The following is a 446,066-nucleotide window of genomic DNA, read 5'->3' as shown; positions in this document are numbered from 1 at the left end:
CTCTAAAAGAGCGTCTCGCCTTTGCTGCAGCTGAGTTTGCAAAGCGGCGCCGGCACGCGCAGACACTCAAGGCGCTTGAGAGCCTCAGCCCCGACGAGCTGCAGGACATCGGCTATCCGACAGGCGCGCTCGGGGCGAAGCCTGCGATCGAGGTCAAGGCCGGCCTCGTGGCTAACTTGATGTCCATGCGGTGACCAGGGCGCAGCCGAGACCTTACGCTACCTTGGCGGCATAGGAGGCGAGCGATGCCCCCCAGCCTCTCTCGGAATCGAACATGCCGTGCATCTCTTCGGCCTTCGCGCCGTAATTCCCAAGGTGGCGGTGTTCGAGGGTTACTGTCGTCTCATCGCCCTTCGCCTCGAAGAGGACTTCCACCTCAGTGTAAAACTCCGGGTCGAAGGTGAAATCGGCGTTGAGCTGCCAGGCGAATAAGATGCGGTTCGGTCGATCGCAATCGATGACGCGTCCCCAGTCGCACTCCTCGCCGGCTTTGCCGATTTCGTACCAGCGCCCCCCGGCAACGGCCTCGACGACCACCGTCTTCTGACCGGATTGCGACACGCTATGGTCCTTGATCCACCAGGTTCCCATGCCGCTGACGAAGACGTCGAACGCCCTTTCCGGCGACGCGCGCACGGTGACGGACTTGCGGACCGGCGTCGGCTCGATCTTGTTCATGTTGCTTTCTCCCGTTTGATAATATTTCAGGGATCGTCCGCCGTCTCGACCGCGGCCTTGAAGGCTGCGAGCTGCTTGCTCCAGAAGCGGTCAAGCCACGCTCGGAGGGGGCCCAGCCCTTCCGGATCGATCGAATAGATCCGACGCGCGCCCGAAGGCTCGTCCCGCACGAGCCGCGCTTCCTTCAGAACCTTCAAATGCTGCGAAATCGCCGGCTGCGACACCGGCATCACCCGCGCCAGTTCGGCGACCGACTGCCGCTGCTCCGCGACACGCTCGAAAATCGCGCGCCGGGTCGGGTCGGAAAGGGCCGCGAACAATCTATCTTCATAAGTCATGACTTATTATAAGCCGAGACTTATTTCTGTCAATCTGAAGACGTGCAGCAAAAGCCCCGGAAAACGAAGCGCCGCGTATTCGATCGAACACGCGGCGCCCCCGAACGTGACGCTAAATTGAACGGATCTACTGCAGCTGCAGTTCGGCAAAGGCGGCACGCACATGATCGGCGACCGCCAGCACCGGTGCCGGTGCATCCTCGATGACCTTGAGCCCGATGTCGTAATGGCCGAGATCAGGCAGGCCGTCGTGTTCGCCGAGTTGGACCATCTCGCCGCGGACGAGGTAGCGCGGCAGCGGCGCAATGGCGAGGCCCGCCAGCACCGCCGCCCGCTGCCCGGTCGTATAGGCGCTGAGGAACGCGACGCGGAACTTGCGGCCGGCCCGCGACAGTTTCTCGACCGCATCGGCGCGCCAGACGCAGCCGTCCTCCCACATCGAAACCGGCAGAGGATCGCGCAGATGCGCATTGCCGCATTTCGCGCCGGCCCAGACGAGCTTTTCCTGCATCAGGATTTCCGTGCCCTTCGGCACATCGTCGGTCAGGCTGTTGAAGATGGCGATGTCCAGCCGGTGCTCGTCGACGCGCTTGCGCATGGCGTTGCTCATGCCGATCGATACGTCGACGGTGACATTTGGATAGGACTCGGCAAAGCGCTTCAAGACGTCCGGCAGGATCCGTTCGCCGACATCCTCCGGCGCGCCCACCCGGACAACGCCGTTCATGTCGGGCAGAAGGAAGCGCGACACCGTTTCATTGTTGAGCGACAGAAGCCGGCGGGCAAAGCCGAGCAGCAACTCGCCCTTCGGCGTCAGCGACACCGAGCGCGCGTCACGCAGAAACAGCGTGCAGCCGAGCAGTTCCTCCAGCTTCTTGATCTGCATCGAGACGGCCGACGGCGTGCGGTAGACAGTCTCCGCCGCGGTGGTGAAGTTGCCCGTTTCCGCGATGGCGACAAAGGTCTTCAGGACATCCATCTCAAGCAGCGGAAGCGCGTGGCGCAACATCATGTTCATGGCGATATCCTCATTCAGAAAATCTGAAAGATAACATGAGTTCATTTCGTTTGATTGAACATCAAGCGTGAGCGATAGTCAAGCTGCAAGGAAGATCCAGGGCAGGACGAGAGAGGGGTCGGAGCGATGTTTTCCGCCCGCATCCGTCGAAACTTGAGAGGAACGGGTCCCGTTCATGCTTCTGGATTGGCAGCGCGATCTCGAAAAGGAGGAAGCTCATGTCCGCGTTGACACTGGTGATTACGCCGCACGGCAACGCCTCATACATGAAAACCGACGGGCAGATGGCCGCCGCCGTCAAACCGGATACGGTCGTCCGGCTTCAGCCGGAAACCGTGGCGCTTGCCTCAGGCGATGACGACATGGTGCTCGCCATCCTGTCGCACGCCCGGTCCTTCATCGACCGGATCGCCACGAGGCGGCGCGCCAACAACATCGCCAGGAATCGGGTGGAAACCCGCCGCGAATTGGCGAGACTTCCGGCGAGGGTCAGGAACGACCTGTTACTCATGGAACAACATCCGGCGACGCCTTCGGATAAAGTTGTTGTGTGAGGCGGCAACCGATCACCATGTTTGATGGAAAACATCAAACATATTCGTTTGAATGATCAATGAGGTTGCGCCATATCTACCATCATGGTCGCGACCTTTTGAGAAGCTCAGAAGGAACCAGAAATGTCTACGAACCAGTTTTCATCGTCATCGAGCCACGGGCTGTCCGCCCTGCCCGGCCTCTTCAACTTGCGCGCCCGCGCCTGGGCCGCCTGGAAGCGGCACCGCAATGAAGTCGTCCTGGAAAGCCTGTCCTACGACACGCTGAAGGATATCGGCTTCCCGTCCGCGGACGACGAGGTGCATGAGGCCCATAAGAGCGAACAATGAGCGCCGACGCCAAATATCCCCCCGCCCGATGTAGGGCAAGACTTGACCTCTGAAGGGCATTCCCTAAACGGAATGCCCTTTTTGTTTGCGGGTGCCGCGGACGACTTTCGGTCATGCAGACGGGCGACGATCTGCGGCCACCCTGATCAGTTTCTCCGGATGGCCGCCGCAAAATCGGCTTCTTTCCTCACATCCATCACGAAGGCCTCGTCCTTAAATCGACTACGTTCAAGGAAACATGCAGCAGGCGCTCAGGCCGCCGGGCTGAACTCCACGCGGTTGCGGCCGCCTTCCTTCGCCCGGTAAAGGGCGATGTCAGCCCGTTTCAGCGCCACAGCAAGGTCGACGATGCCGTGATGCCAGTGCCCGCCGACGCTGGTTGTGATCCTGATTTGCCTGCCTTCGACCTCGACACCTGCTCGCTGGACATTCTGTCGTATACGCTCCGCCAAAAGCCGTGCGTTGCCGAGTTCCGTGTTGGGCAGGAAAACGACGAACTCCTCGCCGCCTATTCTGGCAACGACATCGCTTTGCCGCACCGTCTCGGTCAAAAGGCGTCCCACGGATTGCAGCACGATGTCCCCGACGTCGTGGCCGTTGGCGTCGTTGACGCTCTTGAAATGGTCGAGATCGACCACCAGCAGGGCCGAACCGGTGCGGTTGCGTCCCTGCGTCTGGCGTTCGTAGCGCTCCTGGAAGCTGCGCCGGTTCAGAAGACCGGTCAGCGGATCGGTCTTTGCTTCGTTGCTCAGTCTCGACTCGCGCGCTGCGTGCCGCCGTTCCCTTTCGATGAAACTGCCGAGAACAACCGCGCCCAGGAGATTGAAGCCAGTGCTGAAGAGGCCGACCTCCGTGAGCAGTTTCATTCGCAGATCGGCAGGCAGCAGCACTGTGCCGAGCAGGCTCACGGAAATCATCGCGCCGAGCGCAAGGAAGCTTAGGAAGGTGCTATTCAAGCGCGGTCGCACCGACCGCTCCCACGCAGCTCCCATCAGATAGGCAATCACCATCGATGCCAGGCCCGCCGGCATGGACGCGAGCGATCGCCGTAATGACAAGGGTTGCCGAAGCGCCGAGCGGACCGAAGAAAGCACAAGCGCAGCCGACGATGAGGTTGCGCGCATCGACCAGCACGCCGGAGCCGAGATAGATCGGCTGGAGAACCGCGATCGCCGCCGCACCTCCGAACAGCACGCCCATGACCGCCTTGCGGAGCGTCGCTGACATGCGCCGGCGCAGCAACGAGCCGTAGAAGATGGCCAGCAACGCCATCAGACCCAGACTGTTGAAAAAATGCATCGTACCGTTCACACGCGTCTTCCTTAGAGCGCCTTGGTACGTTCGATAACCTAATGGATGCTTGCGTTCCAGAAGCAACTTGCTGCGACTTCCCGCCACACCTCGACGCAACCCGCGGTCGCGTCGGATAGGCGGCAGCCGCGGCCTGCCACCGTCTACAGCGCCGTACGTCTTTCAGACGCACAGAGGACGCTGTAGCACTTTGAATTGCGCATGTTTTTGTCCTTAAACCGGTTACGATTTAAGGAGACATGAAGTAGCCCGAAGGAGCGCCGAAGTCATGCCGCCAGGCGCTCGACTTCGACCGTCACATGGGAAAGTTCGTGCAGATGCGCGAGCTTGTCGCGATAGAGCGACGGGCTTTGCGGGTTTTTCGTCACCAGCGAGACGATGGCGCCGTGATGACCGGGGCCGAGCTGCCAGACGTGGAGATCAGTGATGCGGTCGCCGTCCTTCTCGATCGCGGCGCGGATTTCCTCAGGCAAGTCCTCGCCGGCCGGAAGGTAATCCAGAAGGACGCTGCCAGCGTCTCGGATCAGGCCGGCCGACCAGCGGGCAATCACCAGGGCGCCGACCACACCCATCAACGGATCGAGCCAGATCCAGCCATAGAGGCTTCCCGCCGTCAGCGCGACGATCGCCAGAACCGAGGTCAACGCATCCGCAAGCACATGCAGATAGGCGGCGCGCAGATTGTTGTCACGGCCGTGGCCAGCCGCTCCGTGCGCATGATCATGATCGTCATGGTGGTGCTGATGATGATGATCGTGACCGTGGTGATGATGGGAGTGGTCATCGCGCAGCAGCCAGGCGCTGACGAGATTGACGGCGAGGCCGAGCACGGCGACGGAAATCGCCTGCGGGAAGCTGATCGCAACCGGGTTCAGCAGGCGGAGAAGGCTTTCCCAGCCGATCAACAGCGCGATTAGCGCCAGCACGATCGCGCTCGCAAAGCCGGCGAGATCGCCGAGTTTGCCGGTGCCGAAGGTGAAACGCCGGTTGCGGGCGTTACGTCGGGCGTAAAGATAGGCGAACGCCGCAATCAGCATGGCGGCGGCATGCGTCGACATATGCCAACCATCGGCGACGAGGGCCATCGAGCCGTAATACGTGCCCGCCGCGATTTCCGCCACCATCATCGCCGCCGTCAGCGCAATGACGAACCAGGTGCGACGCTCGTTGCGCTGGTGATTGTCGCCGAGAAAGACATGATCGTGCCCGTTCGAAGCGGAAGCGTGGGTCTTGCTCATTTCAGGTATCTCCTGACGACTTCGATCAGCTCGTCGGCGCCCTGCTCGCGGGCACGCTGTTCCTGCTCAAGATCGTCGCCCGTCCCCGGGGCGGCAACGTGCTCGCGAATATGATCCTCGATCAGCTCGACTGTGAGGCCTTGGACGGCGCCGCGCACGGAGGCCACCAGATTGAGAACTTCGCCACAGGGCCGCTCGGCCTCGAGCGCACGTTCGATCGCCTCCATCTGCCCCTTGAGGCGACGGACGCGGGCGAGCAGTTTGGCTTGGTTTCGGATCGTGTGCATAGTATAGGGGAGTACCCTATATCGGCGTGACAAGCAAGCGTTCCGGAAGCGGAAGTGCAGCCGAGCAAGGGCGGCTTGGCTTATCTCCGGAAGCCCGAAGAATGTGATCCAACTTTGGAGACCACATGAGCCTTGTCAGATACCGACACCGCCAACACCTCCTCCGAGGAGGTCGCAATCAACAATACCGCAACCAGGAGAGGCAGGCGCAGCGCCACTCATCCTACGCGTCTTTTTGCCAGATTGCGCCAAACGCGCCGGACATTCTGTCGCTTTTCCACAAACTTGCCGGAACGCCGCCCAAAATGGCCGGATTGCCGCCATGTCGCAATGAGAAATATCTTCCCAGTCGCGGCTTTCCATGTCAGTGTCGCAAATTGACAAGCCGAGAGACCCATTCCACGCGACGAATATGTGCAGCGTAGAGCCTGGGAGGACTCATGAACAAACCGTTGACCAAAAAGCGTTCGCTCGTTTTCTTTCTGGTGCCGAACTTTTCCATGCTGCCCTTCTCGGCGGCGATCGAAACGCTCCGCATCGCCAACCGGATGCTCGGTTACGACGCCTATACATGGCGCCTCGCCTCGACCGATGGTCAGAAGGTCTTCTCGTCCGCCGGCATCGCGCTCGAAGTCAACACATCGCTTGCCGACGAGCGCAAGTTCCTCGCCGGAGAGAACCGCCCCTCGATGGTGCTCGTCTGTTCCGGCATCTATGTGGAGGACTTCCAGAACAAGTCGGTCAATGCCTGGCTGCGCGAGGTCTATAACCGCGGCGTCGCCGTCGGCAGCCTCTGCACCGGCGCCCATGTGCTGGCGTCCGCCGGGCTCTTGACCGGCAAGCGCTGCGCCATCCACTGGGAAAACCTGCCCGGTTTCTCCGAAAGCTTCCCGCAGGCCGATGTCTATGCCGACCTCTATGAAATCGACAGCAACATCTATACCTGCGCCGGCGGCACGGCCTCGCTCGACATGATGCTGAACCTCATCGACCAGGATTTCGGCGAGAACCTCGTCAACCGGGTCTGCGAACAGGCGCTGACCGACCGGGTGCGCGGGCCGCATGACCGCCAGCGCCTGCCGCTCCGCGCCCGCCTCGGTGTGCAGAACTCGAAGGTTCTGTCGATCATCGAACTGATGGAGAGCAATCTCGCCGAGCCGCTGTCGCTGCTCGAGATCGCCGAGAACGCCGACCTTTCGCGCCGCCAGATCGAGCGCCTTTTCCGCCAGGAAATGGGCCGTTCGCCGGCGCGCTACTATCTCGAGATCAGGCTCGACCGCGCCCGTCACTTGCTGATCCAGTCGTCGATGCCGGTGGTGGAAGTGGCCGTCGCCTGCGGCTTCGTCTCGGCCTCGCACTTCTCCAAGTGCTATCGCGAACTCTACAATCGCTCGCCCCAGCAGGAACGCGCCGAGCGCAAGCTGACGCTGCAGATGGCGCGGTAAATTTCCTGCACAGCAGCCCGATCTCGCAGGGCCGCCTGCGGCCTTCCTTTCGGCGATCTCTTCCGGCATGACGAGATCGCCGTAATACGTTGAAATGTTTGCAAGTGCCATCTTGTTTATGAAGCCAGAGTTGATCACGGCGCAGACGCGCCGTGGAAGACTCTTCGGGCATGTCAAACCGAATCATGACGATCTTCGGCTTGTTTCAACCTGCATTGAAACGATGCGTTCCAGTCGGAAGCCGGTAGGCACCTTTTCGGGGAGGCGCTACGACGCCAGCGCGTCGAGCAGCGTCAATTCCGACATTACCCGGTTTCGCCCGGCATGTTTTGCCATGTAGAGGAACTGATCGGCCGCGTGCAGGTAATTGTCGAAGGCTTCCTGGGCCTCGATGGTCGCAAGGCCGATCGAGATTGTGATCGTCAGTTCCTCGTCGTCCGCGACGATTTTCGACCTTTCCAGTTCGAGCCGCAGCCGCTCGCAGAAGTCATAGGCGCGGCGCGAGTCCAGCCCGTTGAAGAGAATGCCGAATTCCTCGCCGCCGAGGCGCGCCAGCAGATGCTCCTCTCCGACAATTGACTTCAGACGCCGTGCCACGTGTTTCAGCACGATGTCGCCGATCTCGTGACCATAGGTGTCGTTGAGGCGCTTGAAATGGTCGATGTCGAGGACGGCAATAGCGGTGCTCTCACCGCGCCTCAGGCATTGCTCAACGAGCCGTGGGCCGGTGAGGAAGAAGTGGCGACGATTGTAGATGTTCGTCAGATAGTCGCTTGCCGCGAGGCGGCGCAGCGCCAGCAAGCGCTTCTGCATGGCGGCCGCCTGCCCCACCCGTGCGCTGAATTCCGCCTCGAGGAATGGCTTGCGGATGAAGTCCGCCCCGCCCGCCTCCAGGAAACGCGCTGCCAGACGGGCGTCGCCGTGATCCGAGAGGCCGATGACCGGCGCGGCCTCCTCGCCCTGGCGGCTGCGGATCTCGGCGATCAGCGCCACGCCCGTCATGTCTTCGAGCTCGGTATCCGTGACGATCAGATCGACCGCCTCGCCCGCGTCGAGCAGTCGCAAGGCTTCGCCAGCCGCCGACGCCTCGACGATCGAGAAGCGCTGCTGGCGCAAAAGACTGGCGAGATCGTAGCGCGACGCCTTGTTAGGATCGACGAGCAGCACCGTCGTCCGGCCCTCGGTCAGCGCCCGGTCGACGGCGGCGATCAGGCGCTCGATCGATTGCGGTTCGTGCTTGACGATGCAGCCCAACACGTCCTTGCCGAGGATTTGCTCGCGCGTCCCGTCGTTGAAGGCGGCGGTAAAAACGATCGCCGGTATGTTGCTAGCGAGAACGAAATCGAGCGCCTCGCAGTTCGGCGCGTCGGGCAGGTTGAGGTCGACCACTGCCAGGGAGAATTCGTCAGGGCCGGCGGCTAGCTCCGCCTTCACCGCTTCGAAGGTTCCGCAATGCGTTACCCGTGTGCCGAGCATGCTTTCCAGCCCAAACTTCAACGCCGTCGCGAACATGCGCGAATCCTCGACGAGCAGCAGCCGCTTGTCGCGATGCTTCTGCACGCTGTTCGCCTGCCCCGACGTGCGACGTAGTCTCACGGTCCCAGCAACCCCACCCCTACAGAACCCGTATCTCGCCCCCAAGATGCCGGATAACTGCAACCAAATGAATTCATGCACGATTCCTGGTTTCGGCGCTTGAATCGTCTCCGACTCAAGCAATCATTCAGTGATTCATGCACTGGCCGCAGGCGTGCTTCCCGAGAATGACGCTGGCCAAAAACAATTGCCCGGTACACGCTCATCTGCCGAGTTGCCATTCGACAGGATCCGCCACCGGGCTTCCCCATTTCTTTATTTGTACGGATTGAAAGGCCTGCCGGTTGCGATTCCGTTAACACAGCAACCGGCAGTGCCGAAATCCACAGCACGCAAGCCTGCCGCGAGACCTGAAAGGAGTACGGCGTCAAGCCGGGATTTTCATCTTCCCGCTCAAGGTGCGGATCTTTGTCAGCGTGTCGAGGTTCTGGTTGACGCGGCAGTAGAATTCTTCGTTGACGAAGGGACGCACGACAAAATCGTTGCCGCCGGCCTTGAGGAAACGCGCGGAAAGCAGGCGGTTCGTCGAGGACGAGACGCCGATGATGCGCAACTGATGCGGGCCATGAGCCGCCCGGATGCGGCGCGTCAGCTCGAAACCGTCGATATCCGGCATGTTGTAGTCGGTGATGACGAGCGCGATGTCAGGGTTGTTCTTCAGGATTTCGAGCGCTGCGGCGCCGCTCTCGGCCGAGCTTGTGCGGAAATTGTAACGTTTGAGCTGCGTCGTCAAAAGCGCCCGCGCCGTCGGGCTGTCGTCGACGATCAGCACGTGATGTTTCTGGTTGGTCAGGAAGCGGCAGACAGACTCCGCAAGCATGTCGACGGCGAAGACGCTGTCCTTGATGACGTAATCGACGATGTCCTTGGCAAGGATCGCCTCGCGCGTCTTCTCCTGAAATGAGCCGGTGAAGACGATCGTCGGCACGCTCATGTCGATCAGATAGTTCAGTGCCTCGCCGTTTTCGGCGCCGGGCAGATTGATGTTGGAGATCGCGAGCGAAGCCGGAAAGGAAGCGTTCTCGACGGCGAACTGCAGGTCCTCGTAGTCGCGGCAGACAATCACGTCAATGTCGAACAACTCCTTCAGCCGCTTCGAAACCATCGAGGCAAAGAGGTTTGAGTCCTCGGCAAGCACGATGCGGTGTTCGCCGAGGGATTCGCCGGAATAGTACATTCCGGAAACGCCGAAAAATGACATTGATCGCCTTTGAGAAAGAGTGTCCGCGAGACGCATGCTAGGGGGAAAACACTTATCGCGTGTTAATGTCGATCGGTCCTACGCAACCTTTGCACGTCTGATAAGACGCGCAGCGCTGTAGTTCCAGCAATCCCGCTCGCCAAAAGTATGAGCCACCTCCACCTTCGTGGCAGTGAGTACGACCGTTGCCGTATGCACCAGAACGAATATCCGAATTTTCTCATTGGATATTCTGCGTCAGGATAAGCTGCGGTCGTTCTCGGGAACCGTGTGTTGGAAAGTCGGGAGAGAACCATGTCGTCAGCCAGAGAGCAGCGCCCGCAGCTCAATCGGGCAAGACGTCACTTCCTCGGCGTAGCCGCCGCGACAGGCGCCAGAATTGCGGCAATGGGCACGTTTGCCGCGACGACGTTCTTCCCGTCTTCAACAGCCCATGCCCAAGCGGCAAAACCGGGAAACGGACCGAAACCCGGCAAAGGGCCGGGGAACAGCCCCGGTCAAGGCCCGAAATGTCTTCTCCGCGGCACTTCGATCATGACGCCGAGCGGCGGGGCCCGGATCGAGGAACTTCGGATCGGCGATCTTGTCGAGACCGTGCGGGGCGAAGCCCGCGCGATCAAATGGATCGGCCGCCATCTCTACCGGCTGAGCGGGTCCAGCTGGAGTGACAGTGTCGTGCCGATCCGCATCTGCCAGCATGCCCTCGATGAGCATACGCCGCATCGGGATCTCTACCTCTCGGCCGGCCACGCCCTGTTCATCGATGGCGTCCTCATCAGAGTGCAAGATCTCATCAATGGGACGTCGATAGCGCCCGCCCCTCCTGCGGACGAGCGCGAGATCGAGTATTTCCATATCGCCCTCGACACGCATGAGGTGATACTGGCGGAGGGCGCCCCCGTCGAAACTCTCCTTCTCGAGGCCGGCACCCACGAGGGTTTCACGAACTTCGCGGAATTCGCGCGGCTCTATCCCGGGCCGCAGCCTCAGATGACGCCCTTTGCGCCGTTCGTCGGCTATGGCGGGCGCGTGCATCTGAAGGCGCTGCTGCGCCTCGCAGCAGGCCGCTGGATACGCGTGCCGACAGAGGAGGCCTATGAGAGAATTGCCGCACGCGCCGAGCAACTTCCCGGCTGATTGGACGCGCGGTACTCTCCGACTGCGATTTTCCGCGCCCTCTCCTCTAGAGCCCTTCAGGGTTAAATGGAAACAGTTCTGTTGGCTCAAACGGAGTCGGATGGTCGACCGGCCGGCGCGCGGCGTAGCCAAAGCATACGTCCAAGCCGGCCGGTCGATCAGGCGGCCCGTTTCAGCCGACCCGAAGGGCCGGGCATCTTTCCGCCAGGCTCAGAGGCGATCGGCTCGGACGTACATCCGGGTACGCCCCTTCGCCAATCGCCTCTGAGCCTGACGAAAACCTGCTCCGGCAGAACTGCTTCCATTTAACCCTGAAGGGCTCTAACTCCTCGAATGATCATGATCGTGGGTCAGGTCGACCCACGATCATCGCCATCTAGGCGAATACAACGTCGTCCGCCGAGAGGTCTGACAGCGAAACGTTGTCGAGGAGGAGTCCAAACGTGCTGGATCCATTGAAGGCGATGTAGAGTCCGTCGCCCGTCTCTGTCGCCGCCGCAACGAGGTCGGCGAAGCTGTCGATCCCCGTGGCCGCAGATGCGTGGCCGATGAACCGCAGCACGTCGCCGCCGTCTGCGTCGAAGTCGGTGATATGGTCGACGCCGGTGCCGGATGACGTATCAGACGACCACAGGAAGCCATCCGCGCCGGCACCGCCCGTCATCACGTCGTTACCGACACCGCCCCAAAGCACGTCGTTGCCCGCCCCGCCGTCGAGGCGATCGTTACCGCCGTTGCCCGTGAGGTTGTCGTTGCCTGCGAGGGTGCGGATCGTATCATCGCCCGCGCCGCCCGCCACCTTGAACGTCTCGATGCCGCTGAAAGACAGCGTCGTGCCGAGCATGCCCGTCGCGGCATCGAAATTGGTCACGCCTGGGAGTGGCGCGGTGATGTGGAGCGTATCGCTTCCGTCTCCGCCATTGATGATGCCGGCGGGCGAATGCACCAGGATCAGGTCGTCGCCCGCGCCGCCGTCGATGATCGTGTCGCCGTCGTCAAAACTCGTCCCCGAGTCGTGGATCTCGTCGTTGCCGGCGCCGCCCATCAGCACATCGTTGCCGCCGACGCTGACCAGGACGTCATCGCCCATGCCGCCATAGAGAGCGTCGTCACCGCTTCCGGACGCGAGGTTGTCCCTGCCGCTGCTGCCTTCGACGTAGTTGTCGCCCTCGCCGAGATGGGCGTAGAGGGAGAAGAGATTTCCGCCGATCACCGTGTCGTTGCCGCTGCCGAGATGGACGCTGGCAACCTCGATGCCGCTGATAAGGGTGCCGGTCGAGGCAAAGCCCTGCGCGAAATCGACAGTCAGATCCTCGGTCCTCCCCTCATCGAACAAGGAGAGCTTGTCCCAGCCTTCCCCGCCGTCGATCACGGAGGAAGTCAGTGTGGTGGTAATTATGTCGCTGTGGTTGCCGGCGAAGATGCGGTTCGCGCCGCTCCTGTCGACAATGATGTCCCCGCCGTCGCCAGTGTCGAGCGTGTCGTCGCCCAGCATGCTGGTGCCGTCGTCGCCGTCGGTGCCGTAAGGGCCGATGATGTCGTCTCCGGCACCGGTCGAGATGACGTCGTCGGTCGCCGCGCCGAAGATCCGGTCGTCGCCGCTGCCGGTCGTCAGCACGAGCCGCTCGATTCGGTTGAAGAAGATGTGTTCCCAGGTCGATGTGTCGTAGCCGATGATGCCATGACCGTGTTCGCCGCTAAACCTGACGGCGGTATTGACGTTGGAAAGGTCGATCGCGAGCGTATCGAAGCCGACACCGCCGGTGATCGCGCCGCCGGTGCCGATCAGGGCGATCTGGTCGTCACCCTCGCCACCATCGAGGCGGTCGTAGCCGTCCCGGCTCGTCAGGCGATCGTCTCCCGCGCCACCGTCGACCAGATCGTCACCCTCCCCTGCATCGATCTCGTCGGCCCCGATGAGGCCCCAGATGCGATCTTTCTCGTCAGTTCCTAGTAACGCGTCGTTTCCGACAGTGCCCACAATAGTGGCCATGTTGCGCTCTCCCAGCCCAAAAATATAACCGCGACAGCTCATTACTGTATTTTTAATTGAAACGCTATCAATAATTGAGAAATACCATCAAAAGACAACGCAATAATTACTTTACTTCAAAATTACAATTAGTATAACCAAATATATACTTTTCGAACCACGCAGCACCGTCGCGCTCCGCACGCAAGGCGGCGTGGAAGACAAGCGTTGTGGGTCGCTTTTCGCCGAAGTCTGCTAGGCGCCGATCAAATCCCCTGACCACGCGGCGGATTCCGTATAGAATAGCGCGATGAATGAAGCCCAGACTCTATTCGATGCGCTGCGCCAATCGGTGAAGCCGGAAATTGTCGATGCCTTCGAGCGGTTCGTACGGGATGCTCCGGACCGCAAGCTCTGCCGCATCAACGCGCTTGCCTTCGCAAAGGCCGAAGGGCTCGACGAGGAGCAGACGATCGCCGGCTTCCTGCATGCCTCCCATCACGGCATCTTCGAATTGTCATGGAATGTGCTCTGCCCAGGCTGCGGCGGGGTGCTCGACGCCAATACCTCGCTCAAGTCCCTGCAGCGGGAGGAATATACCTGCGCGCTCTGTGCCGCCGGCTACGAGCCGACGCTCGACGAAATGGTCGAGGTGACCTTCACTGTGAGCCCGCGGGTGCGCCACATCGAGGCGCACAACCCGCACGCATTGCCGCCGGCCGAGTATTTCCGCCAGATCTACTGGGGCTCGGGCGTCGACCTGCCTGACGAAGGCTTTGAGGAGAAGGTCGACGAGTTCATGATCGAGGCGCTGGAATTGCCGCCAGGCGAGAAGGCAGTCATCGCGCTGCAGCTTCCAGCGGAGTTCGTCATCATCTTCGAGCCGGTGACGCATGCGGCGCAGTTCCTCGAGGTGGCTGGAGAGCCGACCAAGGAGCGAAGGAACCTCGCTCTCGTCTTCGACCGCGGCCATCGCCACAACGAGACCTTGCGCCTCCAGCCGGGACCGCTGAGGATCCAGGTGGAAAACCACGCGGAAGTCCGCACGCTGCCCTCGGTCTGCATCGCGAACGACGCGCTCCATGGCATGCTCGGCCGCCGCCGGCCGTTCCTGACGGCCAAGCGCCTGCTTTCCAACCAGACGTTCCGCGACCTCTACCGCACCGACACGATCGACGTCGACCAGCGGCTGAAGATCACCAGCCTCACCTTCCTCTTCACGGATCTGCGGGGCTCGACCGAGCTTTACGAGCGCGTCGGCGACCTTGCGGCCTTCGATCTGGTCAAGACCCATTTCAGCGTCCTGAACGAGATCGTCGCGACCGAGGCCGGCGCCGTCGTCAAGACGATCGGCGACGCGGTGATGGCGACCTTCCCGACGCCGGACCGGGCGGTCGCCGCCGCGATGCGGATGCGCGATGCGATGCGCGAACTCAACGAAGAACGCGGCAGCGAGGACCTGCTCCTGAAGATCGGCATCCACGAGGGGCCATGCATCGCCGTCAACCTCAACGAGCGCCAGGACTATTTCGGCCAGACCGTTAACATCGCCTCGCGCGTCCAGCACCTCGCCACCTCGCGCGAAATCTTCGCCACGGGTTCGGTGGTGGAGGACCCGCGTGCCTCCAGCCTCCTCAGCGATCGCGGACTAAATCCCATGTCGCACAATGTCACGCTTCGCGGCATCACCAACGAGATCAGCATTTTCGCGATCCCGTGAACGGGCGCTGTTCATCACCAATTCAGGCGCGGTGGCTGAATATTGCGGCGATGGAAGGAGAGCGACATGCGCATAGAGCTTATCCTGCTTGCTGCTCTGGCGATAACTGCCGGCACAGCGGTGGCCGGGAGCCAATCGTCGAATTCAAGTTCGAACACTTCGTCCAACAACGGCATCGTCAACGAGCGGGTCGTTGAAACCTACTGCGAAGATGGCCGTTGTCGGCGCTACCTTCTGCACCGGGTATATCGCGACGACCAAGGCGGGCGACGCTATCTCGAACACTACTATGATGACGATGATTGAGATCACGGCCTAACCACGGCCCACTACAGCGCCGCGCGTCTTTATCAGAGGCACAAAGAACGCTGCAGCACCTTGAATTGCTGCATGTTTTTATCGTTAGATCGGCTACGATGTAAGGAACATGCACGAGGTACACCATGCGTTCCCGGACAGCGTCATGCTCCTGCGGCCAGTTGCGAATCGAAGTCCGGGGCGAACCACTGGGCGTTGGGGTTTGCCACTGCTTCGCCTGCCAGCGCCGAACGGGCAGCGTCTTTGCGGCCCTCGCCGCCTTTGCCGCCCCCTACGAGGTCACCGGCACCGCAACCGAATACATGCGCACTGGCGATCAGGGTGCGCGGTTCAGGTTCCGCTTCTGCCCCGTCTGCGGGACGAACCTCTTCCACACCGAGGAAGGCTACGAAGAATCCTCGGTGGCGGTCGCCGTCGGCGCCTTCGCCGACCCCAGTTTTCCGCCACCCGAAGATTCGGTCTATGACTGCCGCCGTCATTCCTGGGTACAGCTGCCGCCGGGGATAAGAACCTACGAAAAGGATCCGACTTAGATCATTTCATTTGTTTCATTGAAATGATCTAACTCTTTGAAACGCCGCAATTCCGGACGGAAAACCGTTACACACTTTTCCTGGAATTGCTCTAAGCACGCGCCGTAAAGGTCAGTGTCCGAGATTGTCGGCGGCAGCGATGATCTCGGCCGCGGTCGGGAAGGTGCAGAGACCTTCCGGCCCCTCGCGTGCCTCGAGCTGCGCCCAGCGGATGATACCGGCGGCGTCGACCAGGAAATGTCCGACAAGCTGCGTGCCGTGCTTTGCAAAGATCGCATTGTCGGTCTCGTCCGGCTCGAACCCATCCTTGGCGTTGAGTACGCGGTTCGCTTCCATCGGCTGCAACGGCTGCGGCAGTTCGCCGGTCGGATTGATGCGCGCCGCTTGGAACTGCTCGACCTTCACTCGATGGGGCCATTCCGCCGCTTCGTCGCTGCCATCGGCCAGGAACTCGGCCCGGGGCACTCCGAAGGCCCGGTGCGTGCGGCAGTCCGGATCGGAAAGAATGGTTACCGACGTCGGCTGGTAACGATCATAGAGGCGGGCGCGCTCGACCGGCGTGTTGATCACGGCGAGCGTCTCCACTCCCGTGGCGTGAAGCACAGGCTGGACGCGGGCAAGCTGCTTCACCTGACGCCGACAGAACGGGCAGTGCAGCCCGCGAAAGAAACCTATCAGGAACGGGCGACCGCGAAGGCTGTCGAGGGAGACCATCCCCTCGGCGTTGGCCGCTGGAAGAGCGAAGGCGGGCGCCGGATCGCCGGGCTGCAGCGGACCTGTCGGTTCTCCCATCGGATCGTTCCCCTCTCCTACCTGGACGGCGATTGACGGTAGCACGTGTCGCGGGACCGTGCAGCGCCGATTATCGACCGCGCAGACATGCGGCCGGGCATGCAGCCTTGACGAGGCCTTGCCCCCTCAAGCCCTCGGCGTCGCGCCGCGCCGTTCGAGGGCGGTCTTGCGGATGATGTCGGCGATGTCGGGGTTGCTGGCGGACAGCATCTGGAAGTCCTCCGCGTGCAGCGACAACAGCGAAACCTCGGTCGAGGCGCTGACGGTCGCCGAGCGGGGCTCGCCGCTTATCAGCGCTATCTCGCCGAAGAAGCTGCCGGGACCGAGCTCGATCGGGTCCGGCGTCGCGACGCAGACACGGCCCTCGACGATGAAGTACATCTGGTCGCCCGCCTCGCCCTTGCGGCAGATCACGGCGCCGGCCGGCACCAGGCGCGGCCTCAGCGCTCTGACGATCTCGACGAGCGCGGACGAGCCGAGGTTCTGGAATAGCGGCACGGCAGCAACCAGTTGCCAATTGCGCACGAAGTCCTGGCGGCGGATTTCCGCATAGAATCCGGTCGCAAGGAGGCCGGCCCAGAGCGCGAAGATGCCGATGCCGCACATCATGACCAGCCCGGCCAGCACGCGGCCGGCGAAGCTCTGCGGAATCTCGTCGCCATAGCCGGTCGTCGACAGCGTGACGACGGCCCACCACATCGCCTGCGGGATGCTGCCGAATTTATCCGGCTGGACGTCGCGTTCGATGAGATAGCCCGCGAGCGCGGCAGCGAACAGCACGAGGCCGAAGACCGATGTGACGCCGATCAGGTTGCGCGCCTCGTTGCTAATCACCCTGCCGATCAGCCGGAAGAACGTGGAATTTCGTAGCGGCTTCAACAGCCAGATGGCGCAGAAGAGGTCCTGATCACGCGTGGAGGCAAACAGGAAGCCGGCAAGAGGCACCAGAACGGCGAGCACATCGATGGTGATCGCCGGCATGCTGTCCTGCGGACCTTTCGCGCGCCGAACGATCAGCGTCTCGACCAGTTGCAGGAGATAGACACCCCAGATCGCCACGAGCAAGAGCTGCAACCCGAGCCTCATCCGCCCGGTGATATCCGGTGTGGTGAGGACGGCGACCGCCACCAGCCCAAGCGCTGCGATCAGCCCGTTGAACGGCGCGGAAATCTTCGAGAAAGGCCGTGCCGACATAAATGCCCCCGAGCGGCGAACGACTTTCCTGCTGCAGGTGTCCTTAAATCGTAACCGATTTAAGGACAAAAAAATGCAGCAATTCAAAGTGCTACAGCGTCCTTTGCGCATCTGATAAGACGCGCGGCGCTGTAGAATAGGACGCCCTGAGACCGAGCGCAAAGGGTAGATCGACTGCCCTATCGCGTGAGCCGCGCTTCGGTCCAGCCCAATGCCTTGAGGTCTTCGACGCGCGCCTCGCCATTGTCGGCGAGGATGAATTCGTCGATCTGCGGCGGCGGAACACTCGTTCCCGAAAGCATCGAGTGGATCTGGCCGCGGTGGTGCTGGCCGTGCATGAAAACGTGAAGCAGCGTATCGGCGACAGTTTCAGTAAGTGTCCTCTCCGGCCAGTGAATGCTGATCTTGCATGAAAGCGCCTCTGCCGTCAGGCTCTCGCTGAAATCGACCAGCCATTCGTCGACCTCTGCCCGTTCGATAGCGAATTCGGCCGCCGTGGCGCGGCTCCCCGGCGGCCTCGCCAGGCCGGGCCATTCGCCGCGCAGCGTGTCGATGTAATAGCGATCGGCATTCAGAAGATGGACCATCGTCTCCTTGAGCGAGGGGAAGAAAGACGTTCGTGGAGCCTCCCATTCACCGGGACGAAGCGCCATGCAGGCGCGATCCAGCCGCGCATTGGCAAGGCGAGCATTGCGCGCGAGCTGGCGGTAGGGCCGGCATATCAAATCCTGCGGAAGGTTCATGCTGCACATAGTGAGATGATTGCGACGGCGCGTCCAGCCGACAATTGCTGTTACGCAGTGTCATCCGAAATCGCCGGCGTGACTGGAGCGTTTCAGCGCTTTGTCGAAACGGTGAAACGCTCCAATCCTATATGGCAACGGAGTTTCCGAACCGTTGCAGGGCGCCTAGAGCCGCGCCTCGAGGATCAGGTTGAACGGCGTCTCCAGCGCCCGGCGGAAGCGGCTGAAGCCGGCCTTGCGGAAGACGTCGGCGAGCCTTGCCTCGCCGGCCTGGGCGCCGAGCACCAGATGGCCGCCATCCGAGATCGCATGGGCGCAGCAGATCGTCGTGGAGGCCGCATAGTAGATCCGCGCAACCGGCGAGACATTGTCTTCGACCCGATCGTTGGCGAAGGGCTCCACCAGCATCACCGACCCCTCGCCCGCGATCACCTTTGCCGCATGCGCCGCCGCGGCGACCGGATCGCCCATGTCGTGCAGGCAGTCGAAGAAGCAGATCAGGTCATAATCCGTGCCGGGATAGCTGTCCGCCCGCGCGGTCGTAAAGGTTACCCGATCCGAAACGCCTGCCTCCGCCGCGACCTTGCGCGCCTCGATGATCGATTCCGGATGGATATCGAAACCATGGAAACGCGAGGTCGGAAAGGCCTTCGCCATCAGCACCGTCGAATGCCCGTGCCCGCAGCCGATATCGGCGACACGCGCGCCGGTCCTTAGCTTCTTCTCGATGCCACCGCCGAGAGCCGGCAGCCATTCGGCGACCAGGCTTGCCTTGTAGGCGTTCCTGTAGAAGGCGGCGACGCCGCAATAAAGCCGGCCGTCGTGGTCACCCCAGGCAATGCCCTTGCCGGTGCGGAAGGCCTCCACCGCCTTGTTCTCGTCCGCCCACATGGAAGCAGGAACCGCCCAGGCATGGGGGATGAAGACAGGGCTGTCCTCCTCGGCCAGCACAAGCGCCTGCTCCGGCGAGAGTTCGTAGGTGCCGCTGCTTGCATGATAGGTCACGTAGCCGCCGGCCACCTGGGAGCCGAGCCATTCGCGCACATAGCGCTCCGCGCAGCCGGCCCGTGCCGCCAGTTCGCTCGAAGTGAGCGGACCGGCTCCGGCCATCGCTTTATAGAGGCCGAGGCGGTTGCCGAGGCTGACCATCACGCCGCCGTAACCCGCCGAGAGATCGCCGACCGCCCGCGAGACGAGCGCATCGAGCTTCGCCTGGTCGATCCTGTTTTCTACCTTTTCCATCTTTCCCGCTCCTCTCTTCCATCTGAAGGTCCAAGGATTTGCAGAGGATCGCATCGGCAGCGACCAAACGGCAGAGCGGGATTGTCCGAAACCGGGCCGTTTGCGCCACGCCCCGTCCCGCGGTAGAACTCATTTGCAGATGTGGCGCCACCTGTCCGATGGATTCGAGATGCCGCGCAACACCCCCGAGACCGCAACGCATCCACTTCACGTGAGCCTCGTCGCCATCCCCGATGCGGTGGTGTCGACGCTGACCGGCATCTTCGACGTCATGAACGCCTTTGCCCTGCTTCCTTCGCCCGGCCACGCGCAATCGGCGCCGCCGTTTCGCGTCGAGATCGTCGGGCTGTGGCCCGGCCCGCTGGAGCTCGCAAGTGGCGTGCCCGTGATGGTGCAGCGCGGTATCGCCGGCATCGAGACGACCGACATCGTCATCGTCCCCTCGGTGCTGCTCGGATCTGACGGCTGGCAGAAGGGCCGGCATCCGGAACTGGTCGATTGGCTCGGCGCAATGCATCGCCGCGGCGCGCTTTTGTGCTCGGCCTGCTCGGGTATTTTCCTGCTTGCCGAGACGGGGCTTTTCGACGGGGTCGATGCGACAGTGCATTTCGGCTACGCCCAGGCTTTTCACACCGTCTTCCCGAAAGTGACGATCCATCCCGAGCGCGTTCTGGTCGTCTCCGGCGAGCGCGAAGAACTGATCACGTCGGGCGCCTCCATGACCTGGCACGATCTGGCGCTCTATCTGATCGCCCGCCATGCCGGCGCAACCGCGGCGCAGGCCATCGCGAAATATTTCGCGCTGCAATGGCATCAGGACGGGCTCGCGCCCTACATCGTCTTCGAGGGGCGCAACGACCATGGAGACGTCGCAATCCAGGCGGCACAAGAGTGGATCGCGACGCATTTCTCGGTCGCCAATCCGCTGGAGGAGATGGTCCGCCGCGCCGGGCTCGCCGAACGCACGTTCAAACGCCGCTTCACCGGTGCGACCGGCCTAAGCCCGATCGTCTATGTCCAGCGCCTGAGGATCGAGGATGCCAAGCGCCGGCTTGAACGGACGGAAGTACCGATCGACGAGATCAGTTGGCAGGTCGGCTACGAGGACCCCGCCTTCTTCCGCCGCCTGTTCAAGCGAGTCACCGGGCTGACGCCGGGAAGCTATCGCCGGCGCTTCATGATTCCCGACTACGCCCGGCCGCCGCGGAGGGAATAGGCGCTTGGAGAAACTCTGCTACTGACGATGCGTTCGCAAAATTATGCGGACCGTGTCGGTTTCATCCGCTTTCGGGCGTCCTACAGACACAAGGATCACGAAGGAGAGCGCAATGAGAAAGATCGTTGTTGGTGCATTTGTAAGTCTCGACGGAATCATGCAGGCACCGGGTGGGCCGGAGGAAGATCCTACCGGCGGCTTCAAATTTGGCGGCTGGGTGGCCCCCTATTTCGACGAGACCATGGGCGCGGCAGTGGACGAGATGTTCGCCAAGCCATTCGACCTTCTGCTGGGGCGGAAGACCTACGACATTTTCGCGGCTCATTGGCCCTATGCCGGCGCCGACGATCCGATCGGCACGTTGTTCGATCGCATCACGAAATTTGTCGCGACGCGCAATCCGGATTTCAAGCTCGGCTGGCAGAACAGCCAGAGCCTCGGCAGCGACGTGGTCGCCACGCTCCGGAAGCTGAAGAGCGAAGACGGACCGGACCTCCTGACGCAAGGTTCGACCGATTTGCTGCAGACCCTTTTCCACAACGATCTGGTGGACGAGATGTATGTGTCGATCTTTCCGGTCGTGCTCGGAAAGGGCAAGAAACTGTTCGGCGACGGCGCCTCGCCGATGGCACTGAAGCTCGTCAGTTCGAAGGTTTCGGGCTCTGGGGTAACCGTAAACAAATACGTCCGCGGCGGCGAGATCGTCACCGGCTCGTTCGAATTCGAGCAGCCGACCGAAGCGGAACTGGAGCGGCGCAGGAACCTGACCTGACCGGTGGGGCGGCTCGCCCATTCGGGGCCGCTTGGCCGATGGCGCGAGCGGTCCCGCCCTGACGAGATTCCGCCGGATACCAACGATTAGCCATGATTTCCGACTATGCTTTCCCTTTGCCGAACAAGGGAGGTTACGATGCAAATTTCGGAAGCCATGCATCCTGGAGTACGTTGGATCTCGCCGGATACGGACCTGCGCACGGTGGCGCACATCATGAAGGACGAGGATATCGGCGCCCTGCCCGTCGGCGAAAACGACCGGCTGATCGGAATGGTCACGGATCGCGACATAGCCTTGCGCGCCTTCGCCAACGGTCACGACGTTGCTTCGCTCACGGTGCGTGATGTGATGACGAAAGAGATCGTCTTCTGCCGCACGAGCGAATCCCTCGAAGACGCCATCCGCCTGATGGAAGAAAAGAAGATTCGGCGGCTGCCGGTGATCAACGAGGACAAGCGGATGGTCGGCATGCTGTCGCTCGGCGACATTTCCCATAGCAGCAGCCGGGAACTGACGGGCGAACTGCTCAAGGCCGTCAGCAGCCATCACGCCTGATAGACGCGGCCTTGAGGTGTAGCGGGAAGAGACGGCGCACGGTGCCGCCTCTTATACAAGAGAGATGGCCCCGCCATCGAACGATAAGTCTCTCGCGACGCGGCGCGGCCGGGCTCCTGTGACGAGCACAGGAGTAACCGTGTTTTGGCGCCGGACGGTATGCGGCCCCTTGCCGACGCGGCAAGACCGTCAGACCGTGCAAGGCGCGGCGACGATCGCGCTACTTCACCAACATGGAGCCGTTGAGGATTTCGATCGTTTCGCCGCCCTGAAGGCCGATGCGGTCGCCGCTTGGCGCGGTGACGAAACAGCCGCTCGGGCAGATCATTTCCGTCGCGCCGGAACCGATCGCAACTTCCATCCGGCTCTCACCCTCGACGACGACCAGCACGGCGGTGTCGCCGTCCTTGTTCGTCACGGACGCAGCAAAAGCTGCTCCCGCCACGAGAATGCCGGAAAGCACAGCAATCAAAATTGTCTTCATCGCCCACCGGCGCTGCGTGAGCGCCGCCCCTTTGCTGCCGGTCGCCGCTCATATCGCGAGCTCCGGCCCCCTCTTCAGCCTGCGCCAGCCTAAACAGGAGCGGGATGAATTGCATGCTTTTTATCTCCAGACGGCTGAATGCCTGCTGAACGACGGCGCGAGGGGAAGATTCATGCGCCGGGGAGCCGCCCCTATAGCGCCGAATTGCCTCGACGGGATCCTCACCAATTCCGCAACATGTTGATTTAACGAAAGTTTTTGACCTTCGCAGCCGGTAACCCGAACGGATTAGGAGACACCCTGCCATGTCGCATGGTAAATAGTTAAACAATTGCGAGCGGGGCAAAAGCAGTGCCTCTAAATATTTCAGCAAATCCCCGCTCTGGCGAGTGATCACGCAGAAGGACCGCGGACTGTTTCAATCCAAAGTCGCCGTGATCCAGGAGGGGTGCCATGTCGCATTTGCGTGGCGCCGCAATCGTCGCACTCGGTGTCATGTTTTTCGGTCCGGTGTCGGCAATGGCTGCGGAAGCAATTGGCGAGGCGGTTCGGATCAGGACTGAAGTCAGAGGTGCGAACGGTCTGCTGGCGGTCAAGGACCCGGTCTACCGGGACGAACGGATTCTGACATCAAAATCCGGGCTGGGACAATTCGTGTTCCGCGACGGCACCAAACTTGCCGTCGGCTGGGGTTCGTCCGTCGTCATCGACAAATTCGTCTTCGATGACTCGAACAACTTGCAGAAGCTCAGTCTGAGGGCGACGAAGGGCACGTTCCGCTGGGTCAGCGGAAAATCGAAAAGCACTGCCTACGAGATCTTGACGCCGGCCGGAACGATCGGCGTCCGCGGCACCGCCTTCGACTTCTATGTCGGCGGCGACGGAACGACTGCGCTCGTTCTGCTCAACGGCGAGGCCAGTTTCTGCGGCCCCGGTGGCTGCAAACAACTGACAAAGCGTTGCGACTGCGTGATCGCCAACCGCAACGGCAACATCACCGACACGCGCCGCGTCAACCGCCGCATCCTGGAGACTCTCGGAAACGAGGGAGCGTTGCCGTTCCTTTCCGGCAACCAGCAGCTTTCCGGCGGGCTAGGCTGGGTCGGCGGCGGCTGCAGCCTTCGTGCGGCGCTCCCGATTCCGGGAACGCAGCAGGAGCGGTTCACGCCGCAGCCCGAGAAAAAACAGGCACAGCCGCAGAAGCCGCGTAAACCGGACAAGCCGCCGCCAAAACCCGACAAGCCGGAAAAGCCGCCGCGCCCGGAGAAGCCCGAGAAGCCACCGCGGCCAGAGAAGCCGGAGAAGCCGCCGCTGCCAGAGAAGCCAGAAACGCGTCGGGAAACGGAGAAGCCGCGTCAAGAGCAGGACCGGCCGCGAGAGGGCAGCCGCAATAACGGTTAGAGCAATTCCGGGAAAAGTGTGTACCGCTTTTCCGCTAGATGCGCGGCGCTGTAGCGTTTCGTTCGGCTCATCCTGATTTGCCGGGATCTGCGAAGTGATCGGCCCGGCGCGATATCCGCCGGTAGAATTCCGTCAGCCCCGGGAACTTCGCCGCTTTGAGCTTCGCCGCGTTCAGGATCTTGCGGTTCGGCACACGGGACCGCAAGGCGTCTACAAGTTTCAAGTGCAGGCACCGCAATTCGGCGAATTCGGCTGAGGCCCCGAGTTTTTCGTCGCCGACGACGGCGAACAGCCTTGTCCGCGTGCTCTTTCCCTTGAGCGCCAGCATCCCCGCTTCGAGCAGGGCATGGCCCGGCAGCACCTTCGCGGTCTCCTCGGACACCAGAATGTCGAAGTGGACGTCCTTGCACGAAGCCTCTATCCGCGCCGCGACGTTCACCGTATCGCCGACGGCCGAGTAGTTGAAGTGCGCCTCGGCGCCCATGTTGCCGACGCAGGCGATGCCGGTGTGAATGCCGACCCCGATCGCGACGCTATGCTCCTTTCCGAAGCCGAAGGCGTCTTCGGCATTGAGGCGCGCCATCGTCTCACGCATGGCAAGCGCGGCGCGAACGGCCTTGCCGGGATGGTCGGCGACGTCGACCGGGGCGTTCCAGAAGGCCATGATCGAATCCCCGATGAACTTGTCGAGCGTGCCTTCGTTGGCAATCACATGGCGGCTCAGCGCATCGAGCAGCGTGTTCAGAAAGCCGACGACGGCGGTGGGAGCCAGGCGCTCGCTGATTTCGGTGAAATTCCGGACATCGACAAACATAACCGTCAGCTCGCGGTCGTCGCCGCCGAGGCGCAACGCATCGCGCGTATGCTCGATACGATAGAGCAGCGACGGCGAAAGATACTGGCCGAAGGCCCGCCGGACGGCGCGGCGCTCGCGGTCGGTGACGAGGAAGCGGAACGCGGTGGCGGCGAAATGCGTGATCGATCCACTGACGATCGGAGCGAGTGGATCGAAAAGAAGCCCGCCATAGAGGAAGGCGAGCCAGGAAGCGACGAGTCCAGCCGCGGTGATCAGCAGGCCGCACACCAGCGCCACCGCGGGACTGACGAAGGTGGTAAGCAGCACGAGCAGCGTGCCCGCGACCGCGATGGTCAGAATCTCGAGGCCATCCGCCCAGTCCGGGCGCGAGAGAAAATGGCCCGACAGGATCTGCTCAACGGTTTGCGCGTGCAGCGAGACGCCTGGGACGTTCTGCCCAAGGGCGGTCGTGCGAATGTCCTGCAAACCCGCCGCCGACGTGCCGACGAACACGATGCTGCCCTCGATTGCGGCCACCACCTCTGGCGACGCCCCGCCGGGCGCGAGCACGTGCCTGGCCGAGACATAGCGTTCGGCCCGATCGGGACTGACATAGAGCCAGAGTTCGCCGGCCGCGGTCACCGGTACCACGAAATCCCCGATCTTGGCGTCCGTCAGCGTATCGGCCACTTCCGGGGCGGCGGCGAGCACGTAGGTGGAGGCGCCCTGCGCCACGCGCAGCGCTTCGAGCGCGAGGTTCGGAAAAAACTGTTCGCCGTCGCTTAGGAAAAGCGGGACGGCGCGGACCACGGTCGACGTCGCGCCGGGATTGAGACTGATGTGGCCGAGTCCGGCGGCATTGGCCTCGAGCTGCGGCCTAAGCGGCGTCGCCGCATCGAGACGTGGCGGCGCGCCGAAGGGGCTTTCGCCGGTAAAGGCAAAGCCGGCCTTCACCGGCGGCCTATAGCTCCCTTCGTTAGAAATGCCGAAACCCAGCACGACAGGTCTGTCCGTGATCGCCTGGGCGAAGATCTCATCGTTGTCGGGCAGTTGGCGCAGCAAGGATGGGTCGATCCCGGCAACGTCGCGGACGACGTTGCGCGGCGACAGGCGATCCGGCTCGGCAAAGAGAACATCGAATGCGATCGCCGACGCACCCATCTCCGACAGCCGATCGACCAGGGCGGCAATGCGATTTCTCGGCCACGGCCACTGACCAAGCTCCCGGAGCGACGCCTCGTCTATGTCGACGATCCGCACCGGCATGTTCTCGTAACTGCGCGGCTTGATGCGTTGGTATTCGTCGAATGTCAGATTGCGCCCGAGCCGCAGCAATGGCGGATCGCTTGCCCGCAGCATGGTCAGCGCCGCTACAATCGCCAAGCCGATAATGACGCCCACCTGCTGCGCGCGTGTCATGCAGCATCCGCCCCCCTACAGCGCCGCACGTCTTCAGACGCGCAAAGGACACTGCAGCACTTTGAACTGCTGCATCTTTCCTTAAATCGGCAAGGATTTAAGGAAACATGCAGTAGCGCGGGCAAGCTTACTGCATAATCCGGAAAAATCGGAATCGGAGAGATTAGGCCGATTCAAGGCGTTACGCGCACCGAGAAGATGTGCCCGCGCGCTCAGCGCTTCTCGCCAAGATAGCTGAACAGAGTCTGCTTCCATTTTTCGCTGCGGATCGCCTCAAGCACGGCCACATCGGTCGCATTGCGGTAGCGGCTCCCTGTCGGCATGGCAATGCCGTAGCTCTGCGGTTCGAAAGTCACGTCGAGGACTCCGACCGAATTCGAAAACTTCTGTGCAACAAGCCACGCAAGCAAGGGCTTGTCGTACACAAAGGCGTCGATCGAGCCCGACTCAAGCCTGTTCAGCCCATCCTCGACACGGTCGAAATTGCGGTACCCGATACGTTCCCGATCGAGAAATCCGAGCGTTGCCGATCCCGCCAATGCGCCGACGCGCACGCCGGGCAGGTCATCGACACCGTTCACGACGCCACGGATCTGTCGCGTCGTGAGCGCCGATGTCACGCTCGCGGTAAAGATAGCGATGGTGATGATCGAGACCACCATCCAGATGATGGCAAGCGCGCGCCCCGCGAGCGTTCTCGGGCCGCGGTGACCGGTGCTTGCCTGCGTCATCACTTCGGCGGACCACCAGATGCTGGCGCCGAGACCCTTGGCGGCGCTGCCTCCGAATTCCTCGTTGTGCCGGCGTTCGAACAACCAGATCAACGCACCGACCAGAAACGAGATGCCGATGAGCGCACCGGCCGCCTGGAGGAAACCCAGTGAGGTCATCGTGCGCATGATTTCGCGCCATATCGACATGCGGTTGAGCGAAACCGCGATGCCGAGGCCCGTATTGTAGAAGGGCTGCGAGAAGTCCACGCTGCGTTCGCGCTCGGGCGTGATGGTTATCGCCGCGACCGAGAGATCATAGTCGCCCCGTGCCGTCGCCTCGAGCAGACTCTGGACCGACGGCTCCTCGACCAGACGGAACTTGAGACCGAGTTCCTGAGCGATCTGCCGCCAGAGTTCGATGGAAATGCCCGTCCAGGTACCGTCCGGTTGCTTCATCGCGAACGGCGGTGCTTCCTTGGTGCCCACGACAAGCTCACGATCAGGGAAGTCCGTCGCAAGGCCGCTGGCCGGTGCCCGCCCTTGTGCGCTCTGTGCGACGAGCGGAGTCTCGTCCGGCGCTCGGCGGCTGTTCTGCGCCGCGGCCGTCACCGCGATGACGGTCACCATCCCGAAAACGAGCGCCGGTAGAAAACGAGGGACATGTCTGCCCACGAGTTGCCGGCCTCTGACGGTATGCATCGTCACCCTCAATCCCATTCGACGGAATGCGCATAGTAACAGACGATGGAAACCCGATCCTCCCCTGCCCTTTATGCGGATGCCGACGGAGCCTGTCGGCGGCGGTCACTTCCGCCCCTGCGGGTAGATCGTCTCGCCGCGCTTCAACATTTCGACGAAGTTCTCGATCTTCTTCTTCCGCCCGGCTTCGGTCTTCATGTTGTGGGTGCGGAAGGCGAGCGCGAAGCGGTTCTGTCCACTGAGCTTTGCCAGCATTTCCCTGGCCTTGGGCTCGGCGTCGATGGCGGCCTGCAGATCGTCCGGGATCTTCATGTCCTTGCCGCTTGCATAGGCGCGCTCCCAGCGCCCGTCCGCCTTGGCCGCCTCGACCTGCTTCAACCCATGCTCGGTCATCCGGCCTTCCTCGATCAGCCGGGCGACATTATCGACATTGATCTGGCTCCAGGTGCTCTTCCTGCCGCGCGGGGTGTAGCGCTGAAGAAAGCTCTTGTCGTCGAGCCCCTTGCGCAGGCCGTCGATCCAGCCCCAGCACAGCACAACGTCGATCGCCTCCTTTGGCGTGATCGACTTGAGCCCCGAGCCAACCTTGTGAATCTTGATCCACACCTCGTCCGCCGTGTCGTGGTGTATACCCAGCCAGCGGTAGAAGCTCTCGGCGTCCTCGATTTCGCGAATTTTTTCCGGATCGACCGTCACCGGCGCCATCGGCCGACCTGCCTTTTCGCTGCTGCCATGTTGCGTGTCACCTTCGCCAAAATCCGGGCGCCGCCATCATCACGCAGCGGGCGAAGAAGTGCAACGCGTAGTGGTTACAGCCGACACAGTCGCTCGGCGCGGCAGGCTTTTCCAGCCTACAGCGCCGCGTGTCTTATCAGACGCGCAAAGGGCGCCGTAGCATTTTGAATTGGCCGAACGCGTCTTCTGTCATCAGGCGAGCATGTCCTCAATCCGGATCGGCAGCGTGCGCACCCGTTTGCCGGTCGCATGGAAGACCGCATTGGCGATGGCAGGCGCCATGCCGACGAGTGCGATTTCGCCGAGCCCCTTGACGCCGAGCGCATTGACGTGCGGATCCACCTCGTCGACGAAATGCGCTTCGATATTCGCGATATCGAGGTTCACGGGCACGAGATAGTCCGCCATATGCGCATTGACCGGGCGGCCGTCGCGCTGATCGAGCACGGTCCGTTCCATGAGCGCCATGCCGATGCCGCCGACCATGCCGCCGACGCACTGGCTCGCTGCAAGACGCGGATTGACGATGCGACCGGCGCCATAGGTACCGACCGCGCGGCGCACCCGGATCGTGCCCACATCGGGATCGACCGCAACCTCGGCAAAGACCGCACCGAAAGCATGCATGGAATAGCGATCCGCAATATCGGGGTCACGGCTGGTGGACGCAATCGCCTCGATCGGTCCGCCAGCGCTCGCGACAATGTCGCCATAGGCCTGGCCGGGCGCGGTGTCGCCGCGACGGCGCAGGCGCCCTTCCTCCCACGTGACGCCATCGGCCGACGCGCCGAAAACCGGCGAGAGCTGGTCGGCAATGGCGCGCCTTGCCGCCTCTTCCTGCACCGCGATGCATGCGGCGCGGATTGCCGAACCGACGGACGCCATTGTCCAGGAGCCGCCATGGGAGGGAGCCGGCGGAAAGTCCGAGCGGCCAAGGCTGAAGCGGACGCTTTCGATCGGCAGGCCGAGCGTCTCGGCGGCGACCTGTGTCATCGACGTGTAGGTCCCCGGCCCCATGTCGCTCGCCGCCACCTCGATTTCGGCGGTACCGTCGGGTAGCAGGCGCGCGAGCGCGCTCGAGGGAGCATGAAACGCCGGATAGCTCGCGGACGCGACACCCATGCCGATCAGCAGCCGCCCATCGCGCATGGAGCGCGGTTTCGGATCGCGTTTCGACCAGCCGAAGCGCTCGGCACCGGCACCGTAGCACTTCATCAGCGACCGGCTCGAGAACGGCTTGCCCGCGGCCTCGTCGATCTCGGGCTCGTTCAGCCGGCGCAGTTCGATCGGGTCGAGGCCGAGGTTGTAGGAAAGCTCGTCCACGGCGCATTCGAGCGCGAACACGCCGCTCGCCTCGCCCGGCCCGCGCATATAGGTCGGCGTGCCGGTGTCGAGCGGCAGGACCCGGTAGCGGGTTCGCACATTGGGGCAGGAATAGAGGAAGCCCGAGACCGATGTCAGCGCCTCGATGAACTCCTCGTAGCGGCTCGTTTCTCCGACGCCCTCATGGATCAGCCTCGTCAGCTTGCCGTCACTGGTCGCCCCCAGCGCGACGCGCTGGAGCGTGCGGGGACGGTGGCCGGTCGTGAAGAACATCTGCTTGCGGGTGAGCACGAGCTTCACCGGCCGACCCACCTCACGCGCCGCGATGGCCGCGAGCGTGACGTGCGGCCACGTCCTGAGGCTGGTGCCGAAGGCGCCGCCGACGAAGGGACAGATCACCTGAACATTCTCGACCGGCAGGCCGAAAATGGCCGCGATCTCGGCCTGCTCGTTGACGACATACTGGCTTTTGCTCCAGAGCGTGAGCCGGTCACCGTTCCAGGCCGCGACAGTGGCGTGCGGCTCCATCGGATTGTGGTTTTCGCGTGCGATGTCGTAGCTCTCGTCGACCTTCACCTCCGCGCTCGCGAGAGCGGCGTCCGCGTCGCCGCGCTCGGCATCGGCATGCGCGCGGCCACCTCGCCTCGTGGCCTCCGGGATGACCGCACTCGCGAGCAGACCCGTTGGGTCGACGACCGGCCGCTCGGCCGCGTAAGCGACATTAAGTGCCGCGGCGGCACGCTCGGCGTGGTCGAGCGTATCGGCGACGACGATCGCCACCGGCTGGCCCCAGAAGCGCACCTGATCGTCCTGAAGCACATGCAGGCGTTCGCCGATGGCGGGATCGATCGAGCCCTTGTGCTCGCCATAGGCAAGCCGCGGCGCATTGAGGTGGCTGATCACCGCGATCACGCCCGGCATGGCGGAGACGGCGTCTACGCCGATCTCGGTGATGCGGCCGAGACCGGCCGTGGCGCTGACGATCACCGCATAGGCCTGGCCCTTCTGGTTGAAATCGGCCGCGTAGCGCGCGCCTCCCGTTACCTTGGCGCGGCCGTCGATGCGGGGGAGCGGTTGTCCGATGACGTTCGTCGTCATGCCATTTCTCCGACCATTTCGAGCGTGCGGACGATCGTCCGCTGCAGGAGTTCCACCTTGTAGTGATTGCCGGTAGCCGGCCGTGCTCCGTCAGCCGCCAGCCGCGCGGCTGCCTCAAAGACCAGGCGGGCCGGCTCCTTGCCGATCAGCGCCGCCTCCGAGGCGCGCATCCGCCACGGGCGGGTTCCGACCCCGCCGCAGGCGATCCGGACCGAGCGGATCACGCCGCCCTCCGTTTCCATGGCAACGGCCGCCGAGACCAGGGCGAACTCGTAGGACTCCCGGTCACGCACCTTGAGGTAGCGTGCGCGACGGCTATGCGGGCCGCCGGGCACCCGCACGTCCAGGATCAGTTCGCCCGGATTGAGCGTGTGTTCGAGATGCGGCGTATCGCCCGGCAGCCGGAAGAGCTCCTCGACGGGAAAAGTGCGCTCGCCTTCGGGTCCGCGTACGCGCATCGTCGCGTCGAGCGCGATCAGCGCCACCGCAACGTCGGACGGATGGGTGGCGATGCAATGATCGCTGACGCCGAGGATGGCATGGCCGCCGTTCAGCCCATCGATCGCCGCGCAGCCCGAGCCCGGCTCGCGCTTGTTGCATGGCGCATCGAGCATGCGGAAATAGGGACAGCGCACGCGCTGCAGCAGGTTTCCGCCGATCGAGGCGACGTTGCGCAACTGCGGCGATGCGCCTTCGATCAGGGATTCGGCGACAAGCGGCTGCAGACGCAGGGTATCGGGATGGGCGGCGACCTCCGTCATCAGGGCAAGCGCGCCGATGACGAGATCGGAGCCTTCGACGCGAATGCCTCCGAGCGGAAGGGCATTGATGTCGACGAGCCTTTCGGGACGCTCCACCTCCTCGCGCATGAGATCGATGAGCGTCGTCCCGCCGGCGATATAGCGCGCGCCCGCGGCCGCGGCGGCAATCGCCTCCTGTTCGCTCAGGGCCTTTTCATAGCTGAATGGCAGCATGCTCAGGTCCTCCCGGCGGCATCGGCGACGGCGGCGACGATGCCCGGATAAGCCCCGCACCGACAGATGTTGCCGCTCATCCAGAACCGGATCTCCTCCGGCGAATGGGCGTGCCCCTCGGCGATGCAGCCGACGCCGGACATGATCTGCCCGGAGGTGCAGAAACCGCATTGCAGTCCGTCGTGCTCGATGAAGGCCGCCTGGAGCGGATGGAGTTCGTCGCCTTTCGCCAGCCCCTCGATCGTGGTGATCTCGGCGCCGTCATGCATGACGGCGAGCGTCAGACAGGAATTGATCCGCTTGCCATCGACCAGGATGGTGCACGCTCCGCAAGCGCCCTGGTTGCAGCCTTTCTTCGTGCCGGTGAGATCGAGCGTTTCGCGAAGAACGTCGAGCAGCGACTGGCGCGGATCGAGCTCCAGTTCACGCACTTCCCCGTTAACCGTCAGTCGTATGCGCGCTGGCGTCACGTTTGCGCCCTCCTGATGTGTGCGTGCGGCGGCAGATGATGCGGCCTGCGCCGTGTCGGTTGGAATGGCCGCTAGCGTCGCGGCTCCTGCTGCCATTTGTAGAACGTCGCGTCGGGAAAAAGCGTAATGGACGGCCTCTGCTCCGCCCGATCGCGCTTCCTCGCTTTCGCGTTTCTCGTGTTCGGACATGGTAACGCAGACTCCTTGCGGGGGAACGGCGTGTTCACTCTTTCAGGCGATTAATCGATTTACGGAAGTGTGCAGGCGCCAAGCTTATGCAGGCGCGCCGAGCACGCCAGCGCCCGTATTGCTGCGTTTTGTACGAAAGTGCTATGTTTTTGCGGGGCGCCTACAGCGCCGCGCGTCTAATCAGACGCGCAAAGGACGCTGTAGCACTTTGAAATTACTGCGTGTTTTTGTCCTTGAATCGGGGTCGATTTAAGGAGACATGCAGAACAAAACAGCATTGAACCTCGACCGAAAATTCCACTTGAACGGAGTTTGCGAATGGCCGGCGGTGCATATGGCAAGCGATTGGGCGAGGCTGTCGGTGTCGAAGCGCCGCCGAGCATTTCTGTCCAGCGGCTTCAAAGAACGGATTTCGCTGCAACGCGCATCAGCTGGGACAAGAGGGAGAGCGGACGCCTGGGCCGGATCGAACGGGACGACGGCTATCTCGTCTGCCTGCAACTGCTCGATCTCGCGCCCCATCCCTACTGGGTGGAGAATCGGCCGGTCGCGATTGCGCCGATCAGAGGCGGGCAGTTCACGCTTCTGGACCTGAACAGCGAGCATTCCTCCGTGCTCGCCGACCCCATCGACTGTCTCGCGATCTACATATCGCGCCATGCACTCGACAGGATCGCCGGGGAACGGGGCGCTTCGCGCATAGGCACGATCGGGATAGCGCCGGGCGTTCCCAACGACGACGTCGTCATCCGCAGTCTCGGCAGCAGCCTCCTGCCCGCATTGCAAAACCCCGAAAAGGCCAATCCTCTGTTCCTCGATCACATCGGCATGGCCCTGCTCGCCCATCTCGGAACCCGGTACGGCGATATGCCGCCCGGACACCGGCCAAAGCGTGGTGGCCTCGCCCCATGGCAGGAGCGGCGCGCCAAGGAGATCTTGATGGAGCATCTCGACGGCGACATCGCGCTCGAGGAACTCGCCCATCAATGCGGGCTCTCGCGCAGCCATTTTGCCCGCGCCTTCAAGGAAACCACCGGCGCCCCACCGCATCGGTGGCTGCTCGCCCGCCGCATCGAACGCGCCCAGGACCTGCTCTTGAATTCGAACCTCTCGATCAGCGAGATCGCCAATAGCTGCGGCTTTGCCGACCAGAGCCACTTCACCCGAGTCTTCGCCAAAATGGTTGAGATAGGGCCCGGCGAATGGCGGCGATCCCGGCGGTGGTAGCGGAAGCGGTTAAGCGCGCGCCTTCATCAAGCAAGAGTTCAGCCGCCGGCCAGCCGCTCATGGCGCCGACAAAGCAAGCATGAGATGCAGCCGCTCAGTTCGCGGCGAAGCAGTAGAAAAGGCCGTCGCCGCCGGTGGTCTTGAAGGCCTCGCCCGTACAGCCGCCTTGCGTCTTGTGCGAGGAATTCCAGGATTTTGCCGCGGCGGATTCGTCGAGGCCCGCGCGGTCGCTGTGGCCGACCACTGCCGCACCCTCCGCGCCGCCCATCGTCCAGTTGCCGCAGGTGTCCGCCGCAGCCGTGCCGTCCGGGTTCGAGCCGGTCAGGATGTCGTGACGGTTCGGCGTGTCGCCGCGGCCGTTGATAACCTCGCCCTTCTCGTTGAGTGCCGTCTGCTTGGTGAGGTTGTTCTTGTCGCTGTGCAGCGACGCGACGTCGTCGGCGATCTTCTCGCCCTTAGCGTTATACCACGGGCCGTTTCCGATGCGGTCCTTGGCGTTTTCCGTGTCGGTGGAAAGGTAGGCCTTCCAGGTTTTGCCGGTCGAGCCGCTGACGGTCGCGAGCTGCGCGCAATAGGCGTCCGCGCCCGCAAGGCCGCCAAGATCGCCACCCTTGCCGGGATTGGCGCTGGTGACGAAGAAGCTCATGCTCGTGTCCTGAGCATGGGCGGACACGACCGAACAGGCCAAGGCGGCCGCGACAAGTGCAACTGCGCGTTTCATAATCTCCTCCCTGATACAGGCTTCAAAGATACAGGCTTCAAAGCTGCGACCACAAAGCTAGGGCGGCAAAGACGGGAGTAAATTCAAAACCTTGTGATAAGGGTCGCGGGAAAATTCCTGTTCATCGCGCGAAATTCGCCCCGGCGCTCGCCGCTGGCGGCGGTTCAAAATTCTTTCACGCGGTTGTGGAACAGTCGCAAGATACCGCGGTTCACGGTTAGAACGCCGGAGGGATGATATGAAGAATTCACAGGACACCGAAAGCCACGACTGGCTCGAAGCCGAGCTGGCCGATACGATCGACGAGGACTACGAGCTCGAGCTTTCCGAGCCGGCCCTTTCCGAAGAGATCCGCAAGATCTACCGCAAGGCACACCCGGCTTCGATACCGCGCCTCGATTATTTCCGCGCGCTGCTCAAGCTGCAGGCGGAATTGATCAAGCTGCAGGACTGGGTCGCCTATCACAAGGAGAAGGTCGTCGTGATCTTCGAGGGGCGCGACTCCGCTGGAAAGGGCGGCGTGATCAAGCGCATCACGCAGCGGCTCAACCCCCGCGTGGTTAGGGTCGTGGCGCTGCCCGCCCCTTCGGATCGCGAAAAGACGCAATGGTATTTCCAGCGTTACGTGCCGCATCTGCCGGCCGGCGGCGAAATCGTGCTCTTCGACCGCTCCTGGTACAATCGCTCCGGCGTCGAACGCGTCATGGGCTTCGCCACCGAAGAGCAGGTGGAGCAATTCTTCAACGACGTACCGGAGTTCGAGCGCATGCTCGTGCGCTCCGGCATCCGGCTGGTCAAATATTGGTTCTCGATCACCGATGAGGAACAGCAGATGCGATTTCTGGTGCGCATCCACGACCCACTGAAGCAGTGGAAGCTGTCGCCGATGGACCTGCAATCGCGGGTGCGCTGGGAGGGCTACACCAAGGCCAAGGAGGAGACCTTCGCCCGCACCAACATCCCGGAAGCGCCGTGGTACATTGTCGAGGGCAACGACAAGAAGCGGGCCCGGCTCAACTGCATCGATCACCTGCTCCAGCAAATCCCCTACGAAGACGTGCCGCACGAGGACATCACCCTGCCCGAGCGGGTGTTCAATCCCGACTACGAGCGCAAGGTCCTGCCGCCGGAACTCTACGTTCCGTCAAAATACTGACGGGCAGCCAAGGCGCGGCTTTCGAACGCGGAAGGTTCGGTGCAATATTTTGGACGATGCGAGAGTGCCCGCGCTTTCGCGGGCACCCTGCTTGATGCGCGTTGTCGCACCGGATCCCTACAACGCCGCGCGTCTTTCAGACGCGCAAGGACGCTGTAGCGCTTGCTGCATGTTTTTGGCCTTAAATCGACTACGACTTAGGGAAACATGCAGTAGGGGCTACCAGCCTATTGCTGCGCGGGTGCCTGCTGGGCGGGTGCTTGCGCCGGTGCGGAGCTCTGGATCTTTTCCTGGACCTTCTGGGCCAAAGCCGGGTCGTTCTGCGCGGCCGTCAGGATGGACGTGTATTCCTCGACCGAGATGCCCTCAGAAGCTTCAACGGCCTGGACCATCTGCTGGCTGGCTTCGTTCTTCAGCTTCTCCTTTGCGGCCTCGTCCGGGGTCGCTTCGATCTTGGCCGAATATTCCTGCCTGACCTTGTCGACTTGCAGATAGGCAACGGCAAAGGCCTCGATTTTCTGATCGCTTACGGCCGCGCCGCCGCTATCGGGCTGGCCTTGCGTCGGCTGCGTCTGTTGCGCTTGAGCCACTTCGAGCGCGAACGCCGGGCTGTAAGTCATCATACCGAAGACCGCAGCGGTCAGCGTTGCAACGGCTTTATAACGAGTGATCATCTTCATTCCTCTGTAACGTGCATGACTTGATCGGCGGCAATGCCACCTGACAGCGCCGGGCGTCATTCCAGACGCATAAAAGGTCGCTGCAGCACTTTCCCGCATGGTTGCGCCCTCGAGCCGGATGCGATTTGAGGACCCATGCAGCTGTCGCTCGTTCCTCGCGTCAACGCGATGACGAGCTCGTTACGATGGACCGCTTAAGAGTGCTCGATGGGGCGGCACCGGGGCGATTTCCTGACAATTGAACGGCAGCTTTGTGGTCGTCGACGCCAGGAGGAGATGGCGAGCACAGCGCGAGCTCGGCAATGCGCACCTCATTCCTGTGCTCGTCACAGGAATGAGGTGTCGGAGAATTTGCCTCGGGAAAGCAGCCCTCGTTATCCCCTGCGGGATCCCCGCTTGGCGATGCTGCGCGGGGCGGTTTCCGGCTCTTCTTCCGGTTCGGCGGGAGGCGCGGGCTCCGCCGCGAGCGAGGGCTCGGCCTCGGCCGGCGCCTCGTCCTCGGGCGTCGTATCCTCGATCCTCAGCGGGAATGGCGCGCCGATGCCCTCGTCGCGGAAGCGCTCGTAGATCGTGACGCGGATATCGTTGCGTACGTTGCCCGCCATCAGCACGTCGGCAACATAGATGCGCAGCTCGAAGGTCATGCGCTCGTCCCCAAAGGCAGTGAAGCCGACCGACGGCGCCGGATTCTTCAGCACCATCGGATGGGCGGCGGCGATCTCCTGCAGCAGTTCGATCACCCGGCGCGGATCGCTGGCATAGGTAACCGTGACGGTGATCTCCGAACGGCCGAGCTTGTTGCGGTGCGTCCAGTTGCCGACCGAAGCGTTGATGAGCAGCGAATTCGGCATCATGATCGACTGGTGCTGGAAGGTCTCGATCTCGGTCGCGCGTACGGAGATGCGCCGGACGAAGCCTTCGGTCGTGCCGCTGACGATCCAGTCGCCCACTTTGAAGGGCCGCTCGACGAGCAGGATCAGGCCCGAGACGAAGTTCGAGACGATGTTCTGGAGGCCAAAACCGACGCCGAGGGAGAGAGCACCGGCGACGAGTGCGAGGCTCGAGAGGTCGATGCCCGCCGCCGAAAGGCCGATGAGCCCGGCAAGGCCGACGCCGACATAGCCGATGCCGGTGCGGATCGAGTTGCGCACGCCCGCATCGACGCGGCTGCGCGCCATGACATTGCCGTCGATCCAGCGCTGCACCCAGCGCGTGGCGACAAAGCCGAGCGCGAAGAAGAGGACGCCCGCAAACAGGCCGACAAGCGAGATGGTGATCGTACCGATCCTGATCTCGGTCAGCACGCGATAGGTCCAGGACTCGATATCGGCGATCTGGAAACCCCATTGCAGGAGGATCAGCGGGATGAAAAACAACAGCACCAACGCATAGATGCCAAGGCCAGCCGCAAGCCCGATCTGGTCGAGCGCCACCTGCTCCAGATGGTACCGGCGTTCGAGATAGCGCCCCACCCTGGTTTCCGCGAAGGCGCCCTGCTTGGAAACCGACCTGCCGGTGAGAATGCCGATATACATGGTCACCAGGATTGCGCCGGTAACGATAATCTGCGTGGCGATGAAGCGGGCAAGGCCGACGTAGCCGGCAAGCGCGATGGCGACAAGCAGCGCTCCCAGGAGGAGAAACGAAATCCAGATGAGGCGCGGCCAGGGCCGGCCCGGCGCATCGAAGGGCTCGTCGGGCCGCAACATCGGCCGAATCCAGGCCATCGACATCAGGATGAGGCCAATGATGATCGAGGCCACGAAGCTCTTGGCGACGGTCAGGATGACCGGCGAACCGAGGGACTCGCTGATGCTTCCGGCGAGGTAGTCGAGAACGTTGACCACCGCCATGGCGCAGATCGAAATGAACAGCATCCGGGCGCCGCGATCCGAAACGCGCACGAGACGCCAATTCGATTGCCCCGGAGAAAGCACCGCCTGAGCAAGGCTGGTGATGAAGAGCAGCACGACGGCGACCGCCAAAGTGATCGCCAGGATCGGCGCAATATCCGGCCGCAACACATTGAAGCTATTGAGGAAAAGGTAACTCGACGCTGCGAAGGCGGTTGCCGACACTGTCGGGATCACCGTGGACCAGAAGGCGACCGAAAGCTGCCTGAAATAATTCGGCTCCTCTTCGTCGCCATTCTGCCGGAGGAAGGGCGCGAAGAGACGGCGGCTGCCGGCCAGAAAGATCAGCGCCGCGCAGAGCGAGAGGAAAATCGCGATGAGAAGCTGTACGCGCTTGTAGTTCCAGGCAAAGGTCAGCCAGCTGCCGACGCTGCGCGACAAAGCCTGGGTCTCGCCGATCGTCGTCGTGACCGCCTCGGCGAGCGTCGCCGCCGAGATTTCCGTGTGCTTCAGCAGCGTGTTGGAGAAGAGCGCCCGTCTTGTCGCCGTGATGCCGTTGGCAAGCTTCTTCGCCTCGACCGAGAGGTTCTCCGCGCGCCCCGTCAGCGCGTTTATCGCACCGCGCTCGGCGATCAGGCGCTTCCTTTCTTCCGTCACGATCGGCGCTTCCGGCGGTTGCCCTTCGCCGGGCGGCTCACCGAGTTCGGTCAGCCTCCCCTTGATTTCTTCGAGCCGCGGCCGCGTCGCGACTGTGGCGGCAAGGATCTGTCCGGAAAGAGCATCGACCTGCACCTTGAGCTCGGCAAGCAAGGTATCGTCGTCCTTGGCGCCTTCGACGCGCTCGCTGAGCCGCTTCAGCTCGCGGTCGGCATTGGCGAGTTGCTCCTCCGCCTGCTGCAGAACCGGAGAGGCGGCCGCCGCGCCGTCATCGGGCAGATCCTCTTGCGCGGGCTGGGTTTGTTGCGCCGGCGGTGGCGTCGGGGCCGGCTGCGCGGCTTGGGGCGCAGGCTGGGCCGGCGCCGCCGCTGGGGGGGCCTGCTGGGCGCTCGCGGGTCCGCTGCCGGCAAGCGCCAAGGCTCCGGTCAGGACGACAAGCGTAACGGCGGTCAACTTTCCAACGAAATGCAATTCGATACCCTTCGAAGCCCCGGATGACGACACGGAATGACGACACGGAATCACGTCGAGCACTAGATCACGATGATTTCGACTTGAATCAATCGAAAAACCGATAACGTGCCCTGCCCGCGGCAGTTCCCGCTCTCGATCAGGTCGCGCGAAAGCCCGTGAAGGTCCCCTCTGCATGCGCAACACGGCAAAAAGATGCGTTCCGAGAAGAAATCTAAGTGTTTTTTTGCTGAATCAAGCCGCGCGCCCTCGTTCGCGGGCGCGCCGGCGAACCGTCCCCGCATAGCCGAGACAGGTTGTATTGTCAATTTCGTGCGCAATCAAAAAGCGCAACAGACAGACTCCCGTAGCGTAAAGCATCTGCAATGTTCGGCCGCCTCTTTTTTGGAGCGCCGCCGAACCCATTCGCATTAACGCTATGAAATCCAAGTCCAATGCGTATGATGAGGTCTTGGCGTGTTCTGTGTTTCGGGGGAAAATGAGATGACAGAAGCGTTGCATCCGGCGGCAGTGGAACATCTGCCTGTTTTCATCACCGCACCGGGACAGACGGACGTCCTGTTCAATGTGATGGTCGTCTTCGTGCTGCTCTTGGTCTTCCTGGTCGGCATCCTGTATCTAAGGCTGCACGCGCTGCCCGAACACATGGCACACGGCGCCAGCAAGGCGCAGCTGCAGATCATCGGCGTGCTGGCGCTGATCGCGCTCTTCACCCACAATCATCTGTTCTGGATCGCCGCGCTGCTGCTTGCGATGATCGAATTTCCGGACTTTGCCTCCCCGGTCAGGTCGATGGCCCACTCGCTCGCCAGGATAGCCCGCCGCGACGAGGGGGCGGGCGAGCTCGCGCCGCAGCCGGGCGGAGAAACGACCTCTGAGCCACCGCCGAAGGCGCCCCCACCGGACGCGCCCCCACCGGACTCGCCAAGGACGGGCGCCGCGCAATGGGTGCCGCTCGAAGTCGCGCAGGCTGAGGGCGAAGACAAGATCGAGCGCAGGAGGTGAGCCATGCTTGAATTCCTGCTCTGCTCCATGCTCACCATCTTTCCCGACTTTCTCTTCCGCCGCTACGTTCAGGGCAAGCGCATCGGCCGCGAGATCAATCTCTTTTCGATGTGGTACGAGCTGCGCTACGGCATCACCGCCTGCGTGATCCTCACCGTGTCGCTGATCACGATGATCTTCTACTTCCACCCATCGACCACCAACGTCACCGCCGTCTTCCGTACGGTCACGATCCTGCCCGAGTCGACCGGGCGCGTCGCCGAAGTCTTTGTCGGCACCAACGAGAAGGTCGCCGCCGGAGCCCCGCTATTCCGCCTCGACAATTCCGAGCAGCAGGCCGCACTCGAAACCGCACGCCGGCGCGTTGCGGAAATCGACGCCCAGACAACCGTGGCGCAGAGCGAACTGGCCTCCGCCGACGGCCTGATCGCTCAAGCCGAGGGTGCCTACCTCCAGGCGCTGAACGAACTTCAGACGCAGACCGAATTGAATCAGCGCAACCCCAACATTGTCTCACGGCGGGAAATCGAGCGCCTGCAGGTCGCGGCCGACGGCCGCAAAGGGGCGCTTGCCGCCGCCGTTTCCAACAAACAGACTCTGGAGACGAAGATCGCCTCGCTGCTGCCGGCGCAGAAGGCAAGCGCAGAGGCGGCGCTGGCCCAGGCCCAGGTGAACCTGGACAAGACGACCGTGCGCGCCGGTGTGGCCGGCACCGTGCAGCAATTTACCCTGCGAGCCGGCGACATCGTCAATCCGATGATCCGTTCGGCCGGCATCCTCGTGCCCGAGCAACGGCGCATCGGCCTGATCGCCGGCTTCGGCCAGATCGAGGCTCAGGTGATGAAGGCCGGGATGATCGCCGAGGTTACCTGCATCGGCAAGCCCTTTACCATCATTCCAATGGTGGTGACCGAAGTTCAGGACGTCATCGCCGCCGGCCAGTTTCGGCCGACTGACCAACTGGTCGATGCCCAGCAACTGGCGCGTCCCGGCACGCTGACAGCCTATCTGGAGCCGCTTTTCGAGGGCCAGTTCACCGGCGTCCCTCCCGGAAGCAGCTGCATCGCCAACGCCTATACCAGCAATCACGACGCGCTGGAGGAGCCAGGGATCAGCACGTGGCGCTGGGTGTACCTGCATGCCGTCGACGCAGTCGGGCTGGTGCATGCGGCGATCCTCCGGCTGCAGGCGCTGCTCTTGCCCGTCCAGACGCTGGTGCTCACCGGCCATTGATCGGAGGCGACGGGGATGCAACGCATCCCCGTCGCCTGCCGCTGCTTGCCAATCTCGCCGGCTACTAGGCAACTGGCTGCGGAACGATGTTTCCGCCGGGCTCGCCATCGCCGCGGTCGGCCTTCCAAGCCATCGCTTATCCGGCCATCGCCGGCCTGCCGACGGAGACCCGCCTTTACGCCGGCATCCTGCCGCTCGTCGCCCTCTTCGGCCCGTCGCAGCGGACCGGCATCGACATCGAGGCTGATGGTCGCCGCGCGGGGACATGCCGCGCCTCAGACCTTGTCCGGCGACTACCGCCACGCGTGCATTATGACAAGTACAGGGTCGGCATAGATCCGGATCCTTGACATCGACGCGCCGTCAAGGATACCCTGACTGTCAAGGTAATCCTGACGGGAGGATGCAACGATGAGTGCCGTGTCGGAACCTCGCGCCTCGACGGCGGATCTGCCGCAATCGGAAACCTATTATTGCTCTTTCTGCCTGCGACCGAGTGACGAGGTCGAGAAGCTGGTCGCCGGCCACGGCCGCATCTTCATCTGCGACGAGTGTGTTGCGACCTGCAACGACTACATCCTGACCGGAACATCCGACCGGCCGCCCCGCGCGCCGCTGGAGGAAGCGCCGACGGAGCGGCTGCTTTCCCTCTTGAAGCCGATCGAGGAAACGGTGGAGGGCAAGAGCAATCAGCTCCAATCCGTGGTCGAAACGCTCCGGTCACGGCGGGTCAGCTGGGCCCATATCGGCCAGGCACTCGGCATATCGCGGCAAGCGGCCTGGGAGCGGTTTTCCTAGTCCAGAGCGCTTTACGGCAAACGCTTCAACACCGCGCCCATCCGCTTATGCCACCGGGCTTCCGGCCTGTTTGCGATATTCTTCCAGAAGGCCCTCGTAAGCCTCCATAGGCGGCAGCGTCTCGTAGCTGTGGACGGCGGGGGTCGTCGCCCAGGGCAGTCTCTCGCTGGTCCAGGTTTCGATGAACGGCGCGAACCAGCTCGGATCGTCGAGCATCGTCGCGCGGACGTTGACGAACCAGTCCATGCCCTCCGGCCGTGTGAACATCCAGCTCATGCAGTGCGGGCAGAAGTAGTGCCGGGTCGCGCCGTGCAGGCCGCCGATCACCGGCTCGCCCTTCGTCACGGCAAACCCTTCGCTCGGGATCGCGACACTCAGCGAGAAGGCGCTGGCGGTCATCCGCTGGCAGCCCGTGCAATGGCAGGCCATGGTGAGCAGCGGCGGAGCGCTCACCTTGAACCGCACCCCGCCGCAGCGGCATCCCCCTTCCCAGGGCAGTTTGCTTTCGCTCATGGTTTCCTCCGTTGATGTCAGCGCGCTCGCCGCGGTGCTTAAAACCCCGCGCCCGGCTCAGCCAGATAGGCCTCCTCGGCCGGTGTCGAAACCCGGCCGAGAATGGCGTTCCGATGCGGAAAGCGGCCGAACTGCTCGATCACCTGGCGGTGGCGGATGGCATAATCGAGATAGTCGGCATCGCCGAGTTCGGTGAAAAGTTTTACCGCCATCGTCTGGTCGGTCAGGTTTTCCGAATGTTCGAAGGGCATGTAGAAGAAGGCGCGCCATTCCTTCGGGACCGCCAGATCCGCGCTCGCGCCGATGGCGAGATTCGCCTCGCGCAGCGCCAGGCAATCGGTGGCGAAGGCGAGCGGCGAACCGCGATACATGTTGCGCGGCAACTGATCGAAGAGAAGGACGGCCGCAAGCCAGTGTTCGGGCGTCGCCCGCCAGACGTCGTCGAGCTTTCTCGAAAGCGCCAGATGCGAGGCCTGGAAGCGCTGCACGCATTGCCGGTCAAGCTCAGCACTCGGCGTGAACCACTGGTCGTAGGATAGCTCCGTGAACCAGAATTTCAGAACCTCTTCCGGCGTGCAGATCGCGATCTCGTCAGTCATTCAGCGCCTCTCGTGAACTCCGGCCATCAGATAGGGGCCGATCATGCGGTTTCCACAGCCGATCATCAACGGTCCTTCCGATCGGAGGCGAAGAATTGCCGCAGGCACAGTGGCTTCTATACCCAAGGAGCGGCCTCCTCACTCCTTCAGTCGGGCGGTGACGCACGACCGCCTCCTGTGCTCGTCACAGGAATGAGGAGAGTTTGTTGCGGTGGCTGCGCAAGAACCTCAAGCGACGCATGCGTCGGCGGTGCTCAATATATGACTCCAATAAAGTGAGTGAGGCGCGGCGGAAGCGCTCCGCACCGCCGGAAGCCGCTGCTGGTTCCCGGACATGCGACGCTGTCGGCTCACCGCCGCTGGAGCAGTGCCCGCCCGATGGGTTTCGGCGGCTCGGCGCGCAAAACCAGCGAGGTCGTCACCGCCCCGAACCTCGCGATGGAGTCGACGATCGTTTCGAGTTCTCCAGGCGACGGAACGAGCACCTTCAGGAGAAAGCAATCCTCACCGGTCAGCCGCAGCACTTCCACGATCTGCGGCATCTCGGCAAACTGCTTGAGGCAGGGCCGGATGTTTTCATGCGTCGTGCGCAGCCGGATGACAGCCATCATGCCCAATCCGAGGGCGGCGGCATCGACGCGGGCGCCGAAACCGAGAATGAAGCCGCGCTCCTCCAGCCGCTTGACGCGCTCGGACGTTGCCGGCTGGGAGAGCCCCACCCGGCGCCCGAGTTCCGAGATCGCGATGCGTCCGTCCTCCTGCAGCGTTTCGAGGATGGCGATGTCGGTCGGATCGAGCACGCGATGATTTTCCAAAGTGATATCCGGCCTTCAATTCATCGGAAATCGGAGCGGTTTTCCGATAGTTCTGCATTCCAGCCGAAAAGGAAAGCCGTCATCTTCTTCCTGGACAGCCATAGGAGAAATCATGACGAGCATCATCATCCTGCCAGGGATCGGCGGCTCCGGCGAGGCCCACTGGCAGACACTCTGGGAGGAACAAGATCCGCGAATGCAGCGGTTCCGGCCGACGAATTGGGACGAGCCGGACCTCACCGACTGGATTTCCGCGCTGGAGCGCTCTGTCGCCGCGGCGCCCGCGCCTCCCGTCCTCGTGGCGCACAGCCTCGCCTGCCTCCTCGTCGCACACTGGCAGCAGGCTTCCGCTCTTCCCGTCGCCGGCGCGTTCCTCGTCGCAGTGCCGGATCCACAGGCCGCCGCCTTTCCGAACGAGGCCAAGGGCTTCGCGAACCCACCGACGGAAGCGCTTCGTTTCCCTCCCTCATCGTCGCCAGCGCCGACGACCCCTACGGCCCCCTCGACTACGCCCGCCTCCGCGCCCGCCAATGGCAAAGCCGCCTCGTTGAAATCGGCGCGCGCGGCCACATCAATGGCGAAAGCGGACTGGGTGACTGGCCGGAGGGTTTGAACCTGCTCACGTCGTTTGCCGCCGGATGCGCGAAGATGACGGAGCGCCGAGACCGCGCCTGATAACGGAGTTTCCAGCGCCGTGTCCCGCGATGGCACATGACGTTGGAAACGTACCTCACCCCCGTCGCTTGAGGATGGCGACGAAAGCGAGGCCGCCGGCAAGGCCGGTGACGACGCCGAGCGGCATGTCCTCGGGCGCCATGACGACGCGGGCGACGAGGTCGGCAACGATCAGCGTAAGCGCGCCGGCAAAGGCCGAAAGCGGAATGACGCGGACATTGTCGCTGCCGGCGAAAAGACGGACAAAATGCGGGATCATCAGCCCCACGAAGCCGATCGCGCCGGAGAAAGCCACCATGACGCCGGTGAGAAGCGCGGTGATGACGAAGAGCATCAGGCGGAAGCGGCGCACCGGAATGCCGAGCGTCATCGCCGTCTCGTCGCCCATGGCGAGCGCGTTGATCTCTCGCGCCCGAACTGTGAGCCAGCCGAGTGAGACGGCGAGTGCCAGCGCCGGATAGACGAGATGCGGCCATTGCGCGAGGCCGAGGCCGCCGAGCATCCAGAAAATCACTGTGTGTACGGCGCGCGGATCGCCAAGGAAGATCAGCAGGTTGCCGGCCGCCGTCAGCGTGAAGGCGACGGCGACGCCGGAAAGCACGAGGCGATCGGCACCGGTGCCGATCACGCGGGTGACGAGCGCCACCAGCGCCGTGGCGCCGAGCGCGCCGGCGAAGGCGAACAGCGGCACCGTCGCGAGACCGAGGATAAGGCCGGTGTGGAGCAGCGCGACGATCGCGCCGAGCGCCCCGCCAGCCGAGACGCCGAGGAGATGCGGGTCGGCAAGCGGGTTGCGCGTCACCGATTGCAGCACCGCGCCGGTGACCGCAAGCCCGGCGCCCACGAGCCCGGCAAGCGCCACGCGCGGCAGGCGCACGTCCCACACGATGCTTTCGCGGCCGGCCGACCACAGGACCTCGACGCTGCCCGGCACAATCTTCGCGGCAATGATCGACCAGACGGTCGCGACCGGAATCGGCGCCGAGCCGAGCGAAACGCCGGCGGTGACGGTCAGGCAGAGCAGGAGCAGCGCCGCGAGGATGAACAGTGCGGTTTTCACGTGGGGTTGGAACTTTCCGGTTTCTCGGTTTTTAGGGATATGCCGATGCGGACGCGCCATCATCGAATCGTTAGAAATCATAGAGTTGCAGAACCTTCTTCATGCATGTGAAGATGCATTGCGTGAGGGGAGGCGCCTTATCTCGCACCTCCCGGTCGCGGCTGTGTTCGGCAGCGTCGCGGTGCGGGCAGGTGTGCATCCTGTGCTTCTCACAGGAACCCAGCAGCGCCGCGTCGGCGGCGCGGGCAACTCCGCTTGACGCCACGACAGCAGCGCTTTTGCCTTCGCACGGTCCAGCCAATCCACTTCCTGTGCCGCGGCGCTGATGCTCCCTTTGAAAACCCCAATGCGAGTCATTCACGGTGCCGACGCACCGTAGCTGGATCCCTCTGACAAGCACATGGATGAGGTGGGTGTGGTGGCCGCACCCAACCAACTGACTTGTGACTTGGTGGGAGGCGGATTTTGGGCAGCGCGCATACAACTCAACTGACTTGGCCGGGCGGCTGTGCGCCGCAAAACTACTGACTTGATGATGTGGCTGCTCGTCAAACCTCGACGCCACGGCCCCTCACATCGCCTCGGCATGAAAACTCTTCGCCAGCCGATGGATCGCCTCGAAGTTGCGCGGGCCTGGCGTCGCCTCGACATAGTCGAGCACGACGAAACGGTCGTTCTTCACAGCGTCCACGTTCTTGAAGGCCGGGTTGCTCTTCATGAAGGCGATCTTCTCATTGGCGGTCACCTCGCCGTAATTGACGATGACCACCACTTCCGGATTGCGGTCGATCACCGGCTCCCAGGAGATCTCCGTCCAGCTCTTCTCGACGTCGTCCATGATGTTGACGCCGCCAGCCGCCTCGATCATCGCGGTCGGGATGCCGTAGCGCCCGGAGGTGAAGGGCTTTTCCTCGCCGGAATCATAGACGAAGACACTTGCCGGCCGCCGCTCGGCGCCCTTGATCCTGGCAGTGATCTCGGCAAGCTCAGCGCGGTAGCCCGCGACCAGCCCTTCCGCCCTGTCCTCGACGCCGAAGATGCGGCCGAGGTTCAGGAGGTCGATGAACATATCCTCCATCGTCGGCTTGCCCTTCGCCATGATGTGGATGCAGCTCTCGGTCAGCTCGTAGACCTTGATGCCGAAGGGCGTGAGTGTTTCCGGGGTCACCTCGCCGCCGACCTTCATGCCGTAGTTCCAGCCGGCAAAGTAGAAATCGGCGTCGGCATTCAGCAGCACCTCCTTCGTCGGATATTTTTCGGCGAGTTCGGGCAGCTCTTTGACGCCCTCGCGCAGGCGCTCGTCCAGCGTCTTCCAGCCGGAAACGCCGGTGTAGCCGACCATGCGATCCTGCAGCTTCAAGGCCAGCATCATCTCCGTCAGATTGACGTCGTTGGAGATCGCACGCTTGGGCGCGGCATCGAAGGTGACCTCGCGGTTGCAGCTCTTGACGGTCACGGGATGGGCAAGCGCGGGGGCTGCGGCAAGGACAAGCGCGCCGGCGGCAAAAAGAAATCTCTTCATCGGATGGCTCCTGTGGAACGGGAGGATCGCGCGGCGGGCATTGCGTCGGGCCGCGAGAGTGTGAAGGAAAAGCGGGAAACACGGCCCGCGGCATCGGCATGCGCGGTGGCATGAACGCCGAAGGCGGCAGAGAGCGCCGCGGGCTTCAGCACCATCTCCGGCGGGCCGAAGGCCGCAAGCCGCCCCTCCGTCAGGATCGCCACATCGGTCGCGAACTCGGCAGCGAGGTTGATATCGTGCAGCGTCGTGACGATCGTCAGCTTCAGCGTCTGCAACAGATCGAGGATTTCGAGCTGGTGGCGGACGTCGATGTGGTTGGTCGGCTCGTCGAGGATGATGATCCTCGGTTCCTGGGCAAGCGCCCGGGCAATCAGCACCCGCTGCTTCTCGCCGCCCGAAAGCGTGGCGAACTGGCGGCGTGCGAGATGGGTAAGGTCGAGATGTTCGAGCGCATGCGCGACCCGCTCGCGGTCGCCATCGCTCCAGCCGCTGATCCCCTCACGACGCGGGATCCGCCCCATCATCACGACGTCACGGACGCTGAAGGGGAAATCGCCCGGCATTTCCTGCAAGACAACCGCAATCGTCCTTGCCGCTTCGCGCGCACTCATCGCCCAGAGGTTCACGCCGTCGATCTCGATACGCCCGGCCGTCGGCTCGACCGCCCGATAGAGGCAGCGCAAGAGCGAGGTCTTGCCGGCGCCGTTCGGGCCGATGATCGCGAGCCGGCTGCCCGGCGCGATCGAAAAGCCGATATTGCGAACAAGCCGAAGGCCGACGCGCGGCCCCCATTCCAGCTTTTCGACGCGGAGGGCCGCGCCTGTTTCGAGGCAGCTCATGATACCCTCCCCGCGCTCATTGCAGCCGCCCCGCGGTCTCCTCGGAGACGAGGAGCGCCGCCGGTATGCGCGCAAGGCTCTTGCCGTTGAGATCCAAAGCGTGATGCGGAGAAGCGTCAAACGCCTTCCCTTCGGCACAGGCGGCGGCGAAGCTGACGAGATCGTCGATGTCTTCGTCCGGCGAGATGTCACCGAAAAGATAGGTCGCCTTGCCGGTCGCCTGGAAGGCGATGGTGCATGGCCGGGTGCAGGCCGCCATCGCGACAGTACCGGCGATCGAGAAATTCCCATCGAGCGGCCGGCCGAGCGCGGAAACGCTGCGGTTCAACTGCGCGAGCAGCTCGGCGCCGGGCCGGCATGGCCCACCGGTGAAGCGGCAATCGGTGCAGAGGGTTATCTTGTGTTGTCGGAAGTCTGAATTCGCCATGGCTTGTCTCCGCCGGGCTGGGCCGGAGAGAAAATGGCGAAGATGCAAGGAGACGGTTGCCCGCCAAGCAGAAGCCAGTTCTTTTCCATCGGAACACCCCGTCCGTTGTGGTTGATCGGTTCGATGGCAGGTCTCCTGGCTCGCGGGTCGCCGCGCATTCACGTCTTCCCGGCTTTTCGCCAGTGACATGGTGTGAATGCGCTTTCCGCTCACAGTTGCGGGGGCAGCCACGGTTTCGGCCCCTCCTGGGTCGTCCTCACCGTGTTCCCTTTTCAGCCGCTTCCGGATCACGAAAGCAGCACCATCACGCCCTTGGTGACATGAATCGCGGCGTGAGGCAACCGGCGGATGAGGTAAGCAAGGAGATATCAACATGGGTGGGTGTCTCGCAGTGGCCGCTCTTGTTACTAAATAACATTACGTCTCGCAAGACGAGAACGTCAGCGCGAGCGGTTATTGCGCTCCCGCACCAAAGTCCTTGGGCGGCGGAGACGCCTGACAGCGTGGAACAAGCACCTGCCTCACACCGAAAACAGGTTCTCCGCCATGAAATCCACAAAGACCCGAAGTTTGGGTGAGAGGTAGCGGCTGGAAGGCCAGAGGATGCGAAATGGACCGGAATGTTCGACGTGGTCGTCGAGCACGCTGACGAGCGTGCCGTCACCAAGCTGGCGGCGGATCCCGACATCCGGCAAGCAGGCGATGCCGAGCCCCTGCTCTGCCATATAGATCAGCGGCTCGATCGTGTTGACGACCGCCGTCGTCGGCAGGTCGATGTCGCTCTCCCCGCGCTTGAGCGGCCAGCGTTCGAGCTTGCCGCTGGTCGCGTAGCGATGCTGCAGGCAGGCATGGGATTTCAGGTCTTCCGGTGTACGCGGCACGCCCCTTCGCGCGAAATAATCGGGCGAGCCGACGAGCATGAGGCGAAAGGTGCCGAGCGAGCGGATCATCAGCCGCGAGTCGCTGACCTCCCCGGCGCGCACCACGGCGTCAAAACCTTCGTCGATCACGTCGACGAGCCTGTCGCTGAAATCGAGGTCGAGCTCGATCTCGGGGTAGGCGCGCATGAAGGCCGAAAGCGCCGGCATCATCAGCATACCGATGAGCGGCATGCTGACACGCAGCTTGCCGCGTGGCGCGCCCTGCGTCTGGGCAATCTCCTGTTCCGCCGCCTCGACCTCCGAGAAGATGCGCCGGCAGCGTTCGAGAAATAGCGCCCCTTCCGGCGTCAGCGTAATCGAGCGGGTCGAGCGATGGAGGAGGCGCACGCCGAGCCGTTCCTCCAGCCGTGCCACCGCCTTGCCGATCGCCGAGGACGATACGCCCAATTGCTGCCCGGCAAGCGTGAAGCTGCGGGCGTCCGCGGCCTGGACGAAAGCGTTGAGCGATCCGAGACTGTCCATCTACCAAACCCCATTTCGGACATTATTGCCCGATGTGCTCGGAATTGTAGCGCATTTTTCGGCTACATCGAGTGGCTTACCTTCAACGAACGCGGCAGGCCGGCCTTTCGGAGCCTCCTTGCCGTCCATGATTTCACTGAAGGAGAGGACCATGTCCCAGATTTCAACAGCACCACAGCACCACAACCGGTTCGACTATTCCGCCATCATCGATCGTCCGCCGCTCAACTGGCCCGGCGGCGCAAGGGTTGCGGTCTGGGTCGTGCCCAATGTCGAGCACTTCCTGTTCGACCGGCCCTCGAGTTCCATCACGCAGCTGACCGCCGGCTTCGTGCCCGACGTGCTGAATTATTCGTGGCGCGATTTCGGCGCCCGTGTTGGCATCTGGCGGCTGATGGAGGTGATGGAGAAATATGGGGTCAAGGGTACCGTGGCGCTCAATTCCGACGTCTGCGACCACTATCCGCGCATCATCGAGGCCGGCAAGGCGCTTGGCTGGGAATGGATGGGTCACGGCACCAACAACTCGACGATGATCAATGGCCAGCCAGAGGAAGAGGAGCGCCAGATCATCAGAACGGTGATCGAAACGATCGAGCGACGCACCGGAAAGAAGCCACGCGGCTGGTTGAGCCCCGGTCTTACGGAATCGCACCGCTCGCTCGACCTCCTCGCCGAAGCCGGCATCGAATATGTCGCCAACTGGGTCAATGACGAGCAGCCCTACCCGATGCGGGTGAAGAACGGCTCCATGCTGTCGCTGCCCTATTCGGTCGAGATCAACGACTTTGCCGCCTTTCTCGAACAGGGCCAGAGCGGCGAGGCTTTTGCGCAAACGATGCGCGACCAGTTCGACGTCCTCTACGAGGACGGCGCGAATACGGGCCGGGTCATGGCGATCTGCCTGCATCCCTTCCTGATAGGCCATCCCCACCGCAGCAAGCATTTCGCGAGCGCGCTGGCCCATATCACTTCGCGTCGCGAAGTGTGGCTCGCGACCGGTGGCGAAATCGCCGACTGGTACAACAGGAACTATCTGGACCAAGAGACGGCCCCTGTCGACCGTCAATATGCTAGTGCAGCGGCCAGACCCACATCAGCATCGGCACGGCAACGAGCACGATGACGGCGGAGAGCGGCAGGCCGAGGCGCGGATAGTCGCTGAAGCGGTAGCCGCCCGGTCCCATGACCAGCGTGTTGCACTGATGGCCGATCGGGGTGAGGAAATCCGAGCCCGCGCCGATCGCCACCGCCATCAGGAAGGCATCCGGCTTGTAGCCGAGCGCGGCGGCAAAGCTCGCGGCGATCGGCGCCATGACGAGCACCGTAGCGGCATTGTTGAGGAAGGGCGTGACCGCCATCGCGGCGATGAGGATGAGCGCCAGGGCGCCGCCCGGCGGCAGGTCAGCGGCGATGCCGCTCAGCCAGCCGGCGATCAGGTCGGAGCCGCCGGTGGTGCGCAAGGTGTCGCTGACCGGAATCAGCGCCGCGAGCATTACGAGGATCGGCCCGTCGACCGCACGGTAGACGTCGCGCAGCGGGATGACGCGGAAGATGACCATGGCGAGCGCCGCCGCGAAGAAGGCAACCGGCACCGGCACGACGCCGACCGCCGTCGCCCCCATGGCGGCGGCCAGCACGATGAGCGGCACAGTGGCGCGGCGGATGGTGCCGAGCAGGATTTCCCGCTGGGCGAGCGGCAGGCAGCCGAAATCTTGCAGGAAGGGCGGCAGGTCGCGCCGCGTCCCCTGCAGCACGACGATGTCGCCGGCCTGCAGCCGGATACTGCCGAGCCGCTGCTTCAGCCGTTCGCCCTGGCGGCTGACGGCAAGCAGGTTGATGTTGTGATTGTTGAAGAGCGCAAGCCGCTGCGCCGACATGCCGATGAGCGGCGAGCCGCTGGCGATCACCGCCTCGATCGCCTCGATATCGGCCGGCGCCTTGCCGTTGTTGGATGCGGGCAGACGGTCGCCGGGAATCCTGAGCTTCGCCTGGGAGACGATGCGGTCGAGTGCCGCCGGCCCGCCTTCGAGCAGCAGGATATCGTCCGCCTCGATAATAGCGTCCGGCAGCGGCGCCAGGTGCGTGCCGCGGCGGAAGATGGCGATGACAACCGCGCCGCCGTCACCGAGCTTGACGAGATTGCCGAGCGGCTTGCCGATCATCGGCGAACCGGGCACGACGACCGCCTCGGAGGTATAGTCGGTGATCTCGATCGCCTGGTTGACGGAAACCTGCTGGCTCTTGCGCTCCGGCACCAGCCGATAGGCGAAAAGCAGGAACACCGCGCCGACCAGCGCCACAGACGCGCCGACCGGGGTGAAGTCGAACATGGTGAAGCTCTCGCCGGTCAAGTCCTGCCGCATCCTCGACACGACGACATTGGGCGAGGTGCCGACCTGGGTCATCAGCCCGCCGATCAGCGAGCCGAAGGCCATCGGCATCAGGAAGACCGAGGGCTGGACATTCGACCGCCGGGCGAACTGGAACGCGACCGGGATCATGATCGCCAGCGCCCCGATATTCTTGATGAAGGCGGAAAGCACCGTGACGGTGACGACGAGAAGCGCAAGCTGCGCCCTTACCGACTTAAGGTCCGGCAGGAAGCGCTGGATTGCCGCATCGACGACGCCGGAGCGGGCGACACCGGCGCTGACGATCAGCGCGCTGCCGACGATGATGACGATATCGTCGCTGAAGCCGTCGAAGGCATGGTCGAATGGCACGATGCCGACCGCGACCGAGAGCATCAGCGCCGAACAGGCGATGATATCGTAGCGGAAGCGGTCCCAGATGAAAAAGGCCATCATGGCGCCGATGACGAGAAACGAAAGCGACTGTTCGGCGGTCATGAGCAGTACCTGAAGCAACGCGGATCGTACGAGGCCTCTACTGCATTTTTCCTCAAATCGAAACTGATTAAAGGAATAAAAACACGCAGCGACGAGTCCGATCCACTACATCCTCCAAAGCGTCTATCGAATGCAACTGAAATACCGACAGATTCATGTCGCAGCGCCGTGGATCACAAGAAACTCAACCGAAACTCGTTGGTTCCTTTGATCGTTGTTGAAGAAGGAATATGATGCCGCAGCCAGTTTAACGTGTATCAACGGCCCTTCGCGCAACGGAGAGGACGCAATCGCCGGAGCCAAGGAAAAAACAACCATGAAGACCGCCCTGCCCGCGATTTGCGCGGGTCTCCTGCTCGCCACCTGCGCCTCCACCGCCCCGCCGTCGGTGGGCTACTCGCGCAATCTCGAGCCGATTCCGGGCAGCATCACCTATGGCGGCCAGCCGCGCACGCGGCTCACCAAGGCCCCTGTCGGCAGCATCGTGCCGCACCGGTTCCGCGACAAATTCGGTCGCCAGGTCTCCGAAACCTACGTCATCGAGCCCGACCGTTCCCTGCGGCTGATAAGCCGCCGCATCGATTATGACCTTTTGACCGACCGGTAAGAGGGAAGAGGAAAACCGCGCGCGGTTTCTCCGCGCCGTGTCTACTGCATGATTCCTTAAATCGGAATCGATTTACGGACAAAATCATGCAGAAACTCAAAGCTCTACAGCGACCTTTGCGCGTCTGATTAGACGCGCGGCGCTGTAGAAGTATTGTGATTGAGAGGATCGCCATGAAGCATGCCTTGCCCGCCCTCTTTGCTGCCGTTCTGCTTAGCGCTTGCACGACCACCAGCCGGCCGCCGTCGGTCGGCTATGGGCGCTACCTCGAGCCCATTCCCGGCAGCATTACCTATGGTGGCCAGCCGCGCACCAAGCTGACCAAGGCGCCGGTCGGGAGCATTGTGCCACATCAGTTCTTCGACAATTTCGGCCACCGGGTCTACGAAACCTATGTGATCGAACCGGACCGCTCGCTGCGGCTCGTCGGCCGCCGCATCGACTACGAAATCTTCGGCGACATGGACCGTTGATGTTCGGTACGGACAAGGCAACACCGAGGACCGCACGATGAAACTTGCTTCTCTCACTTGCGCCGCCGCGCTCCTCCTTGCGGCCTGCACCGCCACGGCGCCCGAACTGGAGCCGATCCCCGGTAGCATCACCTATGGCGGCCAGCCGCGCACGAAACTCACCAAGGCACCGGTCGGCAGCATCGTGCCGCACCAGTTCTTCACTCAAGGCGGACTGGCCCGCGAGACCTATGTGATCCAGCCGGACCGCTCGCTGAAGCTGATCCGCCGCCACATCGACTACGATTTCATCACGAGACACTCCCGCTGACAGCGAAAGAAATGCCGCCGGACACCATGTCCCGTTCGGCAGCCGGCGGCTGGAGCGATTCCGACGATTTAAGGAAACCTACCGTCGGCTCCGGACGGGAACCCTGCGCTTGCAGAGTGCGTTATTTTGCGAGGCCGACGTTTAAGCCGCTTCCAGCGCATCACCCGGGCCACTTCGAGCGACGAGAAAAAGCCATGAGGACCCTCCTGCCCGCGATGTCGGCTGCCATCCTGTCCGCGATGCTGTTCGCTTCGAGCTTGAGCAGTTGCACAGCCACCGCCGTCACCTTCGGCTATTCGCCCTATCTCGAACCGATACCCGGCAGCATCACCTATGGCGGCCAGCCGCGGACAAGGCTTAGGAAGGCGCCGGTCGGCAGCATCGTGCCACACCAGTTCAACGATCGCGCGGGGCGCACCGTCTACGAGACCTATGTGGTTGAGCCCGACGGCTCGCTCCGCCTCGTCAGCCGGCGCTACCGCTACGATTTCTTCGGCTTAGACTGATTTTCACACGCGCCCACAGCGCCCGAGACCAGGCCGCCGCTTCCGTAGGGAGGGTCCGCAGCGAGTTTCTTCAGCGAAAGCAGTCCCCCGCCATCCCCTGTGAAGGCGGCGCACCTGACCGGAGAGCATCTCCCCTTGTATTTTACGAAAAGCCGGCCTGGCGGAACCAGTCCTTCACGCCCGCCAGCACTTGCGCCTGGGCGGCGTCGAGCGTCGTGGCATGACGGAAATCGTCGCTTCCGGTTCCGTTGCAATGCCAGATCGTCCAGGCCCAGTCTCCGCGCGCCTGACGCTTCAAGACAAAGCCCATTTCATGGTCACCAAGCTTGGCGCAATAGGCATCCGCCCGTTTCTGCACCCATGTCAGATTGATGTCGGCGACAGTCACCATCCCCTTGGTCCCTCCCCCGGTGAAAAGGTAACCACAATCGCCTCGATCGCGCCCATGGAATTTTAGCGAGATGACATGTAGTCGGCCCGATATCCACAGCCACCGCGAACCTGGCGAAACTCTCGTTCGCGGCAAACGCTTGCCGCAAAGAGAAACACAACCTGGACTATTGTTCCTCCGCGTTTCGGACCGGCTCAGCCGCAACCATGACGGGCACCGCAAGCCGCCAAACTCGGTGTATCCGATTCGGCGGCGGAGCGAATCACTGGTTGCGACCTACCCACCGCGCAACAACACCAGCATCCGCTTCGCCGCGTCCGCAAAGGTCACCCCGAGCGCCGCGCCGCCGATGCCGATGACGCCGAGCGCACCCATTCCCATCAGCTTCCATTTCCGCACGTCCTCGGTCACCGGCTTCATGTCGGCAATGTCTTCCTTGGTCAGCGACATCGCCCCTTCGAGGGTACCCACCCGCTCGAAAAGTTCGTCCATGCGGCGGATCGTCGAGGCAAGGCTTGCGTCCGCCCGGTCCTCGGTCCGTCGAAAATCCTCGCGCAGGTTCTTCACTTCGGCGATCAGCGTCCCGAGCTGCTGGTGAACGCTGCCATCAATCATCGCCGCCCGCTCCCATCGTCGCCCGGTCCATGTCTTTCGCATTCTGCCTTCGTCCATATGGCCCCAGCGCAAAGGCCGACAACGGTGCGGTCTATGCGCCGCTGGTCAGCCGGCGTTGCGCCGCGGGCACCGGCAAGATCAGCGCCGACGACGCGCCTCAGGCCCGTCACATCGACCGGCCGCGAAATCCCACACCCCGCCAGAACCAAGGCAGGCATCATAAGCGCGACGCTTCGCGTCAGCGCGGTCTGCTGCTTCATCGTTTTGCCTTTCGATTGCATGTCTCACCGCTTGCGCCCCCTCCTCGCGGATGGCGAGGACGGCCCAAAAGACGGCGGCGAGGACGAGCCCGCCGCCAAGGATCCTTCCCCAGAACATCATCACTTGAGACCCAGCGCCTCGCGCACAACAGGCATGGAGGAAATGGCGTAGACGGCGAAGCCGACAATCACGGTGAGGATCGCGAGTTGCACCCGCCAGTCGAGTGTCACGAGATTCAATTCCTTCAAGGCGGTGACCACGCTGGCGCCGGCCGTCAGCAGCCAGGTCCAGAAGCGCCCGGATCTCGCGACAGCCTTGCGCTTCGACGCAGGGCGCGCTGCCGTGACCGGCGCGACTTCCTCCCGCTTCATCGGCGCGGCCGGTTCCTCTTCCACCGGCTGCCGCGCCACGGCCAGCACCTGACGCAGCACGGCTTCCACCTTCTCCGGCTTGACCAGCGCTTTGTTGAGCCCATCGCCGGCGTAATAGGATTGCCCGCGCTTCACCTGCTGCTGGCGCCCCCTGGTGTCGGCAAGGACTGGCAGCGATGCCCACTCCTGCGCCAGCCGCCTGCCGTATTCGACCAGCGACAATTCGCCGGTCACGAAAGCCTGATAGCCGCGGCGCTTCAGCAGGTGAAAACCAAGGCGATCTTGCAGATCCGGCGTGAAGAGATCGGTTCCCTTGACCGATGGAATTTCCTTCGCCAATCCGATCAGCGTCGCCCGCATGAACTGATAGGCGCCGGCGGCGCTGGAGCCATGGCTTTTCAACCAGCCCTCCTGCGCGTCGACGACATCGCCAAAGCTCATGGTCGTCAGCGGCCGCTTCAGCCTGTTCTGCCTGTTGGCATAGATCACGTCATAGGATGCGCGGTCTTTCCGCCCGACCTCAGTCTCCCGAATGAAGTCGAGCAGAATCGCCGCGCCGGCAGGCACGGTTTTGTTCATTTTGATTTTTCCTTTAGGAACGCCCCTACGCGGGCATTGGACGTACATATATGATCAGGGTTTTCGGGCGAAATCCTGCGGGAGGAGTTTCTTGTGCCCCTCAATATGAGCGCAGGCTCTCTGGCAAAAAAGCTCAGGGTTCCGCGCACCGGATCGAGCGCCTCGCAACCGAAAAAACCGCTGTCACCACGGACACCGCCTTACGGCTCAGAAAATTCTTCCGCACAACTCCGGAATTCTGGATGAAACTGAAGGCGGTTTACGATCCGAAAATCGGGCAGCGGCTTTGAAGGAAGAACTGGCCGAAATTCCGGAGTTCGAGGTCCGGCTTAGCTGCGGGTCGGAAAGAATTCAGCCGAATGAAATCAGTTCTTCATTTAACAGAACGAGACGTTTCCGCCTCTCCTGAGCCTCGATCCTCAGCGCATCGATAATTGTTGGGAACGTCTGGCCCTCGACCTTCGGCTCCCTTTTCCGAGGCGAAAACCCCAAGATCCTGCGGATTTTGGCCCTGATGTGCTTCCGCCGTTCACGGCTGCTTAGCCGATATGAAGATAGGCCGTTTTCCTCTCGGTATTTTTCCATCCGATCGAGAAGCGGTGCAACGTCCTTCCCTTCGCGCTTCAACACCATCAGATGCCGCATGCTTTCGTTATAAAAGGCCTGCTTCTCATAGTTCGGAAAATGGCCGCGGCGTTGGTTATACCGGCCGATTTCGTACTCTCGCATCATCACGTTCGTGATCATTACTAGGTCGTCCGGCATCGGTGAGAATTTCAGAAACTCCCCTTGCTCGCTTCGTGAGAAGGCGATGAAGTCGTTGCCAGCCTTATCGAGGTTGTAGTGCGTGAAGCTCTTGCCGTTGCTGCGTTCCTCGGAGTGCTTGATCAAGAGAGGTGTTTCGATGAAGGGAAACTCATCGACCTGATCAAGCACGCGCATGAGGAACCCGTAATCGGGTGCCACACCGGTAAACACAGAGCCGTACTCGGATCGGAGTTGGTCAAGAAACGTCGCCGAAACGAAACTGTTGAGGAAACGCGGGGTATCCATCGGACTGAAGTCCGACCGGCTGAAAGCCTCGATGATCGGCGCCGTTTTCCGGATCGTCACAAGTGGTGCTGCGCCGCTGCCTTTTTGCGGGACCGCAAACGAAGTCCCCGTTTCAATGAGATTCGTTCTCTCATAAGCGACAAGCTTAGGGCCGTCGCGAGCGATGACGGCGTCTACAGTCGAAAGCGTATACAGCCGGAGGATCATGCGATCAGTGAGAATACCGACGTATTCGCATGTCGCATGGGCAACCGCCCATTCCCAGTGAGCCGTCATCGGCAATGGGCGCGGCGGTTTGATGTAGCGAAATCTGGGATCCGCAGAAAACGGCTGAAGTGCCCTAAAGAGCGCCTCCGATTCGGCGTTGTCGGAGTTATCAGAGACAATTACTTCGAAATCTCGAAAGTCCTGCTCAAGGACGCTCTGAAGGGCACTAAGAGCGAGGTCCGCTCTATTGCGTGACGGGATAACAATGGAGAATCGGGGCATCAGCAACCTCGCCGGGAGAAGAGGCGGGGAAACTATCGGACGTTGGCAGATCTTTCAATCCAGCGGCGACCGGCAATGCGGTCGTCAGCGGCTCAGTTGGTCGCTTTCAATGCGCTGAAGAATTCCCGCATCGGTTTCAGGTCGCGGAAGACCGACGGCAAGACATATGGGTATAGATCAAAGACCGAGCGCCGCGCTCCACATCAAGTCGATCTGGTCATCAGTTAGCCCCAGCGCGGCACCTATCGTGGAAACAAGCGGATGCATTCGGTCGAAGGTCCTCGCGTATTCCCATTCGATCAGAGCACTGTCTTTTGCCTGTCCCCTAGGCAAAGCGTTGATAGCAGGATCGACCTGGGAGGGAGAAATCCCAGCACCCAGAAGGCCAAGACGAAGCTGCCGCGCAGTAAGGGTCGACATCGACGCGCGAATTTGTGCCGGCGTAGGAGGTACATACGGCTGTACGGGAAACGACGTGTTGTCCGCAAGCCACTGCCCAGCGAGCGGACTTAATCCGTAAGAATCGTCCGGTCGATAACAATGAACTGCGTCGTACGTCTCACCGAATGCGTCGGTGACATTGCAGTCAAGTACAAAGACGCCGTGTTCGGCCGTCGCATACACAGAATACACAGCGTTAAGCGATGGCTTTCCCAGGGAGATTTCGGTCATCATGCGGTCCTCTGGAACAATTGAATTTGGTCGTTACCGGCCACGACACCCCTCGCCCTCCACGTGCCGGCCAGTTGAGCTCCCAAACCAGAATAGTATTGCGTGACGTAACTCATCGCTTGGCCGCTATAGATGTAAATGCCGACGCTCTGGTTACGGTTGATCCAAGTATTCGTGGACGCACTCAGTACATGGCCAATCGGCAGGCTCGTCGCATCCTGCGCCGAACCCGTATAAACCTCCGCCGCGGTGAACCCCAATGCGTGGGTGTGGCTGGTGGTTGTCACGCTGTTCGTCGTGTCGTTGGTGATGCTAGAGGGCGTGCCTAGCGTCAGTGTTCGGCTGGTCGAAAGGTCGCCGCCTCCGGTCAGGCCGTTGCCGGCGGTCATGGTCGTCGCTGTTGATGCTGCTCCCATCGAGGCGCGGGCTGTTGCGCCGCCTTCCGCCACCCAGGTGGTCCCGTTGCCGACGATGAAGTTGCTGTTAGTCACCGCCAGGTTTGCAATGGCCGCAAGGCCGGCATCGTAGGCCTGGACGTTTGTCCCGATCGCAACGCCGAGGGTGCTCCGCGCCGTTGCCGCGTCGGCATCGTCGAGGAGCGTGCGGGCGAAGGCCGTGAGCGGGGTAGCGGCATAGGTATCGGCGGCCGTCGTGTAGATCATGCGGTCGGCAGCCGTCGTCAGCCCGGCGATGGATTGCAGCCCGGCGTCGAATGCCTGGACATTCGTGCCAATGACGAGACCGAGCGTGGAGCGCGCCGTCGCCGCGTCGGCGTCGTCGATCAGGGATCGGCCGAACGGCGTCAGCGCCGTCGTGGCATATGGGTGGAGACGGCGACCGACACCTTGTTCTCGTACCACCAGCGGATCACGCCGTTGCGGAGCTTCAAGGCATCGTGCGCCGCGTCCTGCACGGCGTCATAGCCGTCGCTTTCGGGAAAGACGACATAGTTGATGTAGTCGGTCGCCTGGCTCGCCGCCGCCTCGTCGCCCTCGTTAACGGGCGCATATTCCACCACCTTGTCGTTGCCGAGTATGGTGCGGATCAGCGACGGCAGCACCTTCTTGATCGCCGCGCGGCAATCGCGCGAAACCACCTTCGAGCGGTTGGCGTCCGCTGGCACGTCCTTCATCGTGCCGTCGTAATATTCCATCGCCTTGATGCGATCGACGGCGAGCACGTCGCGATAGTCTTCGCAGTCCTTCACCAGTTGGCTGACCAGCGCGGCCAGCCGTTCATCGGTCATTGCAGCCATCAGAGAAACCTTTCGGGCCGTGGAGTTCGATTTTGAATTGTTGGATGGCCGCATTGTCCGGCCCGCTTGTGCGAAACGCCTGGCCAACTTCGAGAAATGTTCGATGGGCACGGAATACCGTATCGCCTTGATGCGGAGGCCGCACTCTTTCCGCTTGTGACAAAGACAAGGTCTGTCCAGTTCGACTGGGAAGGAGGTGGCGACTGGGCCGCCCACCAAGACGCCATCACCTCGCAGCGGAATGCTATCTTCGGTAGCAGGCCTTCCCTTCCGCAAAACCTCCCATAGTTAAGCCTTTATCGGAAGCTTTCGTCGGGAGTGCGAGGCAATGTCGATCCTTATCAGCATCTTGATCACCTTCCTGGTCGTCATCCTGGTGCTCTATCTCGTAAATCGGCTTCCGTTAGACGCGCGCACCAGGCAGATCGTCCAAGCCGTCGTGATCATCATCGGGATCCTGTCACTGCTACGGTATCTGGCGGTCTTTTGATCGCCCCTCGACTCGATCGGCACGCGGGGTGCCTGCTGATATGAGGGGATCACAGTACACGACCGCGGCCCACGGCTGCCTCGTCGGTTGCGGTGGGCAAGGCATCTCCTGCCCATCGTCATGCCCGTGCTTGGCAGAGATTTCCAGCCGCCCAGGTCTTTAGGCTGAAAAGACCCTTCCGCGCGCTGGATCCCTGTGACAGGCACCAGCAAAAGAGCATCCGCCAAACCCATTGCGCTGCTGTCGCGGACTGCGGCGTCTGACAAGACGCCGCGCTGTAAGCCTGCATTCGTATAGCTTGTGGGGCTTTGAAAAACGCGCTCGAAATGACCGTATCGTGCTGAACGCTTCCGACCGACCAGCGGGCTGGTCTCGACGGAAACGCTGGTTCGTCGCGCGTGCGCGCCCTGCCTAAAATAGCTACGAACAGAGAGTGAACCGATGACGGCAGAAAACTGCCCATCACCCGTAATCGCCGGCCATGAGCTGAGGAGCATGGTATAATGCCCTTACGTCATAACGCCTCAACCATTGTTATCCCTGGCCACCCATTGTGCAGGAACCTGTTGCACCGATGGCACGTTTTCGTACGAGCATAGAGTGGAGTTCGTTACGATGATTGGAAAAGATTACCGAGGGCCGGAATATCACGCTTCGACCGGCCTGCCTGTGGCCATTCTGCTGCTGTCTGTCCTCGCCATATCAGCGTATCTCTTCTTGGCGGGATCGTTGACCAGCGAAGAGCAGGCCTCGGCCAGGGTTTACCTGCCGGCTGCCCAGACCCAGACGCGATAACAGGCTTTAGGCGCTACAGCGCCGCGTTTTCTAATCAGACGCGCAAAGGACGCGCTGTAGCAGTTTGAATTACTGCATGTTTTTATCCTTAAATCGGCTACGAATTAAGGAAACATTCAGTAAGGCCGAGGCTATTGCCTCGTGTGCTGCCGACTGCCTCGAAATTCTCACATTCGGTTCCCCATGATGCGGAATGGACAAGAGCGGAATAGCCTTTCTGGCGCTTATACTCATCCTCATCGCCCTCGTGGTGAGCATCCTGGCGCTCAATCCCGATGCGGTGGCGCCGCCGACCACACCGCCAATCGCTCCGAGCAACTGAAGCAATTCCAGGAAAAGTGTGGAGCGGTTTTCCATCCCGGATTGCGTGGTTTCTAAAGCAATTCCAGAGAAAGTGTGGTGCGATTTTTCTGCGTGGAATTGCCTGGATTCAAAGAGCCGGAATCTTTTGCCTGCCGCAATCTCGATCCAGGCGGCCTATACCCGCTGCGCGCCGCTTACACAAACAACGGCTCAAGTAATTACGAACACCGAAGGAACGCTCCGCGAACGAAGCATGGACGTCTACTCCCTGTGGGCTAAGCCCTCGTCCGCGGCACGGGAGGCGGAAATACCTCCTCCGGGTAGCGATTATTCGGCAATCAGGAGGAACCACCGCCAGGCACTCCATCGCACCGACAGAAATGGACCACCCGATGTCGGGCGAAACGAACCTGGAAGACGACACCCTCAAACAACCTTCCGATCCGTGAACTTCCACGCCGCCGCATCCGTCTTCACCCTGGCGAACCGCTTCATCATCAGCGCATAGCGCGAAGCGGAGAGAAGGTCGTCGCGTTCCTTGACGACGCGGCCGTCCTTGCGGTGGTAGAGGCGGAATTCCTCGAACCAGTCGGTCAAGGTGGAAAACACTTTCCAGCGCCCGGTCTGCATCCGCTGCAGCATGTCGGAAAGTCCCGCCTCCACGCCGTTCGTGCCGTCGTCGAAGGTCGCCCGCTCGGCAAGCAGCGCGAGCCCCTGCCCGCGATATTGCGCGGCAAGCTGCTCGCCGCTGCCCTTATCGTGCTGCAGGCCGTCATGCGGCCAGGCGAAGGGCAGCCACGTCCCCAGGGCTTCAGCGCCGCCGCATGGATGATCGGCGTCGCCTCGCGCTCGCGATAGGTCCTCGTCACATAGAAGACGTCGGCGTCCCGGTCCCAGGCGCAGTTCGTCGCGGCGAAGGGGTGGTCCCAGCCGAAATCGAGCCCGCCGATCTGCACCCAGTGCTTCGGGATCTCGAAGGGATCGACGCGGATCGTCTCCTCCGCCACCGGAAAGATGCGCCCCGAACCGAGTGCCGGCACACCCTTGGTGCGCGCCTCGCGCTCATGCGACGGATAGCTGTCGATGATCCGCTGCCGCTCCTCCGGCGTATAGTGCTCGGCATCGTCGATCGTCATGGTAGTGACCCCGCGATCCGGCGACTTTTCCATCAGATAACGCGCCACGACACTGCTTAACCCTTTAAGCGGCGTGAAGGTGACAGCGACCGCGCCGCGCGTTGCATTGGTTCGGGTGATGCCTTCGAAATAAACATCCTCCGGCGGCTCCTCGTCGAACCAGACATAGTCGACCGTATTGGCCTGCCACTTGCCGCGCCCCTGCTCGTAGGCCTTGAAGAGCAGCGTCGAGGCGCCTCCCGTGACGTGGCGCACCGTCACGCTGTCGAGCGCGCCGGAGGCGCCGGAACGCCGCGTGGTCGCCTGGATCGCCGCCTTCGGAATGAAGCCGGTGCCCCAATCCTCCTCGTTGAGCGGCGGGCCGACCAGCAACCGCTGCACGCCGTCGCGCGTCAGCTCGTAGGATTCCGAGCCTGCCAGCATCACGATCGGCCTGTCGAACCGCCGGCCGACCCACCAGTCCGGGTAGCGCCCCGTCAGGTGCATCGCCGCCTCCGCCGCGCCGGCAAGCGTCTTGCCGAGCTGGTTGCCGGCCATGAAGAGCCGTTCGCGCACCGCGGCACCCGCCGCATGGAACTCGCGCTGCTTCGCATAGGGCCGGTAGCCGGCGAGAATATTGGTGCGCCGCCGCCGGTCGAGCTCGGCCATCAGCACCGCCTGTTCCTTGAGCAACGCGTGGAGATCGGACGGCTGCCCGGAGGCGCCCGGTACCGCCGCTGCCGGCCCTGTCGAACGGTTTGGCATTTTTTCTCCGCCGGTTCGCGCATTGTTCCATCATTGGCTCTTGCCTTTGGCGAGCAGTCGTGGAAATTCCACCGAATGAGAACCAGCCGTACCCTATTGATTACGCTCTGCCTCTCGGCGCTGGCTTCCTCGTGCACCGAGACCGCCGAAGCGCCCGCACCCGTGCGCCGACCGAAAGTGGCCGCTGCTGTCGTGGACAGTTCGCCGCGCCAATGCACCACCCGCCTGACACAGTGCTACTATGGCACCGGTCCGGCCGGCGAACCCTGCTCCTGCTGGTCGAGCGCAGGCGCTCCCGACCACGGCATCACCACCAAGTAAGCTGAGAGCTCGAATTGTCGCGAAAATCGCCCGGCCGCCCCGCGGCCGGCGATGCCGTCACTGCAAAGATATCCAAAGGGAAAACCGGAAACCGCCCAGCGTCCCCCGAGCGCCTTATCGGGCGCACGGCATTTCGGCGGGCGACAGCCACCATCAACCGATCGTTAACCATATTTCGCGTTACCAGGGGAACATCTCAATCGGCGCCACACGATTAACGTCATGCCACGCTCTGAAGAGACGGACGACAACAACGCGCTTGAAAGGGGATTGAGATGGTCAAAACTGGCCTTGGCGCTTCGATTGCTGCTCTCACCTTCTCCATTGCCGTGTCCGCGGTTCTTCATGTCGCCTTGGCCCAAAATCGCACAGCTGCCGTCCCCGCGTCTCGAGCGAGATAACATCGTCGATCAAGAAATGAGGTGGTTTGCCCCGTCCGGGAAGGCCCGACTGGACGGAGCAGTGGCGCGGGCTCCTGCATGTTTCCTTAAACCGGATCCGATTTAAGGAAATGCCGCAATCCGGTGCAGCCGCGCTGGGCCTTCGTACTTGCCCTGAAAACGTCGCAACCCACTGCAGGTTCCCCTAGATCGTGCCCGGTTTAACTATAAAAACATGTGGCAGTTCAGAGTGCCGCAGCGTCGTTTGCCCGTCTGATTAGACGCGCGGCGCCGTAGCCCCGGTTCCGATCCCGGGTTAAGTTCTCCTCTTGCGCTTACTTCGGTGCTGGCCAATGCTTGAACGGGCCGGCTCAGCGAAGGAGCATCACCATGATCGAAGGTCATTGCCATTGCAGGTCAGTGCGCATCACCGTTCCCGTCCGCCCCGAGACGCTCGGCGATTGCAACTGTTCCATGTGCAGCCGGCTCGGTGCGCTCTGGGGTTATTATCCTGTAAGCGACGTCACCGTCAGCGACGAGCAGAAAACGCTCGTCGGCTATGTCCAGGGCGACGCGACGCTCACTATGTACCATTGTGGCCGCTGCGGCTGCACGACCCATTGGTCGCCGCGCGGGCGCAACACCTCGCGCATGGGCGTCAACATGCGGATGTTCGACCGCGCCGTCTGGGAGGAAATCCCGCACCGATTGATCGACGGCGCAAGCTGGTAAACGGCCCCAATCCCCGTCCGCCTGCGAGCTCGCTTAGATCCTCCCCGTCAGCAACAGGACGAGCAGCACAATCACCAGAATGCCGAGAATGCCGGAAGGGCCGTAGCCCCAGCTGCCCGAATAGGGCCAGGTGGGAAAGGCGCCGATCAGGAGCAGGATCAAAATAACGAGAAGTACGGTTCCAAGCATATCGCAATCCTCCGCTCGCATAATTCGATCCACGGATGAAATTATGCAGCAATGCAAGGTTCCGCTGTGCTATTGACGCGGGCGCGTCGGCGCAGCGGATGGTTTTCGTTCCTACAGAATTCCCGCCGCCTCAATAAGTTCCACGGATACCGCGCGATTGCCAGTCGGTTAAACCTCTTTCACCCGCCCTCATTGCTGTCCAGCTCCGCCTCGTCGCCGCCGCATTATTTCGGTTGTAACATCGGTAACAGCGCCGGCGCGCCAAAGATCCTTTTATGGCGACGTTCTCAGGCTCCTGAGAACATGCTAAATTTCCGTCGGCTACAGAGGGGGAGAACCAATGCCACGCATCGCACATCTTTACTTCAAGACCGCCATCATCTTTCTGATTTTCGGCATCTCGATCGGCCTTCACATGTCGATTTCGGGTAACCACGCCCCGACCGGCGCCCATGCACACGCCAACCTGCTCGGCTGGGTCACCATGGCGCTCTTCGGCGTCTATCACGCGCTCAATCCGCGCAAGGCCGAGAAGCGCCTGGCGATGATCCAGTACGTCGTCTACACATTCGGCGTCGCGGTGCTGATCCCATCGCTTTATCTCATGCTCTCCGGAAACGCGGCGATGGAACCGATCGTCGCCATTTCCTCGCTCATCGCCTTCGCCGGCGTGCTGATGTTCGCCGTCATCGTCTTCTCGGGCAGCGAGGCCGCGGTTCCCGCGGGCGTCTCGCGGGTGCGCTGATGCAATCAGGATGAGGTGGCCTCCACCTCATCCTTCCCAACCTGCAGCAGCACAGGTCTTCCGCAAATTCTAAACCTCCGCAACACTTTGAATTGCTGCAGGATTCAGCCCGCGGCCTTCTCCGGTCCGGAGCACCGCCCCGCCGGTTGCCGCCTCCGTGCGGGCTTCCGTGCTGCCCTGCCCTTCGCCGGCGCTTCGATCAGCGGCCGGATTGTCTGATCGAGCATCCGGATGCGCCGGACAAGCTCTTCATCCGTCAGTTCGTCCAGCGCGTTGGCATTCGCCGAAAGATCCTTGGGCAGGATCGAGGCCAGGAGCTTCAGATAGGACTCCGGCTTCTCCTCGCGCAGCCGCGCGATCACGTCGACGCCATGCGCCTCGAAATCCGCCTGTACCGCTTCGAGGAAGGCCCCGCCGAGCCGCGTGCGCGAGCCCTTCGCTGCCGGACCGGCGGCCTGCCCATCTGCAGCATCGTCCAGGCAAAGCCCCGGCGCGCTTGAAACATCGTCGTCGATCACGTCCGTCGCCTCACTTCCATCGACTTTTTCAGCGTGTGAACAGGCGCGGGACCTGCGTCGGAGAGGAGCGTGCATCGATAATCTTCGCTACCCATAATTGCGCCAGAATCGCGACTCAGATTACGTCGCGAGCACCCCGCGCGCCTCGCAAGCCCGTCACGGAAACCAACCGGCCACATGCTGAAAGTCATTGCCACGACCTTGCTCGCAGCCACATCGGCAATTCCAGCCTTCGCAGCCGGGCAGACCGGTGAGCCGCATTATTTCGTCAAGGCCTGGCTGCAGAACGCCGACAAGAGCTTCGAGCACACGACCGGCTGGTGCGACGGCAGTTATTTCTGCTCGCTCACGATCGGCGAATACGCAATCGAGCTTAGAGAGGTCTCGAGCTTCGGCTATGTGCTCGCATTCAGCTCTGCGCCGTTCGAACCGACACCTTGCTGTGTTTTCAAAGACGGACGGTCCGAAGCACGACTGAGCGGCGGTAGGCCGCACGTTCGAACCCTCTACTACACGCCTCCCGAAACGGGAGCAAAAGGCGCGGCAGAATTCGGCAAGATTATCATCCTCGTCGAAGGCCTGAGGAAGCCCGAGCCGGACTGGTGGGAGGTGAAACCCGTCAGCGCATCGTCCCTCGACATATTGCACAGATCGCCCCTCGGCCAAGAGACAAGGTGAACATGTCTGACTCACTCGCAATGACACTTCTCGCCGCCATATCCGCCTCCTCTGCGCTCGCCTCGGGCCAGACCGGCGATCCGCGTTACCTCGTCAAGGCGTGGATTCAGAAATACGATAAGAGTTTCGTCCACGCGACCGGCTGGTGCGGCGCCGGCGATCTCTGCACGCTCAAGGTCGGCGAGCACGATGTCCGCATCCGCTTCTTCCTGTCGGGCGAAAGCTACCGCTTGAGGGTGCGCGCCGCGCCCGACGACCCCGCCACCTGCTGCGTCTTCGCCGACAGGTCGGACGAAGTTTTCGTCGGCGGAGGATCGCCGCACGCCGAGAAGCTCTATTTCGAGCTCCCCGATGCGCTCGCGGACAAGGGTCGCGTGGAATTCGGCACGCTCTTCATCGCACTCGAGGATTTGCGGTAGCGGCCGCATTTCGGCTTCCGCCCTCCACAGCCCGCCCGGCCGTCGCGTTGCGCCTCTGTGTCAACGTCGTTCAAGCGTCTTGCGCCTTGCGATCGGCCGGGTGGCTGCGGGGCGGCCGGTGACGCTGCCAAGGCCGCAGCGCCGCGCATCCTTTCGGACGCCTCAGGGTCGCTGTTCCGTCAAGGCGCATCACCGGCCGCATACGACGCCGCGCCGCATCGTGAGACGCGCAGCGGCTGCCGTAATCCGTTGTTTGACGATGGTTTGATAAGCTCAGGAATCGAAACGGCTGCCGAAGCAGCCGTCGCGTCAGGACAAAATTCCTATCCTTGATTTACGGAATAATCCAACTCACCCGCGGGACGCAAGACCCGGCAAAGGAAAAGCTTCCGATCGGCCATTTAGCGACAGCATTTTTGCTTGAAGTCCCACCTTCCGGAATCCGCGCATGCCCTCCACTGCCGGCCCGACCACTTCCGTGCGACCCGCGAATCCGGCCCAAGCCCCTACTATACAAACGTATATTATAATTCCCTTGCATAAGACAAAGCCCTCTGCTTCAATCAAAAACAGGTCGATGCTCAAGGGGCTTGGGCATGATTTTATTGGTGGCATTTCCGCAAGCAGAGCGACGGGACGAGACATCATCGCGCCTTGAGGCCGGTGGTTGGCCGTCGTGCACGCAGAGGAAACCATTGCCTGACCTGCCGGTAAAAAAGACGTGAGCGAGGCTAGAAAAACCGGCAAGCCGACAAATATTTATACTGTAAAAAACAAGAAATGACGGTGCGGCGCATATTCTTTAGACTTTGATGAGCCCATGGCTCCCGGGCCGATACCGGGGAACCAGACAAGCCCTCACGCATTTGCCTTCCGACAGAAGGAGTTTCAGTCATGCGTAATCACTGGATCTATGTTGCCATCGGATTTCTTGCCGGCGCTGGCCTGTTTCTCACCACCTCCTGGCAGCAGGGCACGCCGCCAGGCGAAATGCCGACGGTAGAGCTCGAAAAGACCGACCGCCTCCAGGGCCCCGCCGTCCAGACCTCGTTCATCATGGAACGCTTCGGCCCCGCGCACTCGATGGAATAGGCGTCACATCACGTAATCCCCTGAATCCATAGCGATGAATCCACAGCGATGTCGCCGGAAACATCACGCGTATTTCCGGCGGCATCGCTGTCCGTTGCCTGCAACCATGAAACGATCTATGAGTTCCCCCACAACGCTGGGGGAATCATGGCGACGATCACTGTAAATAGCGATGACTGGCTGGATATGAGCGGCTACGACTTCAGCTGGCTCTACTACGGCGAATCCTACAAGTTCGGAACGACGCAATACCTGGTCGACTACGGCGACGGCGGCGTCGACGCATTCGGCGGTTTCGGCTTTACCTACAGCGGCGGCGTGCCGACCGGCGGCACGGTGACGAGCTATGGCTACTCTTATAATGGCGAGCGCGTGTGGATCGCCGAGGGGATCAGCATCTCGGCCACAAGCATCGTCAATGCGGCAAACACCAGTTCGACCGATGATGACCTGGCGGTGATGGTCGCTGCGCTTGCCGGCAATGATACGATCAGAGGTGGCAACTACGCCGATCTTCTGGCGGGCTTCGGCGGCAACGACCTAGTCTACGGCAATGGCGGCAACGACGCCCTCGGCGGTTTCAGCGGCACTGATACGCTCGATGGCGGAGCGGGCAACGACACCTTGGTCGGCGGCGCCGGGGCCGACAGGCTTTATGGCGGCACCGGCACCGATACCGCCTCCTATGCCGGCGCGACAGCGGGCGTGGTCGCCAATCTCACCAGCATCGCGGCCAACACCAACGACGCCAAGGGCGACACCTACTCCTCGATCGAGAACCTGCTCGGATCGAGCTACAACGACGCACTCACCGGTAACACCGGCGCTAACATCCTCGACGGCGACGCGGGCAACGACACGCTTACCGGTGGCGCCGGTGCCGACAGGCTCTATGGCGGCACCGGCACGGACACTGCCTCCTATGCCGGCGCGTCGCTCGGCGTAGTCGCCAGTCTCACCAATGCCGCCGCCAACACCAACGATGCCAAGGGCGATGCCTACTATTCGATCGAGAACCTCGTCGGCTCGAGCTGGCGGCACCGGTGCCGACCGGTTCATCTTCAAGGCGACGACCGAATCCGCCGGCACGTCCTACGATTCGATCTTCGATTTCCTTGCGAGCGAGCTGGACCGGATCGATCTTTCGGCGATCGACGCCAGCACGAAATTGACCGGCAACCAGGCGTTCAGCTTCGTCGGAACGGCAGCGTTCAAGGGCGTGGCCGGCGAGCTTCGCTATGAAAAGCAGGCGTCCGACACCTATATCTATGCCGACCTCAACGGCGACAAGCTTGTCGATCTCAAGATCCACCTCGATGACGCGGTCACGCTGACGAAGGATTATTTCGTCCTGTGAGTTGAGGCGGCGTCGCTACTGTATGGTTCCTTAAATCGTATTCGACAAGGACAAAACCATGCAGCAATTCAAAGTATTACAGCGACCATTGTGTCTGAAAAGACGCACGGCGCTGTAGACAGAACCCCGCCCCGGCGGGGTTTTTCGTACCCACTGCGGGATTCCGCAAACCGGGCCGAATGGGACACACGGCGCCGCAGTTCACGGCCATCCCGGCGAGCGTTCACAGCCGAGCGCGGACGAATTCGCCGCGAGCTGACGGCATCGAGTGGCCATGACATGAACCTTTATGCTCGCTGAGCGTTTCCTTGCCAGCCCGAACAGAGCAATTCCCGGAAAAGCGTGTAACGGTTTTCCGTCCGGAATTGCGCAGTTTCAACGCGGAGGACTGGTTATGGTCCCTGTCCGGCATGCCAAGATGGTCGAGTGGATCGCGGTAATTGCCGCATGCGCTCTGGTTGCGGCGTTCATGGTCGCAACGTTGATCCCGTAGTCGACGTCGCCAATCAGATAATACCGGTAAATTTCCGCTGCTCGCGGATGTAGGCGATTGCAGCAACTTCCAGAGCTCTGCACTTTTCCTCGAGCCGGAGCAAGCTTTCATCGTCTTTGTCGGGAGCGCATCGCATAGCGTCGCGTTGCAGGCACGCACGCTCGTATACCTCGCATAAATGCAGAAACACGAGATCCTGCATCATCCAAGGGCTATCCCTTAACTCAGGGGCGGCCAAAAGCAGCCTGGCCATTCCTGCCTTCTGCACATCCATGCCGAACGCTCGCATTCTTGGACGAGCTATTGCATGTTTCCTTAAATCCTAGCCGATTCAAGGATAAAAACATGCAGCAATTCAAACTGCTACAGCCTTTCCGCGTCTGATAAGACGCGCGACGCCATAACAAATATTAACGACCAATCCCAAAAGAAGGTTCCAGAAGCACCCCAACGCACCCACTGCGGCGGAGGTGTTCGCTACCCACAGGGCGGGACATCCCGACGAAGAAAAGAAATTTCCTTGGGACGCAAGTCGCTGCAGCCGACCGCCCGTCATTTGACAACCGCCGTAACGAGAAAGGCAGCGATCGCGCCGCAGAGCACCGCATAGGCGCAGGCGCGCAACATTTTCATTCGGCGCGTTCTCTCGCCGGTCCAATCGTAGCCCATCATGTGCTCCGAACCACCTAACAGCGCCGCGCGTCTCATGTCGCGCAATGCCTGCTGTAATGCTTTGAATTGCCACATGATTCCCCAACTCGACTTCGACTTGAGAAATCTTCCAGTAACTTGCCGGCTTCTTCTTAAGAAATGGAGAATCGAGGCGAGAAAATCTGCGCGACTGTGACCGGCGTACTTGCGACGCAGAAAGACCGCTGCAGCACTTTAAGTTACTGCATGCGCTCGTCCTAAAGCTGCCCTGCAGCAATGGCGCTTCAACATTCGTGGGACGGGCGCATGCAGCCCCTTCCCGTCTTGCCTTTCACCCGCGAATGCGCAAGTTACAGGCCTTGCACGAGGAAACTTTCGAGGAAACCGCTTTGAACTCCGACAACAAGCCCGACGCCACGATCAAGGTCGAGAAGCGATTGAACGGCCGCTGGGCCTTCGTGCTCACCTTCCGCGGGGTGACCTATCCGGCCGAGGGGCAATTTGCCTCCGAGCTCCAGGCGCAAGCCGCCGCCCACGCAGCCAGGAAGATCCTCGAGAAGCGCGGCTGAACTGGACGCGATGGCTGCTCGGCCGGCTTCGTCGGCAAAACACCGTGATGTCACGTTATTGGGGAAGATCGAAACCGCACCGTTTCATCGTTTCGACGAAACCGTGCAACGCTCCGGGTGATACCACCCTCACTCCGGCAGGCCTGCCAGGCGATAACCGTCCACAAAGTACCGCCTGAGCTCTTCATCCCGGAACGGTTGTGAGTCGGACCACTGGCGTATCGTGAAGTTCGGGTTGTTCATCATAAACAGCTGCGCCTCCGTCCGCGCCTCATCGAGCCGTCCGAGCCGCGCCAGGCTTGCCGCAAGCAGGCGGCGCGAGGTCGCGCGGTATGTTTCCGGACGACGCAATGTCTGGATCGCCGCCTCGTAGTCGCGGCATGCATACTGGGCCTGCCCCAGCATCCAATAATACCAGCCCGGTGGATGAGGGTTGAGCCTAAGGGCCTTGCGGACGTGCTCGATCGCATCGCCGGGCCGCCCCGCCAGCACGATCAGGTCCGCCCGCATCGCCCAGGCGTCGGCATGGTTGGGATCGAGCCTCAAGGCAAGGTCGAACTCCGCATCCGACTCCTCCCAGCGACGCTCGTGCCCGAGAATGATGCCGAGCACCCAGCGGTTGCCGGCGTCATTGGGGTCGAGCGCGACCGCCCTTTGCGCTTCCGCCACGGCCCGAGCCCGGTTGGGATCGATCGGCTGATCCCAGAACTCCCAGGCGAGCCAAAGGTTGAGCGCCAGCAGCCGATGGGCCTCCGCATAGTCCGGATCGCGTGCGATTGCCCGCTGCAGCAGGAAGATCGCCTCCCTTGCGCTGCCTGCCGTCTGCAGGCCGAGCGAACGCGCCCGGACACAGAGATCATAGGCCTCCATGTCGGTCGGCCGGTTTCGCGCCGGCGCGGCCGTCAACCGCCCGACCAGCGCCTCGACGATCTTGCTCGTCACCTCGTCCTGGACGGCAAAAATGTCCTCCAGGCCGCGGTCGAATCTCTCCGCCCACAGGTGGTCCCCCTGCATGGCGTCGATCAACTGGGCATTGATGCGAACCCGTCCGGCGGCGCGGCGGGCGCTGCCTTCCAACACGTAACGAACGCCAAGCTCTCGGGCGATGCGGCGCACGTCCGTGTGCCTGCCCTTGTAGGCAAAGACGGAATTGCTGGCGATCACGAACAGGCCGCTGGCCCTGGAGAGGTCGGTGATCAGGTCTTCGGTCAAGCCGTCGACAAAAACCTCCTGCTCCGGGTCGTTGCTCATGTTCGTGAACGGCAAGACGGCGATGGAAGGCTTGGCCGGCAGCGGCAACGGCGCCTTGGCGGCGCCATGCTGGCCCCAGGCCGAAGTCTCGATGCGATAGACGGAAACCGGTTCGGCCACGTTCTTGATGGCGTGCGGGCCAAGGTCGTCGAATTCGCAGTAGAGCCGCCGGCGGACCTGATCATAGATGCTTCTGGAGACGAAGATCTCTCCCGGACCGGCCATTGCCTCGAGCCGCGCGGCTATGATGACGCCATCGCCATAGAGATCGCCGCCCTCGACGACGACGTCGCCGAGGTTGATCCCAATTCTCAGAAGAATTTGCCGGTCGTCTGCAAGCCCCTCGTTTGCCGCTTGCATCCGCCTCTGGAATTCGATTGCAAAGGTCACGGCGTTGACCGCACTCGCGAACTCGACCAGCACACCGTCGCCCATCGTCTTGACGACGCGGCCGTCGTTCTCGCGCACCAGCGGATCCAGGATCTGCTTGCGGCGTTCCTTCAACGTTGCCAGCGTACCGCTCTCGTCGAGTTCGACGAGGCGGCTGTAACCGACCACATCGGCAGCCATTATGGCGGCAAGACGCCGTTGGGCGCGTTCTTCAGCCATGTCAAACGCCTTCGCAGAACGCAGTGCCCGGAATTGTAGGACGTCCCCTGGAAATGTCTATCAGGCGAATGCGTCCGGCGGCTGGAGCGGGCGAACGCACCAGATCCCCGAGAGGACCAAACACCGTTCTACTTGAGAATCCTGAGAAGTTTTATGTTGTGGCAAATGAAAAATCTGATTTACTGCCGCTTCGCTACTTGGCTTTTCGGGGGATATTGCCGATGGGGTGGACGCGCAGGAATATTGTGCTTGGTGGTTTAGCGTCATTTGGCACTGTGGCGGTCCAGAAACCCACATTCGCAGCGGCGTCTTCCTATTTTTCCGGCACCGCCATCGACAATGGCGTGACGTTCCGAAGCACCAACTTTGCCAAGATCGACAAGAAGTGGCACCGCCAGGTTGTCAAATATTTCAGCAGCGAGCCGATTGGCACGGTCGTTGTCGATACCAGGCACCATTTTCTCTACCTGATCATGGAGAACAAGACTGCTATCCGCTACGGCGTCGGTGTCGGCCGCGACGGCTTCAAATGGTATGGCCGCGCCACGATCGACCGGAAATCGCTCTGGCCACGCTGGACGCCGCCGCCGGAGATGCGAGAGCGCCACCCCGAACTGCCTGAATCGGTCGAGGGAGGTTCGCCAAAGAACCCGCTTGGCCCACGCGCCATGTACCTGCTTCGCGATGGTGTCGATACCGGCTATCGCTTGCACGGTACGCTGGAGCCGGGCAGCATCGGCAAGGATGCCTCCAGCGGTTGCATCCGCATGTTCAACGAAGATGCAATCGATCTTTATCAGCGTTGCCCCATCGGCACTGCGGTGCAAGTACTGCCGCACATTGCCGACCAGGCTGGGAGTGCCGCTCAGGTCAGCCAAGCAACCCCGGTCGAATGAGGCCCGGTCGAATGAGGAATGCCACCCTGATGCCTGCTTTGACCGGATACGCGAGGCTGCTTGTCGGCGCGGCCATGCTTCTGACGCTCGCCGCCTGCAACACCACCACTGAAATCGCCGCGCTGGAAGAGCCTACAGCGGCGCCGATGACAGGACAAACCAACGATCCGGCGCCCGGTTTCGCGAATGTCGTGGCCGGCAGCGAAGAGGACTTCATCCTGAATGTCGGCCGACGGACCTACTTCACCCTGGACTCGGCCGCGCTCGATTCCGTCGCCATGGCAACGCTGGATAAGCAGGCCATCTGGCTCAACAGCAACCCGCGTTGGCTGGTCAAGCTGCAGGGATTTGCCGACGATTCCGGGTCCGCGTCAAATATGGTAACGCTGTCGCAGAAACGCGCCGACGCGGTGATGGCCTATCTCGTCTCGAAGGGCGTAGACGCCAACCGCCTGTGGGCCAAGGGTTACGGCAACGACCGCGAGGTCCGTGACTGCACGGACCGCTCCTGTCAGGTGCAGAACCGGCGCGTCGTCTCCAACCTGCGCACCGAGCGCGACTCCCTCTGATCGCAGGATGCCTTGCGGATAGGTCTATCTTGGCTCCCGTCAAGACGGCAGCTTTCGCATCTTCGCGTCCGCCTGTCCGCGGCGAACCAGACCTCCGCCGAGCATCATGTCCACCGACCTGCCGTGTGCTGGTCTGATACTTGCGGTTCCCAACAGCCCGCTGATCAGCGCGGCGGTTGAAGCGGTGGTCGAGCGAGGAGTGCCGGTCGCCCACGTCGTGTCCCGCCGCCGAATGCAGGAGGCGGCGGGACACAGAACAGGGTCAGGCGGCCTTCCGGCCCGGCGATGCACTTGCTCCGGCTCGCGTCAGAAAGTTCTTGTTCACCGGGCTGTGGGGCTTCAGCGCCAGGCGCTCATTGGCAAGGGCTTCGGCCAGACCGGCCAGCCCGCCACGAACGGCGGCCTCGGTGAGCGTCCAGTCGATGATGTCACGCTGTGCGTGGCTGCCGCCGAAGCTGTTGGCGATGAAACGTGCGCCATGGAGGCGGTCGGCCGCGGTCTGGTAGTCGCCGCGCCAGAACGCGGCGAACCCTTCAACCAGAGGCACGGCGGTCCGCCGCCCCCATTCGGCGACATCGGACGCATCAGCGTTCCTTCGATAGGCGTCGGCAATCCGATCGACCTCGCTGTGCCGGCCCGCGCCGAGATAGGCCATTACCGCATGCCAGTCGTTGAACGGATAGGTACGGCCGTCGGCATGGCTATCCCAGGTCGCCGCAAGCTCGTTCCAGCGATCGCCGACATCATGGCCCGAGACATGCAGGCGCCAGAGAAGCGCCGAGGCATCGATCATGTCGAGGGCCACCGTGCTGCGGTCCTGCCTGATCGGTCCGTCATAGAGCGCGAAGACCTCGTCGACCTGTCCGAGATCGAGGTGGTAAAGCGAGCGGTGCCACCAGTTGTGGACCTTGAAAAAGTTGTCGTCTCCAGACCAGTGCGGCTCGCGCGCGATCATCCAGCCGATGCCGTCTTCGGCGCGACCCTGCATTTCCATGACATGGGCGACGGCATGGTGCGCCCAGCAGTCGAGCGGCTGCAGGTCCACCGCGCGGCGGCCGGCCTCTTCGGCCCGTCCATAGTCGCCGCTTTCCTCGAGACCGAACGACTGCATCCCAAGCAGGATCGAATAACCCGGCATGTCCGCCGACCATTTCGGCAGGACACGGGCGATCCTGTCGCGCAGATTCCGGGCGCTGGCCCGGTAGAAATCCATCAGGTGACCCGACTGCAGCGCAACGATGTCGTGCGGATAGATCGCATTGTGACGGTCGAGAGCCTCTGCGGCCTCGGTCCACTGTCCTGCCAGGAGCAGGTCGAGCGCAGCGACGTGCGAAGCCTCGCGATCCGAAAGCGGTAGCGTCTTCACGTTGGCGACGATCGCCTTTGCTTCCTTGGTCGCATCCGGTTCGGTCGCCAGGCCGAACAGATGCGCTTTCAGGACATGTGCCATGGCGAATTCGGGCGCGGCCTCGATGGCGCGGTCCAGCATGCCGACGGGGTCTCCGCGATAGATGTTGAATGCTTCGACGGCTTCGCCATAAATTTCTGCGGCCGCGATTGTGGAGCCCGAAAGTACATTTCCCTGTTTGTCGGTAATCACGATAAATTTCCCTTCGAGTATAGGTACCTTTATCACGTCGACCATCAGCGCCACGGCCCCGACAATCGGCTGCCGGTTCCGTGGATTTAATGCTAAGTTAGACCAGTACAGCGAGACCGATAATTGCCGATGCGCCGGAACACTTGGCCGATCCGCCGCCTGTAAGGGGAGCGTTGTCAGTTGGACGATTTGCTGGACATGCTGCGTGCGATGCGCCTCACAGGAGGCATCTTTCTCGACGCGGAATTCACCGCCCCCTGGTGTATTTCCTCGCAAGTCGCCCCCGAAGATTGCGCCCCGTTCACTCCCGTGCCACGACACATCATCGGCTACCACTACATGATTGCCGGCAAATGCCTGGTGAAGGTCGGCAACCAGCCGCCGGTATCGGTTGAGAGCGGACAGCTCATTGTTCTGCCGCGCAATGACGCCCACCTCATGGCGAGCGCGCTGAACCTGCGGCCGGTCAATGCCCACCAGCTGATCGAACCGGCGCTGGACGGAGGGTTAGCGAAGATCGTTCACGGCGGTGGTGGAGAGCTGACGCAGATTCTGTGCGGTTTTCTTGGTAATGATTTGCCCTACAACGCCTTTATCGCGCTGCTGCCGAGCATCCTGAAGCTTGATGTCGTAGACGCGGCTTCCGGGAATTGGATAGAGAACAATTTCCGCTTTGCGGCAAGGGAACTGGCGGAGGGCCGCGCCAAGTCGCCCACGATGCTCGCAAAACTCGCCGAACTCCTGTTCATGGAGGCGGTCCGCCGCTACCTGGCCTCTCAGCCGCCCGCCCTCAGCGCCTGGTCGGCGGGAACGCGTGACCCGATCGTCGGACGGGCGCTTGGGCTCCTCCATGGCCAAATCGCACGGCGTTGGACTACGGAAGGCCTTGCGCGAGAAATCGCCGTCTCCCGGTCGGCCTTTGCGGAGCGTTTCACGCGCATCATCGGCGAGCCGCCGATGCGCTACCTGGCGCGACAGAGGTTCGAACAGGCCTCCGCGCGATTGAGGGATTCCGCCGATCCGATCGCTCGGATCGCCTTCGAGGTGGGCTACGAGTCCGAAGCAGGGTTCAGCAGGGCGTTCAGACGCGAGTATGGCGTTCCACCGGCAAGCTGGCGTCGGGACCACATAGCTGGCAAGCCCGAATCTCCACCGATCACTCGCGAAGCCGCTCAAGGCAGATAATCGATCGACAGGCGCGTTCTTCAGCCATGTCAAAACGCCTTCGCAGAACAAAGTGCCGCGAATTCCCTTGAAAATGTCTATCAGGCGAATGCCTCCGGCGACGGCAGCGCGCCCAGTGGACGTGAGGGCGATCGCGGGGATCGCTCTGATTTGCCTCCGGCAAAGGGAAGCGGCCGCCGTAGGCTCCTCAAGGTTCTGAAGCACTTGATATCCGCATTTGGCGCATTGAGAGTGAGGCACCTTCCGCGGCGTCTCACATATTCTCCGGCGTCACGATATCGAATGGGACGGTCCGGTGGATTGTGCTGCCCGGCGCGCCCTGATTGATCGTCTCGACCATCGTCTGCACCAAGGTGGCGGAAATCTTCTCCAGCGGATGACAGAGGGCCGCCGTAATCAGCCCTTCGGACAGACCCTTTCGGGTCTCGGGGCCGATATCACGGCATACAACACGGACGTTCTTGCGCCGATCTTCGGAGGCTTCTCTCAGCGCTCGTAGGACCCCGGAGATGCCGCCCCCGACGATCAGGATGCCGACGAGGTCATCCGTTGTCGCCAACAACTCCTTGACCATCCGGTATGCCTCGCTCGGTTCCTCATGGGTGGGGCGACTGTCCTCGATACTCAGATGCGGCGCGTGTTCCCGCATGTAGGACCGGAAGCTCGCGTCGGCGACATCCTGACATTGGTAGCGGTGGTTACCGATGAATACAGCGATACGCCCCGGCCCAGGGGTCATGTGCCCGATAAGCCATGCCGCCGTTCGCCCCATTTTCCAATTGTCGGCTCCAACGTAAGCGGCTCTTTCCCGCGCGGATTGATCGGTAATATAGGCAGTGACAGGTTTGCGCTTGTCGTGCAACTCGCGGATGGCCTGCGCTATGACCGGGTGATCTGCCGCAATCACCGCAACGGCGTCACAGTCTGCACCAAGAGCCTTCAGCCGGCCTGCGATGTTTTCCGGCGTTAGCAGATCCACAAAATCGATGACCGGATCGACGACCTCGTCACGCCTGGCATGGCACGCCTCGACGATTTTCTTGCCAAAGAGCTGGTAAAGCTCACGGCTGGATTGCTGCAACAGAAAGCCAAGTCGATATTTCGGCGCAGATTTGCGCAGCCGGTCCTCGATAGCGCCAACGCCGTAAAAACCAATGCGCTCCGCGGCCGACTGGACGAGCTGCACTGTGGTGCCTTTGACCGAAGCGGTGCCGGCAAGGATTCTGTTGACTGTTGAGATGGAGACGCCCGCCTCTTTGGCAAGATCGGCAATGGTCGGCCGGCGCATGATGTTCTCTCCAAGTCGTAGCGGTTCTGTGTCATTATGAATGACATTGCATGACACTTTTTGGATATTCAGTATGATTTCCCATTTCTGAAATTTCAAGCTGCCGATATGTTTCTCCTCACGGTCATGCCAGGGAGGCGGACCAAGGGAGGAGATTGAGATGACTAAATTTCGCCGTCTCGCGGCAACCGTGTCGGCTGCCGCCATCATCACTTGCACTGCGACGGCCGTTATGGCTGCCAACATCTTCGTTGTGGGCGGCAAGCCGGATGATCCATTCTGGTCGATCGTGAAGCGTGGCGCCGAGGATGCCGGCAAGGTGGTGGAGGCGCAGGGCGGTAAGGTAACCTGGCTCGGACCCCAGAACTACGACAACCTTGGCGTCGACGCGGCGGAACTGATCCGTCAGGCGATTGACCAGGGTGCAGATGCGATCGTTGGGCCCAACTGGGTACCGGAAGCGATGGACCCCGCCTTCAAAGCGGTTGTCGACGCAAAAATTCCGCTGGTCATCTATAATGCCGGGGGCATCGAATCTGCCGATCGCCTGGGCGCGATGAACTATGTCGGTTCCAACGACTACCTGTCCGGCAAGGCTGCTGGCACCTACTTCGCCAAGAATGATCTGAAAAACGCCATCTGCCTCAACACGCTGCCCGGTGCAGCGAACATCGAAGCCTTCTGCAAAGGCATGATCGATGGCGTCACCGAAGGCGGCGGTGTCGGCTCGTCCCTGCCGTTGCCGGCAACCTCTTTCGGTTCGGCGACTGCCGTGGCGCAGGCCTTGAAGGCGCACCTGCTGCAAAACCCCGACATCAAGGCCGTGTTCGCGATCGGTAACGTCGACACGAATTCGGCGGTCAACGGTGTGACGCAGGCGGGCAAGCAGGGGCAGGTGCACGTCTGTGGCATGAACATGGATGAGACCATCCTGAACAACATCAAGAATGGCACCCAGCTTTGCGCGATCGACCAGCAGGGTTACCTGCAGGGCTACCTGGCGGTCTCGATCCTCAATGCCAACGTCAACTACGGCCTCACGGTACCGACTCGGGAAATCCTGACCGGTCCCGGCGTGATCGATAAAACGAACGTTGAGGCCACCATGGCGGGTGTGCAGGCGGGCGCCCGATAAGCTTTCGCCGAACGTCGTGAAGTTGCCTGCCGCTCAGGCAGGCGGCTTCCAATCGTCCAATAGTGCCGACCGCTATTGGTCATTCGGCTTCATTGGTGGTGTCAAATGAACGCGAGAAATAGTGTCCTTGCCCCCTCGGTTCCTTCAGGTGGCGAAAACATCAAAGCGACCATCGGTCAGCTTTCCCGTCGCCCCGAAGCGGGGTCGCTCCTGGGCTTGATTGCGGTGTTCGTCTTCTTCGCCCTCGTGGGCGGTCAGGTCTTCGTGTCCTCCGCGGGCTATGCGAGCTGGCTCAACGTCGCCGCCGAGATCGGCATCGTTGCGCTCCCGGTTGGGCTGTTGATGATCGCAGGCGAAATGGACCTCTCGATCGGCGCCGTGATTCCGGCGGCGTCTCTGACCGTCGCGATCGTTTCCGGCCACTACGGCCTCCCGGAGATTGTCGGGATTTCCGCGGGCCTCAGCGTCGGGCTCCTCGTCGGGTTTTTCAACGGTTACTTGGTCAACCGCACAGGCGTCCCGTCTTTGATTGTCACCATCGGTTCCATGTTCGGCGTCATGGGCCTGACGCTGGGCTTCACCGTGCTCATCGCCGGCAGCACCGGCGTGTCGCTCGTACCAAGCCCGACGGTCAAGGCGATGCTCGGCGATTTTGTCGGCGGCATGTTCCAGGTGACGATCTTCTGGTGGGTGCTGTTCGTGGCCGCGTTCTTCTACCTGCTGCACATCTCGCCAGTGGGCAACTGGATCTTCGCCTTGGGTGGCGACAAGGTCTCGGCTCGCAATGCCGGTATCCCTACGGAAAGACTCACGATCGCGCTCTACATGCTGTCGGGCTTCTCTGCCGCCTTCGTCGGCGTCAGCCAGGTGCTCGTCTACCAAAGTGCGCAAGTGCTCGCGGGGCAATCGTTCATCTTCAATTCGATCATGTGCGTGGTCATTGGCGGTGTGCTTCTGACCGGAGGCGCCGGGTCGGTGGTGGGTATTGTCCTCGGTACGCTTACCTTCGCGATCGTGAACCAGGGCATCTATTTCACCGGCATCGACCCGAACCTAGGCAGCGTCATCATCGGTGCGCTCCTGCTGCTCGCGGTGATGATGAACGACAAGTTCCGGCTGATGGCGATGTCCTACGCAACGAAGAAGAAGAAGTGAGGGCGGGGAGATGAACGGCTTTTCCATTGGACTATTTGTACGCCGTCCGGAGTTTGGGGCCGCGCTGAGCTTTGTTGCGGTGATTGCCTTCTATGTCGCCTTCGGCGGCGTTAGCCTGGGTACGCTCTTCGGCGCGGCAAGCTGGATCAACTTCGCGGCCAATCTCGGTATCGTCGCCTTGCCCGTCGGTCTTCTCATGATCGCCGGCGAGCTTGACATCTCGATCGGCGCGATGATCCCCGCGGGCTCGATGTCGATCGCCATTCTCTCGGGCTATTACGAGTTGCCGATCGTGGTCGGCATGCTTGGCGCACTAGCCTTTGGCGTTCTGGTGGGGCTGGTCAACGGTTTCCTGGCGGTGCGCACGAGCGTGCCGTCGCTGATTATCACGCTCGGTACACTGGTTGCGGTGCAGGGACTCGTCCTCGCAGGATCCGTCATTCTAACTGGGGCCGCCTCGGTTCCGCTCGAGGCGCCGGCATGGGCCAAAATGATCTTCGGCCAACTCATCAACGGCAAATTCCAGGTGATCATTCTGTGGTGGTTCGCGCTGACTTTGGTGTTCGGCTTCGTTGTTCACGCGACACGCTACGGCAACTGGATCTTTGCGATCGGAGGAGACGAGGTCAGCGCCCGCAATGCCGGCATCCCGACAAAACGGCTCAAGATTGCTCTCTTTGTACTATCGAGCACGGCCGCTTCCTTCGTAGGGATGTGCGGGGCGATCCTGTTCAACTCCGCGCAGGTCTCAGGCGGCATGAACTACATCTTCAATACGATCGTCTCAATTGTGGTGGGCGGGGTCCTGCTCACTGGTGGCTTCGGTTCGATCGTCGGGATCTTCCTCGGCGCGCTGACCTTCGCGGTTGTCAACCAGGGCATCTATTTCACCGACATCGACCGCAATTGGTCCAACCTCATTATCGGCGTGATGCTCATGGCCGCCGTTCTGATGAACAATACCTTCCGGCAGATGGCACTGAGCTTCGTGCCGAAGAGAAAGAAGTGAGTGTTCACCATGTCCGACAATACTCCGATCCTTGAACTGCAAAATGTCGACAAGAGCTTCGGTCCAATCGACGTGCTTCACGATATCTCGCTCAGGGTCCGCGCGGGCGAGGTGCTCTGCCTGCTCGGCGACAACGGCGCCGGTAAGTCGACGCTCATCAAGACGCTTGCCGGGGTGCACAAGCCGACGCGCGGCACCATCCTGATGGACGGAGAGCCGGTCGAATTCAGCGGACCGCGCGATGCGCAGGAAAAGGGCATCTCGACCGTGCATCAATTCGGCGGCACCTTTCCGCTGATGTCGATCGGCCGTTCCTTCTTCGTCGGCGTCGAACCGACCAAGGGCTGGGGGCCCTTCAAGGTCTATGACCGCAAGACGGCCAACGAGATTGCCGTTAAGGCCGTGCAGAACTTCGGCATCACCCGCATCGACGATGGCGATCGTCTGGTCGGGGGGCTTTCAGGGGGCGAACGCCAATCCCTTGCGATTGCCCGTGCCGTGCATTTCGGCGCCCGTGTACTGATCCTCGACGAACCAACCGCCGCTCTCGGCGTGAAACAGGCGGCGCATGTGTTGCGGATCGTCAACGAGGCGAAGCGGCGGGGCCTGGCGGTGATTTTTATCACTCACCAGGTCATGCACGCCATGGCTGTGGGCGATCACTTTGCCGTGCTCATCCGTGGAGCCATCGCCGCAGACTTCCGCCGGGGCGAAAAGACCCGGGAGGAAATCACCGATCTGATGGCGGGCGGGGAAACCATGGCTGATCTGGAGGCCCAAATTGAGAGTTACATGGATTCGCACGAGGGTCAGCCGCCGCCGCCAGCCCATTAAGCACTGACGGCATCACAAACGAATTGCGCAACGCGCTCAGCTTCGACAGCGACTGAAAGGACCGCCGTCGGAGGCCGGAGAATTGCGTCCAGAATTTGGAGGTCAAAATGAAAATCGCACTCGACCCGTTCATGCATCGGCATCTGTCGCTTGAGGAGTTGCCCAGCAAGGTCAAGGAACTCGGTTACGATTGGATCGAGCTTTCGCCGCGCGGCGATTTCCTCGAATGGTTCAAAGCGCCGCGCGTCTTTCCCGAGCGGATCAAGAGGTTCAAGAAGGCACTGAAGGAGGGCGGTGTCGGCATTGCCTCGCTTCTACCGATGTACCGCTGGGCCTCCAACGACGAGACGGAGCGCCAGGCGGCGGTGAAGCACTGGAAGCGCGCCATCGAGATCTGCGTCGAGCTGGAAGTCGACACGATGAACTCCGAGTTCGGCCGCGGCCCGCATCCCGACAAGGGCTCCTGCTACTGCTGCCACACCGGGTCGATGATCGAGGCTTGCGAGGACGCCTGGTGGCGGTCGATGGAGGAGCTTGTGCCAATCTTCGAGAAGGAAGGCATCAACCTGCATGTCGAGCCGCATCCGGAAGACTGGTGCGAGACGCTGCAGCCGGCGCTCGATATCATCCGCACGGTCAATTCGAAGAATGTCAAGTTCCTCTACTGCGCGCCGCACACCTTCTATTTCGGCGACGACACGAAGGCGATGCTGCGCGAGGCCAAGGACGTGCTCGCCCATGTCCATGTCGGCGACACGTTCAACCACAAGGCCAGCTCTGGTCTGAGATATATCCTCAACCCGCCGGGCACCAATGCCCGGGTACACCAGCATCTCAACATCGGTCAGGGCGAAGTGCCCTGGGACGATTTCTTCGGCACGCTGGCGGAAGTGGGCTTCGACGGCATCATGACCGCATGCGTCTTCGCCTGGGAGGATAAGGCAGACCACAGCGGCACCTTCATGCGCAGCGAAATGCAGCGTTACATCGACAAATACTGGGGGGCAAAATGACCCTCCAGGTTGGTGTCATCGGCACAGGAATGATCGGCCAGGATCATATCCGCCGCCTCACGAAAGTCCTTTCCGGGGTCGAAGTCGTAGGTGTCACCGATATCGACCAGGCCCGCGCCGCAGCCGCCGCCCCCGAAAGGGCGGAAGTGTTCGCCACCCCCACGGCTTTGATCTCCTCGGAAAAGGTGCAGGCGGTGATCATCTGCTCTTGGGGGCCAGCACATGAGGAGCAACTGCTCGCCTGCATCGCCGCCGGCAAACCCGTGTTCTGCGAAAAGCCCCTGGTGACATCCGAGGCGGCCGCACTTCGCGTGATGGAAGCCGAAGTGGCCTTCGGTCGACGTCTCGTGCAGGTGGGCTTCATGCGTCGTTTCGATGCCGATTATCGCCGTCTCAAGGCGGTGATCGAGGGAGGGAAACTTGGCGAGCCGCTCATGTTCCATTCCGTGCATCGCAATGCCTCGGTGCCCGAGGGTCTCTACACTTCGGAGATGCCGCTGAACGACACGCTGGTGCATGATGCCGACATCTCCCGCTGGCTCCTGTCGGACGAGATCTCTGGCGTCGAGGTGCGCGTACCGCGCCGCTCCTCGCGTGGTGGCAAGTTGCGCGACCCGGTCTTCGTGCTCCTGCACATGGCCTCGGGTGCGCTGGTCGATGTCGAGATTTCGGTGAACATCTCCTATGGCTACGACATCCGCGGCGAGGTTAGCTGTGAGACGGGTGTCGCCGCACTGCCGAACCGCCCGGCAACCGTGATTTCCGACTCGAACGGCATCCGTCAGGCGATCCCCGAGGATTGGCGCGAGCGCTTCATCGAAGCTTACGACCAGGAATTCCGGGAATGGATCGTGGCTGGCTCCCGAGGCACCGCGACCGGTCCGTCCACCTGGGATGGATACGCGGCCACGCTGGTGGCCGATGCCGCCCTGCGTGCCGTGGCCAGCGGCGGCTTTGAATCAATCAACATGATAGCGAAACCCGACCTTTACGGGACCTCGACCGCCATGGCGGCGGAATGAACCGGTAGGCCATTTCAGGAAGATGATCAGATGATCAACGGAGAAAGAACGATTTCGCGTCCCCTGCGCTGGGGAATGGTCGGTGGCGGGCGCACCGGCCAAGTGGGCTATAAGCACCGCACCGGCGCACTCAGGGATGGTACGTACCAACTGGTCGCTGGTGCATTCGATCTCGACGCCGAGCGAGGCCGCGATTTCGGTGTGAATCTCGGTTTGGAGGCGGACCGCTGCTATGCCACGTATCAGGAGCTGATCACCGAGGAGGCGGCGCGGGAGGACGGCGTCGAAGTCGTCTCAATCGCGACGCCCAACTTCACGCATTACGAGATCACCAAGGCCAGCCTGGAAGCGGGCCTGCACGTGATCTGCGAAAAGCCACTGTTCTTCACGGTGGCCGAATGCAAAGAGATCGAAAGGCTTGCCGAGGAAAAGGGCCTGATCGTCGGCGTGACCTACGGCTTCACCGGTCATCCGCTGGTCCACCAGATGGCCGCCATGGTCAAGAAGGGCATGCTGGGCGACATCCGTATCGTCGACATGCAATACACTCATGGCTTTAATTCGGGCGACGATGTGGGTGCGGGCGAAGCCGTGAAATGGCGCACCAATCCCAAGTCCGCCGGTCCGACCTTCGTCCTCGGGGATATCGGGACGCACCTCTACTACCTGTCCGAGATCGTCCTGCCGCACATGAAGATCGAAAAGCTCCTCTGCGACCGCAAGGCGTTCATCCCGACCCGTGCGCCGCTCGAGGACCATGCCACGGTGCTCATGCACTACGACAACGGTGCGCGCGGCCGTATTTGGGTTTCGTCGGTGGACGCGGGCAACATGGGTTCCCAGCGTTACCGTTTCGTCGGCTCCAAGGCCTCCGTCGAATGGTCGGACAGCCGTCCCGACCAGTTGATCTACGAAGTCCAGGGCGAGCCGAACCGCACCCTGCATCACGGCATGCCCTATCTTGAGGAAGAAAGCCTTGCGATCGACCGCATGGGCGCACTCCATACGGAGGGTCTCGGCGATAGCTGGTCGAACATCTACCTGTGGATCGCCCAGGCGATCGACGCGAAGAACCGAGGCGACGAAGCCTTCCTCAAAACCCATCACTATCCGGGCATCAAGGCCGGCACCGAGGGTGTCCGCTGGCTGGAAAACTGCGTCCGCTCGGCCGACGCTGGCTCCGTCTGGGTCGATTTCAAGTAGCTCCTCCCCAACTGGGGCGTAACGAAGTGCGCCCCCTTTTTTCGGACAGAGACAAGATGAAACTTTCCATTTGCACCGATGTCATGGGCAATCTCTCCTTCACGGAGATGCTCGATAAATGCGTAAAACTCGGCGTCGAAGGCATCGAGATGACCGGCGGCGGCTGGTCGCGCGCACCGCATTTCCGCGCCGACGAGCTCTTGGCCGACAAGGCGCTCCTGAGAACGAAGCTGAAAGAGATCGAGGCGCGCGGCCTGAAAATCGCGGCGCTCAACTGCTCGGCCAACCCCCTTGATCCGGGTGACATGGGCAAGCGCCACCTGAAAGAGATGGAGGACACCATTCGTCTCGCCGGCGAGATCGGTGTCACAACCATCGTGACGATGTCCGGTCTGCCGGAGGCCGCCCCTGGCGACATGGTTCCGAACTGGCTCGTCTATACCAAGAGCTGGCCGGACGAGATGCCCGAGCGCGACCGCTACCAGTGGGAAGATCGCGCCTTCCCGCTGTGGCACGATCTGGTGAGGCTCGCGAAGGAAGTCGGCGTTGAGAGATATGCGCTCGAAAACTTCTCCGCCATGCTCGTGTGGAACCCCGAGACCCTCTTCCGCCTGCGCAACGAGGTTGGGCCGACCGTCGGAATGAACCTCGACCCGTCGCATCTGATGTGGATGGGCGCCGACCCGATCGCCTCCGCTCGTGCGCTCGGCAGCGCGATTCACCATTGCCACGGCAAGGATACCCGCATCGAGCGAGGACTTGCGGATGTGAACGGCCTTCTCGAAATGAAGGAGGTCACCGACGTCGCGAACCGCACCTGGAACTATGTCGCAGTTGGCGCAGGCCGTGACCTGCAGTGGTGGAAGGAGTTCTTCTCGGTGGTCCGCATGTGCGGCTACAACGGCTGGGTAAGTCTCGAGATGGAGGACTTCACCATGTCTACCGAGGCCGGCATCACGTCATCCGTGGACGCCCTGAAACAGACCATCAGCCGATAGAGCCTACGCTTGTTGCGAGAAAAAAGAGGAGGCAACGGTCTCCTCATCGACTTCAAGAGGGGACAAGCATGCCGCCCAAAAGTCTCTTGGAATTGAATCTGTTGATCGCCTCCAGGAAGATTATCCTTCCACCCCGGCTCGAACGCGTTCTTCGTGGAACGCTGGCTAATCCCGACATTGTTGCCTTTGGAACTGCCAGGTCCGTAGCGGCCGCGTGTTCAGTCTCGTCGACGACGGTAGTCCGACTCGCGTGCCTTTTAGGTTTCCGGAGCTTTAGAGAACTCAGGGAGCTGTTTCGGCAACACCTGAGAGACCAGCGCCCGCCGAGGGGCGTATCGCTGCATGTTTTTGTCCCTGAATCGGATACGATTTAGGAAAACATAGAGCGGGCATCTGCCCATCCGAGGGACCAGAATGTGAGCAAGCCGAATTACCGGGACATCGCCCGCCATGCGGGAGTGGGGACCGCAACGGTCGAGCGAGTCCTGAACGGGCGCGGAGGCGTTCGCCCGGAGCTGGTCGAGAAGGTGGTCGTTGCCGCGCGCACCTTGAACTACCCCCGCACGCTTCCCGACGCCCATCGGGGCCTGCTGCGCATAGAAGTGTTGATGGTTCGCCCCGAAACGACGTTCTATCGGCGGCTCTCCAAGGCATTCGAAAGGATTGCCGCGACCCTCGATCCCCTGGTGATTGTCCACCGCAGCTTCACCGAAGAGATGAAGCCGGACGAGATCGCAAGGCGCATCCTGTCCACCGACCTGCCGCGTGCTGGTCTGATACTTGCGGTTCCCAACAGCCCGCTGATCAGCGCGGCGGTGGATGCGGTGGTCGCGCGAGGGGTGCCGGTCGTCCATGTTGTAACCCGCGCGTCCGAGAGCAAAGGGGAATTCGTCGGAATAGACAATTACTCCGCCGGGCGGACGGCGGCTCACTTCATGGCCCGAATGGCGCGGGCAGAAGGCCCGGTCATTGCGCTGTGTCATCCGATCTATCAGGTGCACCGCGATCGCATCCGCGGGTTCTCGGATTACTTTCATGAACACCCCGGCCCCATCGCCTTTGAATGGCTCGGCTTCAGTCGCGACGAAGAGCGCTACAGCGCGGAATCATTGTCCTTCGCACTTGAAATGTATCCGCATCTCGTCGGGCTCTATAACGCCGGAGGCGCAAACTCCGCCCTGATCCAGGTCCTGCGCCGTCATCGCCGGGGCCGGGACGTGTTGTTCATCGGCCACGAATTGACCGACTACACCAGCACCGCCTTGCGAGAGGGCATCATGGACGTGGTGTTGGATCAGGCTCCTGAGGCACAGGCCCAGCGCGCGCTCGATTTGATCCTGCGTCGCATCGGCTTGACTGCGATCGAACCGGATCGCGCTCCCATCCGCTTCATCACCATCACCGCCGAAGCGCTTTGATCTAATTTGATCAAGGAAGGTTTCGGCGTTCGGAAAGCCTCCTGATATTTGTCAAGTCAGGGAGGAGAGACGGAGCGTCGAGACGGAGCGACACCGGATCAGGCGCGAGAACGCGCTCTCCTTTGATCGTGAGAATCTGTGCGGGCGCGAGGTAATCCGCCCAAGGAGAGCGCAATGGACGACCTACAATACGGAACGCGCAACAAGCGCGGCGACTGGGCGCCGCACCAGCCGGTTGAAACCGCGCCGCTGTTCGTCTTTCCACCCCGGCTGATGGCAATTCTGAAGTGGCTGCCCCACTACTTCTTTCCCTGGAATGTGATCTTTGCGGCATCGGCGGTGGCCTACTGGGCCTGGGTGATCCCGCCGAAGGAAACGATTCAGACTTTCGCTATCGGCCGGATCGCCTGGCTTTACGCCGTCAACTCGATTTGCGTGTTTGTCTTCTACGGCGCTTTCGAGCTCCATCTCTACGTCCTGAAGCGGCAGCAGAACCGCTTCAAGTACAACGGAAAGTTCCCGGCCGAGCAGAAGAGCAAGGCATTCTGGTTCGAGAGCCAGAACGTCGACAATATTCTGCGCACGTTTCTCTCGGGTGTGACCGTCTGGACCGCGGTCGAGGTCGCCATGCTTTGGGCCTATGCCAACGGTTACGCGCCCTGGCTCAGCTTCGCGGAGAATCCGTGGACGCTTGCCGTTGTCGCGCTGGTGGTGCCGGTCATTCACGAGTTCCACTTCTTCTGCATCCACCGGCTCATCCACACACCCTTCCTTTACAAGTGGGTGCATTCGGTCCACCACAATTCGGTGAACCCCTCGCCCTGGTCCTCGCTGTCGATGCATCCGGTCGAGCACCTGCTTTATTTCGGGACGGCGTTCTATCACCTGATCCTGCCCTCCAACCCGATCCTCATGCTCTATCAGCTCCACTATGCGGGCTTCGGGGCGATCCCTGGCCATGTCGGCTTCGGCAAGGTCGAGATCGGCGAGGACAAGCTGGTCGATAGCCATGCCTATGCGCACTACCTGCACCACAAGTACTTCGAGGTGAACTACGGCGACGCCCTGATCCCGCTCGATAAGTGGTTCGGCACCTGGCACGACGGCTCTCCGGAGGGCGAGGCCCGCATGCAGGAGCGCTATCGCAAGCGCAAGGAGAAACTCGCAGCCCGCAAGGCTCGCATTGAAGTCGAGAGGACCGCCCAATGAGCTGGATCTCAGCCTGCAAGCTCGACGACATTGAACAGGAAGGGGCCATCCGCTTCGACCACGGCGGGCGCACCTACGCGATCTACCGTGGGCCGGACGACAGCGTCTACTGCACCGCCGGCCTCTGCACACACGAGGCGATCCATCTCGCCGACGGCTTGGTCATGGATTTCGAGGTGGAATGTCCGAAGCACTCCGGCGCCTTCGACTATCGCACCGGCGAAGCGCTCAGGCTTCCCGCCTGCGAGAACTTGAAAACCTATCCGGCCGAGGTGATCGACGGAGAAGTTCGCGTCGCCGTGGGTTAGAGCATCGCGCTTTCAAGCGGGATCCCTGAAAGAGCAGAAGATGCTCTGGAATCAATGCGTTGAAGCGTTCTTCGTGTGTTCATTCGAACGCGCGGCGCTCTAAGGCTGCGCGACATTGGCTAGGCCCGGTGGGCCTCCGGGATGCAACTGGGTGGTCCGGCACCCCGAAGGGAGGATGACATGAAATCGACTTTTGCGCTGGCCGTCCTGGCTGTCTTGACGGCGGGCACTGCATCCGCCGAGACCACGAACTGGGTCACAGCCGGACAGCCGATCGACGTGATCTTTGCCAACAATGACGAGATGGCGATCGGCGCGATCCAGGCGCTCAAGGCCGCGGGCCTGTCGATGGACGATGTGATCGTCGTCGGCATCGATGCGACGCAGGATGGCCTTGCCGCCATGGCCGCCGGTGATCTCGACGTGACCGTGTTCCAGAATGCCAGGGGACAGTCGGCGAGCGCCGTGGACGCAGCCGTGGCGCTCGCTCGCGGCAAGAGCGTCGACAAGGAGGTCTGGGTGCCCCTCGAGCTGGTCACACCCAGGAACATGGCCGAATACGCCAAACAGAACTGATCCTCCTACAGCGCCGCGCGTCTTATCAGACGCGCAAAGGTCGCTGTAGCACTTTGAATTGCTGCATGTCTTTGTCCTTAAATCGAGCTCGATTTAAGGAGACATGCAGTAGCCGGCGCCCCTCTGGTTGCGCCGGTCTTCTCACGATTGGAGAGCACATGGACGGTATCGTCATCATCGGTGCCGGGGAATGCGGCACCCGAGCAGCATTCACCCTGCGCGAGGCTGGCTATTCCGGATCCGTCACGCTGGTCGGATCCGAGCCTCACCTGCCCTATGAACGCCCGCCGCTATCGAAGCCGATGAACGGTGCGGTGCAGATGAAGTTGATCTGCGCAGCCGAAGCACTGGAGGCGGCCGGCATCGACTATCTTGCCGGATTGTCGGCCTCGAAACTCAATGCCGACGCCGGAACCGTGACCTTAAGTGACGGGCGAGTGTTGAGGTTCGAAAAGCTTCTTCTCGCCACGGGCGCACGTCCGAGACGGCTCACTTGCGCTGGCGCGGAACTCGCGCTCGACCTCCGTACCCATGCCGATGCCGAGGCGATTTTCTCCAGCGTTGCGGCAGGCCTGCGCGTTGCTGTTATCGGCGGCGGCTTGATCGGGATGGAACTTGCATCGGTGCTTCGAGGAAAAGATGCCGCGGTCAATGTGATCGAAGCCGCGCCGAAACCTCTGGGCCGCGCCGTCCCTCAGCGTTTTGCCGAAAAGCTGCATGCCAGACACGTTGCCGAAGGCGTGCGCTTCCACCTGGACCGCGGCGTTGTGGCCATCGGCGACGAGGGAGTGACCCTGACCGATGGCAGCATGGTGCCCGCTGATCTCGTCGTCAGCGCCATCGGCGTTTTGCCCGAAACTACCTTGGCTGAAGCGGCCGGACTGGCAACGGGCAACGGAATCCAGACGGACGCCTGTCTTCGCACCAGTGCACCAAACGTTTTCGCAGCAGGCGATTGCGCGGCGGTGGCGCAACCCGGCGGCGGGCTCATTCGCTATGAGAGCTGGCGGAACGCGAGGACGCAGGCCGAAACCGCAGCGCGGAACATGGCCGGTGCAGCCGAGACCTTTACCGCCATCCCCTGGTTCTGGTCCGATCAATACGATCTCGGCCTGCAGGTGGCGGGGCTGCCGAAGCCAGCGCATCAGCGCGTCTTGCGCTCAGCCGCGGGGGGCGAACTCGAATTCTATCTGGACGATGGACGCCTCGTGGCTGCGGCGGGTCTCGGCATCGGCAATAGCCTGGCGAAGGAGATCAAACTGGCTGAGATGCTGATTGCCGCCGCCGCCAGCCCCGATCCGGCCGCTTTGACCGATCCCGGCGTGAACCTCAAAACGCTTCTGAAAAGCGCGCGGGCGGAAACTTTCACCTGTCGTTAATACCCTCGTAGACCACTCGGCAGCGGCGAAGTTTGAACGGCTTGTCGCATCCGGCCGTGCACAAGGCAGTGGCGAGGCGTCCACTGACGAAGAACGCCAGCATCAGACCCGGATCGATCCAGATATCCGGCCCGCCAAGCGCATCCGAGACCACAGCGCCTGATCGCGAAACTTAGGAAATCTGCGACTTTTGCACGACACAGAAAAGATTGCCGTCTGGGTCTTGCAAGGCGACGTAGTCAGCGTTCTGCGGATAGCGCCATGGATATTGCTTCGCTCCGATCGTCAGCAAACGACGAACCTCCTCCTGCTGACAGTCGGTATAAAGGTCCAGGTGCAGCCAGCTTCTTCGCCAGCCACGGCGATCGCGGGCCTGAAAGGAAACATTGGGGCCCTGGCCTTCAGGATCACAAAGAACAATCCAGTCACTGCTCCCAGGCGCACGCGGAACATAGTGCAAGGCTTCCCGCCAAAACGCGACCATGCGCTCAAATTCGTAGCAATGGATCACGATCGAGCCAATTTTGATCATTCTGACGACTCCGCCACGTCGGCTTTATTTGTCACCGCCTTGCCCTCGGCAACATGGAATATTCTCGGCGAACTAAGGCTGCATAACGTTGTCGCGAGGATCCCGATTAAAGCGACAGGTTTGCGACTGAATTTTACGACGTCGCAAAATAAGCATTCCGCGACAGTTGAGCGCGCAGAATGCTTCACGAGGATATTTCCGGCAAGAAAAACCGCCCGCAACATCCACGCTGCAAGCGGAATCGGCATCACTCTCTACTTTGATCCCACATTTCGATTAGGGGCTGGCCCGACCACCTCTCTTCTTATTGTGCCGACTCCACGTGAGACCGCACTCGCGGCGCAACCGGCAGCGCTGGCTTCTCCCCGCCCTCATTCCTGTGCTGGTCACAGGAATGAGGGCGAAAAAAGCATCCGCCAAAACCTGAGCTGCTCGCGTGCACTGTGAATGAACGCACAGAGGACGCTCTGGCGCACGCCGGCGCGGCGGGAGGCTATCCGCATCGGGTCGGCTGGTGCTATGACTCCGATGAGCGAAAGCCCGAAACGGTAGGCGCGACGAGGCGTGCATGTCGACAGCAATTGCCATTCTCGGCGGTGTCGGGCTGTTCCTGCTCGGGATGACCGTCATGACCGACGGGCTGAAAGCGCTGGCGGGATCCGCGCTGCGCACCGTCCTCGGCAAGGCGGCGGCGACGCCGCTCTCGGGTGCCCTCTGGGGCGCCGTCGTCACGCTCTTGGTACAGTCGTCGAGCGCGGTGACGATGACGACGATCGGCCTTGTCAGCGCCGGGCTGCTTACCTTTCCGCAGGGGCTCGGCCTCGTGTTCGGCGCCAATGTCGGCACGACGGGAACGGGCTGGCTCGTGGCGCTGATCGGCGTGCGCGTCTCGCTTTCTGCCTACGCGCTGCCGCTGATCTTCGCCGGCGCACTGGCGAGGTTGCTCTCGGGCGGGCGGATCGCCGCGTCGGGCGCCGCGCTCGCAGGCTTTGCGCTCGTGCTCTACGGGCTGACGACCCTCCAGCAAGGCATGGGAGGCCTTGCCGAGACCCTGCATCCGGCTGACCTGCCCGCGGTGCTCGGCACGCCCGGGGTCGGGTGGGCCGCAGGCTCGATCGGCCTCATGACCCTGATCGTCGTCGGCCTGGCGATGACCGCGGTCATGCAGTCCTCGACCGCCGCCATTGCCGTCACCATTTCAGCTTATTACGCCGGGGCGGTGGGCCTCGAGCAAGGCGCGGCGCTGATCATCGGGCAGAATATCGGGACCGCGACGAGCTCCGCCCTGGCGGCCATCGGAGCCAGCGCGACGGCCAAGCGCCTCGCTCTCGCCTATGTGCTGTTCAAGGTCATAGCGGCGGTGATCGCAATCATCGCCTTTCCGCTCACGGTGGCGCTGATGAGGGCCGCAGTCGCGTCGGTCGACGGGATGACGCTCCTTGCCGCCTATCATACGGCCTATAACGTCGTGGGGGTGGCCGTACTCCTTCCCGCCACAAAACCCTTCACCCGTATCGTGGAGCGGCTCCTGCCCTCCAGGCAGACGGCGCTCCAGCGCGCGCTCGATCCGAGCGCGCTTGCCAATCCGGTGATCGCGGTCGAGACCGCCCGACGCGTTGTGGCGGACATCCTCGCGACATTCGCCGCCTCGGTTTCCACGGCGCTTTCGGGCGGGGCTCGCCCGACGGCGCAGGGCACCGCGGCGGCCGCCGCCGCGCTCGAGGAGGTGCGGGACTTCCTGTCTGAACTGAAGGAGCCGCCCGAGACGGAGGCCGAGCGGCACCGCATGACGAGCACGCTGCACGCACTCGATCACGCCTCGCGCCTCGTGGAAGTCCTGGCGGACGACGGGCTGCCGGGCCGCCCGCCCGGAGCCCTCCATGACTTCCGCGCCGCCGAGCTGTGCACACAGGCGATGCGCGCGGCACAGGTGGTTGGCGGCTCGATAACCTCGGAAAGCGCGCTCAGCGCGCAGGCCGCACCCATCGGCTGGAGCGTATCGTCCGAGATCGCCAAGGCGCTCGCCGAAGTGGAGGACGCATCGGCGAAACTCGACGCCCTTCAGCGGGATTACCGCGCCGCGACCCTCGCCTCCGTCGCGCCGGGAAAGCTGACCGCCGCCGATGCCCTGACGCGGATCGAAGCCGCGCGACGGCTCGACCAGATTGCGCACCATGCCTGGCGCTCGGCGGCGCATCTCTTCGGCCGCGGCGCGCCTGACAACGCGCAGGACAATCAGGGCTCTGGTTCCCAAGCGGAGAGCACCACGGCCGAAAGGCAAGAGGACGCGGCGAGCTAAAGCGCGTCGCGTTCAATCGGACTCATGCGACGCCCTTTAGGTCCTTGTTTTTATGCATGTCGTTGTCCCAAAACCGCTGCACACTTTTGGGCGACATGCATCATTGCACGTCGCCGCCTCCCCCGCTTAGCCCAGCCAATAGCGCAGCACTCGAGCCGAAGCGACGCCGATGAGACGGTCGGGAGCACGAAAGCCGGGTCGCGGCCGCAAGCGTGATGGCGAGCGCCATAAGGCTTGCCGGCAGCCATCCCCTTGATGATTCGGAAAATGCCGCAACGGGTGGAAAGCGGAAGTCCGCTGCAAACGCGCAGGTCGGCCCGCTTGCGCCATGAGCGACGTTCCTGGCACCGCTTTAAGCCGACGACGAGAATGGCGCAGTCCATGGTGTCCTCTTTGCTCGGGTTAGTTCGTGCGGCTCAGAGGCTTCTGGAGTATGCTGAAGAACCTTGCACTCCGAGTAGACGGAGGAGGAGCCATGGACGTCGGTGCCTGGCTGCGCGATCAAGGGCTGGGACAGTACGAAGAAACGTTCCGCCAAAACGACATCGATCCTGAAGTGCTAAGGGATCTTACGGTCGAGGACCTGATTGGGCTTGGCGTCGCTTCAGTAGGGCACCGTCGTAAACTGCTTGCTGCCATCGCCGCACTGCGTGAGGTCGCTGAACAACCGAGCGGCCCAGCTGGGGTTGGCGGGACACCTGTAATCCTCCCGGAGGCGGAGCGCCGCCAGCTCACCGTGATGTTCGTCGACCTTGTCGACTCGACCAGGCTTTCCTCACGACTCGATCCAGAGGAGATGAGCGAGCTGCTGCGGGGCTATCAGGGTGCCGTGTCGAGCGCTGTTGCGCGATTCGAGGGCCACGTTGCCAAGTACATGGGTGATGGCGTGCTCGCCTACTTTGGCTATCCGCGCGCTCACGAGGATGAGGCCGAACGAGCGGTGCGAGCGGGGCTTGCGGCCATCGACGCAGTGGGGAACCTGCAACCACGACATGGGGAGACGCTGCAAGCTCGCGTCGGCATCGCGACCGGCTTGGTGGTTGTCGGCGAACTGATTGGCGAAGGTGCCGCGCGTGAGGAGACGGTAATCGGCGAGACGCCCAATTTAGCGGCACGACTGCAAAGTGTCGCCGAGCCGGGAACTGTAGTAGTAGCATCCACCACCCGGCAGCTGATCGGCGGCCTATTCGATCTCGCCGAGCTCGGCTTCCACTCGTTGAAGGGCTTTCCTGCTTCCGTGCCCGCTTGGCGAGTGCTCGGTGAAAGCTCTGCGGAAAGCCGCTTCGAAGCGTTGCACGGGGCGAGCCTGACCCCGCTCGTCGGTCGCGAGCATGAGGTAGCACTCCTGCTGAAGCACTGGGAAGCAGTCAAAGAAGGGGAAGGCCGCGTGGTGTTGCTAGCGGGCGAGCCCGGCATCGGCAAGTCGCGACTTGTTCGTGCCCTGCGTCGGCGTCTGGAAGGCGAGCCGCATACGACCGTAAGTCACTACTGCTCGCCCTATCACCAGACCAGCCCGCTTCATCCTGTTATCCGCCTTCTGGAGCGGGCAGCTGGCTTCGCCGCGGGGGATCCCCCCGAAGTGAAACTGAGCAAGCTCGAAGCGCTGCTCACGCAATCGACCGAAGGCGTCGCCGAGACGGCCCCGCTGCTCGCGGCGTTGCTGTCGGTTCCAGCGGACGATCGCTATCTGCCGCTGGAGTTAAGCCCGCACCGGCAGAAGAAGCGGACGCTGGAAGTACTCGTCGATCAGCTCATCGGGCTCGCGGCACGTCGGCCCGTCCTGGCAGTATACGAGGACGTGCATTGGGCAGATCCGACCTCGCTGGAGCTGCTGGATCTTGTTGTTGATCGCGTGCAGGACTCGCCGGTGCTGGTGCTCATTACATTCCGTTCCGAGTTTCTCCCACCGTGGATACGCTATCCCCATGTCACGGCATTGACGCTTAGTCGTTTGAGCCGTCGGCAAGGCGCAGATATGGTCGAGAGGCTGACCGGCGGCAGGGCTCTGCCTACCGAAGTGCTCAACCAGATCGTCGGACAGACAGACGGCGTGCCGCTTTTCGTTGAAGAGCTGACGCGCGCGATATTGGAGACCAACTTGCTTAAAGACGAGGGCGATCACTACGTTCTCGCGAGTCCGCTGTCGGCAATCGCAATTCCAGCTACGCTTCAGGAGTCGTTAATGGCCCGGCTCGACCGACTTGCGCCCGCCAGGGAGGTAGCGCAGGTGGCGGCCGCAATCGGTCGAGAATTCTCGCATGAGTTGCTCGTGACCGCCGCGCCGTTGCGGACGAGCGAGGTAGAGGAAGCACTGGACGACCTCATTGCGTCGGGATTGGTGTTCCGCCACGGGACTCCGCCGCAGGTGACCTACAGCTTCAAGCACGCGCTCGTACGCGACGCCGCCTACGCGACCCTTGTGCGCACGAAACGACAACGGTTGCACGCGGCGATAGCCACAGCGATCGAGCAACGCTTCCCGGAAACGGTCCAGACGCAGCCCGAACTTCTAGCCCAGCACTATGCGGAGGCGGGGCAGCTAGAACCCGCGGTCAATAACTGGCTCAGGGCCGGGCAAGCAGAGATTGCGCGCTCCGCAACGGCCGAAGCGATTACCCATCTGACAAAAGGGTTGGAGCTGCTTGAAGGACTACCTGATGATGCCGCGCGATGGCGGCAGGAACTCGAACTGCAAGTCGCTCTCAGCGTCGCCCTGATGACCGCCAAAGGCTGGGCAGCGCCAGAGGTCGGGCGGGCCAATGCGCGAGCACGCGAGTTATGCGAGCGGCTGGCGGACACAAATAGGCTCTTGCCTGTCCTCTATGGGGACTGGGTTTTCCACGTCGTGCGTGCTGAGCTGGAGGCGGGAAGGAAGGCGGGAGAGGAACTGCTCAAGCGCGCGCGGGAAGAACGGGAGGTGTCCGCTGAGACCGTCGGCAACCGCATCGTCGGAACCGATGCGTTCCTCCGCGGCGAGATCACTATTGCCCGTGAATATCTGGAACGATCGCTCGCCCTTTATGACCCGCAGCAGCACCGCGCCCTCGCGTTCCTGTTCGCCCAGGACCCTCGGGTGGCGGGGCTGTCGGTCCTCTCCTGGACCCTCTTCGCTCTTGGTTATCCCGAGCAGGCCCAGGCGAGAAGCAACGAGGCATTGACGGACGCAAGGGAACTTTCCCACCGCAACACGCTTGGTTACGCCCTGCTTTACGGCTGCATCCTATCGCAGCTTCGCGGCGACTGGCGAGAAGCCCGAGACCGGGCAGATTCACTAATCACGCTCGCAAGAGCGCAGGGCTCTCCGCACTTCCTCGGTGCAGGCACGATTGTTCGAGGCTGGACGCTAGCAGAGACGGGTGAGTTACCGGCGGCCATCACAAAGGTGCAAGAAGGCTTGGCGTCGTGGCAGATGACGGGAGCGAGATTCCTGGTTCCATTCTTTTTAAGCTTGCTCGCGCGCGTCGAAACCCAGGCCGGGGGAGCGAAGCTGGGTTTGGATTTGCTGACCAACGCGCTCGACAGAGCGCGTGAAACGGGCGAGCGGTGGTTCGAGGCGGAGCTGCATCGCCTGACTGGCGAGCTGATGCTGGAGCTGCCAGCGTTTGATCGTGCCGCGGTGGAAGCACGGCTCTGGCACGCGGCCGAGCTGGCGCGAGGGCAAAGCGCTGACTTGTGGGAGTTGCGCGCGACGACAAGCCTCGCCCGACTGTGGATCGCGCAGAACCGGCGCCGCGACGCTCATGACCTGCTTGCGCCACTCTGCGCTAGGTTTACCGAGGGTTTCGCGACGTCGGATCTGCAATTGGCCCAACGGGTACTTGGTGAGACAGCCGGCCTCGATGGCGCGACCAAGTCATCCGACTAGACTAACGTCTGCTCTCGGGCAGAAACCAACCCCAGGAAGGGCAGCACCGGCCTACAGTGGCTTTCGGAAGAACACGACGCGCTGTGTCTCCTCAAATCCTAAAGCGGTATGGAGCGCATGGCTGGCTGAATTTTCAAGCAGCGCGTCAGAGCCAAACTCAACACACCCAAGCGACTTCCCCCAATCGGCAACGGCATTGCAAAGCAATCGTGCGATACCCTTTCGCCTGTCAACGGGCCGGACATAAATCCCTTCGAGGAATAGAACGGGCGAGCTGCTGCATCCATTCACATAATCATGTCGCAAAGTGGCCTCAGCAAACCCGACAGCTTCATTCGCAGCATTTCGAGCGATGAACGCGACGGCTTCTCCACTTTCTGAAAGAAACGCCCGGCCCAACTCAGCTCGATGATCTTCGAGCGAGTGATGCGGCCACAGCGCAACGCGAAGCTGCGCCCATGGCTCAACATCTTTTATGGTCCCAATCTCGATAATCGATTCCATATTGTGGTTCTCTTTTGTCGCGAAATTCCCGATTAAAGCGACACTTGTTTTCCTGACTTTTGCAACGTCGCAGAATAGACGGTTTTGCGATGCCGGCAATGTTCGCTGTTGGCGCAAGACGGCCGTCGAATGCCCTTGCCGGTCTTGCCCATGAATTCCGGCTCGGTGCGTCACGACGTGCATGCGCGTCGCATCGTGCGCAAGCGTCCGGTCGGAGCTGTTTTGCTCTCATATCAGTGAACTCTATCCCGATACACCGATCGATATCCGCGCGAGTGAAGGAGAGCTTCTATCTCAGCGTCGCGTCGCAATCCGTAACCGCACAGGTCTACTGCTGTAAGTGTAGGTGACAAAGGAGCCGTCAAGAAAGCCTGGGGATCAAAGGCCGTCCTGTTGATGAACAAGCTTGTAAGATTTTTCAATCCATCGATGCTCACTCGCTCCAGGACCTTGCAGTTACTGATATGAACCTTTTGAAGATCACCGTTCTTGCTAAGGTCGAGGCTTGCGATCTTGGCCTGGTCCTCAACCTTCAGCATCCGAAGTGCTGGGAATAGAGAGCAATCGAGGCGAGTAAGGCCCTTGACCCGTATAACTTCGAGATCATCAAGGTGAAGATGGCTCACTTCATCCAGGTTATCGCGCCCGCCTAGCATCAATTTGAGCTGCTTCAGTCCTGCCATGCGGGAGACGAAAGCCAGAGGGCTCTTTCGCGGTATTGAATGGAGCCACAACGATCGAATGCCGCTCATCTCGCCCAACACTGCGATATTCTTGTGCTGCCCAACGACGTTCAGCGCCCGCAGATTGGCAAAATCGCCCAATGGTTGGAGGTCCCAATCAGTCTTCCTGTTGGTGCCAATAAAGAGCGTGCTTGCGGCTTGAACGCTGGGGTAACGCAGTACCTGATCATAGTTGGACTCGAATATGTTGATGCCAAAAGTTTCGAAGGGCTGCATCGCTGCGATTGCCTCGACATTGGCGAGAGGTTGCATGCAAGCCAAGAACAGTGAGCGGCACGCCCGCAATCGCGACACCGCCGCGCAGTCGATGCTGCTCGAATAGTGTCCATAGAACCTAATAGATACCGACGGCCCTGCATTGGAACAAATCTCGTCTACAACGCTTAGTCGGGCATTGTCGTAGGCAGCGGGCTCCGAGAACTGAATACGGAAATCCCTATCTGGCACGTTTCTGAGCAGGGTCCGCAATTCATCCAGCGACGGATTGTTAAAGAGCATTGGGATTCCCTTTATGGAGCGCGACATGTTCCGCAGGTCATCCTGGCCGAGGCTCAGATACCCCTCCCGTCGCCTCGACCTGGATGGCTTCGTTCAAAAGCATTTCGCGAAACCTCTAGGAACGAAATTCGATCGCCTTAGAGTTGCCGTCAAGGAATTTTGCCGCGGCGCCGGCCAGCCGCCTCATCCTCGCGATCTACTGCACGCCTTCCCGCATCAGCGCGGCGACAACAACGCCGGAGAGGAATGTGAGGGCGGCGACCGATGCGATTGCCGAGGCAAGGCCGAAACGGTCTGCGATCAGCCCCGCCGTGAGCGCCCCGATCGCGTAGCCGAGGTCGCGCCAGAATCGGTAGACGCTGAGCGCCCGGGCGCGCCAGGCCGGATGCGCGGCATCCGAGACGGCAGCGATCAGGCTCGGATAGACCATGGCCGTGCCAAGGCCGATGAGGAGGCTCGCGACCAGCCACCATTCGAATTGCCGCGTCAATGCCGTCAGGAACAGGCCGGCGGCCTGCACCCACATGCCGAAGACGACCAGCCCCTTGCGCCCCCAGCGGTCGCTCAAGGGGCCGGTCGCGATCTGGAGGATGCCCCAGGTCGCCGGGTATATCGCCTTGAGAATGCCGATCCGCTCGACGCCGAGGCCGAAGGAGGCGAAGAACAGCGGGAAGATGCCCCAGCTCATGCCGTCGTTGAGGTTGTTGACGAGCCCAGCCTGCGAGGCCGCGAAAAGATTGCGATCCCGGAAAGAGGTCAGCATAAAGACTTCGCGGAAGCCGATCGAAGGCGTTTCTTCCGGGTGTGAGGAGACCTCGAGCCGCACGTGATCGCGCGTGTCGCGGACGGCGAGGATCGAAAGCAGGGTCCCGAGCACGGCGTAGCCGATGCCGAGATAGATCGGCGCCGGCCGCAACCCATATTCCGAGGCCAGATAGCCCGTGACGAACGCGGTCACCCCAACGGCGAGATAGCCCGCGAACTCGTTCAGCCCCACTGCAAGCCCGCGTGACCTCGGCCCCACCAGATCGACCTTCATGATCACGGTCATCGACCAGGCGAGCCCCTGGTTGATGCCGAGGAGCGCATTGGCGGCGATGATCCACCCCCAGCTTGGTGCGGCGATGATCATGAATGGAACCGGCAGGCCGAATAGCCATCCAAGCACGAGCACGCGCTTGCGCCCCCAGTGGTCCGCCAGCTGGCCGGAGACGAGATTGGCAAGGGCCTTCACGACGCCGAAGCTGACGATGAAGGAGACGACGAGCGTCGTCGAGGCGATATGGAACTCTTCCGCTCCGATCAGCGGCACGACGGTGCGCTCGATCCCGACCATGCCGCCGACAAAGGCGTTGATCAGCACGAGCAGCGCGAATTGCGGCCAGTTCTCGGCAAGGCCAAGCCGGATCCCGGGCGTCGCCGACGCGCCGTTCCTCGTGGTCATGGTTACGCTCCGCGAGCGTCAGAGGACGGGAGCGTCTCGCGGCCGTCCGTCACGGAGAAACCTCGACCACATATCCCGCCGCCTTCCATTCGGGAAAGCCGTCTTCGAGCCGGCGAACGCGATATCCCCTCGCCCTGAGCGCAGCCACGGCCTCGAAGGACAGGATGCAATAGGGTCCCCGGCAATAGGCGACAATTTCCTGGTCTTTCGGAAGCGCCGACAGGTGCTGTTCAAGCTCCCCGAGCGGGACGTTCAGGGCTCCCGGCAGGTGGCCGAGGTTGAATTCGTCCTCGGGCCGAACGTCGAGCAGCGTCACGCCGCCCTCGTCGAGGCGACCGAGCAGTGCCTCACGGGTCACCGGCTCCAGCTGATCGAGCTTGCCGAAATAGTCGCCGACGACCTCCCTCACCTCGGCGCTGTTCCTTTCGCCATAACGATGCAGCGACGCCAAAAGATCGAGGATCGGGCCGTCGCCAAGGCGGTAAAGCACGCGCTTGCCATCGCGGCGGGAGCGGACATAGCCGCCGCGGCGAAGCAGCTGCAGATGCTGGGAGGTGTTGGCAACCGTCAGCCCCGTCAGTTCCGCCAGCCGCTCCACAGAGCGCTCGCCCTGCGCCACGTATTCGATCAGTTCGAGACGATGGGCGCTGCCGAGCATCTTCGCCAGTTCGGCGAGCTGCTCGTAAATCTGGACCTTCGGACTTGACATCGGCACCCCAAGAAGAATTAATCATTCAATTGATATCTTGAATGAATCTTTCTGTAAAGGTGGGAGAGATGCCCGGAATGTCCGGTCGCGGGATGCATCGCCAGGTATTCTTGCTCGCGAGCGCCCAGGCGCTGTTCCAGACCGTATCCGTCCTGGTCATGACGGTCGGCGGGCTGGCCGGAAGCAAGATCGCCCCCTCGCCCGCGCTCGCCACCATGCCGATCGCGGCCATGTTTCTGGGAACGGCGGTTGCGACCTTCCCGGCTTCGATGTGGATGTCGCGCGTGGGACGGCGCCCGGGCTTCGTCCTCGGCGCGTTGCTTGGCGTCGCCGGCGGCGTGACCGCGGCGCTGGGCATCTGGATCGCAAATCTTGTGCTGCTGTCGCTCGGCACGATGCTCGTCGGCGCGTATCAGGCCTTCGCGCAGTTCTATCGCTTTGCCGCCAGCGAAGTGGCGGACGAAGCATTCCGGCCGCGCGCCATTTCCCTCGTTCTCGGCGGCGGCATCGTCGCCGCCTTCGCCGGGCCGACGGTCGCACGCTTCGGCGGCCCGCTCCTTGAGGCCGAATATCTCGGCTCGTTCCTGTTGCTCTCGCTCGTGTCGCTGCTCGCCGCGGCCATCCTGCTCGGCCTCAAGGTTCCCGCCGCGACGTCGGCTGCGAGTTCGCTTGCAAACGGACGCCCGTGGATGGCGATCGTCTCGCAGCCCGCCTACCTCGTGGCGCTGTTCGGCGCGGCCACGGGCTATGGCGTCATGATCCTCGCGATGACGGCGACGCCGATCGCCATGGTTCACCACCACCATGACCTTTCGACCGCAGCGACGGTCATCCAGCTTCACGTGCTCGGCATGTTCCTGCCGTCCTTCTTCACCGGTTCGCTGATCGCGCGCTTCGGCGTCCTGCGGATCATGTTCGTGGGCGTCATGGTCCTCGCCGGCCACGTCCTGATGACCTTGAGCGGAACGGGCTTCGGCTCTTTCGCCGCAGCACTGATACTCCTCGGGATCGGCTGGAACTTTCTCTACATCGGCGGCACGACGCTGCTGATCACGACCTATACGCCCGCCGAAAAGGGCCGTGCCCAGGCGATCAACGACATGACGATCTTCGTAGTCGGATTGGCCTGTTCTTTCGGGGCCGGGGCGTTGCTCCAGGGCCTTGGCTGGCAGACGCTGAATCTTGCGCTGCTACCATGGCTGGCGGTTGCTGCCCTGGCTGTTCTTTGGCTGGGCTATCGCCAGCGCCGTCTGTTCAAGCCCGCCCATGCCGGGTGAGCCGCCCGCCCGCTGCGCGCTCAGGCGAGGCCGGTCAGCACGCCGCCGATCGCGGCGACGACCACCACGATCCAGGGCGGACATTTCCAGGCCATGAGGAGGACGAAGCAGGTCAGCGCAAGCGCGAATTCGTGCGGCCCGATGATCGCGCTGGTCCAGACCGGCTGGTAGAGCGCCGCGCCCAGAACGCCAACCACGGCGGCGTTCGCGCCGCGCATCAGCGCCTGCGCTGCCGGCCTTGTGCGAAACGAATCCCAGAAGGGGATCGTGCCGATCAGCAGCAGAAAGCCCGGCAGGAAGACGGCAACAAGGGCGATGAGGGAACCGAGGAGGCCGTTCGGTGCGGGGCCGAGCACCGTGCCGAGATAGGCGGCGAAGGTGAAGAGTGGCCCCGGCACCGCCTGTGCCGCGCCGTATCCCGCAAGGAACTGGTCGGCCGTGACCCAGCCGGGCTGCACGACCTCTACCTGCAGGAGCGGCAGCACCACGTGCCCTCCCCCGAAGACGAGCGATCCGGCGCGATAGAAGGCATCGAATACCGCCAGTCCCTGCGACGAGCTGGTCGCGACCGCGACCGGCAGGCCGAAGAGCAGGCAGAAGAACAGGACGAGCGCCACCCATCCCGTCGCGTGCGAGACGGGGAAGCTGACATGCCCGGAAATCGCCTCGCCTTTCGTCCTGCAGAGCCACAGCCCGCCAAGGCCGCCGGCCACGATCGCCGCCAGCTGGCCGATCCCGCCGGATACGAGCACGACGATCAGCACGGCGGCAAGCGCGATGCTCGCGCGTTCCCTGTCCGGGCAGAGGTTCCTCGCCATGCCCCACACCGCCTGGGCGACGATGGCGACGGCGACGACCTTCAGGCCGTGGATGATGCCCGACGCGATCGGCCCATCGAAAGAGGCCGCCCCGAAGGCAAAGAGCACGAGCAGGATGGCCGAAGGCAGGGTAAAGGCGGCCCAGGCGGCGGCCGCACCCAAGGGCCCGCCCCGCAGGAGCCCAAGCGCGAAACCGGCCTGGCTCGAGGCGGGACCGGGAAGAAACTGGCAGAGGGCCACGAGGTCCGCGTAGCCTTTCTCGTCGATCCAGCGCCGCCGGACGACAAGCTCGTCGCGAAAATAGCCGAGATGCGCGATCGGACCGCCGAAGGAGGTCAGACCCAGCTTCAGGAAGGCCGCAAAGACCTCGCCAGCGCTCCCCCTCCGGTGATCCGCGCCTTCGCTCGCCTCGATTGCCGTGTCATTCATCGATCATCGTTCCCGTTCCAGTGGATGCCCGCCGGTCGCGCGAGCGCCGTCTCGACATTTCCCGGTAGAGCGCTTCCGGCGATACGCCAATCTCTTCCGCCAGGGCTTTCCAGTCGCCTTTGGCGGGCAACCTGCCATCGTTCCATGTCATCCATGCGTCGAGCCGGGCGCTGACGGTGCGCAGGGCGGCGATCTCGGCCCTTTTTCTCGCGCTCTGCAATTCGCGCGAAAGATGGATCGTCCACGCCCGCGCAAAGGCCGGATCATCGTCCAGCAGCTGTCGGACCTCGGCAATCGGCACGATGAACGCGCGCGTCTTCGTGGTTGCCACGGCATCGCAATGATACCGCTCCGAAAACACCGAGGCCTCGGCGAGCACCGTCCCCGGTCCGGAGCGCTGCAGCACCGCCATTTGCCCATCCGCCTGGTAGCGCGCGAGCTGCACGCTCCCGTCCGTGACCAGGAACATGACTTCCACCGGGTCGTCCCGGTTGAACAAGTGTTCGCCCTTTTCGAAGGATTTCTGCGCCGTGGCCCTCGACCGAAGCTGGCTGATAATTGCTTCCGACATGATAGCTATCATGTCGGAGATATCAGTGGAATGGCAAGCTCGGTCCTTGAGGAAAAGTGTGCGCGGTTTTCCCGCCCGCATCCCGCTCCAACCGCTAAGAAAGACTGGGCAAGCCATGAAATCCCTGATCCTTGCATTCCTTGCCGTAGCTCTTCCCCTGCCCGCCGCGGCGGAGGGAGAACACGCCCATATGTCCCCCTATGCCGGAGAGCAGCAGCGCGAGATCAAGAGTCTCTCGGCGGAAGACATCGCCGAGCTGAAGGCGGGCGGCGGCTGGGGACTGGCGAAGCCGGCCGAGCTCAACGGCGTGCCGGGACCGTCGCATGTGCTCAAGATGAAGCGAGAACTGGCGTTGACGGCGGACCAGGAGAGATCCGTAGAACGCATTTTCGAGGAGATGCGGAACCAGGCCGTGGTCGAGGGCAAAAACCTGCTCGCCGGTGAAGCGGCGTTGGACACGGCCTTCCGCGATGGCTCGATCGACCCGGACCACTTGCGAATGCTGCTTCGCCGGATCGAGGCGAGCCGGGCGAGCCTCCGTTTCGTTCATCTTGCAGCCCATCTGCAGATGGCGCGGATCCTGAACGAGGATCAGGTCAAGCGCTACAACGAACTGCGCGGATACACGGTCAATGGCCATCGGCAGCGGTAGACGATGCGGCCAATGGCAGGTGGCTGCAATGCGCCCCCGCGCCACAAACCAAGGTATACCTAGTCTCCAGCCGCCTATTCATGGATTAGATCGCAGCAGGTTCCGACCACGTAGAGGAGAAACCTGATGTTCAGGGCCATTGCTGCTGCCTTTTCCTTGGCATTGATTGCTGCCGCGCCTGCGCTCGCTGGCGACGAGCCGTACAATGCCAAGGTCACAACGATATTCGATCACAAGCTGCCCCATGTTCCGGGCAAGAGCATGCGGGGCGTCCTGGTGGAATACGGACCCGGTGGATACAACCCCTCGCACACGCATGCCAAGAGCGCCTTTATCTCCGCGACGGTGATCGAAGGGCGCATCAAGAGCCAGGTCAATGGCGGCGAGGTCAAGATCTACAAAACAGGCGAAAACTGGACTGAAGTTCCTGGCGATCATCATCAAGTCAGCGCAAACGCCAGCGATACGGAAGACGCCAAGATCCTGGCGGTCTTCGTCGTGGATACGGACGAAACGGAACTGACGATCCCCGACGATTGATCGGAAATTAGCGTTCTCGCCGCCGGCTCTGGGGGTGCTTCCTACAGCGCCGCGCGTCTTGTTAGACGCGCAAAGGACGCTGTAGCACTTGAATTGCTGCATGTTTTTAAGGAAACATGCAGCAGCGCCGTTCGGCCAATCCGCCTTGCTGAGGTAGCCTGAAGGCTGCAAGTCCTGCTACATATTTCCTTAAATCGCACTCGATTTAAGGATAAAAACATGCAGCAATTCAAAGTGCTACAGCGTGCTTTGCGCGTCTGAAAAGACGCGTGGCGCTGTGGGAGCGCGAATTGAAGCCAGTACTACCGCGATGAAAACTATCGTTCTTGAATCCGTGCTGACCTGCCCGCATTGCGGTTTCGCCCGGCAGGAGACCATGCCGACCGATGCCTGCCAGTTCTATTATGAGTGCGTGAACTGCAAGACACTGCTGCGTCCCCGCCCCGGAGACTGCTGCGTGTTCTGTTCGTTCGGTTCGGTGAAGTGCCCGCCGGTACAACAGCAGCTTCGATGCTGCGAATAGGTTCCAGTCCTTGCGACCGTTCCGGCATATTGCGCCGGCTGAGTCTCCGTGCTGACTACACCGCGAACCGAAGCAGCCTCTTGGTTCCAAAGAGCACCCAACCAAGGCAATGGCCGAGAAAGTAGATCGTCAGCACCATATAGGTGAGCAGCACCACGGTGACCGTCATGCCGGCATCAAGTCTGTCGAAGGGCGACACCTGACGAAGCAGGTCGGCCCACCAGCCAAGCTTCAGGCTCCATTGGCAGACAACCTCGTCACAAGCCGAAACAATAAATGGCACGGTCATTGCCGACCAAGCGAGGAAAATGACGCCGGCGCTTTTCCAGTTGTAGCTGCCGCTGCGAAGCAGCCTGTGCACCTGCCGTCCCTTGGCAATAATCATGGCAATACCGGCCAGTATATAAAGTGATATCGACATCCCAGCGCCCCAAGCACACCTTTGAAAGAGCTATTATTAGCTGAGAGATGTTGCTGCGAGGTTCAATCGATAAGTAAATAGTTTATGACAAAGCTTGTTCGTCTGGATTTCGCCCGAAGCCCGCATGGGGCATGTGGCACCCCCCGCGGGGAGACCAGTCACTTAGGCCGGGCGCTGCCTTCGTACATGTAGGTCATCGGTTTCGGCCCGCGCATATAGCCGGTCTCGACCCGGTCGACCCGAAAGCCGCCCTCCTCGATCATCGACCGGATCGGACGGTTGAGATTGCAGCCGCCGCTGATGCGCCGCCAGATCGGGTTGAGGCAATCCTGGCACCAGCGCACGCCGCGGTCCGGTGAGAGCCCATGCTCGACGAACAGCAGCCTGCCCCCGGACCTGAGCACGCGGCGCATTTCCGAAAGCGCTGTGGCCGCGCCGGGGATGGTGCACAGGGTCCAGGTCGTCACCACCGTGTCGACGCTCCCGTCATCGAGCGGGATCGCCTCGGCGTCGGCCTCGAAGAAGTTGACCGGGATCGCGGAATGCGGCACGCGACGCGCCATGGCCACGAGGGTCGGCGAAGGCTCGAGCGCCAGAATTTCCCGGACCGCCGGGCGGTAGTGCGGCAGGTTGAGACCGGATCCGCAGCCGATCTCAAGCACGCGCCCCTCCGCCGCGCCGATCACCCGCTCGCGATAGGGAAGCAGGCGCTCGTTGCGCATGGAACAATCGCAGAGTTTCGGCAGGACGACGTCGCGGTAGATACCCATCATTCCCTCCCCGGCAGTTGCATGTTTGCTTAAATATAAAACATGCAGCAATTCAAAGGCTGCAGCGACTGAAATTTGGGAAGCGGTGTGGGCACCCCCCTCTGCCCTGCCGGGCATCTCCCCCACAAGGGGGGAGATTGGCCAGAAGCGCTGGCCTTGCCCGACAGCAAACGCGCAAATGCCGAAGTCGCCCAATTCAAAACAGCGCGCAAAGGGTCTTTAGTTAAGCGGGACATCGCCACTTTCCGATCTCCCCCCTTGTGGGGGAGATGCCCGGCAGGGCAGAGGGGGGTGGCGCCCCGGCAGTTCTCACCCCACATCAACAGCGCCGCGCGTCTTCTCAGACGCACGGCGCTGGCATCACCGCATGTGGGCGACTTCACCCTACCTTGGGCTCAGCCGGCTGCCATATGCTGACCTGGCGCGTCTCGGGCATCAGGATCAGCGCGAGCACGAAGCATACGGCGGGAACGACGATCGGGTAGATCAGCGCGTAGCCGATGCTGCCTGTGGCCGCGAAGGCCGCCGAGGTGACGAAGGGCACCAGCCCGCCGCCCCAGCCGTTGCCGATGTGATAGGGAACCGACACCGATGTGTAGCGGATCCTGCCGGGGAAATATTCCGCCAGGAATGCCCCGACCGGCCCATAGACCATCCCGACGTAGCAGACGAGGATGAAGATGATGAAGATCGCGATCGGATAGTTGATGTTGTCGGGCTGCGTCACCATTCCGAGCCACAGATATAGCGGATAGTAGGTGATCGCGGCGAGCAACATACCTCCAAGGATCACCGGCTTGCGGCCGATGATGTCGGAGAGCCACCCGAAGAAGATCAGGCTGGGCGTTGCGATCAGCAGCGCTGCGCCGACGATGTAGGACGAGCTCAGCGCGTCCACCTTGGAAACCTGCTGCAGGAAATACAGTGCCCAGAACTGGCCGCTGTACCAGACCACCCCCTGCCCGATCAGCACGATGGTGGCGATCCCGACATATTTGATGTTGGAACTGAGGAAGGCTTCCCTCCACGGGTTCTGGGTCATCTGCCCCTTGGCCTTGATCTCCTGGAAAATCGGTGTCTCCTGGAGCTGGAGCCTGATGTAGATGGCGATGGCAACCAGCAGGAACGACACCAGGAACGGCACGCGCCAAGCCCACGCCTCGAAGACTTCATTGCCGAAATAGGTGCGCGTGGCGATGACCACGGCCAGCGACACGACGATCCCGAGCGTCGGAGAGGTCTGGAGCCAGCCGGTGTAGTAGCCGCGGCGTTCATCGGGCACATGCTCGGCCACATAGGTGATGGCGCCGCCATACTCGCCGCCGAGGCACAGACCCTGGATCATCCTGAGGCCGAAGAGCAGGAACGCGGCGGTCAGGCCGATCGCGTCATAGGTAGGGATCAGGCCGATGGCACCGGTGCCGAGCCCCATGCCGCTCAACGTGATCAGGAACGTGTATTTGCGGCCGACCCTGTCACCCATCCAGCCGAAGAGAAACGCTCCGAGCGGACGGATCAGGAAGCCTGCGGTAAACAGCGCAATCGTGCTCAGGAGCGCTGCGACCGGATGCGATGGCTCGAAGAACTTGACCGACAGCACCGCGGCCAAGCTCCCGAAAATATAGAAGTCATACCATTCAATGATGTTTCCCACCGACGCGGCAACAATCACGCGGCGGAAATCCGTCGGGACCTGGACAGCCATGTTTCTTCCTCCCGTTTCAACACATGGCCCCCAAATTTTTGCAGCACTCTAACACGAAAATAGCTGATCAAAAACCGCCTACTCTCCAGCGAGCGGAATCTCGGAAGTAACGGGATCGTCATTGCAGAATTTTACTTGATCGATAAATGGCGCCGCGGATGCCGCACGAACCGACCCAGAGCGGCCATTCCGGCCGCCTATTGGCGTCTCGGAAAGCGGACGTTTACGGCCGGTGGTAGTAGCCGGGGCATTTCGAAGTTAGAAACCGGCCGTCTCCCGCACCTCGATCGCCCCCATCCGAGCGAGCGAGTCCCGCTCCGCGATCTCCATCGCCTCCGCAAGGTTCTTCGCTTCGATGAGCAGGAAGCCACCCAGATGCTCCTTGGTCTCTGAGAAGGGCCCGTCGGTCCAACTCGCCTTGCCGGCACGGACGCGCAATGTCTTTGCGGTCTTTGGATCGGCAAGAGCGTTGGAGGCGAGATAGTGGCCTGATCGCTTGAGCTCTTCATTGGAAGCTAGGGATTCCCGGTCGATCTCGGCCCATTCCTCCTTGCTGGCGGCGTCAGCAAGGTTTTGATCGATGTAGAAGAGACAAAGGTACCGCATCCGGTTTCTCCATGGTGCCGTCGATGATAGATAGTCGCAGGTAGCGACCGCGATTCGACAATGAGCGCAAGAAATCCTGCCAGCAGCTCTCCTCGTTAAGCGACTCGTCGGCAAAAGCGCGGCCGACTTACGACAGAGCGACGCCTGACGGCTCTATGCATGATAGTTGTTCTGAGAACGCCTCGGATCCAGGGGCCCAAGACCAGTTGGACGACCGCTCTCCACCCTTGAGCTGCCCCACGCGTCGGGTACCAAGCGTCAGGCTTTCACCACTAGAGCCCGTGCCGCGAACAAAGCCGCCGCGAGCATCAGCCCCGCCGCCGCCAGCGGCAGGATGAAGAAGCCGCTTCCGGCATAGGCCGCGCCGAAGCCGACCGTGCCGGCGAAGAGGGCGAGATAGGTGACGCCGCTGTTGAGCCCCATGATGGCGCCGCGTCTTGCGGGATCGAGCGCGGTCAGCCGCATGATGAGCACGTTGAGCCCGAAGTGGTTGGCGAGCCCCCAGAGAAACACCACCGCCAGGATCGCAACATAGGAGCCGCTCGCCGCCGCCATCGCAACATAGACGCCGGTGACGGCGAGGAAAATAAACGGCAGCAACCTGCCCGCACCGAAGCGATCGATCAGCCGATCGAGAAAGGCCGCGCCGCCGAAGCCGAAGCCGTAGGAGACCGCAACGAGGCCGTTGGCGCTGACAGGCAGGCCGAGTGCGGCATGGAGATGGTCGCCGATATAGGCGTAGACGCCATAGAAGGCCGCCATGAACGCCGCGCAGGCGGAAAGAAGCGGCGCGACGCCGCGAACGCCGAGCGCCGCGAGCGGCGATGTCGCCCTGCCCCCGCCAACCTGCCTGCGCCCGGAATCCTCCGTGCCCGCGACGAGCCGGACGGCAGCGCACGCGACAAGAGTTGCGGTGGCGACGACGACATAGACCGTCCGCCACCCGGCGAAATCGGCGATGGCGGCCGACAGTGGCACGCCGGCCACCATGCTGAGCGTCCAGCCGGTCAGCACCAGGCCGATCGTCTCGCTCTCGCGCCCGGCCGGCGCGATGATCGAGGCCAGCGTATAGATGGAGGGAAGCGCGATGCCTGCGGCGATGCCGACGATGAGCTGGAAAGCGACCAACAGCGGCAGCGCCGGCGCGGCCGCGCTGCCGCCAAGCCCGGCGGCAAGGAGGATGAGCGCCGCCGCTAGCATGCGGCGCGGGCCATGGCGGTCGATGAGGCGGCCAAGGAAGACGGCGCTCGCCGCGGTGCCAAGACCGAAGGCGCCCGAGGCCGTCATCACGGTAGGAACGTCCGCGCCGAGGCTCCGCGCCACTTCCGGCGCGATCGGACCGAGCGCCAGCGAGTTGGAGCCGATGACGCCAATGCACGTGGTGAGCACGAAGGCGAAGGGCGGGATGCGCGCCCTCTCCGCGGATAGGCCTGGAATGGATTGATTGATGTTCGTCATTCCTGCATAATTGCAGAACCACATTCTGCAACAAGAGGCGATTTCGGAATGGATCAAAATACAGATGATATTCGGCGGAAGCGCCCCGCCGACCGTGAACTCGACGCGATGGACCGAAAGCTGTTAGGCGTTCTAGTCGAGGACGCCACCACGAGCTACGCCGAACTCGGCGAACGCGTCGGCCTTTCGCCGCCGGCCGCGCACGAGCGCGTGAAGCGCCTCAGGCGCTCGGGCGCAATCCGCCGCGTGGCGGCGCTGGTCGATCCCGAGGCGGTGGGCAAGACGCTGCTTGCCTTCGTCCATGTCGACACGACCGGCTGGGGCAAGACACCGGCGCTGCTTTCGATCGAGCAGCATCCTGAAGTCGAGGAGATCCACACGGTCGCCGGCGACACCTGCATGCTGCTCAAGGTTCGCACCGAGAGCACCCATGCGCTCGAGGGGCTGCTGGCGCGCCTCTACGACACGCCCGGCGTCAAGGCGACCCGCAGCTATGTCGTGCTTTCCACCTATCTGGAGCGGCCCGTGCAGCCGGGCACGACGGCGGAATGGCCGACCCTAGTGAAAGGCCAAGAATAAGCCGGCCGGCGCAGCCGGCTTTCGGATGTGCGCCTGATGTCAGAACCCGCGCCGCGCCGGGCGGGATGCGGGTGGAAAACACCCTTTCGCTCATCCGCTCTAATCTTCGGAGAGTTCTTCGGCCGTGGCCGCGATAGGTGCATTTCCCAGTGAATTATCGGCGTACTTGAAGGCAAGTATGCTGATGACCGAAAGAACTATAACTATCAAAATCAAACGCATTGCGTGCTTACCGGTTTCGTCTTGAAATGGTCTAGCAACACCCGCGGGACGCTTGTTGTTCCCTAGGTGTCAGGAGTTGACCGATCACCTATCGTATTTGCCGATCCAGAGCATCCCCCTGACGCGCCGCTGCGTAACTCCCCACCGACGGCCAGACTGCCCGGCAGGTCGACATCACTGGAAATCGAAGTATCCTTGGCGCCGTCCATTACAGCGCCGCGCGTCTCATTAGACGCGCAAAGGTCGCTGTAGCACTTTGAATCGCTGCATGATTTTGTTCATGCAGAAGTGGAGTGAGCGCATGCCCGACAAGACGTCCATCAAGTCAGCGAAGGTCGCAGAGAAAGCCGCCAAACCAGGAAAGTCGGTCGCTAGGTCATCAGCCCGCAAGCCCGCGAATGCCGCGGCGAAGGAACAGCCGGCGGGCGCTGAGCCTCCCCTCCTCTCGGGCGGCAATCCCCAGATCGCCAAGGGCTACGGCGACGCCCCCGTGCAGGCCTATATCGCCGCCATGCCGGGCTGGAAAAGCGACGTCGGGCGTTGGCTCGATGCGCTCATCGTGCGCACCGTCCCCGACGTGCAGAAGGCAGTCAAGTGGAATTCGCCGCTCTACGGAATGGACGGCCAGACCTGGTTCCTCGGCATTCACTGCTTCACGAAATACATCAAGCTGGCCTTCTTCCGCGGCGCCTCGCTCAACCCTTCTCCCCCCGTCGCGTCCAAGATGGAACACGCGCGCTACTTCCACATCCACGAGAACGACCAGCTCGACGAAGCCCAGCTCGCCGCCTGGATCAAGCAGGCCAGCGAATTGCCGGGCGAACGAATGTGAGCGGGAATGAAGAGCGGTCATGACAAGAGCCGAACTCTCCGACCTCTATCGAGGGTACATCCAGTGCCTGAATAACCGGGATTGGCCGAACCTGGGGCAGCGCCCAGTCCGCGCGGCGGAAGAGTCTTTTCAGTCCAAGGACTTGGACTGACTGGATTCCTGGGACGAGCACAGGAAAGAGGGAATTCTTGGTTATGCTCAAGCCTGATCGAGCCTGCCGACAAATGTTCGGCGGCCGGTGGCGGTAGGGCTTGCCCATCGAGCGCCGACATCCGCTGGCGGTGCAGCGGCGCAATGAGCTGACGCGGGCCGCCCCGCCCGCCCTCATTCCTGTGCTTGTCACAGGAATCCAGCGCGCCCAAGTCCTTGGGCGCAGGAGACTCCTGCCCGCTCGACGGTGGCATTCGCGTTTTCCCCGAAAAGCGAGTCATTCACGGCGCGCCATGGCTGACGGTGGAGGAGAGAAGCCTTGCCATACCGCAACCGAAGAGGTTGGCTGTTGTCGTGTACTGTGGTTTCAATGAAACAATGAATTGGTCGAGTGTCCCGCACGTCCGAGTGAAGGCGCGAAGCGAGCGACAGCAACCATGAAGAAAGGCGACCCGATGGACGGAAAAGCAGAAGACAATCCCTCTCGGTTGATCGATGCCAGAATAGAAGAGCTAGGCGATTGGCGGGGCGAAACCCTCGCCCGGGTCCGCGCGCTTATCCGCGAGGCCGACCCCGAAGTCGTCGAGGAGTGGAAGTGGCGAGGCGTTCCTGTGTGGTCGCACGCCGGAATCATCTGCACCGGCGAGACCTACAAGCAGGTCGTGAAGCTCACCTTCGCCAAGGGCGCTTCCCTCAACGACCCGGCAAGCCTCTTCAACTCCAGTCTCGAGGGCAACACCCGGCGCGCCATCGATATCCACGAGGGCGAAAAGATCGATGAGGAGGCGCTGAAGGGGCTCATCCGCGCCGCCGTGGAACTGAACACGTCGGCCAAAGCTGCCCGCTCCCGGAAGAGCCCGAAGAGCGGTTGAGGAGCGCGAAACCGGCTCAACGACGCGCCGAGGTCAGTCTTGGATTTATCCTAACGAGCGGCGAAAACTCGGTGCTGTTGCCGATCTTCTCGCTATACCGGTGAGTCGTCCGCGTCGGATGTTGGCCGACAAGGGCTACGACGCCGACGCCATCCGGGAAGAATTGCTGTTTCATGGAACGCGCCCCCTCATACCGCCCCGCGCAACACGAAGGAAGCCACCGCCGTGCGACTGTTTTGTCGCGAGGCCATAGGCTACGCACCCGTCAACAGGCGTACTCCTAATGAAACTTCTCAAGGACAATCAGGCGTTCACCATCGCGCCCGGTCCACTCAGACGCAGCATAGAAAAAGCAGCTCGGGTAATCTTCCAAGTAAGGCTTTTCTAACACTTGCAAGTTTGGGCGCATTGACTTCCAAAATTCAAAGCGTTCATTCAGCGGTATCCAACGCAGCGGCCTGCCCACGTCAACTTCAACGAACCTAATAGGCCCTTCCTGAAGCATCGCGCGGATATCTTCTTCCGTGAGGGCGTCCTTCACACGTTGACCGAACTCTCCGTTGTTATCCCACAGCTTGTTCAGCGACCCGCCCACACACCGTCGCTCTACATTGGTCATTTCTATCCTGCCATTCCGGGCTTCGTCGCACCCGCTTGTTCCGGCTCCATCAGCCAGCGACGCTTTCGCCGTCCTGTCCGCCGGCAGGTCACGCGAAGCGGGCTGCGCTTCTCGCGCGCGCCTTTGCGGCTTCTTCCTCGCGGTTGCGTGGCGGTTGCGACGTCTCGAGGGCATCGATGAGTTCGCGGGCGCATTGCGCGATTGCGCTCACCGCATGATCGAATGCCGCTTCATTCCGCTTCGACGGTCTGGTGGTTCCGCTCAGCTTGCGCACGAACTGCAGCGCCGCATCGCGGATTTCCTCGTCCGTCGCCGGCGGATCGAAATTGAACAGGGGTCTTATGTTTCTGCACATGACTTGCTCCCGGTCATCCTCGTTTCCCTCACCTTGATGGGCCCTTCATCAAGCATAAGGACAGAATACGTCATAACAGTCGCAGCATTTGCGCAAAAGACGCCGACGGTGACCTTATAGGCGCTCCCTGCCCCGGAGCATCTATTCCGGACGTTCGCGGCGTCCGCAGATCAGGTCTACCGCCGCGCCGCTGAGCTTGTCGAGCGCATTTCGCGGCTCGCCGGCACGCGCGCGGACGGCGAGCGAATGCATGACGGCCGAGGTCACGGATGCCAAGCCGGCAGCGTCGGCCTCCGTGTCGAGCTCGCCATCGGCAATTGCCTTGCACATACGCTCCTCCAGGACGACATTGAATGCGCCTAGGCTCTCCTGCAGCACCCGACGAACGGCCGGCCGATGCACGGCTTCGACCGAAGCGGTTCCTATCAGCATGCACCCGCGTGCTGCATCCGCGGACGCCATGTAGACATCAGTCGCTTTTCGCAAGACGTCCGCCAGTTCCTTCCTGAGCGGCCGCTTCCCGCTCAGGATTTCTCTCATGGCATCGACACTGGCGTCGCGGTAACGCTCAAGCGCCGCAATATACAGAGCCTCCTTATCGCCGAACGCTCCGGCGAGGCTCGGACGCGTCATCTGTGTTGCCGCGCTGAGGTCATCAAGCGATGTCGCGGCGAAACCGGCCGACCAAAAGAGATCGCTCGCCCGCTCAAGTGCCTGCTCCCGATCGTATTGCACCGGCCGCCCGCGTTTCGCATTGGTCATTTATATTCGATCTCGCATAAAAATATTGACGTCACCAGGATTATATGCGAACGCGTATAAATGTCGAGCAACAATCAGGCCCGACCCATTCGAGATCGGAGAAAGCCATGAAACTCTATATCCACCAGGCGGCCTGTTCCCTGTCGCCACATATCGTCGCGCGGGAACTCGAACTTGATATCGACATCGTCGAGGTCGATCGCGCAACGCAGAGGACCAGCGACGGAGAGGATTTTCTTAGCCTCAACCCGAACGGATACGTGCCGGTGCTGGAGCTGGACGACGGCGAGATCCTTATGGAAGGGCCGGCAATCGTCCAACACCTGGCCGACATGAAGCCATCCGGCGGCCTCGCGCCTCGCGATGCCCGTGAACGCCGGCGCATCCAGTCGCTCTTGAATTTCGTGTCGACCGAGCTCCACAAGCCGATGGCCCAGATGTTCTATCCCGAATATGCCGCGGTGAAGGATGCGCTTCGAAAGCATGTCACGAAGCGGCTCGACTGGATATCGACCCAGTTTGCCGGAGACTTCCTGACCGGCGACCGCTTGAGCGTCGCGGATGTCTATCTCTTCGTCTGCCTCAACTGGACTCCGTGGCAGGACATCGATCTGTCACGCTGGCCAGGGCTCGAGCCGTTCATGCGCCGGGTCGGCGCTCGCCCCGCGGTGCGTGAAGCGCTGCGTGCCGAACGGCTCGCTCACCGCGCCAATGGCGTGTTCTTCGCGCCGCGCACGGCTGCGTGAACCGAAAAGGGAGGTCATGATGACAAGCTTCAAAGACCCGGAGAGTCTCCAGACCGCCGAAATTCTGGCACGCTTCAACCAGGTGTTCCTCACCCACGACCCTGCCGCCCTTGAGGACCTCGTTGCCGATGATTGCGTGATCGAAAACACGCAGCCGGCATCGGACGGCGCCCGCCACGAAGGCAAGGCAGAGTGCATTGAGCTTCGGACGAAAATCGCCACGATGCCCGGTGCTTACTTCGAAACTGAAGGCATCATCGCGCGCGGCGATCGCGGCGAAATCCGCTGGCGGCTGATCTGGGGACCGGAGCACCGCGATTCCGTGCGTAGCGTGAACCTCATGCACGTGCGCAACGGGCGGATCGTGGAAGCGCTGGGTTATGTGAAGGGCGGCTGACCCCAGCAAGACTGGAGTCAGCTTCGATCCCGCCTGTCACGGAGAGAGACAGGCGGGACTGCCTTTGCGCGGTTAGCCTCTCCGAGCCGTCCGGCGCTGCACCCCCCTCTGCCCTGTGTCCAGCCGATAGATGGGTAACACTTTGAACCGGATACATGGGTTACACTTCTCCCCCCTGCATAGCGGTGTCCGCCCCGGCGCCGGCTGGTCGGGGTTGCACGGCGCTGGGGCGGACAAGTCGCCTGGTCTTTCGATCGATAATGCCGAGCGGGTGGGTGTGGAAGCGTAGCGTCCAGGTCCCCTCTTGGTTCTCCTCGATGGCGACGGCCTCGCCGGCCAGCGCGCCGGCGACATAGACGAGGTCGCCATTCCACTTGATCTCGCCATTGGAACGCACCCGCCGCACCGCCGCCGCGGCCGGATAGTCGGGCTCGGGCAGGTGATCGGGCAGGCGCCGCGGCGACGGCCGGTACTGGGTGGCCGGCACCGCCATGGCGAGCGCCTCGTGCGGGCGCTCGTCGTTGTAGCTCTTGCGAAACGCGTCGAAGGCGGCCTGCTGCGCCGCCTGGTCGGCCTCCGGCGTCGCCGCCAGCGGCAGCATCGTCAGGTGGAAGCGTTCGTGGCGGCCGTTCTGCTGCGGTCTGCCCGGGGTGATGCGCTCAAGTCCGATGCCGAGCTTGATGAAGCGCACGGCAAGCGGCGTCAGTCCGGTGACGCCGGTCGCCGCGAAGGGCGAGCCGTTGTCGCTGCGGAAGCGGTCCGGCAGGCCGTGCTCCTTGAACAGCCGCTCGAACACCGGCCAGGCCTCCGCCTCCGACGGCGTTGCGCAGGCTTCAAGTGCCAGCACGTACCGGCTGGCTGCGTCCATCACCGTCAGCGGTTCGCAGCGCCGCCCGTCGCGGGTCCGGAACCAGCCCTTGTAGTCGCCGCTCCACACCGCATTGGGGTGGCTGACGGGCGCCAACGCGCCGGTGCCGGCCGCCCGCCAGCGCCCCCGCCGGCGCCCGACAAGACCATGCCGCTTCAGGATCTCGCCAACCGTCGAGGCCGCCGGCCAGCTCAGCTGCGGTTCGGTGCGCTGCAGCCGCGCCAGCACCTTCTTCGGACCCCACAACGGACGCGCCTCCTTCTCCGCCACGATCCGAGCCACCAGCTCCTCAGGCGTTGCCCGCCCATGCGCCAGCGGTGCCCGCGGCAGATCGAGCAGACCCTGCGGCCCAAGCGCGCGATAGCGGCCCAGCCATTTGTAGCCGGTCTTGCGCGAAATCCCGTAGGCCGCACACAGCGCCGTCATCGTCTCTTCGCCCTCCAGACATTCCCCGACAAACTTCAGCCGCTCGTCCATGATGCCAGTCTCTCTCCAAACCATCGCCGGGACCTCCCGGCGCAAAGAAAACTGTCACCTATGTAAACGGTCCGTTCTGTCACCCATCTATCCGGTTCGGACACCTGCCGGGCATCTCCCCCACAAGGGGGGAGATCGGCTGGAGCAACGACCTGCCCATGATGACTGCGAGCCACGACATCCCAGGATCAACAGGCCGAACCATTGGTAGAGCGCGGCATCGCCACTTGCCAATCTCCCCCCTTGTGGGGGAGATGCCCGGCAGGGCAGAGGGGGGTATCGACACCCGCGCCCCTCAGTTTCGCCATTGCCATCGGATCCCGCTCTACAGCGCCGCGCGTCTTGTCGGACGCGCAAAGGTCGCTGTAGCGTCAGCTTCGATCCCGCCTGTCACGGAGAGAGACAGGCGGGATTGGTGTTAGCCAGCTATCCCTCCGCCACCACGAACGACAGATGATGCGACGCCAGGGCGTTGAGATAGTCGCGGGCGTCGAAAATGGCGCCCGGCGCCTGAGCCCCACTGCCCCGCGCCCTGCCGTCAAGGATGCGCTGAACAGCTTCACAGATGAGCGGTGCCGAAAAGGCGTAGATGTCTCGCCCTTCAGCGGCGATCCGCCGGATCTGCTCGCCCTTTCGCACGGTCGCCTCGACCAGGAAGATCTGCGCGGATCGGCCCTTCTCGTCCGCGGGCTTGGGCGGCGGCGTCGCCGGGTCCCGAACGTCGCTAAGCGCGGTGCGATTGAGGTAGGTGCGGAGCTCGGATGACCGCGTATGCCGCGCAATCACGACGATCTCTGAAAACGGGAGCTCGACGACCTTCTGCCGCGCAAACGGCTCCGGGAAGTCCCAGTCCATCTCGGCGGCTGGCTGAACCACCGGGGTAAGCTCGCCGTTGGCAACGATCATGCGCCGCGCGGTGTTCTTCTCGCCCGTTATTCGCGTGCCTTGCGTCGGATGCCAGCTGTCGAGAGCGATCCCTACCCTGATCTCGTCGGCGAACTCCCAGTCGCCCATGGCCGTCGTAACAAGCAGGTCGGCAAAGCCACCGTAAAAGCCCATGGCGGGAATAACGAGCACCCCGGCATCGCGCGCCGCCTTGTCGAATTTGTCGTAGATCGCCTGCGCGCTCGGCTGCTCGGCCGTCACATCGAGATAGTGGATGCCCGCACGAAGCGCTGCGGAAGCCACGGCATCTGCGGTGTCGAGAAAAGGGCCGGCGCAGTTGATGATCGCGGCCGCGCCCTTGAATGCCCGATCGAGCGAGTCCGGGTCGTCTATCGAAGCACCCCGCACCTCGATGCCGCGATCGGCGAACTCCGCCAGCTTCGCCACGTCGCGTGCGACAGCGATCGGGACGATGCCGCGGCGCAAGAGTTCCGCGACGACAAAACGCCCCGTATGCCCGGCAGCCCCGAACACGGCCACAGCCCGATCCTGCTTTGAAGTTCCTGGTGAGCGAACGGTCATTGATTTCCTCCACGCTACAGACCTGTTTGTTCTATGGCTACAAACAAGTCTGTAGCGTGTCAAGCGTGGCCGTGCTAGGTTCCCGACATTGGAGGTTAGTGATGACGAAAAGCGCGGCCAAAACGAATAACCACGATGTTATCGACGTGCGGGACCGGATCCTCGAGACGGCATCGACCCTTTTCTATGAGCGCGGCGTGCGCGCCGTGGGGGTTGACCTCGTGGTCGAGGAGGCAGGCGTCGCCAAGACCAGCCTCTACCGGCATTTCGGCACGAAGGACGATCTCGTCGCGGCCTTCCTCGCGCGCGAGGACCAGGATTTCTGGGGCACATGGGACCGGGTGGCCGAAAAACACGCTGACGACGCGCGGGCGGAGCTCGACGCGCATCTCGAATGGATCGGCGAGCGGGTCGGACGGCCGAACTATCGCGGTTGCCCGCAAATCAACGTTGCCGCGGAGTTCCCGGAAGCCGACCACCCGGCACGAAAGGTCGCGGCGGCCCACAAGCGTGAAATGCGGCGCCGGCTGAAGGGGATCGCGGAGCGGCTGGGCGTTGACCGCCCGGACGAACTTGCCGGTCAGCTCGCATTGCTCATCAACGGCGCATTCGTCAGTTCGCAGGTTCTGGAACCGGGCGAAGCCATTCCCCTCCTGCGGCAAACCGCGCAAGCGCTGATTACCGCCGCCGGGTCATAGGACGGTCGCAGTTCAGCTCACCAAGGAAGCGTGACGCACGGCGACCCCAAGCTCCTCATTCCTGTGCTTGTCACAGGAATCCAGCGCGCCCAGGTCCTTGGGCGCTGGAGAATCGTGGGCGCAACTAAAGCGGAACCACAACTCTGGCGGCATCTGGGGAGACGGAGTCATTCACGGCGCGGACGCGCCGTGGCGTCCTATCAGACACCACAGTACACGACAGCAGCCTAATGGATTTGCGGATGCTTTTTTCCGTCATCCCTGTACCACGGGATCCAGCAGCGCGTCGTCGGCGGCGCGGAAGATTCCTTTCAGCCCAAGGACTTGGGCTGACTGGATTCCTGTGACAAGCACAGGAATGAGGAACGGAGGACCGCGCCGCAACCATGGAGGCTCAGCGCGCTGCTGTCGTGGGGCCAGCGCCGCAGCTTCTCCGAGCCCCCTGGCTGTACCCCCCCCTGCCCTGCCGGGCATCTCCCCCACAAGGGGGAGATCGGCAAGCGGCGATGCCGCGCTCCACCAGTGGTTCGGCCCGTTGGTTCTTGGATGTCGTGGCTCGCAGCAATAGTGGGCAGGTCGTTGCTCCAGCCAATCTCCCCCCTTGTGGGGGAGATGCCCGGCAGGGCAGAGGGGGGTATCGACACCCATGTCCCTGAGCTTTGCCACTGCAATCTGATCGGATCCCGCTCTACCCGCCGTGCGTCTTATCAGACGCTGTAGCACTTCACTTCACTCCCCGTCAGACGTCCGGACCGATGCGGTAGAAATAATCCGTGGCGAACTGCGTCTCGCGGCCGTCAAGCCACCGCTCCCTCTGTGCGACGCGGCTGATACCCAGTTCACGCAACTCGCCTTCGCTCAAATCGTCGATCTCTCCCCGGGTCGCCCGGCTACCTCGCCAGGTTCTCCATTGGGTGGCCAAGGTGCCGAGCCTTCCGAGAAGCCGCACGACACCCCCGGCCGCGGTGTGTCCAGCCAAGGGCTTGGCGATCCCTGCCTCGCCCTCATGTCTCGTCAGACCGATATCATCGATCAAATGGGGATTGGCATTCGCCTTTTGCTCGCGGTTCGAGCGGGTCGCCGGGCTGCAGTGCCGACGCGACCCTTCCGCCAGCGCCACGGGCATTCCCGACCGCGCCGCCTGATGCGGGGCCGAAGCAAGGGTGAGAGTATCGGTCATGGCAACCTCCATGCTTTGGAGGTTGAATTCTGCAGGTTACGAACAGCGCCGTAATTAAGCGCTCCCAAATAGTTCTCAAAACTTCCAAACGGGCGCCGCGCGTCCAGTCGGACGCGCAAGGTCGCGCGCCTAAACGGGCTCACGTCCCGCTCAACAGCCTGTAGGCGATCATCCACATGACGGCGGCGATCGCGGTATCCAGCACCCGCCATGCCGACGGCCGCGAGAAAATCGGGCGCAGCCACTTGGCGCCGTAGCCGAGCGCGAAAAAGAACAGGAACGAGGCGGACATGGCACCGGCGGCGAATAGCATTTCCTCCCCGGGAAAGCGGGTCGCAATCGTGCCCAGGAGGACGACCGTATCCAGGTAGACATGCGGATTGAGCCAGGTGAGCGCCATGCATGTCGCAAAGGTCGGCCAGAACCTTGAAGAGACTTCTTCCCCAACCGTCAGCGCCCCGGAAGATCGAACTGCCGAATGGAGGCTTTTCGCGCCGTACCAGATGAGAAAGGCCGCTCCCCCAAATCGCATGGCGGGGTCAAGCCAGGGCAGCATGGTCGCAATCTGCCCGAGACTGGTAACGCCCAGGAGGATCAGGATGGCATCGGATAGGCCGCATGTGAGGCACACGGCGAACACATGCTCGCGCCGCAAGCCCTGGCGCAGAATGAAGGCATTCTGGGCGCCGATTGCGACGATCAGGCTCAAGCCCATCATCAGGCCAGTCATATAGATCGGGAAGTTCATGCCGACGAAATGCTCCGCAAACGAAAGAGTGGGCATTTCTCTAGCGAACGCCGGAGAGTTAGGATAATTAAACTCTATAATCCCGATTAAGAAGAGCTAACGCCATGCTCGATTATCCTGCGCTTCACGCCGTGGCGACCGTCGTTCAGACCGGCAGCTTCGAAAAGGCGGCCGCCGTTTTGAACGTCACACCCTCGGCCGTCTCCCAACGGGTGAAGCAGTTGGAAGAGCGCCTCGGCGTGGTGCTGATCATCAGGGGAAACCCGTGCACGGCAACCGAAAAGGGAGCATGGCTGTGCCGCCACATGGAGAATGTCGGCATGCTGGAAGGCGAGTTGATGGAGCATCTTCCGTCGCTTGCCGATCCCGACAAGCCGCGCGAGCGAGTGACACTTCACGTTGCGACCAGTGCCGATAGCCTTGGAACATGGTTCCTGCCGGCCATATCGAATTTTTCCAAGCAATCCCGCTATCTTCTGAACGTCGCCATCGACGACGAAGAGCATACGGCCGAATGGCTGCAGCGCGGCCGCGTGCTCGCGGCTGTCACCAGCCTCGAAAAGCCGATCTCGGGCTGCCGTCGCACGTCGCTCGGAGCGCTCCGCTACCATGCCACGGCAAGCCCCGAGTTCATGGCGAAATACTTCGCCGACGGCGTCACGCCCGAGGCGATCGGGCGCGCGCCCGCCTTGACCTTCAACCAGAAAGACAGACTGCAAAGCCGCTGGATTCGCCAGGCCTTCGGACAGGACCTCGTGTATCCCACCCATTGGTTGCCATCGACGCAGAGTTTCCTCGATGCGAGCCTCTCCGGCATGGGCTGGTGCATGAACCCTGCCCTCCTCGCTGGAGAGCATCTCGCTTCCGGGCGACTCGTCGAACTCATCCCCGATACCCCGCTGGACGTGCCGCTTTTCTGGCAGATCAACCGGCTAGCCGCCGACCGGCTGGTGGACCTGACGCGCGAAGTGGTCGCCACAGCAAAATCGCGGCTTCTCGGGTGAAACACAATGTAGATGGTCGTCATCGTTTCTGCCCTTGCCGACGCGACGAGCGAATGACCACTTTGCACCCGCCGCAGACTGGGATGGGGACGTTAACTATCCTATAATTGCACAGACGCTGTTTTGCACCGGGGAAGCATCCCATGCAGCGGAAACTCGCAGCAATTCTGGCCGCTGACGTCGTCGGCTACAGCCGCCTGATGGAGGTCGACGAGACGGATACCCTAGTGCGGCTGAGAACCACCCGCGAGAATATGATCGATCCGAAAATTGCCGCCCACAATGGCCGGGTGGTCAAGCTCATGGGCGATGGCGAACTGATCGAGTTTCCCAGTGTGGTTGACGCCGTAAGGTGCGCCGTCGAAATCCAGCAGACGATGGCCGAGTGCAATGAAGAGCTGCCCGCTGACAAACGGCTCGAGTTTCGCATCGGTGTCAATCTTGGTGACGTCATCGCACGGGAACGTTCGATGTTGTGGAGGTCAGCACGAGCCGATGGTCTCTGGTTCTCGATGCGGACCAAACCGTGGCGCTTTATGCCACCTACTCCAACGTGAATGCCCGTTCCGACCGTGATGCAGTGTTGGCCGAACTTGGCCGCGTCGCCCGGAACGACTTTGGGAACCGCGTCATCAGGAATATGATCACGAGCCTCTATATTGCCCGGCGGGCTGATGGGGGCTAGCAGTCTGCGATTCGAATGCCCGCAGGGGGTCGAATTTAGCCTTCACGGCATCTCCTCCCATCGTCATTCCTGTGCTTGTCACAGGAATCCAGCCAGCCCGAGTCCTTGGGCTGAAAAGACTCTTCCGCGCCGCCGACGCGGCGCTGCTGGATCCCTGTGACAAGCACAGGGATGACGGCGAGAAGAGTATCCGCCAAACCCAGTACGCGACTGTCGTGTACTGTAACGTCCGACGAAAACACGCGGCGCACTCCGGGCGAACGCCGACGACCACTGTTGGTCAACGCGGACCCTGCACCTCAGGATGCTAAAGTCCGCATCGGGTGTGAGGGGAAGTTCGACGCGAACGCACGGAACGCGGCAAATGCGGGCGGAGCGGCATCCAACGAGTGAACGATCAAGCGAAACCGCATTCCGCACGGAAACGCGCCACCCAGTCTCGACTGGTTTCATCGGCCAGCTTTGCGACACCGGATATCACGCCGTTTGCGGCATCGCGATTCAAGCCGAGTTCACCCAGTATCTCTCGCAAGGTTTCAATGGGATTGGAAGAAAGCGTTTCATAAGTGATCTGAAGCGGCTCAATTCGCTGCGATTTGAACCAATCCCTCCAGTCAAGATCATCTGATGTAAACCGGTCGCAATAGGTGCGGATCTCTTCCGCATTGTAGCCAGCTTTACTTGACGGTGCGAGGCGCTCCAACTCCGTTCCGTCTGGTGCCATATGCCACAGTCCGGTTTGCTCCGCCCTCGCAATCGAAACGGCCTGTTCAATCTTGTCGAGCCGGGTCAGATAAATAAAGAGCGTTCGTCCGAAGGCGGCTTCAAAACGCTTTAAATCACTCGCTGGCTCCGGGTGCAGCACCGCCAGTTTCTGGACAAAAAAATCAAAGCTATGTCTCTGCAGTCGCAGGCCGAACATGCCCGTGTTGAGGCTTCCCTTCGCAATTGCCGCTCGAAATATCGTAGCCAGGGTTTCGCGTTCCGATGTGGCGGCCTCTGAAGGCAGGTCGAAATAGGCGAGCCATTCGGAGATTGAGGGACGGTGAAAGTACGACCCCGGATTTCCAGAGACGCCGGTCGCCGCCAGGAGCTTGCACAATAGTGTGCTGCCGCTGCGCGGCGACGTGCAGATCACATAGGAGTCGTATTTCGACATTGCTGTTTCTCAAACCAAGGAGAGAGCCGCTACCGCATGGTTCCTTAAATCGGAATCGATTTAAGGACAAAACCATGCAGCGATTCAAAGTGCTACAGCGGCTCTGCGCGTCCGATTAGACGCGCGACGCTGCAGAGTTTCGGGCCTTATCAGCCCCTTGTTGCAGTGGCATGACCGCTTCTGGCGCAATCCGAGCCTTTCGCGGCGTCTGTCGCCAACGTCGGCGTTTCGCGCAGCCCTTTTTAAAACGCGTCGTTCTGACAGGTGGTTGACAGGTATCGAGGACAACATCCCGCCCCCACGAGCGCGATCTGCTCGTGATCATTCGAAAGGGAATATGAATGGAAAGGCGTGATTTCCTCAGGGGCTTGGCCTTGCTTGCGGCCTGCCCGCTCTGCGTCAAAACGGCATACGCGGCCGAAGGCGTGCATTGGGGCTATGAAGGCGAAGAAGGTCCTGAGCATTGGGGTACTTTGAGCACTGAGAACAGTGCTTGTTCGGCCGGCTCGCAGCAATCACCGGTTGACATCCGCGGCGCGATCAAGGCCGAAATCCCCGATCTGGCGACCGACTGGGCGCGCGGCGGCACGATCCTCAACAATGGCCATACGATCCAGGTGAAGGCCGCCGGCGGTACGCTTCGCCGCGGCGACAAGACCTATGATCTGGTGCAGTACCACTTCCACGCGCCAAGCGAGCATCTTGTCGAGGGCAAAAACTTCCCGATGGAAGCGCATTTCGTTCACAAGAATGCGGAGACCGGCGCGCTCGGCGTGCTCGGCGTTTTCCTTGTCCCCGGCGCGGCCAACCCGACCTTCGCGAGCCTCGCGGCGAAGTTCCCGCAGAACGCCGGCGAAGAAACCCAGCTCGATGCCGTCGACCCGAAAGGCCTCTTGCCCTCCTCGCTGAAGTATTGGAGTTATGAGGGATCGCTGACCACCCCTCCCTGCAGCGAGATCGTCGACTGGATGGTGGCGATGGAACCGATCGAGGTCGACCCGGCCGACATCAAGAGGTTCACTCGGCTTTATTCCATGAACGCACGGCCGGCGCTTCCCGGCAACCGCCGCTATGTTCTGAGCTCCAGTTGATCGACGAGACCAACGCGGGCGCTTCCCCCTCACGGCCGCAGGGCCATCTCTACAAAAGCGTCGCTTTTGTAGAGATGGCCGACGGCATGGGTGGGAGCGGAAATTCGCGCTAAAGCGAAATCCGATCTCGTTGGACGTCGTGAGAATCGTGCGGGCTGCATCTCCGAGCTGCTCAGGACGGCACCCCCCTCTGCCCTGTGTCCAGCCGATAGATGGGTAACACTTTGAACCGGATACATGGGTTACACTTCTCCCCCCTGCATAGCGGTGTCCGCCCCGGCGCCGGCTGGTCGGGGTTGCACGGCGCTGGGGCGGACAAGTCGCCTGGTCTTTCGATCGATAATGCCGAGCGGGTGGGTGTGGAAGCGTAGCGTCCAGGTCCCCTCTTGGTTCTCCTCGATGGCGACGGCCTCGCCGGCCAGCGCGCCGGCGACATAGACGAGGTCGCCATTCCACTTGATCTCGCCATTGGAACGCACCCGCCGCACCGCCGCCGCGGCCGGATAGTCGGGCTCGGGCAGGTGATCGGGCAGGCGCCGCGGCGACGGCCGGTACTGGGTGGCCGGCACCGCCATGGCGAGCGCCTCGTGCGGGCGCTCGTCGTTGTAGCTCTTGCGAAACGCGTCGAAGGCGGCCTGCTGCGCCGCCTGGTCGGCCTCCGGCGTCGCCGCCAGCGGCAGCATCGTCAGGTGGAAGCGTTCGTGGCGGCCGTTCTGCTGCGGTCTGCCCGGGGTGATGCGCTCAAGTCCGATGCCGAGCTTGATGAAGCGCACGGCAAGCGGCGTCAGTCCGGTGACGCCGGTCGCCGCGAAGGGCGAGCCGTTGTCGCTGCGGAAGCGGTCCGGCAGGCCGTGCTCCTTGAACAGCCGCTCGAACACCGGCCAGGCCTCCGCCTCCGACGGCGTTGCGCAGGCTTCAAGTGCCAGCACGTACCGGCTGGCTGCGTCCATCACCGTCAGCGGTTCGCAGCGCCGCCCGTCGCGGGTCCGGAACCAGCCCTTGTAGTCGCCGCTCCACACCGCATTGGGGTGGCTGACGGGCGCCAACGCGCCGGTGCCGGCCGCCCGCCAGCGCCCCCGCCGGCGCCCGACAAGACCATGCCGCTTCAGGATCTCGCCAACCGTCGAGGCCGCCGGCCAGCTCAGCTGCGGTTCGGTGCGCTGCAGCCGCGCCAGCACCTTCTTCGGACCCCACAACGGACGCGCCTCCTTCTCCGCCACGATCCGAGCCACCAGCTCCTCAGGCGTTGCCCGCCCATGCGCCAGCGGTGCCCGCGGCAGATCGAGCAGACCCTGCGGCCCAAGCGCGCGATAGCGGCCCAGCCATTTGTAGCCGGTCTTGCGCGAAATCCCGTAGGCCGCACACAGCGCCGTCATCGTCTCTTCGCCCTCCAGACATTCCCCGACAAACTTCAGCCGCTCGTCCATGATGCCAGTCTCTCTCCAAACCATCGCCGGGACCTCCCGGCGCAAAGAAAACTGTCACCTATGTAAACGGTCCGTTCTGTCACCCATCTATCCGGTTCGGACACCTGCCGGGCATCTCCCCCACAAGGGGGGAGATTGACAAGCGGCGACGTCCCGCTCAAGCAATTTGGCGACTTCGGCGTTCGCATGCTCACGGTCAGGCAGGGCGTTGCTTCTGGCCAATCTCCCCCCTTGTGGGGGAGATGCCCGGCAGGGCAGAGGGGGGTCAATGCTTCCCGATTCGTTGCAATCTGATCGGATCCTGCTCTAGCGCCGTGTACGTCCTCATTGCTCCCCAAGGAGCGGCCATTGCATTGCTCGCGTACATAGCTACGTTGCAGCACTGCAAGCAAGGGTCGAGCATCAGGGATGTAAAGTGGAAATTTCCCATCTTAAAGACTGCCCCATTTGGGCGGATACCATCGCGGACCGAGCATGGCATGCATGGTGGACAGAGAGTGATGTGTCATTGGCGGACTACCGCGCCCACCTCAATCCTATGATCGAAAGTGACGGCGTCCCCCTTGCTCTTGTTGCCCATGCAAACGGCGTCTACCTCGGATCAGTATTGGTCATCGAATGCGATCTTGATGATCGCCCGGAGTACGCACCGTGGATTGCTGCGCTCTGGGTCGAGCCCGATGCTAGAAGACACGGCATTGCTGCGAAACTGATTGAAGCGGCCCGCGCAGAGGCCGCTGAGAACGGGTACGACCTTTGTTATCTTTGCGCAACGCCCGATAACTCGCCATACTATCTGGCCCGTGGTTTCAAGCTGATCGAGAGCGATGTGTCAGGACTGAATGTGTTTTCGATCTAGCGATGCGTCCGCTAACGCTCCGATACCGGAAATTCGGGGTGCGAATGGCAGCAATGGGTCGTTCATGCCCTCAAAGGGCGCGGATGGACTGACAGGCCGATGTTACTGGCGGGGTCCCGATGGCCTGAAATGATAGGGACGAGCATCGCGTCCGCCTCAATCTCGAGGGTACCGCTGCTTCTCCTCAAGCACGTTGAGATCCATGTGATTGCGCATGTATCGCTCGGAAGCCTTCTGCAACGGCTGATAGTCCCAAGGATAATAAGCGCCGTTGCGCAAGGCCGTGTAGACCACCCACCGGCGCGCCTGGCTTTCGCGGACCGCGGCGTCGAACGCCGCGAGGCTCCAGCGCTTGTTTGCTTCGGCGAGCAAGCTGGTAAGGACTTCCTTGTAATCCGGGTCCTGCGCGAGATCTCTCAATTCATCGGGATCAGAGTCGATGTCGAACAGCAGCGGTGGGTCCTTGTCGCAGAGCGTCAGCTTGTATGCCCCCATTCGCAATCCAACGAGTGGTGCCTCCGAACCTTCTGCTGCGTATTCCATGGGTACCGCACCACGGTCGGCTTCGCCATGCACCAGCGGCGCGAGATCTTCGCCATCGGTCCAGGGGCGGATCGAAGCGATATCCAGGCCTGCAATGGAGGCGATCGTGGGCGTCACGTCGAGCGTCGACACCGGTACGCCTATCCTGCCGGGCTTCCAGCCGGGCGCCGATATCATCAGCGGCACGCGCGCCGAGCCTTCGAAGAAGCTCATCTTGAACCAGAGGCCGCGTTCCCCAAGCATGTCGCCATGGTCGGATACGAACAGTATAGCGGTATTCTCAGCCATGCCGGTTCGCTCGAGCACGTCAAGAATCTCGCCGATTTTCTCGTCCACGTAAGAGATACTGGCGAAATATCCGCGCCGAGCGCGCCGCACGTCATCTGCCGAAATGTCGAAGGACCGGTGGTCGCAAGCCTCCAGGAGGCGCTTAGAATGCAGATCCTGCTGCTCAAAGGGAATGGGCCCGATCTTCGGGTCAAGTGCAGGACAATCTTCATAGAGATCCCAGAAGCGCCTGCGAGCGACATAGGGATCGTGCGGATGTGTGAAGCTCACCGTCAGGCTCCACGGCCGCACGTCATTTCCGCGCGCAAGATCATAGAGCTTGCGTGTTGCATGGTAGGCGACCTCGTCGTCGTATTCCATCTGATTGGTGATCTCGGCAACCCCGGCGCCCGTGACGGAGCCGAGATTATGATACCACCAGTCGATGCGCTCGCCCGGTTTACGATAGTCCGGGGTCCAGCCGAAATCCGCCGGATAGATATCCGTCGTCAACCGTTCTTCGAAACCATGCAGTTGATCGGGCCCGACGAAGTGCATCTTTCCCGAGAGGCAAGTCTGGTATCCCGCCGCTCTGAGGTGGTGCGCGTAGGTCGGTATGTCCGAGGCAAATTCTGCCGCATTATCGTAGACGCGCGTGCGGCTCGGGAGTTGACCGGACATGAAGGATGCTCGCGCCGGTGCACAAAGCGGGCTGGCAGTATAGGCGTTGGCGAATCGAACCGAGCGATCAGCCAACGCCTTCAGGTTGGGCGCATGCAGAAAATCGGCGGGGCCATTGGGAAATAGAGTTCCGTTTAGCTGATCGACCATCAGGATCAGAATGTTGGGCCGCATGATTGAATCTTTCCTTTACAGTCCCAGAGTGGCCTTGACGCTCTCCAATCCAGGCCGACCATCGAATGTCGTCACCCCCGCGAGCCATTTATCGAGCATTTGCGGATGTTCGTTCAGCCAAGCTGCCGCCGCCTCCTTCGGGTCCTCACCTTCAAGGATTTTACCCATCAGCGTGTTTTCCATTGCGATGTCGAAAGACAGCTTCTTGAACAGGGCGGCGGCGTTGGGACACATCTTTGTCCAGCCGGACCGCGCAAGCGTGTAGACCTCCGCGCCACCGTAGTTCGGTCCGAAATAGGTGTCGCCGCCGGACAGATAGGTAATCTCAAATCGGTTGTTCATGGGGTGCGGCGCCCATGCGAGAAAGACGATGAATGCCTTCTTGGCTTCCGCTCGGTCCACTTGGGAAAGCATTGCCTGTTCGCTGGACTCGACCAGCTCCCAATCGCCAAGCCCGAAGTCGTTGGCGGCGATCATTTTCTCAATGCTGGCATTGGCCGGCGCCCCCGCCTCGATGCCGTAGATCAGGTGCTCGAACTCTTCGCCACGCTTCTGAAGATCAGAGAAATCCTTGATGCCTGCGTCGGCCACATAGGAGGGCACCGCCAGCGTGAATTTCGCTCCTTCAAGGTTGCGGTTGACGATCTCGACGGCATCGGCCTTTTTCAGGTCCTCAAGGAAGGCGGACTGGGCCGGCATCCAGTTGCCGAGGAAAACGTCGATCTCCCCGCTCTTCATCGACTCGTAGCCGATGGGCACCGAGAGCGTCTTGATGTCAGGCTCATATCCCAACGCCTCGAGCAGGACGCTCGCGACGGCATTGGTTGCGGTAATGTCCGTCCAGCCCGGATCGGACATGCGGATCACCTTGCAGGCCTCATCCTCTGCCGCGTGAACCGGTGCCGTGCCGGCGAGCGATAGAAAGAGACCCAACGCGAAACTGCCGACAGCCAAATTCCTGTTCATTGTTATTCCCCTGTGTTATTTGATTTCCGTATTCGTGCAGCTATCTAGGACCCCTGTGAAGCCCGGTATTCTTGATCTCTCCCATAAGGTTTTTCTATGAGACAGCGAGCGGTTGATCTGGGCTGGATGCGGCTGTTTGTGGAGGTGGCAAGGCGCGGCAACCTGACGTCCGCTGCGGCTGCGCTGAAAATCTCACAGCCGGCGATCAGTTATCAAATTCGACGCATAGAAGAACAGATCGGGGTGGATCTGCTGACCCGCGTGCACCGCGGCGTCGAACTCACGCCCGCGGGCCAAAGGCTTTATGACATCGCGAGGCGAGCGGTCGACGAAGTCGATGATGCTGTTCGTGCCTTTCGCGCCAACCAGGAACGTTCGACCATTCGGTTGCTGACCGATTACGCGTTCGCTTCGCTCTGGCTGATGCCGCGGATGCACGCCTTCCGGCTACTGTATCCCGAGTTGGACATCCAGATTGTCGCCACGCAGAGGCTGCAGCGGGAAGACTTGGGAGAGAGCGACGTTGCAGTCGCTTTCGGCGTGCAGCGCGATTTCGGCGACGGGGTCGTTTTGCTCTTGCCTGAAGTGGTCGCGCCTGTGTGTACCCCTGCGTTCGCCGAACAAAACGGGCCCTTCGCCGATGCTTCGTCGCTTGCAAAATCGACCCTGATTCATCTCGACAGCTCGGCGCCATCGCCGTGGTTCGAATGGACCACCTATTTATCGAATTTCAATGCGGTCAGGGATGCGCAGTCGGGACACGTCGATCTCAGCTTCAACACCTATTCGCTCGTCGTGCAGGCGGCGGTCGGAGGCCAAGGCATCGCGCTCGGGTGGAAAGGCCTCATAGATGATCACATTTCTTCCGGCCTTCTGGTCCCTGTTGGCCCCGCCCTTGAAGTCCGGGATCGCGGTTATTGGTTGATCCGACCTGAGCGGGCGGGCCAGCCTATCAGTCGCCTCGGAAGCTGGTTGTTAAGTGAGGCGAAGGCATGACCGCGACTAAGCTGCGCAATCGTTGACCTATGCAGCACCTTCGGACGGTCGCTTAACCCCCGTGGCGGAAAGCCAACCTCTTTAACCCATCAGGCGGACGCCAGCCGCACGATCTTCGCGACAAAGTCAGATTTGCCGCCAGTGTAGAATTTCCAGTCGCCGTTTGTCTCTGTCGCCAGTTTGCGCTTCAGAGCGGCGTATTCCGCAGCGTCTTCCGGATGAGTACGGAGCCAATCGCGAAACAGCATGCGTTTGACATGCGTGGGGTTCTCCGGCCCGCAGAGATAGAGCCGCGTGCCATAGGAGCCGTGGCCCGAGGTGAAGGTCCACATGCCATCACCGTATGGATCGCCGTGGAAGGTAAAGTCCGCGAGCGCCTTCACGCGCTCGACTGCCTCGACAACCCTCGCATCACTGCAAAGCACCGCGTCGATGTCGATTTTTGGCTTGGCACAAAGGCCGACGACCGATGTGCTCCCGACATGATGGATTTCGTCCACCATGTCACCGATCAACCCCACGATCCGGCTCTTTTCCTCCTCGAACAGTCCGGGCCATGCCGGATCATAATCTACAACCTTTATCGCGCTCATCCGTGCAATCACTCGGTTCGATTTTGATTGCAGCCTGTCCGATTCGCAGAGTTGATAGAATGCTGAGCCTTGTTGCCGGCCGATGTCCTGCAGCGCCGCGTGTTCCGCGTGAACGCCGACGACCGCTGTTGGTCAACGCAGGCCCTGCACATCAGGATGCCAAGGTCCGCATTGGCTGGTTTTCTGCCTTACGTCTCACTGATCGGAACGTGCAGGTAGCGCCAGCAGCGGACATTCCTGCACACATATCGCCCGCATGACGGCAACGACGCCTCGGGGCCTCTTAGAGCCGCCGTTGCCGCACTTCCGCGCGTCGCCTCCCTTATGAGGTCATCAAATCGATGACCCGCATGATCGCGACCGCACTGCTCGTGTTCTGGGTGCCTTCTGTCGTATCGGCGTTAGCGCAGGTCCAAACGTCACCCTTCTTGACTGTGAATTTCTTTCCGTTCTGAACGACCGAAAGTTCTCCCTCCGTCATGTGGCAGAGCATGTCGTTCTTCATCACGTTGTCCGGCGTCTTTGCACCGGGTTGGATAACAACATCGCGCAGCTTGACCATTTTATAAGCCGGTATGACCGAAGCCCGCTCACCAAGCGCAACAACTCTGACACCGGGACCGACCTCCTCACCCTCATCCGGGCCGTAAGTCTGGGCGGCTGCTGGTGTCACCCAAGCGATCAGAGGTGTGGCGGCCATTGTAAGACCGAGTGCGAGTGTGGATCTACGATTGACGGCTTCCATTGCTTCCTCCCTAGCCAACTTGGAAAAAAGTAGGCAACCGATCAGTGTCGAGCCGCTTCCACTAAGAGTCAACGGCACTTCCGATTTGGACTGTCTCGCCCACGCTCGTGGGCGAGAGGCTCCGAGAGGTCGACAAACCGCTGGGGTCCGCGTGCGAGGCGCGTTCGCACCGGCCGGGCCAGGACTTGCCTTCAGCTTGCCTCGATCAACATCGGCAAAGGGTCCCTTCTGAGACCTTCACCACCCAATGGACGGCGTACCCGTCTGCAAAGCCGATCCTAACAGAGGAACAAGCCGCCTCCGGGCCCGTTGCCGAAGCGAGAACAAGCAATCGCACGGAGGAACCCGGCATGCCAATTGAAAGGTCCGCGACACCGATCGACACCACGCGAATGACGGCGGTTACCCGCCAACTGCTTGATGCCTCGACCCTCTGCTCAATTGCGTCGGTTTCCGCCAACGGCCAGCCACACATCAACACCGCATATTTCGCGTGGGACGGTTCGCTAAACGTCGTCTGGATGTCCGAACGCGAAGCCCAGCACTCACAGAACGTGCGCACCAACGGCGCTGTGGCCATCGCGGTTTACGACTCGAGCCAAGTCTGGAGAGGTCCGAATCGCGGAATTCAGCTATTCGGGTCCGCGGATGAGCTCGAGGGAGAGGCGGTACGGGAGGCCAAAGCGATCTATGGCCGACGTTTCGATGCATTCGCCGAGAAGGATTTCGGGTCCTATTGCTTCTACCGCTGTCGACTGCAGCGGCTGAAGCTGTTTGACGAGCAGATGCTCGGAGATGCTACGTTCGTAACTGCTCGAGTCAGCTCGAACGGCGAACTCGCTTGGGAAAGGACGGAAGTCTACAGGGTTATGTAAGCTTTCACCGCGTCTCAACATCGCGAATCCACCCGAGAGCGGACATCGATCAGCGAGCCGCAATCTTCCGCTCCTGGCCCAAAGCAGGCCTGACGCGTTGACGCGGACCCATCCGGCGAGCCGCGAGATTAAGCAGGAACGTAGGTCAACCTGATCACATCCTCGCCAATACGATCATGAGTCATAAGGTGGAGCGGCGGCCGAGGTCCGGCGAAATATGGCTTGCCGTGACCAAGCACGACGGGGTGCAGGTAGATTCGATACTCATCGATCAAGCCAAGTTCGGTGAGGCTTTGCGCCAAGACCGGGCCAGCAACTTCGATCTCCCCGTCGCGCTCGGCCTTCAACGCGCGGATCGCGCCCTCAAGATCATCCTCAATAAGCCTGGCGTTGGGGCCGACGGACTTCAACGAGCGCGAGACGACCCATTTCGGCTGGTTCCGCCACGCCGCCGCGTAGGCACGTTCGTCTGCATCCCATTCAGGATGATCGTCGTCCCAGTAACGCATGATCTCATACATTTGGCGACCGTACACACTGCCCGCCTGCCCCTGAGCCTCCTCGATGAAGTGGCGGAAGAGCGTTGGGCCTGGCGCAAACGCCATATGATCGACGTAGCCGTCCAGGGACTGGTTCATTCCGAACACGAGCTTAGCCATAGCCACTTCCTTTCCTTAGATGGCACATCCGCGCGGGTCTGATTGTGTTATGCAATCGGTTGTAAGATAGATCTACTGGTTTTATTTCGCAATTGGTTTTTGGAGTGCGCATGAACGCCGCGCGCCTAATCAGACGCCACAGCACACGACGGTAGCGTGCTGCTGCCTCGCCGGTTGCGGTAGGCGCCGCAGACGTGACGCTGTAACGCCCCGGACAACGCCGACGAGCGCAAGCCTGTTTTGCTTGAAGGCTGACGGGCGATCGAGACCGCACCATTGAAAATTCACAGCTCGACCTGGCCGATCAACTGGAAAAGTTGATTGCCTTACTCTTCTTTGCGGACTAAAGCGATGACGAGATTCATCTGGAGGAGATCGCCATGGCGACAGCACGCAAAATCGCAACTCTCTTCGGCTTCCTGGCCGTTCTGGCCGGAACCGCGCTTGCTGAGGACGGCAAGACGGTGACGGTGAAAGACGACCGCGGCGTCGAGGTAAAGGTTCCCGTCCAGCCAAAACGCATCGCGTCGATTTCCTACTTTGCCGACGATGTCGCGTTGGCGCTCGGCATCAAGCCCGTGGCCAGCACCTATATGGTGGCCGACCGCGCGCCCGACTTCCTCCTCGGCCTGACGAAGGATATGTCGCAGATCGGCCAGCGCGCCAAGCCGAACCTCGAACTGCTGTCGGAAGCGAAGCCCGACCTGATCGTTGCGATCCGCCGCTACACCGTCGGCAACGCGCCACAGCTCGAGAAGATTGCGCCCTACGTCGCCTACAACATGGAACTGCTCGATGGCAGCGACAAGGAGATCGCCGAACTCTCCAGGATACTCGGCAATCCCGAGCGCGGCCTTCAGCTGAACAGGGAGTTCCGGGCACATCTGGCTGAAATCTCCGCGAAGGCCCCGAAGGATGTTCATCCGCGGTTTGCGATCATGTGGGGCGGCGAAGTGCCGTTCGCGTTCCACGACGAGAACACGTCCGCTTCCATCGTCAAGGCCATCGGCGGCGAGAACATCGCCGGAGCCATGAAGCCGGGAGGCGAGTTCGGTATCGACCTCAGCCTGGAGACGATGCTCGAGAAGGACCCGGAGGTCCTCTTCATCTACGACTACGGCCCGGATCGCCCGCATGAAAACAACCCGATCTGGAGCCAGCTCACGGCGGTCAAGAACAACCGCGTCTTCTATGTCGGCGACCATTGGGTCGAGACCAACGGCCCGATCGCGCGCGAGATCGTGCTCAGAGAGGCGGCCCACTATCTTTACCCGGAAGTCTTCCCCAAGGCGGACGTGCGGGCTGAGGCCGCGAAGATAATCCCCGCCGCGATCCAGAAGTAACGAGTTGACCGCGACGATGATGGACGCACGGAAATCTTCGATAGCCATCTCTCTCGTCGTCGTCGCGACACTGCTGCTCATCGTCGTCGGGCTGTTGCCCGGCGCGAAAACACTCTCGATAGACGCGGTTGTTCGAGCCCTCCTTGCCCCCGACGGCAAGATCGAGTCGATCCTTGTCTGGACGCTCAGGCTCCCACGGAGCCTGGCCGCAGCGGTTGCGGGCGCGGGCCTTGCGGTCTCGGGCTATCTGCTTCAGTCGCTGACCCGCAATCCCCTCGCCGATCCTGGTATCACGGGCGTGACCGCCGGAGCGGTCGCGCCGATCGTCGCCTGCTTCGTTCTGTTACCGTGGGTTTCGTCGTTCTATTACCCGTTCGCCGGACTCGCCGGAGGACTCGCGGCGGCGTCGGTGACGTTCTGGGTGGCGCGGGGCGGCAATGGTCGTCCGCTTCACCTGGCCCTTGGCGGCATAAGCGTCTCGCTCTTCCTCGGGGCGATCACGATCTATGTCCTGCTGCTCGCGGGGCCGCAGTCGACCGCTCTCATGTTCTGGATATCGGGTGGCTTCGCGGGGAGGACGTGGTCGCACCTGCTTCACATGTTGCCCTGGGTCATCATCGGCGTGGTTGGCGCTCTGTTGCTGCACAGGGTCATCGCGATGTTCTCGCTGAGCGACCATGCCGCCGCCGGAATGGGCGTGCAGCTCAATCTGTGGAAGCCAATTCTCCTTGTTCTTGGCATCTGTCCCGTGGCAGGCGTCGCGCCCGCCGCCGGGCCTGTCGCCTTCGTCGGACTGGCGGCGCCCCACATCGCCCGGCTGTTGAGACCGCGAGGAACCGGTTGGGAAATCGGGCTTACCGCCGCCATCGGATCGTTGATCGTGACGGCGGCGGACCTCACCGCGCGAACGATCGCCATCCCCAAGGAGCTCCCGGTCGGCATCATTACGGCGCTTCTGGGCGGCCCTATCTTTGTCTACCTGATCCAGCGCGGCCGACTTGAGTTCAAAGGGGAGCGCGCATGACATCAAACTCTCCGGCGATTGCGCAACCAAACGCCTGGCTCCTCCCCGCTGCCGCTCTCCTGGTTCTCATCTCCCTCGCCGCCGCGGTCTTCCTCGGTGTCGTCGACATCCCTGCTGAAGACATTGTCGCGGTGCTGACCGGCGGCGGTTCGTCGGAGGCCCGTGCCATTATCCTCGACATCCGGCTGCCGCGGATCGTGACGGGCATCCTCGCCGGCATCCAATTCGCGCTGGCGGGCCTCATTCTTCAGACGATCACCCGAAACCCCCTCGCCGATCCGTCACTCATGGGCGTTTCCCAGGGGGCAACGCTGACGGTGACGATCTTCCTGCTGTTCACGGTCTACATCTTCAATCCCGGCTCCCACACGGTTGCCGAGCTCCCGATCGGATGGCTGCCTGCCGCCGGAACGGTCGGAGGGATGATCGCAGGCGGCATCATCTATCTCCTGGCATTCCGCCTCGGGCTCAGCCCGCTCCGGATCACGCTCTGCGGCATCGCCATCGGCGCGATCCTGCACGCCATCACCATCGGCCTGATTGCCGGCTGGGGTTCTGCACGCATCGAGATCATCCTCGAATGGCTCTCGGGAAGCCTCTATGCCCGAACCTGGGATCACGCGCTCTTCCTGTTGCCGTTCACGGCCGCGGGCCTCGCCGTGCTCCCGCTGATCTACCGCCCGCTCATCCTTCTCCAATTCGACGCGGCCGTGGCCCGATCCTTCGGCCTGTCCTATCGCAAGCAGTTCTCGCTGGCCCTGCTGGTCTCCTGTGCGCTTGCGGCCAGCGCCGTTGGATCAGTCGGCCCGATCGTGTTCGTCGGACTTGTCGTGCCGCACCTGGCGCGGTTCCTCGCCGGACGGCATTTCCCGCTTGTCCTGCCGCTCACCATCGTGCTCGGCGCGGTCATCGTCACGCTCGGCGACTTGATCGGACGGCTCGCCGGTCGTGCCGAGGAAGTGCCGATCGGGGTGGTCACTGCCATCGTCGGCGCGCCAGCTTTGCTCGCGCTTCTGCGCAAGGTTCCCTAAGAGATCATGATGCCTCTGTCCTGTTCCCAACTGTCGGTTCTCTACGGTCGCCGAAAGGCGCTGAACGGCTTTTCGCTTTCCATGGAGCCGGGCGAGATACGCGCTCTGATCGGCCCAAACGGATCAGGCAAGAGCACGGCGCTCCAGGCGCTTGCGGGCCTGATCGCGCCCGCGGAGGGTCGGGCCGAGATCGAAGGTGTCGCCGCCGCCTCCATGTCGCGACGCGCCATCGCGAAGAAACTCGCCTTCCTGCCGCAGCAACCGACGGCTCCCGATGAGATGACGATTGCCCAGCTCGTCCGGCAGGGGCGGTTTCCCCATGTCGGCCTCTTCCGCTCCTATGGACGCAAGGACGAGGAAGCCATCGAATGGGCGCTCGAGAGCACCGGCCTCACGAGTCTGGCGGACCGAACGCTGCAGGAACTTTCCGGCGGCGAGCGGCAGCGGGCGTGGATATCGGCAGCCCTGGCGCAGGAGGCGGGAATCCTGCTGCTGGATGAGCCGACGTCCTTCCTCGATATCGGCTATCAGGTCGAGGTCCTGGACCTCGTCCATCGCCTCAGCCGCGAGCGGGGTGTTACCATCGTCATGGCGATCCATGACATCAACCAAGCCATTGCCGTCAGCGACCGCATCTCCCTTCTTGAGAAAGGCGAGCTGCGTTTCGATGGCGAGCCGAGAGCGCTTGCGGAAAGCGGGCTGATCGAGCAGACGTTTCGCGTCAAGGGGCGGTTCGTCGAGGTCGCTCCCGACAAGCCGCCCCATTTCGACGTCGAGCTTACAAAGCTGTCTTAACCAAGCGGAACACGATTTTGGTCTGGGTGTAGTAGTCGAGCGCGTCGGCGAAGTCCGGCGTCCAACCATCCTCGATGAATGGAATGAAGCCGTCATATTCGAGCTTGCGGCCGGACACTGCGAATCCCGCCTTCGCAAAGGCTCGTGCGTAGTCCGTGATCGAACGGTCCTGGACGACGGTGTTCGTGCGGTTGGCGACCAGGTCGCGCCATTTCGGCCAGAGCGGATTGTCGGTGTGGCAACCGGTGACGGCATAGTAGACGCCGCCCGGCTTCAGCGCCTTGAAGATGTCGGCGGCATGTGCGTCGATGTCCCCGACGAGATAGATCACCTCATGGCTGATCGCGAGATCGAATTCCTCGACCCACCCCTCAAGCGCTCCGCCGACCGCGTGCTGCACGGGAATGTTGCCCTTGAAAGCCTCGGCCTTGGCGATCGACTGTTCCGCGATGTCGATGCCGAGCGCCTTTCGGAACGGCCTGATCGCATAGAGATGCCGCAACAGGCCGCCCTGATTGCAGCCGAAGTCGAGCACGCTTTTCTCCGAGAGATCGCGCTCGACGATCAGTTCGATGAGATGCCGCCAGATCGGAGCGTGCCCATCAGACATCCGGTCCTCGGCATCCGGGTCGACATACCAGGTGGTGATGGTCTCGGGGGCTTGGCTCATTGCGGTCTCCAACGCGAATCGTGTCAGGCCAGTCTCTTAGAGCCCTTCAGGGTGAAATTGAAACAGTTCTGTTGGCTCACACGGGGTCGGATGGTCGACCGGCCGGCACGCGGCGTAGCCAAAGCATATGTCCTCGGGCGCGCTGGGCGTCAGGCCCCTCCTGGTGCCTCACAAGGGATAATTGATGCTATAAAATAGAAAGCCGGTTTTACTAATATCCGCCTCGCTCATAAAGCAACCACTAAAGCAAATTCCCCTATAAAATCAGTGTGGTAGAAAAGCTGCAATCGTTGAGCAAATGCTCGTTTTTGCAATCTCCTGATGCGGCGAACCTGTTTTCCTGAAATACCTTCATCAGCACTTCACTTTCCGTGTCTGCTTAATGGTCCGGTCGAACTGCTCTGCGGAGAGCGTCACTGGGACGTTCAGCCGCGGCTCGGGTCGGGCGTCGAGGGTGGCCGTGCAGGGGATATGGGGTTCATGAGCAGTCCGGGGTCGTTTCCGGTGGTCCATGCCGATATGGCGCCGTCCGCGTCTCTTCGGCTGCAGGACGGCGTTGACCGTCCTTTCGAGAAATCCACGGGCATAAGAGGCGAGGCAACGGCCGAGACGCGGCAGATCCTTTCGGAAGAGATCGGCCAAAGGGTGCGGTTGGCATTCCAGGCGTTGGAAACGCGTTACCGTGGGCTTCCCGAAGCCAAATGGGACATGTTGCTCGCCCACTATGTCTACGGCCTGACGGCGGTGGTCCTTGCCGGCGAAGCGCCCTCTCAGCATCTCAAGACAATTCGAGCCCATCTCGAAGAGGTGATCCCGGCCGAGCGAGCCGCAAGGGCGCTTGAAGCGGTGCCCGAGGAAGGCGACGCCTGGCTTGAGAACACGCTCGCAAGCGTCGAATCAATCGGCGGCAGGCATGGCCATGCACTTCTGGCGCACGGCACCGATGTCAGCCGCATCATGCCATCCTCGAACGGACACGCATCACCGGCAAGGCCGGGGGAGTCTGCCGCGATCGAGAGCGAAGCGGTACAGGAGGTACTCATCCCGTGACGTCCCTGCAAGGAACAATCGCACAACGTGAACCGGCCCGCTTCGCCGCAAGCTGCTCTAGCGGTGCGCACAAGGCTAACCGCTCGGTGCGCCGCCGGCTGATGATGGCGCTGCGCCTGGCGCACCGCGTGCTTGGCCCGAGGCGAGATCGGCTGGGGTGCGGCATGCTCGGCATCGGCGGAAGCCTCGCCGGTGTTGCATCGGCGGCCGCGATGCTCGTGATCGCCGCCCCGGCGCAGGCGCAATATGCCGCCGGCGGCGGCACGGCGACTGGCTCCGGCAGTGTTGCGGTGGGACCTAGCGCCAGCGCGACCGGCCTACGCGGCGTCGCGGTTGGATCTGGAGCAACGCAGGCCGGAATCGATTCCATCGCCCAGGGTACCAGCGCTAACGCGGGCAGCCAGAACGCCATCGCCATCGGCTTCCAGTCGGACGCGTCCGAGTTGAACTCCATCCACATTGGCGCAAGCACTATTGCAGGAGCAGGTGCCACCGCCGTAGGCGCCATCGCCATCGGTACGGATACGACCGCATCTCAGTTTGGGGCCACGGCGATAGGCATCCAAGCCATAGCGTCGGGGCAAACCGCGATAGCTTTCGGCAGGGCCGCGGTTGCCTCGAACACCAGCGCGATGGCGCTGGGCACCGGCGCGGTCGCGAGCAACATCAATGCGGTCGCGCTCGGCGCGAGCGCCGATGCCACCGCAGCCGGCTCGAGCGCCCTGGGCACCTTCGCCCTCGCTTCGGGATCGAACTCCACCGCGGTCGGCGTCAGCTCCAGCGCCACCGCCACCTTTGCGTCCGCCTTTGGCCGCCTCGCCAACGCGAGTGGGATTAATTCGCTCGCTGCTGGCTATCAAGCCAATGCGTCGGGGTTGAACGCCGTCTATCTTGGCGCGCGCACTGCAGCGGGAACGGGCGCCCTTCAAGAGAGCGCCATCGCCATCGGCACGGACGTGACGGCGTCTCAGGTCGACGCCATTGCGATCGGACGCCAAAGCCAGTCGACGGGCACGAGCGCCACGGCGATGGGCAGGAACGCCAGTGCCTGGGGCAACCAGTCCATCGCACTCGGCCTGGGCGCGATTGCGGGCGTTCAGGCCAACACGGCCATACCCAACAGCATCGCGATCGGCACCAATGCGGTCTCTTCCGGCGGCTTCGCCGTCGCGCTCGGCCAGGCCACGCAGGCCACTGCCGATTTTGGCACGGCAGTCGGCAACGGGGCTTTCGCCAGCGCCAACAGTTCCACTGCCCTCGGACGTGACTCCGGTGCCAGCGGAATCGACAGTACCGCTCTCGGCCGCGGCGCCCAATCCATCGGCGAGAGTGCCGTCGCTGTCGGCGCTGGGACGCGTGCGTCCGGGATAAACTCCGTCTATGTCGGCTCGAGCACTTTTGCGACAAGCGCCAGTGGAGCGAACGCCATCGCCGTCGGAACGGATGTGACGGCGTCCGCGAGCGACACCATTGCGATGGGACGCGACAGCGGGGCGACTGCAACCAACGCCATCGCCGTCGGTCTCCAGTCTTTTGCGGACTCCGCCGACGCCGTCGCCATCGGCACCAGGGCGACCGCAACCGGGGGCAAGGCCGTCGCGATCGGCTTCGAGAACGTCGCTTATGGCGACGGCGCGGTCTCGATCGGCGATCCGAGCTATGCCAGCGGCACCGGCGCCTTCACGGGCGGCGCGAACAACATCGCCAATGCCGATGGCACGGCGAGCGCCACGGCGGCCAACCAGGCCGCCGGCGCGGTCGCGATCGGCAACAACAACGTCGCGATCGGCCAGGGCTCGGTGGCGCTCGGCAACTTCAGCCGTGCGGGCGCTGCGGGCGCGGTCGCGTTCGGTGACGGTGCCATCGCCAACAATGCCCGCGACGTCGCCCTGGGTTCGGGCTCGGTCACGGCCGTCGCGGTACCCACGCCGAACACCATTATCAACGGAACGACCTACAACTTCGCCGGCGCGGCCCCGACCTCGACCGTCAGCGTCGGCGCCCCCGGCGCCGAGCGCACCATCACCAATGTGGCGGCAGGCCGGATCTCCGAGACCTCGACCGATGCGATCAACGGTTCGCAGCTCTTCGCGACGAACCAGGCGATCACCGCAGTCGGGGACGGTCTCGACACGTTTGGCACGAGCGTATCGACGGCGCTCGGCGGCACATCTGTCTATAATCCCACCACCAACCAGGTGACGGCGGGACTTGCGATCGGCGGCACGACCTATAACAGCGTGCAGTCCGCCCTCACCGCCGTGAACAGCACGGCCTCGACCGGCTGGAACCTGCAGGCGAACGGGGGTGCCGCGACGAACGTCGCTCCGGGCGGGACGGTGCAGCTCCTCAACGGGCAGAACATCTCCGTCACGCGCAGCGGCACGGATATCACAATCGCCACGACGCCGGCCCTCACCGCCGACAGCCTGACGCTGTCGAGCGGGCAAGTGTTCGACGCCGCGGGCCTCCTCATGAACGGCACCGGCATCAGCGGCCTTTTGGACGGGACGGTCTCCGCCACCTCGACCGAAGCGATCAATGGCTCGCAGCTCTACGGCACGTCGCTCAGCATCGCCAACATTCTCGGCGGCGGCGCCATCGTGAACCCGGACGGCACCGTCAGCAGCCCGACCTACACGATCGCGGGCAGCAGCCACACAACGGTGGGCGGCGCCTTCACAGCCATCGACGACGCCATCAGCGGCGGCGGGGGAATAAAATATTTCCACGCCAATTCGATACTTGCGGATTCGAGCGCCGCGGGAACCGACTCGGTCGCCATCGGCCCGCAGAGCGTCGCAACCGGCAACAACAGCTTCGCGGCAGGCTTGAACGCCCAGGCAAGCGCCAACACCTCGCTCGCCATCGGCCAGAACACTCAGTCGACGGTGCTCGGCGCCGTGGCGCTCGGCTCGGGCTCGGTGGCCGACCGGGCGATCGCGCCGGCATCCGGCAGCATTCTCGTCGGCACCCATATCATCCCGTACAACACGTCGGACAAGATCCTGCTCGGCGCGGTTTCGGTGGGCAACTCGACGTCCTTACGGCAGATCACCAACGTCGCCGACGGCACGGAGGACCAGGACGCAGTCACCATCCGCCAGCTCAAGGGGGCACTGTCATCGTTCACGGTGTCGCCCACCAAATACTTCCACGCCGACGCCGATTCGCTGGCGTCGGACTCGGTTGCAGCGGGCGCCGAATCCGTAGCGATCGGCCCGCGCACGACCGTCAACGGCGATAACGGCATCGGCATGGGCAACGGCGCCATCGTCCAGATGACGGCGCCCGGCGGCGTCGCCATCGGCCACAATTCGACGGTCAACCTGGACGACGGCATCGCGCTCGGCACGAATTCGACCGCGAACGGTATCCAGGCAATGGCCCTCGGCGCCGGCGCCACTGCCAATGAACCGGGCAGCGTGGCTCTCGGCGCGGGCTCGACCACCGCGGCCGCAGTGGCGACCACCGGCGCCACGATCAACGGCGTCGCCTACACCTTCGCGGGTAGCAACCCGACGAGCACGGTGAGCGTGGGCGGCGTCGGCAGTGAACGCACAATCACCAATGTTGCCGCGGGCCGCATCAGCGCCACATCCACCGACGCCATCAACGGCAGCCAGCTCCATGCGACCAATCAGGCCGTCGAATCCCTGCAGACGGGAATTGGCGATCTTGAGGAGGTCGCCGTCAAATATGACCAAAACCCTGATGGCACCAAGGCGAACTCAATAACACTCGTGGGCGGCGACCCCGGCGCGCCCGTTGTCATCCACAATGTCGGGGCCGGCGTGGCCGACACGGATGCGGCGAACGTAGGGCAGGTAAAAGCCATTGCCGGCACAGTGGCCGGCTCGAAGAAATATACGGACGACCGGGCGACCTGGGCGGTCGGCCAGGCAAAAACCTACACCGACGAGGTGGCAGGCACGACCCTGAACTCGGCCAACGCCTACACCGACTCCAGGCTCAGCCAGCTCAACACGGACTTGGGCGGCATCCGGAGCGAGGCTCGACAGGCGGCGGCGATCGGCCTGGCGGCGGCGTCGCTGCGTTATGACGACCGGCCCGGTAAGCTGAGCGTCGCGGCCGGCGGCGGCTATTGGCGTGACGAGGGGGCGTTTGCGTTCGGCGCCGGCTACACCAGCGAGGACGGCCGCGTTCGGGCCAATCTTTCCGGTACGACCGCGGGCGGTGCGTGGGGCGTCGGGGCTGGCCTCAGCGTGACCTTGAATTGAGGATCACGACGACATGGCCAGCGGCGGGCTCGCACGTTCGGAAAGCCCCTCACCCATCTGAGGCCAGCCGCATCCGACACCAAGCCCGTGCAGGGAAGTTCGTCCTGCTCGCAGCCGGTTGCCTGCTCCTCACCGGCGGGTCGCCCGTCGCTGGCCAGGAAACGGGATCCTACCGAATAAAACCGTCGGAGGTGGTGCCGCCGCAAGGCGTTCCTTTGGGCAGCTATCGCCGGGTCATCCATCCCTTCGAAAACTGGAACCTGATCTGCGACGAGAATCTCAAGGCCAAACGCAAGGTGTGCAACATCAGCCAATCCTTCATCGATCAGAATCAGGCGCTCATCTTCAGCTGGTCCCTGGCTGCCGATGAGAAAGGCAAGCCTTTCATGATCCTGCGGGCGCCCGCTGAGCTCGGTACGGGGAGCAAGATTTCGCTCGGGATCGCCGGACGGGAAAAGCCCGTCGACGTCCAACTGACCGCATGCGACAGCACGGTCTGCGTCGGCTACCTACCCGTCGGCCCGATTCTCCGACAGCAAATCGGCAACGAAGCCACCATCAATGTTTCCTATTCCCCGCCTTCGGGCGCAGCGGTCAGCCTCGATGCCCCTTTCAAGGGGCTCAAGTCTGCACTGTCAGCCATCAACTAGCGAGAGAACCGCATGACCCGCCAATCCATCCAGGACAGAATATTGACCAGCTCGCAGGCCCTCGCACCGGCAGAGCCGATGGCAAGTCCATCATCGGCACGACGGTCAGTTTGGCGGGTGGTGCGAAACCTCGCGCTGGCCGGCATGTTCGCCGTCGTGGTCGCCGCGGTGGTCGTTCTCTCGTTTCATTTCTATCCCCCGCTCGGGAGATTGGTCGCGCAGACCGCCTCGGCTCAGTCGCAAGCGCCCGCTGAGAGCAAGCCCGCCGAGAACAAGCCCACCGAGGTGGCGCCAGCAGGTACAGCGGCCGGCGAGACGCCGTTTGAAAAGCATGCGAACCAAGCAGGCGTGCGCACCTGCGCCAAGGTCTTCGCCGCGCTCGGGCAGGCCCTGACCTTAGGCACGACCTATACCGAGCAAACGCAATGGAACACTTCGTCGCCCGATACCCATCCGGTGCAGGCGATTGCCGGAATGATTTATGACCTGCCCGACTACAAGGCGCAGGCGGCGGGTGTGGTGTTCGCTTCGCCCATCGGCCAGGGCTGCGAAGGCGGCTTCGTGCGGGTGGCGCCGTTCCAGAGGACATGCCAGGAGATCGTGCAGACCCTTCCGAAGGGCAGCGTGCTCGCGGACAACCTTTCGAACACGATGCTTTTCAACCTGGCCAACGATGGCGGCCAGGCTCTTCTGGTCCCCACCGGAAACGCCTGCGTGGTCGTTTCCGTCGCGAGAATGGCCGGATGAGGATCCGCGCCTGTGATGCATTCCTGATCAACCTCAGCTTGGGAGCACGAACATGCCGATGAGCCGTCACCTTTGGCCCATACTGATTGCCGCCCTCGTTGGCATTTCGTCCGGCAATGCCGCAGATTTGGTGACGCCGCAGCCGGAAACCACGCACGAAGAGACAGGCATCTGGGGCGCGATTGCGTTTTCGCCTGCAGATGGCCGGCACGGCTTCTTCTGGGGCGCCGACAAGAGGACGGAAGCGGAAGATGCCGCGCTCAAGCATTGCGAGAATGCGGAGGGCGCGGCTTGCAAGGTGGTCGAAGTGTTCCGCAACCACCGCCATTGGGATGACGACGACGGCACGGGCTTTCCCTATGAGCATTGTGCAGCTCTGTCGCTGGGTGGGACCTCCCCTGCTGGAGCCCCCTCCTGGGGTACCGCCTCGGCGACGACCCGGCGCGAAGCGGAACGGAATGCCTTGAGCCTCTGTGGCGGCGAGGAGAACCGGTGCGAGATCCGTGAATGGGTTTGCACCTGAGGCAGACGCACGAAAAGCTGCAACAGGCAGCGCGGCCCGGTAGGGTGGCCTCCACGTCCGAGGAGATGCGTTACCGCACCGCAACCAACGAGGCAGAAGCTACCGTCGTGCACTCTGATCAGACGCGCAAAGGATGCTGTAGCACTTTGAATTGATGCACGTTTCCTCAAGAGGTCTCGTCCAGGAAATGACGAATGTTCATTATCTCGGAGCGAGGCCATCAAGCAGGAAGTCGAGGCCTTTCCTGAAAGCGCCGTCCCAATCGTTATCCAACAGCAGACGAGAGCGTTCGATTGTCGGGTAGTGTTCGCTGAGACGTGTAAGGCGCTGCTGCGCGGCGGCCCTGTCGTCGTCCGAGAGCTCGAAGCTCGCCCGGGTGACGGTGGCGCCCATCACATAGTTCCAGAGCGACCATATCGCGACGTTCAGATCTGCGTCCGCTACACCGGCTCTGGACAAGGTCTTGCTCAGCAGTTCCAGGCGACTGAGGATGTTCGGGCCGAGCGCCCGGCGCGGCAACAGTGATGCCGACCAGGGATGGCGCAACATGCTGGCGCGCCAGTCTTCGAGCATATGAACGACCTCCCCGCGCCAGTCTTGAGGTTCAACTGTTTGCGGCGGTCCGCGATATTCGAGCACCGAGTCGAGCGCCAGATCAAAGACATCCTCTTTGTTGTCGACGTGCCAATATAGGCTCATTGCGCCGGAGCCGAGGCGATCGGCCAGCCGGCGCATCGTCAATCCGTCGACCCCCTGGTCGTCCAGCAATTCTACCGCGGTCGCCACGATCCGTTCCCGAGAGAGAGGCGGTTCACTGCGCGGCTCTTGCACGGACTGGAGCGACGCACGTATCCGTTGGGGCCGTTTGCTCTGAGTGCCGCTCCGCTTGACTGCCATCCGTCTTCCTCGTTGATCAGAACGTCGATTTTGACTGGCAACGCGACGAATGTCGATTCTGACCGATTGACTCGTACGGCGTACGATGCGATTAAATCGTACGCCGTACGAGTCAATCATATGGACGATGGGTGAAGCGTCAATCCTGCAGGCTGCGAGGATACGTTTGCTCGTAGTCCCTACAGCGCCGTGCGTCCTTCAGGACGCTGTAAATCTTTGAATCCACGCATCGTGCTTTCCGAAAATCGGGTCCGATTTTCGGGCCGATACGCTAGCCAAGAGAAAATCATGTCACGCGCAATCAAGCATCTGCTTATCGGAGGGCTAATCATCATGACCATCGGAGTTCCCACTGCGACGACAGCGAATGAGAACGATCTCAAGCTGACCATCGTCAATCCAAAAACCCTCTACGACCCGACGCCGAACGGCTACAGCACGGCGGTGATTGTGCCCCGCGAAGCCCGGGTGGCCTACATCTCCGGACAGGGCGGCCAAGACAGCACGGGAGCCTTGTCGCCCGACTTTTCTGTCCAGGTTAAGCAAGCCTACGCAAACTTGCGCACCGCCCTCGATGCGCTCGGCGCAAGGCCGGATCAGGTCGCCAAGCTCACGGTCTTTGTGGTCGATCACGATATGTCCAAGCTTGAGGTCTTGACCAGGAACGTGAAAGAAATGTTCGGCGAGGCACTGCCGGCGCAGACTCTGATTCCTGTCCCGAAGCTTGCAATTGACCCCATGCTCTTCGAGGTCGAAGCCGTCGTCATGCTGGATTAATGCATGTCGCCCAAAAGTGTGCAGCGGTTTGCCGCCAGGAATTGCGTAATTTCAAGGCGTTAGATCAGAGGAGGAAGCCGCCTACCGGATGATATTCGCTTGGAGTCGGCATCACTGAATCGGGACGTCAGAGGCAGGTGTCTAAACGACGCTGGATATCTTCGACGAACAGGGCTGCTTCCTCCGCAATTGCCAATATTGTGCCCGACCGTCGCGAGATCGCGAAAGGCAGGCCGGCAAAATACACGCCAGGGACGCTCGCGAAGCCGTTATCGTGCAATGGCTGGCCTTGTGCATCGAGCACAGCGGGAACGCGCACCCACCCGAAATCCCCTCTGAACCCGGTGCACCAGATCACCGTTGTGATCCCCCGCGCGGCGAGATCAATCGATCGGATAGGCGGATTCGGCAGCACCGCGCCAATCACCTCTGCCGGGTCCGGCTCGGCCGGAGGGGCATCGATCCCGTTGCGCGCGATGTACGCGTCGATCTGGCTTCGAACTTTAGCGGAGCCCTCGTCTGCATGGCGAACATGCTCTTCTGCATCGTCGCTGAACGAGAGGCGGCCGTCGTCGACGCCCGTGAGCCGACCCAGCAAGACAACGCCTTGCGCACTGAGGGACTGCAGGCTGATCGTATGGAGCGCTCCTGTCAGCGGCCTTCCAGGGACGGGTCCCTGTTGAAGGATTTCCCTGCGCGTCACATCGATCAGTCCGCTAAGAACCAACCAGACACTGATGTGACGACCTCGGTACATTCGGGGCAGCCGGCCGACTCGGCCCGTTGCAAGAAACACAGTTCGCCCCGCCTGGACCAAGTCCTCGGCGATTTGGCCGCCCGACTGTGCGCTACCGACCACCAACACGGCTCCACTGTCGAGACCAGATGCGTTGCGGTAGGCTGATGCATCAATCTGTTGGACTTTGGGCGGCAACAAAGCAGAGAAAGGCGGGCGCGCCGGGCAATTCTGGTTACTGCTAGCGATCACCACATTCCTCGCCCACAGGGGGCCGCGCGGAAGGGCCAGCCGGTACAGGCCCCACCGCTCGCAACAAGGTCGGTCACCGGCGTACCGGTTTCCACCGGGAGGCCATGCCGGCCGGCATAGTCCTCTAACAGCGCGACAAACTCGCCACTTGTCATTGCACCGTCGGGATCGGGGCCGACATAGGTATCCCCGGGCATGACCGTTTGGCTGTTAGGTGTGTTTATCCGAAAGGAGTCCCAGCGCTGGGTCCGCCAAGTCTCACCGATGCGACCTCGCTCCAACACTCTATGACGCAAGCCACGCTGCATCAGCGCATGACTGACGCCTAGCCCCGCCCAACCGGCACCGATGACGACGGCATCAAGAATGTCCGTTCCGCTCGTCATTACGTTCCCCTCTGATTGTCACCCTATTGTCCTTTGTGAAATCAGTAAATGGTCCGCTTTCTGGTATGGCGTCGCCCCCACGCATGACAAAATCGAAGGCGACAGCACTTGGCGAGGCGATGACTAGAGCCCTTCAGGGTTAAATGGAAACAGTTCTGTTGGCTCAAACGGAGTCGGATGGTCGACCGGCCGGCGCGCGGCGTAGCCAAAGCATACGGCCAAGCCGGCCGGCCGATCAGGCGGCCCGTTTCAGCCAACCCGAAGGGCCGGGCATCTTTCCGCCAGGCTCAGAGGCGATCGGCTCGCACGTACATCCGGGTACGCCCCTTCGCCAATCGCCTCTGCCCTGACGAAAACCTGCTCCGGCAGAACTGCTTCCATTTAACCCTGAAGGGCTCTAGCGCATCGGCCCGAAAATCGGACCCGATTTTCGGAAAGCACGATGCGTAGATTCAAAGAGTTACAGCGTCCTTCGTGCGTCCTAAAGGACGCACGGCGCTGTAAGATATCGCGTCTCGTGCAAGCCGCGCCCCTGTGGACGTCTGTCAACTGAACGTCCGCCATTTGGCGCATTCCGGACGAACGCCGACGACCGCCCTTGTCCCAAGGCGGTCGTCTTCAGTTTGCAGTCAGCACCCGGTTTGCGATGACGCGTCAGCCGCGCCGGGCGGCCTCGATCGCGGCGACGTCGATTTTCCCCATCTCCATCATGGCATCGAAGGCGCGCTTTGCTTCGGCGCCGCCAGCGGCAAGCGCGTCAGTCAGCGCACGTGGAATGATTTGCCAGGAGATCCCCCATTTGTCCTTGCACCAACCGCACGCGCTCTCCTGGCCGCCGTTGCCGACGATGGCGTTCCAGTAGCGGTCGGTCTCCTCCTGATCGTCCGTGGCGATCTGGAACGAGAAGGCTTCGTTATGCTTGAACATGGGCCCCCCGTTGAGGCCGAGACAAGGAATGCCCGCAACCGTGAACTCGACCGTCAAGACATCGCCCTCCTTGCCGGACGGGTAGTCGCTGGGCGCGCTGTGCACGGCGGTCACCCTGCTGTCGGGAAAGACCTCCGCGTAGAAGCGAGCGGCATCCTCGGCGTCCTTGTCGAACCAGAGGCAAATCGTATTCTTCGACATTGCGTGTTCCTTTCGCGTTGAAGCCATTCGGCCCTGTAGCTACCCTCCGAAATAGGCAGCCAAACGTTTTTCTCCACCCCGACGTGGCCGTGTCGCCAAGTCGCCCCCTGAGGACGAATGAAGCAATCGGTTTCCGACAGGGCAATGGTAGAATCCTGAGGACTTCCGCATTTTGTCCTTAAATCGATTCCGATTTAAGGAGTCATGCAGTAGCCGGATGGCATGGACAGCAGATGGAGGCAGTCTTGCGGACGGGTATCATTCTACTGTCGGCCGGGCTCGCCCTTGCCGCCGGCACCGTGATCGCGGACGTTGCGGTACCTCTGCGACAGATCGCGGCGGACTCGGTGCGGGAACTCGCGGTTCCCGAGGCGAACCAAGGGATCGGCGTGGATGCCGATCACTTCTACGCCGTCGACAACCGCACAATCGCCAAATACGACAAGGCGAGCGGCGAGCGGGTCGCTGTTTTCGAAGGGCCGCAGGACGGACCGATCAAGCACCTCAACAGCGCGGTCGTGATTGACGGAGAAATCTACGCGGCGCACTCGAACTTTCCCGAATGGCCGGCAGCCAACTCGGTCGAGGTCTTCGACGCAGAAACAATGCAGCACGTCGACACGCTTCCCCTCGGCATCGATCGCGGCTTCTTTACCTGGCTCGATTACCACGACGGTTCCTGGTGGGGAGCATTCGCCAATTACAACCGGGTCTTCGACCGCAGTCCCCTCGCCCAGGGAAACAAGGACGAGACGCAGGTCGTCCGTTTCGGCGAGGACTGGCGGGTTGCCGAGGCCTGGGCTCTGCCGGATGAAGTGCTCGAGAAATTCGGGGACATGAGCAATTCAGGCGGGTCCTGGGGCCCCGACCGCAAGCTCTATCTGACAGGGCACGATGCCGCCGAGGCCTACGTGATGGAGCGTCCGGAGACCGGCTCCGTCCTGAAATGGCTCGCGACGGTGCCGCTGAGGAACACTGGCCAAGGCATCGCCTGGGACCGCTCGACGCCGGACATGCTTTACGGCGTCAGCCGCGGCGAAAGCCGCGCAGCCAACCGCGTGACGGCCAACCGTGTGGTGCTCGGCCGGTAAAAAGCTGGGTCTCAATGGCCGCTGGACGATCGCAATGGGTGTCGCCATCCGCTTTGGTTGGAAAGGAGATCCTAGCTCACCGCTCCCTTCATGGTACCTAAGGAACGGAGTCTCGGGCGTTCGTTGACCCGACACCGTCAGCTATCTGAATGTTCTCGCTGATCCAGAAAAACCGAAACCATTGGCCTTGGCGGCTTTTGCCGTTCAAGCCTCAGCCGTGCGCGCTCACGACCAAGCCATAGCGCGCCGGCCGCGCTTACGACCATCAGAAGTCCGAAGAACATGGAGCTGTAGGCAGGCAAATAGACTGGATTCTCAAAAGGATTACCCCTGAAGCCACTGTCGTCACCGCCCACTGGCAGGGGTACCACAACGCCCAACAGTATCGCAATCAAAGCGGGTATAAGAAAAAAGCGATAGGGTTTCCACGGCTGGGATTGCGTCAGTGTAAATGGAAAATTCCGCCCCGTGCGATAGCATTTTATGGCTGCGACAATGGAGATGACGGACATTACCGCGTAGGAAAGTAAGCTTGTAGAAAAATAGAAGTTAATGTCTTCTATAAGATACTTTGCTTTGAAGTTTCTCGCTTCAAACCAGAACTTTGGTAGCCATGTCATGATACTTCTCGGACCTTGAAAATCAAAAAAGTGACGCGGCACGATTAGCATCAGCAAGTATGGGATATAGATTATCAGCAGCGATCCCCGTCCGAAGAAAAATCCGTAAAAGCGTTGAAAGGATGGGTCTTCAATACCCTCTGCAAGCTTTAGCAGAGAAGGAACTTCCTTTTTCATCACCGCGACTCTTTCAGCCTGTCCCGCTCGCGCCCCTCGCTTAGCGGCAAATGGTTGCCGGCAGAAGATGACGAGTTCCTTCTCCCAGGCCATTTCAGTATGCAGCCTAAATTCGACTCTCCGATAAATTGCAATGGACATTCAGCGTAGAACATGATTTGGCCCTCCGTCCGCGAAACCCGACGACCCGTCGTGGCCCATAGCGGCTCAATCGACCCGGCGCAGACTTTCTGCAAAGACGCCTATATTGGTGCCGCGGCCGATGACGACGATGCGGCTACCGGCTGCCAGGCCCTGCCTGAAGTTGTCTGGGACGCCGCAAATGCTCTCGAAGATGAACGGGAGCCCTTGCAGATCAATGGGTGAACTGCATCGACGGCCGCCATATCGATCGGCGTCTGCCACGGTAAAGGGGAGTTCAACCTGATGGCCTGCGATCAACGCGAGGATCATCGGAGCAGCAATGACGACGACGTTCTTTCCTATAACGTAGCCGAAGAACGGAGCGGCGAAGACGCCGATAGCCTTCCCCAAAGGGCTGCCCGGAGTGACGTCCCTGCCTTTCCGGACGACCCAAAACAGCAGCACCGCAGAGACCAGGCCGGCCGCAAGTGCTGGAAGGTTTGTCCTGGACGTCCATTCGATCGACGGCAGGAAGTTATACCCGACCATGTTGGCGAAAACAGGCAGCATCCCAAGCAGCAGCCAAACGATCAGCAGGACCCCGGCCGGCCTAACGCGCGGCTGTCCTGTCGTCGTCTCTCTTGTTGAACTCCCCATTAAGCCACACACCGCACATTCGATAGCGATCCTTGTCGAGAACTCTGTGACATACTATGGGTTGTGTTTCAAGGCGCCACTCAGTTATACGGCGAGTTGTAGGTGCGGCGTGGGCCGTCGCGCCGCCCTCGCCCATGACGATCGCAAGGCGCGGTAGCTTTAACGTCGTAAACCGCTTTGGTGGATTCGGAATTGTTTCGCTTTGCAGCGCCGCGCGTCCAATCGGACGCGCTAAGGTCGCTGTAGCACTTTGAATGGCTGCACGATTTTGTCCTTAAATCGATTCCGATTTAAGGAATCATGCAGTAGTTTACGACATCGTGGCTCTCGGAGCATAGCACGGAGACATCATGGCTTCAGATGCGGCATTGTATTTCTTTACGGCGTTATTAATGGCCGCGAGTGGAGCATCTGGTTACTACTTTGGAATCGGGTTCGGGCGGCAAGGCTCAAAGCACGACCTTTTAGTGTATGCGCTGCTTTCCACAGTCTCTCTCGGCACGATCATTTATCTGGTCGAATTCTGATTTTGCCTAAAGTCTACTCTCTGGGTGGAATGCGGAAGTCAGACCCATTACATCATTATCGTGCATTCAGACGCACAAAGGACGAACGACGCGGCAATCTCACTGTACTCTCGTCACCGGCGGCTGTTTCCACGTGCCGTCCAGCGCCTCCTTCTTCGGCCAGTAGAGGCGCATCGACATCCAGAACGGACCCTTGGGTGCAGGCAACCAGTTCGCCTCCTTGTCCTTGCCGGGCGACTCGTTCTGGACATAGAAGGTCAGGCCGCCGTCGGCGTCCTTCACGAAGTCCGGCAGCATCGGTGAATTCAGAAGGTAGCGGTCGAGCGGATTGTCGACGAGCAGGCTCGACGGGAGCTCATACATCGTAAGCGACCAGAACGAGTGCACCGGAGGGAGCTGGTCCGCTGCGAAGTGCACGGTGTACTTGTTAGCGCCGTCGAGTTTCTCATCCTGGGCATCCACGGTATAGACCGGGTACATCGCTTCCTCTTTTGCATTGCCGTAAATGCCCATCACGGCACCCGCCATCCGGTAAAGATAGTTGTTTTTCAGAAACTCCCGCGTGCCGAAGAGGTCGTCGGCGGTCACTTCGCCCTCGTCGATCCGCGTCTTCAGCTTGGCGTATTCCGCCCAGGCATCTGCCATTCCGGCTTCGATGGCGGATTTCAGTTCCGGCGTGCTTGCGTCAAACGTCTTGCCTCCGCCGACCCCGATTTTGGCGAAACGCGCCATCAGTTCGGTCTCGGACGGATGTGTCGGGCAGAACTGCAGGATAAAATTCAAAACGTTGAAAAACTCAGGCGAAGTCCTCTGCTCCGCCGGCGTCAGCGGCTTGATGAAATCGACGGCCGGCGCTGGCGCCGGCGCGGGCTGGCCGAGAAACGCGGAAAGCGGCTCCGCCTTGTAGCCCGCCTGGACCTTCTTCACATTGTCGAGATCGGCGGGACCAAAAAGCTGGGTGCGATAACCGGCGAAGACGAACTCGGTCTCGGAGCGGATCACTTTCTCCACCCCTTGGGGCGTTTCCCCCTTCCAGCCAGGCCCCGCGATGACGAAGCTGCCGCCATCATTGCCCGTCGCCCGGCTGCCGATATAATCGAAGGTGAACGTGTACGCGTCGATGAGCTGGATGCTGAAATAGCGCTCCTTCTCCATCGGCGGCACCGTGAGCACGATCGGTTCGGCGCGCAGGTCCATGCCGACGAAGGAATAGGGTGTATCCGAATTGGGCGTCTGCACCGCGGTGTCGGCCGGCGTATAGACGCGCGCTATGTTGATGAGCTGGTTCCACGCTGCCTTGTATTCGGGATTGTTGGTATCGACGAAATAGGCATGCTGGATGCGATAGTTATCCACCATCGGGAAGCCGTAGATGTAGGCCTCCTTAGCGATGGCGCGGGCCTCGGTGGGCTCAAGCGCCTGGGCCTGACTGGTGGCGAGCGCCGCGGCGAGAAAGCCGGCGGCAAGGGTGAAGAGCTTCATTCGTTTCATCGGAACCTCCCTCTACGAAAGCACGCGTGATCGCAGATGGCCCGGCAAACGGCCGGTTGCGATCCTGCAGCGCCGCGCGTCTCGTAAGACGCGCTAAGGACGCTGTAGCTCTTTGAATTGCTGCATGTTTTTGCCCCTAAGTCGGCGCAGTAGCATTCCACAACTGACGTGCAACCTGTGACTGCTGGTCCTTTCGGGCGCACAAAGGACGCTGTAGCACTTTGAATTGCTGCATGTTTTTAAGAGCATGCAGCAGGGGTTGGTCGTGCAAACTCCGGTATGATTTCCCGGTTGTTATTGGAGTTGAACTGCCAGGCACGCCTGGCGCGAAAACAAGGCTGGCTACACCGGCTTGAGCAGCGCACGTTCAAGTATAGAAAGTAAAAAAATACGCTTGGCGTTAATATACATCGTGGACTGCATATAGCAACATTCGACAGCCAGCGCCTGCCCTTGGATCGGGACTCGTTGACCGAGCCAGCCGCGATGCAGATAGCGCTGAAAGAAGGTGTGGGCGCAGCGGTCGACCGCGAGGACTATCTCGAGCATCGCGTGTCGGAATCTCGTTTAGCCAGTCGTCTTCCAGACAGACAAGCTGCGGAGAACAACAATGACTATTACCATTACCGCCTTTGAACGGTCGCCCGATCGCGGCGAGGGTTTGGCGCGTGACATGCGCGTGCGCTGGGCGCTCGAAGAAGTGGGCCAGCCTTACGACGTTCGTCTTCTTTCGTTCAAGGCAATGAAGGAACCCGCGCATCTTGCGATTCAACCTTTCGGGCAGATTCCGACCTATGAAGAAGGCGATCTCGCCCTGTTCGAGTCGGGCGCGATCGTGCTCCATATCGCCGAGCGCCATGCGGGCCTGCTGCCAGACGATGCGAATGCCCGGGCGCGCGCGATCGCGTGGATGTTTGCCGCGCTCAACACGGTGGAGCCGCCGGTCTTCGACCGCTCCCTCTGCAAGATCCTCGAGCGCGACAAGCCCTGGTACGAGCAGCGCCTGCGGTACCTCGAGGACAGTATCCGCAACCGGTTGGACAAGCTTTCCGATCGCCTTGGCGATGCCGACTGGCTCGACGGCGCGTTCAGCGCCGGTGACCTGCTGATGGTGACGGTGCTGCTCAGGCTGAAAAAAGGATCGGATATACTGGATGAATATCCGAACCTCTCCGCCTACGCCGCCCGCGGCGAAGCGCGACCCGCATACAAGCGCGCGTTCGAAGCTCAACTGGCGGTTTTCACCGCCGCATCGACCGGCTGACGCTCCACGATCAGCTTGGGTGGCGGCTCGTTCTTGATCGGGAAGAACACCGGCGCCGGGCGGCGGCCCTCCCCCGCGCCGTATTCACGATCCACGCCGCCGCTGCGCGATCAGTGGTATATTATGAACTTCCAGGAGCAGTAAGATTAGAAGGAGGAAAGCCATGTTCACGACACGTGTTGGCTGGCTAGTTGCGTTCGCAGCATGCTCCATCTCTATGGCGTCAATGGAGGTTCGGGCCGGTCCCCTTGAAGACGATGTCAAGGCCGCCTACACAGCTTGGGACGAGGCCTTCGGAAAGGCGGACGCCAAGGCGGTTGCCGCCTTCTATACTGAGGACGCGCTCCTTCTTCCCCCCAGTCATGACGTGATCGAAGGACCTTCCGGCGTCGAAAAGTTTTTCAGCGGCATCTTCGGCGTTGGTGCCACTGGTCACAAACTCGAAGTGATCAGGGCGGATGGCGACGAGAAATTGATCTACGGCGCAGCAAAATGGTCGGCCAAGGGCAAGGATGCTCAGGGTAAAGACCAGCCTTGGGGCGGAGTTGCCACGCATGTTTTCGAGCGACAGGCCGATGGCAGTTTGAAAATCAAGCTGCATACGTTCAATTGACGTTTAGCTCCCGCGGTGCGCGGTTAGCAACTACAGCGCAGTGCGTCTTATCAGACGCGCAAAGGACGCTGTAGCACTTTGAATTGCCACCTGAGTTCAGGCGCGGTCACCGTAGGATAGTTGCAGCCGAGGCTTACACCTCGCCAGCGTATTCGCCGCGTGCCGGGTAATCGTTTTTGATCACGAAATCCAAAGCTTGCGCCATCTCGGCGAAATTCGGTCGCGCGAACGGCATGGATTGAACGGAGAGCCAATAGACCGTTTGATCTGGCTTTATCAAAAAGACGCCTGGCTCGGAGAACAATTCGGGCTCCTCGATGCCGATCGAAGTCTTTCCGCGCGAGGCTGAAATGTAGAGGCCCCACAACCGTGCCACGCTCAAAGGCAGTCCGTAACCGACGCGGAGGTGCGCAGCACCAATCTTATCTGCCATTTGCCGAGCGCGTTCTTCACCGTCGGAGCTTATCGCTATGGTGGTGACGCCCCTTTCTGCGAAGGATGGCGTCATGCGTTCAAGGTCCTTCAGATAGCCGGCGCATACCGGGCAGTGAAGGCCGCGGTAGAAGCAGACAAGCGACATGAGCGAGGGCGTTTCGCTGGCGAGATTGAACTCTCCGTGATCGAGTGTTTTGACGGTCAGGCCAGGGGGCGGCATTCTCGGGACTAACATTGATCGACTCCATTTGGTGCTGCCGACGCCGTCGCGTTGACGTCGGAGGCTCACCGTCACATACTTGAGGCAATCAATGGTCCAAAAAACATGATTGAAAATCTAACTTCCTATTCAAAGGTGGATCGCCTCTCGGCCTTCTTCGACACGTTCGAGCTGTCGGCCTCATTGGAACCGGCGCGTGCCGGTGACGTTCAAGCGAGGCTGATTGTCGTCGGTGCACCGGGAGGCCCTGCCGAAAGCGTCATCCTTTGCCTGCGTGGTGACGCGAATCCCGAGCCGCCAGTTCTCGTCACAGCAACGGTCGATTTCGAGAGTCCGCATAATCCGCTCATGAGCGCTTTGCCGGATCAGGTGCGGGTCGAAGTCGACGAGATACCCACCCTTCGCGACACGACAGCCGCTTTCGTGGCTGAGGCATTGGGATCGCGCTGCGGACGGAGCGCGGCACTCAATCGGCTCTGCGAAGTGATGGTTCTGCTTATCTTGCGCTCAGCAATTGACCGCGGGGCCGCCCGGTCTGGATTGCTGGCAGGCCTGTCCCATCCCGCTCTGCACCGAGCGTTGGTTGCGATGCATAACGCGCCGTCTCGTGCTTGGAACAGCGAAGACCTTGCGGCAGTCGCGGGGATGTCGCGAAGCCATTTCATGGCTCGTTTTCGCGACGTCGTCGGCATCACGCCACAGGCCTATCTGACGGAATGGCGCTTGACCATTGCTCAGCGCAAGCTGTCCAAAGGGGCCAGAGTGAAGGCTGTGGCACGACAAGTAGGATTTGGCAGCGCTGCTGCCTTCTCCCGTGCCTACTTCCGAAAATTCGGAGACTGGCCTTCGCTCCAAGGCCGAGGAGCCATTTAGAGCCCTTCAGCCAGCCAAAGCTGCCTCCCGTTCCCGTCTTGACAGAACTAGGACAGTCGTCCTAGTTCTAATGTACGCAAACATGAGCGTCGGACGTGAATGCCAGCACAGTCAACCCATGACCTGATTGTCGAAAAGGCGGATGCCCTCTTCTACGAGAGCGGATTCGATGCCACGTCCTTTGCTGACATCGCCGCAGCTGTGGGCATCTCGCGCGGGAATTTCTATCACCACTTCAAGACCAAGGACGACATACTGGATGCCGTGATTGCCCGCAGAATGGAGCGGACACGCGCGATGCTCGACGGCTGGCAGGTCGAGGGCGAAAGTCCGCGCGAGCGCATCTTGTCCTTCATTCACATGCTGATCGCCAACCGGACCCAGATCATGGATTTCGGCTGCCCAGTCGGAACGCTTTGCTCCGAACTCGCCAAGCTGGACCACGCCGCGCAGGGCCGCGCGACCGAAATCCTCCGCCTGTTCCGCGACTGGCTGACCGAACAGATGCGTGCCCTTGGGGCCGCTGACCAGGCCGAGGCACTGGCGCTGCATCTTCTGTCCTGGTCGCAGGGGGTGGCGGTGATGGCGACCGCCTTCAAGGACGAGGCATTCATCCGCAACGAAGTGGCCGGGATTGAACATTGGCTAGCGTCCCTGCCCGACCTTTCGCAATCCCCATGATCAAGGAGCACAGATGTTCGTCACCTTCCTGAAATTTGCGGAGAACCGCACCGCCGCGCCGGAATTCATGGCGGCGCATAACGCCTGGATCGCGCAGGGCTTCGCCGATGGCGTGTTCCTCTGCATCGGCTCGCTTCAGCCCGCCGCAGGAGGCGCGATCATCGCCCATGGGGAAAGTCGTGATGCGCACGATGCGCGCATCGCCGCCGACCCGTTCGTCGTGCATGGGATCGTGACCGCCGAGACTTACGAAATCGATCCGAAGCGCACCGTTTCCGCCCTGGATTTCGTGAAGGCGGCAGCATGAGCGCGGCAACCGTTCCCGGCCCGGACGGTCGCCCTCGTTGTCGCTGGTGCGCGGCCGCGCCGGAATTCTTCGACTACCACGATCGCGAATGGGGCTTTCCCGTCGTGGATGACGTAAGACTATTCGAAAAGCTCTGCCTCGAAAGCTTCCAGTCGGGCTTAAGCTGGCGCACCATTCTTACCAAGCGCGAGAATTTTCGCGCCGCTTTCGCCGGCTTCGATTTCCGCAAGGTGGCGCTGTTCGATGAGGCCGATGTGACCAGGTTACTGGCAGATGCGGGGATCGTCCGTCATCGCGGCAAGATCGAGGCCGTCATCAACAATGCGGGCCGCGCCTGCGAGCTGGTGGAGACGGAAGGCTCCCTGGCGGCATTCGTGTGGCGGTTCCAGCCAGACGATGATGGTGCGCGGCCGCAAAGCCGTTCGACCTCACCCGCCTCCGAAGCACTGTCAAAGGAACTGCGTAAGCGCGGATGGAAATTCGTTGGCCCCACCACCGTGTATGCCTTTATGCAGGCGATGGGGTTGGTCAATGACCATGCTGAGGATTGCATCATGCGGCCCGAAGTCGAAAAGGCGCGATCGGCTTTGCGTCGATCTATATCATGATGCATGGCACCTTTGAGCTCAACGAAGCTGTTTATCGGCTCAGGTGCCAAGGTCCGCAGCGGGTCGGTCCTTAGCTAATTCGTCTCAAGCAGGCGCCTCCTGCATGTTTCCTTAAATCGTAGCTGCAGCAATTCATAGTGCTGCGGCGTCCTTTGCGCGTCCGATCACGCTACACGACAGTACCGTACTGCGCCTCCTCGGTTGCCATGCGGCAAGGCTCTCCTCGACCCTCATTCCTGTGCTTGTCACAGGAATGAGGGCAAAAAAGCATCCGCCAACCCAATTGCATTGCTGCAGTGTACTGTGGCGTCCGATAAAGGCGCGCAGGCGCCGTAGATCGCTTCACCCGACCTATGGAAGTTCGATCTCGCCGTCCACGACGTGGTTGAGGCCGGTGCCTTCCGCCGTCAGCGTCATGCGGACCTTCAGCTTCTTGCTGCCGACCTGCCCTTCGCGCACTAGCTCCTCCAGCTTGCGCTGCGACGTGACGCCGACTTCCTTCAGGAACTTGCGGATCGACATGTTGAAGGCGTCTTCACTCATGGCGGAACTCCTCTCCTGTCCGGGAGGGATTGTAAGGGAAGGCAAGCGGTCAAGGAAGGAGGAAGGGGGATGGTTGACGCCACAGAAAAAGACCCCGAGCCGGGAGGAGGCGTCGGGGTCTCTGGATCGGCCCCTTGGGAGGAGGAGCGGAACCGATCGGTGGCTTGCGCAGCGGGAGGAACTGCGCGTTGAGGGGAAGATAGATCATGCCCCATCATCGGATAGTTCCCCAGGTAACATCGCAGCCTTTTGCGTTCCTCAAGGTCACGGGTGGGTGGACAGCGGAAGTCGGACGACGGGAGCTGAATGGGCATGATGCGCCATTTCCGGACGTTCAAGACACCCGATGGGCAGGTCGGATTCGGCCACTCAGCAGACATTCCGAAATGAACATGGACGCGCCGCAGTCGCTGCTCAGAGCGCTTTCGCATTTGCTTATCAGGCGGTACTGTATTTTCTTGGCGGAGGGGCAAGTGTGGAACGTCGTCTTACCACAATAATGGCTGCCGATTTGGTCGGCTATTCTCGTCTCATGGCGGCGGACGAGGAAGGTACCATTTCGCGGCTGCGCGACGCGCGAACCTATGTGATTGACCCGGCGATTATGGAAGGCGGTGGCCGCATCGTCAAAACCATGGGCGACGGGCTCCTAGTCGATTTCCCATCGCCAGTGTTGGCGGTAAGAGCGGCTCTTCTGATGCAGCGCAACTTGATCTCGCGCGAGTCTCCTCAAGGGGAAGACCGACGTCTGCGTTTCCGGATCGGTATTCATCTGGGAGACGTGGTGATCGATGGGGACGACATCCTCGGCGACTGCGTCAACATCACTGCGCGTCTGGAAACCATTGCACCCGCCGGAGGCATCTGCATATCTCGTGCAATCTACGATCATGTGCAAGGCAAGATAGAGGCTGGGATGACGTGGCTCGGGCCACAGTCCGTTAAGAACATCCCCGAACCAATTGACGTGTGGCAGGTCGAGTTGGACGGCGCAGCGCCCAGCCCGGTTCGGTTCTCTGGACAGGAACGTGCTTCGATCGCGGTTCTCCCATTTCAGAATTTTTCTGCCACGCCCGATCAGGACTCCTTTGTCGACGGACTGGTCGAAGACATCATCACGGAACTAAGTCGCTTTCGATGGTTGTTCGTGATCGCTCGCAACTCGACTTTCGCCTACAAGGGAACAGCCAAGGACGTACGCAAGATCGCCCGGGAACTTGGTGTGCGCTATGTCGTGGAAGGATCGGTTCGGCGGTCCGGTGATCGGTTGAGGATCACTGTACAGCTAATCGACGCGCTGTCCGGAGCACACATCTGGGCCGAGCGGTGGGATCGTCCGATCGCGGATTTTTTTGATGTGCAGGACGAGATAACGCGCCGGATTATCGCGGGCATCGAACCAGAACTGGGAGCGCACGAACGGGGCCTCGCCCTCGCCAAATCGACGGACAATCTTACTGCTTGGGAACTCTGTCACCGCGGCTTTGCTGAATTACTCTCCTTCGAAGCAGGTTCTCAAGCCACTGCCGAGAAGTTCCTTCGACAAGCGCTCGAACACGATCCGAATTTCGCACTTCCCTACGCCTATTTAGCTCGTCACCGATACGCACTCGTCCTTTGGGGGCGTGCCGCAGACGTGCCTGTCGCTGTCAGGGAAGGACTATCGTTCGCCACGAAGGCCTTAGAAATCGACAGGCGGAGCGATATCGCGTACGCGATGATGTCGCTCCTTCTTACGGTGGGCGGGCGAGCGGCTGAGGCCATGCCTGTCGCTGAACAGGGCCTTGCATTAAATCCCAACTACGCGTTTCTTCACTTCGCACATGGAATGGCAGCCGTGCGGCTCAGGGACGCCGATACGACGATTAGAGCCGCACAAGATGCCATCGATCTCAGTCCTCACGATCCGTCTATGTTTGCGTTCAAGACACTACTCGGTATCGGCTTGATGCTGAGAGGCGAGCCCGATGACCTCTCAACGGCCCGGATGCATCTACGGGAAGGCGCGTCCTTCGAACGCACAACCTATTATCCATTCATTGGGGCAGCGTTGCTCGCCCTCAGGGCGGGCAATACCGATGAAGTGAGGATCTGGATCTCTGATGCTTTGAAGAAGTTTCCAAACCTGAACGCGGAATACGTCCGAGAGGCGGCCCACCCATTCTATGAAAGCAGTCCTTACTGCGACTACCTCGACAGGTTGATTGAGCATGGGCTCCCCCCGGGGAGAAGCGTCTGATCGAAGAATAGTCGCGTCACTTAGAAGACTCCTGTTCCCGGCTTTCTATGCCGTGTTCAGGCAGAAGTTCCACTTATAACCCCTGTCCAAGTTTCCCGATCCAGCTCTGGCCATTGCGTCGACGCCATTGGAAGGCCGGCGGAAGCAAACACCTTCGCACGCGCGGACTGTGTCAGCACAAATGTATGGCGGAGTGTCGCTGATCGCGCACGGATGTGCCCAGGCATAGGTAGATGACATCGCGCGGGCGGGCGGCGGCAGGCAGCGCGACTACGGTTCTAGTTATTGCCCGCAACGAACGACCCCTCTCCACGCCTTTCGCGTCGTTGCCGCCGTGCAGCGGCAATGGCCGGTTCGGGCCGGCACCGGAAATTCCGATGCTCTCCGCGAATGACGGCAAGGGGGTCGATCTTGCCGATTCCCATCCGTCTTGGACAACAATGTCATGCATGTGGGTAATACGGGCGCGCGGACCCGGCGTTCCATCATGTTCTAATTCCTGATCTGTACCTGATGCACCCTGCCCCATCCTGTTCCGCAGAGCCGGGCGAGGTTTATTCAAAATTGCCACCGCCGCCACTATACTCTTGCGTGATAGCCGGGAGAGAGTTCATGCGTCCTCTAGCCCATTGCCAAGCGTTACTGGCCGCGGTTCTGGCGAGCGCTGCCGCCGTGGTTTCGACATCCGCGCCCGCTCAGGATCACGCCGGCGAGCGTGCAGCGATGATCGCAACGATCAAATCGCACGCCCGCTCAGCGCCGTCAGCGGTCGAGGGCCAGGGCATCGATCCGGCAGTGCTGCAGACGATGGCGAAGGTGCCGCGCCACTTGTTTGTGCCCGAGGAGCAGCGCGGTGCGGCCTATCGAGATCGGCCACTGCCGATCGGACACGGTCAGACCATCTCGCAACCCTTCATCGTCGCGCTGATGACCGACCTGATCAACGCCGGGCCTGGCGACACTGTCCTCGAGATCGGCACCGGCTCGGGTTATCAGGCAGCCGTCCTGTCGCCGCACGCAGCGAAGGTCTACTCGATCGAGATCATACCGGAACTGGGCCAAAGGGCGGCCGCCCGCCTCGCGGAGCTCCGCTACGATAATGTCGAAGTGAAGGTAGGCGACGGTTACTATGGTTGGCCTGCGCACGCGCCCTTCGACGGGATCGTGGTGACTGCCGCGGCCAGTCACATCCCGCCGCCGCTGGTCGAGCAGCTCGCCAAAGGCGGCCGGATGGTCGTCCCCGTGGGGGCTCCCTTCGCGACCCAATTTCTCATGCTGGTCGAGAAGCGACAGGATGGAAGCATCACGACCCGGCAGCTGCTGCCGGTGGGCTTTGTGCCGCTGCGGGGAGGCAGGGCCCAATGACAGCGGGGCGACTGCTGCCGGTCGGTCTCATATCGGCGGCAACTCTTGCTCATGAAGTGCTGCTGATGCGGCTCTTTTCGATCATTCAGTGGCATCAATTTGCCTATATGATCATAAGCATCGCGCTGCTCGGCTTCGGCGCGAGCGGTACATTCGTTGCGCTGGCCCGCCGCCCCCTGATGCAAAGGTACCCGGCCGCCTTCGCAGCGTCGGCAGCGCTGTTCGGCGTTACCGCGGTTGCAAGCTTCGCCGGTGCCGAACGCCTGCCGTTCAACGCGCTCGAGATCGTCTGGAATCCGGGGCAGCTCGGTTGGCTCGCGGCCAGCTATGCTCTCCTGATCCTGCCGTTCTTTTTTGGGGCAACCTGTATCGGCCTTGCCTTCAGCCGCCACCCTGATCAGATCGGACGCGTCTATGCCTTCGACCTCATCGGCGCCGGGATCGGTGCGCTGGGCATCGTCGGACTCCTGTTCCTGGTCTTTCCCTCTACCGCACTGCGCTTCGTAGCAGCGCTGGGATTTGCGGCGGCTGCGCTTGCCGCGACCGGCATGGCTCGCCATCGGCGGCTCGTCGCGGGCGGCCTCGGGCTTGCAGCCGCGGTCATTGCGGTGTGGCTGCCGCCGTCCTTTACCGCTACCGGCCCGCACATGTCCGAGTACAAGGGCCTCCGCATGGCTCTCGAAGTCCCGAACGCGCGGGTGGTCGAGGAGCGATCGAACCCGCTCGGACTGCTGACGGTCGTCGAGAGCCCGACCGTCCCTTTCCGCTACGCGCCGGGCCTCAGCCTCGCCAACGTGCAAGAGCCGCCCGCGCAACTCGCCGTCTTCAGCGATGGCGACAGTATTACGGCGATGACCGCCTATGGCGGCGATCCGGCGACGGTCGCTTATCTCGACCGGACGACGGCGGCGCTCCCGTACCGGCTGCTTGCGCGTCCGCGAATGCTGATCCTCGGTGCTGGGGGCGGCGAGCAGGTACTGCTGGCGCTCCGCGCCGGAGCCGATGTCGTGGACGCTGTAGAGGTCAACCCGCAGATGATCGACCTCGCTCGCAATCGCTTCGCGAGTTTCGTCGGCGGCATCTTCAGCCGACCGAACGTCAATCTGCATCTGGCCGAGGCGCGCGCCTTCGCTGCAACGACTGGCGAGCGTTACGACCTGATCCAGATGCCGCTCCTCGACTCCTTCAGCGCGGCCGCGGCCGGCGTGCAGAGCATGCATGAGAACTACACCTATACCGTGGAAGCAATGCGGGATTACCTGACGGCACTGAGACCGGATGGCGTCGTCGCCATCACGCGATGGCTGCGGGTGCCGCCGCGCGACGTCCTCAAGTTGTTCGCCACGGCTATCGCAGCGCTTGAAGCGGAGGGCGTGTCCGAGCCCGGCCGGCACCTGGCGCTGATCCGGAGCTGGAATACCGCAACCCTCATCGTCGCCAAGTCGCCGCTCACTGGCGAGGACGTCGCAGCCATCCGCGGCTTTTCGGGCGAGAATTTCTTTGACATCTCCTGGGTGCCGGGCATCTCGGCGAGCGACGTGAACCGCTACAATCAACTCGACCAGGAATATCTCTACGAGGGAGCCCTCGCCCTCCTCGGCCCCGAGCGAGCCGACTTCACCGAGCGCTACAAGTTCGATATTGCGCCGGCTACTGACAACAGGCCCTATTTCTTCGACTTTTTCCGTTGGCGCGCCCTGCCCGAACTCCTGGCGCTCAGAACCCAAGGTGGGGCGGCGATGCTCGACTGGGGCTACCTGATCCTGGTGGCGACGCTCGTCCAGGCCGCCATCCTCAGTGTCGTCCTGATCCTGCTGCCGCTCTGGCTTCGCCGGCGCGCAATCGGGAGAGCCGTGCCCCGGCTGCGCTTCGGGCTCTATTTCCTGGCCTTGGGCCTGGCCTTCCTCTTCATCGAGATCGCCTTCATCCAGCGCTTCATGCTGTTCCTCGGCCATCCGCTCTACGCTGTCGCTGTCGTGCTTGCGGGTTTCCTTGCCTTCGCGGGTCTCGGTAGCGCGGTCGCGGGACGCTGGATGGCGGCGGTCGGAGGCGGATCGGCGGTGCGCGCCATCACCCTCGCCGTCGTGGTGATCGCATTCCTGGCGGGCACCTACCTCATCGCGCTGCCCTCGATATTCGAACGGCTGCTGGCACTCCCGGATGCCGCGAAGATCGCAATCGCCCTCCTCCTCATAGCGCCGCTCGCCGTCTTCATGGGCATGCCCTTCCCCCTCGGCCTCGGCCACGTCGGCGCACGCTCGGAGGAATTTCTTCCCTGGGCGTGGGGGATCAATGGCTGCGCGTCGGTGCTGAGCGCGATCCTCGCCGCCCTGCTTGCAATGCATATCGGCTTCACCGGGGTGGTGACGATCGCCACGATCCTCTATCTCGCCGCCCCGGCCTTGCTTGCCGGGTGGCGGGACCGATACGACAAGCAGACGTCGCAAGGCTCTGTTCCTGATCGGAACCGTTCGCACGTTAAGCCAACCGCCAGCCACGGCGAGCATGGACGACCCGAAGCCCACACACGCATCGGCTACACGGAGGCGCTGCCGACGCGCCGCTGCTGAATTCCTGTGACAAGCACAGCAATGCGGGGTCGGAAGGGCTCACCCATGTCAACAGGACGGAGATGATATCAGCAGGGGCGCGCGGAGCGTTTACCGCGACTTCTTCACGTTCCCTGCATTTCAGCAATGGCGTGCAACGCCATTCCCCTGCGGTGCGCGGCACCCGTTGCGCGTTCAGCCTCACTCGCCCGTCACGCGCCAGATCACATCGCCGACATCGTCCGCCACCAACAGGGAGCCGTCCGGGCCGATGGTAACTCCGACCGGCCGTCCATAGGACGCCCGTTCGTCAGGCGAAAGGAAACCGGTCAGAATGTCGCGCGGAGGCCCGGCTGGACGTCCATTCACGAACGGCACGAAGACAACCTTGTAGCCGCGCAGCGTGCTGCGGTTCCAGGAGCCATGCTGCCCGATGACCATACCGTCGGGGAAGCCGGGCAGAGTGCCTGCGGGAAGCCAGCAAAGCCCGAGCGATGCAGTGTGCCCGCCCAAGGCATAGTCCGGCGTTATGGCGGTCGCGACCATCGCCGGGTCCTGCGGCACCCGGTCGTCCACGATCTGCCCCCAGTAGCAATAGGGCCATCCGTAGAAGCCGCCGTCGCGCACTGACGTCAGATAGTCGGGAGGCGTCTCGTCCCCCAGGCCGTCGCGCTCATTAACCACCGTCCAGAGTGCATCTGTCGTCGGCTCCCACGCCATGCCCACCGGGTTGCGCAGGCCGGAGGCAAATATGCGGTGCTCACCACTCTCGAGGTCAAGCTCGTGGATGGCGGCCCGTCCTTCCTCTGCCGCCATGCCGTGCTCGCCTATGTTGCTGAGCGAACCGACGCCGATGAAAAGCTTTCGTCCATCGCGGCTCGCAAGCAGGCTCCGCGTCCAATGCCCGCCGGCCTTGAAGTCCGTAAGCTTTCGCCCTGTCGTGGTGATACGCGTTTCACCCGTTTCATACGGGAACGCAACCACCCCGTCCGTGTTGCCGACATACAACCTATCGCCCAGCAACGCCATGCCGAACGGCTGATTGAGTCCCTCGAGAAATGCCGTGCGTATCTCGGCCACGCCGTCGCCATCCGCATCCCGCAACAGCGTGATGCGGTTCGGACTTGCGCCCACTGCGGCGGCGCGCTTCATCGTGCTGAACATGGCGTAGTCGAAGGCGGATTTGATGCCCCCCGGCTCGCTCAGTGCCTCGGCGACCAGTACGTCGCCATTCGGCAACACGTGAATCCAACGGGGATGTTTGAGCCCGGCCGCAAATGCGTTCACCTTGAGCCCGGCCGCCGCCGTCGGCACTTGCTCCGCTGTCCATCCCTTGGCTGTCGGCATCTTCAGGGTCGGAATGCCCTGCGGCTTAGCTCTCGGGATTTTCGGTGCGCTGCCATAGGCCGGTTCCAGGGAATCACCGTCTCGGTGCCGCAAAAGGATTGTTACGGCGCCGATCAGTGCGACCAGTCGACCGAAAATATCTGATAGGCCCATGTGTCCTCCTAACCCTGATGCGCACGCTACCCGAAGCGTCTGCGGGTGGGTATCCTCAAACTGCAATGTTTCTGTGGACACGTCGCCAGGTTGAGAGCGCGCTGCCTCCGCCCGGCACGCAACCTTGTGGCACTTTGAATTTCCGCATGGTTTTGTCCTTAAATCGATTCCGATTCAAGGAACCATGCAGCAGGAGGTCGGGCAATGACGGATGGGTCTCACGCCGAAGTGGCCGCGCGCTGGAACGCGAATGCCGATCAGTGGACGCGCGATGTCCGGGATGGCTACGACGTTTACCGCGACCGCTTCACCTTCCCCGCATTTCAAGAATTCCTGCCGCCGCTCGGTGGCCTTGAAATCATCGATTTCGGCTGTGGTGAGGGCACGAACACGCGGCGGCTCGCACGGATGGGCGCCCGGCTGACAGGCATCGACATTTCCGAACGGCTGATCGATCACGCCCGCCGGGCGGAAGAGGCCGACCCGCTGGGGATCAGCTACAAGGTGTCGTCCTACAGTGCAGATACAGGGTTTCCCGATGCCTCTTTCGATGCCGTCCTTTCCACCATGGCTTTGATGGACGGGCCCGATTTCGAAGGCGCGATGAAGGAGGCCTATCGGCTGCTGCGCCCCGGCGGCTTCATCGCCTTCAGCGTTCTTCATCCCTGCTTCATCACGCCGGGGCTGCATTGGGAGAAGGATCGCGAAGGAGCCACGGTGGCGCTCTGCGTGTCGAACTACTTCGACCGGACCAGCTTCACCGAGCACTGGCGCTTTGGGGATCGCCCGAAAGACGAGGAGGTCGTGCCGTTCGCCGTGCCGCGCTTTCCTCGAACGATCAGCGATTACCTCAACGCGATCGCCGCGGCCGGGTTTCGGATCAGGCGAATTGAAGAGCCGCAGCCATCGCCCGAGGCCTGCGACGCCGTTCCCCGGTTCGCCCGCTGGCGAGACCTCGCCGCCTTCCTGCTGCTGGTGATGGCGGAGCGTCCGGCCTAGGCAAATCCAGCTTCCGTCTGGAATTGCGGAGGGCCCCGTTCCCCTACCCGCCGACAGCGCTCCGCATCCAAAGGGGATGAAGATGCCGATTGCGGTACACAGAGTAACCATTGCTTTTCAATTGAGACCGTATTCTGCGGATAAGTCCGATGCTGCTTTGACGGGCGATTTCCTTGCGAAAAAGAGGGGCGTAGAAGAAGCGCATGCAAAATACATCGCACGCCGTTATGGCGCAGCGCTTCGAGCCTGCGGACAGCCCCGACGATTTCCCGACACCGCCATGGGCAACTCGGGCGCTGGTAGAGCACGTTATTGGAGCGGAAAATGTTCGCTCAATGACATGTCTGGAACCCGCGTGCGGGCGAGGATATATGTCCCGGCCCCTAGCCGAATATTTCCTATCCGTCGATTCCGCTGATGCGTATCCGTATGGTTTTGGTGCAATACGCGATTTCCTGACACACCCTTACGAAGGGCATTCGCACGACTGGGTGATAACAAACCCCCCGTTCCGCCTCGCGGAAGAGTTTGTTGCAAGAGCAATGACAGTCGCTCGTCGTGGAGTGGCAATCTTGGCGAGAACTGTCTTCCTAGAAAGCGTCGGCCGGTACGAAACGATCTTCAAGGAAAAACCCCCAACGGTTTTCGCTCAGTTCTCTGAACGGGTGCCAATGGTTAAAGGGCGCGTCGATCAGAAGGCCTCCACTGCCACCGGCTATGCCTGGTTTGTCTGGCAGAAAGGAGAGGCGCTTCTGCCGCCTCGCCTATCGTGGGTTCCGCCATGTCGGAAATCGCTCGAACGTTCCCGAGATTACCTCTAGGGTGGTTCGGTCCCCAAAAGTGGCACTCCGAAAGCGGCCATTCATGCTTGCCTTCGCAAATGCTCAAACATCATGTGAGCTCTACGAGGGCTGCTCAAAACCAGATCAGAAGATCGTCTTAAGCACCTTTTCTGCCCCGGCCACCAGATCGTCGATTTCCTCTTTCGTAGGTTCGCGCCCCTTTGCATGGTCACAGATATTCCGAATGTCAGCGAGGTGCTGAATGAACCGCCACTGTGGCACCGTGGTTACGTCTGCATCCCTAAGCAATTGGCTCAGGTCCGAAATGCCCGGATTCCTCTTGCGCACGGTCACGTTGTGAACGTCGCAAACGTGCAGAAGGTGTTTTTCGATAACCACCCCGCAAATAGCGCCAGCTGCCCGCAAATACCCAGCCTTCGCCAAGACCCCTGCAGTCTCAATCTCGGTGTCAAACAGATCGGCTTGCAGTACGGCCTTGAGGTCCATCAAAGTGGAATCAAGCGTAGCCTTGGCAGCCTTCACCATGTTAAGCTGTTGAGTGAACTCGGGAATCGCAGCACTACCGTCCGCAACGACGTCCTTCTGCCATCCACGCGTTACATTTAGCCCCTGCAGGTAGTCGCGGATCATGTAATTCTGGAACGTGATGGCCTTCCGCCCCTTGGGGACATCAAAATACGATATGAAGTCAGAAAGTCTGTCGGGCATCACCTGCTTTATCACGGCATGCGCTTTCGAGTACCAAGCTTGATACTCGCTTCTAAAGTTTGGCAGTTTCTTTAGGAGCGACTTCAGTTTCGTTTCATCTCCATTGAATAACTTTAGGTAAACCTCCCTAAACTGGTCCGGCTTGCAATCGTATTCCATCGCCCAGGACAGCATTTGGCCGTCCTCAATGAGCTTATCCAGCTCATCTGAAAACTTCCTGGTTCTTTCAGACATGCGCCCCTCACCGCTCAACTTATGCAAACCCCTGAAAAATCCGCGCCTGCGGTCAACGGCTTTGTGCGGATGCCGCGTGCACAATGCCACACCGCCAAAGGGCGGCTTTTCCGCCCGTCGCGCCGATCAGTGCGGCAACCACGCGGGTCGCCTGCTCAGTCGCATCGAATGACCGGCTTTGTCCGCATTCTGCCCGTAGTAATCGAGAGTGCGAACGACGGCAGTCCACCTCCCAAGCCGAAGTCTGTGGTGGTAGCAAGCTTCTAAGCCTCGTTCTTTGCAAAGTCTGCTAAGCCGTCTTTCAAGAGTTGCAACGCTGTCGCGGTGTCATTGCCTTCCAGTGCCTCCACGGCCTTCATGACCTTGCTTCTAAGACGACGACCCTTCGGCCCCGGAGCACCCTTCGGCGGCAACACGTTGGCCGGTGCAGCGGTCAAGTTACCGTAAGCACCCTGTTCGACTTCAGCGATACGCGCCTGATTTTCACCGTACCATGCAGCGATGTCATGGCGTTTGTCGCCCCTCGCGACCATGCCGAGAATTACTGATGCGTCCTTGGTCGTTAATGCCAAAATTCCAGCCCTCCCTCTTAGGTTGAGCCAGCTTATGCGAGTCGCGTTAAGTTTCAAGCCATGCTGTCTTAACATGCTATCCAAGAACAATTGGGGTTGCGCGTCGGTAGAAGAGAGGGTCGAGATCGCAAAGGTGGCGCGAGTCGTCAATGCATGGAAACTGACTGCGCCGCCCCGGCCTCGAAAGAGGCGGGACGAGGTTACCGCTTACGCGGATTTTCGGCTAAGCGGCCGTTTTTCCACAGCTTTTTTTGATTTACCCTCAGTGTTACCCCGAAGCCGCTTTCGAGCGCCGTCGCCATTGATTTCATCGCTTTTTTCGCGTGTGACCGGCTGGAATCTCCTGTGACGAGCACGGGAATGAGGAGTCAGTGTGCCCCGCCCTCGCCTCTATCATGCACAGGGAACCGATCGAGTATATGCGCGCTCCGTGGGCTCAGGACACGATTCCCTTCACGGCCCAGGCGACCGCCATGTAGGATCGTGGACCATCGACGTCACCGTCGAGGTAAGCAGAACGCACCGCATCGCGCAGACTTGTGCGTGCCTGCTCATCGAGTGTCGCGACATATTCGGCGCCCGGCCCATCCTTGCCGAGGTATGGCGCCCAGTAGTCGTCGAAGGAAGCGAACTCCATGCGTATCGCAAGCTCTGCCGTCTCGACCTCGGCAAGGCCGGCTTGGCGCCAGGCCGATTCCAGTTCGCCCGGCCGGGTCATCGGACGCGTGCAGGCGCGCGCCCGAAGCAATCCAGCGGTGGGATCGAGCGCAGCCGCGGTATCCAGGAATAGGCGACCGGCAACAAAGCCGCCGCGCGCGTCCCATACGGTGGCCGCGACCGTCACTCCCGGCCGCGCGACGCGGCGCATCTCCGCCACGGCCCGATGCGGCTCGGAGACGAAGTGGAGCATCAGGAGCGACAGAACCCGGTCGAACGCCGCGTCGGGGAAAGGCAGAGCGCATGCGTCGCCGACGCGGAAGGAGACGCGCGGATCCGAGTTGCTGCGGGTCGCGTGTTCGATGTAGGGCGGGGCGTAGTCTATCCCGCAGATCGCTTCGAGGTCGGGTCGCTCGGACAATAGAAACGTCAGGCTACCGGTGCCGCAGCCGACGTCCAGCACGCGTTCACCGCTCGAAGCCCCGGCGAATGCCAGAAATGGAACAGCAAGCCGGCGGCTCCAACGCCCCATCTGCAGCTCATAACCGTCACCAGTGCTGGCGTTGAACGTCGATGCACCCGTCATGGCTCTCTCCAGATGGCACTCTCCAGTCGGACCGAAGGCGGACCTTACCACACCGCGAGGCACGCAGGCCATTGGCGCCCTCCACCGGACGCTTGCGACGCTACGGCACCGCCGCAATCGGAGAAGGTGAAGCCGGACCTCCCACCGGCCTGGTGCGCTACTTTTGCGAAGAAAATCATGAAATTGACAATTGCCAGCCGCGCGCCTTATCAGGCGCGCAAGGACGCTGTAGCACTTTGAATTGCTGCATGTCCTTGTCCTTAAATCGAGGTCGATTGAAGGAAACGTGCAGTAGTCTCTAGTGTGCGACCACCTTGCTTCCCGTTTCGCGCCGAAATGCGATGATGGCAAGGATCAATACGCCGCTGGCGCCGAACTCGAGGACCTCTTCCAGGATTCCTGCCTTGTATGACGTTACGAGATCGAGCGTTACGGCACTCGCGAGCATAGCGACCGCCAGCGCCAAGCGGCATTCAAACGCCCTCGCGAGAATTTGACGCAGCATCGCGTGGACCTTTTGTCGATACGTTTGAAGAAGCACAGTCGCGAGGGTCAGGAGAAGCAGCGCCCCAGCTGCCGCCGCAAGGTAGCCGATGGGGCCTGAGTCTCTCAATAGCCGGGAGGCCACGATGACGATGTCGTGGCCGCCGTCGAACTCGCCCCCGCCACGCATTGTCGGCATCTGCAGACGAAGCATGCGGGCGCCGAAACTGATCTCGCTGAGGAACAGTATCGAACACAATCCGCTGGTGCCGACAAGGATGCTCTTCTCAGTTGAGGACAAGGATGCGCGCCTTCGAATGGCCGTTCCCAATGCGAGCAGAGATGCCGTGGCAAAACCCAAGGCGCCTAGACTTTCCACGAGGTTGTCCTCGACCAGCAAGTCAGGCCGGGAAAGACCGATCATGAAGAGCAAGGCGACGCCGGCGGCTACCGAACAGACAAACGCGACATTCTCGCGGCTCATTGCTTCTGCTCCCTGTCATGAAACTGTCACACAACCAGACGGGGAGGAATTTGACGAACGTGCGGCGGGAGAAGACAAGGTGCTTCTTCGGCATCGAGGAAGGCTGAAGGTGTGACCGTTCGGCATCACTCCACGACAAGGAGCGGTTGAGCCTCTTCTCAGAAGGCGTTCACCTTTCGGGGGAGTTAGGCGACCCTAGATCGCGAAAATCAGGACACGGGAATACCCCCCTCTGCCCTGCCGGGCATCTCCCCCACAAGGGGGGAGATCGAGGAGGCATTGCCGTGCACCACCGCCGCGTCCCGCAGCGAGGCTGGCATTATCGAGGCGAGGAAATGGAGAGCCCGCAGCTTGCCAATCTCCCTCCTTGTGGGGGAGATGCCCGGCAGGGCAGAGGGGGGTGCATCTCCCCCGGATGGCTCGGAGAGGCTGCGACGCGCGAACCTCAGCGGTTTCCAAAACGATCCAATCAGATCGGGTATCACTCTAAATGCGTGACGCCAGCCGTCCATAATTTCGTCTTTAGCACGCGCCTAAAGCGCCCAAGAGCCGAGGCTCCGGCGGTCCTTTGCAGCGTTTCGCCCACCGCTCAAGATTTCAGAATACGCCGATGCACGCCATCCAGGCTCTGCGCGAAATGATCGAATACCCTGTGGTCCGTCAGTTCGCGCAAGATCTGCTCGTTGAGGCCGCCGCGCGTTGCGTATTCTTCCGCCAGATGCATGAAGCCCGCATCCGGCGCCGTTTCCGGTGCATGCGCGAGTGCCTTGAACAGGGTGGCGATGTAGTCGCGCGCCCTCGCCTCTCCAACGCCGTGGTCTTTCAGCCATCCATGGATCGTATCGAGGTACTTGAAATAGGTGGCATAGGTCGCGGTCGCGACGCTCAGTGCGTCGAATTCGGCTGAATCCTCGACCTCGATCGCCTTTCCCAGCTTGCCGAACAAGGCGGCCATGCCCGGATCGGGCGGCAAGATGATTGTCGCGCCCTGCCCGTAGGCGATCATGGGCATGGGAAGGGCTTTCGTCACCTTTTCCGCAGGCGCGGTCAAAGCCGCAATTTCCTCACGGGACAGCGTGGCGATCAGGCTGACGACGTGATGGTCCGGCCGGAACCGCAGTTTAGAAAGCACGTCATGCGCAACCTGCGGCCGAACCGCGAGCATGATCGTGTCGCAATTGTCGAGAACCGCCTGATTATCGGCTGCAACATGCACGTCCGGATAGCGGGAAGCCAGCCCAGTGGCGATCTCCGCATTCCGAGGCGACAGGAGAACGGTTACGGAATTATCCGCGAGCGATTTTAGCCCGGTAACAATCGCGGATGCGAGCGCGCCGGTGCCGATGAAGCCGAGTTTCATTGGGTGTCCTTTACCATCGGTTTCTACAGCGCCGCGCGTCCAATCGGACGCGCAAAGGTCGCTGTAGCACTTTCAATTACTGCATGATTTTGTGCTTAAATCGAATCCGATTTAAGGGATCATGCAGTAGTCGTCGGTCGACAAAAGCAGCAGTCGCATCGTCGGCAAGACCACTGCATCCTCCTTAGATCCTACAGCGCCGCACGTCCAATCGGACGCCACAGTACACGACGATAGCCAGCTTCTGCCTCGTTGGCTGCGGTGCGGTAACGCATCTCCTTCTACCCTCATTCCTGTGCTCGTCACAGGAATCCAGCGCGCCCAAGTCCTTGGGTGCAAGAGACTCTGGCCCGCTTGCTTGCAAGCCTCAGCTTCAACTGAACAGCAAGTCATTCACGGCGCCGACGCGCCGTGGCTGGATCCCTGTGACAGGCACAGGGATGAGGTGCATGGGGGCTGCTGTGCGCGATAGGTCGACTGACTTGACGAGGATGGCCGTACACAACCAGGCATATTCGGCCGACGCAATCCGAGCCGGCATTTCCGCAACCGGTGCTGTTACGCCGCGAACCCTTTCGCTTGCGAGAGGAGCGGCATGCTGACAACAGCTCTTGGCGCGAGATCCGCAAGGTCTATATAACGTGGGCCGCAGAGGCGGCCGACCTACAGCGCCGCGCGTCTGATAAGACGCGCAAAGGACGCTGTAGCACTTTGAATTGCGGCAACAGGCTATGGAATGAACGACGAATTGCAAGGTCGAGCTGCGCAACCCGCAGCGATCCGCGAACGCGCGGAAGCGGAAATGAAAGCACTCGGGATCGATGACGCGTTCATCGGTCGGCTGGTCGACACGTTTTATGGCCGGGTGCGCGCGCATCCGGAGCTCGGGCCCGTGTTCGACGCAAGGCTTTCGGGGCGCTGGCCGGAGCACATGGAGAAGATGAAGAGCTTCTGGTCCGTAGTTGCCTTCCGCAGCGGCGCCTATGGCGGAAAGCCAGTCCAGGCGCATCTGGGCATCGCCAACATGTCACCGGAGCTTTTCCCGAAATGGCTGGCTCTCTTTGCCGCGACGCTTGACGACATTGCGCCTGATAATGACGCGAAGGCCTGGTTCATGGCCACGGCAGAGCGCATCGCGCGAAGCCTGACGCTCTCGCTCTTCTACAATCCGGCGCTCGACGACCCCGCACTCAAGCGTTCCTGAAAATGGTACTCTTGCCGACGACGAATGCCTTCCTTCCGGCACTCAGCTGACGTCTGATTCTCGCTGGTTGCGGTCGTTGCGTGACTCCCTGCAGTGCGACATCGCAATGTCGGATTCGGAAACATCGCTCCATTTGGAAGTTGCGACAAAGTCGTTGCAGCAGAGCAAGTGTTCAGGTGCTCAATTTACTACCTCCGCAGCTCTCAAGGACCGCTTGGGCGTCCTGAAGATCGAGCGTCCCGTGGCCCTTCGAGAAACAGCCGAGGAGCGGCGCGAGCAGCTCGCAAACCTGCGCTCTAAGACCCTGAGCCCGCCAAAACCGTGCCAAACTCACCGCCGAGCGCAGTTCCAACATTTTGGCATCCTGCATGCGGGCGACGTCAAGGGCACGGCGGAAGCACGCCTCGACTTCGGCTGGATCGCGCTCCGAGAGCGATGAAATGAGCTCGCCCTTGAGCCGATGCAGCTCCGCCTCGCACCAGCGGTTGCTGGTGCGCGCGACAATGGTAAGCGCCTCGTCAATCAAGGTATTGCCGTCAGCAAAACGATCGGCCTTACCATACGCGTTCGCGAGTAAGCCCATCGCCCAAGGCGCGGTCATTCCTGACCCGATCGCCTGCATGCCAGCTATCCCCTCTCGCAACTGCTCGATGCCTGTCGTGACTTGGCCCCGTTCGGCCAACGCCCACCCCTGCAGGAAGACCCCTTGGGTGTGCCAGAACGGAAATTCGTGTTCGACCGCGAACGCTGACGCCAAATCCGCCGCCTCTTGCGCCTTCGCGACGTCCCGTCGATGAACGTGCAGAATCGCCGCCCAAGTCAGTACGTAGGCGCGGCTGAACAAATGTCCGAGCTTCGCAGTTATGGCGAGCGCCTCGTCCATCAGCTCCAGCGCCCGGTCGTCGTAGCCGAGATACCACAGCGCCATGCCGCCGCGGCACAGGCAGATCGGTCCTCCATCCTGTCCGTAAAGCGCCAGATGCGCCCGGTGCTGCGCGATGTCGTACTGGTTGATCCCGCGTTCGAAGTGCTGCCATGCAGAGGCGAATTCGCCAAGCCAGGAGCAGGTGATGCCGAGCGCGTAGGACGCTTCCACCATGAGCACGGGATCCGAGGTTTGCTGCGCCAACACCAAGAGCCGTTCGCCGAGAGCCCGCGCCGCGGAAAGCTCAGACCGCACTGCGTGGTGGATGGTGAGGCCGAGAATCACTGGGAACAGCTTTGGCGTATCTTGGACCCGCTCCGCCAGGTTGCGAGCACGGTTGTAGACGCGCTGGACCTCCAGGTGGCCATAGCCCTTCGCAGCGGTAAGCACTCGCCCCAGGGTGGTCAACAATGTCAGCTCATGCTCGATGCGCTCCGGGTTCTCGGGCATCTGAGCGAGCAGATCGAGGGCCTTGGCCAAATGGCCGGCGGCCTCGGCATTCGCCGCCCGCTCATTGGCGTGCTCGCCGGCACGGTGCCAGAACTCGACTGCTTGCGGCAGCTGTCCGGCCTCCGTCAGATGATGCGCCAAGAGTTCCGGCTGGGCGGCCACGACATGTGGGGCTCGCTCTTCGAAGACCTGGGCAATACGACGATGGAGTTCACGGCGACAGCTCTTGAGGAGGGACTGATATGCCATATCGCGGACGAGCGCGTGCTTGAAGCTGTAGATCGCCTTAGGGGGACTTCCGCGGCGAAAAACGAGCTCGGTACCGACCAGTTGATCGAGCCCCCGCTGCAGCTCTGGCTCATCGAGCACTGCCAACGCCGCAATCAACTCATAGGAGAACTCGCGCCCGATGCAGGCACCGATCTGGGCCACAGTCTTAGCCCTGCCGAGGCGGTCGAGACGGGCCATCAAGGAGTCGTATAGCGTTGCCGGGATCGCCAGCGGCGGTATATGTGCAGCCAATCCAAACTGATCGCCGGCCACTTCCAGGAGACCAGATTCGAGCATGGTTTTGGTCAACTCCTCAAGGTACAGCGGTACGCCATCGGTATTGGCCAGGACGTAATCGAGCACCCCGACAGGCAGTGGCTTTCCACCGGTCAGCTGCCCGACCAGCGATTGAGCTTGCGTCCGGTCGAGACGATTCAGGACCACCTTTGTCACGTGCGGATAACTGCGCCAAGGCGGCACGAACTCGGGCCTGTAGGTAATGACCAGCAACACCGAGAGCTGTCGGATGCGGTCCACGAATAAGCCGAACAGCTCAAGGCTGCTTGCGTCCAGCCAGTGCGCGTCCTCAAGTACGATGAGCACCGGCTGCTTTGCAGACAGTCTGGCAAGCTGAGCGATGAATACTTCGAAGGTCCGATTCTTGCGCTGCTGGGGCGCAAGATTCAGAATTGGGCAGCGGCCGGTGTTTGGGATTCCGAGAAGCTCTGCCAGCAATGGGATCGCTTCGCTCACGTCACCCATCTGTTCGGCGAGTAGTGCTTGGAGCTTGGCGAGCTTGACGGCCGATGAATCATCGCGTTCAAATCCCGCTTCCTGTTCGAGCTGGGCAATTACCGGACGAAGCGCGCTGTTGACGTGGTAGGGTGAGGCGAAGTAGCGACGCAACAGATGTGGTTCTCGAAAGACGCGCTCGCGAAGTGCTAAGGCAAGACGCGACTTGCCGATTCCGGCCTCGCCCTCGAGCAGGACGACCTGACCTTCGGTGGCCTTGGCCAGAGTCCAACGATCGACCAACAGTGCGAGTTCCTGATCACGGCCGACCAGCGGTAGTACGTCGGTCGCGTGACCGGCCTCGAAGCGATCCTCGCTCTGCACTTCGCCGAGTACCCGAAAGGTCTCAGCCGCCTCAGCAAACCCCTTGATCGGTCGCACCCCGAGGCTCTCGAGCTTGAACTGGCCCCGCAGCAGCACGCGCGTCGCTTCGGCAATAACGACTGTGCCGGGCTCGGCGAGCGCCTGCAGGCGGGCCGCTAGGTTCGGCGTCTCACCTACTACGCTACGTTCCTCGGCCTCACCGGTGCCAATGATGTCGCCCACCACGACCAGGCCAGTGGCGATTCCGATCCGAACAGCCAAGCGTTCGCCTGCCGCATCCAGCCGGTCGACCGCCTCGACGACCGCGAGGGCGGCCCTCACGGCCCGCTCGGCATCCTCCTCGTGAGCCTGCGGATAGCCGAAGTATACGAGGACGCCGTCGCCCATATACTTGGCAACGAAGCCGTCGTACCGGCCGACGATCTCGGTGGTGCAAGCACGGTACGCGACGATCGACTGCCGCAGGTCTTCTGGATCGAGGCGTGTGGAGAGTGCTGTCGATCCAACGAGATCGCAGAACATTACCGTAAGCTGTCTCCGTTCCGCCTCGCTGTGGATTGGGGAAACAGGGGGATGCGGTGTCGCCGCCGGAGACGGCGACTGCTGAGCCACGGTCGCGGCTGCCCTGAGAAACCGCCTGCGGTCACCAAGGGACAGTCCGAGCTCCTTCAGATCGGCATCGGTGAGATCGTCGATAACATCGAGATCGATGCCGTTCTTCAAGAAGGTTTCGCGATACCGCTCAAGCCTAATGCTGGCGAGCCAGTCTCCGATGTCGGGCATGACCTAACATCCATTTGACATGGTCGAATACGGCTTGTTGTGATGCGCTCTCCACAGGTCCAGGATATACAGCTTACCCCTGTTACCCGCTCAGTCCTCGTCAATTCAGTCGCACGAGCAGCACGCGGCCCGACCACCACCGCGGTTCATCAGGGCTCGTTCGGCTTCACGATTTTCCCCGTGAAACTAAATTCCCGGAGCCGGATTGAAAGCATCGGCAATGCTCACCATACCCGCCGACTAATGCCCCAGTCGCCTAATCTGATTGCGCTTACACTTTAGTGTAAGAACGTGGCCGTTTCAGTTACCTTGGGCACTTTATTACGAGAATTTAGTTGCCATTGTTCGCTCAACTCGCCCTCGATGCCCCAACAGAGGTGACGCTAAAGTCCACATCCCGCAGCTTAAGGCTGTCTATCAGCTAGACATCCTCCATGGACCGACTTGCACCGTTGCGAGCTTCGGCCCAAACGACCGGAATGGGTCGAAACGGGCCGTGCGCCGCCGGCCTGCCAATGACGGCTCCTGGCGGATTCCGGACGACTGTATGTTTCCTTAAATCGTAGCCGATTAGGGAAAAAACATGCCGCGCTTCGCTGCGCGCTCAGTTAAACGGCGAATTGCAGGCGCGGCGCGGGCCCTCGTGGGGCTGGAAGGTATTGTCGGTCGACCGGTAGGAGATGTAGCGCTCGCGGCACCAGCGCGCATGGGCATTGGCGTCGTAGCGGATCAGCTGCTGCTGGCGGCGCACGCGTCCGGGGTCGAGCGCTGGCGGCTTCGGCCCGCCGACGATCGCGCCCGGGCCGATGCCGATGTCGTAACGCTGGCCGCGATAGCGCGCGGCGGCGCCGGAGTTCGGATAGCGGTTGACCTGGAAATCCCGGTATTCCCGCTCGATGAAGAGATCGTGGCGGGACATGCCCCGATAGCCGCTGCCGTAGTTGGTGCCATAGTTTCCCCTGAGCGGCACGCCCGTGCAGACGCCGATGCACGGCGTCTGGGCCATAACCGGCGGCACGGCCGAAACGGCGGTCAGGAGCGCAAGTGCGATGGTCGCTGCAATCTTCACGGGCTTCATTCACCTTTCCCTTCTTTGATGAAGGAACGATTTCACGGCAGGATTGATCCCTCCGCCATAATACACCATGGGGCGATAAAAGATCGCGCGTTTCCGCAAGCCTCTCCTCCACCCTCATTCCTATGCTTGTCACAGGAATCCAGCCAGCCCTACAGCGCCGCGCGTCTTATCAGACGCGCTAAGGACGCTGTAGCACTTTGGATTGCTGCATGTTTTTATCCTTAATCCGCCAGGATTTAAGGAAACATGCAGCGGTCCTTGGGCTGAAAGACACTTCCGCACCGCAGAATTCAAGGAAGACCGCCCCCGCGCGCTCGTATTGAACGCGCGGCACCCTCAGCACGTGGGGCGCGCCCTATCCGCCGTCAATAGTAGGGCGAGATGCACAGCTGGCGCGGACCGTAATAGGGCTGGAACGTGTTGTCGTAAGCCCGATAGGACCGGTAGCGCGCATAGCACCAGTTTGTGTGCGCGTTGCCGCCATAATAGGTCTGGCGGGAATAACGCGGCGCGTAGTAGCGCGGGCGGTAAGGCGGCGGGGCATAGTAGTTGTCGTAGTAGGTCGGGCCGTAGTATCTCGGCTGTGCCAGCAGGCCGCCGAGGATTGCGCCGGCCGCCAATCCGCCGAGTGCCCAGCCGAGCTCATCGTCGTCATCGTCGCGGTGTCTATGGCCGCGGTAGTGGCGATAGCCGCCCCTGTACCCACGGTTGTAGCCGCCGCGGTAACGCCTGTACTGCACCGGTTGCGCCTCCGGCACCTCGATCTTTGGCGCGACAACGGTGGGAAACGCCATGGCCGGCGGAACGCTCGTCAGCGCCGTCGCCAGCGACAAGGCAATGATAGCTAGCCTCTTCATTGGCTTCACCTTTTCCTCCACAGCGCCGCGCGTCAAACGTGGCGCGCAAACGACGCTGCAGAACTCTGCTGCATATCTTTGTCCTTAATCGGTTTCGATTCAAGGAATTACGCAAGCAGCAGCAAAGCATGCCTTTCAAATGATGGCCGAATCGCGGTGCCGCGAGACCCGCCGCGAAATAATCGCGATTTCCTGCTCGCGAGACGGCGGTTCACACGGGTGTAGCCACACGCAGTGATAGAAGCGGCCACGCTGTTTTCGAAGAACGTAGAATGCGGCAAACAAGTTGCGCCGGCACTACTGCGCCGCGCGTCTTTTCAGACCACAGCACACGACAATGGTGTACTGCCGCCTCGTCGGTTGTGGTAGGGCAAGACATCTCTCCGCCCCTCATTCCTGTGCTTGTCACAGGAATCTAGCCAGCCCAAGTCCTACAGCGTCGCGCGTCTTATCAGACGCGCAAAGGACGCTGTAGCACTTTGAATTGCTGCATGTTTTTATCCTTAAATCCGCTACGATTTAAGGAAACATGCAGTAGTCCTTGGGCTGAAAGACCTTCTGCGCCGCAGAAATTCAAAGGAGAAGCATCCCCGCGCGTTCGCTTGAACGCGCGGCACCTTCAACACGCGGGTTGCCCGCAGCCACCCTCAATAGTAAGGCGAGACGCACACCCGGCGCGGGCCGTAATAGGGCTGGAACGTGTTGTCGTAAGCCCGATAGGACCGGTAGCGCGCATAGCACCAGTTCGTGTGCGCATTGCCGCCATAATAGGTCTGGCGGTAGTAACGCGGCGCGTAGTAACGCGGTGCGTAGTAGCGCGGGGCGTAGTAGCGCGGGGCGTAAGCGTAGTAGCGCGGGCGGTAAGGCGGGGCGTAGTAGCCGCCATCGTAATAGCCGCTATCGTAATAGCCGCTATCGTAGTAGCCTGGGCCGTAATATCTCGGCTGCGCCAGCGCGCCGCCGAGGAGCGCTCCGGCAGCAAGCCCGCCGAGCGCCCAGGCCCATTCGTCGTCGTCATTGACCGGCTGTACCTCCGGCACCTCGACCTTCGGGATCGTAGGAGCGGCAATGGTGGGAAACGCCATGGCCGGCGGAACGCCCGTCAGAGCCGTCGCCAGCGACAAGGCAATAATAGCTAGCCTCTTCATTGGCTTCACCTTTTCCTCCGCAGCGCCGCGCGCCAAACGTGACGCGCAAACGACGCTGCAGAACTCTAAGTCTGCCTCACATTTTTGTCCTTAATCGGTTTCGATTCAAGCAATTACGCAAACAGCCGGAAAGCATTTCTTTCGAATGATGGCCGCATCGCGGTGCCCCCACACCCGCCGCGAAAAAATCACGATTTCCTGCTCGCGAGACGGCCGCTCCGGCCTTGTGGCTACACGCGCTGATAGAAGCGGCCACCCTGTACTCGGGGCTCCGTCGGAATAGACAAGCAGTAAGCAGTGTTCGGCGGTTGATGCTGTTTTGGCGCACCCGCCCCTCATCCGGCCTGCCGGCCACCTTCTCCCCGCACGCGGGGCGAAGGAGACTCGCGGCGACCACCTAAGTCCCCTCTCCCCGCCTGCGGGGAGAGGGTTAGGGTGAGGGGCAAAGCGCCGATGCCAGGTGAGGGGCAAAGCGTCGGCTCCGTATAACCGTCGAACGACGTTCTCCGAGACGGTGAGTTCCCTCATTCCCGTGACGAGCACAGGAATGACGATGGGGAAAGCCCTTGCCGTACTGCGGACCGGCGAGGCAGAAGCTGGCTACTGTCGTGTACTGTGATCAGACGGCAAAGCACTCTGTAGCACTTTGAATTGCTGCAGTTTACTCTTGAATCGACTAGAGAAACATGCGGTAGGAAATCTGCGATGACCGGCTGGGGCGCTCTATGACGACGTTTGGGATCCTGAAGAAAACACTCCTGGCGGCGGCGCTCGTCATCGCCGGCGCCGGCGCCTATACGTTTGCGGCAAAGGACGGTGGCTCCGGCACACCGCCCGAAATGGCGGCGCCCGACAAGCTGGCCAAGGAAGTGGTGGTCGACAAGTCCGAGCGCTTGCTGAAGCTCCTGCGCGACGGCACGGTGCTTGGCGAATATAGCGTCTCGCTCGGCGGCAACCCGCTCGGCCACAAGGAGCGCGAGGGCGACCGGCGCACGCCGGAAGGCGACTATCTGATCGACTGGCGCAACCCGAACTCCTCTTTCCACCTCAGCCTCCACATCTCCTACCCCGACGCCGCCGACCAGGCGCGCGCCGCGGCCGCCGGCGAAAGCCCCGGCGGCGACATCATGATCCACGGCCTGCCGAACGGCTGGGGCTTCCTCGGCTCGCTCCACCGCCTCCTCGACTGGACCAACGGCTGCATCGCCGTCACCGACGAGGAAATGCGCGAAATCTGGTCGCTGGTCCCCGACGGCACGCCGATCCGCATCGAGGCGTGAGCGGACGGCGCGCCCTCTCCGCCTGACGCCGCGGCCACGCTTTCGCCCTCGCCCGGCAGCGCCCGCACCAGCCATCGGGAACGCTCTTGCCGCTGCAGCGTTATTGTCTCAACCGCAGCGTTCGTGCCCGCATGTTTCCTTAAGCCGGGACCGGTTTAGGCAATATGTGGGCGGTGGTCTTTGCGCGTCTGAAACGACGCTCGGACACCGGAGAGAGGGCGCATGCTGCACGGCGTCCGTGCTGTGGCCGGATGCTGAACGGACACAGGAGCAATGCCATGAGAGTTTCCGTGAAAACACTCGTCCTCACATCCGCCCTTGTCGGCGCAGCCGCACCGGCCTTTGCCGATATGTACTATGTCGATCGCACGCCGACCGGCAGTATCTACTACGCCGATCCGACGCCTGATGTCGTCTACGTCGATCCGACACCGGACGTCGTCGTAGTCGATCCGGCACCGACCGGCAGCATCGTTTACCAGCGGCGGATACCGCCGGCGAACCTGGGTGCGGCCCGCGATCGCTACACCAACGAATACCAGGGCAGCCACCAGGGCGACTACTACCTCGGTGTCACACCCCCGCCAACAGCTCCCTGAGGCTGTAGCGGTCCAGTGAGGCGAGCGTGACGCTCCTGCTGGGACGGTTTGTCACCGGCCCGCAATCGCCCGCCTCCCCGATGCGATTTCATAGCGGGAGGCCGAACCTGTGGCCTTGCTGATTTCGATCTGAAGCTTTTTCCGCAAGGCCACCGCGTAGTCGTCTACGGTTGAGGGTTCAAGCGCGAACGAGCCGCTGCCTCCGATGACATTGTCGGTGAAATAGCCGAGCAGATGGTAGGCAACGCCACCTCTCACCTGTGGTATGGCGATCGCGTTGATGATGTAGCCGCTTCTCAGCGCATCGAGCCGGCTCGCTGCAATAGGCGGCCCATCGTTGTTGGTTCCGCTGGCGGAGATGTCGATGACCTTGGCGAGCGCGTGGCCCTTGTAGGCATCGAGAAGCGCGCTGCCGGCGGCGATCGCCGAAGATATCGATGTCGCGCAATAGCCCTTTGCGCAGCCGTCGCCATCGGCTCCATCCCTCCGGATCGCCTCGGCCGCGGTCAACCCATCGGCGCGATTGCATATCACCGTCCACGGCAACACCGACCGTGCGTCTCCCGGGCTCGACCATTCCATGTAGGCAATGGCGATGCAGCCGTTCAATCCGGTGGAAATGGCCGCGATCACCCTCGGCTCGGAAAGCGCGAGCGCATGCCCCTCGCGCTGCAGCCTGGCGGTGGACCGATCGATAGAGGCCGAGACGTCGACGGCAAACACGATTGCCGCATCCACGTCGGCGGCAAGCACAGGGCCGCGAGACGTCGCAAGCAGCAGCAACAGCAAAACAACCGCCCGCATGGGTGTCTCCCCCGGGCCTGAGGTGGAATATCTTACGCCTGCCGGCCACAGCCGCCAAGCGCGCCGCCGGTGGATGCACGCCGCGGCGGCGAGAAGTGGCGCCACCCAAGCGAAGGCTGGGCGAAGGCGACGTCTACCGCAAACAGCGCAAACCTAAAGGCGCGCCTCTCACGATTTCCTTGCAATGCATTCGCATCGGCACCGCAAGTAGACCGCATCCGGGTCGCTGCCCCACATCTCCCAAGCGGTGACCGCCGTCTCTATCTCCTGTCGATCGGCGAGACCGCGTTGAACAAGACCTTCGCAGAGGCCTTCGAGACTTCTTTTGGCGTCGTGGACGGTTTCCTGTCGCGTCAGTGCATCCGCGCTGTGGTTGACGTAGCTCGCACCGCTCCAGATGGGCTCGAAGCCATGAGATCGCAGGACAGCCCCCTGGCGTCGCCCAAAATAGACTGCGTCGGCCGATGAATGCTCGTACCAGCGCTGCCACAAGTCTAGGGAAAGCTGGATGCCGGAGGTCTCCGGGTAAATCACATTGCCGCCGACATCAGCGTCGCGCGTCGCAAGCAGGCCACCCGGCTTCAGGACCCGCGATGCTTCCGCCAGCGTTCTCTCAAGTTTTGGGCCATCCAGGTGATAGAGGACCGCATGGAAGAAGACCGCGTCAAAGCGCCCGTCCTCGAACGGCAATGCAGTCATATCGCCTTCCAGAAAGCTCAGATTGGCATGGCCGGCCGTCGCGATCATCCGTTTGGCGGCGGCAATGGCTTTCGGCTCCAGGTCAAGGCCGGTAACAGTTCGCACGACATTGGCGAAACCGGCCGTGATCGCGCCAGGCCCGCAGCCTATGTCGAGCAGGTCCATATCGCGCGTGAGAAACGGCACGAAGAACGCGATGGAATCGCCTCCGCGTTTTCTTTGAAAGTCGACAATAGCGGAGTTGTATCGCATTTCCGGTCCGGCCATGGTTGCGCCCCTGAGATGTCGTTTGCAAAAGGCGTGCAAGGAATCAAAGCGGCAGCGCCGAAATCGGCATATCGACATTTCGTGACAGGCGATCGACGGTCGATCGCAGGGAAATCACTCGCCGTGCAACGCTTGCCCGACGCATCGGGCGGCAGGGTGCCATTTCAGCGCCACGCGTGTCATCCTCAGCCCCTCTCCCCCGTCATCCTCGGGCTTGACCCGAGGATCCAGACACAGCAATGCCTCGCGAGCCAGACATGGCCGCTCGATTGTGGATCCTCGGGTCAAGCCCGAGGAGGACGGAACGAGTCAGCCGCGGATGACGGAGCCTCCCGGCAAAGAACGATTCGATCGACGCGGGGCCGTAGTGAAATGAGGGAAGGGCCGGACCCTTCGCGCTTCTAGGATAATATTCCTATCCGCGCTCAAACGAACGATCCCCCTCCCCACATTCGCGCAAGCCCTTGTCGAAAAGGAGCGCATTCAGCCCGCGTTTCAGCCATGCGAGTTGCGGTTCCGGCATCAGCCGCAGGCCCTCGTAGTCCATGACGCAGACGTTGAAGACCGTGGTTTTCACCTGCCGCCCTTCCGCGCATCCGGAAAGCACGCCGTCGAGCCGCATCATGCGGTCGGCGGCTTTGCGCGCGATGCGGGCGCGCTCCTCGGTCGTCTCGCCGGGGTGCCCGGCGACGCGGTCGAGCGCCTGGGCGCGTGCGCTCGGATAGGGAATGCCGTTCAGGTGATAGTAGCGCGCCATCGCCACGGCATAGTCGTCGCCGGCCTCGCGCTGCTCGGCGGTGATGCGGCCGTCGAGGAACAGGCGGCCGAGCGTGTAGCCGGCAAAGGCGCTCGTCGTGTCCAGCCCGTGCATGCGCTTGCGCGCCGCGAGCGCCACCGCCGTCGCTTGCCTCTCGCTCTCCTGTCTCGACCATTCCGGCCGGATCTTGCCGCAGGCGAAGCGCGCGGCATTCACCTTGCGCGGGCGTCCAAGCTGGGCCTTGCGCTTTGCACGCAGTTTCTGGGCTTTGCTCGTCATTTTCGGGGTCCTTTCAAAGCGGGGTAGGAAAAATGTGAAGCGGTTTTCCGTTCCACCCCGCGTCAGCAAGGAAGCGGGGTGAGGAAAAGTGTGTGCGGTTTCCGTCCCACCCCGCGCCGGCAAAGAAAGCGGGGTGAGGAAAGTGTGCGGCTCTGGGCCCCGGCGGAGGCGGGAGAACATGAATCGATTTCTCTGAAACCAAGCGCAAACCCTTGAAACGCTTGCGGCAATCGCCAGGGCCACAGCCGACTCACGCATCCGCCGATCGCCGCTGCACGACGCCGAGCACGGTCGTGTGCTTGCGGCGGAAGATGCGGCCGATCGAGAGCAGCGAGAGGTCCTTGCGGGCGTCGTAAACCGCGCGCATGCAGGCGTGCCGGGGCTCGACCAGCCGGCGCTCGCGGCGCACGCTGATGATGTCCTCCCAGGTGATCCCCGGGAAACGTTCGAGCACGGCCGCGACGATCGCCTCGACCGCCGGCACGTGCTCGGCCTCCTCGCCCGCCCGTTGCCCAAGAAGCGCCTGCGCCTGCGCGATCAGCCGCGCCCCGGCATCGGCGAGCTCCGTCTCGAGCGCCGCGATCCGCCGCGCCTTCGCGGCGTTGTCCCCGGCAAGTGCTTGAAGCCGCCTTTCGAGTTCCGCCGCCGCGGCGGCCGAAACGACCGCGTTTGCCGGCCGCACCAGCCGCTCGCGCACAGCGCTGTAGTGCCGGGTGAGGCGCATGAGTTGCGACTGCGTGCCTTCCGAATGGTTCGTCATTGCTTACTCCCGTTTCCCTGCCGACGCTGCCGCCGGCCTCGTTTCGTGTTTTCGCGCGCCCATTGAGGGCTCAATTATTTCGCCGGCTAAAGAAATTCGCTTAGCCTCCCTCCGTCCTGCGACCGAGAACACCGTCATCCCTGCACCCTTCTCGTGCAGCCAACCCCAGATCTCCCTCATTCCTGTGCTCGTCACAGGAATCCAGCCACGGCGCGTCCGCGCCGTGAATGACTCCGTCTGAATGACGCTGCGAATGCGGCGCCACCATTCCGCTCCGCGCAAGATTCTCCCGCGCCCAAGGACTTGGGCGCACTGGATTCCTGTGACGAGCACAGGAATGAGGGAAGGGTGGCGCTGCGGCTGTGCAAGACCGACCCAGCCGAGGCATGCTCGGCCGTTGATGCTCTGTGCGCCCAAGCATTTCGCCATCCCCTGCACCCGTCTTGTGGCCAACCCGGGACCGCGTCATGCCTCTGCCCGTCTTGTGCGCCCAACCCAGCACTCCCTTATCCCTGCTCCCGTCTTGGGTGACCACACCCGGGACTCCCTCATCCCTGCTCCCGTCTTGCGCGCCCAACCCAGCACTCCGTCATTCCTGTGCTTGTCTTGTGCGGCCAACCTCGGGGACCCCGTCATCCCCTGCACCTGTCTCGTGCGGCCAACATTCTAGAACTCCCTCATTCCTGTGCTCGTCACAGGAATCCAGCCACGGCGCGTCCGCGCCGTGAATGACCCCGTCTGGCCAAACACCGACGCTGCGAAAGTGGCGCCACCATCCCGCTCCGCGCAAGATTCTCCCGCGTCCAAGGACTTGGGCGCACAGGATTCCTGTGACACAGGAATGAGATGCGCGGTGTGAGGCCCAACCGAGCGTCCCTCCGTCATTGACCCTGCTCCGGCAAGGGCGATGCCGGCAGCACGGCCTTTTGGCCGCCGGCGCCCCGCTCGGCCGAAGGCGGCGTGGCCTCGGCCCGATCCGCAGTCACCTGCGCGCGAAACCGGGCGTGAAGCGCCCGCACCCGCGCCTTGCTTTCCGGCGATGGCTCGGGTCGCGATAGCGCGTGCAAGGTCTCCACCATCGCCCGCGCCCGGGCCATGTCCTCCCGGACGCCGAGCGACTCCTTTCGGGCGAGCGCGGCGAGCTCCGCCGGCAAGGGCATGAAGGCGGGCTTCACGGTGGCATATTCGCCGCGCTTCAGCTTCACGATCGCCGCCATCAGCCCGCATGCCGGCACGTTCGAAAGCGCAAGCGTGTATTCGCGCAGGAAATCGCCGGGCGCGATTGCCGCCGGCGCCGCCATGCCGCCGCGCTTCAGCGCGTCGAGGCACTCGGCCACGCGCTCCGGCCCCGCCGGCTTCAGCCTATCGGCGAGCCTGCCAATCTCTTCGTTCAAGTTCGAAAGTCGTGCCGGTAAAGTCGTCATCGCCTGCCCGTCCCAATACCCTGTCGAGTTCGCGTTGCACCTCGTCCTGATGCGCCCTGAAATTGTGCGCCCTGAAATTGCCCTTCCCGTCGACCCGACCAGGCGGCGCCCGCCCGCCGAAGGCCCGTGGCCGCCCGGCATTGCGGATCCAGTTGCGCCAGGTCGCCTGCCAGTCGAGCTTGGTCGCCTCGCGCCCGGCCTTGGCGCGCCAGTAGTCGCGGAATTTCTCAAACTCGGCCTCCGCCGCCGCCCGGCCGAAACCTTTGCCCGCCGCGAATTCCCAGTCGGGCACGAAAGCGTCGGGCAGCCGCGTCCCCCGCCGCCTGCCCTCACCCCGATTGGCCCCGCCCCTGTTGGCCCCGCCCCTGTTGGCTTGCCGATTCGTGGGCTGCCGATGCTCAGCTTGTACGCGCGCACATGCCAGGCTTTCGCCGTCCCGATGCGCAGCCTCTCCGATCTCGCGACGCCCGTCCCGATACGCCGCCTCCCGGTAGGCGGCCTCGCCATGCCCCATCTCCCGGTGCCCGCCCTCCGTTGCGGCGCCACGATGCTCAGGCTGCGAGGGCTCGCCTTCTCGGAGTGCCGCCGGGAAAACCCGAGCGGTGTCGCCCCGCGCGACAGGGAGTCGGAGGTCCGGGGCAGCTGGGCTCTGGCCAGCGGGACTTTCGCCAGCCCGGCGTGCAGCGCCGAGTGTCGCGCCAGTGACGCACCGATACTCCGCCTCCCGGCAGGCGGCCTCGCCATGTCCCACCTCCGGATGGCCTTCCCGACGCTCGGCCCGCTGAGACGCGCCTTCTCGTCGGCCGGCCGGAAGCATCCCGGCGGCGTCGCCCCGCGCATCGGGGTGCCGAAGGCCTGGGGCAGTCGGGTTCGGGCCAGCGGGAATTTCGCCAGCCCCGTGTCCAGCCCCGTGTGTTGCGCCGAGGGTCGTGCCAGACACGATCCGGCCAGCAACGACCGGCCCCGCGGCTGTTGGGTTTGGGGTTGGGTTAATTTCTTTAGGGGGTGCGGGGGACCTTTCTTTATCGGGAAGGGGGGCGTCACGCTCCGTCACGTGGCTGTCACCGGCCGTCCCGTGACGCCCATCCAGCCCTTCGCCTTCCGTTCCCTCCTCGCGCGCCAGCCTTTGCCGGCGACGCTGCTGGCGGGCGCGGTCGGACGCGCGGCGGCGCTCCAAAGCGTCGAGCGCACCAACCTCGGCGACCGAGACCGCCGAAAGGATCATCTCCGGCGTCGCCCCCGCCTCCACCAGCGCCTCGACGATCGCCGAGATCCGCAATGCCGCTCCCCTCATCCTGCCATCCGCCTTTCACGCGCAGCGCCGCGCCTTGGCGCCGCCACCGTTGGAATTTCCACATCACTCCCGGACCGGCGCGCCGCTCCAAGAAATCACAAGAGATCACGCAAGGACGCGCCACATCCTGCCCCGCGCGGACTTCCCCGCCGCGGCGCCGACTTCGCTGCGCAATCCATCGATGTTCTCGAATTCCCGCTCGGGCCGAGCCGGCCGGCGGGACCTCCTTCCTCATCCGCCCGGCCGCGGCCGGGCGACATCTGGTTCGGGTGCGAAGCCCTGTCGGTTGAGGTCCAGCCGACAGGGCTTCGCGCTGATCGCCGGGGAGGAGAGCGGCGATCAGTTCCTGCGGGTGCAGGAAAAGTGCGAAGCGGTTTTCCGTCCGCACCCCGCATCCCCAAGCAACCCGGGGTGCAGGAAAAGTGCGAAGCGGTTTTCCATCCGCGCCCCGCACACCCAAGAGACCCCGGGGTGCAGGAAAAGTGCGAGACCTGCACCCCCATCCTCGGGGAACGTGCGAAGGCGCTTTCCGTTCGCACCCGCACTCCGAGAAACTTGGGCGCGCAGATTTACGAAGCGGACTTCCGCCTCCGCCCACACCTCAAATATCGGGAAGATCGCCCTTCCCCCTTTGGGCATCGCAGCGGACGCCCTCAAGCTGATCTAGGGCATCGCCGAAGGCTTGAAAGGCGCAAGCCGGACGAAGGTCAGTAAAATCTTACGCTGCCGCCTCTTCATCACCGCCCTCCGTTGTTCCGCATTTCCATGCCGTCATGAATGACATCGTTCGTGTTGCCATGTCAACATGATTTGTGTTATTCATGTCGCTATGTTCCGAACCACGAGCGAGAAACATGTTCCGAGCCATGAGCGACAAAGCTGAAAGATTGCGCGAAGCGCGCCAGAAGGCCGGCTATCAGTTTGCCTCCGATGCCGCCAACGCGCTTGGCATCGTCGCTTCGACCTATCGCGCCCACGAAAACGGGCAGAACGACTTTGAGCTCGCCGAGGCCGAGATCTACGGCCGCCGCTTCAACGTCGATCCGCTGTGGCTCTTGGCCGGCGACCGCCGGACCGGCAACGGTACTGCGCCCGCGGGGCCTGTGGGGATCGCCGAGCCGAACGGTACGCTTCTCACCCCGCTCGTCGGCCAGGGCAAAAAGATCCCCGTCTTCGGCCAGGCCGTCGGCGGAGTGGATGGTGAATTCCTAATGAATGGCAATGTGTTGTACGAAGTCATGGCGCCGCCGACCCTCTCGGACATTTCCGGCGCCTACGCCGTCTCGGTTTCCGGCGATTCCATGTCTCCGCGCTACGAGGACGGCGAGATCTGCTTCGTCGACCCCAAGCGCCCGGTGAGGCGCGGCGACTATGTGATCGCCCAAATCCGGCTCGAAGAAAACGGCGCGCTGCTCGCCTATGTCAAGAAATTCGTCCGCCACAACACCGCCGAACTGGTGCTCGAGCAGTTCAACCCGCCGAAGGAACTCCGCTTCGACGCCAACACGGTCCACAGCGTCCATTACATCGCGCTCGCCGGGAACGCGTGAGGGGGCGCGGGCGCGGCTGGCGCGCCTTCGCTCCAATCACGAGGGCCGTCGGCATCCATGTCTCCCGCACTCCGTCGTCATCCTCGGGCTTGACCCGAGGATCCAAACACCGGCAGCCGATGGCGCGCTGCAAACTAAAATCGGCCGACCGATTCTGGATCCTCGGGTCAAGCCCGAGGATGACGGACAAGGAAAGCCACGTCGCCCCTATCAAGTCAGTTGAGTCTCTGATGCACGAGAACAAAGCGCGCCCTCGTTCCTGCACCTTCGCTCCATTCACGGGGCCGTGTGCGTGCATGTCCCACACTCCCTCCGTCATCCTCAGGCTTGACCCGAGGATCCAAAGACGGCCAGCCGATGGCCCGTTGCGGAGATACAGCCTCGCCGCTTTGACAGCGCATGAATGACTGCTGAGGCCCCCAATTCCTCATCAAACACAAACCGTGTCGGCAACACGAAAACAACACGCTCCGTGTTGACACTATTCGTGTCGCATGGAATGTTCTGTTCAACACGAACAACATGACCGATGCGCCCGCCCGGCCCATCGGAGACCGGGAGAGCGCTGCGGCCGCATGTCAATCCTCACGATAAAATCCGGCCTGCACGGCCATGTCGATGAACTCTTTGCCGCCGATCTTCGCCGGTCGAGCGATGCCGAGAACCAGCAGGCGCTGAAGACCTTTCTGTTAAGCGTCTATTCCAGCCTCGCCTCGCTCGCCTGGCATCTCGGCGCCGATGGCAATGTGTTCCAGCGCGAGGCCCTGCCCGCCTCCGAGCTTACCGACGACGCCTTCTTCGACCTCAACCGCGAGCGCGAATTTTCCGTCGGCGGCACCGGCCGCGACCAGCGCCTCGTCGGCACCCACAATCATCGCCAGCAGTTCTAGGTGTTGGTCATGCGCGCCGAAACCTACGCCGTCGTCAATCTCGCCGCCTTGAACCTGATCGAGGCGATGAGCGCCGCCTATTACGCGACCGAGGCCGAGGCCGCCGCCCGGCATGCCTTCCGCGTCCGGGAGATGCTGAAGAAGATCGCCGCGGCGCTCGAACAGGAACTCGGCCATGACGCCGTCGAGGCAAAACCCGCACCGCCCGGCACGATACCTCCATCAGCGACAGCCCCTGCCCTGAAACTCGTGTCCTCTCCGCGCCGCTCAGCCGTGCCGGATTGCGACAGAAAATACGACAACTCGAAGTATTGACGTGCTGTCCGGGCGCGCTCGTTCGCAAAGCTCTTCATCTGAGGTTCAGGATCGATCCCCGAAACTACAGGAGCTTCGCGCGTCTGATCAGACGCGCGAAGGACGCTGTAGCATTTTGAGCTACCGCATGTTTCAGCCTTAAATCGGCTACGATTCAAGGAAACATGCAGCAAGCCAATGCGTTGATCTGGATAATGAAGAAGGAGCCCGAGCCATGAAGTTTTTGACCATTGCAGCCGCAGTTGGCGTGGCACTCACGGCATGCGCCGGGAGCGCATTGGCCGATCCCTGGAAGGACGAAAGCGGCCATGGGCGCTGGCGTTGGGGCGGGTATTACGATGAACCCCGATATGAGCGCCGGGCCTACAAGGAAGAATATCGTCGCGGCCGGTGCAAGATCGAGCGGAAGTGGGACGACGACGAGTACAAGGAAGAGATCAAGTGCAAGCGCGCTCGCCCGGTCTACGGATATTACCGCTACTGAGCAGCCGCTCGCGCCGCCACGTGGCGGGCCCTTCTATGAGTCCGATTGAACGCGACGCGCTTTAGATCGACCGACTTGATGAGGAAAGGCGGGGTCGCCATCGTCAAGGCTCAACTGTCTTTACGAGGGAAAAAAGGGTCCGCAAAACCAGCTACGCTACTGTCGTGTAATGTGATCAGACGCGCGGCGCTGCCGAGATCGCGATGACCTCGAGCTCGTGATCGCCCACGCTCACGACATCGCCGACGGCCTTGCCCATGAGGATCCTTGCGACCGGCGAGACGTAGGAAATCGATCCGGCCTTGGGATCGGCTTCGTCTTCGCCCACGATCCGATAGGTCTGCACCCGTCCGTCGTCGCGGCTGAAAGTGACCGTGCTGCCGAAGGCAACCGTGTCGTTCGACGTCGGGTCCGGGACAAGCTGGGCCGTACGAACGCGTTCGGCAAAGTAGCGCAGGTCACGCAAGGGGTTTGCCGCCTGCCGCCGCCGTTCATTCACGTCCTCAATCGCGCTTGTCGCATCATAGGCCTCGCGCGCTTGCCTAAGCTGCATTTCGAGCGCCTTCAACCCCGCTTCCGTGACAAGGTTCGGATGGGGCGAAATCGCACGGTCGGGCAGCAGGGTTTCCGCAGCCGTTTCGGCACTTTCTTCCTTGACGAAGGCAACGCTCACGATCGAACTCCGTTTCAAGCAATTCCAGGAAAAGTGTATAGCGGTTTTCCGTCCGGAATTGCGCAATCTAGAGGAGCAATTCCGGGAAAAGTGTATAACGGTTTTCCGACCGGAATTGCGTCGTTTCAAAGAGTTAGAGATGCGTTCTGACAACGCCGGCGAAACAACCGCGTTATCAGAACCAGGGTTGCGACGACCACGGACCCAACCGGTGGCCGACACCGACGAACACTATACGATGTTTCCGACGGTCGGCGCGACTGGAATTCCGCCCGATGCCCATGTCCGCTTCCGACGCCCTGCCGACCACCACCGTCCACAACCGTGTTCGCAATTTGGGGGAGGCTTCGACATTTCCGCCATGACTTTGCCCTCTGGTAGAGATTGAGATATCGCCACCAGATTCGTCGCCGACAGAAAGGTTTCAAATGACAAGCCTAAGACTGGCAGCCTTCAGCCTCATCGTCTCAACGCTCCCTTTCTCGTCCGCTGCGGCAAACGAAGACGCCTTCCAGTCGAAAGCGCGGGCAGCCTTTGCAAGCGCCATTGAAGAATACAAAATTCCCGGGCTCGTCGTGGGCGTGACCAAGAACGGCGAGCACAGCTTCTATGCGACGGGCCTGGCATCGCGCGCCGACAACCGTCCGGTAACCCCCGACACGCTTTTCGAACTGGGGTCGATCAGCAAGGTCTTCAACGTGACGTTGGCGGCGCTCGCCGAGCAGCGCGGCCAGCTATCCCTCGATGACAAGGTCTCCCGCCATCTGTGCGCCGACGCCTGCTCTATCGGTGACGGCATGACACTCATGGATCTCGCGACCCATCATTCCGGCGGGCTGCCGCTGCAGGTTCCCGATGACATCGCCGACACCAAGGAGCTTGTGAACTGGCTCAAGGACTGGCAACCGCCGCAGCCTGGAACGCGTAGCTATTCCAACATCAGCATCGGCCTTCTTGGCCACATCGCCGCAAGTGCGATGGAAGCGGACTATACACAGGCCGTCCAGACGGTGCTGATCCCCGCATTCGGTCTTGAGAATACCTTTATCGACGTGCCCGCCAAGGCGATGGACAACTACGCCTTCGGCTACGAGCGCAAGACCGACAAGCCGATCCGTGCGGCCCCGGGCGTGCTCGACGCGGAAGCCTACGGCATCAAGTCGAGCGCGCGCGACATGCTGAAGCTGCTCGATGTGGAACTCGGAACCGGCACCGTCTCCCCGGAGCTGAAGGCGGCTGTCCGGCGTACGCAGGAAGGCCAGTTCAGGACCGCCAAATTCACGCAGGACATGATCTGGGAGCAGTACCCGTGGCCCGTCGATCTCGAGACGATGGTGGCGGGGAACGGCTACGACTTCATCCTTCACCCGCAGAAAGCCGACAAAATCGAACCGCCCCTCGCGCCGCAGAAGGACGTCATTATCAACAAAACCGGATCGACAAATGGCTTCGGCGGCTATGTCGTGCTGCTTCCGGCCGAAAACCTCGGCATCGTGGTCCTCGCGAACCGGAATTATCCCAACGAAGCGCGGGTCCGGGCAACCTATGCCCTGATTGAAGCGCTGCTTTCGAAATAGGTGCGCGGTCCGCTTCGAGGCCACCGCGGATAGTTTGGACGGAGAGAGGTCGTGGCACGCTCCCCAAAGCGGACCCTTGTAACAGTTAGGAGGAAAGTCACGATCGAGCTCAAAAGCGGTCGGTCGTGCATTGACCATCTCTCGTGTGACACTTTTTCGATGTCATGGGAATCGGTTGGCTGATAGCATCCGCCTAGAAATAACGACCTATCGGAACAGTTATGGATCGCAACGAAAAGCCTTCCGCACGATATCTTCATCCGTATGCGTGCTTCCAGTGCCGGAAAAGTTTTAGGCGAGCTTCACGGGGGGAAGCTGTTTTGGTCTGTCCTCACTGCGGAGGACCTAGCATCGGGCTAGATCGCAAATTCAAAGCCCCCAAAAATACAGACGTCAAGCAGTGGGACAAAGTTGAAAGACTGGTGCGATACGGTTTCTTATTTGAAAGCGTCGGTGAACCCTACCCAGCAGAGATCGGCGATGTCGACGCATTCGCCCGAAAGCACGCCGCACATCTGATGCGTCAACGCGAACGGCATGCCGGGACATATGCAGCAATCGAGACGGCGCTGAATGAACGTGCAAAATCGGTGAACTTTGTCAACAGAACCTAAGCAAGCTTTTCGACAGTGGTGAATGTGAGAAGCGACCCAGCGGCCGCTGGTATCGGGTGCCGTAGATGGCGATTGAGCCTTCTGCGGCTACAGTTGCGGTCCAAGTGCGTTCCCTTTATGTTCCGTTTGTGATATGCGTGGCTGCGGTGCCGCAGGTGGGAGGACGCGATGTCGGATCAGCAGGCCAAGTTCAATCGCCTGAAGGGCCTCCACGAAGGAGACCGGGCGTTCGTCATACCCAATCCGTGGGATGCGGGTTCGGCTCGTCTTTTAACCAGTCTTGGCTTCGAGGCACTTGCGACCACAAGCGCGGGCTATGCCTTCTCGAAAGGCAAGCGGGATTCCTTTGCAGGTCTTTCCAGAGCCGAGATTCTTGAGAATGCCGCCGAGATTGTCGGCGCGACAGACCTTCCCGTCTCTGCCGATCTCGAAGACGGCTTCGGGGCGGCACCGGAAACCTGCGCGGAAACCGTTCGTATGGCTTGCGGTGTCGGCCTTGTCGGCGGATCAATCGAGGATGCAACCGGCGATCCCAACGCTCCAATCTATGATCTTTCCCACGCGGTTGAGCGCATTCGGGCGGCGGCGGAAGCAATACGCGATCTGCCCTTCCTGCTGACCGCCCGGGCAGAAAATTACCTTTGGGAAAGGCCCGATCTGGATGACACGATCAGGCGGCTGCAAGCCTTCTCCGAAGCAGGGGCAGATGTCCTTTATGCTCCAGGCCTTCCCGACATCGACGCGATCAGAGCGGTGTGCCGCGCCGTCGACAAGCCCGTAAACGTCGTCATGGGACTCCAAGGGCGAAGCTATTCCGTTGCCGAGCTGTCCGAAGCCGGGGTGCGCCGCATCAGTGTTGGCGGCTCGTTCGCGCGGGCCGCCCTCGGCGCATTGATGCGCGCCGCGCAGGAGGTGAAATCATCAGGCACTTTCACCTACGCGGTGGATGCGATCCCTGGCGCGGTCATCGGCCAACTCATGTCACAGGACAAAAACGCCGACCGCACATGACCGCTTCGTCCTGAAACACGGGGGCTAACTCATGAAGTTCGTGAACCCACTGCCCTTCGTGAGCGACATGGATCGCTCAAAGCAATTCTACTCCGAAGTCATGGATCTTCGGATTTTGGAGGATCACGGTAATTTCGTTCGGTTCGAGTCTGGCTTCGCCCTGCACGAGGGAAAGTCACTCCATCAGACGGTGTTTGGCCATGCACCGGACGTAGACCGCCCCTACGGACGGCTCAACCTTGTTCTTTATTTTGAGGTCGAAGACATCGACTCGACATTCGAGCGCATCGCCGAAAAGGTCGAACTGATCCATGAAGTAAGACGGGAGAGTTGGGGACAGCGCGTCTTCAGATTCTTCGACCCCGACCGGCACATCGTGGAGATAGGCGAGCCGCAGTGACAGGTGATTTCTGCGCGCAGCGCAAAGCCGCTCTTCCGGCGACTTGCGTTCGCCCCGCAGAAGGACGTCATCATCAACAAAACCGGATCGACGAACGGCTTCGGCGGCTATGTCGTGCTGCTTCCGGGCGAGAACCTCGGCATCGTGGTCCTCGCGAACAGGAACTATCCCAACGAAGCGCGGGTTCGGGCAACCTATGCCCTGATCGAAGCGCTGCTTTCGAAATAGGTGCGCGATCGGTCCGCTGGTCTGTCGTAGCGGAGACACGGAGTCATTCACGGCGCGGACGCGCCGTGGCTGGATTCCTGTGACAAGCACAGGAATGAGGAGCGGAGGGGAAGCCTCCGTACTGCAAAAGAGGAGGCGCGGTCCGCTCCCGCTGTGCGTGATCAAAGGACACGACAGCAACGTGGTTGCCTTTGGCGGATGTCCCCTCACCAAGTCCGTTGTGTCGTGACGCGCGGCCGCCCCACCCTCCTCATTCCTGTGCTTGTCACAGGAATCCAGCAGCGCCCAAGTCCTTGGGCGCGGGAGGATCGTGCGAATGACTGAAGCGCCACCATAGGTCGCGCGGCAGGCTCTTCGATGGTGGGGCGCGATGTCATAGCTCCCCGCACAATAATGGTCGCTTCCGATAGGTCCGCAGGAACCATTGCCGGCGTGTGCAGTTAGGCGCGCATTGAACGTAGAGTTGAGACAATGAACACCACCTGGGGAGAAGCCGTCATCGTCCAATTGGGCGAACGCGTGGAGATCGTCTGGACGCCAGGTCATGCAGCGCGCCTGCTCAGTGAACATTGGCCCACCGGACACGGTGCCGCTTACCAGACCGCGCTCAATGAGTGTACCGATGCAATGTTTGGCATTTACCCGTGGAAGCAGGCCCGCGACGCCTTCGTCGCGGCTGTCGAGGAGGCCAGCATCAAGAAATTGCGATGACGTCGTTCGGCCGCATCTGAGTCAACCTGGGCGATGGTCCCCCAACTTGCCTCCGGGGTCAGCGGGCTCTTGCTGAGTTGGAACCTCACCGCGCACAGCCCAGAACGAGGCGGCAGCTTCCGCTGAAGAGTGCGGTGCTTGACAGCGCCGGCTGAAGAGCGGAGAACATCCCACATGGGGTTGCGATCACCCCATGAGGCGACAGCCGAAGAATCGCGTCCGATCAACCGCTAGACGGAGGACGCGCCATGTCGTCACTTCTCGAAATTTCACCCGAAAAGCTTGCCCGCCTTATCGGCACCCCGAAATGCCCCGCTCTTATCGACGTGCGCATCGACGAGGACTTCGAAGCCGATCCGCGGCTGGTCCCTGGCTCGGTCCGGCGCGATTACCGCGGATTGCAACTCTGGATCGATGACCTCTGCGGTCAGTCGGTGATTGTCATCTGCCATCGCGGCAAGAAGCTCAGTCACGGCGTTGCCGCCTGGCTCCGCCAGGCCGGCATTAAAGCCGATGTGCTAGAGGGCGGCTTCGAAGCCTGGGCCAAGGCCGGACACCCTGCGGTTCCCGCGTCTGTCCTGCCCAAGCGGGATGAACAGGGGCGCACAGTCTGGGTGACTCGTTCGCGGCCAAAGATCGACCGGATCGCCTGCCCTTGGCTCATCCGCCGCTTCGTCGATCCCAACGCTGTATTCCTGTTCGTCGCCCCGTCGGAGGTCGAGGCGGTCGCGGATCGCTTCCAGGCGACGCCGTTCGACATCGATGCCCCGATCCGCTGGAGCCACCGCGGCGAACTCTGCACGTTCGATGTGATGGTCGAGGAGTTCGGGCTTGCGACGGACCCCCTGCTCCACCTTGCAACGATCGTGCGCGGCGCCGACACGGCGCGGCTCGATCTCGCTCCCCAGGCGCCCGGCCTGCTCGCTGCATCGCTCGGGCTGTCGCGCATCTATGCGGACGACAACGAACAGCTCGAGGCAGGCTTGCTCCTGTACGACGCGTTTTATCGCTGGTGCCGCGACGCCACCGACGAAACGCACAACTGGCCGAAAAAGGGAGCATGAATGGTGGCCGACATTCCACGGAACACCAGCACCACGTCGGAGCCCCAGTTGAGCCACGGCATTTCCTTCGCCGAGGCGCTGCGCGTCTGGGCGCGCGTGGCTGCCTTGAGCTTCGGCGGTCCCGCCGGGCAGATCGCGATCATGCATCGCATCATCGTCGAGGAGAAGCGCTGGATCGGTGAAACGCGGTTCCTGCACGCACTCAATTACTGCACGCTGCTGCCGGGGCCGGAGGCGCAGCAGCTAGCGATCTATATCGGCTGGCTGCTGCACAAGACCAAGGGCGGGCTGGTCGCCGGAATGCTTTTCGTGCTTCCCGGCGCCGTCGCCATCATGGCGCTGAGCTGGATCTACGCCATATTCGGAAATGTCGGAGCCGTTCAAGCGCTGTTCTTTGGGTTGAAGGCTGCGGTTCTGGCGATCGTGCTCGAGGCGGTAATTCGGATCGGCCGGCGGGCGCTCAAAAACAATGTCATGCTGGCGCTCGCCGCCGGGGCGTTCATCGCGCTTTTCCTGTTCCGTGCGCCCTTCCCCATGGTCGTGCTCGCCGCGGGCGTCATCGGCTATGTTGGCGGCCGTGCCGGCTGGGCGGCGTTTCATGCGAGCAATGGCCACGGGAAGGTCGGCAGCAGACAGGTCGCAGACGTCGACAGCGCGCTCGGCGGAGAGATTCCGGCCCACGCCCGCCCACCGGTGAGTTGGTCGCTCAAGGTCGCCGCAGTCGGTCTGCTGCTTTGGGGCGGGCCGGTTTTCGCCCTGCTGATATTTCTGGGACAGGGCAACGTCTTCACGGAAATCTCGATCTTTTTTTCCAAGATGGCCATGGTCACCTTCGGCGGTGCCTACGCAGTTCTTTCCTATGTCGCCCAGCAGGCGGTCGAGAATTATCATTGGCTGAAGCCCGGCGAGATGCTTGACGGTCTCGGCATGGCGGAGACAACCCCCGGTCCGCTGATCATGGTGACGCAGTTCGTTGGGTTCATGGGCGCTTACCGAGACCCGGGCTCCCTCAATCCCTTGCTTGCCGGCACGCTGGGCGGACTGCTGACGACCTGGGTGACCTTCGTTCCCTGCTTTCTCTGGATTTTCCTTGGCGCACCCTTCATGGAAACGATGCGCAGCAACAAGGCTCTGTCGGCCGCACTTGCGGCGATCACGGCTGCGGTCGTCGGCGTCATCCTCAATCTGGCGGTGTGGTTCTCGCTGCACGTGCTGTTTCGCGAACTCTATGAGGCGCGTGGGCTCGGCATGACGATCGATGTTCCCGTCTTGAGTTCGGTCAACGTCGCATCGCTGATCCTGACACTCGCGGCCATGGTTGCAGTGTTTCGCTTCAAGATTGGCATGCTGACGGCTTTGGCCGGCTCTTCCCTCGTCGGCCTCGTCTATGGCGTGCTGATGGGGTGGGTCTAGGGCGAAGCTACTGCTTCTTTTTTTAAATCGCAGCTTAAGGCTAACAACATGCAGCAATTCAAAGTGCTACAGCGGCCTTGCGCGTCTGAGCACAGTGGACGACAGCAGCTCAATTGGTTTGGCGGATGCTTTTTTCGCCCTCATTCCTGTGCTCGTCACAGGAATCCAGCAGCGCCGCGTCGGCGGCGCGGAAGAGTCTTTTCAGCCCAAGGACTTGGGCTGACTGGATTCCTGTGACAAGCACAGGAATGAGGACAGGAGGAGATGCGTTACCGTACCGCAACCAACGAGGCAGAAGCTAACTACTGTCGTGTACTGTAGCGTCTGATTAGACGCGCGGCGCTGTGGGACGCACAAAAGGAACACTCCGGTGCGAAGCATTCATCCGGCCACATATCTTTTCGCGGCGCGCGCTTTGCGCGACTTTGGCGACGGCTTCGTCGCCATCCTGCTGCCGGTCTATCTGCTCGCCCTCGGCTTTTCGCCACTGCAAGTTGGCATCATCGCGACGGCGTCGCTCTTTGGCTCTGCCCTCCTGACGATCGTCATCGGGTTTATCAGCGCCCGCCATGATTTGCGCGGCCTGCTCCTGGCAACTGCCGGCCTGATGGTCGCCAGTGGTGCGGCCATGTCCATGCTCAACGATTATGCGCTTCTGCTGCTGGTCGCATTTGCCGGCACGATCAATCCCTCCGCCGGTAGCGTGAGCGTCTTCGTGCCACTGGAGCATGCGGTGCTCACCCGCGAAGTGGCGAGTGCCGAGCGCACGAGGATGTTCGCTCGCTACAGCCTCGTCGGCGCGCTTGCCAGCGCAGTCGGCGCACTCGCCGCGGCACTGCCCGACCTGATGACGCGCCTGGCGCTGGAGCAACTGACCGCCATCAAGCTTATGTTCGTTCTCTATGCGGTCGTGGGCCTCCTTGGCGGCCTTCTTTATGCTCAGATACCGCCTCGCCCCGCGAGCCGCGAATCCGACAAAGCTACGGCACTTGGCCCCTCGCGTGCCATCGTCCTGAAGCTTGCAGCCCTGTTCAGCCTCGATGCATTCGCCGGCGGATTCGTGGTCCAGTCGCTGCTCGCCCTGTGGCTGTTCGAGCGGTTCAATCTCTCGCTCTCTGAAGCCGGTGTGTTTTTCTTCTGGACGGGTGTGCTGTCGGCGTTTTCGTTCCCCGTCGCCGCGTGGTTGTCGAAGCGGGTCGGGCTCGTCAACACCATGGTGTTTACGCACATTCCCTCAAGCATTGCCTTGGCGCTCGCGGCATTCGCGCCAAGCTTGCCGATCGTGCTCGTCTTGCTGCTCATTCGAGCGGCACTCTCGCAGATGGACGTGCCAACACGCTCGTCCTATGTGATGGCAGTCGTGACGGAGGCGGAACGCGCCGCGGCCGCAAGTTTCACGTCGGTGCCGCGCAGTCTTGCGGCCGCCGCCAGCCCTGCGCTCGCGGGCGCTCTCTTTGCTGCATCCTATCGCGCTTGGCCGCTCCTCATCTGCGCCGCACTGAAGATCACCTACGACCTCCTGTTGCTGCGGCAATTTCGGCACGTCAAGCCGCCTGAGGAATGCTGAGCCAAAGGCTTCCTTGTCACATGGAAACGAGCCCCAGCCCCGATCCAGCTTGCATCCCTCCGCTCCTTAGGCGCAAGCTGGCCACATGATCGTGCTGTTTACGGATTTCGGCCTCAGCGGGCCCTATACGGGGCAGATGAAGGCCGTGCTGCACCGGGAGGCGCCAGGCATTCCCGTCATCGACCTCTTCGCCGATGCACCGGCCACCAACCCGGCAGCATCGGCCTATCTGCTGGCGGCCTATGCCGTGTGGTTTCCGGCCGACACGGTCTTTCTCTGCGTCGTCGATCCCGGCGTGGGCGGCACGCGGCCGGCCGTGGTCGTGCAGGCCGATCGGCGGTGGTATGTCGGCCCCGGCAACGGCCTGTTTGAACTGGTCCAGCGGCGCGCCGGAAAGACGCGGTCGTGGGAGATCGACTGGAGGCCCGAACAGCTGTCGGCCAGCTTCCACGGACGCGACCTGTTTGCGCCGGTGGCGGCGATGCTGGCGCGCAGCGAGCCGCCGCCCGGCCAGCCGCGCGACGATTCCGGCCGGCGGCCCGACTGGCCGGACGACCTGGCCGAGATCGTCTATCTTGATCATTACGGCAATGCCATGACCGGGCTCAGGGCGGCCATGCTGCCGGCCGATGCGAAACTTGTGGCAGCCGGCCGAGTGCTGGAACGAACCAGAACGTTCAGCGACCGGTTGCCGGGCAGCGCGTTCTGGTACGAGAATTCGAACGGGCTCGCCGAGATCGCGGTCAACCAGGGGCGCGCGGACCGGGAGCTTGGCCTCGCAGTGGGCAGCCCCGTCGAGATCACCTCTTGAGAGTCGAGATCATCTCTCCAGAAAGGAGGAACTTATGACCGAGAATATCGCTAAGAAGTCCTGCACGCCCTGCCGCGGCGGCATACCGCCGCTGACCAGGGAAGAGGCGGCCGGATATCTTTCGCAGACGCCAGGCTGGGACCTCCTGGACGACGGGCATCTGATCCGCCGGAAGTTCCAGTTCGACGATTTCAAACAGGCGCTGGCCTTCGTCGACGAGGTCGGCCGGCTGGCGGAGGACGAAGGGCATCACCCCGACGTCTGCTTCGGCTGGGGCCATGCGGAGGTCTCGCTGTGGACCCACAAGATCAAGGGCCTGCACGAGAATGATTTCATCATGGCGGCCAAGATCAACCAGTTGCCGGGGGCATCGTGAATTTTCCGGTGAGGCCGGCCTGCAGAGGTCGGCCTTGTCCGCGGCTGCGCCGTTTCGGAAATTTGAGCGGGATGAGGAAAAGTGTGCGCGGTTTTCCGCCCGCATCCCGCTTTAAGTCATCGTTGCCCCAATCCGTGCGAAGACGCGGATCCGCAGGCTGGACGTTACTCCGGCGGCTATCACCCTGGCCAGCCGGCGCGCGTCGCCGGGCGATCGTTGGCGTGGCTCCAGAGTGCTTCACCAGGAGCGGTGACGCTCCTCTGCGGACCAGTGACGGATGTAGCACTCACATACTCGGCGGCAAGTAGTGACCTGGGCACGGGACCTTACGCGAAGGTTCATCACAGTCTACAGCGCCGCGCGTCTTATCAGACGCGCAAAGGACGCTGTAGCACTTTGAACTGCTGCATGTTTTTATCCTTAAAATCGGCTACGATTTAAGGAAACATGCAGTAGGTTTGGGCGTCAGAATTTGATTGGCAACCCCCATTCAAGGAGGAACTGATGGCCAAGCTTCTCGTCCTTTACAGAATGCCCAAGGACACCGCGGCTTTCGACCGATACTACCGCTCCACCCACATTCCCTTGGCCCAGAAGCTGCCTGGTCTCAGAAAGTACGAAATCAGCAATGGCGCGGTCTCGAGCCCCGCCGGCGCGGCCGATCTCCACCTTGTGGCGACACTTCATTTCGATTCGATAGCCGACATCCAGAGCGCGTTCTCATCACCGGAGGGTCAGGCCACGGCCGGAGATTTGGCGAATTTCGCAGACGGCGGCGTCGATCTTTATTTCTTTGAGACCGAAGAGGTTTGATTCATTTGCACGAAAGTCGGGCGCCGAGGTGGCGGGTCAGCTTTCGGTTGGTCGCCGACGAGGAAGGCGTGGGCGGCGACCAGTTCCAGGTAGAGAGGAGTCAAGGTGCGCTCGACTGTGTTATACTGCATGTTTCCTTAAATCGTAGTCGATTTAAGGAAACATGCAGCAATTCAAAGTGCTACAGCGTGCTTTGCGCGTCTGATAAGACGCGCGATGCTGTAGTTGCGCATCCACTTCGATGGGAGGAGTCCATGGGCGTGAACTTCCCAAATGAAAGTCCGGAATATCGCCGCGCTCGCGAAAGGCTGCTGCAGCGTGAGGTGGCCCTCCGGCGTGAGATGGAGGCAGTGGCCGCGGAGATCCGTGCGCTCCCGCCGGGTGGGGTCGTTCCCGAGGATTACGAGTTCGACCACATCGGCGCCGACGGCGTTCCTGCCAAGATACGTTTGTCGGAGCTGTTCCGGCCCGGTACGGATACCCTGATCCTCTACCACTATATGTTCCCGCGGCATCGCAGCGACGACCGGCGCGGTCCGAGCAATGGCCCGATGGCAGATCTTCCCCTTGAAGACGGACCGTGCCCGTCGTGCACTGCATTGCTCGACAATTGGGAAGGGGCGGTCCCGCACGTCGAGGGACTCGGAGCCAATATCGCGGCCGTGGCGAAAGCGCCGATCGAACAAGTTGCGGCCTTCGCCGCGCATCGTGGTTGGCGCAATTTGAAACTGCTTTCAGCCGCCAACAACAGCTTCAAACGCGATTACCATGGCGAGGACGAGGATGGACAGCAGGTGCCGATCCTGACGGTGTTCCACAAAGGCTCGGACGGGGTGGTGAGGCTGAGCTGGGCCTCCGAGTTGTTGTTCTCACCGGCGGAGCCGGGACAGGATCCGCGCCATGTCGGCACGGTCGAGCCGATGTGGACGCTCCTGGACCTCACTCCCGGTGGGCGGCCGAACGCGTACGAGCAAATTGAGCGGCAGTACTATTGAGCGCTGCATCGACGGGTTCTTGTCCGACCAACCAGTTCGAGATCGGCCCGCGTCAGGCTGAAATGATCGCCCACAACTGCGTCACCCCCATTGCGAGGACGAGAATGATGCTTGCCCCGGTAAACAGCGCCATAGGTACCTGCTTCAGGTGAGCGCCGAAGCTGCTGCCCGAGAAGTCGTCGACTGCATCGTCCAGCATTGCCTTCAAGTCATCCAAGGCGGACTTGGTTGCCAAGACCCCGTAAACCGTGATTGCGACCACAATCGTCGCCAGCGCGGACCTGGCGGCCAGTCCCGATGATGATGCGTAAGCGAGGATCGCGAACATGGTCGCGATGCTGGCGAAAAAAATGATCGCGTATGTCTGCGTCAGATGGGCAAGCCGCGCAGCCACGGCCATTACGTATTGATCAATGTTGAGTTTCGCCATGTGCCCCTCCAGCAAGTGCCCCCCGCTTGGGTACTGAGTTGCAAATGAACTAAAAAGCGAAGAGCTCTTTCTTACCTCGTTGAAGGCCGCCAGGACGGCATTGAAATTCCCCGTTCTGGTCGCACCTCTCCATCCCAACAACTGTAGCACAAGTTGAAGGGAATATCAGTATCTCCTAATAATAGTAGGTCTGGAGCTCCGTCCTCTGAATGTCCGAAAACGGCGCGGCTACAGCGCCCGCGCGTCTTATCGGACGCGGACGCTGTAGCACTTAAGGAAACATGCAGTAGGCACGCGCCCGGATAAGCCGCTCCAGCACTTTCAAGGCTATAGCCCGGATTCTTCCGTTCAAGCTGCGTTCATGCAAAACGCGCTATAAACCATTGAAAGACATCACGATGTTGGCCGCCTAACAGAGGCGGCAGGCGACCCAACCATGCCCGGGAACCGGAAAAAGCCGGAGTAAGGTCAAATACCGGATGTCGCATGACGGCTGCCTCCCCAGGGAGTTGAAAACGTGAAACGCACCCTCTTGAAAATTGCCGCGACCGGTATGCTCTTGCTTGCTCCGGCGATCGCTCAGGCGGCAGAAGGCTTCGCGACGGCGAACGTCAATTTGCGCGCCGGCCCAAGCACAGCATATCCGGCGGTCACCGTTATTCCGGCCGGCGAATCCATCGAAATCTACGGCTGTCTTGCCGATGTGCCATGGTGCGACGTGGAGTTCTACGGCGACCGTGGCTGGGTGCACGGCCGATATATCCAGGCACTTTATCAACAGCGCCGCGTTTATGTCGGCCCTCGATATTATCGCCCGCTCGGTATTCCCGTCGTTGTCTTCAGCTTCGGCAACTATTGGGATCGTCACTATCGCGACTATGACTTTTATCGCGATCGCGATCGCTGGCGCCGCGGACCGGACTTCTATCGCGGCCCGGACCGCCGTGCGGAACCTTACCGGCCGCCCAGCCGCAGACCTGAGTTCGAGCCGAGGCCAGTTCCGCCCCCGGAATTCGACCGGAGACTGGAGCGGAGACCCGATTTTAGGCGTACCCCTGAAAGACGCCGGGACTTTGACGATCGTCCGGATCGCCTTCCGGATTTCGATCGCGCCCCCAGCCGCAGGCCTAATGTCGACAGGCAGCCGGACTTTGACCGTGATCTGCGCGGCGGCGGCGATCGCAACCGCCGGAGCTTCGAACGTGGGGGCGATGACGACGATCGGGTCATCCGCCGCGGCGGCGGCGATCGCAACCGCCGGAGCTTCGAACGCGGGGGCGATGACGGCGATCGGGTCATCCGCCGCGGTGACGACAATCGTAACCGCCGCGGTGGTGACAATGACCGCCGCAGGCCGCAGCGACCTGTCTGCCAACCCGGCGAACCGGGATGCCCGGACTAGCGCGGGATGAGGAAAAGTGTGCGCGGTTTTCCGCCCGCATCCCGCGCTAACTTCTTAGAAGCGATCACGTTTATGATTTCAGGTCGATCCGACCTGAAATCATCGTGATCTCATGCGGTCCAGGGGCGGCAGAGATGCCGCCGCCCGAAGGCGCCGCACCCGGTTCATGAGAGGCATCGCCGCCCGGCGGCCCCGAGGCCGCAGTGTTGCGGTCCGTCGCCGACTGAATGCCGGGCCTCGACCCGAAAACGACTTTCCAGCCACGGTTCACAAATGACCGCTGTGCGCCCCCAGACGGTCGTTAAGGCACCCGGTTTGTCGTTCTGAAAGCTGCCGGTCGGCTACGAAAGCGCCAATGCCACAATCACAATACTTTCAGGGCTTCAGGGGAGTTGAGCGAGGATATCGTCGACGATACTCGGGACGGTACTGGCCGTGTCGATATTGATGCCAGCGGGAAGATATTCCCGAGTACGATGGTAGTGGAGTACCAGTGCCCGCTCGGCCGGTTCGAAGCCAGGCTCATTCGGCCGTCCATCTAATCTTCGGTTCAACGTCTCAACGTCGATGTCGAGCACGAATACCTTGTCGAATAGGTGCAGAAATTTTTGGGAATTGCGCGAGCCGCCACAGAAGAATGTGGCAGGGTGGGTGGTGTCGGCAGCAATGGTCCGGACCTTGTCAACGGGCCAGATCCAGTGCGCGTATCCCCAAGCGATGCGGTCTGCGCCTTTGGGTGGTCCTGCGAGTGCCTGGCCTGTCTCGGGGTCACCGACATAAGCTAAGACCCGATCACCATGGATGACATGGTAGCCCCGCCGCTGCAGTTCTGTAGCGACAGACGTCTTTCCAGTGCCGGAACCGCCTTCGATCAGATAGTTCTTGATGCCCATAGGCATTGTTTATCATGGCTTCCAATCGGGTGAGAAGACACCCTACCTGGGAGTGCTCAGGCAATCGCTGACCGATCAGGTCAGCTGTCCGTCCGCAACGCTAGTGCAGCCACGTCCGGAACGCGCCCTCGCTCCGGCCGGAAAGGCCGGTGGAGTCACTTCCCAAGGGCAGACGTTCCCCCGAGGCGAGTTTCCCGACCCGCGCTACTCGCCTATGCTGGAAAGCAATTCGTCGAGCTGCTCCAACTGCTCCGGCAATGCGGCCGCCCCGCCCTGTATTGCTTCCTCAAGCGCCTCCTTGGACGGATAGACTTCGTGGAAGTTCAGCAGCGTCTTCCCGCCCTGCTCCTCGAAGGTCACGGTCGTGACCGCGCCCTCTTCGCCCTCGTCGTTGGTCCAGACGATGCGCTCGTTCGGCACCACCTCGAGATACTTGCCGTAGAAGGCCATGGTGTCCGAACCGCCGGCGCCGAATTCCAGCCGATATTTGCCGCCGGTACGGACGTCCATATCGCACGATACGAGCGAAACGCCGGATGCCGATTTTGGCACCCACCAGCGCTGGAACAGCTCGGGCTGGCTCCACGCCCTGTAAACCGTGCTCGGCGGCGCATTGAATGTCCGCGTTATGACGAGTTCGCGATCCCCTTTGCGCTCGACTGACGTGCGGTTCTGCGCACCACCTGCACTGTCAACTTGCTGATTCATCGCTTCCCTCCTGTTTCATTTCGCTGATGATTTCGTCCAATGCTTCGAAGCGGGCCTCGAAGAGCTTGCGATGCGCCTCAATCCACTCGGCCTCCGCCCTGAGGCCGCGTTTCCCAAGCTTGCAGGTTCTCACCCGTCCGACCTTCTGCGTGACGACGAGCCCCGCCCGCTCGAGAACCTGGACGTGCTTCTTCATGCCGGTCAGCGTCATCTGGAACTTATCCGCGAGACTGGTGATCGACGCGTCCCCTCGCCCAAGCTGATCGATGATCCCGCGGCGGGTCGCATCGGACAGCGCCGCGAACGAGAGATCGAGGGGAGGACTTACATACTGAACCATATAGTTCAGTTTCTAACCTGCTCGCGTAGTAAGCGCAAGCGTCCCGAACTTTCCCTGCCGTAGACCGGTCATTCGAGGTCATGCACCGCGGCGGCGGTATGCAGCGGTTTTGGGGACAACGAAATGCATAAAAACAAGGACCTAAACCGCGTCGCATGAGTCCGGTTGAACGCGACATGCATTAGGCTGGAGATGCCTCAAGGATGGAAATGGGTCCCTTGGTCTCAATCACGCGTTCAAGCTGTAGCCCCGCGGCGTCGAAAAGGCTTGCATACTGCGCTTCGGTCCTCTCCAGGCCGCCAGTGATGGCGAGCATGACCACGTCGATTCCTTTAATCAGGTTCGGTTCGTCACCCGGCGGCACGAGCGTCTCGGCCACAAGTACCTTGCCGTTCGGTTGCATAGCCTTGCGACATTTTTGCAGGATCACCGCGGCACGCTCATCGTCCCAATCGTGAACGACCTTCTTGAGGACGTAGACATCAGCACTGGGGACGCTCTCAAAGAAGTCACCCGCGACAAATTCCGTGCGCGGCAGGCTGCCGCCGGCACCCTGCTGGGCTGCGGCGAGGCCCGAAGGCAGGTCGAAAAGCACGCCGCTCAGATGCGGGTTGCGCGCCAGGATCGCCGATAGAAGCTGACCATGTCCGCCGCCAACGTCGACGACCCGCGTGAACGGCCCAAAGTCATAAGCTTCGGCAACGGCCTCGTTGCTGCCTTGGCTCATGGCGACCATGGCACGCTGAAACAACGCAGCCTGCTCCGGGTGTTGCGACAGCCAGTCAAACCTTGGGCTTCCGAACACCTTGTCGAAGGCTGGCTTTCCTGTGCGAACGGAATACAGCAGTTGCTCGAAGGCGAGATAGGCCTCGCTGTTGATCATACGAACGAAATCACGGGGACCCGGCTGATCGGAGCGCAGCACGGCGCCAAGCTCTGTCAGCTCGAAATGACGCGGTACCACTTCCCTAAAGACCCCTTCGGGCGCGAGAAGTCGCATGACACGATAAAGCGCATCAGCCTCGGACTGAGTGGCGGCTGCTAACTCATCCACCGACCGCTCGCCGGCGGCCAGGAGATCGGGGACGCCGAGCTCGACAATGACGCGCAGTGCCTGTGACACGGCGAACCCGAATCCTAGCCTCATGATCTGTTGTGACGCGCTGGTCATGGCTTTTTCCTCCGCTGACGCCGGAAGCTTAGCAGAATGGAGCGAGCGAGACGCGTCCGCAAATTGGAGGAGCACCGGGGGTGACAGTTGAAAAGCTTCGGTTCACTCAGGCGCTATCGCGATAGTCCGCAAGGCAGTGCAAATCCGGTCGTCGCCTCGTCATCAATCACGAGCACAGCGAATATCGCTAGGTTTCATTCGAGGGAGCCTTGACCATGGTTCCATTTGCGGGGCAGCGCCATGTGCTCAGGCACGTGAGGGCGGAGTTCGTCGAGCGGGAACCGATCCGCCACCTACTCGTAAAGGCGGCCCAATGACGTGTTCGAGTTCACCATTCGCAACGAACGTGAAAGCTCGATCCTTTCCGGTCGTCGCGAAATACCTCACAGTGCGGTGCCCGTGTCTGTGACGAAGGAGAGCAGCAGTTGGAGATTCCCGACCAGTTCCTGATTTGCGAGACCAATTTTTGGTTCGTAAACCACCGAATGGACTCTGCGCTGCCAGGGTATCTGATGATTGCTTCCAAGCTGCCGGTCCATGACCTTTCGGACCTCCCACACGGTGCGCTGACGGAATTCGGGCCGCTGCTCGCAGAAGCGCAGAAGGCTTTGCGAACGGCCCTGAAGCCCGTTCGGGTCTATATCGGCCGCTACGGTCACTCTCCGGGCTATCCGATCCATTTTCATTTGGTCCCGGTCTATGACTGGGTTGAAGGGCTATTTTGGCGCGACGATCGATACAGAGTCCTCGAACACTTTGTTGAAGCGCGGGACGAGCCGGACACGGACGGCGCAGAACTCACGCTGTTCATTTGGAGGGAATTTTGTGAGCGGCCGAACCCTCCACCTATCGAAGGTCTTTCCGTCCCGGAGACGATTGCGCTGCTCCGGGATAGGATGAGCAAGGAGGTTGGTAGGTGAGCCTTCTAACCTTCTGCGACCCGCGCGAGCGAGCGGGAAGGATCGACCCTTTGTGGACTTTGGGGGATCGGCAATACTGCAACGAGTGCCTCCATTTCAGGAAACACGATCATGACTCCACAGCGCCCTTCTCAGTGTCTTTTTTGCGAGATGGCTCAGGGTCGGATTAGACCAAGCACCATTTTTGAAAGCGATCGACTGCTGGCCTTCCTCGATATCTATCCAATTCGTCGCGGCCACGTTCAAATTATTCCTCGCGACCATTTCACCCATTTCGATGATTTGCCAGGTGATCTCGCGGGCGAGATCACCACCTTGGGGCAGAAGATTGCCCGCGCTCAGAAGCGGATCTACAGAGTAGAGCGTGTCGCGTTCCTCTTTACAGGAGGCGACATTCCACACGTGCATGCTCACGTGGTTCCTATGGTGGAAAAGACCGACATAACATCGCGGCGCTACATCAAAGAAGAAACACTTACGTTTGCAGCGACGCCTCGAGCTACTATGGACGAACTCAACGTTGTGGCCAATGAGCTAACCAGCGCGCTTGACACCGCATAGTTCCGCTTTCCGCACCCTATTGAGAAGTTCATCGTCATCGCGATTTGATCCCCTACTGTTGTTTTAGCCGGAACCCAACGCTGCGTCCTCGAAATGCGCGAGGCGTTTTCCAGCCGCGCCGGCACGGGGCCGGGAAGCGGCCGCAGTGTCCCTGGCACATTGTCATCGTCCCTGCGTGACGGACTGGCTTCAATTCGCTTTGCATCGGTCTCCAATTTCCATATCCTAGGTTACACCATTCGAGACCCGTTTCATGCAAAAGTTGTCTGATCGCGAGGTCGCGGAATGCATGCGAAAGCGCGTGAGTTCTTGGAAGAGATTGATTGCGGGTCGGGGCGTTCGAGGCTGATGATCGAAATGTGCCTGAAATCGATAAGGGGGGCAGAAACTCTGCTCACGGAAGACGTCGCGACCGACAGACAAAGAGCCAACTGAACCAATGGACGAGTGGAGAATTCACTGGCTCGAGGCGGAAGGCGATCTGAAGCGCTGGCGGGACCCGATCGTCGCCGGAGTTGACGAGGCACGCGGGGCAGTATCGCGCCTGCTCCCTCCGCCCGCCCTCGACATTCTCGTGCAGCGGCAACCCGGGAAGGTTATCCCGGAAATCGGCATGGTTGGCTTCGCCTACCGAAGCTCCCTGTTCTCGCTGACCATCGACCCCGACAATCCCAACCTTACACGCTGTCTCGACGACGGTACTCTCGTCCGCCAGGTCGTCCACGAAGCGCATCACTGCCTCCGGATGGCGGGTCCCGGCTACGGACGCAGCCTCGGAGAAGCTCTGGTCAGCGAAGGGCTGGCAGGGCAGTTCGTGCGGGAGCTGTTCGGCAACCCGCCGGAGCCTTGGGAATGCGCGGTCGATGATGAAGCACTGCGCAGCAATCTTCCCGTCGAGTCGTTGCTATCCTCCGCCGATTACGATCACGCGTCCTGGTTCTTCGGAACGGGCGGGACGCGGCCGCGATGGCTCGGTTACACCCTTGGCTACAAGCTCGTCGGCCACTGGTTAACCAAGGTTTCCCCGATCACTCCGGCCACATGGATCGATGTTCCGGCGAGTATCGTTCTTGCCGCGGGGCTCAAGGAAATTTAGGTCTCGGCGAGCAGCACTCGCCCAAGCTGCCGGGCGCCCTCGCCCGGCCAACCCATCACAACCGGAGCACCCCCGGCTCATCGCTTGTCCGTGTCCTGCTTGCGCATCGCCGCCTCGCCGGCGTCCGACACCTCGACCCATTTCTTGTCGGGCGCGGCGTCCTCGACGTAGCTGTCGTGCCAGTTCCACCACTTGTAGGTCGGGGTCTGGGGATAGCCCTCGGGCGAGTCCTCCCAGACCTCCTGCCGGCCGAGCGGCGTGATGTCGAGATAGTTCCAGGTGCCCCCCATCTGCTCGTCGCCGCGGTTGTTGACGAAGTAGGTGCGGAAAATGCGGTCGCCGTCGCGATAGAACACGTTGGTGCCGTGCCACTCGTCCACGCCGAAGTTGGCGTCGAAGCTGTCGGTGATGGTGAACCACGGCATGTCCCAGCCCATACGCTCCTTCAGCCGGGCGATGTCCGCCTGGGGTGCGCGCGAGACGAAGACCAGTGTCGTGTCGCGGGCATTGAGGTGGGCGAGATGGGCCACCTGGTCGGCCACCATGGAGCAGCCCCGGCAGGCATGGTCCGGCCAGCCGAACACGCCCGGCTCGTAAAAGGCGCGGTAGACAATCAGCTGGTGCCGGCCGTCGAAGAGGTCGGCGAGGCTGACCTTGCCCTCGGGCCCTTCGAAAACGTAGTCCTTCGTCACGGCCATCCATGGCATTCGCCGGCGCTCGGCGGCGAGCGCATCGCGCGCCCGGGTCTGGGCCTTTTCCTTGACAAGTAGCTTCTGGCGGGCCGCCTCCCATTCCTCCGGCGATACGACCGGCGGGGTGTGCATGGCAGGTTGTCCGTCCTTGCGTGCATTCTCGGCTGGCGTAGTCATCGCTCTCGAACCTCCTGTTCGGGGCGATGTGCCGCATGTCGCGGCCGCTCATCGCCCGTTGTTCATAAGCACAGTCTGGCTCGGGATCTCGAGAGATGCGAGTAACAAGTGTGTCGCCATTCCGATGGCGCCGAATTGCAGCCGCGGCGGGCGGCCGGTCGACGAAGGCGCTACCGCAAGTTTCCTTAAATCCTGGCCGATTTAAGGAAAAACATGCAGCAATTCAAAGCGCTACAATGTCCCTTGCGCGTCTGAAAAGAAGCGCGGCGCTGCAGGCAAGGATCGGCGCGGGTTCTGCATCGGCGAGACGGCTTAGGCGGGGGCGCTCGCGCGCACCAACCGGAGGTTGATTCTGACACATTAATTAATATATGTTTAATAGCCAGTGCCTCGCACGAGAACGCATCATACGGTCACTTGCGGGAATATTAGGGGACCGGCCGGCGTCACAGCACTGTCGCGCCAACAGAGGAAGATGCGCTATGCCGATCGGACCTCACATTCCCCTTCACGATGTCGACATGCTCAGCGAAGTGTTCGAGGAGTTGCTGGAGGATCATCAAATGCTCCGCGCCAGCGCTGTGGCAGAGGGCGCCCTCACACGCCTGATCTTCAATTACAACCTCGGCATCCGCGATCCGGCGATGCTGAAAATGCTTACCGTGCCTTTCCTGCGGCAGCGTCTGTCGGGAACACACTGACCGGAAGAGAGATCGCCTTGAACTGCGGGCCCGCATCCGAAACACGATGCAGGATCGAAGACCGCCCGCGTGCCAAACCCGCGCAGCTCGGCTCCCACACAAGCGGGGTCCCACGCTTTTCTTGGCGAAGGGCCCCGCTCTAAATCGCTTCTGAAATCACTATAGGTTCGTGTCGGTGCAGTGTCGCCGGCACCCCCAAAGGTTGAAGTATCGTCCTCTTTGGTCCGATGATCATCGGACCAAAGTCCGGCGCGATATGGGCCAAAAGTCTGATATTCGATTTTTGCATGAACATGTGAAGAGGAGCCCCGCCACGAGGGGGCGACGGGCTCCTGTTGATGAAAGATGTTGGTCTGATCATCGGCGCCGAAACCTGTCGGCATGCCTTCCATGAACCAACTCGAAGACCCACAGCGTCCTTTGCGCGTCTGATAAGACGCGCAGGCGCTGTGGATCAGGCCGTCAGCGGACGATCTGGACCACCCTGCGAGACCTCGGTTCGACGATCACCCGCTGGTCGTTGACGACGGCCACCGAGTATTCCGGAGCCTGCGGAACCGGAGTCAGCACGACCGTCTCTGGAAGAGGCTGGCCAACGACGATCCGTTTCCGGACGACGACCGACGGCGGTGCGGGCATCTGTTGGACTGTGGTAACCACCCTCGGAGGCGGCGGTGCCAGTGCGCCGCCAAGTGCGCCTCCGACAACTGCGCCAACGCCAGCACCGACCGGACCGCCGATAATGGCGCCTGTCGCGGCACCGCCGGCGATACCTGCGGCAGTGCCGCGGTTGCCGTCGTTGTTATTCTGAGCGATCGCGGGGCCGCCAAGGAGGGCGGCTGCCGCAGCGATGAAAACAAGTTTTTTCATTGTCGCCTCCTTTGTTGGATAAGGGGGCAACGAGTGGGGCTGGAAAACAGTTCCAGCCGCTGGACTTAAGTCCGACAGGCAAAGCCAAAGGTCCTAGGACCGTTGCGGGCCGTCCGCCTCGAACATATGGTGACGGTAGAGCGCCGACGACACGACAAGTCCCCGACACCGCCGTAGGCGCGCAAAGGTCCCAGAGCCACCGCGATTGTCCCTTCAAACCGCTCTGGGACCCTCCTCTTGCCTTGAACGACAGCGCGCGTCTTGTCAGACGCCACAGTATGCGACCGTGACGTAATTGGGTTTGGCGGATGCCTCATCAAGTCAGTTGGGTCGTGACGCACGGCCGCCCCACCCTCTCCTCATCCTGTGCTTGTCACAGGAATCCTGTGTGTCGAAACTGTGCTTATATGATTTGCGGGCGGAAGGCCGCCGGATTCCTGTGACAAGCACAGGCCCGCTGTCATGTATTGTGATCAGACGTGCAAAGGACGCTGTAACACTTTGAATTCCTGCATGTTTTTTCCTTAAGTCGGCCACGATTCAAGGAAACAGGCAGCAGGCTCTCGAAAAGTGCAGTGCTTGGGCCTGTCACAACCGGCTCAAAATTGATAGCTTTGCGGCCCTCTACAGGAACGCCCTCCAGCCTACAGGAGCAGAGAGATGCGCGCAGTCGCCAAGCTCGACGACACTGCAACGGGGCCTTTCTGGACACCGCCGTTGCCCGTCGACCGGGACGAACTAAGCCCATCGATCCTGAGCGAACTCGATCAGCGAGGCGAGCGCCAGAGCTTCAAGGGTTACGTGCTGCAAATCTATGACGCGCCGGACAGCAAACCGTCCGGTGTGTTCGAAATCGCCTTCTGCGCGAAAAGCCGGACGGCGTGCGCCATTTACGAGGCGGAAACGCAGGATGGGCGCGACGCGAAGCGACGCGTCGTGACGACGGATCCTCACTGGCTTGCTGCCGTCAGCCCCCGCGACGCCGCGGGCACTTTCTTCCAGTTGCTTGTGGACACGCCCCCGGAAGCCTGAGCGCAGCGCCGGCATCGGCATTCATTCGCGCCGCTTGCGGACGGCCAATCCTATCTCCGCGAGCGTTCCGAGCGCGACGCCGAACACGATCCAGTAAAGCCCTTCATCGATCGCCTGGCCCAACGACGAAGCCGTTGTGAACGGCGATAAGGCATCCGGATCCAGATAACCCGTCGAGACGACCAGCCCCAGCGCGATCTCCCAGACACCGGCCACAAGCGCCACGATTGCCACAAGGCGAGCAGCGTATGAAAACACCGTTCCACCTCCTCCCTGTTGTCGCAGAACGCTAACCGAAAAGTCCAGGAAAGACGACGCCGAGTGCACCGCGCGGTACGGTGCGAGCCGCAAGCGTCGTGATGCTTTCGACCTCCGCACCTGCTAGGCTGAGCAAGTCGAAGAATCAGCTACTGTGAGTCGTGGGCTACATATCCGAAAAATACGAAGCATATCTGGCCACGGCAGCCGAACTTCTTACCGCAGAGGGGATGATTGAGGCCGCCGACGCATTGCGGAAATCCACGCCAAAGGTCGAAGAAACCGGATATGATAATTGGAATGGCGGAACAACAATCTGGACCATCTACTTGCGGATGGAACCAGCAACTTATGCTGGGCTCGGCGCCAATCGTGAGGCGTTGGAAGAGCAGATTAGCAATCGGCTCAAGTTAATACTGGAACAGTACACGGACGACTGGTTCGGTATAAAGATTGTCCCCGAGGTTAAGCCACGCCCCGAATGGAGACAGACTGAAGGCGATATATCCCGCGTTACGCGCCAGAATGTCTTTGACGGATTGAGGATTGATAATGTCGTTTGGAGCGGCAGACTTGAGGAAGTCGAATTCCTGGAGCGGCTGTACGATCTGAAGTCCCTACCTTCCTATGACAGCCGTTTCCGCGACGCAGCCGGAGACATCTGGCAGCACCGGGTAAACAATCCGCAGGATTGGAGCGATGACTGGATATACGGCGACGCGCGCTTCAATCTGTTGCAGGGTCCCTCGGATTTGTTCCTTCGTTTTCTATGCGAAATAGTTCATCCCGTAGTTCGTCCTGACCGAAACGAAGCGCTGAAATTGGTGCAGCAATTCAACGACCAACTGCGGCTGGAAGGCTGGCACCTTGTCGAGGAAGAGAGAATTGCCGGTCGGCCACGGTTTGTCGGTCAGCGCATCCGCAATTCCGACGGCCGCTCAGTATCACGCGCCAGGACGGTGGCTGATGCACTTGATGCTGGGTGGATGCAGAAGGAAATTGCAAGACTCGAGAACGCAGTCGACCGCGATCCAGCATTGGCAATTGGAACTGCAAAGGAGCTTGTGGAGAGTTGCTGTAAGAGCATCCTATCCAAGCGGAGCGTCAGTATCTCTCGTAATGACGATCTGCCGAAACTGACGAAGGCTCTGGCGAAGGAATTGAAACTTGTGCCCGAGGGCATCTCTGACGAAGCGAAAGGAGCCAACACAATACGGCTCATTCTGCAGAATCTCTCAGCGATGACTCAACACTTGGCCGAACTGCGCGGACTATATGGATCCGGGCACGGCCGAGACGGCAAACATCGCGGATTGGAACCTCGACATGCACGCCTGGCTGTAGGCGCCGCAGTTGCGTTCATTGATTTCGTCACCGAGACCTATCATCAGCGATACGCTTCCAATCATGATGAGAACTAACGTCGCTCGATTTTCGCGCAATACGAACGACCGCTGGGCGTCATAAGTGGCCTTCATCCTGCGCCAAGAGCAATGCCGCGAAAAGTGTGCAACCGGTCGGAATTTCCTAACTTCAAAGAGTTAGATCATTGTCCGGCTGCCCGAAATGAATCGGGCTCAGTTTTGCTTCGCCGTCCATGCAGGTTGCAGGTCGCGCTGCAGAGTTTGAGATCGCCCTCGTCGGTTCGAACGGCGGTCAATACTTTCGAAGATCCGTGGTGGCAGTGCGGTCAACCGAGTTTGGCTTGGACGACAGGTGCAGTATTCTCACATCGGCCGTAATGCAGCGGCGACAGTCGATGGGCGGCAGGTTCTTTAAGCAGGACCTCTTGCCGGCTACAGCGCCGCGCGTCTAATCAGACGCGCAAAGGACGCTGTAGCACTTTGAATTGCTGCATGTTTTTGTCCTTTAATCGGCTACGATTAAAGGCAACGTGCAGTAGGCATCCATGGGAGCCGGAATTGAGCGCCAAGCCACGTCGGAAGAGCGTTGGGATAGAGCCGGATCGTGCAGCCGCCGCGGGAGAGCAGCCGAAGCGTCGGCGATTGCCGTCCGACGAACGTCGGGTTGCCATCCTTGCAGCGGCGGCGGAACTGTTCGCGGAAGAAGGTTTCGCAGCTTCGACCCGCAGGTTGGCCTCGCGCCTCGGTGTTACGCAGGCTGCACTCTACAAGCATTTTCGCAGCAAGGACGAGATTGTCGCCGCTCTGTTCGAGGAGCGTGCCAGGCAGTGGGGCAAGGAAGACTGGCATGCCGCGCTTGCCTTGGACGATGCGCCGCTCGCCGAACGGCTCGGTCGCCTTTATGCCCGTTATCTCGACGCCATTACCGGCCAGTCGATGCGCCTGTTCGTTCGAGCCGGTCTTGACGGCTATGGCCAGCCCGGTCGGCGCGGCGCCGCGCTGACCGCGTCTATCCTGGAGCCGGTCATTGCCGCGCTAAGACGCGAGGCCGGGCTGGCCGACCTTCCGACCCGCGCGATGCAGCACGAAGAGCGCGAAATCGCCATGACGCTGCACGGCTCCCTCATGTTTCTTGCGATCCGCAAGCACGTTTATCGGATGCAGTTGCCGGAGGATCTCACGGAACATGCCATGCGCCAGGTGCGCCTTTGGCTGCCTGGTGCGATTGCCGAGATGCGGCAGCTTCACGCCAGTCCTCCGGAAGAGATCGTGCCGCAGCTTGCCCCGCGGCGGTGAACCGGCGTAGGGGCTCGCTCGATCGAAGCCGTTCGCCGGGTAGCTACTTGCCCTCGCGATCCATCAGATACTTCGTGTAAGTGAAGTTGAAATCGCGGCCGGTCCGGTTCCGATGGCAGGAGAAACATCCGTCGAATTTCGCGTCCGCCTTGGGCGCGCCATCGGGCAGGTAGTGCGCATAGTCCCAGTCGCCGTTGCGCACCTCTGGCGGATAGGCATCGCCCCAGCCCGCGCGCTTCTCCATGACAAAGATGTTGGTTATCTGGTCGGTTGGCACGAGCCGACCGTCCGGCCCTAGTTCGGCGCTGCCCGAGGCGTCGAGCTTCGCCCGATGATCCTCCATGATGAGAATGGTTCCGTCAGGAGCCGGCTCACCGGCCTTCGCCTTGGTATGGGTCTCAGGGCTTACATACATGAAGCGGATGGTCTTGCGATCCGGACGGTCAACGGTGTTGTAAAGCACGAAGCGTTCGGCATAGCCACTCGGGAAGGCGACCCTGTCCGGCCCCGCAAGGGTATAACCCGCCACGCCCGCCGCGAAGACGGAGGCGAGGCTGATGACGACGATCTTGTTCATGCTTCCTCCCCCTACGGCCTTACGACAACGCGGGCGTGCATTTCCTCGTGGATGACGCATTCGAGATCGAACGCCCCTGATTTGCGGAGTGTCAGGCTTGTCTCGCTTCCCGGATCCTGCTTGCCGAGGTCGGTCGAAAAGCCGACGGTTGCTGTCAGCACATTGTGCGCTTCGGTATCGTCATTCACGAAGACGAGCGTGTCGCCCACCTTCGCCTCGATCATCGCGGGCGCGTAAGCCATGCCCGCCATGCCGATACGGTGTTCGCCGGCGTGACTCGCGGACGCCAAAACAGTGCCAGCCATGCCCAGAAGAATTGCTGCGCGCATGTTTCCCTCCCACAGGTTCATGCGTGTTGCAGGTCAGATAGCCTTGTCCAGATAAGCCAAGTTGTCAACTGACAACTTGGCTTTGAGGATAAGGTTTTTCGGGTTTGCCCGGATTACGATGTAAACTCATAAATTGTGTATCGAGGGGAGGTCTGAGCTTGCAGCAAAACTGCCGGCCCTCCATCTTTGGCGAATGCGACAGAACTACTCAGACTTCCTTGCGGATGAGATAACCGCCATGCAACTTGACGCGTGGGCGGACCTTCTGCCCGTCCCGTGCCGTGTCTTGGGGGCTAACCTTTTCCGAGACGTGTTCTTGGCGGATGCCGCTGGAGCAATCCATATGCTGGAAGTCTCCGCTGCTTCGATCGCGGAGATCGCGGGTTCTGAGAAAGAGTTCCACCAACGTTGCGTTGACGATGCGGAGGGTTGGCTGTTGCGCCCATTGGTGGATCGATGCCGCTCCGCAGGAATAGTCCTTGGTCCCACTCAGTGCTACGCCTTTACGACGCTTCCTTTATTTGGGGGCGAGTACAAGGTCGACAACATCTGGATATGCGCCTGGAAGGAATGGCTCAGCTTTACCGCCACAATATACTCGCAAACCAAGGACTTGCCGGACGGGTCCCCGGTCGCAATTAAATTTGTCGACTGAGGCTTGGCTGATCTGCAACAAGCTGGTTCCAGCTCCGGCATGAGCCGATATGTTCTTACCGGGCGAATTATTCGGGTAGCTGGAGCACGTCCGGGTGCATCAGAGGCGCGTCCTTCAGCCAGATCCGTGCACCTTCCGGGCCGATGATCGCGATCAGGTCGGTGCCGGCGGGCAAACGGCCCCAACTCTGTGGCTCCAGTGTTTCGCCACCGATGATCAGCCCGCCCGAGAGGACGAGGAACTCCAACCCGCGCGTGTTTGCGACCGAGACGGTTTCGTCGGCCTGCCAGTCTTCGAGCCGGACTTCCTCGCGGCCATCGTCGAACAGGATGGTCGCGGCGCTGGCGCCCGGGCGGGGCGTTGCACGCTGGCCCTCGCCCGGCCGGCAAACGATCTGGGTCTGATCCCCCTCACGGTATTGCCAGAGCCGCACGAAGATGGTGCAGCCTTCTTTCGCGGCGGGGATATGCGAGGAGCCGGGCGGATTGCGGAAGTAGCTGCCTGCCGGATAGTCTCCATGCTCATCCTGGAAAACACCTTCCAGCACGAGGATCTCTTCGCCGCCGCTGTGTATATGGCGAGGAAAAGCGCTGCCGGGGGCATAGCGCACGATCGAGGTGGCGCGGGCGACCTCGTCGCCGACGCGGAAAAGCATGCGCCTGTCCACGCCGGCCGCGGGACTTGGCACCCAGTCCAGCTTCGCGCCATGGACGATGACCGGTTTCGACAGATCGTCGTTAATGCGCATGGCGGGTCTCCTTCATGGTTAGGACCATCCGGAACTTGACGTCACCGGACTTCATCTTCTGGTAGGCTTCAGGTGCCCTCTGCAGCTGCATCGTCTCGATTTGGGGCGCGGACGCCGGTCAGGGCGCTGAGGTCCGAGGGTCCTCTCGTTCTCGTAAGGCGCGTCCGTGATCGATCCGAGCACGCTGCGCTCGCCGACGACGAGATGACCGGCCGACATGGGCAATGATCCCTGCCCGCACCAAGCAGCACCAGCCGGCCGCGCGGCACAAATCCCGCCATCAGCAACGATACCGCTTCCGCATTGCCGATGGTAGTGATGATGCCTTTGCCCCACCCATCGCGTTGAGCGTCTTGGTCGCATCCTCCTGGCTGCGGTGGCGGCGCTCTCTTCCTAAAGGCGCGCTTGGCGGCCGGGCGTCTGCTTGCCCCGCGCTCGCAGCCCCCCACCCCTCGCGTTGCCAACAGGGCAATTCCCTCCCTATACTTCGCCATGCACAAGACCTTCGTCTCAGCGCGGGAGGATCGGCCCGGGGAAGACTGGCTTTCCCGTTTCACGGCCGGCCGGGCCGGCGTGGAGAGCTGGTATTTCGGCCAGGCCGTGACGTCGCGCCCCGCCGCCCCCACCGTGAGCGAATGTCGCGCGGCACTTCAGCAGCACATGCCCGAGCTTATCCCGCATTATGACCATGTCTGCGCCCTCGTCGGCGATGACGAGCTCGCCCACCGGATGCTCAGCCACTACCGCCCCGCGCCGGAGGGCTATGGCTGCAGCCAGGCGGTCTGGCTCGGAAAAGAGGGCCCGGCGCTCGTCCGCAACTTCGACTATCCGCCCGATATCGTCTCGGATCGCTTCGAGCTCACCGCCTGGTCGGGCCTCAAGGTGATCGCGAAGGCGCAGCGCCCGTGGGGAGGCTGCGTCGACGGGATGAACGAGGAAGGGCTGGTCGCGAGCGTCACCCTCGGCGGCGGCCGCATTCAGGGCCGCGGTTTCTCGATCATTCTGATGATCCGCTACGTGCTCGAAACCTGCCGTCGCGTCAGTGAGGCGGTGGAGGCGCTTTGCCGTATCCCGGTGGCGCTGTCGCAGAACGTGACGCTGCTCGACCGATCGGGCACCTACGCTACCCTCCTCCTCGGTCCCGGCCAGCGGCCGGTCATAACCCGCCTGAAAGCATGCGCGAACCATCAGCGCAGCGAACGGGCCCCGCCAAATTCGCTCGCGCGGCAGCGCGCACTCCTGGAGGCGCTGGACGAACCTTCGATGTCGCTCGAAGGCCTGACCGACCACTTCCTCCAGCCGCCGGTCCATGCGCGAAATCCGCGTTTTCCCACCCTCTACACCGCCGTCTACCGGCCCGAGGAAGGCCGGGTGGACTATGTCTGGCCGGGAAAACGCTGGTCCCAGGGCTTCGCGGATTTTCAGGCCGAGGAGTACACGCATCACTATGGGTGATGGCCCGGTCGGTTCGCCGGGCCATGCGGTTGCGGCGACCAGGCTTCAGGCCCAGTAGTTGTATTCGAGTTGGACGGCGACCGTGGAGCCGTTCGCGACCTGCTGGCTGAACGAACCGTTGAACGCGATCGTTCCGTCGGTGAAATCGGCGTCGCTGAGGACCACTGTCTTCGAATAGGGGTTCAGCGTTTCCGTCGAGGTGCTGTTCGAGTCGGTGCCGACAATGCTGAACGAACCACTGTCGATCGCTCCCCCGAGGCTCTCGTTTTTGGCATTCAGATCGGCATCTCCGCTCACCGTGACGATGCCGTCGAAACCGTCCACATCGACCGTGAAAGAGCCCGAAAACGACCGTTCCGTTGTATCGCCACCGATTTTCTGGAAGCTGAACGACTCGGTACCGGTGTAGATGTCCGCGGAGCCGGCTATTTCGAGGGTCAGCGCATTGGTGGTCGAGCCGCCCTGACCATCCTCGATGGTGTAATTGACGACGACGGTGAGCGTCTCGCCGAGCTTCAGATCGATTGCGCCTCCGGGCTGCAGATCCGGGTGCGAGGTGTCGACCGTTACGATGTTGTCGACGACAGTGATGTAGCCGGGAGGTGTTGAGGACCCGGCGTCGCCGTCAACGGAAAAGCTCAGGCTGCCGGCGACGACGGAAAGCGGGTCGCCATCCGGATCCGAAGCGGTTGCGAGGAGGTCGATCGGAGACGCCGCAACGTCCTCGGTCAGTTCCTTCAGGATCGGCTCGGCACTCGGAGGCTGGTTGTCACTGGACCAACCGGCATCGTAGTCGGCCGGTTCCTGCGTATCCGTGTAGAACTCCCGGGTATGATAGATCGTCTCGAGCTTCCTGCCGCTCGCCTGCAGCGTCGACCAGGTTTCGGTGTCGATCCCGGTGAGGATGGCGGTCAGGTCGATTTCAACGCCGTTGACCAGCATCGTCGGTGTCGGGTCCGTGATGCTGGCGCCGTCGACAGGGCCGATCTTGCTCTGGGCGGCTGCGAAAAGGTCCGAAAGGGTGAAATCTCCGGCGATGACCGCAGCCTTTACGGCGAGCGCGTCATCGACCGAAAGGCCGGCCTGGTTGGCCAGGAAGCCGATGTAATCAGCGACGGTTACATCTTGCAGCGCTTCTGCGAGCGCGTCGGTGTAGCTCGACGAGAGCTGCCCCTGCGCGGATTGGCTGAGGCCGGAATCATACGATCCGTCCGTCATGAAGCTTGTTGTGAAGAAACTCATTCTACTTGCCCCCTACCCCATTGCTGGCGCATCGATCGATGCACGCTTTTTCAGTGTTCCGAAAAATTCAGTTAGCTTTCCCGTCCTCTCGAGGCCCCCTGCGTTCTCCAAGATTAGGGAAATTCGTCGCGACGAAATCGCGTTGTCGAAGAGGTGGGAAACCGGCCAGCCTCGGCTGCCGCCGCTAGCCAAAGCCGGCGCTCCCTCATCGGGCGAAAATACTCTACACACGCCCTCACCCTCCCCGACCAGCGCGCGTCAAATGGCTGGTCCGGCAACATTCTCAAAATTTGTTTGATTCCCCTCAGCCGCGTCCCGCGCTGGCACTCGGCCATTGAAGTAGAATCCCCTATCGCCTTCTGGTTCTTACCATATTCCATAGTTCAGGGAACGAATATTTCTGAGTAGTACTTTAATCCGAAAGGAGTAGGTTCAAGCGGTCTCCCATTCAGCATTCGCAAGGCAATCCATGTCGAGGCGCTTTCCACTTATCGTCGGCCCCGCGTCCGGGAAATTGTCGCCGCGTACTCTAGCGCGTGTCGCGACGCCCGACATTGCTTGATCCTGTTGAAGGCCGAAGCAGATCGGGTCTTTGCGATTTCGTGCAAGCCTTGCTGACAAAGTCAAAACAGATCAATATTGATCCTTGTACCTGTCCATCGGGGGATGTCAGATAGTCAATGCTGGAAAGCTGGCGAGTTTCTACTTCGCCGGAGAACACAAATTGCCCGCTCCGTTACCGGGAAACATTGATGGTGAATGAACTGCGATAATTCTCAGGAGCTCACAAAATGGCAAGCACCAAACGGTCCCATGATGAGTCACTGTTGCGGCAGGCCTTCGATGTGGCGCGGCGTTCGCGCGAAGGCGGGGATCACCCATTTGGTTCAATTCTCGCCGACCGTGATGGCAATGTCTTACTGGAACAGTGCAATGGCTACAGTTCAGAAGGTAGCGACCGCACGGCCCACGCGGAGCGGCTTCTCGCCACCCGCGCCGGCAAAGCCTATGATTTGGATTTTCTTGCCGAATGCACGATGTACACATCCGCGGAGCCATGCGCCATGTGCTCGGGCGCGATCTATTGGGCAGGCATAGGGCGCGTCGTGTTCGGCCTGTCCGAGAGAGATGAAACAACAGATAGGCGATAGCCAGGAAAATCCGACGCTCGATCTCCCCTGCCACATCGTGTTCGCCGCCGGTCAGCGCCCAACGGAAGTCATCGGCCCCCTGCTTGCGGACGAGGCGGCGAAACTCCACGAAGAATATTGGACAGGCCGTTAATCGAGACATAGGCGTCGATACCCCTTCTGCCCGGGTGCGGCCGGGGCGGCAAATCGGGAGGAATCACACAGCAGAGGCGTGGTCGCGGCCACCAGGGGCTACCAATTGCCGGGATCTGCCGTGTGGTCGACACTGGCGAACTCGTCCGCCTTTTCCCGGTCCAGCGTCAGACCGGTTGCGATCCTTGCCTCGTCCGTCACCGAATAATCGAGCGGCGCCGGCCCCTTGGTCAGTTCCTGATACATGAGCAAGGCGGCCTCCTCGGCGGTGTCGGCGTCGAACTCTTTCGTGACGGTGACTGTGAACTTGTGCATGGCCCTGACCTCGTCTGTGCTGGAATGGAAATCTCACCGGTCATGGTTCAGTCGGTGAACTCGACGATGACCCCCGGCTTGACCATCGCCGCCAGTTCCTCGGCGTCCCAGTTTGCCAGGCGAACGCATCCGTGTGACCCCACCTTGTCGACGAGCGAGGGTTCCGGCGTGCCGTGGATCCCGTAGGTTGGCTTGGTCAGGTCGATCCAGACGCTTCCCACTGGATTGTTGGGGCCGCTCGGCAGCTCCAGACGCTCGTCGTTGTCGCCTTGCTTGAAGTTGATCCTGGGGTTGTAGACGTAGACGGGCTTTCGAGCGACCCCTTTCACCTTGTGCGTGCCGGAGGGCGAAGGCGTCTCTTCGCTGCCGATCGTGGCGGGATAAACGGCAATCAGCGAGCCGTCTTCCGCAAACGCCGCGACCTGGCCCGCCCGCCTGCGCGCCTCGATCCGTTTGACCTTGCCCTTGCCCTCCTTCGCGGCGCCGGGCATTGCAACCGACACCCTGTCCCCGACGGCCAATGCCGAGCCTGGATTGAGCGCCTTCAAAAGGTCGATGTCCATGTGGAACCGCTCCGACAGCCTCTCCGCGACGCTCGTATATCCGAGGTGCTTCATCTCGGCCTGTTCGGCGTAGTCCGCCGGAATGCGCTCGACGAGATCCTTTGTATCCTCTTCGGTGACGACATAGGGTTCAATGACGGGGGGTGCGATGACGGGGGGTACGATGACGGGCTTGTCGCCGGCAAGCCGCCTGATGACCTCGGGATCCGGCTTTCCATCTACGGGAAGACTTTGCATCGCCTCGAACCCGGCGATCGCCTTGGTGACGTTCTCGCCATAGTAGCCGTCGATCACCCCGGGAGACGAACCCGCGCGGTCCAGAAGAACCTGGAGGTGGACGATGGCGGGATCCGGCCGGGGCGCGTCCTCGGACGGCCGCTCCGGCGGGATAGAGGTGAGCGACGCATTGTTGATCGCTTCCGGCCGAAGCGCCTCGGCGCTGGCGGTGCCGCAGAGGCCCAACGTCAGCGATGCTGCAAGAAAAGCCACGCTCTTCATCAACATCAGAAATCCGCAGCGGCCGAACTTGTTCCGCCCGCTGGTTCTGCGGTCCTGGAAGCGGGAACGTCGGGCGGCTGACCGCGCCCCCAAGCGGCCGAACCCCATGCCAGTTCTCCCGCTTGCCACAGGATCTTGCCGTCAGACCGCATGCAAGACGCAATATCCGAGCGCCGGAGGGGGTCGCGCCTCGTCGCATCTCCGCCCGCGCCGGCTGCACCCCCCTCTGCCCTGCCGGGCATCTCCCCCACAAGGGGGGAGATTGGCCAGGAGCGCGGCCCCTGCCCGACAGCACACGCAAATGCCGAAGTCGTCTAATCAAAGCAGCGCGCAGGGTTATTAGTTGACCGGGACATCGCCACTTTCCGATCTCCCCCCCTGTGGGGGAGATGCCCGGCAGGGCAGAGGGGGGTATCGACACGCGTGTCCCCGATTTTCGCCATTGCGACCTGATCGGATCACGCTCTAAATGGACGTGCCGGGCAGCGTTCCCGTATCTGAGGCGATCGCGTCGGCCCTGAGGAAAACCTGCTCGGCAAAATGTTCCCTTGGCTATGAAAGGCTCTGGACTCGTGCAATCCAAAGTGGCACGCCTGCTGCCCGAAACACGCGCCCCTCGCCTGGCGCCTGCCGCATGTTTCCTCAAAAGACACGTGGCGCTGTAGGCGGACCCGAAGCAAGGACGAACGGTCATGTCCGAAACCCGCCGCAAGCTGACGACGATCTTCTCCGCCGACGTCCAGGACTATTCGCGCCTGATGGGGGCGGATGAGGAAGGCACGTTGGCGACCTTGAAGCGCTACCGCGATGCCATGGCGCGACTGATCGAGGTGCATCACGGCCGGGTCGTCAACACCTGGGGCGACGGGCTGCTCGCCGAATTCCCGAGCGTGGTCGAGGCGGTGCGTGCCGCAGTCGACGTCCAGAACGAGCTCGCGGTGCTGAATGCCAAGCGGCCGAGCGAGACGCAGATGCGCTTTCGCATCGGCATCAATCTCGGCGACGTGATCGCCGAGGGCGACGACCTCTATGGCGACGGCGTCAACATCGCCGCCCGCCTGCAGGCGACAGCACCCGCCGGCGGCATCGTCATCTCCAATACCGTCTACGACCAGGTGCGCAACAAGGTCGCCGTCAGCTTCGATTTCCTCGGCCAGCTCGAGGTGAAGAACATCGAGGGCGGTGTCGCGAGCTATGCGGTCAGGATCGGCGCCGGCGCGCATGAACAGGCCCTCCGGCAGGGCGGCGCAACCCAAGGCAGCGCGCGCGGAAACGGCGCGTCGGCGCCCGCCGGCACCCGGACCGGGCAACCCGCGTCCGATGCAGCACCGCCGCAGGCACCCGCCGAGGCAATTGGCACACCGCAAGGCTCGGCGACAGCGGAGTCCGCCGGCGTCTGGGGCCGACAATCCGCTCCCGGGACTGCGCGACCAGAGGCGACCACCGGTACAAGCACCGCCCCCAACGGCACGGCACCGGCAGACTCCGCCGGCACCTGGGGCCGACAATCCGGTGCCGAAGCCACGCGGCCGCAAGCACCTTCCGCGACCGCCTCTCCCACAGCGCCCGGCAAACGCAAGTTCGCCGTCATCGCCGTTCTCGCCGCCGCCCTCGTCGCCATAAACCTCCTCAACTGGGAGGGCGAGCTCTGGTCCGTCTGGCCGCTGCTCGGCCTTTCGATCGTCTCCGCCCTCCTCTGGCTGCGCCGGAGAAAGGACATCGACCGCATCTTCGGCCTGCTCGTCATCGCCGCCCTCACCGTCGTCACCGTCAACCTCCTTACCTTTGAGGGAACCTTTTGGGCCGTCTGGCCGCTCCTCGGCCTCTCGATTGCCGCCGCGCTCCGACGGGTCCTGCGACGGGGCTAAGCGAACGCAGGCCCCTCGCCGTTCGCGCGATCTGTCCGGCGGAGTCTCCTGCGCCGCCGACGCGGCGCTGCTGGATTCCTGTGACGAGCACAGGAATGACGGGGACTTGTCGGCCGATCGACGCCTGGTCACCGCACATTCGTCGAAGATTTCTCGCTCCGCCACGGCCCAAAACTCCCTCATTCCTGTGCTCGTCACAGGGATCCAGCCACGGCGCGTCGGCGCCGTGAATGACGTGGGTTTCAGCGCCGCGCGTCCTATCCAGACGCGCAAATGGCGCTGTAGCGTTTCGAATTCGCCGCATGCTTTTATCCTTAAGACGGGCAGGATTTAGGGAAACACGAAGTAGAGCGCGAGCCGATGAGGTTGCAGGGCGAAAATCGGGCACACCGGCGTCGATACCCCCCTCTGCCCTGCCGGGCATCTCCCCCACAAGGGGGGAGATCAGCAAGCCTCGCTGTCCCGCTCAACCAGTATACGTTTGCCGTTGAGTTCCACCCCTGCCCCCGCGCGTCTGCGGTCGGGGCAACGCTTTGCCTCCGGCCGATCTCCCCCTTGTGGGGGAGATGCCCGGCAGGGCAGAGGGGGTGCAGCCGGGTCGACGCTCTGGTCGCGGCGAGCGCCCCCTTTTTTCCTTCGACGCAGGCGCCGCGGCTGGTGTATTGTAGCGACGCGCATTTACGACCTGTGGTTTGCCTGAGAAAGCGACAGGAAACGCGCGACGGTTTCCGTCAGGAATTAAAGCGCCCCTAAGCGTCAGAGCATTTCAGAATTTCGATGAAACGGTGGAATGCCTTGAGCGAGGCGGGCCGTTGTGGAGCGCTTCAGGCGTTCCGGACACCATAACGCAATTCGACATTTGACGGCCGATCCTTGACCTCCGGGGAGAGGCAAGGCGGAAAGATTTTCCGAGCGGGAGGACAAAATGGCATCACCGGACGAAACAGTCATGGGCACGGACATGGACGAGGTCTCGCCCGATCTCGCGATCGATACGATGTTTGCGTGCCGCAAGACGGCTGCGCTGAGAGCGGCGATCGAGCTCGATCTCTTCACGCTGATCGGCGAAGGCAGCACGGCGGCGACGCTCGCGGCGGCGGCGAAGGCTTCCGAGCGCGGCGTGCGCATCCTCGCCGACTATCTCGTCGTCAACGGCTTCCTCATCAAGGAGGGCGACACCTACCGGGCGACGCCGTCGAGCCGCACGTTCCTCGTCCGCCACTCGCCGGCCTATATCGGCGGGGCCATCGAATTCATCGCGGCACCCGAGATGCTTTCGCAGTTCCTCGACGATCCGGCCGCCTGCGTGCGCAACGGCGGATCGTTGGGCCTCGCCAATCTCTCGTCCGACAATCCGGTCTGGGTGAAGTTCGCCCGCGCCATGGGTCCGCTCGTCGCCCGCAGCGCCATGGCGCTCGCCGAAGAGGTGGCCGCATGGCCGAAGAAGCCGCAGAAGGTGCTCGACATCGCCGCCGGACACGGGCGCTTCGGCATCGAGATCGCCAAAACCCTTCCCGAGGCCGAGATCGTCGCGGTCGACTGGAGCGCCGTACTGGAGCTTGCCCGGCACAACGCTGGCGAATTCGGCGTCGCAGAGCGCTACCGGACCATTCCCGGCAGCGCCTTCGATGTCGACTGGGGCAGCGGCTACGACCTCATCCTGCTGCCGAATTTCCTACATCACTTCGACATCGACACCTGCGCCGGGCTTCTGAAAAAATGCAGAGAGACGCTCGCCCCCGGAGGCCGGGTGGTGGCGGTGGATTTCGTGCCGAACGAGGACCGCGTCTCGCCACCCTTCCCGGCCGCGTTCTCCTTTGAAATGCTCGCCACCACGCCAAGAGGCGAAGCCTATACCGAGCAGGAGTTCGCCGAAATGGCCCGCCGCGCCGGCTTCAGCACCGCTACCGCAAAACCCCTGCCGCCCTCGCCCGCGAGCCTGATCTTCTTCGAGTGAAAGGCAAGCAGTGGGTGTGTACTAACGAAAAGGCCCCGGTAGGGGAACCCGGGGCCGAGAGGTGTTTCGCCCATTGGGAGGGGGGCCAGACGGGGCGAAATGCGGGAGGAAATTTCCCGTCTAATTTGAGTTTGCCACTGAAGCAGCGCATCTCAAAGTAGCGAAAATTAGCCATGGTTAGAACCTCGCCCTGGCGCCAAGAGCATGCCTTAGCCGCGTCGCCAGACTTGGCAGCCTGACTCAATGATTTGCTGTTTCGGATTAGATCAGCTCTATACGAGAGAAATTTGCGTTGAGCCGCGTTAGAACGAGCAATCCATGATCATTGTCTTGAACGGCTATCCGGGAGTGGGGAAGCTCACGATCGGTCAAGAACTCATATCAAAGATTTCGGGTCGCCTGCTGGACATTCACAGTGTCTACAACGTCGCTTTCGCGTTGACGGAGTTCAAATCGCCGGAGTTCATCGAAACAGTCGAGAAGATCGAAGCAATCGCGCATGACCTGATTCTGAAACTCCCGGTCGAAATTCCGGTCGTACTGACGACGGTTCTTGCCGGAAGCAGCGATTGGGGCAACGCGGAGTGGCAACGCATTGTGCGCCTTGGTCGCGAGCGGGGTCCGTTGTTCGTTGTGCATATGCACTGCGATCTTGAAGAGAATATCCGCCGCATCGAGGCAGCCGAGCGATCCGCGAAGAGGAAGCCACGCGATGCCGATATGGCAAGGAGAAACCACGCACTCGGCAAAGTCCTCGCAGGTATCGACGAGATGAACTTACTGAAGCTTGACGTGACGACCTTGTCCCCGACAGATGCTGCGACCAAAATTGCAGAGTGGATTCAAAAAGTTTGAGGCTTCGATTGCCGCTGGAAAGTTGGAGTTTGCTGCCAACCGGGCGGCCGTCCGGCGAACGCCCCGAAGCTAATCACGCCCACCCTCCGGCGGAGTCTTCCGCGCCGCGGACGCGGCGCTGCTGGATTCCTGTGACAAGCACAGGAATGAGGGTCGAGAGGGGCTCACCGCGTCAGGCGTTGGGGTCGTGGCGGCTGCTGTATCGCTTGCGGTCGTGCTCAACACCCAAAGCGCATGCCCCCGGGGCGGCCTGGTCCTTCTTAGAAACGTTGCGACCGCCCCCGCTCTCACGACAGCGCGACCTCCTCCAGCCGCGCTCGCACAGGCGCGGGCCGCGAAGTCGAGGAAGCTGCGCATCTTGAAGCATCCGGGACTTCTTGGCTGACCACTGAGTGAATCACTTGGTGCGATCCGGCACTGACAGGCACGGAGTAACAGCCGCCCCTCATTCCTGTGCTCGTCACAGGAATCCAGCGCGCCCAAGTCTTTGGGCGCAAGAGACTCCGGCGCGCCCCGCGTCTGCGTCTTCCTGAAGGTCGTGTCATCCACGGCGCCGACGCGCCGTGGCCTGGATCCCTGTGACAAGCACAGGGATGACGGGAGTTCTTGAGCGGCGAAAGTCGCCGCAGGGAACTCAACTGGCAGCAGACGCCCGCTCGAGAACGCTCCAGTCGAACTCATGCGCCCAGTCGGCAAAACTGTGCCAGCGGACCTCCGGAAAATCCCGGCGCAGAGCGGCGATGTCGGCGTCGTAGCCCACGCGATCGAACCATTCGAACATGAGCGCCACATCCTCGCTTTGCTGGCGAGCGGCTGCGATCGGGATTTCCTGGTAGGTGATCGGGCGACCGATGGCTTGCGAGAGGATTTTCGCCTGCTCTTCGCCGGACAGCTCGTCCCCGGCGATATCGAAACGCCTGCCGAACACCTTCTCGCGCCGCTCTGCCAGGGCGGCAACGAAAGCCCCGATGTCGGCCAGGGCAATCAGCTGCAGGACACGTCCGGCAGGCATCGCAAAGGCGTGCGTTCCCTGGCGTAGCGCACCGACCGACCATGGCGCGACGATATTCTCCATGAAGGCGACCGGCGCGCTGATCGTGTAAGGGATGCCGAGCCCGGCGACGTGCTTCTCGACGAGGTACTTGCTTTCGAAGTGGGGAATGCCCGTCTTCTTGTCGGCATCGGCTACGGATGAATAGATCAGGTGCCCGACGCCGGCGGCTTTCGCCGCATCGGCGGCAATGATCCCCTGGCGGGTCTCCTCCTCCGTCCCGGTCTCATAGCTGTTGCCCATCAGGAACATGGTGTCGACGCCGCCTGCGGCCTTCACGATGGACGCCGCATCGCCAAGATCGCCGGCCACGACATCCGCACCCGCCGACGCCAGTTGCCGCGCGGCATCGCTGTCCGGCTTGCGGGTCAACGCCTTGACGCCATGTCCTCTGGCGAGCAGTGCGCGGGCGACCGCGCCTCCCTGCTGGCCGGTGGCGCCGGTAACCAGAACGTTTCGCTTGGTGGTCATGTGTCTGCTCCTTTGTTTGCAACAGAGCAAAGTTAGGGGCTGCCACATTGGTTCATAATGGCCTATAATCGGGAAACTTTGTCCCACTGGCGGATACAATGGTCGATCTCAACGATATCGCGGTGTTTGCTCGCGTCGTCGAAGCCGGCAGTTTCACCGCTGCGGCGCGCCTGCTGGATATGCCCAAGACGACCGTCAGCCGCCGCATTGCCGCGCTCGAGCGTGAGGTCGGGGTCCGTTTGCTCCAGCGCACGACGCGCAGCCTGAACATGACCGATGCCGGGCGTCTCTACTACGAGCAGAGCAGCCAGGCGCTGCGAACGATAGAGGAAGCAAATCTGCGCCTCGCGGAAGCGAGGGCGGAGCCGTCAGGTACAATTCGCATTTCCGCTCCCGTCGGCTTCGGCCAATTCCTCACCCGCGCTGTGGTCGACTTTCTGGCAATGTATCCGAAAACCAAGGTCGAACTGCGCCTGACCGACGACAATCTCAACCTTGTCGAGAACGGAATCGATCTCGCTTTCCGCACCGGCATCCTCGCGGACTCCACGCTGATCGCTCGCAAGCTGGGGCCTACGCACAGACTCCTGTGCGCCAGCCCGGACTATGTCGCGCACTCAGGGGTTCCGGACGGACCGGCGGACCTCACCCGCCACCAGTGCGTCATCGCGGGCCCGTCGGCTGCCAGCGCTCAATGGGTGCTGGACGGGCCGCACGGCCAGGAAACGGTCACCGTGGCCGGACGCTTCGCCGCCAATGAAATGCAGGCGGTGGTTGCCGCCGCGATCGCAGGCTACGGCATCGCCCAGGTGCCCCAAAGGATGGCCGAGGCGCTCATCGTCGACGGGCGGCTGCGTCGCGTCCTGCCCGATTATGCGACGCCCGCTGGCGGCCTCTATGTCCTGTACCCGAGCAGCCGACACCTTTCGCCGCTGGTCAAGGCATTCATCGAGCTTGCAGCAGAGGCCCTGGCCGCATTGAGTTAAGAAGAGATGCGGCCGCGCTTTCGCGGGCGCGCCGGTCGTTCGAAAGGATCGCCGGCACAAGGTATGCGTGTCCGCTTTTGCTCGACCGCAGCGCGCGGACGTTGTATGTTGACGCTGGTAGCTCCACGCGACCGGGAGGTTCGTCATGGCCTTGGAGGATGAGAAGTCCAACCTGTTTATCGGCAAGGTCGGCGGACTGGTCTTTGTCGTGATCGGCTTCCTCCTGGCGGCGTCAGGTTACCGCTATGGGTCGGCCGGATATATGGTCGCAGGCATCGTTTTCATCGCGATAGGCATCATGCTGCTGACGGGCAAGGTCCTCCGTCGCAATCAACACAAATAAACCTGCGGCGCCGCGTCTTTTCAGACGCCACAGGATACGACAGTAAGCCTACTTCTTCGCCCTCATCCCTGTTTCAAGCTCAGGTATGAGGCTGGCAGGGGAAGCCTTGCCGTACCGCAACCGAAGGAAACATGCAGTAGGGGGAGGATGTCATGTTCGAATGCGCGGCGGCAACGACGGATACGCCCGGCCACATTGGATGCCTCTGCTACAGGCCGGAAATCCGATACATCGCCGAGCGCGTCAAACTTGGCTTTTCCCGACGCACGTTCATGACCGGAATGGCAGCGATGGCGACCGGTGTCGGCCTGGGAACTACCGCGTCGGCGCAGCTGCAGCCGCCTCCCCCGGCGCCAGCGCGACCGATCCTCTTCACCAACATCCGCCTCTTCGATGGCATCTCTCCGACCCTTCGCGAGGGTGCAAGCGTGCTCGTCGAGGGCAACCGGATCAAATCGGTAGAGGATGGCGGCGCGACCGCACCCGAGGAAGCGCTGACGATCGACGGCGCCGGTGGCGTGCTGATGCCGGGGCTGATCGACGCCCACACCCATCTGGCCTTCTCGACCGTTCCCCTGATCGTGGCACTGACCGCCGATCCCAATTATCTGGCGTTGCGCTCGGCCAAAGCTGCCGGCGACTTCCTAATGCAGGGGTTCACGACCGCACGGGATGTCGGCGGGCCTGTCTTTGCGCTGAAGCGGGCGATCGACGATGGCACGATCATCGGTCCTCGCATCTGGCCGGCGGGCGCGATGATCTCGCAGACGTCCGGCCACGGAGACTTTCGCACCCTTCACGATTTGCCCCGCGAAGATCGCGACCGGCGGCATTTTTCCGAGCGCAGCGGAGCGGCTGCCATCGCCGATGGCGTCGACGAGGTGCTCCGGCGAACGCGCGAGCAACTCTTCCTCGGCGCCAGCCACATCAAGGTGATGGCCGGCGGGGGCGTCACCTCCGACCATGATCCGCTCGACTCCACGCAATATACCGGAGCCGAGCTCCGCGCCGCGGTCGAGGCGGCGGAGGGCTGGAACACTTACGTGACGGTGCACGCCTACACGCCAAAGGCGATCGGGCTAGCAATCGCGGCGGGCGTCAAATGCATCGAGCACGGGCATCTCGCCGACGAAGGCGCCGCCAGGCTGATGGCGGAAAAAAGCATCTGGTGGAGCCTTCAGCCGTTTCTGGATGACGAGGACGCCGCACCGTTTCCGGAGGGAACGGAGCAACGCATCTCCCAGTTGCAGATCATCAGCGGCACGGACACCGCCTTTGCGCTGGCGAAGAACCACGGGGTCAGGACCGCCTTCGGCACCGACACGTTGTTTTCGGAAAGGATCGCGGCCCGCCAGGGAGCGCAGCTCGCCAAGCTCACCCGGTGGCATACGCCGGCGGAAGTGCTGAAGATGGCGACAGCGGATAATGCGGAGCTGCTGGCCCTCTCCGGGCCGCGCAGCCCCTATGTCGGCAAGCTCGGCGTCATCGAAGCGGACGCGCTCGCCGATCTCTTGGTTGTCGGTGGCGACCCGCTGGCAGACATCTCGCTGATCGCCGACCAAAGCAATTTGAAGGTCATCATGAAGGACGGACGGATCTACAAGAATGCGCTTTGATCGATGTCGTTTTCCGTCGGCCCCATTTGCGGTGGACGCGTTGTAATCGCGTGCCGAAAAGTCAGGCGTTGCAGCCATTTGGGAGTGCCGACGCGCTCCTCCGATTTCCATCAACTTGCCCTGGCAGATAGGCAATTTCCCTCGATCTGTTTGATCGAGAGCATATTCAATTGAGGTCTCCGGTGATAGACGGGTGATCGATCGGAGCAATCATGCTGGAACACCTGAGGATGAGAAAGAACATTTGGGTGGCGTTTATCGCCGCCTGCATGCTCGTCCTGCAGGCTGCGAGCGGACTTGCGGCCGCCGCCAAGCCGGTCGGGCTGGATAGCTTCGGAAACCCGCTTTGTATCTCGGACGCGGACTACGGGCATCACGAGCCCGCGCCATCGACCGATCACTCGGGAATGCCGGACTGCTGCACCCTTGCTTGCGGGATGTTCACGCAGCCGGCGATTTCGGGAAGGCAGCTTTACGCTTTCGACGCGCCGTCTGCGGCGCTCGTCAATCTCCCTGTGGCGAGGGACGGTCCGGACCTTCCGCAATGGCTGGAAGAGTTTCAGGGAAGCCCAAGGGCGCCTCCGCGTGAAGTCGTGAGACATCTGCGTCGCGCTGATTTTGCGAACGCTTAGTCGCACCAGCGCATCCAATCCAATGTGAAGCCGAAGAACGGCGCCTGGTATTCGCAGGCGGAAGACACTCGGCATCTCGTCAGGCCCACTGCATGATTCCTTAAGTCGGAATCGATTTAGGGAAAAATCATGCAGGATTTCAAAGTGCTACAGCGAGCTTAGCGCCTCCGATTGAACGCGCGGCGCTGTAGTGCCGTATTAATCACCGCCGGGCTGAACAGCCGGCGACATGGAGAAGAAATATGTTCAAGACGTTCATTGCCACCGCAGCCATTCTGGCGCTCGGAACCGGCGCCGCGCTGGCGCATGTCACCCTGCAGGTCAAAGAGGCGCCCGTCGGCTCGACCTACAAGGCGATCCTGCAGGTGCCGCACGGTTGCGAGGGCAAGCCGACGACGGCCGTGCGCGTTCAGATCCCGGAAGGCGTCATTGCGGTCAAGCCTCAGCCGAAGGCCGGCTGGACCATCGAGAAGGTCAAGGGCGCTTACGCCAAGTCCTATGACTACTACGGCACGCCGACCAGCGAGGGTGTGAAGGAGCTGATCTGGAGCGGCGGAAGCCTCGCCGACGACGAGTATGACGAATTCGCGCTGCGCGTTTTCCTGACGCCCGACCTCAAGGCCGGCGAGACGCTGCATTTCCCGGTCGTGCAGGAGTGCCCCGGTGGCCTCACCGAGCGCTGGATCGAGATCCCGGCTCCCGGCCAGTCGTCCGACGATCTCGAAATGCCGGCACCGGGCCTGAAACTGCTCGAAAAAGTCTCTGGACATTGAGACCTGAATATTGAGGCCCCAATATTGAGCAATCAGCCGGCGCTTCGGCGCCGGCTTCCTTTCGACATCAGGATCTTCAGGTGTACACGCTCGCGGCCACAAAATTCCTGCCCGCTCTCGGCCGGGCAACGATCGCCGTTCTCGCCTGGCTCTTTCTGGCGACGGCGGCCCTTGCCCATGCGTCGCTGACCGCGACCGAGCCGCGGGACGGTGCAGTCGTTCCTGCCGCGCCCGCAAGACTTGCGCTGTCGTTCAGCGAGCCGGTTTCCCCGCTCGCATTGAAGCTGGTCAAGCCCGATGGCTCCACCATTACGCTCGAGCGGTTTTCCCTCCGGGACCGCACGGTGGAAATCGAGGTGCCGCCTGACCTCTCCGCGGGCACGCACGTCCTTTCCTGGCGCGTCGTCTCCGAAGACGGGCATCCGGTCGGCGGTTCGATCCTCTTTTCGATAGGGTCGCCAAGCGGGTCCGCTTATGCCGGCGAAGCGATCGACTGGCAGCTGCGCGCCGCGCTCTGGCTAGGCCGCGTCGCGCTCTATGCGGGTCTGTTCTTCGGCATCGGCGGCGTCTTCGCCTTGAGCTGGTTCCTGCAAGGCACGCGAGCGGGGCTGCGCTTTATCGCGGCAATGCTTGGCATCGGGCTTGCCGGGACCGCTTTCTCTGCCGGGCTTCAGGGACTGGACGCGCTCGGCAGGCCGCTTTCGGCCCTGGTCGAACCTTCGGTGTGGTCGACCGGGCTCGCAACAAGCTTCGGCAGAACGGTTGTCGTGATGATCGCCGCGCTCGCCGTTGCAGGCGTCGCGCTCGTCTCGCGCCGGCAGCAGGTCGCGCGCTGGATTTCGCTGCTGGCGCTAATCGCGGGTTCGCTGGCACTCTCGCTCAGCGGCCACGCCAGCGCCGCCGAACCGCAATGGCTGATGCGCCCGAGCGTCTTCCTACATGCGATCGCGATCGCGCTGTGGGTCGGTGCCCTGGTGCCCGTCGCGAGGCTGCTCCAGACCGGTCATACGCATGCGCTCAAGGCCCTGCATCGCTTCTCGGTCTTCATCCCCTTCTCCGTCGCCCTTCTCGTGGCGGCCAGTGTCGTGCTGCTGGTCGTACAGGTGGGACAGCCGTCGGCACTGCTCGACACGGCCTATGGCAATGTATTCCTGGTCAAGCTTGCCCTCCTCCTCGTTCTTTTCAGCCTGGCGGCAATCAATCGATGGGTGCTGACCGACCGCGTCGAAGCCGGCGACCAAGGCGGCACCCGCTATCTCGTGCGCTCGATCGCCGCGGAGACGCTTGTGGTGCTGCTTCTCTTCGGCGTGGCGGCTGCCTGGCGTTTCACGCCGCCGCCACGCGCACTCACAACCGTCGCTTCGGAGCCCGCCTCGGTCCACATTCACGGCGACAAGGCGATGGCGGAAATAACGATCACGCCCGCCAGACCGGGACCGGTGGAAGCCACTGCCCTCGTCATGGCCGGCGACTTCTCCGCCCTGGATCCGAAGGAGGTCACCTTCGTCTTTTCCAACCCATCGGCCGGCGTCGCCGAGATAAAACGCAAGGCGAGCAAGGCGACAGACGGAACATGGCGCACCTCCGACCTGGTGCTGCCCCTCCCCGGCCTCTGGAAAATCAGGCTCGACATATTGATCAGCGATTTCGAGATCGCCCGGATCGAGGGGGAGATCCAGATCGCGCCGTAGCCGCTCCGGCCGATATTGGGCCACTTCCGGGCCTCTACCGGTAACGCCACAAAGGGCGCGCCTCGACCTTCACCTCAGCTTGAGGACGACCTTGCCCTTTGACCGTCCCGTTTCGATGTAAGCCAAAGCTTCGTTGGCCGCTTCGAACGGGAAGACCCGATCCATGATTGGGCGAATGATCCCGGCTTCGATCAGCGATGTGATCTGGCTCAACTGCGCGCCGTCCGCCCGCATGAACAGGAAGGAATAGCTGACCCCCCGGGCTTTGGCCTTTCTCCGGATGCTGAAGCTCAGAAGGCGCAAGACCTGCTGCAAGAACCAGTTCAGTCCTTGTTCCCTGGCGAAATCGGGGTCCGGCGGACCGGAGATGGAAATCAGCTTGCCACCGGGCTTCAGTACATTCAGGGATTTTTGAAGCGTGTCGCCGTCCAGGCTGTTCAACACCACGTCATAGCCGGACACGACCTTCTCGAAATCTTCTTTTTTGTAATCAATGACGACATCGGCGCCGAGGCTCCTGACCAGCTCGACATTCGCCGTGCTCGTCGTCGTCGAGACCGTCGCGCCGAGATGCTTGGCAAGCTGAATGGCGAATGCGCCCACGCCGCCGGAGCCCGCGTGTATCAGAACCTTCTGCCCTTTTTGCAGGCCGGCGCGCTCGACCAATGCCTGCCAGGCGGTCAACCCCACCAGGGGAATGGAAGCCGCTTGCTCCATGGTGAGGCTCTTTGGCTTCAGCGCCAGGTCGGCTTCATTGATGGCAATGAGTTCCGCGAACGTCCCGACGCGTCCATCGCGTGGCCGGGCATAGACCTCGTCACCCACCTTGAAGCGCCGGACCTTCGATCCGACCCGAGCGACTATTCCGGCCATGTCGTGCCCCAAGATGAAGGACGGGCGATAGGGCAGGATGAGCTTGAATTCGCCGTCCCGGATCTTGGAATCCAGCGGATTGAGCCCGGCCGCGTGGATCTCGACCAGAACATCGTCTTGCCCTAGCGCGGGCTCCGGCATGTCGCCGAAGCGCAGCGCGCCCTTTTTCTTGTATTTATCGAGGATGAAGGCCTTCATGATGGTCTGTTCTCCAATCTCGCTGACGCCAGAGCGGGCTGAAGGGTCAGGAGCGGCTTGCGGCAATAGTGGGGTAATCGGTGTATCCCGCGGCGCCCCCGCCATAGATCGTAGCCGGGTCGACGGCCGCCAGCGCTGCGCGGGTCGCCAGTCTCTCCACAAGGTCGGGATTGGCGATGAAGGGGCGGCCGAAGGCGAACAGGTCGGCCTTGTCCGCGGCCAGCCGCGACGTCGCGAGGTCCAGATCATAACCGTTATTGGCGATATAAGTGTTTTTGAAACGCCGGCGGAGTGAGCCGAAGTCGAACGGCGTGACATCGCGCGCTCCGGCGGTGGCGCCCTCGACAACATGAATGTAGACGATGCCCAAGGCATCGAGTTGTTCGACGATGTAATCGAACTGCGACTGAGGATCACTGCTCGAAACTCCATTGGCGGGCGAGACGGGCGAGATCCGGATTCCGGTGCGCTCGGCGCCGATCTCCTCAGCCACCGCAGCCGTAACCTCCAGCATCAGCCGGGCCCGGTTCTCGATCGATCCGCCGTATGCGTCCGTCCGGACGTTGGCGCCGTCCTTGGCAAACTGGTCCAGCAGATAGCCGTTGGCGCCGTGGACTTCCACGCCATCGAATCCCGCCGCGACGGCTTTTGCGGCTGCTTGCCGGAAATCGTTCACGACCCCCGAAAGCTCGTCGAGCTCAAGCGCGCGGGGTTCCGAAACGTCAACGAAGGCGTTGTTGACGAAGGTTTTGATCTCAGCCCGTATCGCCGACGGCGCAACCGGCGCCGCTCCGTTCTCCTGGAGGTCGACGTGCGAGACGCGGCCGACATGCCAGAGCTGCAGGAAAATTCGCCCGCCCTTGGCGTGCACGGCGGTCGTGACCTTGCGCCAGCCGTCGATCTGAGCCTGGGAGTAGATGCCGGGCGTGTCCTGGTAACCCTGTCCCTGCTGCGAGATCTGCGTGGCCTCGGAAATCAGCAGGCCAGCCGACGCGCGCTGGGCGTAATACTCTGCGGCGAGATCGCTTGGAACGAAGCCCGGGCCAGCGCGATTGCGCGTCAGGGGCGCCATGACGATACGATTGGAGAGGGTCAGCGAGCCGAGAGTATAGGGCTCAAACATCGTTTTGCTCGTCATAGGTCACCTTGTTTGTTCCCGCCGCGGCGGAGTTGCTGATTGAAAGCGCTTCGTTGTTGCTCAGGCGGCCGTGCGGTACCGCTCTGCGGGATGTGCGTTGCCGAAGTTCGGAAGCATGGCCTGCCGCGCGGCCTGAAGCGCGTCCCACTGTCCGGCATCGGGAAGCGGCGGAATGGTCACCAGTTCGCGGCGGTCGAAGCCGACCAGCGCCGCGTCAACGAGATCGGCCACCTCCATCACGTTGGAAAGCGTGTTGACGTCGGCGCCGACGTGTTCCCAGATCTCCGTTCGTGTCGTGGCGGGAAGCACGGCCTGGACGTAGACACCCTTCGGCGCGAGCTCGAGGCTGAGCCCCTGCGACAGAAACAGCACGAAGGCCTTGGTCGCGCCGTAGACCGTCATGCCGAACTCCGGCGCCAGGCCGACCACGGAGCCGATGTTGACGATCGCCCCTTCGCCGGACTTCGCAAGTCGCGGGGCGATGGCGCTGGCAAGCCGCAGAAGCGCTGTCGTGTTGAGCGCAACAAGCCGCCCGACGTCATCGGTCGCCTGCTCGATGAAGCTTCCGCCGATTGCCGTTCCGGCATTGTTGACGAGAATCCCGATGCGGGCGTCATCGCGCAGCCTCGTCTCGACCGTTGCAAGTTCGGCAGGCTGCGTAAGATCGGCCTGGATGATGTCGATCGCCACGCCGTTTTCCTGACGCAGACGGGCGCCCAGAGCCTCCAGTCGTGCCTTGTCACGGGCAACCAGCACGAGGTCGTGCCCGCGGCGCGCGAAGCGCTCGGCATAGGCGGCTCCGATGCCGGTGGAGGCGCCGGTGATGAGGACTGAGGGAATGGCGACCATGGGATTGCTCTCTTTTCTGATTGAACCTATATTCATGACGATCATCATGATTGGCTAAATATGATAGCCATCATGTAAATGTCAATGGAGCCGACGGAGAATTTTGAAATGAAGGTCAGTCGAGAACAGATGGCGGAGAACCGTCGCCGGATTCTGGATGTCGCCAGCCGGCTGTTTCGCGAGAAGGGCTTCGACGCGGTCAGCGTGGCGGAAGTGATGAACGCCGCCGGCCTCACCCATGGCGGCTTCTACGGCCATTTCAGCTCTAAGGACGATCTGATCGCGCAGACCCTTTCCCATGTCCTCGCCGCCGACGCGGGCGGAGGGGGCGACCTGCGCGCCTATCTCCACGCCTACCTTTCGCCCCGGCATCGCGACAATGCCGCCGGTGGTTGCCCGACAGCAGGCCTTGCTGCGGACATCCGCCATCAGACCCCGGCTGCACGCTTGGCCATGACCGAAGGCCTTCGATCGCAGATCGACCGTATCAGCAAGGCGCTTCCGGAGTTGGATCCGACAGACAGGCGCCGCGCAGCGATCGGAAGCTGGGCGGCGATGGTGGGGGCAGTGATCCTCGCCCGGGCGATCGACGATCCCGTGCTTTCGGATGAAGTTCTGGAGCAGACGCGTACCTGGATCGATGCCGGGATCAGCCAAGTGTCTGCCTGCTAGAGCGGGATGAGGAAAAGTGTGCGCGGTTTTCCGCCCGCATCCCGCGTCTCAACTTATTAGAATCGATCGGTCTGCGGCAGGAGCGCTCTTGTCGAGAACAATGCGGCCATCAGCGGCGGCTCGAGCCGGCCCGCCGTCGAAATGACTGCGGCATCATGTCAGCCAGAGGGTCGTAGCGTTAGCTTTCGCAGATGGAGTTGGAAACCAACGCAAAGGGGTGCGTTTGGGGAGTACTCGAAATTTTCTGCTGCGCACCCGAAGCAATAATGCTCGCACGTAGATTCGGGTAATGCACTCTGGGAGACGTGCAATGACCATGAGCGTCAAATCCCGCTTGACCATCGTGATCACGTTTTCGCCGATCTGGCGGCCTCCCCTCAGCCGCGGGCATCTGGCGTATGCCCCGAATTTAAAGAATAGGGAGCCAACGCATGAAAACACTGCTGCTTAAGAAAGAAGAAGTAAGCAGATTAATCTGCATGAAGGAAGTCATCGGTGCCGTGGAAGAGGCATACAAAGCCTTTAACAGCGATCAGGTAGAACAACCTGACTATATAGGGATGCATCTCCCATCGCCTCGTGGGGAAATTGACTTCAAGCTTGGTTACTACAAAGCCAATGAAGTGATCTCCATGAAAGCGTCTTCTGGAGGGTTCATCAATAATCCAACAGCACACGGCGTGCCGAGTGGCATGGGGACCATTCTCCTGTTTGAGGCCAGGAGCTGTGCGTTGATTTGCGTTATGGATGGAAGTTTGATCACCGGTCTCAGAACCGGGGCGTCAGGAGCCGTTTCCGTAAAAGCACTGGCAAGGAAAAATGCCAAAACAATTACATCGATCGGCACAGGAAATCAGGCAAGAATGCAAATCCGGACGATCAACGAGATTATGAAAATTGAAGAGATCCACGCATGGGACAGTAACCCGGATACGCTTTCCAAATACAAGACGGATATCGAAAGCGAATTTGGCATTCCTGTAATCATGGCAAATTCCAAAGAAGAAGCCGTTGAGCAGGCCGATATCTTGATTACGACGACCCGCGGGAAAGGGTCGCTTGTCGAAGCAGATTGGGTAAAACCCGGTACACACATTGTTGCAATCGGTACAGATCAACAAGGTAAACAAGAACTGGATCCAGAGATCTTCAGGAGTGCAAAAGTAGTCGTTGACTCAATTGCGCAGTGCACCGAAAAGGGCGAAACGTGGCATCCGCTGAATAAAAATATCATAACCAAAGAAGACATTCATGGAGAAATTGGCGAGATATTGCTGGGCAAAAAACCAGGAAGAGAAAATGATGAAGAAGTGACCATTTTCGACTCCACAGGAATGGCCATACAGGACAATACTACGTCGAGCCAAATTTATCGGAATGCAATGGCAAGAAACGTCGGGACTTTCTTTGAGTTCTTTCAATCATGATTTAAGAGAAATCACACACGTAAAGTCGCTTTAAAAGACCCGCCGAGAAGGCCGTGTGTGCGGTGCCTTGTGAGCAAATCCGAGGCTTGGTCCCAAAAATCAAATCAACCAGAGCTTTCCTCTTATGTTCAAAGGGAACGTAAGTCTGGAAGTTGAAAGGCGACAAGCACCATGCGCAATTACCCAACCATTCAGGACATTCGGGAAGCCCAGGAAAGGCTGGAAGCCCACATCCGGCATACGCCGTTATTGCGTGCAGAAAAAATGGAGAAAGCCGTTGGTTGTCAGCTCTATCTCAAACCCGAAACCCTGCAAATTACTGGCGCCTTTAAAATTCGCGGTGCTCTAAACAAGGCCCTCTCGCTCCCAAGAGAAGAGATCGCAAACGGCATCATCGCCACTTCGTCGGGCAATCACGCCCAGGGGCTTTCTTATGCGGCCAGGATGCTGGGCGTAAAGGTGATATTGGTGCTCCCGGTCACCACGCCAAAAATTAAGATTGCCAATACAAAGGCCCTCGGTGCGGAAGTCATTCTTTTTGATGGCGATACCGCTGCCAGATGGAAAAGGGTCTATGAAATCGCCGAAGGAAACAAATATACGGTTATTCACGGTTTTGAGGACCCTTTGGTAATGGCTGGCCAGGGAACAATAGGATGTGAAATACTGGAAGACTTGGAAGATGTGGACACGGTCATTGTTCCCGTGGGCGGCGGAGGCCTTATCTCAGGAATCGCTACCGCCATCAAGGAAACGAAACCATCGGTGCGCGTAATAGGCGCGGAGCCTGCCTTAACACCGAAGTATTTTCACAGCCGGATAAATAAGGAACGTACATCGTTTCCTTTAAAAAACACCATTGCGGATGGCCTGAGAATAAGTGTTCCGGGGCAGAACCCGTATCCCATCATTGAAAAGTACGTAGATGAGATCATTCTCGTTGAAGACGAGCATATCATCGCAGGCATGCGTACCCTCGCCAAAGATGCGAAATTGATCGCTGAACCGGCCGCCTCGATTGGTGTTGGAGCCTTGTTGGCCGGCTCCATAAAAGTCAGACCGGATGAAAAGGTTTGCGCGGTGTTGACCGGAGGGAACTGGGACTTATGCGACCTTGCTGAGATATACAAAGTTGCTGAGTAGGCGTTTCCAGAGCGGATTTAAAAGTTCCCTACGAATAGGAAATCTGAACTGATCGTGAGAGCATTTCAGTAAGTATTCGTCAGGAGATTGTTTACCGGCCTGAATAAAGCGTGGCGCGAGGGATGGGGGATGGATGCGCAGAACAGGCAAACCGTCGCCTCGGTCCACATTCACGGCGACAAGGCGATGGCGGAAATAACGACCACGCCCGCCAGACCGGGACCCGTGCAAGCCAGGCCATGGCGGCAGTCGGCCCTAATCGGGCAGACTACGCGAGATTGTATTTGACTGCTCCCTAGGGTTTCATGCGGCAAGCATCCGTTTTCTGCCTGCAGCAAAATTCCGATGTCCCCTGCCTGCAACAGCCATCGTATGGGAGGCTAGCCAGTATGAAAGATGTCGTCGCGTTGGTTACGGGCGCAAGCCGCGGTGTCGGCCGCGGGATTGCGCTGTCGCTGCTCGCCGAGGGAGCCACGGTCCACGTTACCGGCAGGACCCGTTCCGAGGCGGAAGCAAGCCTGGGAGGTAAACGTGCGGGATCGCTGGAGGGGCTTGCGCTTGAGGCTGCGGCATTACCCGGACGACTAGTCGTTCATCATTGCGACCACAGCAACGACGCCGAAACCGAGCGCGTGGCTGAAGAGATCAGGGCCGCCAACAGGCTGGACATTCTGGTGAACAATGCATGGCCCGGCTATGAAAACATGGTCGAGGATGGCGATTTTACCTGGCCGCGCCCTTTCTGGGAGCAGCCCGTCTGGCGGTGGGACGCAATGATCGGCACCGCGCTGAGGGCGGCTTTCATGATGTCGCGCGCAGTGGCGCCGACGATGATCTCGACGCAGCGCGGTCTGATCGTCAATATTTCATTCTGGGCAGCTCAATTCTACGACGGCAACGCGATCTACGGCATGGCCAAAGCCGCCGCCGACAAGATGGCCGCGGACTTCGCACATGAACTGCGTCCACATAAAGTCGCCGCCGTCGCACTCTATCCCGGGCTGGTACGCACCGAGGCCGTCATGCAGAACGCCGAATATTTCGACTTGTCCAACTCCGAGTCCCCGAGGTTCATCGGCCATGTCATCGCCGGACTTTGGCGGGACCCTGCGCTGATGTCGAAATCCGGGCGTGTCCTGGTCGCGGCAGAGCTGGGTCGGGAGTATGACATTGCCGACGTCGACGGCTACAGACCTGTTCCCCTCAGCGCGGCGGACTTTGTGAAACGCTGAATTCCTGTCGGTCTTTTCAACGACCCGGTTAGTCGACCGATCTTTCAAACAGTTCGTGGAAAACCTTGGCGCTCCGCCGAGGCGATCTTGCACGTCAATTTTCTCCTGGCTCCGTCTGCCGCGGCATGGAGCGACGCTCTTTGGTTTGTCCGCTTGTGGCGCATCATGCCCATTCAACTCCCGTCGTCCGACTTCCGCTGTCCACCCGATCCGGACCTTTAAGGTTGTAGGTAAAATGGCGGCTCCGGGTGTTGGCTTGCGGGCGGCACCACGATTTTCTCCTTAAATCGGTCGTGATTTCAGGACTGTCGGCGCTGACGGGATTGGCGTAAGCTACGGCCCTTGGGGGTGCATCCATGCACCGTATTATCACCATAGCTATGGTCGCGCTCGCGGCCGCCGCGCTTAGCTGTCCTACACGGGCGGAGGTGCTGATCGGGGTCGCAGGCCCGATGACCGGAAAGCTCGAATGGACTGGCACACAATTGAAGCGCGGCGCAGAGGTGGCTGTGGCCGACATCAATGCGGCTGGCGGCGTCCTCGGCCAGCAGGTGCAGCTCATCACGGTCGATGACTTCTGCGATCCCGAGCAAGCGGTGGCTGCTGCCCAAAAACTGGTGGCTGACGGTGTAGTGTTCGTCGTCGGGCACTACTGCTCTGGAGCCTCGATCCCGGCATCGAAGGTGTACGAGGCAGCAGGCGTTCTGCAGATTTCGCCATCCTCGACCAATCCGATGTTGACCGAGCAAGGCCGCGCCAACGTTTTCCGCGTCTGCAGTCGCGACGATGCGCAGGGCTTCGAGGCCGGCAACTACTTGGCCGATCATTGGAGCGACGAGAAGATCGCGATCCTTCACGACAACACGACCTATGGGAAGGGTCTCGCCGATGAGACAAGAAAGCAGCTGAACAAGCGGGGCGTGACCGAATCGATCTATGAAGGCTACACTCCCGGGAAAGACGACTACTCGGCCGAGATCAGCGCGTTGCAGGAGGCGGATATCGCCGTGCTGTACATGGGCGGGTATCATACCGAGGCTGCGCTTATGGTCCGCGCGGCGCGCGACCGGGGCTATTCGGTTCAACTGATCTCGGGTGACGATACGGCGACCGAGGCATTTGGGCTGATTGCCGGCCCGGCCGCCGAGGGCACGCTCTTCACCTTTGTCCCCGACCCGCGTCGAAACGCCGAAGCGGCCAAAGTTGTCGAACGATTTCGAGCCGAGAACTTCGAACCCGATTCCTGGACGCTGCACAGTTACGGCGCCGTCCAGACTTGGTCGCAGGCGGTCGAGAAGGCAGGCTCACTAGACCTCCAAGGCGTAATTGCGTCGCTGCGCGGCAATCAATTTGATACTGTGTTGGGCCGTGTGGACTTTGATAATAAGGGCGACCTCACTGTTCAGAGCTGGGTATGGTATGTCTGGAAGGGTGGCGAATACGTGCCGTTGGAGTGACGGACCACCGATCCGGCGGTTCGCTTTGAGCCAATCTGTGCAGACCCTATTGGCCGCGCCACCTGAATCAATGCGTCGCCGCGATGGTTAAGCGTCTCGGCATACGCGGCCGCCTGTTGCTCGCATTTTTTGGTATAAGCACCTTCGCGGTGCTCGCGACAGCCGCCGCTCTCTATGCCTTCCTCGAGGTGGGGGAGGTCGTCGAGCGCATCACTAAGGAGCGTGTGCCGTCGGCGCTCGCGTCCCTCCAGCTGTCGCGCCAGGCCGAGCGGGTCGCCGCCAGTGCGCCCGCCGTACTTGCTTCGACCAGCAAGGCTCAGCACAACGAGGTCTCGGCTGCGATCGCGGCCGACATGACGCGCCTCGAGGAACTGCTTGCCGCTCTCAAAGGCGCCAAGACTAGCACGGCGGTGGTGGCTGAGATCGAGGCTGCGGTGCTTGGTCTGCGGCGCAATCTCGACGCCCTAAACGATGTTGTCGCCGCCCGCCTCGCCGTGGTGGCGCGCAAAGAGGAACTGTTACGCCGCCTGTCGGCTACGACAAATGCAAGCCAGCGCCTACTGGCGCCCGGTATGCTCGTGATGAGTTCCAAACTCCAGCAATGGCGGGCGGTCACAGCCGATACCTCGCTCGCGTCGGATCGAGGCGCGGAGGCGACGGCCGACCTGGTCCAGTCGATAGCGGCCTACATCCCGCAGCAGAAGGCGCAGCAGGAGATCTCGGCGGTCGACGACGCGCTGGTCAACACGGCGGAAGCGCCAACGCCAGGCGATCTGTCCTTGACCCTGTTTCCGCTGCGCCGGTCACTCACCGTTCTCGACACGATCTCCAACGAGATCGACGAAAGGCTGCAAACCCGTTTCCAGCAGCGGGTCAACGAGTTCAAGGCACTGATCGACGGTGGAAACAGCATCCCGAAGGCGCGACAGGACGAGTTCGCCGTCGTGGCGCAGGGGGAAGAGCTTCTGGCTGAAAACAATCAGCTGTCGCGTAGTCTTACCGCCGCCGTCGATCGCCTGGTCGCGGCGGCAGACCGCGAGATCACCGCGTCCGGTCTCGAAGCCGCGGTCGTCCAGCGCTACGGGACCGGAGTTGTCCTTGGCTCCGCCTTTCTTAGCCTCTTGAGTTCCGTTCTTGTTGTTTGGCTCTATGTCGACCGTAGCCTCCTCGCCCGTCTGGGAGGGGTGAGCCAAAGCATGCTCGCGATCGCCGGCGGCAATCTTCGTGTGCCATTGCCTGCCGCGGGTCACGACGAAATCGGCCGTATGGCCGAGGCGCTCAGGCTCTTTCGGGACACCGCAGTCGAGATCGAGGAAAAGAACCTGCGCGAGGTCGCCGAAGCGCGCCAGCGCCTCATAGATGCCATCGAGAGCATCTCCGAGGGATTCGCTCTCTACGACGCGGAGGACCGTCTTGTCCTTAGCAATAGCCGCTACCGCGAACTGCTCTACAGCGACCTTGCGATCGAACTGACGCCCGGCACGATATTCGAGCACATCATTCGCCGATCCGCTGAGCGCGGCTACATCAGGGATGCAGAGGGGCGGGTCGAGGAATGGGTCGCCGAGCGGCTCGCCCGGCACCGTAACCCTGGCGAACCGTGGGTGCAGCGGCGAGGTGACGGGCGATGGATCATGATAAGCGAGCGGCGGATCACCGGCGGCGGCACCGTCGCAGTCTACTCGGATATTACCGAGCTGAAGCAACGGGAGGAGAACCTCGCCGAGAAATCCACAGCTCTCGAGGCGCTTTCCAGCAAGCTGGCGAAGTACCTGGCGCCCCAGGTGTACAACTCGATATTCACTGGACGTCAGGACGTCAAGATCGCCAGCCAGCGGAAGAAGCTGACAATATGCTTCTCGGATATCGCCGGGTTTACCGAGGCCAGTGACAAAATGGAGTCCGAGGTTCTCACCCAGCTTCTCAACCACTATCTGACGGAAATGTCGAAAATTGCTTCCGATCACGGTGCGACGATCGATAAGTATGTCGGCGATGCGATCGTGATGTTTTTCGGCGATCCGGAGACTCGCGGCGTCAAGGAGGACGCGCTCGCCTGTGTTCGGATGGCTCTCACCATGCAGAAGCGGATGAGCGAACTTGCCGAAATCTGGCGCGACATTGGAATTGAAACACCGCTGCAATGCCGCATCGGCATTCACACCGACTACTGCACTGTCGGCAACTTCGGCAGCGAGGACCGGATGGACTACACGATAATCGGCGGCGCTGTGAATCTCGCCTCACGTCTTGAGCAGGAGGCGGAGCCAGGGACCGTGCTCATTTCTTATGAGACGTTTGCGCAAGTGAAGGACATGATCGACTGCGACGTATTGGGGCACATCCACGTCAAGGGGATCGCCTATCCGGTCGCCACCTATCGCGTCATCGATCTGAAGACCAATCTTGTCGCTGCCCGACGCGCCGTTCGAACCGAACTGCCGCACCTCAGACTAGAAGCTGAGCCCGAGTTGATGTCTGCTGACGAGCGTGACCAAGCCACCGCTGCGCTTCGAGACGTGCTCGATCGACTTTGTCACAAGCCTGGGTAGGAGGGCTCGCCCGGGCGCGGATGGTCGCCTTTTACAGCTCACCTCGTCGATCAATCACAGGCATGCGCCTCGGCCAGCGTCTCCTTTGGGATCGAGACTCGACCCTCCCGACGGCGCTGACAAGGTCCGGAATTGGCGCATTGTGCCCGTTCACCTCCTGCCGTCCGACTTCCGCGTTCCACGCGATCCGGACCTTTAAGGCTGTAGGTAAAATGGCGGCTCCGGGTGTTGGCTTGCTTGCGGGCGGGCCCCACGATTTTCTCCTTAAATCGGTCGTGATTTCAGGAAATGCAGGAGGCCGTACAACCCCTCTTCCCTGGGAGCTTTTCGTGGCCACCTCTTCGAACAGACTGCGCATTGCCGTGCTCTTTGGCGGGCGCTCCGCCGAGCATGACGTTTCGGTGCTTTCGGCAACCAATGTCATGCGCGCGCTGGAGCCCAAAAAATATGATGCGGTTCCCATCTTCATCACCCGCGAGGGGCAATGGCTGTTGAGCCGCTTCGAGAATGGCACGCTCGCGAAGCCTCAGAGCGGCACGGAAGTCTCGCTCGTGCCGGGTGGCAAGGGACGCATGCTGGCGCTCCCCGCCGATGGCGCGCCCTATGCGCTGCCGGAGATCGGGGCTCTGTTCCCGGTGCTGCACGGCCTCCCTGGCGAGGACGGTGCCGTGCAGGGGCTGGCGGAGGTTGCGCGTGTGCCGCTCGTCGGCTGCGGCATCCTCGGTTCCGCCGCAGCACTCGACAAGGACATCGCCAAGCGGCTCCTCCACGAGGCGGAGCTGCCGACCGCGCGATCCGTCACCATCCACCTCGGCGTCGCGCCGGCCTTTGCCGAACTTGAGCGCGCGCTCGGGCTTCCGCTTTTCATCAAGCCGGCCCGCCAGGGCTCCTCCGTCGGCGTCAGCAAGGTCTCGACCGAGGAGGACTACGCGGCGGCACTTGACGAAGGCTTCAAGCACGACCGCAAGCTTCTGGCCGAGGAATTCATCCGCGGCCGCGAGATCGAGTTGAGCGTGCTGGAGGATCCGGAAGGCGGCCTTTTCGTTTCCCGCCCCGGCGAGATCGTTCCCGCCGAAAGCCACGGTTTCTATAGCTACGACGCCAAATATATCGATGAGGACGGCGCGGCCCTGAAAGTGCCGGCGGAGCTGCCGGAAGATCTCGAAGTCCGCCTCCGGGCGATGGCCGCGATGGCCTTCCGGGCGGTCGGCTGCGACGGCATGGCGCGCGTCGATTTCTTCCTGACGCCGGACATGCGTTTCCTGATCAACGAGCTCAACACCATTCCGGGCTTCACCGATATCAGCATGTATCCGAAGGCGATGGCGGCAAGCGGCGTCGGCTATGCCGAGCTCATCGACCGGCTGGTCGCGCACGGGCTGGCACGGGCTTCGGCATAGGGAGCCGATTTAACGCATGCAGCAGGCGGGAGACGTTTTCACGGGACCGCGGCCTTGAGTGTCCGTGTCCGCATATGGTAGCCGTGCGGTGAAGGAGAGTTCGCCCCTGACGGGCGCACTGCTCGCGGTCAAGCGGATGACGACCCACTTCGTGTTTCCTTCCATTCCGCCCGGAGGCGCCCCATGGCCGAGGTCTTGCTGTTTCATCACGCACAGGGGCTGACCCCCGGCGTCCACGCGTTTGCCGACGAGCTGCGGCAAGCCGGGCACACCGTCCACACGCCGGACCTCTTCGACGGGCGCACCTTCGAGAGCATCCCCGAGGGTCTCGCCTATATCGAAGAGATCGGGTTCGACGAGATGCGCGAGCGCGGCGTCCGCATCGCCGACGACCTGCCCTTTGATCTCGTCTATGCCGGCTTCTCGTTCGGCGTGCTGCCGGCGCAGAAGCTCGCGCAAACCCGGCCCGGTGCCCGCGGCGCGCTGCTCTTCCACTCCTGCCTGCCGATCAGCGGCGCATGGGCCTTCGGCCCATGGACGGACGGCGTCCCGGTCCAGATCCACGGCATGGACAACGACCCGATCTTCGTCGGCGAAGGCGACATCGATGCCGCCCGCGAGATCGTGGAAAAGGTCGAGGACGCGGCGCTTTTCCTCTACCCGGGCGACCAGCACTACTTCGCCGACAGCTCGCTCCCCTCATACGACGCCGATGCCGCCGCGCTGCTCACCCGGCGGGTGCTTGAGTTTCTGAGCCGGGTTTAGCGCTGCCGCCGGCGTCTCATGGACGCGGGCTTCGAACCTGGCACGACGGGCACCGCGACCATCGGCCGCGGTCACCCTCTCACTCGGCCGTGCCCTCACCCTCCTCATTCCTGTGCTCGTCACAGGAATCCAGCAGCGCCGCGTCGGCGGCGCGGGAGACGCCCGGAGTAAGCAGCGCAGTGGTGCGGGGCACCGGCTACCCGATCGACCCGAGTCTCGTCAGCAGGCTTTCAAGCGCCGACAGGTGTCATTCACGGCGCGGACGCGCCGTGGCTGGCAACTGTGTTTGTCAGGCTTTTGAATAGATTGTTTTGTCCCTCGCGAGGGCGTTGGCGATGGTGAGCAATTTGCGGGCAAGAGCGGTGATGACAACCTTGAAGGGCTTTCCTTGTCGGGCCATCCGGTCGGCATATGGCTTGAAGGCCGAGGGCATGCGGCTGGCGGTGAGCGCGGCCATGTAAAGGGCATCGCGGATGCGCTTTCGGCCACCGCGAATATGGCGCTGGCCACGCGACATACCGCTGTCGACATTGAACGGCGCAAGCCCGGCAAGGGCGGCTATGGCTTTGGACGAGCGGCTCCCGAGTTCGGGCATCAGCGTGATCAGGGTCAGAGCGGCGACGGGTCCCACACCGGGAATCGAGCGCAGCCTCTGCTCCTGCGAGCGGAGGGTCTCATCGGTCCGCAGCCGCTCCCGGCAGATCGTCTCGATGCGGCCGATTTCCGCGTTCAGCCAGGCGAGATGGCTTTCGAGGCTGTCGCGCTCGTCCCCTTCGGCCTCGTGCAGGCGGGTCCGCTCCTGCTGACGCATCGCGACGAGCTGGTCGCGGCGCGCGTGGAGACGGCCAAGGGAGCGGCGAACGGGATCGTCCGGCGCATGCGTCGGAAGCGGCAGGCTTTGGCCCATGCGGGCCAGCAGGCGCGCATCGATCGCATCCGTCTTGGCAAGCAGGCCGAGCGCCTTGGCAAAGTCTCGCGCGCGAGCCGGATTGACGCGGGAATAGGGATAATCCGCCGCCTCCAGAGCCGCACGAAGCTTGCCATCATATCGTCCGGTTGCCTCGAAGACGACATGGACGACCCGGTCCGCAAGGGTGGCAAGCCAGACAGCAATGGCCGCCGGCGTGTTGTCGATGCGCTCGTGACGGCCGCGGCCGCTGTCGAAAAGGTCCAAATGCGCTTTTGCGATATCGCATCCGATGACATCAGGCTGTATCATGGGAGTGGCCTCATCCTGTGATGCGAGGTCCGCTGTCACGGCCTCCGTCAACTGTTCAGGTTGGGTGTCTAAAAGCGGGTGGAGGACCCAGAGCCAGCAAACGGTCTCAAACGACCAGGATTCCGACGGCCTTCCACCCGCAACCCATTTAACCACAGTTGCAACACACAGGATTCCTGTGACAAGCACAGGAATGAGGGTGGTCGTGGCTACCGTCTCGACGGCGAGTCACGGCGCATCGGCGCCGTGAGGGGTCTCCTGCGCCGCATCGACGGCGCGAGAGAACGTCGAGCAGGCCTCTTGGCGCCGGTGCCGCGCTTGAGAGCCCCGTCACTCCCACCTTATCGCCCCAAGATACCGTGAACCTTGCGCAGGAAGGCATGCTTTCCTTCAGCAGGCCCATTGCCGGCTGCCGGCGCACGTCCCGCAAGGCCGGCGAGATGCCGGGAAAGGTCGCTCTGGATGGCCGGATAATCCTGCAACAGGGGCGTCATGGTCGGGCCATCGATCTCATAGGCCTCGACCTCGGTCAGAGCTTCGAATGTGACGGCCTTGCCATCGATCCCATCGACTTGTCCGAAGATCGCGCCCGGTGCCAATCGCGTAACCTCCGCGCCGTTGCGATGTGCGGCGACGACGCCTGAGCGAACGACCATCAGGCTTGTTTCCGCTCCATCAAGCACTCGCTCGCCGGACCTGTATTGTCGGGGTCGTGCCGCCGCGTCGAGCTTCTCCAGCTCTTCCAGTTTCAGGTCGGCGAAGATCGAATTGGCCCGCAGCAGGTCCTTCACCGTCTCCGCGGGTCCTGGCGCGGTGACGGCGCTCTCCATGAGGACCGTGGCCGTTGTTGGCGGGGCGAGCGACAGGCCCATCGCCGTGCATTGCCGGTAGGCGAGATCGATGAGTTCGTTTCGGGCGGCATTCCGATCGGCGGGATGCCTGACGCGGTATTGCAGCTCGACCTCGACCGCCACGGCGTCGAGGCTCTTGAGCGCGACCGCGGGAGCCGGATCGTGAACGACGTGGTTGGCCCCAATCATCGCCCGCCGCATCGCCTCGGCGATGAAGGACGGGGGATGCGTCGGCTTCACGCGGAGCGTCAGGACCTGCAGGTGCGTCTCGTCAGGGCGGGTGATGTTCGTCAGCCCGACCTTCGCCAGCACGCTGTTCGGCAGGACAACGATATTGTTGGCCGGCGTCAGGATATGGGTCGAACGCCAGGTATTCTCGACCACCCGTCCTTCGACACCGTCGGCAAGGATGATCCAGTCGCCGATGCCGTAGGGACGCCCCAATGTCAGCGCCACGCCGGAAAAGACGTCATTCAGCGTGCTCTGCAAGGCAAGCCCGAGGATGATCGCGATGACGCCCGAGGTCGCGACCAGTGTTCCTATCGCGATGCCGAACACGAAGGACAGGATGGACAGTGTCACCCCGAGATAGACGACCGCGACGAACAGGTCCTGCAGCAGCCGCGCTTCGCGCGGCCTGCCATCCAGCACAATATAGATGCGGATAAAACCGATGGTGGACCAGGCGAGATGCATCCACCAGAGCATCTTGGCTGCGACAAGAGCGCCGCCGACCTCCTGCATCGGCTCGAACTTGAACGGAGAAATACGGTTCCCAACCAAAATCGCCGTCATGACCAGGAAAAACGCGATCTGAACCACAAGGCGCGCGTTCGGACGACCGCGCCCCTGCAGATGCCAGATGACAATGCTTGCGACACCCAGCGCGATAACCTGGACCAGAGGCGAGACAAGCAGGTCGAACATTCGCGGAAATGCCTTCTGAAAGCGGGTGAGGAGCCGGCGCAATGCTGTGGCCGAAGCACCTGGGTCAACCCATAGACCAGCCGCTTTTGCGTGTCGACGGCGCAGACCGCAACCTATCTTTTTGCAGGACGGTTGTCGTTCGTGCTGAGGCCATACAGCACCGAGAAGCCCTTACCTCCCACGATAACGCCTGGCCGGCTCGATGGGAACGGAAGCAGATAATTTGAATATTGCCGGCGTCTGCTTCCGGCCCGAAGAGCCTAACGCCTTTGTCTGCCTGCAGGCCCATTGCGGACTTCGCGCACTGACATCGAGTGAGACTGGCTGGGCTTCGCGCCATTCGTGCCTTAGCGACCGACGCCCGCAGAGTCCGGAGCCTGTTCGAAACACTCAATCAACATTTCGGTGAGGACACGTACCTTCCTTGATGGATGCTGCCCTGGCGGGCGGATGACGTATACACCTGCCGGAGGCGGTGGATGGCGTGTCATGACCGGAACCAGCGCGCCGGAGGCCACGTATTGATGGGTGACGCCATCGGGGATCCAAGCGATGCCGAGCCCTGCTAATGCGGCGGCGGCGAGAGCTGTGGCGTTGTCGGCCTTGAAGCGTCCCCGGGGATGAACCGTAATGATCTCGTCTCCATCCATAAATTGCCAGGCTTCCGTTCCCTGCATGAGAGCCTGATGGGAGACCAGTTCCTCCGGCTTTTCAGGGGCACCATGCGTTTTGATGTAGTCCGGGCTCGCGACCAGTTTCCCGTAGATCGGCCCGACGCGTCTTGCGATCAGGTTAGAGTCCTGAAGATAGCCAACCCGTATCGCACAATCATAACCCTCCGCGATCAGATCAACGAAGCGATCACTGTAGCAGGTGTGGATGTGGAGCTGGGGATGGCGTCGCGCCATGTCCGCGAGCACGGGAGCGAAGTGGGTCGGGCCGAAAGAAAGCGGCGCAGAAACTCGCAGGCGGCCGCGAAGTTCACCGGCGGGTAGGATAGTTTCCCTGGCAACCTCGATCTCGGCGCAGACTCTGGCTGCATAATCTCGGAACGTGGCCCCGGCTTCTGTGAGAGCGGCGCCGCGGGTGGTTCGTGCAAGAAGCTGGACGCCTAGTTCCGCTTCAAGCCGAAAGAGCCGCCGGCTGACGATCGACTTGGAGACGCCGAGCCGGCGCGCAGCGGGCGAAACTCCCCCGGCATCAGCAACTTCTACGAATGTCCGCAGCTCTTCGATGTCCAATTCAGCGTTCCCCATTTTGCGACACAGCGTGGCACAGTGGAGTGCTACCGTATCATGAATAGGAATGACAGTGTCCATCTAGGCAGCGCCGCTGTCAGCGCATGTCTCCCGGCAAACCAACCTCACACACAAAGCAGCAGAGGATGTATTCATGACTTTTCGTAATGGCCTTGCTTCGCTTCTTCGTCCCGAAGACTCGGTACTCGTCCTAATCGACCACCAGCCTTACCAACTGGCGAACCTGAACAGCCACGAACCGCAGATGGTGGTCAACAACACGACCGCGCTGGCGAAGCTAGCAAAAGCCTTCAATGTTCCGACCATTCTCACCAGCGTGATCGCGGCGCGCGGTGGACTTCTCTTTAAGCAGATCACCGACGTATTTCCGGACCAGGAAGTCATCGATCGCACCTGGGTGAACACCTGGCAGGACGAGAATGTGGTGAACGTCGTCAAGGCGACCGGCCGCAAGCAACTGATCATCGCCGGCCTGTGGACCGAGGTCTGCGTCGCAATGCCTGTCATCCAGGCCGCCGGCGAAGGCTGGGACGTGACCGTGATCACCGACGCGTCGGGCGGGATTTCGAAGGAGTCTCACGAAGTTGCCATCCAGCGCATGGCCGCGGCCGGCGCGAACGTGATGACCGTGATGGCGCTCGCTGGCGAATGGCAACGCGATTGGGCGCGCACCGAGCATGTCGAGGAGCTGACCGAGATTCTCATCCAGCACTTCGGCGGCAGCGGCATCGCGTATCTTTGGGAGCAGCAGCTTCTCAACACGCCGGTGCCGAGCAACGCAGGCTGATTTGAGCGGGATGACGAGAACCATGAACGAAGCGATGCGAAAAAGTTCATCGCTTATCTAAGCTCGTCATCCCCATTAGTTGGACGCGAAGGTTCTATGTCTCGTTTGGGCCAACAGCGGTCGTCGGCGTTCGTCCGGAATGCACCAGGAACGGACGCTCGTCGGTTCCTCCGGGAAGCTGTCGCTCGGCCGTCGTCCATCCTCGTCGCATCTACGCCCACCCGCGGTTCACCGAGTGAAGGGTTAGGCCTCGGGTTCGTGGCAAACCGCTTCGATGTTGTGCCCGTCCGGACCGATGACGAAGGCGGCATAGTAGTTCGCGTGGTAGTGCGGGCGCAGACCGGGCGCACCATTGTCTTTGCCACCCGCCTCCAGGGCCGCGCGATAGAAAGCTTCGACTTGCTGGCGATTCTCGGCCGTGAACGCCAAGTGAAGATGCGCCGGCTTCTCCTCGGTTTGGTACAGGCACAATGAAGACTTACCCTTTGGGCTAAGCTCGACACCGTACGAAGGCGGCCCCTCCGAGACAACAGCTACGCCGAGCGGTTCGAGTGCCTTGAGGAAGAACGCTTTGCTCGCTGCATAGTCGCTGACTCCGAATTTGACGTGGTCAAACATGAGTTCTCCTGAAGTGCTTAGGCCTGCGCGAGGCCTAACGTGTTTTGTAGGCATGGACAAGCGGATGCTATCGGCGAATGGCAGCAACAGAGGTGAGCGGAAGTCCAACTCGGAGAACCGGACAGCGGCTTTGCAGGACTAGCTGCCATTCAACCACTTCGGACAGGTCGACGGACGAGTCGAAGACAGGCCGATCGCCCGAAAGCTAGGTATTACCCGGACCCAAACGAGTGGTCCTGTTCGCGGGCAAAATCCGCACGCCAGATCCTCCAGGTCGGATCCACGCGAAATTCCGTTCTAGTCATTCTCGATTCCATGGCTTGGTCCTGGACGTATAATGGCTGAGCAAAGCGTCTCTCGAAAGATCGTCGTCCTCACCTCGCTTCGGTACAGGCAGGGTGATCCAGGGACTTTCGAAGCGGGACCAGCTAAGCGCCGTAAGGAGGCAATTCCTGTGGCGATAGACGAACCAGACGAGCCAACCAAACGTGATTTTCTCTATTTGGTGACGACCATGGCCGGGGTGGTGGGAGTGGGTGCTGCCTCTTGGCCGCTCATCGATCAGATGCGCCCCGATGCCTCGACGCTCGCAACGGCCACCATCGAGGTGGACGTATCCTCGCTCACCGAAGGCATGTCGCTGACTGTCAAATGGCGCGGCCGCCCCGTTTTCGTTCGAAATCGGACCGCCAAGGAGGTCGAAGCGGCAAATGCGACCGCGCTTGAGGAACTCAAGGACCCCATCGCGCGAAACGCCAATCTTGCCGACGACCAGCCTGCGACCGATCTCGCCCGCTCCGCCGGGGAAGGGAAGGAGAACTGGATCGTGATGATCGGCGTATGCACGCATCTCGGCTGCGTGCCTCTAGGACAGGCGGGTGACTTCGGAGGCTGGTTCTGCCCCTGCCACGGATCGCACTATGACACCGCCGGCCGAGTCCGCAAGGGACCGGCACCAGAGAACCTTCCGATACCTCGCTTCGAATTCGTCTCCGATACAGTTGTGCGGATTGGATAAGCCTCTGGCTGTTCAATCTAGCCAGTCAAGGTCGGATGCGGCTGTCCGTCGCAAGCCCATCCGGGGCCCGGTGGTCGGAATGAAGCAGTCCGTCCAGTTTTGCGTGGATCGCCTGGGTGTCGCCCTGCTCGGCGCGCTGGATGATCAAGGTCATGACCCACACGATTAGCGTGGCCAGGCTATGCATGTCGAAGGTCTCAGGCTCAAGGATCAGCCATAGCAAGCCGTAGGCTATGACAATGAGAAACGCTTCGGGGCGCGCGGTTGCGGCCGCCTTGCCCCGCTTGACGACAGCCACATTGACCGTCCCGCGCCACCGTGCCGGCGATGGCGGAGCGCGGCTCGATGCCTCCCTGGCGCAGGTAGTCGATCTTGACTGCCAGCGTGGCGATCCGCGCGCCGCCATCGTCCGCAAGCGTTAAGCCGCTACCGATTGTCTGCCCCCTCCATGGAAAGCCCGGACAGCGGTCAAGACACCTGCCGTCAGAACCGCTATTCCGGCAATCTCCAGAACCGTTGGCGAACGGCCATGCACGGCAAGGCCGAATATCGTGCCGAAGACTGTTTCCGACACGATCAATTGGGCGGAAAGAGCGACAGGCAGCCGCTGCGCGGCGATCGTCCACGCCCATGCACCGCCGACCGAGGCCAGGAAGGCCAGGCCCGTTCCCCATAGGTAGAGAGGAGCGGCGACGTCCCAGCCGAGACCGAGCCGCGGTATCTCGAATACGCCCAAGGCAAGACCAACAGGCATGAAGGCCAGCATCTCGATCCCGCCGCCAGTCATGATAAGCGCCGTCCAGACACCGGCATCCATGCCTGGACGTTTGGCAAGGGCAGTCTGATTGACAATGCCGAACCACGTCCACAGCAATACGGCGGCGATCGCCAGCGGAGTGCCGATCGAGAGTGACCGTGTCGTCGCCATGCTGTCAGGGTCGAATACACTGACGTTGACGAGAGACAGGCCAACGACAGCCAATGTGAGCGGCAGGATCAGGGCATTCCACGCTACGCTTCGCTGGCGCAAATTGCCTACGATCGCCAGCACAACGGGCACGAACGCGAGAAATGCCGGCGCAATCACGGGACCTGCGAAAATGGCCGCGCCGACGACGGTCAGGAAGTAGCCGAGATACCCGATGAAACCGAGCCAGGCTGTTGTCACCAGGTCGCGCAACCTTAGCCCGGACAAGGCTTTTCTTCTGAATGCCAGAAATCCCAAGCCCAAAACGCCGGAGATCACAAACCGGAACAGCGCGAAATCAAAAACGGAATGGTCGCCTATGACGAAGGGAACGATGAAATTCAGCGACCACGCAAAGGCGGCAAAGAGCGCGGCGACGACGCCGATCATCATGGAGCTCGTCATTGAAGCACCTGGGTTCAAGGATTGCTGCGTGTTTGCCGGGAAGGCGATTGCTCGATCTCGCGATCGAGCAATCGTCCGTCTTAGCCTTGGGCTTCATCCGGGCCGGCGCGGAAGACGAGCAGCTTGTTGCCGTCGAGATCGCGGAAGTATGCGCAGTACGGACCATCCCCGTTCGGCCCCCGCGGCCCCGGCCTGCCCTCATCGGTCCCGCCAAGCTTCAGCGCAAGCGCATGGACTTCATCAACGTGAGCACGGGAGTGCGCGCTGAGCGCAACCATGTTGCCGTTGCCGATCGTGGCACCCTCGCCGTTGTAGGGATTGGTGACGCCAAACTCGAGACCCGTAGTGCCGAAGTACACTGCCCTGCCGGGCTGTTCGAGAATTCGTCCTACGCCGAAGAGAGCGAATAGTTTGTCATAGAAGTTTGCGGCGGTGGAAAGGTCGTTCGTTCCTACAACGGCGTGTCCCAGCAACTGATGTGCGGCTTTGGCGGCCATGGTTTCGTCCTTGTGACTGGTTCGATTTCGCCGAGGGCTTTCCGCCCCTTCGGCTCACGAGACACAAAGCGCGTTGTTCGTATATGGGATGTTTCGCGACTGCCGCAGCAATGTAATTGAATGCTGAAGCTGAGGTATCTCGATACACTTTGACACGAAGAGTCCGGCACGCCAGCCGAGCACTCAAGTAGGGCAGGACGGCAGCGTAATGAGTTTGGCGAATGTTGTTTTTGCCCTCATCCCTGTGCTTGTCACAGGGATCCAGCAGCGCCGCGTCCGCGGCGCGGAAGAGTCTTTTCAGCCCAAGGACTTGGGCTGGCTGGATTCCTGTGCCAAGCACAGGAATGAGGACCGGAGAGGATGGCCCGCCGTACCGCGTGGCGCTGTAATGCACGTTCTCCCAGGAAAGGACAGAGTGGCGAATGACAGTCAGATATCATGATGAGATTGCCTTCCCGGGATCGCCCTGTGCCGCTCCCGAATACTCCCTCGCCCTCACGCAAAGCGCCCGATGATCCCCTGGAGACGGTCGCAGGATCGCGCGAGCTGCCGTTGCGGCGCCGTCGCGAGTCCCAGCAGCAAGCCGGATTTTGCGGAATCCGGCGACGCATACCAGACCGAGAGCGGTGCCGGGGCCATTCCGAATGCCAGCGTCTCCCGGACGATGGCAACGTCCGGCGCGCCGTCCGGCAGGCGCAGCAGCACGGCCAGGCCGGCGACCGTAGCCTCCCCGGCACCCGGCATGAGACATTTCAGCAAGGCGTCGCGTTGCGCGGCGTAGACGCGCTTCGTGCGCCTGAGATGCCGCATGTAGTGGCCTTCGCGCATGAACGCGGCGGTTGCGAGCTGCACCGCCGGCCCCGGAGGCGGCGCGAGGCACGCCGCGACCTCCGCAAAACGGGATGCCAGCGCCGGTGGCGCGACGACGAAGCCGAGCCTCAGCGCGGGGCTGATGGTCTTGCTGAAGGAGCCGATGTGAATGACGCGCCCGGCGCGATCGAGCGAGGCGAGCGCCGGTGCCGCGCGGCCATCGAGCTGCAATTCGCTCAAATAGTCGTCCTCGATCACCCAAGCTTCGCTGCGGGCCGCCCAGTCGAGAAGGCGCAACCGCCGCGCCAGTGACAGGGCGGGCCCGAGCGGCGCCTGCTGCCCCGGCGTCACGACGACCAGTGCTGCATCCGGGGCATGGCGGATGCCATGGTCGACATCGATGCCGTCGGCATCGACGGGGATTGGGACGGGCGACAATCGCGCGAGCTCCAGCCCATGCCGGGTGAACGGGAAGCCGGGATCCTCCATCCAGACCTTCCGCCCCTCAAGACCGAGCACACGGAGCGCCAGTCCGAGCCCGCTGGCGTAGCCGCCGGTAATGATGACCTCGGAGGGCGAGCACTCGGTACGGCGCGCGACGGCGAGATAGGCGGCGATTTCCCGCCGCAGGTCCAGCTCGCCGCGCGGATCGGGATAAATCGCCGGCGCGCTCGATTCCGCCCGCACGGCCTGCGCGCGGATCCGGGCGAAGAGGGTTGCGGGAAAGGTTTCCTGCGCAGGCACGCCCATCTGGAAGATCGCCGGGCCCGCCGTCATCTCCAGATACCGCTCCAGGAACGAGCCGGGATCGGGCGGCTGTTCGACCCGGGCAACGGCGGCAGGCTGTTCCGCGACACGGGTTCCGGCCGCGCGCGAAGCGACGATCATCTGGGCAGCGGAGAGCTTCTCATAGGCCGTGCGCACCGTGCCGCGCGCAACACCAAGCTGGGCCGCGAGGTCCAGCCACGACGGCAGGCGCGCGCCCGGGGCGAGCACCCCGCTTTCGATCGCGGTGCTGATGCCCTTGCGGATCTGCTCGGCCAGCGGCGTCTTCGCAGTCCGGTCGAGTTCCAGTTTCAGCGGCTGGTCCATGCTCTCTTGGTACACGATTTTTGCTGTTTCTTGGTGCTTTTTTTAGAACCAGGAAACCGTCATTTCTAGGCGGCAAGGAAGAAGCGTCATCATGACCACACGCAAAGGAGAACCGTCGTCATGACCATACGATCTGTAATTGGCGCTGTCGGCGCCGCCCTCGCAATAGCTACCGCAATCCCGGCCGCAGCGCATGACCCCGGCGACGTTGTCACGCCCCACTTCGCGCAGGCCATACCCAATATTCCGGGCAAAACGCTGACCGCATTCATCGTCGATTACCCGCCGGGCGGGACTTCGGCGCCGCACAGGCACGCGGACTCGTCGTTCATCTTCGCCTACGTCCTCTCCGGAGAAATCGAATCGAAAGTGAACGACGGCCCGACGCAGATATACCGCGCCGGCGAGAGCTGGCACGAGCCGCCGGCGGCCAACCACCTCGTCAGCCGCAATGCGAGCAAGACCAGGCCCGCAAAGCTGCTCGCGGTCTTCGTCGCCGACAGCGACGAAAAGGCCCTGACCACCAACATCGAGTGAACCCACATTCAACGACAGAACAGTTTTAAGGATTAGAACAAGTGAGCAAGCGTCTCGACTACAACCAGATCGCACCGGCCGGCGTCAAAGCCCTGGGCGGAGTCTACGGCTACATCATGCAGAGCAGCCTCCCTCCGGTGCTGGTCGATCTGGTCTATCTTCGGATCTCGCAGATCAACAACTGCGCCTACTGCCTCGACATGCACACGCGCGACCTTTTGAAAAAGGGGCAGAAAATCGAGAAGATCGCGCTGGTGCAGGCATGGGCGGAAGCCGGCAATCTCTTCGACGAGCGCGAGCAGGCCGCCCTCGCCTGGGCCGAAACGGTCACGCGCGTTGCCGAGACCAACGTGCCCGACCAGGCTTACGAGGCCGCGCGGGCTGTGTTCGACGAGCGCGAACTCGTTGATCTCACGATCGCGATCGGCCTGATGAACACCTACAACCGGATGGCGATCAGTTTCCGCAATACGCCACAGGCTGCACTGGAAAACTAAGACGGGCGCCTCCATCGAAAGCCTCTGGTCCAGGACAAGCATATAACGGCTCTTTGCCAGGAATTACGTTATTTAGAGTTAGAGCAACTTCACGGTTCACGGCACACAACCGCAGCGTAACGGGCCGGCGGATGCTTTTTTCCGCCCTCATCCCTGTGCTTGTCACAGGGATCCAGCAGCGCCGCGTCTGCGGCGCGGAAGACTCCTTTCAGCCCAAGGACTTGGGCTGGCTGGATTCCTGTGACAAGCACAGGAATGAGGGCCGGAGGAGAAGCGTTGGTGAACGGCATCCGACGAGAGCAGCAACCGTGTAGCTTGCTTCACCGAAAACCACGAAATGCCCTCAAAACTAGGGAGTTTGGCTAATGAAGATATTCATCGCAGGTGCCACGGGTGCCGTCGGCCTGCCGCTGGTGCGGGTGCTCTTGACCCTCGGCCATCAGGTGACCGGCATGACACGCCCAGGCCCCGGGTCGGATCGTCTGCGCGAGCTCGGGGCAGAGGTGTCTTTCGCCGATGCCTTCGACCGCAAAGCGGTCCACCGCGCGATCGAGGCGGCGGCGCCGGATGTGGTGATCGACCAACTCACCTGGCTTCCGGCGAACCCAGCCGACATCATCAAGGCGATGCCGAACGATACGCGCCTCCACCGCGAGGGCGGCGCCAATCTCATCGCCGCGGCCGAGGAGCTCGGCGTCCGCCGCTACATCATGCAGTCTCGCGGCTTCTACCTGGAGGCTCCGGCGGGAGAGCTCGCCGACGAGACCGCGAGGCTGAGATACGACGCACCCGGCGAGATCGGCGAAAGCACGCGCGCCATCGGCGTCTATGAGGACCGGGTGCTCGCCTCGCCGTCTCTCGACGGCGTCGTGCTCCGCTACGGCTTCTTCTACGGTCCCGGCACCTGGTACCGGCCGGAGGGAGCCATTGCGGATCAGGCGCGCAAGGGAGAGTCGGCGATCATCGGCGAAGGAAATGGCGTCTGGTCGTTCGTCCACATCGACGACGCGATCGCCGCGACGATCGCCTCGCTGACAGCCGAGCCGGGCGTCTACAATGTCGTCGACGACGATCCCCTGCCCGTCTCCGAATGGCTACCCGCCTTCGCCCGATGGGTCGGTGCGCCGGAGCCGCGGCGCCTGAGCGTAGAGGACGCGCTGAAATCGGCGGGGGAGGAAGCGGTCTACTACCACACCCGGCTGACCGGCGCCTCCAACGCCCTGGCGAAGGAAAAACTCGGCTTCGCGCCACGGCCGCTTCTATGGAAGCACGCTTGACAGTTCGCCATTTATGGAAGGCGTCGGCGGCATTGGATCGGCCTTCCTCCTACATAGCGATACAGTTTGTGGGCATCTGAACACATTCAAGATACGAGCATGCGTCAGTTTCGCGCAACGGTTCGGACCGACCCGCGAGCCGTGAGACCGAGGCATGACATGGGATCGTTCGCTCACAACGTGAAAGAGAGCCTCCCAAGACGTGACTATTCGGTCCTTCGCCTGCTGGGCTCATGTTTATGTCCGGCATGAGGAAATGGGTCTCTGAACCAAAGGAACGACTGAAATGATCCTGCTCATCAAGACGCTTACCGCCGCCACCGCCGCTACTGTGCTCGCAACCGGCGCCTTCGCCCAGAGCGCGCGGGAGATCCGCGGCCCTTCACCCTATGTTGCCGTCGAGAACGAGCCCGCGCCCAAGCTGATCGTGGACCCCCCGCTTCCCGAGGGGATTGCCCAGGGCGTCTACTGGGCCCAGTACCGGGTGGAGAACCTGCGCATCGTGCCGGTGTTCGGAGCCGGCGCCGTCGACGTGTCTCCACGCATCGGGCATCTCCACGTTATCGTGGATGACCTGCCGTGGTGGTGGGCGGACGCGAGTGACAACAACACGGTCGATATAGCCAATTTCCCGCCCGGACCGCACAAGGTGAATATCCGGTTGGTGGACGCCAATCACAACGTGATCCCCGGGCAGGAGGTGACGCATACGTTCACAGTCCCCGACACGGCGGCTCCTCACACGCACTGAGGATCGCTCTCCAATGCTCTGCCGCGCAGTTGACAACTGCGCGGTCCTGAACGTGACGGCCAACGGCACGTTGGTCGTCCTGGGCTAAAGTGAGGTTATCATGCACGAGAACGAAGTATTCGTTAGAACAGCCTCGGAGCCGGAAGCGGAAGGGCTCACCGGGCTTGGCATCGTCGCAGCCGCTGCGGCCATTCGCAATGGCGACATCTCGTCGGAGTCCTATACGGCCGCTCTCCTTAAGCGCGCCCGGACGCACTCCGATCTAAATGCGTTCATTACGATAGACGAAGCATCTGCGCTGGCGGCAGCCAGAAATGCGGACAAGGCACGCGCCGCTGGTTCCACTGCTCCCCTGCTCGGCGTTCCGTTGGCGGTCAAGGACAGCTATCTGACTCGAGGACTGCGAACGACGCTTGGGGTGCGGAATCTCGAAGGTTTCGTGCCGGAAAAGGACGCCGAGGCCGTTGGCGCGATCAAGGATGCCGGCGGCATCGTCTTCGGCAAAAATAACCTCGTTGAAATGTCCTACGGTTTGACCGGCAACAACAGCCCCTATGGCCAGGTGAAAAACCCCCATAACCGCAATCATGTCTCTGGGGGCTCCTCCAGTGGGGCGGGCGCGTCCGTAGCGGCTCGCATCGTACCCGCGGCCCTAGGGGGCGATACGGTAGGTTCGATCCGAGTGCCTGCGTCGCTGTGTGGCGTGGTTGGCTTCAAGCCCACGACGGGACGGTGGCCAGGTAACGGGGTCGCGCCGATCTCTCATACCCTCGATACAACAGGCGTGCTTGCGCGCAATGTCGAAGACTGCGCCCTGATCGATCAAATCGTCACGAAAGCTGAAGCGACCGCACGCTCCGATCGATCTGACCTGAAGGGTGTCAGGTTAGCCTATGCGCCGCGGCAGCATCTTGATCTGGTCGAGCCTGACATCGAGGCGCATTTCAACGACACGGTTCGGCGGCTACGCGAGGCTGGTGCCGAGATTGTCTCGATAGACCTCGGAGAAGACTTCTCCTCGATCACCGAAAGGGCAACGTGGAACATCTTTTTCCATGAGACGATGGAAGCGATCTCAGGATTTCTTCATCACAACGGCGTTCCAACTTCGTTCGACGCAATCTATAACGGCTTGAAACCCGGTCTAAGAGAAGCTTGGGGGCACGTCGTCTTGCCGAGCGGACCTGGATATATTTCTCGCGAGACATATGAGGCAACGCTATCGCTCGATCGCCCGGAAATTCAACGCCGGTTCAACGAAGCCTTTGCCCGCAGCGGGGCTGCTGCACTTCTCTTTCCAGCGACTCCCTGCACGGCACCATTGATCGAGCATCAGTCGAAGTTCTCAATCGCGGATCAGGAAGTCAGCGATCTGGTTCTGGCAAAGAACACCATCGCCGCGAGCCTGGCCGGTTTGCCAGGTATCAGCATTCCTACGGGCCTGTCTAAAAACGGGCTTCCGCTAGGGCTTGAGATGGACGGTGCGCACGGGCGGGACGGTAGCCTCCTCGAACTCGCACGTCGTGTGGAAGCGGCCGTCGGGATGCTGCCATCACCTGGCTGAACGATCGGCGCTGCTCGATCAAGATCTAAACAACGGAGACATGCAATGACCTACAAGAAGACCGACGAAGCGGTCAGCAAGCTCACACCCGAGCAGTTTCGGGTGACCCAGCAGAACGGCACCGAGCGCCCCTTCACGGGGGAGTATCATGACAACAAGCGGCCGGGGATCTATGTCGACATCGTTTCCGGCGAGCCCCTGTTCGCGTCGTCCGACAAGTTCGATTCCGGCTGCGGCTGGCCGAGCTTCACCAAGCCGATCGTGCCGGCAAACGTCAAGGAACTCAGGGACGACTCCTATGGTATGATCCGCACCGAGGTTCGCTCGATGCATGGCGACAGTCACCTCGGCCATGTGTTTCCCGACGGCCCCGAAGACCGGGGCGGACTGCGTTACTGCATCAATTCCGCCGCCCTGCGCTTCATTCCGCGAGAGGAAATGGAGGCCGAGGGCTACGGCGCCTATATCAACCAGGTAGAGGACATCTGAATGACCGAGAGAGCTGTTTTGGCCGGTGGCTGCTTCTGGGGGATGCAGGACTTGATCCGCAAGCTCCCCGGCGTGGTCGCGACCCGCGTGGGTTACACGGGCGGCGACGTGCCGAACGCGACCTACCGCAATCACGGTACCCACGCCGAGGGCATCGAGATCATCTTCGATCCCGAGAAGATCAGCTACAGGCGGATTCTGGAGTTCTTCTTCCAGATCCACGATCCGACCACGAAAAACCGGCAGGGCAACGACATCGGCCTCTCCTACCGGTCGGCGATCTACTACGCCGACGACGAGCAGAAGCGAATTGCCGAGGACACCATCGCGGATGTCGACGCTTCGGGCCTGTGGCCGGGCAAGGTCGTGACCGAAGTCGAGCCGGTCGGCGACTTCTGGGAGGCGGAGCCGGAGCACCAGGATTACCTGGAGCATTACCCGAGCGGCTATACCTGCCACTTCCCGCGCCCCAACTGGGTGCTGCCCCGGCGGTCGGCGGCCGAATAGCGACTTAGCTCCGAATGGCCCGGCGGATACGCCGGGCCTGAAGGTTCGGCCTGGAACGGCTGCTTGTTTCCTTAACCCCCAGCCGATTTAAGGAAACATGCAGTAGCAAGGGCGACGATGCCGGATGTGGAGGGATGCCATGTTGAGGGGCACGTGCCTGTGCGGAAGTGTCAGCGTCGAGGTGACAGGCCCGATTGAACATCAGCCTGAAGCTTGCCATTGCAGGATGTGTCGAAAACAGTCCGGCCACGTCCTCGCTGCTGTGAACGTTCGGCGCGATGCGCTCTCGGTCGGCGGTGAGCAACACATCCGTTGGTACCGATCGTCCGACAAAATCGAACGTGGATTCTGTTCTGAGTGCGGCTCGACGTTGTTCTGGAAGCCGACGATTGAAGACTATCAGCTCACAGCGGTCGCGATGGGTCTTTTCGATGGTCCGACCGGATTGCATCTCTCCAAACACACATTTGTCGGGGACAAGGGCGACTATTACGAGATCACAGACGGTCTGCCGCAGAGCGACAGCTACTGACCGCGCGCCAACCGGCGGTCATTTCAGGGGATGGGTGGTAACGGCTGAGCAAGATAACGACGATGTTCAGGTATCGATGCGCCAGTCACGCGACCACCGGCGCTCCGTCATCGAGACCGCTACGTGGGTGCAGCACCGTGAGTGACTCCGTCTGACCGCAACACCGATGCTGTGGGAGCGGCGCCCCCATTCCGGTGCGCGGTGGATTCCTGTGACGCCAGACCACAACCGACGAGCCTGCAGCAGGCTGCTGTCGTGTACCGTAGCGCCTGAAAAGACGCGCAAAGGTGTAGGTACCCGGTCGCCCTTGCCGATGTAGAATGCGTACCCTTACAGCAAAGGAGCGCACCATGGCCTTCAACACGCAACGGCTCCAATTTCCCGGTCATTCCGGCGCAACGCTTGCCGCACGCCTCGATCTGCCCAACGGGCCATTGCGTGCCTACGCAATTTTTGCCCATTGCTTCACCTGTTCCAAGGATTTGGCGTCAGCGCGCCGCGTTGCGGCCGAGCTTGCGCGCGAAGGCATCGCTGTCCTGCGCTTCGATTTCACGGGCCTGGGATCGAGTGAGGGCGAATTCGCCTCGACGAACTTTACCTCCAATGTCGCCGACCTGCTTTCGGCCGCCGACTATCTCCGCCAACACTATGAGGCACCGTCGTTGCTGATCGGCCACTCGCTCGGCGGCGCCGCGGTCCTCGCCGTCGCCGGCAACATTCCCGAAGTGCGCGCTGTGGCCACCATCGGCGCGCCGGCCGATGTCGGCCACGTGTTGAAGAATTTTGGAACGAGCCTCGAGGAAATCGAGAAGAGCGGCGCCGCCGACGTCGATCTCGCCGGGCGCAAATTCCTGATCAGAAAGCAGTTCGTCGAGGACGCGCGTGCGCAGCGCATCAAGGACGCCGTTGCGAGCCTGAAAAAGCCGCTCCTCGTGCTTCATGCGCCGTTGGACCAGACGGTCGGGATCGAGAACGCCACCGAAATCTTCCTCGCGGCCAAACATCCGAAGAGCTTCGTTTCGCTAGACAAGGCCGACCACCTGCTCACCGATCCTGAAGACGCGGCCTTCGCCGGTCGGATCATTTCGGGATGGCTGACGCGTTATCTTGCCGCCGACACGCCGCAGGGCACTGAGCCGATCGAACATGTCCGGGTGATGGAAACGGGCGAAGGCAAGTTTCAGAACGCGGTTCAGGCCGGCGGCCATCGGCTTTTCGCCGACGAACCCGAAACCGTGGGCGGGCTCGATTCCGGACCGTCGCCCTATGATTTCCTGTCGATCGCACTTGGCGCCTGCACCTCGATGACGCTGCGCCTCTATGCCGATCACACGGGGCTCGCGCTCGGCCGCATCGGCGTCGACGTCTCGCATGCCAAGATCCACGCCAAGGATTGCGAGGAATGCACCGAGTCGGAGCGCAGCGGCGGCGCCAGGATCGACCACTTCGAGCGCGTCATATCCATCGACGGCGAGGTCTCGGAGGAGCTTCGCGGCAAGATCGTCGAAATTGCCGGCAAGTGTCCCGTCCATCGCACGCTCGAAGCCGTGGCGAAGATGAGGACCGTCGTGAAATCATAAGCCCCCGCATGTTCAAAAGCGCCACAACGTCCTGCCTCATCGGTTGCCGTGCGGCAAGGCTTTCCTCGGATCCCTCATTCCTGTGACAAGCACAGGGATAAGGGCGAGAAGAGCATCCCAATTGCGTTACTGTCGTGTACCGTGGCGTCTGAAAGACACCACGGCGCTGTAGGGGAGAGCACGATAGTTCAGCCGTCCTCCCCGAACAGCATCGCAAGTGGTTCCGGTTTAAGGACCCTGCCGCGGCTAACGCCACTCGGCGATCCTGTGGTACCCTCTTGCGAAGACATGAAGAGGGGGGCCGATGCGATGTTGCGCGTGTTGGCGTTGATCTTGTTGCTCACAGGAATCCCGATGCAGGCGGCCGCCGCACCTCCGGATGCGGCGCCCCCGGATGTCGACCTGGAACTCGTGCTGGCGGTCGACATGTCGGGCTCGATGGACATGGAGGAGGCGCGTGTACAGCGCCGCGGCTACCTGGAGGCCCTGAGACACCCGGGCTTCATCAACGCCATCAAGGGCGGTTACCTGGGCCGCATTGCCATCGGCTATTTCGAATGGGCGGGACTGGTGAACGAAGCATCGGTGCTGGCCTGGCAGGTGATCGACGACGCCGAGGATGTCGAAGCCTTCGCCGCGCGGCTCGAAGCGCGCCCGGTCGGCACCCGACGCGGGACCTCCATCTCCAACGCGATCCTGTTCGGCACCAACCTGATCGAGTCCAATGCCTACGCCGGGGCGCGCCGCGTCCTTGACCTTTCCGGCGACGGGCACAACAACACCGGACCGCCGGTCGCGCCCGCGCGTGCCGCCGCGCTGGAGCGCGGGATCGTCATCAACGGATTGGCGATCCTCATCCGGCCATCCGGTTCGGGCGTTCCGCTCGATCAGTATTATTCGGAATGCGTCATCGGCGGCCCCGGCTCCTTCATGATTCCGGTGCACGAGGCGGAGGACTTTGCGATCGCCGTTCGCCAGAAGCTGCTCCTCGAGGTCAGCGGCCGCACGCCTCAATGGGCGCCCCAGCCGGCCGCTGCGACACCCCCGGTCGATTGCCTGATCGGCGAAAAGCTCAATCCGAACTTTCTCGAACGGGTGTTTCCGGAATTGAATCGGTAGTCAGATTTCGCCGATCACCATCCAGACGATGACAGCCGCGAGCAGCACCCATGTCGAGATGACTGCGATCATTCCCGCTCGACTGACCGGGCGCTCGGTGCGCTTCGCCGCCTCGATGCGCAAGTCCGTCAGAACGTCGGCTGGGATCAGCTTGAGCGCGGCGACGATGCCGATCGGGACGATGACGAGGTCATCGAGATATCCGAGGACCGGCACAAAGTCTGGTATCAGATCGACCGGCGACAAGGCATAGGCCGCGACCGCGCCGGCGGCGAGCTTCGCATACCAGGGAACGCGCCGGTCACGCGCCGCCATCCACAGGACGACGACATCCCGCTTGACGCCTTTCGCCCATTTCTTTGTCCGGTCCAGCCACTGCATGTTCCCTAGATACAAGATTCCCGCCGGCACCGCACTTGCGTCTTCCTCGCACGGGTCAACAGCAGGGCCATCAGAGTGATACCCGATCTGATTGGATCGTTTTGGAAACCGCTGGGGTTCGCGCGTCGCAGCCTCTCCGGGCCGCCCCGTGGCTGCACCCCCTCTGCCCTGCCGGGCATTTCCCCCACAAGGGGGAGATTGGCCGGAAGCAAGGCACTGCCCGACAGCCAACTCGCAGATGCCGAAGTCGTCCAGGTCAACACCGCGCGCACAGGGTCACTAAACGCCGCGCATAGAGGGGCCAGTAGTTGAGCGAGACATCGCCACTTGCCAATCTCCCCCCTTGTGGGGGAGATGCCCGGCAGGGCAGAGGGGGTTATTGCCGGTCCTGCTTTTCGCCATTGATCGGTCTCGCCTAGACGACGCCGAATATCACGTCGTTGGCAGAGAGTGCCGCGAGCGAAACGCCTTCGATCAGTAGCCCGTGGGTGTCGGAGCCGTTGAAGGCGACGTACACGCCGGAGTCCGTCTCGGTCGAGGCTGCAAGGAAACCAGCGTAATCGTGAATGCCGGTATTGTCCTCAGCGGCGGAAGAGAACGCGATCACATCGCCGCCCCTGGTGTCGAAGTCGCGGATCCGGTCGATGCCCACCTGGCCCGGGCTTTCGGTCGACCAGAGGAACGTGTCCGCGCCGCTGCCGCCGACCAATATGTCGGCGCCATTGCCGCCGCTCAACATGTCATCGTGGAGGCCGCCGTAGAGGAAATCCGCGCCATCGCCGCCGAACAGCCGGTCGTTGTCCGAGTCGCCGCGCAGCTCATCGTTCCCGCCCCGGCCTTCGAGAAGGTCGTTGCCGCCGAGCGCATGGAAGGCGTCGTTGCCGTCTCCACCCCGCAACACATCGTTCCTGATCCCGGCCGAGACCGTGAAGTCCTCCACATTGGCAAAGGTCAATCCGGTCTGAGTGGCGCCGCGCATCGCGTCGAAATCGATCGCATCCGGCAGCGCGCCCAGGTTCAGTTGGAGCAGGTCGCGCCCTTCGCCGCCATCGACCTCTCCCCTGAAATAAGCGATGAACGAGTCGTTACCGGCACCTCCGAGCATGACCGATCCATCGCCCAGACTGCCGCTACCGGGAGTGGCGTCCCTGATCCAGTCGTCGCCGGCGCCGCCATCGAGCATGTCCCTGCCGCCATCATTGGCGAGCGTGTCCTTGCCGTCGCCGCCGAAGGCCACGTCGTTGCCGACGCCCGTCGATATCGTGTCGTTCCCTCCGCCGCCATCGATGCGGTCGTTGCCGCCTTCACCATTGAACGAGTCACCACCGGCCCCGCCCTCGAGGCGGTCGTCGCCGGCGCCGGCGTATACGAACAAATAGGCGAGATTGCCGGCGATCACTGTGTCGTTGCCGCTGCCGAGTGCAACGCTCGCCTGCTCGATGCTGCGGAACACCGTTCCCGTGTGTGCGCGGCCAGCCGCGAAATCGATGGTGGCGTCGCTGGTGCGCACTCTTTCCTCGATCCGCACCCAGTCCTCGCCAAGCCCACCGTCGATCTCGGCGGAATAAAGCGTCGTCGTAATGCCGTCGTTGCCATCGCCACCGAAAAGGCGGTTGGCGCCGCGCCCGTCGACGATCGTGTCGTCCCCTGCCCCCGCGTTAACGACGTCATTGCCGGCTTGCGTCTGGATGACGTCTCTAAGGACGCTCCCTTGGATACGGTCGTTTCCGCTTCCCGTCGTCAATTGGATTTGCTCGATATCGTAGTGCTGGAAGAAAAGATGCCGCTCGGCGGGCGTCTGGTATCCGAGGATGCCGTGACCGTTCTCGCCGTTGAACACCACCTGATTTGAAGTCGCGGAGAGATCGATCGCCAGCACATCGTCGCCGCTGCCGCCGAAGACGGTCCCGCCCGCTTCGACGAGGACAAAACGGTCGTTTCCCTCGCCGCCGTCGAGGCGGTCATGGCCGCCGGTATTGGTGATGATGTCGCGCCCGGCTCCCCCCTCGACGACATCGTCGCCGGCTCCGGTCGAGATCCTGTCACTCGCGGCGGTCCCCGTGATGCGGTCGTTGCCGCTTCCCGCCGTGAGCCTCAGCCACTCTATGTCGTGGAAGAAGATGTGCCGTTCGTCCGCGCTCTGGTATCCGATGATGCCGTGACCGCTTTCCCCGTTGAACTCCAGCCGATCGGAAGTCATGGAGAGATCGATGATCAACCCGTCATAGCCAGCACCTCCGGTCACGGCGCCACCGGTGCCGACAAGGACGATCTGGTCGTCATCCGCTCCGGCGTCGAGACGGTCGTAGCCGCTCGAGCTCGTCAGGACATCGCGTCCGTCACCGCCATCGACGAAATCGTCACCGCCGCCCGCATCGATATCGTCCCAACCGGGTAGACCCCAGATGTAGTCAGTTTCATCGGTGCCTTGCAACACGTCGTTGGAATAGGAGCCTTCGATCTTGGCCATGTCGTTATCCTCCGAACGCTGGCTTGCGATGCAAATATAATTCGCGATCGCATATATAATCTGGCATCTCTCCGAACGTATACATATGAGCATGACCAAGCAACTTGAAATTATTTCGCTATTTCAAGCAATTTATTTCAAACATTATATTAGTATCCCCTCAATATAAATACATTTGGCAGCACCGGAGGTAAACTATATTAGCGAGTGGATCTCTAACGGGCTCGCATTCAACACCAGCCTTGGACGCCCGTGATGGACTGCGGTGCTCTTCGATACGATCAATGGGACGCGTCAGAGGATTTGCGCCCGAAGGGCGAGCGTGCCCGCTTGCTGCTGGGGGACGTCCCAGCTTGGGCGGCCGCTGGCGTGGCGCGCCCACTGCATGTTTCCTCAAATCGTAGCCGATTTAAGGAAAAAACATGCAGCAATTTCAAAGTGCTACAGCGTCCTTTGCGCGTCTGATAAGACGCGCGGCGCTGTAGGCGCAATTTACACGCTTATGCGATGTGCCGCCGTCACTCCGGCAGCCCGGCCAGCCGCAGGCCATCGGCGAACTGCTTGAGATCCTCCGGGCGATGGATCGGCAGCCAGTCCCTGAGTTTGGAGACACGCAGGGATGGGTCGAGTGCGCGCAACCGCTGCATCGCCTGCCTTGCTTCGTCGCTGCGCCCGGCAAGCGCGTGGCTTGCCGCGACCAGGGCGACGGCCATCAGGAAACTGGGCAGGTTCCCGACCGCCTTCTCCGCCGAAGCCGAGGCGGAATCGAAGCGTCCCGCGAAGAAGTGCGTCAGCGCCGTTCCGGCCTGCATGCGAAACATCTCAGGATCCAACGGGCTCAAGCGAACGGCATGGGCGAAATGCTCGACCGCGCTCTGCGTTTCGCCGCGGAAGGCGCGCAGGAAGCCGCCGAGGAACCAGGCCGGGGCGAGGTTCGGGTTGAGAAACTTCGCCCTCTCGAGAAGCGCGATGCCGCCATCGAGGTCGCCGGTGAGATGGGCGAGCGCATGCCCTCCCCGCGTCAGCGCCACCGCATCGTCCCGGCCAAGCTCCACCGCAAGCCGCGCCAGCCGCGCACCCTCGGCGATCTCTCGGGCGCGGTCGGTCATCCAGCCATTGACCTTTCGCCAGAAATGGCACCAGGCCGCCATGCCATAGGCCGACGCAAATTCCGGGTCGAGCTCGGTCGCCCGGTAGAACAAGGGCAGTGCCGCCTCGATCGCCTCCCGGGTTCCGCTGTGCAGTTTTGCCATGCCGCGCAGGTAATAGTCGTAGGCGTCGAGGCTTTCCGTCGGCTTGCGCTTGGCGCGTTCGATCTCCGCGCGCTCGAGCTGCGGCGCAATCGCGCCGACGACGCTTTCGGCGATCTGGTCCTGCAGCTCGAAGATGTCGTCGAGCGTGCCTTCGAAACGCTCCGCCCAGAGATTCATGCCGGTCGTGGCGTCGATCAGCTGCCCGGTGATGCGCACCTTGTTGCCGGACTTGCGCACGCTGCCCTCCAGCACGTAGCGCACGCCAAGCTCCCGGCCGACTTCCTTCACGTCGACTGCGCGCCCCTTGTAGGTGAAGCTCGAATTGCGCGCGATGACGAACAGCCAGCGCAAGCGCGAAAGCGCCGCGATGATGTCCTCCACCACGCCGTCGGCGAAATATTCCTGCTCCGGATCGCCGCTGAGATTGAGGAACGGCAGGACGGTAATGGAGGGCTTGTCCGGGAGGACGAGCGGGGGCGGCTCCTTCTGCACGCCGGAGCCGTGGTCGGCGACGCCCGGCCCGTCGGGCTGCCGCGCTTCCCCGATCTCGTCGAGGCTGATCTCGCCGACGAAACGGAAGCCCTTGCGGGCGACGGTGCGGATGAGGCGCTGTTCCTCGCCGCTGTCGCCGATGGCCTTGCGAACCGCGTTGATGTGGCTGGTGATGGTCGATTCCGAGACGATCCGGCCGCCCCACACTGCCTGTAGCAGGTCGTCCTTGCTGACGACGCGATCGCGGTTCCTGACGAGATGGAGCAACAGGTCGAAGACCTGCGGCCCGACGGCGACGACCTGCGCACGCAGCGTAAGCTCGCGGCGCTCCGGATCGAGCACGTAGTCTCCAAACACGAACGGCACGTCGGTATCCCCCGGCGAATGCTTCCGTCCCTTGATAGCACGGCAAGGCGTGTTTAGGGCGATTCCCGGAAAAGTGTGTAGCGGTTTTCCGTCCGCCGCTTCAAAGGTAAGAGCATCCGGTGCCCATCGAGCGACAGCACGTAATTGGGTTTGGCTGATGCTTTTTCGCTCTCATTAAGTCAGTTGAGTCGTGACGGCCGCCCCACGCACCCTCATTCCTGTGCTCGTCACAGGAATGAGGGTGCCCAAGTCCTTGGGCGCGGGAGAACGTGCGCGCAACTGAAGCGGAACCACAATTGTGGCGGCATCTGTGTTGCTGCGAGACCGAGTCATTCACGGCGCGGACGCGCCGTGGCTGGATTCCTGTGACAAGCACAGGAATGAGGAACGGAGGAGAACCTTGCCGTAGCGCAACCGACGAGGAGCAGTACGCTGCTGTCGTGTACTGTGCCATCCGGCAATCCGCCTTGGACGAATAACCAAGCTTCCTTCAAGATCAATTCAAGCCCGCCGCAAGGACTTCTCTCGATCGCCGAGGCACTCTCCAGACACATCGACGGCAATGGTTGCGGTCGGGAGACAAGGAGAGAAGCCATGAAGATCGTCGTCATCGGGGGCACGGGCCTCATCGGATCGAAGCTTGTGAAGACCCTCAAGGAGCGCGGCCATGATGCGCTTGCCGCCTCTCCCAACACGGGCGTCAACACCATCACCCGCGAGGGGCTGGCGGAAGCGCTCGACGGCGCCGACGTCGTCGTCGACGTGGCAAACGCCCCGGTCTGGGAAGACAAGGCCGTGCTCGAGTTTTTCCAGACGTCGGGCCGTAACCTCCTGGCCGCGGAAGCCGCCGCCGGCGTCCGGCACCATGTTGCCCTGTCGATCGTCGGTACCGAACGGCTTCCGGAGAACGGCTATTTCCGGGCGAAGGTCGCACAGGAAAACCTCATCAAGGGGTCCGGCATTCCCTACACCATCCTGCGTGCCACGCAGTTCTTCGAGTTTGTCGGCGGCATTGCCCAGTCGGCCACCGTCGGCGAGGAGATCCGCGTGTCGCCGGCGCTGTTCCAACCGATCGCGTCCGACGACGTGGTGGCGGCGCTCGCCGAAGTCACGCTCGCTGCGCCGGTCAACGGCACCGTCGAAGTCGCCGGTCCGGAGGCGATCCCGCTCGACGAAGTGGTCAGGCGCTTCCTCAAGGCAACGAAGGACCCGCGCAAGGTCGTGCCGGACGTCCACGCCCGCTACTTCGGCGGCATCATCGACGATCAATCGCTGACACCTGGCCAGAACCCGCGCCTCGGATCGATCCGCTTCGAGAACTGGCTCGCCCAGTCACAGGCTCAGTGAGCAGCCGTCGACCGAAGGAACGCCCCCTGGATCCACCGCGATCCGGGGGACGCCGACCGACAATTTTCAGCCATGATGGAGAATGGAAATGCTCACACGATTTCTCGCGAGTCTTGCGCTCGCAGCATTGTCGATCACCACAGCCTCTGCCGAAGACGGACACGGGGACAAGGTGACGATCGTATTCGACCGGCCGCTTCCGAATGTGCCGGGCAAAAGCATGAAGGGTGTGCTCGTCGAATACGAGCCTGGCGGCTCGTCGCCCGGCCACACGCACCCGGACTCCGCCTTCATCTATGCGACGGTGCTTGAAGGCGCGATCGTCAGCAGCGTCAATGGCGAGCCGGAACGGACCTACAAGGCCGGCGACAACTTCTACGAAGAGCCCGGCGCCCGTCATGGGGTCAGCAAGAACGCCAGCGACACGGAACCGTCAAGCCTGCTCGCCGTCTTCGTCGTCGACACCGCCGAAAAGGAACTGACCACACCCACCACGGAGTGAGCGGGTCCTCGACGCAGAGCCCTGGCGGAAGGCTCGCCGGGGCTGCTTCGCATCCGCGCACGGGGAACCTCTGCAGGGATCGACGGCGCGTGTGCCCACCGGACTGACATCTCCTCCGCCATCTCCCACACGCCGAAGCCAGTCATTCACGGCGCCGAAGGCCTCCATTGACGCAACGACGGTCGTATGCGCCTTCCGATGTCCGCTTCGCCTCAAGATACTTGAAGGCGGATGACAGCTCTGAGCCCATACCTACCGGCGGGCGATCTGCTAAACTGTTCGAATGATGACAACCAATCAATACAGTTTTCGCAAGGTGACGCTGGATGATCTCGATATGCTCATGGGATGGCAATCGAACCCGCATGTCCGTGAATGGTGGGGTTCAGATGAGCCATACAATGAAGCGGACTTGGCTGATCCTCGGGTAGCGCGCTGGATTGTTTCAAACGCCGAACGCCCATTTGCGTTCATGCAGGACTACACAGTTCACGGGTGGGAAGATCACCATTTTGCCTATCTTCCCAAAGGCTCGCGGGGAATTGACCAATATATCGGAGACCCCGAAATGGTCGGTGTTGGGCATGGATCAGCATTTATCAGCATGAGAATGCAGGTTCTCTTTGATGAGGGGGCACCTGTGATCGCGACTGATCCGCATCCAGACAATGCACGGGCGATAGCCGTCTACAAGAAGCTGGGTTTCGAGCCGTTTGGACCACCTCAGAAGACAAAGTGGGGTCTGATCTTGCCCATGTTGGCTAAGAACTAAGCGTCGCGCAGGCAACGGCAGCAATGTCCGCGCGCTGCCGAAATACGCCGAGGATTGGTCAAACTCGGCGGTTATGCCGAGAGCCGACATCGGCTAGCTATCGTTATGAGTACACGGCCTAGCATTCTCGCCCGACTCATTCGCTGAAAAGCGCCGTTCTCGGCGCCTCCGCAGTTCCCCGCCGTCGCCGTGTTCCCCCGTCATCCTCGGGCTTGACCCGAGGATCCAAACTCATGGCTGACGACCCGCGCTGGCCGAAATTGGAGGTTTGGTTCTGGATCCTCGGGTCAAGCCCGAGGATGACAGAACAAGCCAAAGGGCATGCTCCTCTCCTTGGGTCGCGGCGAGCACAGAAACGAATATCGGGAAGGCTCGTCGCATCGGTAACGGAAGATCTCACCCGTCTCCCACCCAACCGAAGCGTGGTATAATCGCTCATTGGCGGAGGGGGACATTCCATGGTTACGCAACCGACCTTCAAAACGCTCGAACATCGCGGCTGGAGCGAGCGCGCCCGGATCTACGATCGCTATTCGGGCCGGTTCTGCCGCTACGGCGTAGCGGCGCTCATCGATGCGGCCGGGATCAGCCGCGGTCAGACGACGCTCGATGTCTGTTGCGGCACCGGAGAGGCAAGCCTGGCGGCCGCCGCGTGCGGCGCGATCGTCACCGGCGTCGACTTTTCCGAGGACATGATCGTGGCGGCACAAGCCAAGGGCAGCAACGTCAATTTCCAGGTCGGCGACGCCGAGGCGCTCATCTTCGAGGACGCCGCGTTCGACCGCGTCATCAACAATTTCGGCACCCTGCATCTGGCCGACCCGGAGCGGGCGATTGCCGAGGCCGCGCGGGTGCTGAAGCCCGGCGGCCGCTACGCCTTCACCGTCTGGCGCGGGCCGGAGATCGCGCCGCTGTTCCGGATCGTTCCCGAGGTCGTCAGCGCCCACGGCACGCTCGAAGTCGACCTGCCGCCCGCGCCGCCGATGTTCCGCTTCGCCGAGCGGGAGGAGGCGATGCGGGTGCTCTCGGCGGCCGGCTTCACCGACGTCACCTTCGGCGACATCCCCGCCACGCTCGACTTCCCGCTCGCCGAGCTTTCCGACTTCTTCCGCCACGCCTTCGTCCGCCTGACGATGGTGCTCGACAGGCAGGAGCCGACGGCACGGGCACGGATAGAGGAAGCGCTCGGCGAACGCTTCCAAGACTTCACCGACAACGGCATCGTCCACCTGCCGCTCCCCGCCCTCGTCGTCAGCGCCGCGCGCGCCTGAAGAACAGCGCCCCGTTTCCGCCGGTGGGCCGATCGGCTATATCTCGCGCATGATGGAGTCGCGGCGTGCTTTCGGCCAGTTTGTCCTCGATCCCGCCCGCGGCCTCCTGCTGCGGCATGGCGAATCCGTCGCTCTTGACCAACGGGGTCTCGCCCTTCTTCAAGCGCTGCTGATCCAACGAATCTTGCCATACACACATTAAGACGGACAGCAAGATTGGCGATTGGCACAGTGCGACGCGGCAATGATTTCAATCTGGAAGTGAAATCGGTATTGTGGTATATCGCAGCGAGAGAGATTTCAGTTCCGCCTCTCGATGAGGCGTATTCTTCTTTCTTACTTCGCGCATACGAGTTCCTGGAGTGCTTTGTAGGTCTGTCGATCCGCATCGATGCGGATGCGTTGGATCGATGCAGCACTCGGCGGCGTTGACAGCACCGCAACAATGGGAGGGAGGACCAGCGGGCGCGACGCAGGCACTCACAGCAAATCCAGAAACGGCTGCCGGCATTGGACCCTGATCCGCCCGGACCGGTCACTTTGCTTGGCTCATTGAAGGAGTGAGCAGATGAAGCGCAAAGTTGGCATTTGCAGTCTCTTCGCATTTACTCTTGCAGCAGCTTCGTGGGCGGATCCGTCTGACGCTCTCGCCCAGGAGGCACAACAAAAGCCCAACATCCTGTTCATCGTATCCGATGACACCGGCTATGGCGATCTCGGCCCCTATGGCGGCGGCGAAGGCCGTGGCATGCCGACCCCGAACATCGACAAGCTGGCGGAAGAGGGAATGACCTTCTTTTCCTTCTACGCTCAGCCAAGCTGCACGCCGGGCCGCGCCGCGATGCAGACCGGACGCATTCCGAACCGCAGCGGCATGACGACCGTGGCCTTCCAGGGCCAGGGTGGCGGCCTGCCGGCAGCTGAGTGGACGCTTGCGTCGGTGTTGAAGCGAGGAGGTTATCAGACCTATTTCACCGGCAAGTGGCACCTTGGCGAGGCAGACTACGCGCTGCCGAACGCGCAGGGCTATGACGAGATGAAATATGTCGGCCTCTATCATCTCAACGCCTACACCTATGCCGACCCGACCTGGTTTCCCGATATGGACGCGGAAACACGGGCCCTGTTCCAGAAGGTGACGAAAGGCTCGCTGTCCGGCAAGGCTGGCGGCCAAGTGACGGAGGACTTCAAGATCAACGGCCAGTACGTCGACACGCCCGTGATCGACGGCAAGCCGGGCGTTGTGGGCATCCCGTTCTTCGATGGGTATGTCGAGAAGGCGGCGATAGAATTCCTGGACGCCGCCGCCAAGAAACCGGATCAACCGTTCTTCATCAACGTCAACTTCATGAAGGTGCACCAACCCAACCTTCCGGCCCCCGAATTCCAGCACAAATCCCTGTCTAAGACGAAGTATGCCGACTCGGTTGTGGAGCTCGACACGCGCATCGGAAGGATCATGGACAAACTGCGTGAAACCGGCATGGACAGGAACACGCTGGTTTTCTACACGACCGACAACGGGGCCTGGCAGGACGTTTATCCGGATGCCGGGTACACGCCGTTCCGTGGCACCAAGGGCACCGTGCGCGAAGGCGGCAATCGGGTCCCAGCGATCGCGCTCTGGCCGAGCAAGATCAAGCCGGGTTCGAAGAGCCATGATGTTGTCGGCGGTCTCGACCTGATGGCGACATTCGCTTCGGTCGCCGGTGTGGCGTTACCCGACAAGGATCGCGAGGACAAGCCCATCATCTTCGACAGCATCGACATGTCGCCGGTTCTGCTCGGCACAGGCGAATCGGCGCGCAAGAACTGGTTTTACTTCACAGAGAATGAGCTGACGCCCGGCGCTGCGCGCGTCGGCCATTACAAGGCCGTGTTCAACCTGCGCGGTGACAACGGGGCCTCGACCGGTGGACTCGCGGTCGACACGAATCTCGGCTGGAAGGGTGCCCAGTCCTACGTGGCGATCGTACCGCAGGTATTCGATCTGTGGCAGGATCCGCAGGAGCGCTACGACGTATTCATGAATAACTATACCGAGCACACCTGGACCCTGGTCTCCATCTCCGCGGCCATCAAGGACCTCATGAAAACCTATGTCGAGTACCCGCCGCGCAAGCTGCAGAGCATGGGCTACGACGGCCCGATCGAACTCTCCAAATACCAGATGCTGCAGTCGGTTCGGGAGCAGCTCGAGAAGGAGGGCGTCAACATTTCCGCTCCGACCGGAAACTAGATGGCTTTGGCGGTCCCGGAGTAATCCGGGGCCGCCGCCTGTCCCTGCGGAGGATTCGGGAACGCACTCAGCCGATTAGAGAAAGGGGCTCGACGATGACTACCTGTGACTTCCTCAAGCTCGCTCGCGGTGCGGCGCTCGGTATCGCGGCCAGCTTGTTTATCGTTGTTTCGGCGCAGGCCCAGAACGACCCACTGCCTTCGTGGAATGACACCGCCCCTAAGACGGCCATCGTCTCCTTCGTCGAGAAGGTGACCAAGGAAAACTCGCCCGACTTCGTTCCGGAACCGGAGCGCATCGCCGTCTTCGACAACGACGGCACGCTGTGGGTCGAGCATCCGATGTATACCCAGCTCGCCTTCGCGCTCGACCGCGTGAAGGCCGAGGCTCCGTCCCATCCGGAATGGAAGGACACGCAGCCGTTCAAGGCCGTGCTCGAAGGTGACATGAAGACCCTCGCCGCATCCGGCGAAAAGGGTCTTATGGAGATCATGATGGCGGCTCATGCGGGAATGACCAGCGACGAGTTCCAAAAGATCGTTTCCGATTGGCTTGCCACCGCACGCGACCCGAAGTTCAAGAAACCCTATACCGAACTTGTCTACCAGCCGATGCTCGAACTGCTCGACTATCTCCGCGCCAACGGCTTCAAGACCTTCATCGTGTCGGGTGGCGGCATCGAATTCATGCGGCCATGGACCGAGCAGGTCTACGGCGTTCCGCCGGAGCAGGTCGTCGGCTCGTCGATAAAGACACAGTTCGAGATGCGTGACGGCACGCCCAGCCTGTTCCGCCTGCCACAAATCAACTTCATCGATGACAAGGCAGGCAAGCCAGTCGGTATCAACGAACATATCGGCCGTCGCCCGATCGCCGCCTTCGGCAACTCCGACGGCGATCTGGAAATGCTGCAATGGACGACGATGACGGGCGGGAGCGTCCGTTTCGGTATGCTCATTCATCACACCGACGCTGAACGCGAATACGCCTACGACCGGGACACGGAATTCGGCCGCCTCGACAAGGCGCTTGATGCTGCCGCCTTGAACCAGTGGACGGTTGTGGACATGAAGGCCGACTGGAAACAGGTTTTTCCGGAGAAGTAGCACTGCGTTCTCGACGGTTCCGTTGAAGGCGGTCGGTACCCACGGTGGCGGCTTTAGTGCGGGTGGAGTCCATGGATGTTACGCACGCCTTTGGTCACCCTGCCTGGTGCCGCGCGACCTTTTGGCTTGGACGGTGGCTACGGAGCCTCCGATTGTCTTTACGCATTCGCGTAACAGCAATTCTTTGGACGGCCCTTTCGCTTTGTCTCTTGCTTTTCGCCGGGTCTGCGGCTGCGGCGGAAGAGACTGCGGCATCCGTCGCTGACCCGCTGGTCGCACCCCATGACGGATTCGTCGACGAGGAGACGTGTACGTCCTGCCATGCCGAACAGGCCGCCGCATTCGCCAAGTCGCACCACGCCAAGGCAATGGCCCTTGCCGATGACAAATCGGTGCGCGCCGATTTCAACAACGCCCGGTTCGAGCGCGGTGGCGTTGCGGCAGAGTTCTTCCGCCGCGACGGTCGCTTCTTCATTCGCACGGAAGGAGTTGACGGCAGGCAAGCGGATTTCGAAGTAAAATATACTTTCGCCTACGAACCCCTGCAGCAATATCTAGTCGACATCGGCCACGGGCGGCTGCAGGCTTTCGATGTTGCCTGGGACACCCATAGGCAGGAATGGTTCTGGCTGGGCGAAGGCAGCAAGGCGCGGCCAGGATCCACATATCATTGGACGGGTCCCTTCTACCGCTGGAACCGCACCTGCATCGACTGCCATTCCACCGACCCTCAAGTCAATTTCGAACCGGACACGAACGGATATAAGTCGTCCTACGTCGCGACCAGCATTGGCTGCCAGTCCTGCCACGGCGGCGGTGCGAAGCACGTCGAATGGACCGAAGCGAAGTCGAGAGGCTCCCCGATGGCCACGATGCCCGGTCTCGGCTTGGCGACGGTCAACCAGGACACCTGTTTTGCCTGTCATTCGCGGCGGACCAAGCTTCTCCATGGATATAAACCCGGCAGCACTTACCTCGATCATTTCTCTCCAGCCCTGATGCGCCCGGACCTGTATTTTCCGGACGGACAGATCCTCGACGAGGTGTTTGAATATGGCTCCTTCCAGCAGAGCAAGATGTCGAGGGCGGGTGTCGTCTGCGGCGACTGCCACCGGCCACACGAAGGCTCCCTGCGCGTCGAGGGAAACGCCTTGTGCACACAATGCCATGCGGAGGCCGGGCCGGACAGGTTCAAGGCTTTCGACCCACGAGGCGCGTTCGACATCATCACCCATACACGGCATCCCGCCGGATCGGCGGGCGCACAATGCGTGAACTGCCACATGCCTGAGCGCACATACATGAAGGTTGATCGGCGTCGCGACCATTCCTTTGTCATCCCCCGCCCCGACCTCTCGGAAGCATACGGTATCCCGAACGCATGCACCTCCTGCCACGAAGGCGAGACTAATGCCTGGGCAGCGAAAAGAATGGATGAGTGGTACGGCACAGCCTGGCGAAAGCGTCGGACGGTTGCCCATGCGTTCGCTGCTGCAGCGAAGAACGAGCCGAACTCCATTGAGGCGTTGCGCGCGTTTCTGGAAGATCGTGAACTGCCCGCCTACGTTCGAGCAAGTGCGGTCGCCGAAATGGCAAGGGTCGGCGGCGCGGCGGCCGCGGCGGATGTCAAGGCGGCGGCAGAAGATCACGCCCCGATCGTCAGGCTGGGGGCCGCGGAGGCCGCCGCCAGCCTGCCCCCCGACCTGAGGATGACAGCAATCGATACTCTCCTTAAGGACAAGACTCGGGCGGTCCGCGTCGCCGCAGTCGCTGCACTTGGCGAAGCTCAATCCGAACTGCTCGGCGAAGCACGCCGCGCGTTCGGCGCCGCGGCCGATGACCTCAAGGCATATGCCGACGCAAATGCGGACGTTGCCGAAGCACAGGCCAGATATGGGCTGTTCCTCGCCAGCCGGGGGGACATGGACGAAGCCGAGAGAACGCTGCTACGGGCCGTGGCCCTCGATCCGACGCTTGTGGGTTCCCGCATCAACCTTGCGGAATTCTACCGCTTTGCCGGCCAGAACGGGAAATCGGAACATGCCTACAGTTCAGCCGTCGAAGCCATGCCTGACAGCGCCGAGTTACGCTACGGCCACGCACTCGCCCTCGTGCGCCTGAAGACGATACCGGACGCTGTCACGGAACTTGAAGCGGCGGTGACGCTTGAGCCGGGCAACACGCGGTATAGAACCACTCTTGCGATCGCTCTCGATTCGATCGGTCGAACCGAGGAGGCGTTCTCACTGCTAGCACATGCCATTGATAGGCAAGTGCGAGACGCTGACCTCTTTGGAGCTGCTATCCAATTCGGCCTGAAGCTCGGTCGCTACGAGCAGACCCTGAGCTACGCTGAGGAACTTGCAAGATTGCAGCCCGACAATCCAGCGATCGCGGATTTGTTGATCGCGCTTCGTAGCCAAGCGGGACACGGCAAGTAGATGGGCGAAACCCGTCCTCTACCGACTGCCTCCGGCATCACCATCGCGCGCATCCGCGCCGGCCAGCCCGCCAGGGACTTAAGACCTGCCCCGGTCTTCGAAGGGCTCGCAAAGGCCGGCCTCGAGGAAGGCTGAGAGATCCTCGGCGTGGCCACCGACGGTCTGGATCGTCAACGGGCCATTTTGCAACTTTTCGGAACTTTTCGGCAGCGACTTCAGGACCGTAGCGCTAGGTTGGCCGAGACTGCTCCTCATCACGCAGCGCGGATGAGGAGACAGAAGATGATCGCGACCTTGACGATCCTTTCCCTCGACCAGGGCAACATCTATACCCCGCCGCCCGAGCCTGTTGATGAAGCCACGGAGATCGAAGGTCCGGTGAATACGCCGGCGGCGGAACCGCTGTGTGTCTCCTTGAGAAGCAGGATCACGGCGCAATTTCAAATTCTTGCGGCGGCTTTCTCACATCTTGGAAGACGTAGCGCGTAGCGGCACAGCGTCGCGCGTCTTTTCAGACGCACAAAGAATGCTCCATGATTTCGAATCTTGAGTGATACCGGCCGGCGCCGCGAGTATCGTATGCTTCCACAATCGACCCTTTCGAGACTTCATCCTACTGCATGTTGCCTTTAATCGTAGCCGATTAAAGGACAAAAACATGCAACAATTCAAAGTGCTACAGCGTCCTTTGCGCGTCTGATAAGACGCGCGGCGCTGTAGTCCACCGAGCGGCGGCTTTCGAGTGTGTTCCCGCCGTTCATCCCAGTGCCGGGCCGCGGCGTTGCAGCGCACTTCGGGAGGAGCTAAAATCGCGGCAGGCTGCATAGTATGCCGAGGAGCACCTGATATGGCGGGGCGCGCGACGGTCCGCTGGCTGGTTCGCCTCACTCCAGTCGCGGGTCGCACAGTCAACGATCTCCTGAAGGTTCCATTGAGCCTCGATGTCTGGGAACGGGAAGCTGACGCCGTCGTGGCGGCTGCCTCCGAACAGACGATTGTCGAGCTCGAGCGCCGACGAATAGCTGGCGTCGAGCGCCTTCGCCCGATCACCGCCGTGGAAAGTGCCGCATCCAGCTCCGATCGCTCCGATGGGAAACCGGAAGGTTCCTGATCGGGCTGGCTTTAAAAAGCGAAGGAATGGTCGCATGAGCCTCATCGCCAGGGTCACGTCTCCGGGACCGCAGAAGCCACTTGGGGACGTTCTTCGGGTGCCGCTGGGCATCGACGTTTGGGAGGTCAAGCCGGATCACCTGATCCTTCGTGGAACCGAGGCTCAGTTGGACCGCCTGTCCCGCATGGGCTACAGCGTTGAGCAGCTCGAAGATGTGGCGCGGCACCTGTCCACCTTCGCCGCGACCGAGGCGGCAGAGCAGTATCATTCGGCAGCCAGCCTGGAGGAGGAGCTGCGACAGCTCGCCGAAGCGAAGCCGGACATCGCCCAGCTGATCGAGATCGGTCGAAGCATCGAGGGCCGACCCATCCTCGCCTTGCGGATCGGGGACCGTCGCGGTGGTGTTCCCAAAATTCTCTTCATGGGCTGCCACCACGCGCGCGAGTGGATCGCGGTGGAAGTGCCCTTCCTGCTCGCCAAGGAACTCGTGGAGCGGGCTGACGAGGCGCCGATCGCAGGCTGGCTTACGAGCGGAGAAGTCTGGGTCGCCCCGATGGTCAACCCGGACGGCCACGAACATAGCCGGGCGGAAGAGCGCCTTTGGCGCAAGAATCGCCGGAGGAACGACGACGGCTCATTCGGCGTCGACCCGAACCGCAACTATGGCTACATGTGGGGCATTCTCGACGTGCCCACCTCCAGCCAAGTGCCGAGCGACGAGACCTACGTCGGCCCGCGCGCTTTTTCTGAGCCGGAGACGCAGGCGGTCCGCGATCTTGTAGGCTGCGAACGCTTCGCCGGCGTGATCACCTATCACAGCTACTCTCAGCTGATACTCTACCCCTGGGGTTACACGGACAAGCCCATACCGGACGCTCAGCATCGGGAGCAGATGGTGGGGATGGCTCAGGAGATGCAAACCCTGATCCAGGGCGTGCACGGAAAGGTCTATGTCCCGCAGCAGTCTTCCGCGCTCTACCCAACCGCGGGCGACACAACGGATTGGACCTACGGAACCTACGGCATTCCGTCCTTCACGGTCGAACTCAGGCCGCGCACCTTCCAGGAAGGCGGTTTCATCCTGCCGCCGGACCAGATCCTGCCGACCTGGGAAGAGAACCGTCCGGCTGCATTCCGGTTCGTCGAACAGCTGCTGGCGGTACCTGTCGCATAGGGGGCGGAGAGCGGAGGACGACCGGTCCCATCAACCTCGGTACCGCCTCGCAAGCAGGAGGCGTTCGCTCGCACTGCGCTGCAGGACAGAGCGCCAGCACAAAGCAGCTAAGGCTCCGGAACCGTTGTTTGCCCCCACGTTGACGACGCCCGGAATTCCGGCTTCGCCTCGGTCGAAACGCTCGTCATCCACGATCTCCGATGGGTGACCCATCCGTTCAGCGACTACTGCATGTTCCCTTAAGTCGTAACCGACTTAAGGGTAAAAACATGCAGCGATTCAAAGTGCTACAGCGTCCTTTGCGCGTCTGATAAGACGCGCGGCGCTGTAGGAAGGGACGCACCTCCAGCTAAGACGCATCGGTGGAGAACTTATGTATCGTTGTCGACTTCAGCGTCTCGCCCGGTTTCAGCACCGTCGTTGGAAAGGACGACTTGTTCGGCGAATCCGGGAAGTGCTGCGTCTCGAGGCAGAAGCCATCGGTCTGGCGGTATTGCTGACCGGTCGGGCCAATAAGCGTCGAATCGAGGAAGTTGCCGCTGTAGAACTGGACGCCAGGCTCAGTGGTCGAGATCTCCATGATCCGGCCAGAGCGCGGCTCGTAGACACGCGCGGCGAGTGAAAGCCCACTACCCGATCGGTTCAGCGCATAGTTGTGATCGTATCCGCGGCCATAGACCATCTGTGGGTCGTTCGAGCGGATACGTGCGCCGATTGGCATGCCTTGGCGGAAGTCGAACGGCGTGCCGGTCACGGAGGCGAGCTCCCCGGTCGGGATCAAGGTCGCATCGACCGGCGTGTAGCGATCGGCGTTGATCGTGAGGATGTGATCGCCGATCCCGCCCGCGCCGTCGCCGGCGAGATTGAAGTAGGAGTGACTGGTGAGATTGACTACGGTCGGTTTGTCCGTCGTCGCCTCGTAGTCGATGCGCAGCTCGTTGTCGTTGGTGAGAGTGTAGACGACCCGGACCGTGAGCGTGCCGGGATAGCCTTCCTCGCCATCCTTGCTCGTGTAGCTGAGCCGCGCTGCGGCCCCGCTCACGTTGGTCAGCGGCTCGACTGCCCAGACGGCCTTGTCGAAGCCTTTGTTGCCGCCATGCAGGCTATTCGGCCCATTATTGGCGGCGAGCTGGTACTGTGTGCCGTCGAGCGTGAACTTCGCGCCGCCGATGCGATTGCCGTAGCGCCCGATCAAGGCGCCGAAATATGGGTTCTTGGATTCGTAGTCGGCGAGTTCCTTGAAGCCGAGCACGATGTTGTCGAGCTTGCTCCAGCGGTCGGGCACGTTGATTGCCGTGATGATGCCGCCATAGGCGATGAACTTGACGGACGCACCCTTGTCGTTGGTGAGCGTGTAGAGATCGACTGCTTTGCCGTCCTGCGTTTTTCCGAAAGGGGTCTTGTCCACAGAGCCGGCTCCGGCGCTTGTTCCCGTCAGCAGCACCGACATGCCGAGCACGGCCGCGCCGAGCACAGATCTATGCCACGTACGCGATATGTTGGGATCGACATACGTCATGGTTTCCTCCCTCGATCCGGGCAAAAAACAATTCTAAACTCATCGGGCTATCAAGGTAAGCGCGTCTTGGTAGAGGCTGTACAACAGCGTCGGTGCTTGAAGGGCGTATGCAGCAAGCGCCCTTCCCCTCACCCGCACGGCTGCTATCATTCGCCCATGACGAAAGAAGCCGATTCCACGCCACTTGCCGGCGGCGAGAGAACCGCTGTCAGCCGGCGAGGTTGCGTGGTCATCCGGGAGACCGGCCCCTGGGCTCGTTCCGTCCATGCTCTGCTGCGCCATCTTGAGGATGCCGGCTTCGCGGGCGCGCCCCGGGTTGTCGGAGACGGCTTTGACGAGCAAGGCCGTGAAGTCCTCACCTATATCGAAGGCGATGTCATCAACCCCGCACCCTGGTCGGACGAGGCCATTCATGCATTGGGCAACCTCATGCGCCGGCTGCACGACGCAACGGCATCCTTCCGGCCTCCGGCAGATGCGCTCTGGCGGCCCTGGTTTGGCCGAGCGGTCGGCAGCCCAGATATCATCGGGCACTGCGATGCTGCCCCCTGGAACGTGGTTTCGAGAGCCGGCAAGCCGGTCGCGCTGATCGACTGGGAGGCGGCAGGCCCTGTCGACCGACTGACCGAGATCGCCATGGCAGCCTGGAGCAACGTCCAGCTCTACGATGACGACGTCGCCGAGATCAACGGCTTGCCCGATGCCGGGCGTCGCATGCGCCAGGTGCGCATCTTCGCGGACGGCTACGGCCTACCGACCGACGCGCGCCATCGGCTCGGCTACCGGATCATCGAATTTGCCGCTCAAAGTGCTGCGAACGAGGTGGTCGAGCAGCAGATCACGCCCGGGACCGAAATCGCGCCGCGCGTCTGGGGCATCGCCTGGCAGACCCGCAGCGTCGCCTGGCTGATCCGCAACCGTGATGCCTTGGAGAAGGCGTTGCGGTGAGTCAGGCGATGACGCCGCCGGTTTCGCCGCCGAGAAACGGTGCCTGCTACAAGGGCATCGTCCGCAGGTAGGCGCAAAAACACTTGCAGCGCCGCGCGTCTTTTGAGACGCCACGCTACACGACAGTGGCGTAATGCGCCTCCTCGGTTGCCGTGCGGCAAGGCTCTCCTCGACCCTCATTCCTGTGCTTGTCACAGGAATCCAGCCAGCCCAAGTCCTTGGGCTGAAAAGACTTTTCCGCGCCACAGACGCGGCGCTGCTGGATCCCTGTGACAAGCACAGGGATGAGGGCAAAAAAAGCATCCGCCCAACCCAATTACATTGCTGTCGTGTACTGTGTTGAGACGCGCAAAGGTCGCTGTAGCACTTTGAATAGCTGCATGATTTTGTCCTTAAATCGATTCCGATTTAAGGAATCATGCACGCACCGGAAGCGTCACGACGAAGCAGGCGCCGCCGTCCGACGGAGTTTCGTAACGGACCGCGCCGCCGTGGCGCTCGGCGATCTGGCGCACCAGCGCCAGCCCCAGGCCCCAGCCGCCCGTCGCCTCGCTGCGCCCCGAGGGCCGGTAGAACGGCTCGAAAACGCGGGCGCTCTCGCTATCCGGTATGCCCGGCCCGTGGTCGCGGACCCTGAGTTCCACCATGCCGCCTGCCTGCGCGACAGTGGCTGTGAAAGGTGGGCCGCCATGGCGTAGCGCGTTCTGCATGAGATTGCGCACGAGCCTGCCGATGAGGCGCGTATCGCCTGTAACCGTCGCGGGCGTGCCGGAGACCTCGACGCCGTTGCGCGCGCCTTCTTCCGAGACCAGGGCCAGGAGGTCGACGGACTCGGGCGCATCGAGCTTCTCGACATGGTCGAGCCTGCTCGCCAGCAGGATCTCCTCGACCAGCGTGTCCAGTTCGGCGAGGTTGCGGACGATCTCCTCCTTGCGGCTCTCGTCCGGCGCCTGCTCATAGAGGTCGATCGCCATGCGCAGGCGCGCAAGCGGCGAGCGCAGTTCGTGGCTGGCATTGGCGAGCAGAGCGCGGTGTGACTTGATCAGCCGCTCGACATGATCGGCGGCCTTGTTGAAGCTCTTCGCCACCGCCGCGACCTCGTCGCTGCCGTCCTCCGGCACGCGCGCCACGAAATCGCCCCTGCCCCAGGCATCCACGCCCCCGCGCAGCCGCTCCAGCCGGCGCGTGAGATGACGCACGACGGGATAGGCGGCGAGCCCGATGACGCCGGCGATCAACGCCAGATAGGCGAGCGGATTGCGGCCGGCCGGACGGAAGGGCCGCTCCATGCGCGCGGCCACTGCACGACCGTCGGGTAGCTCGGTCACCATGGTGTGAAACCTGCCTTCACCGTGGTGCCAGGGCCGCTCGACGATGTCGGGCGGCAGCGGCCGACCGGCGCTCGCGATCAGCTTGCCGCCCGGGTCGTAGACCGCTATGTCAGCGTCGAAGGCCCGTGAAAACCGCTCCAGCGTCGCCTCGACCGACGGCCGGTCCATATCGGGCGGAATCAGCGCGGTGACAAACCGCGCGCGTTGGCTCTGCCAACTGGACTCCTCCTCGCCCTGTCCCAGCCACACGAAGGCCGCGCTGGCGACAGCGACCGCGGCAAGGCTCGCCAGCAGCGTCAGGTAGATTTTCAGGAACAGCCGGCTACGCATCGCTCTAGGTCTCTGTTTTTACGTCGTTGTCCCAAAACCGCTGCACACTTTCGGCCGACATGCACCTTTGATTCTACGCATGTCATTGCCCCAAAACCGCTGCACCTTTTGGGCGACATGCATCTTTGCTTTTACGCATGTCGTTGTCCCAAAACCGCTGCGCACTTTTGGGCGACATGCTATCTCTCGTCGTCCTGGAAGCGGGCGAAAACATAGCCGGCGCCGCGCACGGTGATGATGCGCTTCGGGTGCTTGGGATCGCTCTCGATGGCCGCCCTGATGCGCGAGATGTGGACGTCGATGGAACGGTCGAAGGCTTCCAGCTCCTCGCCCTTGACCATGTCCATCAACTGCTCGCGCGACAGCGTGCGGCCGGCATTTTCGGCGAGCGCCACGAGCAGGTCGAACTGGTAGCTGGTCAGCGCGCATTCGCGGCCGTCGATCCTGACCGCGCGGGATCCCGGATCGATCTCCAGCCGCCCGAAGCGAAAGGTCCGCGAAACCGCCGCGCTGCCGTTGCGGCGGCGCAGGATCGCCTTTAGCCGCGCCAGCAGTTCGCGCGGATTGAAGGGCTTCGGCAGATAGTCGTCGGCACCGAGCTCCAGCCCGACGATGCGGTCTGTCTCTTCGCCCTTGGCCGTGAGCATCAGGATCGGCACGTCTGAGACGGCGCGCATGCGCCGGCAGGTCTCGAAGCCGTCGAAGTCAGGAAGCATGACGTCCAGGATCACGGCGTCCGGCCCATGACGGCCGAGGTCAGCGAGGCCCGCCGTGGCCGTCGCGGCGGTGTGGACGGTGTAGCCGTTTCCGGAGAGATAGTCGGCAAGCATGGCGGAGAGGCGCGTATCGTCGTCAACGATCAAGACCCGTTCCGCCATTTCTTGCGCTCCGTTTCAGTCGCCTACAGCGCCGCCGGTCCTATCAGACGCGCAAAGGTCGCTGCAGCACTTTGAATTGCTGCATGTTCTTATCCTTAAATCGGATAGAGGAAACATGCAGTAGCCAACTCGCCAGCCGAGTCTTACCACCGGCCGTGGCCCCTGCGCTCCTTCAAATGCTCGACGAGCTTGGCGCGCTGCTCCGGCGTCAGCACTTCCGCAGCGTCGAGGAGCGCGGTCGTCATCTTGCGCGAGGCCTCGTCGATGGCCGCGATGCGCTCACTGCGCAGTTTCTCGGCGGCGGCGCGGTCGATGGTCGACGCGCCGAGGAGTTCGATAACCTCCTCACGCGTCTCGCGGAAGTCCCGGAAAGTCGGCCTGATCTCAGAGCGCGCCTTGTCGATGATGTCCCAAAGCCTGTCTTCCTGCTCGGGCGTCGCGTTGAGCTCGTCGAGCACGGAGCCGATCCGGTGTTCCATAAAGCCGCCTCCCATATGCGCGTGCATCATGTGGCCGCCCATACCGAAACGACCCATGCCGAAGCCGAAATCATCGCTGCGCGCGGCTGCATAACCGATCCCGCCGACAACCGCGACGGCTGCGAGACCGCCGATCGCGGCGCGCCGACTCCAGCCACTCGAAGCGGGTCCGCTGGCCGTGTGGCTCGACAGGTTCTTGTCCTCATTTTCCATAGTCATTCTCCCTTCACTCCGCAGCGCCTGCTGCAATGGAGGGAAAGCTAACAGGGCAACGTTTCGAGCGTTCTCGGAGAATGTAAAGAAATGTAAAGCCGCGACGGCTCCGTCGCGGGAAGCGCAGGGTCGTACGCGTCAGAAGACCAGAGACCGATGCAGCTGCGCGCCCGCCCATGCACCGTCGGCCACGGCGAGCGAGACCGAATGGGGTGTACGCGCCACGTCGCCGCAGGCGAATGCGCCGGGAACCGTGGTTTCCTTCGTGGTGTCGGTGCGGATCTGCGTGCCGAACGGCGTCTCATCGATATCGCAGCCGAGCGTCCCGGCGATCGGCGTCGCAGGGGCGTTGCGCGGAGCGGTGAAGAGCCCGGCAAAAGAGTAAGCCCGCCCGTCGGCGAGAAGCACATCGGCATGGCCGTCGATCCTCCTCACCGGCGTCTCCTCGATCGTCACGCCCCGTGAGTTGAGGTCGGCGCGGGCAGCGTCGTCGAGCGTCAGCGCGCCATTGGTGAAAAAGGTCACCTCGCCCCATTCGGGAATGAGCTGCGCTTGATGCACCGACATCGGCCCCGTCGCGATCACCCCGATCCGCCCCCGTTCCAGTTCGTAACCGTGGCAATAGGGGCAGTGGAAAATGCTCCTCCCCCAGCGTTCCGCCATCCCGTCGATCTCAGGCAGCTGATCGGTCACGCCGACGGCAAAAAGCAGCCGCCGCCCCTCGTGCCGGGCGCCATCCGTAGTCGTGACGGCAAAGGCGTCCTTGACCCCGCCGGCGGCTTCCGCGCGGCCGTCGACCCATGTCAGCGTCGGATAGGCCATGAGCTGCGCCCGCGCGCTCCCGGCAATTTCGGCGGGGTCCGCGCCGTCCTGTCCGAGAAACCCGTGGGAATGGCTGGCAAAACGGTTACGCCTGAGCCCCGCGTCGATCACCATGACGGTGCGACGGGCACGGATAAGCTGGAGGGCGGCGGCCATTCCGGCGTAGCTGCCGCCGACGACGATCACATCATTCTGCATCACTTATTCCTTTTAATGCGCCGCTCTGCGTGCCGACGGGCGAAGTCGGCGGCAAGATCGGCCAGGGTGACATGGGCAAAACGCTCGAGCAGAAGCGCCTCGGCGTCTGCGAAGGCGGCGTCGAGCGCGGCGTTCACCGATTGCTCGACGAGGCAATCCGGCGTTTCGTTCCGGTTGCCGATGGCAAAGATGGCCGGTTCCCCCAACACCTCGTGCAACTGGCGCAGGGTGACGGTGCCGAGGTCGGCGGTGATGGTCCACCCCCCGGCATGCCCGCGCGCGGAGGCTACGAGACCCGCCTGTCGCAGAAGCCCCATCGTGCGGCGCACGACGACGGGATTGGTGTTCATGCATTGCGCCAGCGCTTCCGAAGTCATGGAGCCGTTGTGCTCGGCCATGTGGAGGAGCGCATGGAGGACTGAGGAGAGGCGGCTATCGCGTTTCATGTAACTTCAATTATTACGAATCGTTGCAGATTGCAAGTCGCAACGGAGTCTCCCGCGCCATGATTGACGTCCATTCGGTGCTTGAGGCGTGGCGGCGGAGATGCCCATCGGGCGCGAAGCACTTGCCTTGTCGACCCCGTGGAGTCTCTCGCACCGCCGACGCGGTGCGGCTCGATTCCTGTGACGAGCACGGGAATGAAGGAATTCTTGGTTATGGTCGCGTCAGATCGAGCCCGTCGACCAGATCGAGCCCGCCGAAGGAACGGTCGGCCGATGGCGGTAGAGCTTGCGCTTAGAGTGCGTTTGAGAACGTCAGGGGCTGATACGTCGGAGCAGAAGACCGCCCATGCGACATGGATCGTGGCTTCTATTGCGCTCAGCTGAGTTCTTGGGCGAGTCCGATGAGAAGCCCTTCAGGCCCACGGATGTAGCAGAGCCGATACGCGTCCTTATACTGCACTACTTCGCCTACGAGCTGCGCGCCGCGCCTGCGGAGCCTTTCAAGCGTCGCGTCGATGTCGTCCACGGCGAACATGACGCGGAGGTAGCCCAGGGCGTTGACCGGGGCGCTCCGGTGATCCGCGACGACAGGCGGCGTAAGGAAGCAGGAGAGCTCGAGCCGGCTGTGGCCGTCCGGTGTGCGCATCATGGCAATCTCAACACGCTGATCGCCCAGTCCAGTGACACGTCCGGCCCATTCTCCTTCGATCGTGGCCTGCCCCTCGAGCTCGAGGCCGAGTTCGCGAAAGAAATCAATCGCCCCTCCGAGGTCTTCGACGACGATTCCTACGTTATCCATCCGCTTGAGCGCCATGTTTCCAATCTCCAAGGTGTCGTTCCAATCTACGAGGTGTCGCCTACTGCATGTCTCCTTAAATCGACCTCGATTTAAAGAAGACAGGCAGCAATTCAAAGTGCCACAGCGTCCTTTGCTCGGGAGATAAGACGCGCGGCGCTGTAGTCTAACAACGGACGCTTGAGGTGCCCCAACACCGGCGGCCATCCGGACACGATTGGCTGCTGTCCACATCAGAAGCTTGAATAATGGACCGCCTCAAACCGCCACCCCGTTTTCAAACGGTCTCTTAAGAGCGCCGAGAACCGCGGGTGCGGCGGCGAAGTGAGCTGAGCGGCCCGCCCCATTCGCCCTCATTCCTGTGCTCGTCACAAGAATGAGGGCGCCCAGGTCCTTGGGCGCAGGAGACTCCTGTCCGGTTGACCTTAAGCCTTAACTGACGTGACGAGCACGCACGCCCCTCGCCCGCCGATCAACCCGCCCGCTGCCTCGCACAAACCTCACGCACGCATCCGCGCAGCCAGCGGTGGGCCGGGTCGGCATCGAGGCGCGGGTGCCAGAGCATCGACACCGTGATTTCCCGCGTGAAAACCGGGAGCGGAAAGCTGTGCATTCCGGCCCTGAGCGCCCCGGTGTGTCGCTCGGGAACGCTGGCGATCAGGTCGGAGGCGCGGGCGAGCGCCAGGGCGGCAGCAAAGCCGCCGACGATCGTAACGATTTCGCGTTCGAGCCCGAGCGCCTCCAGCGCCTCGTCAAGCGGCCCCTTGTCGAGCCCGCGACGCGAAACGAGGACGTGCCGGCCGGCCGCGTAACGGGCGGGCGTCACCTCGCCCTCACAAAGCGGGTGCCCCATGCGCACGACTCCCACGAACCTGTCCCGGAAGAGCGCCTGTGTGCGCACCTCCGGACTGGTCGCCTCCCCGACGACGCCGGTTTCGAGGTCGACGGTCGCCTCGCGCAGCGGCCCGCTGCCTCGGTCCGGCTTCGGCACGAAGCAGAGCCGCACGCCGGGCGCCTCCTCGCCGACGCGGGAAATGAGGTCCGGCCCGAAATTCTCCACGAAGCCATCGCTCGTCCTGAGAATGAAGGTCCGCTTTAGCCGTTTGAGATCGAGCCTTTCCTGCGGTCTCAGCACCGCTTCCGCCTCCTCGACCAGCTGGCCGACGCGCGCGCTGAGTTCGAGTGCGCGCGGTGTCGGCACCAGGCCGCGCCCGGCCCGCACCAGCAGCGGATCGCCCGTCGCCGCGCGCAGCCGCGCCAGCGCCCGGCTCATCGCCGATGGGCTGAGCCGCAGCCGTTTGGCCGCGCGGGCAACGCTGCCTTCCGAAAGCAGCACATCAAGGGTGGCAAGCAGATTGAGGTCGGGTTTCGACATGGCGCCACTATAGCGGATGGCGACATGGCGTCAAACGCACGAATGAAGTGCAAACGGTGCGCGTTCCGCCATGCCTTGCAAGTGGCTACCCTTCAGCCGGCCGTTCGAAAGCCGGAAAAGGAGCTCATGCCGATGACATCAACGACGCGACCAACGGAGGCGATCGCCGAAGGGAGCGAACCCACGCCCTCCTTTCGCTGGGCGCTCGCCGCCCTTTCCCTCTCCATGCTGCTCTCTTCGCTTGGCACCAGCATCGCCAATGTCGGCCTGCCGGCGCTGACGGAGGCGTTCGACGCCTCCTTTCAGCAGGTGCAATGGGTCGTGCTCGCCTATCTTCTCGCCATCACCACCCTCATCGTCAGCGTCGGGCGGCTCGGCGACATGGTCGGCCGGCGCCGTCTGCTCATCTCCGGCATCGCCGTCTTCACCGTTGCTTCCGTGCTCTGCGGCGTCGCGCCGACGCTCTCGATGCTGATCGCGGCACGGGCGGCGCAGGGCCTTGGCGCGGCGATCATGATGGCGCTTGCGATGGCGATGGTCGGCGAGACGGTCCCGAAGGCACGGACCGGCAGCGCCATGGGGATCCTCGGAACGACATCGGCGATCGGCACCGCCCTCGGTCCCTCGCTCGGCGGCGTCCTGATCGCCGGCCTCGGCTGGCGGGCGATCTTCCTCGCCGGCGTGCCGCTCGGCCTCGCGGCATTCTTCCTCGCGTTCCGCACCCTGCCCGTTGACCGCGAGGCCCCCAAGGATCGGGCGGGTTTCGACACGATCGGCACATTGCTGCTGGCGCTGACGCTCGCCGCTTACGCGCTCGCCATGACGATCGGCCGCAGCAGTTTTGGTCCGCTCAACCTGAGCCTGCTGCTGGCGGCAGTCTTCGCCGGTGGCCTCTTCGTGTTTGCAGAGGCGCGGACCGCCTCGCCCCTGCTCCGCCTCGCGATGTTCCGCGATCCGGTGCTTTCCGCCGGCCTCGCCATGAGCGCACTCGTTTCGACGGTGATGATGGCGACGCTGGTGGTCGGGCCGTTCTATCTCTCGCGTGGGCTCGGCCTCGACGCCGCCCTCGTTGGCCTCGCCATGTCCGCCGGCCCGCTCGTCGCGGCCCTCGCAGGCGTCCCCGCCGGCCGCCTTGTCGACCGGCTCGGCGCGCAGCCGATAACCGTCGCGGGGCTTACCGCGATCGCCGCCGGCGCGTTTCTCCTCTCGCTGTTCCCGGCAGGCTTCGGCGTCGCCGGCTACATCGCGCCGATCGTCGCGGTCACCGCCGGCTACGCCCTGTTCCAGGCGGCCAACAACACCGCCGTGATGAAGGATGTGGGGCCTGGCGAGCGCGGCATCATTTCCGGCATGCTCAACCTTTCCCGCAATCTCGGCCTCGTCACCGGCGCATCCTTCATGGGGGCGGTGTTCGCGCTTGCGTCCGGCGTAAGCGAGATCACCGCGGCAACCCCCGAGGCCGTCGCCGCCGGCATGCGCATCACCTTCGCCGTCGCCGCAGTCCTGATCGTCGCCGCACTCGTCATCGCGGTGGCCAGCCGCGCTTTCGTGGGCCGTGCTTCGATTGCGGGTGACGTAACGTGAAGTCGCTCGGACGGACGCTCTTACGCTCCTTGGTGGTGCGACCGGCAACGCGCTCTCATCAAGTCAGTTGGGCAGGCGCACGGCAGCCCTCCCTCATTCCTGTGCTCGTCACAGGAATCCAGCCACGGCGCGTCCGCGCCGTGAATGACGTGGCCTCCAGTTTCGAGACGAACGAGATGTGGGTCGGGCGTCCTGCGGGGTAACCCGCGATCATTCGCGCCATCGATTCCGAGGAGCCTCCCGCGCCGCGGACGCGGCGCTGCTGGATTCCTGTGACGAGCACAGGAATGAGGTGGGTGGGTGGCCGTTCACAACTCACCCAACTCACGCGCGTGTGCTCATGCCCGCACCGAAACGCCCGGCGAAGTCCGCCTGTCGATCGCTCTCCCCAGCGTCTCAAACACCCGATCGTCCAGGCATTGCGAAACGTTGAACCGCATGAACGCCTCAGCCGACTGGGAAAGGCTGAAGGCATTGCCAGGCGCCAGCACCACATCGTCTGTCAGGGCCTCCCGGGCAATGTCGGCGGCGTCGAGCCCCCCGGGCAAGCGGCACCAGAGAAACATGCCGGACTGCGGCTCCAGCCAGGGCTCGATGCCGAGCTTTTTCAGCCTGGGACCGGTCTCGGCCATTGCCCGGGCCAATCGCGCGCGGAGCGCCTCCATGTGCTTGCGATAGCCGCCGTCCCTCAGCACATTGTAGATGAGCTCGGCCGAAAGGCGTCCGCCGGCGAAGGAGGTGGCGATCCTGAGGTCCGCCAGTCCCTCGATCCATTCCGGGCGCGCCGCAATGAAGCCGCAACGCGCCGAGGCCGACAGCGTCTTCGAGAAGCTGCCGATGTGGACGACGCGGCTGAGGCCGTCAAAGGCCGCCAGCCTGGGCGCGGGCGTAAGCTCGAAATCGGCAAAGATGTCATCCTCGACGATGGTGAGGTCGAACTGGTCCGCGAGCTTCAGGACCCGGTGGGCAACAACGGGAGAGAGAACGGCACCGGTCGGATTATGGATGGCCGAATTGGTGATGTAGAGGCGCGGCCGGTGCTCCGCCACCACCCTGGCGAAGGCCTCGATGTCCGGCCCCGTCGGCGTATAGGGCACGCTGACGATCTTGGCGCGGTGGGCGCGCAGCAGCGCGTGGAAGTTGAAGTAGCACGGGTCGTCGACAAGCACCGTGTCGCCGGTTTCGAGGAAGAAGCGGCAGAGGAGGTCGATCGCCTGGGTGCCCGACTCCGCCAGCATGATGCAGTCGGGCGAGGCCTCGATGCCGCGCTCCATCATGCGCCGCGCAAGCAGCTGGCGGAGCGGCGGAAAACCGAGCGGCGTCCCGTAGTCGGTGAGAGCGGCATCTTCCGCCCGCGAAAGGCCGCGCAGCCCTTTGCGCAGCGCCGCCCCTGGCATCCATGAAGGCGGGAGCCAGCCGCAGCCGGGCTTGAGCGTCGCGTCGCCGCTCTCGAGAGATTGCCGGGAAATCCATAGCGGGTCGACGGCGCGGTCGAGCCGGGGTCCGATCTCCGCCAATGCCAGAGGCACAACTTGCCCGGAAACGTAAAAGCCGGAGCCCGGTCTCGACGCAATCACCCCTTCGGCGACCAAGCGCTCATAGGCGTCCACTACGGTCGAGGTCGACACCTGCATGGTCGTCGCGAAAGCGCGGACCGACGGCAGCTTGCTCCCTGGCGTCAGGCTGCGGTTGGCAATGCGCTGCCGGATCGCGTTCATCACTGCCGCCACACGTGTGCCGCCACCCTCCGCTGTCGCTGCGATACCCATCTGTACTGCTCCATGATGCATAACAGTTTTGTCGAACTGTACTGGATTGTCTCTGGCGACGCCAGAGCGCTCCGCGTTCAAATGAACATGCAGAGAATACTCTGGCGACTTCGGCGGATACCGCAAAAAGGATGGACCATGGACAAGACGACGAGCGGATGGATCAACGGCTTTCTCGGCGTGCTGATCTTCAGCGGCTCGCTGCCCGCGACCAGGGCCGCCGTGCTCGATTTCGATCCGGTGTTCCTGACCGTCGCCCGGGCTGGCAACGCGGGCCTGCTCGCTCTGTGCCTTCTTCTTGCCTTCAGGGAGAAGCGGCCCACCGCTGACCAGCTCCTCTCCCTGGCGGTCGTCTCCCTGGGCGTCGTCGTCGGGTTTCCCCTGCTGACCGCGTTCGCGCTTCAACACGTGACGTCAGCGCACTCGATTGTCTTCATCGGGATGCTGCCGCTTGCGACGGCGGCTTTCGGCGTGCTTCGCGGCGGCGAGCGCCCTCGTCCCGCCTTCTGGATGTTTTCCGTCGCGGGAAGCCTGCTGGTGGTCGGCTTTGCGCTCGCGCAGGGCCTCTCGGCCTCGCCCGTCGGCGACGCCCTGATGCTCGCGGCAATCGTCGCTTGCGGGCTCGGCTATGCCGAGGGGGCAAGGCTGTCGCGCACCCTTGGCGGCTGGCAGGTGATCTCCTGGGCGCTCGTCCTGTCGCTGCCCGTCATGCTCGCGATCGCGCTCGCCCTGATGCCTCCGTCATTCGCTAAGGTCGGCGCATCGGGGTGGGTTGGTCTCGCCTATGTTTCCTTGTTCAGCATGTTGATCGGCTTCATCTTCTGGTATCGGGGACTGGCGCAGGGCGGCATCGCGGCCGTCGGGCAATTGCAGCTGCTGCAGCCGTTTTTCGGACTGGCCTTGGCTGCGACATTGCTCGATGAAGAGGTGAGCCTCACGATGCTCGCAGTGACGGTCGGGGTCATCCTCTGCGTCGCCGGCGCACGGAAGTTCGCGAAATGACCATGCTTGACGACACAGGTCCGAACACAGGAACAAAGCTCAATGTACACACCGCCAGCCTTTAGAGAAGATGATCGCGCCGCACTCCACGCGATGATGCGCGAGGCGCGGCTTTGCCACTTCGTGACGGCCACCTCGGACGGCCTGATCGCGACGCCGTTGCCATTGTTCCTCGATCCCGACGAAGGCGAGCATGGGACACTCCACGGCCATCTCGCCAAGGCCAATCCGCAATGGAAGAGCGCGCCGATCGGCGACGCCATGGCAATCTTCATGGGACCGGATGCCTACATCACGCCCTCCTGGTACGCGTCGAAACGCGAGCACGGCAAGGTCGTCCCCACCTGGAACTATGCGGCGGTGCACGCCTATGGACCGGTGGAGTTCTACGACGATACCGCGCGCCTGCTCGAGGTCGTCACGCGTCTGACCGATCTTCACGAACACGAGCGGCCGGAGCGGTGGGCGGTCACCGATGCGCCCGAGGCATTCGTTCAAGCACAGCTCAAGGGCATCGTCGGGCTCCGGATACCGATCACCCGGATCGAGGGCAAACGGAAGATGAGCCAGAACCGCCCCGCGGCGGACAGGGCGGGCGTCGCCGAGGGACTGGCGGACAGTGGGCGCATTTCGGACCGGATCGTGGCGGGGCTGATCCCTGGGGGCAAATAGGCGGCGCATAATCTTCCGCCGGGGGCACGCATTCCGTTGCGTCTCGTCCGGTGTTATGTTGTGGAATGACCCGCGATGCAGCCATAGCGAGAGCAGAGGCCTACTTGCCGCCGGAAACATCGTCGGCTACCGGTGCCCATAGGTCGGTTCGACAGCGCCGTGCCTTTTTTCAGGCGCACGAAGATCGCTGTTTTTTCCGACAGCCGTTCCCGGTCGGAAGATTTCTTTCGCGATCAAGGCACGCGCATCTGAGGATTGGTTGATGCGGTGGTCTCATTCGATACGCCCGTCGTCGGCTGCAGCCACTCGACCGCAGCTATGGCGAGGCCGAGAGCAATCGCCGGTGCGGCGAGCGCTGCCAGAAACGTGAATCTCTTCATTGCCGGCATCCCGGAAAGGCTTGGCGCAATAGGATACGCAGTGGTTGGGGCGGAAGTCCTCACTCTTTCGCTACTGCATGATTCCTCAAATCGGATTCGATTTTAGGGCAAGATCATGCAGCGATTCAAAAGTGCTACAGCGACCTTTGCGCGTCTCAAAAGACGCGCGGCGCAATAGAAGTTTAGGGCACTTATCCACCCGAGGTATCAGACCTAAGTCCGATGGGGCATGCCAAAGGTCTTAGGCCCATTGCCTGGTGTTTCTCCGGATGCATAGTGCGGCACGTAAACGCCTGCGGAATCAACGGCTAGCCCCCGCCGCCGTAGGCGTGAGAGGTCCCAGAGCGATGCTCCCCGCCCCCTTTTGCACCACTCTGGGACCTTTCATATCGACAGGGCCGCGCGTCCAGTCGGACGCGCAAAGGTCGCCGTGGAATGATGCAGCCGAGCAATTCCAGGAAAGTGCGTAACGGTTTTTCCGTCCGGAATCGCGTCGCTTCAAGTGCAACAGCGCAGTATTGGACCAGCTTCAGACGAGCTGCGCGGTCGGACGGAACAGGATCTCATTGATATCGACGTCGTCAGGCTCGTTCACCGCAAACGCGACCGTACGGGCAAACGTGTCCGCACCGACAGCGATCTTGCTGACGAACTCCTTCGTTCCGGCCTGGATGTCCTTCTCGCTGATGTGCTCGAGGAGTTCGGTGCTGACCGCGCCGGGAGAAATGATCGTCGTGCGGATGTTGTACGGCTTCACTTCTTTCCTCAGTCCCTCGGACAGGGCACGCACGGCGAACTTGGTGGCGCAATAGACGGTAGCCCCCGGATCGACCACGTGGCCATACACCGAGGACACGTTGATGATATGTCCGGATTTCTGCGCCTTCATGTGCGGCAGCGCCGCGGCAATGCCGTAGAGCACGCCCTTGATGTTGACATCGATCATGCGGTCCCACTCGTCGATCTTGAGCCGTTCGAGTGGCGCGAGGGGCATCAGGCCCGCGTTGTTCAGCATCACGTCGATACGGCCGAATTCGTTCACCGCGGCGTCCACCAGATTCTTGACCTGGTTTTGGTCGATAACGTCGGTCGGGACAGCCTTGGCCTTATGGCCTTTCGCCGTCAGCTCCGCGGCCAGCGCGGCGATACGGTCGCTCCGGCGCGCGCCAAGGACGACCGAAGCACCACGCTCGGCCAGGTGACGTGCCGTGGCTTCGCCAAGTCCGCTGCTTGCACCGGTGATAACGACGACTTTGTTTTCAATTCCTTGAGACATGACGCTCTCCCATTCGAGACTTCGCAGCTTTAGGCTCAGGGGCTAGCCGCAGCAGAGTGCCAGCTGAATAGCCATGCCGTGCGTGCTCTCCTGTCCCTCGCCGGAGTAGATAGCCAGATTTTGTTTTGATCGACTAGAAGCTATAATCTGCATGCCGAGGTGAAGGAGATTCAACAATGCGGCGGGACGAGTTCACCGAGATAAGGGCGTTTCTCGAAGTCGCTCGGGAGCGGAGCTTCACACGCGCGGCGGCCAAGCTGGGCGTCACGCGCTCCGCCCTGAGTCACACGATCAGCGCACTCGAGGGACGGCTTGGCGTCCGTCTTCTTTCCCGGACGACACGCGACGTCGCCCCAACGGCCGCCGGGGAGCGCCTCGTGGAAAGCATTCAACCGCATTTCGAGAGCATCGCCGCGGGGATCAGCGCGATCGGCGCGCTGCGTGACAAGCCCTCGGGTCATGTCCGTATCGTGTGTCCCGACGACGCCATCGACCTGGTTTTTCGCCCGAGGCTGCCGGCCTTTCTGCACGATTACCCTGATATCACCGTGGAACTCATCATCGACAATGGTTTCACAAATATCGTCGAGCGCCAGTTCGATGCAGGCGTTCGGCTCGGCGAGGCCGTCGCGCGGGACATGGTGGCAGTTCGCATCGGTCCCGACGTCTCCTATGCCGTGGTCGGATCACCGGAATACTTCAGGCGTCGCTCCGCACCTGCAAACCCGCAGGACCTGACGGGCCACAATTGCGTCAACCTGCGGCTTCCGACGTTGGGAGCACTCTATGCCTGGGAGTTCGAAAAGGACGGCCGCGAGTTCAGCGTCCGTGTGGAGGGCCAGTTGATCCTGAGCGACATCGGACCAGCGATCCATGCGGCCCTCGACGGCATAGGATTGGCCTATGTGCCCAAAGACCTCGTTCGGCCCTATGTTGAGAGCGGACATCTTCGGGCGGTCCTTGTCGATTGGTGCCCGACCTTCCAGGGCTACCGCCTCTATTATCCCAGCCGGCGCAATCCCTCGCCTGCGTTCTCTACTTTTGTCGAAGCCTTTCGATACAGGGACAGATAGATCGTCTCGGTCAAAGCGGTCACCCGCAGTACGACACTGTCGCGCGGCGAACACGGGGGCCGGGTCGGCGGTTCGATGCTCGCCGAAGTGCGATGGGAGCAAGGTTGTTCGAACGCGGCCTCTTGCACGAAACGACTAATTATGCGGAGGGCGGGCCTTGGCGCCCTTCGCCTTGCGACCGCGCGAACTCGTTTTGACGGGCACGCTGCGACCGTACTCCTTCCACCACGCCGTCAGCGCCTCCATCGTCGGGCCGAGGCCGCGCGCCTTCGGCGTGATCTCATATTCGACGCGAGGTGGCACTTCCGCAAAGACGGTGCGCGATACCAGGCCGTCCGCCTCGAGCTCGCGGAGCTGCGCGGTGAGCATGTGCTGGGTGATGCCGGGGATTGCCTTCCTGAGTTCCCCGAAGCGGTAGACCCGCTGATTGAGCAGCCACATGATCTCCAGCTTCCACTTGCCTGAGAGCAGCGCGAATGCGCGGCGCATCTCCTCGTGCATGTTGATCTCTTCATCCACCATAGTCAGGTTTTCCATACTAGCAGCAAGTTATTCATCCTACTTGCCAATATCAATCTTAGTAGACATTTTCAATGTAGGCTGTCGGCGCGAATGAAAGTGCGCTTCCAGACCAACCAGCAAAGTCGATGAAAGAGAAGTTGCCGCAGAAACGGCGACAGGAAAAACTTATGGCCGCTATTTACATCTACTGGATCAGCACGGCGTTGTTGTCGCTGCTCTATCTAGCATCCGCTTGCATGTACGCAACGAAAGGAGACTGGGTCCGGCAGGCTCTCGCCGACCTCGGTTATCCCAGATATCTCGTGCCGATCCTCACCATTGTGAAGGTCCTGGGCGTGGTTGCAATCGTGCTCCGCTTCAGCGCGGGGCTCAGCGACCTTGCTTATGCAGGGATGTTCTATCATCTGCTGCTATCCGGCTTAGCCCATCTCGGCGTTCGTAAACCGAGCAGCGCGCTGCCGGCAGCGGTCGGCCTTGCGCTGCTCGCCGCCTCATTCCTCACCCAGAACGCAGCGCGCGAAATCCCGTCGCCATACATGCTCTCAGCGATGCTGTGACGCGGCAAAACACCAACAATCGAAGGAGACGAATATATGGGTCGACTCAACGGAAAAGTCGCTGTCGTCACAGGTGCAGGTCGCGGCATCGGCCGCGCTACTGCGAAACTGTTCGCGGCCGAAGGGGCGAAGGTGGCTGTGCTTTCACGAACGTCTGGCAATGTCGACAGCGTCGTCGCAGACATCCAAGCGGCCGGCGGCACGGCGATCGGCATCATCTGCGATATCGCGGATCCCGACCAGATCAACGCCGCGGTGGGTAAAGTCGTGGCCGCCTTTGGTCAGATCGATATTCTCGTGAACAATGCCTTCGATCCATCCTCGGTCTCGTCGTCGATCATCGATCTCTCGGCCGAACAACTGCAACGCAACTTCGATACGGGGCCGATCGCATGTCTGCGGATGATGCAAGCATGCTATCTCTATCTCAAGGCCAGTGGAGACGGTCGGGTCGTCAACTTCGCCTCTTGTGCCGGCGTTCTCGGCATGGCGAACTATGGACCTTATGCAATGGCGAAGGAGGCGGTCCGTGCCCTGACCAGGGTCGCCGCCCGCGAATGGGGCGCAGACAAGATCACTGTGAACAACGTCCTTCCCATCGCTGACACCTGGGGCGACGTCGCAGTTCCACCGCCAACCAACGCCCTTGTGCGATATGGATCGCCGGAAGAGGACATCGCGCCGGTCGTCTTGTTCCTTGCCAGCAAGGATGCGCAGTTCATAACGGGCTACAGCCTTACCCCGGATGGGGGAATGATCATCGACAGCGCCCGGTAGCCAGAGCGGGCGCGCCAGGCACGCCTGACGGAGATGCAGCGGCCGGCATCAAGCGAGGGACTGCACAGCCGGATGGGTTTCCTCTAGACCTCGGCATTTCCGCGATCCAGAGTCGAGTTCCTGTGAACCTGATATTGTATCAGGTCTCAGCCCCTTCGCATCGCCCACCGCAATTGCGCTTCGGGCCTGCGCTTCAGCCCTCAATCCAACGCAATCTCACCGTGCAAGCGGGAGGAGTTTCCATGGCCAATGCCCAATGCGCCTGCGGCGCTCTTAGACTGATGCTTAGCGAACCGCCACAATTGACTGCGCTGTGTCACTGTTTCGCTTGCCAGCGAAGAACTGGTGCGCCGTTCAGCGCTAACGCGTTCTACTCGATTGACTGTGTCGAAATATCTGGAACGTCTACAGAATTCATTCGGACTGCCGAGACCGGTCGCAAGGTCCGAATGCATTTTTGCCCAACTTGCGGCTCGACCGTCTATTGGAAGGCCGATGCTTCGCCGTCCTGGATCGGGGTGGCGGTAGGTTCATTTGCCAACCCGGCCTTCGCGCCACCTGCCATATCAGTATTCGAACAATCGAAACATAAGTGGGTGCAGCTTGACGAAACGGTAGAGCATTTCCAAGGCCTTCCAGTCGGCCAATATTAGGATGAAATATTAGGATGAATCGACGCGGGGAGGCTGGCAGTCGCTAGGCGCATGGCCGATCAGGCAAGGGCAACCGTGTGGAAATGCTGGACGCCCGAACGCTGAACACGCCTATCACCCGCCAGAGGGCCACCGCCTACGGCGCCGTACCTCGGACAGCGCGGGGCCGGAAGCCAGCCCCGCGTTGGCAAGCGAAGATCAGCCGGAGATCGCTGCGACGACCGGCACGACGTGCGGCCAGACCTCGATCGATCCGCGGTAGATCATGTCGACCGCGACATAGAGGATGATCGCCAGACCGACATAGGCGATCCAGTGATAGCGGTTGAGCAGCTTGGCGATGAAGCCCGCTGCAACGCCCATCATGGCGATCGAAAGGACGAGGCCGATCACCAGCACCGTCGGATGCTCGCGGGCAGCACCCGCAACCGCGAGCACGTTGTCGAGCGACATGGAGATGTCGGCAACGACGATCTGGATCGCCGCCTGCATGAAGGTCTTCTTCTGGACTTCGCCATGCCCTTCGGCACCCGCGCCACCGACGCTGGCGCGCAACTCGCGCCACATCTTCCAGCAGACCCAGAGCAGAAGGATACCGCCGGCAAGAAGCAGGCCGATGATTTCGAGGAGCTGGACGGTGACGCTCGCCAGCGCGATGCGAAGAACGGTCGCGGCGATAATGCCGACCAGAATCGCCTTCTTGCGCTGCTCGGTCGGAAGCCCGGCGGCGGCAAGGCCGATGACGACGGCGTTATCCCCGGCAAGCACCAGGTCGATGACAATAACCTGCATAAGCGCCAGCAAGCCGGCAGACGTAAAAATTTCCATGATGCGGTGATCCCCCACTGAGCAAAGCGGCAGCGCATCGCTACGGATAAATCATCGATCGATCAAGTGCCGATGCCGGTCTCAATCAAAAAAACTGGGGTGCGCGTCGAAGGCAGCGAGAGAGGCGGGCGCTCCTCTAGCATTGCGGTATCTTTCCGGGCCGCCCTGCCCGCCCTCATTCCTGTGCCCGTCACAAAAATCCAGCCGCCACCCAGGTCGGCGCCGCGAATAACTCGTTTCGTGCCTGATGCCACGCCACTGAGGATTCGCACGCGACGTCATCACGCCGGGCTGAAGATCGCCCTGATCCGCTGCCGGAGCGCCCGCTTGTACATCCGGAACCACGGCGCCACACGCTTGTTCGCGTGCTGCTCAAGCGCCCTTCTCAGCGCTATCTTCTCCCTCGCCGAATAGTCGGTCTCGGCGATGATGCGGCACGCGATCTCGACATATTTCCGTCGCGCCGCCAGCCGTTCCACCGGCTGCAGGTGGTAGCTGCCCTCGCGCATGATCCGCTGCGTGAAGGTCGCCTCCGGCGCGAAGGCCACCTGGCCGTTGATCATCGCCCGCATCGTGGTGAGGTGATCTGCCGCCCAGGCATAGTGATAGTCCCGGAGCACCGCCATGTCCTCGACGACCGCGTCGCGCCGCCAAAGGCCGTAGAACCAGCTCGGATGGCAACCGAGCAGGGTCGCCTTCGCCCGCGACAGGCGATCGGCGCCCTCGCTCACCGGCAGCGGATAATCCGCTTCCCGCCCCGTCGAGGTGTTGATCCGGTGGACCGGGGTTACGGCCAGCCGGGCGTCACCCTCCCGGTCGAGCGCGTTCACCGTCGCCTCGAGATGGTTCTCGTCGGTCAGGTCGTCATCGGCCCGCCACATGAAATAATCGGCCTCGCCGAGATTGAGCGCCTTCTTGAAATTCTCCATCACCGGCACGTTGATGTTGCTGCGAATGTGGCGAAAGCGCTTGTCCTTTCGCGCAAATTCGGCGCAGATCTCGCTGGTCCCGTCGGTGGAGGCGTTGTCGCAGATGACTACTTCGAAGTCCTCGAAACTCTGGCCGCGGATACAATTCAAGCTTTCGGAAATCGTCTCGGCACCGTTGTAGGTGGGAACTGCGATACTTACGCGAGCCATGTTTTCCCCGTTGCAGGCCCTTGTTGACCTGATTATATAAGCGGCGCTTGATGAGCCCCTGCTCAACCACACGCCGCCGGCGTTGACAAGCGTGTACGCCTCCGCCCGGCTCAACGCAAGGCTGTCGTCATATGCCGAAAATTGACGTTTGCATCGTGGCCGCCCGGCGTCCCGATCTGCTCGCCGCGACGCTCGAAAGCCTGTCGAAGCGGATGCTCGATCACTTCGAGATCGAGAATGTCTATATGAACCTCGATCCGATCTTCGGCGATGAGGAGGCGCACGCCGCCTGCCTCGCGCTAGTCCGCAACCGGTTTCCGGCGGCGATCGTCTTCGAGCCGGAAACGCCGAGCTTCGTCGGCGCCGTCCGGCGGCTCTGGTCGGCCACCACGGCAGAGTTCGTGCTGCATCTCGAAGACGATTGGGTCGCCCTCACCGATATCGGCCCGGACGTTTTTACCGCCTTTGAGGATTCTGCGGTCGCGCAAGTGTCGTTCCACACCGCCGAGCAGAAATGGGACATCGCGAAGAAGGGCCATTTTCACAAGCGAAACGAATATGTGCGGCTGTTCGGCATCAAGATCCCGAAGTTCACCGCCTTCCCGATCTTCACCACATCGCCGTCGCTTCTCCGAGGTGAGTTCGTGCGGGACGTCGCGCGGCTCATGGATCCCGCGAAAGATCCCGAGAAGCAATTCTACTACGGCGTGAACCCGGCGCTGGAAGAATACGTCCGCAACAAGAAGAGCTATATTTTCTCGCCTGAGAAGCGCCCGGTCATCAAGGACATCGGCCGCGACTGGCAGAAGGAAAAGAAGATCAAGAAGGTCATCCGCGGCGCCAATTCGGTGTGGGAGCAGGCTGAGTAGCCTTCCTCTCGCGGGCGGCGCGGGTCTCCAGCGCCACGGACGCGGCGCGTCTGCGCCGTGTATGAATCGGCAACGCCGCCGATCAACCTCCAGCGCATTCGCATCGGAGCCTCACGCGAGGCACCGGCGTCCGCTTTTTGCAGAATACCGGCCTCGTCGCTATCGTTATCCAACCACACTTAAAACTCCGCCACAACGAGAGCGAGTGTTCACGATGGACGACGTCTGCGAACGATCCTATGAACGGCTGACGCCGGCAGATCTTGAGGAGATCGCCGCCGTCGCGCTGCGCACGCTCGCGGCCATCTTCGATCGTGCGCCGGTCGCCGGTCTTTACCGCGATCGCGTGCTGCTCATCGTGCTGGCCCAGGGCAGTGCGCTGCATTATCTCAACGGCGTGAATGGTCTCAAAGACATCGACGTATGGGCCTTTTTCGCGGGTGGTCTTGCCAAGCCGTTTCCACACCGGAAGCGCTGGTGCGTGGATTTCGGCCCGTCCCGCTTCGGCCGGCACCCGGCCGATCTCGGCTATCGCGGTCGCCGCCTCGACCTCATGGGCCGGTCGATCGCCATTGCCGCCGGCGAATCGCCGCAAGAGTCCGTACGGCGATGGCTCGCCTCGAAAAACCGGTCCGCGATCGAACTCAGCAAGAAGCCGATGTTCTCACTGTTTCCGCAAGCGCTCTTCGGCGAACGACTCAACTAAGCAATTCCGGGAAAGTGTGTGCGGTGTTCCGTTCGGAACTGCACTGGACCGAGCAACCGCAGGAAAATCATAGCTGCGCGCAGCGGCGCGTCCGCGCCGGGAATGACTACCCGTCCAAAATTGCGCAGGGCATCGTCGCAAAACGCGATTGACTCCCGCCCAAAAGAGAACATATTGGGAACATTCACGGGCCATGCGGCCGCCAATCTGAAATTCATCGAAACGAGAACTCCGTCTATCCACGGAGAAGGAGAAGCCATGTCTGCCGCGGAGCGTTCCGATATCGAGGAATTTGACGAGTGGCTGGATGAGGTCGCAGCCGCGCTCGCTTGGCACGACGGCGACGCCGAGGCGACGATCCGCACCCTGCTCGCCGACTGCAAGCATCTGCGCGAGCAGCTGGCGCTGGCCCAGATCGCCATGGGCATGGGATTCACACGCGGCTGGTCGCCCTGTCCGGAACGCTCTGCCGAACTGGTGAGACGGGGATAAGCGCGATCCCGGGACCTGGCCACTGGCTCTTCATCTGGGACTGCACAGCTTCAAAGAGTTATGCAGATCCCTTCATGTAAGCACATAGTACATGACAGCGGCGTACGTCGGTTGCGGCACAAGGCTTCTCCAACCACCCCCTCATTCCTGTGCTTGTCACAGGAATCCAGCCAGCCCAAGTCTTTGGGCTGAAAAGAGTCTTCCGCGCCGCGGACGCGGCGCTGCTGGATCCCTGTGACAAGCACAGGGATGACGGCGAAAAAAGCATCCACCAAACGCATTACGCTACTGTCGTGCACCCTGATGCAAGCAGGTGTAAGCATTGCGGTGATCTACCGGCCGATCGCGCGCTCCTGCAGTTCCTCGCCGATGAAGCAGTTATAGGATTGCCCGTACTGGACGGGGCTCACCTTCGTTTCCTGCTGCCGGCTCACTTTCAGTCCGGAAATCTCGATGACGAGCTTGGCGAGGATCGCCGCCGCAAACTCGTCGATGTGCTTCACCTTCAGGAGAAAGGATCCCGGGCCACCGATGACGCACTCGCGGTAATAGACGTCGAGATCCGGGATCGACGCCGTGTCCGGCGCGCTCCGCAGCATGATCGGCAGGCCGTCGATCGTGATACCCTGGGCAACGGTGTTGTTGCGCGCGAGCGGCGCCGGCGCTCCGGCATTGTTGGGCCCGTCGCCCGATATGTCGATGACGCGGCGGTTCGCCCGAAAGGGGCTCGTCTGGAAAAGCGTGCGGCCGACCGCGAGCGTGTTGGAGATCGAGGTGAAGCCGATGCGCTTGAGCGGTTGGCGCTCCAAGGCCCCGGCGAATTCCCGCGCGGTCCGGGCGTCGTCAAGCAGCGTCCACGGCATCACCTGAACCGCCTTGCCGCCCCATTCGACATAGGTGACGGCAATCCTTCCAAGCGGCCCGCCACGCAACGCCGTGATGACCTTCGGGCTGCGGAAGGCCTCCACATAGCCGGCCCGCTGCACGCTCAACTCCTCCGGTTCCATCGAATAGGAGACGTCGACCGCAATGACGAGTTCAAGATCGACGGCAACGGGTTCCGCAAGACCGGGCCCGCCGAGAAGGCAGAGCGCAGCAGCAAGCGGCCATCGGCGTTTCGTCATGGCGGTTACCTTGGCGATGGAAATCCACGTTGGATCACGGCGTGATCTTATCCTCAATTTCAGGAAGCACGCAGTTATCTCAACAGGCCGGCGACGATCCGGGGGGAGAAGCCCTTTCACGGCGCAGACGCGCCGGCTGGATGCCTGTGACAAGCACAGGAATGACGAGTGCGTTGAACAGATTGAGCAAGGGCCTGAGCGATGCAGGCGCGGCGGCTGACGTTGATCCTCGACGGATAACCACGCGCACCTCATTCCTGTGCTTGCCACAGGTATCCAGCAGCGCCGCGTCGGCGGCGCGAATGACTCTTACTGCGCCGTGCGTTGTCAGACGCGCCTTTAGAGCCCTTCAGGGTTAAATGGAAGCAGTTCTGCCGGAGCAGGTTTTCGTCAGGGCAGAGGCGATCGGCGAAGGGGCGTACCCGGATGTACGTTCGAGCCGATCGCCTCTGAGCCTGACGGAAAGATGCCCGGCCCTTCGGGTTGGCTGAAACGGGCCGCCTGATCGACCGGCCGGCTTGGACGTATGCTTTGGCTACGCCGCGCGCCGGCCGGTCGACCATCCGACTCCGTTTGAGCCAACAGAACTGTTTCCATTTAACCCTGAAGGGCTCTAAGGAAAAATGCAGTCGGTTGTCGAAGCCCTGCAACGAGTCCGGGTCCAAAGCGGCATTCGCGCCCTCGCCTGGCGAGCGTTCACGTCACCGGCCCGCCTCCGCCGAATCCGATGTCCCGGTCGTAACGGATAATCGCTTGCCCCGTCCGACGCTGGCGAAAACATCAGTCGTTGTCGTGCGGGCACGGCCATTTGGCGGGCGCCGATAGGCCGGCCGGCAGCTTCGTCGCGGCGTCGCCGCAGGCAAGGTCGACCTGCTCCTGTTCGAGCCCCGTCGCGGCCGAGAGGTCGAGGCCTTCTATCCTGGTCAGGAACAGGAAGGCGCGATCGAAATCGATCGGACCTTCGAAGACCGCGCCGCTGAGATTGGCGCGCGAGAGGTTGGCCATTGAAAAGCGGGTGCCCGTCAGCACGGCCTCATGGAAGTTGGCGCGCCCTAGTTCGGCCTTCTCGAAATCGGCGCCCGTCAGGCGCGCGCGGCTGAAGTCGGTGCGCTGCAACTCGGAGCTCACGAACAAAGCGCCCTCGGCGGAAATGTCGGAAAAATTGCCGCGATAGGCCTCGACCCGGGTGAAGTTCGCCTTGTCCGCGACGGCGCCGGCGAGCGAGGCGCGCATCAGCGTCGCCTTTTCGAGATTGGCGCCGCGAAGCGTGGCGCCCCTGAGGTCGGTCAGAGTGAAATCGGTATTGACCAGATTGCTGCCCTCGAGATCGCTCCCGCCGAGCATGAGCAACCGCTTGTTGCAGTCGTGCCAGTCCGTTTCCGGTCCGGAAGGGCTCTTGCAGTCCGCTGCCTCGACATGACCGGTGAAGGTCGATGCCGCCATTGCGAAAAGGAGCGCCGCCATGCCAAGCAAGAGCGATGATGCGCGCCCCGCAGCCGCCGGATGGCCCGGTCGTCCCCCCGTCGGCGAAATCAACCCGGCCGAACCCTTCAGCCTCTTACCAGCGATGTCCATCCCCTTGCTCCAACGCCCGCAGCGAAAAGAATTTTCCAGCAATTCAAGGCGTTACGCCGGTCATTGACACGCAATGATCGCCTTCGTCAAGACCGTGCGCGTCCACCACGGCTATTTCGAGCGGTTGTGGCACGTCGAGCGCCCCAAGTGATTTTACGCTCAAGCCGGACCGGGATTAAGCGAATATGCAGAGGAGGGTTCACGAAATCGGGAATGCCGACGCCGATACCGCTCCGGGCGGGTCTAGAGCAAGATCCGATCAGGTTGCAATGGCGAAAATCAGGGATACGGCACTACCCCCTCTGCCCTTCCGGGCATCTCCCCCACAAGGGGAGATCGAGGAGGCATTGCCGTGCACCACCGCCGCGTCCCGCAGTGAGGCTGGTATTATCGAGGCGAGGAAACGGAGAGCCCGCAGTTCGCCAATCTCCCTCCTTGTGGGGGAGATGCCCCGCAGGGCAGAGGGGGGTGCAGCCCGAAAGGTGCAGTCCGCGGGGCGGCTCGGAGAGGCTGCGACGCGCGAACCCCAGCGGTCTCGGGTATCACTCTAACCAATCAGGATCGGATATCACTCTAAAGAGAGGGCTGGACGCCCTGGATGGCCGAGACCTGCCATTCCGCGCCGGGTTTGCGCAGGAAGGTCCAAAGCTCGACCGCTTCGGTGGGCGTGTCGGCGTCGCCGCTGACGACGCGGCCGGTCGAACGGTCGCGCATCACGTCGATGCTCTCGTAGCGCATCGCGACGGTCGCGTAGTCCATGCCGTTCTCGCGCCAGGCCTCGGCGACATCGCCCTGCACCAGATGAACGTCGCGAACCTCGTTCTTGAGCCCGCTCGTCGCGTTCTCGCTGAGTTCCTCGGCGAGATAGGACATGGCTTCCGGGGTGGTCAGCCGCCGCAGCGCCGCATAGTCCTCGGCACCGTAAGCCGCCTGCACCTCCTTCAGCATCGCCTCGAAGCGGTCGAGGTCGCGCTGGGTGACGCCGATTTCGTCGGCTTGGCCTGCGGCGGCGGCGGAAGAACTCGCGGAAGCGGAAGGCGCCGTTGCAGCCTGCCCGCTCAAGCTCGCACCCCTGCCTATTCCCTCGCCGATGTTTGGAATTCGGAAGGACGACGCCCCGGAAGAGGCGGCAGCCGACGAACGGGCCGAAGCGCCCGCGCCCGAATAGGCCGGGCGCTGGCTACGGCCGAAGAACCGCATCGCCAGCATGATCGCGCCAATGATCAGGCCCACCTGCAGGAGCAGGCCGAGGAAGCCGATACCGCCGCCAAGGCCGTGGCCGAGCAGCATGCCGATCAGGCCGCCCATCATCAGGCCGCCGAGCATCGAGCCGCCGAAGCTGTTGAAGAAGCCCGGCCTCCGGTTGGCCGTCTGGTTCTGTGCTGCAGGGTTGGTCGCGGGATTGGTCGCCGAATTCGGCCGCGGCGTCATCGTCCGCTCGATCGGCGCGGCATTGGTCGGCGCCGTGCGCGTGATCGGCGCGGTCGAAAAGGTGCGGCTGCCGCGCGAGCCGAAACCGCCGCCGGCCCGCCGTGCCTCGGCCACGTCGACCACCGTCATCATGACCGTGAGGCCAACCGCGACCATTGCCAGAACTCGTCCAAAACGCTGCATGCCATCCATTCCCGTTGTTTCCTCCGGCCGGTACGTCGGCCCGTGCATGGTTCTTTAAATCGATCCGGTTTAAAGAACCATGCAGTAATCTAAGTGCTGCGGCAACCTTTGTGCGTCTGAAAGACGCACGGCGCTGCAGTAGGCCATATAGCGATTGGCGGGCCTAAGTTTAAGGGCCGCCGCCGGATTCCCTGCCCTCGCGCCTGCACTGCAACACGCTCCTCATTCCTGTGCTGGTCACAGGAATGACGGAATGCATTGGTCGCCGCAGCCTAGCGCATCGTGCTTTCCGAAAATCGGACCCGATTTTCGGAAAGCACGATGCGTGGATTCAAAGAGTTACAGCGACCTTTGTGCGCCCTAAAGGACGCACGGCGCTGTAAATCCCTAGGAAACATGCAGCGGTCGCAGGCCCCGTCAAGCCGGCCGGCCAAGCGCATCGGTGCGGTAGGACTGCGTCTTGAACTTGTTGAGGAAGGCGGTGAACGTTCCCGAGGTGCTCTCGATGATCGTCGCCCCGTCCTGCCAGATGCCGTTCTCGGCGGCGAAAGGCGATGTCAACGGGTCGCCCTGGTTCTGGTGGATGTTGTGGACGCCGAGGCCGACATTGAAGGGCTCGCCGAAGACGAAGCAGCGCGCCGCATTGGTCAGCACGCCTTCGAGATCGGTCAGCGCCTGGATGCCGAGCCCTTGGTTCCACGGCGGGTTCCAGCGGATGAATTCAAGAAGGCGGGAAAGGCAGCTGTTATAGCGGACGAAGCGGATACCGAGCGGCGGGTGCAGCACGGGCGAGCGGATATAGTCGAGCGCGCCGGAGTTGTCGTTCGTGGCAAGCGCGTGCCAGCCGTTGGAAAGCTGGCTGAACTGGCTCATCGCACCGGCGGCAAGTGCAACCACGCGCCACTCGATGCCGTTCGGCATTTTCTTCGGGTCGACGTCGATCGCGCAGTGGTAAGGCCCCTGTGGCGTGCCGACGATCAGGTTGCCGTGGTAGTAGCGCCCGAAATCGTCGGGGTCGTCGCGAAAATAATCGAGCTTCGTCCCGATCACGAGCCCATAGCCATCCTGCAACGGCATGTCGCGCCCTCCCCCGGCTGGAGCTTGCGTCTGAGGCGGTTTTTCCGCCCGTACCCGGCTCCAGCTTGTTCGATCCATGCGCGATGCCGAGTGCAGCGCCTGATCGCAGCAAGCGTACCATGGGTTGTGAGCTTTCGGTAGCATCGTGCCGCCGAGTGCAACTCTCCGGCTGGCCTTCCTCTCAAATCAAAATTCCGGTATTCACCGCTTAATTAGCATTCCGAAATGTACCGCTGCGTGATTACTGAGCCCATTTAAGGACAGAATCATGCGGCAATGCGCAGTGCTGCGGCGAGCCTTGCGTGTCTGAAGACACGAGGTGCTGCAGGTCCGGGTTGATGATTACAGGAGCGCGTGGCGCGATCGACGCGACGTTCGCAAGCGGTCGAGAATCGTGTTTCCCGATGCCCCTAATAAGTGGGCCTAATGAGTAGGCCTCGTAGGAGTTCGCGCGTGCGCAAAGTGAAAGTCTTCTCCGCCACCGTCGGCGAGAGCTTCGGCAAGACCACCGAGAACTTCGGCGACAACCTGATGGCCGATATCCTCCAGGATCTGTTGTCCGTCGAGCCGGTCTATGTTGCACCCGCACGTGCGGAACTCATCGGCGTCGGCAGCATCATCGACGCCTATTATCGATACAGCCGCAAGAAATACGCCTTCTGGCGCAAGCGTCCCTGGCGGACGCTGCACGTTTGGGGTTCCGGCTTCATGGACAGCGGAACGCCGGCGCTCTGGCCGCAGCGCCTCGTCTTTGACGCGGTTCGCGGCGAATTGTCGAAGGCAAGGGTCGCTCCCAACCGCGACATTGCGCTCGGCGATCCGGCGATCCTGCTGCCGCTGATCTGGCCCAAGAAGACTACGGCGACGTCGGAGGTCGTGGTCATCCCGCATTTCGTCACCTACCAGACCTTTCTCGAACGCTACGGAACCTCCCTGCCCAGGCACTGGAGGGTTCTCAACCTTCTCGGTGACCCGCAGAAGATTTGCGAGGCGATCTCCGCCAGCGAACTGGTGATATCCAGCAGTCTCCACGGCCTCATCGTCGCCGATGCCTATGGAGTGCCCTCGATCTGGATGGAGCCCCACGGCAAGATAAAGGGCGACGGCTTCAAGTTTGCGGATTACTTCAGCTTCCGCGGCGCGCCCCTCCCCGGTCCCGTCGATTTCGATAGCCTGCTGACGACTGGCGGAGTGGCTGGCAACGCGCCAGCCGTTCCATCGGCGGAGACGACCGATCGCGTGTTGCGGTCCTTTCCATTCCGTTGATCCCATGCGGTTGAGTCAGAGCCGGAAAGGATGACCCCGCGCTTGCGGTTGCTGCTGCCGCACAGTGGATCGACGTGGCAAAGCGCATCCTCCTCGCGAGTTGGGGATACCGCGTCAAGTCATTCACGGCGCGCCGTGGCTGGATCCGTGTGGCAGGCGCAGGGATGACGGAGCGTGTTGTCATAGCGGAGCCAAGAAATGGCCGTGAGTGTTCACGGTCGCGGTTCGCGCTTGGGTGTCAGCCGAAACGTGATCGTTGGGATCGCATTTCGAGATCGCGCGTTTTTCCCGGAGAAACAACGGTCTAGGAGTACCAGGCCCAAAAAGCCCGCACGGGCTCCGAGGAAGGTCGGAAACGCGCAAGCTGTACACGCGGCACGCGGGAGAACCAATCCCGGTCACAGACTACGATGTGAAGCGTTTGCCATATGCCAAGCATCTGGAGGATTTGCTCCCCGGCGAATGCAAGTGGCCCCTCAACAACGGCGGCCCTTACCTTTTCTGCGCTGCCAGGGCTGCCGGGAAATACTGCCAACACCACCAATCCAGATCCTTATCAAGCTATCGGACCAAGAAGCAGAGGTGATCATGCCGGCTGATGGATGCGCAGCGTCAACCCAGACGAACGAGGGACAAGCATGAGAAGATCACGTTGGTATGCGATCAGCGTAGCGCCGGCTATCAGCGAATGGCGGCCGACGATCGCCTACCGGAAAGCCGTCGAATGGAGTCGATCATCGAGCGGAACTGCCGCAAGGACGGCTTCGACATCTGCGCTGAAATCGCGAGGAAGATCAAGTCCGGCAAGCGCCACCAGGTTCCAGCCTAGAACAGCGCGACCACCGATGACCGCCGTCTGTCGCAATGATCCACTCATTTCCGCGGGCGAGATGAATGGACGAGTATGGATCTTCCTCGTCAGTTCGTTTCGGCCCGCCGCTTTCCTGCTACTTGTTTACCTTCGCACTCCAAGGCCGAGGCCGTTACTTGGTCGGCTTCACGAGCGAGACGACCCGCGGCTTAGATGGCGCGTCTAGCCATTCGATCCACTTGTCTCTTTCCTCGATCGTGTCGAAGAACCTCCAGAGCTTATACTCTTCTTCGGTGGTCTCCAGCATCTCGCCGACAGACACGAGCTCTAGAGGCAGCGTCACCTCATTGCCGTCGAAGCGAACGAAATAGAGCCCTTCGGCAGCAAGACGGATCACTTGACCCGTGGCGTAACTTCCATCGGTGTCATCGACCGTGAAGTACATGCCGGTCAACGTCTCGAAAATTTTGTTGCTCATCGGATTCGCATGCCAGCTTCAAAAAGATGCAGGGGTATGAAAGGTTTACGCAACCGTCGTGCAAAGGCAAGGCAATTAGATGAAGCTAGGCAGGGCAACTGGTAAGCCGCGTGCCTCATAAGCACGAAGGACCGGGTTCGATTCCCGGGCCTGCAACCAATTGCGGGGGAGGTTTATAGAAACAGAGGCATCAATCGATGCCTTGGCCTTCCGAATACCGCTTGATGAAATCCATGCCTTTGTCCGTCACCCAATAGGTGAACGACATGGGGAAGGACTTCTGGATGGTAGATCTTTCGAGGCCGCAGCCGTCGGAAAGTATGTTCGGCGTGGACGGCTCGCCCTTCAAACCTGCTCTGGACATGCCGGAATGGGTAGAGGCAACGTTCCTCGACTCATCCTCTCCGCTCCACAACCCGGAGCACACGCACAGATCGATCGGGCGCCCGATCTTCGCCATCCGCGGACATGACGCGGAAGAGTTTGTCGGCGTGGTTCGTCGCTATGGCGCAGATGCCGCCGCTGTCCGTGCCATGGTCGACGCAGCCAACCAGAAACCCGAGATCGCAAGAGTGCAGATCGCACATGCATGCGACACCTGCCAACTTAGGGTCGCCTTGTCCCGATCACTCGCCATCGCGGACTCGCTGCCGGTAACGCTCTCGGTCCTCTTCGGTTGCTCCCGTCGAGAGGTCTTGCCCCGTTTCAATCCGGTGCGCGATGGGCTGCCATGGCCGCCCCGGGTTTTCTAGCTCCCAGAGCCTCTTTGCGCGGCGCTCTATTTCACGGTCCTCCACTTGTGCCTCCATCATCATTGCACGCGACCGCAAAGAGCATACCTTGATGGAGCCTTTATAGAGAGATGGCCGATCCGAAATATTCAGATGAGGTCAAAACCTACGTCGCGCAGGCGCTCGCTTATTTCGATAGTCCGGCGGTCGTCGCAGAAGCAGTCAAGGCCGAGTTTGACGTCGCCATCAGCTCTCAAGCGGTATGGGGGATACGATCCCAACCAAACGGGCAGGGCAAAAGCTCTCGCGGTTATTCCGGGCCACCGGCGCTTACCCATGTGCACCTCATTCCTGTGCCTGTCACAGGAATCCAGCCGCGCCGCGTCGGCGGCGCGAGAAGGCGCAAACTTTATCGCCGGTGCAGATGGAGATGCGCCCGCTCCGGCTGCTCGTCGCGCCGCATTGCACACCTGTCTTAGTCCGACGTGAACGAAATCGGCGCGATGAAACCCAGTTCGCGCAATTGCTTCGAGCCGGAAAACCGCACGGAGTCCGGGCTCTGGAAGTCGAACTCGCCGGATTTCTGCAAATCGTCCAGCATCTTGCGATAGGCAGCGGCGCCGGCGAAATATTGTCCGTCCGTCACCGCGTGCTCGATCTTCTCCTTGTAGTCGGAGAAGAACTTGAAGTGCAGCAACACGCCGGAGATCGCCAGAAAATTCCGCTCGCAGGGAAGCGGCTGGTGGATGCTGACCCCCAGGCTGCAATCCTTGTCCCAGAAGATCAGCGGATATTTCATGAGTTCAAGCACGTGCGCGAACTTGCGCTTGCGCGGCCCGCCGGTGATGCTGATCGCCCGCTTGGTGTAGGTGATCTCGTAGCCGGTGCCGTCGAAGTGGTCGGCGATCTCCCAGGGCATCCGCGCATCGGTTCCGTCGAGCGTCGCCGAACCGAGCGGGCCGACCGGGTACATGTCGAGCATGGGGGCCGCGAGGCGCTTTTCGCCGCGTGCTTCCAGCGCCCGGATCAGATTGCGGACCGGCTGGCGCTCGCAATCGTCGTAGATCAGGAATTCGTCCGAATCGACGTTGAGATACCAACGGTCCTTGCCGTAGCGCTCGAACAACGTCTGGCGCCATTCGCGCCCGCGCCGGGCGTCGCGGTAGCGCAACGGCGAGCTCCAGACATCCACGTCCGGCTGCGAGCGCAGATACTCGCGCGTACCATCGGACGAAACGTCGTCAATGCAGATGAAGCGCGAAACGCCGAGCCTTCTGTAGTGGGCGAGAAAGGACGGCATCAGCTTGAGGTCGTTGTGGGTGTTGAAGACGACCGGAATGTCGTCCCGGCCGAGCGGCCGCGCACCACCCTCGTTCAGGCACGACATTTCGATCGCGCGCTTGTGCTTGCGCTCGCGCGCGGCCAGTTTGAAGGATTCGTACCGGGTGATGATCCGGTCGAAAAGGCTTCGCTGACCCCGCCCGTTCTCATGGTCGAAAAGACGAAAGGGGTAGTGAAGATCCTTCAAAATCCGCTCCAGGTGCCGCTGCGATAGCTGCGTTTATCGGGATCATCACCGGAATTCAACTCGGCCGACCGCGGCGACGGACTTCCGCACCGCTCGTTCCCTAAAACGCGAACGGGTAACGCGGCTTGAGCTTCCCGGACGCCAGTTTCGCGAAGTTGCGCAACTTGCCGGGAATGTGTTCGCGGCGGTCGTAAGCCCGGAGCAGATCCCCCGAGCGGCAGTCTTCGTTGAAGCGCGCGATCCATTCCTCCGTCAGGCCGTCGCGCTGAACGGCCATCCTCGTTTCGGTCTTGGCCGGGGCGCAAACGCCAAGGTGTTCCGCGATATGCGCGATGAAAGGGTACGGGTCGCCGGCAAGATCCTCGTAGGTGAATTCGATGAACGGCGCACCCAGGAGCTCCAGGTAGCTCTGCCAGAAATTGTAGCTTTCCCGGATATAGAAGAAGCAACGGGCGATCTGTTCGAAGTCGTAGCGCGGCTCCGCCTTTGCTCCGTGGTGGGCGGCGAAAGCCCGCGTCTGGCGCGCCCGCGCGAAGGAAATCGCCTGCCTCAGCGTATCCCTGCGCCGAAGGAAGATCAGCGCCGTCTCGTGCTCGGACAGGCAATGGCGGATGAAGTCCCGACCGTAGCGCTCGTTCGTTACGAAAATCTGGTTCGGAAAGATCTTCATGCCGAACGCCCCGTTTGCGGTCGAGCATTTCCTGATGATTTCCCCGAAGAAGGCGTCGAAAGGCAGGGCCCTGGTGTCAAGGCGATGGGCCTTCGGAGCCAGCCACTCGGCCGGCAATCCCATTTCGCCGGAATGACCGAGGAGCGTGCTTAGCCAGCTGGAGCCGCTTCTTGCTTCGGAGAGGATCAAATATCCGCGCATCAGGTTCCTTTCGTTGTGTTTCACTGAAGCTGAAACGCGCGGCTAGTCGTCAATATGGGCAATTTTCTGCCGCCCCGGCCCGATCCTTTTGAGAAAGCGGGTGCGCGATTGTTGATCGACGCAAATATGCAACAGCGTATGGGCGGCGCTCCCTCGGGACGACGACAGGACCGGGTATGCCGCAACGCACGCACCAAGCGATATGGTCCCGGTTCGGGACGTGATTACTCTCTCGCAACGCCGACGCCCCATCGCGCGTTGTTACTCTCCCGATTCAGTGCTATATTTAGCCGTTCGATCGAGGGTGCCGGCACCCCTTCGGTAGATCGTTCGCCTAGAGCGCGCTTGGCCCAAACAAGCGCGCTTTCGCATTTGTGGCGACAGCTAAGCAGAGCCCGTCGCCCGAGCGCAGCGCGCCGCTCTTTAGCGCGACTTCTTGTTCGACGCGGCCTTCTTCCGACCGACAAGGCGCCGGACGATCGCACGGAACCTCGAGCCGAACCTTGCCTGTGAAAAAAGCGCATGCCCGTCCAGAGTATTGGCCGATTGCAGCCGGGCGGCCTTCAGCATCTTTTCGGCCTCATCGATCGTGAGGTCGGTGTTGCAATAGGTCGCCTGAAACAAATTCATGACCGCGGGCACGATCATGTTCTGCAAGTGCCTGCCATCTTCGACGAAACGGTTCGGAAACGCCTCGTTCACGATCTCGTAGGCGGGGAAATAATAAAGGCGGCCCGCCCATTCATCGCCGCTCTCGCGGATCGTCTCGTCGACGGCGGCCCGAATGATCGCCTTGGATGCCGAGTTGGCCGTCAGGCAGGCGATCGGCCGGAATGTAGCGACGAGAGGAATCGGCGAGACGGTGACGACGATCTTCGCCCGAGGCACGTGTTTGCCGATCAGGTCGATGATCTCCTGGATGCAGGCCTTCGTCTCGCCAAAGGTGCAAACGCGGAACTTGTGCCGGCCCGGATCGTAGTGCTTCATCGGAACGGCACGCCAGAAAACGCCGCCGGTCAGCTCATCGTACCAGATTTCCGACAGGCCAAACGTCAAAATGAAGACGTCCGTCTTCAGGAACACGTCCCGGGTGCGGGTCCGGATCTCTTCCGTCAGGTCGAATTCTTCGGCCTTGTAGCCGTGCCAGAGGTTCGTCGGCGGCGCTATGCCTTCGAGCGCCCAGCGGAACTGTTGGACGATCGAGTGGACATTGACCAGGCCCTCGCCCATCGACGAAATGTAGATTTCGCGATCGCGGTTCTTGGATACATCGAATCCCAGCTTCGCAAGGTGCTTGCTGATGTTCTCGGCAAAGCATGAGCCGAAGGCGGTAACGTTCGTCGCGGGAGAAATGAACGGCTTGTCAGGCGTCCATCCCTTCAACAGGAATCGCGACGCAAAGTCGTCCTTCACGTGATCGGAGCCGTACGGATTGAAATTGCTGGCGCTGCCCCGGAAAAAGGATGACCCCATCTTCTTGGGAGCCTCACCCGCCGGGATAACGGAGACCGTCTCCTGGAAACCGGAATGGTCTATCGCCTTGATCGACATGATTGCCCCTTGCCACGTGGCCGCACGTGGAACTTATTAACGTGGCCTTTGTGAGACAACAGCCGCTGCTCTACTGCATGTTTCCTTAAGTCGTAGCCGATTTAAGCAACTCGGGGTGCTACAGCGTCCGATGCGCGTCTGATGAGACGCGCGGCGCTGTAGTGGCCGCTTCACTTTACCCTAACCACGGATAACCCAAGCCCCGAGCACAAGCAGGATAAGTGGCGGGCCCAGCAGCATCCCGCCGAAAAGCAAAGCCGTATTCTGCACCTGCCTGCCGGTTCGAAGTCTGCTCGCAATCTCATCTGGCACGACGATGTTCTCGCTTCCAGATGCAGCGGCCTTTTCCCTTAGGGACGCCACCTCTTTTTCGGCTTTCCAGCCGTCAGTGACCACTGCCCAGCCCTTGACGAAGACGGAGCCTCCATCCGTCACGTCTCGCCGCCGTCCTTCGACTTCCACGTAGACGACCAGTGTCAGCACCCAAAGCGCAGAGACGATCAACCACAGTCGAAAGAGGCCACGTACGATATTCATCTTGTGCCCTACCTCACGACCGAGGATAGCACAGCGGCGATTGGCGACCAGATCATTTCATTGTTTCATTGAAACAGTGAAATGATCTAACTCTTTGAAATAACGCAAGTCCGGACGGAAAACCGTTACACACTTTTCCTGGAATTGCTTTAGTCCGTTCGATTTTAAACCGCCACCCGTGCGTGCAACAAAACCCTGCGGCGCGTCGCGTTCGAATGGATTGGCGCACCTTAGGCCTGCTCTTGCGCGCGTCGTCGCAGATCGCTGCACAGGTCGAGCGGCGCAATGCCTCGCATGGCCCTCTTTCCGCTTTGTTCAACTTTAGATGGCAAGCTGCACCAGTCCGAGAACTGGATTGCAGACTATGACCGACAACCTTGCCAACCGTTCGATCCCGGCCGCTCGAACGCCGTTTCCCGCGGTGCTGGCTGTCACCGCCTGCCTAACCGCAACAGCCGCCTGGATCCTTCTCGCGATTAACGACACAGGCACAATCGAACTGGCTTGGTCGAACCGGGACTTCGCCAACTACTGGATCGCTGCGCGATTGGTATTCGAAGGTCGCGTCCACGATATTTTTGCGCCCCACGCGGTCTACTTCGCGCATATGCAGGCGGCATTCGGTTCCGATTATCCATGGCACGCCTGGAGCTACCCGCCGCACTATCTGCTTACAGTCCTGCCATTCGGGTGGCTGGGCTACAAGAACGCGATGGTGGCCTATCTGCTGGTGACGTTTCTTCTCCTTTGCGCTGCGATCCGGCTTATCGCACCGGCAGCGACGATCCGTCAGTTGCTCTGGCTGCTGCTGGCGATCCTGACAAATGCGGTGGCGACCCAGAATGGCTTCCTGACATCGACACTCCTTCTGGTGGGACTTGCCGGTCGCTTCGATCGTCCCGTGCTCGCGGGCATCTGTATCGGGTTGCTGACGATCAAACCGCAACTCGGACTATTGCTCCCGCTGCTGCTGCTCTATGAACGGCGATGGCTGGTGATCACGGTCGCGACTGCGACGGCTCTTGGCCTCGTGGCTGTCTCCATGGCGGCCTTCGGCTTTTCAAGCTGGCAGGGTTTCATGGAGAATGTCGTGCCCTACCAGACCGGCGTGATGCGAGGGGCAACCGGCATCTTCCTGCATATGATGCCATCCATGTTCGGCTCGCTCCGCAGCCTCGGATTTTCGTCCGACATAGCGCTGGCCGCACATGTTCCGGTCGCCGTCGCAGCGCTCATTTTGTGGCTTTACAGCCTCCCGCGGCTGCAGGGCGACGGGGCGCGTGCGGCAAGCACGATCTTTGCCACCTTCGTCATCACCCCTTACAGCCTTAGCTACGATCTGGTGATCCTTGCCGCAGTCGCCGCCCTCTGGCCACTTCCAGGTGGAAGGCCTGCGCGCATGCCGCTCAAGGCATTGCTCCTCGCCACTGCCGCCATACCGATATACATGCCCGTGCTGGGGCTGGCGGGCCTCCCCGGCACCCCACTCCTGATTCTGCTCACCTGGATACTTCTCCTCATCAACGAAGGCGCGCTCGCGCGGTTTATCCCCCGCCCCAGGTCCGCCGCAACGTAAGCGCGGCGCCGGCGATCAGGAGGCCCCGAAGGCACAACAGACGAGGCGCGGAACCTACAGCGCCGCGCGTCTTATCAGACGCGCAAAAGGACGCTGTAGCACGGGCGATCTGCGACAAACGCGCGGAGATGGTTCGGCATGATCCCGGGACGTCATTGTACCTCGTCGGCGACGGAAGAGACTCATATTATGCACTACTCCCTTCCGTCGCCGCCCCCCTCGTCCAACTCATGGACGGACAGAAAGCCATACTGCTCCAGCCACTCACGAAGGATGAGGCGGATTATCTCGTCTCGGGTCATCTGGAGTTCTTCGCAGGCCAGAGCGAGCGCCAGTTCAACGTCATCGTCGAAATTCATTGTCCCCTCCCTGCGCACTACAACCAGAGGGTTGAATGGTCTCACAGCACAGGTTGCAGTCAAGGATTACGGAGCGCGCTCAATGGGATAAGGCCAAATTGGGCTAAGACTTATGGCCCATTTCTTTATCGGACTAAAGTCCTACAGCGCCGCGTCTTATCAGACGCGCAAAGGACGCTGTAGCACTTTGAATTGCTGGATGTTTTTGTCCTTAACTCGGCTACGATTTAAGGGAACATGCAGTAGGCAGGAAAAAAGCCGGGACGCTCGGATTGTCCGGTCGCCGCGGCGGCGGCCACAATCGCCGAGTCCGCGATGGACGCCCGAGGAAGGCCTCCAGGCGGCAATCGAGGAACTGAAAGCCGCAGGCCGACCAAGCGAAAGACAAAAGACGGACGTGCTGCGGGTGGCCGGTCTCTGGTTACCCAGATGTTACCCGAAGGCCAATGCATTAAGATATTAGATGAAGAGGTTGCGGCAACATATTGAAAAGATTGGTGGGTGATCACGGGCTCGAACCGTGGACCCGCTGATTAAGAGTCAGCTGCTCTACCAACTGAGCTAATCACCCGTCCAGAACCGCGTCGCTGCGGTCTGGTGGGGCGTATAATGGCGTTCGCCCGGCTTGTCCAGCACCCTTTGCAAAATTTTTGGGAAATTTTTCAACGGCTCACAGCGTAGCGGTGGAGCCGGTGATGCGGGTGGCGTGGACGACGCCGTCTGCCCCTTTCCCCTCGTCGAGCGGCGCCGCGGCTGCGTAAAACCGCTCACGCTTATCCCCGTCCGGCTCTAAACTCCTCCTCTCGACAGGAGGAAAGATGATGGGTTCCATGACGGTTGAATTGCGCAATGTCGAAGGCACGGAGGCGGCGATCGGCTGGGCCAGCAGCCATACGGTCGTCGTCGATCGGCCGGAGGGCAAAGCGGGCGGCCGCGGGCTCGGCTTCAATGGCGCGCAGCTGCTGGCGCTGGCACTTGGCGGCTGCTTCTGCAACGATCTTCGTTACGCCGCGCACCAGATGGGCGCCGCCCTCGGCAAGATCGCCGTCAGCGTCACGATCGAGCTCGAAGGCGAGCCGCTGCTGACAACGGCGGCGGCCATGTCGGTCAGCTGCGAGACGCTCGACGGTTCCGATCCGCAGGCGATCATCGATCGCGCCAAGGCTATCTGCATGGTCGCCAACACGCTCAAAAAGGGCGTTCCGGTGGAGATCCGGTCGGCTGCCGCTGCGTGATCCCTGGATCGGAGCCGGGCTAAGGATGAAACCATGCAGCAATTCATAGGGTTGCATCAGTTGAGCCGTGATGCACGGCCGCCCCACGCTCCTCATTCCTGTGCTCGTCACAGGAATCCAGCGCGCCCAAGTCCTTGGCGCGAGAGAATCATGGACGTAACAGATGTGGAATCACAACTCTGGCAGCCCTGTGTTGGTGCGAGACGGAGTCATTCACGGCGCGGACGCGCCGTGGCTGGATTCCTGTGACAAGCACAAGAATGAGGGCCGGGCAGAACCTTGCCGTACCGCTACAGAGGAGACGCAGCACGCTGTTGTTATATATCGTGCGCGCCCGGAAAGGCACACGGCGCTGTCACCCGCCCGCCTACGCCACTTCGACGAGCAGCGCACGATGGTCGGAGACTTCCGGCTCTTCGACCACGTCGAAGCGGTTGACCTTCACCTCCGGCGTCACCAGCAGGTAATCGGCGAAGCGGTTCTCCTTTTCGTAATAGGAGGTCCGGGTATCCGTGAAGCCGCGTGACGTCACGAGATCGGTAAGCCCGAGCTTCCCCAGCACCTCGAAGGTCTCGCTTCCCGGCAGCACGTTGAAGTCGCCGCAGACGACCAGCCGCTCGTCGTCGCGCCGGACCCGCTCCACCAGATTTACCAGCGCCTCCGCCTGCGCCCGACGCGCCGGCGTGTCCTCTTTGCCGGCGATGTCGCGCAGGCCATGCATGTGGGCGATGGTGATGGTGAAGCCGTCCTCGTAGTTCATCAGCCGCAGGCAATGAGCGTTTCGTCCGCGCGGATGCGCGCCCCATCCGTCGGCCGAAAAGCCGCCGTGGACGAAGTCGAGCGCCTGGCCAATGACCGGCAACGACTTGCGCACGAAGGTCGCGAGCCCGAACTCGGAGAGAACCACATCCTCGCCGTCGAAGAGCTCTCCCCTCGCCGTCGGGCAGAAGAAGGCGTCATGCCCCGAAAGGACGGCGGCGATCTCGTCGAAGAGATTGGCGCGCTGCGGCAGTTCCAGCCCGCGGTCGCGATAGACCAGCCAGTCGGCGCGCGAGGCGGCCGTGCGCGTCATCTCCTGCAGGCAGAGCACATCCGGTTCGATCTCGGCGAGATAGCGGATCAGCGGCGCATGCACGCGGCCGCCCCACGCGTTCAGCGAAACTATGCGCAATGCCATGCCCTTTCTCCTCCGCGCACCGATGAGCACGCGCCTTGCTCTGAGATGAAGATCAGATCGCCAGCTCGCCGTCCGCAACCTTGACCGCATGGCCGCCGATGCGGGCGGTGGCGATCTTGCGACCGGCGATGTCGAGATGCAGGTGGATGAAGGACGGCCGCCCCATCTCCACCCCCTGCTCGATCAGGATCGGATGGTGCCCGTCGACCAGCTCGTCGAAGAGATTGATGGCGCCGGCAAGGGCGGCCACCGCGGAGCCGGTCGCCGGATCCTCCCTCATCTCGGGCTTGAACATGCGGGCGTGGAAGCGCGCCATGTGGTTGACGCCGCCGCGACAGTAGAGATAGGCGCCGGCGAGCCTGCCTTCGGCCATCGGCGCAAGCTGCTCCCAGCGTTGCGCGTCGAATTCCACCGCCGCCACCGCGCCGACGTCGTGCAGTGGCACCATGACGAAGGGCACTCCCGCGCTCCAGAACGAAATCACGTGGTTCTCGAAGCCGATCTGCGTTGCCTTCAGGCTCAGCGCGTCGGCAATCGCGTGCTTGTCGAAGCGCGCATCGAGCCGGATCGGCTTGCGCGGCAGGTCGAACTCGGCAAAGGTCGCCTCCCCCGGCTTCAGCCGCACCGCCGAACGCACCGGCCCCACCCGTTCCTCGAGCACCTGCATCAGGTCGAGCGGCTTGCCGTAATCGCCATGGTTGGCTTCAGCCAGCGCCACCGCGGCGCCGACGGTCGGATGGCCGGCAAAGGGCAGTTCATGCACCGGCGTGAAGATCTTCAGCCGCGCCGAATGGGCCGCACTTCCCGGCCGCTGCACGAACACCGTTTCGGAAAGATTGAATTCCTGGGCAATCGCCTGCATCGCCCCGTCGCTCAGGCCGTCGCCATCAAACACTACGGCGAGAGGATTACCCTCCAGACGCTTCTCGGTGAAGACGTCGTAGATCACGTAGCGCCGTGTCATTCATGCCCCCTCGCCGGTACGGCATATTTCCTCAAATCGGACCCGATTCAAGGAGAAAATCATGCAGAATTTCAAAATGCTATAGCAACCTGCGCCTCTTGGTTAGACGCGCTGGCACTGTCGCGTGTGGCTGTGGAGAACCGACCGGCCTTGCTAAGGAAATCACGTGCGTATCGATGTCGTGTCGCACACACGAAGTCATCCGCAGGCATCGCGGCGCTCCACCGAAGACCTTGCAATGCCAGCGCGCGGGCGGCAAGGCAAAAAGCACTGCGCGAGCAGGCGCCTCACTGCGGCTCACGCGTCGCCATGCCAATCTTGATTTCGAGCTCCGCGATATAGCCGAGCAACGTCACCGGGTCTTGCGTCTCCACCGCCACTGCCACGTGCCCGTCCGGGCGCACCAGATAGGCGGCGTCGCGGCTCAAGCCCGCCTCTCCGGCGGCCGGCGTCCAGGCAAAGGCGTGGATCGGGATCCCGGTCGGAGCCAGCGCGGCGCGAAACGCCGGGCTTGCCGCGCCGTAGACGTGGATCTGCCAGTCGAGCGAGGAAAGCGGCGCGAAATTGTCGCCCTCGCCGGCATCGGCGAGCCCGCTGACATAGGGCAGCCGATCGCCGCCGCGCATGCGTCCAGCCTCGCCTCGGCTGATGGCGCTCTCGCGGTAGGCAATGCCGATCTGCGACACGGTCCGAAACGCAAGCCGCGCGCCAGCTCTGTTCGCGACGAAGAGGGCGATCATCTTCGGCATGAGATAGCGGCGCCAGAAGCCGACGAGCATCGAGCGGCTGGTCATCACCCGGAATACCTGATCGGTGGTCTTGATCAGCCGCCGGGCAAACGCGATCCGCTCCGGCTCGTAACTGTCGAGCAGCCGCGCGTGCGCGCGCCCGCCGAGAACGGCGGCGAGCTTCCAGCCGAGGTTCACCGCGTCGCCGATGCCGGTGTTCATGCCCTGCCCGCCGGCCGGGCTGTGGATATGGCCGGCGTCACCGGCAATGAACACCCGGCCCACGCGAAAATGCTCGGCGACACGATGGTGGAGGCGATAGGTCGAGAACCAGTTGACCGCCTTGACCGTGACACCGGTGATCCGCTCGACCTCAGCCCGGATCGTCTCGAACTGGATCGTCTCCTCCGCCGCATGGCTGCCCGGCACGATGCCAATCAGCCGCACCGAGCCGGACTGGCGCACCGGCAGCACGATCGCGAAGCCGTGCGTGTCGAAGCAGACATTGAGGCCGTCGCGGGCGATGGTGCCCACCACCTCGACATCGGCGACGTAGAAGAACTGCTCGTAGGTGCCGCCCGGAAAGCCGAGCTTCAGGCCATGGCGCACCGTGCTGCTCGCGCCGTCCGCGCCACAGAGATAGGCGGCCCGGATTATCTCGTTGGTGCCGTCCTTCATGACGGTCGCCGTCACGCCCGCCGCATCCTGCTCGAAGCCGATGAGTTCGGCGCGCCGCTCGACCGAAACGCCGGCCTTCTCGAGATGGCCGATCAGGATGCGCTCGTGAATGTCCTGAGGCAGCGCAAAGGCGAAGGCATAGCGGCTGAGCCCGGCGCCGAAATCGCCAAGCTTCAAGGTCGCAGCGATCCCCGACGGCGTGCGTACGGCCAGCCGCTCGACACGAATGCCGGACGCCAGCACGTCGTCGCCGATGCCGAGCTGGCGGTAGAATTCAAGCGTGCGCGCCTGCACCGCGATCGCGCGCGAGGTCTCCCCCGGCGCGGACGCCTTGTCGATGATCCGGAGATCGACGCCGAGCCGCTTCAGCCACAGCGCCAGCACAAGCCCCGTCGGCCCGGCACCGACGATCAGAACCTCAGTCTCGGAAGTCTTCATCGAACCTCCCTTGCCTCCGAGGGCTGCCCCGAACAGAGGCCACTTTGAAATACTGCGTGGTTCTATACAGCCTCAGGTAACGATCCTCGCCGTGGCCGAGCGGCGCTCGGGACTTTAGCGATTGCTGAACAACGTGATCGCACATAAACTGCAAAGCGCGAGATGAGATAGTAGCGGGGGCGATGATGGCCATTTTCATGGACCGGCATGACCTCAAGGGGTACACAGCCGCCGATGTCGCCGAGGCGCATCGCAAGGATCTCGAAATCCAGGATCAGTACGGCGTAAAATTCCTCACCTACTGGTTCGACCAGCAGCGCGGCACCACTTTCTGCCTCATCGACGCCCCGGACAAGGAAACCGCCCAGTGCGTGCATCGCGAGGCGCATGGCCATGTTGCCGGCGAGATCGTCGAGGTTGCGCTTTCGGCGGTCGAGGCGTTTCTCGGTCGCATCCAGGACCCGGAGCCGCCCGCCGACCATCCGCAGGACGGTAAGGACTGCGGGCATCGCGCCATCATGTTCACCGATATCGTCGGCTCCACGGAAATGACGGCGCGCCTCGGCGACCGCATGGCCACCGAACTGGTCAGGGCACACGATTCGATCGTGCACAGGTGCCTCAACGAGTTTGGCGGGCGGGAGGTGAAGCACACCGGCGACGGGATCATGGCGTCCTTCGCGTCGACGAAGCACGCCGTTGATTGCGCAACCGCGATCCATCGGGATTTCCAACGCTACAACAGCGGAAGCGCCGAACCGATCCACGTCCGGATCGGCATCGATTGCGGAGAACCCGTCGAGGACAGCAATGATCTCTTCGGCACCACCGTACAACTCGCGGCCCGCCTGTGTTCTGCTGCCGCCTCGGATAAGACCCTTGTTTCCGAGAACGTCTACCGCGAGCACGGGAGCCCCGACGCCTTCAGTCCGACAAGACGTCGGCGGCTCAAAGGGTTTTCCCGGCCCGTTGCAGCATTCGAATGCGCCCCGGCGGGGTCCCGATAGCTCGCGAAACACGCAAGATCATCACGGCCTCCAAGGCCCTCCGTTTCTACGCCCGCTGTCCGCGAAATCTCTCCCGGGGCGGGGCCGCTGCTCGCGCCCGCCCTTTGGCTTGACCGTCACGGCGTGTACCAGATCGGCGATGTGTAGGCTCGCTCGGTGACCGTCATTGCGGTCCCCGGCAACGGCTTCACACCAAATCGCTGGCCGTCATAGGCGGTCCAGCGAGGCGTCGGGATCTCGATGACCCGGCCATAGTAGAAGGCGGGCTGCGTCGGATCGAATTCCGGGTCCTTCCAGACGGCTATGAGTTCGGGGGCGCCGATCGTATTGGTCCAGGTGGCATTCGCCTCGTCCACCGTGTTGCCGACCGAGGGAACCTTCCCGTCGCTGGCTGGTTGGCGATCCCCCGACCAGGCGACGTCATAGACCTTCTCGTGGAGGTTGCCATCCTTGTCGAGCCAGCCCTTGACGATCTGGTACCGGTCGAGATTGGCGCCGATCGGGTCCTTCAGCGCGGCGGCGAGGAAGGTGGGCGCCTTGCCGCCCGGCGCCCTACGGAGGTCGCCGCCCATCGGCACGCCCTTGCCGTACCCGATGCTCGCCGGCAGCCGGTCCTCGGCGTCGCGAGCCTCGAAATCCCATCCGCCGAAGAAGCGCACGATCATGCGCGGGCCGGTGGTGGCATAGGTTTCCTTGCGCTCCATGGCGTCCCACAGGGCTTCGCGCGTGTTCTCCCTCGCCCAGACGGCCGCATAGCCGGAGGCGGAAACCTCCCAGTCCATGACCTTCACGCCTGTCTTGGTATTGTCGACGAAGGCTTCCATCATGCGGCGAGGACTCGGCTCCTGCGGCACCGTCTTGCCGAAGAAATTGTCCTCCTCCATGGCGGCGAGCCCGTTATGCGCGTCGCTGCTGCCGATCAGGCCGAATTTATAGGGATTGGTGCCGAGTTCCTTTTCGAGCTTCAGCCCGTTCTTCAAGGCCGAGCGGGCATATTCGAATTCGAGCATCTCCTTCGTTTTCGCGACGCTGCCGTCGAGATTGCCCTTGTCCCAGATCTCGAAGGCGGCAAATTCGTCATTGGGCGACAGGAAGGGATGTGCCTCGCCGGTGCCCTTGGTCTGCGTCGTCTCATAAAGCCGCTCCCATTTCGCCCGCGTTTCCACGTATTCGCGATCGAGCTCCTTGCCGAAGGCCTCGACGACAGGGAACATCAATCCGCTGCTCAGATTACCGTTATGCGCGATTGCCAGCACATTGCCGCCGGTCTTCGTTTCGTAGGCCTGCATCCACTTCCACAACTCGACCGGATTGTCGCTGCCATAGGGCGGGTAGACCGTGAACGGCTCCACCTGGCTCGCCTTGTCGGCATTGTCCCGGAAGATGACGTTGCGGTGCAGGTTGTTGCCGTCGGTGTTCGATGTCCATTCAAAACCGATGAAGGCGGTGAAACGGCCCGGGTCGTTGAATTCCTCCGCCGCGTCGATCGTCGCCTTCCAGGCGCTGTGATAGGCCGCCGTTCCGGGGAAATACATGAGATCCTTCGGGAAGGTTGCGTGCGAGAACGCGACGATGATCGCTATCGCCGCGTCCGCCCCCTTGCCGGATTGGATCATGTCGTACCACTGACGGCCCGTCGGGTCGGCAAGCACCTCGGGCTTACCGGAGAAGAGGTCCGGGAAGAAGCCCATATTGTCCGAGTGGTCGGCGACGACGAGGAAATCGAGCGGGCGGGACAGTTTTACCGGCTGACCGGTCGACGACGTAACTTCGTCGCCCCGCGCGAAACGGTAGGCGTCACGCGGACCTATTCGGGCGCCGAAGGCGCCGGCATCCATCGAGAACGAAGTATGCAGGTGCGTGTCGCCGAAGAACGGCCGCGTCGGGAAGTCTCGCCCGACATAGGGCGAATAAGCCGGTGGCCGCCGTTGCGCGTCCTCGGCCTTCTTCTGGTCCAGCGTGCCGGTGTCCTGCGCGAAGGCTGGCAGCGCGACGGCCGACGCCAGCAGGGCCGCAAACCTTGCTCCGTGGCGTGATGTCCTGATCATGTTCCGTCCTCCCTCGGTTTGACTTGTCTCAAGATTGACTGGCTTCAATGATGTCCCGGCCCGCAGGCAAGCGCCCCGTCGGCCTCGAATGCCGTCGACGGAAGTGTCGGCCGCGCCGTGATCGACACGGATTGGAGATGCATCGCGGCTTCCATGCCCGCGACCGATTGGGCCGCGTGACCGCTCATGGCGGTGGATTTTATCGTGCCGGGTCTTGCGCTGCCGGCCGAGCGGAAGGCGCCGATGAACGCCGCCTTCTGGCTCTCGCTGCCATAAAGACGGATCAGGCCACGTTCGATCGCCTCGCCCGTCGCCAGCCGGCCCGCCGCCATCTCGCCGATCACCGCCTCGCCGGAAACCAGCACCAGATCGCTGGCCTCAGGACCGGTGACGTGGACCTCCGTTCGGAGCCCGACTCCGGCAGCCTCGTACCGTGTCCACAGCATCGGCTCGAGGAGAACGATCGAAAAAGAAAGGGCCGGCATCCTGTCGGTGCTTTCGCCAAGCGCCTCCCCGAACCGCCCCAGCGCCTCGGCCGTCCGGCGATATCGCGAACCGAAGAGGTCCGGAGCCGTATTGTTCACGGACGCGGGCAGGCGTTGCTCGGCTACTGCCGTCGAGATTGCGCCGAGCACGTGCAGCGCATCGGGATAAACCCAGTTCATCATGCCCCGCGCCATCGACACGTCGTCGTGATAGCCGCAGGCAAGGACGGCTGGCGAAGACGCGAGGATAAGACCCGCCGCGATGGAAAGCCGCGAAACCGCCTGCAGATGCTGCCAGTATCCACCCATTCCGACCTCCCGAGCGTTCATGGATTGGGAAACATCGCGATGCGCTGGATCGTCCAGAACATCGCGACACTGCCGATTGCATAGGCCGGGACGCGCGGCGCCCAGGCCGGTAAAACGAGCCGCAACCGCCGCGCGGCCGCCAGAAGCAAAAGGACGGCCGCGACGAAGACGAGTTGCCCCGCCTCGACCCCGAGATTGAAGAAGAACAGCGCCAGCGGGATATGACCCTGCGGCAGGCCGATCTCGCTCAGCGCCCCGGCAAAGCCGAAGCCGTGCAGCAATCCGAAACCGAATGCGACGATCCATGGCGCCCGCGCCGCCACGCCCACGCGGCCCCCGTCCCGATGCACGATCTCGGCGGCGACGAAGACGATCGAAAGCGCGATCACCGCCTCGACCGGCGCCTGCGGCGCATGGACGAAGCCGAGCGTCGCCAGCGCCAACGTGATCGAATGGGCAACGGTGAAGGCGGTGATGGTCTTGACCAGCATCCCCAGCTCACGCGTCAGGATCATGAGCGCCAGCACGAAGAGCAGATGGTCGATGCCGAACAGAATGTGCTCGACGCCGAGTTTCAGGTAGACCCACGCGACATCGAGCGCCGTGTCGGCGAGCGGGATCGCCGCCGCCGGCTCGCGCGGCGTCAGCCGCTGCGTCCAGGAGGTGCCGTCCAGGTACTCGACGCGCGCCAATACGTCCGTCATCGTCGCTTCGAGACCGTCGATCGAAAGCGTCTGGCCGCGCAGCGCCGGGGCGGCGAGCGTCCAGTGCTCGATCGCCGCGCCCGAAACCGTGCGGCTGACACGGACCGATTCATGCGTTTCACCGGAAAATGCCGGCTTGAGGCCAAGCCTCATCTCGCCTTGCATCGGCACCTTCCAGAGCACCGAAAATTCGCCCGGCCGCTCCTCCCTGAGTTCGAGATAGGCCGGCCGGACCTCGTGCGCGATGGCTGCCATCGGCAGGAGCCACGCGAACGCCAGACAGATCATTGCAAGGAAGGTCTTCCGGCTCATCGCGCCAGCCCCATATCTGTTGGCCGCACGTCTCCCGGCTCGACGTTTCCGGGCAGAGGGCCAACCAGGGCCTCGATGCGTTCGTCCGCCACGATGTCGTATTTACCGAAGAGCTCGGCGAAATACCGCTCTTGAACGAGGCGCCGCTGCTCATTGCGCCATCGATCCAGGACCTCGGCTTTCACGTCCTCGAAGGGAGGCACTTCACCGGGTGTCGCCTCGTAAACGCGAACGAGATGCAGCCCGTAGGCGGACTCGATCGGGCCGCTCCATTCACCCGAAGAAAGTGTGAAAACCGCGTCCGCGAACGCCTGCCCGAACTGCGCCGCCACCGCGTCCCGGTCGGCGTCGCGGATATCGCTTTCGATCAACAGCCGATCGCCCTCATCGGCCGCTAGCGCGTCGGACTCGGCAAGATTGACCAGCACCCGCCGTGCATCGGCCGCGGCATCTCTCCGCTTGCCGCGGTCGAAGAACACGTGCTCGAAGGAGATGCGCCCGGCACGGCTGAAACTCGCCTGATGGGCATCGTAGAACGCCCGCAACTCGCTTTCCTGAGGCTCGGCGACCCGCGCCGTATCCTCGATCAGGAAAGTCATTTTCTGCGCAAGCCGCCGGCGCACGACCGTATCGTCCCGGTCGAGACCGAGTTCGCGCGCCTCGCGCGCCAACAGCTCTTCCTTTAGAAGATCCAGAAGGAGCCCGCGCAGTTCCTCGCGAGAAGGCTCACGCTGCCATTGCCGCGCCCAGGTCTCGCCGACCCAGCGCAACTCCCCCTCGCCGATCTGGACCTCGTCCATCCCGGTCGCCTGTTCCGCGCCGCTGCCGCCGATCCAGGCATAGACGGCGAACAGCCCGGCGCCCGCCACCGCAAAATGCAGAAGTGGTTCCCTAAGCAGCTTCACGGCACTTCCCTCATTACCGGAGCGGGAATGTGTTCAAGCTCGGATGACGTTCAAATAGATCTCATCAATGCAGCATCGCGAATGCTGTCGCTTCTGTCAGAGCGTCCCTGAGTCAGAACCCATCACGATAGATCAATCGAATTCAAAGTGTTGCGGCGCTTCATGGTGCCGCTGCGCAAACGCACTATGCGGTGACGCGCCGGATACGCGCGAAAGTCTAATGAATTTCGTTCTCCACTATCGTTTATAGTGTACCGCAGCGCGCAAGCCAAGCACGCTTCTCCGATGAAATGAACAGCAGGCCGCGCTCGTCGACGTTCGCGCGCCTCAAATCATGAACTTGGGCAACCGAGCTGCCAGAGCATCGACGGCAAATCGGATCTTCAGCGGCAGATGCGGCGTCTGCAGCCACAGTGCATAATTGTCGAAGTGGAGCCCGGGTTGATCGGACAAGAGCGGCACGAGCGCCCCTGCCTCGATGCGTTCGCGGACGAGCCAGCCGGGAAGCCAGGCAAGCCCGAGGCCGGCGACGGCGGCGTCGGCGATCGCATCGAGATCGTCGAGCCGGAGGCGGTTGAGCGGCGTCACCTCTACCGGTGGCCCGTCGTCGCGCGGGAACAGCCAGGGGTGAACACGGCCCGACCGGCTGTAGATGATGCCGTGGTGCCCGCCGAGATCCTCGATCTGCCGTGGCCGGCCGCGCCTTTCGAGATAGGATGGCGTGCCGCAAACGACCATGTGATGGCGCGCGATGCGACGCACGATCGTCCCCGCCCGGTCCTGCAGATTGCCGCTGCTGGCGGCAAGGCTGCGGATCGCGAGGTCAAAGCCATCGCCCGCAAGGTCGGCGAAGTGATCGCTGAACGACAGATCGAGTTCGAGGGCCGGATATTGCTCGGCAAGCTCCAGGAGGATGGGGACGACACAGCGCCGGCCGAACAGCGCGGGCATCGTGACCCGGAGCCGTCCGCGCGGCTCGGAAAACTGATCCGCCGCCAGCGCATCCGCGGCCTCGGCTTCAGCCAGCACCACACGGCAGCGCTCATAATAGGCCCGCCCGAAGTCTGTCAGGCTCTGACGCCGCGTCGTGCGGTTGAGCAAGCGCACGCCGAGCCGCTCCTCAAGGAACCGCACATGCTTGCCGACCATCGGTCCGGACAGATCAAGCGCGCTTGCGGCGGCCGCGAACGAGCCGAGGTCGACGGCTTTGACGAAGACGGCCATGCTCGCAAGGCGATCCATATTCGAAACTCCTGGTTTCTTCTGTCTTGCTCCGAACGCAATTTATCCTCCGAAAATGCGGTGGCATAGCTCATTCAGTTCAATTGTTTTGGAGTTGTGCCGATGGTCCGTGTCGTCCGCTTTCATGAGCTCGGTGGTCCCGAGGTCCTGCGCATCGAGGACGTCGATGTTGCGGGGCCTGGTCCGGGTGAGGTCCAGATTCGCGTCAAGGCGCTCGGGCTCAACCGGGCCGAGGCGCTCATCCGCTCGGGCGCCTATATCGAGACGCCCCCCTTGCCCTCCGGTCTTGGCCTCGAGGCGGCGGGCATCATCGAAGCGGTCGGTGAAGGCGTGGAGGGCCTTGCGCCGGGCGACGCCGTCAGCGTCGTGCCGCCCCCGTCGATGGTGCGCTGGCCGGCCTATGGCGAGCTTGCCAGTTTTCCGGCAAGGCTTGTCGTCAAGCACCCGCCATCGCTGAGCTTCGAAGTGGCCGCCGCCGTCTGGATGCAATATCTCACCGCCTATGGTGCGCTGATCGACATTGCCCGACTGCATCCGGGAGACTTTGTCGCAATCACCGCCGCGTCGAGCAGCGTCGGACTCGCGGCGATCGAGATTGCCAACAGGCTGGGCGCGACCGCGATCGCCATCACGCGCACGTCCGCCAAGAAGCAGGCCCTCACCGAGTTCGGCGCCGCCCATGTCATCGCCTCCGCCGAGGAGGATCTCGGGGCGCGGCTGGCGGAGATCGCCGGCCCGGCGGGCGTGCGCGTGGTGTTCGATCCGGTCGGCGGCCCCGCCTTCGAGCCACTGACGGCCGCGATGTCACCGGGCGGCATCCTCATCGAATACGGCGGTTTAAGCCCCGAGCCCACGCCCTTCCCGCTGTTTGCCGTGCTCAGCAAGAGCCTGACGCTGCGCGGTTACCTCGTCCACGAAATCATCTCCGATCCGGAGCGGCTCGAGGCCGCCAAGGCCTTCATCCTCGACGGGCTGGCGGACGGATCGCTCCGGCCCGTGATCGCCAGGACCTTTCCCTTCGATGAGATCGTCGAGGCGCATCGTTTTCTGGAGTCAAACGAGCAATTCGGCAAGGTCGTCGTCACGGTGTGATCGCGCGGGGCCGCGCCTCAATCGTCGGGAAAGCATTCGTATTGCGGCAGGTCGTCGGTGATCTCATACCATTCCGCCTTCGATCCGACGAAGATATGCGCCGAGGGCCGGATCGCCGGCGCGTCGACGAGCGTGCCGAGCGTTACATGCGCATAGGCGCCCTCGCGCACGACGGAATAAAGCAGTGAGCCGCAGGCGGCACAGTGGACGTCATGCGCCTCACCCTCGTCGCCATAGACCAGGCGCGCGTCCTTGCCGCGAACGAGGCTGAGGTCGTCGCGCTTGACGCCCGCGAACGGCTTGAAGGCCGAACCGGTGGCGCGCCGGCAATTCGAGCAATGGCAGTTCATCGCATACTCGAACCGGTCCGCCACCCGGTATTCGACCGCCCCGCACAGACATTTGCCGGTCAGCATCCTGGCGGTACCGGAACTCGCGTCAGCCATGGCCTCCTCCTGTCTTTGGGCCGCAAGCTACATGACAGTGCACCGCATCTGCAACCGCTCACACCGACCGAGAGCCCGTGCTGCGCAGCTATCTCGTCCATGAGATCACCAGCGATGCGGCGCGACTGCATGCCGCCAAGGCCTTCGTCATCGGCGGGCTGATGGACGGTTCGCTCAGGCGCTGATCGCCGGACCTTCCGTTCGAAGAGATCGTCGAGGCGCGCCGCATTCTGGAGTCGAACGAGCAGTTCGTGACGGTCAGCCCAGCGCTTCCCGATGAAGCGCCTAATGTGGAAGACCGCGAGCGCGGCTACAGGTCTTGATTCGTCCGAGCGGCACTCCTGGCGCGGATCGCAGGCTCAAAGCGTATTCTTATGGATCCTGCCGTCTTTCATAATGACGACCAGGTTCTTTCCAGGGTCTTCCATGAGGCGAATGTCCTCGAGCGGATCGCCATCCAGAACCAGCATATCCGCGAGCGCACCTTCCTCAATGACGCCCAGTTTGCCGGGATACGGCGTGCGAAGGTTGGAAAGCGCAAGCAGCTCCGCATTGACCGATGTCGCCATGCGCAGCGTTTCGGCGTTCGTGTACCAGTTGCTGAGATGGGTCAGCATGATGCCCTGGCGTGGCGTGACTTCAGGTGAGAACAGGATATCAGAGCCCCACGCCGCCTTGATCCCATGCTGCCGAATAAGATCGTAGATCTTCGGGGTCCCAGCGAAGACTTGGTGCATGCGTTCGGCGGCTGGCCCTGTCTGCTGGGCGACATCCTCCGTCGACAGGAAGGGCTGCGTGCTGAGCCAGACTCCCTTGTCGGCCATGATCCTTGCCGTCTCTTCATCCATCAGATGGGCGTGCTCGATGCAGGCCGCTCCCGCCGCGATCGCCCGCTGGACAGTGTTCGGAGCGTAGGCATGGACGGTAACGTAGGTGTTCCAGTCCCGGGCAACGTCAATCGCCGCACGTAGCTCTTCCTCGCTGAACGTGGACATGTCGAGTGGACTGCGCGGAGACGACACGCCACCGCCTCCTACGATTTTGACCTGCGAGGCGCCTTGTAGCAGCTGCTCCCGTACGCGTTGCTTCAAGTCTCCGATACTGTCGGCGATCGCTGCGGCGCCCACCAGTTCGCTCACGCTGAGCCGCCCGGAGTCGGGCGGAATCTCGCTCGGCATGCGAAGGTCGCCATGCCCGCCGGAGGTCGTGATCACGGCACCTGACGGAAAGATGCGGGGACCGGGTATGACACCGCTGTCGATCGCTTGCTTGAAGGAGAAGACCGGACTGCCCAGATCGCGGACGGTGGTAAAGCCGCGCATGAGGGTCCGTTCGGCTTCTGCCGTGGACGCGGAGAAGACGAAGCCGGGATCGCCCGTCGCTATGACCGCCAAAGGAACAGCTGCATACAACGTGTGCCAGTGTGCATCGATCATGCCCGGCATCAGAACGCGATCGCCGCAATCGATCACGGTCGCGTCGGACGGCGGAGCGCTATTCGTCGCATCGACGGACGCGATCCTGTTACCCTCGATCAGGACCTGGACCCCTGGCCGCAACGTGTGGGACTTGCCATCGAACAACCGGACCTTGCTCAAGAGAACCTTGGAGACCGGCCCCTGGGCAAAGGATGGCCCAGGCACCATCCCCGCGACTGCCGCCGCTCCCGCAGCCGCGAGAAAGTGCCGACGCGAAAATGCATCCAGACGACGTGACGCTTGTTGGAGAACGGGACTGAAGCAGGCGCAGCCGGCGCCGTGAACGAGGTGCTGATACTTCCTGCCTAACCGAAGCATGGTCTCTCTCCGACGACGCGCTGCAAGAAGAAGTTGTTCAACCTAACATTTCACTCGCGGAGAATCCATCTGAAGCGGCTTCTCGATCATGTGAGGGTCCTTCTGCTGGGCTTTAATCGGATCTACTTAAATCGGCCGAACCCGCGTCAATACCATTGCGATTTAATCGCATCCGATTTATATAAGGCCAACAAAAGGAAAACTTGGATTGGAAATGTCCATGGGCACATCCCAGACAGCAAAGAACCCGGGGGCGGCCACGCCCGCTCCCCCGCAGGCGGGCAAGGAAAAACCGAAACTGGCGAATTTTCTGTGCTTCGCGATCTACTCGGCCAATCTTGCCTTCGGCCGTGCCTACAAGCCGATCCTGGATGAGCTTGGCCTCACCTACACCCAGTACATCGCCCTGGTGGCGCTCTCCGAAAAGGACGACCAGACGGTCGGCGAGCTCGGCGAAAAGATGTTCCTGGAATCCAACACGCTGACGCCGATCCTCAAGAAGCTCGAGCAGATCGGTCTCATCAGCCGTCGCCGCGACCCGCAAGACGAGCGGCAGGTTCGCGTGAGCCTGACAGCCGCGGGCCGCAGCCTGGCAGACGCCGACCCCGGCGCGTCGCTGACGGACGCCACCGGGCTCGGAGACGACCTTGACGAGGTGCAGCAGAGCGTAGCGAGGCTGCGCGACAACCTCCTGCGCGCCACGCAGGGCGAGCTGGGCAAGCCTTGATGCGCGTCTGAAAAGACGCGCGGCGCTGTAGGCCATCCTCGGCGCGGAACAAACTGTGATCTTCGGAATTTATAGGACGTCGTCCTTCATCCGAGGTCGGCGTACACGTCACACAGAAACCAACAGCAGTGTCCGCAAGCCGGCGGGCACTGTCGGGGTTGCGGCAATGTCTTTAGTGCGCAACGGAAGAGCCAGACTCGCACTGGCTTTGCCACGTCATCGACAAAAGCTCCGGGCGATCAAAAACCAGGAAATGGAAGACCTGTTCGAGGCCTACGCTCTTGCCGCAGGGGCCATTGAAAGCCTGCGGAACGAGTATCCTCTGCGGGAGGAACTTTTGCGTGAGTACCAGAACCTGTGCCTCGACATGCAGGCCGAGGTCGTAGCCTTTCTGGAGGGCCGACCGGTCCCTGACGCACCACAGCCGCGAGACGAGTGACAAGCTCCCGTCCGGCTCGACTACAGCGCGTCTTATCAGACGCGCAAAGGTCGCTGTAGTGCTTTGATTTACTGCATGTTCCCTTAAATCGACTACGATTTAAGGGAACATGCAGTAGCGTGATTAATCCCTTCGTTGACCCAAACGCAGCAGCAAACAGAGCCCCCTGTCATCTCTCAGGGGCTCTGCTCTAAATTGCTACTGAAAAGGAATGGGTGATCGTATACCGCTACAAAGTTGTAGCCGAATCATTCTGCCAAACTAAAATTGTATGTCTACTAGCCCATAAGAATTATTTTGCGCGATCGGCCGGCGGAGCCAACGCGGACTAAAAGATCCTTCCGAAGAGAGCGCCGTAGATGATCACCGCTATTGCGAGCGTAAATCCAATGGCGACCCACAGGCGCGAGAAATCGTAACCATAAAACCGAGCGGGAACTAAGCTTTTCATAGCGGCCTCCAGACTTTCGTTTCGGTCTTGTCGGGATCGACAGGCCGCGCCGGAACCTCAAGCCGATGGCAATCCGGACAATTCATCCTGCTCTTGTAAAATACGATAGTAAATATAGGTCCTGAAAATATTGGCTCCATCGTTTTAACTTCGCACTATTTAATATGTATACAAATTTTTACTTTCAACCTTCACGCGCAATCCGGAGATATCGCAAACGCATACTTTGAATTTATTTTCCGGAAGTTCCCTGACAGAGAAGAATCGTAGTAGGCGACGACAGATCGAGTTGGAGTCTCGCAGCTCTGAAAATAAAGAGGCGAAGCAACGCATCAGCGGTACTGCGAAAATACCGTCGCTCGGATGAAAGAACTTACTGACGACTTAATTTTCCGCGAGATTGCGGTCCACTACAGCGACCTTTGTGCGTCTGAGAAGGTGCACGACGCTGTCGGGAAAATGGTCAAGACGATCTCACGTTGGACGGCTCGGATAGCGGTTCAGACCGATCGATTTTGCGATCAGATCAACGCCCTCAGTTTGTACTCTCTAATGATTGTTTTCATTACGCTTTACGACGTCCTCCGGTGATCCACCTCGCAAACGGAGCCCGTATTCACAGGGGCCAAAGACTCATCGATCGGCCGTTTTGTCGACGGCAGCTTATTTGCAACCGCTGAGGCGTCGCCATTTGCGAAAATATGGGTACGCTCTCACCATCATCGGCTGATTATACGGGCGCCGGTGGCTGGGAGATAATGGCGCTTTCGCCCCCTGCGTGAGGAGTTGCGCGCCATGCCGATATCCCGGAACTATACTTCCCAACCCTTCCGTCCCGGCGAGGTCGATCTGCTCGGCCGCGTGTTCGAACAGCTGTTGGAAGAACGTCAGCTGCCCAACTGCGGTGAACAGGCTGAAGCGCTCGCCGCGAGATTGATTTTGGTTTATCAATCGGGCGAGCGAAACGTGGAAAAGCTGAAAAAGCTCACGCTGCATTCCTGATGGCGCAGGGTTCGATCGGGCCCCTTTCCCACTGTCTTACGCAGACGCGACCACCATCCACGTCGACGGCACCCGAATACGCGCAGGTCGCGTGATGTATCCGTCACCGGGTCTCGATGTGAAAAGGAGCCCGCCATATCGAATGATCGGGAAACCGGCGGGCCCTGAGTTTAACGCCAATTATGTTGGCCCTCCAATCGTGCCAGAATTGGCCGATTTGTCTACTAATCGATAGGGCTAGATCAACCGGCGCTTGCAGCGGCAACGGAGCCGACTACGCCAGCGTGTTCGCCATTCATTTGGGAGAAGAGGCCACTACAGCGCCGCGCGTCTGATAAGACGCGCAAAGGACGGTGCAGTACTTTGAATTGCTGCATGTTTTTATACGAATGAACTAAAGAAGCCCACTTCCGGAGAAGTGGGCCCTGAAAACGTTCTCAAATAGCTTCAACAATATGGGTACAACCTGCCAGATTTTTCACCCTTTACCAGTAACATTTTAGGGGTAATCGGGCTTTGCCGCATGAGCCGGCTTTTTCGATCGCGCGAAAATGGTGATGCCGATCAGCGAAACGGCCAGTCCCCCGGCCATCGCAAAGGACAAGGGCTCGCCAAACATCACCCAGGCCCAGATCATCGTCACCGGCGGGCTCAGATAGAGGATCGCCGTAACCCGGGCCGGAGAGGATTTGCGAAGCGCGATGTAGTAGAGGCTCCATGCCCCGAACGTGGCCACGAACACGAGCCATAGAATGCCGCCGATGAAGCACCTGTCGAGAACCGGGAGAACGCCTCCCTCGCGCCAGGCGAACACGGCGAAGATCGCCGACGCCGAAAGGCACTGGATGCACAGGCTCTGGTAGACGGGCATGGCATTGGTTGAACTGCGTTTCTGCAGCAACGTCGCCATCGCCAGCGAAAGCGTGCCGAGAACAGGCAGGCAATAGGCCCAGAGCGGCACGTCGCCCATGTTGAGAGACCAGCCGGAGGCGATCAACACGCCGGCCATGCCGAGGAAGGAGCCCAGCCACTGACGCGCGGTCAGCGCCTGTCCAAGAACCGGCCAGGACAATAGCGCCACCGCCAGCGGCAGCATGTCGGCAATCAGGGCGACGAGGCCCGTTGGCACCCCATAGGAGATCGCAAGCGCGAACCCGGCGAGGTAACCCGACATCGCCAGCGCGCCCAGCAGCATCTGCGAGAAGGCGTCCTTCCACCGGATCGCTGGCCCCATGGTGAGCGCGAAGGGAAGCAGGAGCAGTCCGGAGACCAGGCTTCGCCACAGCAGGATGAGGAAGATCGGCGCGTGGTCGATCGCAAACCGGATGCCGACAAAGCCGGCGCTCCAGGAAATCACCAGAGCCGCTTCGAGGATAACCAGGACGACGATCGCCGAAATTCCCTTCCTCGGGCGATACGAGGCCGCGGCAACAGCTTCACTCATTGATGGGGTCCGTTTTCTGGCGGTGGCAGCAGTTGTGAGAAACTCGGAGAGCTGAGCGCGCGAAGAGCCTCTAGAGCCGCTCCAAAATCGAGATGGCGATCTTACGCGCCGTCTTCAGCCGCGCGTCATGCCCGTCGAGGCCTGCACGCGACATCGCGCCTTCGAGCAGAAAAGACAGGTGTTGCGCGGTCTCGTCGATCGAGACGCCGGCTCCCGGTTCCATCTCGAGCAGATGCTCCTTGAACAGCCGTTCCACCTCTTCCTTCTGGAAGGCGACCACCGCCCTGCCGGGATCGCCGACTGGAAGCTCCGCGGCGGCATTGAGGAGCCCGCATCCCCGAAACCCCCACTCATAGGCAAGGGCTGCATGGTCCACATAGGAATCGAAGACCGCCAGGATACGCTGCTGAGGTGTCGTCGCGTTCCTCAGCCGCTCCCGATAGACGTCCCGCCACTCCTCGAGACGTCGCTGCATATACGCATTGACGAGATCGGCCTTGGACGAAAAATTGTTGTAGAGGCTCATTTTCGCGACGCCCGCATGGGCGGTGATCGCATCGATGCCCGTCGCTCCCACCCCCTCGCGATAAAACAGCTCGGCTGCGGCGTTCAGCAGGCGCTCCCTGGCTGGCATTCTCTCGGCCATCTCGTCTCTCCAAATGTTAGGTAGACCGATCTACCTATTTCGAAGATCTGTCAAGCCCGCGGATGCAATTGTTCGCGATGGATGGGAGCAGAAGGCACGCAACCGGATTCTTGCGTTCAGAGCGGCCGATGCCTGTAGAGATGAACCGGCTTACGGGGTGCGCGTTTGATGATGCCTTTTGCCTCGAGGTCGAGTTGGACGGCTTTCAACCACCATCCAGCCGTGTTGCCTTGTGGAAAGAGGTCTCCCGGAAGCAGGGGCAGAAGCGCCTCCTTCGCGTCTGCGACCGTCAATCCAGGCGCCTCGCTCGGCAAGACGGACAGAAGCGCATCGCGCATTGCCAGGTATTTCGCGCGATGAACCCGTTCTGTCCGCCCGGGAATGTTGACGTTCTCGATTTCGATCTTCTCGTCAGGCATCGATCTTCCCCACGACCTCGACCTTCGGATTGCGGAACCCCATCGCGATCCACGCCCTGAGAAGCTTTGCGTAGAAGGCGACCGTGTGGCTTTTCAGATTGGGGATGTCGTTCGGCAGGTTGGAAGTATGGGGCAGGTCGCCGACCATCGTTCGCATCGCGGCTTTCGGCCGCGCCGCGTCCGGCCAGAGGTGAAGATAGATGCTCAGCCAGTGCGCGCCCTTCAGTTCCAGGAAGACCGGCGTGTTGCAGCAGGTCGCAACGACCCGGCGCGAACCCGCATCGGCGGACAGCCGGAATTCACCCAGGTGCTCCGCACCGGACAGGATCCGGACGCGATCCTTGCGATATTCTGCAGAAGGCGTCGCCCCGTAGGACGTAAGGTGATTCCTCGCCCCGGGAAGCGTCGCGAGACGATGTGCAGCAGCCCTGCAGCTGTTGCACAGGCATTCGGACACAAGGATCGGTGCCCCCAGCACCTCGAGGCGTGTCCGTCCGCAGGCGCATCCGATAATCGTGACTCCGCTCATTTTGGGTCCTCCTCCGCGACGTGAAAAAGATGCCGGATGTACCGGTCCAGATGGTCGAGACTTTCCCGCGCAAGCTCGGGATCGTTCCCTGCCTTGGCCAGGACGAACCCGCCCTGGATGACGGCTTGCATGTGCCGCGCGAGGCTTTCGGCCGTCCAGTCGCCGGTGATACCGTAATCCCGTCGCGCGGTCTCGATGTCGGCCTCGAGCGTCGCCGCATGACCGAAGATGCTGCGGCCACAGGCATCGCGAATATCAGGGGCGCTCGCGTAGACCTCCTGCGCCATGGTTCCGACCAGGCATGTAAACTCGGTGAGGTCGCTCCCGATGATCGCCTTGCGGAAAGCGACATAGGCGAGGACGCGCTCCAGAGCATCAGCCGGCTCGTGATAAGGCGCGGCCTCGAAAAAGCCAGTCGTCGTCTCTGTCCAGAACTCGGCCGCGGCGACGCCCAGAGCGTCCTTGCTCCCGAAGTGATGGAAAAACGCCCCCTTGGTGACGTCGGCCGCACCACAGATGTCATCAACCGTGGTGGCATGGAAGCCTTTCGCGCGGATGATGTCCCGCGCCGCCTCGAGGAGGCGGGTTCGCGCGCTGCCGCGTTCCGGCGATTGTTTGGTTGGTCTCGACATGACGCGAACATACCATACAGTCGGTATGTGCCAATGGCCCAGTGTCCAAGGGGCGGAAGAGCGCCAATTGGCCGGTAGCGGAAGCAGATCGCGATGATGCTGGCCGGAATGGGAGTCGGCCAAAACCTGAGGCCGTTCCTGCTGCCTAGCTGCAGGCGGTCAACTCGTCGAGGTCGTCGGCGAATGGAGCCACCCGCCCCTGCCCTTCCATGTCGTCTATGCCCCCGGCTGGCATCAGAGCACCAGGCAGTAGGTCTTCATCCAGTGACTCGTTCAGCGCTTCGGAAAGACAAGCAAGTCACCCGCATTCAGTTCGACAGGCCTAAATGGCTGAAGTCACCTGCCCGAAGGCGCGGGGAGGTCATGAGCGCATGGGACTGGCGATGCAGGCCGAACTAGCGCGGCCACGCGCCTTTGCGGTCAAGGCCGCAAACGGCAGCTCTGCGCTGCTGTAGTGTCATGTCGCTGGGTTCCCCAGCCCTTCCACCAGCGTGCTCAAGGCCGCATCCAAGGGGGCCGATCCCACCTTCTCGGGCACCAAGAGCCCATCGATCGCAAGCATGGTCATGCCGTGGATGAGCCCCCAGCCGGCTGCCGCCTGACCTTCTATCGGCCGCTTGCGAATGCTCCCCGCGGCCTGGCCGCGCCGGAGGATTTCAAGGAGAACATCGAATACCGCCAGCGCCCGCTCATTGAGATGCATGCCCACCGCTTTCCCCTCCTCCGCGCTAAACATCAGGCGGTAGAGAGCCGGGTTGTCCGTTCCGAACGCGACGTAGGCACGAGCTATCGGAGTAATTTCGTCGCGCAGACTTTTGGGCGCTTCAGACTTCGCAGCCGATAGGGACTCGCGCAGCCGGTCGAACCCAATCATAGCGAGTTCTGCGAGCAGCGCGGCCTTATCGGGGAAGTGCTTGTAGGGTGCCGCGTGGCTTACGCCAGCCCGGCGGGCGACTTCCCGCAGCGTGAACTGCCAGCCCTTCTCCTCCCGAAGCATATCCAACGCCGTCTCGATAACCGCACGGCGGAGATCACCGTGGTGATAGGGGCGGTTGGGTGCGTTCGGCATGGTACCTCAAAGTTTCTTGTGACTACATTGTTGACAGTGGCTACTTTAGCGCCTATGTCAAGGGCGTAAGTTTCTCCTGTCTACATTGGAGTGGACCATGAACGCAATCGCAAAAAACACCGAAGCTGATCGGCTGGGCAGTCTCCTCGCCGGCCAGCGTGCTGCCTTCCTGCGTGACGGAGCGCCCTCGCTGGCGCAGCGACGCGCTGATCTGGCCAAGTTCAGGTCCACGATAATCGGGCACCGCAAAGCGATCGAAGATGCCATCAATGCCGATTTCGGGCATCGCTCAAGGTATGAGACGGCGATCATGGAGGTTGGAGGGGTCGCCGAGGGCACGAAGTATCTGATCCGCAATCTTCGCAAATTCATGGCGCCGACCCGCCGCCACGTTGCTCTACACATGCGGATGGGCAGCGCCCGCATCGAATATCAGCCGCTTGGCGTCGTTGGCGTGATGTCGCCGTGGAATTATCCGGTGAACCTCGCGCTGATGCCGGTCGCAACCGCCATCGCTGCCGGAAACCGGGTGATGCTGAAACCCTCGGAGTTCACGCCCGTCACCAATGCGCTGCTCGCAAAAATGTTCGGCGAGATATTCCCCGAGGACCAGTTCGCGATCGTGACCGGCGATGCGGCCGTAGGGGCGGCATTCTCTGCCCTGCCGTTTGACCATCTCGTCTTCACCGGCAGCACCGCGGTGGGGCGGTCGGTGATGAAGGCCGCCAGCGACAACCTTGTCCCGGTCACCCTTGAACTGGGGGGCAAATCGCCGGTCATCGTCGCCAAAGGCCACTCCCTCGACCAGGCGGCGGCGTCCATCGCTTTCGGCAAGCTGCTCAACGCTGGCCAGACGTGCATCGCCCCCGATTACGCACTTGTCCACGAAAACGACGTCGACTCGTTCGTCGGGGCGTATGACCGGAAAGTGGCGTCCTTCTATGCGGACGGCCCGACGAGTGAACACTATACTTCCATCATCAACGAGCGGCACCACGCCCGGCTCCAGGGCCTGATCGAGGATGCTAGTGCCAAGGGAGCGCGGATCATCGAGGTCGGCAACCGGCCCGGCGATGCATCCCGTCGCCCCAACACGCTGGCGCCAACCGTGGTGCTTGGCGTCACAGACACCATGCGCATTGCTCATGAGGAGATCTTCGGCCCAGTCCTGCCGATCTTTCCCTACCGCGACATCGGCGATGCGATTGCCTATGTGAACGCCCGGCCTCGGCCGCTCGCGCTCTACTATTTCGGTGCCGATGATGGAGACCGACGCATGGTGCTGAGCCGAACAACCTCAGGCAACGTCACTATCAACGGCACGATCATGCACATCGCCCAGGATGACTTGCCCTTCGGCGGCGTCGGGTCCAGCGGCATGGGCGCATACCATGGCGTCGAGGGCTTCCGTACCCTCAGCCATGCCAAGGGGATCTATGAGCAGGGTCGCTGGAACCTCTCCAACCTGCTCCACGCCCCGTTTAGACAACCGATCGATACCATCCTCAACATGATGCTTCGGTGATCGCAATTCCGTTTCCCAATGAAATTAAGGAAAACCAGCACATGACCACCGACACAACATTGCCGCTACGCGGTTCCTGCGAATGCAGCGCTTGCTCGTTCGAGGTGCATACGTCGCCGAAAGCCAGGTTCCGGTGCCACTGCCTGATCTGCCAAGCGTTCAACGAGAAACCGTTCGCGGATGTGGTCGCTGTTCGCGCCAAGGATGTCGTGCTGAAAAACGCCGGCAATATCTCATTCAAGAAATACCGTCCGCCGCCAAACTTCAATCGCGGGGTCTGCCGGACTTGCGGCAAGCCCGTTGTGGAGGTTGCGGGCGTCGGGCCGTTCAAGGTGATGTTCATCCCGGCCAGCAATTTCGCGCCCGAGGCCCGGCTACCGTCGGTTCGGATGGATATATTCTATCACCGTCGTGTGCTGGACATGCCCGACAGCTTGCCCAAATACAGCGGCTATTTCGCGAGCGAATTGGCGGTCGGGAAAATGATCATGAGTGGCGTGTGAAATGCGAGGCGATTTATTTGGGCGCCATCCACGCGGGTCCTGAAAGCCGAAGACATCGTACACGGAAGGACTGCGCGGCGAATGCCAGCGCGTGAACCGCGCCAGGATTGCCGGTCGAGATCGCGGAGGGGCGGCATTCTTGAAGAATGACTGGCGGACGACGAGCGGCCGTTGCCGCCGCGTGGGCCGATTTCCTCCCGGCTCGCTCGTCCACGGCCTCACCTAACGTGATGACGCTGCGGCAAGTTCCTTTGCGTCCATCATCTCGGCGGCCTTGGCATAGCCGCCGTCGAGCACAAGCGAAAACTCGCCATAGGCTCGCGGTGGCTCTGCGTGGCTGTCAGGCATTGCGTGTTCTTCCCCTTGTTGTCGTGTCAGCAATTTTGGCGAGGCGTCGGGTCCGCCCGTGAGAGCGGTTCACTGCTTCGGCGAAGCAGTGAACCGCCCTGCCCTTTGAACCAAGCAATTCCGGACTGCAGACTTTCCTGGAATTGCTCTTGAAACTCACGCAATTCCGGACGGAAAACCGCTGCACACTTTTCCTGGAATTGCTTGAGAGCCAGACCCGACCGATCCCGTTCAGACGAGGCTGGTGGTCACGTCGATGTTGCCGCGCGTTGCCTTGGAGTACGGGCAGATCCCGTGCGCCGCCTCGATCAGTTCCTCACCAAGCTCGCGCTCGACGCCCGGCAGGCTGACATTGAGGCGCGCGCGGAGAAAGTATGAGCCGTCATCGACGTTCAAGTCGATCTCGGCGTCAACCTCGGGGCCTGCCGGAAGCTTGACGTTTCTCTGCGAGGCGGCGAGTTCGATCGCGCCGATGTAGCAGGCCGACCAGGCGGCGCCGAAGAGCTGTTCGGCGGCCGGGTGCGGCTGCGACAGCTTGAGGTCCAGCTTGCCGTCGCTGCTCCGCGTGCCGCCATTGCGGCCGCCGGTGTTGTGAGTCTTGCCGGTGAAAATAAGCTTCTCGGTCATGTGGAAATCCTTTCTGTTCATTTAACTCGGATCCGCTTCAATCGGATGCGCTGTAAATACGTGAAGGAAAATCCTATGTCAAGCGGTTTCGATTTAATCGGATACGCTTTATTTTACGAGCGGTACCGCGGGCGAACGGCCGTTCGGATTTTTCCTGTGCCCGGAGCGTTTTTTGTGCGAAATTGGCGCCGCCCTTTCCGAAGGCATTCGACGTCCGCATCTCGAAAATCGTTGCCCTGCCGCGTTCCGACTTCGATCAGGAGGATTCGATGGCTACGCTTGAGACCGCACCCGAAATCCAAACGGAAACCCCTCTTTCGCCTGATGAGTTGCGTCTGCTCGATGCTTACTGGCGGGCTTCCAATTATCTCTCGGTTGGCCAGATATACCTGCTCGACAATCCGCTGCTCAAAGGACCGCTGAAGCGCGAGCACATCAAGCCGCGATTGCTCGGCCACTGGGGAACCTGCCCCGGCCTCAACATGCTCTATGTGCACCTGAACCGGGTCATCAAGCGCGACGACCTCGACATGATCTACGTCATCGGCCCCGGCCACGGCGGGCCGTCACTCGTCGCTCACGCCTACCTCGAGGGCACCTACAGCGAGGTCTATCCCGATATCAGCCAGGATGCGGCGGGCATGAAGCGGCTTTTCAAGCAGTTCAGCTTCCCCGGCGGCATACCGAGCCACGTCGCGCCCGAGACACCCGGCAGCATCCACGAGGGCGGCGAGCTCGGATATGCGCTGAGCCATGCCTATGGCGCGGCATTCGACAACCCCGACCTGATCGTCGCCTGCGTCGTCGGCGACGGGGAAGCCGAAACCGGGCCGCTTGCCACCGGATGGCAGGGCAACAAGTTCCTCAACCCGGCCCGCGACGGCTGCGTGCTGCCGATCCTCCACCTGAACGGCTACAAGATCGCCAACCCCTGCTTCCTCGCCCGCATCCCTGAGGAGGAGTTGCGGAAGTTCTTCGAGGGTATGGGCTACAAGCCCTATTTCGTTGAAGGGCGGGACCCTGAGGACGTGCACCGGCAACTGGCCGGCGTGCTCGACACGGTCGTCGGCGAGATCCGGAATATCTGGGCCGATGCGCGAACCAACGGCAATCTCAAGCGCCCGGCATGGCCGATGATCGTCTTCCGGACGCCAAAGGGCTGGACATGCCCGCCGGAGATCGACGGCAAGAAATGCGAGGACTACTGGCGCTCGCATCAGGTGCCCATGGGCGAGATGGACAAGCCGGAGCATATCCGCATCCTCGAACAATGGATGAAGAGCTATCGGCCCGAGGAGCTTTTCGACGACACCGGCCGGTTCAAGGCCGAGATCGCAGCGCTCGCTCCGGCGGGCCATCGCCGCATGAGCGACAATCCGCACGCCAATGGCGGACTGCTCCTGCGTGATCTGAAGATGCCGGATTTCCGCGACTACGCCGTCGAGTTTTCCGGCCACGGCGCGACGGTGGCGGAGTCGGCCCGCGTGATGGGCACGTTCCTGCGCGACGTGATGAAGGCGAACCTGGAGAGCAAGAATTTTCGGCTGTTCAGCCCGGACGAGAACAACTCCAATCGCTGGCAGGACGTGCTGCAGGTGACCGATCGCTGCTACATGGCGGAGATCTATCCGGAAGACGACCATCTCTCGCCGGATGGCCGCGTCATGGAAGTGCTCAGCGAGCACCAGTGCCAGGGATGGCTGGAAGGCTACCTGCTCACCGGCCGCCACGGCTTCTTTTCCTGCTACGAAGCCTTCATCCACATCATCGACTCGATGTTCAACCAGCATGCCAAGTGGCTGAAGGTGTGCAACGAGATCCCGTGGCGTAGACCCATCGGCTCGCTGAACTACTTCTTGAGTTCCCATGTCTGGCGGCAGGACCATAACGGCTTCAGCCATCAGGATCCGGGCTTCATCGACCACGTCGTCAACAAGAAGGCGGACGTGATCCGCGTCTACCTGCCGCCGGATGCCAACACGCTGCTGTGCGTGACGGACCACTGCCTGCGCAGCCGCGACTACGTCAACGTGGTCGTCGCCGGCAAGCAGCCGGCGCCGCAATGGCTGACGATGTCGGAGGCCGTGCGGCACTGCGCCATGGGCGTCAGCATCTGGGATTGGGCGAGCAGCGACAAGGGCAGCGAACCGGATGTCGTCATGGCCTGCTGCGGCGACGTTCCGACGCTCGAAACGTTGGCGGCGGTGCAGTTGCTCCGGGAGCACCTGCCGGAGTTGAAGGTCCGCGTCATCAATGTCGTGAACCTGATGAAGCTGCAGCCTGCGAAAGAGCATCCGCACGGCCTGTCGGACCGCGATTTCGACGCATTGTTCACGAGGGACAAGCCGATCATCTTCGCCTTCCACGGCTATCCGTGGCTGATCCACCGGCTCACCTATCGCAGGACGAACCACGATAACCTTCACGTGCGCGGCTACAAGGAAGAAGGCACGACCACGACCCCGTTCGACATGGTGGTGCTGAACGAGCTCGATCGCTTCCACCTCGTCGAGGACGTCATCGACCGGCTGCCGCAACTCGGTGCGCGCGCGGCCTATTTCAAGCAGGCGATCCACGCGAAGCTGATCGAGCATCGCGAGCATATCGAAAAATACGGCGACGACATGCCTGAGATCAGCGGATGGAAGTGGGGCGCGAAGAGCACGCCGCCCGCCCGCCCGAAGACATCGACCGAGGGAGACAACGTCTGAGCGGCGCAAGACGCGCCGTGGCTGGATTCCTATGACGCGCACAAGGGGGGCGCTTCACTCCGGCAGTCCCGCCTTCAGCAATCCCTGGCGGAACAGTTCGCGCTGCTCGGGGCGCTCCAGGAGCAAGCCCCGGCGGATGAAGTCTTCCGTCGAAAAATCCGGGCAGAGTTTCAGAAGGCGCGCCTTCGCCTCGTCGGTCGCGGCCACGTTTCCGGATTGTGCGTAGCAGGCAACGAGGCGTGCGCAGGTGAACTGGCCGGGATTGGGCTGCTCCTTGAGCGCCGCCGCCGCTTCGTCGTATCGCCCGAGTATGTAGAGGGTGTTGCCGAGGGTTACACTATACCATTGCGGCGGGAATGGATTGAGGCGTAAACCCTCGTCGATCCACTGCATCGCCTCCTTGAGACGGCCGCGCCGCGTGAGCAGACCGCCCAACTGCACCATCGTGTTCGCGTCGTTGGGGTTCAGCTGATAGGCGCGGCGATAGTGCCGTTCCGCTAGCTCGAAATCCCGGCGGAAGTAATGAATGAGGCCCAGCAAACGCTCGCAGCCGCTATCACTCTCGTCGAGCCGCACCGCCTTTCGCGCAAGCGCCAGCGCATCCTCGAGAATATCGGCCGGCGCGTTGGCATAGCCGTGAAGCGCGAGTTTCGCGAGTGCCAGATATGCGTGAGCGAGCGCAAATTGCGGGTCGCGTTCGATGGCCGCCTCGAACATGAGCCGGGCCTGCTCATTGTCGTCGGGGCCATAGCTACGGATATGCACGAGCCCACGCAGGTAGAATTCGTAGGCCGCAAGACTCGTCGTCGGCTTGCGCAGCGCCTGTCGGACATTGGCGCTCTCGATCTGCCCGACGGTTGTCGAGACGATCATCCGCGTCACCTCGTCCTGAACCGCGAAAATATCCGTCACGCTGCGGTCGTAGTGCTCCGACCACAGGTGCGTTCCGCTTGCCGCCTCTATAAGCCGCACTGTGATGCGGATCCGTTCACCCGACCGTCGAACGCTGCCCTCGACCAGATAGGTGGCGGACAGCTTTTTGCCGATTTCCTTGAGCCCGGCATCCTTACCGCGAAAACTGAAGGACGAACTGGCGGCGATGACGGAAAGCGAGCGAAACCGGGCCAGGCCGCCGATAATGTCCTCGGTGATGCCGTCGCTGAAAAAGTCCTGGTCCGGCGCTCCGCTCAAGTTCTCGAACGGCAGAACGGCGATCGACGTGCGCGCCGCCGGCGAAGACGGCGATGGCCCGGCCATCGGTGCGTCCCTCCAGTGCCAGACGTGCACGGGCCGCGCAATGTTCTTCAGCGCGATCTCGCCGCCGTCCCGGAAATCCGAACGGCCCTTCGCGCCGAGCTGCCGGTGAACGACATCGGCGATGCAGATGCCGCCCGGCTCGGCGGACGCCTCCAGGCGGGCGGCGACATTGACGCCGTCGCCGAACAGGTCATCACCCTCGATGACGACATCGGCGAGATTGATCCCGATCCTGAAGAGGATGCGGTCGTCGAGCGCCACGTCCTTCTGATCCGACACCAGTTCTTCCTGAAGCGATATCGCACAATCCACCGCGTCGACTGCCGAGCTGAAGACGACGAGCGCGCCGTCGCCCATCAGCTTCACGATGCGGCCGCCGCGTGCGGCGATGTTCGGGGAGAGAATGGAAGCCTGCAATCGCTTCACGGCGTCAAGCGTCGAGGTTTCGTCGGCCTCCATCAGCCGGGAGTAGCCGACGATATCGGTCGCCATAATGACCGCAACTCGCCGTTCGACGCGCTCGTTCGCCATCCCGCCTCCCCACGCAGCACGTGATACCTTAGCCCTTCCTCCTGAACGCCGGAAGAGGTAACGGAGCGCGGACCGAAGAACACAGAGCCCTACCCGCGCAGCGCCTCCACAAAGCCGATCACGTCGCCAACGGTACTCTCGTTCCAAATGTCGTTGTGACCTGAGCCGTCGTAGATCCGCATCTGCTTGGGCTCGGGTGCGATGCGGTACAACGCCTCGCCCGAAGAGAGCGGGATGCTGTCGTCGCGTCGACCGTGGATGAACAGCTTCGGTTGTTTCACCTTCGCGATGTTGAGGTCGGACCGGAAGGGATCCGTCATCAGCAACGCCACCGGGATGAACGGATAACGCGCCTGCGCGACTGACAGGACCGACAGGTACGGGAACACAAGGATGACGCCGACGGCCGGCCTCTGCCCGGCCGTGTTCACGGCGACGCCGGTGCCAAGTGACCGGCCCAGCACGACGATCCCGCTTTTGGAGCGCACTGAAAGCCAGTCGAACGCGGCGATGCCGTCGGTCAGCAGCCCCGCCTCGCTCGGCGAGCCTGTCGATCCCGGATAGCCGCGATAGGAAATCGCCAGCAATCCTATGCCTCGCGCGGCCAGCGCCTGCGCGAGAAAGCCGTAATTGTCGGCGTGGTCACCGTTTCCGAAAAAGAGCAGCACGCACGGCTTGTCGAATTCGCCCTGGCTGTAGAGTCCATGAAGCGTCTCTCCGTCGGGCGTTTCAATGGATACATTCTCGCCCCAGCTCGCGCGCGCTGCCGCAGGCGCCGCGCTGGCGCCGGGATATAGGAGGGAACGCTGCGAAAGATACATCAAGCCCACCAGCGACGCATAGGCGAAGGCCGCCGTCAGCGGCAGGATCACGAGGAGTTTTGCAGCGCTCACGACAGCATGTCCCACCCGCAGGCTCATCAAAGTCCAAGACTCTTCTGCGGCGCGCCTCGTTTCTGAATATAAAGGAATTGCAGCCTTTATACTTTGAGCGCCGTACGCTTTATCCACCGGACGGGAGACGGTTGCTGAGAAGATGTCAAGATAGTTCCGCGGTCTACATCGCAGCGCGTCATATCAGTAGCGCAAATGACGCTGTTGCACTTTAAATTGCTGCAGCTTACCGCTTCCTCGCAAAGAGCCATTCGAGGATCGGCGGGATGAAATCCGGATAGTTGTGCGCTTCAGGATCCGGCCCGCGGATCGCCACCGCCTCGTCGATTTCCGGATGTGGATCGGTCACGACATGCTCGGCGACCCGGGAAACGATTTCGTCGGCCGTAGCCGCCAGCCGGTGGATCCGGAATACGGTGAGCGTGCCGTTCATGTGCACCGCCTGGTAGCCGGGCTCCGCTGTAGCCTCGGAGAGCTCGATGCCGGTCTCCTCCCTGACCTCGCGCGCAATATTGCCGTCGAGATCGCAGCGCCCGTCGATAATATCCTCGGGCTCCAGCGAGCCGCCGGGGCTGTAGACGCGCCCCGGATTGGCCGTGTGGCTGCCCATGCGGATGGCGATCATCGCGCCGTCCGACGAAAGCAGCAGCGGCATGCCGAAGATATGCAAGGCTTCGGGCGCCCGGCTCCTGCGCCACCAGAGAAAGGTGGAATAGGGAACGACGTGGCCGCTCGCGGCAATGCGCCCCTCCTCGATGCGGATCGCCCGCTGCAGCACCATATTGCCGTCGAAGAGATGCGGGTTGGCGGCGATCTCATGCTGCCAGCTTTCCCGCGCCCGCTCCACCTCGGCCACATGGAACGGATGCGGCTCCGGCGAAACATCGATCCGGACTGCCGAAATCGGGAAGATCGTGCCCTCGGCGGGCCATTCGGGGCGGTTGCTTTGAAGAAGGCTCATGATCAGATATCCAGCGTCATCACGACCGGGCAATGGTCGGAGGCCTTCGGCCGGTCCCAGCCGATGCGCGGGTAGCGCTCCACCTGCTGCCCGTCCGGAAAGATCGTGCGAAACGGCTGACCGGCGCGGATGATCTCCGGCACCCGGGTCGCATTGCGGCTGGCGAGCGCCGGCGAGAGCCAGATATAGTCGAGCTGGCAGAGATGCCGCTCCGCCGGCCCGCGGCTGTGGAACAGTGTCCAGCGGTCGAGCACCGGGCGGCGCAGCATCGGGTTTTCGGCGAAGCCGTCCATGGTGAAAACGTCGAGCGCGCTTGTCTCCTCCTCGCTCGGCACGAATTCGTAGCCATTGCGCCGGTCGCCGCGGATCTCCACCTTCTCCTGGTAGTCGTTCATGTCGCCGCAGATCGCAAACGCCTTGTCGGCGGTGCGGCCCCGCCCGAAGCGGCTTTCGATGATGTAGCGCACGGCCTTGGCTTCGGCGATGCGGAGCGGCATCGTCGCCTGCCGGCCGTCGAGCCCCTCGCGCGCCGGTCCCATCGACTTGAAGTGCACGACATAAAGCGACAGCGGCCGGCCGCCGATCCTCAAGTCCAACTCCAGGCAGTCGCGCTTGAAGATGCGGTCGCCCGGCCGGTTGGTTTGCGCCAGCTCGTCGTTGAAAAAGTCGAGGTCGGCATAGGTGAGCCCCGCATGACTCTTGACGTCCAGGCACTCGATCGGCTGACCGTCGCGCGTCTCCTCGCGCATCAGCACGGCGACATCGATGCCGCGTGAATCATTGCCCTCGATCAGGTATTTCTGCCGGTAGCCGTTGCCGGCCATGCGGAAGAGATAGCCGTATTCGAAGGCCTGGAGCGCCGCCATGTTGTCGGACTCCTGCAGGCAGAGGATATCCGCGTCGCAATCGGCAATCGCCAGCGCCGACATCTGCCGCGTGTCGTCCGTATGCGCGATCGTTCGCGCCTCCTCCAGCCGCTGATACTCAGCTTCGCTCCTAACGTCGAAAAGCCTCAACACGCGATCCTGTTTCAACTGGTTGCGAAAGCCGGAAAAATCGAAGCGGCTCATGAGGTTTTCGATATTGAAGGTGGCAAGGCGAAGCGACATCAGGCAATCCCGGTGTGAATTGCCGCGGAGCTTACTGCATGATTCCGCAAATCGGAATCGATTTGAGGACAAAATCATGCAGCGATTCTAAGTGCCACAGCGACCGTTGCGCGTCCGATCACAGTAGACGACAGTAGCCAGCTTCTACCTCGTTGGTGCGGTAACGCATCTCCTCTTGCCCTTGTATCTTTCAGTTGCCTGCCGGAACGCGATCGGCGAGGTTGAAGGCGGCGGTCGGCCCGACACGCCCTGGGGCTTCGAAGCCCGTGAATGAGCCTGGTGCGGCCGCCGTTTTCGCAGTCCCAAACCCGAACAGCCGCTTGGGCACGCGCCCGCATTCACAAGGATGGGTCATGGACGAACCGCTCGCCGTCTTCGTCGGCATCGATGTTTCCAAGGATCGCCTCGACGTCCATCTGCGGCCGTCGGGCGAGGCATTCTTCGTTTCCCGCGACGGCAAGGGGCTGGACGAGCTTGTCGCTCGCCTCGCCGCTCTGCCCGTTGCGCTCGTCGTGCTCGAGGCAACCGGCGGCTTCGAAGTCACCGTCGCCGCCGCGCTCGCCGGTGCCGGGCTGCCGCTGTGTGTCGTCAACCCGCGCCAGATCCGCGACTTCGCCCGCGCGACCGGCCGGCTGGCCAAGACCGATGCGCTCGACGCCGAGGCGATCGCGCTGTTTGCCGAACGCATTCGGCCCGAGGTCAGGTCGTTGCCGGGGCCGGAGATCGCTCACTTCGCCGAGCTGGTGGCCAGGCGCCGCCAGATCGTCGAGATGATCGGCATGGAGGCCAATCGCCGCCGGCGCGCCGCCGACAAGCGTCTCGCCAAGAAGCTCGATCGTCATATCGCCTTTCTCGCGAAGGAGCTCGCCGAGCTCGATCGCGACATCGGTGATGGCATCAAGGGCTCGCCAGTCTGGCGCGAAAAGGAGGCACTTTTGAAGTCGGTGCCCGGCATCGGCGACGTCACCGCTCGCACCCTGATCGCCGAGATCCCCGAACTCGGCAGCATTGGCCGGCAGCAGCTCGCCGCCCTCGTTGGTGTCGCTCCCATCAACCGCGACTCCGGGTTGATGCGCGGCCGCAGGACCATCGCCGGCGGACGAACCGCCGTGCGCAACGTGCTCTACATGGCCGCACTCGTCGCCATCCGCCACAACCCGATCTTCAAGCGCTTCTACGACCGCCTGACCGAGCGCGGCCGGCCCAAGAAAGTCGCTATCGTCGCCGTCATGCGCAAGCTGCTCACCGTCCTCAACGCCATCCTCAGGGACCAAAAGCCATGGCAGCAAAACGCTTGACGACCAAGACAGCCGCTCATTCCTGTGCTCGTCACAGGAATGAGGGCAAAAAAAGCATCCGCGAAACCAATTGGGCTACTGTCGTGTACTGTGGTGTCCGATTGGACGCGCGGCGCTGTAGGGAGCCCGCTCGCAGCACAACCCTAATCGAGCCAGCCGAACTTCCTGAGCCAGGTCGCGTTCCATTCCATCAGCGCGTCCTGCGCCTCTTCATAGTAACGTGAGGCGACCTCATGATCTCGCGTCGCCCATCGCAGCTGATCATCTTCCGCCTCTTCGAGCCCACGAACCGCCTGCTCGTAGGCATCCTGCGCCTCCTCCAGATCCTCCTCGAGATAGCGGGATGAACTGTAGCCCGTGATATCAGCGATGTTGTGCAGGATCAGGTTACCCGATGTCTTGTAGCCGACGAAGATTTCACCTTCTGCAAAGCGGTCGCGATTGCCCCTGATCGTCATGGTGACCGCGTTGGCAATCGCTTCTTCCAGCAGCATTCCCGGCTGGTTCGCCTGCTGATCCATGATCCTTGCAGCGAAGGCCTCGCGATTGGACTCGATCACCTTCTTCAGCGTCTCCTTGATTGTCGGATCGCTGGACTTGAACTTGTCGGAGTCGATGAATTTCATCGCGATCGAGACGAGTGAATCCTGCTTCGCGGCGAGATCCAGCAGCGCGCTGTTGACGGCTGCGACTGCCTGCGTCTGAGCGGCGCTCGGCTCGCTCGAGACCTTGTTTGCCGCTTCGAGCAGTGGATCAGCTGCGCTCGGCGGCTTGTCGTCCGCAACTCTGCTTTGCTGCAGAATCATCAGGGCTGCGGTGTTGTCAGAGACGGACGATACTGAGGTCATAGCCTGTTCCCTGGGGTAGTCCGCGCTCATGCGGACGGTTCCCATTCTGCGAAACCGGCGTTCATGCAGGCATGGTTCCAGTGCACGCAACCCTAGATTGCTCTGGTTAACAAAGTCTGAAGTGCGCTCGAAACTGCGACGCCATCGCTACGGCACCCTCTTGAAACGAAAAAAGCGTGCTACCCCTCCGGCGCGCCGTTCGCGTAAAGATGAAGCGCGCGGTAGACCGCCGTGTGCGCCGGGGTCGGCACGCCGAGTTCCTGTCCGAGCGCGTGCATTCGGCCCGACAGCCATTCGAGTTCGAGCCGCCTGCCGCGCTGAAGGTCGTTGGCCATGGAGGATTGCGTTTCCGGCGGCACCATCTGCCAGAGCGACGTGGCCTGCTGCACATAGCCTTCCGGCATCGGGTGGCCCTTGGCCGCGGCGATCGCCATGCCCTCGTCGCGCAATTGCTCCATGAACTTGCGCCCCTCCGGGTCGGCGATGATCGCCCCGATGCCGGAGCGCATCAGGCTGGTGCCGCCGGAAAAGGCGGCGAGGGTCACGAACTTCATCCACAGCACCGGCTCGACATCGTCGACCACCTGGAGGGAGATCCCCTCGGCCCGCGCGCAGGCCTCGCGGAAGGCGGCGATCATCAGGTCGCTGCGCCCGCCGACCGTCATCTGCGTCATCCCGCTCGTCTGCTTGATCAGACCCGGCTCTTCCAGATAGGTGGAAATGTAGATGGCGCCGGCCACGACCTGCGAGCTTGGTACGGAACGCGCGAGGATGTCGACCCCATCGACGCCGTTCTGCAACGTCAGGACGGTCGTCTTCGGCCCGACCATCGGCACAATCGCGGCCGCCGCTTCCTCGCCGTCGTAGAGCTTGACCGCGAAGATTACCAGATCGACCACGCCGACCTCGGCAGGATCGTCGGTGGCGGTGACATTCGCCAGGCTGGCATTGCCGAGCGGGCTTTCGAGCCTGAGCCCCCGGCTGCGCATCACATACAGGTGCTCGCCGCGCGCGATGAAAGTGACGTCTTCGCCCGCTTTCGCGAGCCTGAGGCCGATATAGCCCCCGATACCGCCCGAGCCCATCACCGCGATCCGCATGGCTTTCCCTCCCCGCGTTCACTGCATGTTTCCTTAGACCGCGAGCGGATTAAGGATAAAAACACGCAGCAATTCAAAGTGCTGCAGCGTCCTTTGCGCGTCTAATAAGACGCGCGGCGCTGCAGCCCGCGCAGGATATCAGCTTCGCCATGCCAAATCACGCCTCGGCGGCGTATCAGTAACCACTCGCCGAGCGTAGCTGCTCCTCGATCTTCGAGAGGTTGAGCGAGCCTCAAGCGACCGACCAGCCGCCGTCGACGAGCAGGTTCAGACCCGTGATCAGCGAAGCGGCCGGCGAGGCCAGGAAGACGACGGCGCCGACGACGTCGTCCGTATCGCCGATCCGGCCGAGCGGAATGTGGCCGAGCGTGCGCTCGTAAAAGTCCTTGTCGGAAAGCGCCGGCTTTGTCCCGTCGGTCCAGATGAAGGTCGGCGAGACGGTGTTGACGGTGATGCCGTAGCGCGCCCACTCGGCGGCCAGGCACCGGGAGAGATGGTTGATCGCCGCCTTGCTCATGCAATAGATCGCCTCGCCGCGCAGCGTCACGGTGCCCGCCTGCGAGCTGATGCTGATGATGCGGCCCGCCTTCTGCGCGATCATCTCCCGGCCGACCGCCTGTGTCATCAGGAACGTGCCCTTGACGTTGACGTTGAGGATCTCGTCGAGATCGGCCTCTACGACGTCCTCGGCGAGGTTGCCGGGCGCGACGCCGACATTGTTGACGAGCACGTCGATCCTCTCAAACATCGCGATTGCCTCGGCGACCGAGGCCTCGATGTCGGCGCGGTTCGAAAGATCGAGCTGGACGGGAAGGACTTTCCGTCCCATCTCCCGGATGTCGCCGATCAATTCCGCGGACGCCGCGATGTCGCGCAGGCCAAGCACGATGTCCGAGCCGGCAGCCGCGCAGGCCAGCGCGCAGGCGCGACCGATCCCGCGTGAGGCGCCCGTCACAAAGGTCACCTTGCCTTTGAGGCTGAAATCCGGCGCATGCTTGAGTTCGTTTGCCACGGTCGCCCTCCTCCCGTTGGTTGCTCGCACAGCCATCAGTGAAGCCGACGGGAGCGATTTCCGCGCCGGCCTCACCCGGGTGCGCCGAGGTCGATCCTACCCGATCCGCTCCCGTCGTTCACTGTCTCAGCACGCCGCTCTTCTTCGCAACCCAGGTGGAGACAGCGTCCATCAGTTCCGGCGACAGGCAGTCATACGGCTCCAGCCCGATCCGCCTCAGGTGATTGCGCACGCCGTTCATCTTCGCGGGGTCGATGCCGCTTTCGATGATCGAGGAGACGAAGGCGGCAAAGCCCGGCTCCGGCCAGCCACTCTCCTCGAACCGTTCGGGATGGATGAAGTCGAGCCCCTGGAAGGCGTGCTCGCGCTCCACCGGCCCGTACATGTGCACGCCGCATTCCTTGCAGGCGTGCCGCCGGATGAGCGCGGTCGGATCGACGATTTCGAGCTTGTCGCCGTTTTCGACAACCGTGATGCTGTCATGCGGCGCAACCGCGACGATCGAGAACGCCGCCCCCTTCGGCTTCCAGCATTTGGTGCAGCCGCAGGCGTGATTATGGGCGATCCCGCCGTTGACTCGGACCCTGACGGGACGGTCCTTGCAGGCGCAGACCAGCGTTCCACCGCTGAAGGTGGCGCTGCCCTTGGCCATGCCGGCGTCGAGATAAGGGTGTAGTGCAACAGGAATTTCCATGCTTTCCTCCCTTAGTTTTTGTCTCGCCGGGCGCTCCCCCTCCCGGCGGCAACCTCATGTTTCATTCTCCCTCCGGAATATACCACCGCGCCCGCAAGATTGTCTCCGGCCGCGGGGACCACGCATGGCAGCCTGGATGCCTCGCGGACGCATCCGTGAGGATTTCACCGTCCTCGCACAACCGTCGCTTCGAGAACGGCGGCAGGACCAAAACCGAAAGCCGCTTCAATTCGCGCCTCGCTTCCGCGGAGCATTGGCGGCGTACCCAAATGTGCTAGGATCGCAGAGCGACAGGAAACGGGCGGGGCGAGATGTCGTTTTCTCAATCGAGGATTTGCAAGGGCTGCTGGGAGCAGATGCGTCTTCCTGTGCCTTTGCGCGGACCGGCTTCCATTCCCTTCCGCGCCTTTGGCATTCGCCCGAGCCGGATGAATCCGAACACCTGCACGATTTGCGAGCTCATGTTCACGCGCGTGATGAAAGCCCGCAAGATCACTGTCGATGTGTCTGTGCTTTTTGCGGATCTGCGAGGCTATACGACGCTTTCGCAGTCGCATTCGGCAGATGCCGTCTCGTCGCTACTGGATGATTTCTACGATGAATGTGCCACAGCCATTTGGGAATTCGACGGCCTTCTTAACAAGACGGTCGGGGACGCGGTCATGGCGATATTCAACTTTCCGATCCCCCGCGAGGACCACGCCGAACGTGCTGTCCTCGCCGCGAGGGAGATCCAGCGCCGCTGCCAATTGCGTCGTGAACGTCATTTGGCGGAGGGTGTCGGCTTGCGCGGAACTGAACTCGGCGTTGGTATCGGCATCGACTCCGGCGAGGCCAGCTTCGGAGAATTCGGCCGATCGCATCGCGACCTGACTGCGATTGGTACGGTTGTGAATACCGCCGCTCGCGCCCAGTCAGCCGCTGAAGCGGGGCGGATTCTCGTCACCAGGGCCGTTTGTGAGCGGGCGAAGAGCCAAACGGCCGAAAGCGAAGGCCGTGAATACCGCCTGAAAGGCTTCGATAAGCCGATTGAGCTTTACACAGTCTGAGCATCAGCCCCGGTCGGTACGTGTGCCGCGTACGATTTGCGCCATATCGTCCCAGACAAAAGCGACCTGCGTATAGAGTTCGTTGCCCAACTCGATGCTTGGCGCTTCTACTTCGCGACCGCCCATCGCACGATAGAAATGGCGGTTCGGATTTACAGACAAGGCCGTTAGGAACAACCCATTGCGTCTCGAAGCCATAAGTTCATCGGCTACGCCTCGAAATAAGTCGCGGCCAATTCCCCGTCGTTCAAATCCTGGCTTCAGGTAGATGGCGTATAACTCATTTTCAGCCAGGAAGCCTGAGTGACGGCTGGGGCCGCCTGACGCGAATCCGACAACGCCAGCACCCTCTGTGATCGCAACACGATAGACAACGTTGGCAGTTGAGAACATTCGGGCGTGACGGTTGGCTTGGTGTTGCTCCGACATCGACCTAAGAAACTGGCGTGAGATCAGCCGATCAAAAGTATGCCGCCACGACAGGACTACGATCTCTCCAATGGCGGCTATGTCGCCAGATTGCGCTGGACGTATTTCGATTCCTATCTGTGCCATATCGCTCCCATTCTGTCGGATGAAGATGAGAGCGGCAAGCGGCCGCATTGGGCCGCGAAGCCGCCGGCTGGGATGTTTTTTCCTCGTCCTTATCACTTCCGTCCCTTCTTCTTGGTTGCATGCGCAATCCTCGGCGGGCCCCGTCGCAACCCTCCGCTTTGCACCAAACAAGGCATCTTCCCAGCCGCAACGGCCGTGCTACAGTCTGCGTTAGCGTCATGGGGCTGACGGGGGGTTGAATCCGGATGAAGGCTTTGGTTGCGAAGGTCGCTGCGGCTGCCTTCGTTCTGTTTGCCCGCGCGATAACCGCGGTTCGCGCCATCTGGCCGGAAGAGGGATTGCCGGCCAGGCCCTGTGTTTATTTCGCCAATCATTCGAGCCACGGCGATTTCGTCCTCGTCTGGGCCGTGCTGCCGCCAAGGCTGCGCCACCGGACCCGCCCGGTGGCAGGCGCCGAATACTGGCTGAAATCGCATACCAACGCCTTCATCGGGCGCGACGTCTTCAACGCAGTGCTGATCGAGCGTGACCGGGAGAAGCGGACTGAGGATCCGATTGCCCTGATGGTCTCGGCCGTTGATGCCGGCTCGTCGCTGATCCTATTTCCCGAGGGCACCCGAAACCAGACCGAGGACCGACTGCTCCCCTTCAAGAGCGGCATTTTCCATCTGGTCGATCAGCGCCCAGAGCTCGATCTCGTGCCGGTGTGGATCAACAATTTGAACCGCGTCATGCCCAAGGGCGAGATCGTGCCGATCCCGCTGATCTGCACCGTCACCTTCGGCAGCGCGCTCCGCATTGCGCCCGGCGAAGACAAGGAAGCATTTCTCGAACGGATGCGAGCCGCCCTCCTGGCGCTTGCTCCGAAACCGGCAGGGAGCGGCGAATGACTGCGGCAGGCTCCGATCTCGTAACCCTCGTCCTCGGCATCTTAGGCGTGCTGATCGTTGCCTCCGCGGTCGGCTACATGCTCGAGCGGCGTCTCGCGACCGACGGACCAAACGCGGCGGTCGAAAACCTCAACGCCCGTATCCGGGCCTGGTGGGCGATGGTCATCCTGATCGGCCTCGCCTTCATCGCCGGCCGGATCGGTGTCCTCGTTCTCTTCGCCTTCTGCTCCTTTGCGGCGCTGAGGGAATTCATCACGCTCATCTACACCCGGCGCGCCGACCATTGGGCGCTCGCCTCGGCCTTCTTCCTCGTCCTGCCGATCCAGTATTACCTGCTTTGGGCCGAGGAATACGGCATCTTCTCGATTTTCATTCCGGTCTACGCCTTCCTTCTGATGCCGATCATCTCGGTGCTCCGGGGCGATACCGAGCGCTTCCTGCTTCGCGTCGCCGAAGTGCAATGGGCCCTGATGATCTGCGTCTTCTGCGTCTCGCATGTGCCGGCGCTGCTGACCCTCGACATACCTGGCTATGAAGGGCGCAACGTGCTGCTGATCGCCTTCCTGGTGATCGTCGTGCAACTGAGCGATGTGCTGCAATATGTCTGGGGCAAGCTCTTCGGCCGCACCAAGATCGCCGCGAACCTCTCTCCGTCGAAGACGGTCGAGGGCTTTGTCGGCGGCGTTGCCAGCGCCACGCTGATCGGCGCCGCCCTGTGGTGGATAACCCCGTTCACGCCGCTCCAGGCAGGCCTCTTGTCGTTCATCATCACCCTCATGGGCTTCCTCGGGGGGCTGGTGATGTCGGCGATCAAGCGCGATCGCGGCGTCAAGGATTGGGGTCATCTGATCGAAGGTCACGGCGGGCTGATCGACAGGCTGGATTCCGTCGTCTTCTCGGCGCCGATCTTCTTCCACCTTGTGCGCTACTGGTGGTCGCTCTCATGAGTTCCTTGAGGGGCTGGGCGCGCAGCAGCACCGTGCATGTGCTCTTCGCCTTTCTGGCCATGGGCGGCTGGGCGGTATCCCATGCCACAGCCGCTCATTTCCGGGCTCCTGCAAGGCGCGCTGTCGGCCGGCCTCACGCTCTTCCTCAAGTCCGTGATCGACGGTCTTTCGAAGCGCTTCAGCAGACTTGCGCGTTTCTGGGCGCCGCCGCTGATCGCCTGCCTCGGCTCGGCAACCCTGCTCGTATCGCTCCACGCCCTCGGTGGAACGCCCGAATTACTCCAAACCGTTGCAGTCCCGCTCTTGGTCTCGACGACCTACGCGTGGACCTATGCCTATTCGATTTCCAGGAAAAGAGGCGAACCATGACCGAGACAGGCGATCGCCGGCCGCTTGCAAGCCGCAACACCCGCTGGGCCGGCGCGATCGCCCGATGGATGGCGGCGCGGGCAATCACGCCCAACCAGATCTCGCAAGCGAGCATGGTGGCGGCGGCTCTCGCCGGCGGCGCGTTCTTCCTGGCGGGACAGAACATGGGCGCGGCGCGGATCGTGTGCCTGCTTTCGGCCGCCCTGTTCTGCCAACTCCGGCTGCTCTGCAACCTCTTCGACGGGATGGTCGCCGTCGAGGGCGGCAAGGGCGAACCGGATGGCTCCTTCTGGAACGAATTTCCGGATCGCGTCGCCGACCTCCTCATATTCACGGGGCTCGGCTATGGCATCGGCACGCCGGGCCTCGGCTGGGCGGCCGGCGCCTTCGCCGTGCTCACCGCCTATGTCCGCGAGCTTGGCCGCGCCACCGGAAACCCGAGCGATTTTTCCGGACCGATGGCCAAGCAGCATCGCATGGCAACCGTCACCGCCGCCGCGGCTATCTCCCTCTTCGAGCCCCTGTGGCAAGGCCACAACGAAGTGCTGACGATCGCCCTCTGGGTGGTCGCCCTCGGTGCGGCACTGACGGCGTTCCGCCGCGGATGGACGTTGGTCGGGCGGCTGAAAGGATCCGGCTTGCACTGATGCAGCAATTCAAAGTGCTACAGCGACCTTTGCGCGTCCGATTGGACGCGCGGCGCTGTAAGCTCGCCTTTCACCTTCTGGGTACGATGCGTCGCATTTGCGTCGCTGTGAGCCATCGCTGGCCCCCTTTCGAAATCGGTTGTACCGCGGCGCCACGCACAAGTCGTACACGTGAAAGACGCCTGTAACGATTTGAATTTACGCACGATCTCGTCCCGTTCCATCCCGGCTCAGGAGGCCATGCAACAGGCTCAACGTTTCGGATTTTGGACTGGTCCCGGAGCGACCGTCACCACGGGGAAGACAAATCGATTTTCGTTACAGATCGCCCTTAAAAGTTACTGGACCGGGGCGTGGGATTTGGCAAATATGAGCACGCAAATCCGTGAGAATTCTTTTCTAAGAATTCATTTCAGTAGCCATTTAGATCAGAGCTCGCTACTGGCAGTGGGCTCTGATTGGGAGTGAGAACTCGCAGGAATGGCGGCGGTTCCCGAGGGGGGGATTACAAGCGGATTGGCCCGAAGTCATCGTCGGGCGGGCACGGCGTTTTCTGGCAATGGATGAGCGCCAGCAAGTTGGCAGGCATTTCGTCGCGAACTACCATCAGAGCCCGTTCCAGCGGAACGGGCTCTGATTTTGTGTTTCGGTGCGCCGTCCCCCGGGAACCAAAGATCGGGCGAAACGCAACCTCAACGACGGCGCGCCCGTTGTCCGACGACGTCCACGGGTCCCGCCCGCAGCGCACCCGGCACGCGCAAAGGCCGCGCCCCGCCGCCGCAATGGCGTCGGAGAAGCACCTGCTGTAAGCTGTCGCAAAAGTTGGGGGCCGGTTCCGGCTCACGTCCCTTTCTGACCTTTGCGGCCGCCGCGCGACTTCCTGACGTGCGGCGGTCTTTGTGGCACGTGAATGGTGGCATGAATTATCATGCCGAGGAAGCCGACCGAGTACACGCACTGCGGGAAAGCCGCGCATGGAAGACCGGGCATGGAGCGCCGTCTCGCAGCCATCCTGATTGCCGATGTCGTCGGTTACAGCCGTTTGAGCCGGATCGACGAGGAGGACACGCGCATCCGCTTCCAGGCGGATTTTGCCGAAGTCTTCGAGCCGCAGATCGCCGAGCATCACGGGCGCCTTGTCAAGACCATGGGCGACGGCCTGCTCGTCGAGTTCCACAGCGTCGTCGATGCGCTTCGCTGCGCTGTGGAGGTGCAGCGGCAGATGGCCCGGCGCAACGCCGGCATACCGCCGGAGCGGCGGCTCGATTTCCGCATCGGCGTCAACCTTGGCGACGTCATCGTCGAGGGCGACGATATCCACGGTGACGGGGTCAACATCGCCGCCCGCCTGGAACCGCTCGCCGAACCGGGCGGCATCGCGATTTCCGGCTCTGCCTACGACCAACTGAGGACGAAGCTTGCCGTCGGCTTCGTCTCGCTCGGCGAGCAGAAGGTGAAGAACATCCCGGAGCCGGTGCGCGTCTATCGCGTCGTGCTCGACCCGGCGGCGGCCGGCAAGACGGTCGCCGCACCCAGGCGCCGCAGCACCTGGCTCGTTGGCGCCGTGAGCGGTGCGACCGTGCTTGCCGGGGCCACTCTCTGGTGGCAGCCCTGGACGCTGTTCTGGCCTGAGCCCCCTCCCCAGCGCATCGCCTATCCGCTGCCGGACAAGCCTTCGGTCGCCGTGCTGCCCTTCATCAACGTCAGCGGCGACGAAACGCAGGACCATCTGGCGCAGGGTCTCACCGACGATCTGATCACCGAACTCTCGAAGCTCTCCGGTCTCTTCGTCATCGCCCGTCATTCCGTCCTCGCCGTGCGCGGTTCGGAGGCGACGATCCAGGACGTCGCCTCCGAACTCGGCGTCCACTACGTGCTCGAAGGCTCGTTGCAGCGGGCGGATACGCGGCTGCGCATCAACGTCAAGCTGATCGACGCGACGACCGGTCTTTCGCTCTGGGCCGAGCGCTACGATCGCCAGTACCGCGATATCTTCGCCGTCCAGGACGATGTCATCGGCAAGATCACCTCAGCCCTCGAAGTCAAGCTCAGCCAAGGGGAGCAAGATCAACTCGCCCGCATACCGACCGACAACCTGGAGGCCTACGACAATTATCTCCGGGCGGAGCAGGAAGGGCTGATCTACAGCGACGTCAACACCTATCGCCGCACGCTCTCCTTCTACCAGAAGGCGATCGACCTCGACCCGCGTTTCGCCGACGCCCATGCCGGCATCGCCCGCGTCGCCGTCGATGTCTGGCGCAACGATTACAACTATCTCTGGTCCGCGGCGGTCGCCCGCAAGATCGCCTATGACGCCGCCGGCGAGGCGCTGAAGCTCGACCCCAACAATGCCCGTGCCCGAACCGTACTTGCCCTCTTGCAGCTCGTCGACGGCCGCGCCACCGAGGCGCTCGATTCCGCCAATCGTGCGGTCGAGGCCCAGCCGAGCGACGCGGAGGCCTATGGCAATCTGGCGCTGATCCTGGCGCATACCGGCAACCACCAACGGGCGATCGGAGAAATGCAGCGGGCATTGCGGCTCGACCCCTCGCCGCCGCCGAGCTTCCAGCTGCTCGCCGGCATCGTCTTCTACACCGCCCGCGACAACGACCGCGCCATCCCGCTGATCGAAGCGGCTCGCAAAGCGCTGCCCGAGGCCGAGCCCGCCCATGAATATCTCGCCGCAGCCTATGCCCATCGCGGCGACGCCGCGCGTGCGGCCGAGGGGGCCGGAAGGCTGAAGGCGCTCTTCCCGGAGGCGAATTTCACCTATTACAGCTATCTCTACGACTACTGGAACAAGGAGGATCTGGCCTACCATCTCTCCGGCCTGAAAGCGGCAGGCATGCCCGAATGGCCGTTCGGTTTTGCGGGATCAGCCGCCGACCGCCTCGCCGAGACCGATCTCGCCGGCCTCACCGCCGACAAGACCTGGATCGGCAAACACAAGAACGGCACCGAGTTCATCCAGGCTTTCGACCGCGCCGGCAACACCGCCTATCGCACCGCCAACACCAGCATCACCGGCATCGCGGAAATCCGCGGCGACCAGCTCTGCGAAAAGATCGGCGGCTATTTCCTCGACCGCATGGTCTGCGGCTATGTCTACCGCAACACCACCGGCGAGCAGACCGACATGGACTACATCCACGTCACCCCGCAGGCGCTGAAGTTCTTTTCGCTGGAGCGGTGAACACTACTGCATGTTGCCTTGAATCGAGGTCGATTCAAGGAGACACGCAGTAGTTCTACTGCTCAGCCTCCTGCTTTTCGACTTGCGGAGATTGCGGGACCGGGGCGGCGGGCGCCGGATATCAGCCTCAGCCAGGGTGCCGAATGGAAGACACTCATCAGCAGGTACATCGGCACCATTCCGGTCAGAGACGACGCATCCTCGGTGGACGAGCAGAGCATGTCCGCCGGCCCGCTAAGGACGCTGGTCAGCAGCGCCATGATCGCGAAGGTCGGCGCCGCCGCGAAGGATAGCCCGTCGGCGACGCCGAAGGTGGCGGTGTTGCCGCTTGGAACACCGGCCGGTCCGCTGCCTGCGGCCGGCGTCCTCTTCGAGCTGTTGGAGGGGCGCAACATCGGACGTCAGCTCCGGCCATAGGCGTCGCGGTGGCGCCACCAGACACCGTGCTCGTTGCGCCCCAGAGGCGCACGGTCGAGCCATTGGTACATGCCCCAAAGCCCGTCCAGCCCGCGCGCATAGCTGGAATAGGTGTGGTAGACGACGCCGTCGTCGAGCACGAAGGCGCTGACGCCCGGCCTGTCACGCGTATAAGTGGGAACGTCGGTTCCGGTCATCGCCGCGATTTGCGCGACCGGCCCCTCGCTGCCATTGGCCTGCCAATCCTGAACGGTTTTTCCGGCAAGTGGCTCCGGCGCCGGCGGCTCGCGGCGGAAGTTGTATTCGATCGTCCCCTTGCGCTGCTCCTCCTCGGTGAACCAGACGCTGAAGTCACGGTTGAAATCGCCGTCGTTCGAGGAGGCCCAGGGAAAGGTCCACCCCATCCGCTGCTTGAACGCCTGCAGTTTTGCAAGCGGCGCGCGCGAAATCGCCGAAAAGGCGACATCGTGGTTCTCGAGATGGACGACGATCCCGTTGAACCCGTCCGCAATCGAGGAGCAGGACGGGCACCCGGCCTTGTAGTCGGGGCCGAACATGAAGTGGTAGACGAGGAGCTGCGAGCGACCTCTGAACAGGTCTTTGAGCGAGACGTTTCCGTCCTCTGTGTCGAACCTATAGTCCTTTTCGATCCGGACCCAGGGCAACGCCTGACGCCTGAGCGCCAGCTCGTCGCTGCGCCGCGTCAGTTCTTTCTCCTCCTGGAGCAGCTCGAGCCGTGCTGCCAGCCATTCGTCTCGGGTTCCGGTCACATGTGCCGTCATCACTCTTCTCCTTTGGCCATCTGTCGTCGTACCTTCCCGGCGCGACGTGTTGCTTGTTCGTCGTAGGTTAGGAGCGGATTTCGAATGGTGAGAGTGACAAGTGTGACGGGATTCCGATGGACTCGCTGATCACCGCCGCGGCACGCGCGCTTGCGACGGGTGATCCGCTCGGCGCCTTGAAGCGGGTTGCGCTCCGCGACGACCCGCCCGCGCTCGCGCTCCGGGGTATCGCCATGGCGCAGCTCGGCGATCTTGTCCGGGCAAAGGCACTCCTCAAGAGCGCCGCGCGCGCCTTCGGTCGAAAGGAGGCGGTGGCACGCGCCCGCTGCGTCGTCGCGGAAGCCGAAATCGCCCTCGTCTCGCGCGACCTTACCTGGCCCGCGAAGGCGCTCGACGCCGCGCGCGCGACACTGGAAGCGCATGGCGACCGGGTGAATGCCGCGCATGCACTGAACGTCGAGGTTCGGCGCCTGCTCCTGATCGGCCGCCTCGACGAGGCCGAACGTATGCTGGTGGGGTTCGATCCCTCCCCCCTCCCGCCGGCCTTGCGGGCCGCCCATGAACTGGCGGTCGCGGGCATCGCCGCCCGGCGCGTGCAGACGCAGGCCGCGCGCGCGGCGCTCACGCGCGCCGCCGAGGCCGCGCGCGAGGCGGATATCCCGGCGCTGACGGCGGAGGTCGAAAACGCATCGCTGGTGCTGAAGACGCCGGCGGCGCGTCTGATCGCACGGGGCGAGGAACGGCCCCTCCTGCTCGAAGAGGTCGAAGCGCTGCTTTCGTCCGGCGCACTCGTTATCGACGCCTGCCGCAATGTCGTGCGCGACGAGAGGCTGGCGGTCTCGCTCGCGACGCGTCCGATCCTGTTCGCTCTGGCGCGGGCACTCGCCGAGGCCTGGCCGGGAGACGTGCCGAGGAGCACGCTGCTTTCCCGCGCCTTCCGCGCCAAACACGCCGATGAATCCCATCGCGCGCGGCTCCGGGTGGAAATCGGCCGGCTCCGCGCCGAGCTTCGCTCGCTCGCGGACATAAGCGCGACGAAGCAAGGTTTCGCGTTGGCACCGCGCCACGCCCGCGAGGTCGTCGTGCTCGCACCCCCGGTCGAGGAGCGGCACGCGGCGGTGCTCGCCTTCCTTGCCGACGGCGAATCCTGGTCGAGTTCGGCGCTGGCGATCGCGCTTGGCGCGAGCCCGCGCACGGTGCAGCGAGCGCTCGAACAGCTCGCGGCGGCCGGCAAGGTGCAGCCCTTCGGCCGCGGGCCGGCGCGCCGCTGGATGACCCCGCCGCTCACTGGCTTCCCGACAATCTTGTTACTCCCCGGCCCGCTGCCGAGTGACTAAAAGCAATTCCAGGAAAAGTGTGTCACGGTTTTTCCGTTCGGAATTGCGCCACCTAAAAGCAATTCCAGGAAAAGTGCGTAGCGGTTTTCCGTCCGGAATTGCGCCACGTAAAGAGCAATTCCAGGAAAAGTGTGTCACGGTTTCCCGTCCGGAATTGCGTGAGCTAGGCTCCGCGTCGCGAAAATCAGGAGGAAAGCATGAAACGTTCCGCCGCCGAAATTCTTCGTGAATACGGCCCCTTCCCCGAAGCAGACGACGTGCACGGCGTCACCTTCGACGGTCACCACGTCTGGTTCGCCTCCGGCGAAAAGCTGAACGCCGTCGATCCGGAGAGCGGCGAAATCACGCGCTCGATCGAGGTCGCCGCCCACGCGGGAACCGCTTTCGACGGCCAGCACCTGTTCCAGATCGCCGAGGACCGCATCCAGAAAATCGATCCGAAGACCGGCCGCGTGCTCGCGACGATCCCGGCACCGGGCGGCGGCGGTGACTCCGGGCTCGCCTGGGCCGAGGGCACGCTCTGGGTCGGCCAGCACCGGGGACGCAGGATCCACCAGATCGATCCCGAGACCGGCAAGGTTCTCCGCACCATCGAGTCCAACCGCGTCGTCACCGGTGTCACCTGGATCGACGGCGAGCTCTGGCACGGCACCTGGGAGGGCGACGAGGCCGATGTCCGGCGCGTCGATCCCGAAACAGGCGCGGTCCTGGAGCGACTCGACATGCCGCCCGGCGTGGGTGTGTCCGGGCTTGAGTCCGACGGCGCCGATCGCTTCTTCTGCGGCGGTGGACGCGCCGGCAAGATCAGAGCCATCCGGCGGCCAAGGTAAGGTTGCGCGATCTGCCGCCGAACGCGCACCCAGAAGCGACGGCGAGCCGGAGGCGGCATATCGCGCAACGCCAGCTGCGGAATTCTTTTGAGGCATGTCGATTTTCAAGCAACTCGTTCGTCTTTGAGAAGCGCCGCTCATCTGGGGCCTGGCGTCACCAATTTTGCCACGAGGTCTTTCCATGTCGAATGCGCAGATTCAGACACAAAGTCCATATCGCTGGGTAATCGTCGCCGCCGGTGGCCTGTTGGGCTGCATCGCAATCGGCGCCATGTTTTCGCTGCCGGTTTTTCTGCTGCCCATTTCCCGCGATACCGGGTGGTCCGTCACCGGTGTTTCCAGTGCCATGACCATCGGGTTTATCGCCATGGCGCTGGCAAGCATGATCTGGGGCACTCTGTCGGACCGCTGGGGGCCTCGCCTTGTCGTTTCGATCGGCTCGGCTGTCTTGGCCGCAGCCCTCGCCTTGGCGAGCCAAGCGACCTCTCTCATCGAGTTTCAACTCGTTTTCGGACTGGCTGTTGGCGGCGCTACCGCCGCGATCTTTGCCCCGATGATGGCCTGCGTGACCGGCTGGTTCGACACGCATCGCAGCCTTGCCGTGTCTCTTGTGTCGGCCGGTATGGGAATGGCGCCCATGACCATGTCTCCCTTCGCGGCCTGGCTCGTGACCATCTACGATTGGAGAACCTCTCTTCTGATCATCGCCGCCTTTACCGGGGCTGTGATGGTCCCGGTCGCGCTGCTCGTACGCCGCCCGCCCGCTCTCGAAGGCCAAAATGCCGTCGCTTCGCCGGATGGAGAACAGCCCGACATGTCCGTCGGACGGGCGATGAGATCGCCCCAGTTCATCATCCTGTTTCTGACGAACTTCTTCTGTTGCGCCACGCACTCGGGCCCGATCTTCCATACGGTGAGTTACGCGATAAGCTGCGGCATCCCGATGATTGCGGCGGTCTCGATCTACAGCGTGGAAGGGCTGGCAGGCATGGCGGGTCGCGTCGTCTTCGGTCTTTTCGGGGACCGGTTCGGTGCCAAGCGCGTCCTGGTTTCAGGGCTGCTGCTGCAGGCGTTCGGCGCATTGGCGTATTTTTTCGTCCGCGATCTTGGCGCCTTTTATGCCGTGGCGGCGGTGTTCGGCTTTATCTACGCCGGCGTCATGCCGCTTTACGCCGTGATCGCCCGCGAGAATTTTCCCCTGCGCATGATGGGCACCGTCATTGGTGGAACGGCCATGGCGGGCAGCCTGGGCATGGCAACCGGTCCCCTGGCCGGCGGCCTGATCTACGACACCTTCGCCAGCTACGGTTGGCTCTATATCGGCGCCTGGGGCATCGGGATCGGCGCCTTCCTGATCGCCTTGACCTTCAGACCCTTCCCCAAGGCCAAGGCCGAGCCGGCGCCATTGCCAGCGTGAGGATTTTGAACGCCGTCGGCCGCGAACAGGGTGTCGCGGCCGCTTCGCAACGCCTCACTTGGCGCTCGCCTGCCAGTTCGTCTGCAGCTTTTCACTGACCAGCGTCTGCTGCACCTCGGACCAATGCTTCTGTGAATCGACGACCTTGTTCGGGTTCTTTTCGAAGCCGTCGGCCGCACCCGGGTCGTAGCTGATATAGAGCTTGCCGTCGATGATGCGCCACGCCTTCGGGTCGATATTGGTGGTCACCGTCCCGAAGGAGACGCCGTCGGCGCAATAGCCGCCATATTGCGGAGCGTATTTTGAAGGCTCGCGCATGAAGAGGTCGCGATGTTCGGCGCTGGCGAAGTGCCAGTTCGCGCCGAGCCAGCGGTGTGAATATTTCGGCGATCCCTCGACTGCCTTGTTCTCGGTGAAGTAAGCGACTGGGTCATAGCCCTTGATAGCGACGTCGCCGAAATAGCCCGTGTTTACGGGCTCTTCTGCACTCGCGACCCCGCCCAAGGAGAAGAGGATGGTCGCTGCACCGAGCGCGACCGCGATCCGGATCCCGTGTTTGCGATGCCCACTCTTGCCTTGAATGTCCCTCATGACAGTCCTCCGAACTCCGTTCGCTGCGCTGCAGGCGTCATTTCCGCTTGGTACACTCGGTGTAGAGCCATTCGCCGACGAGATCGGCGCCCTGGCAGACGGCACCCGCCTTGAGCAGCAGCCCCGCCGCATCCCAGTGCTCCCGCCACCCCGCCTGGGTCAGAGGCGTGTAGCCGTTTCTTTCCTTCGCTTCGACCACCGCCTGATTGGTGAGCAGAAAAGCCACCACGTCCGCATGGCCCTCTTCGGCTGCCGCATGGAGCGGCGTCATCTTGTAGAAATTCTTGTCGTCGTTGACTGCTGCGCCCTTTTCGACGAGCAGCTTCACGGTGTCGAGGCTTCCGCCATAGGCGGCCGCATGCAGCGCGGTCAGCCCGCCCTTGTTGCGGATCTCGATATCGGTGCCCCGCTCCAGGAGAAGCGTGACGACATCGCTCTTTCCGGCAAGCGCGGCGATCAGCAAAGCGGGCTCGCCGGAGTCGTCCGGTTCCGCCACCTTGGCGCCCTGGTCGATGAGTTCCTTCACCCGTCCGACATCGCCCTCCCTCGCAGCGTCATGCAGCGGCCCCGCCACGGCGGAGGCCGAAAGTAGGAGGCCAAGAACAGGGACGCAAAGAAGATACGAAATGCTCCGCGCCATCTTCGTTCTCCCCATGGGCGGAAAGACGCCAAGTTACCACAAGGGCGTGAGGCGAGGCAAGAATGTGCGGATACGTTGCGGTGCCCACAGCGCCGCGCGTCTTATCAGACGCGCAAAGGACGCTGCAGCACTTTGAATTGCTGCATGTTTTATCCGTAGAGATATTCCGGCAGCCAGAGCGCCATGCCGGGCCAGAGATACATGATGATCATGCAGAGGATGACGATCAGCATGTAAGGCATCATGCCGGCAAAGATCTGGTTCAGGGTGACATGCGGCGGCGAGACGCCTTTCAGGTAGTAGGCCGACATCGCCACCGGCGGCGACAGGAAGGCCGCCTGCAGGTTGACGAAGACAAGCACGCCCCAGAGCACCGGGTCGATGTCGAAGTGCCTCAGCATCGGCAGGAAGATCGGCACGAAGATGATGATGATCTCGGTCCATTCGAGCGGCCAGCCGAGGAGGAAGATGATCGCCTGCGACAGGATCATGAACTGCACGGGCGTGAGATCGAGCGCGAGCACCCATTGCTCGATCAGCGCCTGCCCGCCGAGGATGGCGAAGACGGCGGAGAAGAGCGCCGAGCCGACGAAGAGCCAGCACACCATGGCCGTGGTCTTCGCCGTCAGGAACACCGCCTCCTTGGTCCGTTTCCAGTTGAGCGTGCGCGCCTGGAAGCCGAGCAGGAAAGCGCCGGCTGCACCGACCGCCGCGGATTCAGTCGCAGTCGTGATGCCGAAAAGGATGACGGCGAGCACGACGACGGTGAGGATGCCTAGCGGCAGGACCGAAGAGACGAGCATCTTCATCACCTGGAGCCGCTCCGCGCTCATGTTGCGGTAGTAGCGGGCGAGAACCACGGCGGCGATTGCGGCGGCGATACCGAAGGAGACGTAGAAAGCGGTCGTCGGCCCATTGACGACTGCCGGCCCGGCATCGGCGGCGGGCGCGCCGAGCTGTTCCAGCCCCTCCGGCGCTTCCGCCTCGGCGGAGGCCTGCGGATGGATGACGACATACCACCACACGAGCGCGAGCGTGAAGGCGGTCAGCGAGAAGGGCACGAGGGCCGCGCCGAAATTCCTGACGAGCCGCCAATAGGTAACCCGCCCCTCGGCCGTCTCGAGCGCCATCGCCTTCGACGGCGAGACCAGGGCACGGAAGAGCCCGGCCAGCATGTTTGGCGAGTAGGCTGCCTGAAGGCTGCCCATCCAGGAGGCGACCGGAACCCGTGTCTGTTCCTCGGGCAAGGACGGCGCGATCTTCGGATTGATCGCCGCCCAGCCGAGAATATAGGCGAGATAGAGGAACGACAGGAAGAAGCCCGGCAACATCGTGGCGGCATAGAGCTTGACCACCGATTGCCCCGCGACCGCCGCATAGACGATGATCATCACCGAGGGCGGGATGAGGATGCCGAGCGTGCCGCCCGCGGTGATCACGCCGGAGGCGAGCTTGACGTCGTAGCCCGCCCGCAGCATCGGGTTCATGGCGATAACCCCCATCAGCACCACGACTGCACCGACGAGGCCACTGGCGATTCCCCAGAAGGTGCAGACGATCAGCGTCGCGACGGCCAGCGACGCCGGCACCCGCCGGAAAGAAAGCTGGATGCTATGGAACATCTTGTCGACGAGCGCGCCGCGCTCCATCACGTAACCCATCAGCACGAAGAGGGGGATCGAGATCAGGACGTCGTTGGTCATCGCCCCGTAGGTGCGCTGGACCATCAGGTCGAAGACGCGATTGTCGATCCAGTGCTCGGCCGGATTGTAGAATGCGTAGAAGCCGAAGAGCATGCCGAGGCCCATCAGCGTGAAGGCGGTCGGGAAGCCCATGATGATCACGACGATGATCAGCACCAGCATCGTCATTCCAAGGAACGGATCGCTCACGGTTCGACCTCTCCCCCCATGCCCCGTTGCCGGGCCGCCTTTTCGATGTTCTGCGCCCGCTCGATCGCCGCCTTGCGCGCTTCCTCGTCAACATATTCGCTGTCGGCGAGCTGCTCGGCGACCACGTCGATCTCCTCGACGTCGCGCAGGCGGCTTGGCCATTCCCCGGTTCTGAGACACACGATGCAGCGAGCGATCTCGGCGATCCCCTGCACCATCACGAGCGCGCCTGCTATCGGGATGATCGTCTTGAAATAATAGATCGGCGGCCCTTCCGCCGTCACCGTCGAATGCTCGCCGATCCGCCACGAAAGCGCCGCGTAGTCATAGCCCGCGTAAACGAGGGCTGCGATGCCGGGCAGGAAGAAGAGGATGTAGAGCACGAGATCGAGCCCGGCCTGTATTCGCGGCCTGAGCGAGCTATAGAGAAAATCGCCGCGCACGTGGGCATTTTGCGCCAGCCCGTAGGCTCCGGCCAGCATGAACAGCGTGCCGTAGAACATGTTGCTGGCGTCGAAGATCCACGCGGTCGGCATGTTCATGATGTAGCGCTTGAAGACCTCGACGCAGACAAGCGTCATCAGGCCGATGATGAGCCACGCTGCGGCCTTCCCGACCCACACGCTAATTGCATCGATCCTGAGCAGAAAATGCTGAACGTTCACGCGTGCCCCCCGATGGCGCATACCTGATCAGCAGCATCACCGGGTCGCTGCCCGGTGATGCCTGAACTTACGGGTCAGAACTCCTTCGCCACGCCGTCCTGTCCGAAGTAGTGATCGAACGCCAGCCGACGGCCGACGACGGTGTCCTGCTCCCACCGCGTTGCCCGCTCGGCAAAGGCGATCTGGGAGAGTATGATCTCCTTGAATATCGGGTTTTCCGCAGCCTTCTTCTTCACGACCTCGTCGTAGATCTCCAATTGTTTCTTGAGGATGGCGTCCGGCGTTTTGTAGAACTTGACCTTGTCGGTCGTCTGCATCTCCACATAGTCTTTCGAATAGCGGTCGATCGCCTTCCAGTGCATGTCCTGCGATGCCGCCTCGACCGCATTGGTGATGATGGCCTTCATCTGATCAGGCAGGGCATCGAACTTCGTCTTGTTGAACATGATCTCGAACTGCTCGGCATTCTGGTGATAGCTCTGCAGCATGCAGATCTTCGAGACATCCGGGAAACCGAGGACCCGGTCGGACGAGGCATTGTTGAACTCGGCCGCGTCGAGCAGGCCGCGGTCCAGCGCCGCGACGATTTCGCCGCCCGGCAGCGCGTTGACCGCCGCGCCGAGACCGGTGAACACATCAATGGAAATGCCGACGGTGCGGAACTTCAGGCCCTGAAGATCCTCGGCCTTGGCCACCGGCTCCTTGAACCAGCCGAGCGGCTGCGTCGGCATTGGCCCATAGAGGAACGAGACGACATTGGCGCCGATCGATTCATAGAGCTTTGCGAGCAGTTCCTTGCCGCCACCGTATTTGTGCCAGGCAAGCAGCATGTTGGCATCCATGGCGAAGCCCGGCCCCGAGCCCCACAGCGCCAGCGCCGTTTGTTTGCCGTAGTGGTAGACGACAACGCCGTGGCCGCCGTCGAGCGTCCCTTCCGAGACGGCATCGAGCAGGCCGAAGGCCGGCACCACGGCCCCCGCCGGCAACACCTCGATCTTGAGGTCTCCGCCGGTCATGTCGTTGACCTTCTTGGCGAAATCGAGCGCAAATTCGTGAAAGATGTCCTTCGAAGGCCAGGTGCTCTGCCAGCGCATGTTCACTGGCCCCTGTGCCTTGACGATGCTTGGTGCAGCGACCATCGCCGCCCCGGCCATTGCTGCGCCGCCAAGGAATTTGCGACGCGACGTCCTCCCCCCAAACTGGGTTCTACGCTTCATCTTTTCCTCCCGAAAACATAGGCTTTTTTCGCCTAAGCGTTAAAGAATACTCCTCTCTGCCGCCCCAAGCAAAGATTGCAGGGAACGATGGTCGGACGCCCGTGTTAGGAGCGCACAAGAAATAATCTGGAGCGGATCTAAGTCTTGTGTAGGGGCACGAGGCATTTCCGCTCGAAGGATGCGAGATGAAGACCGGTTCGCTTGGAATTGTCGCTATCGTCCTCACCGGTGCGCTCGCCGCGGCTTGCGCCAGCGTTTCGGCACAAGGGCGTGCGGAGCAAAGCGGCGGCTATGGCCCCGATCCGAAGCTGCCGGCGCCCAGCCGCACGCTGATCCCGACGGTCAACATCGCCGAAGCGAAGGGCTGGCCTGAGGGCGCTAGGCCGAAGGCGGCAAAGGGGTTGCAGGTGAACGCGTTTGCAAGCGGCCTCGATCATCCCCGCTGGCTCCATGTGCTGCCGAACGGCGACGTGCTGGTTGCCGAAAGCAATGCACCCGCCAAGCATGACGAAGGCTTCAGCATCAAGAAGGTCTTCACGGATCAGGCACAGAAGCGCGCCGGCGCCGCCACCGAGAGCGCCAACCGCATCACACTCTTGCGTGACACCAACGGCGATGGTGTCGCCGATCAGCGCAGTGCTTTCATCGAGGGTCTCAACTCCCCCTTCGGCATGACACTTTCCAGAGGCAGGCTCTACGTCGCGAACACCGATGCCCTCGTCGCCTTCCCCTATGCCGAAGGCGAGACCCGAATGACGGCAGCGCCCGAGAAGATCGTCGATTTGCCCGCGGGAGACCTCAACCATCACTGGACCAAGGACGTGATCGCCAGCCGCGACGGCCGCAAGCTCTACGTCACCGTCGGATCCAACAGCAATGTCGGCGAAAACGGCATCGAGGCGGAGCAAAACCGCGCCGCCGTTCTGGAGGTCGATCTCGCCAGCCGCCGCACGCGCGTCTTTGCCTCTGGCCTCAGGAACCCGAACGGGCTTTCCTGGAATCCAGACGACGGCAGGCTCTGGGTCGCCGTCAACGAGCGTGACGAGCTCGGCGACGACCTCGTGCCGGACTACATGACCTCCGTACGCGATGGCGGCTTCTACGGCTGGCCCTACAGCTATTTCGGCCAGAACGTCGACGAGCGCGTCAAGCCGCCGCGCCCGGACCTCGTCGAGAAGGCGATCAAGCCCGACTACGCGCTCGGCGCCCACACTGCCTCGCTGGGGCTGACATTCGCCAACGGCGCGCGGCTCGGGCCGGATTACGGCAACGGCGCCTTCATCGGCCAGCACGGCTCGTGGAACCGCAGCGTGCGCAGCGGCTACAAGGTGATCTTTGTGCCCTTCCGCGACGGCAAACCCGCCGGCCAGCCGAAGGACGTCCTGACCGGCTTCATCGACAAGGACGACAAGGCCTTGGGGCGCCCGGTCGGCGTGGCGATCGACAAGAAAGGCGCCTTGCTGGTGGCCGACGATGTCGGCAATGCGGTCTGGCGCGTGACGGCGGCAAACGGGCGCTAACGGGTTTAACACGTAAGACGCAGCCGTGAATTCTGTCATCCGACGGACGGCGACGCGCCGCGGTTCTAATTGATCCTGCGACCTTCATCGGGCATTGTTCCTACTGCATGTTTCCTTAAATCGTATCCGATTTAAGGATAAAACATGCAGCACTTCAAAGTGCTACAGCGTCCTTTGCGCGTCTGACAAGACGCGCGGCGCTGTAGTCTGCCCGGTCGAGGTCCCCGCCATGAAGCGCGGTCTGGTTTTCGCCATAGCGGTCGGCGTCTGCGTGCTTTGCGGCGCTGCCTATTTCGCCGCTGTCCCGTCCGGCGTTTCGTCCGAAGCGATCCAATCCGCTGTCATTCGCACGCCGGAACTGGTGGATCGCGCCTGGCAGCTCCCGGTGGCCGCCGCGTTCGACAAGGACATCACGTGGCAATCGAACGGCTCGCGTTGCGGCCCAGCCAGCATCGCCAATGCGTTCCGCTCCATCGGAGAAGAGGAGACGACCGAAGCCGAGGTCCTCGAAGGCACGGGCAAGTGCTGGACCGGGTTTTGCTTCATGGGGCTCGCGCTCGATGAACTTGCCGAAGTCGCGCGAGCGAAGACCGGCCGGAAGGTGTCGGTTCTGCGGGATCTGACGGCGGAGGAGTTTCTCGAGCATATGAAGCGCGCCAACGATCCCGGCCGCCGCTACATCGTCAATTTCACCCGCGAAAAGATCTTCGGCGACGGCGTCGGGCACCACTCCCCGGTCGGCGGGTATCTGGAGGCGGAAGACATGGTCTTCGTTCTCGATGTGAACGAAAATTACAAGCCGTGGCTGATCGAACGGGAACGGCTGTTCTCGGCAATGGATACATTCGATGGCGACAGCAAGCGCGGCTTGCTGCTGATCGAATGAGCGGCCGACAAACCCCTGAGCATCGGCCGCCTTGATGGACTCCCGATCCTGCGATTGTTACTCTTGCGGACTGTTTCCTTCAAATGGAGGCGATTTAAGGAAACAGGCAACGAATCAAAGTGCTACAGCGGCCTTCGTGCGTTGAAAGGGCGCGACCGCGCTGTAGGAGACGGGGCGTATGAAGCGGCGGCTGGCAGCAATCCTGGACGCGGACTTTTCCGGCTACAGCCGGATGATGCGGCATGACGAAGCCGGCACGTTCGCGGCGTTGAAGGCCCATCAGACGGAGGTCATTCTTCCCGCCATCGCCGGACACGGCGGCCGCGTCGTCAGCCACATCGGCGACGGTCTGCTCGCCGAGTTCTCGAGCGTCGTCGAGGCGGTCATCTCAGCGATCGAGATCCAGCAGGCAATGCTCCGGCGCAATGAGACCGTGGATCCCGACCGGCACATGCACTTGCGCATCGGCATCCATCTCGGCGACGTCATCATCGACGATGACGGCATCCACGGCGACGGCGTCATCGTCGCCGCGCGGCTCCAGGAGATCGCCCCGCCGGGCGGCATCTGCCTGTCGCAACAGGTCCACGACCATATCGGAGCAAAGCTCGATCTTCCCTTGACCGATCTCGGCCGCTGCACGCTCGCCGACATTCGCCACCCGGTTCGCGCGTGGCGCTGGATGCCGGACGAAACGCACGGCACCCCGGCTGCGGCTCGAGCCGATAGTGGGGCGCGATCCGACCGTCGCCCGTCCGCCCTGCCCGACCGCAAGCGGCCGTCGATCGCCGTGCTACCCTTCATCAACCTGTCGAGCGTCGACGAGCAGGAGCATTTTGCGGACGGCTTCACCGAGGAGCTCATCCACACGCTCGCGCGCTGCCGCTGGCTGCAGGTCGTCGCCCGCAACTCTTCCTTCGCCTCCAAGGGCAAGCCCGTCGATGTCCGGAAGGCCGCCGAAGACCTTGGCGTCAAATACGTGATCGAGGGCAGCGTCCGGCGCTCCGGCGACCGCATCCGCATCACCGCCCAGTTGCTTCGCGCGGAAAGCGCCACCCTTCTCTGGGCGGAGCGCTACGACCGGACGCTCGACGACCTCTTCGTGCTCCAGGACGAGATCGCCGGCGAGATCACCGGGACGGTCGAGCCCGAGCTCGGCATCATTGAATTTGCCGCGCTGCGCGGACAGACGGCCGCCGACATGGATGCCTGGGACATCTACCTGAAAGGTCTCTGGCATCTCTACAAGTTCAATCTGGACGACCTGAAGATCGCGAAGGAGCTCTTCGAGCGCGCAACCAGCGTCGATCCGACATTCGCGCAGGCCTATGCGCGGCTCGCCTATGTCCACATCCAGCTCGGCTGGTACGGCGCCATGGATGAGCGGGGCGCCAGGATCGCCGATGCCATCCGGCTCGCGGAGCGGGCGATCGCGCTCGACAGCCGCGAGCCCGCCGCTCATCTCGCGCTTGGCCGGGCGCTGGCGCTGCGCGGCCAGCCGGAACGCGGCATCAGGCATCTGCGCAATGCACTCGAACTCGATGCGAGCTTCGCGCAAGGCCATTTCGCCCTCGGCCAGGCCCTTTGCTACGTCGAACGCCCCGAGGAGGGCATCGCCGAAATCAACGAGGCGTTCCGGCTGAGCCCGCGCGATCCGCATCTCTGGACGTTCCACAACATGCTGGCGATTGCGCATTACCAGTCGGGCCGGCTCGTGGAGGCCGAAGCCGCCGCCCGCGCTTCGCTCAGGCAGGAAAACACCACCTTTTGGCCGGCGATGGTGTTGACGGCCGTGCTCGGCGCCCAAGGCAACGCCGAGGCGGCGCCTGCGGCGCTCGCCGAGCTTCTAAAATTCCGACCGGAGATGACGCTCGAAAAGGCCCGCGCCGAATTCTATTTCGGCGGCATTCCGGCGATGCCGGAACACTTCATCGACCGTTTTGCCGCCGACCTCGAGCGAGCCGGGCTGCCGGGATAGAAGCATTTTCAGGCGAAGCGCAAAGCGGTTCGCCGTCCGGAAATGCGCACGAACAAAAACATTTCCAGGCGAAGTCGAAGCGACCGGAAATGTCTTACAGCGCCGTGCGTCCTTTCAGACCCACGATACACACGAGCAGCCAGCCGCTGCCTCGATCGTGCGCAACAGGTCAAGCGACTTGATGAGGCGAAAAAAGTCGGCCACCCCATTAGGCTACTGTCGCGAACCTGAGACAGTGCCGGAGAAGCCGCGACGCGAGAGGACTCGCCTTTCGCCGCCTGCTTCTCCGGCTCCCCCGCCTAAGCAATTCCAGGAAAAGTGTGCGATGGCTTCCCCTCCGGAATTGCGTCAAGAAACTATTGCAGCGTGCGCGGCGGAACCTGTGCCGGCTGGCCGTTGACCATCTCGGGCTGGCCCTGAATGTCGCCGGTCGTGCGCGGGCTGTCGAGACCTGTTGCCACCACGGAGACGCGGAAGGTGCCGTCGAGCGTCCGGTCGAAGATCGCGCCGACGACGATGTCGGCCTCGTCATAGACCTCCTCGCGGATGCGGGTGGCCGCCTCGTCGACCTCGAACAGCGTCATGTCCATGCCGCCGGAGATCGAGACCAGCACGCCCTTGGCGCCGCGCATCGAGACTTCGTCGAGCAGCGGATTGGCGATCGCCGCCTCCGCCGCCATCATCGCGCGGCTCTCGCCGGTCGCCTCGCCCGTTCCCATCATCGCCCGGCCCATGCCCTTCATCACCGTCTTCACGTCGGCGAAGTCGAGGTTCATCAACCCCTCCTTGACGATCAGGTCGGTGATGCAGCTGACCCCCGAATAGAGCACCCGGTCGGCGATCATGAAGGCGTCGGCAAAGGTGGTCTTGGCATCGGCGATGCGGAAGAGGTTCTGGTTGGGGATGACGATCACGGTGTCGGCGCTCTCGCGCAGCCGATCGATGCCCATCTCCGCCGTCTGCATGCGCCGCTTGCCCTCGAAGCTGAAGGGCTTGGTGACGACGGCCACCGTCAGGATGCCGGCCCGCCGCGCCGCCTCGGCAATCACCGGCGCCGCCCCGGTGCCGGTGCCGCCGCCCATGCCGGCGGTGACGAAGCACATATGCGTGCCACCCAGATGATCCATGATCTCGTCGATCGATTCCTGCGCCGCCGCATTGCCGATATCCGGCAGCGATCCGGCACCGAGACCCTCGGTAACGGCGGTGCCGAGCTGGATGCGCCGCTCCGCCTTCGACATCGAAAGCGCCTGCGCGTCGGTATTGGCGGCAATGAAATCGACGCCTTGCAGGTTCTCCGCGATCATGTTGTTGATGGCGTTGCCGCCCCCGCCGCCGACACCGATGACAGTGATTTTCGGACGCATCTCCGTGATGATCGGCTTCTTGTACTCTGTCATGGCTCTTCTCCTTGGGCAGTTTCGCGGGGTCGTAAGAGGCTCGTCCGTCCCCCGGAAACTGCGACGAAAGCGGTGCGGGCGCGAATCAGTCACCTATTTTAGGAACTCAAAAAGGCCACGGAGAAGGCAAGAACGGCAAAAACGAGGCAAGTCCACAGCTACGTGCGGCCAGACTCAGAAATGGCAAGCGCGTATCGGCAGGGGCCAAGGCACGCGGGGCGACTGTCTATGTCTGCTCGATTGGCGACGGCATCGCCCATCGACGAACCGGAGGTTCGCGCTCGTCGAACGCCGCCTCGAAGCAGGCGGAAGCGAGGACCGCATGCATATGAAGCGTCGCCGGACCTATGTTGCGAAAGCCGTGCCGGAGGCCCGCGGGAACGATCAGTGATTGACCGGGCGTCAGAACCACACGGTCCGCTCCAAGGCGGATCTCCGCCTCGCCCGCCAGCACGGTCAGCACCTCCTCGACGAAATGGAAGTGGTCGGGCGCACCGGCACCAGGCAAGACCCATTGCTCGAAGATGCAAAGCTCCCTTGCGCCCACGGTAGCGGCGACATTCATTCGCGTCTGAACGCCCGGGCGCCATTCCTCGAGTGGCTGGTCGGCATGCGAGAGGATTTTCATCTGTAACCCCTTGCAAAAGACGGTTGCCCCACCTCTTTCGTTCCCAATATACACGCGTCCGCAATCGTCTCGCGCACGAGATCGGCGTGGCGTAGACGGCACTACCCCAATGCCGGTGCCGTGTAGCGGCGGCGCACGGCCTCTGCGATCCTGTCGCGACTTTCGGCGGGCGAGAGCGAGCGATCTTCCTCGACCCCTGCGGCTTCCTCTGCCAGCTCCGCATCGCCGATGCTTTCCTCGAACCATTGCGAGTAGTCGCCGCCCCTTAAGTGATGCTCCCAGGTCTCGTCATTGATCCCCTCGGCAATCTGCAGGAAGGCCGTCAGGTTGTGGGCGCGCAGGTTCATCTCCTGCTCCGGGCCGCGGAAATAGAAGCTCGCCTCCTCGTCCAGATGGCCTTCGGCATATTTGCGCGTGTGCCGCTTGCGGGCCTGCCGCGGCTTTTCGACCCGGATTCGCCGCACGGGCGCGGCACTCGAGCGTTGCCAGAAAAGCACCTCGTCGTCCGCCTCTGGCTCGTCAAGACCGTCCGGCGGCGCTTCTCCCACAGCCGCGCAAAGAGCTTCGATCGCCTCGCGCGCTGCGGGACCGAATGCCGCGACGGCGGTGACTGCCGCAAGCACATCTGGAGAAACGGAATCCGGATGAACGGTGATCATGATCATACCCGAGCGGTCGTCCGCGAGAGCCAGCGAAGCGCTGTCGCGTGACGCCGGCAGGGCGAGATGCGCCTCGTCGATGATCAGCCAGTGTGGCCTGCCCGTCTTGGCGCGAAAGGCCGACAGGGACGGCATCAGCTTGGAGAAGAACTCCGGATGTTCCTCGACCTCGAGGCCGAGCGCATTGATCACGACATTGTTGTCCGGATTGGCGAGGAGTTCCACGATCTCGCTCTCCGTCGGCGGTACCAGACTGCTGCCGACGGTCACGGTACCCTCGAGGCCCTCATAGTCACCTTCCGCATCGAAAACGCAGAACTGTGAGCGCCGCTCCTGCAGCCGCTCCGAAACGGCGGTTACCAGCATCGACTTGCCGCTGCCCGAACTTCCGGCAATCAGCAGCACGTCGCGCGGCCCGATTTCGGCCGGTCCGTCGTCGTCCTCGCCGATCGGGATCCGGTGGCGCTTGTTGACGCAGAGCGCATGGTCGCGCTCGATGATCTCGGCGATCAGTTCCTCGACGCCCTCGCCTCGCGCGCCGACGAGCACCAGATCGGCCGTATCCTTCAGCGCCGGCAGGGCATTCGCGACCGCGACGCCACAGCCGACCGTCCGCAGCAGCGCGTGATCGTTTTCCGCATCGCCGACAGCCACGACGTTCAGGAAGGAAAGCTGCATCTCCTCGATCGCCGATTTGAGCCCGGTCGCCTTGTTGACGCCGCTCGGAAGCACCATCACTGCGCCCTTGTTGAAAATGATCTCGAGTTCAAGGCCAAGTTCGTTGATTGCTTCGAGCGCGGCGGTTTGATGCGGCTCCCAGGTGGCGACGATGGAACGCCCCACGGATATGTTGTCGACGCCCTTCTGCCGCAGGCGTGCGACAAATTCCGGCGGCGGTGCGGGCGCGATCAGCTTCTCTTCGTCGCTATCGGGCGTATAGAGCAAGGCGCCGTTCTCCACGACGACCTTGTCGAAAAGGTCCGTGTGGGGGAACACCCGCTTCAGATCCGGCAGCTCGCGCCCGGTAACGAGCAGGAGCTTTCGGCCGGTCTCCTTCAGTCTCTTCAAGGCCTCCAGCGTTTCCGGCCTGACAGCGCCGTCTTCAGCCAGCGTGCCGTCGTAGTCTGTCGCAAGGGCCATGAGATACATTTGCTCGCCGCCTCTGTTGCTGGCGGCGCGCTCGGTTGCTCCCCGCCGCCGCCGTTGTTGTGCCGCTGAGAGGAACGTGCAGGCGTGGTGCTGGTTCCCAGGCCCTATGTCCGATTTGTTGAACAGGCTAACCCGAAGCGGCCGGACGCTCGCAGCGGCAAGCGACAGAGCTAGAGCCCTTCAGGGTTAAATGGAAACAGCTCTGTTGGCTCAAACGGAGTCGGATGGTCGACTGGCCGGCGCGCGGCGTAGCCAAAGCATACGGCAGAACTGCTTCCATTTAGCCCTGAAGGGCTCTAGCCCACCGCCGGCCCGTCAAATCACCCAGCGTTCCCGCCTTATGCATCCCAGCTCGGCCGACTCCTCACCCGCTCGTTCCAGCGCTTCACATTCTCAAGCGTATCCGGGATTTCCATGCCGAAGACCTCGCCCAGCCAGCCGCAAACGCCGGCGGTAATGTCGGCGATCGAGAAATCCTCACCTGCGAGGAACGGCCGGCCGTCGGCAAGCTCGCGGTCGAGCCAGGCCCATTTCTTCGGCACCGCCTGCCGCTCGGTCTCCGCGAAGGCCGGAAACTGCGTCAGGCGATCCTTGAAGAGCTCATCGGAATGGAGCGCGACGTTGCCGATCGTGGCCAAGATCACCAGTTCCGCCCGCCGGTTCCACATCTCGACCTTGGCGCAGCTGACGGCATCGGTGCCGAAGAGCGGCGGCTCGGGATGCGTCTCCTCTAGATACCGGCAGATCGCGACGCTTTCGGTGATGATCGTGCCGTCGTCGAGCTCCAGCACCGGGATCTGCCCGAGCGAATTGAGCTTCAGGAAGTCCGGTGCCCTGTGCTCGCCCTTGAAGAAATCGATGTTCACCATCGGCAGCGTGACGCCCTTTTCCGCCATGAAGATGCGCACGCGATAGGAGCTCGGTCCCATGCCCTGGTAGAGCTTCATTGTTTCCTCCCTTGGTTGGTCAAGCATTGTTCGCACTATCGCATTATTGATTGTATAAAGCAACCAGTTACCTTTTTGATGCAGTTTTTCCGGCGATGGAGGCTCCACCCTCGCGTCATCACGGACAGGCCGTTCCATCATCGTCGGGCTCGCCCCCGTACCTTGGGCGAAGTTCTGGCCTGCCCACTCCGTCATCCTCGGGCTTGACCCGAGGATCCAAACACAAGGCGCTCAAACCTTGATGATGGATCCTCGGGTCAAGCCCGAGGATGACAGCAGGAGAGATCGTGCACCTGCTTGCATTGGCATCCTCTCGCCACTAACCCTGGCACCGTCCATCACCCCAACTCCCTCACTCCTGTGCTTGTCACAGCAGTCCAGCCGCGCCTCGTCGGCAGCGCGGGACACTTTGGGCATCGGTGAACCGAACCCTTGGTGAAGATCAAATGGAGCGGCGACGCGGGCGTTTGTAGGGGGACCGCACCACCAACTCAACAGACTTGTAGGGAGCAAGGCACCGCCGCCACCGCCACCCTCACAGACGCCAGCCGCTCGCGATCACGAACGGCACCGCCTGTCCCTCCGCGATCGCCACGCTGCTGTAGGCCTTCAGCCGCTGGCCATCGCCGAGCGCAAGGTCGAGCGAGAAGCGTTCGCCTTCGAAGGCGCACGACATGACCCGCATGAGAATGCCGTCGGTGCCGCGGTGGACGTGTTCCGGCCTAACCAGCACGTCGGCAAGCGGCCCGCCGGTCGCACCATTTGCATCGCGCCACCCGAGCGCCTCGCGGAACACCGGCCAGCCGAGCTGCCTTTCGCCGGTCTCCGCCAGCGGCAACCGCAGGATGCTGCCGCGACCGATGAGGCCGCCGACGACGCGCCCCTCCGGCCTAGCATAGATCTCTGCCGGCGGCGCCACCTGGAGGAGCCGGCCTTCCGACATCACCGCGACGTCGGTTGCGAGCGACATCGCCTCGGCCTGGTCGTGGGTGACGTAGACCATGGTGGCGCCGGAGCGCTCGTGGAAGGCGCGGAAGGTCTCCTCCATTGCTTTGCGCAGGTGCTGGTCGAGATTGGCGAGCGGCTCGTCGAGCAGCACGACATCCGGCTGGGTCACGAGGCAGCGGGCGAGCGCCACCCGCTGGCGCTGGCCGCCGGAAAGCGCTGACGGCCGCCGCTCGGCAAAGTCGGTGAGCTTGACCAGCGCCAGCGCGTCGCCCACGAGCTTCTGCCAGGGCGCACCGGAAATGCCCCTCACCTTCAAGGGATAGCCGACGTTCTCCGCGACCGTCATATGCGGCCAGAGCGCATAGGACTGGAACACCATCGCCATGTTGCGCTTTTCCGGCGGCAGCGCGCGCTCGGCGTCCGAAAGCCGCCGCTCGCCATAGAAGATCGAACCGTCCGTCGGCTGCTCGAAGCCGGCGATCATGCGAAGCACCGTCGTCTTGCCGCAGCCGGAGGGGCCGAGGAGCGCGAGAAAGGCCTGCCGGCGCAGCGTCAGCGAAACGTCCGCCACCGCCGGCCGGCCGCTCCCGAAATCCTTGGTCAGGTGGTTCAGGATCAGTTGCGCCACGGCAGCACGCCCTCCGGCAGGTACTTTGCGAAAAATTCGAGCGCCGCCATCAGCGCGATCACCAGGACGACGACGAGCACCGAGAGCGCCGAGGCGAGATCGGACGAGCCGCTGTCGTCGAGATTGAAGATCGCGACGCCGAGCGTCTGCGTGCCCGCCGACCAGAGCAGCGCCGAGACGGTCAACTCATTCGCCGCGATCAGGAAGACGAGGATGACGGAGGCCCCGGCCGCCGGCGCAATCATCGGCAGCAGCACATCGCGCATCCGGCGGGAAAAGCCCGCGCCGGCAAGCCTTGCCGCCTCCTCGAGCGAGGGGTCCATCTGGAGAAACGCGCTCATGACAGGCTTCAGGCTGACGGCGAGGAACGAGGAGAAATAGGCAGCGAGGATGATCCAGATCGTGCCGTAGAGCGAGAGGCCGACGACCGGCAGCGGTGCCGCGAAGGTGAGGATGAAGGCGACGGCGAGCACGATGCCGGGCAGCGCATAGGGAACCTCGATCAGGATGGCGATGAGATTGGCAAGCACACCCTTCCGCCGCGTCAGGAGATAGGCGGCCGGCACGGTGACCACCAGCAGGCCGAGCGCCGCGGCCGAGGCGAGGAACAGCGAATTTTTGAGCGCCGTCAGCGTGATCGACTGGCGGAACAGGATTTCGCCATAGGCGCTGAGCGATACGGTGTTGAGATTGAGCGGCACACCATAGGCCGGCACCAGCGAGCTTGTGACGAGCGCCAGGAGGGGCGCGACAAGCACCAGCGCCAGCACCGACCAGAGCAGCACTTCGAGAGCAATGCGCAAGCGCCCGAGCGCGAAGGCGGTGCGCACGCCGGAATGGCCGATCAGGCGATAGTCGCGGCCAGAAAGGGCGCGCTGCTGCACGATGAGCCCGCCGGCGGAGATCGCGGCGATCAGCGTCGAGATCAGCGCGATCTCGCCGAAGGTCGCGGCGCCGAAGCTCGCGAGCCGGCTGAAGATCAGCGTCGGCAGCGTCTCGATGCCGGCGGGAATGCCGAGGATCGCCGGAATGCCGAAATTGCCGATGCCGGAGACGAAGGCGATCGCCCCGCCGGCGATTAGCCCCGGCATAGCCAGCGGCAGCACGATATCGCGAAAGACGCGGAACGGACCGGCGCCCGCAAGCCGCGCCGCCTCGATGCCGTCGCGCGGGCTTGCCGCAAGCCCGGCTTTGAGCGCCAGGAAGACGAGCGGCGCATGCTGCACGCCCAAGAGAAGCGCGATGCCGGAAAGCGAATAGAGCAGCTGCGGGCTGCCGAGCGGCGGCGCAAGCCCGAGCGTCTTGAGCAACGGGCTCGCCGGCCCCGACATCTCCACCCAGGCAAGCGCCGTCACCTGCGGCGGGATCATCATCGGCAGCATGAAGGCGAAGCTCAAAATCAGCTTGCCCCTGATGTCGGTGAGCGCCGCCGCGAAGGCGAAGAGCGAACCGAGGACGAGCGAGACGACCATGCCGCCGGTGGCGGTGATGAGCGTGTTGCGAAGCGCCGCGAAGGTCGCCGGCTCGAAGATCAGCCGCGCCGCCTGCCCGTCGACCAGCCCACTCAAGCCCGCCCCGACAAGGCGGGCAAGCGGCAGCACCGAGAGCAGCAGCACCGCACAAAGCACGAAGGGCAGAAGCCAGGCCGGCTCGCCGGACGACGCCCGCCGCTTGCGGGCGCGGAAGGCGCGCCCTGCCCCGCTGCCGTGCGGCGGCATCACCTTGAGGGAGCCATCTTCCGTGACGTGAGGCATCGCCGGCAGCTCGACGCCGCTTAACGCGCGCGTCAGTTCGCCGGGCAGTTTTGCGGGAGTCGTTTGGGGAGGCCGGCTTTCCGCCGCCTCCCCACCGCCGAAGAGAGACCGCAATGGGCCCGCCACCCTCGACAGAAAGCGTTGTGGCGGCTTCGGCAATTTCAGTCCGGAGCCGCCTTCCGCATCAGATTCCACCGGCGCACCGGGGCGCCGGCTGCGGGCGATCTCGTCCGCTCGCGTCATGAGGCGATCAGTTCATCCCGAAAATGCCGGAGAAGGTTTTGAGGGACGCTTCGGAATTCTTGACCGCCGCGGCAGCATCGACCGGCAGCACCTTGATCGTCTCGCGGGCCGGATAGCCTTCCGGCAGCGCCACGCCGTTGCGGGCCGGGATATAGCCCATCTTCACCGCAACCTTCTGGCCTTCCTCGGAGAGGAGGAAGTCGACGAATTTCTTCGCGGCATCGACGTTCTTCGCGGTCTGCAGGATGCCGACCGGCTCGGTGACGGCGGAAACGCCCTCGGCCGGGAAGACGAATTCCACCGGCGCGCCCTTGGCCTTCTCGCGGATCGCCATGAAATCGACGAGCATGCCATAGGCCTTCTCGCCGGTCGCGACCGCCTTCAACACGCCGCCATTGCCGCCGGCGGCCGTCGCGCCGTTTTCGGCAAGCGCCTTGTAATAGTCCCAGCCGAGGCCGGGAATGGCGGCCAGCGTCTCGGCATGGATGAGCGCGGCACCGGAGGTGAGCGGGCTCGGCATGGTGACGAGGCCCTTTGCTTCGGGCTTGGCGAGATCCTGCCAGCCTTCCGGCTTCATCCCGGCAGAGGTGTTGTAGACGATGCCGGTGGTGATCATCTTGGTCGAGTAATAGGCGCCATCCGCATCGTAGAGCGCGGCATCATAGCCCGCCACCTCGGGCGACTCGTAGGGCAGCAGATGCCCGCCCTCCTTCAGCCGCTGCATCGTCACCGTGTCGGCAATCAGAAGCACGTCCGCCACCGGATTGCCCGCCTCGATCTCGGCCATCAGCTTGGCCATGATCTTCGTCGTCCCCTCGCGCACCCACTCGACCTCGACGCCGGGGTTCGCCGCCTTGAACGCATCCACTGTCGCCTGCGCATCCTCGTTCGGCTGGCTGGTATAAAGCACCAGGCTTTCGGCATAAGCCGCAGTGGAAAGAAGGCCAGCAACGGCTGCTGCGGCAACGGCGGAGAGAAGCGTTTTCATGGGATTGCCCTCGGTGGGAGAAAGATGGGGCCGAGGGATAGAGCGGGTGTTTTACAGGGGTGTGACAGGGGGAGAGAGTCAAAGTCAGCTTTGCGCCAGAAGCAGACCTCACCTTGAGTCTCGAATGCGGTCTGATGAGGAGCAGTGTTAAAAAGCATCCTCCTTTTCGCTTGCCGTTAACTAAAATGAACCCTGTGTGCTTGTATTGGGAGTGTGTATGTGAGGGAACATTCGTGAGGATTGCAGAGGGGTGTCATGAAGCTCATAACAGTTGAAGTTGAAGGCCTTCTCGGCCGCACCGGAGTTGTCAGAGCTAGATTCAATGACGATCTTAATATCGTTACCGGCCGGAATGGGGCAGGGAAGACAACCTTCTTAAAGCTTATTTGGTATGTCTTGAGCGGAAATATCAGTCAAGCCGTATCCGAGATACAGTTCAACCGCATAGACCTGAAGACTTCGGAATATAGATGCGAAATAACGCGCATCAACCCAAGCACTTGTCGAGCAGAGTTCACTGATGCTACTGGTGTACGTCGGTCGATCGAGGATGAATATGGTCATGAAGACAGGCCAGATTTCGTTCTTTCGGATGCTCGTGACGTACTGGCGGAGCTGGTAACCCCGGTCGGCTCCAGTCTTTTCTTTCCGACGTTTCGCCGGATAGAAGGGGGCTTCACGATGGGAGGGCCGAAAGGACGACTTGGACCTTCAAGCGGCCCGTCACGACAGCTTGAAGATGCCATGAGTGGTCTGGCTCGAAGAATGTCAAACAGCGATCATTCTTTCGTCACGTCTATCTCAACGATAGACATCGAAAGTCTGCTTCTGAAGCACTACGCTGACCTCTCGGAGGAGTCGAACCGTCTCCAGCAAACAGTCTCGACCGAGATGATTGATGTTATCAGGCGGTACAAGAGTGTCCCACTTGAGATAGCAGAGGGTGAGACGGAGGCTATAGAAAGCGCAAATCATGTAATCAATTCCGTCCATCAGCAGATCGAAGAAATGGAGACGAAACGAAAAGCAATAATGGCTCCCATGGAGGCGATCCAAAAGCTCATCGCCCAGTTCTTTCAGCATTCAGGAATAAGGTTCGGGACACGACTGAATTTTGGGGACGCTGCTAGCGCCATCAATTCAGATTCGCTCTCGGCTGGCGAAAAGCAAATGCTCAGTTTCATATGTTACAATGCGTTCAAGAGGGATTGCATTGCCTTCATAGATGAGCCGGAGCTTAGCTTGCACGTCGATTGGCAAAGATTGATTTTTCCGACCCTTCTGAAGCAAAAATCAGGCAACCAGTTTATAATTGCCACGCATTCTCCGTTCATTTACTCAAAGTATCCTGACAAGGAAATAAGTATAGATGGAAGTAGCGATCGCGGCGACAACCTCGTTGTGGAGTAATGCTGCCGTGAGTAAGATTGAGCTTACAGTGCCAGAGATCGTGGCGACTATAAAAAAATCCTCTATTATGAATATCGTGATCGAGGGAAAAGATGATGTAATAGCTTATCGGAATATCGAGGATCGTGCCGGAAGTGAACTCGGCGTTGTCGCTCTCTTGGTGTCCGCTGGCGGGCGCGACAAAGTCTTACAAATACACGATGCGCTAGTGAATGACGCGGCTTATACTAGATGCCTTTTTATTTGCGATCGGGATTTTTGGATTTTCAGCGGAATTCCCATAGAATATCAATTGAATAAAATCCTCACTACAGAAGGATATTCGATCGAGAGCGATCTATTCAGAGACTATGACCTCACGAACCTTCTTACGAGTGGTGAGCGACCGCAATTTTTAGTCGAAGTGGAATACTTCAAAAGATGGTTTTCATACAATGTGGCTCGAAAGCTTCGAGGCGAAAGCGTTAGCATTTCTGCGCATGTGAACGAGGTCGTAGATCAGCGACTGGACGAGCTTGAGCTAGAAACCGCGTTCGTTTCACCTGGACATTCACTTGCTGTCTACCAAACTATTTGCTCTGATCCAGTAAGATTTTTGCGCGGCAAGTCGTATCTCGCGCTGTGCGTTAGAAAGTTAAGTGCATCTGACAGAAGACCCAAGCATAGTTCTCTTTCACTATTTGAACATGCAGTTGCGGCGCGTGGGGCGCTCCTGCGACGTCTTGAGGATTTGGTAATAGATGCCTTGCGAGGGGACGTTCAGACTCAATCAGTTCCGTAAGCGTCAAGCTTACCACGCGAGAAAACCTAAACGTGTGGTAATAGACCTAAAACATTTGTAGCCGAAGCGGCATCGCTTCGGCGTCGGAGAATGCGATAGACAAATATACTAGAGCAACTCCGATGAGCCGCGATACACTTGAGTTGCCTGAATTACGCTTCACAGCCTCTGAAACATAGGCGTAAGACATCTTATAGCGACATACTAGCGTCAGACGACGGTCGGCAGAACAGTTGGGCTTCGCTAAATGAGAGGTTTGCGACAATTTCGATTACCACTTTGGGCCAAGAGCGTTCATCGACGCTTGCCAACCGCGATTCAGCTCCGCAATCACGACTCAAGGTTCGAAAATTGACCACAATCCGCATCGCCGCCGCCCTGTTGATCCGCCCCGACGGCCACACGCTTCTCGTGCGCAAGCGCGGGGCAAGCGCCTTCATGCAGCCGGGCGGAAAGATCGGCCCCGGTGAAACGCCGGATGCGGCATTGGCGCGGGAGCTCAAGGAAGAGATCGATCTTCACGTCGAGCCGGCATCCTTCGAGGTCCTGGGCCGGTTCAGCGCCGAGGCATCCAATGAGCCGGGACATCGCGTCCATGCGGATGTCTTCCTCGTCAAAACGGAACAGGTTCACTTCCACCCCGCGGCCGAAATCGAGGAAGCGAAATGGGTGTCGCCGTTTGACATTGACGGCGTGGCACTCGCCCCGCTCACCGCGGACCAGATCCTTCCGCATTACCGGGAGCTGATCGGGGGGCGGAGCACACGCCGCCGCTGACTACGGATGGCCTGGCAGCGGCGCCAAGCGAATGACAGGAAGTTGGAGTAGCCCGAGGCTTTTGTTGCTTGCCTCGGATGCGGTAGCTCGCTGAGTTGAAAACAACGACATCGAAGCTCACGTCGTCGCAGGAGATTCGCCTATACGACAGCGCCGCGCGTCTTATCAGACGCGCAAAGGACGCTGTAGCACTTTGAATTGCTGCATGTTTTTATCCTTAAATCGGCTACGACTTAAGGAAACATGCAGGAGGGGTCCGCTCGTCGCCCCCTTCTCACCCCGCAAACCCACCCGCGTCGAGAAACCGCTGCTCCTCTTCCGTCATCGTCCGCCCGAGAATCCCGTTCCGGTGCGGGAAACGGCCGAAGCGGCGGACGATATCCCGGTGGCCTATGGCGTGGGACAGACTCGGCTCCCCGAGGCGGCGGGCAAGTTCGACGGAGCGCTCCTGGTCGGCAAGCTCTTCCGAATGGCCGAACGGGAGATAGAAGAAGAGCTGCAGGTCGGCCGGTCCCTTGAGATCGTAACCCGCGTCCACGGCGGCGCGTGCGATGCCGAGCGCCAGGGCGTCGGTCTCATACATGCGCGGCGTGCCGCGAAAGGCGTTGCGGGGGAATTGATCGAGGAGAAGAAGGAGCGCCAGCGTCTTCTCCGGCGAAACCGTCCAATGCAAGAGTTCGCCGCGAGCCGCCGCCTCGTGGCTCGCGAGGAAGCGCTCGCGAAAGGTGCGATCGAACTCCGGCTCCTTGGCAAACCAACGTGTCGGCCCCGCGTCGCGCCAGAAGTTGATGACCGCCGCCGCCCTATCCTCGCCGGCGAGCGCCTCGCGCAGCCGCGCGTTGACGGCCGTATCGGCACGCGCCGGCGGCTGGCCCCGCCCCTCCGCTGGCTGCAAGCTGCAGAGCGCCAGGGTTTCGATGTACCCGATGAAATCGCTCATTTCGTCCTCCAGGCTATTGGGAGACCGCACCGGCCTCGCCGGAAACCTACGACGTTGTGGATACTGAATGAAGTGATATGATTTCAGCATTATGCTGAATGAAATCGACCTATCGCGCGCCGACCTCAACCTGCTGGTGCTCTTCGAAACAGTACTTGACGAGGGGAATGTCGGCCGCGCCGCCGAAAGGCTGAACCTCTCCGCCTCGGCCGTCAGCCACGGTCTCGGCCGCTTGCGGCGGCTGCTCAATGATCCGCTCTTCCTGAAGACTCCGAAGGGCGTGGTGCCGACCGATCGCGCCAAGGAACTGGCGACGCCGATAGCCGATATTCTCGCGCGGGTGAGAAGCGTCATCTCCACGGCCGAGCCCTTCGATCCGGCGCGCGCCCGTCGCCGCTTCACGATCGGCACGGCCGATGGCTTCTCGGTTTTCCTGCCGCCGCTGCTCGACGAGATCGCCCGCAACGCGCCGGGCATCGATCTCGTCGTGCGTCACATGCAAATGGAGACGGCGCTTTCCGATCTCGATGGGCGGCTGATCGATGTGGCGATCGCCCCTTTTTACGAGCTGCCGGCTCGCTTCACCGGGCAACCGCTTTACGAGGAAGAGTTCGTCGTCGCAGCGCGGAGCGGCCATCCCTTCCTCAAGAACCCGACGATCGAGAACTATTGCCGCATGCAGCATCTGCTTGTCGCCCCCAGAGGCGACCTCCGGGGCCTTGTCGACGAGCTGCTCGAAAGCCGCGGTCTTTCTCGCCGCGTAGCCTTGGCCGTGCCGAATTTCTTGCTGGCGCTCGATCTCGTCAGCAAGACGCAGCTGATCTGCTTCCTGCCGAAGCGATTCGTCGCGATGCATGCGGAGCGCTTCGCCGTCGCCACCACAAAGCTGCCGCTGGGCCTCGGCAGCCCCAGCGTCCAGGCGGTTGTGCCGAAGGCGGCGCTGATGGACGCCGGTCTCGTCTGGCTCCTCGACGTGCTCGGACGGCCTGGTTAGCTCGTCTGCACCCCACTCTCAACCCGCTGCCTACCCACCTCGGCCAGCGTGTCGATGATCCTCCGAAACATTATCTCGGGTTCCAATCGGGCTCGATCGTATTTCCGCATCCTCAAAAGCCCGTCTTCCCGATTAATTTCCGCCCGTCCATTGCATATCTGGCAATAACGTCTATATAAGGCCAGTCGAACATTGCTTGTGACCTTTGCCTTAGCGCCGACGCGCTCGACAGATTTCCTCTCAAATATCGATCTAATCGGATGAATCTTCGTCCGGAAACTCCAACGATTGAAAGGAAATCGTTATGAATTCAGGCACCGTAAAGTGGTTCAACAGCACCAAGGGTTTTGGTTTCATCCAGCCCGACGACGGCACGACGGATGTGTTCGTGCATGTTTCTGCGGTTGAACGCGCCGGAATGCGCTCGCTCGTCGAGGGCCAGAAGGTCAGCTACGACATCGTGCGCGACAACAAGTCGGGCAAGAGCTCGGCCGACAATCTGCGCGCCGCGTAATTTGTCATTCGCATTCGCCGCCGCTGACCACGGATGTACTGGCAGTGGCGCGCGCGAATGACAGGAAGAGGTCGGGGTAATGCCCGGCCTTTTTGCTTTGCCGCCGAAAGTTCTCGGCGCCGGAAGTTTCCGGCAAAGGAGATGGTGATGAGCCGGAACAGCTACAGCGTTGGCGATACGGTCGTGCTCAGGGCCGACCTCACCCGGACGGCGAGCGCCGACAGAAGATGCCGCATTGTCGGGATCCTGCCGGCGGCCGAATACGGCGAACCGCAGTATCGCGTTCGCTTCGGCACCGAAAACTTCGACCGGCGCATCTTCGAGGGCGATATCGATGCCACCGAAACGGACTTGCCGGCTCGGCAGGACGACGAGGCGGCGACGGTCAGCGGTCAGCCCTGGCTCAAACCGTTGAGCACCAAAGCAGCCAAGTGAAGCTATCACTTGAGCCAATCGTTTCCGGGCGACGCCAGCCGGTGCGCCGTCCGTAATGTCAACCGGGGAGCCCCCTCTCCGCATCAGACGCAACCGCGTCCAATCAACGCGTAAAACGGCACCTGCCGTTGAAAGGAAGGACAGACTTTGCAAGTACTCGTCAGGGATAACAACATCGAGCAAGCCCTCCGCGTTCTGAAGAAGAAGATGCAGCGCGAGGGCGTTTTCCGCGAAATGAAGGCGCGCAGCGCCTACGAAAAGCCGTCCGAAAAGCGTGCGCGCGAAAAGGCTGAAGCCGTACGCCGCACCCGCAAGCTGGCCCGCAAGAAGCTCCAGCGCGAGGGCCTGCTGCCCGGACCCAAGAAAGTGGCCCGCGCCCGCTAAACCGCTCCCGCTACAGTTTGTCCTTAAATCGGAACCGATTTAAGGGCAAATACCTGCAGCAATTCAAAGTGCTACAGCGACGTTTTGCGCGTCTGAACACAGTGCGCGGCAGTGGCGTAACTGGGTTTGGCGGATACTTTTTTCGCCCTCACCACATCAGTTCGGTGGCGCGCGGCCAACCCCGGACCCCGTCATCCCTGTGCCTGTCACAGGAATGAGGACGGAGGAGAGCCTTACCGTACCGCAACCGACGAGCCGTAACACGCTGCTGTCGTATACTGTGGCGCTGCAGACCGGCGCCGGCGAAGGGATCTTCACCCTCGCGCCGGGCCGCTCGCCCTGCGGACTTTCCCGTGACGATCCAGAACGTCGGCGTCCGCGTCTCGGGCTCCCACACTTCCACACTTCCACCAGCACCACCCGCGCTGTACACTCCGCTTGCCGCCTGATCCTGTCCTCACCCGGACCAGAGCAATTCCAGGAAAAGTTGTGTAAAGGTTTTTCCGTCCGGAATTGCGTAGTTTCAAAGAGTTGGATCACGCGGCCATGCCGGCCGTTGCGGGGGCAAACGGCGGCGGGCGTTCCTCGCCCCTACAGCGCCGCGCGTCTTATCAGACGCGCAAAGGACGCTGTAGCACTTTGAATTACCGCATGTTTTTATCCTTAAATCGGGCCCGATTTAAGGAAACATGCAGTGGGGGAAGCAGCCATGGATGATGTGCAAACTCCGGTCAAAGCGGATGCGGGCGCAAGCAGCCCGGTCAGCTCGGCGTCGATCGAGCCGCGGGTCACCGAGTTCCTGCGGCTCGGCGTGCTGGCGCTTTTCGCCTATTGGTCGTTCACGCTCATCGCCCCCTTCGCGATCATCGCCATTTGGGCGGGCATTCTCGCCGTCGCGCTCTATCCGGTTTTCAAGGCGCTCACCGCGCTCCTGGGCGACCGCCCTCGCCTCGCGGCGGCGGCGATCACGCTCGTCGCCCTCGCGGTGATCGCCGGGCCGCTGGCGGCCATTGCGCTGAGCTTTGCGGAAGGCGTGCAGGCGCTCATCGCAAAGCTCGCCGCCGGCACCTTCTCCGTGCCGGCACCGCCGGATGCCGTGCGCGACTGGCCGCTGATCGGCGACTGGCTCCACGCCACCTGGAGCCAGGCCTTGGGCAATCTCGAAGCGACGCTGCAGCGCCTCGCGCCCTCGCTCCTTCAAGCCGGCGGCACGGTGCTCGGCAAGATCGCCGGCATCGGCGTCGACCTCATCGGCTTCATCGTTTCGGTCATCATCGCCGGCTTTCTCTTCCGCCCCGGCCCGCGGCTTGGGCAAGGGCTGAAGCTCTTCGCCCGGCGGGTCGCCGGCGAGCGCGGCACCGGCTTCGTCGATCTCGCCGCCGCAACGATCCGCAATGTCGCGCGCGGCGTGATCGGCGTGGCGCTGCTGCAGGCGCTGCTTGCCGGGCTCGCCTTCTCGCTCTTCGGCATTCCCGCGGCGAGCGCGCTCGCCTTCGCCGTCCTCATCTTCTGCATCATCCAGATCGGTCCCGCGCCGGTGCTCCTGCCAGTTGCCATCTGGGCCTGGATGTCCATGGAGACCGTTGGCGCCCTCGGCCTGACGCTGATCCTGGTCTTCATCGGGCTCATCGACAACGTGTTGAAGCCGATGCTGGTCGCCCGCGGACTGAAGACGCCGATGCTCGTCATCCTCGCCGGCGTGATCGGCGGCACCATCTCCCATGGGCTGATCGGCCTCTTCCTCGGCCCGATCGTGCTCGGCGTCTTCTACGATCTCGTCGTCGCCTGGATGGGTTCGGCCCGGCGGGAGGACGAGGCGAAGCCGGTGTGATCGCGCCCGAGACGCAGCCTGCACGTCGCCGAGACCTGTCGATAACTGATCAATCTCAAGTTGCGTGACTTGCAACGGCGAAGTGCTCTGATTTCAATACTCCAGCGGAGAATAAGGGCCGCCTCGAATTCGCAAAATTCCAGCGCGAGAAAGGCGCTGGCATCGTCGAGGCCGCCGTCGAGGGCGCGCGCACCCGCTTCCGCGCGGTGATGATGACGAGCTTCGCCTTCATCGTCGGGCTGATCCCGCTGGTGACGGCGGCGGCATGCTCGCCGCCTCCCTCCTCGGCATCTTCATCATCCCCGCCCTCTACGTCGTCTTCCAGTGGCTGCGCGAACGCGGCCACAAGCTCGCCGGGCTGAAAGAGTACGGCACAAGCGTGCCGCCGCCGGCAAGGGAAGCCGCCGAGACGCCGGACGAGTACGGGGAGCCGCAGCGCACCCCTGCTTCGGTCGGGCAGGATTGAGGGCAACCCCTACCAAAATCCACAACCCCAAACATTCTCGCTATTCCCTTCACCCGCCTTTAACGTGCGTCCAGTTACTCTCGGCCGCTCGATCGGATGCATCAGGCATCGTTCCGTCCGCATGATGCGGGATCGAAGATCCTTGCCTCCTTTTCCGATCCGAGGTTTCCGCTTCATGCGTCCCGTCCCGCATCAGTCGCTTTTCCTGAAAGGTGCCACACCATGGCTGTCGTGAGCCCTTCCCCGAAACATATTGCGCAGCAGATCCGCCGGGACGTTTATTACAATGCCTTCGCCACGTTGGAGCGGCTGCAGATCGATGCCTCGCCGATCAATTACGAGCTGATGTGCGAAATCATCAGCGGCAACAATCCGGAACTGCGCGAGAAGTTCGCCCGCCTTGGCCGCGACGTCACCGAGGAGGATCTGGACATATTGGCGCGCATGTACCTGCCGCATCATTTCGGCCAGTCGAAAGTCGAGGAGTCCGCCACCCGCATCCAGACCGAGCTCTCGACCTTGAAGGAGTCGTTGCAGTCGGGCCAGACCTCGCTCTCGAGCTACTCGAGCATGCTCGGCGAGGCGAGCGGCAATTTCTCCGCGATCGATCCGGGCGACACCCAGAGGATCCAGTCGGAGCTGCAGGCGATCCGGGCGGCGACCGACATCCAGCGCTCGAAGAGCGACGAGATGCTGGAAAGCGTTTCGACCCATATCTCGGCGGTCACCGCGATTAGCGGCGATCTCGACGATTTCGAGCGGGCGAAGTTCACGCACGCCGCCACCAATCTCGCCAACCGGCGCGGCTTCAACCGCAAGCTCGCCGAGCTTTACGGCGAGCGCTATCCGGACGGCGCAGCGCTCATTCTCTGCAATCTGCTGGCGCTCGAACCCTTCGAGAAGAAGGAACTGATCAAGCTCAAGGAAGCGATCCTGCAGCGGCTCGGTTCCGTCGTCTCGCAGACCATTCACACCACCGATTTCGCCGCCTGGCTCGACCGGCCGCAGATCGGCATTCTCGTCGCGACCACCAGCGAAGCGGAAATCCAGCGGATCGCCGAGCACATCCGCACGAACTGCCTGCGCGCCTTCAGCGGCCAGCGGCCGGGCATGCCCGCCGTCACCGCGCATTTCGGATGCAGCACGACCTATGACGCCGATACGGCGGCGAGCCTCTTCATTCATGCCGAAACGGCGCTCGAAACCGCTACCGACCAGGCCGACGAAGCCGTCGTCTTCTTCTTGGACAGCAAGGCCGGCGGCCAGCGCAAGGACTGGTCCCTCTACAAGCGCTGACCTATCCGCCCCGATTGGCGCGCTCACCGCGCTCGCGCCGCCCCCTCTTCTACTAGCACCTTGAATTGCTGCATCTTCCCTGATCGGATCGGTTGAGGGAACGTGCAGCCATTCCCATTTCACGGCCGCAATCGTCATCTGCTTTCGCATCTCTGGCCAATCACAGTTGCTAATTTACCAGCCATTAATGGAGCTTCGCTTACTCTAGGTTGTTCGACAGGACGCGGTCGCGTCAGTCAAACCGCATGAATGGCGGAGTCGGACGGCGATACCCCTCGCTGCTGCATATCGATACGAGGCCCCGGCCTCACGCGTACCTGTCCGACCGTCGTCCCAGGTGCATTCGCCTGTGACGCTTCATGCGAAAGGCGCTGCACTATGGCGATTGCGAATTCATCCCCGAAACAGCTTGCGGAGCAGAGCCGCAAGGAACTCTGCTACACCGTCTTTGCCACGCTGAACCGGCTGGAGATCCATGCCTCTCCGGTCAATTACGAGCTCATGTACGAGATCATCAGCGGCAGCAATCCAGAGCTCCGGGAGAAGTTTGCCCGCCTCACCAAGCCGATCGCGGAGGAGGAACTCGACGCGCTCGCACGCGCCTACCTGCCGCATCATTTCGGCAAATCGCTCGTCGATGAATCCACCAACCGCATCCAGAGCGAGCTTTCAACCCTGAAGGAGTCGCTGCAATCGGGCCAGAACTCGCTCTCCAGCTATTCGAGCCTGCTCGGCCAGGCGACCGGCAAGATCTCTTCGATCGACCCGAGGGACACGAAATCGATCCAGTCCCACCTGCAGACAATCCGGCAACTGACGGAGGTGCAGCAGTCGAAGAGCACGCAGATGCTCGAAAGCGTCTCGACGCAAATCTCGGCCGTTGCGGCGATTGCGAGCGACGTCGAAGAGTTCGAGCGCACGAAATTCACCCACCTCGCCACGAACCTCGCCAACCGCCGAGGCTTCAACAAGAAGCTCGCCGAACTCTATGGCGGCGAGCGTTACCCCGAAGGCGCTTCGCTCATCCTCTGCAATCTGCTGGCGCTCGAACCCTTCGAGGCCAGGGAACTCGTCAAGCTCAAGGAAGCGATTTTGGAGCGGCTCGGCCTCGTTGTGTCGCAGACCATTCAGACGACCGACTTCGCGGCATGGCTCGACCGGCCGCAGATCGGCATCCTCGTTTGGACGAGCGCCGAGGCGGAAATCCAGAAGGTGTCGGATCAGTTGAAGAAAAGCTGCCAGAGCGCATTCGACAACCGCCAGCGCCGAATGCCGGTGGTTCTCGCCCGCTTCGGATGCAGCACCACTTTCGACGCCGGCACCGCCTCCGAACTGGTCGGCCATGCGGAAAAGGCCCTGCAAACCGCCACCGAAACCGCGAGCGACCGGGTCATGTTCTTCGCCGGCAGCGAAGCAGGCGGCACCCGCAAGGACTGGATGCTCTATCGGAAGTGAGGTGTGCGGGCTACAGCGACCTTTGCGCGTCCGATTGGACGCGCGGCGCTGCAAGCGGCTGCGCGATTCTGAATCCTCGGGTCAAGCCCGAGGATGACGGAAAGAGGAGTGCCCCACGGCAAACAGGGCAAACAACAATGTGAGTGAGGCAGCGGCCGTTCGTTCCCGCGATCAACGCCGCAGCGTCGCCTCCGTCATCCCCGTATTCCACCGTCATCCTCGGGCTTGACCCGAGGATCCAAACACACGCAGCCGACGACGCCTCGTGAGCCAAACCGTGGCGGCTCGATCTTGGATCCTCGGGTCAAGCCCGAGGATGACGGAAAGAGAAAGCCCAGCGGCAAAACAACGATGCGGCGTACTCATGCGAATTCGCAGGAAACCACCACAACCCGCTGATTCAACCGAAATACGCCCTACTCCCCATCACCGCTCACCGCGCACATAACTGATATAGCCGCGAACATCCGCCGCCGGTTCGCTATAGGCGCTGCCGAGCGCCCTCTCCATCGACGCCATATAGGCCTTCGCCCAGTCCGGCAGCGGATAGTCGATTACCGCGAGGAACTCGAGGGTTGCGGCAAGCCTGATGTCGGCGATCGAAGGCTTCGCGCCGCCGATGAAGGACCTGTCGCCGATGAAGAACTTGTGGAACACCTCGAGCGGCTCGGCCAGCGCCTCGGTCGCGGCCATGCGCGCATGCTCCTTCGTTACCGGATCGGCATCGCTGTAGCCGACCTCGCCCGGATATTGCGGAAAGTTGAGCGCCGGATAGGTGGCACGGGCGAGATAGGGATAAAACGTGCCGATCAGGTAGAACATGGCGCTGTCGATCATCGCGCGCGCCTCGGGGTCTTTCGGATAGAGATCGTCGAGCCCGTTCTTGTTGCAGAGATACTGCATGATCGCGCAGCTTTCCCACAGCGCCCCGTTCGGCAGGTCGCCCATTTCGATCATCGGCGTCAGATGCGACGGCGCCTTCGCCAGATATTCGGGCGTGCGCGTCTGGCCGAAGACGTCGTTCTCGTTGAAATCGAGGCCGGCCGCACGCATGAAGACGCGCGCCGTCATGTTGTTGACGCTGGGTTTGATCACGTTGAGTTTGATTTCAGGCATGGTTGGTCCTCCCGTTGGCTCTTGTCTCGTCCCGCCTACAGCGCAGTGCGTCTTTTAAGACGCACAAAGGTCGCTGCAGTAGTCAATAGGGGTTCTTCGGCGTCCGATCCTCGGACAGCGATCCCCGTGTCCGCTCGGTCAGCGCCTCGATGGCATCGGCAAGGTGCACCTCGGCGATGTTGTAGTCGCCGCGCGCCACTCGCACCTTGTGCGCCTCCATCAGCACCTCGGCGTGGGTGTGACCGGCTGGCGGCTCGAAGCGATAGGAGGCGAGTTCCACTAGCAGCCCGAGCGGATCCTCGAAATAGATCGAATCCATGAAGCCGCGGTCCTTGACCCCGCTGTGGCGGATCTCCCGCTCGTTGAGACGCTCCACCGCCTGCTGGAACGTCGCGCGCGAGACGGCGAAGGCGATGTGGTGCACGCAGCCGATGTCGGTCGAGGTCCGCTTCGGATCGGGCTTGCGGTCCTCGTCGGTGAAAACGGTGATCAGCCGACCGTCGCCCGGATCGAAATAAAGATGGCTTTCCGTCGCCCGGTCGAGGTTCGGCTGCTCGAAGATGAAGGGCATGCCGAGCAGTCCTTCCCAGAAATCGATCGACGTCTGCCGGTCCGCGCCGACCAGCGTGATGTGATGGACCCCTTGCGATTGCAGCTTTCGCATCGTCATCCTCCCGTTTTTCGTTTCGCGGAGCGCAGGCGGAAGCCGCACCACGCCAGCCTGATTTTACTCCGGTCTCTGCACCAGTTTCGACTTGTATTCGCTGCGCTGAAGCGACCCCCAGGGCAGGATCTCTACCCGCGTCGAGACGACGAGCACCTCGCGGATGCGCTTCTCGATGCTCTCGGCGAGTCCCGGGCCGCCTTCGCGATCCTTGCCGAGTTCCACCGAAACCGGCAACGGCGGCTCCTGCCGCGGGCCCGTCGCCAGGGGCCTCACCAGGATCACGCCGCTGACGGCGGGCGCAAATTCGCTGACCACGTCGCGGATCGCCGAGGGAAAGACGTTGACGCCACGCACGATCAGCAGGTCGTCGGTGCGGCCGATGCAGCGCACCCGTGGCGCCGTTCGCCCGCAGCGGCAGGGCGATGTCCACATCTCCACGTGATCGCGGGTGCGAAACCTGAGCATCGGCGCCGCCCGGTGCCGGAGATGCGTTAGCACGAGTTCGCCGCGCGCGCCGTCCTCAAGCGCGATGGGCGCGGCGGTTTCCGGGTCGATCAGTTCGGCATGCACGAAGCCGCGGGCGCCGAGATGCATACCGCACTGCTCCTCGCACTCGCCCCAGAGCGACACGCCGATATCGCCGATGCCCATCGCCTCGGTCACCTTGGCGCCCCACGCCTCTTCGAGCCGCGACCGGAATTTCGGCTCGCCGCCGCCGGGCTCGCCGGCCACCAGCAGCCGCCTGACGCTGGAGCCTTTCAGATCAAAGTCGCGCTCCGCCGCCCACTCGCCGAGATAGGCCGCATAGGAGGGCGTCATCACCGCGGCCGCGGGCTGCAGGAGGCGGATCGCCGCCATCAGCCGCTCGGTGTTTCCGGTGCCGACGGGGATGTGGCGCAGGCCAAGCCGATCGAAGGCGGCAAGTGCTGCGCCGGCCACGAACGGCCCGGCATTGTAGGTGGAAACGACCGCCTCGCCCGGCCGGATGCCGGAGGCGGAATAGCTGCGCGCGGAGGTCGTCACCCAGTTGTCGAGGTCGCCCGCCGTCAGCGGAATATAGCTCGGCGTCCCGGTCGTTCCGCTGGTCGAATAGATCCGCACGATCTCGTCCATCGGCGCGGCCACATGGGTTCCCATCGGATCGGCCGCAGTGCAGCTTGCGCGGATTTCGCTCTTTTCGGTGAGGGGTAGCTCGGCGATGGCGGCAAGACCGCCGATCCTGGCGGCGGCGCCGAATCCGGCGCTCCCCAACTTTGTCTGGTAGAAGCGCGAGCAGGCGAGCAGATATTCGATCTGCTGTCGATAGAGCTGATCGTCGAGCCGGACCTGCTCGCGCCAGGGCAGCGTCTCTATGTCGGGATCAAGCATGGTCAGCTGCCGCCCTCCTCTTCGTCGTTCCGGTAGGTGACAGCCGCCTCCGCTGCCGACGCCATGGCGAAGCCGATCGGGTTTTCCCGCTCTTCCGTCAGGTGCGCGAGAATGCCGCCGGCCCGGGCGAGCAGCGGGATCGCCTTGATCATTGTCACCGGGAAGCCGAGGTCGAGAAGCACGGCGGCGATCGGCATGGACACGTTCATCACCAGCGGTTTGCCCCAGACCTCGGCGGCGATCGTACGGGTCATCCGTGCGAGCTTCACATGAGTGCCGCTCACGCCGCGCTGATCGGCGAGTTCCAGAATGCGCTCGGCGCGCGGATCGACGGGCCGGTGCACCGGATGGCCGAAGCCCGGCACCTTGCCACCCGCCTCGCGAATGTCCGTGACCAATGCGCGCACCACCACATCGGCATCCTCGCCGCCGGCGATGCGCGCCTCGGCCTTCACCAGCAGCGCACCGCAGAGTTCCGCGGTTCCGACGAGCACCGGCCCGCAACCGAGAAGACCGGCTGCGAGAGCGCCCTGCAGCGAACCGGGGTCGGCGGCTAGCGTCATCCGCGCCGCCTGCACGGTCGGCATTATGCCGTGCTCGGCGATCGCGATCAGCAAGAGGTCGAGAAAATAGCGCTGGTTCTCCGTCGGCTCTCGGCCGGTCGTCAGCAGATGGAAGTATTCCGTAAACGTCAGCCGCCCCATGAGGTCGCGGCAGAGATCACGGCCGCGCACCTCGACCCGTTCCGCGCTCGCCGTTGAGATCCGGCTCGTCGCCGTCTGCTGTTTGCCGATTTGCATGCATTCCCTCCGGGGCCTAACGGCTTGCCGCCACGACATGAGCCCTGATCCGCCCGTCGATTGCGCCTTCGCCATAGCGCTGGTGAAGGGCATCGGTTGCTGCGCGGGTCGCCGCGCCGAGGCCCGATAGGTCGCGGGCCTCGATTTCGTTTCTGAGCGGCGTCCCCTGGCAGAAACCGGTCGCGATCTCCTCGGCCGATAGCGCGCCGCTTTTCTTTTCCAGGGTCTCCAGCGTGATATTGCGGAAACCGGCCGCCTCCAGGTCGGCGCGGACGGCGGCCGGGTCACCGTAGCCATACGGTGTTCTCGCGAGGAAGCGCGGCGGGTCATCGGGAAAATGCACGGCCAGGGCTTCAGTCACCATATGCGCCAACTCGTTCGCCTCTATCGCGTCCCAGACATTGAAGAGGAAACAGCCGCCAGGCTTCAGCACGCGGTGGGCTTCGCGGTAGGCCTGCACCCTGTCCGGGAAAAACATAACGCCGAACTGGCAGAATACGACATCGAAGCTCCAGGCCTGAAAGGGCAGCGCCAGCGCGTCCGCCTGCCGCCAAGTGATGCGCGGATCGTCCCCTTGCTTCTGCGCCGCCAGGTCGAGCATCGGCTGGTTGAGGTCGGTTGCGACGAGCCGGGCATTGGCGTCCATCTGCGGGGCGAGCGCGCGGGTGACGACGCCGGTTCCGGCCGCGATCTCCAGAAGATCGTGGGGCTTCAGTCGGGCCACGCGCGCGGCAAGATCGTGCGCATAATCCGTAAAGATGAGCGGCACAAGCAGGCGGTCATAGAGATCCGGTATCGCCCCCGCAAAGACCTTGTCCATTTCCGCCATCGTGCCCGCCTCCCGTCAAACACATGCCCTACAGCGCCGTGCGCCTTTTCAGACGCACAAAGGTCGCTGTAGCACTTCGGATTGCTGCATGTTCTTGTCCCTAAATCGGGCCCCGATTTAAGGAAACATGGAGCAGCGCGATCATACGCCCGTCAAGGGGAGCGCGGAAGGTGGGTACGAACACCTCGGACGCTTACCGATATCCCGTCGCGTCCGCCGGTTTGCCGGGATCCATCACCTCGTCCATGTAGCGCCAGCAATCCGGCCGCGAGCCGTCGAGATCGGTGAAGCCGTAGACCTTGGCAAGGCCGCCGCTCGAAAGAGACTTGCCGTTCCACCGGGCCTTGTCGGGGTCGGACGCGAGTGCTGCGACCGCGCGGCCGACGAAATGCGGCGTCTCGGAGATGACGAAGTGCGGCTGCTTCTCAGCCGCGTCGCGCCAGTTGGCCTCGGTCACGCCGAAGGCTTCCAGCATCATTTCCGAGCGTAGCCAGCCGGGCGTGAGCGAAACCGCCGTCGCACCGTGCACGGCAAGATCCTTGGCATGCGCCCAGGCCATCCGATTCGCCGAGACCTTGGCGAGATCGTAGAAGGGCGACAGCCGATAATGCTCGGCATTGTACTCCGCCGTGCCGTCGGTCACCTCGACGAGAAGCCCGCCCGGCCGCTCGATCATCAGCGGCAGCGCGTAATGCGCGGTGATCAGGTGCGTGTCGATCGCAAGCCTGAGTATCCTGAGCCCGTTTTCGAGATTGTGATCCCAAACCGGCTTGTTCCACTCGAACAGCCGCTCGCCGCCCCAGATGTCGTTGACGAGAATGTCGAGCCGGCCGCGCTCCTGGTGGATGCGATCGACGAGTGCCCTCACCTCGTCCGCCTCCAGATGGTCGACCTGGATCGCGATCCCGACGCCGCCCGCCGCAGTCACCCGCTCCGCCGTCTCCTCGATCGTCTCCGGCCGGCGGTACTCCGATTGCTCCGTGCGCGTCGTCCGCCCGGTGACGTAGACGGTCGCGCCCGCCGCCCCGAGTTCGACCGCGATCCCGCGCCCGGCGCCGCGTGTTCCGCCGGCGACCAGCGCCACTTTTCCCGTAAGCGACATCGCTTCCTCCCATTAAAATTGATCTGGCATTTCGCGTGAGCGCTATATATAAACGCTTATTCGGTTATAAATAAAGGTCCAAAATGCCTCGCCCCAAAACCTTGCCTGACAAAGACGTGCTCGATATGGCGCTCGCGATCATGCGGAGGCAAGGGCCGGACGCGCTGACCTTCGCAGCGCTTTCGGCAGACTGCGGCCTTTCCGCCTCGACGCTGGTGCAGCGCTTCGAAAGCAAGGCCCGCCTCATCCAGGCGGCGCTCTCGCAGGCCTGGGACCGGCTCGACCGCCTGACGCTCGAACTTGCCGAGAACACACCGAAAACGCCCGAAGGCGCGGTAACGCTGCTCGTCGGACTTTCCGGCGATTATGGCGGCATCGAATCCTATGCCGACGACCTCATGATCCTGCGCGAGGACTTGCGCGATCCGGAGCTCCGCGCCCGCGGCGCGCACTGGCGTGGCGTGCTGTCTGACGCGATCGAAGCGCGCTTTACCGGCGTTCCGGCTTCTCCCGCCGGCATCGGCCTGATGATGGCCTCGCAATGGCAGGGCGCCCTTCTTTGGTGGAGTTTTGACCCGCGTATGCCGGTGCAGGACTACGTCCGCGAGAGCCTGGAAGGCTTTGTCGCGGCCTTTGCAGACACGCCTCCGGCCAGAATGGGCTGACCGCATCGGCGGAGCGGCCGCCGGCCCTTTGCGCATCAGCGCCGACCTCATTCTGTGCTCGTCACAGGAATCCAACCACACCGCTTCCGTGGCGCGGGACATCGCGCCGCCGCTCGGCTCAAACGAACTGCTTCTCGCTGCCGGCTCTCGGGCCTTCCCGTATTCCTCCGTCATCCTCGGGCTCGACCCGAGGATCCAAGCACGGGCAGCCGATGCCGCCGCGCGGGTCCGACTTGGACGCTCGAATTTGGATCCTCGGGTCGAGCCCGAGGATGACGGAGCGAGAGAGGGCCGGCGACGAACACCATTTACGCCAAGCGGGCATTCCCGCATCCGGTGCCGGAAAGACCGCGATTCTTGTCCGCCGGCCATCCTGGGCCGCAAAGCTCCCTTTTTCGCACCGCGATTGCGCCCTATAGTCCTGACGCGACGGCATCGGCTCGAAGACAAGGGATTTTGACATGGCGCTTACCCTCTATCTCCATCCGCTCGCCTCCTTCTGCCACAAGGTGCTGATCGCGCTCTATGAGACCGGCACGCCCTTCGAAAGCCGGGTGGTCGACCTGGCGGATGCGGACGAGCACGCCCGCTTCCTCGATCTCTGGCCGGTCGGCAAGATTCCGGTGCTGCGCGACGACGCCCGCGACCAGACGGTGCCGGAAACGTCGATCATCATCGAATATCTCGAGCGGCACTATCCCGGCAGAAAGCCGCTTATTCCGCTCGACGCCGCGCAGGCCCTCGAAGCGCGGCTCTGGGATCGCTTCTACGATCTCTATGTCCAGGTGCCGATGCAGAAGATCGTCACGGACAAGCTGCGGGCGATGGGCGAGAATGACCGGCGCGGCGTCCTCGATGCGCGCGCGGCGCTGGCTGTCGCCTATGACATGATCGAACGGCAGGTGGCCGACAGGACTTTCGCAATCGGCGAGAGCTTCACGATTGCCGATTGCGCCGCTGCCCCCGCCCTCTTCTATGCCGGCATCGTCGTGCCTTTCGATGGCACCCATCCTAATCTCGCCGCCTATTTCGAGCGGCTGCTCGAGCGCCCCTCTTTTCAGCGCACGCTCGCCGAGGCACGACCTTACTTCCCCCTGTTTCCCTACCACGACGCGATTCCCGCACGCTTCCTTTGAGGTCGCGGGCGCCAAGGCCAGCTATCCTTAAATCGGAGCCGATTTAGGGATAAAAGCATGCAGCAGTTCAAAGTGCTGCAGCGAGCCTCGTGCGTCTGAAAAGATGCTCGGTGCTGCAGGACATCATGCGACAGAATGCACAGGACGCTGTCGAAAACCACGGAAGGATCGGCAAATGGAATACCGTCTGCTCGGCCGCTCGGGCCTGAAAGTCTCGACGATCACCATGGGCACCATGACCATCGGCGGCGGCGGCAAGTTCGCCCAGGTCGGCAATGTCGGCCTCGACGAAGCGCGCCGCTATGTCGATCTCTGCCTCGACGCCGGCGTCAACCTGATCGACACCGCCAACGTCTATTCCGCCGGCGCATCGGAGGAGATCATCGGCGAGGTTCTCGGCGGCAAGCGCAAGAACGGCGTGCTGATAGCCACCAAGGCGCGCTTTTCCATGGGACCCGGCCCGAACGACGGCGGCCTCTCGCGCCACCACCTGATCAGCGAATGCGAGGCGAGTCTGCGGCGGCTGAAGACCGACGTCATCGACCTCTACCAGGTCCATCAATGGGACGGACAGACGCCCCTTGAAGAGACGATGGCGGCGCTCGACACGCTCGTCAACCAGGGCAAGGTGCGCTACATCGGCTGCTCGAACTATTCCGGCTGGCACATCATGAAGGCGCTCGGCATCAGCGCCCGCGAGCATCGCCACCGCTTCGTCTGCCAGCAGATCCACTACACGCTCGAAGCCCGCGAGGCCGAATACGAGCTGATCCCGATCGCGATCGACCAGGGCCTCGGCGTGCTCGTCTGGAGCCCGCTCGCCGGCGGCCTGCTTTCCGGCAAGCACCGGCGCGGCCAGACGCCGGAAGGCACGCGCCAGCTCGCCGGTTGGAACGAGCCGCCGATCCGCGACGAAGAGCGGCTGTGGAAGATCGTCGACATGCTGGTGGCGATCGCCACTGAGCGCGGCGTCTCGCCCGCGCAGGTGGCGCTCGCCTGGCTGATCGGCCGCAAGGGTGTGACCTCCGTCATCATCGGCGGGCGCAAGGAGGAACAGTTCCGCGACAATCTCGCCGCCGCGAGCCTCAAGCTTACCGACGAGGAGCGCGAACTGCTCGACGCCGTCAGCCTGCCGCCCGTCATCTATCCCTATTGGCACCAGCTATGGACCGCCAAGGACCGGCTCGGCGAGGCCGACCTGTCCTTGCTCGGGCCACATATTTGAAGGGCCGCCTCTTATCTCGTCGTCTTCAGGAGCTCCTGGAAACGCGGATGGGAGCGGACCGCATCGAGATCAGGATCGTTCCGGATCCACGCGTGAAGCTCCGGCGAGACGAGCGGAAGGGAATGTTCCAGCAACTCCATCGCCTGCTCCTGTTCACCTAGCAGAGCGTAGGCGCAGGCGTTGTTGTAGCATGCGCGCGCGTCCTCCGGATCGATGGCATTGACCCGCGCAATCAGATCCAGCGCGCGATCGCGTTCTCCCAAGGCTGCGCATGTGCACGCGCCGAGCTGAGCGGCATCGGAGCTTTCCGGGTGAAGCACCATGTTCCGCTCCACGCGCTCCAGGCCGATCCTCATCAGCTGTTCCTTCTTCTCCGGCTGGCCAAGACGGTCCAGCGCGTTTCCGGCAAGGACCGGCGAGCGATAATCGTCGGGGCGGATCTCGGCGGCACGCTCGTAATGCTCGACGGCCTTCTCGTAATCGCACCGGACAAAACAATGGCGCGCATAGAAATAGTGCGCTTCATGGGAGTTCGGATCGAGCGCAAGCGCCCGCTCGAAGGCGGAGGCCGCCTCCTGGTAGCGTCCGACTGTCGAGAGCGCGTAGCCGTGTGATGCATGAACCTCCGGCAGGTCTGGATCGAGTTCCAGTGCCTTGGCGCAATTCTCGAGTAGGGATTCCGGCGGAATGTTCACGCCGTGGAATCCGCAGAGGAAAGAATCACAGTCTGCAATACCGGCATAGGCGCGCGCGAAATGCGGATCGAGTTCCGCCGCGTAAGTGAACATCCGCCGGGCGTGCTGCAGCGACGCCTTCGTCATCGTGTGGAAAAGCTCTCGCCCCTTGAGGCAATAGTTGTAGGCCTCGACACTCGCTGTGGCAGGCTGCTCGATCGCCTTCCTCTCCCTTGGCAGAAGCCTGATCTTCAATTGGGAAACGATCGCCTCCGTAATCTCATCCTGGATGTCGAAGATGTCTGTGAGGTTCCGATCATAACGTTCGGCCCAGACATGCCGTCCGTCGCTGCCATCGATCAACTGCCCGGTGATGCGGACGCGCTGGCCCGCCTTGCGCACACTTCCTTCCAGCAGGAAGCTGACGCCGAGTTCGGCCGCCACCCGCTGCGCCGTCACCCGCGTGCCCTTGTAGGCGAAGACCGTGTGCCGGGCGACGACGGAGAGGCCGGAGATTTTCGAGAGATCCGTGATGATGTCCTCGGTGATACCGTCTGAAAAATACTCCTGCGCGGGATCATCGCTCATATTGTTGAACGGCAGGACGGCGATGGACGGCTTGTGCGCCGTTGCCGGCACTCGATCGGACCGGTCGCTTGCCGCTTGCGGAGCATCAAGAACAACATTGTAGACCCTGACCGGCCGTTCGATGTTCTTCAGGAGCTGCTCGCCGGTATCCTCGAAGATAAGATCGAGCCGGTTGCCGACGTGTTCGCGCACGGCGGCCGACACCGCCACACCACCCGGTTTCGCGAAACTCTCGATCCGCGCCGCGATGTTGACGCCGTCACCGAAGATGTCGTCGTTCTCTACGATCACGTCGCCGATGTTGACGCCGATGCGAAACTCGATCCGCCGGTCCGCAGGCACCGCCGAATTGCGCGCACGCATCCCCTTCTGGATCTTGGCAGCGCAGTCGACGGCGCTCACCACGCTCTCGAACTCGACCAGCATGCCATCGCCGATCAGCTTGACAATGCGCCCCTGATGGTCTGCGACCATGGCGTCCACCAGCTCCGCCCGATGCGCCGTCAGCGCCGCGAGCGTTTCTGCCTCGTTTGTTCCCATGAGGCGACTGTAGCCGGCCACGTCGGCCGAAAGGATCGTGGTGAGGCGACGTTTCATCGAAAAACCCCTCGTTCCGAGAGATGAAACTTATCAGGTTTGAACCCGGAACGGCACCAGATTTAGGATTACGTTCTTGCAGGCGCGGCGATGCATGTGCGGCGCCGTCAGTCCGGGTGACGGTGGGGCGGCCGGGCGGCCGACAAAGTACACCCTCGCAAGTCAGTTGGGTTTTGGCGCTGCCCCACCCAACTCGCCAAGTCAGTTGGGGTGGCAAGTCAGTTGGGGTGGCGAGCCTGCCCCTCCACCTCATTCCTGTGACAAGCACAGGAATGAGGTGGAGAAGAGCGCCCGCCAGCCCTCAACTGTCTTGATGTCGATCCATTGCCTCTTGAAATGCAAGATTTATATCATATGATATATATCAGCAAATCAGAGGAGACGATCATGTCCAGCCCGCAGCCCGCAATAGTCCCGGATCGGGGCGCGGCGAAACAGGAAGAAGCCGTCATCGTCAAGGCGGTGGTGCGCGCCTGCGAGTTCTGGAAGCTGACCAACAAGGAGTCGGCCGAGCTCTTCGACGTGCCGATCGCCACCTGGAACCGCATGAAGGCTGGCGACTTCCGGGGCAAGCTCGACCAGGACAAGCGCACGCGCGCGAGCCTGATCGTCGGCATCTTCAAGGGACTGCGCCTCTTCTTCAACGGCCCCCTCACCTATGAGTGGCCGAAATCGGCCAACACCGGCCCGGTCTTCAACGGCAAGACGCCGGTCGCCACGATGATCGAGGGCGGAATACCCGCGATGCTCCGCGTCCGACGCTATGTCGACGGCCTGCGCGGTGGCCTATGATCCCCGAGATCGACTTCACCGATCCCGCCACCGTGCGGCTGATCTCGACCGCCTATATCGCGGAGCCGGCAGTGACGCCGCTCTGTGACAACGACGACGAGTTGGAAATCCTCAACCGGCTGGAGGCGCAGACCTCGGCGCGGCTGAGCCCCGTCGCGCTGCCTTCGGGCGTCAGCCCGGCCGAACTGCTCAACGAATCCTTCGGCTATGGCTGGTCACTGATCAACGCCGCCTTCTGCCACGCCCGCCCGCCGGGCAACCGCTTCAATGGCGAGGAGCGTGGCGCCTGGTATTGCGCCTTCGGGGCGCTCGCGAGCGAGACCTGCCAGGCGGAAATCATCTTCCACCGCACGCGGGCGCTGCGCGACGCCGGCAATTTCAACGACATCGGCCACTATCGCGAAATGATCGCCGGCTTCCTCTGCCGCTTCCATGACGTGCGCGGCGAAAAGGGCGCTACCTATCTCGATGCCGATCCGGCAATCGCCTACCCGGCCGGCCAGGCGCTCGCCGGCACCATTCTCGCCAAGGGCGGCAATGGCGTGATCTATCCCTCCGCCCGCCACCCCGAGGGCGAATGCCTCGCCGTATTCCGCCCCTCGATCATCCAGAACATCCGCCAGGGCCGCACAATAACCTTCGAATGGACCGGCTCGCCGGAGCCGAGGGTTTTGAGCGATATGGCAAGCTAAAGCGGGATGAGGAAAAGTATGCGCGGTTTTCCGCCCGCATCCCGCGTCTCAACTCATCACGATCTAAGCCGCGAGAAACGCACGGGCAAAGCCTGGTTCGGTGACCTGGATCGATCCTTCCGGGAGCTTCAGAATCCGCTCCACGGCCAGACCATAGCTCTGCATCCAGTTATCGAGCATGGCCGCCGCGCTCTCGACGTCGCCGGCTTCCGCCTGCTGCAGGGCGCGATGCATGACCTTGGCGATACCGAGCCTCAGATTGAGCAGCATCAGCGCCATCGCTTCGGGATCGGGCGCATCGAGGCTTCCCTCCTCTTGGCCCCGCCTCAGGATTTCCGTCATGAACGGCAGGGTGACCGCGGTCAACGCCTCGTCGATGCGGTGGTAAAGCACGATGTTTTCCGGTTTGAAGAGCGCATTGAACGTGTTCTTCAATTGCGGGGCCATGTCCGCCTTCATGCGCCGCGAGTTGGCAAAGAGCGCGTTCAGGCGGCCGACAGCGTCGAGCGACGGATCATCGAGAAGCGGTCGCATCTCATCCAGGCTCTGGCGGGCCATTCGCGCGGCAAGCGCCTCCAGCAGCGCCTCCTTCGACGCGAAGTAGTGGTAGAAGGCGCCCTTGGACAGGCCTGCCTCCCGGATGACGTCATTGACCGTCGTATTCTCGTATCCGTGTTCGAAAAAGAGACGTTGCGCGCAATCGATAAGCTCATTCGTTCGAACATCCGGCGATTTTATAATTCGAGCCATGGTCGTCCTGGAAAACCCGCAAGGGAAGTATGGCTTGATAATAGACCGACGGTCGGTCTATTACTAGAGTGCAGCCTGCTTTCAGGGTGGAATGCTCCAGATCAAAGTCTTCTGCGCCCTTTGAGCGTTTAGATCGGGCAAGGCATTCGGGTTTCGTGGAGAGATTTCGTGCGGTTGAAGCGTTATGCGATTGGCATTGCAATGGCCGTGGCGGTAAGTGCGGCGGCTTACTGGTACGTCTCCCGTCCGGCGCCCGTGACCGTGGTCACGCCGAAGCGTGGCGATGCGGCCGAAATCGTCTATGCAAGCGGCGTCGTGGAACCGCGCATCTGGGCCAAGGTCACGCCCACTGTGCGCGAGCGGATCGTCGAGCAATGCAATTGCGAAGGCGAGCGCGTGGAAAAGGACCATGTGCTCGCACGCCTCGACGACACGGAGGCGCGCGCCACGCGCGGCGAACTCCAGGCGCGGCTGTCACTGGCGCAGGAGGAGTATCGCCGCAAGCTCGCTCTTTCGGCGCGCAACACGATCAGCGAGCAGGAGGTTGACAGGGCCCGCACCGAAGTGGCGCAATTGGAGGCGCTGATAGCCGCCCAGCAGGCACGGCTCGCGAGCTACGTGCTGCGCGCGCCGAGCGCCGGCCAGGTGCTGCGCCAGGACGGCGAGATCGGCGAGGTCGCGGAGCTCGGCACCGTGCTCTTCTGGGTCGGCGAGCCGAGGCCCCTGATCGTAACGGCCGAAGTGAACGAGGAGGACATCCCGCGCGTCGAGGTGGGCCAGCGGGCGCTGTTGCGGTCCGATGCATTTCCCGGGCGCGAACTGGAGGCGGTCGTCGACATCATCACGCCGAAGGGCGATCCGGTGACGAAAACCTACCGCGTGCGTTTCCGCCTGCCCGACGACACGCCGCTCAGGATCGGCATGTCCACCGATGTCAACGTGATCGTGCGCCAATCGTCGAACACGTTGATCCTCCCCTCGGGCGCCATCAGCGGCAAGCGGGTCGCCGTGGTCGAGGGCGGCGACGTGCGCTTGCGCGAGATCGAAACCGGCATACGCGGCACTGCGGGCGTCGAAGTTCTCTCGGGGCTTGAGGAAACGGCGCAGGTCATCTCCCCCTTCCCTGCCGAACTTGCCGAGGGCACGCGCGTGACCATTGCGGGAGGCGGCAGGAACTGAGGCGATCATGCACCTTATCCTCGATATCGCCTGGACGCACATCGCCGGTCGCGGCCGCCAGACCATCGTCGCGATAGTCGGCGTGGCCGTCGGCGTCGGCTTCTCCGTTGCGATGGCGGCGCTGATGCAGGGCGGCCAGGACGATTTCGTCCGCCAGCTCGTCGATACCATGCCGCATGTCGAGGTGAGCGACGAGCAGCGTTCGGCGCGACGGCAGCCGGCGGAGGATGTCTTCGAGGTCGCCGCCATATCGGGCTTGCGGCCGCGCGACGACCGCCGCGGAATCATCAATCCGACGGCAGCGCAATCGTGGCTCGAGGAATGGATCCCGGGACGGTTCGCCGCAAGGCTCAACGCCGAGGGCGTCATCCGCTATTCCGGCCGTGAGGTCGGCGCTGTGGTGATCGGCATCGATCCGGAGAGGGAAGCGAGCGTCTCGCCGATCGTCGAGGATTTTCGCGAGGGAAGCTTCGCCGCGCTCACCGCCGGCGGCAACAATGTCGTGATCGGCGACACGATGGCTTCGAGACTGGGCGCCGGGCTTGGCGATACGATCACCGCGGTATCGTCCGAGGGGCTTAGCCGCAACTTCAAGATCGTCGGGCTGTTTCACACCGGAACCACCGCGCGTGACGAAGGCGAGGCCTATGTGCTGCAGAAGAATGCACAGATCCTTTCCAACCGGCCGAACGCGATCAACCGGATCAGCATCAAGCTTAGCGATCCGAATGCCGCCCCCGCGATTGCACGGCGCGTCGAGGCGGAACTCGGCTACAAGGCGGTTGCCTGGCAGGAAGCGAACGAATCCATTCTGGAGGCGCTCGTGGTGCGCAACATCATCATGTATACGGTCGTGGCCGCCATCATGCTTGTCGCCGGGTTCGGCATCTTCAACATCATCTCGACCATCACCCACGAGAAGGCGCGCGATATCGCGATCATGAAATCGCTCGGCTTCTCGGAAACCGACATGCGCCGCCTCTTCGTGCTCGAAGGGGTGGCAATCGGCGGCGCGGGTTCGCTCCTCGGCTGGGCGCTCGGATTTTCCATCACCCGTGCGCTTTCGCTCGTGCACTTCGAAATTGCCGCGACCGGCCAGGAAATGACGCGGCTGCCGATCGCCTGGAGCATGCTCCACTACCTGATCGCAACGGCCTCCGCGCTCGGCTCCGCGGCGATCGCCGGCTACTTGCCCGCCCGGCGCGCGGCCCATCTCAATCCGGTCGACATCATTAGGGGCGCGACATGACGAGCCTGATCGAGACGACGGGCCTTACGCGCATTCTCCACGAGACGGTGCCCGTCACACTGGTGAGAGATGTCACACTCAGTATCGGCGAGCGGGAATTCGTCGCCGTCACCGGCCCCTCCGGATCGGGAAAGTCGTCGCTCCTCTATCTCCTGGGCCTGCTCGATCGACCGACAGCGGGAACGATAAAGGTTCGCGGCCGCGATGCCGAACCGATGAGCGAAAAGGAGCGCGCCGTGACGCGCCTCACCAATATCGGCTTCGTTTTCCAGTTCCATTTCCTGCTGCCCGAGTTCACGGCGCGCCAAAACGTCGAGATCCCGATGCGCAAGCTCGCCCGCCTCACCCGCGCCGAGATGCGCGAACAGGCGACGGCACTGCTCTCCTCACTCGGCTTGGAAGATCACCTCCACAAGCGACCCGACCAGCTTTCCGGCGGCCAGCGCCAGCGGGTAGCGGTGGCCAGAGCGCTCGCCAACGATCCGCCGCTCATCCTCGCCGATGAACCGACCGGCAGCCTCGACAGCAAGAGTTCTGAGCAGGTGTTTGCAATCCTGGAAGCGCTCGTCAACGAGCGCGGCAAGACGGTCGTCGCCGTCACGCACGACCTCGACATGGCCGCCCGCATGCATCGGCGCATCCATCTCGTGGATGGCCGGATCAGCGAGGAAGAAGGCGCCAAACCGGGATTTTAGACCACTCGGAAGACAGCAGCGTGCAGCCGGCCATGCGGCTGCCACACTCGCCTCACTGCACCGCCGCAGCCTATTTGTTCCGGACCGCGCCGACGATCGTCTCGCCGAAGATCGCGCGTTGCAGGGGGGCCGCAAGTGTTTCCGCATAGGGCGTGGCAATGTGATGACGATCGCGGAAGGTCAGTTTGCCGTCGATTACCGCGGGGCAAGTGGTTTTGTTGCAGAAAAGATCGACGACATCGACATAGGACGCATGACCCACTTCCGAAACGACCTTACGTTCCGCCGCCGGGATCGTCTCCTCCACCGCCTCGTTGCGCGGTGTGTCGCAAACGCTGGGGCTCTCGTCCTGCCACAGAGCGCGCGCAACACATTTGTCCAGGTAGGATTTGTGTAGTGGGCCGTCCCGGAGCAAGACGACATCGCTGCCGGTGTCTTTCAATGTCTCGACCGTGCGCTTGATGCCCTTGGCCCACTCGCTGACATCGATCTGGTAGCTGGATATGTAATTGATGTCGTTTCGCACATAGCTCGACGAATATTGCGAAAGTATCACGACATCGGGCTTGAGCGCGGCAATCTCACCGAACACCAGCTTCCTCCACTGGTCGCACTCGCTATAGCTCCGCGCCAACACCGAGTTCCAGGTCGTGACACTTGCCGCCGGACATGACGACTTCAGATAGGTGACGAGCCGCCAACCGTTGTTCTCGGCAATTCGCTTGAGTGGCGTCGACCAATGGTCGGCATGGGAATCGCCGAAGAGAACCATCGTCTTTTTCGGGTTCTTGGCGCCGAATTCGCAGGCTCTTGGCGCAATCTCGTCCCTTTCGAGCACGCAGGTTGAATCGAATTCCCGCGCCGCCGATTTCCGCTCGGCGCTTTTGAGAACCTGCCGTTGCTCGGAATCTAGGTTGAGGCTTGCCAGGGCAGCACTTCCGTAGGCAACCGTCGCCCCGGTCGCGGTAAGAAGCGCGGCGAGCCCTAACGACCTGCTGGTCTTTGCCGCCAGCCAGCCGCTGTGGCGCACCGGATTTTCGATGAAATGGTAGCTGAAAAGCGAGAGGACGAGCGTGAGCGCCAGGCACAGGAGCCGATGGGCGATGCTCAGGTCCGGCTCGAGGATTCCCGCATAGACGATGACCGGCCAGTGCCAGAGATAGAGGGAATAGGAGAGCTTTCCGATCTCCTGGAACGGCTGAAGGGCGAGGACCGAACTCGGGCCGGCGCGGCTTTCATGCGCACCGCTGAGCAGCACCATCACCGTGCCCAACACCGGCACCAGGGCAATGGAGCCCGGAAAGGGAATATCCTCCGTGATGGTCAGATAGGCCGCCGCGATCAAGGCGAGCCCAAGCCAGCCGAGCACGGGCGAAAAGCGAAACCGCCTTGCCCACTCCTGCGAGACCGCCATCGAAGCCAGGCCACCGGCGGCGAACTCCCAGGCTCTGAACGGCGAGAAATAGAACGCCCAAGGCTGGGAAATCGCAGTCACCCACCAGCTAAGCGCAAAGGAAACCGCGGCCACGGCGGCGAGCAGCAGGAACAGCCCGCGCTTGCCCGGACGAAACCGCGCAAGGACCAAGAGGAGCGCGGGCCAGACGAGATAGAACTGCTCCTCGACCGAGAGGGACCAGTAATGGATGAACGGGTTGTTCGACGCGTCCGACGCAAAATAATCGACGGCCCAGCGGATGAGCCACAGATTGATCATGTAGGACGAGGCAAACAGCGAGCCTTTCGAATAAAACTGCTGCTCGGACGGCGCTAGAATGAAGTAGCCGAAAAGCAGCGTCGCCAGGATGACGAACAAGGACGCCGGAAGCAGGCGGCGGGCACGCCGGCCGTAAAAGCGCCAGAGATTGACCGTGCCGCTCCTGGCAATCTCCTGCTGCAGATGCCTGGTGATGAGGTACCCGGATATGACGAAGAAGATATCGACGCCGACGAAGCCGCCGGGCAGACCGGTCATGCCGAAATGAAAGGCAACGACACCGGAAACCGCTAGGGCGCGCAGTCCTTCGATGTCCGGGCGAAAGTTTCCTTGGGCCGCTTGCATACTCATACCACTGGTTGCATTTATCTCAGGCGCCCCAGTCATTCATGGTACGAACAGATCTGGAGGCAAACGGTGATTTTGATGCGATGCAACATTCTTCTGCCGCAACGCAGCACGTCTTCGCGTGGTGATCCTGACCGAAAATGAGGCGGCAATATGGGGCTTTTTTCAATTCTTTCTGAAGTTTGCGTACGCGCCCACACCCTTGTGGCTCTCACGCAACTCAGAGAAACCGGAAAATTGCCGTGCAGGCGACCCTCAGCGTCGCGCCGCCAGAACACAATCATTGATTGATTCAGCCAAATAACACGCCCCATCAAAAACGAAGGGTCGGCGCGCCGAAAACGCAAGAAACTCAGCGGTCCGGCAGGGACTGCCCGGCTCGGTGCAGAAGGGCAATGCTCTTGCAGCGGCGCCCGGGTTAAGTGCCGCTGACGAAGAGAAATGTAGCGCCATCAGCCTGTGCGACGCCCCGCAAGTCGCGGGCGCCTTTCCAGGCGCTCAAAAGGCATCGTTTCTAGAGAGCGGCCCGCTGCACGGGATCGGGCACCGGCGATTCGCTGGCGACGAGACCGCCATGGCCGTGCTACGCGCCCGCCGGCTCTGTCACCACGAGGTTCGCAAGCGGGACCGTGGTGTCCAGCGGCGTAGCCACCTCCATCAGTTGCAGCGTGTCGACGAACTCCATGATCTCCACCATCAGCCCGTCCCTGAAGCTGACCTTGTCGATAAACTCGGTTTCGAAGCGGGCATCGCTCGGGACGAACCGGACCTCGCCGGCGCGATGTGCCACAACTGTCTCGCCATCGATATGAAGAGCGAGTGTTCCCACCTTGGAAAGATCCCAAACGTCCATCAATTCCTTGAAATTGAGGCGAACGGCGTCGCCGCCTTCGATCTTCCGGCACATCGGGCCGAGCCGATCACTTCCGGCGATGCGGAAGCTGCAGGCGGGGTGCACATAGGCCATCAACGCATCGAGGTCGTTGTCGGCCCGCGCCTGGTAGATTGCGTGCATGATGTTTTCGAGTTCGCTTCGATCGGTCATGGCAGTCCTCCCCCTTCGGTTACTGCGCAACTCTCATGAATCGGAAACGATGACAGCCGGCTCACTCGTCATGCGAGAAGCGTGGGCTACCCACAAGTTTGCCGCCAATCACCATTGCTGGCAACTGAGAAAGGACGATCGCGGGCTCTATCACCACCGAACGCGGAGCGAATCGGCCGATAAACAGAAAAGGCCCGGCGTTTCCGCCGGGCCCCTCGAAATGCTCGCCGTGTCTTTCGAGCTCAGGCCGCTTGGGCCACTTCGCCGCGGATCAGGTCGCCGAGCCTGCGAATGCCTTCGTCGATCATCTTGTCGTTGGCGCAGGAGAAGCTCAAGCGCAGCGTGTTCTCGCCGGAACCATCGGCGAAGAAGGCGCGGCCGGGGACGAAAGCGACCTTCGCCGTCTCGATCGATTTTGCCAGCAGCTCGGCGCCGTCCGCGCCCTTCGGCAACGTCACCCAGACGAACATGCCGCCTTCCGGCTTGGTCCAGGTCACCCCTGCCGGCATGTATTTTGCGAGTGCGGCCAGCATGGCGTTGCGGCGATGCTTATAGACGTTGTGGATCTTCGCCACCTGCTCGTCGAAGCCACGTTCGGCAACGGTGCAGATCGCCATCTGGTTGATGGTCGAGGAATGCAGGTCCGCCGCTTGCTTCATCAGCACCAGCTTGCGGATCACCGTTTCGGAGGCGCAGACCCAGCCGACGCGAAGGCCCGGCGCCAGCGTCTTGGAGAAGCTGCCGCAATAGATCGTCCGGGCGCTGTTGATGTCGCCCTTGCGGGCGATTTCCAGCGCCAGAATCGGCGGGACCGCCTCGCCGTCATAGCGCAGCGCCTGATAGGCCGCATCTTCGATGACGGCGACGTCGAGCTCTTCTGCGAGGTCGAGCACGCGTTCGCGACCGGCACGGTCCACTGTCTCGCCGGTCGGGTTGGCGAAATCGGCGGAGAGATAGGCGAACTTTACCCGGCCGCCCGCCTCGGCCGCCTGCTGGCGGTAAGCCTCGGGGGTGCGGTTGCCGCCCGGGTTCAACTGATCGTAGGTCGGCTCATAGGCATTGAAGGCCTGCAGCGCGCCGAGATAGGTCGGCCAGGTGACGAGCGCGGTATCCTTCGGTGACAGGAACAGCTTGCCGAGATAGTCGAGCGCCTGCTGCGAGCCGGAGGTGATGAAGATGTTGTCGACCGTCGCCGGAATGCCGAGGGCCGCCATCTGCTTCGCCAGCCACTCGCGCAGCGGCCGGTAGCCTTCGCTTACCGAATACTGCAGTGCCGCGCTGACCGCCGGGCCGCTGAAGATTTCGGCATAGGCCGCCTTGAATTCCGCGTCGGGGAAGAGTTCGGGATCGGGAATGCCGCCGGCAAAGGAGATGATATCGGGACGATCGAGCAGTTTCAGAAGCTCACGGATTTCGGAGGCGCGCATCCGGCTCGAACGCGTCGCGAAGATATGGTCCCAATTGAGCATGGGCGGTTTCCTCGAGGTCTTGGGAACGGGACCGCGGAAGATGAAGCGGCTTTCCGACGTCCCGCGTTTCTTTGTCGATTGTCCGGGGACAGGATCACGTCCGCTAATTTATGTCAACGTTATTGACCTAAATCAGTTCTTTTTTCGTGGCTCCCAGCTTACAAACCGGTCTCTGCCGCATGGTTACTTGCGTGACGTAACGTGAGACATTGACGCCTTGCGTAGCGCTCATGAATATCGCGCGCTATGCTGGACTTTTTGGACTCGTGCAAGGTCATTCGATCCATGAAAACCGCGTCAGGGAGGTTTGCGTGAACGACACGTCAGCAGCGTCCACGTCACTCAGGATTCCAACATTCGAGGATGTTCAAGCGGCGCAGCAGCGCATTTCCGGCGCAGCGCATCGCACCCCCGTTTTGACATCGCGAACCGCAGACGGAATGGCTGTGGCGTCTCTCTTCTTCAAGGCGGAGAACCTGCAACGCGCCGGCGCGTTCAAGTTTCGCGGCGCCTACAACGCCGTTGCTGCACTCGACGAATTTTCCCGACGAAACGGCGTCGTCGCCTTCTCCTCCGGCAACCACGCCCAGGCGCTCGCCTATGCGGCGAAACTGCAAGGCGTCCGTGCAACAATCGTGATGCCGACAGACGCGCCGGAAATAAAGATCGCCGCGACGAAGGCCTATGGTGCCGAGATCCATTTCTATGACCGGTACACCGAGGATCGCGAGGAAATCAGCCGACGCATCGCCGCCGAGCGCGGCGCAACTTTGATTCCCCCCTTTGATCATCCGGATGTGATCGCGGGACAGGGTACCGCCGCGCTGGAACTAATCGAGGAGGTCGGAGAACTCGACCTGCTCGTCGTGCCGCTCGGCGGAGGCGGACTGCTCGCCGGCAGCGCGCTCAGCGCCCGCGCGCTCTCACCCGGCTGCAGGATCGTTGGCGTCGAGCCGGAGGCTGGCAATGACGGCCAACAGTCGTTGAAGAAGGGCGAGATCGTGCATATTCCGGCGCCGAAATCCATCGCCGACGGCGCGATCGTCACCCATATCGGCGAACGCAACTTCGCCATCTTGAAGCGCACGGTCGACGAGATCGTAACCGTTACCGACGCCCAACTGGTCGAGACCATGCGGTTCTTCGCCGAACGCATGAAGATCATCGTGGAACCGACCGGCTGTCTGGCCGCGGCAGCCATATTGCAGGGTGTGCTGCCCTGCCCCGGTGCGAGAGCAGGCGTTCTCTTGAGCGGCGGAAACGTAGACCTGAAAACGTTCAACACGCTGCTCAGCGCGCGCTAGATCCCCTCACCCCGCGGGATTGGTTCAAGATGTGCGTACGGCTCGCCTGCTGCATGTTTTGTCAGTTGCGGTACAGCAAGGCATCTCCTCGGTTCCTCATTCCTGTGCTTGTCACAGGAATCCAGCCAGCCCAAGTCCTTGGGCTGAAAAGACTCTTCCGCGCCGTGCCGGAGGCGCTTGTCCTACGCCACGGCGCGCCTTATCAGGCACGCATGACGTTCGATGAAGGGAAATGAGATGCCGCCGCTCAGCGACGAGACGAATGCCTTCTACCGCGACAACGCAGCAGCCTATGCAAATCGGGAGCGCAAGGCGCCGGCGGCACGCCTCGACCGGTTCCTCGCCAGACTTGAACCCGGCGCCAGGATTCTCGAACTCGGCTGCGGCGGCGGACAGGACAGCGCCTATATGCTCGCCAAGGGATTCAATGTGACGCCAACCGACGGCTCGCCGGAACTTGCAGCGCAGGCAGAGCGTTTGCTCGGGCGGCAGGTCGAGGTCGTCCGGTTCGACGAGATCGGATGGCACGACGTCTTCGACGCGGTCTGGGCGGAAGCATGCCTCCTGCATGTGCCGCGCGCCGATCTGTCCAGTGTCCTCACCCGCATTCTCCGCGCACTGAAGGGCGGTGGGATACTTCATGGCAGCTTCAAGGCAGGGAATGGCGAAGGCCGCGATCGCTTCGGGCGCTATTACAACTATCCTTCGCGGGACTGGTTGATGCGACAGTTCAGCAACGGCTGGGCGAACGTCGAGATTGGCGAGGCGGATGGCGGCGGCTACGACGGAGAGCCTACCCGCTGGCTGTATGTGTCGGCCACAAGACCGCTTTCAGCAGAACAATAGTGAAGAAGGCCGAACGGCACCCCGTCTGCAAGACTTCTTAGTCCGACTACGCCGCTCAGGCCTCGCCCTCGTCCCAGTAGCTGCAGATCAGCAGGAAACAGATCGCAGCCAGGATAAGGAAATCGAAGAGAGCGAAGTGCTGCAGAATCGTCGTCATTACGCTTCCTCCTGCCAACCAACACATCAGAACACGAATTGGTTTCCAGAGGAAGAAGAGATGCAGAATATTATTTCAAAATACCCGCAAGATATGACTGTTATTCTTGCGTCGCACAACAAAAATTCTGCAGCGCACAACACTTTTTGCTGCAACTTGCATAAAGAGAAAGCCGGGCGCGGCGTCCGGCCACTAACTTAAATGAGGAATACTTCTCTCGTAAAAATCGTTCAGAAAAGCCGACATCGAACGCGAATTTTTGTGACAGCAATCCCGGAGTTGACGAATCAGAGTCGCATCGGCAGCCTTCGGCTTGGCGTGGCCTGCGCCTAACCTCCAAGGACCTTCCTCAGCACGGTCTTAAACGGAGGCAAAGGGACTTCTGTCTCGGGTCGCTGTCTTGGTCCGATCGTTTCGGGCGTGGTTGCTGGGGAACTCCGTCCGGGACGTGAAAGGCCCGACAATGACGCAAAACGGAAACTTCAAACGTCGTGTACGAGCGCGCGCGGCTAAAACAGGTGAGTCCTACACGACGGCTCTCATGCACGTTCGCCGGAGCTCGTCGAACGATTTAAAGCCTGAAGCCAAATCAGTGCGTTTGGCTGTAGCGCAAACCACTGTCTACGATGATCCTCGCAACATCGCGGCGCTTAGCGCCAGCGGGCTGGAGATGAGACGCCTTATGCGTCAGGCGCATGAAGCCGGAGCGAGGCTCGTGCATTTTCCCGAAGGCGCGACCTGCTCTCCTAGCAAGCGGATCATGTCCAGTAACGGTCCCGAAAAGGTCGGTCCTTCCGATTGGGGCCGGTACGAATGGACTGTCCTGCGTGAGGAACTGGAAGCGACCAGGAAGCTCGCGCGGCAACTGGAGCTCTGGACGATCGTCGGATCAGTACATCAACTCACCCCACCGCACAGGCCGCACAACAGCCTCTATGTCATCTCCGATCGGGGTGAAGTGGTGACGCGTTACGACGAGCGCATGCTGTCAAACACCAAGGTCTCGTTTATGTACACGCCGGGTTCAAGCCCGGTGACGTTCGAGGTTGATGGGGTCCGCTTCGGCTGCGCGCTCGGCATGGAGACCCACTTTCCGGAGATTTTCATCGAATATGAGCGACTTGCTGTCGATTGTGTTTTGTTCTCGACCACCGGCGGCTCCTCTCCCAATGACCTGGCCTTCGCCGCCGAGACACAGGGACACGCGGCCAGCAATAGATATTGGATTAGTTTCTCTGTCCTTGCGCGAAATGGTCTGACTGCCCCTTCGGGAATCGTTGCTCCCGGCGGTCAATGGATCGCACAATGCGCAGCGGACGGAGCACCCTCGATTGCCGTCGTCGATATCAACGACAATCCGGGAGACATTGCCCGATCCTGGAGGCGAACGGCACGGGAAGGCATTTACGAGCCGCACCTGGTGGACAACGACCAACGAAGCCACAGCCGCGATATCTTCTGAACTTGCGTTGCCGACGAGCGCGTCCCGTTCGCCGCCTTCGTCAAGCGATCAACTCAACGACGATCGCGCTCTGGAGAGGACCGTTGTTGTTCGCTTATCAGCTCTTGCAGCACCGCATTAAGATATTCCGGCTGTTCCAGCGGAAGGTAATGGCCGCAATTTCGGACAATCTTCAGGCGTCCGTGCCGCGCGTGCGCTGCTTGCATGGAACTGGTCTTAGGACCTGGCGCGCGGTCATCTTCGCCAGTCATGATCACGATCGGGCGAGGCAAGCTCAACAAAACTTGCACTCTGCTCGGTCGCGTGTGGAACACCGTCACGCCCCGCGCAACGTCCTGCAGTTGCTGGCGAAGCGTGATGGTTCTCGCAGCGTCGATCGCTTGGAGGCTAGCTGATCGGGAAAACAGCGGAGCCCAATAGGCGTCCCATGCGGCCTCCAATCCCTCGTCTCGAAGCAGCTCCAAAACGGAAACGTGGAGCGCTGGCTCTGGCCTGTGGCGAGCCTTCGTCCCGATTAGAACCAGTGCGGCAATCCTCTCCGGTGCGAGTGCGGCAATCTCGAGAGCGCAAGAGCCTCCAATCGAGCAGCCAACGACGATCAGGCGGTTACCGCGAACCGACTTCAGGGCCTCAACTGCCCACGCCTCAATGCTATCACCCAAAGAATAGAGCGTCGGCGCATGCGTGGAGCCCGGCAGAAGATGCATCTGCCCTTCCCACATCGAGCCATCAAGTGGCAGCGCGTGCAAAAGAAGTAGTTCCAGCCTATCGCTGCTCATGGATGCGGCTTCATCTGCATCCCGATTTTTGCGACCGTCGCCTTAGGCGGGCTGCACCGATTTGACGCTGCCGCTGCTGTCGACGACGCAGTTGAACTTGCGCCCGCCGGCATCGACGTCGACGGCGTAGGTCGTCGCGTCGAGCTGGCGCGAACTCATCGGCAGAACCCTGGCGCCGCTGGCTTGAGCAACAACCGCATTGGCGCAGATGAGCTGCAGGTCGGCGGGCGCAGTTTGCAGGCTTGTGCGGGCCATGTTCTGCGGCTCAGGCGCCGATGACTGGCATCCGCCAAGAAGCGAGACGCCGGCGACAACAAATGCGCAGCGCGCGATCGAGTATGCGTTCAAATTGGTCGTCGACAAATCCTCACCTCCAGATGTCGCATCGCTGGCCATTTTTAAACGCCCTTGTAGAGCGCCGCCCCCTGCATCAGCACGATCACTTTCGCGCCGATTTTGACGCGAGAGTGCAGATCGATGATGTCGTCATTGTTCATCCGAATGCAGCCGGAGGAAACGTCGAGACCGATCGTCCAGGGTTCCACCGTGCCATGGATGCGGTAGATCGTGTCGTTCTCGCCCTCAAAGAGATAGAGCGCCCTTGCCCCAAGCGGATTGTCCGGCCCACCGGGCATGCCGGCTGCCCATTTCGCCGCGTTCGGGTCGCGTGCCACCATCTCGGGCGGCGGCGTCCAGGTCGGCCACTCGGCCGTACGCCCGACGCGGACGATGCCCGCCCAGCCAAAGCCCTCGCGTCCGACGCCGATGCCGTAGCGGATTGCCTGGCCGCCGGGCTGGACGAGATAGAGAAAATGCTGGTTGCCGTCGATGATGATCGTGCCCGGCGGCTCGGCCGTCCGGAACGGCACGACCTGTCGGCGAAAGGCCTCCGGCACCTGCTTGTTGCGCGCAAAATACTGCCGTGCCTTGCGCTTGTCGTAGTCGACCCATTTCTTCGTGCGGGCGTCGTAGATCTGCGTCGCGGCGAGCGCCGCCAGCGGCCCGAGGCACAGCCCAGCGGCAAGCACGATCAAGCCGATTTTCCGCATCCTCCCGCCACGTTTTACGCCGGCCTCAAGCCTGTCCCGGATCATCGTCATTGCTTTGCCCACCCGTCTACGCGCGCTGCGTTGCCGTCGATCCATTTCTTCGCGTAGTCGGGGGGCGTCTGGCGCTCCACCTCCAGCGCGTAGCTCATCGCCGTCACCTCTTCCGGCGAGAAATCCACCTGTTCCAGAAACTTCGCGATGTCTGGATGCTTCTTGCCGAACGCGGCCCCGTAGGCGATGTGAAAATGCGCCGTATCCCAGGCGGTTGCCGCGCTCGACTTGGTGACCCATAGGGGATCGTCCGCCGGCGCGATCTTCCATTTCGCCGGGTCGTGCGGCGGCTCCTCGATGCGCGTAAGCTTGTGCAACTCGAAGACGTGGTGCGGCGCATAGCAATAAAACACCATCGGCCGCGCGGTCGCGACGGCCGCATCGACCGCCGCCATCGCTACGTCCTCTTCGGCCTCTACGAGCGTGAGGTTCGCGGCATAGCCGTAGCTGTTCGCCCTCACCCGCTCTATCCCCGTTGAAAGCCAGGTCGGGGCGCCGATCCACACTTCGCCGCGTCCGTCCCCGTCGGTGTCGAGCACTGCGGTCTTTGCCGGGTCGCTGAGATCGGCGATCGTCTTGAGGCCGGCAGCGGCCGCCTCCGGCGTGGCGCAAAGGCCCTGCCAGGCCGGCACGGCGCGCTCACTGAGCACAACCGCGCCTTTGTCGGTCACGTATTTCTTGATGAGATCCTCGAAATTCGGCCGCCATACCTCGGGCTGGATATCGACTTCGCCCTTGTCGAGGCCGACAAAGGCGCTGATCGTCCCGAGTTCGCGCACTTCCGCATCGAGCCCGAACTTCTTGGCGATGCTCAATTTGAGGATATTGGCCGTTGCCTGTCCGGACGGCCAATTGGGCATGGCGATCACGAGGTCGGCTGCCTTAGCCGGCAGGGCAACAGTTGCGGCGAGCGTGGCTGCGAAGGCGGCCACGCGGATTTTCGTGCTTCTCTTCACAGTGCCCTCCGAACAGATTCCCCGAATGGTCTGGCCGATTGTGAATGAATGCTATGAGACGAAATCTGCAGCGCCGCGCTATGTCGGACGCGACGTACGCAATCTGCACGCACCTGATCTGCCTGCGGGTCGACGCGACCCGGAACACTATGCAGGCATGTCTTGACGGCCGGCAGGATGCACCAGCTTATTCCCGTCCGTCAACTTGTCGTTGATTGATCGCGCGGATTCTCAGGCTTGACTACGCACCAAAGGGTTCGGCGAAAGCCGCTCTTCGAACCACTTAGCTCCCCTGCGGATCGACGACCAGCCTGTCGCGATAGCCTTCGACGCCGTTGATATTCTCCATCAGCACCTTGATGGCGCGACGCTCCATTTCGCTCTTCACCTTGCCTTCGAGCACGACGTGGCAGGCTTCCACGGAGACCTTGATCCTCTCCGGATCGAGGCCGAGGTCGGAGCGAAGGCGCGCGCGGATCGCGACGGCGAGCGCTTCGTCGCCCCTGACCGTGCCCTCACCCGGAACGTCGACGATCGCGCGCAACAGGTCGACGCGGCTGATGATGCCGACCAGCACGCCATTTTGCACAACCGGCACGCGCTTTATCTTGTGCTTGAACATCAGTTCGGCAACGGCGCCGATCGGCGCGTCGCGGCCGACCGTGAAAACCTCTGTCGACATCAGATCGCTGATGCGCCAGCTGTTGCCGCGGATGTAGCGGTCGAGATCGACAAGGGCGCTCTCAGCCGCGGCAACGCCTCGCCCGGTCCCAAGCTCGATCCGTCGCAGGAGATCGCCTTCCGTCAGCATGCCCGCGACCGCGCCGTCGTCATCGATGACCGGGAGACCGCTCAGCCCCTTCGTCACCATGGTTTCGATCGCGTGATGTACGCTGCTTGCCGTGCTGATCGTGGCCACGTTTGTCGTCATGATTTCATCGGCGCGCATTTTGGCCTCCACCTGTTGCGGGAGAAAGGAAACCATTCGAACCGTCGCAGCGGAGCCTACTGTCTGACGGATTTGGCCTGAGAGGAGGAAAGATGCAGGAAATGCCGAACATTTTCAAATCTTTCCGATACACCGAAGCGCAAAATCGGCTTCGCTGACCCGGCGGCTACGGTGCAACGGCGATGCCCGCCTCCCTGCAGGCATCCAGGAATGCGATCCGGGCGACATAAGGCGGCAAATGTCCGCTCAGCACCTCTTCGCATGCGCCAACAGCAGCGTAATAGGCGGGTCCTTTCCGTCGCGGCCAAGCCTCCTGCAGCATGGCGAGGGCCTCACTTGTGGTCGACACAAATGCCAAACTGCCGTCGCCAGACCTCACTACTACACACTCGCTCCAGGGACCGGCACTCATCGTTCGTCTTTCCGTCGGGCAACGCTACTGGACCTTATAGTAGGTAACGTAGCAATCGTCTTTTTGAAGTCGCGCCCGGGACCGGGAGTGCTGAAAATCTTCGAAAACCTACGATCATTCAGGACCGTCGGCCGTTCATGGTGCGGGTGCAGCGGGCAGCGCACGGACGGCGAGCGGCAGGGGTTTGCGCCGTTGAGCGTCAGCCTGTTTTTGTGTTTTCAGCCCAGTTGCAGGCCCGCCGCCCGGGCCGTCTCGCGCAGGAACGGCAAGCCGACTTCGATGACGTCGCGCGGGTCTTCGGCGACCGGCCGCCAGATTGCCAGCCCTCCCGCTATGTCCCGGTCGACATGGTTCATGCTTTCGAGCGTGATCGGGCCCTCGTAGCCGATGTCGGCGATCGCCTTCATGCAGGCCTGCCAGTTCAGCATGCCGCGTCCGGGCACACCGCGGTTGGCCTCGGAGACATGCACATAACCGAGATAGGGCGCCGCCGCATTGAAGCCTGCGGCAAAACTCTCCTCCTCGATATGCATGTGATAGGTGTCGAGATGGATGAAGATATTGTCAGCACCGATCCGCTCGATGATCCGCGCGGCGTCGATGCCGCGGTTGATGAGGTGAGTCTCGTATCGGTTGCAGGGCTCGATGCCTAGCTTCAGGCCGTGTGACCTTGCCGCTTTCGCCGCCCGTTCGAGAAACCGGCACATTCCGTCGATCTCCCTGGTCGTCGCCGCACGGCCGGTGGTCTTGCCGATCGAGCCATAGGTGACGCCGGCGAGCCCGAAGCTGCCGACCTCCTCGCAGACACGAAAGGCAGGCTCCAGGAAATCGAGCCCGTCCTGCGGGTGTGCAACAATGTCGAGCGCCCGGGGCAGCCCGAGCGACGGTATGAGCTCGACGCCGTAATGGCCGGCAAAGGCTCGCGTCCGCCGGGTGTCAATTTCCCTTGGTCTCAGCAGCGGAATTTCCAGGAGCCCGATGCCGTGCTCCTTGAGGCGATCCATCTGCGGCTCGATGCGCGACAGGTCCCAGACCGGCGCGATCGCGAAAGTATGCAGTCCGAAGATGTTCATGAAGTCAGCCTCGTTGTTCGTGCATGGCCGCAGCCGAAAGGTCGCCGCCGCCGACGATGCGGCTGACGACCTCGCTCATGTTGGTTCTGGCGGTGGCAAGGTTGGCGTCGGCCCGCCCGTGACGCAGGACGACGATTCGGTCTGTGACCGCAAGCACGTCGTTCAGGCGATGGGAGATCAGGATCACGGCAATGCCTTCCGATTTCAGCCGGCGGATGAGATCGAGCACGCCTTGCACCTCGCGCACCGCCAACGCCGCCGTCGGTTCGTCCATGATGACGAGCTTCGGATTGAAGGTGAGCGCCCGGGCAATCGCCACGGTCTGCTGCTGGCCGCCGGAAAAGGAGCCGACCGAGCGGTTTATCGATGGCAGGTGGGCGCCGAGCCGCGCGATCATGCTTGCCGCCTCGCGGTCCATCCGGGCCTTGTCGATGAAGCCGGGAAACAGGCCGAACAGTTTTCGGGTCGGTTCGCGGCCGAGAAAAATATTGCTCGCCACGTCCTGCTGTTTTGCCAGCGACAGGTCCTGATAGATCATCTCGATGCCGAGCTCGCGCCGCGCACCGGGATCGAGCGGCAGCACGTCCTTGCCATCGAACTCGATCGAGCCGGCGTCGGCCCGGTAGATACCGGTGATCGCCTTCATAAGCGTCGACTTGCCGGCGCCGTTGTCGCCAACGAGGCCGACTACCTCGCCCTTCTCGACAGAGAGATCGACACCATGCAGCACGTCGACCGCGCCAAAGCTTTTGCGGATGCCGGAGAGAGTAAGCAGGGTCATACGCGGCTCTCCTTGCGTACCTGATACTGGTCGATGAAAACCGCGAGGATCAGAACCGCGCCGATCGCCATCTGCTGGTAATAGGACTGCACCGCGAGCAGGTTGAGACCGTTCTGCAGCACGCCCATGATCAGCGCGCCGATCATGGTGCCGAGGATGGAGCCGCGGCCGCCGAAAAGATTGGTGCCGCCGATGATGGCCGCGGTGATCGCCGTCAGTTCGTAGTTGAGGCCCGCCGTCGGATCGCCGGAGTTGATACGGGCCATGAACAGCATGCCGGCAAGCCCGGCGAGCGCGCCGGAGAGCGTGTAAAGGATGCGCCTGTGCCGCTCGACGCGTATGCCGGCGGCGCGCGCGGCACTTTCGGAGTCCCCGAGCGCCATGGTGTGGCGGCCGAATTTCGAATAGGCGAGCACGCAATGGGCGACGATCGCTGTGATGATGAAGATGATCACCGGCATCGGAATGCCAAGCGGCCGCCCCTGGCCGACATAGACCATCGCGGCCGGCAGGCCATAGATCACCCGGCCGTCGGAAATGACGAGCGCCAGCCCACGCGCCAGCCCCAGCATGCCGAGCGTCACGATGAAGGCCGGGACGAAGGCGCGCGTGATCAGCTGGCCGTTGACGTAGCCGGCGGCCGCCCCCGCCAGGATGCAGGCGGCAAGCCCGATCGCCGAAGGCGCGCCGAGATTGACGGCGACATAGGCGCCCGCCACGCCGGAAAGCCCCATCACCGACCCGAGGGACAGGTCCAGCCCGCCGGAGCCGATGACATAGGTGGCGGCAATAGCCAGCACGCCGATTGTCGAGGTGGCAAGCAGGATGTTGAGGAAATTGCTGAGCGACAGGAAGAACGGCGAGAGCACGGCCATGACGGCGCTGAGCACGATCAGGACGATGAAGGATTCCAGCCGTATATGCAGTTGTTCGACCGATGTTCGTTGCGCCCGCGCCCAGAGGCCGGGTTGTGCCGTTTGTTGCGCCGTTTCGTGTGTCATGGTTCCCACCTCTACAGCGCTGCGCATCTTCAGACGCACAAAGGTCGCTGTAACACCGTGAATGGCCGCATGTTCCTTGAATCGGCTCCGATTTCGGGAACATGCAACAGCAAAGAGGCGGCTGGCGCAGGATGGCGCGCCAGCCGGGTTCGGCAAAGCTCACTTGACGTATTGAAGCATCGGCTCCTTGCCGGCATCGAGCACGTCCTTGGTCAGCACCAGCGTGGGCACGGCGATATCCGCCGTGACGCTTTCGCCGGCGATCGCCTTCTTGACGTTCTCGACCGCCTGCTTTCCGACGAGATAGGGAAGCTGGGCGACCGAAGCGTTGAGCCTGCCGTCCTTGATCGACTTCACCGCATCGGAATTGCCGTCGACGCCGATGATCGTCACCTGGTCGCCCTTGCCGGCAGCATAGACCGCCTCCACGGCCCCGAGCGCCATGCCGTCATTGGCGGCGAAGATGCCGACGAGGTCCGGGTTGCGGGTCAGGATGTCGTTGGTGATCGAGGCCGCCTTGCCACGGTCCCAGTCGCCGGGAAGCGAGGCGACGACCTCAAGGCCGGGTGCCAGTTCCTTCAGCCGTGCCGCAAATCCTTGAGCGCGCCTCTGCCCGGTGACGTTGCCCGACAGGCCCTCGATCACCAGCACCGGCCCCTTGGCGTCCTTGCCGAGCTTCTCGACGAGATAGTCGGCGCCCTGCGCGCCCGCCGCGACATTGTCCGAGCCGATGCGGAAGGTGATCTTTATGCCCTCCTTGTCGAGCACGGCCTGGTCAAGATTGCCGTCGAGATCGACGACCTTGATGCCGGCATCCTGCGCAGCCTTGAGGCACGGCAAGAGGTTCGTCGAGTTGATGGCGGCGGTGATCATCGCCACCGGCTTGCGTTCGAGCATCGTGTTGCAGAGATTGAGCTGTGGCTCGGCCGCCTGGTCGCTTTCGGCGGCTTGCAGGAAATATTTCACGCCGGCTTCCTTGGCGCCATCCTCGACCCCCTGAGCCATGGCGCCCCAGAACGGATTGGCAAGCGTTTTCATCAGGACGCCGTATTCGCCATCTTCGGCGATAGCAGGCGCGGCGAAGGCCATTGCAACGCCCAACGCCAAAGTAAATCGATTTATCCTCGCGAAAAATGGTTGCATCGTTTCCTCCAGTTGATGTCACGCACCGTGAGTTCCAGCCAGATCCGGCGCTTGCCTTCCGTCTTCGACAATCGGGGTCATTGTCGTTTTCCTCCCCCGGAATGCGGTCCGTTACCTGGCGACCCAACGGATTCCCGCATCAAGACCTTGCATGGCTCGAGCCGCGCGATGGGCGGCCCCCCTCCCCCCTCGATCCGGCGAAACAGCACGTCCATCGCCTGGATGGCGATCTGCCTGACAGGTTGCACGACCGCCGCGATCGCCGGCCATGTCACCTGCATCCACTCCGCATCGTCGAAGCCGACAAGGGAAATGTCGTTCGGGCAGTGCCACCCGCGCCGGCGGAATTCGCTGAGCGCGACCAGCGTGCCCCTCAAGAACAGCGAATAGACAGCGGTCGGCCGCTCGCCCTTGGCGAAATAATCCCGCAGCGACGATCGCAGCGGCTCGACATCGCTTTCCGAAAGGATCACGTCGACGCGGGTATCCGGGGCGAGCTGCAGCGCGCGCTCGCGAAAACTCTCCAGCCGGGCGCGGACCGTCGCCGCCTGCTCGCCAAGACCTAGCACGAGGATATGGCGGTGGCCTCTTTCGACGAGCTCACGCGCCACCTCGGCACTCGCCGAAACACTGTCGGCCGATACCGTGTCGAAGGCATCGTCGGCGAGCACCCGGTCGATCAGCACGCCGGTCATGCCGTTCTTCTTCA

The 446,066-nt window shown here is 62.1% G+C and carries 435 protein-coding genes, 2 tRNA genes, 12 pseudogenes and 1 riboswitch (2 of these 450 running past the window's edge); of the genes and pseudogenes, 225 read left to right on the top strand and 224 right to left on the bottom strand.

What is annotated here, in order from left to right:
* Positions 1–194, top strand: partial view of a YjiS-like domain-containing protein gene (locus PZN02_RS15525; protein WP_280658844.1) — the 3' portion only. It extends 58 nt beyond the left edge of the window; the window shows 194 of its 252 coding nt (coding positions 59–252); its start codon lies beyond the left edge, outside the window; its stop codon occupies positions 192–194.
* A 19-nt stretch (positions 195–213) separates the two neighbouring features.
* Here the strand turns inward: PZN02_RS15525 and PZN02_RS15520 are convergent, their stop codons facing one another.
* The 3 genes from PZN02_RS15520 to PZN02_RS15510 all read right to left on the bottom strand — a co-directional run bounded on the left by PZN02_RS15520 (position 214) and on the right by PZN02_RS15510 (position 2,034).
* The gene (locus PZN02_RS15520) at positions 214–678 is read right to left on the bottom strand and encodes an SRPBCC family protein (RefSeq protein ID WP_280658843.1); all 465 of its coding nucleotides are present in this window, start codon (positions 676–678) and stop codon (positions 214–216) included.
* A gap of 26 nt (positions 679–704) precedes the next feature.
* Complete coding sequence (locus tag PZN02_RS15515) at positions 705–1,016, bottom strand: ArsR/SmtB family transcription factor (protein WP_280658842.1); 312 nt, start codon at positions 1,014–1,016, stop codon at positions 705–707.
* A gap of 127 nt (positions 1,017–1,143) precedes the next feature.
* Positions 1,144–2,034 carry a LysR substrate-binding domain-containing protein gene (locus PZN02_RS15510; protein ID WP_280658841.1) on the bottom strand — a complete coding sequence of 297 codons (891 nt, stop codon included), beginning with the start codon at positions 2,032–2,034 and terminating at the stop codon, positions 1,144–1,146.
* Between the two features lie 218 nt (positions 2,035–2,252).
* Here PZN02_RS15510 and PZN02_RS15505 point away from each other — a divergent pair, with 218 nt between their 5' ends.
* Both PZN02_RS15505 and PZN02_RS15500 read left to right on the top strand, forming a co-directional pair.
* The gene (locus PZN02_RS15505; RefSeq protein WP_280658840.1) at positions 2,253–2,588 is read left to right on the top strand and encodes a hypothetical protein; all 336 of its coding nucleotides are present in this window, start codon (positions 2,253–2,255) and stop codon (positions 2,586–2,588) included.
* Positions 2,589–2,711: 123 nt separating this feature from the next.
* Positions 2,712–2,918: a hypothetical protein gene (locus PZN02_RS15500; protein ID WP_280658839.1), complete on the top strand. Its 207-nt coding sequence runs from the start codon at positions 2,712–2,714 to the stop codon at positions 2,916–2,918.
* 251 nt (positions 2,919–3,169) lie between these two features.
* Here the strand turns inward: PZN02_RS15500 and PZN02_RS15495 are convergent, their stop codons facing one another.
* The 4 genes from PZN02_RS15495 to PZN02_RS15480 all read right to left on the bottom strand — a co-directional run bounded on the left by PZN02_RS15495 (position 3,170) and on the right by PZN02_RS15480 (position 5,754).
* Positions 3,170–3,874: a GGDEF domain-containing protein gene (locus PZN02_RS15495; protein ID WP_280658838.1), complete on the bottom strand. Its 705-nt coding sequence runs from the start codon at positions 3,872–3,874 to the stop codon at positions 3,170–3,172.
* Positions 3,867–4,229, bottom strand: coding sequence for a LytS/YhcK type 5TM receptor domain-containing protein (locus PZN02_RS15490; RefSeq protein WP_280658837.1), 363 nt, complete (start codon positions 4,227–4,229; stop codon positions 3,867–3,869). The genes PZN02_RS15495 and PZN02_RS15490 overlap by 8 nt, the downstream gene beginning before the upstream one ends.
* A 266-nt stretch (positions 4,230–4,495) precedes the next feature.
* Complete coding sequence (gene dmeF / locus PZN02_RS15485; RefSeq protein ID WP_280658836.1) at positions 4,496–5,467, bottom strand: CDF family Co(II)/Ni(II) efflux transporter DmeF; 972 nt, start codon at positions 5,465–5,467, stop codon at positions 4,496–4,498.
* Positions 5,464–5,754 (bottom strand): metal/formaldehyde-sensitive transcriptional repressor, encoded by a 291-nt coding sequence (locus tag PZN02_RS15480; protein WP_280658835.1) that lies wholly within the window; start codon positions 5,752–5,754, stop codon positions 5,464–5,466. The genes dmeF and PZN02_RS15480 overlap by 4 nt, the downstream gene beginning before the upstream one ends.
* A gap of 440 nt (positions 5,755–6,194) precedes the next feature.
* Here PZN02_RS15480 and PZN02_RS15475 point away from each other — a divergent pair, with 440 nt between their 5' ends.
* Positions 6,195–7,199 (top strand): GlxA family transcriptional regulator, encoded by a 1,005-nt coding sequence (locus tag PZN02_RS15475; RefSeq protein ID WP_280658834.1) that lies wholly within the window; start codon positions 6,195–6,197, stop codon positions 7,197–7,199.
* A gap of 267 nt (positions 7,200–7,466) precedes the next feature.
* Here the strand turns inward: PZN02_RS15475 and PZN02_RS15470 are convergent, their stop codons facing one another.
* The gene (locus PZN02_RS15470; protein ID WP_280658833.1) at positions 7,467–8,759 is read right to left on the bottom strand and encodes a diguanylate cyclase; all 1,293 of its coding nucleotides are present in this window, start codon (positions 8,757–8,759) and stop codon (positions 7,467–7,469) included.
* 403 nt (positions 8,760–9,162) lie between these two features.
* Entirely contained in the window at positions 9,163–9,996 is an 834-nt protein-coding gene (locus tag PZN02_RS15465; protein ID WP_280658832.1) for a response regulator, read from the bottom strand.
* A gap of 294 nt (positions 9,997–10,290) precedes the next feature.
* On the opposite strand from PZN02_RS15465, the gene PZN02_RS15460 reads away from it, so the two are divergent.
* Positions 10,291–11,133 (top strand): Hint domain-containing protein, encoded by an 843-nt coding sequence (locus tag PZN02_RS15460; RefSeq protein WP_280658831.1) that lies wholly within the window; start codon positions 10,291–10,293, stop codon positions 11,131–11,133.
* Between the two features lie 376 nt (positions 11,134–11,509).
* Here PZN02_RS15460 and PZN02_RS15455 read toward each other — a convergent pair whose 3' ends face one another.
* The gene (locus tag PZN02_RS15455) at positions 11,510–13,126 is read right to left on the bottom strand and encodes an SMc04171 family calcium-binding repeat protein (protein ID WP_280658830.1); all 1,617 of its coding nucleotides are present in this window, start codon (positions 13,124–13,126) and stop codon (positions 11,510–11,512) included.
* Positions 13,127–13,415: 289 nt separating this feature from the next.
* On the opposite strand from PZN02_RS15455, the gene PZN02_RS15450 reads away from it, so the two are divergent.
* The 3 genes from PZN02_RS15450 to PZN02_RS15440 all read left to right on the top strand — a co-directional run bounded on the left by PZN02_RS15450 (position 13,416) and on the right by PZN02_RS15440 (position 15,676).
* Positions 13,416–14,825 carry an adenylate/guanylate cyclase domain-containing protein gene (locus PZN02_RS15450; RefSeq protein ID WP_280658829.1) on the top strand — a complete coding sequence of 470 codons (1,410 nt, stop codon included), beginning with the start codon at positions 13,416–13,418 and terminating at the stop codon, positions 14,823–14,825.
* A 66-nt stretch (positions 14,826–14,891) separates the two neighbouring features.
* Positions 14,892–15,131 carry a hypothetical protein gene (locus PZN02_RS15445; protein ID WP_280658828.1) on the top strand — a complete coding sequence of 80 codons (240 nt, stop codon included), beginning with the start codon at positions 14,892–14,894 and terminating at the stop codon, positions 15,129–15,131.
* A gap of 137 nt (positions 15,132–15,268) precedes the next feature.
* A complete protein-coding gene (locus PZN02_RS15440) occupies positions 15,269–15,676 on the top strand; it encodes a GFA family protein (RefSeq protein ID WP_280658827.1) in 408 nt (135 codons plus the stop codon).
* 111 nt (positions 15,677–15,787) lie between these two features.
* Here PZN02_RS15440 and PZN02_RS15435 read toward each other — a convergent pair whose 3' ends face one another.
* The 4 genes from PZN02_RS15435 to PZN02_RS15420 form a co-directional block, all read right to left on the bottom strand.
* A complete protein-coding gene (locus PZN02_RS15435; protein WP_280658826.1) occupies positions 15,788–16,468 on the bottom strand; it encodes a redoxin domain-containing protein in 681 nt (226 codons plus the stop codon).
* A gap of 126 nt (positions 16,469–16,594) precedes the next feature.
* Positions 16,595–17,662 carry a cyclic nucleotide-gated ion channel gene (locus tag PZN02_RS15430; protein WP_280658825.1) on the bottom strand — a complete coding sequence of 356 codons (1,068 nt, stop codon included), beginning with the start codon at positions 17,660–17,662 and terminating at the stop codon, positions 16,595–16,597.
* Positions 17,663–17,841: 179 nt separating this feature from the next.
* Positions 17,842–18,414: a DinB family protein gene (locus PZN02_RS15425; RefSeq protein ID WP_280658824.1), complete on the bottom strand. Its 573-nt coding sequence runs from the start codon at positions 18,412–18,414 to the stop codon at positions 17,842–17,844.
* A gap of 156 nt (positions 18,415–18,570) precedes the next feature.
* Positions 18,571–19,647, bottom strand: a complete 1,077-nt coding sequence (locus PZN02_RS15420) for a class I SAM-dependent methyltransferase (RefSeq protein WP_280658823.1) — start codon at positions 19,645–19,647, stop codon at positions 18,571–18,573.
* A gap of 169 nt (positions 19,648–19,816) precedes the next feature.
* On the opposite strand from PZN02_RS15420, the gene PZN02_RS15415 reads away from it, so the two are divergent.
* The 3 genes from PZN02_RS15415 (at position 19,817) to PZN02_RS15405 (ending at position 22,193) form a co-directional block, all read left to right on the top strand.
* Positions 19,817–20,863 carry a GlxA family transcriptional regulator gene (locus PZN02_RS15415; protein ID WP_280658822.1) on the top strand — a complete coding sequence of 349 codons (1,047 nt, stop codon included), beginning with the start codon at positions 19,817–19,819 and terminating at the stop codon, positions 20,861–20,863.
* A 112-nt stretch (positions 20,864–20,975) separates the two neighbouring features.
* Complete coding sequence (locus PZN02_RS15410; protein WP_280658821.1) at positions 20,976–21,635, top strand: dihydrofolate reductase family protein; 660 nt, start codon at positions 20,976–20,978, stop codon at positions 21,633–21,635.
* A 138-nt stretch (positions 21,636–21,773) separates the two neighbouring features.
* Positions 21,774–22,193, top strand: coding sequence for a CBS domain-containing protein (locus PZN02_RS15405; protein WP_280658820.1), 420 nt, complete (start codon positions 21,774–21,776; stop codon positions 22,191–22,193).
* Positions 22,194–22,413: 220 nt separating this feature from the next.
* Here PZN02_RS15405 and PZN02_RS15400 read toward each other — a convergent pair whose 3' ends face one another.
* Positions 22,414–22,677: a hypothetical protein gene (locus PZN02_RS15400; protein WP_280658819.1), complete on the bottom strand. Its 264-nt coding sequence runs from the start codon at positions 22,675–22,677 to the stop codon at positions 22,414–22,416.
* A gap of 453 nt (positions 22,678–23,130) precedes the next feature.
* Between PZN02_RS15400 and PZN02_RS15395 the strand changes: the two genes are divergently transcribed.
* Positions 23,131–24,078: a FecR family protein gene (locus tag PZN02_RS15395; protein ID WP_280658818.1), complete on the top strand. Its 948-nt coding sequence runs from the start codon at positions 23,131–23,133 to the stop codon at positions 24,076–24,078.
* Between the two features lie 67 nt (positions 24,079–24,145).
* Here the strand turns inward: PZN02_RS15395 and PZN02_RS15390 are convergent, their stop codons facing one another.
* The 6 genes from PZN02_RS15390 to PZN02_RS15365 form a co-directional block, all read right to left on the bottom strand.
* Entirely contained in the window at positions 24,146–26,293 is a 2,148-nt protein-coding gene (locus tag PZN02_RS15390; protein WP_280658817.1) for a CHASE2 domain-containing protein, read from the bottom strand.
* 212 nt (positions 26,294–26,505) lie between these two features.
* Positions 26,506–27,705: a transporter substrate-binding domain-containing protein gene (locus tag PZN02_RS15385; protein ID WP_280658816.1), complete on the bottom strand. Its 1,200-nt coding sequence runs from the start codon at positions 27,703–27,705 to the stop codon at positions 26,506–26,508.
* A gap of 105 nt (positions 27,706–27,810) precedes the next feature.
* A complete protein-coding gene (locus PZN02_RS15380; protein ID WP_280658815.1) occupies positions 27,811–28,410 on the bottom strand; it encodes a YdeI/OmpD-associated family protein in 600 nt (199 codons plus the stop codon).
* Between the two features lie 222 nt (positions 28,411–28,632).
* Positions 28,633–30,861, bottom strand: coding sequence for a xanthine dehydrogenase family protein molybdopterin-binding subunit (locus PZN02_RS15375; protein ID WP_280658814.1), 2,229 nt, complete (start codon positions 30,859–30,861; stop codon positions 28,633–28,635).
* Positions 30,858–31,835 carry an FAD binding domain-containing protein gene (locus tag PZN02_RS15370; protein ID WP_280658813.1) on the bottom strand — a complete coding sequence of 326 codons (978 nt, stop codon included), beginning with the start codon at positions 31,833–31,835 and terminating at the stop codon, positions 30,858–30,860. The genes PZN02_RS15375 and PZN02_RS15370 overlap by 4 nt, the downstream gene beginning before the upstream one ends.
* Before the next feature lie 2 nt (positions 31,836–31,837).
* Positions 31,838–32,401, bottom strand: coding sequence for a (2Fe-2S)-binding protein (locus tag PZN02_RS15365; RefSeq protein WP_280661517.1), 564 nt, complete (start codon positions 32,399–32,401; stop codon positions 31,838–31,840).
* A 411-nt stretch (positions 32,402–32,812) separates the two neighbouring features.
* Here PZN02_RS15365 and PZN02_RS15360 point away from each other — a divergent pair, with 411 nt between their 5' ends.
* Positions 32,813–33,721 carry a helix-turn-helix domain-containing protein gene (locus PZN02_RS15360; RefSeq protein WP_280658812.1) on the top strand — a complete coding sequence of 303 codons (909 nt, stop codon included), beginning with the start codon at positions 32,813–32,815 and terminating at the stop codon, positions 33,719–33,721.
* Positions 33,722–33,815: 94 nt separating this feature from the next.
* On the opposite strand, the gene PZN02_RS15355 is transcribed toward PZN02_RS15360, so the two are convergent.
* Positions 33,816–34,442, bottom strand: coding sequence for a hypothetical protein (locus PZN02_RS15355; protein ID WP_280658811.1), 627 nt, complete (start codon positions 34,440–34,442; stop codon positions 33,816–33,818).
* Positions 34,443–34,680: 238 nt separating this feature from the next.
* Between PZN02_RS15355 and ppk2 the strand changes: the two genes are divergently transcribed.
* Positions 34,681–35,598 (top strand): polyphosphate kinase 2, encoded by a 918-nt coding sequence (gene ppk2, locus PZN02_RS15350; protein ID WP_280658810.1) that lies wholly within the window; start codon positions 34,681–34,683, stop codon positions 35,596–35,598.
* Between the two features lie 227 nt (positions 35,599–35,825).
* On the opposite strand, the gene PZN02_RS15345 is transcribed toward ppk2, so the two are convergent.
* Positions 35,826–36,272, bottom strand: coding sequence for a DUF4168 domain-containing protein (locus tag PZN02_RS15345; RefSeq protein ID WP_280658809.1), 447 nt, complete (start codon positions 36,270–36,272; stop codon positions 35,826–35,828).
* A gap of 380 nt (positions 36,273–36,652) precedes the next feature.
* Positions 36,653–39,259: a mechanosensitive ion channel family protein gene (locus PZN02_RS15340; protein WP_280658808.1), complete on the bottom strand. Its 2,607-nt coding sequence runs from the start codon at positions 39,257–39,259 to the stop codon at positions 36,653–36,655.
* A gap of 483 nt (positions 39,260–39,742) precedes the next feature.
* Between PZN02_RS15340 and PZN02_RS15335 the strand changes: the two genes are divergently transcribed.
* From PZN02_RS15335 to PZN02_RS32230, 4 genes and pseudogenes are all read left to right on the top strand, one after another.
* The gene (locus tag PZN02_RS15335; RefSeq protein WP_280658807.1) at positions 39,743–40,264 is read left to right on the top strand and encodes a hypothetical protein; all 522 of its coding nucleotides are present in this window, start codon (positions 39,743–39,745) and stop codon (positions 40,262–40,264) included.
* Positions 40,265–40,267: 3 nt separating this feature from the next.
* Entirely contained in the window at positions 40,268–41,497 is a 1,230-nt protein-coding gene (locus PZN02_RS15330; RefSeq protein ID WP_280658806.1) for an HlyD family secretion protein, read from the top strand.
* A 41-nt stretch (positions 41,498–41,538) separates the two neighbouring features.
* Positions 41,539–41,718, top strand: a pseudogene (locus PZN02_RS15325) (SulP family inorganic anion transporter); the annotation flags it as partial.
* Positions 41,719–41,908: 190 nt separating this feature from the next.
* Entirely contained in the window at positions 41,909–42,295 is a 387-nt protein-coding gene (locus PZN02_RS32230) for a ClpX C4-type zinc finger protein (RefSeq protein ID WP_425336250.1), read from the top strand.
* 45 nt (positions 42,296–42,340) lie between these two features.
* Here PZN02_RS32230 and PZN02_RS15315 read toward each other — a convergent pair whose 3' ends face one another.
* From PZN02_RS15315 to PZN02_RS15305, 3 genes are all read right to left on the bottom strand, one after another.
* Positions 42,341–42,808: a GFA family protein gene (locus PZN02_RS15315; protein ID WP_280658805.1), complete on the bottom strand. Its 468-nt coding sequence runs from the start codon at positions 42,806–42,808 to the stop codon at positions 42,341–42,343.
* Between the two features lie 38 nt (positions 42,809–42,846).
* Positions 42,847–43,407 carry a DUF924 family protein gene (locus PZN02_RS15310; protein ID WP_280658804.1) on the bottom strand — a complete coding sequence of 187 codons (561 nt, stop codon included), beginning with the start codon at positions 43,405–43,407 and terminating at the stop codon, positions 42,847–42,849.
* 350 nt (positions 43,408–43,757) lie between these two features.
* Positions 43,758–44,222, bottom strand: coding sequence for an Lrp/AsnC family transcriptional regulator (locus PZN02_RS15305; RefSeq protein ID WP_280658803.1), 465 nt, complete (start codon positions 44,220–44,222; stop codon positions 43,758–43,760).
* 112 nt (positions 44,223–44,334) lie between these two features.
* Here PZN02_RS15305 and PZN02_RS15300 point away from each other — a divergent pair.
* Positions 44,335–44,897, top strand: a pseudogene (locus PZN02_RS15300) (RBBP9/YdeN family alpha/beta hydrolase).
* A 55-nt stretch (positions 44,898–44,952) separates the two neighbouring features.
* On the opposite strand, the gene PZN02_RS15295 reads toward PZN02_RS15300, so the two are convergent.
* From PZN02_RS15295 to PZN02_RS15275, 5 genes are all read right to left on the bottom strand, one after another.
* Entirely contained in the window at positions 44,953–45,957 is a 1,005-nt protein-coding gene (locus PZN02_RS15295) for a FecCD family ABC transporter permease (RefSeq protein ID WP_280658802.1), read from the bottom strand.
* 571 nt (positions 45,958–46,528) lie between these two features.
* A complete protein-coding gene (locus PZN02_RS15290; RefSeq protein WP_280658801.1) occupies positions 46,529–47,479 on the bottom strand; it encodes an ABC transporter substrate-binding protein in 951 nt (316 codons plus the stop codon).
* A complete protein-coding gene (locus PZN02_RS15285; RefSeq protein WP_280658800.1) occupies positions 47,476–48,318 on the bottom strand; it encodes an ABC transporter ATP-binding protein in 843 nt (280 codons plus the stop codon). The genes PZN02_RS15290 and PZN02_RS15285 overlap by 4 nt, the downstream gene beginning before the upstream one ends.
* A 16-nt stretch (positions 48,319–48,334) precedes the next feature.
* The gene (locus PZN02_RS15280) at positions 48,335–48,745 is read right to left on the bottom strand and encodes a DUF1636 family protein (RefSeq protein WP_280658799.1); all 411 of its coding nucleotides are present in this window, start codon (positions 48,743–48,745) and stop codon (positions 48,335–48,337) included.
* A gap of 108 nt (positions 48,746–48,853) precedes the next feature.
* Positions 48,854–49,066, bottom strand: a riboswitch (cobalamin riboswitch).
* Between the two features lie 200 nt (positions 49,067–49,266).
* Positions 49,267–50,148 carry a LysR family transcriptional regulator gene (locus PZN02_RS15275; RefSeq protein WP_280658797.1) on the bottom strand — a complete coding sequence of 294 codons (882 nt, stop codon included), beginning with the start codon at positions 50,146–50,148 and terminating at the stop codon, positions 49,267–49,269.
* Positions 50,149–50,299: 151 nt separating this feature from the next.
* On the opposite strand from PZN02_RS15275, the gene PZN02_RS15270 reads away from it, so the two are divergent.
* Positions 50,300–51,274, top strand: a complete 975-nt coding sequence (locus PZN02_RS15270) for a polysaccharide deacetylase family protein (RefSeq protein WP_280658796.1) — start codon at positions 50,300–50,302, stop codon at positions 51,272–51,274.
* Here PZN02_RS15270 and PZN02_RS15265 read toward each other — a convergent pair.
* On the bottom strand, positions 51,222–53,000 hold the full coding sequence (locus PZN02_RS15265) for an SLC13 family permease (RefSeq protein ID WP_280658795.1): 1,779 nt from the start codon (positions 52,998–53,000) through the stop codon (positions 51,222–51,224). The genes PZN02_RS15270 and PZN02_RS15265 overlap by 53 nt on opposite strands.
* 316 nt (positions 53,001–53,316) lie before the next feature.
* Here PZN02_RS15265 and PZN02_RS15260 point away from each other — a divergent pair, with 316 nt between their 5' ends.
* From PZN02_RS15260 to PZN02_RS15245, 4 genes are all read left to right on the top strand, one after another.
* Positions 53,317–53,607 (top strand): hypothetical protein, encoded by a 291-nt coding sequence (locus PZN02_RS15260; protein ID WP_280658794.1) that lies wholly within the window; start codon positions 53,317–53,319, stop codon positions 53,605–53,607.
* Between the two features lie 173 nt (positions 53,608–53,780).
* Positions 53,781–54,080, top strand: coding sequence for a hypothetical protein (locus PZN02_RS15255; protein ID WP_280658793.1), 300 nt, complete (start codon positions 53,781–53,783; stop codon positions 54,078–54,080).
* 37 nt (positions 54,081–54,117) lie between these two features.
* On the top strand, positions 54,118–54,390 hold the full coding sequence (locus PZN02_RS15250) for a hypothetical protein (RefSeq protein ID WP_280658792.1): 273 nt from the start codon (positions 54,118–54,120) through the stop codon (positions 54,388–54,390).
* Positions 54,391–54,629: 239 nt separating this feature from the next.
* Positions 54,630–54,896, top strand: coding sequence for a hypothetical protein (locus tag PZN02_RS15245; RefSeq protein ID WP_280661516.1), 267 nt, complete (start codon positions 54,630–54,632; stop codon positions 54,894–54,896).
* Positions 54,897–55,038: 142 nt separating this feature from the next.
* Here the strand turns inward: PZN02_RS15245 and PZN02_RS15240 are convergent, their stop codons facing one another.
* From PZN02_RS15240 to PZN02_RS15225, 4 genes are all read right to left on the bottom strand, one after another.
* A complete protein-coding gene (locus tag PZN02_RS15240; protein WP_280658791.1) occupies positions 55,039–55,287 on the bottom strand; it encodes a hypothetical protein in 249 nt (82 codons plus the stop codon).
* A 276-nt stretch (positions 55,288–55,563) separates the two neighbouring features.
* Entirely contained in the window at positions 55,564–55,902 is a 339-nt protein-coding gene (locus PZN02_RS15235) for a DUF1515 family protein (protein ID WP_280658790.1), read from the bottom strand.
* Positions 55,899–56,162 (bottom strand): hypothetical protein, encoded by a 264-nt coding sequence (locus PZN02_RS15230; protein ID WP_280658789.1) that lies wholly within the window; start codon positions 56,160–56,162, stop codon positions 55,899–55,901. Before PZN02_RS15230 ends, PZN02_RS15235 begins: the two co-directional genes overlap by 4 nt.
* 120 nt (positions 56,163–56,282) lie before the next feature.
* Positions 56,283–57,113 (bottom strand): lysozyme family protein, encoded by an 831-nt coding sequence (locus PZN02_RS15225; RefSeq protein WP_280658788.1) that lies wholly within the window; start codon positions 57,111–57,113, stop codon positions 56,283–56,285.
* A gap of 72 nt (positions 57,114–57,185) precedes the next feature.
* Between PZN02_RS15225 and PZN02_RS15220 the strand changes: the two are divergent.
* Positions 57,186–57,522: pseudogene (locus tag PZN02_RS15220) on the top strand (HigA family addiction module antitoxin).
* Here the strand turns inward: PZN02_RS15220 and PZN02_RS15215 are convergent.
* The 4 genes and pseudogenes from PZN02_RS15215 to PZN02_RS15200 form a co-directional block, all read right to left on the bottom strand.
* On the bottom strand, positions 57,465–58,655 hold the full coding sequence (locus PZN02_RS15215; protein ID WP_280658787.1) for a glycosyltransferase family 2 protein: 1,191 nt from the start codon (positions 58,653–58,655) through the stop codon (positions 57,465–57,467). The pseudogene PZN02_RS15220 and the gene PZN02_RS15215 sit on opposite strands and share 58 nt — an antisense overlap.
* Before the next feature lie 177 nt (positions 58,656–58,832).
* Positions 58,833–59,330 (bottom strand): hypothetical protein, encoded by a 498-nt coding sequence (locus PZN02_RS15210; RefSeq protein WP_342394702.1) that lies wholly within the window; start codon positions 59,328–59,330, stop codon positions 58,833–58,835.
* Positions 59,327–60,187, bottom strand: coding sequence for a hypothetical protein (locus PZN02_RS15205; protein ID WP_280658786.1), 861 nt, complete (start codon positions 60,185–60,187; stop codon positions 59,327–59,329). The genes PZN02_RS15210 and PZN02_RS15205 overlap by 4 nt, the downstream gene beginning before the upstream one ends.
* Positions 60,148–60,582 (bottom strand): annotated as a pseudogene (locus PZN02_RS15200) (portal protein); the annotation flags it as partial. The gene PZN02_RS15205 and the pseudogene PZN02_RS15200, both read right to left, overlap by 40 nt.
* Before the next feature lie 328 nt (positions 60,583–60,910).
* Between PZN02_RS15200 and PZN02_RS15195 the strand changes: the two are divergent.
* Positions 60,911–61,072, top strand: a complete 162-nt coding sequence (locus tag PZN02_RS15195) for a Thivi_2564 family membrane protein (RefSeq protein WP_280658785.1) — start codon at positions 60,911–60,913, stop codon at positions 61,070–61,072.
* A gap of 988 nt (positions 61,073–62,060) precedes the next feature.
* Positions 62,061–62,189, top strand: a complete 129-nt coding sequence (locus PZN02_RS15190) for a hypothetical protein (RefSeq protein WP_280658784.1) — start codon at positions 62,061–62,063, stop codon at positions 62,187–62,189.
* A 407-nt stretch (positions 62,190–62,596) separates the two neighbouring features.
* On the opposite strand, the pseudogene PZN02_RS15185 reads toward PZN02_RS15190, so the two are convergent.
* A pseudogene (locus PZN02_RS15185) lies at positions 62,597–63,954 on the bottom strand (terminase large subunit domain-containing protein).
* A gap of 171 nt (positions 63,955–64,125) precedes the next feature.
* On the opposite strand from PZN02_RS15185, the gene PZN02_RS15180 reads away from it, so the two are divergent.
* Together PZN02_RS15180 and PZN02_RS15175 are read left to right on the top strand one after the other, a co-directional pair.
* On the top strand, positions 64,126–64,371 hold the full coding sequence (locus tag PZN02_RS15180) for a hypothetical protein (protein WP_280658783.1): 246 nt from the start codon (positions 64,126–64,128) through the stop codon (positions 64,369–64,371).
* 770 nt (positions 64,372–65,141) lie between these two features.
* Complete coding sequence (locus tag PZN02_RS15175; RefSeq protein WP_280658782.1) at positions 65,142–65,483, top strand: GFA family protein; 342 nt, start codon at positions 65,142–65,144, stop codon at positions 65,481–65,483.
* A gap of 33 nt (positions 65,484–65,516) precedes the next feature.
* Here PZN02_RS15175 and PZN02_RS15170 read toward each other — a convergent pair whose 3' ends face one another.
* On the bottom strand, positions 65,517–65,672 hold the full coding sequence (locus tag PZN02_RS15170) for a DUF3309 family protein (RefSeq protein ID WP_280658781.1): 156 nt from the start codon (positions 65,670–65,672) through the stop codon (positions 65,517–65,519).
* A gap of 340 nt (positions 65,673–66,012) precedes the next feature.
* Between PZN02_RS15170 and PZN02_RS15165 the strand changes: the two genes are divergently transcribed.
* Positions 66,013–66,417 (top strand): hypothetical protein, encoded by a 405-nt coding sequence (locus PZN02_RS15165; protein ID WP_280658780.1) that lies wholly within the window; start codon positions 66,013–66,015, stop codon positions 66,415–66,417.
* Positions 66,418–66,521: 104 nt separating this feature from the next.
* Here PZN02_RS15165 and PZN02_RS15160 read toward each other — a convergent pair whose 3' ends face one another.
* Entirely contained in the window at positions 66,522–66,935 is a 414-nt protein-coding gene (locus tag PZN02_RS15160) for a hypothetical protein (RefSeq protein ID WP_425336249.1), read from the bottom strand.
* Between the two features lie 177 nt (positions 66,936–67,112).
* On the opposite strand from PZN02_RS15160, the gene PZN02_RS15155 reads away from it, so the two are divergent.
* The 5 genes and pseudogenes from PZN02_RS15155 to PZN02_RS15135 all read left to right on the top strand — a co-directional run bounded on the left by PZN02_RS15155 (position 67,113) and on the right by PZN02_RS15135 (position 70,481).
* Positions 67,113–67,613: a hypothetical protein gene (locus PZN02_RS15155; RefSeq protein WP_280658779.1), complete on the top strand. Its 501-nt coding sequence runs from the start codon at positions 67,113–67,115 to the stop codon at positions 67,611–67,613.
* Positions 67,614–67,615: 2 nt separating this feature from the next.
* A complete protein-coding gene (locus tag PZN02_RS15150; protein ID WP_280658778.1) occupies positions 67,616–68,032 on the top strand; it encodes a hypothetical protein in 417 nt (138 codons plus the stop codon).
* Between the two features lie 894 nt (positions 68,033–68,926).
* Positions 68,927–69,124 (top strand): hypothetical protein, encoded by a 198-nt coding sequence (locus PZN02_RS15145; protein WP_280658777.1) that lies wholly within the window; start codon positions 68,927–68,929, stop codon positions 69,122–69,124.
* Between the two features lie 48 nt (positions 69,125–69,172).
* Positions 69,173–69,991, top strand: a pseudogene (locus PZN02_RS32145) (calcium-binding protein); the annotation flags it as partial.
* Between the two features lie 94 nt (positions 69,992–70,085).
* On the top strand, positions 70,086–70,481 hold the full coding sequence (locus PZN02_RS15135) for a M10 family metallopeptidase C-terminal domain-containing protein (protein ID WP_342394701.1): 396 nt from the start codon (positions 70,086–70,088) through the stop codon (positions 70,479–70,481).
* 506 nt (positions 70,482–70,987) lie between these two features.
* Here the strand turns inward: PZN02_RS15135 and PZN02_RS15130 are convergent.
* Positions 70,988–71,248 carry a hypothetical protein gene (locus PZN02_RS15130; protein ID WP_280658775.1) on the bottom strand — a complete coding sequence of 87 codons (261 nt, stop codon included), beginning with the start codon at positions 71,246–71,248 and terminating at the stop codon, positions 70,988–70,990.
* A gap of 278 nt (positions 71,249–71,526) precedes the next feature.
* Positions 71,527–71,721, bottom strand: a complete 195-nt coding sequence (locus PZN02_RS15125; protein WP_280658774.1) for a hypothetical protein — start codon at positions 71,719–71,721, stop codon at positions 71,527–71,529.
* 293 nt (positions 71,722–72,014) lie between these two features.
* Here PZN02_RS15125 and PZN02_RS15120 point away from each other — a divergent pair, with 293 nt between their 5' ends.
* A complete protein-coding gene (locus PZN02_RS15120) occupies positions 72,015–72,194 on the top strand; it encodes a hypothetical protein (protein WP_280658773.1) in 180 nt (59 codons plus the stop codon).
* 129 nt (positions 72,195–72,323) lie between these two features.
* Here PZN02_RS15120 and PZN02_RS15115 read toward each other — a convergent pair whose 3' ends face one another.
* Positions 72,324–74,054 (bottom strand): adenylate/guanylate cyclase domain-containing protein, encoded by a 1,731-nt coding sequence (locus PZN02_RS15115; RefSeq protein WP_280658772.1) that lies wholly within the window; start codon positions 74,052–74,054, stop codon positions 72,324–72,326.
* 221 nt (positions 74,055–74,275) lie between these two features.
* On the opposite strand from PZN02_RS15115, the gene PZN02_RS15110 reads away from it, so the two are divergent.
* On the top strand, positions 74,276–74,950 hold the full coding sequence (locus PZN02_RS15110; protein WP_280661513.1) for a L,D-transpeptidase: 675 nt from the start codon (positions 74,276–74,278) through the stop codon (positions 74,948–74,950).
* Between the two features lie 11 nt (positions 74,951–74,961).
* On the top strand, positions 74,962–75,519 hold the full coding sequence (locus PZN02_RS15105; RefSeq protein WP_280658771.1) for an OmpA family protein: 558 nt from the start codon (positions 74,962–74,964) through the stop codon (positions 75,517–75,519).
* A gap of 262 nt (positions 75,520–75,781) precedes the next feature.
* Here PZN02_RS15105 and PZN02_RS15095 read toward each other — a convergent pair whose 3' ends face one another.
* Positions 75,782–77,119 carry a tetratricopeptide repeat protein gene (locus PZN02_RS15095; RefSeq protein WP_280658770.1) on the bottom strand — a complete coding sequence of 446 codons (1,338 nt, stop codon included), beginning with the start codon at positions 77,117–77,119 and terminating at the stop codon, positions 75,782–75,784.
* A 180-nt stretch (positions 77,120–77,299) separates the two neighbouring features.
* On the opposite strand from PZN02_RS15095, the gene PZN02_RS15090 reads away from it, so the two are divergent.
* Positions 77,300–78,304: an AraC family transcriptional regulator gene (locus PZN02_RS15090; RefSeq protein WP_280658769.1), complete on the top strand. Its 1,005-nt coding sequence runs from the start codon at positions 77,300–77,302 to the stop codon at positions 78,302–78,304.
* 253 nt (positions 78,305–78,557) lie between these two features.
* On the opposite strand, the gene PZN02_RS15085 is transcribed toward PZN02_RS15090, so the two are convergent.
* Positions 78,558–79,592, bottom strand: a complete 1,035-nt coding sequence (locus tag PZN02_RS15085) for a LacI family DNA-binding transcriptional regulator (RefSeq protein ID WP_280661512.1) — start codon at positions 79,590–79,592, stop codon at positions 78,558–78,560.
* Positions 79,593–79,752: 160 nt separating this feature from the next.
* On the opposite strand from PZN02_RS15085, the gene PZN02_RS15080 reads away from it, so the two are divergent.
* From PZN02_RS15080 to PZN02_RS15015, 14 genes and pseudogenes are all read left to right on the top strand, one after another.
* The gene (locus tag PZN02_RS15080) at positions 79,753–80,727 is read left to right on the top strand and encodes a sugar ABC transporter substrate-binding protein (protein WP_425336248.1); all 975 of its coding nucleotides are present in this window, start codon (positions 79,753–79,755) and stop codon (positions 80,725–80,727) included.
* A 105-nt stretch (positions 80,728–80,832) separates the two neighbouring features.
* A complete protein-coding gene (locus tag PZN02_RS15075; protein ID WP_280658767.1) occupies positions 80,833–81,882 on the top strand; it encodes an ABC transporter permease in 1,050 nt (349 codons plus the stop codon).
* A gap of 10 nt (positions 81,883–81,892) precedes the next feature.
* Complete coding sequence (locus PZN02_RS15070) at positions 81,893–82,891, top strand: ABC transporter permease (protein WP_280658766.1); 999 nt, start codon at positions 81,893–81,895, stop codon at positions 82,889–82,891.
* Positions 82,892–82,900: 9 nt separating this feature from the next.
* Positions 82,901–83,725, top strand: a complete 825-nt coding sequence (locus tag PZN02_RS15065; RefSeq protein WP_280658765.1) for an ATP-binding cassette domain-containing protein — start codon at positions 82,901–82,903, stop codon at positions 83,723–83,725.
* A gap of 107 nt (positions 83,726–83,832) precedes the next feature.
* Positions 83,833–84,738, top strand: a complete 906-nt coding sequence (locus PZN02_RS15060; protein ID WP_280658764.1) for a sugar phosphate isomerase/epimerase family protein — start codon at positions 83,833–83,835, stop codon at positions 84,736–84,738.
* The gene (locus tag PZN02_RS15055; protein WP_280658763.1) at positions 84,735–85,760 is read left to right on the top strand and encodes a Gfo/Idh/MocA family oxidoreductase; all 1,026 of its coding nucleotides are present in this window, start codon (positions 84,735–84,737) and stop codon (positions 85,758–85,760) included. Before PZN02_RS15060 ends, PZN02_RS15055 begins: the two co-directional genes overlap by 4 nt.
* 30 nt (positions 85,761–85,790) lie before the next feature.
* On the top strand, positions 85,791–86,963 hold the full coding sequence (locus tag PZN02_RS15050) for a Gfo/Idh/MocA family protein (protein ID WP_280658762.1): 1,173 nt from the start codon (positions 85,791–85,793) through the stop codon (positions 86,961–86,963).
* Between the two features lie 56 nt (positions 86,964–87,019).
* Entirely contained in the window at positions 87,020–87,961 is a 942-nt protein-coding gene (locus PZN02_RS15045; protein WP_280658761.1) for a sugar phosphate isomerase/epimerase family protein, read from the top strand.
* Positions 87,962–88,029: 68 nt separating this feature from the next.
* The gene (locus PZN02_RS15040) at positions 88,030–88,335 is read left to right on the top strand and encodes a MurR/RpiR family transcriptional regulator (RefSeq protein WP_280658760.1); all 306 of its coding nucleotides are present in this window, start codon (positions 88,030–88,032) and stop codon (positions 88,333–88,335) included.
* 42 nt (positions 88,336–88,377) lie between these two features.
* Positions 88,378–89,379: a LacI family DNA-binding transcriptional regulator gene (locus tag PZN02_RS15035; RefSeq protein ID WP_280658759.1), complete on the top strand. Its 1,002-nt coding sequence runs from the start codon at positions 88,378–88,380 to the stop codon at positions 89,377–89,379.
* Positions 89,380–89,553: 174 nt separating this feature from the next.
* Positions 89,554–90,588: a sterol desaturase family protein gene (locus tag PZN02_RS15030; RefSeq protein WP_280658758.1), complete on the top strand. Its 1,035-nt coding sequence runs from the start codon at positions 89,554–89,556 to the stop codon at positions 90,586–90,588.
* The gene (locus PZN02_RS15025; RefSeq protein ID WP_280658757.1) at positions 90,585–90,896 is read left to right on the top strand and encodes a Rieske (2Fe-2S) protein; all 312 of its coding nucleotides are present in this window, start codon (positions 90,585–90,587) and stop codon (positions 90,894–90,896) included. Before PZN02_RS15030 ends, PZN02_RS15025 begins: the two co-directional genes overlap by 4 nt.
* Before the next feature lie 237 nt (positions 90,897–91,133).
* A pseudogene (locus PZN02_RS15020) lies at positions 91,134–91,472 on the top strand (substrate-binding domain-containing protein); the annotation flags it as partial.
* Positions 91,473–91,630: 158 nt separating this feature from the next.
* Positions 91,631–92,851, top strand: coding sequence for an NAD(P)/FAD-dependent oxidoreductase (locus PZN02_RS15015; protein ID WP_280658756.1), 1,221 nt, complete (start codon positions 91,631–91,633; stop codon positions 92,849–92,851).
* A gap of 172 nt (positions 92,852–93,023) precedes the next feature.
* Here PZN02_RS15015 and PZN02_RS15010 read toward each other — a convergent pair whose 3' ends face one another.
* Positions 93,024–93,383 carry a VOC family protein gene (locus PZN02_RS15010; RefSeq protein ID WP_280658755.1) on the bottom strand — a complete coding sequence of 120 codons (360 nt, stop codon included), beginning with the start codon at positions 93,381–93,383 and terminating at the stop codon, positions 93,024–93,026.
* 568 nt (positions 93,384–93,951) lie between these two features.
* Between PZN02_RS15010 and PZN02_RS15005 the strand changes: the two genes are divergently transcribed.
* Positions 93,952–95,682 (top strand): Na/Pi cotransporter family protein, encoded by a 1,731-nt coding sequence (locus PZN02_RS15005; RefSeq protein ID WP_280658754.1) that lies wholly within the window; start codon positions 93,952–93,954, stop codon positions 95,680–95,682.
* A 475-nt stretch (positions 95,683–96,157) separates the two neighbouring features.
* The gene (locus PZN02_RS15000; protein WP_280658753.1) at positions 96,158–99,547 is read left to right on the top strand and encodes an AAA family ATPase; all 3,390 of its coding nucleotides are present in this window, start codon (positions 96,158–96,160) and stop codon (positions 99,545–99,547) included.
* Positions 99,548–99,598: 51 nt separating this feature from the next.
* Here the strand turns inward: PZN02_RS15000 and aac(6') are convergent, their stop codons facing one another.
* The 4 genes from aac(6') to PZN02_RS14980 form a co-directional block, all read right to left on the bottom strand.
* Positions 99,599–100,051: an aminoglycoside 6'-N-acetyltransferase gene (gene aac(6') / locus PZN02_RS14995; RefSeq protein ID WP_280658752.1), complete on the bottom strand. Its 453-nt coding sequence runs from the start codon at positions 100,049–100,051 to the stop codon at positions 99,599–99,601.
* A gap of 233 nt (positions 100,052–100,284) precedes the next feature.
* Positions 100,285–101,292, bottom strand: coding sequence for a hypothetical protein (locus tag PZN02_RS14990; RefSeq protein WP_280658751.1), 1,008 nt, complete (start codon positions 101,290–101,292; stop codon positions 100,285–100,287).
* 196 nt (positions 101,293–101,488) lie between these two features.
* Positions 101,489–102,736: an MFS transporter gene (locus PZN02_RS14985; protein WP_280658750.1), complete on the bottom strand. Its 1,248-nt coding sequence runs from the start codon at positions 102,734–102,736 to the stop codon at positions 101,489–101,491.
* A gap of 49 nt (positions 102,737–102,785) precedes the next feature.
* Entirely contained in the window at positions 102,786–103,445 is a 660-nt protein-coding gene (locus PZN02_RS14980) for an ArsR/SmtB family transcription factor (RefSeq protein ID WP_280658749.1), read from the bottom strand.
* A 77-nt stretch (positions 103,446–103,522) separates the two neighbouring features.
* On the opposite strand from PZN02_RS14980, the gene PZN02_RS14975 reads away from it, so the two are divergent.
* Entirely contained in the window at positions 103,523–104,722 is a 1,200-nt protein-coding gene (locus PZN02_RS14975) for an MFS transporter (RefSeq protein WP_280658748.1), read from the top strand.
* A 20-nt stretch (positions 104,723–104,742) separates the two neighbouring features.
* Here the strand turns inward: PZN02_RS14975 and chrA (PZN02_RS14970) are convergent, their stop codons facing one another.
* Positions 104,743–105,969 carry a chromate efflux transporter gene (gene chrA / locus PZN02_RS14970; protein ID WP_280658747.1) on the bottom strand — a complete coding sequence of 409 codons (1,227 nt, stop codon included), beginning with the start codon at positions 105,967–105,969 and terminating at the stop codon, positions 104,743–104,745.
* Complete coding sequence (locus tag PZN02_RS14965; RefSeq protein WP_280658746.1) at positions 105,962–106,540, bottom strand: Crp/Fnr family transcriptional regulator; 579 nt, start codon at positions 106,538–106,540, stop codon at positions 105,962–105,964. Before PZN02_RS14965 ends, chrA (PZN02_RS14970) begins: the two co-directional genes overlap by 8 nt.
* A 115-nt stretch (positions 106,541–106,655) precedes the next feature.
* Here PZN02_RS14965 and PZN02_RS14960 point away from each other — a divergent pair, with 115 nt between their 5' ends.
* The 3 genes from PZN02_RS14960 to PZN02_RS14950 all read left to right on the top strand — a co-directional run bounded on the left by PZN02_RS14960 (position 106,656) and on the right by PZN02_RS14950 (position 108,255).
* Positions 106,656–107,192, top strand: a complete 537-nt coding sequence (locus tag PZN02_RS14960; protein ID WP_280658745.1) for a periplasmic heavy metal sensor — start codon at positions 106,656–106,658, stop codon at positions 107,190–107,192.
* A 126-nt stretch (positions 107,193–107,318) separates the two neighbouring features.
* Positions 107,319–107,732: a cupin domain-containing protein gene (locus tag PZN02_RS14955; RefSeq protein WP_280658744.1), complete on the top strand. Its 414-nt coding sequence runs from the start codon at positions 107,319–107,321 to the stop codon at positions 107,730–107,732.
* A gap of 310 nt (positions 107,733–108,042) precedes the next feature.
* Positions 108,043–108,255, top strand: a complete 213-nt coding sequence (locus PZN02_RS14950) for a GDCCVxC domain-containing (seleno)protein (RefSeq protein WP_280658743.1) — start codon at positions 108,043–108,045, stop codon at positions 108,253–108,255.
* A gap of 55 nt (positions 108,256–108,310) precedes the next feature.
* Here PZN02_RS14950 and PZN02_RS14945 read toward each other — a convergent pair whose 3' ends face one another.
* The 5 genes from PZN02_RS14945 to PZN02_RS14925 form a co-directional block, all read right to left on the bottom strand.
* Positions 108,311–108,676 (bottom strand): hypothetical protein, encoded by a 366-nt coding sequence (locus PZN02_RS14945; protein ID WP_280658742.1) that lies wholly within the window; start codon positions 108,674–108,676, stop codon positions 108,311–108,313.
* Between the two features lie 158 nt (positions 108,677–108,834).
* Entirely contained in the window at positions 108,835–109,446 is a 612-nt protein-coding gene (locus PZN02_RS14940) for a class I SAM-dependent methyltransferase (protein WP_280661511.1), read from the bottom strand.
* Between the two features lie 379 nt (positions 109,447–109,825).
* Positions 109,826–111,151 carry an MFS transporter gene (locus tag PZN02_RS14935; RefSeq protein ID WP_280658741.1) on the bottom strand — a complete coding sequence of 442 codons (1,326 nt, stop codon included), beginning with the start codon at positions 111,149–111,151 and terminating at the stop codon, positions 109,826–109,828.
* Between the two features lie 258 nt (positions 111,152–111,409).
* Entirely contained in the window at positions 111,410–111,757 is a 348-nt protein-coding gene (locus PZN02_RS14930; protein WP_280658740.1) for a YciI family protein, read from the bottom strand.
* Between the two features lie 258 nt (positions 111,758–112,015).
* Positions 112,016–113,215 carry an MFS transporter gene (locus PZN02_RS14925; RefSeq protein ID WP_280658739.1) on the bottom strand — a complete coding sequence of 400 codons (1,200 nt, stop codon included), beginning with the start codon at positions 113,213–113,215 and terminating at the stop codon, positions 112,016–112,018.
* 48 nt (positions 113,216–113,263) lie between these two features.
* On the opposite strand from PZN02_RS14925, the gene PZN02_RS14920 reads away from it, so the two are divergent.
* From PZN02_RS14920 to PZN02_RS14910, 3 genes are all read left to right on the top strand, one after another.
* Positions 113,264–113,794: an Lrp/AsnC family transcriptional regulator gene (locus PZN02_RS14920; RefSeq protein ID WP_280658738.1), complete on the top strand. Its 531-nt coding sequence runs from the start codon at positions 113,264–113,266 to the stop codon at positions 113,792–113,794.
* A 523-nt stretch (positions 113,795–114,317) separates the two neighbouring features.
* On the top strand, positions 114,318–114,848 hold the full coding sequence (locus PZN02_RS14915) for a DUF1801 domain-containing protein (RefSeq protein ID WP_280658737.1): 531 nt from the start codon (positions 114,318–114,320) through the stop codon (positions 114,846–114,848).
* A gap of 605 nt (positions 114,849–115,453) precedes the next feature.
* Positions 115,454–115,870: a DUF1801 domain-containing protein gene (locus PZN02_RS14910; RefSeq protein ID WP_280658736.1), complete on the top strand. Its 417-nt coding sequence runs from the start codon at positions 115,454–115,456 to the stop codon at positions 115,868–115,870.
* A gap of 16 nt (positions 115,871–115,886) precedes the next feature.
* On the opposite strand, the gene PZN02_RS14905 is transcribed toward PZN02_RS14910, so the two are convergent.
* The 4 genes from PZN02_RS14905 to PZN02_RS14890 form a co-directional block, all read right to left on the bottom strand.
* A complete protein-coding gene (locus PZN02_RS14905) occupies positions 115,887–116,045 on the bottom strand; it encodes a hypothetical protein (protein ID WP_280658735.1) in 159 nt (52 codons plus the stop codon).
* Between the two features lie 105 nt (positions 116,046–116,150).
* Complete coding sequence (locus tag PZN02_RS14900; protein ID WP_280658734.1) at positions 116,151–116,489, bottom strand: hypothetical protein; 339 nt, start codon at positions 116,487–116,489, stop codon at positions 116,151–116,153.
* A gap of 88 nt (positions 116,490–116,577) precedes the next feature.
* Positions 116,578–116,844, bottom strand: coding sequence for a DUF2277 domain-containing protein (locus tag PZN02_RS14895; RefSeq protein ID WP_225107341.1), 267 nt, complete (start codon positions 116,842–116,844; stop codon positions 116,578–116,580).
* A 141-nt stretch (positions 116,845–116,985) separates the two neighbouring features.
* Positions 116,986–117,606, bottom strand: a complete 621-nt coding sequence (locus tag PZN02_RS14890; RefSeq protein ID WP_280658733.1) for a TetR/AcrR family transcriptional regulator — start codon at positions 117,604–117,606, stop codon at positions 116,986–116,988.
* 107 nt (positions 117,607–117,713) lie between these two features.
* On the opposite strand from PZN02_RS14890, the gene PZN02_RS14885 reads away from it, so the two are divergent.
* On the top strand, positions 117,714–118,352 hold the full coding sequence (locus tag PZN02_RS14885; RefSeq protein WP_280658732.1) for a glutathione S-transferase family protein: 639 nt from the start codon (positions 117,714–117,716) through the stop codon (positions 118,350–118,352).
* A gap of 16 nt (positions 118,353–118,368) precedes the next feature.
* Positions 118,369–118,749, top strand: a complete 381-nt coding sequence (locus PZN02_RS14880) for a nuclear transport factor 2 family protein (protein WP_280658731.1) — start codon at positions 118,369–118,371, stop codon at positions 118,747–118,749.
* 160 nt (positions 118,750–118,909) lie between these two features.
* Here the strand turns inward: PZN02_RS14880 and PZN02_RS14875 are convergent, their stop codons facing one another.
* A complete protein-coding gene (locus tag PZN02_RS14875) occupies positions 118,910–120,118 on the bottom strand; it encodes a helix-turn-helix domain-containing protein (RefSeq protein WP_280658725.1) in 1,209 nt (402 codons plus the stop codon).
* Between the two features lie 402 nt (positions 120,119–120,520).
* Positions 120,521–121,561, bottom strand: coding sequence for a saccharopine dehydrogenase family protein (locus tag PZN02_RS14870; RefSeq protein ID WP_280658730.1), 1,041 nt, complete (start codon positions 121,559–121,561; stop codon positions 120,521–120,523).
* 101 nt (positions 121,562–121,662) lie between these two features.
* On the opposite strand from PZN02_RS14870, the gene PZN02_RS14865 reads away from it, so the two are divergent.
* Positions 121,663–122,259 (top strand): TetR/AcrR family transcriptional regulator, encoded by a 597-nt coding sequence (locus tag PZN02_RS14865; RefSeq protein ID WP_280658729.1) that lies wholly within the window; start codon positions 121,663–121,665, stop codon positions 122,257–122,259.
* Between the two features lie 739 nt (positions 122,260–122,998).
* Here PZN02_RS14865 and PZN02_RS32140 read toward each other — a convergent pair.
* Positions 122,999–123,439 carry a hypothetical protein gene (locus PZN02_RS32140; RefSeq protein WP_342394700.1) on the bottom strand — a complete coding sequence of 147 codons (441 nt, stop codon included), beginning with the start codon at positions 123,437–123,439 and terminating at the stop codon, positions 122,999–123,001.
* A 139-nt stretch (positions 123,440–123,578) separates the two neighbouring features.
* Positions 123,579–124,187 (bottom strand): LysE/ArgO family amino acid transporter, encoded by a 609-nt coding sequence (locus tag PZN02_RS14855; RefSeq protein WP_280661510.1) that lies wholly within the window; start codon positions 124,185–124,187, stop codon positions 123,579–123,581.
* 104 nt (positions 124,188–124,291) lie between these two features.
* Between PZN02_RS14855 and PZN02_RS14850 the strand changes: the two genes are divergently transcribed.
* Together PZN02_RS14850 and PZN02_RS14845 are read left to right on the top strand one after the other, a co-directional pair.
* Positions 124,292–125,191 (top strand): LysR family transcriptional regulator ArgP, encoded by a 900-nt coding sequence (locus PZN02_RS14850; RefSeq protein WP_280658728.1) that lies wholly within the window; start codon positions 124,292–124,294, stop codon positions 125,189–125,191.
* Positions 125,192–125,334: 143 nt separating this feature from the next.
* A pseudogene (locus PZN02_RS14845) lies at positions 125,335–125,646 on the top strand (adenylate/guanylate cyclase domain-containing protein); the annotation flags it as partial.
* Between the two features lie 627 nt (positions 125,647–126,273).
* On the opposite strand, the gene PZN02_RS14840 reads toward PZN02_RS14845, so the two are convergent.
* Entirely contained in the window at positions 126,274–127,035 is a 762-nt protein-coding gene (locus PZN02_RS14840) for a Stf0 family sulfotransferase (RefSeq protein WP_280658727.1), read from the bottom strand.
* Between the two features lie 341 nt (positions 127,036–127,376).
* Here PZN02_RS14840 and PZN02_RS14835 point away from each other — a divergent pair, with 341 nt between their 5' ends.
* Complete coding sequence (locus PZN02_RS14835) at positions 127,377–128,126, top strand: carbonic anhydrase (protein ID WP_280658726.1); 750 nt, start codon at positions 127,377–127,379, stop codon at positions 128,124–128,126.
* A gap of 242 nt (positions 128,127–128,368) precedes the next feature.
* Here the strand turns inward: PZN02_RS14835 and PZN02_RS14830 are convergent, their stop codons facing one another.
* On the bottom strand, positions 128,369–129,577 hold the full coding sequence (locus PZN02_RS14830) for a helix-turn-helix domain-containing protein (RefSeq protein WP_280658725.1): 1,209 nt from the start codon (positions 129,575–129,577) through the stop codon (positions 128,369–128,371).
* 391 nt (positions 129,578–129,968) lie between these two features.
* Here PZN02_RS14830 and PZN02_RS14825 point away from each other — a divergent pair, with 391 nt between their 5' ends.
* On the top strand, positions 129,969–130,412 hold the full coding sequence (locus tag PZN02_RS14825; RefSeq protein ID WP_280658724.1) for a GNAT family N-acetyltransferase: 444 nt from the start codon (positions 129,969–129,971) through the stop codon (positions 130,410–130,412).
* A 156-nt stretch (positions 130,413–130,568) separates the two neighbouring features.
* On the opposite strand, the gene betC is transcribed toward PZN02_RS14825, so the two are convergent.
* Both betC and choX read right to left on the bottom strand, forming a co-directional pair.
* The gene (gene betC / locus PZN02_RS14820; protein ID WP_280661509.1) at positions 130,569–132,080 is read right to left on the bottom strand and encodes a choline-sulfatase; all 1,512 of its coding nucleotides are present in this window, start codon (positions 132,078–132,080) and stop codon (positions 130,569–130,571) included.
* Between the two features lie 12 nt (positions 132,081–132,092).
* Positions 132,093–133,043, bottom strand: coding sequence for a choline ABC transporter substrate-binding protein (choX, locus tag PZN02_RS14815; protein ID WP_280658723.1), 951 nt, complete (start codon positions 133,041–133,043; stop codon positions 132,093–132,095).
* 96 nt (positions 133,044–133,139) lie between these two features.
* On the opposite strand from choX, the gene PZN02_RS14810 reads away from it, so the two are divergent.
* Entirely contained in the window at positions 133,140–134,039 is a 900-nt protein-coding gene (locus PZN02_RS14810) for a choline sulfate utilization transcriptional regulator (RefSeq protein ID WP_280658722.1), read from the top strand.
* Between the two features lie 89 nt (positions 134,040–134,128).
* Here the strand turns inward: PZN02_RS14810 and PZN02_RS14805 are convergent, their stop codons facing one another.
* Both PZN02_RS14805 and PZN02_RS14800 read right to left on the bottom strand, forming a co-directional pair.
* Positions 134,129–134,632 carry a GrpB family protein gene (locus PZN02_RS14805; RefSeq protein ID WP_280658721.1) on the bottom strand — a complete coding sequence of 168 codons (504 nt, stop codon included), beginning with the start codon at positions 134,630–134,632 and terminating at the stop codon, positions 134,129–134,131.
* Between the two features lie 322 nt (positions 134,633–134,954).
* On the bottom strand, positions 134,955–135,377 hold the full coding sequence (locus tag PZN02_RS14800; RefSeq protein WP_280658720.1) for a cupin domain-containing protein: 423 nt from the start codon (positions 135,375–135,377) through the stop codon (positions 134,955–134,957).
* Positions 135,378–135,727: 350 nt separating this feature from the next.
* Between PZN02_RS14800 and PZN02_RS14795 the strand changes: the two genes are divergently transcribed.
* Positions 135,728–136,252: a pyridoxamine 5'-phosphate oxidase family protein gene (locus tag PZN02_RS14795; protein WP_280658719.1), complete on the top strand. Its 525-nt coding sequence runs from the start codon at positions 135,728–135,730 to the stop codon at positions 136,250–136,252.
* A 128-nt stretch (positions 136,253–136,380) separates the two neighbouring features.
* Here PZN02_RS14795 and PZN02_RS14790 read toward each other — a convergent pair whose 3' ends face one another.
* Entirely contained in the window at positions 136,381–136,911 is a 531-nt protein-coding gene (locus PZN02_RS14790) for a dihydrofolate reductase family protein (protein WP_280658718.1), read from the bottom strand.
* A gap of 380 nt (positions 136,912–137,291) precedes the next feature.
* Between PZN02_RS14790 and PZN02_RS14785 the strand changes: the two genes are divergently transcribed.
* Genes PZN02_RS14785 through PZN02_RS14770 form a run of 4 tightly spaced genes read left to right on the top strand, consistent with a single transcriptional unit; the run spans position 137,292 to position 141,104 of the window.
* Positions 137,292–138,254: an ABC transporter substrate-binding protein gene (locus tag PZN02_RS14785; protein WP_280658717.1), complete on the top strand. Its 963-nt coding sequence runs from the start codon at positions 137,292–137,294 to the stop codon at positions 138,252–138,254.
* A gap of 19 nt (positions 138,255–138,273) precedes the next feature.
* Positions 138,274–139,278 (top strand): FecCD family ABC transporter permease, encoded by a 1,005-nt coding sequence (locus tag PZN02_RS14780; protein ID WP_280661508.1) that lies wholly within the window; start codon positions 138,274–138,276, stop codon positions 139,276–139,278.
* Positions 139,275–140,309: a FecCD family ABC transporter permease gene (locus PZN02_RS14775; protein WP_280658716.1), complete on the top strand. Its 1,035-nt coding sequence runs from the start codon at positions 139,275–139,277 to the stop codon at positions 140,307–140,309. The genes PZN02_RS14780 and PZN02_RS14775 overlap by 4 nt, the downstream gene beginning before the upstream one ends.
* A gap of 9 nt (positions 140,310–140,318) precedes the next feature.
* Positions 140,319–141,104 (top strand): ABC transporter ATP-binding protein, encoded by a 786-nt coding sequence (locus tag PZN02_RS14770; RefSeq protein ID WP_280661507.1) that lies wholly within the window; start codon positions 140,319–140,321, stop codon positions 141,102–141,104.
* Here PZN02_RS14770 and PZN02_RS14765 read toward each other — a convergent pair.
* Complete coding sequence (locus tag PZN02_RS14765; RefSeq protein WP_280658715.1) at positions 141,088–141,774, bottom strand: class I SAM-dependent methyltransferase; 687 nt, start codon at positions 141,772–141,774, stop codon at positions 141,088–141,090. The two genes, PZN02_RS14770 and PZN02_RS14765, sit on opposite strands and share 17 nt — an antisense overlap.
* Positions 141,775–142,254: 480 nt before the next feature.
* Between PZN02_RS14765 and PZN02_RS14760 the strand changes: the two genes are divergently transcribed.
* The 5 genes from PZN02_RS14760 (at position 142,255) to PZN02_RS14740 (ending at position 148,985) form a co-directional block, all read left to right on the top strand.
* Positions 142,255–142,824, top strand: coding sequence for a hypothetical protein (locus PZN02_RS14760; protein ID WP_280658714.1), 570 nt, complete (start codon positions 142,255–142,257; stop codon positions 142,822–142,824).
* Positions 142,821–147,065, top strand: coding sequence for a YadA-like family protein (locus tag PZN02_RS14755; protein WP_280658713.1), 4,245 nt, complete (start codon positions 142,821–142,823; stop codon positions 147,063–147,065). Before PZN02_RS14760 ends, PZN02_RS14755 begins: the two co-directional genes overlap by 4 nt.
* Before the next feature lie 215 nt (positions 147,066–147,280).
* Complete coding sequence (locus PZN02_RS14750) at positions 147,281–147,715, top strand: invasion associated locus B family protein (RefSeq protein WP_342394699.1); 435 nt, start codon at positions 147,281–147,283, stop codon at positions 147,713–147,715.
* Between the two features lie 12 nt (positions 147,716–147,727).
* Positions 147,728–148,462, top strand: coding sequence for a hypothetical protein (locus PZN02_RS14745; protein ID WP_280658712.1), 735 nt, complete (start codon positions 147,728–147,730; stop codon positions 148,460–148,462).
* Between the two features lie 58 nt (positions 148,463–148,520).
* Positions 148,521–148,985 carry a DUF4189 domain-containing protein gene (locus tag PZN02_RS14740; RefSeq protein ID WP_280661505.1) on the top strand — a complete coding sequence of 155 codons (465 nt, stop codon included), beginning with the start codon at positions 148,521–148,523 and terminating at the stop codon, positions 148,983–148,985.
* Positions 148,986–149,186: 201 nt separating this feature from the next.
* Here the strand turns inward: PZN02_RS14740 and PZN02_RS14735 are convergent, their stop codons facing one another.
* Entirely contained in the window at positions 149,187–149,882 is a 696-nt protein-coding gene (locus PZN02_RS14735; protein WP_280658711.1) for a TetR/AcrR family transcriptional regulator, read from the bottom strand.
* 288 nt (positions 149,883–150,170) lie between these two features.
* On the opposite strand from PZN02_RS14735, the gene PZN02_RS14730 reads away from it, so the two are divergent.
* A complete protein-coding gene (locus PZN02_RS14730) occupies positions 150,171–150,659 on the top strand; it encodes a RidA family protein (RefSeq protein ID WP_280658710.1) in 489 nt (162 codons plus the stop codon).
* Positions 150,660–150,786: 127 nt separating this feature from the next.
* Here the strand turns inward: PZN02_RS14730 and PZN02_RS14725 are convergent, their stop codons facing one another.
* From PZN02_RS14725 to PZN02_RS14720, 3 genes are all read right to left on the bottom strand, one after another.
* Positions 150,787–151,650, bottom strand: coding sequence for an NAD(P)/FAD-dependent oxidoreductase (locus PZN02_RS14725; RefSeq protein WP_342394698.1), 864 nt, complete (start codon positions 151,648–151,650; stop codon positions 150,787–150,789).
* Positions 151,644–152,033 (bottom strand): NAD(P)-binding protein, encoded by a 390-nt coding sequence (locus PZN02_RS32135; RefSeq protein WP_342394697.1) that lies wholly within the window; start codon positions 152,031–152,033, stop codon positions 151,644–151,646. The genes PZN02_RS14725 and PZN02_RS32135 overlap by 7 nt, the downstream gene beginning before the upstream one ends.
* Positions 152,034–152,687: 654 nt before the next feature.
* On the bottom strand, positions 152,688–153,161 hold the full coding sequence (locus PZN02_RS14720; RefSeq protein WP_280658709.1) for a VOC family protein: 474 nt from the start codon (positions 153,159–153,161) through the stop codon (positions 152,688–152,690).
* Positions 153,162–153,406: 245 nt separating this feature from the next.
* Between PZN02_RS14720 and PZN02_RS14715 the strand changes: the two genes are divergently transcribed.
* Entirely contained in the window at positions 153,407–154,252 is an 846-nt protein-coding gene (locus PZN02_RS14715; protein ID WP_280658708.1) for a cycloisomerase, read from the top strand.
* A 137-nt stretch (positions 154,253–154,389) separates the two neighbouring features.
* Here the strand turns inward: PZN02_RS14715 and PZN02_RS14710 are convergent, their stop codons facing one another.
* Positions 154,390–155,142: a hypothetical protein gene (locus tag PZN02_RS14710; RefSeq protein WP_280658707.1), complete on the bottom strand. Its 753-nt coding sequence runs from the start codon at positions 155,140–155,142 to the stop codon at positions 154,390–154,392.
* Between the two features lie 114 nt (positions 155,143–155,256).
* Complete coding sequence (locus PZN02_RS14705) at positions 155,257–155,829, bottom strand: hypothetical protein (protein ID WP_280658706.1); 573 nt, start codon at positions 155,827–155,829, stop codon at positions 155,257–155,259.
* Positions 155,830–156,179: 350 nt separating this feature from the next.
* Between PZN02_RS14705 and PZN02_RS14700 the strand changes: the two genes are divergently transcribed.
* The gene (locus PZN02_RS14700; protein WP_280658705.1) at positions 156,180–156,356 is read left to right on the top strand and encodes a hypothetical protein; all 177 of its coding nucleotides are present in this window, start codon (positions 156,180–156,182) and stop codon (positions 156,354–156,356) included.
* Between the two features lie 99 nt (positions 156,357–156,455).
* On the opposite strand, the gene PZN02_RS14695 is transcribed toward PZN02_RS14700, so the two are convergent.
* Together PZN02_RS14695 and PZN02_RS14690 are read right to left on the bottom strand one after the other, a co-directional pair.
* On the bottom strand, positions 156,456–157,838 hold the full coding sequence (locus PZN02_RS14695) for a DUF1254 domain-containing protein (protein ID WP_280661504.1): 1,383 nt from the start codon (positions 157,836–157,838) through the stop codon (positions 156,456–156,458).
* A 351-nt stretch (positions 157,839–158,189) separates the two neighbouring features.
* Positions 158,190–158,396, bottom strand: coding sequence for a hypothetical protein (locus tag PZN02_RS14690; RefSeq protein ID WP_280658704.1), 207 nt, complete (start codon positions 158,394–158,396; stop codon positions 158,190–158,192).
* 61 nt (positions 158,397–158,457) lie between these two features.
* Between PZN02_RS14690 and PZN02_RS14685 the strand changes: the two genes are divergently transcribed.
* Positions 158,458–159,111, top strand: coding sequence for a glutathione S-transferase family protein (locus PZN02_RS14685; protein ID WP_280658703.1), 654 nt, complete (start codon positions 158,458–158,460; stop codon positions 159,109–159,111).
* Between the two features lie 163 nt (positions 159,112–159,274).
* Positions 159,275–159,724 carry a YybH family protein gene (locus tag PZN02_RS14680; protein WP_280658702.1) on the top strand — a complete coding sequence of 150 codons (450 nt, stop codon included), beginning with the start codon at positions 159,275–159,277 and terminating at the stop codon, positions 159,722–159,724.
* Positions 159,725–159,857: 133 nt separating this feature from the next.
* Here PZN02_RS14680 and PZN02_RS14675 read toward each other — a convergent pair whose 3' ends face one another.
* Positions 159,858–160,394, bottom strand: a complete 537-nt coding sequence (locus PZN02_RS14675; protein ID WP_280661503.1) for a peroxiredoxin-like family protein — start codon at positions 160,392–160,394, stop codon at positions 159,858–159,860.
* A 90-nt stretch (positions 160,395–160,484) separates the two neighbouring features.
* Between PZN02_RS14675 and PZN02_RS14670 the strand changes: the two genes are divergently transcribed.
* From PZN02_RS14670 to PZN02_RS14655, 4 genes are all read left to right on the top strand, one after another.
* Positions 160,485–161,252 (top strand): AraC family transcriptional regulator, encoded by a 768-nt coding sequence (locus tag PZN02_RS14670; protein ID WP_280658701.1) that lies wholly within the window; start codon positions 160,485–160,487, stop codon positions 161,250–161,252.
* A 99-nt stretch (positions 161,253–161,351) separates the two neighbouring features.
* Positions 161,352–161,933, top strand: a complete 582-nt coding sequence (locus PZN02_RS14665) for a TetR/AcrR family transcriptional regulator (RefSeq protein ID WP_280658700.1) — start codon at positions 161,352–161,354, stop codon at positions 161,931–161,933.
* A gap of 13 nt (positions 161,934–161,946) precedes the next feature.
* Positions 161,947–162,240, top strand: a complete 294-nt coding sequence (locus PZN02_RS14660) for a YciI family protein (RefSeq protein WP_280658699.1) — start codon at positions 161,947–161,949, stop codon at positions 162,238–162,240.
* Entirely contained in the window at positions 162,237–162,848 is a 612-nt protein-coding gene (locus PZN02_RS14655) for a DNA-3-methyladenine glycosylase I (RefSeq protein ID WP_280658698.1), read from the top strand. Before PZN02_RS14660 ends, PZN02_RS14655 begins: the two co-directional genes overlap by 4 nt.
* A gap of 351 nt (positions 162,849–163,199) precedes the next feature.
* Here PZN02_RS14655 and PZN02_RS14650 read toward each other — a convergent pair whose 3' ends face one another.
* Positions 163,200–163,391 carry a DUF6494 family protein gene (locus PZN02_RS14650; protein ID WP_280658697.1) on the bottom strand — a complete coding sequence of 64 codons (192 nt, stop codon included), beginning with the start codon at positions 163,389–163,391 and terminating at the stop codon, positions 163,200–163,202.
* Positions 163,392–163,866: 475 nt separating this feature from the next.
* Between PZN02_RS14650 and PZN02_RS14645 the strand changes: the two genes are divergently transcribed.
* From PZN02_RS14645 to PZN02_RS14635, 3 genes are all read left to right on the top strand, one after another.
* A complete protein-coding gene (locus PZN02_RS14645; RefSeq protein ID WP_280658695.1) occupies positions 163,867–165,630 on the top strand; it encodes an adenylate/guanylate cyclase domain-containing protein in 1,764 nt (587 codons plus the stop codon).
* Positions 165,631–166,242: 612 nt separating this feature from the next.
* Positions 166,243–166,995 carry a protein-L-isoaspartate(D-aspartate) O-methyltransferase gene (locus PZN02_RS14640; RefSeq protein ID WP_280658694.1) on the top strand — a complete coding sequence of 251 codons (753 nt, stop codon included), beginning with the start codon at positions 166,243–166,245 and terminating at the stop codon, positions 166,993–166,995.
* Positions 166,992–169,565, top strand: a complete 2,574-nt coding sequence (locus PZN02_RS14635) for an SAM-dependent methyltransferase (protein ID WP_280658693.1) — start codon at positions 166,992–166,994, stop codon at positions 169,563–169,565. The genes PZN02_RS14640 and PZN02_RS14635 overlap by 4 nt, the downstream gene beginning before the upstream one ends.
* Before the next feature lie 180 nt (positions 169,566–169,745).
* On the opposite strand, the gene PZN02_RS14630 is transcribed toward PZN02_RS14635, so the two are convergent.
* On the bottom strand, positions 169,746–171,044 hold the full coding sequence (locus PZN02_RS14630; protein WP_280658692.1) for a PQQ-dependent sugar dehydrogenase: 1,299 nt from the start codon (positions 171,042–171,044) through the stop codon (positions 169,746–169,748).
* A 204-nt stretch (positions 171,045–171,248) separates the two neighbouring features.
* Here PZN02_RS14630 and PZN02_RS14625 point away from each other — a divergent pair, with 204 nt between their 5' ends.
* Together PZN02_RS14625 and PZN02_RS14620 are read left to right on the top strand one after the other, a co-directional pair.
* Positions 171,249–172,043 (top strand): class I SAM-dependent methyltransferase, encoded by a 795-nt coding sequence (locus tag PZN02_RS14625; RefSeq protein WP_425336247.1) that lies wholly within the window; start codon positions 171,249–171,251, stop codon positions 172,041–172,043.
* Positions 172,044–172,246: 203 nt separating this feature from the next.
* The gene (locus tag PZN02_RS14620) at positions 172,247–172,864 is read left to right on the top strand and encodes an SAM-dependent methyltransferase (protein ID WP_280658690.1); all 618 of its coding nucleotides are present in this window, start codon (positions 172,247–172,249) and stop codon (positions 172,862–172,864) included.
* A 105-nt stretch (positions 172,865–172,969) separates the two neighbouring features.
* On the opposite strand, the gene PZN02_RS14615 is transcribed toward PZN02_RS14620, so the two are convergent.
* The 5 genes from PZN02_RS14615 to PZN02_RS14595 all read right to left on the bottom strand — a co-directional run bounded on the left by PZN02_RS14615 (position 172,970) and on the right by PZN02_RS14595 (position 177,930).
* Positions 172,970–173,788 (bottom strand): hypothetical protein, encoded by an 819-nt coding sequence (locus PZN02_RS14615; protein WP_280658689.1) that lies wholly within the window; start codon positions 173,786–173,788, stop codon positions 172,970–172,972.
* Positions 173,789–174,051: 263 nt separating this feature from the next.
* Positions 174,052–174,360 carry a hypothetical protein gene (locus tag PZN02_RS14610; RefSeq protein ID WP_280658688.1) on the bottom strand — a complete coding sequence of 103 codons (309 nt, stop codon included), beginning with the start codon at positions 174,358–174,360 and terminating at the stop codon, positions 174,052–174,054.
* Positions 174,361–174,796: 436 nt separating this feature from the next.
* Entirely contained in the window at positions 174,797–175,603 is an 807-nt protein-coding gene (locus tag PZN02_RS14605; protein ID WP_280658687.1) for a class I SAM-dependent methyltransferase, read from the bottom strand.
* Between the two features lie 298 nt (positions 175,604–175,901).
* Positions 175,902–176,570 carry a hypothetical protein gene (locus tag PZN02_RS14600; RefSeq protein WP_280658686.1) on the bottom strand — a complete coding sequence of 223 codons (669 nt, stop codon included), beginning with the start codon at positions 176,568–176,570 and terminating at the stop codon, positions 175,902–175,904.
* Positions 176,571–177,159: 589 nt separating this feature from the next.
* Positions 177,160–177,930, bottom strand: coding sequence for a pyrroline-5-carboxylate reductase (locus tag PZN02_RS14595; RefSeq protein ID WP_280658685.1), 771 nt, complete (start codon positions 177,928–177,930; stop codon positions 177,160–177,162).
* Positions 177,931–178,666: 736 nt separating this feature from the next.
* Here PZN02_RS14595 and PZN02_RS14590 point away from each other — a divergent pair.
* On the top strand, positions 178,667–179,134 hold the full coding sequence (locus tag PZN02_RS14590; protein WP_280658684.1) for a group III truncated hemoglobin: 468 nt from the start codon (positions 178,667–178,669) through the stop codon (positions 179,132–179,134).
* Between the two features lie 172 nt (positions 179,135–179,306).
* On the opposite strand, the gene PZN02_RS14585 is transcribed toward PZN02_RS14590, so the two are convergent.
* From PZN02_RS14585 to PZN02_RS14570, 4 genes are all read right to left on the bottom strand, one after another.
* The gene (locus PZN02_RS14585) at positions 179,307–182,678 is read right to left on the bottom strand and encodes an AAA family ATPase (protein WP_280658683.1); all 3,372 of its coding nucleotides are present in this window, start codon (positions 182,676–182,678) and stop codon (positions 179,307–179,309) included.
* A gap of 604 nt (positions 182,679–183,282) precedes the next feature.
* Positions 183,283–183,756 carry a BA14K family protein gene (locus PZN02_RS14580; RefSeq protein WP_280658682.1) on the bottom strand — a complete coding sequence of 158 codons (474 nt, stop codon included), beginning with the start codon at positions 183,754–183,756 and terminating at the stop codon, positions 183,283–183,285.
* A gap of 365 nt (positions 183,757–184,121) precedes the next feature.
* Entirely contained in the window at positions 184,122–184,613 is a 492-nt protein-coding gene (locus tag PZN02_RS14575; RefSeq protein ID WP_280658681.1) for a BA14K family protein, read from the bottom strand.
* 647 nt (positions 184,614–185,260) lie between these two features.
* The gene (locus PZN02_RS14570; RefSeq protein ID WP_280658680.1) at positions 185,261–185,761 is read right to left on the bottom strand and encodes a BA14K family protein; all 501 of its coding nucleotides are present in this window, start codon (positions 185,759–185,761) and stop codon (positions 185,261–185,263) included.
* Positions 185,762–186,486: 725 nt separating this feature from the next.
* Between PZN02_RS14570 and PZN02_RS14565 the strand changes: the two genes are divergently transcribed.
* Positions 186,487–187,041, top strand: a complete 555-nt coding sequence (locus PZN02_RS14565) for a L,D-transpeptidase family protein (protein WP_280658679.1) — start codon at positions 186,487–186,489, stop codon at positions 187,039–187,041.
* A 278-nt stretch (positions 187,042–187,319) separates the two neighbouring features.
* Positions 187,320–187,640: a hypothetical protein gene (locus PZN02_RS14560; protein WP_280658678.1), complete on the top strand. Its 321-nt coding sequence runs from the start codon at positions 187,320–187,322 to the stop codon at positions 187,638–187,640.
* Positions 187,641–187,691: 51 nt separating this feature from the next.
* Here the strand turns inward: PZN02_RS14560 and PZN02_RS14555 are convergent, their stop codons facing one another.
* The 6 genes from PZN02_RS14555 to PZN02_RS14530 all read right to left on the bottom strand — a co-directional run bounded on the left by PZN02_RS14555 (position 187,692) and on the right by PZN02_RS14530 (position 193,924).
* Entirely contained in the window at positions 187,692–188,444 is a 753-nt protein-coding gene (locus tag PZN02_RS14555; RefSeq protein ID WP_280658677.1) for a DUF1194 domain-containing protein, read from the bottom strand.
* A 168-nt stretch (positions 188,445–188,612) separates the two neighbouring features.
* A complete protein-coding gene (locus tag PZN02_RS14550; RefSeq protein ID WP_280658676.1) occupies positions 188,613–189,410 on the bottom strand; it encodes a class I SAM-dependent methyltransferase in 798 nt (265 codons plus the stop codon).
* 415 nt (positions 189,411–189,825) lie between these two features.
* Positions 189,826–190,446 (bottom strand): hypothetical protein, encoded by a 621-nt coding sequence (locus tag PZN02_RS14545; RefSeq protein WP_280658675.1) that lies wholly within the window; start codon positions 190,444–190,446, stop codon positions 189,826–189,828.
* Between the two features lie 250 nt (positions 190,447–190,696).
* Entirely contained in the window at positions 190,697–191,206 is a 510-nt protein-coding gene (locus tag PZN02_RS14540; RefSeq protein ID WP_280658674.1) for a helix-turn-helix domain-containing protein, read from the bottom strand.
* An 881-nt stretch (positions 191,207–192,087) separates the two neighbouring features.
* Positions 192,088–192,600: a hypothetical protein gene (locus PZN02_RS14535; protein ID WP_280658673.1), complete on the bottom strand. Its 513-nt coding sequence runs from the start codon at positions 192,598–192,600 to the stop codon at positions 192,088–192,090.
* Entirely contained in the window at positions 192,569–193,924 is a 1,356-nt protein-coding gene (locus tag PZN02_RS14530) for a hypothetical protein (protein WP_280658672.1), read from the bottom strand. The genes PZN02_RS14535 and PZN02_RS14530 overlap by 32 nt, the downstream gene beginning before the upstream one ends.
* Before the next feature lie 866 nt (positions 193,925–194,790).
* On the opposite strand from PZN02_RS14530, the gene PZN02_RS14525 reads away from it, so the two are divergent.
* The 4 genes from PZN02_RS14525 (at position 194,791) to PZN02_RS14510 (ending at position 197,163) form a co-directional block, all read left to right on the top strand.
* Complete coding sequence (locus PZN02_RS14525; protein ID WP_280658671.1) at positions 194,791–195,474, top strand: LexA family transcriptional regulator; 684 nt, start codon at positions 194,791–194,793, stop codon at positions 195,472–195,474.
* Positions 195,475–196,049: 575 nt separating this feature from the next.
* Positions 196,050–196,364 carry a hypothetical protein gene (locus PZN02_RS14520; protein ID WP_280658670.1) on the top strand — a complete coding sequence of 105 codons (315 nt, stop codon included), beginning with the start codon at positions 196,050–196,052 and terminating at the stop codon, positions 196,362–196,364.
* A gap of 9 nt (positions 196,365–196,373) precedes the next feature.
* The gene (locus tag PZN02_RS14515; protein WP_280658669.1) at positions 196,374–196,679 is read left to right on the top strand and encodes a hypothetical protein; all 306 of its coding nucleotides are present in this window, start codon (positions 196,374–196,376) and stop codon (positions 196,677–196,679) included.
* Positions 196,680–196,893: 214 nt separating this feature from the next.
* Entirely contained in the window at positions 196,894–197,163 is a 270-nt protein-coding gene (locus PZN02_RS14510; protein WP_280658668.1) for a hypothetical protein, read from the top strand.
* Positions 197,164–197,338: 175 nt separating this feature from the next.
* Here PZN02_RS14510 and greA read toward each other — a convergent pair whose 3' ends face one another.
* Complete coding sequence (greA, locus tag PZN02_RS14505) at positions 197,339–197,836, bottom strand: transcription elongation factor GreA (RefSeq protein WP_280658667.1); 498 nt, start codon at positions 197,834–197,836, stop codon at positions 197,339–197,341.
* A 428-nt stretch (positions 197,837–198,264) separates the two neighbouring features.
* Between greA and ampC the strand changes: the two genes are divergently transcribed.
* From ampC to PZN02_RS14445, 12 genes and pseudogenes are all read left to right on the top strand, one after another.
* Positions 198,265–199,413 carry a class C beta-lactamase gene (gene ampC, locus PZN02_RS14500; RefSeq protein WP_280658666.1) on the top strand — a complete coding sequence of 383 codons (1,149 nt, stop codon included), beginning with the start codon at positions 198,265–198,267 and terminating at the stop codon, positions 199,411–199,413.
* Between the two features lie 782 nt (positions 199,414–200,195).
* A complete protein-coding gene (locus PZN02_RS14495) occupies positions 200,196–201,038 on the top strand; it encodes an isocitrate lyase/PEP mutase family protein (protein WP_280658665.1) in 843 nt (280 codons plus the stop codon).
* A gap of 31 nt (positions 201,039–201,069) precedes the next feature.
* A complete protein-coding gene (locus PZN02_RS14490; RefSeq protein ID WP_280658664.1) occupies positions 201,070–201,438 on the top strand; it encodes a VOC family protein in 369 nt (122 codons plus the stop codon).
* A 69-nt stretch (positions 201,439–201,507) separates the two neighbouring features.
* Positions 201,508–201,666 (top strand): annotated as a pseudogene (locus tag PZN02_RS14485) (serine hydrolase); the annotation flags it as partial.
* A 471-nt stretch (positions 201,667–202,137) separates the two neighbouring features.
* Positions 202,138–202,377, top strand: a complete 240-nt coding sequence (locus tag PZN02_RS14480) for a DUF982 domain-containing protein (RefSeq protein WP_280658663.1) — start codon at positions 202,138–202,140, stop codon at positions 202,375–202,377.
* 248 nt (positions 202,378–202,625) lie between these two features.
* Positions 202,626–203,441: a chromate resistance protein ChrB domain-containing protein gene (locus tag PZN02_RS14475; RefSeq protein ID WP_280658662.1), complete on the top strand. Its 816-nt coding sequence runs from the start codon at positions 202,626–202,628 to the stop codon at positions 203,439–203,441.
* Positions 203,442–204,854: a chromate efflux transporter gene (gene chrA / locus PZN02_RS14470; RefSeq protein ID WP_280658661.1), complete on the top strand. Its 1,413-nt coding sequence runs from the start codon at positions 203,442–203,444 to the stop codon at positions 204,852–204,854. It begins immediately after the preceding gene.
* A gap of 370 nt (positions 204,855–205,224) precedes the next feature.
* Entirely contained in the window at positions 205,225–206,421 is a 1,197-nt protein-coding gene (locus PZN02_RS14465) for an MFS transporter (RefSeq protein WP_280658660.1), read from the top strand.
* Positions 206,422–206,506: 85 nt separating this feature from the next.
* Positions 206,507–207,232, top strand: coding sequence for an SAM hydrolase/SAM-dependent halogenase family protein (locus tag PZN02_RS14460; protein ID WP_280658659.1), 726 nt, complete (start codon positions 206,507–206,509; stop codon positions 207,230–207,232).
* Positions 207,233–207,266: 34 nt separating this feature from the next.
* Positions 207,267–207,608: a 4a-hydroxytetrahydrobiopterin dehydratase gene (locus tag PZN02_RS14455; RefSeq protein ID WP_280658658.1), complete on the top strand. Its 342-nt coding sequence runs from the start codon at positions 207,267–207,269 to the stop codon at positions 207,606–207,608.
* A gap of 504 nt (positions 207,609–208,112) precedes the next feature.
* Positions 208,113–208,421: an EthD family reductase gene (locus tag PZN02_RS14450; protein WP_280658657.1), complete on the top strand. Its 309-nt coding sequence runs from the start codon at positions 208,113–208,115 to the stop codon at positions 208,419–208,421.
* A gap of 254 nt (positions 208,422–208,675) precedes the next feature.
* A complete protein-coding gene (locus PZN02_RS14445) occupies positions 208,676–209,416 on the top strand; it encodes a DUF899 family protein (RefSeq protein ID WP_280658656.1) in 741 nt (246 codons plus the stop codon).
* A 52-nt stretch (positions 209,417–209,468) separates the two neighbouring features.
* Here PZN02_RS14445 and PZN02_RS14440 read toward each other — a convergent pair whose 3' ends face one another.
* On the bottom strand, positions 209,469–209,846 hold the full coding sequence (locus PZN02_RS14440; protein WP_280658655.1) for a hypothetical protein: 378 nt from the start codon (positions 209,844–209,846) through the stop codon (positions 209,469–209,471).
* A gap of 517 nt (positions 209,847–210,363) precedes the next feature.
* Between PZN02_RS14440 and PZN02_RS14435 the strand changes: the two genes are divergently transcribed.
* Positions 210,364–211,248, top strand: a complete 885-nt coding sequence (locus tag PZN02_RS14435) for an SH3 domain-containing protein (RefSeq protein WP_280658654.1) — start codon at positions 210,364–210,366, stop codon at positions 211,246–211,248.
* Positions 211,249–211,631: 383 nt separating this feature from the next.
* Here PZN02_RS14435 and PZN02_RS14430 read toward each other — a convergent pair whose 3' ends face one another.
* The 4 genes from PZN02_RS14430 to PZN02_RS14415 form a co-directional block, all read right to left on the bottom strand.
* Complete coding sequence (locus PZN02_RS14430; RefSeq protein WP_280658653.1) at positions 211,632–212,141, bottom strand: DEAD/DEAH box helicase family protein; 510 nt, start codon at positions 212,139–212,141, stop codon at positions 211,632–211,634.
* Positions 212,142–212,345: 204 nt separating this feature from the next.
* Positions 212,346–212,849 (bottom strand): SRPBCC family protein, encoded by a 504-nt coding sequence (locus tag PZN02_RS14425; protein ID WP_280658652.1) that lies wholly within the window; start codon positions 212,847–212,849, stop codon positions 212,346–212,348.
* Positions 212,833–213,189 (bottom strand): ArsR/SmtB family transcription factor, encoded by a 357-nt coding sequence (locus PZN02_RS14420; protein WP_280658651.1) that lies wholly within the window; start codon positions 213,187–213,189, stop codon positions 212,833–212,835. The genes PZN02_RS14425 and PZN02_RS14420 overlap by 17 nt, the downstream gene beginning before the upstream one ends.
* 181 nt (positions 213,190–213,370) lie before the next feature.
* Positions 213,371–214,360 carry a methyltransferase gene (locus tag PZN02_RS14415; RefSeq protein ID WP_280658650.1) on the bottom strand — a complete coding sequence of 330 codons (990 nt, stop codon included), beginning with the start codon at positions 214,358–214,360 and terminating at the stop codon, positions 213,371–213,373.
* A gap of 425 nt (positions 214,361–214,785) precedes the next feature.
* On the opposite strand from PZN02_RS14415, the gene PZN02_RS14410 reads away from it, so the two are divergent.
* From PZN02_RS14410 to PZN02_RS14400, 3 genes are all read left to right on the top strand, one after another.
* Entirely contained in the window at positions 214,786–215,280 is a 495-nt protein-coding gene (locus PZN02_RS14410) for an HIT family protein (protein WP_280658649.1), read from the top strand.
* A 111-nt stretch (positions 215,281–215,391) separates the two neighbouring features.
* The gene (locus PZN02_RS14405; protein WP_280658648.1) at positions 215,392–215,841 is read left to right on the top strand and encodes an HIT family protein; all 450 of its coding nucleotides are present in this window, start codon (positions 215,392–215,394) and stop codon (positions 215,839–215,841) included.
* A 439-nt stretch (positions 215,842–216,280) separates the two neighbouring features.
* Positions 216,281–216,937, top strand: a complete 657-nt coding sequence (locus PZN02_RS14400) for a DUF2268 domain-containing putative Zn-dependent protease (protein ID WP_280658647.1) — start codon at positions 216,281–216,283, stop codon at positions 216,935–216,937.
* Positions 216,938–217,014: 77 nt separating this feature from the next.
* Here the strand turns inward: PZN02_RS14400 and PZN02_RS14395 are convergent, their stop codons facing one another.
* Complete coding sequence (locus PZN02_RS14395) at positions 217,015–217,806, bottom strand: DUF899 domain-containing protein (RefSeq protein ID WP_280658646.1); 792 nt, start codon at positions 217,804–217,806, stop codon at positions 217,015–217,017.
* A gap of 521 nt (positions 217,807–218,327) precedes the next feature.
* On the opposite strand from PZN02_RS14395, the gene PZN02_RS14390 reads away from it, so the two are divergent.
* Positions 218,328–218,507: a hypothetical protein gene (locus PZN02_RS14390; protein ID WP_280658645.1), complete on the top strand. Its 180-nt coding sequence runs from the start codon at positions 218,328–218,330 to the stop codon at positions 218,505–218,507.
* Positions 218,508–218,969: 462 nt separating this feature from the next.
* Here the strand turns inward: PZN02_RS14390 and PZN02_RS14385 are convergent, their stop codons facing one another.
* Positions 218,970–219,377, bottom strand: coding sequence for a DUF1236 domain-containing protein (locus PZN02_RS14385; RefSeq protein WP_280658644.1), 408 nt, complete (start codon positions 219,375–219,377; stop codon positions 218,970–218,972).
* Between the two features lie 660 nt (positions 219,378–220,037).
* On the opposite strand from PZN02_RS14385, the gene PZN02_RS14380 reads away from it, so the two are divergent.
* Positions 220,038–220,409, top strand: a complete 372-nt coding sequence (locus PZN02_RS14380; RefSeq protein WP_280658643.1) for a hypothetical protein — start codon at positions 220,038–220,040, stop codon at positions 220,407–220,409.
* Between the two features lie 21 nt (positions 220,410–220,430).
* Here PZN02_RS14380 and PZN02_RS14375 read toward each other — a convergent pair whose 3' ends face one another.
* Complete coding sequence (locus PZN02_RS14375; RefSeq protein ID WP_280658642.1) at positions 220,431–220,667, bottom strand: hypothetical protein; 237 nt, start codon at positions 220,665–220,667, stop codon at positions 220,431–220,433.
* 161 nt (positions 220,668–220,828) lie between these two features.
* On the opposite strand from PZN02_RS14375, the gene PZN02_RS14370 reads away from it, so the two are divergent.
* Together PZN02_RS14370 and PZN02_RS14365 are read left to right on the top strand one after the other, a co-directional pair.
* Positions 220,829–222,088, top strand: coding sequence for an abortive infection family protein (locus PZN02_RS14370; RefSeq protein ID WP_280658641.1), 1,260 nt, complete (start codon positions 220,829–220,831; stop codon positions 222,086–222,088).
* Positions 222,089–222,589: 501 nt separating this feature from the next.
* Entirely contained in the window at positions 222,590–223,327 is a 738-nt protein-coding gene (locus tag PZN02_RS14365) for a TetR/AcrR family transcriptional regulator (RefSeq protein ID WP_280658640.1), read from the top strand.
* Positions 223,328–223,370: 43 nt separating this feature from the next.
* On the opposite strand, the gene PZN02_RS14360 is transcribed toward PZN02_RS14365, so the two are convergent.
* A complete protein-coding gene (locus PZN02_RS14360) occupies positions 223,371–223,904 on the bottom strand; it encodes a cytochrome P460 family protein (protein ID WP_280658639.1) in 534 nt (177 codons plus the stop codon).
* A gap of 11 nt (positions 223,905–223,915) precedes the next feature.
* On the bottom strand, positions 223,916–224,233 hold the full coding sequence (locus PZN02_RS14355) for a cupredoxin domain-containing protein (RefSeq protein WP_280658638.1): 318 nt from the start codon (positions 224,231–224,233) through the stop codon (positions 223,916–223,918).
* 343 nt (positions 224,234–224,576) lie between these two features.
* On the opposite strand from PZN02_RS14355, the gene PZN02_RS14350 reads away from it, so the two are divergent.
* Positions 224,577–224,888, top strand: coding sequence for a T6SS immunity protein Tdi1 domain-containing protein (locus tag PZN02_RS14350; RefSeq protein WP_280658637.1), 312 nt, complete (start codon positions 224,577–224,579; stop codon positions 224,886–224,888).
* 67 nt (positions 224,889–224,955) lie between these two features.
* Here the strand turns inward: PZN02_RS14350 and PZN02_RS14345 are convergent, their stop codons facing one another.
* The gene (locus PZN02_RS14345; protein WP_280658636.1) at positions 224,956–225,636 is read right to left on the bottom strand and encodes a cupin domain-containing protein; all 681 of its coding nucleotides are present in this window, start codon (positions 225,634–225,636) and stop codon (positions 224,956–224,958) included.
* 492 nt (positions 225,637–226,128) lie between these two features.
* Between PZN02_RS14345 and PZN02_RS14340 the strand changes: the two genes are divergently transcribed.
* Positions 226,129–227,091, top strand: coding sequence for a C45 family autoproteolytic acyltransferase/hydrolase (locus tag PZN02_RS14340; RefSeq protein ID WP_280658635.1), 963 nt, complete (start codon positions 226,129–226,131; stop codon positions 227,089–227,091).
* Between the two features lie 45 nt (positions 227,092–227,136).
* Here the strand turns inward: PZN02_RS14340 and PZN02_RS14335 are convergent, their stop codons facing one another.
* Positions 227,137–228,333: an Ig-like domain-containing protein gene (locus tag PZN02_RS14335; RefSeq protein WP_280658631.1), complete on the bottom strand. Its 1,197-nt coding sequence runs from the start codon at positions 228,331–228,333 to the stop codon at positions 227,137–227,139.
* 791 nt (positions 228,334–229,124) lie between these two features.
* Here PZN02_RS14335 and PZN02_RS14330 point away from each other — a divergent pair.
* Positions 229,125–229,617, top strand: a pseudogene (locus tag PZN02_RS14330) (nucleoside deaminase).
* A 98-nt stretch (positions 229,618–229,715) separates the two neighbouring features.
* On the opposite strand, the gene PZN02_RS14325 reads toward PZN02_RS14330, so the two are convergent.
* Both PZN02_RS14325 and PZN02_RS14320 read right to left on the bottom strand, forming a co-directional pair.
* A complete protein-coding gene (locus tag PZN02_RS14325) occupies positions 229,716–229,931 on the bottom strand; it encodes a hypothetical protein (protein WP_280658630.1) in 216 nt (71 codons plus the stop codon).
* A 47-nt stretch (positions 229,932–229,978) separates the two neighbouring features.
* On the bottom strand, positions 229,979–230,998 hold the full coding sequence (locus PZN02_RS14320) for a L,D-transpeptidase family protein (RefSeq protein ID WP_280658629.1): 1,020 nt from the start codon (positions 230,996–230,998) through the stop codon (positions 229,979–229,981).
* A 686-nt stretch (positions 230,999–231,684) separates the two neighbouring features.
* Here PZN02_RS14320 and PZN02_RS14315 point away from each other — a divergent pair.
* The 3 genes from PZN02_RS14315 to PZN02_RS14305 all read left to right on the top strand — a co-directional run bounded on the left by PZN02_RS14315 (position 231,685) and on the right by PZN02_RS14305 (position 235,672).
* Positions 231,685–232,860, top strand: a complete 1,176-nt coding sequence (locus PZN02_RS14315) for an adenylate/guanylate cyclase domain-containing protein (RefSeq protein WP_280658628.1) — start codon at positions 231,685–231,687, stop codon at positions 232,858–232,860.
* 925 nt (positions 232,861–233,785) lie between these two features.
* The gene (locus PZN02_RS14310; RefSeq protein ID WP_425336246.1) at positions 233,786–234,817 is read left to right on the top strand and encodes a methyltransferase; all 1,032 of its coding nucleotides are present in this window, start codon (positions 233,786–233,788) and stop codon (positions 234,815–234,817) included.
* A gap of 318 nt (positions 234,818–235,135) precedes the next feature.
* Positions 235,136–235,672 (top strand): AAA family ATPase, encoded by a 537-nt coding sequence (locus tag PZN02_RS14305; RefSeq protein ID WP_280658627.1) that lies wholly within the window; start codon positions 235,136–235,138, stop codon positions 235,670–235,672.
* A 634-nt stretch (positions 235,673–236,306) separates the two neighbouring features.
* On the opposite strand, the gene PZN02_RS14300 is transcribed toward PZN02_RS14305, so the two are convergent.
* Positions 236,307–237,194 (bottom strand): NmrA/HSCARG family protein, encoded by an 888-nt coding sequence (locus PZN02_RS14300; RefSeq protein WP_280658626.1) that lies wholly within the window; start codon positions 237,192–237,194, stop codon positions 236,307–236,309.
* Between the two features lie 98 nt (positions 237,195–237,292).
* Here PZN02_RS14300 and PZN02_RS14295 point away from each other — a divergent pair, with 98 nt between their 5' ends.
* From PZN02_RS14295 to PZN02_RS14270, 6 genes are all read left to right on the top strand, one after another.
* Positions 237,293–238,180, top strand: a complete 888-nt coding sequence (locus PZN02_RS14295) for a LysR family transcriptional regulator (protein ID WP_280658625.1) — start codon at positions 237,293–237,295, stop codon at positions 238,178–238,180.
* Positions 238,181–238,325: 145 nt separating this feature from the next.
* On the top strand, positions 238,326–238,523 hold the full coding sequence (locus tag PZN02_RS14290) for a hypothetical protein (protein WP_280658624.1): 198 nt from the start codon (positions 238,326–238,328) through the stop codon (positions 238,521–238,523).
* Positions 238,524–238,675: 152 nt separating this feature from the next.
* The gene (locus PZN02_RS14285) at positions 238,676–240,139 is read left to right on the top strand and encodes a metal-dependent hydrolase family protein (RefSeq protein WP_280658623.1); all 1,464 of its coding nucleotides are present in this window, start codon (positions 238,676–238,678) and stop codon (positions 240,137–240,139) included.
* 230 nt (positions 240,140–240,369) lie between these two features.
* Positions 240,370–240,771 (top strand): hypothetical protein, encoded by a 402-nt coding sequence (locus PZN02_RS14280; protein ID WP_280658622.1) that lies wholly within the window; start codon positions 240,370–240,372, stop codon positions 240,769–240,771.
* Between the two features lie 242 nt (positions 240,772–241,013).
* A complete protein-coding gene (locus PZN02_RS14275; RefSeq protein WP_280658621.1) occupies positions 241,014–241,544 on the top strand; it encodes a YcnI family copper-binding membrane protein in 531 nt (176 codons plus the stop codon).
* 80 nt (positions 241,545–241,624) lie between these two features.
* Positions 241,625–243,235: a copper resistance CopC/CopD family protein gene (locus PZN02_RS14270; protein WP_280658620.1), complete on the top strand. Its 1,611-nt coding sequence runs from the start codon at positions 241,625–241,627 to the stop codon at positions 243,233–243,235.
* Positions 243,236–243,304: 69 nt separating this feature from the next.
* On the opposite strand, the gene PZN02_RS14265 is transcribed toward PZN02_RS14270, so the two are convergent.
* Genes PZN02_RS14265 through PZN02_RS14255 form a run of 3 tightly spaced genes read right to left on the bottom strand, consistent with a single transcriptional unit; the run spans position 243,305 to position 246,293 of the window.
* Complete coding sequence (locus tag PZN02_RS14265; RefSeq protein ID WP_280658619.1) at positions 243,305–244,306, bottom strand: NADP-dependent oxidoreductase; 1,002 nt, start codon at positions 244,304–244,306, stop codon at positions 243,305–243,307.
* Positions 244,307–244,352: 46 nt separating this feature from the next.
* Entirely contained in the window at positions 244,353–245,444 is a 1,092-nt protein-coding gene (locus PZN02_RS14260) for an alkene reductase (RefSeq protein WP_280658618.1), read from the bottom strand.
* A gap of 60 nt (positions 245,445–245,504) precedes the next feature.
* Positions 245,505–246,293 (bottom strand): SDR family NAD(P)-dependent oxidoreductase, encoded by a 789-nt coding sequence (locus tag PZN02_RS14255; RefSeq protein WP_280661501.1) that lies wholly within the window; start codon positions 246,291–246,293, stop codon positions 245,505–245,507.
* Between the two features lie 108 nt (positions 246,294–246,401).
* Here PZN02_RS14255 and PZN02_RS14250 point away from each other — a divergent pair, with 108 nt between their 5' ends.
* The 8 genes from PZN02_RS14250 to PZN02_RS14215 all read left to right on the top strand — a co-directional run bounded on the left by PZN02_RS14250 (position 246,402) and on the right by PZN02_RS14215 (position 256,941).
* A complete protein-coding gene (locus PZN02_RS14250) occupies positions 246,402–246,965 on the top strand; it encodes a TetR/AcrR family transcriptional regulator (protein WP_280658617.1) in 564 nt (187 codons plus the stop codon).
* Positions 246,966–247,396: 431 nt separating this feature from the next.
* On the top strand, positions 247,397–248,392 hold the full coding sequence (locus PZN02_RS14245; RefSeq protein ID WP_280658616.1) for an ornithine cyclodeaminase family protein: 996 nt from the start codon (positions 247,397–247,399) through the stop codon (positions 248,390–248,392).
* 171 nt (positions 248,393–248,563) lie between these two features.
* Positions 248,564–249,535, top strand: a complete 972-nt coding sequence (locus PZN02_RS14240; protein WP_280658615.1) for a threonine/serine dehydratase family protein — start codon at positions 248,564–248,566, stop codon at positions 249,533–249,535.
* 389 nt (positions 249,536–249,924) lie between these two features.
* Positions 249,925–250,767, top strand: a complete 843-nt coding sequence (locus PZN02_RS14235) for an SDR family NAD(P)-dependent oxidoreductase (protein WP_280658614.1) — start codon at positions 249,925–249,927, stop codon at positions 250,765–250,767.
* Positions 250,768–251,123: 356 nt separating this feature from the next.
* Complete coding sequence (locus PZN02_RS14230) at positions 251,124–252,224, top strand: branched-chain amino acid ABC transporter substrate-binding protein (RefSeq protein WP_280658613.1); 1,101 nt, start codon at positions 251,124–251,126, stop codon at positions 252,222–252,224.
* Between the two features lie 83 nt (positions 252,225–252,307).
* Complete coding sequence (locus PZN02_RS14225) at positions 252,308–254,776, top strand: PAS-domain containing protein (protein WP_280658612.1); 2,469 nt, start codon at positions 252,308–252,310, stop codon at positions 254,774–254,776.
* Positions 254,777–255,105: 329 nt separating this feature from the next.
* The gene (locus tag PZN02_RS14220; RefSeq protein ID WP_280658611.1) at positions 255,106–256,176 is read left to right on the top strand and encodes a D-alanine--D-alanine ligase family protein; all 1,071 of its coding nucleotides are present in this window, start codon (positions 255,106–255,108) and stop codon (positions 256,174–256,176) included.
* Between the two features lie 183 nt (positions 256,177–256,359).
* Positions 256,360–256,941, top strand: a complete 582-nt coding sequence (locus PZN02_RS14215; RefSeq protein WP_280658610.1) for a dienelactone hydrolase family protein — start codon at positions 256,360–256,362, stop codon at positions 256,939–256,941.
* A gap of 289 nt (positions 256,942–257,230) precedes the next feature.
* Here the strand turns inward: PZN02_RS14215 and PZN02_RS14210 are convergent, their stop codons facing one another.
* From PZN02_RS14210 to PZN02_RS14200, 3 genes are all read right to left on the bottom strand, one after another.
* Positions 257,231–258,160, bottom strand: coding sequence for an IS110 family RNA-guided transposase (locus PZN02_RS14210; protein WP_280658609.1), 930 nt, complete (start codon positions 258,158–258,160; stop codon positions 257,231–257,233).
* 341 nt (positions 258,161–258,501) lie between these two features.
* Positions 258,502–259,938, bottom strand: coding sequence for a mechanosensitive ion channel family protein (locus PZN02_RS14205; RefSeq protein WP_280658608.1), 1,437 nt, complete (start codon positions 259,936–259,938; stop codon positions 258,502–258,504).
* Between the two features lie 347 nt (positions 259,939–260,285).
* Entirely contained in the window at positions 260,286–261,179 is an 894-nt protein-coding gene (locus tag PZN02_RS14200) for a LysR family transcriptional regulator (protein WP_280661500.1), read from the bottom strand.
* 151 nt (positions 261,180–261,330) lie between these two features.
* Between PZN02_RS14200 and PZN02_RS14195 the strand changes: the two genes are divergently transcribed.
* Positions 261,331–261,984 (top strand): hydrolase, encoded by a 654-nt coding sequence (locus PZN02_RS14195; protein ID WP_280658607.1) that lies wholly within the window; start codon positions 261,331–261,333, stop codon positions 261,982–261,984.
* A 243-nt stretch (positions 261,985–262,227) separates the two neighbouring features.
* On the opposite strand, the gene PZN02_RS14190 is transcribed toward PZN02_RS14195, so the two are convergent.
* Complete coding sequence (locus tag PZN02_RS14190) at positions 262,228–262,602, bottom strand: VOC family protein (RefSeq protein WP_280658606.1); 375 nt, start codon at positions 262,600–262,602, stop codon at positions 262,228–262,230.
* A gap of 514 nt (positions 262,603–263,116) precedes the next feature.
* Here PZN02_RS14190 and petA point away from each other — a divergent pair.
* Positions 263,117–263,620, top strand: a complete 504-nt coding sequence (petA, locus tag PZN02_RS14185) for a ubiquinol-cytochrome c reductase iron-sulfur subunit (protein WP_280661499.1) — start codon at positions 263,117–263,119, stop codon at positions 263,618–263,620.
* Positions 263,621–263,645: 25 nt separating this feature from the next.
* Here the strand turns inward: petA and PZN02_RS14180 are convergent, their stop codons facing one another.
* The 4 genes from PZN02_RS14180 to pdxR form a co-directional block, all read right to left on the bottom strand.
* Positions 263,646–263,918: a hypothetical protein gene (locus tag PZN02_RS14180; RefSeq protein WP_280658605.1), complete on the bottom strand. Its 273-nt coding sequence runs from the start codon at positions 263,916–263,918 to the stop codon at positions 263,646–263,648.
* 120 nt (positions 263,919–264,038) lie between these two features.
* Positions 264,039–264,992: a DMT family transporter gene (locus PZN02_RS14175; RefSeq protein WP_280658604.1), complete on the bottom strand. Its 954-nt coding sequence runs from the start codon at positions 264,990–264,992 to the stop codon at positions 264,039–264,041.
* Positions 264,993–265,072: 80 nt separating this feature from the next.
* Positions 265,073–265,489, bottom strand: a complete 417-nt coding sequence (locus PZN02_RS14170) for a VOC family protein (RefSeq protein ID WP_280658603.1) — start codon at positions 265,487–265,489, stop codon at positions 265,073–265,075.
* Positions 265,490–265,984: 495 nt separating this feature from the next.
* Positions 265,985–267,391 carry a MocR-like pyridoxine biosynthesis transcription factor PdxR gene (gene pdxR, locus PZN02_RS14165; RefSeq protein ID WP_280658602.1) on the bottom strand — a complete coding sequence of 469 codons (1,407 nt, stop codon included), beginning with the start codon at positions 267,389–267,391 and terminating at the stop codon, positions 265,985–265,987.
* 120 nt (positions 267,392–267,511) lie between these two features.
* Between pdxR and PZN02_RS14160 the strand changes: the two genes are divergently transcribed.
* From PZN02_RS14160 to PZN02_RS14115, 10 genes are all read left to right on the top strand, one after another.
* Complete coding sequence (locus PZN02_RS14160; protein ID WP_280658601.1) at positions 267,512–267,928, top strand: cupin domain-containing protein; 417 nt, start codon at positions 267,512–267,514, stop codon at positions 267,926–267,928.
* A gap of 41 nt (positions 267,929–267,969) precedes the next feature.
* Positions 267,970–268,425, top strand: coding sequence for a carboxymuconolactone decarboxylase family protein (locus tag PZN02_RS14155; RefSeq protein ID WP_280658600.1), 456 nt, complete (start codon positions 267,970–267,972; stop codon positions 268,423–268,425).
* A 365-nt stretch (positions 268,426–268,790) separates the two neighbouring features.
* Entirely contained in the window at positions 268,791–269,702 is a 912-nt protein-coding gene (locus tag PZN02_RS14150) for an NAD-dependent epimerase/dehydratase family protein (RefSeq protein ID WP_280658599.1), read from the top strand.
* Between the two features lie 286 nt (positions 269,703–269,988).
* Positions 269,989–270,453, top strand: coding sequence for a DUF6130 family protein (locus tag PZN02_RS14145; protein ID WP_179875720.1), 465 nt, complete (start codon positions 269,989–269,991; stop codon positions 270,451–270,453).
* Between the two features lie 100 nt (positions 270,454–270,553).
* Positions 270,554–272,017, top strand: a complete 1,464-nt coding sequence (locus tag PZN02_RS14140) for an amidase family protein (RefSeq protein WP_280658598.1) — start codon at positions 270,554–270,556, stop codon at positions 272,015–272,017.
* Between the two features lie 45 nt (positions 272,018–272,062).
* Positions 272,063–272,506: a peptide-methionine (R)-S-oxide reductase MsrB gene (gene msrB / locus PZN02_RS14135; RefSeq protein ID WP_280658597.1), complete on the top strand. Its 444-nt coding sequence runs from the start codon at positions 272,063–272,065 to the stop codon at positions 272,504–272,506.
* A complete protein-coding gene (gene msrA / locus PZN02_RS14130) occupies positions 272,507–273,013 on the top strand; it encodes a peptide-methionine (S)-S-oxide reductase MsrA (RefSeq protein WP_280658596.1) in 507 nt (168 codons plus the stop codon). It begins immediately after the preceding gene.
* Positions 273,014–273,152: 139 nt separating this feature from the next.
* Positions 273,153–273,545, top strand: coding sequence for a GFA family protein (locus tag PZN02_RS14125; protein ID WP_280658595.1), 393 nt, complete (start codon positions 273,153–273,155; stop codon positions 273,543–273,545).
* A gap of 350 nt (positions 273,546–273,895) precedes the next feature.
* Positions 273,896–275,125, top strand: coding sequence for a bifunctional alpha/beta hydrolase/OsmC family protein (locus PZN02_RS14120; protein ID WP_280658594.1), 1,230 nt, complete (start codon positions 273,896–273,898; stop codon positions 275,123–275,125).
* A gap of 309 nt (positions 275,126–275,434) precedes the next feature.
* A complete protein-coding gene (locus PZN02_RS14115; protein ID WP_280658593.1) occupies positions 275,435–276,244 on the top strand; it encodes a DUF1194 domain-containing protein in 810 nt (269 codons plus the stop codon).
* Here the strand turns inward: PZN02_RS14115 and PZN02_RS14110 are convergent, their stop codons facing one another.
* The 3 genes from PZN02_RS14110 to PZN02_RS14100 all read right to left on the bottom strand — a co-directional run bounded on the left by PZN02_RS14110 (position 276,245) and on the right by PZN02_RS14100 (position 281,206).
* Positions 276,245–276,625: a YkvA family protein gene (locus PZN02_RS14110; protein WP_280661498.1), complete on the bottom strand. Its 381-nt coding sequence runs from the start codon at positions 276,623–276,625 to the stop codon at positions 276,245–276,247. It abuts the gene before it with no gap.
* A 415-nt stretch (positions 276,626–277,040) separates the two neighbouring features.
* Entirely contained in the window at positions 277,041–279,095 is a 2,055-nt protein-coding gene (locus PZN02_RS14105) for an SMc04171 family calcium-binding repeat protein (RefSeq protein ID WP_280658592.1), read from the bottom strand.
* Between the two features lie 518 nt (positions 279,096–279,613).
* On the bottom strand, positions 279,614–281,206 hold the full coding sequence (locus tag PZN02_RS14100; RefSeq protein ID WP_280658591.1) for a winged helix-turn-helix domain-containing tetratricopeptide repeat protein: 1,593 nt from the start codon (positions 281,204–281,206) through the stop codon (positions 279,614–279,616).
* A gap of 594 nt (positions 281,207–281,800) precedes the next feature.
* Here PZN02_RS14100 and PZN02_RS14095 point away from each other — a divergent pair.
* The 4 genes from PZN02_RS14095 (at position 281,801) to PZN02_RS14080 (ending at position 285,098) form a co-directional block, all read left to right on the top strand.
* Positions 281,801–282,553, top strand: a complete 753-nt coding sequence (locus tag PZN02_RS14095) for an SDR family oxidoreductase (RefSeq protein WP_280658590.1) — start codon at positions 281,801–281,803, stop codon at positions 282,551–282,553.
* An 88-nt stretch (positions 282,554–282,641) separates the two neighbouring features.
* Entirely contained in the window at positions 282,642–283,055 is a 414-nt protein-coding gene (locus tag PZN02_RS14090; protein WP_280658589.1) for a cupin domain-containing protein, read from the top strand.
* A 283-nt stretch (positions 283,056–283,338) separates the two neighbouring features.
* Positions 283,339–283,827 carry a GNAT family N-acetyltransferase gene (locus PZN02_RS14085; RefSeq protein WP_280658588.1) on the top strand — a complete coding sequence of 163 codons (489 nt, stop codon included), beginning with the start codon at positions 283,339–283,341 and terminating at the stop codon, positions 283,825–283,827.
* A 458-nt stretch (positions 283,828–284,285) separates the two neighbouring features.
* Complete coding sequence (locus PZN02_RS14080) at positions 284,286–285,098, top strand: class I SAM-dependent methyltransferase (protein WP_280658587.1); 813 nt, start codon at positions 284,286–284,288, stop codon at positions 285,096–285,098.
* Here the strand turns inward: PZN02_RS14080 and PZN02_RS14075 are convergent.
* Positions 285,079–285,276, bottom strand: coding sequence for a hypothetical protein (locus PZN02_RS14075; protein WP_280661577.1), 198 nt, complete (start codon positions 285,274–285,276; stop codon positions 285,079–285,081). The genes PZN02_RS14080 and PZN02_RS14075 overlap by 20 nt on opposite strands.
* Before the next feature lie 390 nt (positions 285,277–285,666).
* On the opposite strand from PZN02_RS14075, the gene PZN02_RS14070 reads away from it, so the two are divergent.
* The 7 genes from PZN02_RS14070 (at position 285,667) to PZN02_RS14040 (ending at position 293,169) form a co-directional block, all read left to right on the top strand.
* Entirely contained in the window at positions 285,667–287,337 is a 1,671-nt protein-coding gene (locus PZN02_RS14070) for an arylsulfatase (protein ID WP_280658586.1), read from the top strand.
* Between the two features lie 95 nt (positions 287,338–287,432).
* Positions 287,433–288,443, top strand: coding sequence for an HAD family hydrolase (locus tag PZN02_RS14065; RefSeq protein WP_280658585.1), 1,011 nt, complete (start codon positions 287,433–287,435; stop codon positions 288,441–288,443).
* Between the two features lie 152 nt (positions 288,444–288,595).
* On the top strand, positions 288,596–290,884 hold the full coding sequence (locus PZN02_RS14060) for a tetratricopeptide repeat protein (protein ID WP_425336245.1): 2,289 nt from the start codon (positions 288,596–288,598) through the stop codon (positions 290,882–290,884).
* On the top strand, positions 290,885–291,019 hold the full coding sequence (locus PZN02_RS14055; protein WP_280658584.1) for a hypothetical protein: 135 nt from the start codon (positions 290,885–290,887) through the stop codon (positions 291,017–291,019). It abuts the gene before it with no gap.
* Between the two features lie 147 nt (positions 291,020–291,166).
* Positions 291,167–291,373, top strand: a complete 207-nt coding sequence (locus tag PZN02_RS14050; RefSeq protein WP_280658583.1) for a hypothetical protein — start codon at positions 291,167–291,169, stop codon at positions 291,371–291,373.
* 358 nt (positions 291,374–291,731) lie between these two features.
* Entirely contained in the window at positions 291,732–291,995 is a 264-nt protein-coding gene (locus tag PZN02_RS14045) for a hypothetical protein (RefSeq protein ID WP_280658582.1), read from the top strand.
* 34 nt (positions 291,996–292,029) lie between these two features.
* Positions 292,030–293,169 (top strand): M14 family metallopeptidase, encoded by a 1,140-nt coding sequence (locus PZN02_RS14040; RefSeq protein WP_280658581.1) that lies wholly within the window; start codon positions 292,030–292,032, stop codon positions 293,167–293,169.
* Positions 293,170–293,518: 349 nt separating this feature from the next.
* Here the strand turns inward: PZN02_RS14040 and PZN02_RS14035 are convergent, their stop codons facing one another.
* Positions 293,519–294,688 (bottom strand): aldose epimerase family protein, encoded by a 1,170-nt coding sequence (locus PZN02_RS14035; RefSeq protein WP_280658580.1) that lies wholly within the window; start codon positions 294,686–294,688, stop codon positions 293,519–293,521.
* Positions 294,689–294,844: 156 nt separating this feature from the next.
* Between PZN02_RS14035 and PZN02_RS14030 the strand changes: the two genes are divergently transcribed.
* On the top strand, positions 294,845–295,636 hold the full coding sequence (locus PZN02_RS14030; protein WP_280658579.1) for a phosphotransferase enzyme family protein: 792 nt from the start codon (positions 294,845–294,847) through the stop codon (positions 295,634–295,636).
* 416 nt (positions 295,637–296,052) lie between these two features.
* Here PZN02_RS14030 and PZN02_RS14025 read toward each other — a convergent pair whose 3' ends face one another.
* From PZN02_RS14025 to PZN02_RS13995, 7 genes are all read right to left on the bottom strand, one after another.
* Positions 296,053–297,297 (bottom strand): sensor histidine kinase, encoded by a 1,245-nt coding sequence (locus tag PZN02_RS14025; protein WP_280658578.1) that lies wholly within the window; start codon positions 297,295–297,297, stop codon positions 296,053–296,055.
* Positions 297,298–297,476: 179 nt separating this feature from the next.
* A complete protein-coding gene (locus PZN02_RS14020) occupies positions 297,477–298,175 on the bottom strand; it encodes a response regulator (RefSeq protein WP_280658577.1) in 699 nt (232 codons plus the stop codon).
* Positions 298,176–298,318: 143 nt separating this feature from the next.
* Positions 298,319–298,867, bottom strand: a complete 549-nt coding sequence (locus PZN02_RS14015) for a Spy/CpxP family protein refolding chaperone (protein WP_280658576.1) — start codon at positions 298,865–298,867, stop codon at positions 298,319–298,321.
* 138 nt (positions 298,868–299,005) lie between these two features.
* The gene (locus PZN02_RS14010) at positions 299,006–299,887 is read right to left on the bottom strand and encodes an NAD(P)/FAD-dependent oxidoreductase (protein WP_280658575.1); all 882 of its coding nucleotides are present in this window, start codon (positions 299,885–299,887) and stop codon (positions 299,006–299,008) included.
* Positions 299,887–300,333 (bottom strand): Rrf2 family transcriptional regulator, encoded by a 447-nt coding sequence (locus PZN02_RS14005; protein ID WP_280658574.1) that lies wholly within the window; start codon positions 300,331–300,333, stop codon positions 299,887–299,889. Before PZN02_RS14005 ends, PZN02_RS14010 begins: the two co-directional genes overlap by 1 nt.
* 376 nt (positions 300,334–300,709) lie before the next feature.
* Positions 300,710–301,147, bottom strand: coding sequence for a VOC family protein (locus tag PZN02_RS14000; protein ID WP_280658573.1), 438 nt, complete (start codon positions 301,145–301,147; stop codon positions 300,710–300,712).
* Positions 301,148–301,601: 454 nt separating this feature from the next.
* On the bottom strand, positions 301,602–302,504 hold the full coding sequence (locus tag PZN02_RS13995; RefSeq protein ID WP_280658572.1) for a LysR family transcriptional regulator: 903 nt from the start codon (positions 302,502–302,504) through the stop codon (positions 301,602–301,604).
* 132 nt (positions 302,505–302,636) lie between these two features.
* Here PZN02_RS13995 and PZN02_RS13990 point away from each other — a divergent pair, with 132 nt between their 5' ends.
* A complete protein-coding gene (locus PZN02_RS13990) occupies positions 302,637–304,088 on the top strand; it encodes an MFS transporter (RefSeq protein WP_280658571.1) in 1,452 nt (483 codons plus the stop codon).
* 338 nt (positions 304,089–304,426) lie between these two features.
* On the opposite strand, the gene PZN02_RS13985 is transcribed toward PZN02_RS13990, so the two are convergent.
* Positions 304,427–305,857, bottom strand: coding sequence for an aminotransferase-like domain-containing protein (locus tag PZN02_RS13985; RefSeq protein WP_280658570.1), 1,431 nt, complete (start codon positions 305,855–305,857; stop codon positions 304,427–304,429).
* A 138-nt stretch (positions 305,858–305,995) separates the two neighbouring features.
* On the opposite strand from PZN02_RS13985, the gene PZN02_RS13980 reads away from it, so the two are divergent.
* Both PZN02_RS13980 and PZN02_RS13975 read left to right on the top strand, forming a co-directional pair.
* Positions 305,996–306,859 carry a DMT family transporter gene (locus PZN02_RS13980; protein ID WP_280658569.1) on the top strand — a complete coding sequence of 288 codons (864 nt, stop codon included), beginning with the start codon at positions 305,996–305,998 and terminating at the stop codon, positions 306,857–306,859.
* Between the two features lie 42 nt (positions 306,860–306,901).
* Complete coding sequence (locus PZN02_RS13975) at positions 306,902–307,531, top strand: FMN-binding negative transcriptional regulator (RefSeq protein ID WP_280658568.1); 630 nt, start codon at positions 306,902–306,904, stop codon at positions 307,529–307,531.
* 233 nt (positions 307,532–307,764) lie between these two features.
* Here the strand turns inward: PZN02_RS13975 and PZN02_RS13970 are convergent, their stop codons facing one another.
* Positions 307,765–307,911, bottom strand: coding sequence for a hypothetical protein (locus PZN02_RS13970; protein WP_280658567.1), 147 nt, complete (start codon positions 307,909–307,911; stop codon positions 307,765–307,767).
* A gap of 529 nt (positions 307,912–308,440) precedes the next feature.
* Entirely contained in the window at positions 308,441–309,187 is a 747-nt protein-coding gene (locus PZN02_RS13965) for an SDR family oxidoreductase (protein ID WP_280658566.1), read from the bottom strand.
* A gap of 176 nt (positions 309,188–309,363) precedes the next feature.
* Here PZN02_RS13965 and PZN02_RS13960 point away from each other — a divergent pair, with 176 nt between their 5' ends.
* Positions 309,364–310,260, top strand: a complete 897-nt coding sequence (locus PZN02_RS13960) for a LysR family transcriptional regulator (RefSeq protein WP_280658565.1) — start codon at positions 309,364–309,366, stop codon at positions 310,258–310,260.
* Positions 310,261–310,395: 135 nt separating this feature from the next.
* Here PZN02_RS13960 and PZN02_RS13955 read toward each other — a convergent pair whose 3' ends face one another.
* Positions 310,396–310,797, bottom strand: coding sequence for a winged helix-turn-helix transcriptional regulator (locus tag PZN02_RS13955; RefSeq protein WP_280658564.1), 402 nt, complete (start codon positions 310,795–310,797; stop codon positions 310,396–310,398).
* A gap of 152 nt (positions 310,798–310,949) precedes the next feature.
* On the opposite strand from PZN02_RS13955, the gene PZN02_RS13950 reads away from it, so the two are divergent.
* The 3 genes from PZN02_RS13950 (at position 310,950) to PZN02_RS13940 (ending at position 312,769) form a co-directional block, all read left to right on the top strand.
* Entirely contained in the window at positions 310,950–311,339 is a 390-nt protein-coding gene (locus PZN02_RS13950) for a DoxX family protein (RefSeq protein WP_280661496.1), read from the top strand.
* A 36-nt stretch (positions 311,340–311,375) separates the two neighbouring features.
* Entirely contained in the window at positions 311,376–312,116 is a 741-nt protein-coding gene (locus tag PZN02_RS13945; RefSeq protein WP_280658563.1) for an SDR family NAD(P)-dependent oxidoreductase, read from the top strand.
* Between the two features lie 242 nt (positions 312,117–312,358).
* On the top strand, positions 312,359–312,769 hold the full coding sequence (locus PZN02_RS13940) for a GFA family protein (protein WP_280658562.1): 411 nt from the start codon (positions 312,359–312,361) through the stop codon (positions 312,767–312,769).
* Between the two features lie 198 nt (positions 312,770–312,967).
* Here the strand turns inward: PZN02_RS13940 and PZN02_RS13935 are convergent, their stop codons facing one another.
* Together PZN02_RS13935 and PZN02_RS13930 are read right to left on the bottom strand one after the other, a co-directional pair.
* The gene (locus tag PZN02_RS13935) at positions 312,968–313,597 is read right to left on the bottom strand and encodes a TerC family protein (RefSeq protein ID WP_280658561.1); all 630 of its coding nucleotides are present in this window, start codon (positions 313,595–313,597) and stop codon (positions 312,968–312,970) included.
* Between the two features lie 281 nt (positions 313,598–313,878).
* Positions 313,879–314,736: a glycosyltransferase family 2 protein gene (locus tag PZN02_RS13930; RefSeq protein ID WP_280658560.1), complete on the bottom strand. Its 858-nt coding sequence runs from the start codon at positions 314,734–314,736 to the stop codon at positions 313,879–313,881.
* 131 nt (positions 314,737–314,867) lie between these two features.
* On the opposite strand from PZN02_RS13930, the gene PZN02_RS13925 reads away from it, so the two are divergent.
* The 3 genes from PZN02_RS13925 to PZN02_RS13915 all read left to right on the top strand — a co-directional run bounded on the left by PZN02_RS13925 (position 314,868) and on the right by PZN02_RS13915 (position 316,803).
* Complete coding sequence (locus PZN02_RS13925; RefSeq protein WP_280658559.1) at positions 314,868–315,605, top strand: glycosyltransferase family 2 protein; 738 nt, start codon at positions 314,868–314,870, stop codon at positions 315,603–315,605.
* 214 nt (positions 315,606–315,819) lie between these two features.
* Positions 315,820–316,311, top strand: a complete 492-nt coding sequence (locus PZN02_RS13920) for a hypothetical protein (protein ID WP_280658558.1) — start codon at positions 315,820–315,822, stop codon at positions 316,309–316,311.
* 258 nt (positions 316,312–316,569) lie between these two features.
* Positions 316,570–316,803 (top strand): hypothetical protein, encoded by a 234-nt coding sequence (locus PZN02_RS13915; protein ID WP_280658557.1) that lies wholly within the window; start codon positions 316,570–316,572, stop codon positions 316,801–316,803.
* Between the two features lie 332 nt (positions 316,804–317,135).
* Here the strand turns inward: PZN02_RS13915 and PZN02_RS13910 are convergent, their stop codons facing one another.
* From PZN02_RS13910 to PZN02_RS13895, 4 genes are all read right to left on the bottom strand, one after another.
* Positions 317,136–317,927, bottom strand: coding sequence for a DUF1194 domain-containing protein (locus PZN02_RS13910; protein ID WP_280658556.1), 792 nt, complete (start codon positions 317,925–317,927; stop codon positions 317,136–317,138).
* A 780-nt stretch (positions 317,928–318,707) separates the two neighbouring features.
* Positions 318,708–319,391 carry a pentapeptide repeat-containing protein gene (locus PZN02_RS13905; RefSeq protein WP_280661495.1) on the bottom strand — a complete coding sequence of 228 codons (684 nt, stop codon included), beginning with the start codon at positions 319,389–319,391 and terminating at the stop codon, positions 318,708–318,710.
* Positions 319,392–320,075: 684 nt separating this feature from the next.
* Entirely contained in the window at positions 320,076–321,116 is a 1,041-nt protein-coding gene (locus tag PZN02_RS13900) for a Tim44 domain-containing protein (protein WP_280658555.1), read from the bottom strand.
* A 417-nt stretch (positions 321,117–321,533) separates the two neighbouring features.
* The gene (locus PZN02_RS13895) at positions 321,534–322,193 is read right to left on the bottom strand and encodes a DUF2278 family protein (protein ID WP_280658554.1); all 660 of its coding nucleotides are present in this window, start codon (positions 322,191–322,193) and stop codon (positions 321,534–321,536) included.
* Positions 322,194–322,646: 453 nt separating this feature from the next.
* Between PZN02_RS13895 and PZN02_RS13890 the strand changes: the two genes are divergently transcribed.
* Positions 322,647–323,459, top strand: a complete 813-nt coding sequence (locus tag PZN02_RS13890; protein WP_280658553.1) for a polysaccharide pyruvyl transferase family protein — start codon at positions 322,647–322,649, stop codon at positions 323,457–323,459.
* A 983-nt stretch (positions 323,460–324,442) separates the two neighbouring features.
* Here PZN02_RS13890 and PZN02_RS13885 read toward each other — a convergent pair.
* Positions 324,443–324,748 carry a hypothetical protein gene (locus PZN02_RS13885; protein WP_280658552.1) on the bottom strand — a complete coding sequence of 102 codons (306 nt, stop codon included), beginning with the start codon at positions 324,746–324,748 and terminating at the stop codon, positions 324,443–324,445.
* Between the two features lie 84 nt (positions 324,749–324,832).
* Here PZN02_RS13885 and PZN02_RS13880 point away from each other — a divergent pair.
* The 3 genes from PZN02_RS13880 (at position 324,833) to PZN02_RS13870 (ending at position 325,958) form a co-directional block, all read left to right on the top strand.
* Positions 324,833–324,903, top strand: a tRNA-Met gene (locus PZN02_RS13880).
* A 129-nt stretch (positions 324,904–325,032) separates the two neighbouring features.
* Complete coding sequence (locus PZN02_RS13875) at positions 325,033–325,500, top strand: putative metallopeptidase (RefSeq protein WP_280658551.1); 468 nt, start codon at positions 325,033–325,035, stop codon at positions 325,498–325,500.
* 110 nt (positions 325,501–325,610) lie between these two features.
* A complete protein-coding gene (locus tag PZN02_RS13870; RefSeq protein ID WP_280658550.1) occupies positions 325,611–325,958 on the top strand; it encodes a DUF2280 domain-containing protein in 348 nt (115 codons plus the stop codon).
* On the opposite strand, the gene PZN02_RS13865 is transcribed toward PZN02_RS13870, so the two are convergent.
* The 4 genes from PZN02_RS13865 to PZN02_RS13850 all read right to left on the bottom strand — a co-directional run bounded on the left by PZN02_RS13865 (position 325,955) and on the right by PZN02_RS13850 (position 329,966).
* The gene (locus PZN02_RS13865; protein WP_280661494.1) at positions 325,955–326,932 is read right to left on the bottom strand and encodes a glycosyltransferase family 2 protein; all 978 of its coding nucleotides are present in this window, start codon (positions 326,930–326,932) and stop codon (positions 325,955–325,957) included. The two genes, PZN02_RS13870 and PZN02_RS13865, sit on opposite strands and share 4 nt — an antisense overlap.
* 175 nt (positions 326,933–327,107) lie before the next feature.
* Positions 327,108–327,878: a Stf0 family sulfotransferase gene (locus tag PZN02_RS13860; RefSeq protein WP_280658549.1), complete on the bottom strand. Its 771-nt coding sequence runs from the start codon at positions 327,876–327,878 to the stop codon at positions 327,108–327,110.
* 423 nt (positions 327,879–328,301) lie between these two features.
* Positions 328,302–329,429, bottom strand: coding sequence for a GSCFA domain-containing protein (locus PZN02_RS13855; RefSeq protein ID WP_280658548.1), 1,128 nt, complete (start codon positions 329,427–329,429; stop codon positions 328,302–328,304).
* Between the two features lie 180 nt (positions 329,430–329,609).
* Entirely contained in the window at positions 329,610–329,966 is a 357-nt protein-coding gene (locus tag PZN02_RS13850; protein WP_280658547.1) for a hypothetical protein, read from the bottom strand.
* 364 nt (positions 329,967–330,330) lie between these two features.
* Here PZN02_RS13850 and PZN02_RS13845 point away from each other — a divergent pair, with 364 nt between their 5' ends.
* Positions 330,331–331,542 carry a glycosyltransferase family 87 protein gene (locus PZN02_RS13845; protein ID WP_280658546.1) on the top strand — a complete coding sequence of 404 codons (1,212 nt, stop codon included), beginning with the start codon at positions 330,331–330,333 and terminating at the stop codon, positions 331,540–331,542.
* A 194-nt stretch (positions 331,543–331,736) separates the two neighbouring features.
* Here the strand turns inward: PZN02_RS13845 and PZN02_RS13840 are convergent, their stop codons facing one another.
* Together PZN02_RS13840 and PZN02_RS13835 are read right to left on the bottom strand one after the other, a co-directional pair.
* Positions 331,737–331,901 carry a hypothetical protein gene (locus tag PZN02_RS13840; RefSeq protein WP_280658545.1) on the bottom strand — a complete coding sequence of 55 codons (165 nt, stop codon included), beginning with the start codon at positions 331,899–331,901 and terminating at the stop codon, positions 331,737–331,739.
* A 495-nt stretch (positions 331,902–332,396) separates the two neighbouring features.
* Positions 332,397–332,472: transfer RNA gene (locus PZN02_RS13835), tRNA-Lys, on the bottom strand.
* A gap of 250 nt (positions 332,473–332,722) precedes the next feature.
* On the opposite strand from PZN02_RS13835, the gene PZN02_RS13830 reads away from it, so the two are divergent.
* A complete protein-coding gene (locus PZN02_RS13830; RefSeq protein ID WP_280661493.1) occupies positions 332,723–333,136 on the top strand; it encodes an OsmC family protein in 414 nt (137 codons plus the stop codon).
* A 367-nt stretch (positions 333,137–333,503) separates the two neighbouring features.
* Here the strand turns inward: PZN02_RS13830 and PZN02_RS13825 are convergent, their stop codons facing one another.
* From PZN02_RS13825 to PZN02_RS13815, 3 genes are all read right to left on the bottom strand, one after another.
* Entirely contained in the window at positions 333,504–334,307 is an 804-nt protein-coding gene (locus tag PZN02_RS13825; protein ID WP_280661492.1) for an endonuclease/exonuclease/phosphatase family protein, read from the bottom strand.
* 58 nt (positions 334,308–334,365) lie between these two features.
* Positions 334,366–335,277: a PhzF family phenazine biosynthesis protein gene (locus tag PZN02_RS13820; RefSeq protein WP_280658544.1), complete on the bottom strand. Its 912-nt coding sequence runs from the start codon at positions 335,275–335,277 to the stop codon at positions 334,366–334,368.
* 287 nt (positions 335,278–335,564) lie between these two features.
* Positions 335,565–337,121, bottom strand: a complete 1,557-nt coding sequence (locus PZN02_RS13815; RefSeq protein ID WP_280658543.1) for an FAD-dependent monooxygenase — start codon at positions 337,119–337,121, stop codon at positions 335,565–335,567.
* A gap of 185 nt (positions 337,122–337,306) precedes the next feature.
* On the opposite strand from PZN02_RS13815, the gene PZN02_RS13810 reads away from it, so the two are divergent.
* A complete protein-coding gene (locus PZN02_RS13810; RefSeq protein ID WP_280661490.1) occupies positions 337,307–338,128 on the top strand; it encodes a nickel-binding protein in 822 nt (273 codons plus the stop codon).
* Positions 338,129–338,244: 116 nt separating this feature from the next.
* On the opposite strand, the gene PZN02_RS13805 is transcribed toward PZN02_RS13810, so the two are convergent.
* The 5 genes from PZN02_RS13805 to PZN02_RS13785 form a co-directional block, all read right to left on the bottom strand.
* Positions 338,245–340,176 carry a DUF3604 domain-containing protein gene (locus PZN02_RS13805; protein WP_280658542.1) on the bottom strand — a complete coding sequence of 644 codons (1,932 nt, stop codon included), beginning with the start codon at positions 340,174–340,176 and terminating at the stop codon, positions 338,245–338,247.
* A 44-nt stretch (positions 340,177–340,220) separates the two neighbouring features.
* Complete coding sequence (locus PZN02_RS13800; RefSeq protein ID WP_280658541.1) at positions 340,221–340,970, bottom strand: hypothetical protein; 750 nt, start codon at positions 340,968–340,970, stop codon at positions 340,221–340,223.
* A gap of 17 nt (positions 340,971–340,987) precedes the next feature.
* The gene (locus tag PZN02_RS13795) at positions 340,988–341,986 is read right to left on the bottom strand and encodes a HupE/UreJ family protein (RefSeq protein WP_425336244.1); all 999 of its coding nucleotides are present in this window, start codon (positions 341,984–341,986) and stop codon (positions 340,988–340,990) included.
* A complete protein-coding gene (locus tag PZN02_RS13790; protein ID WP_280658540.1) occupies positions 341,983–342,891 on the bottom strand; it encodes a peptidyl-prolyl cis-trans isomerase in 909 nt (302 codons plus the stop codon). The genes PZN02_RS13795 and PZN02_RS13790 overlap by 4 nt, the downstream gene beginning before the upstream one ends.
* 327 nt (positions 342,892–343,218) lie before the next feature.
* On the bottom strand, positions 343,219–344,133 hold the full coding sequence (locus PZN02_RS13785; RefSeq protein ID WP_280658539.1) for a LysR family transcriptional regulator: 915 nt from the start codon (positions 344,131–344,133) through the stop codon (positions 343,219–343,221).
* A gap of 102 nt (positions 344,134–344,235) precedes the next feature.
* Between PZN02_RS13785 and PZN02_RS13780 the strand changes: the two genes are divergently transcribed.
* Positions 344,236–345,225, top strand: a complete 990-nt coding sequence (locus PZN02_RS13780) for a zinc-dependent alcohol dehydrogenase family protein (RefSeq protein WP_280658538.1) — start codon at positions 344,236–344,238, stop codon at positions 345,223–345,225.
* Between the two features lie 17 nt (positions 345,226–345,242).
* Here PZN02_RS13780 and PZN02_RS13775 read toward each other — a convergent pair whose 3' ends face one another.
* Together PZN02_RS13775 and PZN02_RS13770 are read right to left on the bottom strand one after the other, a co-directional pair.
* Positions 345,243–345,671 carry a GFA family protein gene (locus tag PZN02_RS13775; protein ID WP_280658537.1) on the bottom strand — a complete coding sequence of 143 codons (429 nt, stop codon included), beginning with the start codon at positions 345,669–345,671 and terminating at the stop codon, positions 345,243–345,245.
* A 359-nt stretch (positions 345,672–346,030) separates the two neighbouring features.
* On the bottom strand, positions 346,031–347,467 hold the full coding sequence (locus PZN02_RS13770; protein ID WP_280658536.1) for a metal-dependent hydrolase family protein: 1,437 nt from the start codon (positions 347,465–347,467) through the stop codon (positions 346,031–346,033).
* 220 nt (positions 347,468–347,687) lie between these two features.
* Here PZN02_RS13770 and PZN02_RS13765 point away from each other — a divergent pair, with 220 nt between their 5' ends.
* Both PZN02_RS13765 and PZN02_RS13760 read left to right on the top strand, forming a co-directional pair.
* Positions 347,688–348,194 (top strand): MarR family winged helix-turn-helix transcriptional regulator, encoded by a 507-nt coding sequence (locus tag PZN02_RS13765; RefSeq protein WP_280658535.1) that lies wholly within the window; start codon positions 347,688–347,690, stop codon positions 348,192–348,194.
* Positions 348,195–348,360: 166 nt separating this feature from the next.
* Positions 348,361–348,633, top strand: coding sequence for a hypothetical protein (locus PZN02_RS13760; protein WP_280658534.1), 273 nt, complete (start codon positions 348,361–348,363; stop codon positions 348,631–348,633).
* 328 nt (positions 348,634–348,961) lie between these two features.
* Here the strand turns inward: PZN02_RS13760 and PZN02_RS13755 are convergent, their stop codons facing one another.
* Positions 348,962–349,084, bottom strand: a complete 123-nt coding sequence (locus tag PZN02_RS13755) for a hypothetical protein (RefSeq protein WP_280658533.1) — start codon at positions 349,082–349,084, stop codon at positions 348,962–348,964.
* 795 nt (positions 349,085–349,879) lie between these two features.
* Here PZN02_RS13755 and PZN02_RS13750 point away from each other — a divergent pair.
* The gene (locus tag PZN02_RS13750) at positions 349,880–350,086 is read left to right on the top strand and encodes a hypothetical protein (protein WP_280658532.1); all 207 of its coding nucleotides are present in this window, start codon (positions 349,880–349,882) and stop codon (positions 350,084–350,086) included.
* A gap of 499 nt (positions 350,087–350,585) precedes the next feature.
* Here PZN02_RS13750 and PZN02_RS13745 read toward each other — a convergent pair whose 3' ends face one another.
* The 5 genes from PZN02_RS13745 to PZN02_RS13725 form a co-directional block, all read right to left on the bottom strand.
* Positions 350,586–351,530: a DMT family transporter gene (locus tag PZN02_RS13745; protein WP_280658531.1), complete on the bottom strand. Its 945-nt coding sequence runs from the start codon at positions 351,528–351,530 to the stop codon at positions 350,586–350,588.
* 70 nt (positions 351,531–351,600) lie between these two features.
* On the bottom strand, positions 351,601–352,176 hold the full coding sequence (locus tag PZN02_RS13740; protein ID WP_280658530.1) for a TetR/AcrR family transcriptional regulator: 576 nt from the start codon (positions 352,174–352,176) through the stop codon (positions 351,601–351,603).
* A gap of 116 nt (positions 352,177–352,292) precedes the next feature.
* The gene (locus tag PZN02_RS13735) at positions 352,293–352,595 is read right to left on the bottom strand and encodes a DUF6958 family protein (protein WP_280658529.1); all 303 of its coding nucleotides are present in this window, start codon (positions 352,593–352,595) and stop codon (positions 352,293–352,295) included.
* Complete coding sequence (locus PZN02_RS13730) at positions 352,588–353,124, bottom strand: GFA family protein (protein ID WP_280658528.1); 537 nt, start codon at positions 353,122–353,124, stop codon at positions 352,588–352,590. The genes PZN02_RS13735 and PZN02_RS13730 overlap by 8 nt, the downstream gene beginning before the upstream one ends.
* Positions 353,121–353,756: a TetR/AcrR family transcriptional regulator gene (locus PZN02_RS13725; protein WP_280658527.1), complete on the bottom strand. Its 636-nt coding sequence runs from the start codon at positions 353,754–353,756 to the stop codon at positions 353,121–353,123. The genes PZN02_RS13730 and PZN02_RS13725 overlap by 4 nt, the downstream gene beginning before the upstream one ends.
* 326 nt (positions 353,757–354,082) lie before the next feature.
* Here PZN02_RS13725 and PZN02_RS13720 point away from each other — a divergent pair, with 326 nt between their 5' ends.
* On the top strand, positions 354,083–354,211 hold the full coding sequence (locus PZN02_RS13720; protein WP_280658526.1) for a hypothetical protein: 129 nt from the start codon (positions 354,083–354,085) through the stop codon (positions 354,209–354,211).
* Between the two features lie 2 nt (positions 354,212–354,213).
* On the opposite strand, the gene PZN02_RS13715 is transcribed toward PZN02_RS13720, so the two are convergent.
* A complete protein-coding gene (locus PZN02_RS13715; RefSeq protein ID WP_280658525.1) occupies positions 354,214–354,825 on the bottom strand; it encodes a TetR/AcrR family transcriptional regulator in 612 nt (203 codons plus the stop codon).
* A 97-nt stretch (positions 354,826–354,922) separates the two neighbouring features.
* Between PZN02_RS13715 and PZN02_RS13710 the strand changes: the two genes are divergently transcribed.
* Together PZN02_RS13710 and PZN02_RS13705 are read left to right on the top strand one after the other, a co-directional pair.
* On the top strand, positions 354,923–356,350 hold the full coding sequence (locus tag PZN02_RS13710; protein ID WP_280658524.1) for a coniferyl aldehyde dehydrogenase: 1,428 nt from the start codon (positions 354,923–354,925) through the stop codon (positions 356,348–356,350).
* The gene (locus PZN02_RS13705; protein WP_280658523.1) at positions 356,347–356,853 is read left to right on the top strand and encodes a GFA family protein; all 507 of its coding nucleotides are present in this window, start codon (positions 356,347–356,349) and stop codon (positions 356,851–356,853) included. The genes PZN02_RS13710 and PZN02_RS13705 overlap by 4 nt, the downstream gene beginning before the upstream one ends.
* A gap of 222 nt (positions 356,854–357,075) precedes the next feature.
* On the opposite strand, the gene PZN02_RS13700 is transcribed toward PZN02_RS13705, so the two are convergent.
* Together PZN02_RS13700 and PZN02_RS13695 are read right to left on the bottom strand one after the other, a co-directional pair.
* Positions 357,076–357,201, bottom strand: a complete 126-nt coding sequence (locus PZN02_RS13700; RefSeq protein WP_280658522.1) for a hypothetical protein — start codon at positions 357,199–357,201, stop codon at positions 357,076–357,078.
* A gap of 231 nt (positions 357,202–357,432) precedes the next feature.
* Positions 357,433–357,828, bottom strand: coding sequence for an organic hydroperoxide resistance protein (locus PZN02_RS13695; RefSeq protein WP_280658521.1), 396 nt, complete (start codon positions 357,826–357,828; stop codon positions 357,433–357,435).
* A gap of 269 nt (positions 357,829–358,097) precedes the next feature.
* Between PZN02_RS13695 and PZN02_RS13690 the strand changes: the two genes are divergently transcribed.
* Positions 358,098–360,539 (top strand): phosphoketolase family protein, encoded by a 2,442-nt coding sequence (locus PZN02_RS13690; protein WP_280658520.1) that lies wholly within the window; start codon positions 358,098–358,100, stop codon positions 360,537–360,539.
* 54 nt (positions 360,540–360,593) lie between these two features.
* Here the strand turns inward: PZN02_RS13690 and PZN02_RS13685 are convergent, their stop codons facing one another.
* From PZN02_RS13685 to PZN02_RS13670, 4 genes are all read right to left on the bottom strand, one after another.
* The gene (locus PZN02_RS13685; protein ID WP_280658519.1) at positions 360,594–362,327 is read right to left on the bottom strand and encodes an adenylate/guanylate cyclase domain-containing protein; all 1,734 of its coding nucleotides are present in this window, start codon (positions 362,325–362,327) and stop codon (positions 360,594–360,596) included.
* A gap of 89 nt (positions 362,328–362,416) precedes the next feature.
* Positions 362,417–363,220 (bottom strand): alpha/beta hydrolase, encoded by an 804-nt coding sequence (locus PZN02_RS13680; RefSeq protein WP_280661488.1) that lies wholly within the window; start codon positions 363,218–363,220, stop codon positions 362,417–362,419.
* Between the two features lie 226 nt (positions 363,221–363,446).
* Positions 363,447–364,181 carry an NUDIX hydrolase gene (locus tag PZN02_RS13675; RefSeq protein WP_280658518.1) on the bottom strand — a complete coding sequence of 245 codons (735 nt, stop codon included), beginning with the start codon at positions 364,179–364,181 and terminating at the stop codon, positions 363,447–363,449.
* A gap of 2 nt (positions 364,182–364,183) precedes the next feature.
* Positions 364,184–365,290, bottom strand: a complete 1,107-nt coding sequence (locus PZN02_RS13670) for an endonuclease/exonuclease/phosphatase family protein (protein WP_280658517.1) — start codon at positions 365,288–365,290, stop codon at positions 364,184–364,186.
* Positions 365,291–365,643: 353 nt separating this feature from the next.
* On the opposite strand from PZN02_RS13670, the gene PZN02_RS13665 reads away from it, so the two are divergent.
* A complete protein-coding gene (locus tag PZN02_RS13665; RefSeq protein WP_280658516.1) occupies positions 365,644–366,588 on the top strand; it encodes an IS110 family RNA-guided transposase in 945 nt (314 codons plus the stop codon).
* Positions 366,589–366,731: 143 nt separating this feature from the next.
* Here PZN02_RS13665 and PZN02_RS13660 read toward each other — a convergent pair whose 3' ends face one another.
* The 4 genes from PZN02_RS13660 to gfa form a co-directional block, all read right to left on the bottom strand.
* The gene (locus PZN02_RS13660; RefSeq protein WP_280658515.1) at positions 366,732–367,436 is read right to left on the bottom strand and encodes a hypothetical protein; all 705 of its coding nucleotides are present in this window, start codon (positions 367,434–367,436) and stop codon (positions 366,732–366,734) included.
* A gap of 179 nt (positions 367,437–367,615) precedes the next feature.
* Entirely contained in the window at positions 367,616–368,536 is a 921-nt protein-coding gene (locus PZN02_RS13655; RefSeq protein ID WP_280658514.1) for a ketopantoate reductase family protein, read from the bottom strand.
* A gap of 232 nt (positions 368,537–368,768) precedes the next feature.
* On the bottom strand, positions 368,769–369,548 hold the full coding sequence (locus PZN02_RS13650; protein ID WP_425336243.1) for an SDR family NAD(P)-dependent oxidoreductase: 780 nt from the start codon (positions 369,546–369,548) through the stop codon (positions 368,769–368,771).
* A 118-nt stretch (positions 369,549–369,666) separates the two neighbouring features.
* Positions 369,667–370,242, bottom strand: a complete 576-nt coding sequence (gfa, locus tag PZN02_RS13645; protein WP_280658512.1) for an S-(hydroxymethyl)glutathione synthase — start codon at positions 370,240–370,242, stop codon at positions 369,667–369,669.
* A gap of 311 nt (positions 370,243–370,553) precedes the next feature.
* On the opposite strand from gfa, the gene PZN02_RS13640 reads away from it, so the two are divergent.
* Positions 370,554–371,291 (top strand): adenylate/guanylate cyclase domain-containing protein, encoded by a 738-nt coding sequence (locus tag PZN02_RS13640; protein ID WP_280658511.1) that lies wholly within the window; start codon positions 370,554–370,556, stop codon positions 371,289–371,291.
* Between the two features lie 3 nt (positions 371,292–371,294).
* Here the strand turns inward: PZN02_RS13640 and PZN02_RS13635 are convergent, their stop codons facing one another.
* Entirely contained in the window at positions 371,295–371,846 is a 552-nt protein-coding gene (locus tag PZN02_RS13635; protein ID WP_280658510.1) for a GNAT family N-acetyltransferase, read from the bottom strand.
* 245 nt (positions 371,847–372,091) lie between these two features.
* Here PZN02_RS13635 and PZN02_RS13630 point away from each other — a divergent pair, with 245 nt between their 5' ends.
* From PZN02_RS13630 to PZN02_RS13610, 5 genes and pseudogenes are all read left to right on the top strand, one after another.
* A complete protein-coding gene (locus tag PZN02_RS13630) occupies positions 372,092–372,736 on the top strand; it encodes a lysophospholipid acyltransferase family protein (RefSeq protein ID WP_280658509.1) in 645 nt (214 codons plus the stop codon).
* Positions 372,733–373,683 (top strand): phosphatidate cytidylyltransferase, encoded by a 951-nt coding sequence (locus PZN02_RS13625; RefSeq protein WP_280658508.1) that lies wholly within the window; start codon positions 372,733–372,735, stop codon positions 373,681–373,683. Before PZN02_RS13630 ends, PZN02_RS13625 begins: the two co-directional genes overlap by 4 nt.
* A pseudogene (locus PZN02_RS13620) lies at positions 373,680–374,052 on the top strand (hypothetical protein). Before PZN02_RS13625 ends, PZN02_RS13620 begins: the two are co-directional and overlap by 4 nt.
* The gene (locus tag PZN02_RS13615) at positions 374,049–374,699 is read left to right on the top strand and encodes a CDP-alcohol phosphatidyltransferase family protein (protein WP_280658507.1); all 651 of its coding nucleotides are present in this window, start codon (positions 374,049–374,051) and stop codon (positions 374,697–374,699) included. The pseudogene PZN02_RS13620 and the gene PZN02_RS13615 overlap by 4 nt, the downstream one beginning before the upstream one ends.
* A 988-nt stretch (positions 374,700–375,687) precedes the next feature.
* Positions 375,688–377,895: an adenylate/guanylate cyclase domain-containing protein gene (locus tag PZN02_RS13610; protein WP_280658506.1), complete on the top strand. Its 2,208-nt coding sequence runs from the start codon at positions 375,688–375,690 to the stop codon at positions 377,893–377,895.
* A 62-nt stretch (positions 377,896–377,957) separates the two neighbouring features.
* Here PZN02_RS13610 and PZN02_RS13605 read toward each other — a convergent pair whose 3' ends face one another.
* Together PZN02_RS13605 and PZN02_RS13600 are read right to left on the bottom strand one after the other, a co-directional pair.
* Positions 377,958–378,290, bottom strand: coding sequence for a hypothetical protein (locus tag PZN02_RS13605; protein WP_280658505.1), 333 nt, complete (start codon positions 378,288–378,290; stop codon positions 377,958–377,960).
* Between the two features lie 6 nt (positions 378,291–378,296).
* Positions 378,297–379,094 carry a DUF899 domain-containing protein gene (locus PZN02_RS13600; protein ID WP_280658504.1) on the bottom strand — a complete coding sequence of 266 codons (798 nt, stop codon included), beginning with the start codon at positions 379,092–379,094 and terminating at the stop codon, positions 378,297–378,299.
* 116 nt (positions 379,095–379,210) lie between these two features.
* On the opposite strand from PZN02_RS13600, the gene PZN02_RS13595 reads away from it, so the two are divergent.
* From PZN02_RS13595 to PZN02_RS13585, 3 genes are all read left to right on the top strand, one after another.
* Positions 379,211–380,431, top strand: a complete 1,221-nt coding sequence (locus PZN02_RS13595; RefSeq protein WP_280658503.1) for a helix-turn-helix domain-containing protein — start codon at positions 379,211–379,213, stop codon at positions 380,429–380,431.
* A 197-nt stretch (positions 380,432–380,628) separates the two neighbouring features.
* Positions 380,629–381,261 carry a Vgb family protein gene (locus PZN02_RS13590; protein WP_280658502.1) on the top strand — a complete coding sequence of 211 codons (633 nt, stop codon included), beginning with the start codon at positions 380,629–380,631 and terminating at the stop codon, positions 381,259–381,261.
* A 181-nt stretch (positions 381,262–381,442) separates the two neighbouring features.
* Positions 381,443–382,678, top strand: coding sequence for an MFS transporter (locus PZN02_RS13585; protein ID WP_280658501.1), 1,236 nt, complete (start codon positions 381,443–381,445; stop codon positions 382,676–382,678).
* Positions 382,679–382,732: 54 nt separating this feature from the next.
* Here PZN02_RS13585 and PZN02_RS13580 read toward each other — a convergent pair whose 3' ends face one another.
* The 5 genes from PZN02_RS13580 to PZN02_RS13560 all read right to left on the bottom strand — a co-directional run bounded on the left by PZN02_RS13580 (position 382,733) and on the right by PZN02_RS13560 (position 387,683).
* Entirely contained in the window at positions 382,733–383,269 is a 537-nt protein-coding gene (locus PZN02_RS13580; protein WP_280658500.1) for a YHS domain-containing (seleno)protein, read from the bottom strand.
* 37 nt (positions 383,270–383,306) lie between these two features.
* Positions 383,307–383,909 (bottom strand): ankyrin repeat domain-containing protein, encoded by a 603-nt coding sequence (locus PZN02_RS13575; RefSeq protein WP_280658499.1) that lies wholly within the window; start codon positions 383,907–383,909, stop codon positions 383,307–383,309.
* 149 nt (positions 383,910–384,058) lie between these two features.
* Positions 384,059–385,801 carry a TRAP transporter large permease gene (locus PZN02_RS13570; RefSeq protein WP_280658498.1) on the bottom strand — a complete coding sequence of 581 codons (1,743 nt, stop codon included), beginning with the start codon at positions 385,799–385,801 and terminating at the stop codon, positions 384,059–384,061.
* The gene (locus tag PZN02_RS13565; RefSeq protein WP_280658497.1) at positions 385,798–386,487 is read right to left on the bottom strand and encodes a TRAP transporter small permease subunit; all 690 of its coding nucleotides are present in this window, start codon (positions 386,485–386,487) and stop codon (positions 385,798–385,800) included. The genes PZN02_RS13570 and PZN02_RS13565 overlap by 4 nt, the downstream gene beginning before the upstream one ends.
* Positions 386,488–386,540: 53 nt before the next feature.
* The gene (locus tag PZN02_RS13560) at positions 386,541–387,683 is read right to left on the bottom strand and encodes a TRAP transporter substrate-binding protein (protein WP_280658496.1); all 1,143 of its coding nucleotides are present in this window, start codon (positions 387,681–387,683) and stop codon (positions 386,541–386,543) included.
* A gap of 185 nt (positions 387,684–387,868) precedes the next feature.
* Here PZN02_RS13560 and PZN02_RS13555 point away from each other — a divergent pair, with 185 nt between their 5' ends.
* The 3 genes from PZN02_RS13555 to PZN02_RS13545 all read left to right on the top strand — a co-directional run bounded on the left by PZN02_RS13555 (position 387,869) and on the right by PZN02_RS13545 (position 392,067).
* Entirely contained in the window at positions 387,869–389,203 is a 1,335-nt protein-coding gene (locus PZN02_RS13555) for a PQQ-dependent sugar dehydrogenase (RefSeq protein ID WP_280658495.1), read from the top strand.
* A 229-nt stretch (positions 389,204–389,432) separates the two neighbouring features.
* A complete protein-coding gene (locus PZN02_RS13550) occupies positions 389,433–390,089 on the top strand; it encodes a phytochelatin synthase family protein (protein WP_280658494.1) in 657 nt (218 codons plus the stop codon).
* A gap of 178 nt (positions 390,090–390,267) precedes the next feature.
* Positions 390,268–392,067 carry an adenylate/guanylate cyclase domain-containing protein gene (locus tag PZN02_RS13545; protein WP_280658493.1) on the top strand — a complete coding sequence of 600 codons (1,800 nt, stop codon included), beginning with the start codon at positions 390,268–390,270 and terminating at the stop codon, positions 392,065–392,067.
* Between the two features lie 356 nt (positions 392,068–392,423).
* On the opposite strand, the gene ftsZ is transcribed toward PZN02_RS13545, so the two are convergent.
* The 7 genes from ftsZ to PZN02_RS13510 form a co-directional block, all read right to left on the bottom strand.
* Entirely contained in the window at positions 392,424–393,467 is a 1,044-nt protein-coding gene (gene ftsZ, locus PZN02_RS13540; RefSeq protein WP_280658492.1) for a cell division protein FtsZ, read from the bottom strand.
* A gap of 226 nt (positions 393,468–393,693) precedes the next feature.
* Positions 393,694–394,095 (bottom strand): cupin domain-containing protein, encoded by a 402-nt coding sequence (locus PZN02_RS13535; protein ID WP_280658491.1) that lies wholly within the window; start codon positions 394,093–394,095, stop codon positions 393,694–393,696.
* 101 nt (positions 394,096–394,196) lie between these two features.
* On the bottom strand, positions 394,197–395,903 hold the full coding sequence (locus PZN02_RS13530) for an HAD family hydrolase (protein ID WP_280658490.1): 1,707 nt from the start codon (positions 395,901–395,903) through the stop codon (positions 394,197–394,199).
* A gap of 338 nt (positions 395,904–396,241) precedes the next feature.
* On the bottom strand, positions 396,242–396,850 hold the full coding sequence (locus PZN02_RS13525; protein WP_280658489.1) for a glutathione S-transferase family protein: 609 nt from the start codon (positions 396,848–396,850) through the stop codon (positions 396,242–396,244).
* 535 nt (positions 396,851–397,385) lie between these two features.
* On the bottom strand, positions 397,386–398,426 hold the full coding sequence (locus PZN02_RS13520; RefSeq protein ID WP_280658488.1) for an ABC transporter ATP-binding protein: 1,041 nt from the start codon (positions 398,424–398,426) through the stop codon (positions 397,386–397,388).
* A complete protein-coding gene (locus tag PZN02_RS13515) occupies positions 398,414–400,144 on the bottom strand; it encodes an ABC transporter permease (RefSeq protein ID WP_425336292.1) in 1,731 nt (576 codons plus the stop codon). Before PZN02_RS13515 ends, PZN02_RS13520 begins: the two co-directional genes overlap by 13 nt.
* Positions 400,145–400,430: 286 nt before the next feature.
* Positions 400,431–401,411 carry an ABC transporter substrate-binding protein gene (locus PZN02_RS13510; RefSeq protein WP_280658486.1) on the bottom strand — a complete coding sequence of 327 codons (981 nt, stop codon included), beginning with the start codon at positions 401,409–401,411 and terminating at the stop codon, positions 400,431–400,433.
* A gap of 255 nt (positions 401,412–401,666) precedes the next feature.
* Here PZN02_RS13510 and PZN02_RS13505 point away from each other — a divergent pair, with 255 nt between their 5' ends.
* The 3 genes from PZN02_RS13505 to PZN02_RS13495 all read left to right on the top strand — a co-directional run bounded on the left by PZN02_RS13505 (position 401,667) and on the right by PZN02_RS13495 (position 404,379).
* Positions 401,667–402,821 carry an AAA family ATPase gene (locus PZN02_RS13505; RefSeq protein WP_280658485.1) on the top strand — a complete coding sequence of 385 codons (1,155 nt, stop codon included), beginning with the start codon at positions 401,667–401,669 and terminating at the stop codon, positions 402,819–402,821.
* Positions 402,781–403,602, top strand: coding sequence for a DUF4435 domain-containing protein (locus PZN02_RS13500; protein ID WP_280658484.1), 822 nt, complete (start codon positions 402,781–402,783; stop codon positions 403,600–403,602). The genes PZN02_RS13505 and PZN02_RS13500 overlap by 41 nt, the downstream gene beginning before the upstream one ends.
* A 351-nt stretch (positions 403,603–403,953) precedes the next feature.
* Complete coding sequence (locus PZN02_RS13495; protein ID WP_280658483.1) at positions 403,954–404,379, top strand: NUDIX hydrolase; 426 nt, start codon at positions 403,954–403,956, stop codon at positions 404,377–404,379.
* 274 nt (positions 404,380–404,653) lie between these two features.
* On the opposite strand, the gene PZN02_RS13490 is transcribed toward PZN02_RS13495, so the two are convergent.
* A complete protein-coding gene (locus PZN02_RS13490; RefSeq protein WP_280658482.1) occupies positions 404,654–405,319 on the bottom strand; it encodes a DUF924 family protein in 666 nt (221 codons plus the stop codon).
* A 91-nt stretch (positions 405,320–405,410) separates the two neighbouring features.
* On the opposite strand from PZN02_RS13490, the gene PZN02_RS13485 reads away from it, so the two are divergent.
* The 8 genes and pseudogenes from PZN02_RS13485 (at position 405,411) to PZN02_RS13450 (ending at position 412,694) form a co-directional block, all read left to right on the top strand.
* On the top strand, positions 405,411–406,313 hold the full coding sequence (locus PZN02_RS13485) for a LysR family transcriptional regulator (protein ID WP_280658481.1): 903 nt from the start codon (positions 405,411–405,413) through the stop codon (positions 406,311–406,313).
* Between the two features lie 304 nt (positions 406,314–406,617).
* A complete protein-coding gene (locus tag PZN02_RS13480; RefSeq protein WP_153441409.1) occupies positions 406,618–406,827 on the top strand; it encodes a cold-shock protein in 210 nt (69 codons plus the stop codon).
* 147 nt (positions 406,828–406,974) lie between these two features.
* Positions 406,975–407,262 carry a cold-shock protein gene (locus PZN02_RS13475; RefSeq protein ID WP_280658480.1) on the top strand — a complete coding sequence of 96 codons (288 nt, stop codon included), beginning with the start codon at positions 406,975–406,977 and terminating at the stop codon, positions 407,260–407,262.
* 147 nt (positions 407,263–407,409) lie between these two features.
* Complete coding sequence (gene rpsU / locus PZN02_RS13470; RefSeq protein ID WP_153441407.1) at positions 407,410–407,646, top strand: 30S ribosomal protein S21; 237 nt, start codon at positions 407,410–407,412, stop codon at positions 407,644–407,646.
* A 709-nt stretch (positions 407,647–408,355) separates the two neighbouring features.
* Positions 408,356–409,477 (top strand): AI-2E family transporter, encoded by a 1,122-nt coding sequence (locus tag PZN02_RS13465; protein WP_280658479.1) that lies wholly within the window; start codon positions 408,356–408,358, stop codon positions 409,475–409,477.
* Between the two features lie 122 nt (positions 409,478–409,599).
* Positions 409,600–409,943, top strand: a pseudogene (locus tag PZN02_RS13460) (efflux RND transporter permease subunit); the annotation flags it as partial.
* Between the two features lie 222 nt (positions 409,944–410,165).
* On the top strand, positions 410,166–411,239 hold the full coding sequence (locus PZN02_RS13455) for a diguanylate cyclase domain-containing protein (protein ID WP_280658478.1): 1,074 nt from the start codon (positions 410,166–410,168) through the stop codon (positions 411,237–411,239).
* Between the two features lie 378 nt (positions 411,240–411,617).
* A complete protein-coding gene (locus PZN02_RS13450; RefSeq protein ID WP_280658477.1) occupies positions 411,618–412,694 on the top strand; it encodes a diguanylate cyclase domain-containing protein in 1,077 nt (358 codons plus the stop codon).
* A 426-nt stretch (positions 412,695–413,120) separates the two neighbouring features.
* Here PZN02_RS13450 and PZN02_RS13445 read toward each other — a convergent pair whose 3' ends face one another.
* The 6 genes from PZN02_RS13445 to PZN02_RS13420 form a co-directional block, all read right to left on the bottom strand.
* Positions 413,121–413,810 (bottom strand): glutathione S-transferase family protein, encoded by a 690-nt coding sequence (locus PZN02_RS13445; protein ID WP_280658476.1) that lies wholly within the window; start codon positions 413,808–413,810, stop codon positions 413,121–413,123.
* Between the two features lie 82 nt (positions 413,811–413,892).
* Entirely contained in the window at positions 413,893–414,474 is a 582-nt protein-coding gene (locus tag PZN02_RS13440) for a VOC family protein (protein WP_280658475.1), read from the bottom strand.
* A 63-nt stretch (positions 414,475–414,537) separates the two neighbouring features.
* Positions 414,538–415,845 carry a phenylacetate--CoA ligase family protein gene (locus tag PZN02_RS13435; protein ID WP_280658474.1) on the bottom strand — a complete coding sequence of 436 codons (1,308 nt, stop codon included), beginning with the start codon at positions 415,843–415,845 and terminating at the stop codon, positions 414,538–414,540.
* Positions 415,846–415,847: 2 nt separating this feature from the next.
* Positions 415,848–416,645: a citryl-CoA lyase gene (locus tag PZN02_RS13430; RefSeq protein WP_280658473.1), complete on the bottom strand. Its 798-nt coding sequence runs from the start codon at positions 416,643–416,645 to the stop codon at positions 415,848–415,850.
* Positions 416,646–416,661: 16 nt separating this feature from the next.
* Entirely contained in the window at positions 416,662–417,474 is an 813-nt protein-coding gene (locus PZN02_RS13425) for a class I SAM-dependent methyltransferase (RefSeq protein WP_280658472.1), read from the bottom strand.
* A gap of 193 nt (positions 417,475–417,667) precedes the next feature.
* A complete protein-coding gene (locus PZN02_RS13420) occupies positions 417,668–418,576 on the bottom strand; it encodes an SDR family oxidoreductase (protein WP_280658471.1) in 909 nt (302 codons plus the stop codon).
* Positions 418,577–418,659: 83 nt separating this feature from the next.
* On the opposite strand from PZN02_RS13420, the gene PZN02_RS13415 reads away from it, so the two are divergent.
* The 3 genes from PZN02_RS13415 (at position 418,660) to PZN02_RS13405 (ending at position 421,602) form a co-directional block, all read left to right on the top strand.
* Complete coding sequence (locus tag PZN02_RS13415) at positions 418,660–419,241, top strand: TetR/AcrR family transcriptional regulator (RefSeq protein WP_280658470.1); 582 nt, start codon at positions 418,660–418,662, stop codon at positions 419,239–419,241.
* A gap of 461 nt (positions 419,242–419,702) precedes the next feature.
* Positions 419,703–420,377 (top strand): glutathione S-transferase family protein, encoded by a 675-nt coding sequence (locus PZN02_RS13410; protein ID WP_280658469.1) that lies wholly within the window; start codon positions 419,703–419,705, stop codon positions 420,375–420,377.
* 175 nt (positions 420,378–420,552) lie between these two features.
* Entirely contained in the window at positions 420,553–421,602 is a 1,050-nt protein-coding gene (locus tag PZN02_RS13405) for an aldo/keto reductase (RefSeq protein WP_280658468.1), read from the top strand.
* Between the two features lie 11 nt (positions 421,603–421,613).
* On the opposite strand, the gene PZN02_RS13400 is transcribed toward PZN02_RS13405, so the two are convergent.
* Positions 421,614–423,461, bottom strand: coding sequence for an adenylate/guanylate cyclase domain-containing protein (locus tag PZN02_RS13400; protein ID WP_280658467.1), 1,848 nt, complete (start codon positions 423,459–423,461; stop codon positions 421,614–421,616).
* 387 nt (positions 423,462–423,848) lie between these two features.
* Between PZN02_RS13400 and PZN02_RS13395 the strand changes: the two genes are divergently transcribed.
* Together PZN02_RS13395 and PZN02_RS13390 are read left to right on the top strand one after the other, a co-directional pair.
* Positions 423,849–424,253 carry an antitoxin Xre-like helix-turn-helix domain-containing protein gene (locus PZN02_RS13395; protein ID WP_280658466.1) on the top strand — a complete coding sequence of 135 codons (405 nt, stop codon included), beginning with the start codon at positions 423,849–423,851 and terminating at the stop codon, positions 424,251–424,253.
* Positions 424,250–424,945, top strand: coding sequence for an RES family NAD+ phosphorylase (locus PZN02_RS13390; RefSeq protein WP_280658465.1), 696 nt, complete (start codon positions 424,250–424,252; stop codon positions 424,943–424,945). The genes PZN02_RS13395 and PZN02_RS13390 overlap by 4 nt, the downstream gene beginning before the upstream one ends.
* 63 nt (positions 424,946–425,008) lie before the next feature.
* Here PZN02_RS13390 and PZN02_RS13385 read toward each other — a convergent pair whose 3' ends face one another.
* Entirely contained in the window at positions 425,009–425,695 is a 687-nt protein-coding gene (locus PZN02_RS13385; RefSeq protein ID WP_280658464.1) for a TetR/AcrR family transcriptional regulator, read from the bottom strand.
* A 201-nt stretch (positions 425,696–425,896) separates the two neighbouring features.
* On the opposite strand from PZN02_RS13385, the gene PZN02_RS13380 reads away from it, so the two are divergent.
* Genes PZN02_RS13380 through PZN02_RS13370 form a run of 3 tightly spaced genes read left to right on the top strand, consistent with a single transcriptional unit; the run spans position 425,897 to position 428,818 of the window.
* Positions 425,897–426,874, top strand: coding sequence for an efflux RND transporter periplasmic adaptor subunit (locus PZN02_RS13380; RefSeq protein WP_280661487.1), 978 nt, complete (start codon positions 425,897–425,899; stop codon positions 426,872–426,874).
* A 7-nt stretch (positions 426,875–426,881) separates the two neighbouring features.
* Positions 426,882–428,123, top strand: a complete 1,242-nt coding sequence (locus tag PZN02_RS13375; protein WP_280658463.1) for an ABC transporter permease — start codon at positions 426,882–426,884, stop codon at positions 428,121–428,123.
* Positions 428,120–428,818 (top strand): ABC transporter ATP-binding protein, encoded by a 699-nt coding sequence (locus tag PZN02_RS13370; protein ID WP_280658462.1) that lies wholly within the window; start codon positions 428,120–428,122, stop codon positions 428,816–428,818. The genes PZN02_RS13375 and PZN02_RS13370 overlap by 4 nt, the downstream gene beginning before the upstream one ends.
* A 70-nt stretch (positions 428,819–428,888) precedes the next feature.
* On the opposite strand, the gene PZN02_RS13365 is transcribed toward PZN02_RS13370, so the two are convergent.
* From PZN02_RS13365 to PZN02_RS13355, 3 genes are all read right to left on the bottom strand, one after another.
* On the bottom strand, positions 428,889–430,883 hold the full coding sequence (locus PZN02_RS13365) for an acyltransferase family protein (RefSeq protein WP_280658461.1): 1,995 nt from the start codon (positions 430,881–430,883) through the stop codon (positions 428,889–428,891).
* 580 nt (positions 430,884–431,463) lie between these two features.
* A complete protein-coding gene (locus PZN02_RS13360; RefSeq protein WP_280658460.1) occupies positions 431,464–431,925 on the bottom strand; it encodes a nuclear transport factor 2 family protein in 462 nt (153 codons plus the stop codon).
* 242 nt (positions 431,926–432,167) lie between these two features.
* Entirely contained in the window at positions 432,168–433,394 is a 1,227-nt protein-coding gene (locus PZN02_RS13355; RefSeq protein WP_280658459.1) for an aminotransferase-like domain-containing protein, read from the bottom strand.
* A gap of 311 nt (positions 433,395–433,705) precedes the next feature.
* On the opposite strand from PZN02_RS13355, the gene PZN02_RS13350 reads away from it, so the two are divergent.
* The 3 genes from PZN02_RS13350 (at position 433,706) to PZN02_RS13340 (ending at position 437,163) form a co-directional block, all read left to right on the top strand.
* Entirely contained in the window at positions 433,706–434,698 is a 993-nt protein-coding gene (locus tag PZN02_RS13350; protein ID WP_280658458.1) for a threo-3-hydroxy-L-aspartate ammonia-lyase, read from the top strand.
* Between the two features lie 237 nt (positions 434,699–434,935).
* Positions 434,936–435,544 (top strand): class I SAM-dependent methyltransferase, encoded by a 609-nt coding sequence (locus PZN02_RS13345; protein ID WP_280658457.1) that lies wholly within the window; start codon positions 434,936–434,938, stop codon positions 435,542–435,544.
* A gap of 620 nt (positions 435,545–436,164) precedes the next feature.
* On the top strand, positions 436,165–437,163 hold the full coding sequence (locus tag PZN02_RS13340; RefSeq protein ID WP_280658456.1) for a carbon-nitrogen hydrolase family protein: 999 nt from the start codon (positions 436,165–436,167) through the stop codon (positions 437,161–437,163).
* Positions 437,164–437,216: 53 nt separating this feature from the next.
* Here PZN02_RS13340 and PZN02_RS13335 read toward each other — a convergent pair whose 3' ends face one another.
* From PZN02_RS13335 to PZN02_RS13285, 11 genes are all read right to left on the bottom strand, one after another.
* Positions 437,217–437,942 (bottom strand): alpha/beta fold hydrolase, encoded by a 726-nt coding sequence (locus PZN02_RS13335; protein WP_280658455.1) that lies wholly within the window; start codon positions 437,940–437,942, stop codon positions 437,217–437,219.
* A gap of 42 nt (positions 437,943–437,984) precedes the next feature.
* Positions 437,985–438,338, bottom strand: a complete 354-nt coding sequence (locus PZN02_RS13330) for a hypothetical protein (protein WP_280658454.1) — start codon at positions 438,336–438,338, stop codon at positions 437,985–437,987.
* Between the two features lie 2 nt (positions 438,339–438,340).
* On the bottom strand, positions 438,341–439,042 hold the full coding sequence (locus PZN02_RS13325) for a L,D-transpeptidase (RefSeq protein WP_425336242.1): 702 nt from the start codon (positions 439,040–439,042) through the stop codon (positions 438,341–438,343).
* Positions 439,039–439,902: an ABC transporter substrate-binding protein gene (locus tag PZN02_RS13320; protein ID WP_280661486.1), complete on the bottom strand. Its 864-nt coding sequence runs from the start codon at positions 439,900–439,902 to the stop codon at positions 439,039–439,041. The genes PZN02_RS13325 and PZN02_RS13320 overlap by 4 nt, the downstream gene beginning before the upstream one ends.
* Before the next feature lie 379 nt (positions 439,903–440,281).
* Positions 440,282–440,947, bottom strand: a complete 666-nt coding sequence (locus tag PZN02_RS13315) for a CBS domain-containing protein (RefSeq protein ID WP_280658452.1) — start codon at positions 440,945–440,947, stop codon at positions 440,282–440,284.
* A gap of 166 nt (positions 440,948–441,113) precedes the next feature.
* Positions 441,114–441,359 carry a DUF982 domain-containing protein gene (locus PZN02_RS13310; protein ID WP_280658451.1) on the bottom strand — a complete coding sequence of 82 codons (246 nt, stop codon included), beginning with the start codon at positions 441,357–441,359 and terminating at the stop codon, positions 441,114–441,116.
* 218 nt (positions 441,360–441,577) lie between these two features.
* Positions 441,578–442,432: a sugar phosphate isomerase/epimerase family protein gene (locus PZN02_RS13305; RefSeq protein WP_280658450.1), complete on the bottom strand. Its 855-nt coding sequence runs from the start codon at positions 442,430–442,432 to the stop codon at positions 441,578–441,580.
* A 4-nt stretch (positions 442,433–442,436) separates the two neighbouring features.
* Positions 442,437–443,213, bottom strand: a complete 777-nt coding sequence (locus PZN02_RS13300; RefSeq protein ID WP_280658449.1) for an ATP-binding cassette domain-containing protein — start codon at positions 443,211–443,213, stop codon at positions 442,437–442,439.
* Complete coding sequence (locus tag PZN02_RS13295; protein ID WP_280658448.1) at positions 443,210–444,214, bottom strand: ABC transporter permease; 1,005 nt, start codon at positions 444,212–444,214, stop codon at positions 443,210–443,212. The genes PZN02_RS13300 and PZN02_RS13295 overlap by 4 nt, the downstream gene beginning before the upstream one ends.
* Positions 444,215–444,373: 159 nt before the next feature.
* The gene (locus PZN02_RS13290) at positions 444,374–445,357 is read right to left on the bottom strand and encodes a sugar ABC transporter substrate-binding protein (RefSeq protein WP_280658447.1); all 984 of its coding nucleotides are present in this window, start codon (positions 445,355–445,357) and stop codon (positions 444,374–444,376) included.
* A 77-nt stretch (positions 445,358–445,434) separates the two neighbouring features.
* On the bottom strand, positions 445,435–446,066 hold the 3' portion of the coding sequence (locus PZN02_RS13285) for a LacI family DNA-binding transcriptional regulator (protein ID WP_280658446.1). It continues 430 nt past the right edge of the window; only the last 632 of its 1,062 coding nucleotides appear in the window; its start codon lies beyond the right edge, outside the window — the gene reads right to left on this strand; it ends in the stop codon at positions 445,435–445,437.

The organism is Sinorhizobium garamanticum (assembly GCF_029892065.1).
Lineage (GTDB): Bacteria > Pseudomonadota > Alphaproteobacteria > Rhizobiales > Rhizobiaceae > Sinorhizobium > Sinorhizobium garamanticum.
This window is presented reverse-complemented; position numbering and strand designations above follow the sequence as displayed.

What these genes read in the sequence shown, in the direction of transcription:
- PZN02_RS15520 (WP_280658843.1), bottom strand. Translation starts at nt 678, where the DNA reads ATGAACAAGATCGAGCCGACGCCGGTCCGCAAGTCCGTCACCGTGCGC.
- PZN02_RS15515 (WP_280658842.1), bottom strand. Translation starts at nt 1,016, where the DNA reads ATGACTTATGAAGATAGATTGTTCGCGGCCCTTTCCGACCCGACCCGG.
- PZN02_RS15510 (WP_280658841.1), bottom strand. Translation starts at nt 2,034, where the DNA reads ATGAACATGATGTTGCGCCACGCGCTTCCGCTGCTTGAGATGGATGTC.
- PZN02_RS15505 (WP_280658840.1), top strand. Translation starts at nt 2,253, where the DNA reads ATGTCCGCGTTGACACTGGTGATTACGCCGCACGGCAACGCCTCATAC.
- PZN02_RS15500 (WP_280658839.1), top strand. Translation starts at nt 2,712, where the DNA reads ATGTCTACGAACCAGTTTTCATCGTCATCGAGCCACGGGCTGTCCGCC.
- dmeF (WP_280658836.1), bottom strand. Translation starts at nt 5,467, where the DNA reads ATGAGCAAGACCCACGCTTCCGCTTCGAACGGGCACGATCATGTCTTT.
- PZN02_RS15480 (WP_280658835.1), bottom strand. Translation starts at nt 5,754, where the DNA reads ATGCACACGATCCGAAACCAAGCCAAACTGCTCGCCCGCGTCCGTCGC.
- PZN02_RS15475 (WP_280658834.1), top strand. Translation starts at nt 6,195, where the DNA reads ATGAACAAACCGTTGACCAAAAAGCGTTCGCTCGTTTTCTTTCTGGTG.
- PZN02_RS15465 (WP_280658832.1), bottom strand. Translation starts at nt 9,996, where the DNA reads ATGTCATTTTTCGGCGTTTCCGGAATGTACTATTCCGGCGAATCCCTC.
- PZN02_RS15460 (WP_280658831.1), top strand. Translation starts at nt 10,291, where the DNA reads ATGTCGTCAGCCAGAGAGCAGCGCCCGCAGCTCAATCGGGCAAGACGT.
- PZN02_RS15455 (WP_280658830.1), bottom strand. Translation starts at nt 13,126, where the DNA reads ATGGCCACTATTGTGGGCACTGTCGGAAACGACGCGTTACTAGGAACT.
- PZN02_RS15450 (WP_280658829.1), top strand. Translation starts at nt 13,416, where the DNA reads ATGAATGAAGCCCAGACTCTATTCGATGCGCTGCGCCAATCGGTGAAG.
- PZN02_RS15445 (WP_280658828.1), top strand. Translation starts at nt 14,892, where the DNA reads ATGCGCATAGAGCTTATCCTGCTTGCTGCTCTGGCGATAACTGCCGGC.
- PZN02_RS15440 (WP_280658827.1), top strand. Translation starts at nt 15,269, where the DNA reads ATGCGTTCCCGGACAGCGTCATGCTCCTGCGGCCAGTTGCGAATCGAA.
- PZN02_RS15435 (WP_280658826.1), bottom strand. Translation starts at nt 16,468, where the DNA reads ATGGGAGAACCGACAGGTCCGCTGCAGCCCGGCGATCCGGCGCCCGCC.
- PZN02_RS15430 (WP_280658825.1), bottom strand. Translation starts at nt 17,662, where the DNA reads ATGTCGGCACGGCCTTTCTCGAAGATTTCCGCGCCGTTCAACGGGCTG.
- PZN02_RS15425 (WP_280658824.1), bottom strand. Translation starts at nt 18,414, where the DNA reads ATGTGCAGCATGAACCTTCCGCAGGATTTGATATGCCGGCCCTACCGC.
- PZN02_RS15420 (WP_280658823.1), bottom strand. Translation starts at nt 19,647, where the DNA reads ATGGAAAAGGTAGAAAACAGGATCGACCAGGCGAAGCTCGATGCGCTC.
- PZN02_RS15415 (WP_280658822.1), top strand. Translation starts at nt 19,817, where the DNA reads ATGCCGCGCAACACCCCCGAGACCGCAACGCATCCACTTCACGTGAGC.
- PZN02_RS15410 (WP_280658821.1), top strand. Translation starts at nt 20,976, where the DNA reads ATGAGAAAGATCGTTGTTGGTGCATTTGTAAGTCTCGACGGAATCATG.
- PZN02_RS15405 (WP_280658820.1), top strand. Translation starts at nt 21,774, where the DNA reads ATGCAAATTTCGGAAGCCATGCATCCTGGAGTACGTTGGATCTCGCCG.
- PZN02_RS15400 (WP_280658819.1), bottom strand. Translation starts at nt 22,677, where the DNA reads ATGAAGACAATTTTGATTGCTGTGCTTTCCGGCATTCTCGTGGCGGGA.
- PZN02_RS15395 (WP_280658818.1), top strand. Translation starts at nt 23,131, where the DNA reads ATGTCGCATTTGCGTGGCGCCGCAATCGTCGCACTCGGTGTCATGTTT.
- PZN02_RS15390 (WP_280658817.1), bottom strand. Translation starts at nt 26,293, where the DNA reads ATGACACGCGCGCAGCAGGTGGGCGTCATTATCGGCTTGGCGATTGTA.
- PZN02_RS15385 (WP_280658816.1), bottom strand. Translation starts at nt 27,705, where the DNA reads ATGCATACCGTCAGAGGCCGGCAACTCGTGGGCAGACATGTCCCTCGT.
- PZN02_RS15380 (WP_280658815.1), bottom strand. Translation starts at nt 28,410, where the DNA reads ATGGCGCCGGTGACGGTCGATCCGGAAAAAATTCGCGAAATCGAGGAC.
- PZN02_RS15375 (WP_280658814.1), bottom strand. Translation starts at nt 30,861, where the DNA reads ATGACGACGAACGTCATCGGACAACCGCTCCCCCGCATCGACGGCCGC.
- PZN02_RS15370 (WP_280658813.1), bottom strand. Translation starts at nt 31,835, where the DNA reads ATGCTGCCATTCAGCTATGAAAAGGCCCTGAGCGAACAGGAGGCGATT.
- PZN02_RS15365 (WP_280661517.1), bottom strand. Translation starts at nt 32,401, where the DNA reads ATGGCAGCAGGAGCCGCGACGCTAGCGGCCATTCCAACCGACACGGCG.
- PZN02_RS15360 (WP_280658812.1), top strand. Translation starts at nt 32,813, where the DNA reads ATGGCCGGCGGTGCATATGGCAAGCGATTGGGCGAGGCTGTCGGTGTC.
- PZN02_RS15355 (WP_280658811.1), bottom strand. Translation starts at nt 34,442, where the DNA reads ATGAAACGCGCAGTTGCACTTGTCGCGGCCGCCTTGGCCTGTTCGGTC.
- ppk2 (WP_280658810.1), top strand. Translation starts at nt 34,681, where the DNA reads ATGAAGAATTCACAGGACACCGAAAGCCACGACTGGCTCGAAGCCGAG.
- PZN02_RS15345 (WP_280658809.1), bottom strand. Translation starts at nt 36,272, where the DNA reads ATGATCACTCGTTATAAAGCCGTTGCAACGCTGACCGCTGCGGTCTTC.
- PZN02_RS15335 (WP_280658807.1), top strand. Translation starts at nt 39,743, where the DNA reads ATGACAGAAGCGTTGCATCCGGCGGCAGTGGAACATCTGCCTGTTTTC.
- PZN02_RS15330 (WP_280658806.1), top strand. Translation starts at nt 40,268, where the DNA reads ATGCTTGAATTCCTGCTCTGCTCCATGCTCACCATCTTTCCCGACTTT.
- PZN02_RS32230 (WP_425336250.1), top strand. Translation starts at nt 41,909, where the DNA reads ATGAGTGCCGTGTCGGAACCTCGCGCCTCGACGGCGGATCTGCCGCAA.
- PZN02_RS15315 (WP_280658805.1), bottom strand. Translation starts at nt 42,808, where the DNA reads ATGAGCGAAAGCAAACTGCCCTGGGAAGGGGGATGCCGCTGCGGCGGG.
- PZN02_RS15310 (WP_280658804.1), bottom strand. Translation starts at nt 43,407, where the DNA reads ATGACTGACGAGATCGCGATCTGCACGCCGGAAGAGGTTCTGAAATTC.
- PZN02_RS15290 (WP_280658801.1), bottom strand. Translation starts at nt 47,479, where the DNA reads ATGAAGAGATTTCTTTTTGCCGCCGGCGCGCTTGTCCTTGCCGCAGCC.
- PZN02_RS15285 (WP_280658800.1), bottom strand. Translation starts at nt 48,318, where the DNA reads ATGAGCTGCCTCGAAACAGGCGCGGCCCTCCGCGTCGAAAAGCTGGAA.
- PZN02_RS15280 (WP_280658799.1), bottom strand. Translation starts at nt 48,745, where the DNA reads ATGGCGAATTCAGACTTCCGACAACACAAGATAACCCTCTGCACCGAT.
- PZN02_RS15275 (WP_280658797.1), bottom strand. Translation starts at nt 50,148, where the DNA reads ATGGACAGTCTCGGATCGCTCAACGCTTTCGTCCAGGCCGCGGACGCC.
- PZN02_RS15270 (WP_280658796.1), top strand. Translation starts at nt 50,300, where the DNA reads ATGTCCCAGATTTCAACAGCACCACAGCACCACAACCGGTTCGACTAT.
- PZN02_RS15265 (WP_280658795.1), bottom strand. Translation starts at nt 53,000, where the DNA reads ATGACCGCCGAACAGTCGCTTTCGTTTCTCGTCATCGGCGCCATGATG.
- PZN02_RS15260 (WP_280658794.1), top strand. Translation starts at nt 53,317, where the DNA reads ATGAAGACCGCCCTGCCCGCGATTTGCGCGGGTCTCCTGCTCGCCACC.
- PZN02_RS15255 (WP_280658793.1), top strand. Translation starts at nt 53,781, where the DNA reads ATGAAGCATGCCTTGCCCGCCCTCTTTGCTGCCGTTCTGCTTAGCGCT.
- PZN02_RS15250 (WP_280658792.1), top strand. Translation starts at nt 54,118, where the DNA reads ATGAAACTTGCTTCTCTCACTTGCGCCGCCGCGCTCCTCCTTGCGGCC.
- PZN02_RS15245 (WP_280661516.1), top strand. Translation starts at nt 54,630, where the DNA reads ATGCTGTTCGCTTCGAGCTTGAGCAGTTGCACAGCCACCGCCGTCACC.
- PZN02_RS15240 (WP_280658791.1), bottom strand. Translation starts at nt 55,287, where the DNA reads ATGGTGACTGTCGCCGACATCAATCTGACATGGGTGCAGAAACGGGCG.
- PZN02_RS15235 (WP_280658790.1), bottom strand. Translation starts at nt 55,902, where the DNA reads ATGATTGATGGCAGCGTTCACCAGCAGCTCGGGACGCTGATCGCCGAA.
- PZN02_RS15230 (WP_280658789.1), bottom strand. Translation starts at nt 56,162, where the DNA reads ATGAAGCAGCAGACCGCGCTGACGCGAAGCGTCGCGCTTATGATGCCT.
- PZN02_RS15225 (WP_280658788.1), bottom strand. Translation starts at nt 57,113, where the DNA reads ATGAACAAAACCGTGCCTGCCGGCGCGGCGATTCTGCTCGACTTCATT.
- PZN02_RS15215 (WP_280658787.1), bottom strand. Translation starts at nt 58,655, where the DNA reads ATGCCCCGATTCTCCATTGTTATCCCGTCACGCAATAGAGCGGACCTC.
- PZN02_RS15210 (WP_342394702.1), bottom strand. Translation starts at nt 59,330, where the DNA reads ATGATGACCGAAATCTCCCTGGGAAAGCCATCGCTTAACGCTGTGTAT.
- PZN02_RS15195 (WP_280658785.1), top strand. Translation starts at nt 60,911, where the DNA reads ATGTCGATCCTTATCAGCATCTTGATCACCTTCCTGGTCGTCATCCTG.
- PZN02_RS15190 (WP_280658784.1), top strand. Translation starts at nt 62,061, where the DNA reads ATGGACAAGAGCGGAATAGCCTTTCTGGCGCTTATACTCATCCTCATC.
- PZN02_RS15180 (WP_280658783.1), top strand. Translation starts at nt 64,126, where the DNA reads ATGAGAACCAGCCGTACCCTATTGATTACGCTCTGCCTCTCGGCGCTG.
- PZN02_RS15175 (WP_280658782.1), top strand. Translation starts at nt 65,142, where the DNA reads ATGATCGAAGGTCATTGCCATTGCAGGTCAGTGCGCATCACCGTTCCC.
- PZN02_RS15170 (WP_280658781.1), bottom strand. Translation starts at nt 65,672, where the DNA reads ATGCTTGGAACCGTACTTCTCGTTATTTTGATCCTGCTCCTGATCGGC.
- PZN02_RS15165 (WP_280658780.1), top strand. Translation starts at nt 66,013, where the DNA reads ATGCCACGCATCGCACATCTTTACTTCAAGACCGCCATCATCTTTCTG.
- PZN02_RS15155 (WP_280658779.1), top strand. Translation starts at nt 67,113, where the DNA reads ATGCTGAAAGTCATTGCCACGACCTTGCTCGCAGCCACATCGGCAATT.
- PZN02_RS15150 (WP_280658778.1), top strand. Translation starts at nt 67,616, where the DNA reads ATGTCTGACTCACTCGCAATGACACTTCTCGCCGCCATATCCGCCTCC.
- PZN02_RS15145 (WP_280658777.1), top strand. Translation starts at nt 68,927, where the DNA reads ATGCGTAATCACTGGATCTATGTTGCCATCGGATTTCTTGCCGGCGCT.
- PZN02_RS15135 (WP_342394701.1), top strand. Translation starts at nt 70,086, where the DNA reads ATGCCGCCGCCAACACCAACGATGCCAAGGGCGATGCCTACTATTCGA.
- PZN02_RS15130 (WP_280658775.1), bottom strand. Translation starts at nt 71,248, where the DNA reads ATGGATGTGCAGAAGGCAGGAATGGCCAGGCTGCTTTTGGCCGCCCCT.
- PZN02_RS15125 (WP_280658774.1), bottom strand. Translation starts at nt 71,721, where the DNA reads ATGTGGCAATTCAAAGCATTACAGCAGGCATTGCGCGACATGAGACGC.
- PZN02_RS15115 (WP_280658772.1), bottom strand. Translation starts at nt 74,054, where the DNA reads ATGGCTGAAGAACGCGCCCAACGGCGTCTTGCCGCCATAATGGCTGCC.
- PZN02_RS15110 (WP_280661513.1), top strand. Translation starts at nt 74,276, where the DNA reads ATGGGGTGGACGCGCAGGAATATTGTGCTTGGTGGTTTAGCGTCATTT.
- PZN02_RS15105 (WP_280658771.1), top strand. Translation starts at nt 74,962, where the DNA reads ATGAGGAATGCCACCCTGATGCCTGCTTTGACCGGATACGCGAGGCTG.
- PZN02_RS15085 (WP_280661512.1), bottom strand. Translation starts at nt 79,592, where the DNA reads ATGCGCCGGCCGACCATTGCCGATCTTGCCAAAGAGGCGGGCGTCTCC.
- PZN02_RS15080 (WP_425336248.1), top strand. Translation starts at nt 79,753, where the DNA reads ATGACTAAATTTCGCCGTCTCGCGGCAACCGTGTCGGCTGCCGCCATC.
- PZN02_RS15075 (WP_280658767.1), top strand. Translation starts at nt 80,833, where the DNA reads ATGAACGCGAGAAATAGTGTCCTTGCCCCCTCGGTTCCTTCAGGTGGC.
- PZN02_RS15070 (WP_280658766.1), top strand. Translation starts at nt 81,893, where the DNA reads ATGAACGGCTTTTCCATTGGACTATTTGTACGCCGTCCGGAGTTTGGG.
- PZN02_RS15065 (WP_280658765.1), top strand. Translation starts at nt 82,901, where the DNA reads ATGTCCGACAATACTCCGATCCTTGAACTGCAAAATGTCGACAAGAGC.
- PZN02_RS15060 (WP_280658764.1), top strand. Translation starts at nt 83,833, where the DNA reads ATGAAAATCGCACTCGACCCGTTCATGCATCGGCATCTGTCGCTTGAG.
- PZN02_RS15055 (WP_280658763.1), top strand. Translation starts at nt 84,735, where the DNA reads ATGACCCTCCAGGTTGGTGTCATCGGCACAGGAATGATCGGCCAGGAT.
- PZN02_RS15050 (WP_280658762.1), top strand. Translation starts at nt 85,791, where the DNA reads ATGATCAACGGAGAAAGAACGATTTCGCGTCCCCTGCGCTGGGGAATG.
- PZN02_RS15045 (WP_280658761.1), top strand. Translation starts at nt 87,020, where the DNA reads ATGAAACTTTCCATTTGCACCGATGTCATGGGCAATCTCTCCTTCACG.
- PZN02_RS15040 (WP_280658760.1), top strand. Translation starts at nt 88,030, where the DNA reads ATGCCGCCCAAAAGTCTCTTGGAATTGAATCTGTTGATCGCCTCCAGG.
- PZN02_RS15030 (WP_280658758.1), top strand. Translation starts at nt 89,554, where the DNA reads ATGGACGACCTACAATACGGAACGCGCAACAAGCGCGGCGACTGGGCG.
- PZN02_RS15025 (WP_280658757.1), top strand. Translation starts at nt 90,585, where the DNA reads ATGAGCTGGATCTCAGCCTGCAAGCTCGACGACATTGAACAGGAAGGG.
- PZN02_RS15015 (WP_280658756.1), top strand. Translation starts at nt 91,631, where the DNA reads ATGGACGGTATCGTCATCATCGGTGCCGGGGAATGCGGCACCCGAGCA.
- PZN02_RS15010 (WP_280658755.1), bottom strand. Translation starts at nt 93,383, where the DNA reads ATGATCAAAATTGGCTCGATCGTGATCCATTGCTACGAATTTGAGCGC.
- PZN02_RS15005 (WP_280658754.1), top strand. Translation starts at nt 93,952, where the DNA reads ATGTCGACAGCAATTGCCATTCTCGGCGGTGTCGGGCTGTTCCTGCTC.
- PZN02_RS15000 (WP_280658753.1), top strand. Translation starts at nt 96,158, where the DNA reads ATGGACGTCGGTGCCTGGCTGCGCGATCAAGGGCTGGGACAGTACGAA.
- PZN02_RS14990 (WP_280658751.1), bottom strand. Translation starts at nt 101,292, where the DNA reads ATGCTCTTTAACAATCCGTCGCTGGATGAATTGCGGACCCTGCTCAGA.
- PZN02_RS14985 (WP_280658750.1), bottom strand. Translation starts at nt 102,736, where the DNA reads ATGACCACGAGGAACGGCGCGTCGGCGACGCCCGGGATCCGGCTTGGC.
- PZN02_RS14980 (WP_280658749.1), bottom strand. Translation starts at nt 103,445, where the DNA reads ATGTCAAGTCCGAAGGTCCAGATTTACGAGCAGCTCGCCGAACTGGCG.
- PZN02_RS14975 (WP_280658748.1), top strand. Translation starts at nt 103,523, where the DNA reads ATGTCCGGTCGCGGGATGCATCGCCAGGTATTCTTGCTCGCGAGCGCC.
- chrA (WP_280658747.1), bottom strand. Translation starts at nt 105,969, where the DNA reads ATGAATGACACGGCAATCGAGGCGAGCGAAGGCGCGGATCACCGGAGG.
- PZN02_RS14965 (WP_280658746.1), bottom strand. Translation starts at nt 106,540, where the DNA reads ATGTCGGAAGCAATTATCAGCCAGCTTCGGTCGAGGGCCACGGCGCAG.
- PZN02_RS14960 (WP_280658745.1), top strand. Translation starts at nt 106,656, where the DNA reads ATGAAATCCCTGATCCTTGCATTCCTTGCCGTAGCTCTTCCCCTGCCC.
- PZN02_RS14955 (WP_280658744.1), top strand. Translation starts at nt 107,319, where the DNA reads ATGTTCAGGGCCATTGCTGCTGCCTTTTCCTTGGCATTGATTGCTGCC.
- PZN02_RS14950 (WP_280658743.1), top strand. Translation starts at nt 108,043, where the DNA reads ATGAAAACTATCGTTCTTGAATCCGTGCTGACCTGCCCGCATTGCGGT.
- PZN02_RS14945 (WP_280658742.1), bottom strand. Translation starts at nt 108,676, where the DNA reads ATGTCGATATCACTTTATATACTGGCCGGTATTGCCATGATTATTGCC.
- PZN02_RS14940 (WP_280661511.1), bottom strand. Translation starts at nt 109,446, where the DNA reads ATGGGTATCTACCGCGACGTCGTCCTGCCGAAACTCTGCGATTGTTCC.
- PZN02_RS14935 (WP_280658741.1), bottom strand. Translation starts at nt 111,151, where the DNA reads ATGGCTGTCCAGGTCCCGACGGATTTCCGCCGCGTGATTGTTGCCGCG.
- PZN02_RS14930 (WP_280658740.1), bottom strand. Translation starts at nt 111,757, where the DNA reads ATGCGGTACCTTTGTCTCTTCTACATCGATCAAAACCTTGCTGACGCC.
- PZN02_RS14925 (WP_280658739.1), bottom strand. Translation starts at nt 113,215, where the DNA reads ATGACGAACATCAATCAATCCATTCCAGGCCTATCCGCGGAGAGGGCG.
- PZN02_RS14920 (WP_280658738.1), top strand. Translation starts at nt 113,264, where the DNA reads ATGGATCAAAATACAGATGATATTCGGCGGAAGCGCCCCGCCGACCGT.
- PZN02_RS14915 (WP_280658737.1), top strand. Translation starts at nt 114,318, where the DNA reads ATGCCCGACAAGACGTCCATCAAGTCAGCGAAGGTCGCAGAGAAAGCC.
- PZN02_RS14910 (WP_280658736.1), top strand. Translation starts at nt 115,454, where the DNA reads ATGGACGGAAAAGCAGAAGACAATCCCTCTCGGTTGATCGATGCCAGA.
- PZN02_RS14905 (WP_280658735.1), bottom strand. Translation starts at nt 116,045, where the DNA reads ATGAAACAGCAATTCTTCCCGGATGGCGTCGGCGTCGTAGCCCTTGTC.
- PZN02_RS14900 (WP_280658734.1), bottom strand. Translation starts at nt 116,489, where the DNA reads ATGACCAATGTAGAGCGACGGTGTGTGGGCGGGTCGCTGAACAAGCTG.
- PZN02_RS14895 (WP_225107341.1), bottom strand. Translation starts at nt 116,844, where the DNA reads ATGTGCAGAAACATAAGACCCCTGTTCAATTTCGATCCGCCGGCGACG.
- PZN02_RS14890 (WP_280658733.1), bottom strand. Translation starts at nt 117,606, where the DNA reads ATGACCAATGCGAAACGCGGGCGGCCGGTGCAATACGATCGGGAGCAG.
- PZN02_RS14885 (WP_280658732.1), top strand. Translation starts at nt 117,714, where the DNA reads ATGAAACTCTATATCCACCAGGCGGCCTGTTCCCTGTCGCCACATATC.
- PZN02_RS14880 (WP_280658731.1), top strand. Translation starts at nt 118,369, where the DNA reads ATGATGACAAGCTTCAAAGACCCGGAGAGTCTCCAGACCGCCGAAATT.
- PZN02_RS14875 (WP_280658725.1), bottom strand. Translation starts at nt 120,118, where the DNA reads ATGGTTTGGAGAGAGACTGGCATCATGGACGAGCGGCTGAAGTTTGTC.
- PZN02_RS14870 (WP_280658730.1), bottom strand. Translation starts at nt 121,561, where the DNA reads ATGACCGTTCGCTCACCAGGAACTTCAAAGCAGGATCGGGCTGTGGCC.
- PZN02_RS14865 (WP_280658729.1), top strand. Translation starts at nt 121,663, where the DNA reads ATGACGAAAAGCGCGGCCAAAACGAATAACCACGATGTTATCGACGTG.
- PZN02_RS32140 (WP_342394700.1), bottom strand. Translation starts at nt 123,439, where the DNA reads ATGACCGATACTCTCACCCTTGCTTCGGCCCCGCATCAGGCGGCGCGG.
- PZN02_RS14855 (WP_280661510.1), bottom strand. Translation starts at nt 124,187, where the DNA reads ATGAACTTCCCGATCTATATGACTGGCCTGATGATGGGCTTGAGCCTG.
- PZN02_RS14850 (WP_280658728.1), top strand. Translation starts at nt 124,292, where the DNA reads ATGCTCGATTATCCTGCGCTTCACGCCGTGGCGACCGTCGTTCAGACC.
- PZN02_RS14840 (WP_280658727.1), bottom strand. Translation starts at nt 127,035, where the DNA reads ATGTCGAAATACGACTCCTATGTGATCTGCACGTCGCCGCGCAGCGGC.
- PZN02_RS14835 (WP_280658726.1), top strand. Translation starts at nt 127,377, where the DNA reads ATGGAAAGGCGTGATTTCCTCAGGGGCTTGGCCTTGCTTGCGGCCTGC.
- PZN02_RS14830 (WP_280658725.1), bottom strand. Translation starts at nt 129,577, where the DNA reads ATGGTTTGGAGAGAGACTGGCATCATGGACGAGCGGCTGAAGTTTGTC.
- choX (WP_280658723.1), bottom strand. Translation starts at nt 133,043, where the DNA reads ATGAACAGGAATTTGGCTGTCGGCAGTTTCGCGTTGGGTCTCTTTCTA.
- PZN02_RS14810 (WP_280658722.1), top strand. Translation starts at nt 133,140, where the DNA reads ATGAGACAGCGAGCGGTTGATCTGGGCTGGATGCGGCTGTTTGTGGAG.
- PZN02_RS14805 (WP_280658721.1), bottom strand. Translation starts at nt 134,632, where the DNA reads ATGAGCGCGATAAAGGTTGTAGATTATGATCCGGCATGGCCCGGACTG.
- PZN02_RS14800 (WP_280658720.1), bottom strand. Translation starts at nt 135,377, where the DNA reads ATGGAAGCCGTCAATCGTAGATCCACACTCGCACTCGGTCTTACAATG.
- PZN02_RS14795 (WP_280658719.1), top strand. Translation starts at nt 135,728, where the DNA reads ATGCCAATTGAAAGGTCCGCGACACCGATCGACACCACGCGAATGACG.
- PZN02_RS14790 (WP_280658718.1), bottom strand. Translation starts at nt 136,911, where the DNA reads ATGGCTAAGCTCGTGTTCGGAATGAACCAGTCCCTGGACGGCTACGTC.
- PZN02_RS14785 (WP_280658717.1), top strand. Translation starts at nt 137,292, where the DNA reads ATGGCGACAGCACGCAAAATCGCAACTCTCTTCGGCTTCCTGGCCGTT.
- PZN02_RS14780 (WP_280661508.1), top strand. Translation starts at nt 138,274, where the DNA reads ATGGACGCACGGAAATCTTCGATAGCCATCTCTCTCGTCGTCGTCGCG.
- PZN02_RS14775 (WP_280658716.1), top strand. Translation starts at nt 139,275, where the DNA reads ATGACATCAAACTCTCCGGCGATTGCGCAACCAAACGCCTGGCTCCTC.
- PZN02_RS14770 (WP_280661507.1), top strand. Translation starts at nt 140,319, where the DNA reads ATGCCTCTGTCCTGTTCCCAACTGTCGGTTCTCTACGGTCGCCGAAAG.
- PZN02_RS14765 (WP_280658715.1), bottom strand. Translation starts at nt 141,774, where the DNA reads ATGAGCCAAGCCCCCGAGACCATCACCACCTGGTATGTCGACCCGGAT.
- PZN02_RS14760 (WP_280658714.1), top strand. Translation starts at nt 142,255, where the DNA reads ATGAGCAGTCCGGGGTCGTTTCCGGTGGTCCATGCCGATATGGCGCCG.
- PZN02_RS14745 (WP_280658712.1), top strand. Translation starts at nt 147,728, where the DNA reads ATGACCCGCCAATCCATCCAGGACAGAATATTGACCAGCTCGCAGGCC.
- PZN02_RS14740 (WP_280661505.1), top strand. Translation starts at nt 148,521, where the DNA reads ATGAGCCGTCACCTTTGGCCCATACTGATTGCCGCCCTCGTTGGCATT.
- PZN02_RS14735 (WP_280658711.1), bottom strand. Translation starts at nt 149,882, where the DNA reads ATGGCAGTCAAGCGGAGCGGCACTCAGAGCAAACGGCCCCAACGGATA.
- PZN02_RS14730 (WP_280658710.1), top strand. Translation starts at nt 150,171, where the DNA reads ATGTCACGCGCAATCAAGCATCTGCTTATCGGAGGGCTAATCATCATG.
- PZN02_RS32135 (WP_342394697.1), bottom strand. Translation starts at nt 152,033, where the DNA reads ATGACGAGCGGAACGGACATTCTTGATGCCGTCGTCATCGGTGCCGGT.
- PZN02_RS14720 (WP_280658709.1), bottom strand. Translation starts at nt 153,161, where the DNA reads ATGTCGAAGAATACGATTTGCCTCTGGTTCGACAAGGACGCCGAGGAT.
- PZN02_RS14710 (WP_280658707.1), bottom strand. Translation starts at nt 155,142, where the DNA reads ATGGCCTGGGAGAAGGAACTCGTCATCTTCTGCCGGCAACCATTTGCC.
- PZN02_RS14705 (WP_280658706.1), bottom strand. Translation starts at nt 155,829, where the DNA reads ATGGGGAGTTCAACAAGAGAGACGACGACAGGACAGCCGCGCGTTAGG.
- PZN02_RS14700 (WP_280658705.1), top strand. Translation starts at nt 156,180, where the DNA reads ATGGCTTCAGATGCGGCATTGTATTTCTTTACGGCGTTATTAATGGCC.
- PZN02_RS14695 (WP_280661504.1), bottom strand. Translation starts at nt 157,838, where the DNA reads ATGAAGCTCTTCACCCTTGCCGCCGGCTTTCTCGCCGCGGCGCTCGCC.
- PZN02_RS14690 (WP_280658704.1), bottom strand. Translation starts at nt 158,396, where the DNA reads ATGCTCGAGATAGTCCTCGCGGTCGACCGCTGCGCCCACACCTTCTTT.
- PZN02_RS14685 (WP_280658703.1), top strand. Translation starts at nt 158,458, where the DNA reads ATGACTATTACCATTACCGCCTTTGAACGGTCGCCCGATCGCGGCGAG.
- PZN02_RS14680 (WP_280658702.1), top strand. Translation starts at nt 159,275, where the DNA reads ATGTTCACGACACGTGTTGGCTGGCTAGTTGCGTTCGCAGCATGCTCC.
- PZN02_RS14675 (WP_280661503.1), bottom strand. Translation starts at nt 160,394, where the DNA reads ATGTTAGTCCCGAGAATGCCGCCCCCTGGCCTGACCGTCAAAACACTC.
- PZN02_RS14670 (WP_280658701.1), top strand. Translation starts at nt 160,485, where the DNA reads ATGATTGAAAATCTAACTTCCTATTCAAAGGTGGATCGCCTCTCGGCC.
- PZN02_RS14665 (WP_280658700.1), top strand. Translation starts at nt 161,352, where the DNA reads ATGCCAGCACAGTCAACCCATGACCTGATTGTCGAAAAGGCGGATGCC.
- PZN02_RS14660 (WP_280658699.1), top strand. Translation starts at nt 161,947, where the DNA reads ATGTTCGTCACCTTCCTGAAATTTGCGGAGAACCGCACCGCCGCGCCG.
- PZN02_RS14655 (WP_280658698.1), top strand. Translation starts at nt 162,237, where the DNA reads ATGAGCGCGGCAACCGTTCCCGGCCCGGACGGTCGCCCTCGTTGTCGC.
- PZN02_RS14650 (WP_280658697.1), bottom strand. Translation starts at nt 163,391, where the DNA reads ATGAGTGAAGACGCCTTCAACATGTCGATCCGCAAGTTCCTGAAGGAA.
- PZN02_RS14640 (WP_280658694.1), top strand. Translation starts at nt 166,243, where the DNA reads ATGCGTCCTCTAGCCCATTGCCAAGCGTTACTGGCCGCGGTTCTGGCG.
- PZN02_RS14635 (WP_280658693.1), top strand. Translation starts at nt 166,992, where the DNA reads ATGACAGCGGGGCGACTGCTGCCGGTCGGTCTCATATCGGCGGCAACT.
- PZN02_RS14630 (WP_280658692.1), bottom strand. Translation starts at nt 171,044, where the DNA reads ATGGGCCTATCAGATATTTTCGGTCGACTGGTCGCACTGATCGGCGCC.
- PZN02_RS14625 (WP_425336247.1), top strand. Translation starts at nt 171,249, where the DNA reads ATGACGGATGGGTCTCACGCCGAAGTGGCCGCGCGCTGGAACGCGAAT.
- PZN02_RS14620 (WP_280658690.1), top strand. Translation starts at nt 172,247, where the DNA reads ATGCAAAATACATCGCACGCCGTTATGGCGCAGCGCTTCGAGCCTGCG.
- PZN02_RS14615 (WP_280658689.1), bottom strand. Translation starts at nt 173,788, where the DNA reads ATGTCTGAAAGAACCAGGAAGTTTTCAGATGAGCTGGATAAGCTCATT.
- PZN02_RS14605 (WP_280658687.1), bottom strand. Translation starts at nt 175,603, where the DNA reads ATGACGGGTGCATCGACGTTCAACGCCAGCACTGGTGACGGTTATGAG.
- PZN02_RS14600 (WP_280658686.1), bottom strand. Translation starts at nt 176,570, where the DNA reads ATGAGCCGCGAGAATGTCGCGTTTGTCTGTTCGGTAGCCGCCGGCGTC.
- PZN02_RS14595 (WP_280658685.1), bottom strand. Translation starts at nt 177,930, where the DNA reads ATGAAACTCGGCTTCATCGGCACCGGCGCGCTCGCATCCGCGATTGTT.
- PZN02_RS14590 (WP_280658684.1), top strand. Translation starts at nt 178,667, where the DNA reads ATGAACGACGAATTGCAAGGTCGAGCTGCGCAACCCGCAGCGATCCGC.
- PZN02_RS14585 (WP_280658683.1), bottom strand. Translation starts at nt 182,678, where the DNA reads ATGCCCGACATCGGAGACTGGCTCGCCAGCATTAGGCTTGAGCGGTAT.
- PZN02_RS14580 (WP_280658682.1), bottom strand. Translation starts at nt 183,756, where the DNA reads ATGAAGCCCGTGAAGATTGCAGCGACCATCGCACTTGCGCTCCTGACC.
- PZN02_RS14575 (WP_280658681.1), bottom strand. Translation starts at nt 184,613, where the DNA reads ATGAAGAGGCTAGCTATCATTGCCTTGTCGCTGGCGACGGCGCTGACG.
- PZN02_RS14570 (WP_280658680.1), bottom strand. Translation starts at nt 185,761, where the DNA reads ATGAAGAGGCTAGCTATTATTGCCTTGTCGCTGGCGACGGCTCTGACG.
- PZN02_RS14565 (WP_280658679.1), top strand. Translation starts at nt 186,487, where the DNA reads ATGACGACGTTTGGGATCCTGAAGAAAACACTCCTGGCGGCGGCGCTC.
- PZN02_RS14560 (WP_280658678.1), top strand. Translation starts at nt 187,320, where the DNA reads ATGAGAGTTTCCGTGAAAACACTCGTCCTCACATCCGCCCTTGTCGGC.
- PZN02_RS14555 (WP_280658677.1), bottom strand. Translation starts at nt 188,444, where the DNA reads ATGCGGGCGGTTGTTTTGCTGTTGCTGCTGCTTGCGACGTCTCGCGGC.
- PZN02_RS14550 (WP_280658676.1), bottom strand. Translation starts at nt 189,410, where the DNA reads ATGGCCGGACCGGAAATGCGATACAACTCCGCTATTGTCGACTTTCAA.
- PZN02_RS14545 (WP_280658675.1), bottom strand. Translation starts at nt 190,446, where the DNA reads ATGACGAGCAAAGCCCAGAAACTGCGTGCAAAGCGCAAGGCCCAGCTT.
- PZN02_RS14540 (WP_280658674.1), bottom strand. Translation starts at nt 191,206, where the DNA reads ATGACGAACCATTCGGAAGGCACGCAGTCGCAACTCATGCGCCTCACC.
- PZN02_RS14530 (WP_280658672.1), bottom strand. Translation starts at nt 193,924, where the DNA reads ATGAGGGGAGCGGCATTGCGGATCTCGGCGATCGTCGAGGCGCTGGTG.
- PZN02_RS14525 (WP_280658671.1), top strand. Translation starts at nt 194,791, where the DNA reads ATGAGCGACAAAGCTGAAAGATTGCGCGAAGCGCGCCAGAAGGCCGGC.
- PZN02_RS14520 (WP_280658670.1), top strand. Translation starts at nt 196,050, where the DNA reads ATGTCAATCCTCACGATAAAATCCGGCCTGCACGGCCATGTCGATGAA.
- PZN02_RS14515 (WP_280658669.1), top strand. Translation starts at nt 196,374, where the DNA reads ATGCGCGCCGAAACCTACGCCGTCGTCAATCTCGCCGCCTTGAACCTG.
- PZN02_RS14510 (WP_280658668.1), top strand. Translation starts at nt 196,894, where the DNA reads ATGAAGTTTTTGACCATTGCAGCCGCAGTTGGCGTGGCACTCACGGCA.
- ampC (WP_280658666.1), top strand. Translation starts at nt 198,265, where the DNA reads ATGACAAGCCTAAGACTGGCAGCCTTCAGCCTCATCGTCTCAACGCTC.
- PZN02_RS14495 (WP_280658665.1), top strand. Translation starts at nt 200,196, where the DNA reads ATGTCGGATCAGCAGGCCAAGTTCAATCGCCTGAAGGGCCTCCACGAA.
- PZN02_RS14490 (WP_280658664.1), top strand. Translation starts at nt 201,070, where the DNA reads ATGAAGTTCGTGAACCCACTGCCCTTCGTGAGCGACATGGATCGCTCA.
- PZN02_RS14480 (WP_280658663.1), top strand. Translation starts at nt 202,138, where the DNA reads ATGAACACCACCTGGGGAGAAGCCGTCATCGTCCAATTGGGCGAACGC.
- PZN02_RS14475 (WP_280658662.1), top strand. Translation starts at nt 202,626, where the DNA reads ATGTCGTCACTTCTCGAAATTTCACCCGAAAAGCTTGCCCGCCTTATC.
- chrA (WP_280658661.1), top strand. Translation starts at nt 203,442, where the DNA reads ATGGTGGCCGACATTCCACGGAACACCAGCACCACGTCGGAGCCCCAG.
- PZN02_RS14460 (WP_280658659.1), top strand. Translation starts at nt 206,507, where the DNA reads ATGATCGTGCTGTTTACGGATTTCGGCCTCAGCGGGCCCTATACGGGG.
- PZN02_RS14455 (WP_280658658.1), top strand. Translation starts at nt 207,267, where the DNA reads ATGACCGAGAATATCGCTAAGAAGTCCTGCACGCCCTGCCGCGGCGGC.
- PZN02_RS14450 (WP_280658657.1), top strand. Translation starts at nt 208,113, where the DNA reads ATGGCCAAGCTTCTCGTCCTTTACAGAATGCCCAAGGACACCGCGGCT.
- PZN02_RS14445 (WP_280658656.1), top strand. Translation starts at nt 208,676, where the DNA reads ATGGGCGTGAACTTCCCAAATGAAAGTCCGGAATATCGCCGCGCTCGC.
- PZN02_RS14440 (WP_280658655.1), bottom strand. Translation starts at nt 209,846, where the DNA reads ATGGCGAAACTCAACATTGATCAATACGTAATGGCCGTGGCTGCGCGG.
- PZN02_RS14430 (WP_280658653.1), bottom strand. Translation starts at nt 212,141, where the DNA reads ATGGGCATCAAGAACTATCTGATCGAAGGCGGTTCCGGCACTGGAAAG.
- PZN02_RS14425 (WP_280658652.1), bottom strand. Translation starts at nt 212,849, where the DNA reads ATGAATCAGCAAGTTGACAGTGCAGGTGGTGCGCAGAACCGCACGTCA.
- PZN02_RS14420 (WP_280658651.1), bottom strand. Translation starts at nt 213,189, where the DNA reads ATGGTTCAGTATGTAAGTCCTCCCCTCGATCTCTCGTTCGCGGCGCTG.
- PZN02_RS14415 (WP_280658650.1), bottom strand. Translation starts at nt 214,360, where the DNA reads ATGACCAGCGCGTCACAACAGATCATGAGGCTAGGATTCGGGTTCGCC.
- PZN02_RS14405 (WP_280658648.1), top strand. Translation starts at nt 215,392, where the DNA reads ATGACTCCACAGCGCCCTTCTCAGTGTCTTTTTTGCGAGATGGCTCAG.
- PZN02_RS14400 (WP_280658647.1), top strand. Translation starts at nt 216,281, where the DNA reads ATGGACGAGTGGAGAATTCACTGGCTCGAGGCGGAAGGCGATCTGAAG.
- PZN02_RS14395 (WP_280658646.1), bottom strand. Translation starts at nt 217,806, where the DNA reads ATGACTACGCCAGCCGAGAATGCACGCAAGGACGGACAACCTGCCATG.
- PZN02_RS14390 (WP_280658645.1), top strand. Translation starts at nt 218,328, where the DNA reads ATGCTCAGCGAAGTGTTCGAGGAGTTGCTGGAGGATCATCAAATGCTC.
- PZN02_RS14385 (WP_280658644.1), bottom strand. Translation starts at nt 219,377, where the DNA reads ATGAAAAAACTTGTTTTCATCGCTGCGGCAGCCGCCCTCCTTGGCGGC.
- PZN02_RS14380 (WP_280658643.1), top strand. Translation starts at nt 220,038, where the DNA reads ATGCGCGCAGTCGCCAAGCTCGACGACACTGCAACGGGGCCTTTCTGG.
- PZN02_RS14360 (WP_280658639.1), bottom strand. Translation starts at nt 223,904, where the DNA reads ATGAACAAGATCGTCGTCATCAGCCTCGCCTCCGTCTTCGCGGCGGGC.
- PZN02_RS14355 (WP_280658638.1), bottom strand. Translation starts at nt 224,233, where the DNA reads ATGCGCGCAGCAATTCTTCTGGGCATGGCTGGCACTGTTTTGGCGTCC.
- PZN02_RS14350 (WP_280658637.1), top strand. Translation starts at nt 224,577, where the DNA reads ATGCTGGAAGTCTCCGCTGCTTCGATCGCGGAGATCGCGGGTTCTGAG.
- PZN02_RS14345 (WP_280658636.1), bottom strand. Translation starts at nt 225,636, where the DNA reads ATGCGCATTAACGACGATCTGTCGAAACCGGTCATCGTCCATGGCGCG.
- PZN02_RS14340 (WP_280658635.1), top strand. Translation starts at nt 226,129, where the DNA reads ATGCACAAGACCTTCGTCTCAGCGCGGGAGGATCGGCCCGGGGAAGAC.
- PZN02_RS14335 (WP_280658631.1), bottom strand. Translation starts at nt 228,333, where the DNA reads ATGAGTTTCTTCACAACAAGCTTCATGACGGACGGATCGTATGATTCC.
- PZN02_RS14325 (WP_280658630.1), bottom strand. Translation starts at nt 229,931, where the DNA reads ATGCACAAGTTCACAGTCACCGTCACGAAAGAGTTCGACGCCGACACC.
- PZN02_RS14320 (WP_280658629.1), bottom strand. Translation starts at nt 230,998, where the DNA reads ATGTTGATGAAGAGCGTGGCTTTTCTTGCAGCATCGCTGACGTTGGGC.
- PZN02_RS14315 (WP_280658628.1), top strand. Translation starts at nt 231,685, where the DNA reads ATGTCCGAAACCCGCCGCAAGCTGACGACGATCTTCTCCGCCGACGTC.
- PZN02_RS14310 (WP_425336246.1), top strand. Translation starts at nt 233,786, where the DNA reads ATGGCATCACCGGACGAAACAGTCATGGGCACGGACATGGACGAGGTC.
- PZN02_RS14305 (WP_280658627.1), top strand. Translation starts at nt 235,136, where the DNA reads ATGATCATTGTCTTGAACGGCTATCCGGGAGTGGGGAAGCTCACGATC.
- PZN02_RS14300 (WP_280658626.1), bottom strand. Translation starts at nt 237,194, where the DNA reads ATGACCACCAAGCGAAACGTTCTGGTTACCGGCGCCACCGGCCAGCAG.
- PZN02_RS14295 (WP_280658625.1), top strand. Translation starts at nt 237,293, where the DNA reads ATGGTCGATCTCAACGATATCGCGGTGTTTGCTCGCGTCGTCGAAGCC.
- PZN02_RS14290 (WP_280658624.1), top strand. Translation starts at nt 238,326, where the DNA reads ATGGCCTTGGAGGATGAGAAGTCCAACCTGTTTATCGGCAAGGTCGGC.
- PZN02_RS14285 (WP_280658623.1), top strand. Translation starts at nt 238,676, where the DNA reads ATGTTCGAATGCGCGGCGGCAACGACGGATACGCCCGGCCACATTGGA.
- PZN02_RS14280 (WP_280658622.1), top strand. Translation starts at nt 240,370, where the DNA reads ATGAGAAAGAACATTTGGGTGGCGTTTATCGCCGCCTGCATGCTCGTC.
- PZN02_RS14275 (WP_280658621.1), top strand. Translation starts at nt 241,014, where the DNA reads ATGTTCAAGACGTTCATTGCCACCGCAGCCATTCTGGCGCTCGGAACC.
- PZN02_RS14265 (WP_280658619.1), bottom strand. Translation starts at nt 244,306, where the DNA reads ATGAAGGCCTTCATCCTCGATAAATACAAGAAAAAGGGCGCGCTGCGC.
- PZN02_RS14260 (WP_280658618.1), bottom strand. Translation starts at nt 245,444, where the DNA reads ATGACGAGCAAAACGATGTTTGAGCCCTATACTCTCGGCTCGCTGACC.
- PZN02_RS14255 (WP_280661501.1), bottom strand. Translation starts at nt 246,293, where the DNA reads ATGGTCGCCATTCCCTCAGTCCTCATCACCGGCGCCTCCACCGGCATC.
- PZN02_RS14250 (WP_280658617.1), top strand. Translation starts at nt 246,402, where the DNA reads ATGAAGGTCAGTCGAGAACAGATGGCGGAGAACCGTCGCCGGATTCTG.
- PZN02_RS14245 (WP_280658616.1), top strand. Translation starts at nt 247,397, where the DNA reads ATGAAAACACTGCTGCTTAAGAAAGAAGAAGTAAGCAGATTAATCTGC.
- PZN02_RS14240 (WP_280658615.1), top strand. Translation starts at nt 248,564, where the DNA reads ATGCGCAATTACCCAACCATTCAGGACATTCGGGAAGCCCAGGAAAGG.
- PZN02_RS14235 (WP_280658614.1), top strand. Translation starts at nt 249,925, where the DNA reads ATGAAAGATGTCGTCGCGTTGGTTACGGGCGCAAGCCGCGGTGTCGGC.
- PZN02_RS14230 (WP_280658613.1), top strand. Translation starts at nt 251,124, where the DNA reads ATGCACCGTATTATCACCATAGCTATGGTCGCGCTCGCGGCCGCCGCG.
- PZN02_RS14225 (WP_280658612.1), top strand. Translation starts at nt 252,308, where the DNA reads ATGGTTAAGCGTCTCGGCATACGCGGCCGCCTGTTGCTCGCATTTTTT.
- PZN02_RS14215 (WP_280658610.1), top strand. Translation starts at nt 256,360, where the DNA reads ATGGCCGAGGTCTTGCTGTTTCATCACGCACAGGGGCTGACCCCCGGC.
- PZN02_RS14210 (WP_280658609.1), bottom strand. Translation starts at nt 258,160, where the DNA reads ATGATACAGCCTGATGTCATCGGATGCGATATCGCAAAAGCGCATTTG.
- PZN02_RS14205 (WP_280658608.1), bottom strand. Translation starts at nt 259,938, where the DNA reads ATGTTCGACCTGCTTGTCTCGCCTCTGGTCCAGGTTATCGCGCTGGGT.
- PZN02_RS14195 (WP_280658607.1), top strand. Translation starts at nt 261,331, where the DNA reads ATGACTTTTCGTAATGGCCTTGCTTCGCTTCTTCGTCCCGAAGACTCG.
- PZN02_RS14190 (WP_280658606.1), bottom strand. Translation starts at nt 262,602, where the DNA reads ATGTTTGACCACGTCAAATTCGGAGTCAGCGACTATGCAGCGAGCAAA.
- petA (WP_280661499.1), top strand. Translation starts at nt 263,117, where the DNA reads ATGGCCGGGGTGGTGGGAGTGGGTGCTGCCTCTTGGCCGCTCATCGAT.
- PZN02_RS14175 (WP_280658604.1), bottom strand. Translation starts at nt 264,992, where the DNA reads ATGACGAGCTCCATGATGATCGGCGTCGTCGCCGCGCTCTTTGCCGCC.
- PZN02_RS14170 (WP_280658603.1), bottom strand. Translation starts at nt 265,489, where the DNA reads ATGGCCGCCAAAGCCGCACATCAGTTGCTGGGACACGCCGTTGTAGGA.
- pdxR (WP_280658602.1), bottom strand. Translation starts at nt 267,391, where the DNA reads ATGGACCAGCCGCTGAAACTGGAACTCGACCGGACTGCGAAGACGCCG.
- PZN02_RS14160 (WP_280658601.1), top strand. Translation starts at nt 267,512, where the DNA reads ATGACCATACGATCTGTAATTGGCGCTGTCGGCGCCGCCCTCGCAATA.
- PZN02_RS14150 (WP_280658599.1), top strand. Translation starts at nt 268,791, where the DNA reads ATGAAGATATTCATCGCAGGTGCCACGGGTGCCGTCGGCCTGCCGCTG.
- PZN02_RS14145 (WP_179875720.1), top strand. Translation starts at nt 269,989, where the DNA reads ATGATCCTGCTCATCAAGACGCTTACCGCCGCCACCGCCGCTACTGTG.
- PZN02_RS14140 (WP_280658598.1), top strand. Translation starts at nt 270,554, where the DNA reads ATGCACGAGAACGAAGTATTCGTTAGAACAGCCTCGGAGCCGGAAGCG.
- msrB (WP_280658597.1), top strand. Translation starts at nt 272,063, where the DNA reads ATGACCTACAAGAAGACCGACGAAGCGGTCAGCAAGCTCACACCCGAG.
- msrA (WP_280658596.1), top strand. Translation starts at nt 272,507, where the DNA reads ATGACCGAGAGAGCTGTTTTGGCCGGTGGCTGCTTCTGGGGGATGCAG.
- PZN02_RS14125 (WP_280658595.1), top strand. Translation starts at nt 273,153, where the DNA reads ATGTTGAGGGGCACGTGCCTGTGCGGAAGTGTCAGCGTCGAGGTGACA.
- PZN02_RS14120 (WP_280658594.1), top strand. Translation starts at nt 273,896, where the DNA reads ATGGCCTTCAACACGCAACGGCTCCAATTTCCCGGTCATTCCGGCGCA.
- PZN02_RS14115 (WP_280658593.1), top strand. Translation starts at nt 275,435, where the DNA reads ATGTTGCGCGTGTTGGCGTTGATCTTGTTGCTCACAGGAATCCCGATG.
- PZN02_RS14110 (WP_280661498.1), bottom strand. Translation starts at nt 276,625, where the DNA reads ATGCAGTGGCTGGACCGGACAAAGAAATGGGCGAAAGGCGTCAAGCGG.
- PZN02_RS14105 (WP_280658592.1), bottom strand. Translation starts at nt 279,095, where the DNA reads ATGGCCAAGATCGAAGGCTCCTATTCCAACGACGTGTTGCAAGGCACC.
- PZN02_RS14095 (WP_280658590.1), top strand. Translation starts at nt 281,801, where the DNA reads ATGAAGATCGTCGTCATCGGGGGCACGGGCCTCATCGGATCGAAGCTT.
- PZN02_RS14090 (WP_280658589.1), top strand. Translation starts at nt 282,642, where the DNA reads ATGCTCACACGATTTCTCGCGAGTCTTGCGCTCGCAGCATTGTCGATC.
- PZN02_RS14085 (WP_280658588.1), top strand. Translation starts at nt 283,339, where the DNA reads ATGATGACAACCAATCAATACAGTTTTCGCAAGGTGACGCTGGATGAT.
- PZN02_RS14080 (WP_280658587.1), top strand. Translation starts at nt 284,286, where the DNA reads ATGGTTACGCAACCGACCTTCAAAACGCTCGAACATCGCGGCTGGAGC.
- PZN02_RS14070 (WP_280658586.1), top strand. Translation starts at nt 285,667, where the DNA reads ATGAAGCGCAAAGTTGGCATTTGCAGTCTCTTCGCATTTACTCTTGCA.
- PZN02_RS14065 (WP_280658585.1), top strand. Translation starts at nt 287,433, where the DNA reads ATGACTACCTGTGACTTCCTCAAGCTCGCTCGCGGTGCGGCGCTCGGT.
- PZN02_RS14055 (WP_280658584.1), top strand. Translation starts at nt 290,885, where the DNA reads ATGGGCGAAACCCGTCCTCTACCGACTGCCTCCGGCATCACCATCGCG.
- PZN02_RS14050 (WP_280658583.1), top strand. Translation starts at nt 291,167, where the DNA reads ATGATCGCGACCTTGACGATCCTTTCCCTCGACCAGGGCAACATCTAT.
- PZN02_RS14045 (WP_280658582.1), top strand. Translation starts at nt 291,732, where the DNA reads ATGGCGGGGCGCGCGACGGTCCGCTGGCTGGTTCGCCTCACTCCAGTC.
- PZN02_RS14040 (WP_280658581.1), top strand. Translation starts at nt 292,030, where the DNA reads ATGAGCCTCATCGCCAGGGTCACGTCTCCGGGACCGCAGAAGCCACTT.
- PZN02_RS14035 (WP_280658580.1), bottom strand. Translation starts at nt 294,688, where the DNA reads ATGACGTATGTCGATCCCAACATATCGCGTACGTGGCATAGATCTGTG.
- PZN02_RS14030 (WP_280658579.1), top strand. Translation starts at nt 294,845, where the DNA reads ATGACGAAAGAAGCCGATTCCACGCCACTTGCCGGCGGCGAGAGAACC.
- PZN02_RS14025 (WP_280658578.1), bottom strand. Translation starts at nt 297,297, where the DNA reads ATGCGTAGCCGGCTGTTCCTGAAAATCTACCTGACGCTGCTGGCGAGC.
- PZN02_RS14020 (WP_280658577.1), bottom strand. Translation starts at nt 298,175, where the DNA reads ATGGCGGAACGGGTCTTGATCGTTGACGACGATACGCGCCTCTCCGCC.
- PZN02_RS14015 (WP_280658576.1), bottom strand. Translation starts at nt 298,867, where the DNA reads ATGGAAAATGAGGACAAGAACCTGTCGAGCCACACGGCCAGCGGACCC.
- PZN02_RS14010 (WP_280658575.1), bottom strand. Translation starts at nt 299,887, where the DNA reads ATGCAGAATGATGTGATCGTCGTCGGCGGCAGCTACGCCGGAATGGCC.
- PZN02_RS14005 (WP_280658574.1), bottom strand. Translation starts at nt 300,333, where the DNA reads ATGAAACGCGATAGCCGCCTCTCCTCAGTCCTCCATGCGCTCCTCCAC.
- PZN02_RS14000 (WP_280658573.1), bottom strand. Translation starts at nt 301,147, where the DNA reads ATGGCGCTCAAGCGGATGGATAACGTAGGAATCGTCGTCGAAGACCTC.
- PZN02_RS13995 (WP_280658572.1), bottom strand. Translation starts at nt 302,504, where the DNA reads ATGTCGAAACCCGACCTCAATCTGCTTGCCACCCTTGATGTGCTGCTT.
- PZN02_RS13990 (WP_280658571.1), top strand. Translation starts at nt 302,637, where the DNA reads ATGACATCAACGACGCGACCAACGGAGGCGATCGCCGAAGGGAGCGAA.
- PZN02_RS13985 (WP_280658570.1), bottom strand. Translation starts at nt 305,857, where the DNA reads ATGGGTATCGCAGCGACAGCGGAGGGTGGCGGCACACGTGTGGCGGCA.
- PZN02_RS13980 (WP_280658569.1), top strand. Translation starts at nt 305,996, where the DNA reads ATGGACAAGACGACGAGCGGATGGATCAACGGCTTTCTCGGCGTGCTG.
- PZN02_RS13975 (WP_280658568.1), top strand. Translation starts at nt 306,902, where the DNA reads ATGTACACACCGCCAGCCTTTAGAGAAGATGATCGCGCCGCACTCCAC.
- PZN02_RS13970 (WP_280658567.1), bottom strand. Translation starts at nt 307,911, where the DNA reads ATGAAGAGATTCACGTTTCTGGCAGCGCTCGCCGCACCGGCGATTGCT.
- PZN02_RS13965 (WP_280658566.1), bottom strand. Translation starts at nt 309,187, where the DNA reads ATGTCTCAAGGAATTGAAAACAAAGTCGTCGTTATCACCGGTGCAAGC.
- PZN02_RS13960 (WP_280658565.1), top strand. Translation starts at nt 309,364, where the DNA reads ATGCGGCGGGACGAGTTCACCGAGATAAGGGCGTTTCTCGAAGTCGCT.
- PZN02_RS13955 (WP_280658564.1), bottom strand. Translation starts at nt 310,797, where the DNA reads ATGGAAAACCTGACTATGGTGGATGAAGAGATCAACATGCACGAGGAG.
- PZN02_RS13950 (WP_280661496.1), top strand. Translation starts at nt 310,950, where the DNA reads ATGGCCGCTATTTACATCTACTGGATCAGCACGGCGTTGTTGTCGCTG.
- PZN02_RS13945 (WP_280658563.1), top strand. Translation starts at nt 311,376, where the DNA reads ATGGGTCGACTCAACGGAAAAGTCGCTGTCGTCACAGGTGCAGGTCGC.
- PZN02_RS13940 (WP_280658562.1), top strand. Translation starts at nt 312,359, where the DNA reads ATGGCCAATGCCCAATGCGCCTGCGGCGCTCTTAGACTGATGCTTAGC.
- PZN02_RS13935 (WP_280658561.1), bottom strand. Translation starts at nt 313,597, where the DNA reads ATGGAAATTTTTACGTCTGCCGGCTTGCTGGCGCTTATGCAGGTTATT.
- PZN02_RS13930 (WP_280658560.1), bottom strand. Translation starts at nt 314,736, where the DNA reads ATGGCTCGCGTAAGTATCGCAGTTCCCACCTACAACGGTGCCGAGACG.
- PZN02_RS13925 (WP_280658559.1), top strand. Translation starts at nt 314,868, where the DNA reads ATGCCGAAAATTGACGTTTGCATCGTGGCCGCCCGGCGTCCCGATCTG.
- PZN02_RS13920 (WP_280658558.1), top strand. Translation starts at nt 315,820, where the DNA reads ATGGACGACGTCTGCGAACGATCCTATGAACGGCTGACGCCGGCAGAT.
- PZN02_RS13915 (WP_280658557.1), top strand. Translation starts at nt 316,570, where the DNA reads ATGTCTGCCGCGGAGCGTTCCGATATCGAGGAATTTGACGAGTGGCTG.
- PZN02_RS13910 (WP_280658556.1), bottom strand. Translation starts at nt 317,927, where the DNA reads ATGACGAAACGCCGATGGCCGCTTGCTGCTGCGCTCTGCCTTCTCGGC.
- PZN02_RS13905 (WP_280661495.1), bottom strand. Translation starts at nt 319,391, where the DNA reads ATGGCGGCGCTCCTTTTCGCAATGGCGGCATCGACCTTCACCGGTCAT.
- PZN02_RS13900 (WP_280658555.1), bottom strand. Translation starts at nt 321,116, where the DNA reads ATGCAGCGTTTTGGACGAGTTCTGGCAATGGTCGCGGTTGGCCTCACG.
- PZN02_RS13895 (WP_280658554.1), bottom strand. Translation starts at nt 322,193, where the DNA reads ATGCCGTTGCAGGATGGCTATGGGCTCGTGATCGGGACGAAGCTCGAT.
- PZN02_RS13885 (WP_280658552.1), bottom strand. Translation starts at nt 324,748, where the DNA reads ATGAGCAACAAAATTTTCGAGACGTTGACCGGCATGTACTTCACGGTC.
- PZN02_RS13875 (WP_280658551.1), top strand. Translation starts at nt 325,033, where the DNA reads ATGGTAGATCTTTCGAGGCCGCAGCCGTCGGAAAGTATGTTCGGCGTG.
- PZN02_RS13870 (WP_280658550.1), top strand. Translation starts at nt 325,611, where the DNA reads ATGGCCGATCCGAAATATTCAGATGAGGTCAAAACCTACGTCGCGCAG.
- PZN02_RS13860 (WP_280658549.1), bottom strand. Translation starts at nt 327,878, where the DNA reads ATGCGCGGATATTTGATCCTCTCCGAAGCAAGAAGCGGCTCCAGCTGG.
- PZN02_RS13855 (WP_280658548.1), bottom strand. Translation starts at nt 329,429, where the DNA reads ATGTCGATCAAGGCGATAGACCATTCCGGTTTCCAGGAGACGGTCTCC.
- PZN02_RS13850 (WP_280658547.1), bottom strand. Translation starts at nt 329,966, where the DNA reads ATGAATATCGTACGTGGCCTCTTTCGACTGTGGTTGATCGTCTCTGCG.
- PZN02_RS13845 (WP_280658546.1), top strand. Translation starts at nt 330,331, where the DNA reads ATGACCGACAACCTTGCCAACCGTTCGATCCCGGCCGCTCGAACGCCG.
- PZN02_RS13840 (WP_280658545.1), bottom strand. Translation starts at nt 331,901, where the DNA reads ATGAATTTCGACGATGACGTTGAACTGGCGCTCGCTCTGGCCTGCGAA.
- PZN02_RS13830 (WP_280661493.1), top strand. Translation starts at nt 332,723, where the DNA reads ATGGGTTCCATGACGGTTGAATTGCGCAATGTCGAAGGCACGGAGGCG.
- PZN02_RS13820 (WP_280658544.1), bottom strand. Translation starts at nt 335,277, where the DNA reads ATGACACGGCGCTACGTGATCTACGACGTCTTCACCGAGAAGCGTCTG.
- PZN02_RS13815 (WP_280658543.1), bottom strand. Translation starts at nt 337,121, where the DNA reads ATGAAGACTTCCGAGACTGAGGTTCTGATCGTCGGTGCCGGGCCGACG.
- PZN02_RS13810 (WP_280661490.1), top strand. Translation starts at nt 337,307, where the DNA reads ATGGCCATTTTCATGGACCGGCATGACCTCAAGGGGTACACAGCCGCC.
- PZN02_RS13805 (WP_280658542.1), bottom strand. Translation starts at nt 340,176, where the DNA reads ATGATCAGGACATCACGCCACGGAGCAAGGTTTGCGGCCCTGCTGGCG.
- PZN02_RS13800 (WP_280658541.1), bottom strand. Translation starts at nt 340,970, where the DNA reads ATGGGTGGATACTGGCAGCATCTGCAGGCGGTTTCGCGGCTTTCCATC.
- PZN02_RS13795 (WP_425336244.1), bottom strand. Translation starts at nt 341,986, where the DNA reads ATGAGCCGGAAGACCTTCCTTGCAATGATCTGTCTGGCGTTCGCGTGG.
- PZN02_RS13785 (WP_280658539.1), bottom strand. Translation starts at nt 344,133, where the DNA reads ATGGATCGCCTTGCGAGCATGGCCGTCTTCGTCAAAGCCGTCGACCTC.
- PZN02_RS13780 (WP_280658538.1), top strand. Translation starts at nt 344,236, where the DNA reads ATGGTCCGTGTCGTCCGCTTTCATGAGCTCGGTGGTCCCGAGGTCCTG.
- PZN02_RS13775 (WP_280658537.1), bottom strand. Translation starts at nt 345,671, where the DNA reads ATGGCTGACGCGAGTTCCGGTACCGCCAGGATGCTGACCGGCAAATGT.
- PZN02_RS13770 (WP_280658536.1), bottom strand. Translation starts at nt 347,467, where the DNA reads ATGCTTCGGTTAGGCAGGAAGTATCAGCACCTCGTTCACGGCGCCGGC.
- PZN02_RS13765 (WP_280658535.1), top strand. Translation starts at nt 347,688, where the DNA reads ATGGGCACATCCCAGACAGCAAAGAACCCGGGGGCGGCCACGCCCGCT.
- PZN02_RS13760 (WP_280658534.1), top strand. Translation starts at nt 348,361, where the DNA reads ATGTCTTTAGTGCGCAACGGAAGAGCCAGACTCGCACTGGCTTTGCCA.
- PZN02_RS13755 (WP_280658533.1), bottom strand. Translation starts at nt 349,084, where the DNA reads ATGAAAAGCTTAGTTCCCGCTCGGTTTTATGGTTACGATTTCTCGCGC.
- PZN02_RS13750 (WP_280658532.1), top strand. Translation starts at nt 349,880, where the DNA reads ATGCCGATATCCCGGAACTATACTTCCCAACCCTTCCGTCCCGGCGAG.
- PZN02_RS13745 (WP_280658531.1), bottom strand. Translation starts at nt 351,530, where the DNA reads ATGAGTGAAGCTGTTGCCGCGGCCTCGTATCGCCCGAGGAAGGGAATT.
- PZN02_RS13740 (WP_280658530.1), bottom strand. Translation starts at nt 352,176, where the DNA reads ATGGCCGAGAGAATGCCAGCCAGGGAGCGCCTGCTGAACGCCGCAGCC.
- PZN02_RS13735 (WP_280658529.1), bottom strand. Translation starts at nt 352,595, where the DNA reads ATGCCTGACGAGAAGATCGAAATCGAGAACGTCAACATTCCCGGGCGG.
- PZN02_RS13730 (WP_280658528.1), bottom strand. Translation starts at nt 353,124, where the DNA reads ATGAGCGGAGTCACGATTATCGGATGCGCCTGCGGACGGACACGCCTC.
- PZN02_RS13725 (WP_280658527.1), bottom strand. Translation starts at nt 353,756, where the DNA reads ATGTCGAGACCAACCAAACAATCGCCGGAACGCGGCAGCGCGCGAACC.
- PZN02_RS13720 (WP_280658526.1), top strand. Translation starts at nt 354,083, where the DNA reads ATGGCTGAAGTCACCTGCCCGAAGGCGCGGGGAGGTCATGAGCGCATG.
- PZN02_RS13715 (WP_280658525.1), bottom strand. Translation starts at nt 354,825, where the DNA reads ATGCCGAACGCACCCAACCGCCCCTATCACCACGGTGATCTCCGCCGT.
- PZN02_RS13710 (WP_280658524.1), top strand. Translation starts at nt 354,923, where the DNA reads ATGAACGCAATCGCAAAAAACACCGAAGCTGATCGGCTGGGCAGTCTC.
- PZN02_RS13700 (WP_280658522.1), bottom strand. Translation starts at nt 357,201, where the DNA reads ATGCCTGACAGCCACGCAGAGCCACCGCGAGCCTATGGCGAGTTTTCG.
- PZN02_RS13695 (WP_280658521.1), bottom strand. Translation starts at nt 357,828, where the DNA reads ATGACCGAGAAGCTTATTTTCACCGGCAAGACTCACAACACCGGCGGC.
- PZN02_RS13690 (WP_280658520.1), top strand. Translation starts at nt 358,098, where the DNA reads ATGGCTACGCTTGAGACCGCACCCGAAATCCAAACGGAAACCCCTCTT.
- PZN02_RS13685 (WP_280658519.1), bottom strand. Translation starts at nt 362,327, where the DNA reads ATGGCGAACGAGCGCGTCGAACGGCGAGTTGCGGTCATTATGGCGACC.
- PZN02_RS13675 (WP_280658518.1), bottom strand. Translation starts at nt 364,181, where the DNA reads ATGAGCCTTCTTCAAAGCAACCGCCCCGAATGGCCCGCCGAGGGCACG.
- PZN02_RS13670 (WP_280658517.1), bottom strand. Translation starts at nt 365,290, where the DNA reads ATGTCGCTTCGCCTTGCCACCTTCAATATCGAAAACCTCATGAGCCGC.
- PZN02_RS13665 (WP_280658516.1), top strand. Translation starts at nt 365,644, where the DNA reads ATGGACGAACCGCTCGCCGTCTTCGTCGGCATCGATGTTTCCAAGGAT.
- PZN02_RS13660 (WP_280658515.1), bottom strand. Translation starts at nt 367,436, where the DNA reads ATGACCTCAGTATCGTCCGTCTCTGACAACACCGCAGCCCTGATGATT.
- PZN02_RS13655 (WP_280658514.1), bottom strand. Translation starts at nt 368,536, where the DNA reads ATGCGGATCGCGGTGATGGGCTCGGGCGGTATCGGGGGCTATATCGGC.
- gfa (WP_280658512.1), bottom strand. Translation starts at nt 370,242, where the DNA reads ATGGAAATTCCTGTTGCACTACACCCTTATCTCGACGCCGGCATGGCC.
- PZN02_RS13640 (WP_280658511.1), top strand. Translation starts at nt 370,554, where the DNA reads ATGTCGTTTTCTCAATCGAGGATTTGCAAGGGCTGCTGGGAGCAGATG.
- PZN02_RS13635 (WP_280658510.1), bottom strand. Translation starts at nt 371,846, where the DNA reads ATGGCACAGATAGGAATCGAAATACGTCCAGCGCAATCTGGCGACATA.
- PZN02_RS13630 (WP_280658509.1), top strand. Translation starts at nt 372,092, where the DNA reads ATGAAGGCTTTGGTTGCGAAGGTCGCTGCGGCTGCCTTCGTTCTGTTT.
- PZN02_RS13625 (WP_280658508.1), top strand. Translation starts at nt 372,733, where the DNA reads ATGACTGCGGCAGGCTCCGATCTCGTAACCCTCGTCCTCGGCATCTTA.
- PZN02_RS13615 (WP_280658507.1), top strand. Translation starts at nt 374,049, where the DNA reads ATGACCGAGACAGGCGATCGCCGGCCGCTTGCAAGCCGCAACACCCGC.
- PZN02_RS13610 (WP_280658506.1), top strand. Translation starts at nt 375,688, where the DNA reads ATGGAGCGCCGTCTCGCAGCCATCCTGATTGCCGATGTCGTCGGTTAC.
- PZN02_RS13605 (WP_280658505.1), bottom strand. Translation starts at nt 378,290, where the DNA reads ATGTTGCGCCCCTCCAACAGCTCGAAGAGGACGCCGGCCGCAGGCAGC.
- PZN02_RS13600 (WP_280658504.1), bottom strand. Translation starts at nt 379,094, where the DNA reads ATGACGGCACATGTGACCGGAACCCGAGACGAATGGCTGGCAGCACGG.
- PZN02_RS13595 (WP_280658503.1), top strand. Translation starts at nt 379,211, where the DNA reads ATGGACTCGCTGATCACCGCCGCGGCACGCGCGCTTGCGACGGGTGAT.
- PZN02_RS13590 (WP_280658502.1), top strand. Translation starts at nt 380,629, where the DNA reads ATGAAACGTTCCGCCGCCGAAATTCTTCGTGAATACGGCCCCTTCCCC.
- PZN02_RS13585 (WP_280658501.1), top strand. Translation starts at nt 381,443, where the DNA reads ATGTCGAATGCGCAGATTCAGACACAAAGTCCATATCGCTGGGTAATC.
- PZN02_RS13580 (WP_280658500.1), bottom strand. Translation starts at nt 383,269, where the DNA reads ATGAGGGACATTCAAGGCAAGAGTGGGCATCGCAAACACGGGATCCGG.
- PZN02_RS13575 (WP_280658499.1), bottom strand. Translation starts at nt 383,909, where the DNA reads ATGGCGCGGAGCATTTCGTATCTTCTTTGCGTCCCTGTTCTTGGCCTC.
- PZN02_RS13565 (WP_280658497.1), bottom strand. Translation starts at nt 386,487, where the DNA reads ATGCGCCATCGGGGGGCACGCGTGAACGTTCAGCATTTTCTGCTCAGG.
- PZN02_RS13560 (WP_280658496.1), bottom strand. Translation starts at nt 387,683, where the DNA reads ATGAAGCGTAGAACCCAGTTTGGGGGGAGGACGTCGCGTCGCAAATTC.
- PZN02_RS13555 (WP_280658495.1), top strand. Translation starts at nt 387,869, where the DNA reads ATGAAGACCGGTTCGCTTGGAATTGTCGCTATCGTCCTCACCGGTGCG.
- PZN02_RS13550 (WP_280658494.1), top strand. Translation starts at nt 389,433, where the DNA reads ATGAAGCGCGGTCTGGTTTTCGCCATAGCGGTCGGCGTCTGCGTGCTT.
- PZN02_RS13545 (WP_280658493.1), top strand. Translation starts at nt 390,268, where the DNA reads ATGAAGCGGCGGCTGGCAGCAATCCTGGACGCGGACTTTTCCGGCTAC.
- ftsZ (WP_280658492.1), bottom strand. Translation starts at nt 393,467, where the DNA reads ATGACAGAGTACAAGAAGCCGATCATCACGGAGATGCGTCCGAAAATC.
- PZN02_RS13535 (WP_280658491.1), bottom strand. Translation starts at nt 394,095, where the DNA reads ATGAAAATCCTCTCGCATGCCGACCAGCCACTCGAGGAATGGCGCCCG.
- PZN02_RS13530 (WP_280658490.1), bottom strand. Translation starts at nt 395,903, where the DNA reads ATGTATCTCATGGCCCTTGCGACAGACTACGACGGCACGCTGGCTGAA.
- PZN02_RS13525 (WP_280658489.1), bottom strand. Translation starts at nt 396,850, where the DNA reads ATGAAGCTCTACCAGGGCATGGGACCGAGCTCCTATCGCGTGCGCATC.
- PZN02_RS13515 (WP_425336292.1), bottom strand. Translation starts at nt 400,144, where the DNA reads ATGCCGCCGCACGGCAGCGGGGCAGGGCGCGCCTTCCGCGCCCGCAAG.
- PZN02_RS13510 (WP_280658486.1), bottom strand. Translation starts at nt 401,411, where the DNA reads ATGAAAACGCTTCTCTCCGCCGTTGCCGCAGCAGCCGTTGCTGGCCTT.
- PZN02_RS13505 (WP_280658485.1), top strand. Translation starts at nt 401,667, where the DNA reads ATGAAGCTCATAACAGTTGAAGTTGAAGGCCTTCTCGGCCGCACCGGA.
- PZN02_RS13500 (WP_280658484.1), top strand. Translation starts at nt 402,781, where the DNA reads ATGGAAGTAGCGATCGCGGCGACAACCTCGTTGTGGAGTAATGCTGCC.
- PZN02_RS13490 (WP_280658482.1), bottom strand. Translation starts at nt 405,319, where the DNA reads ATGAGCGATTTCATCGGGTACATCGAAACCCTGGCGCTCTGCAGCTTG.
- PZN02_RS13485 (WP_280658481.1), top strand. Translation starts at nt 405,411, where the DNA reads ATGCTGAATGAAATCGACCTATCGCGCGCCGACCTCAACCTGCTGGTG.
- PZN02_RS13480 (WP_153441409.1), top strand. Translation starts at nt 406,618, where the DNA reads ATGAATTCAGGCACCGTAAAGTGGTTCAACAGCACCAAGGGTTTTGGT.
- PZN02_RS13475 (WP_280658480.1), top strand. Translation starts at nt 406,975, where the DNA reads ATGAGCCGGAACAGCTACAGCGTTGGCGATACGGTCGTGCTCAGGGCC.
- PZN02_RS13465 (WP_280658479.1), top strand. Translation starts at nt 408,356, where the DNA reads ATGGATGATGTGCAAACTCCGGTCAAAGCGGATGCGGGCGCAAGCAGC.
- PZN02_RS13455 (WP_280658478.1), top strand. Translation starts at nt 410,166, where the DNA reads ATGGCTGTCGTGAGCCCTTCCCCGAAACATATTGCGCAGCAGATCCGC.
- PZN02_RS13450 (WP_280658477.1), top strand. Translation starts at nt 411,618, where the DNA reads ATGGCGATTGCGAATTCATCCCCGAAACAGCTTGCGGAGCAGAGCCGC.
- PZN02_RS13445 (WP_280658476.1), bottom strand. Translation starts at nt 413,810, where the DNA reads ATGCCTGAAATCAAACTCAACGTGATCAAACCCAGCGTCAACAACATG.
- PZN02_RS13440 (WP_280658475.1), bottom strand. Translation starts at nt 414,474, where the DNA reads ATGCGAAAGCTGCAATCGCAAGGGGTCCATCACATCACGCTGGTCGGC.
- PZN02_RS13435 (WP_280658474.1), bottom strand. Translation starts at nt 415,845, where the DNA reads ATGCTTGATCCCGACATAGAGACGCTGCCCTGGCGCGAGCAGGTCCGG.
- PZN02_RS13430 (WP_280658473.1), bottom strand. Translation starts at nt 416,645, where the DNA reads ATGCAAATCGGCAAACAGCAGACGGCGACGAGCCGGATCTCAACGGCG.
- PZN02_RS13425 (WP_280658472.1), bottom strand. Translation starts at nt 417,474, where the DNA reads ATGGCGGAAATGGACAAGGTCTTTGCGGGGGCGATACCGGATCTCTAT.
- PZN02_RS13420 (WP_280658471.1), bottom strand. Translation starts at nt 418,576, where the DNA reads ATGTCGCTTACGGGAAAAGTGGCGCTGGTCGCCGGCGGAACACGCGGC.
- PZN02_RS13415 (WP_280658470.1), top strand. Translation starts at nt 418,660, where the DNA reads ATGCCTCGCCCCAAAACCTTGCCTGACAAAGACGTGCTCGATATGGCG.
- PZN02_RS13410 (WP_280658469.1), top strand. Translation starts at nt 419,703, where the DNA reads ATGGCGCTTACCCTCTATCTCCATCCGCTCGCCTCCTTCTGCCACAAG.
- PZN02_RS13405 (WP_280658468.1), top strand. Translation starts at nt 420,553, where the DNA reads ATGGAATACCGTCTGCTCGGCCGCTCGGGCCTGAAAGTCTCGACGATC.
- PZN02_RS13400 (WP_280658467.1), bottom strand. Translation starts at nt 423,461, where the DNA reads ATGAAACGTCGCCTCACCACGATCCTTTCGGCCGACGTGGCCGGCTAC.
- PZN02_RS13395 (WP_280658466.1), top strand. Translation starts at nt 423,849, where the DNA reads ATGTCCAGCCCGCAGCCCGCAATAGTCCCGGATCGGGGCGCGGCGAAA.
- PZN02_RS13390 (WP_280658465.1), top strand. Translation starts at nt 424,250, where the DNA reads ATGATCCCCGAGATCGACTTCACCGATCCCGCCACCGTGCGGCTGATC.
- PZN02_RS13385 (WP_280658464.1), bottom strand. Translation starts at nt 425,695, where the DNA reads ATGGCTCGAATTATAAAATCGCCGGATGTTCGAACGAATGAGCTTATC.
- PZN02_RS13380 (WP_280661487.1), top strand. Translation starts at nt 425,897, where the DNA reads ATGGCCGTGGCGGTAAGTGCGGCGGCTTACTGGTACGTCTCCCGTCCG.
- PZN02_RS13375 (WP_280658463.1), top strand. Translation starts at nt 426,882, where the DNA reads ATGCACCTTATCCTCGATATCGCCTGGACGCACATCGCCGGTCGCGGC.
- PZN02_RS13370 (WP_280658462.1), top strand. Translation starts at nt 428,120, where the DNA reads ATGACGAGCCTGATCGAGACGACGGGCCTTACGCGCATTCTCCACGAG.
- PZN02_RS13365 (WP_280658461.1), bottom strand. Translation starts at nt 430,883, where the DNA reads ATGAGTATGCAAGCGGCCCAAGGAAACTTTCGCCCGGACATCGAAGGA.
- PZN02_RS13360 (WP_280658460.1), bottom strand. Translation starts at nt 431,925, where the DNA reads ATGACCGATCGAAGCGAACTCGAAAACATCATGCACGCAATCTACCAG.
- PZN02_RS13355 (WP_280658459.1), bottom strand. Translation starts at nt 433,394, where the DNA reads ATGCTCAATTGGGACCATATCTTCGCGACGCGTTCGAGCCGGATGCGC.
- PZN02_RS13345 (WP_280658457.1), top strand. Translation starts at nt 434,936, where the DNA reads ATGCCGCCGCTCAGCGACGAGACGAATGCCTTCTACCGCGACAACGCA.
- PZN02_RS13340 (WP_280658456.1), top strand. Translation starts at nt 436,165, where the DNA reads ATGACGCAAAACGGAAACTTCAAACGTCGTGTACGAGCGCGCGCGGCT.
- PZN02_RS13335 (WP_280658455.1), bottom strand. Translation starts at nt 437,942, where the DNA reads ATGAGCAGCGATAGGCTGGAACTACTTCTTTTGCACGCGCTGCCACTT.
- PZN02_RS13330 (WP_280658454.1), bottom strand. Translation starts at nt 438,338, where the DNA reads ATGGCCAGCGATGCGACATCTGGAGGTGAGGATTTGTCGACGACCAAT.
- PZN02_RS13325 (WP_425336242.1), bottom strand. Translation starts at nt 439,042, where the DNA reads ATGACGATGATCCGGGACAGGCTTGAGGCCGGCGTAAAACGTGGCGGG.
- PZN02_RS13320 (WP_280661486.1), bottom strand. Translation starts at nt 439,902, where the DNA reads ATGCCCAATTGGCCGTCCGGACAGGCAACGGCCAATATCCTCAAATTG.
- PZN02_RS13315 (WP_280658452.1), bottom strand. Translation starts at nt 440,947, where the DNA reads ATGCGCGCCGATGAAATCATGACGACAAACGTGGCCACGATCAGCACG.
- PZN02_RS13310 (WP_280658451.1), bottom strand. Translation starts at nt 441,359, where the DNA reads ATGAGTGCCGGTCCCTGGAGCGAGTGTGTAGTAGTGAGGTCTGGCGAC.
- PZN02_RS13305 (WP_280658450.1), bottom strand. Translation starts at nt 442,432, where the DNA reads ATGAACATCTTCGGACTGCATACTTTCGCGATCGCGCCGGTCTGGGAC.
- PZN02_RS13300 (WP_280658449.1), bottom strand. Translation starts at nt 443,213, where the DNA reads ATGACCCTGCTTACTCTCTCCGGCATCCGCAAAAGCTTTGGCGCGGTC.
- PZN02_RS13295 (WP_280658448.1), bottom strand. Translation starts at nt 444,214, where the DNA reads ATGACACACGAAACGGCGCAACAAACGGCACAACCCGGCCTCTGGGCG.
- PZN02_RS13290 (WP_280658447.1), bottom strand. Translation starts at nt 445,357, where the DNA reads ATGCAACCATTTTTCGCGAGGATAAATCGATTTACTTTGGCGTTGGGC.